Source organism: Pseudomonas serboccidentalis (assembly GCF_028830055.1).
Lineage (GTDB): Bacteria > Pseudomonadota > Gammaproteobacteria > Pseudomonadales > Pseudomonadaceae > Aquipseudomonas > Aquipseudomonas serboccidentalis.
In genome coordinates, this window is sequence record NZ_CP101655.1 from 57,672 (window position 1) to 519,044 (window position 461,373).

The 461,373-nt window shown below is 60.0% G+C and carries 396 protein-coding genes, 3 tRNA genes, 1 other RNA gene and 5 pseudogenes (1 of these 405 cut by a window edge); 233 read left to right on the forward strand and 172 right to left on the reverse strand.

Annotated features, from left to right (window positions below):
- The 5 genes and pseudogenes from NN484_RS00220 to NN484_RS27270 form a co-directional block, all read right to left on the reverse strand.
- On the reverse strand, positions 1-3,756 hold the 5' portion of the coding sequence (locus NN484_RS00220; protein ID WP_274658393.1) for a SpvB/TcaC N-terminal domain-containing protein. The gene continues 729 nt to the left of window position 1, outside the view; 3,756 of the gene's 4,485 nt are visible here — the first part of the coding sequence; the start codon lies at positions 3,754-3,756; the stop codon falls past the left edge of the window.
- Complete coding sequence (locus NN484_RS00225) at positions 3,753-8,291, reverse strand: Tc toxin subunit A-related protein (RefSeq protein WP_274658394.1); 4,539 nt, start codon at positions 8,289-8,291, stop codon at positions 3,753-3,755. The genes NN484_RS00220 and NN484_RS00225 overlap by 4 nt, the downstream gene beginning before the upstream one ends.
- A gap of 29 nt (positions 8,292-8,320) precedes the next feature.
- Positions 8,321-10,885, reverse strand: coding sequence for a Tc toxin subunit A (locus NN484_RS00230; RefSeq protein WP_274658395.1), 2,565 nt, complete (start codon positions 10,883-10,885; stop codon positions 8,321-8,323).
- Positions 10,886-11,051: 166 nt separating this feature from the next.
- A complete protein-coding gene (locus NN484_RS27265) occupies positions 11,052-11,915 on the reverse strand; it encodes a methyl-accepting chemotaxis protein (RefSeq protein WP_371260362.1) in 864 nt (287 codons plus the stop codon).
- A pseudogene (locus tag NN484_RS27270) lies at positions 11,910-12,971 on the reverse strand (methyl-accepting chemotaxis protein); the annotation flags it as partial. The gene NN484_RS27265 and the pseudogene NN484_RS27270, both read right to left, overlap by 6 nt.
- Positions 12,972-13,226: 255 nt before the next feature.
- Between NN484_RS27270 and pmrG the strand changes: the two are divergent.
- On the forward strand, positions 13,227-13,898 hold the full coding sequence (pmrG, locus tag NN484_RS00240) for a lipopolysaccharide core heptose(II)-phosphate phosphatase PmrG (RefSeq protein ID WP_274658396.1): 672 nt from the start codon (positions 13,227-13,229) through the stop codon (positions 13,896-13,898).
- Between the two features lie 77 nt (positions 13,899-13,975).
- Here the strand turns inward: pmrG and NN484_RS00245 are convergent, their stop codons facing one another.
- Positions 13,976-15,454, reverse strand: coding sequence for an ArnT family glycosyltransferase (locus tag NN484_RS00245; RefSeq protein WP_127650098.1), 1,479 nt, complete (start codon positions 15,452-15,454; stop codon positions 13,976-13,978).
- Between the two features lie 30 nt (positions 15,455-15,484).
- Complete coding sequence (rimJ, locus tag NN484_RS00250) at positions 15,485-16,072, reverse strand: ribosomal protein S5-alanine N-acetyltransferase (protein ID WP_215501892.1); 588 nt, start codon at positions 16,070-16,072, stop codon at positions 15,485-15,487.
- A 144-nt stretch (positions 16,073-16,216) separates the two neighbouring features.
- On the opposite strand from rimJ, the gene NN484_RS00255 reads away from it, so the two are divergent.
- Entirely contained in the window at positions 16,217-16,789 is a 573-nt protein-coding gene (locus NN484_RS00255) for a GNAT family N-acetyltransferase (protein ID WP_274658397.1), read from the forward strand.
- 90 nt (positions 16,790-16,879) lie between these two features.
- Here the strand turns inward: NN484_RS00255 and NN484_RS00260 are convergent, their stop codons facing one another.
- Positions 16,880-18,286, reverse strand: coding sequence for a DUF2252 domain-containing protein (locus NN484_RS00260; protein ID WP_274658398.1), 1,407 nt, complete (start codon positions 18,284-18,286; stop codon positions 16,880-16,882).
- Positions 18,287-18,370: 84 nt separating this feature from the next.
- Positions 18,371-19,291 carry a PliI family lysozyme inhibitor of I-type lysozyme gene (locus NN484_RS00265; RefSeq protein WP_274658399.1) on the reverse strand — a complete coding sequence of 307 codons (921 nt, stop codon included), beginning with the start codon at positions 19,289-19,291 and terminating at the stop codon, positions 18,371-18,373.
- A gap of 205 nt (positions 19,292-19,496) precedes the next feature.
- On the opposite strand from NN484_RS00265, the gene NN484_RS00270 reads away from it, so the two are divergent.
- On the forward strand, positions 19,497-20,537 hold the full coding sequence (locus NN484_RS00270; RefSeq protein ID WP_215501888.1) for a DMT family transporter: 1,041 nt from the start codon (positions 19,497-19,499) through the stop codon (positions 20,535-20,537).
- A 486-nt stretch (positions 20,538-21,023) separates the two neighbouring features.
- Here the strand turns inward: NN484_RS00270 and NN484_RS00275 are convergent, their stop codons facing one another.
- Both NN484_RS00275 and NN484_RS00280 read right to left on the reverse strand, forming a co-directional pair.
- Positions 21,024-22,865 carry an ATP-dependent helicase gene (locus NN484_RS00275; protein WP_274658400.1) on the reverse strand — a complete coding sequence of 614 codons (1,842 nt, stop codon included), beginning with the start codon at positions 22,863-22,865 and terminating at the stop codon, positions 21,024-21,026.
- Positions 22,866-24,713 carry an ATP-dependent nuclease gene (locus NN484_RS00280; RefSeq protein ID WP_274658401.1) on the reverse strand — a complete coding sequence of 616 codons (1,848 nt, stop codon included), beginning with the start codon at positions 24,711-24,713 and terminating at the stop codon, positions 22,866-22,868.
- 521 nt (positions 24,714-25,234) lie between these two features.
- Here NN484_RS00280 and NN484_RS00285 point away from each other — a divergent pair.
- The 3 genes from NN484_RS00285 (at position 25,235) to NN484_RS00295 (ending at position 28,331) form a co-directional block, all read left to right on the forward strand.
- Positions 25,235-26,203, forward strand: a complete 969-nt coding sequence (locus tag NN484_RS00285; RefSeq protein ID WP_274658402.1) for a DUF4917 family protein — start codon at positions 25,235-25,237, stop codon at positions 26,201-26,203.
- Positions 26,204-26,520: 317 nt separating this feature from the next.
- Positions 26,521-26,961 (forward strand): very short patch repair endonuclease, encoded by a 441-nt coding sequence (locus NN484_RS00290; RefSeq protein WP_274658403.1) that lies wholly within the window; start codon positions 26,521-26,523, stop codon positions 26,959-26,961.
- A 68-nt stretch (positions 26,962-27,029) separates the two neighbouring features.
- Positions 27,030-28,331, forward strand: coding sequence for a DNA cytosine methyltransferase (locus NN484_RS00295; RefSeq protein ID WP_274658404.1), 1,302 nt, complete (start codon positions 27,030-27,032; stop codon positions 28,329-28,331).
- Here the strand turns inward: NN484_RS00295 and NN484_RS00300 are convergent, their stop codons facing one another.
- A complete protein-coding gene (locus NN484_RS00300) occupies positions 28,332-29,186 on the reverse strand; it encodes a hypothetical protein (protein ID WP_274658405.1) in 855 nt (284 codons plus the stop codon).
- Between the two features lie 598 nt (positions 29,187-29,784).
- Here NN484_RS00300 and NN484_RS00305 point away from each other — a divergent pair.
- Positions 29,785-31,569: a DUF262 domain-containing protein gene (locus NN484_RS00305; protein ID WP_274658406.1), complete on the forward strand. Its 1,785-nt coding sequence runs from the start codon at positions 29,785-29,787 to the stop codon at positions 31,567-31,569.
- Entirely contained in the window at positions 31,566-33,944 is a 2,379-nt protein-coding gene (locus tag NN484_RS00310; protein ID WP_274658407.1) for a DUF262 domain-containing protein, read from the forward strand. Before NN484_RS00305 ends, NN484_RS00310 begins: the two co-directional genes overlap by 4 nt.
- 601 nt (positions 33,945-34,545) lie before the next feature.
- Here the strand turns inward: NN484_RS00310 and ssrA are convergent.
- The 7 genes from ssrA to NN484_RS00345 form a co-directional block, all read right to left on the reverse strand.
- Positions 34,546-34,935: a transfer-messenger RNA gene (ssrA, locus tag NN484_RS00315) on the reverse strand.
- Positions 34,936-35,032: 97 nt separating this feature from the next.
- Positions 35,033-35,311 carry a hypothetical protein gene (locus NN484_RS00320; protein WP_127649886.1) on the reverse strand — a complete coding sequence of 93 codons (279 nt, stop codon included), beginning with the start codon at positions 35,309-35,311 and terminating at the stop codon, positions 35,033-35,035.
- A gap of 129 nt (positions 35,312-35,440) precedes the next feature.
- Positions 35,441-38,251 carry an FAD-binding and (Fe-S)-binding domain-containing protein gene (locus tag NN484_RS00325; RefSeq protein WP_274658408.1) on the reverse strand — a complete coding sequence of 937 codons (2,811 nt, stop codon included), beginning with the start codon at positions 38,249-38,251 and terminating at the stop codon, positions 35,441-35,443.
- On the reverse strand, positions 38,248-38,919 hold the full coding sequence (locus NN484_RS00330; protein WP_274658409.1) for a LutC/YkgG family protein: 672 nt from the start codon (positions 38,917-38,919) through the stop codon (positions 38,248-38,250). Before NN484_RS00330 ends, NN484_RS00325 begins: the two co-directional genes overlap by 4 nt.
- Positions 38,919-40,373 (reverse strand): LutB/LldF family L-lactate oxidation iron-sulfur protein, encoded by a 1,455-nt coding sequence (locus NN484_RS00335; protein ID WP_215501871.1) that lies wholly within the window; start codon positions 40,371-40,373, stop codon positions 38,919-38,921. Before NN484_RS00335 ends, NN484_RS00330 begins: the two co-directional genes overlap by 1 nt.
- On the reverse strand, positions 40,370-41,194 hold the full coding sequence (locus NN484_RS00340) for a (Fe-S)-binding protein (protein WP_215501870.1): 825 nt from the start codon (positions 41,192-41,194) through the stop codon (positions 40,370-40,372). Before NN484_RS00340 ends, NN484_RS00335 begins: the two co-directional genes overlap by 4 nt.
- A gap of 159 nt (positions 41,195-41,353) precedes the next feature.
- Positions 41,354-43,048: a lactate permease LctP family transporter gene (locus NN484_RS00345; protein WP_274658410.1), complete on the reverse strand. Its 1,695-nt coding sequence runs from the start codon at positions 43,046-43,048 to the stop codon at positions 41,354-41,356.
- Positions 43,049-43,309: 261 nt separating this feature from the next.
- On the opposite strand from NN484_RS00345, the gene NN484_RS00350 reads away from it, so the two are divergent.
- Positions 43,310-44,077, forward strand: a complete 768-nt coding sequence (locus NN484_RS00350) for an FCD domain-containing protein (protein ID WP_127649874.1) — start codon at positions 43,310-43,312, stop codon at positions 44,075-44,077.
- 103 nt (positions 44,078-44,180) lie between these two features.
- Here NN484_RS00350 and smpB read toward each other — a convergent pair whose 3' ends face one another.
- A complete protein-coding gene (smpB, locus tag NN484_RS00355; protein WP_003221505.1) occupies positions 44,181-44,663 on the reverse strand; it encodes an SsrA-binding protein SmpB in 483 nt (160 codons plus the stop codon).
- 119 nt (positions 44,664-44,782) lie between these two features.
- Here smpB and NN484_RS00360 point away from each other — a divergent pair, with 119 nt between their 5' ends.
- From NN484_RS00360 to NN484_RS00370, 3 genes are read left to right on the forward strand one after another with little or no spacing between them, the layout of a single operon-like run.
- Positions 44,783-46,186 carry a sodium-dependent transporter gene (locus NN484_RS00360; RefSeq protein ID WP_215501868.1) on the forward strand — a complete coding sequence of 468 codons (1,404 nt, stop codon included), beginning with the start codon at positions 44,783-44,785 and terminating at the stop codon, positions 46,184-46,186.
- A gap of 7 nt (positions 46,187-46,193) precedes the next feature.
- A complete protein-coding gene (locus NN484_RS00365) occupies positions 46,194-46,628 on the forward strand; it encodes a type II toxin-antitoxin system RatA family toxin (RefSeq protein ID WP_025110465.1) in 435 nt (144 codons plus the stop codon).
- The gene (locus tag NN484_RS00370) at positions 46,621-46,935 is read left to right on the forward strand and encodes an RnfH family protein (protein ID WP_215501867.1); all 315 of its coding nucleotides are present in this window, start codon (positions 46,621-46,623) and stop codon (positions 46,933-46,935) included. The genes NN484_RS00365 and NN484_RS00370 overlap by 8 nt, the downstream gene beginning before the upstream one ends.
- 61 nt (positions 46,936-46,996) lie before the next feature.
- Here the strand turns inward: NN484_RS00370 and NN484_RS00375 are convergent, their stop codons facing one another.
- A complete protein-coding gene (locus tag NN484_RS00375; RefSeq protein WP_003221514.1) occupies positions 46,997-47,524 on the reverse strand; it encodes an outer membrane protein assembly factor BamE in 528 nt (175 codons plus the stop codon).
- Positions 47,525-47,621: 97 nt separating this feature from the next.
- On the opposite strand from NN484_RS00375, the gene fur reads away from it, so the two are divergent.
- The gene (fur, locus tag NN484_RS00380; RefSeq protein ID WP_003221515.1) at positions 47,622-48,026 is read left to right on the forward strand and encodes a ferric iron uptake transcriptional regulator; all 405 of its coding nucleotides are present in this window, start codon (positions 47,622-47,624) and stop codon (positions 48,024-48,026) included.
- 75 nt (positions 48,027-48,101) lie between these two features.
- Here the strand turns inward: fur and recN are convergent, their stop codons facing one another.
- A complete protein-coding gene (gene recN / locus NN484_RS00385) occupies positions 48,102-49,775 on the reverse strand; it encodes a DNA repair protein RecN (protein WP_127649868.1) in 1,674 nt (557 codons plus the stop codon).
- Between the two features lie 240 nt (positions 49,776-50,015).
- On the opposite strand from recN, the gene grpE reads away from it, so the two are divergent.
- The 8 genes from grpE (at position 50,016) to NN484_RS00425 (ending at position 60,487) form a co-directional block, all read left to right on the forward strand.
- Positions 50,016-50,582 carry a nucleotide exchange factor GrpE gene (gene grpE, locus NN484_RS00390; protein ID WP_007961425.1) on the forward strand — a complete coding sequence of 189 codons (567 nt, stop codon included), beginning with the start codon at positions 50,016-50,018 and terminating at the stop codon, positions 50,580-50,582.
- A gap of 102 nt (positions 50,583-50,684) precedes the next feature.
- Positions 50,685-52,601: a molecular chaperone DnaK gene (gene dnaK, locus NN484_RS00395; RefSeq protein WP_274658411.1), complete on the forward strand. Its 1,917-nt coding sequence runs from the start codon at positions 50,685-50,687 to the stop codon at positions 52,599-52,601.
- Between the two features lie 296 nt (positions 52,602-52,897).
- Positions 52,898-54,022 carry a molecular chaperone DnaJ gene (gene dnaJ / locus NN484_RS00400; RefSeq protein WP_003221522.1) on the forward strand — a complete coding sequence of 375 codons (1,125 nt, stop codon included), beginning with the start codon at positions 52,898-52,900 and terminating at the stop codon, positions 54,020-54,022.
- A 9-nt stretch (positions 54,023-54,031) separates the two neighbouring features.
- Complete coding sequence (gene dapB, locus NN484_RS00405) at positions 54,032-54,838, forward strand: 4-hydroxy-tetrahydrodipicolinate reductase (protein ID WP_108591473.1); 807 nt, start codon at positions 54,032-54,034, stop codon at positions 54,836-54,838.
- Positions 54,839-55,096: 258 nt separating this feature from the next.
- A complete protein-coding gene (gene carA, locus NN484_RS00410; protein ID WP_274658412.1) occupies positions 55,097-56,233 on the forward strand; it encodes a glutamine-hydrolyzing carbamoyl-phosphate synthase small subunit in 1,137 nt (378 codons plus the stop codon).
- Positions 56,234-56,359: 126 nt separating this feature from the next.
- Positions 56,360-59,581: a carbamoyl-phosphate synthase large subunit gene (gene carB, locus NN484_RS00415; RefSeq protein WP_215501864.1), complete on the forward strand. Its 3,222-nt coding sequence runs from the start codon at positions 56,360-56,362 to the stop codon at positions 59,579-59,581.
- The gene (gene greA / locus NN484_RS00420; RefSeq protein WP_034154417.1) at positions 59,578-60,054 is read left to right on the forward strand and encodes a transcription elongation factor GreA; all 477 of its coding nucleotides are present in this window, start codon (positions 59,578-59,580) and stop codon (positions 60,052-60,054) included. Before carB ends, greA begins: the two co-directional genes overlap by 4 nt.
- Positions 60,055-60,082: 28 nt before the next feature.
- Positions 60,083-60,487: an MFS transporter gene (locus NN484_RS00425; protein ID WP_127649860.1), complete on the forward strand. Its 405-nt coding sequence runs from the start codon at positions 60,083-60,085 to the stop codon at positions 60,485-60,487.
- Between the two features lie 9 nt (positions 60,488-60,496).
- Here the strand turns inward: NN484_RS00425 and NN484_RS00430 are convergent, their stop codons facing one another.
- Positions 60,497-60,805: a YhbY family RNA-binding protein gene (locus NN484_RS00430; RefSeq protein ID WP_003221534.1), complete on the reverse strand. Its 309-nt coding sequence runs from the start codon at positions 60,803-60,805 to the stop codon at positions 60,497-60,499.
- Positions 60,806-60,906: 101 nt separating this feature from the next.
- Between NN484_RS00430 and rlmE the strand changes: the two genes are divergently transcribed.
- From rlmE to NN484_RS00510, 16 genes are all read left to right on the forward strand, one after another.
- Positions 60,907-61,536: a 23S rRNA (uridine(2552)-2'-O)-methyltransferase RlmE gene (rlmE, locus tag NN484_RS00435; RefSeq protein ID WP_127649858.1), complete on the forward strand. Its 630-nt coding sequence runs from the start codon at positions 60,907-60,909 to the stop codon at positions 61,534-61,536.
- Between the two features lie 202 nt (positions 61,537-61,738).
- Positions 61,739-63,649 carry an ATP-dependent zinc metalloprotease FtsH gene (ftsH, locus tag NN484_RS00440; protein WP_127649856.1) on the forward strand — a complete coding sequence of 637 codons (1,911 nt, stop codon included), beginning with the start codon at positions 61,739-61,741 and terminating at the stop codon, positions 63,647-63,649.
- Positions 63,650-63,657: 8 nt separating this feature from the next.
- Complete coding sequence (folP, locus tag NN484_RS00445) at positions 63,658-64,509, forward strand: dihydropteroate synthase (protein ID WP_274658413.1); 852 nt, start codon at positions 63,658-63,660, stop codon at positions 64,507-64,509.
- 16 nt (positions 64,510-64,525) lie between these two features.
- Entirely contained in the window at positions 64,526-65,863 is a 1,338-nt protein-coding gene (gene glmM, locus NN484_RS00450) for a phosphoglucosamine mutase (RefSeq protein WP_127649852.1), read from the forward strand.
- A 65-nt stretch (positions 65,864-65,928) separates the two neighbouring features.
- Positions 65,929-66,684 (forward strand): triose-phosphate isomerase, encoded by a 756-nt coding sequence (gene tpiA, locus NN484_RS00455; protein ID WP_008088336.1) that lies wholly within the window; start codon positions 65,929-65,931, stop codon positions 66,682-66,684.
- A 4-nt stretch (positions 66,685-66,688) separates the two neighbouring features.
- Positions 66,689-67,075 carry a preprotein translocase subunit SecG gene (gene secG, locus NN484_RS00460; protein WP_027610782.1) on the forward strand — a complete coding sequence of 129 codons (387 nt, stop codon included), beginning with the start codon at positions 66,689-66,691 and terminating at the stop codon, positions 67,073-67,075.
- 22 nt (positions 67,076-67,097) lie between these two features.
- Positions 67,098-67,183: transfer RNA gene (locus NN484_RS00465), tRNA-Leu, on the forward strand.
- Positions 67,184-67,280: 97 nt separating this feature from the next.
- A tRNA-Met gene (locus NN484_RS00470) sits at positions 67,281-67,357 on the forward strand.
- A 138-nt stretch (positions 67,358-67,495) separates the two neighbouring features.
- A complete protein-coding gene (gene rimP, locus NN484_RS00475) occupies positions 67,496-67,954 on the forward strand; it encodes a ribosome maturation factor RimP (RefSeq protein ID WP_007973115.1) in 459 nt (152 codons plus the stop codon).
- Positions 67,955-68,001: 47 nt separating this feature from the next.
- Positions 68,002-69,483, forward strand: coding sequence for a transcription termination factor NusA (nusA, locus tag NN484_RS00480; protein ID WP_003221546.1), 1,482 nt, complete (start codon positions 68,002-68,004; stop codon positions 69,481-69,483).
- A 27-nt stretch (positions 69,484-69,510) separates the two neighbouring features.
- Positions 69,511-72,030, forward strand: a complete 2,520-nt coding sequence (gene infB, locus NN484_RS00485; protein ID WP_215501861.1) for a translation initiation factor IF-2 — start codon at positions 69,511-69,513, stop codon at positions 72,028-72,030.
- Between the two features lie 159 nt (positions 72,031-72,189).
- On the forward strand, positions 72,190-72,591 hold the full coding sequence (gene rbfA / locus NN484_RS00490) for a 30S ribosome-binding factor RbfA (RefSeq protein ID WP_007953741.1): 402 nt from the start codon (positions 72,190-72,192) through the stop codon (positions 72,589-72,591).
- Positions 72,592-72,595: 4 nt separating this feature from the next.
- On the forward strand, positions 72,596-73,513 hold the full coding sequence (truB, locus tag NN484_RS00495) for a tRNA pseudouridine(55) synthase TruB (protein ID WP_024011571.1): 918 nt from the start codon (positions 72,596-72,598) through the stop codon (positions 73,511-73,513).
- Positions 73,514-73,630: 117 nt separating this feature from the next.
- Entirely contained in the window at positions 73,631-73,900 is a 270-nt protein-coding gene (rpsO, locus tag NN484_RS00500; protein WP_003221553.1) for a 30S ribosomal protein S15, read from the forward strand.
- 193 nt (positions 73,901-74,093) lie between these two features.
- Positions 74,094-76,199, forward strand: a complete 2,106-nt coding sequence (gene pnp / locus NN484_RS00505; protein ID WP_007961443.1) for a polyribonucleotide nucleotidyltransferase — start codon at positions 74,094-74,096, stop codon at positions 76,197-76,199.
- A 193-nt stretch (positions 76,200-76,392) separates the two neighbouring features.
- A tRNA-Thr gene (locus NN484_RS00510) sits at positions 76,393-76,468 on the forward strand.
- Between the two features lie 7 nt (positions 76,469-76,475).
- Here NN484_RS00510 and NN484_RS00515 read toward each other — a convergent pair.
- Positions 76,476-76,970 carry a hypothetical protein gene (locus NN484_RS00515; protein ID WP_127649849.1) on the reverse strand — a complete coding sequence of 165 codons (495 nt, stop codon included), beginning with the start codon at positions 76,968-76,970 and terminating at the stop codon, positions 76,476-76,478.
- A gap of 276 nt (positions 76,971-77,246) precedes the next feature.
- On the opposite strand from NN484_RS00515, the gene NN484_RS00520 reads away from it, so the two are divergent.
- On the forward strand, positions 77,247-77,546 hold the full coding sequence (locus NN484_RS00520) for a DUF6388 family protein (protein WP_215501860.1): 300 nt from the start codon (positions 77,247-77,249) through the stop codon (positions 77,544-77,546).
- A gap of 86 nt (positions 77,547-77,632) precedes the next feature.
- Here the strand turns inward: NN484_RS00520 and nadC are convergent, their stop codons facing one another.
- Positions 77,633-78,481: a carboxylating nicotinate-nucleotide diphosphorylase gene (gene nadC / locus NN484_RS00525; protein WP_215501859.1), complete on the reverse strand. Its 849-nt coding sequence runs from the start codon at positions 78,479-78,481 to the stop codon at positions 77,633-77,635.
- 293 nt (positions 78,482-78,774) lie between these two features.
- On the opposite strand from nadC, the gene NN484_RS00530 reads away from it, so the two are divergent.
- From NN484_RS00530 to NN484_RS00550, 5 genes are all read left to right on the forward strand, one after another.
- Positions 78,775-80,961, forward strand: a complete 2,187-nt coding sequence (locus tag NN484_RS00530) for a DUF1631 domain-containing protein (RefSeq protein WP_274658414.1) — start codon at positions 78,775-78,777, stop codon at positions 80,959-80,961.
- Positions 80,962-81,025: 64 nt separating this feature from the next.
- Complete coding sequence (ampD, locus tag NN484_RS00535) at positions 81,026-81,586, forward strand: 1,6-anhydro-N-acetylmuramyl-L-alanine amidase AmpD (RefSeq protein ID WP_215501857.1); 561 nt, start codon at positions 81,026-81,028, stop codon at positions 81,584-81,586.
- Positions 81,583-82,422: a regulatory signaling modulator protein AmpE gene (ampE, locus tag NN484_RS00540; RefSeq protein ID WP_274658415.1), complete on the forward strand. Its 840-nt coding sequence runs from the start codon at positions 81,583-81,585 to the stop codon at positions 82,420-82,422. The genes ampD and ampE overlap by 4 nt, the downstream gene beginning before the upstream one ends.
- Before the next feature lie 1,547 nt (positions 82,423-83,969).
- Positions 83,970-84,674, forward strand: coding sequence for a methyl-accepting chemotaxis protein (locus NN484_RS27275; RefSeq protein ID WP_425518803.1), 705 nt, complete (start codon positions 83,970-83,972; stop codon positions 84,672-84,674).
- A gap of 174 nt (positions 84,675-84,848) precedes the next feature.
- Entirely contained in the window at positions 84,849-85,238 is a 390-nt protein-coding gene (locus tag NN484_RS00550) for a hypothetical protein (protein WP_215501854.1), read from the forward strand.
- Between the two features lie 101 nt (positions 85,239-85,339).
- On the opposite strand, the gene NN484_RS00555 is transcribed toward NN484_RS00550, so the two are convergent.
- On the reverse strand, positions 85,340-86,116 hold the full coding sequence (locus NN484_RS00555; RefSeq protein ID WP_215501853.1) for a TatD family hydrolase: 777 nt from the start codon (positions 86,114-86,116) through the stop codon (positions 85,340-85,342).
- A gap of 3 nt (positions 86,117-86,119) precedes the next feature.
- Entirely contained in the window at positions 86,120-87,115 is a 996-nt protein-coding gene (cra, locus tag NN484_RS00560) for a catabolite repressor/activator (protein ID WP_127649840.1), read from the reverse strand.
- Between the two features lie 306 nt (positions 87,116-87,421).
- Here cra and ptsP (NN484_RS00565) point away from each other — a divergent pair, with 306 nt between their 5' ends.
- The 4 genes from ptsP (NN484_RS00565) (at position 87,422) to NN484_RS00580 (ending at position 94,686) form a co-directional block, all read left to right on the forward strand.
- On the forward strand, positions 87,422-90,283 hold the full coding sequence (ptsP, locus tag NN484_RS00565) for a phosphoenolpyruvate--protein phosphotransferase (protein WP_274658417.1): 2,862 nt from the start codon (positions 87,422-87,424) through the stop codon (positions 90,281-90,283).
- Positions 90,283-91,224, forward strand: coding sequence for a 1-phosphofructokinase (pfkB, locus tag NN484_RS00570; RefSeq protein WP_274658418.1), 942 nt, complete (start codon positions 90,283-90,285; stop codon positions 91,222-91,224). The genes ptsP (NN484_RS00565) and pfkB overlap by 1 nt, the downstream gene beginning before the upstream one ends.
- 11 nt (positions 91,225-91,235) lie before the next feature.
- On the forward strand, positions 91,236-92,969 hold the full coding sequence (locus NN484_RS00575) for a PTS fructose-like transporter subunit IIB (RefSeq protein ID WP_215501850.1): 1,734 nt from the start codon (positions 91,236-91,238) through the stop codon (positions 92,967-92,969).
- Between the two features lie 175 nt (positions 92,970-93,144).
- The gene (locus NN484_RS00580; protein WP_274658419.1) at positions 93,145-94,686 is read left to right on the forward strand and encodes an alkaline phosphatase D family protein; all 1,542 of its coding nucleotides are present in this window, start codon (positions 93,145-93,147) and stop codon (positions 94,684-94,686) included.
- A 100-nt stretch (positions 94,687-94,786) separates the two neighbouring features.
- On the opposite strand, the gene NN484_RS00585 is transcribed toward NN484_RS00580, so the two are convergent.
- Together NN484_RS00585 and NN484_RS00590 are read right to left on the reverse strand one after the other, a co-directional pair.
- Positions 94,787-97,315 (reverse strand): sulfite reductase flavoprotein subunit alpha, encoded by a 2,529-nt coding sequence (locus NN484_RS00585; protein ID WP_274658420.1) that lies wholly within the window; start codon positions 97,313-97,315, stop codon positions 94,787-94,789.
- A 208-nt stretch (positions 97,316-97,523) separates the two neighbouring features.
- A complete protein-coding gene (locus tag NN484_RS00590) occupies positions 97,524-99,782 on the reverse strand; it encodes a TonB-dependent receptor (RefSeq protein WP_274658421.1) in 2,259 nt (752 codons plus the stop codon).
- Positions 99,783-99,989: 207 nt separating this feature from the next.
- Here NN484_RS00590 and NN484_RS00595 point away from each other — a divergent pair, with 207 nt between their 5' ends.
- The 4 genes from NN484_RS00595 to NN484_RS00610 all read left to right on the forward strand — a co-directional run bounded on the left by NN484_RS00595 (position 99,990) and on the right by NN484_RS00610 (position 104,772).
- Positions 99,990-100,670 (forward strand): Fe2+-dependent dioxygenase, encoded by a 681-nt coding sequence (locus NN484_RS00595; protein WP_274658422.1) that lies wholly within the window; start codon positions 99,990-99,992, stop codon positions 100,668-100,670.
- Positions 100,667-101,422: a tetratricopeptide repeat protein gene (locus NN484_RS00600; RefSeq protein ID WP_215501845.1), complete on the forward strand. Its 756-nt coding sequence runs from the start codon at positions 100,667-100,669 to the stop codon at positions 101,420-101,422. The genes NN484_RS00595 and NN484_RS00600 overlap by 4 nt, the downstream gene beginning before the upstream one ends.
- 207 nt (positions 101,423-101,629) lie before the next feature.
- Positions 101,630-103,846, forward strand: coding sequence for an alpha-xenorhabdolysin family binary toxin subunit A (locus tag NN484_RS00605; protein ID WP_274658423.1), 2,217 nt, complete (start codon positions 101,630-101,632; stop codon positions 103,844-103,846).
- Positions 103,847-103,893: 47 nt separating this feature from the next.
- Positions 103,894-104,772, forward strand: coding sequence for a hypothetical protein (locus NN484_RS00610; RefSeq protein ID WP_274658424.1), 879 nt, complete (start codon positions 103,894-103,896; stop codon positions 104,770-104,772).
- A 45-nt stretch (positions 104,773-104,817) separates the two neighbouring features.
- On the opposite strand, the gene NN484_RS00615 is transcribed toward NN484_RS00610, so the two are convergent.
- The 5 genes from NN484_RS00615 to NN484_RS00635 form a co-directional block, all read right to left on the reverse strand.
- Positions 104,818-105,981, reverse strand: coding sequence for a type III PLP-dependent enzyme (locus tag NN484_RS00615; RefSeq protein ID WP_127649829.1), 1,164 nt, complete (start codon positions 105,979-105,981; stop codon positions 104,818-104,820).
- Positions 105,982-106,626: 645 nt separating this feature from the next.
- The gene (locus NN484_RS00620) at positions 106,627-107,784 is read right to left on the reverse strand and encodes an osmoprotectant ABC transporter ATP-binding protein OsmV (RefSeq protein WP_047291222.1); all 1,158 of its coding nucleotides are present in this window, start codon (positions 107,782-107,784) and stop codon (positions 106,627-106,629) included.
- Entirely contained in the window at positions 107,781-108,434 is a 654-nt protein-coding gene (locus tag NN484_RS00625) for an ABC transporter permease (RefSeq protein ID WP_064585940.1), read from the reverse strand. The genes NN484_RS00620 and NN484_RS00625 overlap by 4 nt, the downstream gene beginning before the upstream one ends.
- 12 nt (positions 108,435-108,446) lie before the next feature.
- On the reverse strand, positions 108,447-109,352 hold the full coding sequence (locus NN484_RS00630) for a glycine betaine ABC transporter substrate-binding protein (protein WP_274658425.1): 906 nt from the start codon (positions 109,350-109,352) through the stop codon (positions 108,447-108,449).
- Between the two features lie 21 nt (positions 109,353-109,373).
- Positions 109,374-110,063, reverse strand: coding sequence for an ABC transporter permease (locus NN484_RS00635; RefSeq protein WP_172667905.1), 690 nt, complete (start codon positions 110,061-110,063; stop codon positions 109,374-109,376).
- Between the two features lie 450 nt (positions 110,064-110,513).
- Between NN484_RS00635 and NN484_RS00640 the strand changes: the two genes are divergently transcribed.
- The 3 genes from NN484_RS00640 (at position 110,514) to NN484_RS00650 (ending at position 114,612) form a co-directional block, all read left to right on the forward strand.
- Positions 110,514-112,097, forward strand: a complete 1,584-nt coding sequence (locus NN484_RS00640) for a peptide chain release factor 3 (RefSeq protein WP_007965665.1) — start codon at positions 110,514-110,516, stop codon at positions 112,095-112,097.
- 868 nt (positions 112,098-112,965) lie between these two features.
- Positions 112,966-114,201, forward strand: coding sequence for an MFS transporter (locus NN484_RS00645; RefSeq protein WP_274658426.1), 1,236 nt, complete (start codon positions 112,966-112,968; stop codon positions 114,199-114,201).
- A gap of 156 nt (positions 114,202-114,357) precedes the next feature.
- The gene (locus tag NN484_RS00650; protein WP_127649826.1) at positions 114,358-114,612 is read left to right on the forward strand and encodes a hypothetical protein; all 255 of its coding nucleotides are present in this window, start codon (positions 114,358-114,360) and stop codon (positions 114,610-114,612) included.
- Positions 114,613-114,821: 209 nt separating this feature from the next.
- Here the strand turns inward: NN484_RS00650 and NN484_RS00655 are convergent, their stop codons facing one another.
- From NN484_RS00655 to NN484_RS00695, 9 genes are all read right to left on the reverse strand, one after another.
- A complete protein-coding gene (locus tag NN484_RS00655) occupies positions 114,822-115,802 on the reverse strand; it encodes a peptide ABC transporter ATP-binding protein (RefSeq protein ID WP_127649825.1) in 981 nt (326 codons plus the stop codon).
- On the reverse strand, positions 115,802-116,770 hold the full coding sequence (locus NN484_RS00660) for an ABC transporter ATP-binding protein (RefSeq protein ID WP_127649824.1): 969 nt from the start codon (positions 116,768-116,770) through the stop codon (positions 115,802-115,804). Before NN484_RS00660 ends, NN484_RS00655 begins: the two co-directional genes overlap by 1 nt.
- A gap of 10 nt (positions 116,771-116,780) precedes the next feature.
- Positions 116,781-117,707, reverse strand: coding sequence for an ABC transporter permease subunit (locus tag NN484_RS00665; RefSeq protein WP_003221608.1), 927 nt, complete (start codon positions 117,705-117,707; stop codon positions 116,781-116,783).
- Between the two features lie 10 nt (positions 117,708-117,717).
- Positions 117,718-118,728, reverse strand: coding sequence for an ABC transporter permease subunit (locus tag NN484_RS00670; protein ID WP_008085273.1), 1,011 nt, complete (start codon positions 118,726-118,728; stop codon positions 117,718-117,720).
- 73 nt (positions 118,729-118,801) lie between these two features.
- Entirely contained in the window at positions 118,802-120,397 is a 1,596-nt protein-coding gene (locus tag NN484_RS00675; RefSeq protein ID WP_127649823.1) for an ABC transporter substrate-binding protein, read from the reverse strand.
- A 78-nt stretch (positions 120,398-120,475) separates the two neighbouring features.
- The gene (locus tag NN484_RS00680; protein WP_127649822.1) at positions 120,476-121,888 is read right to left on the reverse strand and encodes an OprD family porin; all 1,413 of its coding nucleotides are present in this window, start codon (positions 121,886-121,888) and stop codon (positions 120,476-120,478) included.
- Between the two features lie 176 nt (positions 121,889-122,064).
- A complete protein-coding gene (locus NN484_RS00685; protein ID WP_274658427.1) occupies positions 122,065-123,663 on the reverse strand; it encodes an ABC transporter substrate-binding protein in 1,599 nt (532 codons plus the stop codon).
- Positions 123,664-123,963: 300 nt separating this feature from the next.
- Positions 123,964-125,589 carry an ABC transporter substrate-binding protein gene (locus NN484_RS00690; RefSeq protein ID WP_215501839.1) on the reverse strand — a complete coding sequence of 542 codons (1,626 nt, stop codon included), beginning with the start codon at positions 125,587-125,589 and terminating at the stop codon, positions 123,964-123,966.
- Between the two features lie 260 nt (positions 125,590-125,849).
- Positions 125,850-127,451: an ABC transporter substrate-binding protein gene (locus NN484_RS00695; RefSeq protein ID WP_274658428.1), complete on the reverse strand. Its 1,602-nt coding sequence runs from the start codon at positions 127,449-127,451 to the stop codon at positions 125,850-125,852.
- 958 nt (positions 127,452-128,409) lie between these two features.
- Here NN484_RS00695 and NN484_RS00700 point away from each other — a divergent pair.
- A complete protein-coding gene (locus NN484_RS00700) occupies positions 128,410-128,769 on the forward strand; it encodes a DUF6124 family protein (RefSeq protein WP_274658429.1) in 360 nt (119 codons plus the stop codon).
- Positions 128,770-128,939: 170 nt separating this feature from the next.
- On the opposite strand, the gene NN484_RS00705 is transcribed toward NN484_RS00700, so the two are convergent.
- A complete protein-coding gene (locus NN484_RS00705) occupies positions 128,940-129,656 on the reverse strand; it encodes an SIMPL domain-containing protein (protein WP_102356046.1) in 717 nt (238 codons plus the stop codon).
- Positions 129,657-130,068: 412 nt separating this feature from the next.
- Between NN484_RS00705 and NN484_RS00710 the strand changes: the two genes are divergently transcribed.
- The 4 genes from NN484_RS00710 to NN484_RS00725 all read left to right on the forward strand — a co-directional run bounded on the left by NN484_RS00710 (position 130,069) and on the right by NN484_RS00725 (position 134,631).
- On the forward strand, positions 130,069-131,331 hold the full coding sequence (locus NN484_RS00710; RefSeq protein WP_215501836.1) for an ATP-binding protein: 1,263 nt from the start codon (positions 130,069-130,071) through the stop codon (positions 131,329-131,331).
- Complete coding sequence (locus tag NN484_RS00715) at positions 131,324-131,884, forward strand: response regulator transcription factor (protein ID WP_003221630.1); 561 nt, start codon at positions 131,324-131,326, stop codon at positions 131,882-131,884. Before NN484_RS00710 ends, NN484_RS00715 begins: the two co-directional genes overlap by 8 nt.
- A 96-nt stretch (positions 131,885-131,980) precedes the next feature.
- Complete coding sequence (locus NN484_RS00720) at positions 131,981-133,708, forward strand: ABC transporter ATP-binding protein/permease (RefSeq protein ID WP_274658430.1); 1,728 nt, start codon at positions 131,981-131,983, stop codon at positions 133,706-133,708.
- A gap of 176 nt (positions 133,709-133,884) precedes the next feature.
- A complete protein-coding gene (locus NN484_RS00725) occupies positions 133,885-134,631 on the forward strand; it encodes a FadR/GntR family transcriptional regulator (RefSeq protein WP_215501834.1) in 747 nt (248 codons plus the stop codon).
- Positions 134,632-134,685: 54 nt separating this feature from the next.
- Here the strand turns inward: NN484_RS00725 and NN484_RS00730 are convergent, their stop codons facing one another.
- The gene (locus NN484_RS00730) at positions 134,686-135,033 is read right to left on the reverse strand and encodes a hypothetical protein (protein ID WP_274658431.1); all 348 of its coding nucleotides are present in this window, start codon (positions 135,031-135,033) and stop codon (positions 134,686-134,688) included.
- A 207-nt stretch (positions 135,034-135,240) separates the two neighbouring features.
- On the opposite strand from NN484_RS00730, the pseudogene NN484_RS00735 reads away from it, so the two are divergent.
- A pseudogene (locus tag NN484_RS00735) lies at positions 135,241-135,324 on the forward strand (GntR family transcriptional regulator); the annotation flags it as partial.
- A gap of 5 nt (positions 135,325-135,329) precedes the next feature.
- Here NN484_RS00735 and NN484_RS00740 read toward each other — a convergent pair.
- From NN484_RS00740 to NN484_RS00750, 3 genes are all read right to left on the reverse strand, one after another.
- Complete coding sequence (locus tag NN484_RS00740) at positions 135,330-135,683, reverse strand: hypothetical protein (RefSeq protein ID WP_274658432.1); 354 nt, start codon at positions 135,681-135,683, stop codon at positions 135,330-135,332.
- A 241-nt stretch (positions 135,684-135,924) separates the two neighbouring features.
- A complete protein-coding gene (locus NN484_RS00745) occupies positions 135,925-136,113 on the reverse strand; it encodes a hypothetical protein (RefSeq protein ID WP_127651174.1) in 189 nt (62 codons plus the stop codon).
- Between the two features lie 11 nt (positions 136,114-136,124).
- Positions 136,125-137,429: a phospholipase gene (locus NN484_RS00750; RefSeq protein WP_274658433.1), complete on the reverse strand. Its 1,305-nt coding sequence runs from the start codon at positions 137,427-137,429 to the stop codon at positions 136,125-136,127.
- Positions 137,430-137,666: 237 nt separating this feature from the next.
- Here NN484_RS00750 and kdgD point away from each other — a divergent pair, with 237 nt between their 5' ends.
- The 5 genes from kdgD to NN484_RS00775 all read left to right on the forward strand — a co-directional run bounded on the left by kdgD (position 137,667) and on the right by NN484_RS00775 (position 144,304).
- A complete protein-coding gene (gene kdgD, locus NN484_RS00755; protein WP_274658434.1) occupies positions 137,667-138,578 on the forward strand; it encodes a 5-dehydro-4-deoxyglucarate dehydratase in 912 nt (303 codons plus the stop codon).
- A gap of 60 nt (positions 138,579-138,638) precedes the next feature.
- Positions 138,639-140,084 (forward strand): aldehyde dehydrogenase family protein, encoded by a 1,446-nt coding sequence (locus tag NN484_RS00760; RefSeq protein WP_274658435.1) that lies wholly within the window; start codon positions 138,639-138,641, stop codon positions 140,082-140,084.
- Positions 140,085-140,269: 185 nt separating this feature from the next.
- Positions 140,270-141,634, forward strand: coding sequence for an MFS transporter (locus NN484_RS00765; protein ID WP_127651170.1), 1,365 nt, complete (start codon positions 140,270-140,272; stop codon positions 141,632-141,634).
- Between the two features lie 11 nt (positions 141,635-141,645).
- A complete protein-coding gene (garD, locus tag NN484_RS00770) occupies positions 141,646-143,199 on the forward strand; it encodes a galactarate dehydratase (protein ID WP_127651169.1) in 1,554 nt (517 codons plus the stop codon).
- Between the two features lie 163 nt (positions 143,200-143,362).
- Positions 143,363-144,304, forward strand: coding sequence for an AEC family transporter (locus NN484_RS00775; RefSeq protein WP_127651168.1), 942 nt, complete (start codon positions 143,363-143,365; stop codon positions 144,302-144,304).
- Positions 144,305-144,388: 84 nt separating this feature from the next.
- Here the strand turns inward: NN484_RS00775 and NN484_RS00780 are convergent, their stop codons facing one another.
- From NN484_RS00780 to gatC, 6 genes are all read right to left on the reverse strand, one after another.
- Positions 144,389-144,766: a carboxymuconolactone decarboxylase family protein gene (locus NN484_RS00780; protein ID WP_127651167.1), complete on the reverse strand. Its 378-nt coding sequence runs from the start codon at positions 144,764-144,766 to the stop codon at positions 144,389-144,391.
- Complete coding sequence (locus tag NN484_RS00785) at positions 144,763-145,824, reverse strand: calcium/sodium antiporter (protein WP_127651166.1); 1,062 nt, start codon at positions 145,822-145,824, stop codon at positions 144,763-144,765. Before NN484_RS00785 ends, NN484_RS00780 begins: the two co-directional genes overlap by 4 nt.
- Positions 145,825-145,870: 46 nt before the next feature.
- Entirely contained in the window at positions 145,871-146,245 is a 375-nt protein-coding gene (locus tag NN484_RS00790; protein ID WP_215501830.1) for a septal ring lytic transglycosylase RlpA family protein, read from the reverse strand.
- 148 nt (positions 146,246-146,393) lie between these two features.
- Positions 146,394-147,839, reverse strand: a complete 1,446-nt coding sequence (gatB, locus tag NN484_RS00795; protein WP_274658436.1) for an Asp-tRNA(Asn)/Glu-tRNA(Gln) amidotransferase subunit GatB — start codon at positions 147,837-147,839, stop codon at positions 146,394-146,396.
- Between the two features lie 146 nt (positions 147,840-147,985).
- Positions 147,986-149,437 (reverse strand): Asp-tRNA(Asn)/Glu-tRNA(Gln) amidotransferase subunit GatA, encoded by a 1,452-nt coding sequence (gene gatA, locus NN484_RS00800; protein WP_274658437.1) that lies wholly within the window; start codon positions 149,435-149,437, stop codon positions 147,986-147,988.
- Positions 149,438-149,453: 16 nt separating this feature from the next.
- Positions 149,454-149,741: an Asp-tRNA(Asn)/Glu-tRNA(Gln) amidotransferase subunit GatC gene (gene gatC, locus NN484_RS00805; protein ID WP_003221657.1), complete on the reverse strand. Its 288-nt coding sequence runs from the start codon at positions 149,739-149,741 to the stop codon at positions 149,454-149,456.
- Between the two features lie 211 nt (positions 149,742-149,952).
- Here gatC and mreB point away from each other — a divergent pair, with 211 nt between their 5' ends.
- The 8 genes from mreB to tldD all read left to right on the forward strand — a co-directional run bounded on the left by mreB (position 149,953) and on the right by tldD (position 161,226).
- The gene (mreB, locus tag NN484_RS00810) at positions 149,953-150,990 is read left to right on the forward strand and encodes a rod shape-determining protein MreB (protein WP_002555108.1); all 1,038 of its coding nucleotides are present in this window, start codon (positions 149,953-149,955) and stop codon (positions 150,988-150,990) included.
- A 142-nt stretch (positions 150,991-151,132) separates the two neighbouring features.
- Positions 151,133-152,266 (forward strand): rod shape-determining protein MreC, encoded by a 1,134-nt coding sequence (mreC, locus tag NN484_RS00815; RefSeq protein ID WP_127651162.1) that lies wholly within the window; start codon positions 151,133-151,135, stop codon positions 152,264-152,266.
- Positions 152,266-152,757, forward strand: coding sequence for a rod shape-determining protein MreD (mreD, locus tag NN484_RS00820; RefSeq protein ID WP_127651161.1), 492 nt, complete (start codon positions 152,266-152,268; stop codon positions 152,755-152,757). The genes mreC and mreD overlap by 1 nt, the downstream gene beginning before the upstream one ends.
- A gap of 37 nt (positions 152,758-152,794) precedes the next feature.
- Complete coding sequence (locus NN484_RS00825) at positions 152,795-153,391, forward strand: Maf family protein (RefSeq protein WP_215501827.1); 597 nt, start codon at positions 152,795-152,797, stop codon at positions 153,389-153,391.
- A 58-nt stretch (positions 153,392-153,449) separates the two neighbouring features.
- Positions 153,450-154,907: a ribonuclease G gene (gene rng, locus NN484_RS00830; RefSeq protein WP_274658438.1), complete on the forward strand. Its 1,458-nt coding sequence runs from the start codon at positions 153,450-153,452 to the stop codon at positions 154,905-154,907.
- A 75-nt stretch (positions 154,908-154,982) separates the two neighbouring features.
- A complete protein-coding gene (locus NN484_RS00835; protein WP_274658439.1) occupies positions 154,983-158,786 on the forward strand; it encodes a YhdP family protein in 3,804 nt (1,267 codons plus the stop codon).
- A 132-nt stretch (positions 158,787-158,918) separates the two neighbouring features.
- The gene (locus NN484_RS00840) at positions 158,919-159,779 is read left to right on the forward strand and encodes a carbon-nitrogen hydrolase family protein (RefSeq protein ID WP_127651158.1); all 861 of its coding nucleotides are present in this window, start codon (positions 158,919-158,921) and stop codon (positions 159,777-159,779) included.
- 4 nt (positions 159,780-159,783) lie between these two features.
- On the forward strand, positions 159,784-161,226 hold the full coding sequence (gene tldD / locus NN484_RS00845; protein WP_215501825.1) for a metalloprotease TldD: 1,443 nt from the start codon (positions 159,784-159,786) through the stop codon (positions 161,224-161,226).
- Positions 161,227-161,319: 93 nt separating this feature from the next.
- Here tldD and yjgA read toward each other — a convergent pair whose 3' ends face one another.
- Positions 161,320-161,844, reverse strand: a complete 525-nt coding sequence (yjgA, locus tag NN484_RS00850) for a ribosome biogenesis factor YjgA (RefSeq protein WP_007961589.1) — start codon at positions 161,842-161,844, stop codon at positions 161,320-161,322.
- Between the two features lie 102 nt (positions 161,845-161,946).
- On the opposite strand from yjgA, the gene pmbA reads away from it, so the two are divergent.
- The 6 genes from pmbA (at position 161,947) to NN484_RS00880 (ending at position 167,296) form a co-directional block, all read left to right on the forward strand.
- A complete protein-coding gene (gene pmbA / locus NN484_RS00855) occupies positions 161,947-163,299 on the forward strand; it encodes a metalloprotease PmbA (protein WP_274658440.1) in 1,353 nt (450 codons plus the stop codon).
- 215 nt (positions 163,300-163,514) lie between these two features.
- On the forward strand, positions 163,515-163,910 hold the full coding sequence (locus NN484_RS00860; protein WP_215501823.1) for a FagA protein: 396 nt from the start codon (positions 163,515-163,517) through the stop codon (positions 163,908-163,910).
- On the forward strand, positions 163,903-165,291 hold the full coding sequence (locus NN484_RS00865; protein WP_274658441.1) for a class II fumarate hydratase: 1,389 nt from the start codon (positions 163,903-163,905) through the stop codon (positions 165,289-165,291). The genes NN484_RS00860 and NN484_RS00865 overlap by 8 nt, the downstream gene beginning before the upstream one ends.
- 27 nt (positions 165,292-165,318) lie before the next feature.
- Positions 165,319-165,759 carry a hypothetical protein gene (locus tag NN484_RS00870; RefSeq protein WP_003221677.1) on the forward strand — a complete coding sequence of 147 codons (441 nt, stop codon included), beginning with the start codon at positions 165,319-165,321 and terminating at the stop codon, positions 165,757-165,759.
- A 1-nt stretch (position 165,760) separates the two neighbouring features.
- The gene (locus tag NN484_RS00875) at positions 165,761-166,372 is read left to right on the forward strand and encodes a superoxide dismutase (RefSeq protein WP_215501821.1); all 612 of its coding nucleotides are present in this window, start codon (positions 165,761-165,763) and stop codon (positions 166,370-166,372) included.
- A 30-nt stretch (positions 166,373-166,402) separates the two neighbouring features.
- Positions 166,403-167,296, forward strand: a complete 894-nt coding sequence (locus NN484_RS00880; RefSeq protein WP_215501820.1) for a ZIP family metal transporter — start codon at positions 166,403-166,405, stop codon at positions 167,294-167,296.
- 109 nt (positions 167,297-167,405) lie between these two features.
- Here NN484_RS00880 and NN484_RS00885 read toward each other — a convergent pair whose 3' ends face one another.
- The 10 genes from NN484_RS00885 to NN484_RS00930 all read right to left on the reverse strand — a co-directional run bounded on the left by NN484_RS00885 (position 167,406) and on the right by NN484_RS00930 (position 174,523).
- Positions 167,406-167,681, reverse strand: coding sequence for an HPr family phosphocarrier protein (locus tag NN484_RS00885; RefSeq protein ID WP_127651151.1), 276 nt, complete (start codon positions 167,679-167,681; stop codon positions 167,406-167,408).
- Positions 167,682-167,696: 15 nt separating this feature from the next.
- On the reverse strand, positions 167,697-168,554 hold the full coding sequence (gene rapZ / locus NN484_RS00890) for an RNase adapter RapZ (protein ID WP_127651150.1): 858 nt from the start codon (positions 168,552-168,554) through the stop codon (positions 167,697-167,699).
- 2 nt (positions 168,555-168,556) lie between these two features.
- Entirely contained in the window at positions 168,557-169,021 is a 465-nt protein-coding gene (gene ptsN / locus NN484_RS00895) for a PTS IIA-like nitrogen regulatory protein PtsN (RefSeq protein WP_127651149.1), read from the reverse strand.
- Positions 169,022-169,033: 12 nt separating this feature from the next.
- A complete protein-coding gene (gene hpf, locus NN484_RS00900) occupies positions 169,034-169,342 on the reverse strand; it encodes a ribosome hibernation-promoting factor, HPF/YfiA family (protein WP_025109458.1) in 309 nt (102 codons plus the stop codon).
- Between the two features lie 73 nt (positions 169,343-169,415).
- Positions 169,416-170,909: an RNA polymerase factor sigma-54 gene (locus NN484_RS00905; RefSeq protein WP_274658442.1), complete on the reverse strand. Its 1,494-nt coding sequence runs from the start codon at positions 170,907-170,909 to the stop codon at positions 169,416-169,418.
- Between the two features lie 277 nt (positions 170,910-171,186).
- A complete protein-coding gene (gene lptB, locus NN484_RS00910; RefSeq protein ID WP_127651147.1) occupies positions 171,187-171,912 on the reverse strand; it encodes an LPS export ABC transporter ATP-binding protein in 726 nt (241 codons plus the stop codon).
- Positions 171,912-172,457 carry a lipopolysaccharide transport periplasmic protein LptA gene (gene lptA / locus NN484_RS00915; RefSeq protein WP_127651146.1) on the reverse strand — a complete coding sequence of 182 codons (546 nt, stop codon included), beginning with the start codon at positions 172,455-172,457 and terminating at the stop codon, positions 171,912-171,914. Before lptA ends, lptB begins: the two co-directional genes overlap by 1 nt.
- Positions 172,444-173,016, reverse strand: a complete 573-nt coding sequence (gene lptC, locus NN484_RS00920) for an LPS export ABC transporter periplasmic protein LptC (protein WP_102356078.1) — start codon at positions 173,014-173,016, stop codon at positions 172,444-172,446. Before lptC ends, lptA begins: the two co-directional genes overlap by 14 nt.
- Before the next feature lie 8 nt (positions 173,017-173,024).
- Positions 173,025-173,549: a KdsC family phosphatase gene (locus NN484_RS00925; RefSeq protein WP_127651144.1), complete on the reverse strand. Its 525-nt coding sequence runs from the start codon at positions 173,547-173,549 to the stop codon at positions 173,025-173,027.
- The gene (locus NN484_RS00930) at positions 173,549-174,523 is read right to left on the reverse strand and encodes a KpsF/GutQ family sugar-phosphate isomerase (RefSeq protein ID WP_127651143.1); all 975 of its coding nucleotides are present in this window, start codon (positions 174,521-174,523) and stop codon (positions 173,549-173,551) included. Before NN484_RS00930 ends, NN484_RS00925 begins: the two co-directional genes overlap by 1 nt.
- Positions 174,524-174,798: 275 nt before the next feature.
- Between NN484_RS00930 and NN484_RS00935 the strand changes: the two genes are divergently transcribed.
- The 10 genes from NN484_RS00935 (at position 174,799) to hisC (ending at position 182,767) form a co-directional block, all read left to right on the forward strand.
- A complete protein-coding gene (locus tag NN484_RS00935; RefSeq protein ID WP_003221703.1) occupies positions 174,799-175,608 on the forward strand; it encodes an ATP-binding cassette domain-containing protein in 810 nt (269 codons plus the stop codon).
- Entirely contained in the window at positions 175,608-176,405 is a 798-nt protein-coding gene (mlaE, locus tag NN484_RS00940; protein ID WP_127651142.1) for a lipid asymmetry maintenance ABC transporter permease subunit MlaE, read from the forward strand. The genes NN484_RS00935 and mlaE overlap by 1 nt, the downstream gene beginning before the upstream one ends.
- A complete protein-coding gene (gene mlaD, locus NN484_RS00945) occupies positions 176,405-176,872 on the forward strand; it encodes an outer membrane lipid asymmetry maintenance protein MlaD (protein ID WP_007967220.1) in 468 nt (155 codons plus the stop codon). Before mlaE ends, mlaD begins: the two co-directional genes overlap by 1 nt.
- Before the next feature lie 11 nt (positions 176,873-176,883).
- Positions 176,884-177,528 carry an MlaC/ttg2D family ABC transporter substrate-binding protein gene (locus NN484_RS00950; RefSeq protein WP_127651141.1) on the forward strand — a complete coding sequence of 215 codons (645 nt, stop codon included), beginning with the start codon at positions 176,884-176,886 and terminating at the stop codon, positions 177,526-177,528.
- On the forward strand, positions 177,525-177,830 hold the full coding sequence (locus NN484_RS00955) for an STAS domain-containing protein (protein ID WP_027610853.1): 306 nt from the start codon (positions 177,525-177,527) through the stop codon (positions 177,828-177,830). Before NN484_RS00950 ends, NN484_RS00955 begins: the two co-directional genes overlap by 4 nt.
- A gap of 116 nt (positions 177,831-177,946) precedes the next feature.
- On the forward strand, positions 177,947-178,198 hold the full coding sequence (locus NN484_RS00960; protein WP_127651140.1) for a BolA family protein: 252 nt from the start codon (positions 177,947-177,949) through the stop codon (positions 178,196-178,198).
- A gap of 22 nt (positions 178,199-178,220) precedes the next feature.
- Positions 178,221-179,486, forward strand: coding sequence for a UDP-N-acetylglucosamine 1-carboxyvinyltransferase (murA, locus tag NN484_RS00965; RefSeq protein WP_115986701.1), 1,266 nt, complete (start codon positions 178,221-178,223; stop codon positions 179,484-179,486).
- A gap of 127 nt (positions 179,487-179,613) precedes the next feature.
- On the forward strand, positions 179,614-180,249 hold the full coding sequence (hisG, locus tag NN484_RS00970) for an ATP phosphoribosyltransferase (RefSeq protein WP_016771668.1): 636 nt from the start codon (positions 179,614-179,616) through the stop codon (positions 180,247-180,249).
- 125 nt (positions 180,250-180,374) lie between these two features.
- Positions 180,375-181,712 (forward strand): histidinol dehydrogenase, encoded by a 1,338-nt coding sequence (gene hisD, locus NN484_RS00975; protein WP_003221712.1) that lies wholly within the window; start codon positions 180,375-180,377, stop codon positions 181,710-181,712.
- 2 nt (positions 181,713-181,714) lie between these two features.
- The gene (hisC, locus tag NN484_RS00980; protein WP_274658443.1) at positions 181,715-182,767 is read left to right on the forward strand and encodes a histidinol-phosphate transaminase; all 1,053 of its coding nucleotides are present in this window, start codon (positions 181,715-181,717) and stop codon (positions 182,765-182,767) included.
- Between the two features lie 119 nt (positions 182,768-182,886).
- Here the strand turns inward: hisC and NN484_RS00985 are convergent, their stop codons facing one another.
- The 3 genes from NN484_RS00985 to algW all read right to left on the reverse strand — a co-directional run bounded on the left by NN484_RS00985 (position 182,887) and on the right by algW (position 186,981).
- Positions 182,887-183,606 carry a DUF4198 domain-containing protein gene (locus NN484_RS00985; RefSeq protein WP_274658444.1) on the reverse strand — a complete coding sequence of 240 codons (720 nt, stop codon included), beginning with the start codon at positions 183,604-183,606 and terminating at the stop codon, positions 182,887-182,889.
- Positions 183,607-183,618: 12 nt separating this feature from the next.
- Positions 183,619-185,736 carry a TonB-dependent siderophore receptor gene (locus tag NN484_RS00990; protein WP_274658445.1) on the reverse strand — a complete coding sequence of 706 codons (2,118 nt, stop codon included), beginning with the start codon at positions 185,734-185,736 and terminating at the stop codon, positions 183,619-183,621.
- A gap of 87 nt (positions 185,737-185,823) precedes the next feature.
- Positions 185,824-186,981 carry a Do family serine endopeptidase AlgW gene (gene algW / locus NN484_RS00995; protein ID WP_127651134.1) on the reverse strand — a complete coding sequence of 386 codons (1,158 nt, stop codon included), beginning with the start codon at positions 186,979-186,981 and terminating at the stop codon, positions 185,824-185,826.
- A gap of 103 nt (positions 186,982-187,084) precedes the next feature.
- Between algW and NN484_RS01000 the strand changes: the two genes are divergently transcribed.
- The 3 genes from NN484_RS01000 to cysN all read left to right on the forward strand — a co-directional run bounded on the left by NN484_RS01000 (position 187,085) and on the right by cysN (position 190,915).
- Positions 187,085-187,843, forward strand: coding sequence for a Nif3-like dinuclear metal center hexameric protein (locus NN484_RS01000; protein WP_127651133.1), 759 nt, complete (start codon positions 187,085-187,087; stop codon positions 187,841-187,843).
- A 246-nt stretch (positions 187,844-188,089) separates the two neighbouring features.
- Complete coding sequence (cysD, locus tag NN484_RS01005) at positions 188,090-189,007, forward strand: sulfate adenylyltransferase subunit CysD (RefSeq protein WP_127651132.1); 918 nt, start codon at positions 188,090-188,092, stop codon at positions 189,005-189,007.
- A 9-nt stretch (positions 189,008-189,016) separates the two neighbouring features.
- Positions 189,017-190,915: a sulfate adenylyltransferase subunit CysN gene (gene cysN / locus NN484_RS01010; RefSeq protein WP_127651131.1), complete on the forward strand. Its 1,899-nt coding sequence runs from the start codon at positions 189,017-189,019 to the stop codon at positions 190,913-190,915.
- Positions 190,916-191,109: 194 nt separating this feature from the next.
- Here the strand turns inward: cysN and NN484_RS01015 are convergent, their stop codons facing one another.
- Genes NN484_RS01015 through NN484_RS01025 form a run of 3 tightly spaced genes read right to left on the reverse strand, consistent with a single transcriptional unit; the run spans position 191,110 to position 194,502 of the window.
- The gene (locus NN484_RS01015; protein ID WP_274658446.1) at positions 191,110-192,015 is read right to left on the reverse strand and encodes an acyltransferase; all 906 of its coding nucleotides are present in this window, start codon (positions 192,013-192,015) and stop codon (positions 191,110-191,112) included.
- Positions 192,016-194,115 (reverse strand): phosphate acetyltransferase, encoded by a 2,100-nt coding sequence (gene pta / locus NN484_RS01020; protein WP_215501814.1) that lies wholly within the window; start codon positions 194,113-194,115, stop codon positions 192,016-192,018.
- Between the two features lie 60 nt (positions 194,116-194,175).
- A complete protein-coding gene (locus NN484_RS01025; protein WP_080593221.1) occupies positions 194,176-194,502 on the reverse strand; it encodes a DUF3565 domain-containing protein in 327 nt (108 codons plus the stop codon).
- On the opposite strand from NN484_RS01025, the gene NN484_RS01030 reads away from it, so the two are divergent.
- From NN484_RS01030 to NN484_RS01040, 3 genes are all read left to right on the forward strand, one after another.
- On the forward strand, positions 194,471-194,956 hold the full coding sequence (locus tag NN484_RS01030; protein ID WP_064586001.1) for an FKBP-type peptidyl-prolyl cis-trans isomerase: 486 nt from the start codon (positions 194,471-194,473) through the stop codon (positions 194,954-194,956). The genes NN484_RS01025 and NN484_RS01030 overlap by 32 nt on opposite strands.
- Before the next feature lie 123 nt (positions 194,957-195,079).
- Positions 195,080-195,562: a glutathione peroxidase gene (locus NN484_RS01035; RefSeq protein WP_095190878.1), complete on the forward strand. Its 483-nt coding sequence runs from the start codon at positions 195,080-195,082 to the stop codon at positions 195,560-195,562.
- Between the two features lie 199 nt (positions 195,563-195,761).
- A complete protein-coding gene (locus NN484_RS01040; RefSeq protein ID WP_274658447.1) occupies positions 195,762-196,865 on the forward strand; it encodes an NADH:flavin oxidoreductase in 1,104 nt (367 codons plus the stop codon).
- A gap of 110 nt (positions 196,866-196,975) precedes the next feature.
- On the opposite strand, the gene NN484_RS01045 is transcribed toward NN484_RS01040, so the two are convergent.
- Entirely contained in the window at positions 196,976-198,175 is a 1,200-nt protein-coding gene (locus NN484_RS01045; protein WP_274658448.1) for a glycosyltransferase family 4 protein, read from the reverse strand.
- Positions 198,176-198,229: 54 nt separating this feature from the next.
- Positions 198,230-198,982 carry a sulfate transporter CysZ gene (cysZ, locus tag NN484_RS01050; protein WP_047597828.1) on the reverse strand — a complete coding sequence of 251 codons (753 nt, stop codon included), beginning with the start codon at positions 198,980-198,982 and terminating at the stop codon, positions 198,230-198,232.
- Positions 198,983-199,292: 310 nt separating this feature from the next.
- Here cysZ and trxB point away from each other — a divergent pair, with 310 nt between their 5' ends.
- On the forward strand, positions 199,293-200,255 hold the full coding sequence (gene trxB / locus NN484_RS01055; RefSeq protein ID WP_003221727.1) for a thioredoxin-disulfide reductase: 963 nt from the start codon (positions 199,293-199,295) through the stop codon (positions 200,253-200,255).
- 125 nt (positions 200,256-200,380) lie between these two features.
- Here trxB and NN484_RS01060 read toward each other — a convergent pair whose 3' ends face one another.
- The 6 genes from NN484_RS01060 to NN484_RS01085 form a co-directional block, all read right to left on the reverse strand.
- Positions 200,381-200,719: a HopJ type III effector protein gene (locus NN484_RS01060; protein WP_127651126.1), complete on the reverse strand. Its 339-nt coding sequence runs from the start codon at positions 200,717-200,719 to the stop codon at positions 200,381-200,383.
- Positions 200,712-201,008 carry a DUF1244 domain-containing protein gene (locus NN484_RS01065; RefSeq protein ID WP_215501810.1) on the reverse strand — a complete coding sequence of 99 codons (297 nt, stop codon included), beginning with the start codon at positions 201,006-201,008 and terminating at the stop codon, positions 200,712-200,714. The genes NN484_RS01060 and NN484_RS01065 overlap by 8 nt, the downstream gene beginning before the upstream one ends.
- A 96-nt stretch (positions 201,009-201,104) precedes the next feature.
- On the reverse strand, positions 201,105-201,476 hold the full coding sequence (folX, locus tag NN484_RS01070) for a dihydroneopterin triphosphate 2'-epimerase (RefSeq protein WP_047597813.1): 372 nt from the start codon (positions 201,474-201,476) through the stop codon (positions 201,105-201,107).
- Complete coding sequence (gene folE / locus NN484_RS01075) at positions 201,477-202,037, reverse strand: GTP cyclohydrolase I FolE (protein WP_215501809.1); 561 nt, start codon at positions 202,035-202,037, stop codon at positions 201,477-201,479.
- A 21-nt stretch (positions 202,038-202,058) separates the two neighbouring features.
- Entirely contained in the window at positions 202,059-202,769 is a 711-nt protein-coding gene (gene folM, locus NN484_RS01080; protein ID WP_274658449.1) for a dihydromonapterin reductase, read from the reverse strand.
- A gap of 131 nt (positions 202,770-202,900) precedes the next feature.
- Positions 202,901-203,470, reverse strand: a complete 570-nt coding sequence (locus NN484_RS01085; protein WP_274658450.1) for an antibiotic biosynthesis monooxygenase — start codon at positions 203,468-203,470, stop codon at positions 202,901-202,903.
- Between the two features lie 212 nt (positions 203,471-203,682).
- On the opposite strand from NN484_RS01085, the gene NN484_RS01090 reads away from it, so the two are divergent.
- Positions 203,683-204,642, forward strand: a complete 960-nt coding sequence (locus tag NN484_RS01090; protein ID WP_274658451.1) for a MerR family transcriptional regulator — start codon at positions 203,683-203,685, stop codon at positions 204,640-204,642.
- Between the two features lie 3 nt (positions 204,643-204,645).
- Here the strand turns inward: NN484_RS01090 and NN484_RS01095 are convergent, their stop codons facing one another.
- Both NN484_RS01095 and NN484_RS01100 read right to left on the reverse strand, forming a co-directional pair.
- The gene (locus tag NN484_RS01095; RefSeq protein ID WP_127651122.1) at positions 204,646-205,251 is read right to left on the reverse strand and encodes a hypothetical protein; all 606 of its coding nucleotides are present in this window, start codon (positions 205,249-205,251) and stop codon (positions 204,646-204,648) included.
- A gap of 55 nt (positions 205,252-205,306) precedes the next feature.
- Positions 205,307-205,783, reverse strand: a complete 477-nt coding sequence (locus tag NN484_RS01100; RefSeq protein ID WP_215501806.1) for a PAS domain-containing protein — start codon at positions 205,781-205,783, stop codon at positions 205,307-205,309.
- A gap of 153 nt (positions 205,784-205,936) precedes the next feature.
- On the opposite strand from NN484_RS01100, the gene NN484_RS01105 reads away from it, so the two are divergent.
- Positions 205,937-206,392: a flavodoxin gene (locus tag NN484_RS01105; RefSeq protein WP_274658452.1), complete on the forward strand. Its 456-nt coding sequence runs from the start codon at positions 205,937-205,939 to the stop codon at positions 206,390-206,392.
- On the opposite strand, the gene NN484_RS01110 is transcribed toward NN484_RS01105, so the two are convergent.
- Positions 206,382-207,269, reverse strand: a complete 888-nt coding sequence (locus tag NN484_RS01110; RefSeq protein ID WP_127651119.1) for a LysR family transcriptional regulator — start codon at positions 207,267-207,269, stop codon at positions 206,382-206,384. The genes NN484_RS01105 and NN484_RS01110 overlap by 11 nt on opposite strands.
- Before the next feature lie 97 nt (positions 207,270-207,366).
- On the opposite strand from NN484_RS01110, the gene NN484_RS01115 reads away from it, so the two are divergent.
- The 5 genes from NN484_RS01115 (at position 207,367) to NN484_RS01135 (ending at position 211,356) form a co-directional block, all read left to right on the forward strand.
- Positions 207,367-207,753 (forward strand): CidA/LrgA family protein, encoded by a 387-nt coding sequence (locus NN484_RS01115; protein WP_127651118.1) that lies wholly within the window; start codon positions 207,367-207,369, stop codon positions 207,751-207,753.
- Entirely contained in the window at positions 207,743-208,429 is a 687-nt protein-coding gene (locus tag NN484_RS01120; RefSeq protein ID WP_215501803.1) for an LrgB family protein, read from the forward strand. Before NN484_RS01115 ends, NN484_RS01120 begins: the two co-directional genes overlap by 11 nt.
- Positions 208,430-208,558: 129 nt before the next feature.
- Positions 208,559-209,341, forward strand: a complete 783-nt coding sequence (locus NN484_RS01125) for a class II aldolase/adducin family protein (protein WP_127651116.1) — start codon at positions 208,559-208,561, stop codon at positions 209,339-209,341.
- A complete protein-coding gene (locus tag NN484_RS01130; protein WP_274658453.1) occupies positions 209,341-210,243 on the forward strand; it encodes an alpha/beta fold hydrolase in 903 nt (300 codons plus the stop codon). Before NN484_RS01125 ends, NN484_RS01130 begins: the two co-directional genes overlap by 1 nt.
- Positions 210,244-210,444: 201 nt before the next feature.
- A complete protein-coding gene (locus NN484_RS01135) occupies positions 210,445-211,356 on the forward strand; it encodes an SDR family oxidoreductase (RefSeq protein ID WP_127651114.1) in 912 nt (303 codons plus the stop codon).
- A gap of 52 nt (positions 211,357-211,408) precedes the next feature.
- Here the strand turns inward: NN484_RS01135 and NN484_RS01140 are convergent, their stop codons facing one another.
- Complete coding sequence (locus NN484_RS01140) at positions 211,409-211,666, reverse strand: immunity protein (protein WP_215501799.1); 258 nt, start codon at positions 211,664-211,666, stop codon at positions 211,409-211,411.
- A gap of 13 nt (positions 211,667-211,679) precedes the next feature.
- Positions 211,680-212,126: a hypothetical protein gene (locus tag NN484_RS01145; protein ID WP_274658454.1), complete on the reverse strand. Its 447-nt coding sequence runs from the start codon at positions 212,124-212,126 to the stop codon at positions 211,680-211,682.
- A 947-nt stretch (positions 212,127-213,073) separates the two neighbouring features.
- On the opposite strand from NN484_RS01145, the gene NN484_RS01150 reads away from it, so the two are divergent.
- Positions 213,074-216,556 (forward strand): dermonecrotic toxin domain-containing protein, encoded by a 3,483-nt coding sequence (locus NN484_RS01150; protein ID WP_274658455.1) that lies wholly within the window; start codon positions 213,074-213,076, stop codon positions 216,554-216,556.
- Between the two features lie 30 nt (positions 216,557-216,586).
- Here NN484_RS01150 and NN484_RS01155 read toward each other — a convergent pair whose 3' ends face one another.
- Positions 216,587-217,372, reverse strand: coding sequence for an IclR family transcriptional regulator (locus NN484_RS01155; protein ID WP_215501796.1), 786 nt, complete (start codon positions 217,370-217,372; stop codon positions 216,587-216,589).
- 165 nt (positions 217,373-217,537) lie between these two features.
- Here NN484_RS01155 and hmgA point away from each other — a divergent pair, with 165 nt between their 5' ends.
- From hmgA to NN484_RS01175, 4 genes are all read left to right on the forward strand, one after another.
- Positions 217,538-218,842, forward strand: coding sequence for a homogentisate 1,2-dioxygenase (hmgA, locus tag NN484_RS01160; RefSeq protein WP_274658456.1), 1,305 nt, complete (start codon positions 217,538-217,540; stop codon positions 218,840-218,842).
- 3 nt (positions 218,843-218,845) lie between these two features.
- Positions 218,846-220,150 carry a fumarylacetoacetase gene (gene fahA, locus NN484_RS01165; protein WP_215501794.1) on the forward strand — a complete coding sequence of 435 codons (1,305 nt, stop codon included), beginning with the start codon at positions 218,846-218,848 and terminating at the stop codon, positions 220,148-220,150.
- A 12-nt stretch (positions 220,151-220,162) separates the two neighbouring features.
- Positions 220,163-220,798, forward strand: a complete 636-nt coding sequence (maiA, locus tag NN484_RS01170; RefSeq protein ID WP_127651109.1) for a maleylacetoacetate isomerase — start codon at positions 220,163-220,165, stop codon at positions 220,796-220,798.
- A 159-nt stretch (positions 220,799-220,957) separates the two neighbouring features.
- Positions 220,958-222,313 (forward strand): MFS transporter, encoded by a 1,356-nt coding sequence (locus NN484_RS01175; protein ID WP_215501792.1) that lies wholly within the window; start codon positions 220,958-220,960, stop codon positions 222,311-222,313.
- Positions 222,314-222,399: 86 nt separating this feature from the next.
- Here NN484_RS01175 and NN484_RS01180 read toward each other — a convergent pair whose 3' ends face one another.
- Positions 222,400-223,203 (reverse strand): SirB1 family protein, encoded by an 804-nt coding sequence (locus tag NN484_RS01180; RefSeq protein ID WP_274658457.1) that lies wholly within the window; start codon positions 223,201-223,203, stop codon positions 222,400-222,402.
- Between the two features lie 184 nt (positions 223,204-223,387).
- Here NN484_RS01180 and NN484_RS01185 point away from each other — a divergent pair, with 184 nt between their 5' ends.
- Positions 223,388-224,407, forward strand: a complete 1,020-nt coding sequence (locus tag NN484_RS01185) for a Glu/Leu/Phe/Val dehydrogenase family protein (protein ID WP_127651106.1) — start codon at positions 223,388-223,390, stop codon at positions 224,405-224,407.
- Positions 224,408-224,587: 180 nt separating this feature from the next.
- Here the strand turns inward: NN484_RS01185 and NN484_RS01190 are convergent.
- A pseudogene (locus NN484_RS01190) lies at positions 224,588-224,842 on the reverse strand (YebG family protein); the annotation flags it as partial.
- A 340-nt stretch (positions 224,843-225,182) separates the two neighbouring features.
- Between NN484_RS01190 and NN484_RS01195 the strand changes: the two are divergent.
- Positions 225,183-225,683, forward strand: coding sequence for a phosphate-starvation-inducible protein PsiE (locus NN484_RS01195; protein ID WP_003221775.1), 501 nt, complete (start codon positions 225,183-225,185; stop codon positions 225,681-225,683).
- On the opposite strand, the gene NN484_RS01200 is transcribed toward NN484_RS01195, so the two are convergent.
- The 3 genes from NN484_RS01200 to NN484_RS01210 all read right to left on the reverse strand — a co-directional run bounded on the left by NN484_RS01200 (position 225,680) and on the right by NN484_RS01210 (position 229,053).
- Positions 225,680-225,997: a DUF3509 domain-containing protein gene (locus NN484_RS01200; RefSeq protein ID WP_127651104.1), complete on the reverse strand. Its 318-nt coding sequence runs from the start codon at positions 225,995-225,997 to the stop codon at positions 225,680-225,682. The two genes, NN484_RS01195 and NN484_RS01200, sit on opposite strands and share 4 nt — an antisense overlap.
- Before the next feature lie 291 nt (positions 225,998-226,288).
- On the reverse strand, positions 226,289-227,590 hold the full coding sequence (locus NN484_RS01205; RefSeq protein WP_274658458.1) for an HAAAP family serine/threonine permease: 1,302 nt from the start codon (positions 227,588-227,590) through the stop codon (positions 226,289-226,291).
- An 86-nt stretch (positions 227,591-227,676) separates the two neighbouring features.
- A complete protein-coding gene (locus tag NN484_RS01210; RefSeq protein WP_215501789.1) occupies positions 227,677-229,053 on the reverse strand; it encodes an L-serine ammonia-lyase in 1,377 nt (458 codons plus the stop codon).
- A gap of 135 nt (positions 229,054-229,188) precedes the next feature.
- On the opposite strand from NN484_RS01210, the gene NN484_RS01215 reads away from it, so the two are divergent.
- The gene (locus NN484_RS01215) at positions 229,189-230,136 is read left to right on the forward strand and encodes a LysR substrate-binding domain-containing protein (protein ID WP_215501788.1); all 948 of its coding nucleotides are present in this window, start codon (positions 229,189-229,191) and stop codon (positions 230,134-230,136) included.
- Between the two features lie 200 nt (positions 230,137-230,336).
- On the forward strand, positions 230,337-230,741 hold the full coding sequence (locus NN484_RS01220) for an HPF/RaiA family ribosome-associated protein (RefSeq protein ID WP_007968091.1): 405 nt from the start codon (positions 230,337-230,339) through the stop codon (positions 230,739-230,741).
- A gap of 211 nt (positions 230,742-230,952) precedes the next feature.
- Here the strand turns inward: NN484_RS01220 and fecA are convergent, their stop codons facing one another.
- The 3 genes from fecA to NN484_RS01235 form a co-directional block, all read right to left on the reverse strand.
- Positions 230,953-233,283, reverse strand: a complete 2,331-nt coding sequence (fecA, locus tag NN484_RS01225) for a TonB-dependent Fe(3+) dicitrate receptor FecA (protein ID WP_274658459.1) — start codon at positions 233,281-233,283, stop codon at positions 230,953-230,955.
- Between the two features lie 109 nt (positions 233,284-233,392).
- Positions 233,393-234,325: a DUF4880 domain-containing protein gene (locus NN484_RS01230; protein WP_274658460.1), complete on the reverse strand. Its 933-nt coding sequence runs from the start codon at positions 234,323-234,325 to the stop codon at positions 233,393-233,395.
- Positions 234,322-234,810: a sigma-70 family RNA polymerase sigma factor gene (locus NN484_RS01235; RefSeq protein WP_274658461.1), complete on the reverse strand. Its 489-nt coding sequence runs from the start codon at positions 234,808-234,810 to the stop codon at positions 234,322-234,324. Before NN484_RS01235 ends, NN484_RS01230 begins: the two co-directional genes overlap by 4 nt.
- Positions 234,811-234,988: 178 nt before the next feature.
- Between NN484_RS01235 and NN484_RS01240 the strand changes: the two genes are divergently transcribed.
- From NN484_RS01240 to NN484_RS01255, 4 genes are all read left to right on the forward strand, one after another.
- On the forward strand, positions 234,989-235,294 hold the full coding sequence (locus NN484_RS01240) for a DUF3649 domain-containing protein (RefSeq protein ID WP_127651097.1): 306 nt from the start codon (positions 234,989-234,991) through the stop codon (positions 235,292-235,294).
- 37 nt (positions 235,295-235,331) lie between these two features.
- Positions 235,332-235,898 carry an RNA polymerase sigma factor gene (locus tag NN484_RS01245; RefSeq protein WP_029977467.1) on the forward strand — a complete coding sequence of 189 codons (567 nt, stop codon included), beginning with the start codon at positions 235,332-235,334 and terminating at the stop codon, positions 235,896-235,898.
- Complete coding sequence (locus NN484_RS01250; RefSeq protein ID WP_274658462.1) at positions 235,895-236,884, forward strand: FecR family protein; 990 nt, start codon at positions 235,895-235,897, stop codon at positions 236,882-236,884. The genes NN484_RS01245 and NN484_RS01250 overlap by 4 nt, the downstream gene beginning before the upstream one ends.
- Before the next feature lie 198 nt (positions 236,885-237,082).
- Positions 237,083-239,512 (forward strand): TonB-dependent siderophore receptor, encoded by a 2,430-nt coding sequence (locus NN484_RS01255; protein WP_274658463.1) that lies wholly within the window; start codon positions 237,083-237,085, stop codon positions 239,510-239,512.
- A 97-nt stretch (positions 239,513-239,609) separates the two neighbouring features.
- Here NN484_RS01255 and NN484_RS01260 read toward each other — a convergent pair whose 3' ends face one another.
- Entirely contained in the window at positions 239,610-240,485 is an 876-nt protein-coding gene (locus tag NN484_RS01260) for an AraC family transcriptional regulator (protein WP_215501782.1), read from the reverse strand.
- Between the two features lie 287 nt (positions 240,486-240,772).
- Here NN484_RS01260 and NN484_RS01265 point away from each other — a divergent pair, with 287 nt between their 5' ends.
- Complete coding sequence (locus NN484_RS01265) at positions 240,773-241,675, forward strand: DMT family transporter (protein ID WP_215501781.1); 903 nt, start codon at positions 240,773-240,775, stop codon at positions 241,673-241,675.
- Positions 241,676-241,695: 20 nt separating this feature from the next.
- On the opposite strand, the gene NN484_RS01270 is transcribed toward NN484_RS01265, so the two are convergent.
- The 4 genes from NN484_RS01270 to NN484_RS01285 form a co-directional block, all read right to left on the reverse strand.
- Positions 241,696-242,205, reverse strand: coding sequence for a DUF2165 family protein (locus NN484_RS01270; RefSeq protein ID WP_215501780.1), 510 nt, complete (start codon positions 242,203-242,205; stop codon positions 241,696-241,698).
- Between the two features lie 157 nt (positions 242,206-242,362).
- A complete protein-coding gene (locus NN484_RS01275; protein ID WP_274658464.1) occupies positions 242,363-243,337 on the reverse strand; it encodes a 2-hydroxyacid dehydrogenase in 975 nt (324 codons plus the stop codon).
- 612 nt (positions 243,338-243,949) lie between these two features.
- Positions 243,950-244,324, reverse strand: a complete 375-nt coding sequence (locus NN484_RS01280; RefSeq protein WP_127651089.1) for a DUF6124 family protein — start codon at positions 244,322-244,324, stop codon at positions 243,950-243,952.
- 382 nt (positions 244,325-244,706) lie between these two features.
- A complete protein-coding gene (locus tag NN484_RS01285; RefSeq protein WP_215501778.1) occupies positions 244,707-245,675 on the reverse strand; it encodes a LysR family transcriptional regulator in 969 nt (322 codons plus the stop codon).
- 274 nt (positions 245,676-245,949) lie between these two features.
- On the opposite strand from NN484_RS01285, the gene NN484_RS01290 reads away from it, so the two are divergent.
- From NN484_RS01290 to NN484_RS01305, 4 genes are all read left to right on the forward strand, one after another.
- Positions 245,950-247,449, forward strand: a complete 1,500-nt coding sequence (locus NN484_RS01290; protein WP_127651087.1) for an efflux transporter outer membrane subunit — start codon at positions 245,950-245,952, stop codon at positions 247,447-247,449.
- A 175-nt stretch (positions 247,450-247,624) separates the two neighbouring features.
- Complete coding sequence (locus NN484_RS01295) at positions 247,625-249,817, forward strand: FUSC family protein (RefSeq protein ID WP_215501776.1); 2,193 nt, start codon at positions 247,625-247,627, stop codon at positions 249,815-249,817.
- On the forward strand, positions 249,807-250,007 hold the full coding sequence (locus NN484_RS01300) for a DUF1656 domain-containing protein (protein ID WP_003221811.1): 201 nt from the start codon (positions 249,807-249,809) through the stop codon (positions 250,005-250,007). The genes NN484_RS01295 and NN484_RS01300 overlap by 11 nt, the downstream gene beginning before the upstream one ends.
- 25 nt (positions 250,008-250,032) lie before the next feature.
- Complete coding sequence (locus NN484_RS01305; RefSeq protein ID WP_274658465.1) at positions 250,033-250,896, forward strand: efflux RND transporter periplasmic adaptor subunit; 864 nt, start codon at positions 250,033-250,035, stop codon at positions 250,894-250,896.
- A gap of 146 nt (positions 250,897-251,042) precedes the next feature.
- On the opposite strand, the gene NN484_RS01310 is transcribed toward NN484_RS01305, so the two are convergent.
- Positions 251,043-251,441 (reverse strand): DUF4440 domain-containing protein, encoded by a 399-nt coding sequence (locus NN484_RS01310; protein ID WP_274658466.1) that lies wholly within the window; start codon positions 251,439-251,441, stop codon positions 251,043-251,045.
- On the reverse strand, positions 251,438-252,808 hold the full coding sequence (locus tag NN484_RS01315; RefSeq protein ID WP_274658467.1) for an MFS transporter: 1,371 nt from the start codon (positions 252,806-252,808) through the stop codon (positions 251,438-251,440). Before NN484_RS01315 ends, NN484_RS01310 begins: the two co-directional genes overlap by 4 nt.
- Before the next feature lie 109 nt (positions 252,809-252,917).
- On the opposite strand from NN484_RS01315, the gene NN484_RS01320 reads away from it, so the two are divergent.
- Positions 252,918-253,799, forward strand: coding sequence for a LysR family transcriptional regulator (locus NN484_RS01320; RefSeq protein ID WP_215501929.1), 882 nt, complete (start codon positions 252,918-252,920; stop codon positions 253,797-253,799).
- 134 nt (positions 253,800-253,933) lie between these two features.
- Here NN484_RS01320 and NN484_RS01325 read toward each other — a convergent pair whose 3' ends face one another.
- The 15 genes from NN484_RS01325 to yaaA all read right to left on the reverse strand — a co-directional run bounded on the left by NN484_RS01325 (position 253,934) and on the right by yaaA (position 273,849).
- Positions 253,934-254,758 carry an SDR family oxidoreductase gene (locus NN484_RS01325; RefSeq protein ID WP_215501772.1) on the reverse strand — a complete coding sequence of 275 codons (825 nt, stop codon included), beginning with the start codon at positions 254,756-254,758 and terminating at the stop codon, positions 253,934-253,936.
- A gap of 36 nt (positions 254,759-254,794) precedes the next feature.
- A complete protein-coding gene (locus NN484_RS01330; RefSeq protein WP_274658468.1) occupies positions 254,795-255,259 on the reverse strand; it encodes a multidrug transporter in 465 nt (154 codons plus the stop codon).
- 233 nt (positions 255,260-255,492) lie between these two features.
- Positions 255,493-256,944 carry a mannose-1-phosphate guanylyltransferase/mannose-6-phosphate isomerase gene (locus tag NN484_RS01335; RefSeq protein ID WP_127651076.1) on the reverse strand — a complete coding sequence of 484 codons (1,452 nt, stop codon included), beginning with the start codon at positions 256,942-256,944 and terminating at the stop codon, positions 255,493-255,495.
- 209 nt (positions 256,945-257,153) lie between these two features.
- Positions 257,154-257,810 (reverse strand): alginate O-acetyltransferase AlgF, encoded by a 657-nt coding sequence (locus NN484_RS01340; RefSeq protein WP_274658469.1) that lies wholly within the window; start codon positions 257,808-257,810, stop codon positions 257,154-257,156.
- Between the two features lie 15 nt (positions 257,811-257,825).
- Positions 257,826-259,001: an alginate O-acetyltransferase gene (locus tag NN484_RS01345; protein WP_127651074.1), complete on the reverse strand. Its 1,176-nt coding sequence runs from the start codon at positions 258,999-259,001 to the stop codon at positions 257,826-257,828.
- Between the two features lie 10 nt (positions 259,002-259,011).
- A complete protein-coding gene (locus NN484_RS01350; RefSeq protein WP_274658470.1) occupies positions 259,012-260,577 on the reverse strand; it encodes an MBOAT family O-acyltransferase in 1,566 nt (521 codons plus the stop codon).
- 209 nt (positions 260,578-260,786) lie between these two features.
- Positions 260,787-261,911, reverse strand: coding sequence for a mannuronate-specific alginate lyase (locus NN484_RS01355; RefSeq protein ID WP_127651072.1), 1,125 nt, complete (start codon positions 261,909-261,911; stop codon positions 260,787-260,789).
- A gap of 8 nt (positions 261,912-261,919) precedes the next feature.
- A complete protein-coding gene (locus NN484_RS01360) occupies positions 261,920-263,380 on the reverse strand; it encodes an alginate O-acetyltransferase (protein WP_274658471.1) in 1,461 nt (486 codons plus the stop codon).
- A 10-nt stretch (positions 263,381-263,390) separates the two neighbouring features.
- On the reverse strand, positions 263,391-264,977 hold the full coding sequence (algG, locus tag NN484_RS01365) for a mannuronan 5-epimerase AlgG (protein WP_274658472.1): 1,587 nt from the start codon (positions 264,975-264,977) through the stop codon (positions 263,391-263,393).
- 26 nt (positions 264,978-265,003) lie between these two features.
- Positions 265,004-266,491, reverse strand: coding sequence for an alginate export family protein (locus NN484_RS01370; RefSeq protein ID WP_274658473.1), 1,488 nt, complete (start codon positions 266,489-266,491; stop codon positions 265,004-265,006).
- On the reverse strand, positions 266,488-267,993 hold the full coding sequence (gene algK / locus NN484_RS01375) for an alginate biosynthesis TPR repeat lipoprotein AlgK (RefSeq protein ID WP_274658474.1): 1,506 nt from the start codon (positions 267,991-267,993) through the stop codon (positions 266,488-266,490). The genes NN484_RS01370 and algK overlap by 4 nt, the downstream gene beginning before the upstream one ends.
- A 9-nt stretch (positions 267,994-268,002) precedes the next feature.
- Positions 268,003-269,172, reverse strand: coding sequence for an alginate biosynthesis protein Alg44 (locus tag NN484_RS01380; RefSeq protein WP_127651068.1), 1,170 nt, complete (start codon positions 269,170-269,172; stop codon positions 268,003-268,005).
- Between the two features lie 35 nt (positions 269,173-269,207).
- Positions 269,208-270,689 (reverse strand): mannuronan synthase, encoded by a 1,482-nt coding sequence (gene alg8 / locus NN484_RS01385; RefSeq protein ID WP_425518797.1) that lies wholly within the window; start codon positions 270,687-270,689, stop codon positions 269,208-269,210.
- Positions 270,690-270,940: 251 nt separating this feature from the next.
- Positions 270,941-272,257, reverse strand: coding sequence for a nucleotide sugar dehydrogenase (locus NN484_RS01390; RefSeq protein WP_127651066.1), 1,317 nt, complete (start codon positions 272,255-272,257; stop codon positions 270,941-270,943).
- An 812-nt stretch (positions 272,258-273,069) separates the two neighbouring features.
- The gene (gene yaaA, locus NN484_RS01395; protein ID WP_274658475.1) at positions 273,070-273,849 is read right to left on the reverse strand and encodes a peroxide stress protein YaaA; all 780 of its coding nucleotides are present in this window, start codon (positions 273,847-273,849) and stop codon (positions 273,070-273,072) included.
- Positions 273,850-274,161: 312 nt separating this feature from the next.
- Between yaaA and NN484_RS01400 the strand changes: the two genes are divergently transcribed.
- The 6 genes from NN484_RS01400 (at position 274,162) to NN484_RS01425 (ending at position 279,401) form a co-directional block, all read left to right on the forward strand.
- On the forward strand, positions 274,162-275,238 hold the full coding sequence (locus NN484_RS01400; protein ID WP_414892089.1) for a polysaccharide deacetylase family protein: 1,077 nt from the start codon (positions 274,162-274,164) through the stop codon (positions 275,236-275,238).
- A 337-nt stretch (positions 275,239-275,575) separates the two neighbouring features.
- Positions 275,576-276,970 (forward strand): PhoH family protein, encoded by a 1,395-nt coding sequence (locus tag NN484_RS01405; protein ID WP_215501763.1) that lies wholly within the window; start codon positions 275,576-275,578, stop codon positions 276,968-276,970.
- A gap of 238 nt (positions 276,971-277,208) precedes the next feature.
- On the forward strand, positions 277,209-277,682 hold the full coding sequence (gene moaC, locus NN484_RS01410) for a cyclic pyranopterin monophosphate synthase MoaC (RefSeq protein ID WP_007972660.1): 474 nt from the start codon (positions 277,209-277,211) through the stop codon (positions 277,680-277,682).
- Positions 277,679-277,921 carry a molybdopterin converting factor subunit 1 gene (moaD, locus tag NN484_RS01415; protein WP_103521386.1) on the forward strand — a complete coding sequence of 81 codons (243 nt, stop codon included), beginning with the start codon at positions 277,679-277,681 and terminating at the stop codon, positions 277,919-277,921. The genes moaC and moaD overlap by 4 nt, the downstream gene beginning before the upstream one ends.
- A gap of 3 nt (positions 277,922-277,924) precedes the next feature.
- Positions 277,925-278,377, forward strand: coding sequence for a molybdopterin synthase catalytic subunit MoaE (moaE, locus tag NN484_RS01420; RefSeq protein WP_215501762.1), 453 nt, complete (start codon positions 277,925-277,927; stop codon positions 278,375-278,377).
- Positions 278,378-278,624: 247 nt separating this feature from the next.
- Positions 278,625-279,401, forward strand: a complete 777-nt coding sequence (locus tag NN484_RS01425; RefSeq protein ID WP_127650902.1) for an ABC transporter substrate-binding protein — start codon at positions 278,625-278,627, stop codon at positions 279,399-279,401.
- Positions 279,402-279,485: 84 nt separating this feature from the next.
- On the opposite strand, the gene NN484_RS01430 is transcribed toward NN484_RS01425, so the two are convergent.
- From NN484_RS01430 to NN484_RS01450, 5 genes are all read right to left on the reverse strand, one after another.
- Positions 279,486-280,112, reverse strand: coding sequence for a helix-turn-helix transcriptional regulator (locus NN484_RS01430; protein ID WP_064586076.1), 627 nt, complete (start codon positions 280,110-280,112; stop codon positions 279,486-279,488).
- 93 nt (positions 280,113-280,205) lie between these two features.
- Positions 280,206-281,333 (reverse strand): NAD(P)/FAD-dependent oxidoreductase, encoded by a 1,128-nt coding sequence (locus NN484_RS01435; protein WP_274658476.1) that lies wholly within the window; start codon positions 281,331-281,333, stop codon positions 280,206-280,208.
- A 129-nt stretch (positions 281,334-281,462) separates the two neighbouring features.
- Positions 281,463-282,407, reverse strand: coding sequence for an ornithine cyclodeaminase family protein (locus NN484_RS01440; RefSeq protein WP_274658477.1), 945 nt, complete (start codon positions 282,405-282,407; stop codon positions 281,463-281,465).
- A gap of 136 nt (positions 282,408-282,543) precedes the next feature.
- The gene (gene rhlB / locus NN484_RS01445) at positions 282,544-284,010 is read right to left on the reverse strand and encodes an ATP-dependent RNA helicase RhlB (protein ID WP_127650898.1); all 1,467 of its coding nucleotides are present in this window, start codon (positions 284,008-284,010) and stop codon (positions 282,544-282,546) included.
- Positions 284,011-284,106: 96 nt separating this feature from the next.
- The gene (locus tag NN484_RS01450) at positions 284,107-284,763 is read right to left on the reverse strand and encodes an alpha/beta hydrolase (protein WP_215501760.1); all 657 of its coding nucleotides are present in this window, start codon (positions 284,761-284,763) and stop codon (positions 284,107-284,109) included.
- A 468-nt stretch (positions 284,764-285,231) separates the two neighbouring features.
- Here NN484_RS01450 and NN484_RS01455 point away from each other — a divergent pair, with 468 nt between their 5' ends.
- From NN484_RS01455 to NN484_RS01470, 4 genes are all read left to right on the forward strand, one after another.
- Positions 285,232-286,263 carry an amino acid ABC transporter substrate-binding protein gene (locus NN484_RS01455; protein WP_103305207.1) on the forward strand — a complete coding sequence of 344 codons (1,032 nt, stop codon included), beginning with the start codon at positions 285,232-285,234 and terminating at the stop codon, positions 286,261-286,263.
- A gap of 66 nt (positions 286,264-286,329) precedes the next feature.
- Entirely contained in the window at positions 286,330-287,511 is a 1,182-nt protein-coding gene (locus NN484_RS01460; RefSeq protein WP_274658478.1) for an amino acid ABC transporter permease, read from the forward strand.
- 10 nt (positions 287,512-287,521) lie between these two features.
- Positions 287,522-288,616 (forward strand): amino acid ABC transporter permease, encoded by a 1,095-nt coding sequence (locus tag NN484_RS01465; protein WP_215501758.1) that lies wholly within the window; start codon positions 287,522-287,524, stop codon positions 288,614-288,616.
- A gap of 13 nt (positions 288,617-288,629) precedes the next feature.
- On the forward strand, positions 288,630-289,394 hold the full coding sequence (locus tag NN484_RS01470; protein ID WP_003221897.1) for an amino acid ABC transporter ATP-binding protein: 765 nt from the start codon (positions 288,630-288,632) through the stop codon (positions 289,392-289,394).
- A 71-nt stretch (positions 289,395-289,465) separates the two neighbouring features.
- On the opposite strand, the gene NN484_RS01475 is transcribed toward NN484_RS01470, so the two are convergent.
- Positions 289,466-291,091 carry a S8 family peptidase gene (locus NN484_RS01475; protein WP_274658479.1) on the reverse strand — a complete coding sequence of 542 codons (1,626 nt, stop codon included), beginning with the start codon at positions 291,089-291,091 and terminating at the stop codon, positions 289,466-289,468.
- Between the two features lie 299 nt (positions 291,092-291,390).
- Here NN484_RS01475 and NN484_RS01480 point away from each other — a divergent pair, with 299 nt between their 5' ends.
- The 5 genes from NN484_RS01480 to NN484_RS01500 all read left to right on the forward strand — a co-directional run bounded on the left by NN484_RS01480 (position 291,391) and on the right by NN484_RS01500 (position 295,352).
- Positions 291,391-292,050: a FadR/GntR family transcriptional regulator gene (locus NN484_RS01480; protein WP_274658480.1), complete on the forward strand. Its 660-nt coding sequence runs from the start codon at positions 291,391-291,393 to the stop codon at positions 292,048-292,050.
- Positions 292,040-293,326: a CynX/NimT family MFS transporter gene (locus NN484_RS01485; RefSeq protein WP_274658481.1), complete on the forward strand. Its 1,287-nt coding sequence runs from the start codon at positions 292,040-292,042 to the stop codon at positions 293,324-293,326. The genes NN484_RS01480 and NN484_RS01485 overlap by 11 nt, the downstream gene beginning before the upstream one ends.
- Before the next feature lie 193 nt (positions 293,327-293,519).
- Positions 293,520-293,990 (forward strand): nuclear transport factor 2 family protein, encoded by a 471-nt coding sequence (locus NN484_RS01490; RefSeq protein WP_127650887.1) that lies wholly within the window; start codon positions 293,520-293,522, stop codon positions 293,988-293,990.
- Positions 293,991-294,029: 39 nt separating this feature from the next.
- The gene (locus tag NN484_RS01495; protein WP_127650885.1) at positions 294,030-294,332 is read left to right on the forward strand and encodes a GIY-YIG nuclease family protein; all 303 of its coding nucleotides are present in this window, start codon (positions 294,030-294,032) and stop codon (positions 294,330-294,332) included.
- 84 nt (positions 294,333-294,416) lie between these two features.
- Complete coding sequence (locus NN484_RS01500) at positions 294,417-295,352, forward strand: glutathione S-transferase family protein (protein WP_215501754.1); 936 nt, start codon at positions 294,417-294,419, stop codon at positions 295,350-295,352.
- Between the two features lie 83 nt (positions 295,353-295,435).
- Here the strand turns inward: NN484_RS01500 and NN484_RS01505 are convergent, their stop codons facing one another.
- Both NN484_RS01505 and yejK read right to left on the reverse strand, forming a co-directional pair.
- Positions 295,436-295,786, reverse strand: a complete 351-nt coding sequence (locus NN484_RS01505) for a glutaredoxin family protein (RefSeq protein WP_215501753.1) — start codon at positions 295,784-295,786, stop codon at positions 295,436-295,438.
- Positions 295,786-296,790, reverse strand: a complete 1,005-nt coding sequence (yejK, locus tag NN484_RS01510) for a nucleoid-associated protein YejK (protein WP_003221908.1) — start codon at positions 296,788-296,790, stop codon at positions 295,786-295,788. Before yejK ends, NN484_RS01505 begins: the two co-directional genes overlap by 1 nt.
- Positions 296,791-297,332: 542 nt before the next feature.
- On the opposite strand from yejK, the gene NN484_RS01515 reads away from it, so the two are divergent.
- A complete protein-coding gene (locus NN484_RS01515; protein WP_003221909.1) occupies positions 297,333-297,614 on the forward strand; it encodes an HU family DNA-binding protein in 282 nt (93 codons plus the stop codon).
- Positions 297,615-297,810: 196 nt separating this feature from the next.
- Here the strand turns inward: NN484_RS01515 and rlmF are convergent, their stop codons facing one another.
- From rlmF to NN484_RS01540, 5 genes are all read right to left on the reverse strand, one after another.
- Positions 297,811-298,830, reverse strand: a complete 1,020-nt coding sequence (gene rlmF / locus NN484_RS01520) for a 23S rRNA (adenine(1618)-N(6))-methyltransferase RlmF (RefSeq protein ID WP_274658482.1) — start codon at positions 298,828-298,830, stop codon at positions 297,811-297,813.
- A 180-nt stretch (positions 298,831-299,010) separates the two neighbouring features.
- Positions 299,011-301,857: a valine--tRNA ligase gene (locus tag NN484_RS01525; protein ID WP_127650880.1), complete on the reverse strand. Its 2,847-nt coding sequence runs from the start codon at positions 301,855-301,857 to the stop codon at positions 299,011-299,013.
- 194 nt (positions 301,858-302,051) lie between these two features.
- Positions 302,052-302,450 (reverse strand): DNA polymerase III subunit chi, encoded by a 399-nt coding sequence (locus NN484_RS01530; protein WP_127650878.1) that lies wholly within the window; start codon positions 302,448-302,450, stop codon positions 302,052-302,054.
- Between the two features lie 8 nt (positions 302,451-302,458).
- Positions 302,459-302,887: a DNA polymerase III subunit chi gene (locus tag NN484_RS01535; RefSeq protein WP_215501751.1), complete on the reverse strand. Its 429-nt coding sequence runs from the start codon at positions 302,885-302,887 to the stop codon at positions 302,459-302,461.
- A gap of 60 nt (positions 302,888-302,947) precedes the next feature.
- Positions 302,948-304,438 carry a leucyl aminopeptidase gene (locus NN484_RS01540; protein WP_127650874.1) on the reverse strand — a complete coding sequence of 497 codons (1,491 nt, stop codon included), beginning with the start codon at positions 304,436-304,438 and terminating at the stop codon, positions 302,948-302,950.
- 308 nt (positions 304,439-304,746) lie between these two features.
- On the opposite strand from NN484_RS01540, the gene lptF (NN484_RS01545) reads away from it, so the two are divergent.
- The 8 genes from lptF (NN484_RS01545) (at position 304,747) to pdxJ (ending at position 313,114) form a co-directional block, all read left to right on the forward strand.
- On the forward strand, positions 304,747-305,868 hold the full coding sequence (gene lptF / locus NN484_RS01545; protein WP_274658483.1) for an LPS export ABC transporter permease LptF: 1,122 nt from the start codon (positions 304,747-304,749) through the stop codon (positions 305,866-305,868).
- Positions 305,861-306,922 (forward strand): LPS export ABC transporter permease LptG, encoded by a 1,062-nt coding sequence (lptG, locus tag NN484_RS01550; RefSeq protein ID WP_215501748.1) that lies wholly within the window; start codon positions 305,861-305,863, stop codon positions 306,920-306,922. Before lptF (NN484_RS01545) ends, lptG begins: the two co-directional genes overlap by 8 nt.
- Before the next feature lie 172 nt (positions 306,923-307,094).
- Entirely contained in the window at positions 307,095-308,891 is a 1,797-nt protein-coding gene (gene lepA / locus NN484_RS01555; protein ID WP_041064736.1) for a translation elongation factor 4, read from the forward strand.
- Between the two features lie 9 nt (positions 308,892-308,900).
- Positions 308,901-309,755: a signal peptidase I gene (gene lepB / locus NN484_RS01560; protein ID WP_127650868.1), complete on the forward strand. Its 855-nt coding sequence runs from the start codon at positions 308,901-308,903 to the stop codon at positions 309,753-309,755.
- A gap of 183 nt (positions 309,756-309,938) precedes the next feature.
- Entirely contained in the window at positions 309,939-310,628 is a 690-nt protein-coding gene (rnc, locus tag NN484_RS01565; RefSeq protein ID WP_024011703.1) for a ribonuclease III, read from the forward strand.
- Complete coding sequence (era, locus tag NN484_RS01570) at positions 310,621-311,523, forward strand: GTPase Era (protein WP_064586098.1); 903 nt, start codon at positions 310,621-310,623, stop codon at positions 311,521-311,523. The genes rnc and era overlap by 8 nt, the downstream gene beginning before the upstream one ends.
- Positions 311,524-311,641: 118 nt before the next feature.
- Positions 311,642-312,331: a DNA repair protein RecO gene (recO, locus tag NN484_RS01575; protein ID WP_003221937.1), complete on the forward strand. Its 690-nt coding sequence runs from the start codon at positions 311,642-311,644 to the stop codon at positions 312,329-312,331.
- A 39-nt stretch (positions 312,332-312,370) separates the two neighbouring features.
- Positions 312,371-313,114 (forward strand): pyridoxine 5'-phosphate synthase, encoded by a 744-nt coding sequence (gene pdxJ / locus NN484_RS01580; protein ID WP_215501746.1) that lies wholly within the window; start codon positions 312,371-312,373, stop codon positions 313,112-313,114.
- A 124-nt stretch (positions 313,115-313,238) separates the two neighbouring features.
- Here pdxJ and mltF read toward each other — a convergent pair whose 3' ends face one another.
- On the reverse strand, positions 313,239-314,699 hold the full coding sequence (mltF, locus tag NN484_RS01585; RefSeq protein ID WP_127650866.1) for a membrane-bound lytic murein transglycosylase MltF: 1,461 nt from the start codon (positions 314,697-314,699) through the stop codon (positions 313,239-313,241).
- A 285-nt stretch (positions 314,700-314,984) separates the two neighbouring features.
- Between mltF and purL the strand changes: the two genes are divergently transcribed.
- The 3 genes from purL (at position 314,985) to NN484_RS01600 (ending at position 320,552) form a co-directional block, all read left to right on the forward strand.
- The gene (gene purL / locus NN484_RS01590) at positions 314,985-318,881 is read left to right on the forward strand and encodes a phosphoribosylformylglycinamidine synthase (protein WP_215501745.1); all 3,897 of its coding nucleotides are present in this window, start codon (positions 314,985-314,987) and stop codon (positions 318,879-318,881) included.
- 5 nt (positions 318,882-318,886) lie between these two features.
- Positions 318,887-319,198 carry a YqfO family protein gene (locus NN484_RS01595; RefSeq protein WP_064586102.1) on the forward strand — a complete coding sequence of 104 codons (312 nt, stop codon included), beginning with the start codon at positions 318,887-318,889 and terminating at the stop codon, positions 319,196-319,198.
- A 991-nt stretch (positions 319,199-320,189) separates the two neighbouring features.
- Entirely contained in the window at positions 320,190-320,552 is a 363-nt protein-coding gene (locus NN484_RS01600) for a DUF6124 family protein (protein WP_274658484.1), read from the forward strand.
- A 244-nt stretch (positions 320,553-320,796) separates the two neighbouring features.
- Here the strand turns inward: NN484_RS01600 and nagE are convergent, their stop codons facing one another.
- From nagE to NN484_RS01635, 7 genes are all read right to left on the reverse strand, one after another.
- Positions 320,797-322,512, reverse strand: coding sequence for an N-acetylglucosamine-specific PTS transporter subunit IIBC (gene nagE, locus NN484_RS01605; protein WP_274658485.1), 1,716 nt, complete (start codon positions 322,510-322,512; stop codon positions 320,797-320,799).
- Between the two features lie 35 nt (positions 322,513-322,547).
- Positions 322,548-325,061, reverse strand: a complete 2,514-nt coding sequence (gene ptsP, locus NN484_RS01610) for a phosphoenolpyruvate--protein phosphotransferase (RefSeq protein ID WP_274658486.1) — start codon at positions 325,059-325,061, stop codon at positions 322,548-322,550.
- Between the two features lie 190 nt (positions 325,062-325,251).
- Positions 325,252-326,274 (reverse strand): SIS domain-containing protein, encoded by a 1,023-nt coding sequence (locus tag NN484_RS01615; protein ID WP_274658487.1) that lies wholly within the window; start codon positions 326,272-326,274, stop codon positions 325,252-325,254.
- Positions 326,255-327,361 carry an N-acetylglucosamine-6-phosphate deacetylase gene (gene nagA, locus NN484_RS01620; RefSeq protein WP_274658488.1) on the reverse strand — a complete coding sequence of 369 codons (1,107 nt, stop codon included), beginning with the start codon at positions 327,359-327,361 and terminating at the stop codon, positions 326,255-326,257. Before nagA ends, NN484_RS01615 begins: the two co-directional genes overlap by 20 nt.
- Positions 327,362-327,425: 64 nt before the next feature.
- On the reverse strand, positions 327,426-328,157 hold the full coding sequence (locus NN484_RS01625; RefSeq protein WP_425518798.1) for a GntR family transcriptional regulator: 732 nt from the start codon (positions 328,155-328,157) through the stop codon (positions 327,426-327,428).
- Positions 328,158-328,440: 283 nt separating this feature from the next.
- The gene (locus NN484_RS01630; protein ID WP_127650851.1) at positions 328,441-328,956 is read right to left on the reverse strand and encodes a L,D-transpeptidase family protein; all 516 of its coding nucleotides are present in this window, start codon (positions 328,954-328,956) and stop codon (positions 328,441-328,443) included.
- Between the two features lie 82 nt (positions 328,957-329,038).
- On the reverse strand, positions 329,039-329,590 hold the full coding sequence (locus tag NN484_RS01635; protein WP_215501740.1) for an NUDIX hydrolase: 552 nt from the start codon (positions 329,588-329,590) through the stop codon (positions 329,039-329,041).
- Positions 329,591-329,736: 146 nt separating this feature from the next.
- Here NN484_RS01635 and NN484_RS01640 point away from each other — a divergent pair, with 146 nt between their 5' ends.
- From NN484_RS01640 to purT, 5 genes are all read left to right on the forward strand, one after another.
- Complete coding sequence (locus NN484_RS01640; RefSeq protein ID WP_127650847.1) at positions 329,737-330,336, forward strand: CoA pyrophosphatase; 600 nt, start codon at positions 329,737-329,739, stop codon at positions 330,334-330,336.
- A gap of 47 nt (positions 330,337-330,383) precedes the next feature.
- A complete protein-coding gene (locus NN484_RS01645) occupies positions 330,384-330,908 on the forward strand; it encodes a gamma carbonic anhydrase family protein (protein ID WP_003221962.1) in 525 nt (174 codons plus the stop codon).
- Positions 330,905-331,120 (forward strand): DUF1289 domain-containing protein, encoded by a 216-nt coding sequence (locus NN484_RS01650; RefSeq protein ID WP_127650843.1) that lies wholly within the window; start codon positions 330,905-330,907, stop codon positions 331,118-331,120. The genes NN484_RS01645 and NN484_RS01650 overlap by 4 nt, the downstream gene beginning before the upstream one ends.
- Positions 331,121-331,257: 137 nt before the next feature.
- Positions 331,258-331,725, forward strand: coding sequence for a preQ0 transporter (locus NN484_RS01655; protein WP_215501739.1), 468 nt, complete (start codon positions 331,258-331,260; stop codon positions 331,723-331,725).
- Positions 331,726-331,825: 100 nt separating this feature from the next.
- Entirely contained in the window at positions 331,826-333,007 is a 1,182-nt protein-coding gene (purT, locus tag NN484_RS01660; RefSeq protein WP_127650839.1) for a formate-dependent phosphoribosylglycinamide formyltransferase, read from the forward strand.
- 86 nt (positions 333,008-333,093) lie between these two features.
- On the opposite strand, the gene NN484_RS01665 is transcribed toward purT, so the two are convergent.
- The 3 genes from NN484_RS01665 to NN484_RS01675 all read right to left on the reverse strand — a co-directional run bounded on the left by NN484_RS01665 (position 333,094) and on the right by NN484_RS01675 (position 336,859).
- The gene (locus NN484_RS01665) at positions 333,094-334,410 is read right to left on the reverse strand and encodes an MFS transporter (RefSeq protein ID WP_215501737.1); all 1,317 of its coding nucleotides are present in this window, start codon (positions 334,408-334,410) and stop codon (positions 333,094-333,096) included.
- A gap of 391 nt (positions 334,411-334,801) precedes the next feature.
- Positions 334,802-336,034, reverse strand: a complete 1,233-nt coding sequence (locus tag NN484_RS01670; RefSeq protein ID WP_215501736.1) for a CNNM domain-containing protein — start codon at positions 336,032-336,034, stop codon at positions 334,802-334,804.
- A gap of 12 nt (positions 336,035-336,046) precedes the next feature.
- Positions 336,047-336,859, reverse strand: a complete 813-nt coding sequence (locus NN484_RS01675) for a cytochrome C assembly family protein (protein ID WP_025112187.1) — start codon at positions 336,857-336,859, stop codon at positions 336,047-336,049.
- Positions 336,860-337,054: 195 nt separating this feature from the next.
- Here NN484_RS01675 and ffh point away from each other — a divergent pair, with 195 nt between their 5' ends.
- From ffh to NN484_RS01705, 6 genes are all read left to right on the forward strand, one after another.
- On the forward strand, positions 337,055-338,431 hold the full coding sequence (ffh, locus tag NN484_RS01680) for a signal recognition particle protein (protein WP_127650833.1): 1,377 nt from the start codon (positions 337,055-337,057) through the stop codon (positions 338,429-338,431).
- A gap of 410 nt (positions 338,432-338,841) precedes the next feature.
- Complete coding sequence (rpsP, locus tag NN484_RS01685; protein WP_003185073.1) at positions 338,842-339,093, forward strand: 30S ribosomal protein S16; 252 nt, start codon at positions 338,842-338,844, stop codon at positions 339,091-339,093.
- Positions 339,094-339,098: 5 nt separating this feature from the next.
- Entirely contained in the window at positions 339,099-339,635 is a 537-nt protein-coding gene (gene rimM, locus NN484_RS01690; RefSeq protein ID WP_003221979.1) for a ribosome maturation factor RimM, read from the forward strand.
- 3 nt (positions 339,636-339,638) lie between these two features.
- Positions 339,639-340,391 carry a tRNA (guanosine(37)-N1)-methyltransferase TrmD gene (gene trmD / locus NN484_RS01695; RefSeq protein ID WP_003221981.1) on the forward strand — a complete coding sequence of 251 codons (753 nt, stop codon included), beginning with the start codon at positions 339,639-339,641 and terminating at the stop codon, positions 340,389-340,391.
- 45 nt (positions 340,392-340,436) lie between these two features.
- Positions 340,437-340,787 carry a 50S ribosomal protein L19 gene (gene rplS, locus NN484_RS01700; RefSeq protein WP_003175895.1) on the forward strand — a complete coding sequence of 117 codons (351 nt, stop codon included), beginning with the start codon at positions 340,437-340,439 and terminating at the stop codon, positions 340,785-340,787.
- Positions 340,788-340,934: 147 nt separating this feature from the next.
- Positions 340,935-341,348: an acyl-CoA thioesterase gene (locus tag NN484_RS01705; RefSeq protein ID WP_127650831.1), complete on the forward strand. Its 414-nt coding sequence runs from the start codon at positions 340,935-340,937 to the stop codon at positions 341,346-341,348.
- Between the two features lie 117 nt (positions 341,349-341,465).
- On the opposite strand, the gene NN484_RS01710 is transcribed toward NN484_RS01705, so the two are convergent.
- Complete coding sequence (locus NN484_RS01710) at positions 341,466-343,274, reverse strand: cation:proton antiporter (protein WP_127650829.1); 1,809 nt, start codon at positions 343,272-343,274, stop codon at positions 341,466-341,468.
- 108 nt (positions 343,275-343,382) lie between these two features.
- Here NN484_RS01710 and xerD point away from each other — a divergent pair, with 108 nt between their 5' ends.
- The 7 genes from xerD to NN484_RS01745 all read left to right on the forward strand — a co-directional run bounded on the left by xerD (position 343,383) and on the right by NN484_RS01745 (position 350,658).
- Entirely contained in the window at positions 343,383-344,279 is an 897-nt protein-coding gene (xerD, locus tag NN484_RS01715) for a site-specific tyrosine recombinase XerD (RefSeq protein ID WP_127650827.1), read from the forward strand.
- A 234-nt stretch (positions 344,280-344,513) separates the two neighbouring features.
- The gene (dsbC, locus tag NN484_RS01720) at positions 344,514-345,245 is read left to right on the forward strand and encodes a bifunctional protein-disulfide isomerase/oxidoreductase DsbC (protein WP_007967782.1); all 732 of its coding nucleotides are present in this window, start codon (positions 344,514-344,516) and stop codon (positions 345,243-345,245) included.
- A gap of 130 nt (positions 345,246-345,375) precedes the next feature.
- Positions 345,376-346,680, forward strand: a complete 1,305-nt coding sequence (locus NN484_RS01725) for a homoserine dehydrogenase (RefSeq protein ID WP_064586124.1) — start codon at positions 345,376-345,378, stop codon at positions 346,678-346,680.
- A gap of 105 nt (positions 346,681-346,785) precedes the next feature.
- The gene (thrC, locus tag NN484_RS01730) at positions 346,786-348,195 is read left to right on the forward strand and encodes a threonine synthase (protein WP_127650825.1); all 1,410 of its coding nucleotides are present in this window, start codon (positions 346,786-346,788) and stop codon (positions 348,193-348,195) included.
- Positions 348,196-348,314: 119 nt separating this feature from the next.
- Positions 348,315-349,688, forward strand: coding sequence for a transporter substrate-binding domain-containing protein (locus tag NN484_RS01735; protein WP_274658490.1), 1,374 nt, complete (start codon positions 348,315-348,317; stop codon positions 349,686-349,688).
- 117 nt (positions 349,689-349,805) lie between these two features.
- Positions 349,806-350,213 carry a response regulator gene (locus NN484_RS01740; protein WP_215501732.1) on the forward strand — a complete coding sequence of 136 codons (408 nt, stop codon included), beginning with the start codon at positions 349,806-349,808 and terminating at the stop codon, positions 350,211-350,213.
- 163 nt (positions 350,214-350,376) lie between these two features.
- The gene (locus NN484_RS01745; RefSeq protein ID WP_041063178.1) at positions 350,377-350,658 is read left to right on the forward strand and encodes a DUF3509 domain-containing protein; all 282 of its coding nucleotides are present in this window, start codon (positions 350,377-350,379) and stop codon (positions 350,656-350,658) included.
- A 175-nt stretch (positions 350,659-350,833) separates the two neighbouring features.
- Here NN484_RS01745 and NN484_RS01750 read toward each other — a convergent pair whose 3' ends face one another.
- Positions 350,834-351,787, reverse strand: coding sequence for a TIGR02285 family protein (locus tag NN484_RS01750; RefSeq protein ID WP_274658491.1), 954 nt, complete (start codon positions 351,785-351,787; stop codon positions 350,834-350,836).
- Entirely contained in the window at positions 351,741-352,940 is a 1,200-nt protein-coding gene (locus NN484_RS01755; protein ID WP_215501730.1) for a CaiB/BaiF CoA transferase family protein, read from the reverse strand. The genes NN484_RS01750 and NN484_RS01755 overlap by 47 nt, the downstream gene beginning before the upstream one ends.
- A gap of 146 nt (positions 352,941-353,086) precedes the next feature.
- On the opposite strand from NN484_RS01755, the gene NN484_RS01760 reads away from it, so the two are divergent.
- The 3 genes from NN484_RS01760 (at position 353,087) to NN484_RS01770 (ending at position 356,832) form a co-directional block, all read left to right on the forward strand.
- Positions 353,087-353,629 carry a YaeQ family protein gene (locus NN484_RS01760; protein WP_003222001.1) on the forward strand — a complete coding sequence of 181 codons (543 nt, stop codon included), beginning with the start codon at positions 353,087-353,089 and terminating at the stop codon, positions 353,627-353,629.
- 54 nt (positions 353,630-353,683) lie between these two features.
- Entirely contained in the window at positions 353,684-355,393 is a 1,710-nt protein-coding gene (recJ, locus tag NN484_RS01765; RefSeq protein ID WP_274658492.1) for a single-stranded-DNA-specific exonuclease RecJ, read from the forward strand.
- A 332-nt stretch (positions 355,394-355,725) separates the two neighbouring features.
- Positions 355,726-356,832, forward strand: a complete 1,107-nt coding sequence (locus tag NN484_RS01770; RefSeq protein ID WP_215501728.1) for an NADH:flavin oxidoreductase/NADH oxidase — start codon at positions 355,726-355,728, stop codon at positions 356,830-356,832.
- Positions 356,833-357,038: 206 nt separating this feature from the next.
- Here the strand turns inward: NN484_RS01770 and NN484_RS01775 are convergent, their stop codons facing one another.
- Positions 357,039-358,667, reverse strand: a complete 1,629-nt coding sequence (locus NN484_RS01775; protein WP_215501727.1) for a glucan biosynthesis protein D — start codon at positions 358,665-358,667, stop codon at positions 357,039-357,041.
- Between the two features lie 394 nt (positions 358,668-359,061).
- On the opposite strand from NN484_RS01775, the gene NN484_RS01780 reads away from it, so the two are divergent.
- The gene (locus NN484_RS01780) at positions 359,062-359,247 is read left to right on the forward strand and encodes a hypothetical protein (protein ID WP_127650809.1); all 186 of its coding nucleotides are present in this window, start codon (positions 359,062-359,064) and stop codon (positions 359,245-359,247) included.
- A 112-nt stretch (positions 359,248-359,359) separates the two neighbouring features.
- Here the strand turns inward: NN484_RS01780 and NN484_RS01785 are convergent.
- Positions 359,360-359,491 (reverse strand): annotated as a pseudogene (locus tag NN484_RS01785) (phage antirepressor protein); the annotation flags it as partial.
- 23 nt (positions 359,492-359,514) lie between these two features.
- On the opposite strand from NN484_RS01785, the gene NN484_RS01790 reads away from it, so the two are divergent.
- Together NN484_RS01790 and NN484_RS01795 are read left to right on the forward strand one after the other, a co-directional pair.
- Positions 359,515-359,754, forward strand: coding sequence for a phosphoribosyltransferase (locus tag NN484_RS01790; RefSeq protein ID WP_274658493.1), 240 nt, complete (start codon positions 359,515-359,517; stop codon positions 359,752-359,754).
- A 5-nt stretch (positions 359,755-359,759) separates the two neighbouring features.
- Positions 359,760-360,317, forward strand: coding sequence for a hypothetical protein (locus NN484_RS01795; protein WP_274658494.1), 558 nt, complete (start codon positions 359,760-359,762; stop codon positions 360,315-360,317).
- Positions 360,318-360,377: 60 nt separating this feature from the next.
- Here the strand turns inward: NN484_RS01795 and NN484_RS01800 are convergent, their stop codons facing one another.
- The 8 genes from NN484_RS01800 to NN484_RS01835 form a co-directional block, all read right to left on the reverse strand.
- Positions 360,378-361,862: an APC family permease gene (locus NN484_RS01800; protein WP_127650807.1), complete on the reverse strand. Its 1,485-nt coding sequence runs from the start codon at positions 361,860-361,862 to the stop codon at positions 360,378-360,380.
- Between the two features lie 225 nt (positions 361,863-362,087).
- Positions 362,088-363,512, reverse strand: a complete 1,425-nt coding sequence (locus NN484_RS01805; RefSeq protein ID WP_274658495.1) for a gamma-aminobutyraldehyde dehydrogenase — start codon at positions 363,510-363,512, stop codon at positions 362,088-362,090.
- A gap of 161 nt (positions 363,513-363,673) precedes the next feature.
- Positions 363,674-364,501, reverse strand: a complete 828-nt coding sequence (locus NN484_RS01810; protein ID WP_127650803.1) for an ABC transporter permease — start codon at positions 364,499-364,501, stop codon at positions 363,674-363,676.
- The gene (locus NN484_RS01815; RefSeq protein WP_045122310.1) at positions 364,491-365,426 is read right to left on the reverse strand and encodes an ABC transporter permease; all 936 of its coding nucleotides are present in this window, start codon (positions 365,424-365,426) and stop codon (positions 364,491-364,493) included. Before NN484_RS01815 ends, NN484_RS01810 begins: the two co-directional genes overlap by 11 nt.
- Before the next feature lies 1 nt (position 365,427).
- On the reverse strand, positions 365,428-366,465 hold the full coding sequence (locus tag NN484_RS01820; RefSeq protein ID WP_274658496.1) for an ABC transporter ATP-binding protein: 1,038 nt from the start codon (positions 366,463-366,465) through the stop codon (positions 365,428-365,430).
- 168 nt (positions 366,466-366,633) lie between these two features.
- Complete coding sequence (ydcS, locus tag NN484_RS01825) at positions 366,634-367,785, reverse strand: putative ABC transporter substrate-binding protein YdcS (protein ID WP_215501722.1); 1,152 nt, start codon at positions 367,783-367,785, stop codon at positions 366,634-366,636.
- A gap of 82 nt (positions 367,786-367,867) precedes the next feature.
- Entirely contained in the window at positions 367,868-369,325 is a 1,458-nt protein-coding gene (locus NN484_RS01830) for a gamma-aminobutyraldehyde dehydrogenase (RefSeq protein WP_274659273.1), read from the reverse strand.
- A gap of 130 nt (positions 369,326-369,455) precedes the next feature.
- Positions 369,456-370,370: a LysR family transcriptional regulator gene (locus tag NN484_RS01835; protein WP_007967749.1), complete on the reverse strand. Its 915-nt coding sequence runs from the start codon at positions 370,368-370,370 to the stop codon at positions 369,456-369,458.
- A 177-nt stretch (positions 370,371-370,547) separates the two neighbouring features.
- On the opposite strand from NN484_RS01835, the gene NN484_RS01840 reads away from it, so the two are divergent.
- The 15 genes from NN484_RS01840 (at position 370,548) to NN484_RS01910 (ending at position 387,226) form a co-directional block, all read left to right on the forward strand.
- Positions 370,548-371,270 carry a tellurite resistance TerB family protein gene (locus tag NN484_RS01840; protein ID WP_215501720.1) on the forward strand — a complete coding sequence of 241 codons (723 nt, stop codon included), beginning with the start codon at positions 370,548-370,550 and terminating at the stop codon, positions 371,268-371,270.
- Positions 371,271-371,640: 370 nt separating this feature from the next.
- Positions 371,641-373,263: a methyl-accepting chemotaxis protein gene (locus NN484_RS01845; RefSeq protein WP_215501719.1), complete on the forward strand. Its 1,623-nt coding sequence runs from the start codon at positions 371,641-371,643 to the stop codon at positions 373,261-373,263.
- Positions 373,263-373,781 (forward strand): chemotaxis protein CheW, encoded by a 519-nt coding sequence (locus NN484_RS01850; protein WP_215501718.1) that lies wholly within the window; start codon positions 373,263-373,265, stop codon positions 373,779-373,781. The genes NN484_RS01845 and NN484_RS01850 overlap by 1 nt, the downstream gene beginning before the upstream one ends.
- Positions 373,778-375,058: a CheR family methyltransferase gene (locus NN484_RS01855; RefSeq protein ID WP_274658497.1), complete on the forward strand. Its 1,281-nt coding sequence runs from the start codon at positions 373,778-373,780 to the stop codon at positions 375,056-375,058. The genes NN484_RS01850 and NN484_RS01855 overlap by 4 nt, the downstream gene beginning before the upstream one ends.
- A complete protein-coding gene (locus tag NN484_RS01860; RefSeq protein ID WP_127650787.1) occupies positions 375,055-375,750 on the forward strand; it encodes a chemotaxis protein CheW in 696 nt (231 codons plus the stop codon). Before NN484_RS01855 ends, NN484_RS01860 begins: the two co-directional genes overlap by 4 nt.
- Positions 375,747-378,041, forward strand: a complete 2,295-nt coding sequence (locus NN484_RS01865) for a hybrid sensor histidine kinase/response regulator (RefSeq protein WP_274658498.1) — start codon at positions 375,747-375,749, stop codon at positions 378,039-378,041. Before NN484_RS01860 ends, NN484_RS01865 begins: the two co-directional genes overlap by 4 nt.
- Positions 378,038-379,048 carry a chemotaxis response regulator protein-glutamate methylesterase gene (gene cheB / locus NN484_RS01870; protein ID WP_127650783.1) on the forward strand — a complete coding sequence of 337 codons (1,011 nt, stop codon included), beginning with the start codon at positions 378,038-378,040 and terminating at the stop codon, positions 379,046-379,048. Before NN484_RS01865 ends, cheB begins: the two co-directional genes overlap by 4 nt.
- 48 nt (positions 379,049-379,096) lie before the next feature.
- Positions 379,097-380,098 (forward strand): response regulator, encoded by a 1,002-nt coding sequence (locus NN484_RS01875; protein WP_215501714.1) that lies wholly within the window; start codon positions 379,097-379,099, stop codon positions 380,096-380,098.
- 204 nt (positions 380,099-380,302) lie between these two features.
- A protein-coding gene (prfB, locus tag NN484_RS01880; RefSeq protein ID WP_127650779.1) for a peptide chain release factor 2 occupies positions 380,303-381,398 on the forward strand; the annotation gives its coding sequence in 2 pieces (ribosomal slippage) (positions 380,303-380,374 and positions 380,376-381,398; 1,095 coding nt in all).
- Between the two features lie 113 nt (positions 381,399-381,511).
- Complete coding sequence (lysS, locus tag NN484_RS01885; protein WP_127650777.1) at positions 381,512-383,014, forward strand: lysine--tRNA ligase; 1,503 nt, start codon at positions 381,512-381,514, stop codon at positions 383,012-383,014.
- A 105-nt stretch (positions 383,015-383,119) separates the two neighbouring features.
- Positions 383,120-383,833, forward strand: coding sequence for a TetR/AcrR family transcriptional regulator (locus tag NN484_RS01890; protein WP_007964212.1), 714 nt, complete (start codon positions 383,120-383,122; stop codon positions 383,831-383,833).
- A 149-nt stretch (positions 383,834-383,982) separates the two neighbouring features.
- Positions 383,983-384,540, forward strand: coding sequence for a hypothetical protein (locus NN484_RS01895; protein WP_127650775.1), 558 nt, complete (start codon positions 383,983-383,985; stop codon positions 384,538-384,540).
- Positions 384,541-384,564: 24 nt separating this feature from the next.
- Positions 384,565-385,842 carry a flavohemoglobin expression-modulating QEGLA motif protein gene (locus tag NN484_RS01900; RefSeq protein ID WP_003222055.1) on the forward strand — a complete coding sequence of 426 codons (1,278 nt, stop codon included), beginning with the start codon at positions 384,565-384,567 and terminating at the stop codon, positions 385,840-385,842.
- A gap of 152 nt (positions 385,843-385,994) precedes the next feature.
- Positions 385,995-386,900, forward strand: a complete 906-nt coding sequence (locus NN484_RS01905) for an alpha/beta hydrolase (RefSeq protein WP_127650773.1) — start codon at positions 385,995-385,997, stop codon at positions 386,898-386,900.
- Positions 386,897-387,226, forward strand: coding sequence for a PA3694 family proteiin (locus tag NN484_RS01910; RefSeq protein ID WP_083366897.1), 330 nt, complete (start codon positions 386,897-386,899; stop codon positions 387,224-387,226). Before NN484_RS01905 ends, NN484_RS01910 begins: the two co-directional genes overlap by 4 nt.
- Positions 387,227-387,382: 156 nt before the next feature.
- On the opposite strand, the gene lptF (NN484_RS01915) is transcribed toward NN484_RS01910, so the two are convergent.
- The 3 genes from lptF (NN484_RS01915) to NN484_RS01925 form a co-directional block, all read right to left on the reverse strand.
- The gene (lptF, locus tag NN484_RS01915) at positions 387,383-388,171 is read right to left on the reverse strand and encodes a lipotoxin F family OmpA-related lipoprotein LptF (protein WP_127650769.1); all 789 of its coding nucleotides are present in this window, start codon (positions 388,169-388,171) and stop codon (positions 387,383-387,385) included.
- A gap of 56 nt (positions 388,172-388,227) precedes the next feature.
- A complete protein-coding gene (locus tag NN484_RS01920; protein ID WP_007964219.1) occupies positions 388,228-388,632 on the reverse strand; it encodes a DUF4398 domain-containing protein in 405 nt (134 codons plus the stop codon).
- A gap of 378 nt (positions 388,633-389,010) precedes the next feature.
- Positions 389,011-389,355: a hypothetical protein gene (locus NN484_RS01925; RefSeq protein ID WP_003222064.1), complete on the reverse strand. Its 345-nt coding sequence runs from the start codon at positions 389,353-389,355 to the stop codon at positions 389,011-389,013.
- Between the two features lie 212 nt (positions 389,356-389,567).
- Here NN484_RS01925 and ppc point away from each other — a divergent pair, with 212 nt between their 5' ends.
- The 7 genes from ppc to NN484_RS01960 all read left to right on the forward strand — a co-directional run bounded on the left by ppc (position 389,568) and on the right by NN484_RS01960 (position 396,859).
- Positions 389,568-392,198 (forward strand): phosphoenolpyruvate carboxylase, encoded by a 2,631-nt coding sequence (gene ppc / locus NN484_RS01930; RefSeq protein WP_274658499.1) that lies wholly within the window; start codon positions 389,568-389,570, stop codon positions 392,196-392,198.
- Positions 392,199-392,488: 290 nt separating this feature from the next.
- A complete protein-coding gene (gene adk / locus NN484_RS01935; protein WP_127650765.1) occupies positions 392,489-393,136 on the forward strand; it encodes an adenylate kinase in 648 nt (215 codons plus the stop codon).
- Positions 393,137-393,229: 93 nt separating this feature from the next.
- On the forward strand, positions 393,230-393,904 hold the full coding sequence (gene tsaB / locus NN484_RS01940; RefSeq protein ID WP_215501712.1) for a tRNA (adenosine(37)-N6)-threonylcarbamoyltransferase complex dimerization subunit type 1 TsaB: 675 nt from the start codon (positions 393,230-393,232) through the stop codon (positions 393,902-393,904).
- A 221-nt stretch (positions 393,905-394,125) separates the two neighbouring features.
- The gene (locus tag NN484_RS01945; RefSeq protein WP_003222071.1) at positions 394,126-394,434 is read left to right on the forward strand and encodes a hypothetical protein; all 309 of its coding nucleotides are present in this window, start codon (positions 394,126-394,128) and stop codon (positions 394,432-394,434) included.
- The gene (locus NN484_RS01950; protein ID WP_274658500.1) at positions 394,434-395,294 is read left to right on the forward strand and encodes a DUF72 domain-containing protein; all 861 of its coding nucleotides are present in this window, start codon (positions 394,434-394,436) and stop codon (positions 395,292-395,294) included. Before NN484_RS01945 ends, NN484_RS01950 begins: the two co-directional genes overlap by 1 nt.
- A gap of 33 nt (positions 395,295-395,327) precedes the next feature.
- Entirely contained in the window at positions 395,328-396,164 is an 837-nt protein-coding gene (locus NN484_RS01955; RefSeq protein ID WP_127650757.1) for an isocitrate lyase/PEP mutase family protein, read from the forward strand.
- 2 nt (positions 396,165-396,166) lie between these two features.
- Positions 396,167-396,859, forward strand: a complete 693-nt coding sequence (locus NN484_RS01960; protein WP_274658501.1) for an extensin-like domain-containing protein — start codon at positions 396,167-396,169, stop codon at positions 396,857-396,859.
- Between the two features lie 3 nt (positions 396,860-396,862).
- Here the strand turns inward: NN484_RS01960 and NN484_RS01965 are convergent, their stop codons facing one another.
- Positions 396,863-397,483 carry an energy transducer TonB gene (locus NN484_RS01965; RefSeq protein WP_274658502.1) on the reverse strand — a complete coding sequence of 207 codons (621 nt, stop codon included), beginning with the start codon at positions 397,481-397,483 and terminating at the stop codon, positions 396,863-396,865.
- Between the two features lie 93 nt (positions 397,484-397,576).
- On the opposite strand from NN484_RS01965, the gene NN484_RS01970 reads away from it, so the two are divergent.
- Entirely contained in the window at positions 397,577-398,359 is a 783-nt protein-coding gene (locus NN484_RS01970; protein ID WP_127650753.1) for a class I SAM-dependent methyltransferase, read from the forward strand.
- A 104-nt stretch (positions 398,360-398,463) separates the two neighbouring features.
- Here NN484_RS01970 and NN484_RS01975 read toward each other — a convergent pair whose 3' ends face one another.
- The gene (locus NN484_RS01975; RefSeq protein ID WP_127650751.1) at positions 398,464-399,099 is read right to left on the reverse strand and encodes a TetR/AcrR family transcriptional regulator; all 636 of its coding nucleotides are present in this window, start codon (positions 399,097-399,099) and stop codon (positions 398,464-398,466) included.
- Positions 399,100-399,193: 94 nt separating this feature from the next.
- Here NN484_RS01975 and NN484_RS01980 point away from each other — a divergent pair, with 94 nt between their 5' ends.
- The 3 genes and pseudogenes from NN484_RS01980 to NN484_RS01990 all read left to right on the forward strand — a co-directional run bounded on the left by NN484_RS01980 (position 399,194) and on the right by NN484_RS01990 (position 405,216).
- Positions 399,194-400,294, forward strand: coding sequence for an efflux RND transporter periplasmic adaptor subunit (locus tag NN484_RS01980; protein ID WP_127650749.1), 1,101 nt, complete (start codon positions 399,194-399,196; stop codon positions 400,292-400,294).
- A gap of 6 nt (positions 400,295-400,300) precedes the next feature.
- Entirely contained in the window at positions 400,301-403,369 is a 3,069-nt protein-coding gene (locus NN484_RS01985) for an efflux RND transporter permease subunit (protein ID WP_274658503.1), read from the forward strand.
- Between the two features lie 1,460 nt (positions 403,370-404,829).
- Positions 404,830-405,216, forward strand: a pseudogene (locus NN484_RS01990) (DUF6124 family protein).
- Between the two features lie 63 nt (positions 405,217-405,279).
- On the opposite strand, the gene NN484_RS01995 reads toward NN484_RS01990, so the two are convergent.
- The 3 genes from NN484_RS01995 to plsB form a co-directional block, all read right to left on the reverse strand.
- Positions 405,280-405,969, reverse strand: coding sequence for a DUF4197 domain-containing protein (locus NN484_RS01995; protein WP_127650743.1), 690 nt, complete (start codon positions 405,967-405,969; stop codon positions 405,280-405,282).
- A 21-nt stretch (positions 405,970-405,990) separates the two neighbouring features.
- Positions 405,991-406,389: a YbaY family lipoprotein gene (locus NN484_RS02000; protein WP_274658504.1), complete on the reverse strand. Its 399-nt coding sequence runs from the start codon at positions 406,387-406,389 to the stop codon at positions 405,991-405,993.
- Positions 406,390-406,505: 116 nt separating this feature from the next.
- Positions 406,506-409,007, reverse strand: a complete 2,502-nt coding sequence (gene plsB / locus NN484_RS02005; RefSeq protein WP_274658505.1) for a glycerol-3-phosphate 1-O-acyltransferase PlsB — start codon at positions 409,005-409,007, stop codon at positions 406,506-406,508.
- Positions 409,008-409,244: 237 nt separating this feature from the next.
- Here plsB and NN484_RS02010 point away from each other — a divergent pair, with 237 nt between their 5' ends.
- Positions 409,245-409,454 (forward strand): cold-shock protein, encoded by a 210-nt coding sequence (locus NN484_RS02010; RefSeq protein WP_007908870.1) that lies wholly within the window; start codon positions 409,245-409,247, stop codon positions 409,452-409,454.
- Positions 409,455-409,547: 93 nt separating this feature from the next.
- Here the strand turns inward: NN484_RS02010 and NN484_RS02015 are convergent, their stop codons facing one another.
- From NN484_RS02015 to NN484_RS02030, 4 genes are all read right to left on the reverse strand, one after another.
- Complete coding sequence (locus tag NN484_RS02015) at positions 409,548-409,925, reverse strand: hypothetical protein (RefSeq protein ID WP_215501414.1); 378 nt, start codon at positions 409,923-409,925, stop codon at positions 409,548-409,550.
- 75 nt (positions 409,926-410,000) lie between these two features.
- On the reverse strand, positions 410,001-410,810 hold the full coding sequence (locus NN484_RS02020; protein WP_274658506.1) for a putative RNA methyltransferase: 810 nt from the start codon (positions 410,808-410,810) through the stop codon (positions 410,001-410,003).
- Positions 410,810-411,961 carry a succinyl-diaminopimelate desuccinylase gene (gene dapE, locus NN484_RS02025; protein ID WP_274658507.1) on the reverse strand — a complete coding sequence of 384 codons (1,152 nt, stop codon included), beginning with the start codon at positions 411,959-411,961 and terminating at the stop codon, positions 410,810-410,812. Before dapE ends, NN484_RS02020 begins: the two co-directional genes overlap by 1 nt.
- 205 nt (positions 411,962-412,166) lie before the next feature.
- Entirely contained in the window at positions 412,167-414,755 is a 2,589-nt protein-coding gene (locus NN484_RS02030; RefSeq protein ID WP_215501416.1) for a glycosyltransferase, read from the reverse strand.
- Positions 414,756-414,969: 214 nt separating this feature from the next.
- On the opposite strand from NN484_RS02030, the gene tcdA reads away from it, so the two are divergent.
- The gene (gene tcdA, locus NN484_RS02035) at positions 414,970-415,788 is read left to right on the forward strand and encodes a tRNA cyclic N6-threonylcarbamoyladenosine(37) synthase TcdA (protein ID WP_025110898.1); all 819 of its coding nucleotides are present in this window, start codon (positions 414,970-414,972) and stop codon (positions 415,786-415,788) included.
- 139 nt (positions 415,789-415,927) lie between these two features.
- Here the strand turns inward: tcdA and NN484_RS02040 are convergent, their stop codons facing one another.
- From NN484_RS02040 to NN484_RS02055, 4 genes are all read right to left on the reverse strand, one after another.
- The gene (locus tag NN484_RS02040) at positions 415,928-416,338 is read right to left on the reverse strand and encodes a SufE family protein (protein WP_127650731.1); all 411 of its coding nucleotides are present in this window, start codon (positions 416,336-416,338) and stop codon (positions 415,928-415,930) included.
- Positions 416,335-417,540, reverse strand: a complete 1,206-nt coding sequence (locus NN484_RS02045) for an aminotransferase class V-fold PLP-dependent enzyme (protein ID WP_274658508.1) — start codon at positions 417,538-417,540, stop codon at positions 416,335-416,337. Before NN484_RS02045 ends, NN484_RS02040 begins: the two co-directional genes overlap by 4 nt.
- Positions 417,541-417,666: 126 nt before the next feature.
- A complete protein-coding gene (dapD, locus tag NN484_RS02050) occupies positions 417,667-418,701 on the reverse strand; it encodes a 2,3,4,5-tetrahydropyridine-2,6-dicarboxylate N-succinyltransferase (protein ID WP_007954762.1) in 1,035 nt (344 codons plus the stop codon).
- Between the two features lie 33 nt (positions 418,702-418,734).
- Positions 418,735-419,097 (reverse strand): ArsC family reductase, encoded by a 363-nt coding sequence (locus NN484_RS02055; protein ID WP_003222107.1) that lies wholly within the window; start codon positions 419,095-419,097, stop codon positions 418,735-418,737.
- Positions 419,098-419,385: 288 nt separating this feature from the next.
- Here NN484_RS02055 and NN484_RS02060 point away from each other — a divergent pair, with 288 nt between their 5' ends.
- Positions 419,386-421,017, forward strand: a complete 1,632-nt coding sequence (locus NN484_RS02060; RefSeq protein ID WP_127650725.1) for a Na+/H+ antiporter — start codon at positions 419,386-419,388, stop codon at positions 421,015-421,017.
- A gap of 47 nt (positions 421,018-421,064) precedes the next feature.
- On the opposite strand, the gene dapC is transcribed toward NN484_RS02060, so the two are convergent.
- The 3 genes from dapC to map form a co-directional block, all read right to left on the reverse strand.
- Positions 421,065-422,264, reverse strand: a complete 1,200-nt coding sequence (dapC, locus tag NN484_RS02065) for a succinyldiaminopimelate transaminase (RefSeq protein WP_215501419.1) — start codon at positions 422,262-422,264, stop codon at positions 421,065-421,067.
- A gap of 210 nt (positions 422,265-422,474) precedes the next feature.
- The gene (locus NN484_RS02070; RefSeq protein WP_127650719.1) at positions 422,475-425,177 is read right to left on the reverse strand and encodes a [protein-PII] uridylyltransferase; all 2,703 of its coding nucleotides are present in this window, start codon (positions 425,175-425,177) and stop codon (positions 422,475-422,477) included.
- Between the two features lie 61 nt (positions 425,178-425,238).
- Entirely contained in the window at positions 425,239-426,021 is a 783-nt protein-coding gene (gene map / locus NN484_RS02075; protein WP_127650717.1) for a type I methionyl aminopeptidase, read from the reverse strand.
- Between the two features lie 373 nt (positions 426,022-426,394).
- On the opposite strand from map, the gene rpsB reads away from it, so the two are divergent.
- The 23 genes from rpsB (at position 426,395) to ispD (ending at position 452,523) form a co-directional block, all read left to right on the forward strand.
- Entirely contained in the window at positions 426,395-427,132 is a 738-nt protein-coding gene (gene rpsB / locus NN484_RS02080) for a 30S ribosomal protein S2 (protein WP_003222119.1), read from the forward strand.
- Positions 427,133-427,324: 192 nt separating this feature from the next.
- Entirely contained in the window at positions 427,325-428,188 is an 864-nt protein-coding gene (gene tsf / locus NN484_RS02085; protein ID WP_123465078.1) for a translation elongation factor Ts, read from the forward strand.
- A gap of 210 nt (positions 428,189-428,398) precedes the next feature.
- Entirely contained in the window at positions 428,399-429,142 is a 744-nt protein-coding gene (gene pyrH / locus NN484_RS02090; RefSeq protein ID WP_011332683.1) for a UMP kinase, read from the forward strand.
- Entirely contained in the window at positions 429,139-429,696 is a 558-nt protein-coding gene (frr, locus tag NN484_RS02095; protein WP_008019552.1) for a ribosome recycling factor, read from the forward strand. Before pyrH ends, frr begins: the two co-directional genes overlap by 4 nt.
- 13 nt (positions 429,697-429,709) lie before the next feature.
- Entirely contained in the window at positions 429,710-430,465 is a 756-nt protein-coding gene (gene uppS / locus NN484_RS02100; protein ID WP_064586183.1) for a polyprenyl diphosphate synthase, read from the forward strand.
- Positions 430,465-431,271, forward strand: coding sequence for a phosphatidate cytidylyltransferase (locus NN484_RS02105; protein ID WP_274658509.1), 807 nt, complete (start codon positions 430,465-430,467; stop codon positions 431,269-431,271). The genes uppS and NN484_RS02105 overlap by 1 nt, the downstream gene beginning before the upstream one ends.
- The gene (ispC, locus tag NN484_RS02110; protein ID WP_274658510.1) at positions 431,268-432,458 is read left to right on the forward strand and encodes a 1-deoxy-D-xylulose-5-phosphate reductoisomerase; all 1,191 of its coding nucleotides are present in this window, start codon (positions 431,268-431,270) and stop codon (positions 432,456-432,458) included. Before NN484_RS02105 ends, ispC begins: the two co-directional genes overlap by 4 nt.
- A 54-nt stretch (positions 432,459-432,512) precedes the next feature.
- A complete protein-coding gene (gene rseP, locus NN484_RS02115; RefSeq protein WP_215501422.1) occupies positions 432,513-433,865 on the forward strand; it encodes a sigma E protease regulator RseP in 1,353 nt (450 codons plus the stop codon).
- Between the two features lie 74 nt (positions 433,866-433,939).
- On the forward strand, positions 433,940-436,330 hold the full coding sequence (gene bamA, locus NN484_RS02120) for an outer membrane protein assembly factor BamA (protein WP_215501423.1): 2,391 nt from the start codon (positions 433,940-433,942) through the stop codon (positions 436,328-436,330).
- A gap of 45 nt (positions 436,331-436,375) precedes the next feature.
- Positions 436,376-436,879 carry an OmpH/Skp family outer membrane protein gene (locus NN484_RS02125; RefSeq protein ID WP_003222140.1) on the forward strand — a complete coding sequence of 168 codons (504 nt, stop codon included), beginning with the start codon at positions 436,376-436,378 and terminating at the stop codon, positions 436,877-436,879.
- Positions 436,880-436,882: 3 nt separating this feature from the next.
- Entirely contained in the window at positions 436,883-437,938 is a 1,056-nt protein-coding gene (lpxD, locus tag NN484_RS02130) for a UDP-3-O-(3-hydroxymyristoyl)glucosamine N-acyltransferase (RefSeq protein WP_215501424.1), read from the forward strand.
- Positions 437,939-438,044: 106 nt separating this feature from the next.
- The gene (gene fabZ / locus NN484_RS02135) at positions 438,045-438,485 is read left to right on the forward strand and encodes a 3-hydroxyacyl-ACP dehydratase FabZ (protein ID WP_003222142.1); all 441 of its coding nucleotides are present in this window, start codon (positions 438,045-438,047) and stop codon (positions 438,483-438,485) included.
- Entirely contained in the window at positions 438,482-439,258 is a 777-nt protein-coding gene (gene lpxA, locus NN484_RS02140) for an acyl-ACP--UDP-N-acetylglucosamine O-acyltransferase (RefSeq protein ID WP_127650705.1), read from the forward strand. Before fabZ ends, lpxA begins: the two co-directional genes overlap by 4 nt.
- Positions 439,259-439,260: 2 nt before the next feature.
- A complete protein-coding gene (gene lpxB / locus NN484_RS02145) occupies positions 439,261-440,391 on the forward strand; it encodes a lipid-A-disaccharide synthase (protein WP_215501425.1) in 1,131 nt (376 codons plus the stop codon).
- A gap of 11 nt (positions 440,392-440,402) precedes the next feature.
- Positions 440,403-441,029, forward strand: coding sequence for a ribonuclease HII (rnhB, locus tag NN484_RS02150; RefSeq protein ID WP_064586190.1), 627 nt, complete (start codon positions 440,403-440,405; stop codon positions 441,027-441,029).
- A gap of 76 nt (positions 441,030-441,105) precedes the next feature.
- On the forward strand, positions 441,106-444,627 hold the full coding sequence (dnaE, locus tag NN484_RS02155) for a DNA polymerase III subunit alpha (protein ID WP_127650702.1): 3,522 nt from the start codon (positions 441,106-441,108) through the stop codon (positions 444,625-444,627).
- A 139-nt stretch (positions 444,628-444,766) separates the two neighbouring features.
- Entirely contained in the window at positions 444,767-445,714 is a 948-nt protein-coding gene (locus NN484_RS02160) for an acetyl-CoA carboxylase carboxyltransferase subunit alpha (protein ID WP_127650700.1), read from the forward strand.
- A gap of 124 nt (positions 445,715-445,838) precedes the next feature.
- Positions 445,839-447,167, forward strand: coding sequence for a tRNA lysidine(34) synthetase TilS (gene tilS, locus NN484_RS02165; RefSeq protein WP_274658511.1), 1,329 nt, complete (start codon positions 445,839-445,841; stop codon positions 447,165-447,167).
- Between the two features lie 274 nt (positions 447,168-447,441).
- Positions 447,442-449,073 carry a CTP synthase gene (pyrG, locus tag NN484_RS02170; RefSeq protein WP_103303023.1) on the forward strand — a complete coding sequence of 544 codons (1,632 nt, stop codon included), beginning with the start codon at positions 447,442-447,444 and terminating at the stop codon, positions 449,071-449,073.
- A 4-nt stretch (positions 449,074-449,077) separates the two neighbouring features.
- Entirely contained in the window at positions 449,078-449,923 is an 846-nt protein-coding gene (gene kdsA / locus NN484_RS02175; protein ID WP_098967470.1) for a 3-deoxy-8-phosphooctulonate synthase, read from the forward strand.
- A 156-nt stretch (positions 449,924-450,079) separates the two neighbouring features.
- Positions 450,080-451,369: a phosphopyruvate hydratase gene (gene eno / locus NN484_RS02180; RefSeq protein ID WP_003222156.1), complete on the forward strand. Its 1,290-nt coding sequence runs from the start codon at positions 450,080-450,082 to the stop codon at positions 451,367-451,369.
- Positions 451,370-451,540: 171 nt separating this feature from the next.
- Positions 451,541-451,819, forward strand: a complete 279-nt coding sequence (gene ftsB, locus NN484_RS02185; RefSeq protein WP_007908838.1) for a cell division protein FtsB — start codon at positions 451,541-451,543, stop codon at positions 451,817-451,819.
- The gene (gene ispD / locus NN484_RS02190) at positions 451,816-452,523 is read left to right on the forward strand and encodes a 2-C-methyl-D-erythritol 4-phosphate cytidylyltransferase (RefSeq protein WP_127650696.1); all 708 of its coding nucleotides are present in this window, start codon (positions 451,816-451,818) and stop codon (positions 452,521-452,523) included. The genes ftsB and ispD overlap by 4 nt, the downstream gene beginning before the upstream one ends.
- Before the next feature lie 117 nt (positions 452,524-452,640).
- On the opposite strand, the gene NN484_RS02195 is transcribed toward ispD, so the two are convergent.
- The gene (locus tag NN484_RS02195) at positions 452,641-453,537 is read right to left on the reverse strand and encodes a LysR family transcriptional regulator (RefSeq protein ID WP_127650694.1); all 897 of its coding nucleotides are present in this window, start codon (positions 453,535-453,537) and stop codon (positions 452,641-452,643) included.
- A gap of 117 nt (positions 453,538-453,654) precedes the next feature.
- Between NN484_RS02195 and NN484_RS02200 the strand changes: the two genes are divergently transcribed.
- From NN484_RS02200 to rpoS, 8 genes are all read left to right on the forward strand, one after another.
- Positions 453,655-454,767, forward strand: a complete 1,113-nt coding sequence (locus tag NN484_RS02200) for an S-(hydroxymethyl)glutathione dehydrogenase/class III alcohol dehydrogenase (protein WP_008081726.1) — start codon at positions 453,655-453,657, stop codon at positions 454,765-454,767.
- 90 nt (positions 454,768-454,857) lie between these two features.
- Complete coding sequence (gene fghA, locus NN484_RS02205) at positions 454,858-455,718, forward strand: S-formylglutathione hydrolase (RefSeq protein ID WP_215501698.1); 861 nt, start codon at positions 454,858-454,860, stop codon at positions 455,716-455,718.
- A 300-nt stretch (positions 455,719-456,018) separates the two neighbouring features.
- Positions 456,019-456,492 carry a 2-C-methyl-D-erythritol 2,4-cyclodiphosphate synthase gene (gene ispF / locus NN484_RS02210; protein ID WP_025110868.1) on the forward strand — a complete coding sequence of 158 codons (474 nt, stop codon included), beginning with the start codon at positions 456,019-456,021 and terminating at the stop codon, positions 456,490-456,492.
- On the forward strand, positions 456,489-457,547 hold the full coding sequence (truD, locus tag NN484_RS02215; protein WP_127650690.1) for a tRNA pseudouridine(13) synthase TruD: 1,059 nt from the start codon (positions 456,489-456,491) through the stop codon (positions 457,545-457,547). The genes ispF and truD overlap by 4 nt, the downstream gene beginning before the upstream one ends.
- On the forward strand, positions 457,535-458,284 hold the full coding sequence (gene surE, locus NN484_RS02220; RefSeq protein ID WP_215501428.1) for a 5'/3'-nucleotidase SurE: 750 nt from the start codon (positions 457,535-457,537) through the stop codon (positions 458,282-458,284). The genes truD and surE overlap by 13 nt, the downstream gene beginning before the upstream one ends.
- A gap of 41 nt (positions 458,285-458,325) precedes the next feature.
- On the forward strand, positions 458,326-458,961 hold the full coding sequence (locus NN484_RS02225; protein ID WP_169841266.1) for a protein-L-isoaspartate(D-aspartate) O-methyltransferase: 636 nt from the start codon (positions 458,326-458,328) through the stop codon (positions 458,959-458,961).
- Between the two features lie 212 nt (positions 458,962-459,173).
- Entirely contained in the window at positions 459,174-460,055 is an 882-nt protein-coding gene (locus NN484_RS02230; RefSeq protein WP_274658512.1) for a peptidoglycan DD-metalloendopeptidase family protein, read from the forward strand.
- A gap of 106 nt (positions 460,056-460,161) precedes the next feature.
- Complete coding sequence (gene rpoS / locus NN484_RS02235; protein WP_016985073.1) at positions 460,162-461,172, forward strand: RNA polymerase sigma factor RpoS; 1,011 nt, start codon at positions 460,162-460,164, stop codon at positions 461,170-461,172.
- The last annotated feature ends 201 nt before the right edge of the window (positions 461,173-461,373 follow it).

The window sequence follows — 461,373 nt, forward strand, 5'->3', positions numbered from 1 at the left end:
CATGCCTTGCAGTGCCTCTTGTGGGTTTTCGATAACGCTGGCCGGATCGCTTGAAACCGGTTGCCGGTACTCGGCGACGGGTTTGAAGCCGATGAGGGTCTGATCTTTTTTCCGATAGAAGCTTCTGACGAGCATCTGGCCAAAGCCATCAAAAATACCTTCCTCGATGTTGCCGTTCGGGTCGGTGATTTGCCTGGGCTGAAAGGTTCGATAGTTGTAAGTGACGTGAGTGCTGCAGCCATCAGGCAATTTGAACTGCGTCGGCAAGCACCAGTAGGCGTCGTAGGTGATTTCGGTGACCCCGACGCTTTTATGCGTCTGCTGGGTTATTGCCCGATAAAAGCCCGCCAGACCAGAATAGGTCTGGAAGCCACTCTTGACCGACCAGACGGTTGAACCTGACGCCGATGACGGCAAGAAAAACGCCATGCGGTGATAACCGCTGGCCTCAAGCATGGTTTTTCCAGGGCGATCTTTTTCCACCAATACATCGAAGGCGCCGAGAGCGTCTTCATCCAGTTCGGCCGATTCGAGATGATCGACCAACGCTTCAAAATGCGCGACACCATCAGCCAGAACCGCGCCTGTCTTGCTGTCGCGATAGCGTTGAGCGGTCATTGAAGTGAGCGCGCGGCCGTTCACCCAAGCGTCTGTCTTGACCCGCTCCAGAAGCTTTTCGAGACTCATGTCTGCCGCCTGCAGCCCGCCATCCAGAGGAACTGCGGAGAACTTCAGCGCGTTCGTTCGCTGTCGCCAGGGCAGAGCTGGACGCCACCCCTGGGGCTCTTCCAGATGAATGAACTCGGCCAGTGTCTCGCTCACATAAAAGTGCTGTTGAGCCGGATCATGAGCATCGAGCCACCACTGTTTTTCGTCAGCGTCGGTAAAGGGCGAGGTATCGCCGGTGGTCAGGCGCCGGGCGTAGTGGACCTTGACGCAGTGAGTGACGCAGCCAAAGGCGTCGTGCTGCAGATTGAAGGTATGCACGACTTGCGGGTCGTCGGTGAAACCATCGTACTGATATGACACGGCTTCGCACGCCAGCGGCAGCAGCCTGGCGTGCCGCTGGGGATGCACGGCAGGTTGCAGGACTCGAACGGCGTAGCGGTACTGCTCGACGCGATAGAGTGTCGTGGGGTTGGATTGTGAGTCTGCCCCGAACAGTTCCGTGCGCAACAGACGCCCGCCGAGGGCGCGTGCGAGTTCAGTTTCGCTGCAGGCATTCGCTGCCTCAACGGGTTTGTCGCCGTCCTCGGGGGTATGGCGGATGACTAGCGTCTTGCCGGGTGTCAGGGCATTTTTGTCAGAGCGATCGTACCCGCGATGGGAGGGGATTACCGATTGCCCGGTATGAAACCATTTCTTCAGTAGACAAGGTGCTGTACCGGAGGTCGAATCGGCGTGTTCACCGATTTCCCGATCAGTCTGCACCAGCAGGCCGAAGCCTCGGAACTGACGCTCGATGCCGTCATAGTAGCCCTGCCGATAGCGGAAGCACTGCGTCAGCCGATTGCCGCTGACCTCGTCCAGACGTATCTGCTGCGAAACCAGATGCATGGCAAAGGGCACGTGGCAGACGGGCGTTTGTTCCTCGTCGGGCAGTTGTTCCTTTTCGTCCAGCCATTCTTGTGCCGAGCTGCGATACAGAACCTGTTCGGCAAGCCCCATGTTGTTGTTCGTGCTCGTCAACAAATAAGGTTTCTGCGCGACAAAGTCATAGCGCCAATGCCGGGTTTGACCCTGAGTGACGCTGAAAATCAGGCTCGAACAACCGATACCTTGCAAGTCGGCCACGCTGACCTGGCAGCGACTGTCGTAACGGGTGCCTTGCGGCCAGGGCACCGATACCGGGGGAGCAAAACCGGTGCCGCCACGATTCATGAATATCTGGAGCTGATCTTCCCGCAGATACACCACGTCGACGGCGCCAGAACCATCAAGATCCGCCAGACGCAGCCGCGACGCGTCGAACGTTTCAGCATTCAGGTTCAGGTTGCCCAGTACGATCCCTTTGCCGAAACGCCCACGGCTCAGGTTTGGCCAGCACTTCACCTCGTTGGGGCGAATGCGTAACAGGTGTTGTTGACCACTGCCGAGCACATCGCTGAATGCCACCAGTTCTGACAATGAGGTGCTGATCACTGGCAATTCGTCATCGTCGTCGTCGCGGAGCACGTCCAGCGGCGGAGCAAAACCTTGCGCTCGTCGATTGGCATACAGACGCACGCTGCGGTGGCCGATCAGGGCGAAGTCATTCGGGCCGTTGCCCATCACATCGGCCAGTTGCCCCTGAGGGCTTGAAAACTCTAAGGGAAACGCATCAAACGGGACGAACCCTGACCAGTCGCGACCCGGTTGCAGCGACATGAAACCCGCAAGCCCGTGCTCTACGATCAGCCAGTCCAGTCGACCGTCACCTGTCAGGTCGCACAGGGACATTCGCCCGCGTTCTGCATTGTGGCGGTCGGGTAATCGCGGCAGAGAATGCCACTGAGCGTAAGCCACTTCATCGCTTGTACCCTTGACCCGACAAGGCTCGCGGTAGTGCCAGTCCTCCTCGGCGCAATAGAGGATGCCAGGCATTCCCTCGCCATACAGGTCAAGCAGTTGATAGTGCTGCCCGTCGTTGAGCCCGTGCATATGAGCAAACGGTTGCCAGGCTTGCGCCGGATCAGGACATTTGAATTCGCTGTAGCCGAATTCGACCGGTGGGCGGCTGTCGATCCTGGCGGATTCGTCGAAGGCCTGGTCGTGGGCGGCGCTGAGTTGCTGGTAGCCGAGCGGCGATTGGCGATACTCCAGCAACAGGCGCCTGACCAGCATCGGATCAGTGCCGGTTTCTTCGGGAAAATGGTGATACATCAATACCTGTCGGCACAGGTGTCGGGTGTCTGACTGGAAGCCAAAGGCAAAACTTGAAAACGTGTCGCTACGTTCCGGCCAGGCCTTTTGCACAGGAACGGGTTTCTCGGTCAGACGGGTACTCAAGACGCCGTAATCGAACAGCAACTCGAAATGCCACTGCACATCAGCGGTGCCTGAGGTTGCCCATGCATATAAGTTCGCCTGAGCCTCGAAGTTGCCGTAGTGGATACGCCGCAAATAGCACTGGCCATGCCGGGTCTCGTACTGATAGCGAATGTGCTCGCCGTGGGCATTCATGCTTTCTTCCAGCAACCACTCGCCGACCCGTTCTGGCTGTTGCGGGTCTGACCGTCGGGCGTCGGCACTTTTTCCATACAGGTGAAGGCTGCCGTCGGCACCGTGGACCAGCCAGAATCCAGGCGTGTCCTGATTTGAACTCCAGTGCTCGATTCGATCGAACGTGCTTTCCACGCGCGGGAAGTGGCGCACGACGCTATAGGTGTTTGCGAGCTGAAGATCCTTGTAGGCATCGACAGTTTGGCGAATCACGTTCCCTTTGGTATCGCGTTCGGGCATCCAGAGATCGTCGCCCGGCCCGGCGATTTCATCGTCGGGTTCATAGGCCGGTACGCCGTTGCTGGTACGACGAGCGACGGTAGGCAATGAAATGCCCCAGCCAATGCCGAAGACGCCGTTGCCGGCATTGCTTGCATAATTCAGGGAGAGGGCGGGAGAGAAACCGCGACCAGGAGAAATCGGCAAGGCAATCTCATAGCCAGCCGTACCGTGAGTACCGAGCTCTGCGAGACCCTTGCCGATACTTTGAATGGCACCGCCCCCCTTGGGCAGCGACGGGGCGGAAAAGGCCATTGGCTTTTGCGTGGTCTTCATGCCGCACCTGCCCGAGCGGTGTAGCAGAGGTGCACGATGATGTCGTTCAGCGAAGTCAGCAGTTGCTGCTGGGCCTGCGGGTTCGGGAAGGTCAGACGCCATGTGGAAATCGCGCCGGTGTATTCGAAAGGCAGATAACGTTCATCGTTGAAGTTCAACGTGAACATGCCGCTGTCATCGACACCGCCGGACAACGCAATCTGCTGATTGGCACGCCGGCCCTCGATGATCTGCGGCGTCATGGTTGTGTCCAGATGTACCTGGCTTGAGGTCTGGGTCAGCGTCGCGCGAACGTTCTCATAGGGGCCGAGCACTGCCGGCAAGGAGATACTGAGGGTCTTGATGCGGCGCAAATAATGATTCTGGCCCTTGTAGTCGCTGTCAAACATGGCTTGCGTCAGTTCGAAATCACACACTCCCGATTTCAGGCTCTTCGCAATCTCGTCCCACACCTTGTTCGTTGTACTGTTGCTGTCCTGTTGCTTGAGCGTACGCAACGACAGGGTCTTGCGAATTTCCAGGTCGCGCTGATGACGCTGCACGTAGGCGGACTGCATGTGCAGCAGGCTCACTTTCAACTGTTCTCCAGCGCCAAAGCCGCGGCAGGATGCGTTCCAGACACCACGCTGGAAAAAACCAGTATCGAAGTCGGCGGTTTCGTAACGCCAACAGGCTTCCGTTTCCTGGCACAGCGCAAGTGTCGCGTCGAAGGCCTGGAAGAACATCGCGCTGAACTGGCTGTTCAGCCATTGGTACATTTGCGCGTTGCTGAAGCGCTTGCCGAGAAACTCGTGTACCGCGCGGGCCTGACTCAGGGTCGTTTCCGCCTGACGCAATTGCAGACGGGTGCCGGTTTCGACTTCACCCAGATATTGCAGTTGTTTGTCGATCTGGGAAATTTCCAGTTCTGCTTGTTCACGAGCCAGCAGCCACTCTTCCCGGCGGCGCTGGAACTGGGCGGATCGATCCCGTTGACCGGCCTGTGTCCGTGCATTCGAGGCGCCGGCCTGCATGAGCGCGCTGGCGGCGTGTGCCGTCCCTTCAAAACGACAGCCGCCAAAGCTTGTACCGGCGATGTTGGGCAGCAACATGATGCCCCCTGCAACAGCTTGAGAGGCCGAGGCCAGTTCTTCGAAGGTGCCACTTTGCAGATACAGTTCACCGGCGGCGGATTCGTGCGCGTTGACGTTTTGCTCGAGCAACTGGCGGTAATGCTCCAGGCGTTTCTGCACGATGGCTTTGCTGGCCAGCAACGCTTCTCTGTTCGCCCGGTCGGCCTGTAGTGTCTGGTTGTGCAGATCAACAGCCGTACCTGCCAGACGCCACAACTGCTCTTGCTGCATTTCCTGCAATTGGGCCTGCTCCCTGCGTTCAATCAATGAGAGCAACATGGCTCCGGACTGAATGACGGTCTCCACGGCGTTCAACGCCTGGCCATACATGGCACTGAAGCGATAGTGGGGGATCTGCACCGCTTGCCTGCCGGTTTTGTCGCTGACTGCGCTGGCGTAGGCGCGCACCGTCAGCAAGCCCCGAGGATCGCTGGGGGGCGCATAGAGGGGCAGGTGCAGAGGCCGTCCGGCGATGTCGAGGTTATGCCGCAGGTTATGCAAGCGACTCTCGACGATATCCCAACGTCGGAGCAGATGAGGATGGAAAGGGATGCGCCAACGCGGGTTGTCAACCGAGGGGGTAGAGGCCGAGGGGATGTCTTCAGTAGGCTGGATTTCATTGCCCGCCACGTTGTCCAGGAGACTTTCGAAGCGGCGCAGTTTTGCGTTGCCGGCCTGACTGAGTTTTGGCAGTGAAACCGGCTTCCATTGGTCGACCAGCTCGACCGCAGGACGCTGCCCGAGTAGCTCCAGGGTCTGCATGTACCAGAGTTTGGCTTGGGCGAGGCTGTCGGGCGTCCGCTCGCGAAATGCGCTGTCACCTCGATTGATCAGAATATCCAGATACAGGAAATACAGCGCCTTGCGAAAGTGTACGGGGTGGCTGAGGGCAATCTGATGAGGGTCGTGCGGCGCTTGAACCGAGTAGGTGGCAGAGGCGTGCGCGTCGAGTAATGGAATCGCGCGCCAGCAATCGGCAAGTCGGTGCCGAGGCGAAAAAACATGGCCCAGCCAACGATGTGCTGCGTCGTATTGCTCTTCGGCGTTCAGCCGATGAGCGACCAGCCACGGCAGGTAAAGAAACAATTCGGTGAAATAACGGCCATAGGGTCCATGGAAGTCGAGAGTCTGGCGTGTCTCGTCGTTTATCGCCGGCTCCGACAGCTGTTGAGTGTCGAGGGAGAACAGCTCATCGAGGCTGTTTTCGCTGCGTTTGATCAGTTCGGCGGCAAACGTGGTCGTCAGTCTTATCGGCTGACGCGCTTGCTGGTCGTCGTCGCTTCTGGCGATCGCAGAGCCGGAGAAGTCGATGTATTGCGCACCGTTCAGGTCCGGCGTGGTTTTGATTGCCGGCGGAATGTTCTTTGTGGTGTTTTCCGTGAGCTCTATGGTTTTGCAAATGAAGACCGGGAAACCGTCTTCTGTATCAAGCGAGCTAACCTTGAACCCATAAAAGATGAATGTTGGTTTCGAAGTGAGCTGCGATGTTTTCCAGCTGTAGTTGAAACTGGATTGGCCCGAGAGGGGCGGCGGGATGGCTTTGATAGTTTCGGTGAAATCTGAGGGTGTGTCTGTCGAGGACTCGGCAACGACGAATTCCACGTTCAGTCTGCTGCTGCGCAAGGTCGTATGTGCAGGGGCACCGACAATGCGCGCCTCGCGGTCGCGACTGTAAATAACTACCTGTCCGGGGTTGTTACGGTCGGCGAAGCCAATCAACGCCTTCAAGGCGAGCGTCGAAATAAGCTTGTTCTCAAGATCTCCATCGTTTGCAAAGGTAAAGTTTAGTGAGTTGATTCGATCTTTGAGCGCGAACCTGAGGTTGGTGCTTTCGGTATCGTTTACTTCCCAAGCCCTTTCTAACGCCAGCACATAGAGGGCTCCCGAGATGAGCTTGGGATGTTTGAGGCTCGAGCCACGAAGCAAAGGCATAAACGGTGTGCTGGGTAGAGTGTGGGGAATAACCAGCGTCAGGTCTGCATCTGCGAATTTGATGCTGAGTGTTCTTGATGTCAGCCCCAATATTTCCTCTGGAAGAGCGGCGAATCGAAAGTCCAGATTGAGGCTGTCCTCCACGAACTGTTCCTTGGGTAACAGGATATGATTCTGCAGTTTTCTGATCTGCGACGATGCCCTAGGCGACAGGTAGGTTGCGCCGTAGTTGACTTTGAACTTCTCAGACGCGCGCGTTGTATGTTGAAAAAGTCGCGAGTCAGTCTTCTCGGTGAATTTTTTTATTTGATTGGTCAGGAACAGCTTCTGCTGTGTGTTTTCGGTCTGACTGAGGTCGAGGTAAATGGAGAGGTTTTTATCCATATACCTGTCCGTGCCCAGGAGGTGCGTCACGTTATTGTTGTTGCCTGATTTGACCTGCAGGGAAATGAACAGGAAGTCCTGATTGTTTTCCTTGTGATTGATCGCAACGGTGTCTGTCAGTTTTTTTAGCGAAACGGGGGACTTGTCCACGAGGCTGCCAATCTCGATGTGATCCTCTATGGGGGTGCGCACTGCGCTCCAATTGCCGTCGTGGCGGCGGAAGCAGAAGTTCAGACGCGCCAGTGGGTTTTTGGGGGGGGTGGCGCTGTTACCGGATAACGACGCCCCGGCCTGCGCCGAGTTCTGAAAGATCAGCTCAGCCCAGACAATAAACAGACGATTGTTGAACCACACCGGGCGGATGGTGTGCTCAATGGCATTTTCAGGGATCGGAATGTCAGCTTTCTGCCATTGCGACCAGGCATACGGGACCGGTTGATCCTGTCTGGGTTGAGGTGCGGCGGGTGTCGAAGAATCCATGACGAGTGGCCGTGCAGCCATGTTCAACGAACACCAGAAATAACTGTTCTCCGAGCGGGATTTGCCAACGAGGTAATAGGTGCTCTCGGCAAATTTTTCGCCGTCGATGTAACCATTGAGAATGTTCAGGTTGGTGATGGCTTCGAACCGGGTGAGATAGGCCAGTACGCAAGCCTGCACGGCGTCGGGTTGAATCCGGTTCTGGCTGAGGTCGTTTTCCAGTTGCCGGAAGTTATCGCTCTTGTTGGTTCTCAGGTCCGGGTTCAGGTACGTCGAAGGGAAATACTCCAGGCGCTGATGAGCGGCCCATGTCGAGTACTGGTGCAATTCGTCTTGCCATGCCCGAGTGAGTTCCGGCATCGATGCCACTGAGTCATAGCCGGGTTCCAGATTCATCAGAATCCGGTTGATGTACTGTTGCAGACTGGAAGTTGCACACGCGACCGCAGTCGTGGGTACATCTCGGCTGATCAGTACATCCAGCAACCAGTAATCGTAGAGATCCTGCGCAGTCTTGATGTCGAGGTTTGCGGCGGTGGCGTCGTTGGCTATTACGTGGTGCAGGCAGTAAGCGAGCATGGCATCACGCAGGCTTTCATCGAGCTGCTGCTTGAGAGCAATGGTCATATTCGGTCCTTGAATATCGAGGGAGAATCTCAGTGGCGGGCAGCGATCAATGCTGCGCCCACCGTGTGCCAATCCGTTGCAGGGCTATCGGACGTCAATGCGCAGGCCTTGATCAAGGTTGCTGCCGACAGACCGGTGGCGTTGCAGCACGCCTGACAGCGCATGACCCAGTCCAGTACCACCATCGACATCACGTCCCTGGCGTCCGAGGCATTTATCAGTACCGTAACTTGATCGGCAGTCCAGTCGAGCAACCGCGCCAGCATCTGGTCGAGTTCAGCCGGTGAGAGGTTTTGCTCGGTTTGATGGGCGAGCTGAAGGAAGTGCAGAAGACTCTCTTCGGACTGTCCCCTGGTATGGACCCAATGGCTGACGCTTTCGAGCAAGTAAACGTTTTGCAGGGTCAGCGTCGGCGTATTACCGGATGCCAGCCACTCGGGCTTGTCCAGTAACCGGGTGAGGGTGCGGCTGCTCAGCTGCAGATCACGGCAGGCAATGGCCGCGCGAAGAATATCGAGCAACCAGTCTGGCATTGCACCACCGGAGACGGGGGACTTGAGGTTCTGCCAAACCTGAGCATGGGTAGTCCCTGCCAGCTTCAGTACGCAGGGCAAGTGCGAGGCGGGCACTTCCGTCATTTCATACAGGAAGTTCTCCAGCAGCCGTACTTGCTGCGCTGCATTGGCGTCGGCCTGGTGCGCGATGGCGCTCAGGCGATCTTGCAACGACTGATCGAACGTCCAGTCGCCTGGCGCAGGATCCAGCACTCGCTGGATTGATGGAACGTCGTGCCGGGTATGTTTGAACCACTCGACAGCCCAGTCCAGGGCCATCAACACATCCAGGATGTCGATGTTTGCCGCGGGCGTTGCAGACAGGGTTCCGTGAACCAGCAACGTGTAGAACGTTTCCCCACCGATGAGCTTCGCCAACGATGTGCACTCCCTGGGCGACAAGCCGAACATCCTTGCAATCCGCGCCTGACGATAGAGTGACGAGATCGAGGGCAAGTCCTGCTTGAGCGTGGGGAAACAGGTTCGGGTCTGCTGTATCAGCGCCATCAGTTCGTCCTGCGTCAATGTCAGCCCCGCGCTCAGTTGGCTGTAGATCACCTGCGAACTGGCGTCCACGTTGTCCAATGACCTGGAAGAAGACGCTTGCAGCGAATTGATGAATATCGCGCTGTGGTTGAAAACCTGATCAAACAACGGCATTCGTTCACCGCAGGCCTGGGTCGGCATATCGTGCAAAAAAGCGGCGAACTCCTCTGGAGCAATCGAGTAACGCTGCGCCAGGTACCGATAGACGCCCAGAGTGCGCAGGGTGTTCTGGTTGAGCACCCGCGAAACATTGCCTTCCGAACGCATGGCATTGACGATCAGGGTGTCGAGTTCAGCGAAGGGAATGGCCACCCAGCGCTGCAGTCGGATCATGCGCTGCAGGCGATCAAGGCGTGGCTTTGAGCCGTCACTCAACAGCAGCTCGCCGTCTTTGCCTTTCGTGATTGTCAGGCGAGTGCCTGACGAATCCCCGTTGATGTATGCCGTGGCGTAAGTAGCCGCAGGATTCGTTTCATGGCGCGATTGGCAAGGGCTGTGTTTGCCTCGGGCCAACAGTTGGTCGAGTTGGTCATTTGTGAACCCCGCTTTTGATTTGAAAGCCTTTACCTCTTCCAGCCCCGCGAGCTGACTGACGCCAAATGCCTTTTTCAACGCCGCATGGTCAGTATCGGAGGCGAGCGGTTTGAGCAATATTTTCTGCTGCTCGGGGCTCAGGCCGCAGAGCATTTCTTGCGCGCGCAGTCGCGACTTTCCAATGTAACCGTATTGGATTTTATCCGGTGAAAACGGCAGGGCCGGACTGATGAGGTAGTTCAAGGCACCCAGCGCGGGTTTGTCCACGCCCAGGCCGGCAAGGCATTGTTGATGATGGATGTCGTAAGGCAGCGAGAACGGGTAATGCGCGCTGGCCAGGGCCTGATGGAGGCTGGTTCTTTCAGCCTGATGGCTCAGGTAGGTCTCGATGTTTTTGCTCAACACATTATTGATGATGTTGAGCATCGGCTGTGCCACGAACGCGCTCTGATGATCCATCAGCAGGGTCTGGATATCCGGACGTCGTTTATCCAGTGTGATCCTGTCTGTCTGTATGGAGGTGTTCTCCAGCTGTCCGGCAAACAGATAAAGGGCGTTGAGATAGGCAACGGGTGAGTCGATGGCCGCGACATCGCCTTCTTCACAGAATTGCTTCCAGTTTTCCTTGAATAGGTTCTGGTAGGTCACGGCTGATGTCGAGCCGGCAGCAGAACTGCGGCGCTCACGGCCCTTTGCACTGTCGGATGATATTTGCCGCTGTTGATACAGACGCCCGACCTGCCGGGCGTGATTGCAGGCACGGTGATAGATGCGCTCGGCATCCCTGGCGTTGTACAGCACACATTCGCGGATGAACTGCTCTTTGCTGCGGCGCACAATGTCGAAGACTGAGGTTATTTTCAGGCCTTGCATCGCCAGCTCGAAATCGATTCTGGCGTCTTGTGTACTGCCCCTGAAATCAATCAGTCGCTGCAGGTGTGAAGGTTTCGAAACATCCATGTCTTACCAATCTCCTGTGGGTGAGCAGGAGTTGATCTTATCGACGGCTATCGAAGCGGAGCAGTAGGGAGACGGCTGGATGGGTGTACGAAATGTCGATTGATGGGGGGCAACACAATCGCGGGCAAGCCCGCGACTGGTTTGATGTTTCAGCGCTGAACGAGTGTCAGACGCGGAAGTGGCTGACCATCTGCTGCAACTGACCACCCAGGCGCGCCAGTTCAACGCTGGACGCGGCGGTCTCGTCACTGGCCGCAGCGGTCTGTTCCGATACGTCGCGCACATTGATGATGCTGCGGCTGATCTCTTCGGCCACGGCGCTCTGCTGTTCGGCAGCGGCGGCGATCTGCTGGTTCATCGACTGGATGTTCGACACCGTGCGGGTGATGTTTTCCAGGGAGTCGCCGGCCTTGCGGGTCAGGGCCACGCTGCTGTCGGTCAGGGCGCGGCTGTTGTTCATCACGGCCGCCACTTGCTGGGTGCCGTTCTGCAGACCGGCGACCAGGCCTTCGATTTCTTCGGTGGATTTCTGTGTGCGCTGGGCCAGGCCGCGGACTTCGTCGGCGACCACGGCAAAACCACGACCGGCTTCACCGGCGCGCGCCGCTTCAATGGCTGCGTTGAGCGCCAGCAGGTTGGTCTGTTCGGCCACGGCCTTGATCACGTCCATGACGCTGCCGATCTTGTCGCTTTCCTGTTGCAGTACGCTCATGGCTTCGGTGGAACGCACCACTTCGCTGGCCAGACGCTCGATCTGCGCGATGGCTTCATTCACCACCTTGTCGCCTTCACGGGCTTCGCCGTCAGCGGCGGCAGCGGCTTGCGAGGCTTCCTCGGCGTTGCGCGCGACTTCCTGCACGGTGGCAGTCATCTCGTGCATGGCGGTGGCGACCTGATCGGTCTCGACCTTCTGACTGTTCACGCCGGCGCTGGTCTGCTCGGTCACGGCCGAGAGTTCTTCGGCAGCGCTGGCGATCTGGGTGACGCCGTCGCGGATGCCGCTGATCAGGTCGCGCAGGGTGACGCCCATGCGTGCGATGCCTTGTTGCAGCACGCCGAGTTCGTCGCGGCGGGTGACCGTGACGTTCTGGGTCAGGTCGCCGCTGGCAATACGCTCGACCACGGCCAGGGTGTCTTGCAGCGGACGGGTGATCTGACGGGTGATGATCACCGCGGCAATCACACCAACCAACAGCGCCAGCAGGGTGCTGATCAACTGGAAAGTACGCGCCTGAGCGCTCTCGATGTCGCGACGGTCGAGCTGGATCTGGTACAGCTGTTCGCTCGTGGTGACGATGGCGGCGCCCTGATCGGTCATCTCCTTACGCGCCTGCACCGCTTCGCTGTTGGCGTTTTTGTACGCCTGCAACGCGCTGCGGTAGTTGGTCAGGGCGGTTTCCAACTGACGCAGGGCGTCTTGTTGGGTCGCGGCGAAATGCACGTTCAGTTGCTTGAGGCTGGCAATCGCCACGTCCAGCTGACGGACGGCTTTCTGCTCGGTTTCAGCATTGGTGGTGGCGGTGTAGCCGCGCACTTCATAGCGGGCCAGGATGAACGCTTCCTTGGCCTCGGTGATGGCCTGGAACTGCTCGAAACGCTGTTCGCTCATGTCCATCTGCTGCACGCGCTTGCTGATCGTTTCGATCAGGCCGTAGGCGGTGTCGGCGTTGGTGCCCATCACGTCGCGCGCGCTGTTACCGGTGCGGTAGGCGTTGCGCATCTTGTTCAGCGACGCCTGGTATTCGGCGATGGTCGCCGCCTGCTCCTTGAGCAGCTTGACGTTTTCCGGGCTCTTGAACTTGTTGATCAGCGCCTGTTGTTGCGCGGCAAAGCTTTCGAGGGTGGTCTGCACGTTCTGCGCGGCGGTTTCGTCGCCGTTGGTCAGCATATATTGCAGGCGAACCACGCGCAGCTTGGTCAGGCCGGCGTTGAGCTGGGTGATGTCGCTCATCCAGTTGCTGCGGTCGATCAGACCGCCAAGGCTGGTCCAGCCGGTCAGAGCCAGTACGCAGGTCAGGGCCAGGACCAGGCCGAAGCCCAGGCCCAATTTCATGTTCACGCTGATGTTGCCGAACCAGCTATTCATCACAATTCCTCCAGGAACGTAGAGCTACTTGATCGTCGGTCAGGCTGGAAGATTGTTGTTTTTTTGAGCCAGCAAGGGTGTTAACAGGTCTGTATCGGCCGCAAACACGAGAGCTGAAAGGATTTTGTCCCGCGGAATTTGTAACAAGAGCTATTCAAGACTTTTTTCACATACGTTTCACCGACCACTTACGCGCGCTTCTCTACCCTCGCCGCATCGTATTGACTGTGATGCATGCCGACGAGGCGGCCCGATGTGCAATTGAGACTGAGTCTGTTCGGCGTCAAACGCTCGTTCTCCCTGAGCGGGTTGGCCCGATATCGCACCATTTGGGTCGTGCTCGGCGCCTTGTTGCTGGTGATTCCGCTGACCCTGTGGCTGCTCGCCCCGGCGGCGGTGCCGGACCTGGCCCATGGCAATGTGTCCGGTGCCCGGGCGCTGGCGGCCGGGTGGGCCAAGGGCGACATGATTGTGCTGGTGCGTCACGTCGAGCGCTGCGACCACTCTCCGGCGCCATGCCTGAGCGGCGATGATGGCATTACTGACCGTTCGCGCAGTATTGCGGTCAGTGTCGGTGCGCAATTCGAGCACCTGGGCCTGAACCACGCCGATATCTATAACAGCCCGATGCTGCGCACCGTGCAGACCGCCGGTTACATGTTCAACCGTGCGGCCACCGGCGAAGACTGGCTGATCAGTTGCAAGGACCGCATATTGCAGGAAGCGCTGGCGCACAAGCTCCAGGGACGCAATCTGATCCTGGTGACCCACAGCGAATGCATGGCGGAGCTGGAAAAGGACTTGAATGTACCGGTTTCGGACCCTGGCTACGGCTCCTCGCTGTTCGTCTCCGCCGCGAATAAGGCGGACCCGCGCATACTTGGCTTTATCGAAGCCTCCGACTGGCACTCAGTGACCACCCGATGAACTGACATTTCCATAGCGTCAGCACAAACAAAACCCGCCAGTGATGGCGGGTTTTTTATTGTCTGGCGCGACGGGCGTCAGTAGCCGACGAAGTAGTACGCCTGTCGCCCGACCATCATGGTCTTGAGCACTTTGAGCGGCGCGACGGGTTCGCTGTCTGCCGAGATCACCGCGACGTTCGAGGGCGACGCGCTGAGGAAGTCGTGCAGTTGCGCGTCGGTATCCAGCCCTTTGAGCACACGTTGGGTGTAGAACACGCTGGCGCCGCCGACCCGCTCATTGGCCTGGAACAGCGCGACCTGCTGGCCGTTGGCTTGCAGGGTCTGAATGTGCTCGGTCAGCGGCAGGAACGACAACTCTTTATCGGCGTTGGGCAAGGCCCACTGAGCGGCGCCCAGGTAGCTGCCGATCACCACCGTGAGCAGGCCAGCGGCAATCGCCTGACGATGACGGGCGACTTTTCCGATAAAGCGGCTGGCGTTTTCATGCGCCCGCAAGCGATCAAACAACACCCGCGCGTACTCGGCAGCGATCACGGCGGCGGCCGGGGTCATCGACATCAGGTACACCGTGCGCTTGCTGGAGGCCAGGGTCAGCATGATGAACTGCGCCACGATCCACAGGCTGAAAAACAACAGGTAACGGTTGGTCTTCAGTTCCTTGCGCAAATGCCACAGCCCCAGATACACGAGGATATTCCACGGCAGGAACGCTTCCGGCAGTTTGGCCAGGTAGTAATAGAACGGCTCGTAGTGCCCCGCCTCGACGAATGAGCCGCTGAAGCGACCGACGCTGTTGGTCAGCAGCACTTCCGCGACGGCGTGCGAACCGCCGCGCTGATAGAGCACGGCGAGCCAGATCAGCAGCGGAATCAGACCCACCGCCGTGAGCAGGCCGGGACGCAGCCAGGCGCCGATCTTCAGGCGTTTGTCGATCAGGTTATCGGCCAGCAGGTAGGCGAAAATCACCACCCCCGGCATCGCCAGCCCTAGTACGCCCTTGCTCAACGTTGCTATCGCGATGCCGGCGATAAACAGCAGCGAACTGCTTGGCGTCGAAGCCCGTTGCGCCTGAAAAAACGCCAGCAACGCCATGCTCACGCCGAGGGCGAGCAAGGCATCTTCGCCGACTCCGCGCACGTTGCTCCAGTAACTGGCCATGGTCGCCAGCAGAATCCCCGCGGTCCAGGCGACCGCTTTCGGCCGTCCGAAGCGGCGCAACATGCCGTACAGCAGCATCACGCTGAGCAATCCGGCCACCGCGGACGCCAGCCGCACCGCCCACGGCGAAACGCCGAACACGCGCATGGCGCCGGCGTCCAGCCACAGGCTCAGCGGCGGTTTTTCCAGAAACGGCTCGCCGAACAGGCGCGGCGTCACCCAGTCATCGTCCAGGTGCATCTCCATGGCGATCCCGGCCACGCGAGCCTCGGTGGAGCCTTGCAACTGGTGGTTACCCAAGGCGAAAAAAAACAGCAGGGCGGCAAGTAAAAACAAAGAAGTGGCGGCACGCGACATGGAATTCAGGCAACCGGAAAGGGCAGGAGCCTTGAGCATACGTCGCCAATGCTTAACAAATTGTGAAACTCACGCCAGTTGTCGTGACCAACGCTTCTCCGGCGTCTCGAACAACGGATTGACCAGCGCCGTCAGCACATGATCCTGCCAGCGGCCGGCGATGTTCAGATAGGCCTTGGCGTAACCTTCACGCTCGAAACCCAGGCGCTCCAGCAATCGCGCGCTGCGCTCGTTGCCAGGCATGTAATTGGCCATGATCCGGTGCAGGTTCTGCGTGTCGAACATGTACCCGATGCCGGCCTCCAGACCTTCCTGCATCAGTCCTTGACCCTGATGCGCGTGGTCGATGTGATAACCCAGATAACAGGCCTGAAACGCGCCGCGAATGATCCCGCTGAAATTGCACGCGCCGATCATCTGCTGTCCGTCCGGCGTCAACAGGGCGAAATGCATCGCCAGCCCGGCCTCGTAGGCACTGGCCTGGATTTCAAGGCGTCGGCGAATCTGCTCTGTGGAAAAGTATTCGGTAGTGCGGATCGGCGACCAGGGCGCGAGGTGACGTTGGTTGCGTTGGTAGAAATCACTTTCCAGTTCGGCCTGGTCCGGGGCCAGGATGGCGAGCGTCAGACGTTGGCAGGGCAGGCTCAGCAGTGACATCGGGCGCTCCGGTTGGCAGGGTCGAAGGACAGGATTGCCCACGGGATGAAAAAAAACAAACCGCGCTGGCGCCCTGTAAATTTCTTTGGTTGAGTGCACAGGGTTGTATCGAGTGCGGCATTTCTGCAATTGGAGGAGCAAGCAATGGAATTTGCATTGACGGTGAACGGGCTGGCGCTGCGTGTTCGCTCGCCGGACCCAGCGCTGGTCATGCCGGTGCGCGAGGCGCTGAACGCCAGTTACCGCGAGCATGCGCCCTTTCTGGAATGGGCGCTCGAACAGACCAGTGAGGAGCGGGCGCTGGCCTCCATGTTGCGCGCGCAGGATGATTTCGCCAGCGAGACCGGCGAGCGGCGGTTGTTCATCGTGACTGAAGACGGACCAACCGTCGTTGGCTGCATCGGCCTGGTGCCGCGGCGGCGCAAGCGCTATGTCGTCGGTTATTGGGCCAACAGCGCATTTGCCGGCAAGGGTTACCTGCGCGAAGTGCTGCAGCAGTTGCTCAAGCGCTGGCCTGAGTTCACCTTTTACCTGACCACATCGTCGGCCAACACCCGCAGTCAGCGTCTGGCTGAAGCGGCGGGGTTTACGCTGATCAGGATTCACTCACAGGCGCGGCAGTCGCCACAGCATGGCGTGCAGGACACCTGGGTGTATCGCTTCGGCGGCAAACGCCAGGCAAAAAAAAGCCCGCGGGAGAGCGCGGGCGAACCGTAGTTTCTTGAATGAGCGAGCGGACTGTACCGTGTTGATCGAACGGGGGCAGTGAAGAAAAATTCATCTCGGCGGTGACCGCTCTGCAACGCCTCAGGGCAGATGATCCGCGGCGAAATCGGCTTCCGAACGTGCCGTCAGCCGGCCCTTGCGGCAGGCGTCCTGAAAGCGTTCGAAGTCGCGCTCGTTCTGCGCGGTATAACTGCGTGCGTATTTGAACAGGGCGTCAGCCAAGGCATCGCCCTTGCCGATGTAGCCGCTGATCTGCGCCGCGTTGCCCGAGGCTTTGGCGTGGGCGCGGGCCAGTGCACGACCGCAGACCCGGGCATAGGCGGCGAAGGTTTCGGCGTCGAAGTTTTCCAGTTCGGCGGAGATCTTCATGTCGCGCAATTGCCGAACATAGAAATAGCGACCGTTGGGACCGGTGGCCCACCCCAGGAACAGATCGCTGGCCGATTGCATCAGGCGCTGGCCCTCGACCACGCGCTGACCTTCATGGCGCGTCCGGGATTTGGCTTTCACGTAATCGGCCAGCACCGAGCGCCGCGCTTCCTTGAATTGCAGGAACAGCGGCGACTCCTGAGCGTCGGTCAGCAGCGCCACCAGGCAACGGGTGCCGACACTGCCCACGCCGACCACTTTGAACGCCAGATCCTGCACTTGAAACCGCGAGAGCAATTCCCGCCGGTCAGCCTGCAGTGTGGTTCGATAATCACGCATGAACGTGTCGAACAACGGTCGCCAGTCTGCCAGCCGTAACCAGTCATCATCGGCGTCGAGCAGCGTGGTGTGGTTGTGCAGGTGGAAAATTTCCGGCAAGTCATCGCGAATGATCAACCGCCCGTGGGCGTCGCGTTCGCTGATTTTCGGCAGCAACTCGGCGTGGGTGCGCCGCTCGGCTTTATCGACGGCACGCTGCACATGCTCCAGCGCGCTCTTGCGCGCCTGATCGAGCAAGTCTTCGTACTTGATCGATTCGTACCAGGTTTCCAGCGCACTCTGTTCGGCGCACTCCAGCATCGTTGCCTGATAGGCGCCGACCATCTGCCGACACACGTCTTCCTCAACCGACTCGCCATGGCGCAAATCCCGCGCCGCCACCACAAAACTTGCCGCCAGACGCTTCACATCCCATTCCCAGGGGCCGGGGTGCGCCTCGTCGAAGTCATTGACGCTGAACAGCAGGTTGCGCTCCGGCGTGGCAAACCCGCCGAAGTTCATCAAATGTGCATCACCACAGATCGGCCCGACCAGCCCCATGTTCGCCGTCCCCGACAAATCATGAGCCTGCAGCAATGCGTTGCCGCGAAAGAACGTGAAGGGCGACACCAGCATCCGCCCGTAACGCAACTCGACCAACGAGGCGACACGACCGCGACTCGACGCCTTGATCAGCGGAATCGGATCGCGGTTCATCTTTCCGGTGGTGGCCTGCGAACTGCGCGAGCATTTCTTGCGGGCGTCCTTGCCTTGCTTCATGAGGTCTTGGAGGGTGGTCATGGGGGCTCGTCGTGGCGGTGGAGGCGGTGTCAGTGTAGAAGCGGTTCAGGGGTTTATCCGCCGGCCGCAACGCGCCAGGTCATTTCAGAACTCCGTGACCTTGTCTTCGCGCAAAATCCATCCCGCTTCACCCGCTACCAACTTGTACTGAACTTGCCGCATCTTCCCCGTACGCCCCGCGCCAGCGTCGGCACTGTCATAGACCGGGAAGCGTTGCACCAGCGTGTTCTCCACCACCGCAAACGAGTCCTCGCCCTGATAACCCTCGGCGGTTTTCGGGTTGTCGCTGACTGGGGGCAAGTAGATTTCGCTCAGGGATTTCTTGTTGTTGGCTGAGTAGGCAATCAACTCGCCCGGCATGCCGCGCCCGGGCGAGCGGGTGAAAACGTAGAGTTCGGGGGAGCCGTCGTTATTGAGATCAGCGACTTCGGCGCGCACCACATCACCGCTGAGCGCCTGGATGATGACCGTGTTGTCGATCTCCAGCCCCTTGGGAGCGATGCGCAGCGTCGGTTTGTCACCGACCTGTTCGGTGCTTACGTGAAAGGCGATACCCTGCAATTCCAGTGTCTGGTCGAATGGCTTCTGGAGGGTGGTATCACCGTTGACCAGTCTCAGAGACAAGTCGTAGTTGGCCACTTCATTGCGTCGTGCGGCGTTGCGCATGAGGTAGACCTGAACCGTGTATTCGCCATCGCTGGGCAATGTGCCGAGGAAGTGATTGCCCATGATCGAGCCGTTGAACAGCGCGTAATCCGCACCCTTGGCAGTAATGTTGAAGTAGGCGGAGGTGTTGGAGGGCTTGAAGTCGACGGTGAGCATCTGGCCAGCCTTGGCGTTGAGTTTGTATTCGGCGGTCTGGTCACCCTTGATCGACTGTTTGCGCTGGACGCTGTCGGCACTGGTTGTGAAAGCAATCGGTTCTACGCGCACGGCGCCTGCATCGGCCGCATGGACGGGCAGGGTAATCAGTGCGGCCAGCGCGGCAGCGATCCAGGTCTTCATCTTCAACTCCATTGCATCTCGATGTTCCCAGCATAGAGGCCGCATCGGGCGAGCGCCCAGAGATTGCGCGGATTAAATGTTGCTGGATTTGAGCATGTGCTTGAGGTGATGTTCCCTGACACGAATCAGCTGTTCACATAATTCTCACCTGATTTTTGCCATGATAGGTGCCGGTATTCCATCGGCCCGAGCGAGTGTTCCCATCATGAATATCAGCGTTCTCTACGCTTTGGCTGCGGCCGCGCTGTTTGGCGCCAGTACGCCACTGGCCAAACTGTTGGGGGTACAGATTTCGCCGATTCTGCTCGCCGGATTGCTCTATCTGGGCAGCGGTCTGGGCCTGACCGTCCTGCGTTTTGCCCGCGACCGAGGCTGGCAGCCGTCCGGGCTCAGGACTGGTGAATGGCCTTGGCTGATCGGCGCCATCGGCTTCGGCGGGGTGCTGGCACCGGTGGCGCTGATGTTCGGTTTGAGCAGAACGTCCGGCGCGAGCGCGTCACTGATGCTCAATCTGGAATCGGTGCTCACGGCGCTCCTGGCGTGGATGGTGTTCAAGGAAAATGCTGACCGGCGAATCGTAATCGGCATGCTCGCCATCGTGGCGGGTGGTGTCGTGCTGTCGTGGCCGCAAGAGGCGGTGTCGGCGCAGGACTGGACCGGGCCGCTGGCCGTCGCCTTCGCCTGCTTTTGCTGGGCCATCGACAACAACCTGACGCGCAAGGTCTCTGCCTCGGATGCCCTGTTCATCGCCGGCAGCAAAGGCCTGGTGGCAGGGCTGGTCAACTGCGGCCTGGCCTTGTTCATCGGCACACAACTACCTGCCGCCCCCACGCTGGTGCCGATCCTGCTGGTCGGATTTCTCGGCTACGGTGTCAGCCTGGTGATGTTCGTCCTCGCCCTGCGCGGACTCGGCAGCGCACGCACCGGCGCCTACTTTTCCACCGCACCGTTCCTGGGCGCAGGCATCTCGATTCTGCTGCTGGGCGAATCGATATCGCTGATGTTCCTGCTCGCAGCGGCGTTAATGGCCGTGGGCGTATGGATTCATCTGATGGAAAACCATGCTCATGAGCATCAGCACGAACCGCTCGAGCACGATCATCGGCATACACACGACGAGCATCACCAGCACACGCATGAGTTTGAGTGGGATGGGGTGGAGCCGCACAGTCATCCACATGTGCATACGCCGATTCGGCACAGTCATGCGCATTTTCCGGATGTGCATCATCGGCATGGGCATTGAGGGGGGGCAGATGCGACAAAGCCCGCACAAGGCGGGCTTTGTCGTCGAGAGTTGGTGGGCCGGGGTAATCTGAATTGAATCTGTAACGAACTGATTTGCAACGATTTTTATGATTATATTTTTTCTTGGAATACTTTTTGGAATACCGTGTCTCTTTGTGATGCTCTGAGGCGAGCTCGACCGAGCCGATGATGTTCACTCTGATCTGGAGGACTCGATCAAATACCTTTCTAACGTTGAGATCTGCCAATAACCCCTCCTGTTCTAGCTAATCGGTTTTAGGTTAGCTCGGCTTGTGGGCGGCGTTATTTTTCGTTTTCTGCCTTGTTTTACTGGGTTTTTTTGGATTTCTAGATTTTGTCCCCCCAATTGTCCCCCCATATCGCTGGAGCGTCGCCCTCAATTAGGAACACGCCCCAGCTCTCGAAAGGTAACCACTGAGCTCATCGCCTCGCTCCAACCATTACCGCCATCTGCGGCCCGACTTTACGGGACTGATATAAATCTGGATTGCATCTGACGGCGAACCCCGCCCCAGGGCATTACACGAGTTGCCGGATAGGTAAGATAAAGCAATCGCTTTGACCTAGTCACGGCTACGAAAGCATTCCTACTCTCTTCACCCAGCTCCTTTTGGTTTGCCGCGCGATAGTCGGGAAAAGTACCTTCGGCCATTCCAGCGATGAAAACAACATCGAACTCAAGCCCTTTAGATGAATGGACTGTCAGCAAAGCCACTCCCTCTCGGACAGCCTTCTGGGTATTTCCTAGAGCTTTACTGCTCATAAAACTGCTGAGGGACTTAGACCCGCCACTTGCCCTAAGGTATTGATCCCACTCTTGACGAAACACAGCCACATCTTCGTAGATGGCTAAGCGATCAGGTTCTGGAAGCGTGTCTGCGTGCATCTCCAGCATCTTGAGTGCAGGCATCAAGTCAAGCCTCGATTGATTTGTGGCGACACTCTCAATGGCCTCATGAACAACCAATGCCCGCTTATCGCTAGCCATGCTTGCCATACCGCGCAGTATTTCTGGGTATTCCAATAAGAAATCGGGCTCAGGCACTTTCCACTTTTTTGCTAGCGCGGATAGATGCAGACGGTCCTTGGAATTTACCAAGACTCGAAGAGCCAGCTGGAAATCGTCCACCGTCTCGGAGGCGTTCTCATGATTTGCAGAGAGTCGTTTGTAGTACGCAATGTTCTTCTGCTTGAGCGCTTGCTCGACAGCAAGGAGAGCGAACCTCGTGCGACCAAGAATCGCGCATTTCGATGGTTCAATTCCTCCCTCCACATCGGGGTGCCCTTCAGTGAATAATCGCTGAAGTTCATTCGTGATTTTATCGGCCTCGTCCTGCTCATTGTCACCTACCAAGATCGTCGATTTACCTTCGATGGGTAACTGCATCGCGACCATGTAGTTTGGGTCAAGCGATTGAGCAAGCTTCACTACTGCTCTGGAGGATCGATAATTTGCAGTTAGCTCGACTCTTTTAGCAGCGAATTCCCGACCAAAACGCTCCATATATTCGGGGCTGGAGGTATTGAAACCGTAAATGGATTGACGTGGATCACCCACCATCATTACGTTTTTATAGCCGTCTGAGCAGAGCGCGCAAATAACCGCATATTGTGCCTCATTCATGTCCTGCGCTTCGTCAATGCAAATGAATTTGTATAGTCTGCGGTAGAGGTCTGCAAGCTTGGGGTTCTCCACAAGCAATCTGTAAGCGAGCAATAAAAGGTCGTCAAAGTCGTATGCATTGCATGCCCTCATGCCAGCCTCATAAGCGTCTAGCACTCGCCTGCTCAGCTCATCGTCTACTACGGCGCACGAGATCGGATGAGATTTGATGTTCGAGATTCCCGTAAGCCAAGAGTCCACCCGTTTATTGCGCTCTTTAGAGTCTTCGATTTGGTTGATTTCGTCCGATAGCAGCAGGTCTTCATCGATAGCTTTGAGCAGCACCTCTTTTCGGTCCTTGAGCTGCTCGAAAATGTTGGGCGAGCCCTCCATGCCTAGGAGTTTTCCGCGCTCACTCAGCAAATCCAGGCAGAAACTGTGCAGCGTGCCGATGAATGCCCGATCACGTTCTTCCCCCAAATCCAATAGTCGGTCCTTCATCTCATCTGCGGCTTTGTTTGTGAACGTCAAAGCTAAGACTCGGAAGTGTCCTTGAACGCTAGTTAGGAGATGGCGGATTCGATCTGTGAGCACGCGCGTTTTGCCTGAGCCGGGTCCAGCCTCAACGAGTAAAGGCCCCTCTACATGGCACACCACTTCCAGTTGCTCAGGGGAGAGCCTTTCGTAGGATGTATTGGTCATTTAGTCGTTGTCCTTAGTCAGGCCATGCGCTGCACCGATTATTTCGAATAAGGCCTTAATTTTTGTTGGGAACCTTCGCGCCGGATCAGTAACTGACGTGATCACATGGCCCAGATGTTTTGAAACGCTTGTCTTTGCGCCGGACATGGCGTCGAAAGCCGCTCGCTCTCGGCCCCCAGCAGACTTGTAATCCCTTATGACGCCTTTCTTACCCTTCAAGCCATCCAGCTCCGCGATGTAATCATCTAGATAGGTTTTAGTCCCACCCATCGTGTTCAGAGCTTGCTCGATTTCCGCCATATAACCTTCGGAAATGAGTTGGGACTCGAAATTCATGCCGGGTGGGTATACCACCACGTTTTGGCAATTAGCAGAGTTTGGCTCTCCCGCTTTGTTCAAGGCAGCATCCAGTTGTTTAACAGGGACTGCTTCGCCATCGGCAAAGATGTACCAAGGGATTTGCAATGCCTTTGCAAGCCATAAGAAGGGGAAATAGTCCGTGCCGTTCGTTCGAACAAAACAGAACCCCAACTCATGAATACTAGCTCCCCAGTATTTTTGGGCCCAGATCGGTAGCGCTTGTTCCTCTGTCTGTCCCTCGAAAAGAACCACTCCCCGAGAAAACAAAAGGTCGCCCCGTGTATCTATCACGGTCTCCTGGAGCTTGCGGATGTCGTTAGGTTCTGTAAGAGACGAGAGATCTAGTCGGGTGACAACAGTGTCGCCCCCTCGCTTGATGAAAAGCCTTAAATCCTCTAACTGTGCCTGGCCTGCGAAGTACGGTGAATGCGTGCTAACGATACGCTGGCCAGGGATTGCCTTAATGTGCGCAAACAATGAGCGCTGCGCCTGAGGATGCAGGTGCGACTCCGGTTCTTCCAATGCCAACATCGAATGAACGTTGTCCCCACCTTTAGTCGCTTGGTTATGCCGCCAGGACGTATAGGCTCTAAACACCAGAAGAGACGCAAGACTCCGCGTACCCATTCCGTGGCGTGCAAGCGGAAATGACTGCGAGCCGGTAGTACTGAACGAGACATCAACACCTTTGGATAGATCACGCAGTTTCCTTGCTACAGGAGCGATGTCGACCCCACCGCTATCAGCTGACACAAGGGTCTGTAGGCCGGAAAGGTTTTCTTTCAGGTGTTTGAGGACATCACTCTTATCAACAATCTCCTGGTTGATGGCTGACAGCGTCCCCTCCATAGCAGCAATGTCGGCATCGCTTAACCCTAAGTCTTCGGTCATCTTTCGCCAAAACGACCCAGGCCTTCTCAGGTCGTCATCAAGGTCTCGCTTGGCGTCGACGTAATGGAGCGCTAGTGGTTCCATTTGAGCGGCGCTCAATGCGCGTTCATGGGTCGCGGCTGTCGTCCAGTCGGCAAATGGTTTCCACTCTTTCAGAAATTTACGTTCAACAACATATTCGCCCTTCATGTCACTCCACTTGAGGGTGGTGCGAATAGGTGTGAACTCGTTAAAGTCGTCGTCGTTTGCAATGCCCGGCGTTCCCCAGACGCTGGTCCAGAAGCTACCCTCTGGATACCTGTCTGTTACCTTACCGTCGTCTCCGACTGGCCGCAGCATCAGGTCGATAGTGATCTGGCGTGCTTTTGGAGCTGTGGCCTCTCCCGGCGCCAGACGCACGTCGTCCGATCCCAGTGACTTTCGGCCCGAACCTACCGCGGCAAACAATGCATCCAAGAAGCTAGTCTTGCCGGCATTGTTGGCGCCAATGATCACCGTAAGATCGGTCAAGTCGACCTCAACATTTGCCAATGAACGGAAGCTGTGCACCCTAGCGGTCGTGATTGCGATACCGCTCTCTGTTCCATAGACGGTCATATTTCATCCGCGCAACGCGTAGCCAATCAGTAACGCCATCTTCACTTCACTCAGCTTGGCTCATTGGAGGCCACAGGCTTAGCGTGGGGAGTGGCGACCCTCTTTTTTAAAGTCTGGCTCCAGCATAAACCGTCTCTGGTTGCTTTGTAGTGGTTTGATCGCATCGGCCACCGCTGCCGAATTCGGAGTGATCTGAGTTAGAGAGCTTTTGCGAGACTGCACCGTTAGGGGTGATACGCAGCCTTATAGGTTTGCATCCCGTAAAGTCGTCCAAGCCATCCAATGCAGGAGGACTTCGTTTCCAGGATGAAGGCCATGCTCTAGTTGGCCGTTTTCGGCACCTGCTTAATCCAGGTTTTTTGGGCTGGTGACCCTGCCAAAAACTCCATCATGCCAACGGGGCGAGAGCGCATTCCCGTTTGGCATCTGAAGAGCATTAACTGCACGATCACATCTCATAGACATCAGGGTGGCGCATTGCTATCTTCGGCGAAATAGTACAACAAGGGATGAGATTGCAAATGGCAAGGAAGGTGTTGATTTTTGGTAATGGGATCGGGATGGCGCATAACCCGGACCATTTTAGCCTTAGTATGGCTTTGGAAAATATTTGGGATGAGCCTAGGTACTTACCTGAGGATCATAAACAAATGATCAGCAGATGTATCGGTAGTAATGGCGAGCCTCCAGAGGGTGAAGACGAACTAGATAAGCTTCACATGGTGGTATCTTCTTGCAAAATGATAAATTCATTACAAGATGCTCAGGCCCAATGGCTTACACCGCAAGGTCAGCAATTCCCAAGGGAGGTTTCTCGTTACATACACAAGGTTGCAACCCGGCTTCATATTTACGATGATCCGTTGCCAGAGCAATTTCTAGAGCCACTTTTTGCTTTTTTGAGAGAGACGAACTCTCATGTGGCGACACTTAACTATGATCGCTTGATCTACGGGCAATTGGTAGATAATGGTCTGTGTGCTGGCTATGATGGAAATCTCATAGATGGTTTTTGGGGCAGTGGTTTTGCCGCAGATAATCTAGTAAGGCGCCAGGGCCGAAACTTTGGGTATTATCTGCACTTGCATGGCTCACCGCTATTTTATACGGATCAAAATGGGGCGACATGTAAGCTAACTAGAGATAATTTAAGCATCCTTACTGACGTGCTGGACAATCATATTGTGCTAACACATGTTAAGCATAAGCGTTCTGTTATTGATGGGTCGTATATTCTACGAACATATTGGAGCTACCTTCACAACTGCTGTCACGAGGCCGAAGAAATTGTTGTTTTTGGTTACTCCGGCGCAGACACTCATTTGAATGATGTCTTAGCAGCGTATGCACAGAGTACTCCCATCCGAGTTATTGAGTGGGAGGGCGCAGGGCATGATGCTGCGCGTAGGTTTTTTTGGAGCAGGGCGTTCCGTTCAGACAACGTACGCGTTGTTCCGTTGGAGAACATTCTGGAGTTCACGGGTTGGTGATCCTCGCCTTCCTCAAATTGTAAATGCAATGCCCGTCTTTTCTTGCCTGTCGTTGTTAATCAGTCGTCAGGGGTTGATAGCCACCTCTCCTAGCAGGCAGCTAATCGGTGCGAAAAGCTGCCATTGAGGTCAGTGCTTCAATATCTTGATACTGCGGTTGGCCAGTATTTACCCGTTCGGAGCTTTCACTCTGTTTACGACTTTTTCTGGCGTGAGTTGGGATTTGGAGCTCGCTGGAGCTCCGCAACTTGTGATGTTTTCCGGTTGGCGTAAGCTTATTTTGGGTTTTCGCTGTACGGCAACATCCCTGCTGGGATATGGAGGGCTCGGTGGTTGATCCCCGATCTGTAGAGCAGCGTCGCAAAATCATGCAATCTGTCGGAACGGTTCATACCCGGCCGGAGATGGTCGTACGTCAAAACCTCTATGCCTTGGGCTATAGGTACAGGTTGCACCGGAAAGACTTGCCTGGAAAACCAGATATAGTTTTTGTAACGAAACGTAAGGTGATCTTCGTTAACGGCTGCTTTTGGCACGGACATGGTTGCCCCAAGGGGCGCCTACCCAAAAGCAGGCTGGATTACTGGGGACCAAAAATTGAGCGCAATCGCCAACGTGACCGCGAGATTGAGAGCGCCCTTCGGCTGCGGGGGTGGGATGTTCTGACTGTGTGGCAATGTGAGCTTAAAGACCTTCACCATTTGCGATGTCACTTGTCGGCGTTCCTTGGCCCCGGCAAAAAACCGATCGACATCTGACCCAGAATCGCGTAAATTCCACGCCTCGTATGAAGGCGATGATTTTTCTCGCCGTGGGAGGAATGCAGATGACACGACCAATTGGAATAGATCTTTTTGCAGGGGCAGGCGGAATGTCCCTGGGCTTCGAGCAGGCGGGCTTCGACGTGGTGGCTGCCGTTGAGATCGACCCAATCCATGCAGCCGTGCACTCTTACAATTTCCCCAACTGTGTGGTGATTCCTCAATCGGTATCCTCGTTAGCTGCTGAGGATATTCGTGACGCAGCTAACATTGGCCGCCGAAATGTAGATATCGTCTTTGGTGGCGCTCCATGCCAAGGCTTTAGCTTAATGGGGCAGCGCGCCCTTGATGATCCGCGTAACTCGCTGGTCAAAGACTTTGTTCGTATTGTCGTAGGTTTGGAATCCTCATACTTTGTTTTTGAGAATGTTAAAGGCATTACAGTTGGCCGACACAAACAGTTTCTTGCGGAGCTCATCGAAGAGTTTGAGAGCAACGGCTATGACGTTCTGCCTTGGAGAGTACTCAATGCAGCAAACTATGGCGTACCGCAGGAACGAGAGCGTTTGATTTTGATTGGGGCGAAGCGTGGATTAAAGCTTCCTGAGTACCCAGAGCCGACAACTAGGTCACCTAGATCATCTCTGCTACTCGATGCGCAGTTGCCTGAGGGACCGTCTTGCCAAGATGCTCTTGGAGATATTCCTGATGCAGAAGACTACGACGCCTTAATTGAAAATGATTCAACAGCCGTCAAGTGGGGACGTCCGAGCGCCTATGCCAAAATTCTTCGCGACATGGTTGCCGAGTCGACCTACTACGGCTACAAAAGAAAATGGAGCAAAGAGTTACTCACAAGCAGCCTCCGCACGAACCACTCTGAAATATCTCGTGCTCGATTTGCATCTACCGAGATGGGCCAGGTAGAACCAACCTCTCGATTCTTCAAGCTGCACGCTAATGGGGTATCTAATACGCTTCGTGCGGGCACCGACTCTGCGCGTGGTGCATTCACCAGTCCCAGACCCATCCACTACAAGTATCCGCGCTGCATAACTGTGCGTGAAATGCTTCGTTTACATGGTTTTCCTGACTGGTTTCGCACGCACGTAACGAAATGGCACGGCGCAAGACAAGTCGGGAACGCTGTTCCCCCTCCATTGGCGCGAGCAGTAGCGGCAAGCATCATTGACGCCATTGGCTGGGAACCCTCCAGTCCAACCGGCGCCATTTTGATGGGGGATGAGAGACTACTTTCGATGGACATGGGGCAAGCCTCTCGCCATTTCGAAATCAATGTTCCGATCAAGCAGCGAGATCGCAAGGGGACACCGAAACCTAGGCAGTCAGCCATTCAGCCCGCTTAGTTAAATGCCCTTTACCTTCGGCTGAAGTACGAACATAGCGTCTCGATGGAATGTCGGGATGCTAAACTGACCTAACGTATCCCGGGTCACTGCTGCGAACTCGACCACGTAAATCCCTTTATTCTTGATCGCTGCAATTGCGACTGGGATTACGAGTTCAGTATCAGTCGACTCGAAAGCTGCTATCACTTGACGGCCAATTTGTTCGGTTAAAATGCGCTGATTACCTTGTTTAGCTTCAACTGTAATGAGCACATCTGATTGGCTACCATCAGGTGCCGCGTGGAGCGCTCGAAACAAAGCATCTATCTGAACTTTTCTCAGCTTGATGTCCATTTGAAGATGGGTTAGCTCCAATGCATCAATCTGGCTATTTGTAGCATTAGCAAAGTGACTTTCTATAATTCTAAGGTTCACCGCTACCTGTAGTAACCACGACTCATCTGTACGCCCTAGCGCCTTCGACGCAAGGGGTAAGCTGAGGCTTTGAACAGGGAAACTAGGTGTTGCGTCAGATGGAAGAAAGTCTTCGTCGAGACTGTCCAATGCTCCATCCACCCCGTGAACGAATTCAAAAATTGCTCCATCACCAGTCCTTTGGGCCCCACTGATCTTTAGATCCTTCAAGCGTTGTGGCCAAATTTTCGATGCGCTTTTGCCTCTGACGATGTCCTTCATGAAATTATACGCGTTGCCGTCCGGCTTCAGCTTGGTTCCGTGGTGCTCTGCGCAATAGCGCTTCGCCTCTTGGACGTCCACGTTGCTCACCAAAGTGCGCGAAAAAGTTTGGGTGTTCTCGTCATAAAGCGTATCGAAAATCCGTTCGATGATTATCGTTTTATCGCTAACGGCCATACACCAGTCTCCCTCTGAAATTTACGATCAGAGATGGTAGCAAGAAAGGTCTGTGGCACATTGAATGGTTAAACGAGTAACTGCACCGACCTACCCCTGCATTTCGGTCTTCAGCCACAGCGGGGCAGGCGTAGCGTTCGATCATCGGAGCAGCATCGAACTCTTGATCCTGTGCGACGCAACGCGTGCTGTCTACGAAATGCTTTACCTGACGGAACTACGTTTGGATGACAATCTGCTCGCCAGCAGTCCCCTTGTTCGACCAAAGGCGTATACGCCGCGAACTCCTCGCCTGCTTACTTTGTCTGAGCTCCGGACTCGATTTGCAAATCCTACGGGGTATCGAGCTTGTCTGGGCGGTCCGTTGTTCGATTAGACCTAGTACATCTATGCCACCTTGCAGATGCAGCCGCTCCAGAGATTGCGCAGTGCAGCGATCAAAAGCTTGAGTGTGATGGCATATTGATACAGAGTCGTGCACTTACTGAAAAATTCATCCAGTGCCAGCCGCCCAGCCTGACTGTTCCGATTGATGTTGACAACGGATTTGCCCGTAAACGGTTAACAAAGAATTGCTCCATGAAAGGAATCACCTGATATGACTGCCCAGTCAGACATTCGTCTTAAGCCTATCCACGCATTGCTTACTGATGAAAAGCAACAGTCCACGCGCTTTTGGATCCCCGCTTACCAGCGTGGTTACCGCTGGAAGCCACTGCAGGTGACCCAGCTACTGGAGGATGTTCGAGAGTTCGCTTACCGCCGGAACCCCCAGCCTGAAGAGTTCTACTGTTTGCAACCGTTGGTGCTTAAATCAATGGACGCTGGGCAATATGAGGTCGTAGACGGGCAACAGCGACTGACTACACTGCTTCTGATACTGCGGCACTTCAATGAACGCCTTGCAAAAAAGTACCAGCAGACGCTATTCACACTTGACTATGAGACACGTCCGGACCTGTTGAGTTTTCTTGTCGATCCGATTGCCGAAGTAGCACAGAGTAATGTCGACTTTTTTCATTTGTTCGAGGCAATGAACGCCATTGAGCAGTGGTTTTCGAACAAGGACCATGAGGTCGAGGACATCAAGTCCGCACTATTGAGCAAAACCAAAGTCATCTGGTTTGAGCTGTCCGACAAAGACAATGCGGTCGATGCGTTCACCCGCCTGAATGTGGGTAAGATCCCTCTCACGAATGACGAATTGATCCGCGCACTGTTTCTACGCCGGTCCGATGCCAGTGAGCCCCAGGCGGCCGCGCTGCAGCTCAAGATTGCGCACGAATGGGACCAGCTTGAAAAAGCACTGCAAACAGATGCGTTCTGGTATTTCCTTACCAATCAATCTGGTCCGCGGCAGAACCGGATCGGTTTGCTTTTTGAGTTGGTGGTGAAAGCGAATGGAATGTCTGATGAATCCGAACACGACGCCTATTCGATTTTTTATGCTTATTCCAAGCGGCTAAAAACCGCAGGCGTTCAGTTGCATGACGAATGGCTGAAGGTAAAGCAAACCTTCATGATGCTAGAAGAGTGGTACGAGGATCGAACCCTCTACCATATCGTCGGTTTTCTCGTCCATGAAGGTGTGGCCCTCGAGAAGATTTGTGCAATGTCGTCACGTACCACCAAGACTGAGTTCGAGCGACAGCTGAGGGCGCAAGTTCTCAAGCTAGCCTTAGAAAGTGAAGTTTCGCTAGACGCTGGTCGGGAAGCCTTGGCGGAGCAAGTCGGGATTTACCTAGATGACATGGAATATGGCAGGAATTCAAAAAAGATTCGCTCGATCTTGTTGCTATTCAATATAGCCACACTCCTCGAAAGTTCACGCTCCAACCTTCGCTTTCAATTCGACAGCTTCAAGTGTGGAGACTGGGATATCGAGCATGTGCGATCTGTCGTGTCTAACATGCCTGGACGCGATCATGAGCGTCTGCAGTGGCTGCAACTCTGTCTAGGTCACCTCGAAACGCAAGACCCCGCAGCAGAGCTTTGTCTCGCGCTAAAAGCGCTGATTGATAAGTTTGACAAGAGTGCATCAGAAAAAGAGTTCGAACCGATGTATATGCGAACGCTGAAAGCTTTTGGAGAGGGAAATGAGGAAGATGTGGACGACAGTATTTCCAATCTCACTTTACTCGACACGCGGACAAATCGTGCTTACAAAAATGCTGTGTTCGCGGTAAAGCGTAATCGGCTGCTATCACTCGATCAGTCAGGGATATTCGTACCGCTCTGCACACGCAATGTTTTCCTGAAGTGCTACAGCCCTCAAGTTGATAACGTGATGTTTTGGAGTAATGACGACCGCAAGGCGTACCTTGATGTCATGGTCAATACCTTAGTTAATTTCTTCCGTGCACCATCGAAGGTTTCCGTATGAGTGACTCAAGCAGCCAGATTATTTTCAAGCAGCTTCTTGATAGGCACCGGTGCATTCAGATTCCGATGATACAGCGCGACTTCGCTCAAGGACGTCAGTCAGAAAAGGAGGTTCGGGTTGACTTCCTCAATTCACTGTACAACGCTTTTTTGTTGCCTATTGACGATGATGCTCTCCCTCTGAATTTGGATTTTATATACGGCAGTGTTGAGGGTCGCGGGGAGACCCGCTTCCTTCCCCTTGATGGGCAGCAAAGACTCACCACTCTGTTTCTGCTTCATTGGTATCTGGCGCTGAAGGACGGCTGTGTTCAGGAGTTCAAAAGAATATTTTGCTCTCAGGATGAGTCTCGTTTTTCCTATAGTGTTCGCCCCAGCAGCGGCGAGTTTTTTAATGCGCTGGTCAATTTTTTTCCAGACACGCCGCCTAACAAACAGAGCGACCTTGTTGCGCTTATTGCTAATCAGTCCTGGTATTTTCGCAGCTGGCGGTTGGACCCGACTATTCAGTCAGCGCTGACAATGCTGGAGGATATCCACCAGCGATTCAGTGGCACCGAGGCTTCTTTTTTACGCCTTGTCGATGAAGCTCATCCGGTCATTACCTTCCAATTGCTTGATTTGGATAACTTCGGTTTGTCCGACGACCTCTACATCAAGATGAATGCGCGGGGAAAGCCTCTTACCGCGTTCGAAACGTTTAAGGCGCGCTACGAGCAGGCGTTGGCTGTGCAGTTCGAAGGTGAGTCTGTCGACTTAGAGGATCGTAGTGTTTCGGTGGCGGAATATTTTGCGTTGCGAATGGACACTCGTTGGGCCGATTTTTTCTGGTCGTATCGAGATAAGGAAACCCATCTGTTCGATAACGCGGTCATGAACCTTTTCCATGCTGTTGCCTTGGTGACCAGGGATGATGAAAAGGACTCGTATCCTGAAGATGTCGCGGCACTCAAGGATAAGGAATTAAAATTTACCTATCAGCGCTTCCAGAACAATGGGTGGCTTGATCGCAGCTTCTCCGAAGTGCTTATTATGCTGCTTGACGTGTGGAGCGAGGAGGGGGCGTTCAAGCTTCAACTTCCTGGCAACCGCTATTTCGATGAGCGCGCAATCTTCGCAACCGCTGTCAGCGAGCCCGCGAGTCTGGGCTATACCGAAATCGTCCAGTTTTTTGCTTATGTTGCGTTTCTGCGCGAGCACGGCGAGAAAAATGCTGAGGCATTCCAAGACTGGATGAGGATTGTTTGCAACCTATCGGTTAATTCGGCTTACGAGCGCCCTGCAGATGTACAGCGTAGCATCGCAGCGGTCTGTAACCTGGTCATTCATGCAGACAACATCCTCGAGTATTTCGCAACCACAGAGCGGCCAACCGTTGGATTCAGCCCGCCACAGATAAGCGAAGAGATTCTTAAAGCCCAGCTCATACTGGCGCATTCCGGTTGGAGGGCATTGATTGACAAGGCAGAAAGTCATGGTTATTTCAAAGGCCAGATCGAATTTCTGTTGAGCTTTTGCGGAGCCGTGGACAACGCTGAAGACTTATCGGTGATTGATTGGAGCGTCGCTGCTCATATCCGCGTTCAGAGACAATTCAAAGCGTACTTGAAGCATGCCGAGACGATGTTCAACTCCCGCGGGCTCACAAGCCTTGACGATTACCGGTGGGAGCGAGCGCTCCTGAGTCTCGGTGATTATTTCCTGCGTAGCAGTGACCGAAATTATTCGTTTCTAGTGAATTCGGCGGCGGAGCAAGGCAGCTGGAAACGTCTGCTTCGAACTTCAGATGGCAGCCAGCGCGAATTACTCAAAGCGCTATGGGATAACCTGAACTCTAAAGGACCTGTAGATCAGCAACTGGACGACCTCATTGATGCAGCGACCGACCTTGAACCTTGGAGGCAGGCACTGATTGAGACGCCGGCTGCTTTTGGATATTGCCGACAGCGCGCGCTTCGCTGGGCGGATGAGGACGAGATCTATCTGCTAAAGAAAAGCCGAATGAGCGGTGCGCATGCCGAGTTATATAGCTATGCATTGCATCACCGACTTACAGCGGTTTCGATAGCGAAAAAACTGTCGCCGTTAAGGTTGGGGGACTACGGTTCCGTTTCGGGCAGTGATTTCTACCCCTATGTTTCGCTGATTTTTGAAAATTCACCAAGTCCACTGGAGGTCACGGTTACCTCAATCGACGGGCAGTTTCAGATAAGCTTGCAATCAAGTGAAGTTGCTAAATTCGCCAAGCTTAACAGCACTCTCAATGCCAGCCTTGGATTCGTGAAAGCTGAAGGAGAATTCCAACTGAATGTGAAGCGGGAGCTTATCGATAAGACCTTGTTAAAACTTGCTGGGCTTCTGAAAAATTACAAGTAGCTTATTGATAGAGTCAGCTTCACGCTGATCATTTGGACTATGCACCTGGCGAGGTAGCAATTAGCTCCTCGCTCGCTGTCGCTTAAATTTTCAGCGATTACCCCAGCACCTTTATGCGTCGGGCCTACGCCCTTCAGATAGATCGCTTGACCGGCCGGATACGAAGAACTTAAGTTTCCGGCAAACCAAAAAAATGAATTTAAGTAGGCAGGAGCCATTTCAGGCTCCTGTCTGCTTCATGTCGTTTATCCGAAATTATGGACGCGCTTCAGTAGCGATTGAAAAAAGAGCAAAGCGTTCCCCACGACGATCAGGATCGGAGGGGGCACTGGATCATGATGACAGTTTTCACTGCTGCCGAAGCACTCGCCAGTATGCCGATGAAAGTGAAAAAGTATGATCAGCAAATTCATCAACGCCATGGAGGTGATTTCGGTTTCGGTCGGAGCCATAGGTGCTGTTTGCTGGGTTGGCTCGCCAAACGTCCTTTACAGATGCTCTCGTTCCGCCAGTGAGACGCAGGCTGTTGGCGCTGAAAGCCCCGTATTTACTGGATTTCAGGCACAAAAAAGACGCCCTTGGACGTCTTTAGATGTTTGTTTGGTGGAGCCGGGGGGATTTGAACCCCCGTCCGCCAGTGCTCCGCTGTCGGTACTACATGCGTAGCCGTGTCTATTAAGTTAACCCTCAGCGACCCGACGGGCAGGGTGCTTTGGGCGAGTTGTGTAAGTTTTAGCCGCTTCGTCCACAACGTACTGCACGGCGATTCTGTTCTATATGACAATCATTTCGGGTTTACAGACATCCCCTGATGATTGCTGGGCCCGAAGGCACCAGGAGTGCATGTCAGCTGCAATTAAGCAGCGAGAGCAGCACCGTATTGGTCGTCATTGGCAACTATAAGAAGTTGCAACAGTGGATTTACGACTTCTGTTACCAAGTCGGCATGCACCTAAAGTTTCGTCACCGGCGTCGAATCCTAATCGGCCCCGAACTCATTGCCTCGTACATCATGTGAGGCAACAAGCCTGTGCAGTGTACGCCAAACGGCCGGCAAGGCCAACCCGAAGGTTGACCGTGGCCTTGAATCAGTTGTTGGTGCCGGTGGATTTACGCAGTTCCAGAATGGTTTGCGAGGTTTCCGCAACGCAGTCATCGATCTTGCCCTGGGCTTTGAGCGCTTGAGCCTTGCTCACGCTGGTCTCGGCACGCTGACTCAGCTCTGGCGACGATGACAGCTGGCCTTTGGCGTTGTTGATGGTTTGAATATTGGCATCGCACAGGTCGGCAGGCTTGTCGGCGGCGAACGAGGTGGAGGCCATCATCGAGGCAGTAACGAACAGACCTAACAGTACAGAACGTTTCATGTGTATCTCCTTGAACTGAGGGATCCAGACTTCGCTGGCCGTCAGGACGGGCAACCGAGTGGAGGAAAAGCCCCGAGTTTCGGGGCCTGTTCTGTGGACTACGGTCGCACGCAAGGGTTCTATTTTTCTTCAGCAGGCCTTGGCCCGGGTCACTCGATCCACCAGATAGACCAGCCCGTGATAGTCGATGCCGCCGTGTTGCGTCAGGCCGATCTCACAGGTGCGGCTGGTGGAAATCCCCTCGCTGCAATGCTGCACCGCGTCCTTGAGCGTGCGCAGTGAATGGCTGTTCAGCTCCGGTGTGGTGAAGCCCTTGTCGCCGGCAAATCCGCAGCAGTGAATGCCTTCGGGGATGACCACGGTCTTGCTGCATTTGCGTGCCAGATCGATCAGCGCCTGGCTTTCGCCCAGATGCTGCGTGCTGCACGTCACGTGAACCGCAATCGGTGCTTCTTGCGGTGTGAAGTCCAGTCGATCGAGAAGGTGCGTACGGATGAAACGCACCGGGTCGTACAGGTCCAGGCGCACATCTCCCACGTCCTGCACCAGGCGCAAGGTGCAGGGGCTGGTGTCGCAATAGATCGGATCGAGCCCGCCGCGACTGGCGTGCAGCAGGGCGCTGATCAACTCCTGACGCTTGTGCTCGGCCTGTTCGGCATAGCCTTTGGAGGCGAAGGGCTGACCGCAGCAGAGGTTGTCCTGATTGTCCGGGAACACCACTTGGTAACCGGCCTTTTCCAGCAGGCCACGGGTTTTGTCGTAGAGCGACATCTGCTCCTGATCCCCCGCCGCCGGGCCCATGACCCGCGATACACACGCCGCGAGATAGACCACGCGCGGGCGCTCATCGGAAACGCTCGGGCTGAAGCGAATGGCTTTTTCCGGTTGCGGCATCGCATTCGTCCACAGCGGTACCTGGCCTTTGGACAAGCGCGTCAGCGTCGCCGAAAGCTTTGCCAGACGCGGCGCGCCGAGCAGCATCCGCGCGCCGTTGGCCACATGCAGGGTGAAGCGTGCGCCTTGCAAGGTCTTGGCGAAATTTCCTTCGATCCAGTCAGCGGTTTTCTGATGCGTGGCGTGACGGGCGCGGAGCTTTTTCACCAGCTCGCCGGTATTGATGCCGACCGGGCAACGCTGCGCGCACAAGCCCGTTGCGGCGCAGGTCTCGATGCCTTGGTACTCGTAGGCTTTTTCCAGCTCAGTGGTGTCGACGCCAGCCCTCTTTTTCGCCTGAATATCACGCCAGATCACGATGCGTTGGCGCGGGCTGAGGGTCAGGCCTTTCGATGGGCAGACAGGCTCGCAGAACCCGCACTCGATGCATTTATCCACAATCTCGTCGGCCGCCGGCAGCGGCTTCAGGTGTTTGAGGTGGATCTGCGGATCTTCGCTGAGCACCACGTCCGGGTTGAGGATGCCATTAGGGTCGAGCAGACGTTTGAGTTGCCACATCAGTTGATAGGCGTCGCTGCCCCATTCCAGCTCAACGAACGGCGCCATGTTGCGCCCGGTGCCGTGTTCGGCCTTCAGCGAACCGCCGAACTCCACGGCCACCAGTTGCGCGACGTCATCCATGAACGCCTGATAGCGTGAGACTTCTTCCGGACTGTTAAAGCCTTGGGTGAAGACGAAGTGCAGGTTGCCTTCCAGTGCGTGTCCGAAAAGGATTGCTTCGTCGTAGGAATGTTTGTCGAACAGCTCGATCAGGCGATTGACGCCGATAGCCAGTTGCTCGACCGGAAAGGTCACGTCTTCGATGATCACCGTGGTGCCGGTTTTGCGCACCGCGCCGACGGCGGGGAAGGTGTCCTTGCGGATCGCCCAGAGCTTGGCGTTTTCCACAGGGTCTTCGCTGAAATCGACCTGTTTTTCCACCGGGAAACTGGCGAGTGACGCCATGATCTGCGCCAGTTGCTCCTGCAGCAAAGAGGAAGAGGCTGCGCGGGATTCGATCAGCAACGCGCAGGCATTTTTCGACAGATGCTGTACGAAATCCGGCATGCCAGGTTTGTCCTGCACCGAGCGCAGGCTGCGTCGATCCAGCAACTCTACCGCCGACACTGGTTGGCTTTTCAGCACGGTGACGGCGTTGCAGCAGGTTTCCACATCCGGAAACACGATCAGCGCCGAGGCCTTGTTCGGGTGGTCGATCACCGTGTCGTAGGTCACCGCACTGATGAAGCCGAGGGTGCCTTCGGAGCCGACCAGCAGGTGGCTCAAGATATCCACAGGCTCGTCGAAATCCACCAGCGCATTGAGCGACAGGCCGGTAGTATTTTTCAGACGGTATTTGTGGCGAATTCTGGCGGCCAGTTCGGCGTTGGCGCGGGTCTCGCGGCCCAACGTCGCCAGGCGCTCCAGCAGTTCGCGGTGGCTTTCGCGAAACGCGGCGACACTGGCGGCGTCTTCGGTGTCGAGGCGTGTACCGTCGGCCAGCACCAGACGGATCCCGGCCAGCGTGTGATAGGTGTTTTGTGCCGTGCCGCAGCACATGCCGCTGGCGTTGTTGGCGACGATACCGCCGATCTTGCAAGCGTTGATCGATGCCGGGTCTGGGCCGATCTTGCGGCCGAACGGTGCCAGCCATGCGTTGGCCTGTGCGCCGATGACACCCGGCTGCAGGCGGATTTGCATGCCCTGGCCGCGAATCTCGCGGGCGTTCCAGTTATCCCCCAGCACGATCAGCACCGAATCGCTGATTGCCTGCCCGGACAGACTGGTGCCGGCGGCGCGGAAGGTCACCGGGACGTGGTCGCGCTGGGCCAGTTTAAGCAACGCCACCACTTCGTCTTCGGACTCGACGCGGATCACCAGTTGCGGAATCAGTCGATAGAAACTGGCATCGGTGCCGAAGGCCAGGGTCGACAGCGGGTCGTCAAAACGGCGCTCGGCCGGTATCAGTTGTTGCGCATCTCGCAGGAACGTCGCCGGTAAAGTCATTGGTCCTCCAGAATCAGCACCACCAGGTCTTTCGGGCCGTGGGCGCCGTAAGCCAGCACTTGCTCGATGTCGGCGGTTTTCGATGGGCCGGACACCAGCAACGCGTTGGTCGGCATGCCTTGCGCCCACTCGAATTCCTGTTGCACCTGATAGAAGTTGTCGCGGATTTCGCTGGCCTTGAGCAGGGCGAAATGCACCGGTGGCACCAGGCTCATCAGCCGCGGCTCTTCGCGGGTGGGCCAGAGGATCAGGCTGCCGGTCGCGGCGATGGCGCCGAGGGTGCCCGTGACGCTGGCCGGGGTGTCGTTGAACAACTCGGCTTTCCATTCTTCCATCGGCCGGTCGTAGGACTTCAGCATCGGTAGATCCGGATTATTCGCCCAGTGCTGTGTGATGCGCTGCCCGTGGGGCGTCGTCGGTGCGATCAACAGGCTTGGCAGTTGGCGGTCACGCAGTAATTGCGCGAGCAACGCCGGCCAGTCGGCGCCAGACGTCAGATGGATCTCGGTGTGCACCGCTTCCATCAGTTTGCGCAGTTGCGGGATGCGTTGTTCGGCGCTGTAGGTGTAAGGCTGCGTCACCAGATCTACATCGAAGTCGTCGGCAATCGGCGTGGCACCGGTCAGACTTTTCCGCAGCTTGGCGAGGATATTTTGCTTGGCGCTCATCAGCGGTCTCCCTGTTTGGCCAGATGCTCGCGGGCCATGTCGTGCAGTGAGCGGGCGGCGGGTTTCGGCGCGCTGTGGTTTTGCGTCCACGGGCCGATGTTGCTCGGGGTCAACGCACGCAGGCGCGTGGCGAAGAAGCCGAACAGTCGATACAGGGTCGGTGAGCTGTTGAGTTTCGCCCAGGCGTTCCAGATGAAACGTTCCTTGCGCGAATACTTGCTGCCCTGGCCGCGCATCACTTGATGCGGTGAGTCCGGGGCTTTGACGTTTTCTTCGCGTAGGCGACGCAGCAGGGCAGGGATCGGAATTTTTACCGGACACACCTCGCCGCAAGCACCGCACAGCGACGACGCACTCGGATGATCCGGGACTTTCGCCAGGCCGACCATGTGCGGGGTGATGATTTTACCGATCGGCCCCGGGTAAACCTCGCCGTAGGTGTGACCACCGACGCGGGTGTAGACCGGACAATGATTCATGCACGCGCCGCAGCGGATGCAATTGAGGGTCTGGCGCAGTTCGCTGTCGGCAAAGGCCTGGCTGCGACCGTTGTCGAGCAGCACCAGATGCACTTCCTGCGGGCCGTCGAGTTCATGTTCCTTGCGTGGGCCGGAGATCATGTTGACGTAGGTGGTGATCGGGATGCCCAACGCCGAACGGGTCAGCAGCGACAGCAGCGGCACCACGTCGCGCAGGTTTTCCACGACTTTTTCGATGCCGGTGACGGCGATGTGCACCGGCGGCACAGTGGTGGTCATGCGCCCGTTGCCTTCGTTTTCCACCAGCAACAGGGTGCCGGTTTCGGCGACGGCGAAGTTGACACCGGAGACGCCGATGTCCGCTTCGAAGAATTTCTGCCGCAGGACTCTGCGACCGATCTGAATGAGTTGGTCAACGTCCTTGGTGTATTCCACGCCAAGTTTGTCGTGGAACAAGGACGCGACCTGACCGGCATTCTTGTGGATCGCCGGCATAATGATGTGTGAAGGCTTCTCGTGGTCGAGCTGGACGATGTATTCCCCCATGTCGGACTCCAGGCATTCAACACCTTGAGCCTCGAGGAAATGGTTCATCTCCATCTCTTCGCTGACCATCGATTTGCCCTTGATCACTTGCCGCGCCTCGTGAGCGCGGATGATCGATAAGACGATGCCATTGGCCTCGTCCACCGTTTCCGCCCAGTGCACTGTCACACCGTTGCGGGTCAGGTTCTGTTCCAGTTGCTCGAGCAGGTCGGGCAACTTGGAGAGCGCGCGGGCTCTGATCGAGTTGCCCAGGGCACGCAAATGTTCTCTTTCGTGGGCATCGCTGAAAGCCGCTGCCCGCTTGGTCATCAGTGAATCCATGGCCGTGCGGAAGTTGTTCCGCAACTGCGCATCGCCCAGGGCATTGTGTGCCCGGGTGCGGAAATCTTCTTCTACGGCAACCGTAGGAATAATCGTCGAGGTGCTCATTGCGCACCTCCGGTTCGCTGCCAGAGGAAGCTCGCCAGGTGTTGCCCGCGCAGCGCTTCCTGCTGTTTTTCCAGCGAGCCGTTGATATTCATCAAACAGCCGCAGTCGGCACTCAAGACCTTGTGCGCGCCGGATTCCTTCAGCGCCCGGGTCTTGTCAGCCACCATCGCGCCGGAAATGTCTGGCATACGGACGCTGAATGTCCCACCGAAGCCACAGCATTCGCTTTCGTGGTCGTGGTTGACCCGTTCCACGTTGCTCAACTGCGCCAACAACTCGCGGCCGTGCAAGTGGGTATTCATTTCACGCCGTGCCGAACACGAGGTGTGCAGCGCGACTTTGACCGGTTCGCCGCTGTCCTTGAGCTGCACCTTGCAGACGAACAGCAGAAACTCGGCCAGTTCATAGGTACGGGCCGCGAGGGCCTGCACCTGTTTCAACGTTTGCGGCTCGTCCTTAAACAAGTCCGCGTAATGCTCGCGCAGCATGCCTGCGCAGGAACCCGACGGCACCACCACCGGATAATCCCCGGCAAACAGCGCCAGTTGCGCGCGCGCTACCGTCCGCGCCTGCTCGGTGTAACCCGAGGTGTAGGCCGGTTGCCCGCAACAGCTCTGCCCTTGCGGGTACTCGACCTTGATCCCTTCGCGCTCCAGCAAGTGGATCGCGTCCATCCCGGCTTCGGGGTAGAACAGGTCGACCACGCACGTACCGAACAGGTAGACCCGCGACGGTTTCTCGCTGGGGTATTGCCGAGGTTCGGGCAGTGGCGGTGCAACGCGGGTCGCGTTGGGCACAGCGTTGTAAAAAAGCTCGCTCATCAGGCGTCTCCGGGTGGTCCCGGTTATCCGTCCGCTGAGGCTGCTGAATATAGAGCGTGTGGCTTTCAGCAGCCTTACAGACCGGGGTGTGAATTGCTGACGCCGGAATCACGAGCCGGCGTCGGTTATTTCCATGTTGCTTGTAGGCTTCTTGTAGGTTTAGTGCACCAGCATGCCGGTGAACCAGTAGGCCTGCGCCAAAGTGATCAGGCCGACGATCGTGGCAAAGAATAGGCTGTGCTTGAGGGTGAAGCGGAACAGATCCGATTCCTTGCCCACCAGGCCGGTCGCAGCGCAGGCCACGGCAATCGACTGTGGCGAGATCATTTTGCCGGTCACACCGCCGCTGGTATTGGCCGCCACCAGCAGGGTGTCGTTGACGCCGATCTGGTGGGCGGTGGTCGCTTGCAGCGAACTGAACAGGGCGTTGGATGAGGTATCCGAGCCGGTGAGGAACACGCCCAGCCAGCCAAGGAATGGCGAGAAGAACGGGAACGCCGCACCGGTGGCCGCCAGCACCAGGGCTATGGTCGAAGACATGCCCGAGTAGTTGGTGACGAAGGCGAAGGCCAGCACCATGCCGATCGACAGAATAGGCCAGCGCAGTTCGTAGAAGGTCTCTTTCAAAGTGGTAAGACCAGTTTTGAAATTGATCTTCAGCACCAGCATCGAGATCAGCGCGGAGAAGAAAATCGCCGTGCCGGTCGCGGAAATCGGGTCGAGCTTGAACACGGCCGGGATAGCGGTCGGCGTGGCAACGATCGGGGCGGTCTTGATCACCAATTGGTCAAGGTGCGGGATCGCAAAGTTGAACACCCAGGCGTACATCGAACCGCCAGCGGCGAACATGGCCTTGAAGGGCTTGAGGGTCCAGATGGTCACCAGCACGGTGAGGATCAGGAACGGCGACCAGGCCTTGAAAATTTCCCCGAGGCTGTAAGGCGATGCCACGGTGGTGCGCTTCTGGCCGAAGCCGCCGGCGCTGGCGGTAATTGCTGCACTCGACGTGGCGCCAGCGATTTGCGCGCCCGCAGTACGTTTTGGTTGCCAGACTTTCAGGAACAGGGTCAGGCAGATCAGGCTGGCCAGGGCCGAGGTGATGTCCGGCAGCTCCGGGCCAATGAAATTCGAGGTGAAGTACTGGGTTACGGCGAAGCTCAGACCCGCAACCAGCGCTGCCGGCCAGGTTTCACGCACGCCGCGCAGGCCGTCCATCATGAACACCAGCCAGAACGGTACGAACAGCGACAGCAGTGGCAGTTGGCGACCGGTCATGGCGCCGATCTTGAACGCGTCGATACCGGTGACCTGGCCGGCCACGATGATCGGGATCCCCAGGGCACCGAACGCCACTGGCGCGGTGTTGGCAATCAGGCACAGGCCGGCGGCGTACAGCGGGTTGAAGCCGAGGCCGACCAGCAGTGCGGCCGTAATCGCCACGGGCGCGCCGAAACCGGCGGCACCTTCCAGAAACGCGCCGAAGCAGAAACCGATCAGCAGCACCTGCAGGCGCTGGTCGTCGGTGATCGACAGCACCGAACTGCGAATGACCTCGAACTGGCCACTTTTGACCGTCAGTTTGTAGAGGAACACCGCCGCGACAATGATCCAGGCAATCGGCCACAGACCGTAGGCAAAGCCGTATCCGGCCGCGGCGAAAGCCATGTCGACCGGCATGTGGAAGGCGAAAATCGCCACGGCGATCGACAGCGCCAGCGTGATGCTGCCGGCCACATGCCCCTTGAGGCGGAACACTGCCAGAGCGAGGAAGAAGAAAACGATGGGAATGACGGCCGCAAGAGCGGAGACGCCGAGACTGCCGAGCGGGGTATAGAACTGTTGCCAGGTTTGCATATGGGGTGGCCCCTAATTGTTGTTGGTCAGGCACTGTCAGCGTTCTTGGTTAATTGGTAATACCAATTTACAATCGCTGTTGGCTAGGGTAAAAGCCTTGATGACGGTGTGTCAATTTGTCGCCCTGAAACTTTTGTCGAATAAGCGGTGCAGATGACATCTGATCCGGTCGGGCGAATGCGCTCTGACAGGTGTCGGCGGGGCGCCGATAGGCCAGAATAGAGAGCCCGGCGAGCGGTCGGGATCGTGGAGAATTGAGTTATGGGGTTTGATCAGATTCGTCAGCGCCGTTTGTCTGACGATATTGTCGAGCGACTCGAGGGGATGATCCTCGAGGGCACGCTGAAGTCCGGTGAGCGGCTTCCGGCTGAGCGTGCGCTGGCCGAGCAGTTCGGCGTATCGCGTCCGTCGTTGCGCGAAGCGATTCAAAAACTGGCGGCCAAGGGCTTGCTGGTCAGTCGCCAGGGCGGCGGCAACTATGTGGTGGAAACCCTGGGTTCGACGTTCAGCGATCCATTGCTATTGCTGCTTGAGAGCAATCCGGAGGCGCAACGCGACTTGCTGGAATTTCGGCATACTCTGGAGGCATCGTGCGCCTATTACGCGGCATTGCGCGCTACCGACGTGGATCGCGAGCGCCTTACTGCAGCGTTTGACGAGCTGCAGGATTGCTATGCACGGCATGATGAGGTCAGCCGGGTGGAAGAGGGCGCGGCGGATGCGAAGTTTCATCTGGCAATCGCCGAAGCCAGCCACAACGCGGTGCTGCTGCACACCATTCGCGGGCTGTTCGATCTGCTCAAACGCAACGTGGTGACCAACATCGGCGGCATGTACAAACAGCGCACGGAAACCCGCGACATGCTGATTTCTCAGCACCGGGAATTGTACCTGGCGATTATCGAGGGGCGTGCGGAGCAAGCGCGGGAAGTCTCCAGCCGACACATTCTGTATGTGCAGGAGGTGCTGGAAGAAGTGCGGCAAGAGGTTCAGCGCATGGCTCGGGCGGAGCGGCGCAAAGGAATGTAGCTTTTAGACGCAAAAAGATCGCAGCCTTCGGCAGCTCCTGCAGGGGAATTCTCATTCCTGTGTAGGAGCTGCCGCAGGCTGCGATCTTTTCAGGCAGAAGAAATTATTCTTCCTTGCCCTTGTTGCGCACAGCGCGCTGCAGCTCACGACCGGCGTCGCGTTCGCGCTCGGTGTCACGCTTGTCGTATTCCTTCTTGCCCTTGCCCAGAGCAATCTCGCACTTGACCATGTGCTTGCTCCAGTAGAAGGACAGGCAGACGCAGGCGTAGCCTTTCTGTTGCACGGCAGCGGCGAGTTTTTCCAGCTCGCGTTTGTTGAGCAGCAGTTTGCGGGTGCGGGTCGGATCGGCGATGACGTGGGTACTGGCGGTCATCAACGGCGTGATGTGACTGCCGAGGAGCCAGGCTTCGCCATCCTTGAGCAGCACGTAACTGTCGACCAGTTGCAGCTTGCTTGCCCGCAGACTTTTTACTTCCCAGCCGGCCAGGACCAGACCAGCCTCGAACCGATGCTCGATGAAGTAATCGTGTCGCGCCTTTTTGTTCTGCGCGATGGTCCCTGTTGGGTGTTTCTTCTGTTTAGCCATAGGGGCGGCATTATATGGAGATAAACGGTCCTCGGCTACGGTGATGCTGCGTGCTTGAGCAGGTTGAGTGAATCCCGGACAATGCGGCCTCTTTTTCTGATGCTTGGGCGTGATATTCGATGTCGACAGACAAGGTTTCTGTCCACGGCAGTTGGGCTAGCCGCTGGGTTTTCATATTCGCCGCGACCGGTTCGGCCGTGGGCTTGGGCAGCATCTGGAAATTCCCCTACATGGTCGGGGTCTACGGTGGCGGCGCCTTCGTGCTGATGTTTCTGGCCTGCATCGCCCTGATCGGGATCCCGGTCATGCTGGCTGAAACCCTGATCGGCCGGCGTGCGCGGCAGAGTCCGGCGAACGCTCTGAAGGTCCTGGCACGGGAGGCCGGGCATTCGGGCAAGTGGTCGTGGGGCGCATTTGCCGGAATGATCACGGCGTTGCTGATCCTGTCTTTCTATAGTGTGGTCGGCGGATGGTCGCTGGATTACATCATCGACATGGGGCGCGGGGATTTCCAGGGCGCCACGGCGGAGCAGGTCGGTGCTTATTTCGGCAATGTCATCTCCGACCCTTGGCGCCTGACACTTTGGCACACAGTTTTTATGCTGCTGTCGGCTGTGGTGATCGCCAGGGGGGTGGTCGCCGGGCTTGAGCGCAGCCTGCGAATCATGATGCCGCTGCTGTTCGTGATGGTGTTGGTGTTGCTGGGTTACAGCATGACCACCGGGCATTTCATGGAAGGCGTGCATTTCATGTTCGATTTCCACCCGGAAAAAGTCCTCGACGGCTTGTTGCCGGCCATGGGGCACGCGTTCTTTTCCCTGAGCGTGGGCGTCGGTTCGATCATGATCTACGGCGCTTACATGACCAAGGAAGCCTCGCTGTCCGGCACTGTGGTGGGTGTAGCGTTGCTCGATACCTTCGTATCGCTGGTGGCGGGGCTGGCGCTGTTCCCAATCGTATTTGCCGGCGGCTTGAACCCTAGCGAAGGCCCCGGCCTGATGTTCGTCAGTCTGCCATTTGCCTTTGGTAACGTGGTGTTCGGCCAGTTGATGGGCGTGGTGTTCTTTGTCCTGGTAGCGATTGCGGCCTGGAGCTCGGCGATTTCCCTGCTTGAGCCGATGGTTGCCTACCTGGTGGAACGCACCAAAATCAGCCGCGGCTGGGTGACGTTCTGGCTGGCCTTCATTTGCTGGTTCGTCGGTCTGGGCACGGTGTTCTCCTTCAACATCTGGAAGGAAGCCAAATTTTTCGTGAACGAAGGCGGACTGTTCCATCTCTACCAATGGGGGGCGGCGGGCGGTCTGGACTTCTTCGGTGTGATCGACTTCTTTACCTCGCGGATCATGCTGCCGCTCGGTGGCCTGTGCTTCGTGCTGTTTGCCGGTTGGGTGATGGGACGTGAGGCGGTGCGTGAGGAATTGGCGATCCGTAACCCGCTGCTGTTTGCTCTGTCCTTGTTCTTGATGCGCTATGTGGCGCCCATCGGCATTCTAGTAGTGTTTGCCACCCAGCTCTGGAAGTGACGCTTACATGACGACACATATTCAACGGTCGGCGCTGCTGCCGTACCCGGCGCAATTTCTCTATGACCTGGTCAACGACGTGGCGCGTTACCCAGAGTTTCTCCCTTGGTGTTCGTCCGCCGAGGTGCTGGAAAGCTCGCCTGAGCACATGCGCGCCAGCGTTGGTGTGGCCAAGGGCGGTCTTAGCCAGCATTTCGTCACGCGCAATACGCTGGTGCCGGGGCAGTCGATTGAAATGAATCTGGAAGAAGGTCCGTTCAACCAGTTGCACGGCGTATGGGTGTTCAAACCACTCGGTGAAAAGGCCTGCAAAATCAGCCTGGATCTGTCGTTCGATTACGCCGGCCCGATAGTCAGAGCGACCCTCGGCCCGTTGTTCAATCAGGCGGCGAATACGCTGGTGGATGCGTTTTGCCAGCGCGCCAAGCAGATGCATGGTTGAGCCGGTGATCGAGATAGAGGTGGTGTATGCCGCCGTGGATCGGCAGGTCTTGCGCACTGTCAGCGTCCCTGAAGGGACGACGGTGCGTGAGGCGGCGCTGACGTCCGGTATCGGGGCTGAATTCCCGGAGCTGGACTTGAGCGAGTGTCCACTGGGCATCTTCGGCAAAGTGGTTGCTGATCCACGGGTTCGCCTGATTCAGGCGGGCGATCGCCTCGAGATCTACCGGCCATTGCTGGCGGATCCGAAAGAAGTGCGACGCTTGCGGGCAGCCAAGGCTGCCGAGGCGAAAGCGCGAAATCAGTAGCCTGGCCAGATCGCGGACAATAAAAAACCCGGAATTTCCGGGTTTTTTATTGCGTCGCAAATTATTGCGGCGAGGTGTCCAGCGGTTCAGGCGTCGGAACCGGAACGGTTTCAACACCGTCCACGTCCTTCTGGATCGAGTCCAGCAAGGAACCTGGTTTAGCGGGTTGTTCCGGCTTCGGCTTCTCGGCGTTTTCAGCAGGGGCGGTCACGCTGGTGCCACTGTCCTTGCCGAGAATGGCTTCGTCACGGCTTACGCCCGGCATGAAGTCACCGGACAGGCTGACGAGCTGGTCGTTAGAGTTGAAAATAACACTCATGCGTTCCTGTTGGCGTTCACCGCCGCCAGGTTGCAGGCTGTACAGATAATCCCAGCGATCGGCATGGAACGTGTCGGTCAGCAGAGGGTTACCCATGATAAACCGTACTTGCCGGCGGGTCATTCCCGGGCGTAACTGGTCTATCATGTCCTGCGTGACGACATTGCCCTGCTGGATGTCGATTTTGTAAACCCCGGGGAATGAACAACCGGCGAGTGCGAGCAGTCCCACAAAGGTGAAACTGGTTAGCAAGAGCTTGGTGTTTTGCATCGGTGGGCGACTTCCACTATCTTGGCTGGGACAACGTAAACGCCGATCATACCCGCATTAAGAGAAGCTGCGAAGCAGCATCGCGAGAAAGCTGACCATGGTTGAAAATAGCGAACTACGCAAAGCCGGCCTCAAAGTGACCCTGCCACGGGTCAAGATCCTGCAAATGCTCGACTCTACCGAGCAGCGTCACATGAGTGCCGAGGACGTCTACAAGGCGTTGATGGAAGCTGGCGAGGACGTCGGTCTGGCCACGGTTTACCGTGTTCTGACCCAGTTCGAAGCGGCTGGCCTCGTGGTCCGTCACAACTTCGACGGTGGCCACGCGGTATTCGAATTGGCCGACGGTGGCCACCACGACCATATGGTCAACGTGGAAACCGGTGAAGTCGTCGAATTCGTCAGTCCGGAAATCGAAAAGCTCCAGAAGGCAATTGCCGAGGAGCACGGTGTTGATCTGGTAGATCACAATCTGGTGCTGTACGTACGCAAGAAAAAGTAAGCATGTCGCGCGAACTTCAGGTTCGCGAAACGAACGAAGGCGACCCAAGGGTCGCCTTCGTGCTTTCTGCTTTTCTTACGCTTTTGCGGTAACCACCATCTTTTTCGCGTGAGCCAAAGACTCTTTGGTCAGATCGATGCCACCCAGCATCCGCGCCACTTCTTCTATACGGTCGTTCTTGCTCAGTTTGGACACGGCGGTGTGAGTCGCTTGCTCGCCGCGCACCTTGTGCACAAATAAATGCTGATGCCCCTGCGCCGCGACCTGCGGCAAGTGCGTCACGGTCAGTACCTGCCCGCGATCGCCCAGGCGCCGCAGCAACTGGCCGACAATCTCCGCAGTCGGCCCGCCAATGCCCACGTCCACTTCGTCGAATACCAGTGTTGGCACCCGTGAGGTTTGCGCAGTGATCACCTGGATCGCCAGGCTGATCCGCGAGAGCTCGCCACCGGAGGCCACTTTGGCCAGCGCCTTCAGCGGCTGGCCAGGGTTGGCGCTGACCAGCAGCTCGACTTGTTCCAGGCCATTAGGCAGCAATTCATCGCTGCTGTTGGCACGTAGCTCGATGGTGAAGCGGCCACCGGGCATGCCCAGACGCTGGATCTCCTGTTCCACGGCGCTGGCGAGGCTGCCGGCCGCCTGATGGCGCAAGTCGCTCAGTTCCCGCGCCTTCTCTTGATAGTGGCGGGCATAAGAAGCCAGTTCTTCGCCCAGGCGCTCGATGGATTCGTCGTTGGCGTTGAGCGTTTCGATTTCATCCAGCAGTTTCTGCTGCATCTCGGCGACTTCGGTGGGCTGGATCCGGTGCTTGCGTGCCAGGGTGTAGATCGCGTCGAGGCGTTCTTCCAGATATTGCAGACGTGCCGGATCGGCATCGAAGTTATCAAGGAAGCGGTTGAGCTCGCCGACCGCTTCTTCGACCTGGATCTGTGCGCTGGTCAGCAGGCTGCTGGCCTCGCCCAATGCGCCAATCGAGTTGTTCACACTCGACAGGCGGTTGAGGCTGGCGGTCAGGGCGTTCAGCACGTTGCCGGAGTCGCTCTCGCTGCACTGTTCGACCACTTGTCGGCAAATGCCAAGCAGGGTTTCGGCGTTGGTCAGGTTTTTGTGTTCCTGCTCCAGCTGTTCCAGCTCGTTTTCGCCGAGACCGAGGTTTTCCAGCTCTTCGAGCTGGTAGCTGAGCAGTTGGTGGCGCGCGCGTTGTTCGTCGCCGGAATTGGAGAGGCGCTCCAGTTCCTGGCGGGTCTGGCGCCAGCGTTGAGCGGCCAGTTGAACCTGGCGGGCCAGATCGGTCGCGCCGGCGTATTCATCCAGCAGGCGTCGATGGGTATCGGTTTTCAGCAGGGACTGGTGTTCGTGCTGGCTGTGGATATCGATCAGCAGTTCGCCGAGGGCCTTGAGATCGCCGAGCGGGCAGGGTGTGCCGTTGATATAGCCGCGCGAGCGTCCTTCCGCCGTGATGACTCGGCGCAGGATGCACGGGCCGTCGTTTTCGAGGTCGCGCTCGGCCAGCCAGGCATGAGCCTCCGGGATGTCGACCAGATCGAAGGTGGCGAGGATGTCGGCCTTGTCGGCGCCCGGGCGGACCACGCCGCTGTCGGCGCGATCACCGAGGGTCAGGCCCAGGGCGTCGAGCATGATCGACTTGCCGGCGCCGGTTTCCCCTGTGATCACGCTCATCCCGCGATCAAGCTCGAGATCGAGATGTTCAACGATGGCGTAGTTGTGTACGGACAGGTGCACCAGCATAAAGGCCGCTCCCAGGCTTTAGGTCTGGTTATTTATACAGTGTTTTGTTTCGGGCTGACAATGCCCTCGCTTAGCTCGATTTGCTTGATCCGATCAAATGCTTAGTCCGGCCGGGAATGACAATGCAGCACTTTTTTGTAGGGTTAATCATTGCAGGCCCTTGAAGCCTGATTTTGCGGCCCCATATATCGGGGCAGAAGCGCGAGTCGAGCTCGCGGACGTAATTGAAAGGAGAATTCTATGGCTGACGAACAGACAGTAGATACGCAAAATCCAGAAGCCAATCAGGCGCCCGAGACTTCGGGTGATGACCTGGCGACCCGTGTACAAGTGCTCGAAGAGCAGTTGGCCGCCGCGCAGGATCAGTCTCTGCGTGTAGCTGCCGATCTGCAGAACGTCCGCCGTCGTGCCGAGCAGGATGTCGAGAAAGCGCACAAATTTGCGCTGGAAAAATTCGCCGGCGACCTGCTGCCGATCGTCGATAGCCTGGAGCGCGGCCTCGAGCTGTCGAGCCCGGACGACGAAAGCATTCGTCCGATGCGCGAAGGCATCGAGCTGACCCTGAAAATGTTCCACGACACCCTCAAGCGCTATCAGCTTGAAGCGATCGATCCGCATGGCGAACCGTTCAACGCCGTTCACCATCAAGCGATGGCCATGCAGGAAAGCGCCGACGTAGAACCGAACAGCGTTCTGAAGGTGTTCCAGAAGGGCTACCAGCTCAATGGTCGCCTGTTGCGTCCGGCGATGGTGGTGGTCAGCAAGGCGCCGGCGCCAATTTCGCCTTCGATTGACGAGAAGGCTTGAAATTAGCCGTAAGGCCCCCATTTAGAAGTCAAGCGTTTAAGTATTACCGCAGTTAGCCACCACTGCTGCGGCAACAAAATCCAAAGTTTCGGGAGAGTGAACATGGGCAAAATTATCGGTATCGACCTGGGGACTACCAACTCCTGCGTCTCCGTGCTGGAAAACGGCAAAGCCAAAGTTATTGAAAACGCTGAAGGCGCGCGCACCACGCCGTCGATCATCGCTTACGCCAACGATGGCGAAATCCTGGTAGGTCAGTCGGCCAAGCGTCAGGCAGTGACCAACCCGCACAACACCCTGTACGCAGTAAAGCGTCTGATCGGTCGTCGTTTTGACGAAGAAGTTGTGCAGAAAGACATCCAGATGGTCCCTTACAAGATCGTCAAGGCTGACAACAACGACGCCTGGGTAGAAGTGAACGGCCAGAAAATGGCGCCGCCACAAATCTCGGCTGAAATTCTGAAGAAAATGAAGAAGACCGCCGAAGACTACCTCGGCGAGCCAGTGACCGAAGCGGTGATCACCGTTCCGGCCTACTTCAACGACAGCCAGCGTCAGGCGACCAAAGACGCCGGCCGCATCGCCGGTCTGGACGTTAAACGTATCATCAACGAACCAACCGCAGCTGCTCTGGCTTACGGTATGGACAAGGCCAAGGGCGATCACACCGTGATCGTTTACGACCTGGGTGGCGGTACTTTCGACGTTTCCGTGATCGAGATCGCTGAAGTTGACGGCGAGCACCAGTTCGAAGTGTTGGCCACCAACGGTGATACCTTCCTCGGCGGTGAAGACTTCGACATTCGTCTGATCGACTACCTCGTTGACGAATTCAAGAAAGAAAGCGGCATGAACCTCAAAGGTGACCCGCTGGCCATGCAGCGCCTGAAAGAAGCCGCTGAGAAAGCCAAGATCGAGCTGTCTTCCGCTCAGTCGACCGACGTCAACCTGCCGTACATCACTGCAGACGCTACCGGTCCTAAGCACCTGAACGTGAAGATCTCGCGTGCCAAGCTCGAAGCACTGGTTGAAGACCTGGTTCAGCGCACCATCGAGCCTTGCCGCATCGCCATGAAAGACGCCGGTATCGACGTTGCCGCGATCAACGACGTGATCCTGGTCGGCGGTCAGACCCGTATGCCGCTGGTACAGAAGCTGGTTACTGATTTCTTCGGTAAAGAAGCTCGTAAAGACGTTAACCCGGACGAAGCGGTTGCCATGGGTGCTGCGATCCAGGGCGCTGTTCTGGCTGGTGACGTGAAAGACGTTCTGCTGCTCGACGTCAGCCCGCTGACCCTGGGTATCGAAACCATGGGTGGCGTGATGACCGCGCTGATCGAGAAAAACACCACGATTCCTACCAAGAAATCGCAAGTGTTCTCGACTGCCGACGACAACCAGGGCGCCGTGACCATTCACGTCCTGCAAGGTGAGCGTAAGCAAGCTGCGCAGAACAAGTCTCTGGGCAAGTTCGACCTGGCCGACATTCCACCCGCTCCACGTGGCGTGCCGCAGATCGAAGTGACCTTCGACATCGACGCCAACGGCATCCTGCATGTTGGTGCGAAAGACAAGGCGACCGGCAAGACTCAGTCGATCGTGATCAAGGCCAACTCCGGTCTGTCCGACGAAGAGATCGAGCGCATGGTGCGTGACGCCGAGGCGAATGCCGAGGAAGACCGCAAGTTCGAAGAACTGGCCGCTGCCCGTAACCAGGGTGATGCACTGGTTCACTCGACGCGCAAAATGGTTGCTGACGCGGGCGACAAGGTCACCGCCGAAGAGAAGACCGCGATCGAAGCTGCCGTGGTTGCACTGGAAGCCGCTGTAAAAGGCGACGACAAGGCTGCCATCGAGGCCAAGGTTGAAGAGCTGTCGAAAGTTTCGGCGCCGGTTGCCCAGAAGATGTACGCCGAACAGGCTCAGCCTGCTGAAGGCGCGGCACCGCACGACGAGAAAGCTGAAAAGGCTGACGATGTTGTCGATGCCGAGTTCGAAGAAGTCAAAGACCACAAGTAAGTTGTTGGTCGGCCGGTTGACTGCCTTGCGGCGGTGACTGGTAGGATGTCGCCGCGCGGGAGCTTGCTCCCGCGTTGGCGTATCTGGAATACGCGAATTTTTACAGCATGCGACAAGCCTCGCGTGTTGCTGGTATGGCCGGGAATGCTCCTGCTTTTCGCGCCGCAAGTACCACAAGAAACAAAGACCAGGATCGTTGAATTGACGTGAGTTGGGTCCGGGCCTGTATTGGGGCTCAACGAGTTTGGCCATCCTCAGGAGGGGTTTGCCGGACGTCCTCAAGAGTGCAAAGACTTATGGCAAAGCGTGACTATTACGAAGTGTTGGGTGTTGAGCGTGGCTCAAGCGATGCGGACCTGAAAAAGGCTTACCGTCGTCTGGCGATGAAGCACCACCCAGACCGTAATCCCGATGACAAAGCGTCGGAAGAACTGTTCAAAGAGGCCAACGAGGCCTACGAAGTATTGTCCGACTCCAGCAAGCGCGCGGCGTACGACCAGTACGGTCATGCCGGCGTCGACCCAAGCATGGGTGGCGGTGGCGCTGGTTTCGGCGGGCAGAATTTCTCTGACATCTTTGGTGATGTCTTCAGTGATTTCTTCGGTGGTGGTCGCGGCGGTTCTCGTGGCGGCGCCCAGCGCGGCAGCGATTTGCGCTACACCCTGGAGCTGAACCTGGAAGAAGCGGTGCGCGGTACCACCGTGAATATCCGCGTTCCGACACTGGTCAACTGCAAGCCGTGCGACGGTTCCGGTGCGAAGAAAGGCTCGTCGCCATCGACTTGCCCGACTTGCGGCGGTATCGGCCAGGTGCGCATGCAGCAAGGCTTCTTCTCGGTGCAGCAGACCTGCCCGCGCTGCCATGGCCAAGGCAAGATCATTTCCGATCCGTGCGATTCCTGCCACGGCGACGGTCGTGTCGAAGAGTACAAGACCCTGTCGGTCAAAGTGCCGGCTGGCGTCGATACCGGCGACCGCATTCGCCTGTCTGGCGAAGGCGAGGCGGGTACGCAGGGCGGCCCGACGGGCGACCTGTATGTCGTTATCAATGTGCGCGAGCACGACATCTTCCAGCGCGATGGCAAGCATCTGTTCTGCGAAGTGCCGATCAGCTTCGTTGATGCGGCACTCGGCGGCGAGCTGGAAATTCCGACCCTCGACGGTCGCGTCAAACTGAAAATCCCTGAAGGCACCCAGACCGGCAAGCAGTTCCGTGTACGCGGCAAAGGCGTGGCGCCGGTGCGTGGTGGTGGTGCGGGCGATCTGATGTGCCGTGTGGCGGTCGAGACCCCGGTCAACCTGAATCGTCGTCAGCGCGAACTGCTCGAGGAATTCCGCAGCTCCCTGGCGGACGACAACAGCCACTCGCCGAAAACCACCGGTTGGTTTGATGGTGTGAAGCGCTTCTTCGGCGATCTGTAAGGAGTCGGCATGCGACGTATAGCTGTGATGGGCGCCGCCGGGCGCATGGGCAAGATTCTGGTCGAGGCCGTGCAGCAGCGCGCGCCGCTGACCGGCCTGACCGCGGCGATCGTTCGTCCCGGCAGTACGCTGATCGGGGTCGACGCCGGTGAGCTGGCTTCGCTGGGGCGTATCGGTGTGCCGTTGTCCGGCAATCTGGAGTCGGTGGCTGAAGAGTTCGATGTGTTGATCGATTTCACCCTGCCGGAAGTGATGCTGAAAAACCTCGCGTTCTGCCGCAAGGCCGGCAAGGCCATGGTCATCGGCACTACCGGGCTGGACGCGGCGCAGAAGCAGTTGCTGGCTGAAGCGGGCAAGGATATTCCGATCGTCTTCGCGGCCAACTTCAGTGTCGGGGTCAACCTGTCGCTGAAGCTGCTCGAGATGACTGCCCGGGTGCTGGGTGACGATGCTGACATCGAGATCATCGAGGCGCATCACCGGCACAAGATCGATGCCCCTTCGGGCACGGCGCTGCGCATGGGCGAAGTGATCGCCGATGCACTGGATCGTGATCTGCAGAAGGTGGCGGTCTACGGTCGCGAAGGTCACACCGGTGCGCGCGAGCGGGAAACCATCGGCTTCGCCACTGTTCGTGGTGGTGATGTGGTCGGTGATCACACCGTGCTGTTTGCCTGTGAAGGCGAGCGTCTGGAGATCACGCACAAGGCTTCCAGCCGCATGACATTCGCCAAGGGCGCGGTACGCGCGGCGTTGTGGCTGGATGCTCGCGAGCCGGGTCTGTATGACATGCAGGACGTGCTCGACCTGCATTGATTTGACGGTTTTACCCAGCGAAAACGCCCTGTTTGCGCTGGTTTTTCTCTGCCGCACGACGCCCTGTCGCATTCTCCGTCCTTTAAGGCTCTTTAGCGGTGGACCAAAAAAGCCTTTTTCTGTAAGCTACAGCTTTAGTGTGTCCACTAAAAGCGCGCAGAATAATTCAGTGAAGAAGCGGGGTGACGTGTCCATACGTCACTCCGCTTTTTTACAACCTGCGATTGCCCTTTCATGCGTTATTTACGGGAGGTCTTCTTGACTAAGCCAGCCATACTCGCCCTTGCTGATGGCAGCATTTTTCGCGGCGAAGCCATTGGAGCCGACGGTCAAACCGTTGGTGAGGTGGTGTTCAACACCGCAATGACCGGCTATCAGGAAATCCTTACCGATCCTTCCTACGCCCAACAGATTGTTACCCTGACTTACCCGCACATCGGCAACACCGGCACCACGCCGGAAGACGCCGAGTCCGACCGCGTCTGGTCCGCTGGCCTGGTCATCCGTGACCTGCCGCTGGTAGCGAGCAACTGGCGTAACACGATGTCTCTGTCCGACTACCTGAAAGCCAACAACGTTGTGGCGATCGCTGGTATCGACACCCGCCGCCTGACGCGCATCCTGCGTGAAAAAGGCGCACAGAACGGCTGCATCATGGCCGGCGACAACATCTCCGAAGAAGCGGCAATCGCCGCGGCGCAAGGCTTCCCGGGCCTGAAAGGCATGGATCTGGCGAAAGTCGTCAGCACCAAGAAGCCGTACGAATGGCGCTCCACTGTCTGGGACCTGAAGACCGACAGCCACGCGACCATCGAAGCCTCCGAGCTGCCATACCACGTGGTTGCCTACGACTACGGCGTCAAGCTGAACATCCTGCGCATGCTGGTCGAGCGCGGCTGCCGCGTCACCGTGGTACCGGCGCAAACCCCGGCTGCCGACGTGCTGGCGCTCAAGCCGGACGGCGTGTTCCTGTCCAACGGTCCTGGTGACCCGGAGCCATGCGACTACGCGATCAAGGCGATCAAGGAAGTGCTGGAAACCGAGATTCCGGTATTCGGCATCTGCCTCGGTCACCAGCTGCTGGCCCTGGCCTCCGGCGCCAAGACCCTGAAAATGGGCCACGGCCACCACGGTGCCAACCACCCGGTGCAGGACCTGGACACTGGCGTCGTGATGATCACCAGCCAGAACCACGGTTTCGCGGTTGACGAAGCGACCCTGCCGGCCAACGTGCGTGCGATCCACAAATCGCTGTTCGACGGTACCCTGCAAGGCATCGAACGCACCGACAAGAGCGCGTTCAGCTTCCAGGGTCACCCTGAAGCGAGCCCGGGCCCGAACGATGTGGCTCCACTGTTCGACCGCTTCATCAACGAGATGGCCAAGCGACGCTAAGCGTTCGCCTTGAGACTGTAGCGAGAAGCCCTCGAGGGCGGCCCCGACACCGGTGGCGCCCCTCAGGGCTTCAGAAATCGATCAAGACGGCTTGCCGACTGACCTGCGGATTTGAGTGACAAACCCATGCCAAAACGTACAGACATTAAAAGCATCCTGATTCTCGGCGCTGGCCCGATCGTTATCGGCCAGGCCTGCGAATTCGACTACTCCGGCGCCCAAGCCTGCAAAGCCCTGCGCGAAGAGGGTTACCGCGTCATCCTGGTGAACTCCAACCCGGCCACTATCATGACCGACCCGGACATGGCTGACGCCACGTACATCGAGCCGATCAAGTGGCAGACCGTGGCCAAGATCATCGAAAAAGAACGTCCGGATGCGGTGCTGCCAACCATGGGCGGCCAGACCGCTCTGAACTGCGCCCTGGACCTGGAGCGCGAAGGCGTTCTGGAGAAATTCGGCGTGGAAATGATCGGCGCCAACGCCGACACCATCGACAAGGCTGAAGACCGTTCGCGTTTCGACAAGGCCATGAAGTCCATCGGCCTGGAATGCCCGCGTTCCGGTATCGCCCACAGCATGGAAGAAGCCAACGCCGTTCTCGAGCGTCTGGGCTTCCCGTGCATCATCCGTCCGTCCTTCACCATGGGCGGCACCGGTGGCGGTATCGCTTACAACCGTGAAGAGTTCGAAGAGATCTGCGCCCGCGGTCTGGACCTGTCGCCGACCAAAGAGCTGCTGATCGACGAATCGCTGATCGGCTGGAAAGAATATGAAATGGAAGTTGTCCGCGACAAAAAGGACAACTGCATCATCGTCTGCTCGATCGAAAACTTCGACCCGATGGGCGTGCACACCGGTGACTCGATCACTGTCGCTCCGGCTCAGACCCTGACCGACAAGGAATACCAGATCCTGCGTAACGCCTCCTTGGCGGTACTGCGCGAGATCGGCGTCGAGACCGGCGGTTCGAACGTGCAGTTCGGTATCTGCCCGGACACCGGCCGCATGGTCGTGATCGAGATGAACCCGCGTGTGTCGCGTTCCTCGGCACTGGCTTCGAAAGCCACCGGTTTCCCGATCGCCAAAGTCGCGGCCAAACTGGCTGTGGGCTACACCCTCGACGAACTGTCGAACGACATTACCGGCGGCAAGACCCCGGCGTCCTTCGAGCCGTCGATCGACTACGTTGTGACTAAACTGCCACGTTTCGCCTTCGAGAAATTCGCCAAGGCTGACGCCCGCCTGACCACCCAGATGAAATCGGTGGGTGAAGTCATGGCCATCGGCCGGACCTTCCAGGAATCCCTGCAGAAAGCCCTGCGCGGTCTGGAAGTCGGCGTTTGCGGTCTGGACGAGAAGCTCGACCTGAGCAATCCGGAAAGCATGAGCGTGCTCAAGCGCGAGCTGACCGTGCCTGGCGCTGAGCGTATCTGGTACGTGGCGGACGCTTTCCGCGCCGGCATGACCGTCGACGACATCTTCGGCATGAACATGATCGACCCGTGGTTCCTGGTGCAGATCGAAGATCTGATCAAGGAAGAAGAGAAGGTCAAGACCCTGGGTCTGTCCGCGATCGACCGCGACCTGATGTTCAAGCTCAAGCGCAAAGGCTTCTCCGATCAGCGTCTGGCCAAGCTGCTGGGTGTAACCGAGAAGAACCTGCGTACTCACCGTCAAAAACTGGAAGTGTTCCCGGTCTACAAGCGCGTTGACACCTGCGCCGCCGAGTTCGCCACTGACACCGCTTACCTCTACTCGACGTACGAGGAAGAGTGCGAAGCAGCGCCGTCCGGTCGCGACAAGATCATGATCCTGGGTGGCGGTCCGAACCGTATCGGCCAGGGCATCGAGTTCGACTACTGCTGCGTACACGCTGCCCTCGCACTGCGCGAAGACGGCTACGAAACCATCATGGTCAACTGCAACCCGGAAACCGTTTCCACCGACTACGACACTTCCGACCGTCTGTACTTCGAACCGGTGACCCTGGAAGACGTGCTGGAAATTTGCCGCGTCGAGAAGCCTAAAGGCGTGATCGTCCAGTACGGCGGCCAGACTCCGCTGAAACTGGCTCGCGCTCTGGAAGCCGCAGGCGTGCCGATCATCGGTACCAGCCCTGACGCCATCGACCGTGCCGAAGACCGTGAGCGCTTCCAGCAAATGGTTGAGCGCCTGAACTTGCGTCAGCCGCCAAACGCCACCGTGCGCAGCGAAGACGAAGCCGTTCGCGCCGCTGCCAAGATCGGTTACCCGCTGGTGGTGCGTCCGTCCTACGTACTGGGCGGCCGCGCGATGGAAATCGTTTACAAGGAAGACGAACTCAAGCGCTACCTGCGTGACGCGGTGCAAGTCTCCAACGACAGCCCGGTGCTGCTCGACCACTTCCTCAACTGCGCCATCGAGATGGACGTGGATGCAGTCTGCGACGGCAAAGACGTGGTGATCGGCGCGATCATGCAGCACATCGAACAGGCGGGCGTTCACTCCGGTGACTCCGCGTGCTCGCTGCCGCCGTACTCGCTGCCGGCGCACATCCAGGACGAGATGCGCGAACAGGTCAAGAAAATGGCCCTGGAACTGGGCGTTGTCGGCCTGATGAACGTACAGCTGGCGCTGCAAGGCGAAGACATCTACGTCATCGAAGTCAACCCGCGCGCTTCCCGTACCGTACCGTTCGTGTCCAAGTGCATCGGTGTTTCCCTGGCGATGATCGCAGCCCGCGTGATGGCCGGTAAGACCCTGAAGGAAATCGGCTTCACCAAGGAAATCATCCCGAACTTCTACAGCGTGAAAGAGGCGGTGTTCCCGTTCGCCAAATTCCCTGGCGTTGACCCGATCCTCGGCCCAGAGATGAAGTCCACCGGTGAAGTGATGGGCGTGGGCGACACCTTCGGTGAAGCATTCGCCAAGGCCCAGATGGGTGCCAGCGAAGTGCTGCCGACTGGCGGTACCGCGTTCATCAGCGTGCGTGATGACGACAAGCCACTGGTTGCAGGCGTGGCCCGTGATCTGATCAACTTGGGCTTCGAAGTGGTTGCCACTGCCGGTACTGCCAAGCTGATCGAAGCCGCAGGCCTGAAAGTGCGCCGTGTGAACAAGGTGACCGAGGGTCGTCCGCACGTGGTCGACATGATCAAGAATGACGAAGTCACCCTGATCATCAACACCACCGAAGGGCGTCAGTCGATCGCCGACTCGTACTCCATTCGTCGTAATGCCCTGCAGCACAAGATTTACTGCACCACCACCATTGCTGCGGGCGAAGCTATCTGTGAAGCGCTGAAGTTCGGTCCCGAGAAGACCGTGCGCCGCTTGCAGGATCTACACGCAGGATTGAAGGCATGATCAAATACCCAATGACCGTCCAGGGCGCGAAAGCCCTGGAAGAAGAACACGCTCATCTGACCAAGGTCGTTCGTCCGAAGCTCAGCCAGGACATCGGTACGGCTCGCGAGTTGGGTGACCTGAAGGAAAACGCCGAATACCATGCCGCCCGCGAACAGCAAGGCATGGTTGAAGCACGGATCCGCGACATCGAAGGCCGGATCCAGAATCAGGTCATCATCGACGTCACGACCATTGCGCACACCGGCAAGGTGATCTTCGGTACTACCGTCGAAATCGCCAACGTCGAGACGGATGAGAGCGTCACTTACCACATCGTGGGTGAGGATGAGGCTGACTTCAAACTCGGCAAGATTTCGGTTGGCTCGCCTCTGGCCCGTGCCTTGATCGGCAAGGAAGAGGGCGATGTAGTCGCCGTGAAAACGCCAAGCGGCGTTATCGAGTATGAGATTGTCGAAGTCCGTCACATCTGAAGGCAGGCGCCCGCTACATGCGGGCGCCATGCTTTGGCAGCTGGCCCAGATGCTGTGGGTCGGCGGCTTCTGGTTGATTCATCTCGGTTTGCGAGCGGTACTGGGCAAGATTGGCCTGGCACCGTTGCTGATCGATGAAGTTACCGATGCGTTTGCAGTGCCGGTGGTGAGTTTTGCCGCCGCGTGCGTGATTTTTCAGGCTTTGGTGTTGGTACAGGCCGAGGGCCTTGTCAGTCTATGGCGGGATTTTCGCGGGCAGGTATTGCTGATGGCGTTGTATGCGTGTGCGATGTTTGTCGCAGTGCGTGTCGGCTGGCCGGAAGCGCAGCGCTGGCAGGAATTCAGTTTTCTGGTGTTGGGTTTTTCCGGTCTGGTGCTGGTGTTGCAGCCGGTGCCGGGATGGAGTGGCAGGGTGCGCGCAGCACACCCTTGACCCTTTTCATCACTTGAAGCGATGAACGTTCGACAGCTGCTTGTTGACGCTGAAGTTCTTGCGGTAAACCAGTGCCATCTTGCCGATGACCTGAACCAGGTCCGCCTTGCCGACCTTGCACAGTTCTGCAATGTGCGCCAGACGCGACTCGCGATCGAGAATATTGAGCTTGATCTTGATCAGCTCGTGATCCGCCAATGCGCGTTCGAGTTCGGCTAAGACACCTTCAGTCAAACCGTTGTCAGCCACCGTCAAAACCGGTTTCAGGTGGTGGCCAATGGATTTGTACTGTTTCTTCTGCTCTGGAGTGAGCGGCATAATCTGACCCTTTCGTCTGGATTCTGTAAAATGGCGGCCATTTTACCCGAGGGTTCGTGGATCCGCCCAATTAATCACGACCCTAATCATCGAGGTGCCCAATGGCGCGTTCCAAGACAAGCCTTGGTTGGCTGAAAAGACATGTCAACGATCCTTATGTGAAGCAGGCGCAGAAGGATGGCTACCGCTCGCGTGCGAGTTACAAGCTTCTGGAGATCCAGGAGAAATACAAGCTGATCCGTTCCGGCATGAGCGTTGTCGACCTGGGCGCGGCGCCCGGCGGCTGGTCGCAGGTCACTAGCCGGTTGATCGGTGGTCAGGGACGTCTGATCGCCTCGGACATCCTGGAGATGGACAGCATTCCGGACGTGACTTTCATCCAGGGTGACTTTACCGAGGACGAAGTGCTCGCACGGATCCTTGAAGCCGTGGGTAATTCGCAGGTGGACCTTGTGATTTCCGATATGGCCCCCAATATGAGTGGTACGCCTGAAGTGGACATGCCCAAAGCCATGTTTCTTTGCGAGCTGGCGCTTGATCTGGCGGAACGGATACTCAAGCCGGGCGGTAATTTCGTGATCAAGATTTTTCAGGGCGAAGGGTTTGATGTTTACCTGAAGGATGCTCGTCGGAAATTCGACAAGATCCAGATGATCAAGCCAGACTCTTCCCGCGGCAGTTCCCGCGAGCAATACATGCTGGCTTGGGGTTACCGCGGGCGTAGTGAGTAAAACGAGGTTTTTTCGCGGGGTGATAGGTTTTTCGTATTTCGCCCCGTGTGCATAAGCGAATATTGTGTAGAAAGTGTTTCACAAAGGGTTACAGACGGCGCCTGCCAGAGTTGTAGGTAATGTAGTAAGTTAGGCCGGTGAATATCATGCGAAGCGCGCGCCAGTAGCGGAGCTTGCTTCAGAGGGTAGTTAATTGAACGATATGGCAAAGAATCTGATCCTGTGGTTGATCATCGCGGCAGTCCTCGTGACGGTGATGAACAACTTCTCCAGCCCTAACGAGCCGCAGACCCTCAACTATTCCGACTTCATCCAGCAGGTCAAGGATGGCAAGGTCGAGCGCGTAGCTGTTGACGGCTATGTGATTACCGGCAAGCGCAATGATGGCGACAGCTTCAAGACCATTCGTCCGGCGATCCAGGACAACGGCCTGATCGGCGATCTGGTCGACAATCACGTTGTGGTCGAAGGCAAGCAGCCTGAACAGCAAAGCATCTGGACCCAGCTCCTGGTGGCCAGCTTCCCGATTCTGGTGATCATCGCGGTGTTCATGTTCTTCATGCGCCAGATGCAGGGCGGTGCCGGCGGCAAGGGCGGGCCGATGAGCTTCGGCAAGAGCAAGGCGCGCCTGCTCTCCGAAGATCAGGTGAAAACTACGCTGGCTGACGTTGCAGGTTGCGACGAAGCCAAGGAAGAAGTCGGCGAACTCGTTGAGTTCCTGCGTGATCCGGGCAAGTTCCAGCGCCTGGGTGGTCGTATTCCTCGCGGCGTGCTGATGGTCGGCCCTCCGGGTACCGGTAAAACCTTGCTGGCCAAGGCTATTGCCGGCGAAGCCAAAGTGCCGTTCTTCACCATTTCCGGTTCCGACTTTGTCGAAATGTTCGTGGGTGTTGGCGCAAGCCGTGTTCGCGACATGTTCGAGCAGGCCAAGAAGCACGCGCCGTGCATCATCTTCATCGACGAAATCGACGCCGTTGGTCGCCACCGTGGCGCCGGCATGGGTGGTGGTCACGACGAACGTGAGCAGACTCTCAACCAGTTGCTGGTAGAGATGGACGGCTTCGAAATGAATGACGGCATCATCGTGATCGCTGCCACCAACCGTCCTGACGTACTCGACCCTGCGCTGCTGCGTCCGGGCCGTTTCGACCGTCAGGTGGTGGTTGGCTTGCCAGACATCCGTGGTCGCGAACAGATCCTCAAGGTTCACATGCGCAAAGTGCCAATGGGCGACGACGTTGCTCCGGCAGTGATCGCACGGGGTACTCCGGGCTTCTCCGGTGCTGACCTGGCCAACCTGGTCAACGAAGCGTCGCTGTTCGCTGCACGCAGCGGCAAGCGCATCGTTGAAATGAAAGAATTCGAGCTGGCCAAAGACAAGATCATGATGGGCGCCGAGCGCAAATCCATGGTCATGTCCGAGAAAGAGAAGCAGAACACCGCTTATCACGAGGCCGGTCACGCCATCGTTGGTCGCGTAGTGCCTGAGCATGATCCTGTGTACAAGGTCTCGATCATTCCACGCGGTCGTGCGCTGGGTGTGACGATGTTCCTGCCCGAAGAAGATCGCTACAGCCTGTCCAAGCGTGCGCTGATCAGTCAGATCTGCTCGCTGTACGGCGGCCGCATTGCTGAGGAAATGACCCTTGGTTTCGACGGTGTCACCACCGGCGCTTCCAACGACATCATGCGTGCCAGCCAGATTGCACGGAACATGGTGACCAAGTGGGGCCTGTCGGAAAAACTCGGTCCGCTGATGTACGCCGAAGAAGAGGGTGAAGTGTTTCTCGGTCGCGGCGGTGGCGGTCAGAGTGCAAGCTTCTCCGGTGAGACGGCCAAGCTGATCGACTCCGAAGTGCGCAGCATCATCGATCAGTGCTACGGCACGGCCAAGCAGATCCTCACGGACAACCGTGACAAGCTCGATGCCATGGCTGATGCATTGATGAAGTACGAAACGATCGATGCCGAGCAGATCGACGACATCATGGCGGGTCGCACTCCTCGCGAGCCGCGCGACTGGACGGGTGGTACTGGCACCGGTACGCCGCCTCCAGTGGTCCAGGATGAGCGTCCGGAAACACCGATTGGCGGCCCGGCTGCTGACGTTTAAGGTTTGAAATGACTTCTGTACAGTCCCTGACCCGGTTGCCTTGCGGCAACCGGGTTCTTGATTTGGCCCGGACGCATGTCATGGGCATTCTCAATGTCACTCCTGATTCCTTCTCCGATGGTGGCCGTTACAGCCAGCTTGACGTGGCCTTGCGTCACGCCGAAGCCATGGTAGCCGCTGGTGCGACACTGATCGACGTCGGTGGAGAGTCGACCCGGCCTGGCGCTCGTGCGGTTTCGCCGCTGGAAGAGCTGGAGCGTGTAGCGCCGATCGTGGAGCTGATCAATCGCGAGCTGGATGTGATTATCTCGGTCGACACGTCGACACCTGCCGTGATGCGCGAAACTGCGCGCCTCGGTGCCGGCTTGATCAATGACGTGCGTTCGCTGCGCCGTGATGGTGCACTGGATGCCGCCGCGGCGACCGGCCTGCCGGTCTGTCTGATGCATATGCTCGGCGAGCCGGGTGATATGCAGGATAATCCGCACTACCAGGACGTGACTCGGGAAGTGGGTGAGTTTCTCGCTGGGCGCATGAAGCAGTGCGCGCAAGCGGGCATTCGTGCCGAGCGAATCATTCTCGATCCCGGTTTTGGCTTCGCCAAAACGTTGCAGCACAATCTAAGCTTGTTCAAGCATATGGAAGCCCTGCATGCGTTGGGGCGTCCGCTTCTGGTTGGTGTGTCCCGCAAAAGTATGATCGGCCTGGCGCTGAATCGTCCTGTGGGCGAGCGTCTGCATGGTGGTCTGGCACTGGCGGCACTGGCAGCGGTGAAAGGAGCGCGTATATTGCGCGTCCATGATGTGGCGGAAACGGTAGACGTGGTGCGCATGCTGGCGGCCGTGGAATCAGCCGAATAAGAATGATGGAGCACTTATGAGCAAGAAATACTTTGGTACTGACGGCATTCGTGGTCGTGTCGGTGAATACCCGATTACCCCGGACTTCATGCTCAAGCTCGGCTGGGCGGCTGGAATGGCCTTTCGCAAAATGGGCGCCTGCAAGGTGCTGGTCGGCAAGGACACGCGCATCTCTGGCTACATGTTTGAATCGGCGCTTGAAGCTGGTCTGACGTCGGCGGGTGCCGATGTCATGCTGCTCGGCCCGATGCCGACACCGGCCATTGCCTATCTGTCGCGTACTTTTCAGGCCGAGGCCGGGATCGTGATCAGCGCTTCGCACAACCCGCACGACGATAACGGCATCAAGTTTTTCTCCGGCAAGGGCACCAAGTTGCCTGATGAGCTGGAGCTGATGATCGAAGAGTTGCTCGATATGCCGATGACCGTTGTGGAGTCGAGCAAGATCGGCAAAGTGTCGCGAATCAACGATGCGTCCGGTCGCTACATCGAATTCTGCAAAAGCAGTGTGCCAACCAGTACCAGTTTCTCCGGCCTGAAGATCGTTATCGACTGCGCGCACGGTGCGACCTACAAGGTAGCTCCGAGTGTCTTCCGCGAGTTGGGTGCTGAAGTGGTCGTTTTGTCAGCTCAGCCCAATGGGCTGAACATCAATGACAACTGCGGTTCGACCCATATGGGCCAATTGCAGGCCGCCGTTCTGGCCGAGCACGCTGATCTGGGTATCGCCTTTGATGGTGACGGTGATCGGGTGCTGATGGTTGATCACACGGGAGCTGTCGTCGATGGCGATGAGTTGTTGTTCATCATTGCGCGCGATCTTCACGAGCGCGGCAAATTGCAGGGCGGTGTCGTCGGAACGCTGATGAGCAACCTGGGGCTTGAGTTGGCGCTTGCTGAACTCTCGATTCCATTCATTCGCGCCAATGTGGGCGACCGTTACGTGATTGCCGAGCTGCTTGAGCGTGACTGGCTGGTGGGTGGTGAGAACTCCGGGCATATCGTCTGCTTCAATCACACCACCACCGGCGATGCGATCATTGCTGCATTGCAGGTGTTGATGGCGCTTAAAACCCGTAATGAAGGGTTGGCACAAACACGTCAGGCGCTGCGCAAATGCCCTCAGGTACTGATCAATGTGCGTTTCGGTGGTGGTGAAAGCCCGCTTGAGCATCCGGCTGTCAAGGAAGCCAGTGCGCGTGTAACCCAGGCCATGGCGGGTCGTGGCCGGGTGCTTTTGCGCAAGTCCGGTACTGAGCCGCTGGTGCGTGTGATGGTCGAGGGTGAGGATGAAACTCAGGTTCGCACCTACGCCGAAGAACTGGCAAAACTGGTAACTGAAGTTTCTGCCTGATTCGGCTTGCCAGCCATGATTGTGTTGGGTAACATCTGCGCCCACTTTGACCGACGAGGTACAGCATGCGTCGCCCTATGGTAGCTGGTAACTGGAAGATGCACGGTACCCGCGCCAGCGTCGCTGAGCTGATCAACGGCCTTCGTCATCTGGCCTTGCCAAGCGGTGTTGATGTCGCGGTATTCCCGCCTTGCTTGCATATCAATCAAGTGATTGATGGCTTGAAAGGCAAGTCGATTTCGGTCGGCGCGCAGAACTCTGCGGTGGAATCCATGCAAGGTGCGTTGACCGGTGAGATTGCGCCGAGTCAGTTGGTGGATGCAGGTTGTTCCCTGGTGCTTGTCGGGCACTCCGAACGCCGTCAGATAATGGGCGAGCGAGACGGGATGCTGAATCGCAAGTTCGCAGCGGCACAGGCATGTGGCTTGATTCCGGTGTTGTGTGTAGGGGAAACCCTCGAGCAGCGCGAAGCCGGAAAAACTCTTGAGGTTGTCGGGCGTCAGCTGGGCAGCATCATCGAGGAGCTGGGTGTTGGTGCCTTTGCCAAGGCAGTCATTGCTTACGAGCCTGTCTGGGCCATCGGTACCGGACTGACTGCAACGCCGCAACAGGCTCAGGATGTGCATAAAGCCATTCGCGAGCAGTTGGCGGCAGAGAATTCTGAAGTCGCACGAGGTGTGCGGCTTCTATACGGCGGCAGCGTGAAGGCGGCCAATGCGGTCGAACTGTTCGGCATGCCGGATATCGATGGGGGGCTCATTGGTGGAGCTTCCCTGAATGCAGATGAGTTCGGTGCGATTTGTCGCGCCGCGGGAAACTGAAAAAATGCTGGAAACAGTCGTAGTCGTTTTTCATCTGCTGGGTGCATTGGGCGTAGTTGCTCTGGTTTTGCTGCAGCAGGGTAAAGGTGCGGATGCTGGCGCGTCTTTCGGAGCAGGTGCTTCAAATACTGTGTTCGGAAGCCAAGGTTCCTCTACCTTTCTTAGTAAGTTTACTGCTATACTTGCCGCCGGTTTCTTCATAACCAGCTTGGGGTTAGGTTACTTTGCTAAAGAGAAGGCTCATCAGCTGACTCAAGCAGGTTTACCAGATCCAGCAGTGTTGGAAGTGCCTAAGCAACAACAACCGGCTTCTGATGATGTCCCGGTGCTTCAAGAGCAAAAGTCGGCTACTCCAGCGACTGACGTACCTCCAGCTCAAGAGCAGAAGTAAGAAGGGTTTCAAACGTAGTTTTGCCGAGGTGGTGGAATTGGTAGACACGCAACCTTGAGGTGGTTGTGCCCATAGGGTGTAGGGGTTCGAGTCCCCTTCTCGGTACCAATTAGTCAGGAGAGCCCGCTGTTGCGGGCTTTCTTGCAGGTGGAAGGTTACATTGACCCTATAAGGGATCGGTCGTATACTTCCGCCCCAGCTTTGTCGCGGGGTGGAGCAGTCTGGTAGCTCGTCGGGCTCATAACCCGAAGGTCGTCGGTTCAAATCCGGCCCCCGCAACCAGTTTAAGGAGCCCCTTTTAAGGGGCTTTTTGTTAGCTGGACACTTTCTACGCCGCTGTTCGACGGCGTTTCAAGGATGGGCGTTTCGCCCATTTTTTTATTTTGCATAGCATGCACATACATGCACGAGGGGGTTCAGGTGTCGAGCAAGCTAGAAGAGTTGCAGGCCTTGTTGGCCCCGGTGGTCGTGGCCCTAGGCTATGAATGCTGGGGTATTGAGTTTTCGGCTCAAGGTCGCCACTCAATGTTGCGCGTTTATATCGATAAAGAAGGCGGCGTACTGGTGGACGATTGCGCCATCGTCAGCCGTCAGATCAGCGGTGTGCTGGATGTTGAAGATCCGATCTCCGTTGAATACACCCTTGAAGTTTCCTCGCCTGGCATGGAACGCCCGCTGTTCACTCTTGAGCAGTTTGCAAAATTTGCCGGTGAACAAGTAAAGATCAAGCTGCGCTCGCCTTTTGAAGGGCGACGCAACTTTCAGGGCCTTCTGCGCGGTGTAGAAGAGCAGGACGTCGTGGTGCAGGTAGAAGACCATGAGTTCCTGTTGCCGATCGACATGATCGACAAGGCCAACATTATTCCCAGTTTTGACTGAGACGCGGATCCCGCGGATCCAATGGCTTGCGAAAGGCGAGGCGTACGATGAGCAAAGAAGTACTGCTGGTTGTTGAGTCGGTATCCAATGAAAAGGGCGTACCGGCAAGCGTAATTTTTGAAGCGCTGGAGCTGGCCCTGGCCACTGCTACCAAAAAGCGTTTTGAAGACGAAGTTGACCTGCGTGTGGAAATTAACCGCCACACCGGTTCCTACGAAACTTTCCGTCGCTGGACGGTCGTCGAAGAGAATGATCTCGATGATCCGGCCATCGAAACCTGGCCGAGCAAGGTTGCCGAAACGCATCCTGGCGCCAAGGTTGGCGACGTCGTCGAAGAAAAAATCGAATCCATCGAGTTCGGCCGCATTGCCGCACAGACTGCCAAGCAAGTCATCGTGCAGAAAGTGCGTGAAGCCGAGCGCGCTCAAGTGGTCGACGCCTATCGCGAGCGCCTGGGAGAAATCATCTCCGGCACCGTGAAAAAAGTGACCCGCGATAACGTGATCGTCGATCTGGGCAACAACGCCGAAGCGTTGCTGGCTCGTGAAGACATCATTTCTCGCGAAACCTTCCGTGTCGGTGTGCGTCTGCGTGCACTGCTCAAGGAAATCCGCACCGAGAACCGCGGCCCGCAGCTGATCCTGTCGCGTACCGCGCCGGAAATGCTGATCGAGCTGTTCCGTATCGAAGTGCCGGAAATCGCTGAAGGCCTGATCGAAGTAATGGCGGCGTCCCGTGATCCGGGTTCGCGTGCCAAGATCGCTGTCCGCTCCAAGGACAAACGCATCGACCCGCAGGGCGCGTGCATCGGTATGCGCGGTTCGCGCGTCCAGGCCGTGTCGGGCGAGTTGGGTGGCGAGCGTGTCGATATCGTCCTGTGGGACGATAACCCGGCGCAGTTCGTGATCAATGCCATGTCGCCGGCAGAAGTGGCGGCCATTATCGTTGACGAAGATGCCCACGCCATGGACATCGCCGTTGGCGCAGACAATCTGGCTCAGGCCATCGGTCGCGGTGGTCAGAACGTGCGTCTGGCAAGCCAGTTGACTGGCTGGACCCTGAACGTGATGACCGAATCGGACATCCAGGCTAAGCAACAAGCAGAAACCGGCGACATCCTGCGCAACTTCATCGACGAGCTGGAAGTCGACGAAGAGCTGGCTCAGGTGCTGGTTGATGAAGGCTTCACCAGCCTGGAAGAGATTGCCTACGTACCGTTGGAAGAAATGCTCAACATCGACGGCTTTGACGAAGACATCGTCAACGAGCTTCGCGCTCGTGCCAAGGATCGTTTGTTGACCAAAGCCATCGCTACTGAGGAAAAGCTGGCAGACGCCCATCCGGCCGAAGACCTGCTCTCGCTTGAGGGTATGGACAAGGATTTGGCGATGGAACTGGCGGTGCGCGGCGTAATTACCCGCGAAGACCTGGCCGAGCAGTCTATTGACGACCTGCTCGACATCGACGGCATTGACGATGATCGTGCCGGCAAGTTGATCATGGCCGCCCGAGCCCACTGGTTCGAGTAATTAGGCGCGGCCTGAGGAGAGAAGTGCATGACGCAAGTCACGGTGAAACAACTGGCCGATGAGGTCAAAACACCGGTAGAGCGCCTGTTGCAGCAGATGCGTGAGGCAGGTCTGCCGCACACCGCCGCCGAAGAACATGTGACTGACAGTGAGAAGCAATCCCTGCTGACTCACTTGAAAAGCAGCCACAAGGCGAAAGTGGAAGAACCACGCAAGATCACGCTGCAGCGTAAAACCACCAGCACCCTGCGTGTGGCTGGTAGCAAGAGCATCAGCGTAGAAGTTCGCAAGAAGAAAGTTTTCGTACAGCGTAGCCCGGAAGAAATCGAAGCCGAGCGCCAGCGTGAACTGGAAGAGCGTCGCGCAGTAGAAAATGCTGCCCGTCAGAAGGCTGAAGAAGAAGCCAAGCAGCGCGCTGAAGAAGAAGCGCGTCGCCAGCCTGCTGCTGCGTCGAGCGCTCCTGCCGAAGCTGTTGCAGCCCCTGCGCCAGTGGCCGAACCTGTGCGCGAAGCTGCGTCGGTTGTCGCTGCTGCGCCAGCTGCCGACACTCGCAAGCGTGACGAACAGCGTCGTCCGGACAAACCACGTGCCGACGATAACAATCGTCGCGGTGGTGGCGATGGCGAGCGCAAAAACGCTCCGCATCGTGCTTCGGTCAAAGAAAAAGCGCCGGCGCCACGTGTGGCACCACGCACTACCGACGAAGAAAGCGATGGCTTCCGTCGTGGTGGTCGCGGCAAGGCCAAGCTGAAGAAGCGCAACGCTCACGGTTTCCAGAGCCCAACCGGCCCTGTCGTGCGTGAAGTGAAGATCGGCGAAACCATCACTGTTGGCGATCTCGCTCAACAGATGTCGGTCAAGGCTGCCGAAATCATCAAGTTCATGTTCAAGCTGGGTACCCCGGCCACCATCAACCAGGTACTGGATCAGGAAACTGCCCAACTGGTTGCTGAAGAACTGGGCCACAAAGTGACCCTGATCAGTGACACCGCCCTGGAAGATTCCCTGGCCGAGTCCCTGAAGTTCGAAGGTGAGGCGGTTCCTCGTGCGCCAGTCGTGACCGTAATGGGCCACGTTGACCACGGTAAGACCTCGCTGCTCGACTACATCCGTCGTGCCAAGGTAGCTGCTGGCGAAGCCGGCGGTATCACCCAGCACATCGGTGCGTACCACGTTGAAACCGAACGCGGCATGGTCACCTTCCTCGACACCCCGGGTCACGCTGCGTTTACCGCAATGCGTGCTCGTGGTGCCAAGGCGACCGACATCGTGATCCTGGTGGTTGCGGCGGACGACGGCGTGATGCCACAAACCATCGAGGCTGTTCAGCACGCTCAGGCGGCTGGCGTTCCTCTGGTGGTTGCAGTGAACAAGATCGACAAGCCAGGTGCCGACCTCGATCGCATCCGCAGCGAACTGTCGGTTCACGGCGTGACTTCCGAAGAGTGGGGTGGCGACACGCCATTCGTACCGGTTTCGGCGAAAATGGGTACCGGCGTTGACGAACTGCTCGAAGCCGTTCTGCTGCAGGCCGAAGTTCTCGAACTGACCGCCACTCCATCGGCTCCTGGCCGTGGTGTTGTCGTCGAATCGCGTCTCGACAAGGGCCGTGGCCCGGTAGCCACCGTGCTGGTTCAGGACGGTACGCTGCGTCAAGGCGACATGGTGCTGGTCGGCTCGAACTATGGCCGCGTGCGCGCCATGCTCGACGAGAACGGCAAGCCGATCAAGGAAGCAGGTCCGGCCATTCCGGTCGAGATCCTGGGTCTTGACGGTACGCCGGACGCTGGCGACGAGATGAGCGTGGTTGCCGACGAGAAGAAAGCCCGTGAAGTGGCTCTGTTCCGTCAAGGCAAGTTCCGCGAAGTCAAACTGGCTCGCGCACACGCCGGCAAGCTGGAAAACATCTTCGAAAACATGGGCCAGGAAGAGAAGAAGACGCTCAACATCGTCCTCAAATCCGACGTCCGTGGTTCGCTGGAAGCTTTGCAGGGCGCTCTGAACGGCTTGGGCAACGACGAAGTGCAAGTGCGCGTGGTCGGTGGCGGTGTCGGTGGTATCACCGAATCCGATGCCAACCTGGCACTGGCTTCCAACGCTGTACTGTTCGGCTTCAACGTGCGTGCCGATGCTGGCGCACGGAAGATCGTCGAGCAGGAAGGTCTGGACATGCGTTACTACAACGTGATCTACGACATCATCGAAGACGTCAAGAAAGCCCTGACCGGCATGCTCGGCAGCGATGTTCGCGAGAACATCCTGGGCGTGGCCGAAGTGCGTGACGTGTTCCGTTCGCCGAAGTTTGGCGCGATCGCCGGTTGCATGGTGATCGAAGGTGTTGTGCACCGTAACCGTCCGATCCGTGTACTGCGTGAAGACATCGTTATCTTCGAAGGCGAGCTGGAATCCCTGCGCCGCTTCAAGGATGACGCTTCCGAAGTACGTGCCGGCATGGAATGCGGTATCGGCGTGAAGAGCTACAACGACGTCAAAGTCGGTGACAAGATCGAAGTCTTCGAGAAGGTTCAGGTTGCTCGCAGCCTCTAACTCGCGCACTTCAGGAGCCGTGATGGCCGGCCGCACTCTTATGTGCGGCGCATCACCCGGACTCTAAACGCAACGCCCGGTCTGGCATTTGTCAGGCCGGGCGTTTGCCGCTTTCAGACCTTGCGGGTTTCACCGCAGGGCAGTAACAGGTAACAAATCATGGCAAAAGAATACAGCCGTACCCAACGTATCGGCGATCAGATGCAGCGTGAGCTGGCCCAGCTGATCCGTCGTGAAGTCAAAGACCCGCGTGTTGGTCTGGTCACCATTACCGCAGTGGAAGTCAGCCGTGACGTCGGTCACGCGAAGATCTTCATCACCGTGATGGGGCAGGACAATGCCGAAGACATCGCGCAAAGCATCAAGGTGCTCAACGCTGCCGCAGGGTTCCTGCGCATGCAACTGGCCCGTGAAATGAAGCTGCGCAGCGTGCCGCAATTGCACTTCCACTACGACGAAAGCGTCGTGCGTGGCGCGCACTTGTCGGCCCTGATCGAGCGTGCCGTGGCTGAGGACAATCAGCACGTGGCCGCTGCTGAACCTGAAGACACCAAGGAGTAACTCGGTGGCTCAGGTCAAACGTATCCGTCGTAACGTCAGCGGTATCATCCTGCTCGACAAGCCGTTGGGGTTCACCTCCAACGCCGCGTTGCAGAAGGTTCGCTGGTTGCTCAACGCCGAGAAGGCCGGCCACACCGGCAGTCTTGACCCGCTAGCCACCGGTGTACTGCCGCTGTGCTTTGGCGAGGCAACCAAGTTCTCGCAATACCTGCTCGATTCCGACAAGGGTTATGAAACCCTGGCGCAACTGGGCAAGACCACCACCACGGCAGACGCCGAGGGTGAGGTTTTGCAGGAGCGCCCGGTGACCGTTGGTCGCGCCGATGTTGAAGCGGTTCTGCCGAAATTTCGGGGTCAAATCAGTCAGATACCGCCGATGTACTCGGCACTCAAGCGTGACGGGCAGCCGCTGTACAAGCTGGCCCGTGCAGGCGAAGTAGTGGAGCGCGAACCGCGTTCTGTTACTATTGCGCGCTTGGAATTGCTGGCCTTCGAAGGCGATACTGCGCGTCTTGCAGTGGACTGCAGCAAGGGCACCTATATTCGCACCCTGGTGGAGGATATCGGTGAGCAACTCGGTTGTGGTGCGTACGTCGCAGAACTGCGTCGTACCCAGGCCGGGCCTTTTACCCTGGCGCAGACCGTGACCCTCGAAGAGCTGGAAGCGGTACATGCCGAAGGCGGCAACGAAGCGGTCGACCGCTTCCTGATGCCATCGGACAGCGGCCTGCAGGATTGGCCGTTGCTGCACTTCTCCGAAGCGAGCGCGTTCTACTGGCTCAACGGCCAGCCGGTACGTGCCCCGGATGCTCCGAAGTTCGGCATGGTACGGGTACAGGATCACAATGGTCGCTTCATCGGTATCGGTGAAGTGAGCGAAGACGGGCGCATCGCGCCGCGTCGACTGATTCGGTCAGAATGACCGAACGAGTGTGGCTGTTAACAGGCACGGTCACTACTCATTTATAGATACAGGGATTTGTCCCTGGCCTGTTGAAGCTGTTTCTTTGAAACAGTTTCCTGATAAAAGGATTGCCTCATGGCTCTCGACGTTCAAGAAAAAGCTCAAATCGTTGCCGACTACCAGCAAGCTGTTGGTGATACTGGTTCGCCAGAAGTGCAAGTTGCACTGCTGACCGCCAACATCAACAAACTGCAAGGTCACTTCAAGGCCAACGGTAAAGACCACCACTCCCGTCGTGGTCTGATCCGCATGGTAAACCAGCGTCGTAAGCTGCTGGACTACCTGAAAGGCAAGGATCTGAGCCGTTACAGCGCTCTGATCGGCCGCCTGGGTCTGCGTCGCTAATCAGCGATTGCGCTATGAGGTTGGTTGTCTGTCAGGCATCAGCGGTTTTCCGCGGGTGGCTGGCAGGCTCCCAGCCTCAAGTTTTATCTGCACTACCGTTTTACCCGGACAGTCAGCGGGCCGATTCCCGACATTGCCCAAGAATTTCGCAAGAAACCAGTTCCCCCAAGAGCCACAAAGAAGGTAGGACACCGTGAACCCGGTAATCAAAAAATTCCAGTTCGGTCAGTCGACCGTTACCCTCGAGACTGGCCGTATCGCCCGTCAGGCCTCCGGCGCAGTATTGGTCACCGTTGACGACGACGTCAGCGTATTGGTGACCGTAGTCGGTGCCAAGCAAGCCGATCCAGGCAAGGGCTTCTTCCCTCTGTCCGTTCACTACCAGGAAAAGACTTACGCTGCCGGTAAGATCCCTGGCGGTTTCTTCAAGCGTGAAGGCCGTCCTTCCGAGAAAGAAACCCTGACTTCCCGACTGATCGACCGTCCGATCCGTCCGCTGTTCCCAGAAGGCTTCATGAACGAAGTGCAGGTTGTCTGCACCGTCGTTTCCACCAGCAAGAAGACCGATCCGGACATCGCTGCGATGATCGGTACCTCGGCTGCCCTGGCAATCTCGGGCATTCCGTTCGACGGCCCGATCGGCGCCGCTCGCGTTGCTTTCCACGAAAGCACCGGCTACCTGCTGAACCCTACTTACGAGCAGCAAGCTGCTTCGAGCCTGGACATGGTCGTTGCCGGTACTTCGGACGCCGTACTGATGGTTGAATCGGAAGCCAAAGAGCTGACTGAAGACCAGATGCTGGGCGCGGTACTGTTCGCTCACGACGAGTTCCAGGTGGTGATCAACGCCGTTAAAGAACTGGCCGCCGAAGCTGCCAAGCCAACCTGGACCTGGGCTCCTGCTCCAGAAGCCACCGAGCTGCTGGGCGCGATCCGTGCCGAGTTCGGCGAAGCGATCTCCCAGGCTTACACCATCACCGTCAAGGCTGACCGCTACGCGCGTCTGGGCGAGCTGAAAGACCAGGTCGTTGCCAAGCTGTCCGGCGAAGAAGGCCAGCCTTCGGCTGCCGACGTCAAAGCGGCTTTCGGTGAAATCGAATACCGCACCGTTCGCGAAAACATCGTTAACGGCAAGCCACGTATCGACGGCCGCGACACCCGCACCGTACGTCCGCTGAACATCGAAGTCGGCGTTCTGCCGAAGACTCACGGTTCGGCCCTGTTCACCCGTGGCGAAACCCAGGCTCTGGTCGTTGCAACGCTGGGTACTGCCCGTGACGCACAGTTGCTGGACACCCTGGAAGGCGAGAAAAAAGACCCGTTCATGCTGCACTACAACTTCCCTCCGTTCTCGGTGGGCGAGTGTGGTCGCATGGGTGGTGCTGGTCGTCGTGAAATCGGTCACGGCCGTCTGGCCCGTCGTTCGGTTTCGGCTATGCTGCCGGCCGCCGACGTGTTCCCGTACACCATTCGTGTGGTGTCGGAAATCACCGAATCCAACGGTTCGAGCTCGATGGCTTCCGTTTGCGGCGCTTCCCTGGCTCTGATGGACGCTGGCGTTCCAATGAAAGCGCCGGTTGCCGGTATCGCCATGGGTCTGGTTAAAGAAGGCGAGAAGTTCGCCGTCCTGACCGACATCCTGGGTGACGAAGACCACCTGGGCGACATGGACTTCAAGGTAGCCGGTACCGCCAAAGGCGTCACCGCGCTGCAGATGGACATCAAGATCAAGGGCATCACCGAAGAGATCATGGAAATCGCTCTGGGCCAAGCCCTGGAAGCGCGCCTGAACATCCTCGGCCAGATGAACCAGATCATTGGCCAGTCGCGTACCGAACTGTCGGCCAACGCTCCGACCATGATTGCGATGAAGATCGACACCGACAAGATCCGTGACGTTATCGGTAAAGGTGGCGCGACCATCCGTGCGATCTGCGAAGAGACCAAGGCTTCGATCGACATCGAAGACGACGGCTCGATCAAGATCTTCGGCGAAACCAAGGATGCCGCAGAAGCTGCTCGTCAGCGCGTTCTGAGCATCACTGCAGAAGCTGAGATCGGCAAGATCTACGTCGGCAAGGTTGAGCGCATCGTCGACTTCGGCGCATTCGTCAACATCCTGCCGGGCAAGGACGGTCTGGTGCACATCTCGATGCTGAGCGACGCTCGCGTAGAGAAAGTCACCGACATCCTGAAAGAAGGTCAGGAAGTGGAAGTGCTGGTACTGGACGTGGACAACCGCGGCCGTATCAAGCTGTCCATCAAAGACGTGGCAGCTGCCAAGGCTTCGGGCGTTTAATTACCCCCAGGCTTTAGCGCAATAAAAATGCCCCGCCGTGAAAACGGCGGGGCATTTTTTTGTCTGCCATAAAGATCAAAAGATCGCAGCCTGCGGCAGCGCCTACCAAACGATGTGATAACCCGATCCTGTAGGAGCTGCCGCAGGCTGCGATCTTTGCTTTTGTGAAAACCGGTGCTAGGTTTAGCCCACCGCCCGTGTAGCTCAGCCGGTAGAGCAGCGCACTCGTAACGCGAAGGTCGCAGGTTCGATTCCTGTCTCGGGCACCACTTCCCCTTATTTCACCTTGCGGCTCAGATCCTCAACGGTACGCTTGAGCTGATCCATGGCGCGATCCTGATCGTTGATTTTCTGCTTCAGGCTGGAAATGTCGCTGCTGGCCGAGTTCGAACTCGAGCCGCTGTTGCGCTTGAGATCTTCGACCTGGCGTCCGAGGGTATCCAGCTGGCGGTCCTGTTCCTTGACCTTGCTCTTCAGGTCATCGATTTCCTTACTGCTGGAATTCGAGCTGGAACCGCTGCTGCGTTTGAGTTCTTCAATCTGGCGTGACTGGTCACGGACGGTATCGCGGATCTTTTGCAGTTCATCGATGCTGATATCGCTTTTGATGACAACGTCTTTGCCGTAATCGCTGTGAATCAGCGAAACCTTGTCGCCATAGGACGAGCTGCTGTTGCTCAGTTCAAGCGCCATGGCGCTTGCCGGCAACAGCATGGCGGCGAGCAAGGTACTGGCAGACACAACGGAACAAATCTTCGAAAAGCTGCGCATCACTGGTTTTCCTTGTGAACAGCGAGGGTGAGTGCCGAAGTGGCACAACGCTATGACTTGGAATCCGGATTTATGTTCCGCAGGTCAACTTTTTGTGCGAGAGATGTAAAGAGCCGTGTAATTCGTCACGCAAACGTCCTATATTCGGTACCTGCATGAGCATCGCTTAGCAGTTTTCAGATGATCCCGAATGGTTCCGAAGGCCGGACAATCCGCGTCAGAGAGATCCTTGATGATCCAGATCCATCCTCCATTCTTACGATCAGCGAGAACGCCATGACCGAATTAACTCAAGAGAAACGTCACGAACTAGCGCTGGAAAAATACATTCTGGACGTTCCGGATCTGAAAGAAGAGATCAAGGACCTGAGTCCTGATGATCAGAAAGACCAGATCCAGTGGGCGTTCGAAGACGAAGCCGAAGCCCAGGGCTTGCAGCCGTGGGAGTTGACGCTCAAGTACACCAGCACCCCTGAGGAGTTCGAGGCGCAGCGTCTCGTGCTGCACAAGGAGGCGGCCGAAGTACTGGGCGTCGAGTGGCAAGAGTACTGCGAGATGAACAATCTCGTCGTGTAAGAGCAGCTACGAGTTTCAAGCGGCAAGCTGCAAGTCAAAGCAGAATCGCTCTGGCTTGCAGCTTGTAGCTCGCATCTTGCTGATGTTTAAAGGCTCAGGCGCATCGACAGATCCACCGCCTTCACATCCTTGGTCATCGCGCCGATCGAGATGTAGTCCACCCCGGTCTCGGCGATCGGCAGCAGCGTGCTTTCGTTGATGCCGCCGCTGGCCTCCAGTCTGGCCTTGCCGCCGTTCAGGCGCACGGCTTCGCGCATGTCGTCCAGGCTCAGTTCGTCGAGCATGATGATGTCGGCGCCGGCTGCCAGCGCTTCCTTCAGCTCTTCCAGGCTTTCCACTTCGACTTCCACCGGTTTGCCCGGCGCGATCTTGTGCGCGGCGGCGATGGCCTGCGCGATGCCACCGCTGGCGGCAATGTGGTTTTCCTTGATCAGGAAGGCGTCGTAGAGGCCGATGCGGTGGTTGTGGCAGCCGCCGCAGGTCACCGCGTATTTCTGCGCCAGACGCAGGCCCGGCAGGGTTTTGCGGGTGTCCAGCAGCTTGACCTGAGTCTGGGCCACGAAGTCTGCCAGGTACTGCGCCCGTGTTGCCACGCCGGACAGCAGTTGCAGGAAGTTCAGCGCACTGCGCTCGCCGGTCAGCAGTGAACGGGCCGGACCTTCCAGATGAAACAGTGGCTGATTGGGTTTGACCCGTTCGCCGTCACGCACCTGCCAATGCACCGCGACGCGCGGATCGAGCTGGCGGAACACAGTGTCGACCCACGCTGTACCGCAGATGACGGCGTCGTCGCGAGTGATGATGGTGGCTTTGGCCAGACGTTCGGCGGGGATCAGTTGCGCGGTGATGTCGCCGCTGCCGACGTCTTCGAGCAACGCACGGCGCACGTTGGCTTCGATTTCGGCGGTCAAATCGGCGAGACGTAGATTCGGCATAACGGGCTCCACAAACTAAGTGCGCCGATTATAGGGGCATGGCAGGAGCCAACCCAAGGCAAGAACTCGCGTGCCTGGCTGCATCTGGTCGATTTTCTGTGAGCAAAGCACCGGTATTCGTGGTCACTGGTAGGTGTCGCAGGCATAGGGGAAACCCTGATGCCTCTGGCGCCCGGGACAAGTTCTGCAAGATAATCCGCCTTGCATTTGACGTCATAGCTTTGACGTCTGCCCGTTCCCACAGGTAATTGTGTTGTAACTGACCAGTGGGATCACCGTTTCAGGAGGCTTGGATGCACAACGACGGGAATGTAGTGCCTTTGCACAAGGCTGCTACCGATCAGGCGAATCACTCGCCGCTCGCCCGCCTGCCTGTGATTCTGCTTCAGGTCCGCGACAAGGCGGCCCAGCGACTGCGCCATGGTTTGCAGGAATTGTTCGATAACGCCGACGACACTCTGTTCGAGATGGCCGACCGGGCGCGTAACGACATCGAACAGAACATCTTCTTCGAAGCCATGCGCGATCTGCGCCTCAAACGCAAAAACATCGAACGCGGGTTTCTCGAACAATTCTTCGAAGCCTTTGTTGCCCTCATCCAGTACGACGCCGTACAGCACACGCTGCCCGATTCACTGATGTTTGAAGAGTCGGCTACGCGCACCGATGACATGGAGCGCAACGTCGCGGTCGAGACCATGGTCGGACGTGTGCTCAAGCGTGACGGCTTTGCCCTCGACCAGTTGACTGAGCGGCTCAACGCGCTGCTTGGCAAAAACATCGACGATCAGTACAACCCGCTCGGCCCTGCCATGCTCTGCGAATATTTCCTGCAGGCCGCCCGTAACCTCGGCGTGGAGATCAAGGTCAAGCTGATCCTGCTCAAACTGTTCGAGCGCTATGTGCTGGCCGACACCGAGCCGTTGTACGCCGAGGCCAATCAATTGTTGATCGCCACCGGTGTGTTGCCCGAATTGAAGCCGGCACCGGCGCGCCGTGCGATCGAGCGTGCGGCGGCGAGCATCAGCAGCGAAGAGAGTGATGAGCCTGCGCACACCGACGAAGGCGTGCAGGAAGTCTTCGCGACGTTGCAGGAACTGCTACTGCATGTGCGCGGCAGTGTCGCCCCGACCCTGGAACCGAGCGTTGCGACGCAGCCGATCAGCACCCGCGACCTGCTGCGCCTGCTCTCGCACCTGCAGCAATACGTCCCGGTACTGGCGGCGCAGGACGACTTCGATCTGCGCAACCAGCTCGAACAATTGCTGACCCGGGTCAGCGTCAGGAGCGGCAAGTCGCGCATCGTTGACGGCGCCGACGAGGACGTGATCAACCTGATCGCCATGGTCTTCGATTGCATCCTTGAGGACCGCAACCTGCCAGATTCGCTCAAGGCGCTGATCGCCCGTCTGCAGATTCCGATGCTCAAAGTGGCGGTGCTCGACAAGAGCTTCTTCAGCCGCAGCAGCCACCCGGCGCGGCGCCTGCTCAATGAGATCGCCGATGCGGCCATGGGCTGGGGCGATTGCAACAGCGAGGCGCGCGACAGTCTGTATCTGCGCATCGAGCAAGTGGTGCAGCGCTTGCTGAGCGACTTTGTCGACGATCCGGCGATCTTCTGCGAATTGCTCGCTGACTTTCTGGCCTTCACCAGCGATGAGCGTCGGCGCAGTGAATTGCTTGAGCAGCGTTTGCGCGATGCCGAAGAGGGGCGGGCGAGAACCGAACTGGCCCGCCAGCGAGTCGAGCAGGCGTTGAATCAGGCGTTGCTGGGTAAAGCCCTGCCGCCATCGGTGGTGACGTTTGTGCACGATGCCTGGAGCAAGGTGCTGTTGCTGACATGCCTCAAGCATGGCGAGCAGTCCGCCCAATGGCAGGCCGATGTGCAGACCATGGAGCAACTGATCTGGAGCGTGCAGCGGCATGACGAGGCGGATGCGGGCCTGCGTTTGCTGGCGCTGGTTCCGGGCTTGCTCAAGTCACTGCGCGATGGCCTGAGCAGTGCGGCGTTCGATCCATTCGCCACCAGCGAATTTTTCAGCGAACTGGAAGCGCTGCATGTACGGATGCTCGAACCCTCTGCCGAGCAGGATACGGCCGACACCGCGGCGTTGGTCGAGGTGTCGCAGCACATTACTCTGCGCACGGCCGACGAGGGCTCAGGCAGCCTGAACCCGACAGGTCTTGCCCATGATGACGCGGGTTTGCGGCAGGTGGATCAATTGCGCCTGGGCAGTTGGGTCGCGTTCGAGGAAGACGACGAACACACCCTGCGCTGCAAGCTGGCAGCGATCATCGAAACCACTGGCAAGTACGTGTTTGTCGACCGTACCGGAATGAAAGTACGGGAGCGCAGCCGCATTGGCCTGGCCCTGGAGTTCCGCCGCGGTGCGGTGCGGGCGCTGGACGATACCTTGCTGTTCGACCGGGCGCTGGAGTCGGTGCTCGGCAATCTGCGGCGACTCAATCGCGGCAAGTGATCGCGCGTCGGGGGCCGATCGCGGCATACTGGGCGCCAACACAGTCGGCGTTGAAGGAATCGGTATGCAGTTGGATCCCGCTAGCGGGTGGTGTCAGGGGGTGCAGGTCTGCCCATCGCCCAACTTCAATGAGCGCCCTGCGGGCGAAATTTCCCTGTTGGTGATTCACAACATCAGTCTGCCACCGGCGCAGTTCGCCACCGGCAAGGTGCAGGCATTTTTTCAGAACCGTCTGGATGTCACCGAGCATCCCTATTTTGCAGGGATCGCCGACCTGCGCGTCTCGGCGCATTTTCTGATCGAACGTGACGGCACCGTCACCCAGTTTGTCTCCTGTCTTGAGCGGGCGTGGCATGCTGGCGTGTCGATGTTTGAAGGCCGCGAAACCTGTAACGATTTTTCCGTGGGCATCGAGCTCGAAGGTACCGATGATCTGCCCTTTACCGATGCGCAGTATCAGGCGTTGATCACGCTGACTCGTCAGCTGCAAGCAGCATTTCCGGCTATCACCGGCGCCCGTATCTGCGGGCACAGCGACATCGCACCCGGGCGCAAGACCGATCCTGGCCCGGCATTCGACTGGGCGCGTTACCGCGCCGCCCTGGCACAAGAGGAAGGACAATGAGTTTTCTGGTGTTACTGCTGGCGGTCTGGATCGAGAAATTCTCGGCCCTGCGCCATCGGGTTCAACGCGATGGCGGATGGATCCGCGAACTGCACAAACTCGAAACCAGCGCGCGTCTGGCCAAGCGGCCATGGTGGGTGCTGACCATTCTGGTGTTGCTGCCGGTGGCGCTGCTCGGCTTGTTGCTGCTGGTGCTGGAACCCGTGGCGTACGGCTTGCTGGCCTTGCCGGTGCACTTGCTGGTGGTGATTTACGCCTTGGGCCGCGGTGATCTGCTCGGTGGTCTCGGGCCGTTTCGTGACGCCTGGCGCCGCGAAGACCTGCAAGCCGCCGCGCATGTGGCCAAGCGTGACCTGGACATCTGCGCCGACAGCGGCGAACAGTTGCTGGATCGGGTCCAGGGTCACCTGTTGTGGGAGGCCTATCAGAGCTTCTTCGCGGTGATCTTCTGGTACTTCGCGCTCGGTCCGGTGGCGGCGCTGGCCTATCGCTTGCTGGCCTTGGCGCAGGAGCATGGCCAGAATCCTGCCTTGGTGGAAAGGGCGGGGCAGTTGCGCCATGCCTTCGACTGGGTGCCGGTGCGCCTGCTCTCCGCCAGTTTCGCCCTGGTCGGCAACTTCGTCGCGGTCAGCCGGGTGATGTTGCACGAGCTGCTGAACTGGAACATCAGCGCTGCACAACTGATCAACAAGGTCGGGCTGGCAGCCGGCGAGATTCCGCCGCCGGTGGTCGGGCCTGAAGGCATCAACACCCTCGATTGCCTGTGGGAACTGCTGCTGCGCGCGGCGGTGCTGTGGTATGCCGGGTTTGCCTTGTGGACTGTGCTGGTTCACTGATTTCAAAGCATGATCAAAAGATCGTAGCCTGCGGCAACTCCTACATAGGGATCGTGGTTTTCCTGTAGGAGCTGCCGAAGGCTGCGATCTTTTTTGTCGTTAACCTTAAGTTACAAAACCTCCCCTCGATTTGAGCTATACAGAGACAGCGCCCGATAGTGGCTATCTGCTGTCGCCCCGCGCCTGCCAATAAAAACAAGAAAAACCAAGGGAGACTTCCAGTGAAGAGCTTGCTCTATCCCGCCGTCTCGCTGATGAACCGTCTGAGCTTCGGCATGAAGTTCAGTTTGATCAGCGTGCTGTTCCTGGTGCCGATGCTGGTGACCAATTTCTATCTGGTGCGCGATTCCTATCGCGAATTCCAGGGCACCCGGGTCGAATTGCAAAGCCTCGACCTGCTGGGCAGCAGCCTGACCCTGCGCCGGGATCTGGAAACCCTCAATAATCGAGTGCAGATTAATGTCGTCCTCGGCCAGTCCGGTAAGGCCGACAATCTCGAGTCGCAGATCAGCAGCCTCGAACAAACCGTGCTGACACGCCTGCAAGGCCTGAAGGCGACCACTGAGGATCCCGAGCAGATCAAGGTGTTCGATGGCAAACGCGATGAAATGATCAGCGCGTTCAAGGCCCAGCAGGCGGAAAGCTCACTGCAAAGCAAAAGCGGGATAATCGGCAAACTGCTCGGCAACGCGCAGATCTTCAGCCAGATCATCGCCAGTCAGGCCGGTCTGAGCCGTGACAATCAGAGCAACATCCGTCAGCTCAGCGAGCTGGTCACCAACATCACCCCCGCCGTGACCCAGACCCTCGGCGAAGGCCGGGCCATCGGTTCGTATTCATTGGGTCAGGGCTTTCTCAACAGCTCGTCGAGCACCCGGTTTGACGAGCTGCTGGCGCAGATCGAAAAACTTCAAGCCGAATACGCGCTGAAACTGGCGGACGCCCTCGACTCCAGCCAAGCCGCGCGTGCCGGCCTCAGCGCGCCGGCCGACAGCAGCAAGGCGTCGCTCAAACAGGCCAGCGAGTTGTTTGAAGAGAGAGTCGTGGTGGCCGAAACCCTTGATACCCCGTGGCAGGCGTTCTACGACCAGGTCACCGGGCTGATGGACATGACGTACCAGCTCAACGACGCGACCCTGAAATTCCTCGATACCCAACTGCAACAGCGCCTGGCGCAGAACCGCACACACATGGTGCTGCAAGCCGTGGCGTTGTCGGTGGTGTTCGTGCTGATTTTCTATCTCTACGGCGGTTTCTACGCCTCGACCCGCACCACGCTCAAGCGCCTGGGCGCGATGATGGACAAGGTCGCCGCCGGTGACATGACGGTCAACTTCGTCGCGCAGAGCCGTGATGAACTCGGCGAGTTGGGCGAGGTGTTCAATGGCACGGTCAGAAAGATCCATGACCTGATCGAACGGGTCGGCCACACCGTGAGCGAAGTCGAGCGCCAGGCCGGGCAGGTGGAAAATGTTTCCGCGCAGAGCAACCAGGCCGTCGCCGGACAGCGCACGCAGATCGAGCAAGTCGCGACCGCGATGAATCAGATGTCGGCGACCTCGCTGGAAGTGGCGCGCAGCGCGGCGGCCGCGGTGAGCAGCGCCCACAGCGTCAACGATGAAACCGTCAGCGGTCGCACACTGGTGGAGTCGCAGCAGGGCAGCATTGCCGCGTTGGCCAGCGAGATCGATCAGTCAGTGCGAGTGATCAACCAACTGGCCAGTGACAGTCAGTCGATCAGCCGCGTACTGGAAGTGATCAAGAGCATCGCCGAGCAAACCAATCTGCTGGCGCTCAACGCCGCCATCGAAGCGGCCCGCGCCGGTGAGCAGGGTCGTGGCTTCGCCGTGGTCGCGGACGAAGTGCGTACTTTGGCCAAACGCACCCAGCAATCGACCGAAGAGATCGAGCAGATGATTGCCAGGCTGCACGGTGGGGTCGGCGCAGCGGTGAAAGCCATGGGCGTCAGCCATCAGATGGCCAGCGGCACGGTCGGGCAGTCGGAAAAGGTCCAGCAGGCGCTGGAAAACATTCTGGGGGCGGTGGGCATGATCGTCGATCAGAACCAGCAGATCGCCGCTGCCGTGGAACAACAGACCGCCGTGGCGCACGATATCGACCAGAACATCGTCGAGATCAACCGCGCCGGCGAGCGCACGGCCCAAGGCGCGTATCAGACGGAGGAGGCCAGCCGCGCGTTGTCGGCGCAGGTGGTGGAGCTCAAGCAACTGATCAGCGCATTCCGCGTCTGAGTTGCCTCATGTGGGAGCGAGCCTGCAGGTTTGGGGGCAGGGCAATGTCAGAACATTCTGTAATGCGTTGATACTTACGCTTGTAAGCCAATTCCTGTTTTCTTTCGGCGGCTGGCTTTTCGTCACTGATGAGCCAGTATTCCTGTTCCATTGATTGCGTCGAGGAGGCCGCTCATGTCCGTTGCAACCCTGGGAGTCCAGGGCCGTTGTGCTCATTGTCAGACCACGCAGTTGCTCAAGCCGTGGCAACTCAACGCCATCGCGATCAACGAACCGTTCACCTGTGCGCACTGCCAGAACCCCCTGGAGCTGCGCTGCCCGAAACAGATCAAACGCTTCAAATCCCTCGATTCGCTGGGACTGCTGCGCTTCAGTGCATCGGTGACGGTGTGCACTGCGTTGCTGGTGGCGCTGGTCATGGAATGGATCGGGCTGCTCAGCGTGACTGAACAGCTGAACGCGTCACTGATCGTGATTTTCGTGTACTTCGCGACGGTGCGTTTTGTGCGTCGTCGCCAGCACATGACTTTGATTCTCGACGCGGCAAAGGCCCACGGCAACTGACTGTAGGAGCTGTCGAGTGAAACGAACCTGCGATCTTTTGATCTTGTTTCAGGGCCGGGATCAAAGGATCGCAGCGTGCCGCAGCTCCTACAGAGGGCGTATTACCAGCCGAATACTTCGCAGCAGTTGGCAGTGCTTGAGGCGGCCAGTTGATCTGGACTGGTTTTCATCAATTCAGCCAGCGCCGTGCAGATCGCCGGCAGGTGAGCGGGGCTGTTGCGCTGGCCGGGAAACATCGCTGGCGCCATGTCCGGCGAATCGGTTTCCAGCACGACCGACTCCAGCGGCAGATCCGCCAGCACCCGATGCATGCGCAACGCCTGCGGCCAGGTCGGCGCACCACCCAGCCCCAGTTTGAAACCGAGTTTGATGTATTCGCGCGCCTCTTCGCGGCTGCCGGCGAAGGCGTGGATGATGCCGGCACGTTTGAGCTTGAAGCGCTTGAGCGTGGCGATCACCGCCGCGTGGCTGCGGCGTACGTGAATCAGCGCCGGCAGTTCGAAATCCGCCGCCAGTTGCAGCTGCGCGTCGAACAGCGCCTGCTGGCGTTCGCGGTCGAGGGTTTCGATGAAGTAATCCAGGCCGATCTCGCCCACCGCGCATAACTGTCGATGGCCGCGCAGGCGCGTCAGCCAGTCGCCCAGCGCGGTCAGGTCCTGCGGGCGATGCTGATCGAGATACACCGGGTGCAGACCGAATGCTGCGAACAGATCGGCGTCGCTCTGCACCAGATCCCACACCCGTTGCCAGTTACCCTCATGGACCCCCAGCACCACCATCCGCCGCACGCCGAGCGCACGGCTTTCGGCGAGCAACGCCGAACGATCGGCGTCGAAGTCGGGGAAGTCGAGGTGGGTGTGGCTGTCGATCAGCTCCACGGTTCAGTCCCGGTGAATACGCTGCTTGAAGGTACGGGCGATGGCCTGCACGCCGGGCTTGTATTCGGATTGCTCGACGGCGGCCAGTGCCAGCTCCAGCGCCTTGTCGGCGATCAACTGGTGCTGCTGGGCCATGGCGTTGACCGGCAGCGGCAGGAAGTCGAGCAACTGCGTGTCACCGAAGGTGCCGAGGCGCAGTGGCCGGGATTTGAGCGGGAAATCATGCAGCGCATCGAACACGCCCTGCAGCAGCACGTAAGACGTGGTGACCAGCGCGTCCGGCAAATGCCCCAGACGCTGCAGGAGTTCTTCCATCAACTGCTTGCCGCACTCGCGGCTGAACGATTCGGCGTGCTCGATCAGCACTTCGCCTTTGAAGTCGACGAGGGCCTGTTTGAAGCCGGCGGCACGTTCCTGGCTGATGCTCAGTTCCGGGCGCGCACCGAGCAGCACGATCTGCTTCGGCTGTGGGTCGAGCAGGCTCTGGGTCAGGTGCAGGCTGGCTTCGCGGTCGTCACTGATAACCGAGCAGAAATGCTCCGGTTCCATGACCCGGTCGATGGCGATGATCGGCAAACCCTTGGCCTGCAACTGGCGGTAGCTGTCGTCACCGGCCGGCAGGCAACTGGCGACGATCAGTGCATCGCAGCGGCGGGCGCGGAACAGTTGCAGCAACTGGCGCTCGCTGTCCGGCGCATCGTCGGAGCTGGCGATCAGCAACTGATAGCCACGCGCCCGCGCACCTTGCTCCAGCAGTTTGGCGATTCGCGCGTAACTGGGGTTTTCCAGGTCCGGCAGGATAAACCCTAGGGTACGGGTGTGCCGACTGCGCAGCCCGGCCGCTTGCGGGTTGGGCGTGAAGCCGTGTTGTTCGACGACCGTACGCACCCGCTCGACCGTGGCGTTGCTGATGCGTTGCTGTTCGGCCTTGCCGTTGATGACGTAGCTGGCGGTGGTCACGGACACTCCGGCCAACCGCGCGATATCACTGAGTTTCAACCCGGTATTTCCTTGTTTTTTCGAGCTAGCCCCGACATTTTCGCCAATCCTAACCGATTAGGGCAGGCGACGATTGTCGCAGCGCATCCGACAAGTTGGACTTCAAGGATGAGACATTATCGAGTAACGTGCCGATCAATCTAGATTAAACGTTTCAGCAAGCGTATTTTCTACGTTTTAGACGCCTTTGGCCGGTTCTGCCGTGAAACCGCCAAAACTGCCCCTGAAAAGGATGGCCTACAGCGCCTAAGCTGCAAACAATCCAAAACAATACCTGGCGTCCTCAGGCGCCAAAAAGGAGATCGCATGCTCGAGCTCACTATAGAGCAGATATCCATGGGCCAATCGGCTGTGGATAAACCCGCCGCTCTGCAATTGCTCGCTAATCACCTGGTGGCCGATGGTCTGGTCGCCGACGGCTACCTCGCCGGCTTGCAGGCGCGGGAAGCGCAGGGCTCGACCTTTCTCGGTCAAGGTATTGCCATTCCCCACGGCACTCCGCAAACCCGCGATCAGGTATTCGCCACCGGCGTGCGCCTGATGCAGTTTCCCGAGGGCGTGGATTGGGGCGATGGGCAGATCGTTTATCTGGCGATCGGCATCGCCGCCAAATCCGACGAACACCTGCGCCTGCTGCAATTGCTGACCCGTGCCCTCGGCGAGACCGATCTGGGTCAGGCCCTGCGCCGCGCCAGCTCCCCGGAAGCGCTGCTGAAACTGCTGCAAGGCGCGCCGCAGGAATTGGCGCTGGATGCCCAGATGATCGGCCTCGGCGTGTCGGCTGATGATTTCGAAGAGCTGGTCTGGCGGGGCGCGCGTCTGCTGCGTCAGGCCGATTGTGTGAGCAACGGCTTTGCCGGTGTGTTGCAACAAGTCGAAGCGCTGCCGCTGGGCGATGGCCTGTGGTGGCTGCACAGCGAACAGACCGTAAAGCGTCCGGGCCTGGCGTTCGTCACCCCGGACAAACCGATGCGTTACCTCGGCCAGCCGCTCAGCGGTCTGTTCTGTCTGGCCAGCCTCGGTGAAGCGCATCAGGCGCTGCTCGAACGTCTGTGCGCGTTGTTGATTGAAGGTCGCGGCCATGAATTGGGCCGTGCCACCAGCAGCCGTAAAGTCCTCGAAGTGCTCGGCGGCGAACTGCCCGCCGACTGGCCGAGCGCCCGTATCGCGCTGGCCAATGCCCACGGTTTGCACGCGCGCCCGGCGAAAATCCTCGCGCAACTGGCGAAGAGTTTCGACGGCGAGATTCGCGTGCGCATCGTCGACGGCCAGGACAGCGCCGTGTCGGTGAAAAGTCTGAGCAAGCTGCTCAGCCTCGGCGCCCGTCGCGGTCAGGTGCTGGAGTTGATCGCTGAGCCGAGCATCGCCGCCGACGCCTTGCCGGCCCTGCTGGCCGCTATCGAAGAAGGCCTGGGCGAAGAAGTCGAACCGCTGCCGGCAGTGAGCCAGCAACGCGAAGTCATTGCCGATATCGCCGAAGTGCTGATCGCCCCGGCATCCGGTGCTCAATTGCAGGCGATCCCGGCAGCGCCGGGCATCGCTATCGGGCCGGCACACATTCAAGTGCAGCAAGCCATCGATTACCCGTTGCGCGGTGAGTCAGCCGCCATCGAGCGCGAGCGTCTCAAGCAAGCACTGAACGACGTGCGCCGCGACATTCAGGGCCTGGTCGAACGCAGCAAGGCCAAGGCCATTCGCGAGATTTTCATCACCCACCAGGAAATGCTCGACGACCCGGAGCTGACCGACGAAGTCGACACTCGCCTCAAACAAGGCGAAAGCGCCGAAGCAGCGTGGATGGCAGTGATCGAGGCGGCGGCCAAACAACAGGAGTCGTTGCAGGACGCGTTGCTCGCCGAGCGGGCGGCGGACCTGCGTGATATCGGGCGCCGGGTGCTGGCGCAACTCTGCGGCGTGCAGACGCCGAATGAGCCGGAGCAACCGTACATTCTGGTGATGGACGAAGTCGGCCCGTCGGATGTGGCGCGACTCGATCCGGCCCGTGTCGCAGGCATTCTCACCGCTCGCGGCGGCGCCACCGCGCACAGTGCCATCGTCGCGCGTGCCCTCGGGATCCCGGCGCTGGTGGGCGCCGGCGCGGCGGTGTTGCTGCTCAAACCGGGCACGCCGTTGCTGCTTGACGGCCAGCGCGGTCGCCTGCATGTCGACGCCGATGCCGCGACCCTGCAACGCGCCGCCGAAGAACGCGACACCCGCGAGCAGCGCCTCAAGGCCGCCGCCGAACAACGTCATCAACCGGCGCACACCACCGACGGCCATGCCGTGGAAGTGTTCGCCAACATCGGCGAAAGCGCCGGTGTCACCGCGGCGGTGGAGCAGGGCGCCGAAGGCATTGGTCTGCTGCGCACCGAACTGATTTTCATGGCTCACCCGCAGGTACCGGACGAAGCGACTCAGGAAGCCGAATACCGCCGCGTCCTCGACGGCCTCGCCGGACGGCCGCTGGTGGTGCGTACGCTGGATGTCGGCGGCGACAAACCGCTGCCGTATTGGCCGATCGCCAAAGAGGAAAACCCGTTCCTCGGTGTGCGCGGCATTCGCCTCACGTTACAGCGTCCGCACATCATGGAAGCGCAACTGCGCGCCTTGCTGCGTTCGGCGGACAACCGTCCGTTGCGCATCATGTTCCCGATGGTCGGCAGCGTCGAAGAGTGGCGTCAGGCCCGCGACATGACCGAGCGCTTGCGCCTGGAAATTCCGGTTGCGGATCTGCAACTGGGGATCATGATCGAGGTGCCGTCGGCTGCCTTGCTGGCGCCGGTACTGGCGAAGGAAGTCGACTTCTTCAGCGTCGGCACCAACGACCTGACGCAATACACCCTGGCCATCGACCGGGGTCACCCGACGCTGTCGGCCCAGGCCGATGGCTTGCACCCGGCAGTGCTGCAACTGATCGACATCACCGTGCGCGCCGCGCATGCCCACGGCAAATGGGTCGGCGTGTGCGGCGAACTGGCGGCCGATCCGCTGGCGGTGCCGGTGCTGGTCGGCCTCGGCGTCGATGAGCTGAGTGTGTCCGGGCGCAGTATCGCCGAGGTCAAGGCACGCATCCGCGAACTCAGCCTGACCCAGGCGCAAACCCTTGCTCAACAAGCCCTCATTGTGGGCAGCGCGAATGAAGTGCGTGCATTAGTGGAGGCCCTGTAATGGCCAAGATTCTCACCCTGACCCTCAACCCGGCGCTGGACCTCACGGTCGAGCTGCCACGCCTGGAGGCCGGTCAGGTCAACCGCAGCGACGAGATGCACACCCACGCCGCGGGCAAGGGCGTGAACGTCGCCCAGGTGCTCGCTGATCTGGGACACCAACTGACGGTCAGCGGCTTTCTCGGCGAAGACAATCTGCAAGCCTTCGAAACCTTGTTCGTCAAGCGCGGCTTTGTCGACGCGTTCATCCGCGTGCCGGGGGAGACGCGCAGCAACATCAAGGTCGCCGAGCACGATGGTCGCATCACCGACATCAACGGCCCGGGGCCGGTGGTCGACGCGGCGGCGCAGCAGGCGTTGCTCGAGCGTCTGGTGCAGATTGCACCGGGCCACGATGCCGTCGTGGTGGCCGGCAGTCTGCCGCGTGGCGTCACCGCGCAGTGGTTGCGCGAACTCATCGAACGGCTGAACGGCCTCGGTCTGAAAGTCGCCCTCGACAGCAGTGGCGAAGCCTTGCGCGCAGCCATTGAAGCGCGCCCGTGGCTGATCAAACCGAACACTGAAGAACTCGCCGATGCGCTCGATTGCGATGTGGTTTCGCACGCCGCCGAAGCACAGGCAGCGGCGTGCCTGCACGCCAAGGGCATCGAGCACGTGGTGATCTCCCATGGCGCCGACGGTGTGAACTGGTTCAGCGTCGGTTCGGCGTTGCATGCCACGCCGCCGAAGGTCTCGGTCGCCAGTACGGTGGGTGCCGGGGACTCGTTGCTGGCCGGCATGCTCCATGGTTTGCTCAGTGCCGACACCCCCGAGCAAACCTTGCGCAGCGCCACGGCGATTGCCGCGATGGCGGTGACGCAGATCGGTTTTGGCATCAACGACGCCGCGCACCTGGCGCAGCTCGAACAGGGCGTGCGCGTGCGCGCCCTGACAGAACAATAAGAGGGTTTGTCATGAAGTTAGCCATTGTCACGGCCTGCCCGAACGGCATGGTCACCAGTGTGCTGTGCGCCCGTCTGCTCGACGCCGCAGCCCAGCGTCAGGGCTGGAGCACCAGCGTTGAAGTGGTGGATGCGGCGCACCCGGAACGTGAGCTGTCGGCCGCCACCATCGCGGCGGCGGAGTGGGTATTGCTGGTGGCCACCGGCAACATCGACATGACGCGTTTCGTCGGCAAACGCGTGTTCCAGATCGCCCCGGCGCAAGCGCTGCAAGACGTCGAAGCGGTGCTGCGTCGTGGTGCTGAAGAGGCCGCAGTTTACGTTGCCGCCGAAGCTGCCCCGGCAGTTGCTGCGCAACGTGCGCCGCGCATCGTTGCCATCACTGCGTGCCCGACCGGTGTCGCCCACACCTTCATGGCCGCCGAAGCGTTGCAGCAAACGGCCAAACGTCTGGGTTATGAACTGCACGTCGAAACCCAGGGTTCGGTCGGCGCGAAAACCCCGCTCAGCGCCACGGCAATTGCCGAGGCGGACGTGGTGTTGCTGGCAGCCGATATCGAAGTCGCCACCGAGCGTTTCGCCGGCAAGAAAATCTACCGTTGCGGCACCGGGATTGCGTTGAAGCAGTCCGAAGCGACACTGAACAAAGCCCTCGCCGAAGGTCAGGTGGAGAGCGCATCGAATGACGGCAAGGCACCGGCCAAGCAAGAGAAAACCGGGGTCTACAAACACCTGCTGACCGGCGTGTCGTTCATGCTGCCGATGGTGGTGGCCGGTGGTTTGATGATCGCGTTGTCGTTCGTCTTCGGCATCACCGCGTTCAAGGAAGAAGGCACGTTGGCGGCGGCGCTGATGCAGATCGGCGGCGAGACCGCGTTCAAGTTGATGGTGCCGCTGCTCGCCGGTTACATCGCCTACTCGATCGCCGACCGTCCGGGCCTGGCGCCGGGGATGATCGGCGGTTTGCTCGCCAGTACGCTGGGGGCAGGGTTCATCGGCGGTATCGTCGCCGGGTTTCTCGCCGGTTATGCGGCCAAGGCCATCAGTCGCTACGTCGCGTTGCCGCAAAGTCTTGAAGCGCTGAAACCGATTCTGATCATCCCGCTGTTCGCCAGCCTGTTTACCGGGCTGGTGATGATCTACGTGGTGGGCAAACCGGTCGCCGGCATGCTCGCGGCGCTCACGCATTTCCTCGACAGCATGGGCACCACCAACGCGATCCTGCTTGGCGTGCTGCTCGGCGGCATGATGTGCGTCGACCTTGGCGGGCCGATCAACAAGGCAGCCTATGCGTTCTCGGTCGGCCTGTTGGCCTCGCAGAGTTACGCGCCGATGGCCGCGACCATGGCCGCCGGGATGGTGCCGCCGATCGGGCTCGGCATCGCCACCTTCATCGCCCGGCGCAAGTTCGCCCAGACCGAGCGCGAGGCCGGTAAAGCGGCGCTGGTGCTGGGGCTGTGCTTCATCTCCGAAGGCGCGATTCCGTTCGCCGCCAAAGACCCGTTGCGGGTGATCCCGGCGAGCATTGCCGGCGGCGCGTTGACCGGTGCGTTGTCGATGTACTTCGGCTGCAAACTGATGGCGCCGCACGGTGGATTGTTTGTGCTGGCGATCCCGAATGCGATCAATCATGCGTTGCTGTATTTGCTGGCGATTGTGGCGGGGAGTCTCTTGACCGCCGTTGTCTACGCGACGGTCAAACGCCCGGAGGCCGTTGAGCTGGCGCTGGAACCCGCCAAGGCCTGACTGGCCCTGTAGGAGTGAGCCTGCTCGCGATAGCGGTCTGTCAGTGACATGAATGTTGGCAGATATACCGATATCGCGAGCAGGCTCACTCCTACAATTGGTGCTGTGGTGTGTCTGGTGTCATGTCTGTTTCATGATCGCGTGCTTAAGTTTTCCTTTTTTCGGGGAGAACACCATGAGCGATTTCAATCCGGGGCGCCGGCGGGTCATGCAAGTGGTCGGTGCCGGGCTGTTGATGCCGGGGCTGGCGCCGGCGGTGATTGCGTCGGTCAAGGATCGGCCGCAGCTGACTGACGGCGTACAGTCCGGCGACCTGCAAGGCGACCGCGCGATGATCTGGAGCCGCAGCGACCGTCCGGCGCGGATGGTGGTCGAGTGGGACACCCGCAGCCAGTTTCGCCACCCGCGCCGTGTAGTCTCGGCATTGGCCGATGCGCGCACGGATTTCACCGCCCGGGTTGAACTCACCGGGCTGCCCGCCGATCAGGCGATTTTCTATCGGGTGTATTTCAAGGACGCGCAAACCGGCGTCGCCAGCGAACCGTGGCTCGGTCACTTGCGCAGCGCTCCGAAGGCGCGGCGCAACATCCGTTTCGTGTGGAGCGGCGATACCGTCGGCCAGGGCTTCGGCATTAACCCGGACATCGGCGGCATGCGCATCTACGAGTCCATGCGCCTGCGCCTGCCGGACTTCTTTATCCACAGCGGCGACACCATCTACGCCGACGGCCCGGTGCCGGCGCAACTGACCACCGAAGGTGGCCGCATCTGGCGCAACCTCACCACCGAAGCCAAGAGCAAAGTCGCGCAAACGCTGGACGACTATCGGGGCAACTACCGCTACAACCTGACGGACGAAAATATCCGCCGCTTCAACGCCGAAGTGCCGCAGATCTGGCAGTGGGACGACCACGAAGTGGTCAACAACTGGTCGCCGGGCAAGCAGCTCGACGAGCGTTATCAGGAAAAAGATATCCACACCCTGGTCGGCCGTGCACGCAAGGCCTGGCTGGAATATTCACCGATGCGTCTGCAGGCCGCCGACGGTGGCGGGCGGATTTATCGCAAGCTCAGTTATGGGCCGATGCTCGATGTGTTCGTGCTCGACATGCGCAGCTATCGCGGGGCCAACGACGACAATCTCGGCGCGGCAAAACCGTTCCTCGGGCGCGAGCAACTGGACTGGCTCAAGCGTGGGCTGAAGCACTCCAAGGCGCAGTGGAAGGTGATCGCCGCCGACATGCCGATCGGCCTCGGTGTGCCGGACGGTGAAGTCAGCCCGGGCGTTGCACGCTGGGAGGCGGTGGCCAACGGTGATCCCGGCCCGGCTCAGGGGCGCGAGCTGGAAGTCGCCGAGCTGCTCGGTTTTCTGCGGGCGCAGCAAGTGCGCAATTTCGTGTTTTTGACGGCGGACGTGCATTACTGCGCGGCGCATCACTACCACCCCGATCGCGCGGCGTTTCAGGATTTCGAACCGTTCTGGGAGTTTGTCGCCGGGCCGTTGAACGCCGGGAGTTTCGGGCCCAATCCGCTGGACAAGACCTTTGGCCCGGAAGTGGTGTTCCAGAAAGCACCTACGGCGCAGAACATGTCACCGTTTGCCGGGTTTCAGTTTTTTGGTGAGGTGAATATCGAAGGGCAGAGCGGGGAGATGAGTGTGGTGTTGCGCGATCTTAATGGCGTGAGCGTGTTTGAACAGAAGTTACAGCCGGTGTAACGGCTTTCTGTAGGAGCTGCCGCAGGCTGCGATCTTTTGATTTTGTTTTTAAGAGCAAGATCAAAAGATCGCAGCCTGCGGCAGCTCCTACAGGAGCAAGTCAGTAAACGTCGCGGCGATAGCGGCCCTGTTCGATCAGGCGTTCGACTTCGGCGGCGCCGAGGATGTCGTTGAGCACCTGATCCACGCCGGCGGCCATGCCCTGAAGGCTGCCGCAGATGTAGATCACCGCACCGTCGGCCAGCCATTGCTTCAGTTCGTCAGCGGATTCGCGCAGGCGATCCTGCACATAGATCTTTTGCGCCTGATCCCGCGAGAACGCCAGGTCCAGTCGCGCCAGATCGCCATTGATCAACCACTCTTCCAGCTCCGCGCGGCAGAGGAAATCGTGCTCGCGATTACGTTCGCCGAACAGCAGCCAGTGGCGCTGCTGACCGTCGGCGATGCGTGCCTTGAGCAGGCTGCGCAACCCGGCCAGACCGGTGCCGTTGCCGAGCAGAATCATCGGCACCGGCGCGTTCGGCAGATGGAAGCCACTGTTGCGGCGCACGCGCAGGCTGATGCTGCCGCCGACCGGGGCATGTTCGGTCAGCCAGCCGGAACCGATGCCGAGCTTGCCATCGCTGTGTTGTTCCTGGCGCACGATCAGCTCCAGCACACCGTCAGCGGCGATCGAAGCAATCGAGTATTCGCGCATCGCCAGCGGCACCATCGCATCGACCAGCGCCTGCGCGTGCAGACCGACCAGATGCGCGCGATGTTCAGGCAATTGGCGCGAGGCGAGGGCGACTTCCAGCGGCTCTTCGAGGCCGTTGATCTTCACCCGGGTTTCGCCACGAATGCCAAGACCGTCGAGGAAATGCTCGACCGCCCACGCACCATTGCGCGGCAGCACTTCCACCAGGTCGCCGGCCAGCCAACTGCTGGTGCTCGGTGCGCTCAGGCCCAGCAGATAAACCGGTGCACCGCTGCTGTCGGGGTTCAGCAGTTCGCGGCGCACCAGTGTCCAGTTTTCGTAGCTCGGCGCTTGCCAGGTGTCGACCGGCGTTTGCCCGGTGAGCAGCCCGAGTTGGGTCTGCCAGTGACGCAAGGCGTACGGGTCGCCGCTGTCGACTTCGACCGGGGCGAACAGGGTCTTGCCGCCGTGCTCGCTCAGCCATTGATGCAAGCGTCGGGCGAAGCCGCAGAAGTGCGCATACTGGCGGTCACCCAGGCCGAGTACGGCGTAGTGCAGGCCATCGAGGCTTGCGGCGTTGCGCAGCACTTTGCGCTCGAAGCCGCGAGCGCTGTCCGGTGCTTCACCGTCGCCGAAGGTGCTGACCACGAACAGCGCGTGGTTCGATTCACGCAGATCCTGCGTGCTGATGTCCGCCAGCGGCTGCACGTTCACCGGCAATCCGGCGGCCTGCAATTGCCCGGCCGTCTGCCACGCCAGTTGTTCGGCAAAACCGCTCTGGCTGGCGAAACCGATCAACCAACCGGGTGCATTGCCGGCCGGTTGTTCGAGGCCTTTGCGTGCGTCCTGAATCTGCTTTTTCTTGCGCCGCCGGTCCAGATACAGCAACCACCCGGTGATGAAAAACAGCGGCATGCACACCGCAGCGAGGGTGATGATGATCCGTCCGACGAGGCCGAAATAGCTGCCGACGTGCAGCGCGTAAATACTGGTGAGCAGTTGCGCCTTGAAGCTCTTGTCGGCGTAGCGGTCGACGCGTTGGACGATGCCGGTGGCCGGGTCGAGGGTGATCTGGTTCAGCGCGCGATCATGCGGCGAGCTGTCGAGCAGGTAAAACACGGTCGCCGGTTGCCCGGCCACTGGCGGCATGCGGATGTTATAGGCCGACAAGCCCGGGCCGGCCGCGCTGTAGATGCTGCTCCACATCGCCGCGTAGTCGGCCGTCGGTGCCGGGCCTTCCGGCGCCGGCCCGCGACCACCGCGCACGCGTTCGTTTTGCGGTGCGTCGGAAAGCAGTCGGGTCAGGCCCTTGTTGTACCACTCGTAGGACCAGGACAACCCGGTCAACGCCAGCAGCAGATACACCAGCAAACACCAGGTGCCGGCTACCGAGTGCAGGTCCCAATTGAAGCTGCGACCCTTTTTCTTCCAGTCCAGGGTCAGCCACACGCGCCAGCTGTTCCACTGTCGTGGCCAGCGCAGGTACAGCCCGGAGAGGCAGAAGAACAACAGGATCAGGGTGCATGCGCCGGTGATGTTGCGCCCGGTGTCGCCCATGGCGAGGAAGCGGTGCAGTTGCAGCATCAGGCCGAAGAAATCCTGGCCCACGGCATCGCCCATGAACTCGCCGGTGTACGGATCGAAGTAGCGCATCTCGCCACGGCGTTCGCCTTTGGGCGGCGTGAAGTAGACGCGTGCGGCGTTGCCGCTGTCGGTCTCGACCCAGAGCATCGCGACTTTTTTGCCGGAGGTCGCTTCGATGTGCTCCACCAGTTCGACCGGAGGCAGGACGCCGGCGACCTGTTTTTCCACCTGCAGCACCGATGGGTTCAGCGCCCGCAGAATTTCGTCCTGAAACGAATAGGCGGCACCGGTAATGCCCATCAGGGCCAGCACCAGCCCGGCAGTGATGCCAAAAAACCAGTGCAACTGGAACAGGGTTTTCTTCAACACGTCACTCGCCGTCCGTTCGAAAATTGTTTTCACGGCGCGCATTATGCCGTGGGTTGTCGAGAGCTTCTTTGATTACGCACAAAGGCCCCGTTCAATTGAATGAACGGGGCTTTGTTCTTTGTAGGAGCTGCGGCACGCTGCGATCTTTTGATGTTGGTTTTTAAGAATCAAGATCAAAAGATCGCAGCGTGCCGCAGCTCCTACAGGGTCAGAAGTGGAAGTTGGCACTCAGCAGCGCTGTGCGACCCGCCGCCACATGGGCGTAGTGGGTCTGGAACACCTGGTCGAAGTAACGCTTGTCGGTCAGGTTTTGCAGGTTGAGTTGCAGGTCGACGTTCTTGGTCAGGGCGTAGCTGGCCATGGCGTCGTAGCGCCAGTAGGACGGGATCTCCACCGAGTTGGCGACGTTACCGAACTGCGAGTCGACGAAGGTCGCGCCGCCGCCAATGGTCAGTTTTTCCGGGATCAGGTCATAGGTCGACCACAGGGTGAAGTTGTTGCGCGGTGTGCTCGGCATGTGGTTGCCCTTGTCGGCGGCGAGGGTGGTCTTGACCACTTCGCTGTCCATGTAGGTGTAGCCGCCGAAGACTTTCCAGTTACGTGTCAGTTTGCCGCTGTAGGTCAGCTCAAGGCCATTGACGACCTGTTCGCCATCGAGCACCTGGGTGGTGGCGCCGTCTGGGTCGTCGATACGCGCATTGGTTTTCTCGGTGCGGAACAGCGCTGCGGTCAGCGACAGATCGTCACCGAAGAAGTCCCACTTGGTACCGATCTCGTAGTTGCGGTTTTTTTCCGGATCCAGGTCGCTGTTGTTCGCCGTCAGTTCCAGGCCGCCGTTACCGCTGGTTTCGCCGGCCGGGTTGCTGGAGGTGGAATAGGCCGCGTAGACACTGCCGTTAGGCAGTGGGTTGTAGACCACGCCGATCTGGTAGTTGAGCAGGTCGCTGGTGTTCTCGCGGGAGAAGTTGCCTGCCACCGCGCCGCGACCGCCGGTGCTGTAACCGCTGGATTCGGTCTGATAGTTGTCATAGCGCAGGCCGAGGTTCAGGGACCATTGCTCGTTGAACTTCAGCGTGTCGAAGACGTAAGCCGCCGCGGTTTTGGTGTCGGTATCGGTGTACGCGGCGCTGTCAGTGATTTTGCCCGACCAGTTATCCCCAGGCGTTGGCTTGTACAGGTTGGTGCAGTCGCCAGAACGGAACAGCGCAGCGTTGCACGTGGTGCCGCTGGCGGACGAAGTCAGCACATACGGCCGGTTGTGGGTGTCCTGGTAGGAGAACTCCAGGCCGGTGACCAGGCTGTGCTCAATGCCGGCCGTGTTGAATTTGGCACTCAGGTCGGTCTGGTTGACCCAGCCGCTGGAGGTCGAGTTGCGGCTCTTGGCGCCACGATAGACGCTGCCCTTGGCCACGTTGCCCTTGCTGTCGTCCGGGTTGCTGACGATGTAGTCGAGGGTCGAGCGCGACATGCGGAAGCTGTTGGAGACCGTCAGGTCGTCATTCAGGTCATGCTCGATCTTGAAGGTGCCGCTGTCGTCGCTGGTCTGGCGATAGTCACGGCTGGTGAGACCATAGAAGTTGTCGCGGTTGACGTTGGCCGGTTTGTCGACGTGGTATTTGCTGCGATTCGAACTGGAGGTCAGCGGGATGCCGTAGTCCGGAATGTCGTCGGTTTCGTTGTGGTAGTAACCGACGATCACCCGGGTGTCGGTGCCCAGGCCGAACGAGAAGGTCGGTGCCACGCCCCAGCGGCTGACGTCCACGCCATCACGTCCGGCGACGTTGGCTTCGTGCTTCATCAGGTTCAGACGGAAGGCCGAGGTGTCGGTCATCTGCTGGTTCAGGTCCAGGGTGGTGCGCTTGGTCTGGTCCGAGCCCCAGGTGAAGCCGCCATTGTAGAAACTGCCCAGTTTGGCGGTCTTGCTGACCAGGTTCAGGCTGCCACCGGTAGAGCCGGCGCCAGTGAAGGCCGAGCCCGGGCCCTTGCTGACTTCGACCGATTCGACGTCGAAGATCTCGCGACTCTGCGAGGCCGGGTCGCGCATGCCGTCAATGAACACGTCGCTTTCGGCGTTGAAGCCCCGAATGATCGGGCGGTCACCGGCCGGGTTGCCACCTTCGCCGGCACCGAAGGTGATGCCGGGCGTGGTACGCAGGGCATCGACCAGACTGGTGGCACCCGTGTCGCGGATCACTTGTTGCGGGATGACGGTCACGCTTTTTGGCGTTTCGCGCAGCGGTGCGGTGTATTTTTTCGATTGCGATGTATCGGTTTTGTAGGAGGTGTCCTGTTGCTCGCCAACAACGCTGGTGGCGTCCAGCGCAATCGCATTGCCCGAGGCTTTTTCATCCGTTTGCTGCGCAGCGAAGGCCATGTGTCCGGCAGAGCCGGCAGTGATTGCCATGCCGATGGCAGAGGCGAGCAAACGCGGTGAACTGACGGCTGATTGTAGTTGTTGGCGTGACATGTGAATTCCCCTCCCCAAGGATTTGAGGTCGCGGAATATAGGGTAAACAGGTATTCGTATCAATTGCGAAATATTGTTATTCGCGACGAATTTACATTCTTTACAATTTCACCTTACGGTTTTTGCCGATTCATCCGTCGTGCGGGTTTTACACGGTCAATAAGAATCAATACCATTGGCACCCCTTTACCATCAGGTACGATCGCCATGCTGCTGCACATCCCCGGCCTGTTCGCCAAAGACGAAGTGCAGCGCATCCGCGAGGCGCTGGAGCAGGCTGACTGGGCCGATGGCAGGATCACCGCCGGCTATCAGTCGGCCAAGGCCAAGCACAATCTGCAACTGCCTGAAGGCCATCCACTGGCCAAGGAAATCGGCGCAGCGATGCTCGAACGGCTGTGGAAAAATCCGTTGTTCATGTCCGCCGCGCTGCCGCACAAAGTCTTTCCGCCGTTGCTCAACTGCTACACAGCGGGCGGAAGTTTCGACTTTCACATCGACAATGCCGTGCGCCAGCCCAAGGGCAGCATCGAGCGGGTGCGCACCGATCTGTCGGCCACGCTGTTTTTCAGTGAGCCCGAGGATTACGACGGTGGCGAGCTGGAGATCCAGGACACTTTCGGCAGCCAACGGGTGAAACTCCCGGCCGGCGACATGGTGCTGTACCCGGGCACCAGTCTGCACAAGATCAACGCCGTCACCCGCGGTGCGCGCTATGCCTCGTTTTTCTGGACGCAAAGCCTGGTGCGCGAAGACAGCCAGCGCGCGTTGCTGTTCGAGATGGACGGGGCGATCCAGCAACTGACGCAAGACATGCCCGATCACCCGTCGCTGATTCGCCTCACCGGCACCTATCACAACCTGCTGCGGCGCTGGGTCGAGGTATGAGTTATCAACTGCGCCGCGAAGAAGTGCTCGACGGCACGCAGCTCAGCGCCATGCTCGAAGAAAGCCCGGCCCGTGCCGCGCAGGCGATTCTGCTGGCTGCCGGCCAGGGCATTGTCGAAGCGCAGGCACTGCTCGGACAGATCCTGCTCGATGGCCGTGGCATCGCCCAGGATCAGCCGCTGGCGCTGCGTTGGTTCGGCATCGCTGCCGGGCAGGGGCACCTGATGGCGCGCAACATGCTCGGCCGTTGCCATGAACATGGCTGGGGTTGTGTGGCGGATGCGGCGACTGCCGCGCAGCATTATCGAATCGCCGCAGATGCCGGGCTTGATTGGGCGATGTACAACCTGGCCAATCTGCTGGCCACTGGGCGAGGTGTGGCGGGGGATCAGCTTCAGGCATTGACGCTGTACAGACGCGCTGCTGAAGCAGGCCATGCGAAGTCGATGAACCTGCTGGGACGTTATCTGGAAGAAGGGCAGGTGTGCCCGGCGGATCCGTTGCTGGCGCGTGACTGGTATCGACGCTCGGCCGAGGGCGGGGATTTTCGGGGGCAGTTCAGTTACGCCGCTGTGCTGGCTGATGCAGGACTGATCGAGGACGCACTGGGCTGGTTGCGCAAGGCACTGGCTGCAGGGAATGCGAGCTTCTTGCGGGTGAGCATCGACTCATTGTCGAACGCCCGTCACCCGCAGATTCGCCAGATGGTCGATGCTTATCGGCGGCGGCTTGGTGAGTTGTTAGCTGCTTGAATAACCAACCAACAATCTATTCTGGCTATTGAGTAAGTAGTTGGTTTTTTGTTCTTGTATTTAATTTTAATAGTTGATGGCTTGGTGGATTGGTTTTGCCTGGTTAGTGTTGTGTTCGATGTTTGTATTCAAGTAATTGGAAGTTGCTTGCTGGCATCGAAAATTAAGTAATTATGATTAATATCCATGGAAGACAAGGAGTCTCTGATGGAGCTGAAGTTGAATGACAAGGTGGTCGAAGCCGCCGCAAACGCACCTCTGGTATTTGTGAATGCCTCGCTGGGGGCGGGTGAAGAATATAACCGGGGTACCGGTATACAACTGACAAAAGAGCAAATTATCAGTCTTAGAAAGTATGAGGTTCTCGGCCTCTCGCTTCCCGTTCGGCTGCAGGATGTTGTTGCCTATCTAAACTATGGTGCTGGTGATGAAGGGGGGGTGGGGCTAAAAGCGTTGGACTTCCTGCGTACCTTTAGCATGACATATGATCACGCCAAACGCTGGTCGCCGTTGCGCGAAAAGATCATGTTGACGGGCACGGACCTGAAAATCTTTTCCGGCAGTATCATTCGCACAGGTAACGCCATTGTAGAAGTGTATGAGGACCTTAGAGCCTCGAGATATCTGGAAGAACACAACATCAATACGCCTGAGGAGTATCTGAGCCTGAAACGCCAGATGCCGGGGCTTCCCGAACTGGAGCTGTCTTCGGACGATATCCTGGATATCAAGGCCTATCTCAATGACTTGTTGGCTAAAGTTGCGAATTGTCATCAGGGCGCCGAGCGGGTGCGGGCCGAGCTGGACAGTTTCGGCACCGATATGCGCGAAAAAGTGTTGCCGGAAATTGCCTTGCGACTGCAGTTTGTCTCCAGGAACACCTATCAGAACGATATCAAGACGCTGCAAGAAGGCATTGATCAGCGCGCGAATGAAATTGATGAGCTGAACAAGCAATACGATCTACTGGTACAGGAAGCGATCAAGGCGGCAGCCACTCTGAATATTGGTGGATTGATTCTGGGTATCTACCAAGGCGTCAAGGCAGAGAAAATCCGTTCTGAACGTAACCGCCTGAAGCAACTGCAGCAGGTTGATAACCAAAGTATGGCAAGCAAGAACCAGACGCTGAGTTCGTTGAACAAGATTCGAGATGATCTGCAGAATCTGAGTTACGTGGCCATTGAAGCCGAGGTTGCCACGCAGAACCTCATGCTGGTATGGAATGCCCTGGGTGACTATGTCGAAGCTTCTGTCAAAGAGGTTGATGGTATTTTCGAAGCGACCTCATTGCGGCGCTTCAAGAATCAATTGCTAAATATCATTGATCCTTGGGAGCAAATAAAAGTCAGCTCCGATCAATTACTGAAAGTATTTGAGGAGGCTGATAAGGATTATGAGAGAAGCGGTCTGGTTGTTCGGAGTAGGTCAATGATGTCTTTGCTATCGGTTAGTTCGGCTGTTCCCGCATTCAATATAACCCGGCTGCGTGAGCATAATGCTTCGGTGCAAGGGTTCAATACCACGGCTCAGATGCTCTTCGAGCAATTCGATTACATGCCTGGGACTGTCGGGACCATGAACAATCTGGCGCTCGCCGTCAACAAGGCCACCTACGACCTGCGGAGTCAGGCACAGGCCACCGGCATTTACCTGGAGCGCGCGGAGAAGAAACTGCGCAGCTATCAGGCTGAGTTGGAGTATCCGGAGGACGCGGACGAAGTTCGCGAAGATATGGAGGTCGAGCTGAAGAATATCTTCAATAAGGTATCGGTCCAGACCGAAGATCTGAAAGCTGTGCACAAGAGCATCAGCGCTCATTACGACCGCAGCGCCTCGGCCGAATGGGTCGTGACGCTCAAGGCTGAACGTGCGACGACTGTCGAGCTCAAGGTCACGTTCGACGAAAAACTCGCAGGCCTGGCTGTCGAGATGAAGTCTGTTTCCGAGGGGATTGATCTGATCGCCAAGGCGGGCATCGAGAAAATTGGCGAACAAGTGCAGTTGTCGCTGGAAAATATCAAGGCACTGGGCCTGGCGCCACCTCAGGTGCAAGTCGTCTTGCTGGCTATCGATACGCTGAAGAAAATGATTTCCGGCATTGGCGAGGCCATTTCCTTCCTCAATATGCTGGCGGCGTACAACCGACTGAATGACAAGGCAGGTGATCTGCGCACGCAGATCAACAAGTACATCAAAGACATCGCCCGGATTGATGGCCGGATTGAACTGGTCGAAACCCTGGATCAACTGGACGATGGCCGTGCGAAATACGCTGGAGAGTTCTCCATTTTGATCGATGACTTTACGCAGTTCGCCAGTGATTTCAGGCAGAACACTTCGCTTCCCGTCGAAACCCGAGCGCAAGCTGCGATTGTTCGAGTCGCCGAAGTCGTCAAGCATTTGAAGAGCATTCATCAATAACAAGGAGCTGGGAGGGTGGGCTACCGGCCCACCTTCTCTGATACAGCATGAATGTTCTGGCTTATGAGTTTTCAGCGGCGCAACGGCGTGTGCTCGATCGCTACATACGATTTCTCGGCGCTTTGCCGATGACATTCAACGCGATACCACTGGTTTGCGAGCGCCGTAGAAAAGAGGGGCATCAATTGGCGGTTCTGGCCAGGGACTCGCGTCTGAATAACGCCCCTTTCAATCAGCGCTACCTGCAAGAATTCTGGGCGCGTACCGAAGCGTCAAGGCTTCTTGGCGCGGGGTATATCGGGGATCTGGAGGTTTTCACTCGCGAATCCCTGGATATCGCAGGCAAAACCTCCAGGCACGAGCCCGTCAGCCAAGTGGACTTTCGGCTGTTCAGCCTTTCCCGGTCGGCCAGCTGGAAGTTGTTTCCCGCGCAGAATGTTGCTGGCCTGATACACGAACTGGCACTTCGGTTCTATGTGCTCAGTGCCGAGATACGACGGCTGAAACACACGGTCGTGGAAGTTCACGACGAGTCATTTGGTTTGAAGTCAGTGTTTGTCAGCGCCATGGATCACCGTTCCTGCCTGTGCCATACGACTCCCACGGTTGCCCAGGGGTTGTTTGGCGATCCATTGACGACTCCGGTCTGGGACCTGGCCTATGCTTCGACTGATCCGGCCATCAGGGCGGCTGAATACAAGGCCGATGTCGTGGCGTTATTCAGTGGATTCGTTTCGGTGAGTACGCAGATGGGGTTATTCATTGAAGGGCTTTATCAGCGCCTCGACGGTCTGTGCAATCAACTCTTGCAGGCGATGAATGCGGTGAAACTGAGCGAGCTGAATTTCAAACTGGCCGCTATTACCGAGAACGCCAATGAGTGCATGGCGATGCTGAACCATCTTGAGGTATGGCTTCGCAAATAAAAAAGGCCCATGGTTTCCATGGGCCTTTTTCTCAGTCGTTGCGTGTCACACGTAAAACGATTTCAGCGGCGGGAAGCCATTGAACTCTACGGCGCTGTAACTGGTGGTGTAGGCACCAGTCGACAGCCAGTACAGACGATCACCGATCGCCAGGTTCAGTGGCAGGCCGTACTTGTAGTTTTCGTACATGATGTCGGCGCTGTCACAGGTTGGGCCGGCGATGACCACTTCTTCCATCTCGCCTTTTTTCTCGGTCCAGATCGGGAACTTGATCGCTTCGTCCATGGTTTCGATCAGGCCGGAGAACTTGCCCACATCGGTGTAGACCCAACGCTCGACGGCGGTGCGGGATTTGCGGGCAACCAGTACCACTTCGCTGACCAGAATGCCGGCGTTGGCGATCAACGAACGGCCCGGCTCCAGAATGATTTCCGGCAGGTCATCACCGAAGTCTTCTTTCAGAAAGCGGATGATTTCTTCGGCGTAGGTTTCCAGGCTGTTGGTACGGGTGATGTAGTTGGCCGGGAAGCCGCCGCCCATGTTGATCAGCTTCAGGTGAATGCCGTCTTCTTCTTTCAGGCGTTCGAAGATCACTTTGACCTTGGCGATCGCGGCGTCCCAGACGCTGATGTCACGCTGTTGCGAGCCAACGTGGAACGAAATGCCGTACGGCACCAGGCCCAGGTCGCGGGCGAGGATCAGCAGGTCCATGGCCATGTCGGTCTGGCAGCCGAACTTGCGCGACAGGGGCCAGTCGGCAGTGGTCGAGCCTTCGGTCAGGATGCGCACGTAAACTTTGGCGCCCGGGGCAGCCTTGGCGATGTTGCGCAGGTCGGCTTCCGAGTCGGTGGCGAACAGGCGCACGCCCTTCTCATAGAAGTAGCGGATGTCCTTGGATTTCTTGATGGTGTTGCCGTAGCTGATCTGGTCCGGGCTGACGCCACGGCTCAGCACTTTGTCCAGCTCATAGATGGAGGCGATGTCGAAGCTCGAACCTTTCTCTTTGAGCAGATCGATGATCTCGACGGCCGGGTTGGCCTTGACCGCGTAGTAGACCTTGGCGAATTCGAAACCGGCGCGCAGGTCATCGTAGGCCTTGGCGATCATCGCGGTGTCGATCACCACGAACGGGGTTTCCTGTTTGTCGGCGAACGCTTTCATTTTGTCGAATGTAGCGCGCGCGAAATAGTCTTCGACCTGAATCGACATGCTGGGAGCTCCTATGGGCAAACTCGTAAAAACAATGGGTGCAAATGAACGCCCTCCGTATCCCCACTTTGGTTCGCCTACTTCCCAAGGCATGTCGCCGAAAGCAAAAAGGCCACGGGCGTATTTGCCCTTGGCCTTGCTGTCTCGTCGTCAGTACTTGAGCCGGATGGATCGTTTCCAGCATGGACGTTCGGCGCGAACTTTAGGGCGTGAGGGGCCTGAGATCAACTAAAAATGTCGCGTTTTTGCACGCTTCTGACGTGCGTCGCGGATATCACTCTTTGTAGCCGACCGAGATGACGGACAGATGTTCCCCGAGAATTTTCAAGTGTTAAAAATACCTGCACGTTCGCAGCTTTTGTCGGCGAAGTCGTGGGTAAGTGTGATAGGCGCAACATCGGCGACGATGGCCGCGAGAGATGGGGGTGAGGGGGATTTTGGCTGTTTGGACGGCTATCCAGCGCATGCTGTCTGGTTCTCAAGTGTTGAGATTCTTTTCCGCCTTGTGAATGACTTGGTAACGCCCCCATTTCTGTAGGAGTGAGCCTGCTCGCGATGACTTTTTTAAAGCCAACATCTTCATCGACTGACATTGCGCTATCGCGAGCAGGCTCACTCCTACAGGGTTTTGTGTTTTACCGACTATCAGGCAACCACGGCTTCAGCCGGCGAGACGATATTGGTCTTCATCCCCCGCGAACGTCCCGAGCTCAGATACGCCGCAATCGACTCCTGCGTGACCTCACCGAGGAACACCCGCTCGGCATCCATCACCGGCAGCCACGAACGATTGAACTCGTACATGCGCGACAGCAGGATGCGCAAATGCTCGTCGTACGCCGCCGTGGCGTTGAACTCGCGCAAAAATTGCGCGCAGGTGCCGGTCTGGCGGTGCAGGTCGCGGCGACGCACGTAGCCCAGCGCCTTGTTCTCGGCACAGGTGACCACCACGTAGCGGCGGTCATGTTCGTCCATCAATTCCAGCGCATCAGCCACTGGCGTCTCCGGGCTCACCGACGGTGCGTTGTCCGCCGCATCTTCTGCCTTCACCAACAACAGACGCTTGAGCGTGCTGTCCTGGCCGACGAAGTTGCTGACAAAGTCGTCCGCCGGATGCGCGAGCAGGGTGTCCGGATGATCGATCTGCAGCAGTTTGCCGGCGCGGAAGATCGCGATCTTGTCGCCCAGTTTGATCGCTTCGTCGATGTCGTGGCTGACCATGATCACGGTCTTGTTCAGCGCCCGTTGCATCTCGAAGAACTCGTTCTGGATCATCTCGCGGTTGATCGGGTCGACCGCACCGAACGGCTCGTCCATCAGCAACAGTGGGGCATCCGCCGCCAATGCACGGATCACCCCGATCCGCTGCTGCTGGCCGCCGGACAGTTCACGCGGGTAGCGATGCAGATACTGCTTGGGTTCCAGCTTGATCATGCTCATCAGTTCGCGAGCGCGGTCGTGGCATTTCTGTTTGTCCCAGCCGAGCAGTTTCGGCACCACGACGATGTTCTCTTCGATGGTCATGTTCGGGAACAGACCGATCTGCTGAATCACGTAGCCGATGTTGCGGCGCAGGGTCACTTCGTCCAGATCGGTGGTGTCCTCGCCGTTGATCAGGATCTTGCCCGAGGTCGGTTTGATCAGGCGGTTGATCATTTTCAGCGTGGTGCTTTTGCCGCAACCCGATGGCCCGAGGAACACACAGATTTCGCCTTCATTGACGGTCAGGCTTACCGAGTCCACGGCTTTGACATCTTTGCCGTTGCTCTGGAAGGTCTTGCTGAGGTTTTGAAGTTCGATCATTTGAGGAGTCCTTTTGGAGTCAGCGTGCGTTGCAGCCACTGCAGGAGGAGGTCGGCGAAGATCGCCAGAAGACTGACCAGCAGCGCGCCGACGATCAGCATCGACATGTCGCTGCGGCTGATGGAGGCGAGGATCAACACGCCAAGGCCGCCGGCGCCGATGGTCGCGGCGATGGTCATCACGCCGATGTTCATCACCACGGCGGTGCGCACCCCGGCGAGGATCACCGGTACCGCAATCGGCAGCTCGACCATGCGCAGGCGCTGGCCGAAGGTCATGCCGATGCCGCGTGCGGCTTCACGAATGCCCGGTTCCACGCCGGTCAGGGCGAGGTAGGTGTTGCGCATGATCGGCAGCAGCGAATAGAGGAACACGGCGGTGATCGCTGGCATCGGCCCGAGGCCCTGGCCGAACTTGGAGTAGAACGGCAGCAGCAAACCGAACAGGGCAATCGACGGCACGGTCAGTAGCACTGTGGCGCTGGCCTGCAACGGCCCGGCAAGGGTCGGAAAGCGCGTCATCAGGATGCCCAGCGGCACGCCAACGACAATCGCCAGGGTCACGGCGATACCGACCAGGGTGATGTGCTGCCAGGTCAGGTGCATCACCTGCTGCCAGTCGAGGTGGGAAAAGGCGTTCAGAAATTCCATGACTTTTCCTCCTTAGTTGAGTGGGTGCTGGCGCAGGAAATCGGCGGCGACTTTCGACGGGCTTTCGTGGCCGACGTCGACCCGCGCGTTGAGCTGGCGCATGGTTTCGTCGTCGAACAGTTGCGCCAATGGCTTGAGCTGCTCGGCCAGTTGCGGGTGCGCGTCCAGATACGCCTGACGCACCACGGGTGCGGCGGTGTAATCCGGGAAGTAGTGCTTGTCGTCTTCCAGCAGCTTCAGGCCGAAAGCGTTCAAGCGGCCGTCGGTGGTGTAGACCAGACCGGCAAACACCTGACCATTGCGCAGCGCGGTGTAGACCAGCCCCGCGTCCATCTGGCGGATGTTCTTGCGGGTCAGGTTCATGCCGTAGAGCTTGACCATGCCGTCCAGACCGTCGGAGCGGTTGGCGAACTCGGTGTCCAGCGCCACCAGGTGGTTGGTCTTGGCTTCAGTCTGCAGCACCTCATTCAACTGACTGATGTTGTTGATCTGCGGATATTCCTCCGCCACTTTTTTCGGCAGGGCGAGGGCGTAGGTGTTGCTGAATTTCGACGGAGTCAGCCAGACCAGGCCTTTTTTCGCGTCGAGTTCTTTCACCCGGGCGTAGGACTGTTCGCTGTCGAGTTTCTCGGTGACATGGTTGTAGGCTACCAGCGACACGCCGGTGTATTCCCAGAGCATGTCCAGTTGCCCGCTTTCGTGGGCGCTGCGGGCCAGGTTGCTGCCCAGACCGCCGGTGATCTGCGCGTCGTAGCCTTTGCTGCGCAGGTATTGCGCGGTGATTTCCGCGAGCAGCGTCTGTTCGGTGAACACCCGGGCGCCGAGGCGGATCACCGGTTTTTCAGCGGCTTGCGCGATTCCTGCGAACAGCAGGATGCAGCCTGCTATCAATCCCAAAGACGAGCTAAATCGTTTCATAAATATTCCTTCGCAAGAGCCTTAAGACGGGCGCAAACCGCGTTCCAGCCAGAGGCGGCTGGCGAGGGTGACCACGCCATCGAGCAGCAAGGCCAGCAGCGCGGTGCACGCGGCGCCGAGCAGCAGTTGCGGCTGATTGTTCAGGGCGATGCCAGGGAAGATCAGGCTGCCAAGGCTGTTGGCGCCGATCAGGAACGCCAGTGGCGCAGTGCCGACGTTGATCGCCAAGGCCACGCGCACACCACCGACGATGATCGGTACGGCGTTGGGCAATTCGACTTTCCACAGCACCTGCCGCGGGGTCATGCCGATGCCGACGGCGGCTTCTTTCAGCGAGCCCTGGACGTTTTTCAGGCCTTCGTAGGTGTTGCGCACGATCGGCAACAGGGAGGCGAGGAATAAAGCGAAGATCGCCGGACCACTGCCGATGCCGAGAATCCCCAGGGCAATCGCCAGTACAGCCAGCGGTGGCACGGTGTTACCGATATTGAAGATCTGCATGAAGCGTTCGGCGCGGCCGACCATGGTCGGGCGACTGAGGAAGATGCCGGCGGGGATGCCCACGACCAGGGCGGCCAGCATTGAAGCGAGGACGAGAATCAGATGAGCTTGCAGGTAAAACAACAAATCGTCGCGGTAGTGTTCGATCGTGTTGATGCCGATCCAGTGGACCAGCAGGGCCAGGAGCGCGATCACCACCGCACCTCCCATCAGCCCTTTGCCATAGCGGATAGCCACAGGCGGACTCCTTTTCTTGTAGTCGGCGAACGCTCTCCCGAGTGGCATGCCAAGCCTTGGCTGCCGGGAATAAACGTTCGCGAGAAGCAGCTCCCTCAGCACCGGCAAAAAGCGGTCTGAAAGCGAGCCATGAGCGCAGCCTCGTCAGGCTAACTTGCTGATTTTTCAGCCCCTGACGAAATGTCGTAACAGGGGATGGACGTCTCCGTGCTTTAAAAGGTTCCCACGTTAGACACTGTTTGGCCACCCGTAGGAGCTGCCGCTGGCTGCGATCTTTTGATTTTGTTTTTAAAAGCCAGGTCAAAAGATCGCAGCCAGCGGCAGCTCCTACAGGGTTTTGCGGGGCCGAGGGACGGTGGTCTGGCGATCACTTTTTAAGCTATACTCGCCGCCCTTTTTTGAATCACCGCCAGGCGATTTCCCATGACCAACCAGGCCGCCGAAGTCGCGAAACGCCGCACTTTCGCCATTATTTCCCACCCCGATGCCGGTAAAACCACGATCACCGAAAAGCTCCTGTTGATGGGCAAGGCGATTGCGGTGGCCGGTACGGTGAAATCCCGTAAATCCGATCGCCATGCGACATCCGACTGGATGGAGATGGAGAAGCAGCGGGGTATTTCCATTACCACGTCGGTCATGCAGTTCCCGTATCGCGAACACATGATCAACCTGCTCGACACCCCGGGCCACGAAGACTTCTCCGAAGACACCTACCGCACCCTGACGGCGGTCGACTCGGCATTGATGGTTCTCGACGGCGGTAAAGGTGTTGAGCCACGGACCATTGCGCTGATGGACGTCTGCCGTCTACGTGACACGCCGATCGTCAGCTTCATCAACAAACTCGACCGCGACATCCGCGACCCGATCGAGCTGCTCGACGAAATCGAAGCCGTGCTGAAGATCAAGGCGGCGCCGATCACCTGGCCAATCGGTTGCTACCGCGACTTCAAGGGCGTGTACCACCTGGCCGACGACTACATCATTGTCTACACCGCCGGTCACGGTCACGAACGCACCGAAACCAAGATCATCGAGAAGCTCGACTCCGACGAGGCGCGTGCGCACCTGGGCGACGAGTACGAGCGTTTCCTTGAACAGCTGGAACTGGTGCAGGGCGCCTGCCACGAGTTCAACCAGCAGGAGTTCCTCGACGGTCAACTGACCCCGGTGTTCTTCGGTACCGCACTGGGCAACTTCGGTGTCGACCACGTGCTCGACGCTGTCGTTGACTGGGCACCGCGCCCGCTGGCCCGTGTCGCCAACGAGCGTACCGTGGAGCCGGTGGAAGAAAAGTTTTCGGGCTTCATCTTCAAGATCCAGGCGAACATGGACCCGAAACACCGCGACCGCATCGCCTTCATGCGCATTTGCTCGGGCAAGTACGAGAAAGGCATGAAGATGCGCCACGTGCGTACCGGCAAGGATGTGCGCATCGGCGACGCCCTGACGTTCTTCTCCTCCGAGCGTGAGCAGTTGGAAGAAGCGTACGCCGGCGACATCATCGGTCTACACAACCACGGCACGATCCAGATCGGCGACACCTTCAGCGAAGGTGAAGTCCTCGGTTTCACCGGTATCCCGCACTTCGCCCCGGAACTGTTCCGCCGCGTGCGTCTGCGTGATCCGCTGAAATCCAAGCAGTTGCGTCAGGGTCTGCAACAGCTGGCGGAAGAAGGCGCGACCCAGGTGTTCTTCCCGGAGCGCAGCAACGACATCATTCTTGGTGCCGTCGGTGTGCTGCAGTTCGATGTGGTCGCCAGCCGCCTGAAAGAGGAATACAAGGTTGAGTGCTCGTACGAGCCGATTACTGTGTACTCCGCGCGCTGGATCGAATGCAGCGACAAGAAGAAGCTTGAGGAGTTTTCCAACAAGGCTGTGGAGAACCTGGCACTGGATGGCGGTGGTCACCTGACTTACCTGGCGCCGACGCGGGTTAACCTGGCGTTGATGGAAGAGCGTTGGCCGGATGTGAAATTCCGTGCGACGCGTGAGCATCACTAAGCGCTGAATTGTTTCGTCCAAAGCCCCCTAGGTGTATGCCTTGGGGGCTTTTTTTTGCTTTTGTTTTGGGTGTATATCCGTTTCTGCGGGTGTGGCGGCTGACGGTTTCGCCCTTACGGCGACTCACTTTTTTTCAAACGCCAAAAAAAGTAAGCAAAAAACGCTTGCTCCTACGTACGGCCCGCTCGCTGGGGCTCGGGGTTCCTTCGCTCCGGGCGCAGCGCCTACGGTTTGCTTCGCTGCACCTCCTCTCGCTGTGTTTGGCTGCGCCAAACGGTCGCTGCGCTCCCACGCCCGGATCAATCCCGGAACGAAGCCTCCGACGTCGCCTTACAGATCAAAAGCTGCAGCCGAGCTAACGCTCATCCTGTGTAGGAGCTGCCGAAGGCTGCGATCTTTTGATCTTGATTTTGCTTTTCTGTGGGAGCCGGCTTGCCAGCGATGGCGGCCTGCCAGGCGACCTGTTCTTGCAGTTGTACTCAATCCAATTGTAGGAGTGAGCCTGCTCGCGATAACGGTCCGACAGCCGACCACCCTCTGGCAGATTGAACTCAATCCACTGTGGAAGCCTGGCTTGCCAGCGATGGCGGCCTGCCAGGCGACCTGTTTCTTGCAGTTGTACTCAATCCAATTGTAGGAGTGAGCCTGCTCGCGATAACGGTCCGACAGCCGACCATTTTCTAGCTGAGTGCACTCAACAACTGAGCTGCCGAAGGCAGCAAAGTCAAAAGATCGCAGCCTGCGACAGCTCCTGCAGGGGAGTGTAGGGCGACTCCGTATTTTGTGGTTACGATGTTCTTGAGCGCGACAACCGGATCGCCGGCCGTTAGTGTTCAGGTCCACGCAAGTCGCTTTGAGAGGTCATGGAATGACGCGCAACCTTGTCCATCTGCTTCGCCCCAACGGCTATTTCAGTCTGATGGCCTGGGTGCTGGCGGCGTTGCTGTTCATCAATCGCCTGAGCAGCATGGTCAAGTTGTTCATGGCGTTGTATCTACGCCAGGAGCTGGGGTTGGCGATCGAGACCGTTGGCTGGCTGTTGTCGGCGTACGGTGGCGGGTTGTTGATCGGTTCGATGCTCGGCGGGCTGCTCAGTGACCATGTGCGTACGGCGCGGCTGACGGCGGCGCTGTTCTTCGTTTCTGTGTGGGTGCTGATCCTGCTCGGGCTGGTGACGCAGGTGCCGTTGCTGGCCGCCCTGCTGTTACTCAGTGGCGCCGTCGACGGGGCGATTCGAACGCTGCACCAGCGCTTGATCATGGAGTATTGCGAGCCTGCACAGCGCTCTCGCGCCCAAGCGCTGAGCCGGGTCGCGCGAAATCTTGGGATGGCTGCTGCCGGTATTGCCGGCGGGGTGTTGGCGCAGACGGATTTTCGTTGGGTGTTTTTTGGCAGTGCGGCGATGACGCTGCTGGCGTTGCTCTGGTTTGTGCGCACCACTTGGCGCCGCGCGGTGCTCGAACCCGATGAGGTGGCCGAGGCAGGCACCGGCACAGGCGCGCCGTTGCGCGACACGGCATTCCTCTGGCTACTGGGCGCGGCAGTGTTGCTGGGGATGGCCTTCGACACCGTCTACAGCACGCTGGGCAACTATCTGCGCGACTATTACCACTTGAGTACCGAGGCCATCGGTTGGCAGTTCGGGCTCAACGCGATGCTGGTGGTGGCGCTGCAGATTCCACTGACGCACTGGGGCGAGCGTTGGGGCGCGCGTCGGCAACTGCTGGCGGGCTGTGTGCTGCTGGCCGTCGGGCTGGGCATGCTGCCGTTTGGCTCCGGGTTGTTTTACGTGTGTTTGTCGACCGTGATCTGGACGTTGGGTGAAGCTTTTTTCATGCCGCCGATGAATGTGCTGGTCATGCAGCATGCGCAGGGTGGCAAAAGCGGCCAGTATTTTGGTCTGTTTTTCATGAGCTGGAGCGCGAGCGCACTGCTGTCGCCGGTGCTCAGTGGTCAGTTGTATGGGCACTTCGGAGGGCACAGCGTATGGCTTGCGAGCGCGACACTGGCACTGTTGACCTTGCCGCTGATCTACCTCGCGACGCGCTCAGCGACCCAGGCCAAGGCGCTGACCGCCAGCAAAAACGCCTCCTCGCTTAGCTGATTCGGTTATAGCCGTTATTCACAAGTGATCTACCGGGTCGGGGCATTTACAGGGCCTGGTTAGCGTCCTATCTGGTGAACCTCGCTGATCGGAACTAGATTTCATTCAGCGCCGGATCGGCATCCAGGCTTCAACCACGAAAGGATGGAAATGACTATGAGCATTTTTCAACGCATTGTGCTGTTGCTTAAGGTTTTGGTGCTGTTGACGCTTGGCACCACGGCGGCCTGGGCGAGTACCGCCACGCCACCCCAAGGATTTAATGCGGCCCACGGCCACGCGGGTGTGATCATGCTGGCCAAGTCGGAAGCCGAACCGGGCGATCAGGATCAGGGGGGCAGCGAGAACGATGATGATTCGACCACCGACGAGCCAGACACCGACGATGACGAAGGCGACAGCCAGTCGTAACTCGCGGGCAAAAGAAAACCCCTTCTTCCCCGACTGATGCGCAATCGAGAGAGAAGGGGCTTGGTTAACACATTACTTCCGGATAAACACGATTCCTGTAGGAGCTGCGGCACGCTGCGATCTTTTGATCTTGATTCTGAAAATCAACAGATCGCAGCCTCGTTTCACTCGACAGCTCCTACAGGTTTTGTGTCGTTCTCCGGTTTTGCTTACGCCGCGCCGTCGAGGAACTGCTCGGCGTAGTGGCAAGCCACTTGCCGGCTGTCGAGCTGGCGCAACGCCGGCTCTTCCGTGCTGCAACGCTCGGTGGCGTATGGGCAACGCTTGTGGAAAGCGCAGCCCGGTGGCGGGTTCAGCGGGTTGGGCAGTTCGCCGACGATCTTGATTTTCGGCTTGTCCGGATCCGGGTGGATCGTTGGCGTCGCCGACAACAGGGCCTGGGTGTACGGGTGCAGGGGACGGGTGTAGATGTCCTCTTTCGGGCCCATTTCCACCGGACGGCCGAGGTACATCACCAGCACCGAGTCGGCGACGTGACGCACCACTGCCAGGTTGTGCGAGATGAACACGTACGCGGTGTTGAACTCCTGCTGCAGGTCCATGAACAGGTTCAGCACCTGCGCCTGAATCGACACGTCGAGCGCCGAAGTCGGTTCATCCGCCACCAGCACTTTCGGTTGCAACATCATCGCCCGGGCCAAGGCGATACGCTGGCGCTGACCGCCGGAGAACATGTGCGGATAGCGCTGGTAGTGCTCAGGACGCAAGCCTACCTGTTTCATCATCGCCTGGACTTTCTCGCGACGTTCAGCGGCACTCAGGTTGGTGTTGATCAACAGTGGCTCGGCCAGTTGATCACCGATTTTCTGCCGTGGGTTCAACGACGCGTACGGGCTCTGGAACACCATCTGCACGTCTTTGCGCAGTTGCTTGCGCTGGGCCTTGTCGGCGCCGGCGACTTCCTGGCCGGCGATTTTCAGCGAGCCGGACGACGGCTCTTCAATCAGGGTCAGGGCGCGGGCGAGCGTGGATTTGCCGCAGCCCGACTCGCCCACCACGGCGAGAGTCTTGCCGGCTTCCAGTTCGAACGACACGCCGTTGAGGGCGCGCACGGTCGCGTGGCCCTTGAACAGGCCACGGGAGACTTCGTAGTGACGGGTCAGGTCGCGGGCGGTAAGTACGACGGCCATTACGCCACCTCCTGGTTCAGCGGGAAGAAGCAGCGAGCGAGGCTGTTGCTTTTCGGATCAAGGGTCGGACGCTGCGCGCGGCAGCTGTCCTGCACATACGGGCAGCGCGGCGACAGCAGGCAACCCTGCGGACGGTCGTAGCGGCCCGGAACGATGCCCGGCAGGGTCGACAGGCGCGCGGCGCCCAGGCTGTGCTCGGGAATCGCCTTGAGCAGCGCTTCGCTGTACGGGTGCGCCGGGATGTCGAACAGTTGCGGTACCTGACCGACTTCAACGGCTTGCCCTGCGTACATCACGCACACGCGCTGGGCGGTTTCTGCCACAACGGCGAGGTCGTGGGTAATCAGCACCAGACCCATGTTCTGTTCTTTCTGCAATGCCAGCAGCAGATCCATGATCTGCGCCTGAATCGTCACGTCCAGCGCAGTGGTCGGTTCGTCAGCGATCAGCAGTTTCGGCTCGCCGGCAATCGCCATGGCGATCGCAACGCGCTGGCTCATGCCGCCGGACAGTTGGTGCGGGTAGGCGTCCATACGGCTGGCGGCGCCCGGGATTTCCACTTTTTCCAGCAGTTCGATGGCGCGTTTGCGCGCTTGCTTGCCGGACATTTTCAGGTGCAGGCGCAGCACTTCTTCGATCTGGAAACCGACGGTGTAGCTTGGGTTGAGCGCGGTCATCGGGTCCTGGAAGACCATCGCCAGGTCTTTGCCGACGATCTGCCGACGCTGGCGGTTGCTCAGCTTGAGCATGTTCTTGCCGTCGAAGCTCAGGGCATCGGCAGTGACGATCCCCGGGTGCTCGATCAGGCCCATCAGCGCCATCATGGTCACCGACTTGCCCGAACCGGACTCGCCGACGATCGCCAGAACTTCGCCCTTGTCCACTTTCAGGTCGAGGCCATCGACCACGGGAACGGCGTTCTTGTCGCCGAAGCGAACGTTGAGATTCTTGATTTCTAGCAGTGACATGGGAATCTCCTCAGGCGGCGTTCTTGAGTTTCGGGTCCAGCGCATCGCGCAGACCGTCGCCCATCAAGTTGATTGCCAGCACGCTGAGCAAAATGGTCAGCCCCGGCAGGCTCACTACCCACCAGGCGCGTTCGATGTAGTCGCGGGCCGAGGCCAGCATGGTGCCCCACTCAGGGGTTGGCGGTTGTACGCCAAGGCCGAGGAAGCCCAGCGCCGCAGCGTCGAGAATCGCCGAAGAGAAACTCAGGGTGGCCTGAACGATCAGCGGCGCCATGCAGTTGGGCAGCACGGTAATGAACATCAGACGTGGCAGACCGGCACCGGCCAGGCGCGCGGCGGTCACGTAGTCGCGGTTCAGTTCGCCCATTACGGCGGCACGGGTCAGACGCACGTAGGACGGCAGCGATACCACAGCAATGGCGATCACGGTGTTGATCAGGCCAGGGCCGAGGATGGCGACGATCGCCACTGCCAGCAGCAGGGACGGCAGGGCCAGCATGATGTCCATCAGACGCATGATGGTCGGGCCGATCATTTTCGGGAAGAACCCGGCGAACAGACCCAGCAGGATCCCCGGGATCAACGACATCACCACCGACGACAGACCGATCAGCAGCGACAGGCGCGAACCCTGGATCAGCCGCGACAGCAGGTCGCGACCCAGTTCATCGGTGCCGAGCAGAAATTGCATCTGCCCGCCTTCCAGCCACGCCGGTGGCGTCAGCAGGAAGTCACGGTATTGCTCGCTCGGGTTATGCGGCGCGACCCACGGCGCGAAGATCGCGCAGAAAATCACCAGCAGCATGAACAGCAGGCCGGCAACCGCGCCTTTGTTTTTCGAGAAGGCTTGCCAGAATTCTTTGTACGGCGACGGGTACAGCAGGCTTTGATCCGCGCTCGGGGCGGAAGTGGCTACTGAGGATGTTGGAGTGCTCATGGTATGGACCTCAGCGCTGATGACGGATGCGTGGGTTGGCAAAGCCGTAGAGGATGTCCACTACGAAGTTGACCAGAATCACCAGGCAGGCGATTAACAGGATGCCGTTTTGCACAACCGGGTAGTCCCGGGCGCCAATGGCTTCGATCAGCCATTTACCAATGCCGGGCCAGGAGAAAATGGTTTCGGTCAGGACTGCACCGGCCAGCAGGGTGCCGACTTGCAGGCCGACCACGGTCAGTACCGGGATCAGCGCATTGCGCAGGCCGTGCACGAATACCACGCGCGACGGCGACAGGCCTTTGGCCTTGGCGGTACGGATGTAGTCTTCGCGCAGCACTTCGAGCATCGACGAACGGGTCATCCGCGCGATCACGGCCAGTGGAATGGTGCCGAGTACGATGGCCGGCAGGATCAGGTGATGCAGGGCATCGAAGAACGCCCCGACGTCATCGGCCAGCAGCGTGTCGATCAGCATGAAGCCGGTGCGCGGCTCGATGTCATAGAGCAGGTCGATCCGCCCGGAAACCGGGGTCCAGCCCAGGCTTACCGAGAAGAACATGATCAGGATCAGGCCCCACCAGAAGATTGGCATCGAATACCCCGCCAGGGAGATGCCCATCACCCCATGGTCGAACAGGGATCCTCGCTTGAGGGCCGCGATCACCCCGGCCAGAAGGCCCAGAATGCCGGCGAACAGCAGGGCGGCCATGGACAGTTCCAGGGTCGCCGGGAAGAGGGAGGTGAACTCGGTCCATACGCTCTCACGAGTACGCAGGGATTCGCCGAGATCGCCGTGGGCCAGTTTGCCGATGTAGTCCAGATACTGGGCATACAGCGGCTTGTTCAGACCAAGGCGTTCCATTGCCTGAGCGTGCATTTCGGGGTCGACCCGACGTTCGCCCATCATCACTTCCACGGGGTCGCCAGGGATCATGCGAATCAACGCGAAAGTCAGCAGGGTGATGCCGAAAAACGTGGGGATCAACAACCCCAGTCGGCGGGCAATAAAACTAAACATCTTGTGTGGTACCTCATCAGCCGGTTAGGCGTGCCCGGCGCCCCTGGGGTCAGGGAGGCCGGGAGTTTCTTATCTACTTCACCTGGGTAGTGGCGAAGTTATTCGTGGTGAGAGGGCTGATGTGGTAGCCCTCTACGTTTTTGCGCATTGCAGTAAACATGCGGGTGTGGGCCATGCTGATCCACGGCTGGTCCTGATTAAACAGGACCTGGGCTTGCTCGTAGAGTTTCGCACGTTCGGCCGGATCTACTTTAGCCCGTGCTTCGTCCAGCAGCGCCTGGAATTTCTCGTTGCACCAGCGAGCATAGTTCTCGCCATTTTTTGCCGCCTCGCAACTGAGCATAGGCGTCAGGAAGTTATCCGGGTCACCGTTGTCGCCCGCCCATCCGGCCGAGACCATGTCATGTTCGCCAGCCTTGGCGCGCTTGAGCATTTCGCCCCATTCCATCACGCGGATGTCGATCTTGATCCCGACTTTCGCCAGGTCAGCCTGCATCATTTGCGCGCCGAGCATCGGGTTCGGGTTGGTCGGGCCGCCGCCGTTACGGGTGAACAGGGTAAACACGGTGCCTTCCGGAACCCCGGCTTCCTTGAGCAGGGCGCGGGCCTTGTCGAGGTCGCGTGGCGGGTTCTTCAGGTCGTGGTTATAGCCCAGCAGGGTCGGCGGGTACGGGTTGACCGCCACCGAAGCATTGCCCTTGCCGAACAGCGCGTTGACGTAGGCTTCCTTGTCGAAGGCGATGTCGATGGCCTTGCGCACGCGCACATCGCTCATGTATTTGTGCTGGGTGTTCATCGCGACGTAGGACACGGTCATCGCATCCAGCTCATCGACCTTCAGGTTGCTGTCTTTCTTGATGCTCGGGATGTCATCCGGTTTCGGATACAGCGCGACCTGGCACTCGTTGGCCTTGAGCTTCTGCAGGCGCACGTTGTTGTCGGTGGCGATCGCCAGAATCAACGCGTCGGCCGGTGGCTTGCCACGGAAGTAGTCCGGGTTGGCCTTGAAGCGCACCTGGGCGTCCTTGGCGTAACGCTGGAAGATGAACGGGCCGGTGCCCACAGGCTTGTTGTTGAGGTCGCCGGTCTTGCCGGACTTGAGCAACTGGTCGGCGTATTCGGCCGGGTAGATCGAGGAGAACGCCATGGCGATGTCGGCCAGGAACGGCGCTTCGCGGCGGGTCAGGGTGAATTTGACCGTGTTGTCGTCGACTTTTTCTACGCTTTTGAGCAGTTCCTTGAAGCCCATGCTTTCAAAGTACGGGAAGCCCACGCTCGACAGTTTGTGCCACGGGTGATTCGGGTCCAGCTGACGCTGGAAGCTCCAGACCACGTCGTCGGCGTTCATGTCGCGCGTCGGCTTGAAGTATTCGGTGGTGTGAAACTTGACGCCTTTGCGCAGGTGGAACGTGTAGGTCAGGCCGTCTTCACTGATGTCCCAGGATTCGGCCAGCGCCGGAATCACTTCGGTGGTGCCGGGCTTGAAGTCCGCCAGGCGGTTGAAGATGGTTTCGGCCACAGCGTCCGCCGTGACTGCAGTTGTGTACTGGACCATATCGAAGCCTTCCGGACTGGCTTCGGTGCAGACCACCAAGGGTTTGGCCGAGACGCCGATGGCGGCGCTCAACAACGCAGCCGCGACGGCCGCACGTAGGGGAAGCATTTTCATCGATAACCCTCTGCAATCGGTTGAAGACAAAAAACCGAACGGCCGACTCTTCATGAGTCAGCCGTCGGTTGGCGGTTTTTACAGGATGTTGAATGGAATCGTGGTCACGAGACGGAACTCGTTGATGCTGCCATCGGACTGGTTTTCGCTGGCGCGGTGAGCGGTGTAGGTGCCACGGATGGTGGTCGCCTTGAGTGGGCCGCTCTGTACCGCGTAGGTTGCACCAATGCCGTATTCGTAGTGGTGCTCGCCGTCCATGTTGCGTACGTCATACGCAGTGCCGGTGTAGTGAGTACCGTCGATGCCCCAGCCGCGAGCCTGGTAGATGTTGAACTTCAAGCCTGGCACGCCGTATTCGGCCATGTTCAGACCGTAGGCCACCTGGAAGGATTTCTCGTTCGGGCCGTTGAAGTCCGACAGCAGGGAGTTGGCCAGGTAGATGCCGTTGGTTTCGTGCAGGTAGTCGAAGTACTCGTCACCGTTGATGGCCTGGTACGAGAAGGTCAGGCTGTGGGCCTGGTGAGTCAGGCCGAACGACAGCGAGTAGGTGTCGTTGTCGATTTCGCCCATCTCTTTTTTGCCGGTATCGACGGTTTTGTAGTAGTTCAGGCCGGTGGTCAGGCTCACGATATTGCTGTCACCCAGTTCGTGGGTGGCGCCGAAGTAGTACTGGTTCCAGAAGTCTTCAACTTTGGAGGCGTACAGGCTGGTCTTCAGGCTTTTCAGCGGCTGATAGTTCAGGCCGACGATGCTTACGCGATCGGTTTCAGCGTTGTTGTTGGTGTACTCGGAGCGGAACTTGGACAGACTCTCTTCGGTACGCGGCGATACGCGGTCGAAGCTGCCGGCGTCGAACGACAGATTGTTCAGTTCTTCGCTGTGCAGGCTGACACCTTCAAAGCTCGAAGGCAGTGCACGGTTGCCGATGGTATCGACGATTGGCGTGCTGAAGTTCTGACGACCGGCGGTCAGTGTGGTGTTCGACACGCGGAACTTGACGTTGGCCAGGCCCAGTTTGCTCCACTGGCCTTCAGCGTCGCCGCCTTCTTTGGTCAGCGTACGGTTGTTACCTGCGCCTGGACGCGAACCCGGTGCGCCACCGTTGTTGGAGGCCAGATCCTTGCGATTACGTTCCAGGGCCACGGCGTTGTACGCGGCGACTTCAGTGCTGACACCGACGGTGCCCTGAGTGAAGCCGGAGTTGAAGTTGACGATGGTGCCCTGCACCCAGTTGATACGACGGTCAGTCGGGGTGGCCACGCCGTCCTTGCGGTAAGTGAACTTGCCGCCGCGCTTGAGTTGCTCGTTGGCATACCAGTTACGGGTCGTGCCGCTGATCGTGGAACCTTCGAGGAAGCCGGTGGCGTCAGCCTGGGCGCTCTTTTCGTTGACGGTCACCGGGGTGAACGCCTGGCTCTGTTGCTCGGCATAAGCCGTGGCAGTGATGCTGCTGATGGCCAGAGCCAGTATCGCGGTGCTGCTCAGTTTCATGGGTGAAGCTCCTTTACTTTCTTTTTATGCCGGCTTTTTTGGGTTGGCCGGTTATTGGTTTAGAACTCATTCACACACCGCAAACGTTTGCAAAATGCCTGATTGGCGAATTTCGGCAAAGCGCTTGCGTGAGGGGGATAGACGGTCCCCCTCAGCGTTGCGGCTAATCGGTTGGGTTAATCGATACTGACGCCCGAAAACACGTTGCGACCGAAGGGGCTGACCTTGAAGCCTTCAACCCTGGCGCTTAACGGCTGGTTGACCGTCGAGTGGGCGACAGGCGTGATCGGCACTTGCTGCTTGAGCAACTGCTGCGCCTGTTTGTAGAGCGTGGTGCGCTGGTCGCGGTCGGTGACGACCTTGGCCTCTTTGATCAGCTTGTCGTACGCCGGGTCGCACCACATGGAGTAGTTGTTGCCGCCAATGGCGTCGCAGCTGTACAGGGTGCCCAGCCAGTTGTCCGGGTCCCCGTTGTCGCCGGTCCAGCCGATCAGGCTGATGTCGTGCTCGCCATTCTTGGTGCGCTTGATGTACTCGCCCCATTCGTAGCTGACGATCTTCACTTTCAGACCGATTTTGGCCCAGTCCGCCTGGAGCATTTCGGCCATCAGTTTGGCGTTCGGGTTGTACGGACGCTGTACCGGCATCGCCCACAGGGTGATTTCGGTGCCTTCTTTCACGCCGGCAGCCTTGAGCAGCTCTTTGGCTTTTTCCGGGTTGTAGGCGGCGTCTTTGATGCTGTCGTCGTAGGACCACTGGGTCGGCGGCATGGCGTTGACGGCCAGTTGGCCGGCGCCTTGATAAACAGCGTTGAGAATCCCCTGTTTATTCACCGCCATGTCCAGCGCCTGGCGCACTTCGAGCTGGTCGAAGGGTTTGTGGCGCACGTTGTAGGCGATGTAACCGAGGTTGAAACCCGGCTTGGTGATCAGTTGCAGTTTCGGGTCGGCCTTCAGCGCTTCGACATCGGCAGGGCGCGGGTGCAGGGTGATCTGGCATTCGCCGGCCTTGAGCTTCTGCACGCGCACCGAAGCGTCGGTGTTGATCGCGAAGATCAGGTTCTTCAGCTTGACCCGGCTCGGGTCCCAGTAATGCTCGTTGCCGGTGTAGCGGATATTCGAGTCTTTCTGATAGCTCTTGAACACGAACGGCCCGGTACCGACCGGCTTCTGGTTGATGTCGCTCGGCTTGCCTTCGGCCAGCAGCTTGTCGGCGTATTCGGCGGACAGGATGGCGGCGAAGCTCATGGCGATGTTCTGGATGAACGCGGCGTCGACGCTGTTGAGCGTGAACTCCACGGTCAGCGGCCCGGTCTTTTCGACCTTGGCGATGTTCTTGTTCAGGCTCATCCCGTTGAAGTACGGGAACTCGGTCGGATAAGCCTTACGAAATGGCTGTTGCGGATCGAGCATGCGGTTGAACGTGAACAGCACGTCGTCGGCGTTGAAATCACGCGTCGGTTTGAAGTACGGCGTTGTATGAAATTTCACCCCTTCACGCAGGTGAAAGGTGTACTTGAGACCATCCTCGGAAATATCCCACTTGGTTGCCAGGCCCGGTACGACATTGGTCGCGCCTTTTTCGAATTCAACCAGACGGTTGTACAGCGGCTCGGCGGCGTCGTTATCGGTCGCGGTCGTGTATTGCGCGGTATCAAAACCGGCCGGGCTGCCTTCGGAGCAGAACACCAGACTGTTGCTGGCGGCGTAACTGGCGGACGTGGCGGCCAACAGGCCGGCGCCCAGCAATGCGGAAAAAATCAAGGTATGGCGCATGACGCTCCCTCTTTTTGTAGTGTTGTTCAATGCACCGCTATCCCGTCCAGGGACGTTGAGGTGCATTGAGCTCAATCCAGCACGTACGGCAAGCCGGTGGCCCACGCAGAAGCTGGTCAGAACCCGACGGTAGGGGCCGTGGGTCTGGCAGTAAATGCGTAATTGCCTGAAAACTCGTAGGAAAAGTCGACACGTCCTCTGCCGCTGCAGTCATCCGCAGCGGAATTGGCTGTAGGCAAATTCCTGACTTCCCGGCAGCTAAAACAACGGCGACGTCACGAACGTCGCCGTTGCAATGGCTTATTTGCTGACGCTGACGCCGTAGAAGGAATTCAAGCCGAATGGGCTGATCTTGAAATCCTGCACGTTGGCGCGCATGGGTTGGAACACCGTCGAGTGAGCGATAGGTGTGTAGGGCACAGCATCTTTGAGGACGTGTTGCGCCTGTTTGTACAGTTCGGTGCGCTTGGCCTGATCGGTGGTGCGCTTGGCATCCTTGACGAGACCGTCGTACTTCTTGTCGCACCACTTGGAGAAGTTGTTGCCATTGAGCGAGTCGCAGCCGAACAGCACGTTCAGCCAGTTGTCCGGATCACCATTGTCACCGCTCCAGCCAATCAGCATGGCCTGGTTCTCGCCACCTTTGGAGCGCTTGATGTACTCGCCCCACTCGTAGCTGGTGATCTTCACGTTCAGGCCGATCTTCTTCCAGTCGGACTGGAGCATTTCAGCCATCAGCTTGGCGTTCGGGTTGTACGGACGCTGCACCGGCATCGCCCACAGAACGATCTCGGTACCTTCCTTGACGCCAGCTTCCTTGAGCAGTTGCTTGGCTTTTTCAGGGTCGTACTTGGCGTCCTTGATGGTGGTGTCGTAGGACCACTGGGTCGGCGGCATGGCGTTGACGGCCAACTGGCCGGCGCCCTGGTAAACCGAATCGATGATCTGCGGCTTGTTCACCGCCATGTCCAGCGCCTGGCGCACGCGCAGGTCAGCCAGCGGGTTAGGCTCGTTGCTGCCCTTGACCTTGTCCATCACGTTGTAGGCGATGTAGCCCAGGTTGAAACCGGCCTGGTCAGGCATCTTCAGGGTCTTGTCGGCTTTCAGCGCCGCGAGATCCGCCGGACGCGGGAAGAGGGTGACCTGGCACTCGTTCTTTTTCAGCTTCTGGATGCGCACCGACGGGTCGGTGGTGATAGCGAAGATCAGGTTGTCGATCTTCACGTCTTCAGGTTTCCAGTAGTCCTTGTTGCCGGTGTAGCGAATGTTCGAGTCTTTCTGATAGCTCTTGAACACGAACGGGCCAGTGCCGATCGGCTTCTGGTTGATGTCGGCGGCCTTGCCTTCCTTGAGCAACTGAGCGGCGTACTCGGCGGACTGGATCGAGGCAAAGCTCATGGCCATGTTCTGGATGAACGCAGCGTCGACTTCTTTGAGGGAGAACTTGACGGTGTTGTCGTCGACTTTCTCGATCTTGGTGATGTTGGTGTCCATCCCCATGTCGGTGAAGTACGGGAATTCGGTCGGGTACGCCTTACGGAACGGGTCATCCTTGTTAATCATGCGATTAAAGGTGAACAGCACGTCGTCGGCGTTGAAGTTACGAGTCGGCTTGAAATACGGGGTGGTGTGGAACTTGACGCCTTCACGCAGGTGGAAGGTGTAGGTCAGGCCATCCGGGGAAATGTCCCAGCTGGTGGCGAGGCCCGGGATAACGGCGGTGCCGCCACGCTCGAACTGGCTCAGACGGTTGAACATGGTTTCGGCTGAGGCGTCGAAGTCGGTTCCGGTGGTGTACTGGCCTGGATCAAAACCGGCCGGGCTCCCTTCGGAGCAGAACACCAGGTTAGTCGCAGCGGTTGCGAAAGGTGCGGAGGCTAACAAGCCTGCGCCGACTAAAAACGGAATGACCGCGTGTTTAAGCATGTTGGCCTCATGATTTGTTGTCATTTTTTAATATTGAGGTACGACCTCGTGAGTCGTGCCTGCGGATACTTATGCAGGGGCCATACCCAATGCAAGATCCAGAGCGACTGCCGGCCTCAAAGCGTGGCACGAACGTACCTTAATGTCGCATTTGTATAAGAGTTGACGCATTTGACCGTTTGCGGGTGTTTTTAACGGTGCAAATGAAGCCCCAAAACGGTGCGTTGGTCACGTTGTGCGCGCCGCCTTGGGGCCCGGTGTTACCTATTTATACCCACGCCGTAGAAGGGTGTGAGGCCAAACGGGCTGATCTTGAAGTCGGTCACTTCCTTGCGCAGCGGCTGGAACACCGTGGAGTTGGCAATCGGCGTGATCGGCACCTGCTGTTTAAGGATCAATTGCGCCTGTTGATACAGTTTTACCCGTTGCGCCTTGTCGGTCGTCACCTTGGCCTGCTGCACGAGTTTGTCGTAGGCCGGGTCGCACCACTTGGCGTAGTTGCTGCCCTTGACCGCCGCGCAGCTGTAGAGCACGCCGAGCCAGTTGTCCGGGTCGCCGTTGTCGCCGGTCCAACCGTAGATCATCGCGTCGTGTTCGCCATTCTTGGCGCGCTTGATGTACTCGCCCCATTCATAGCTGACGATATTGGCCTTGATCCCGATCCTGTCCCAGTCCTGCTGGATCATCTGCGCCGACATCCGCGCATTCGGGTTGGAGGCGCGCTGCACGGTCATCGCCCACAAGTTGATGGTGGTACCCGGTGCAACCCCGGCTTCCTTGAGTAGCGCCTTGGCTTTCACCGGATCGTAAGGCGCGTCCTTGATGTTCGGGTCATACGACCATTGCGCAGGTGGCAAGGCGTTTTGTGCCAACTGGCCGGCACTCTGGTAAACGGCTTTGATGATCGCCGGTTTGTCGATGGCCATGTCCAGCGCCTGACGGACCTTGAGCTGATCCAGCGGCGGATGGGTGGTGTTGTAGGCGAGGAAGCCGAGGTTGAAACCGGCCTGCTTGAGCACGCGCAGGTTCGGGTCCTTTTCCATCACTTCGATGTCAGCCGGGCGCGGGTAGCCGCTGACCTGGCATTCACCGGCCTTGAGTTTCTGCAGGCGTACGGCGGCGTCGGGGGTGATCGAGAAGATCAGGTTGTCGATCTTCACGTCTTCGGGTTTCCAGTAGGCCTTGTTGGCGGCGTAGCGGATCTGCGAATCCTTCTGGTAGCGCTTGAACACGAACGGGCCGGTGCCCACCGGTTTCTGATTGAGGTCGGCGGCTTTGCCTTCCTTTAACAGTTGGGCGGCGTATTCGGCCGATTGCACCGAGGCGAAGCTCATGGCGAGGTTTTGCACGAACGCGGCGTCGACGTTGTTCAGGTTGAAGCGCACGGTGTTGTCGTCGAGTTTTTCTACCGACTTGATGGTGGTGTTCAGGCCCATGTCGGTGAAGTACGGGGACTCGGCGGGGTAGGCCTTGCGGAAGGCGTTGTCCGGGTCGAGCAGGCGCTGGAAGGTGAACAGCACGTCGTCGGCGTTGAAGTCGCGGGTCGGGGTGAAATATTCCGTTGTGTGGAATTTCACGCCTTGGCGTAGGTGGAAGGTGTATTGCAGGCCGTCGCTGGAAACGTCCCATTTTGTCGCCAGACCGGGTTCGATGTCGGTGCCGCCGCGCTGGAATTGGGTGAGGCGGTTGAAGACGGTTTCGGCGGAGGCGTCGAAGTCGGTGCCGCTGGTGTATTGGCTGGGGTCGAAGCCTGCGGGGCTGGCTTCGGAGCAGTAGACCAGGGTGGTGGCTGCGTTGGCGATCGGGGCGATGGCGGTGAGTGCGAGGGTGATTAGTAGTGGTTTTAGGGTGGATCTTTCCATGGAGTCCCCAGGATTTGGAGGTGGTTGTTTGTTGAGGTTAGCGGGGATTTGGGGGTGTTCGGAAATATCGTTTTTCCTGCTGAGATATCTATCTCGGTATATGTGGCGGCTTTTGTCGGGTACATATCCGTTGCTGCGGTAACGGCGGCTTAGGGTTCCGCCCTTACGGCGGGTCACTTTTGGCAAACGCCCCAAAAGTAACCAAAAAGTCTTGCCCCAGCGTACGGCCCTCGCTGGGGCTCGGGTTCCTTCGCTACGGGACTCATCCGGGGGCATCGCCTACGGTTTGCTTCGCTGCACCTCCTCTCGATGTGTTCGACTTCGTCGAACGGTCGCTGCGCTCCCACCCCCGGATGAATCCCTCCACTCAGCCTGCCGAAGGGGCCTGTGAATCAAGATCAAGATCAAGAGCTGCAGCCGAGCTAACGCTCATCCTGTTGAGTGGGGCGGCTGTGCCGCATGGGCTTACTCAAATCAAAACTGTGGGGCCTGCCAGCTGACTAATCTCTAACTGAATACACCCAGTCCCCCTGTAGGAGCTGCCGAAGGCTGCGATCTTTTGATTTTGCTTTTGAGTGTGAAAAGCCAAGGTCAAAAGATCGCAGCCTTCGGCAGCTCCTACAGCGAGTGTGGTTGTGTTTAAAAGTGTGTTGGATAACCAGAACCTTCCCACAAGGTTTTCAGGTTGTCCGTCGGACGCCGGCTCTCTAGCCTTGGGTTGTCGCTGAAAACTCGGCGATCGGGTGTGAGAACCCATAGGAACTGTTAATCCACAATCAGTACCACCATAATTGCCGCCGGCATTTCTGCTGCTCGCAATGTTTTATGGCGGCTGTGTGCGGGCGGGCTTCGGTCCGGCCGGGCTTGTTCCTACCGGTTTCTCACCCCGCACATTGCTGCCACCACTCCGCCGCGTGAGAAACGGCAAGTGAATGGCTATTGATTAGGAACGCTATCAATGTCCAAGCCTGTCCCCGATCCACCTCCAGAAACAACCCCACTCGCCGAAGCCCTCCACGCCGAAGACCTCGCGAAAAACCGCGAAGCCATAAAGCGCGCCCTCGATTTCTACCTCAGTCCCGAAGCCACAAAACCACGCCCACCCAGCTCGATGTTCCTCGTCCATCCAGGCATCGACACCGAAAGTCTGTTGGCGCACGCCTGTGAATCCCTGGCGTCGGCCAACACCATGGCCAGCGATTTCGCTGATCAACTCAGTCGCCCGCAACGCAATACGGCGCTGGCGATCCAGCAGATCATCATGCTGGCTGAACTGGCGGTGAACCGCGCGCTGGATCAGGTTGATCCGCAGACCTGAGACCGCGTCATCGTTCATCGCGAGCAGGCTCACTCCTACATTTGGAATGGGTTACCCCTGTAGGAGTGAGCCTGCTCGCGATGGCACCAGATGAGTCACCAAAAATCCCAGACACAAAAAAACCGGCGATCATTCACGGATCGCCGGTTTCTCATTCAGCCCACATCAACTCACTGCATCAACACTTCAATCGAGCCATCGGCGGTCAGGCTGACCTGGCTGGTGCCGGCTTCGACTTCCGGTGTGACCGGTGCTGAATCCATGCCAGCGGCTTTCATCATCATTGGGGCGCGCATGTACGGTTGTGGGTAGCCGTTGCTGTTGAGGTTCAGGTTGACGATTTTATAGCCCTTGCCGCCCAGTGCATCGGTGGCCAGTTGGGCGCGGGCCTTGAAGGCGCTGACGGCTTCTTTGAGCAGTTTGTCTTCGCTGGCCTTGCGGGTCGGCTCGGCGATGGCGAAGTCCATGCCGCCCATCTTCAGGTCGGTCAGCAGTTCGCCGGTGAGTTTGGACAGGGCCGCGAAGTCGGCGCTCTCCAGGCGCAGTTCGGCGCGTTCACGCCAGCCGGTGATTTTCTGGCCTTTGGTGTCGTAGATCGGGTAGCTGTTGCGGCTGCCCTGGCGCAGGGTGATGTCTTTGACTTGCTTGGCCTGGGCCAGTGCCTTGTTCATGGTGGTGCTGACGTCGGCGGCGAGTTTGGCCGGGTCGGTGTTTTGCTCTTCGGTGTAGAGCGTCACGATCATCAGGTCGCGGGCCACTTCCTGGCTGACTTCGGCACGCAGGGAAATCTGGTTGTAGTGCAACTCATCGGCGGCCAGGGCCGGAAGGCTGGCGACACTGCCGACGGTCAGAGCGAGAAGGGCGGCGCTGCGGCGAAAGGTGTGCATGAAGGCTCCTTGAATAATGCGCAGGTGTTGGTTCGTCCCTGCGTGAAACCATCAGACTCTAGCTGCTGCGGTCCGGTTCGCCCAGTTACAACTTCTATACAGATGTCATGTCTGCACGTATTCCTTGAGCGAGTGAGATTTTTGTGGCGAGGGAGCTTGCTCCCGCTGGACTGCGAAGCAGGCCCAAAACCGGCAAACATGGTCTGCCAGAAATACCGCAGATACTTGATTTACGACTGCTTCGCAGCCGAGCGGGAGCAAGCTCCCTTGCCACAGTCGATCTCGGACAGCCATGCGCAGTAGCCGATTTTACCGCCAGCGCCATGTGGTCGTTTGCCGCACTTTCGCCTCTCAAGGCCGCGGCTTGGTTATACTCCGTGCGATTCGCCTGGAGCGCTCATCAGGAGAGCTCATGCTCGCCCCCGTACAACTGACTTCCGCCACTCGCCAGAACCTCTGGCGGCTGACTTTTATCCGCACCCTGGTGCTTGCCGCTCAGGCCGGTTCCGTCGGCCTGGCCTACTGGCTGCAATTGTTGCCGTTGCCGTGGGTGCAACTGGCGATGACCCTCGGCTGTTCGATTCTGCTCTGTGTATTCACCGCTGTGCGCTTGCGCACGTCGTGGCCGGTGACCGAGCTTGAATACGCCCTGCAACTGGCCTGCGATCTGGTGATCCACAGTGCGCTGCTGTATTTCTCCGGCGGTTCGACCAACCCGTTCGTGTCTTATTATCTGGTGCCGCTGACCATCGCGGCGGTGACGCTGCCGTGGCGTTATTCGGTGATTCTGTCCGGCATCGCGCTGGCGCTGTACACCGTGATGCTGACGCGGTTCTACCCGCTGGAAACCCTGCCGGTGGCCCGCGAGAACCTGCAGATCTACGGCATGTGGCTGAGCTTCGCGCTGGCTGCTGCGGTGATTACGTTTTTCGCTGCACGCATGGCCGAAGAGCTGCGCCGTCAGGAAGAGTTGCGCGCGATTCGTCGCGAAGAGGGCCTGCGTGATCAGCAGTTGCTCGCTGTCGCCACCCAGGCGGCTGGCGCGGCGCATGAGTTGGGCACTCCGCTGGCGACCATGAGCGTGTTGCTCAAGGAAATGCAGCAGGATCACCCCGATCCGATGCTGCAGGACGACCTCAAGGTGCTGCAGGATCAGGTCAAGTTGTGCAAAGAAACCCTGCAGCAACTGGTGCGCGCCGCTGAGGCCAATCGCCGTATGGCGGTGGAGATGCAGGACGTCACCCAGTGGCTTGACGAAGCGCTGAACCGCTGGCACCTGATGCGTCCGGAAGCCAGTTATCGCTTCCAGCGTCTCGGCCAGGGCTCTGTGCCGCGCATGGCGCCGCCGCCGGACCTGACCCAGGCGCTGCTTAATCTGTTGAACAACGCTGCCGACGCCTGCCCGGAAAATCTCCAGGTGACGCTGGACTGGGACGCGGAAACCGTGACCATCAGCATTCGTGACCACGGCGCCGGTGTGCCGCTGGCCATCGCCGAGCAGATCGGCAAACCGTTTTTTACCACCAAGGGCAAAGGTTTCGGCCTGGGCCTGTTTTTGAGCAAGGCCAGCGTGACACGCGCCGGCGGCTCAGTGAAACTCTATAGTCATGAGGAAGGCGGCACGCTCACCGAGCTGCGCCTGCCCCACGGCGCCCGAGGAGACCAACATGAGTGACGAAATCCAAGTCGAAGGCGAAGAACTGCCGCATCTGCTGCTGGTCGACGACGACGCGACCTTCACCCGAGTGATGGCCCGTGCCATGGCCCGCCGTGGCTTTCGCGTCAGCACCGCCGGTTCCGCCGAAGAAGGCCTGACCATCGCCCAGGCCGACCTGCCGGACTACGCCGCGCTGGACCTGAAAATGGACGGCGACTCCGGCTTGGTGCTGCTGCCCAAGCTGCTGGAGCTGGACCCGGAAATGCGCGTGGTGATCCTCACCGGTTATTCGAGCATTGCCACCGCGGTCGAAGCGATCAAGCGCGGCGCCTGCAACTACCTGTGCAAACCGGCCGATGCCGACGACGTGCTGGCCGCGCTGCTCTCCGAGCACGCCGACCTCGACAGCCTGGTGCCGGAAAACCCGATGTCGGTTGACCGCCTGCAGTGGGAGCACATCCAGCGTGTGCTGACCGAGCACGAAGGCAACATTTCCGCTACTGCCCGCGCCTTGGGCATGCACCGCCGCACCCTGCAGCGCAAACTGCAGAAGCGCCCGGTTCGTCGCTGAACCTGCGCTGAACGGCCATCGCCAGCCCTCGCGATAACACGCACCGATCATCTATGATCGGTGCGTGTCTGTTCTTTTCTTTATTGAGCCTTTTCCATGAATCAGAACGCTGAATACTCCGCGGTCAACGATGCTGTGCGCGGGCAGTTTTTTCGCAAAGTGTGGGCGATGACCACGCCTTACTGGCGCAGCGAAGAGAAGGGCAAGGCCTGGACATTGCTGATTGCCGTGATCGCGCTGTCGCTGTTCAGCGTGGCGATCTCGGTGTGGATCAACAGTTGGTACAAGGATTTCTACAACGCCCTGCAGAAGAAGGATGAGGCTGCGTTCTGGCAACTGATCCTGTATTTCTGCGGCATCGCTACGGTGGCGATCCTTGGTGCGGTGTATCGCCTGTACCTGACGCAGATGCTGACCATTCGCTGGCGGGCGTGGCTCACCGAGAACCACTTCCAGCGCTGGCTGGGCAACAAGAACTACTACCAGCTGGAGCAGGGCGGTTACACCGATAACCCCGACCAGCGGATCTCCGAAGACCTCAACACCTTCACCGCCAACACCCTGAGCCTGGGCCTGGGACTGGTGCGCACGGTGGTCAGTCTGGTGTCGTTCTCGATCATTCTGTGGGGCGTTTCCGGCAGCATCGAGGTGTTCGGCATCGAGATCCCCGGCTACATGTTCTGGTGTGCGTTGATTTATGCCGCGGTCGGCAGCTGGCTGACGCACTTGATCGGTAAACGCTTGATCGGCCTGAACAACCAACAACAACGCTTCGAAGCCGATCTGCGTTTCTCCATGGTCCGCGTGCGTGAGAACGCCGAAAGCATTGCGTTGTACAACGGTGAACCAAACGAAAACCGCCGCTTGAGCAGCCGCTTCGGGCTGGTCTGGCACAACTTCTGGGACATCATGCGCGTGTCCAAGCGCCTGACGTTCTTCACCTCTGGCTACGGCCAGATCGCGATCATTTTCCCGTTCATCGTTGCTGCGCCGCGCTACCTCTCAGGCAAGATCGAGCTGGGCGAGCTGATGCAGATCAACTCGGCATTCGGCAACGTGCAGGAGAACTTCAGCTGGTTCATCAGTGCGTATTCGGAGCTGGCCGCCTGGCGCGCCACCTGCGATCGTCTGCTGAGCTTCCGTCAGGCCATGACCGACAACGAAGATCGCACCCCGGCCATCGATGTGCAGAACCAGGGCAGCGAACTGAAAGTGCACAACCTCGGTCTGGACCTGGCCGACGGTCGTCACCTGCTGACCCATGCCGACATGACGGTGGAACCGGGCGAGCGGGTGATGCTCAGCGGCCGTTCCGGCAGCGGCAAGTCCACGTTGCTGCGGGCGATGGGGCATTTGTGGCCGGCGGGCCACGGCAGCATCCGGCTGCCGGCAGCGCGCTATCTGTTCCTGCCGCAGAAACCGTACTTGCCGATCGGCACCCTGCGCGAAGCCTTGAGTTATCCACAACCGGGCGATACCTATGCGCCTGAGCGCTACGCCGAGGTGCTGGAAACCTGCCGTCTGCCGCATCTGGTCGCGCGTCTGGATGAAGCCAATCACTGGCAGCGCATGCTGTCGCCGGGTGAGCAGCAACGTCTGGCCTTCGCTCGTGCGTTACTCTACGCACCGCAATGGCTGTACATGGACGAAGCGACATCGGCGATGGATGAAGAGGATGAGGCGACGCTGTATCAGGCGCTGATCGATCAGTTGCCGGGGCTGAGCATCGTCAGCGTCGGCCACCGCAGCAGCCTCAAGCGCTTCCACCCACGGCATGTGCGAATCGACAGCGGGCATCTGGTGGAACAGGCCGTGACGGCCTGACCCACACAAATTCCCTTGTAGGAGCTGCCGCAGGCTGCGATCTTTTGATCTTAAAAGACAAAATCAAAAGATCGCAGCCTGCGGCAGCTCCTACAGGGGGGCTTTGGCGAGTGATCGTACAACCCGCCTGCGCTATGATGCGAACCTAGCCGAATTTTCGAGACCAGACGTTAACCATGGAAAACCCGATCGAGACACCGCGCCTTCCTCGCAAGCGCCGCAGCCTGGCCCAGGAGCTGGTGACGGTGCTGACCGAGCAGATCCGCGATGGTCTGCTCAAGCGTGGCGACAAGTTGCCCACCGAGTCGGCGATCATGCAGGAGCATGGCGTCAGCCGCACCGTGGTGCGCGAGGCGATTTCCCGTTTGCAGGCCGCAGGCCAGGTGGAAACCCGCCACGGCATCGGCACGTTCGTGCTCGATACGCCGAGCCCCAGCGGTTTCCGCATCGACCCGGCCACGGTCGTCACCCTGCGTGACGTGCTGGCGATTCTGGAATTGCGCATCAGCCTGGAAGTGGAGTCCGCAGGCCTTGCCGCGCAACGTCGCAGCCCCGAGCAACTGGCCGCCATGCGCGCCGCCCTTGATGCGCTGAACGACAGCGTGGCCCACGCCAGTGATGCGGTGGCATCGGACTTCGCCTTCCACCTGGAAATCGCCCTGTCCACCGGCAACCGCTACTTCACCGACATCATGACCCACCTAGGCACCAGCATCATTCCGCGCACGCGGCTGAATTCGGCGCGATTGGCGCATGATGATCAACAGCACTACATGAATCGCCTGAGCCGTGAGCACGAAGAGATCTATGACGCGATTGCTCGCCAGGATTCCGATGCGGCGCGGGCGGCGATGCGGCTGCATTTGACCAACAGTCGCGAGAGACTGCGCCAGGCCCATGAAGAGGCGCAGGCGCAGGGGTGATATTTGATTTGTGCGGACGGTAACCGAATGGCGCAGCTACCGTCCGCTCATTACTTATTCAACAAGCGAGTACGACCGTGTTTCTGAATGCACGAGGGGTTTGTTGGGTTCCATTAGCGTGTAACGTACTTGGACAGTTGCATTGGGTTCATAACTTTCTTTAAATAATGATGGACTAAGAATAAATCCAAAAACAGTAGGTGAAATATCTACGTCAAGTGAGCGACTCCATTTTGTGCCATTAGAGGCTTTAAAAAATAATTCGATTTTAGTGCCATAAGTAACTTTGTTTTCCAGCCATATAGAGACAGTTGCCACGTGCTCCACTCTGCTCAAACTGATTACACCCTCTATGGCTTGGTCAATTATGGGGGCATATGGCGCTTTTGTTGTTTCTGTCATGATCAAAATCCTTCTTAACGTGAAATTGAACCCTTTAACCGCAGGGTGTTCGCTGGCGAAGCTCGTTCATTAGCTCCTGACTCCATTAGGGCTTATGCAGCAGGATCAGGGCACCTGTCAGAAATATCAGTTCCGACGAGCGGTGTGCAGAACGCTTTATTAGCGCGCGAGTCGCGAACGAGGAGATCTATGACGCGATGGCTCGCGGCGCGGGCGGCGATGCGGCTGCATTTGACCAACAGTCGCGAGAGACTGCGCCAGGCCCATGAAGAGGCGCAGGCGCAGGGGTGATGGGTTTAACGTTCGAGTTTGACGGTTAGCGCTGGAGAAGTTTCGGGCGGCTGAGACATTTTGGTAACGGAGTAGTCAATCTTGGCGCTGGCGTCCGAAACGAGATTTTTCTCAAAAACGTGTTTTGGAATGGCGAACGTGAGCGGTTTCCCGATTTCGGCAGCGGTCACTACGATCCGTTCTTGAAAGTCGTTTCCCATAGATGTAGCTACGCGCAATGACACTAAGTCACCGACAGCCAAACCAGGGGGAGGAGGTACAACAGCGTGAGCGCTTCCTTCCAATTTGCCAACGTGAAGTACCCCGTTCACGGCTTCCTTCAGTACTGGAGTCGCCAATGCTTTTACTTGTGCAGTCATGATCCAATTCCTTTTTACTAACCATTGACCGTGGAGTGAGCATAAGTTGCGGCGTTGCGATGTCGGAGCCGGTCGTTTGCTCCTCGGTCATTCAGTCAAGTTCGAATGTGGCCTGCACCTGTAAGAAATACCAGTTTCGACGAACGGTCGTGGTCACGACATCTTTCGCAGGCAGGCTCGCTCCCACAGGGAGGCATCAATCAGTGTAGGAGTGAGCCTGCTCGCGAAGGGGCCCTTGACTTCAGCGCGGCAATATCGAGTGATCGACCCTTACTGCCAATTCCGCTTTCCCTGGCACTACCGCAAACGCCACCCACCCCTCCTTATCCACAACCCCTCGCGCAATCGGCTTGCCATCGGCCAGCAACTCCAGCGGCGCGCCTTGCAGCGACTGGCCCGACGCCAGTTCCAGTTTCAATTTGATCGTCATGGTCGTTCTCCTTAATTGACGTTGCCCGTCGGGTGGTAGTCCTTGAGCAGCAGGTACGTGCTCCAGCCCCACCAGTCATCGACGGTGGCGGTGTCGTTGAGGTTATTCACGTCTTTACGCCGCAGCACCTTGCCGCCCTCGACGCGGAACAGTGGTGAAAAGTTGTTGGAAAGACTCTGCACCGCCGTCAGATCCGGCAGCCGTTGCAGCGCGGCGAACGTCGAAGGGACGGGCACATTGCCGTTGAGGTAGGCGGCGAAGATTTCATCCGCCGAGGCCTGCACCGCCAGGTTGACCTGGGTGCGGTTGTCCGCGTCGCTGGCCTCGAAGTAGCGCTTGTCACCGTAGGCGCGCCATTGATCGCCATGGGCGTTGCGTACCTTGAGGCCGAATTTGCTGTCCTCGTCGTGCATGAAGCGGGTCACCAGCGAGCCGAGATCGCTTGGCGTTACCACCGCCGCCATCTCTTTACGTGGCACGCGCAGGTGGCCGGAGGAGAACAGGTCGGTGAGGAAGTGGTCGGCGAACGCGTTCATCGCGTAGGCCCGTTCCAGTTGTTGTTCATCGTGCTGGGCGCGGGCCGCGACGGCGGTCTGCAGGGCGGCGGTGTGCCCGGCGATGTAAGCCAGTTTTGCCCATTCGCCGAAGTGATCGGCGTTGTTCGCCGCCAGTTTCAGGTAACGCCCGAGGGGGAACAGTGCGGAGACGAAACTGCCGCCACCGGTGAGCTTGTTCCACTCTTCGGACAACGTATCTCCTAGGGCGTCGTAGGCTTCGTGCGGTGGTTTACCGTCCTTGATCGCCTGTTTAACCGCGTCGATTTCTTTTTGCATGACCGCGAGGATCTGCGGCGCCTCGGCGCGGGAGGCCGGCAGCACAGCGAGGGAATCGAAGGCGGCGTTGAAGCGGTTCAGACGATCGGCCGGGGTCGCGCCTTCGCTGATCGGCCGGTCGACCACCCCGTAGAAATCTCCTCCCAATGCCAGCACCTGGCCGTAGGTCAGGGCGAGGCCATTCGGCAGGTGCAGTTGCACGTTCTGCGCGCGGATCGGTTCGGCGTTTTCGACGAAGCGCAGCAGCGTGTTATCGCCGATGGCCGTGTGTTCACCGCCTTCGAAGCGCAATTGCGGTTTGCCTTTGAGCGGTTTGCCGGGTTGGGCGGTGGCCGGTTCGACATCGCTGTGAGCATCGGCAATGTGCAGCACCAGATGCGGGTTGTCGGCGCTGAAGCGGATGCCAGTTGGGGTGAACAGATCATCGAAACGGGCAATGACTGGCGTGGGTCTTTCCTGTGGTTTGGGGTGCAGTCCGGACATTTCTTTCTCCTTGATATGCCATCGGTAGAATTTAATTTAACTGTATATACATACAGTTAAATCGAGCCTAGACGAGATTTTTCCTACGTCAAGAAAGAATCCTGTCCGACAAAAAATGCCCGGCAGCGATGAAATGCAGTTGACGGTTATTTTTTAAGTTGTACGATGACCTACAACTTCAGCGCTGGCTGAACCCTAAAACTCACAAAAAACGTTGCTACCCAGGGTGTTCGAAAAATGAATCCACAAGAACTGAAGTCCATCCTCTCCGCCGGCCTCCTGTCGTTCCCGGTCACCGATTTCAATGCCCAAGGCGATTTCAACCGCGCCGGCTACATCAAACGTCTGGAATGGCTGGCCCCGTACGGCGCTTCGGCCTTGTTCGCCGCTGGTGGCACTGGTGAATTCTTCTCCCTGGCGGCCAGCGAATATTCGGAAATCATCAAGACTGCGGTCGACACCTGCGCCACCAGCGTGCCGATTCTGGCCGGTGTCGGCGGTTCGACTCGTCAGGCCATCGAATACGCACAGGAAGCCGAGCGTCTGGGCGCCAAAGGTCTGTTGCTGCTGCCGCACTACCTGACTGAAGCCAGCCAGGACGGCGTCGCCGCCCACGTAGAAGCGGTGTGCAAATCGGTGAACATCGGTGTGGTGGTCTACAACCGCAATGTCTGCCGCCTCAACGCTCCGCTGCTGGAACGTCTGGCCGAGCGCTGCCCGAACCTGATCGGTTACAAGGACGGCCTGGGCGACATCGAGTTGATGGTGTCGATCCGTCGCCGCCTCGGTGACCGCTTCAGCTACCTCGGCGGCCTGCCGACCGCTGAAGTCTATGCTGCCGCCTACAAGGCCCTCGGCGTGCCGGTTTATTCGTCCGCGGTGTTCAACTTCATTCCGAAAACCGCGATGGATTTCTACCACGCCATTGCCCGCGACGATCACGCCGCCGTCGGCAAGATCATCGACGACTTCTTCCTGCCGTACCTCGACATCCGCAACCGCAAGGCCGGTTACGCCGTGAGCATCGTCAAGGCCGGGGCAAAAATTGCCGGCTATGACGCAGGCCCGGTGCGGGCGCCGCTGACCGACCTGACCGGCGAAGAATTCGAAATGCTCGCCGCACTGATCGACAAGCAAGGCGCGCAATAAACACCGACCCACAAGGCCGCTGAGCAATCAGCGGCTTTTGCGTAGAGAGGAGAAAATTCTGTGGCTGATTCCAAGCGTTACGACAACTACATCAACGGTGAATGGGTTGCCGGTGCCGATTACTCGGCCAACATCAACCCGTCCGAGTTGAGCGACACCATCGGCGACTACGCCAAGGCTGACCTGACTCAGGTGCACGCGGCCATCGATGCGGCCCGCGCCGCGTTCCCGGCCTGGTCGGTTTCGGGCATTCAGGCCCGGCACGATGCGCTGGATAAAGTCGGCACGGAAATTCTCGCCCGTCGCGAAGAGCTCGGCACCCTGCTGGCCCGGGAAGAGGGCAAGACCCTGCCTGAAGCCATCGGCGAAGTGACCCGCGCCGGCAACATCTTCAAGTTCTTCGCCGGTGAATGCCTGCGTCTGTCCGGCGACTACGTGCCGTCGGTGCGCCAGGGCGTCAATGTCGAAGTGACCCGCGAAGCCCTCGGCGTGGTCGGCCTGATCACCCCGTGGAACTTCCCGATTGCCATCCCTGCATGGAAGATCGCTCCGGCCCTGGCTTACGGCAACTGCGTGGTGCTGAAACCGGCGGATCTGGTACCGGGCTGCGCCTGGGCGCTGGCGGAAATCATCTCCCGCGCCGGCTTCCCCGCCGGCGTGTTCAACCTGGTAATGGGCAGTGGTCGCGTGGTGGGCGAAGCGCTGGTCAACAGCCCGAAAGTCGATGGCATCAGCTTCACCGGTTCGGTGGGCGTGGGCCGGCAGATCGCGGTCAACTGCGTGTCGCGCCAAGCCAAGGTGCAGCTGGAAATGGGCGGCAAGAACCCGCAGATCATTCTCGACGATGCCGACCTCAAACAAGCGGTCGAGCTGTCGGTGCAGAGCGCGTTCTACTCCACCGGTCAGCGTTGCACAGCGTCCAGCCGCTTGATCGTCACCGCTGGAATTCACGACAAGTTCGTCGAAGCCATGGCCGAGCGCATGCAGTCGATCAAGGTCGGTCACGCGCTGAAGTCCGGCACCGACATCGGCCCGGTGGTCTCCCAGGCGCAGCTGGAACAGGACCTGAAATACATCGACATCGGCCAGAGCGAAGGTGCGCGAGTGGTCAGCGGCGGTGGTCTGGTGACCTGCGACACCGAAGGCTACTTCCTCGCGCCCACGCTGTTTGCCGACAGCGAAGCGTCGATGCGCATCAGCCGTGAAGAAATCTTCGGCCCGGTGGCGAATATCGTCCGCGTGGCGGATTACGAGGCGGCGCTGGCGATGGCCAACGACACCGAGTTCGGCCTGTCGGCGGGTATCGCCACCACCTCGCTGAAGTACGCCAACCACTTCAAGCGCCACTCGCAAGCCGGGATGGTGATGGTCAACCTGCCGACCGCCGGTGTCGATTACCACGTTCCGTTCGGTGGCCGTAAGGGTTCATCCTATGGCTCACGTGAGCAAGGCCGCTATGCGCAAGAGTTCTACACGGTAGTGAAGACTGCCTACATCGGCTCCTGATTGACGCAATACCCCTGTAGGAGCTGCCGCAGGCTGCGATCTTTTGATCTTGATTCTCTGGCGTCTCGGATGACGCCGAAGATCAAAAGATCGCAGCCTGCGGCAGCTCCTACAGGGAACCCGGAACACCGGGAAACACAACAGATTCACCCGCGCATAAAAATAATCAGTGGGAGTACATCTACATGCAATCGTCCAAGCCGACTCACGTCCGCTATTTGATCCTGCTCATGCTGTTTCTGGTGACCACGATCAACTATGCCGACCGCGCGACCATCGCCATCGCCGGTTCCAGCCTGCAAAAAGACCTCGGCATCGACGCGGTCACCCTCGGCTATATCTTCTCCGCATTCGGTTGGGCCTACGTCGCCGGGCAAATTCCCGGTGGCTGGCTGCTCGATCGCTTCGGCTCGAAAAAAGTCTATGCCCTGAGCATCTTCACCTGGTCGCTGTTCACCGTGCTGCAAGGTTTTGTCGGTGAATTCGGCATGTCCACGGCCATTGTGGCGCTGTTCATGCTGCGCTTTCTGGTGGGGCTGGCTGAGGCGCCATCCTTCCCGGGTAACGCACGCATCGTAGCGGCGTGGTTCCCGACTGCTGAACGCGGCACCGCTTCGGCGATCTTCAACTCGGCGCAATACTTTGCCACCGTGTTGTTCGCACCGCTGATGGGCTGGATCGTCTACAGCTTCGGCTGGGAACACGTGTTCATCGTCATGGGCGTGTTCGGCATCGTTTTCTCGGGGATCTGGCTCAAGGTTATCCACAGCCCGCGTCAGCACCCGATGGCCAACGAAGCGGAAGTGCAGTTCATCGCCGACAACGGCGGCATGGTCGACATGGACCAGAAGCAAGGCAAAAAGGCTGACGGGCCGAAGTGGGATTACATCCGCCAGTTGCTGACCAACCGCATGATGCTCGGCGTGTACCTGGGCCAGTACTGCATCAACGGCATCACCTATTTCTTCCTGACCTGGTTCCCGGTGTACCTGGTGCAGGAGCGTGGGATGACCATTCTCAAGGCCGGTTTCATCGCTTCGTTGCCGGCAATCTGCGGCTTCATTGGTGGTGTGCTCGGCGGGGTGATTTCCGATTACCTGCTGCGCAAAGGGCATTCGCTGACCTTCGCCCGCAAGGCGCCAATCATCGCCGGTTTGCTAGTGTCCAGCAGCATCGTGGCCTGCAACTATGTCGACGTTGAATGGATGGTCGTGGGTTTCATGGCGTTGGCATTCTTCGGCAAAGGCGTGGGCGCGCTGGGCTGGGCGGTGGTCTCCGACACCTCGCCAAAACAGATCGCCGGTCTGAGCGGTGGCCTGTTCAACACCTTCGGCAACATCGCCTCGATCACCACACCGATCGTGATCGGCTACATCATCAGCTCCACCGGTTCGTTCAAATGGGCACTGGTGTTCGTCGGCGCCAACGCACTGGTCGCGGTGTTCAGTTATCTGGTGATCGTCGGCCCGATCAAACGGGTGGTGCTCAAAGAGCCGCCAACCAACGGTGGTTCTGAAGCCACCGGCAAATTGTCTCAAGCGCATTCCTGAGGAGCGGCGTCATGCAGTTGATTGAACATTCCGACTCGCCGCGCTACATCCGCCTGCACGAGCGGGACAACGTAGTGATTGTGGTCAACGACCAGGGCGTGCCGGCCGGCACCGAATTCCCCGACGGTCTGGTGACCGTGGATTTCGTTCCGCAAAGCCACAAGGTCACGCTGGAAGACATACCCGAGGGCGGCCAGGTGATTCGCTACGGTCAGGTGATTGGCTATGCGTTGCAGCCGATTCGCCGCGGCAGTTGGGTCAAGGAAGATCAACTGCGCATGCCGACCGCGCCGCCGCTGGACAGCCTGCCGCTGTCCACCGAAGTGCCGGCCGCTCAGGCGCCACTGGAAGGCTTCACGTTCGAGGGTTACCGCAACGCCGACGGCACCGTCGGCACGCGCAACATTCTCGGGATTACCACCACGGTGCAGTGTGTCACCGGCGTGCTCGATCACGCGGTGAAACGCATCAAGGACGAGTTGCTGCCGAAGTACCCGCACGTCGATGACGTGGTCGCGCTGACCCACAGTTACGGCTGCGGCGTGGCGATCACCGCCACCGATGCGTATATCCCGATCCGCACCGTGCGCAACCTGGCGCGCAACCCGAACCTGGGTGGCGAGGCGCTGGTGATCAGCCTCGGCTGCGAGAAATTGCAGGCCGGGCAGGTGATGCACGAGGACGATGCGTCGGTCGACTTGAGCGAGCCGTGGCTGTATCGCCTGCAGGATTCCAGTCACGGTTTCACCGAGATGATCGAGCAGATCATGGCGCTGGCTGAAGTCCGCTTGAAGAAGCTCGACCAGCGTCGTCGCGAGACCGTGCCGGCCTCCGAGCTGATCCTCGGCATGCAGTGCGGCGGCAGCGATGCGTTTTCCGGGATCACCGCCAACCCGGCGCTGGGCTACGCCTCGGACCTGCTGCTGCGCGCGGGCGCGACGGTGATGTTTTCCGAAGTCACCGAAGTGCGCGATGCGATCTACCTGCTGACCTCCCGCGCCGAGACGCAGACCGTGGCGCAGGAGCTGGTGCGCGAAATGGACTGGTACGACCGCTATCTGGCCAAGGGCGAAGCGGATCGCAGCGCCAACACCACCCCAGGCAACAAGAAGGGCGGGTTGTCGAACATTGTCGAGAAGTCCCTGGGCTCGATCGTCAAATCCGGCAGCAGCGCGATCAACGGCGTGCTCGGCCCGGGCGAGCGCTTCAAGCGCAAGGGCCTGATTTTCTGCGCGACCCCGGCCAGTGATTTTGTCTGCGGCACGTTGCAACTGGCGGCGGGGATGAACCTGCATGTGTTCACCACCGGACGTGGTACGCCGTATGGCTTGGCGATGGCGCCGGTGGTCAAGGTTTCGACCCGGACCGAACTGGCGCAACGCTGGCCGGACTTGATCGATATCGACGCCGGACGGATTGCGACCGGGCGCGCGACTATCGAGGAGTTGGGCTGGGAGCTGTTTCACTACTATCTGGATGTGGCGAGCGGCAAGCAGCAGACCTGGGCGGAGAAGCACAAGCTGCATAACGACATCACCCTGTTCAATCCGGCGCCGATTACCTGAGACTGAGGTGCCTGTATTAAAAGATCGCAGCCTGCGACAGCTCCTGCATTGGATTTGCGTTTCTCTGTAGGAGCTGCCGCAGGCTGCGATCTTTTGATCTTCATGTGAGGCTCAGTGGCTTATCATTAGCCCCTGACGACGCTCACCCAAAGGCTCTCCCGGCATGCTGGCAATCTTCCTCGAAACCCTGAACATCACCGCGCCGGTGTTTGCCATGCTGTTTCTGGGGGTGTTGCTCAAGCGCATCGACTGGATCAACGACAACTTCATCCACACCGCCTCGTCGCTGGTGTTCAACGTCAGCATGCCGGCGCTGCTGTTTCTCGGCATTCTGCATGCGGATCTGCACGCGGCGCTGCAACCGGCGTTGCTGATCTATTTCGCGGTTGCCACGCTGGCGAGTTTTGCCTTGGCCTGGGGCTGGGCGATCATCAAGTGCCCGCGCGAAGATCGCGGCATCTACACCCAGGGCGCGTTTCGCGGCAACAACGGGGTGATCGGCCTGGCGCTGGCGGCGAGCATGTACGGCGACTACGGGATTTCCCTCGGGGCGATTCTCGCGGCGCTGGTGATCCTGTTTTACAACACGTTGTCGACCATCGTGCTCGCGGTATACAGCCCGGTGATCAAGTCCGATCCGTGGAGCATCTGCAAAAGCGTCTTCAGCAACCCGTTGATCATCAGCGTGATTGCAGCGGCGCCGTTTGCCTGGTTCAAGATCAGCCTGCCGGGCTGGCTGGAAACCTCAGGCCAGTACCTGGCGCAAACCACCTTGCCGCTGGCGCTGATCTGCATTGGCGGCACGCTGTCACTGGCGGCGTTGCGCAAGAGCGGGAGCATGGCGCTCAGCTCCAGCCTGGTGAAGATGATCGGTTTGCCGCTGCTGGCGACGCTCGGCGCATGGTTGTGGGGTTTTCGCGGGGCGGAGCTGGGGATTCTGTTTTTGTACTTCGGCAGCCCGACGGCGGCAGCCAGTTTCGTCATGGCCCGGGCGGCGCAGGGTAATCATGAACTGGCGGCGGCGATCATTGTGCTGACCACGCTGATGGCGGCGGTGACCACCAATGTCGGGATCTTTCTGTTGCAGTGGGGTGGGTGGATCTGACGGGCAGGATCAAAAGATCGCAGCCTGCGGCAGCTCCTACAGGAAATGCATTCCTATGTTGGAGCTGCCGCAGACAGCGATCTTTTAGCTTTTCTGGTAACTGTCGATCACTTCCTGCGCCGCGCGAAACGCATCGATCGCCGCCGGCACCCCGGCGTACACCGCGCAATGCAGCAGCGCCTCGCGGATCTCTTCGACGGTGCAGCCATTGTTCAGCGCACCGCGCACGTGGCCTTTCAATTCCTGCGGGCACTTCAATGCCGTCAGCGCGGCAAGGGTGATCAGGCTGCGGGTCTTGAGCGGCAAACCTTCGCGATTCCACACGCCGCCCCAGGCGTGTTCATTGACGAAGTCCTGCAACGGCTGAGTGAACTCGGTGGCATTGCCCAGCGCGCGATCAACGAACGCATCGCCCATTACCTGGCGGCGGATTTCAACCCCGGATTTCTTCGAATCGGTCATGGCACATCCCTCTTGTGGTGTTGGCGGCGCCAGGCGCGTACGGACGTGAACAACAGGAACGCCAGCAGCGTCGGCAGCACGTAAAACAGCATCAGCTTTTCGAGTCTGCCGGCCAGCGGCATGCCGGTGGTGAACGACACCACGTGCAGCCCGTAAGCCAGGTACAAACCGAGCAGCAACAAACCTTCGGCGCGGGTCACGCGGTAGCCGGAATAGAACACCGGCAGGCACAGCGCGGCGACGCCGAGCATCACCGGCAAGTCGAAATCCAGTGCGTTGGGCGATACCGACAGTGGCGTCGGCGCGATCAGCGCGGTGACACCAAGCACCCCCAGCAGGTTGAACAGGTTGGCGCCGATCACGTTGCCCACCGCAATGTCGCGCTGACCGCGCAATGCCGCGATCAGCGAGGTGGCGAGTTCCGGCAGCGAGGTGCCGACCGCGACCACCGTCAGGCCGATCACTCGTTCGGAGAAGCCCAGGTCGGTCGCCACCGCCACCGCCGCGCCCAGCAGCAAATGCCCGGCGAACACCAGCATTGCCAGGCCGACAACGATCATCAGCAGGCTGCTGAACCACGGTGCTTGCGGGGTTTGTGGCAATTCGGAATGCGGCCGGGCCGAGTGCCGCGACTGGCGCAGCAGCAAGCCCAGATACAGCGCCAGTGCGGCGAGCAGCAGGACGCCGTCGAAGCGGCCGATCTGTTCATTCCAGGCGAGGACGAACACCAGCAGGCTGGCGCCGATCATCAGCGGAATGTCCAGGCGCACCAATTGCCGCGAGACCCGCAGCGGAATGATCAGCGCCGACAGGCCGAGGGTCACGAGGATGTTGAAGATGCTGCTGCCGATCACGCTGCCGACGGCGATGTCGGGGTTGTGCGCCAGCGTCGCCTGCAGGCTGACGGCCATCTGCGGGGCGCTGCTGCCGAGGGCGACGATGGTCAGGCCGATAATCAGGGGGCGCACATGCAGGCGCGCCGCCAGACGCACGGCGGCACGCACCATCAGTTCGGCGCCGACGATCAGCAGGAACAAACCGCTGAGCAGTTCGATCACGTTGATCAGCGGTAAATCGGCAAGAGCAAAAATGGTCAGCGCTCCATCAGTCGTCGAGGGCCTGTATGCGCACCCGTGCCGTGCCGCTGCTGAGCATGCCGAGACGTTCGGCCGCTTCGCGCGAGACATCGATCAAGCGGCCACGGGTGTGCGGTCCGCGATCGTTGATGCGCACAATGCAGGATTTTTCGTTTTTCAGGTTGGTGACCTTCACCCGCGTGCCGAACGGCAGTTGGCGATGGGCGGCGGTCAGGGAATTCTGGTTGAACGCTTCGCCGCTGGCGGTGCGCTTACCGTGGTGCCTGGCGCCATAGTAGGAGGCGACGCCGGTCTGGTCGTAACCGTGCGGGTCGATGATGTCGTTGCTGGCGCAACCGGCCAGTAGAGAGAGCAGGGCAAAAAGGCTGAGCAGACGCTTCATTCAAGGTTTCCCAAAAACAAATGCAGGAGTGAGCCTGCTCGCGATAGCGCAATGTCAGACACCGGAAAAGTGACTGTCAAATCGCTATCGCGAGCAGGCTCACTCCTACAGGGGATGGAGCCAGGCTGTTTGTCTGGCTCCATTTTCATCAGCCTTCGAGCTTGCTTTTCAGCAGTTCGTTCACTTGCTGCGGGTTGGCCTTGCCTTTGGAGGCTTTCATGGCCTGGCCCACAAAGAAGCCGAACATCTTGCCGCGTTTGGCTTCGTCGGCCGCACGGTACTGCTCGACCTGCTCGGCGTTGGCCGCGAGCATTTCGTCCAGTACGGCGGAGATCGCGCCGGTGTCGGTCACTTGCTTGAGGCCGCGCTTGTCGATGATCTCGTCCGCCGAGCCTTCGCCGTTGGCCATCGCTTCGAACACCACCTTGGCGATTTTGCCGGAGATGGTGTTGTCCTTGATGCGCTGCAGCATGCCGCCCAACAGCTCGGCGGAGACTGGCGAATCCTCGATGTCCAGGCCTTGCTTGTTGAGCAGGCTGCCCAACTCGACCATCACCCAGTTCGCCGCCAGTTTGGCGTCGCCGCCGATGGCTGCGACTTTCTCGAAGTAGTCCGCTTGCTCACGGCTGGTAGCCAGCACGTTGGCGTCGTAGGCCGACAGACCGAACTGGCTCTGGAAGCGCTCGCGTTTTTGCGGCGGCAGTTCCGGCAGGGTGGCGCGCACCTCGCCCAGGAACGACTCTTCGATGACCACCGGCAGCAGGTCCGGATCGGGGAAGTAACGGTAGTCGTTGGCTTCCTCTTTGGAACGCATCGGACGGGTCTCGTCCTTGTTCGGATCGTACAGACGGGTCTGCTGGATCACTTTGCCGCCGTCTTCGATCAGCTCGATCTGACGCTGGATCTCGGAGTTGATCGCCTTCTCGATGAAGCGGAACGAGTTGACGTTCTTGATCTCGCAGCGGGTGCCGAACTCGACCTGGCCTTTCGGGCGTACCGACACGTTGCAGTCGCAACGCAGCGAACCTTCGGCCATGTTGCCGTCGCAGATGCCCAGGTAGCGCACCAGCGCGTGGATCGCCTTGACGTAAGCCACGGCTTCCTTGGCGTTGCGCATGTCCGGCTCGGACACGATTTCCAGCAGCGGTGTGCCGGCACGGTTCAGGTCGATGCCGGTGGCACCGTTGAATTCTTCGTGCAGACTCTTGCCGGCGTCTTCTTCCAGGTGCGCACGGGTGATGCCGACACGTTTGACGGTGCCGTCTTCCAGCGCGATGTCCAGGTGGCCCTTGCCGACGATCGGCAATTCCATCTGGCTGATCTGGTAGCCCTTCGGCAGGTCCGGGTAGAAGTAGTTTTTACGCGCGAACACGTTGTGCTGACCGATCTCGGCGTCAATCGCCAGACCGAACATCACCGCCATGCGCACCGCTTCCTGGTTCAGCACCGGCAACACGCCGGGCATGCCCAGGTCGATCAGGCTGGCCTGGGTGTTCGGCTCCGCACCGAACTGGGTGGAACTACCGGAAAAGATTTTCGATCGGGTAGTGAGCTGAGTATGAATCTCCAGCCCGATCACGACTTCCCATTGCATGTGTGTCTCCTAGCCTTTTGCTGGGGATTTTGAAACGTCACGAGCGAAGGTAAGGCAAGGCGAAAACTGGCGAGTAAGCGGAGTTGACGTTAGTCAATGAGCATTACGAGCCAGTTTTCAACGCAGCATTACCGAGCGCAGCAGTTTCAAAACCCCTGCGGGGTGCGGGTGTGCCAGTCAGTGTGTAACTGATACTGGTGGGCAACGTTCAACAGGCGACCTTCCTGGAAATACGGCGCGAGCAACTGCACGCCAACCGGCAGACCGTCGACAAAACCGGCCGGCATCGACAGGCCCGGCAGGCCCGCGAGGTTGGCGGTGATGGTGTAGACGTCTTCCAGATAGGCAGCGACCGGGTCGCTGTTCTTGGCGCCGAGCTTCCAGGCCGGGTTCGGCGTGGTTGGGCCGAGGATGATGTCGACCTCATTAAAGGCAGCCATGAAGTCGCTCTTCACCAGGCGGCGGATCTTCTGCGCTTTCAGGTAGTAGGCGTCGTAGTAACCGGCGGACAGCGCGTAGGCACCGACCATGATCCGGCGCTGCACTTCGGTACCGAAGCCTTCGCCACGGGAGCGCTTGTACAGGTCGATCAGGTTTTCCGGGTTCTCGCAGCGATGGCCGAAGCGCACGCCGTCGAAACGCGACAGGTTCGAGGAGGCTTCTGCCGGCGCGATCACGTAGTACGCAGGAATCGCGTGCTGCATGTTCGGCAGGCTGATTTCCTTGATCACGGCACCGAGCTTTTGCAGCTCTTGGATGCTGTTCTGGATCAGTTCGGCGATACGCGGGTCCAGACCGGCGCTGAAGTATTCCTTCGGCACGCCGATGCGCAGGCCTTGCAGCGAATCGCCGAGGCTGGCGGAGTAATCCGGAACCGGCTCATCGATGCTGGTGGAGTCGTTCTGATCGAACCCGGCCATACCTTGCAACAAAATCGCGCAGTCTTCGGCCGTGCGTGCCAACGGGCCGCCCTGATCGAGGCTGGAGGCGTAAGCGATCATGCCCCAGCGCGAAACTCGACCGTAGGTCGGTTTCAGGCCAGTCAGGTTGGTGAATGCCGCCGGCTGACGGATCGAACCGCCGGTGTCAGTGGCCGTGGCCGCTGGCAACAGACGAGCAGCCACCGCCGCCGCCGAACCGCCGGACGAACCGCCTGGCACGTGTTCCAGGTTCCACGGGTTTTTCACCGCGCCATACCAGCTCGACTCGTTGGCCGAACCCATGGCGAATTCGTCCATGTTGGTCTTGCCCAGGGTCACGGCGCCGGCAGCGGCCAGTTTCGCGACCACGGTGGCGTCGTACGGCGCCTTGAAGTTGTCGAGCATCTTCGAGCCGCAGCTGGTGCGGATGCCCAGAGTGCAGAACAGGTCCTTGTGGGCGATCGGCGCACCCAGCAGGGCGCCGCTCTCACCGTTGGCCCGGCGCGCGTCGGCGGCTTTCGCCTGCTCAAGCGCCAGCTCTTGGGTGAGGCTGATGAAGCTGTTGAGCTGCGGATCGAGCTGGGTGATACGCGCCAGCAGGACTTTGGTCAGCTCTTCGGAGGAAAACTTTTTATCGGCGAGACCGCGGGCGATCTCGGCCAGAGTCATTTGATGCATTGCAGGCTCTTTCCCTTTAGTCGATGACTTTCGGAACCAGATACAGGCCGTTTTCGACCGCTGGTGCGATGGACTGATAGGCCTCGCGATGATTGGTCTCGGTCACGACGTCGGCGCGCAGGCGCTGACTGGCTTCCAGCGGGTGGGCCAAAGGCTCGATACCGTCGGTATCGACGGCCTGCATTTCGTCGACCAGCCCGAGAATGCTGTTGAGGGCGGAAGTAATGTGCGGAAGATCGGCATCATTAAGACCTAGACAGGCCAAATGTGCGATTTTTTCCACGTCGGAGCGTTCTAGCGCCATCGGGATTCTCCAGTGGAAAACAGAACGGACGGCGTCCGTGTGTTAGATTGTCGGAACACTACCGCACTTCTACGGTCATAAGGCCGCGATTGTGGGGCTTGGTGCACAGAAAAGCGGCCAATTTAACATATTGGCGCCTTGCCCAAAATCCCTGTCGTTGTTAGAGTTTGCCGCACTTTTTTACCCACGCGTTGCCTAGGGTCCCTTTCCCATGTTCAAGAAACTGCGTGGCATGTTTTCCAGCGATCTTTCCATTGACCTGGGCACTGCCAACACCCTTATTTACGTGCGCGAGCGCGGTATCGTCCTGAATGAGCCATCGGTTGTGGCCATTCGGACACACGGTAACCAGAAAAGTGTCGTAGCTGTCGGCACCGAAGCCAAGCGCATGCTCGGCCGTACGCCGGGCAACATTGCTGCCATTCGTCCGATGAAGGACGGCGTGATCGCCGACTTCAGCGTCTGCGAAAAGATGCTGCAATACTTTATCAACAAGGTTCACGAAAACAGCTTTCTGCAGCCCAGCCCTCGTGTGCTGATCTGTGTTCCATGCAAATCCACCCAGGTTGAGCGTCGTGCCATCCGTGAATCGGCCCTTGGCGCCGGTGCTCGTGAAGTGTTCCTGATCGAAGAGCCGATGGCTGCTGCGATCGGTGCCGGCCTGCCGGTTGAAGAAGCACGCGGTTCGATGGTCGTCGATATCGGTGGTGGTACCACTGAAATCGCGCTGATCTCCCTGAACGGTGTGGTCTATGCCGAATCCGTACGCGTTGGCGGCGACCGCTTCGACGAAGCGATCATCACCTACGTGCGCCGCAACTACGGCAGCCTGATCGGTGAATCGACTGCCGAGCGCATCAAACAGGAAATCGGTACGGCCTACCCGGGCGGCGAAGTTCGCGAAGTCGACGTTCGCGGTCGCAACCTGGCCGAAGGCGTTCCACGCGCATTCACCCTGAACTCCAACGAAGTGCTGGAAGCTCTGCAAGAGTCGCTGGCAACCATCGTTCAGGCCGTGAAGAGCGCCCTGGAGCAATCGCCGCCGGAACTGGCTTCCGACATCGCCGAGCGTGGCCTGGTGCTGACCGGTGGTGGCGCGCTGCTGCGTGACCTCGACAAGCTGCTGGCCCAGGAAACCGGTCTGCCGGTGATCGTTGCCGAAGACCCGCTGACCTGCGTTGCTCGCGGCGGTGGCCGTGCATTGGAAATGATGGACAAGCACACCATGGACCTGCTCTCCAGCGAATAACTCGCCGGTTTGCAATACGTGGGTGAGCGCGCAGGCAGCACTTTGCAGTGCTGCCTGTTGGCGTTTATCTTCTGTCAGTCTTCATCCAGGCCGGTTTGATGCCGTATGAATAAACAGAACATTTGCCTGGGAGGAGCGGCTTATTAAACCGCTTTTCGCCAAGGGCCCTTCGCTGGGTGTGCGCCTGTTGGTGCTGGCCGTGCTGTCGGTCGCGCTGATGGTGGTCGATGCCCGCTTCAGTCTGCTCAAGCCTGCACGCAGCCAGATGTCGCTGGTGCTGATGGACGCCTACTGGATCACTGACCTGCCCGGACGGTTGTGGGACGGTGTTGCCAGTCAGTTCGGCAGTCGCACCGAACTCGTCGCCGAAAACGAAAAACTCAAGACCGAGAACCTGCTGTTGCAGGGGCGCATGCAGAAGCTTGCCGCCCTCACCGAGCAGAACGTTCGGCTGCGCGAGTTGCTCAATTCCTCCGCACTGGTCAACGAAAAGGTCGAAGTGGCCGAGTTGATCGGCATGGACCCCAATCCCTTCACCCACCGCATCATCATCAATAAAGGTGAGCGCGATGGCGTGGTGCTCGGTCAACCGGTGCTCGATGCGCGCGGTCTGATGGGCCAGGTGGTCGAGTTGATGCCGTACACCTCCCGTGTGCTGCTGCTGACCGACACCACTCACAGCATTCCGGTGCAGGTGAACCGTAACGGTCTGCGGGCGATTGCCAGTGGCACCGGTAACCCGGAACGCCTGGAGCTGCGCCACGTCGCCGACACCGCGGACATCAAGGAAGGCGACCTGCTGGTCAGTTCCGGTCTGGGTCAGCGCTTTCCGGCCGGTTACCCGGTGGCGACGGTCAAGGAAGTTATCCACGACTCCGGCCAGCCGTTCGCGATTGTCCGCGCCGTGCCGACGGCTGCGCTGAACCGCAGTCGCTACCTGCTGCTGGTGTTCAGCGACAACCGCACTGCCGAAGAGCGCGCCAACGATGCCGCGCAAGCCCAGGAAAATCTTGATGCGCAGGGCGGTGGCCCGGTGATTCCGGCCACGGTGCCGAAAACCGTGACGCCGCCCGCAGCAGCGCCTGCACCTGCCGCGACCGCCGCTCCGGCCACCAGCGCCACGCCGGCCAAACCGGCCGCCAGCAAGCCGCCTGCGCAAGCCAAACCACCTGCAGCCACGCCCGCGAACAGCAGGCCTGCGGCGTCCCAGCCGGCGGCTCGACCAGCGGCCAAACCGCCTGTCACTGCGCCGGCCACTACCGGGAGACAAGAATAATGGTTGGGGCTACCGCTTCCCGTAACGGCTGGATGGTCTGGCTGACGTTTCTTATCGGCCTGCTGCTCAGCGTGTCGCCGATGCCGCAATTCATGGAAATCCTGCGTCCGCTGTGGCTGGCGCTGCTCTTGACGTTCTGGGCTCTGGCGCTGCCGCAAACCGTCGGCATGGTCACGGCGTTTTGCCTGGGGCTGGCCGAAGATGTGCTGTACGGCACGCTGCTTGGGCAGAACGCCTTGATCCTGACGCTGATCACCTTCCTGGTGCTGTCGTTGCAGCAGCGCCTGCGAATGTTCCCGATATGGCAGCAATGCCTGGTGATCCTGGTGATCTTCGGTCTCGCACAGCTGGTTCAGCTGTGGCTCAGCGCCCTGACCGGCAACCGTCAGCCAACCCTGGCCCTGGTGCTGCCGGCATTGACCAGTGCCTTGCTCTGGCCGTGGGTCAGCTTCGCTTTGCGTGGATTGCGCCGCCGCTACAAAATCAATTGATCCGGTGAGGCTGGGCACTGAACAGGGAGATGTTTTGATGAAGCCGCTGTACCTCGCCTCTGGATCGCCCCGTCGGCGTGAATTGCTCACGCAGATCGGCGTGCCATTTTCCGCCATCAGTGCGGACATCGATGAAACCCCGCTACCCGAAGAATCGCCTTCGGCCTATGTCGAGCGCCTGGCGCGCGGCAAGGCCGAGGCTGGTCGCCGCACGCTCGCGTCCGACGCGGCGTTTTGCGTTCTGGGGGCAGACACCGCCGTGGTGCTCGACGGCAAAATTCTTGGCAAACCGGTGGACGAAGCCGAGGCATGCGCCATGCTGATGATGTTGTCCGGCAAGGAGCATGAGGTGCTGACGGCCATCGCCGTGCTGGAAGGTGAGCGCTGTGAGTCGCGAGTGGTGCGCAGTCTGGTGCGGTTCCGCCCGATCAGTCGCGACGAAGCCGCCGCCTACTGGGCCAGCGGCGAGCCTCGGGACAAGGCCGGCGGTTATGGCATTCAGGGCCTGGGCGCGGTGTTTGTCGCGGGCCTCAACGGCAGCTATTCGGCCGTGGTCGGGCTACCGGTTTGCGAAACCGCAGAACTGTTGGGCCATTTCGGCATACCCTGTTGGCAAAACCTGCACGCGCAATGAGCGTCGTACGAATCAAGATGCGGCCATTATCGTGAACATGCCTGAACGAGATCCTGCCATGAGTGAAGAGATTCTGATCAACATCACGCCGATGGAGTCGCGTGTGGCGGTGGTCGAAAACGGTGTGCTGCAAGAAGTCCATGTCGAGCGCACGCAAAAACGCGGGATCGTCGGCAACATCTATAAAGGCAAGATCGTGCGAGTGCTGCCGGGCATGCAGGCGGCTTTCGTCGACATCGGCCTGGACCGCGCCGCGTTCATTCACGCCTCGGAAATTTCCTTGCGTGAAGGGCCGGCGGTCGAGAGCATCAGCTCGCTGGTGCACGAAGGCCAGAGTCTGGTGGTGCAAGTCACCAAGGACCCGATCGGTTCCAAAGGCGCGCGGTTGACCACGCAACTGTCGATCCCGTCGCGCTATCTGGTGTACATGCCGCGCACCGCCCACGTTGGCATTTCCCTGAAAATCGAAGACGAAGCCGAGCGCGAGCGCCTCAAGCAGGTGGTCAGCGATTGCGTGGCCAAGGAAGGGATCAAGGAGGCCGGTGGCTTCATCCTGCGTACCGCCGCCGAAGGCGCCGGGGCCGATGAAATCCTCATGGACATCCGCTACCTGCGGCGCCTGTGGGATCAGATCAATGTGCAGATCCAGACCATCGGCGCGCCGAGTGTGATTTATGAAGACCTCGGGCTGGCCCTGCGCACCTTGCGTGACCTGGTCAGCCCGAAGATCGAGAAGATCCGCATCGACTCCCGGGAAACCTTCCAGAAAACCACGCAGTTCGTCGCTGAACTGATGCCTGAAATCGCTGATCGCCTCGAACACTACCCGGGCGAGCGGCCGATTTTCGACCTGTATGGCGTCGAAGACGAAATCCAGAAAGCCCTTGAGCGCAAAGTGCCGCTCAAGTCCGGCGGCTATCTGGTGGTCGATCCGGCGGAAGCCATGACCACCATCGACGTCAACACCGGGGCATTCGTCGGCCATCGCAATCTTGAAGAAACCATCTTCAAGACCAACCTCGAAGCTGCCACCGCGATTGCCCGTCAGCTGCGCCTGCGTAATCTGGGCGGGATCATCATCATTGACTTCATCGACATGGAAGATGAAGAGCACCAGCGTCAGGTGCTGCGTACCCTGGAAAAACAGCTCGAGCGTGATCACGCCAAGACCAACATCATCGGCATCACTGAGCTGGGCCTGGTGCAGATGACCCGCAAGCGCACCCGCGAAAGCCTGGAGCAAGTGCTGTGCGAGCCGTGCAGCAGTTGCCAGGGCCGCGGCAAGTTGAAGACCCCGGAAACCATCTGTTACGAAATCTTCCGCGAGATTCTGCGTGAAGCCCGTGCCTATCAGGCCGAGGGTTATCGGGTGTTGGCGAACCAGAAAGTGGTGGATCGACTGCTTGATGAAGAATCCGGTAACGTCGCCGAGCTTGAAGGGTTCATCGGTCGCACCATACGCTTTCAGGTCGAAACCATGTATTCCCAGGAACAATATGACGTGGTGCTGCTCTGAACCCCTGCGGCACATTTAATCCACAACGGCTGGCCTCAGCTTTTCGCAGTTTTTTCGCCATGGGAGCCAACTGACATGGAGCGTCTGACACGCATTCTGGCCGCACTTACCCGCTGGGGGTTGGGCCTGTGCGCGTTGGTTCTGGTGTTGATGGCGTTGTACGTCAGCCTCGGTCGGGAACTGACGCCGCTGGTGGCGGAGTACCGCGCGGACATCGAAGACAAGGCCAGTGCCGCCCTTGGCATGCCGCTACGGATCGGTGAACTGGAAGGTAACTGGAGCGGATTTGCGCCGATCCTGCTGGCCCATGACGTGATGGTCGGCGACGGCGCCAATGCCTTGCGTCTGGACCGGGTGCGCGCCGTGCCGGATCTCTGGGCCAGCCTGCTGGCGCGCGAAGTACGCATCGCCCATCTGGAATTGAACGGTCTGAAGATCAGCCTCAAGGAAGCGCAGGACGGCACCTGGGCGCTGGAAGGCTTGCCGGTGCAGAACGATCAGCCGCTCAATCCCGAGCAACTGTTCAACCGCTCGCAGATGATTCAGCAACTGTCGGTGCTCGACAGTCAGGTGACCGTGCTGCCGCTGGACCACGCGCCGATGACGTTCACCTACGTCGGCCTCAACCTGAAAACCGGTGCCAGCCGGCAGCGTCTTGATGCGCGATTGACCTTGCCCGACGGGCAACCGGTGGCCATGAGCCTGCGCACACGGATCCGCCCCACGCAGTTGCCCGGCAGCTCGGTGGAGGGTTATGTCAGCCTGCCGCAAAGCGACTGGTCGAAGTGGTTGCCCGAGCGTTTGACCCAGCAGTGGAATTTTTCCCGGATAAAGGCTGGTGGCGAGCTCTGGGTGAACTGGAATGACGGCGCCCTGCAGAGCGCCGCCATTCGTTTGAATGCGCCACAACTGAACGGCGCCTATGCCGAGCGCAAGCCGATCCAGATCAACAATCTGGCGCTCAACGGCTACTACCAGCGCGGCGATGACGGCGCGACCGTTACCCTCGATTCACTGGCGATGAACTTCGGCGAGACCCGCTGGGAATCCCATGTGCAGCTCAAGCAGACGGCAGCCACCGATAAAGTCGAAGAACTCTGGCATTTGCAGGCTGATCGCCTCGATCTGACGCCGATTACTCCGCTGCTGAATGCGCTGGGGCCGTTGCCGGAAGGTTTCGCTACCGTCGTCGACCACCTGAAAGTGACAGGTGGGCTGCGCAATGTGCTGCTGGATTTTCGTCCCAACGCCACCGACGGCTCGAAATTCAGCTTCGCTGCCAATCTGGATCAAGTCGGTTTCGACGCCTATCACGGTGCCCCGGCGGCGCGAAACGTCAGTGGCAGCCTCAGCGGCAACCTCGACGGTGGCGAGTTGCGCATGGACAGCAAGGATTTTGTCCTGCACCTCGATCCGATCTTCGCCAAGCCATGGCAATACATTCAAGCCAACGCCCGGTTGACCTGGAAACTCGACAAGGACGGTTTCACCCTGATCGCGCCGTACCTGAAGGTGCTCGGCGAAGAGGGCAAGATTGCTGGCGACTTCCTGATTCGCCTGCATTTCGACCATACCCAGGAAGACTACATGGACCTGCGCGTCGGCCTGGTCGATGGCGACGGTCGATACACTGCCAAATACCTGCCCGAAGTCCTCAGCCCGGCCCTCGACGAATGGCTGCGTACGGCGATCCTCAAGGGTGCGGTGGACCAGGGCTTCTTCCAGTACCAGGGTTCGCTGAGCAAAAATGCCAAGGACGTTGATCGCAGTATCAGCCTGTTCTTCAAGGTGCATGATGCCGAGCTGGCATTCCAGCCGGGCTGGCCGCACGTGAGCAAGGTCAGCGGCGATGTGTTCATTGAGGACAGCGGTGTGCGCATCGTGGCCGACAAGGGCCAGTTGCTCGACACCCAGGTCAGCGATGTTTTCGTCAACATTCCCCATGTGCCGGCCGGGCAGCCTGTGCATCTGTTCCTCGACGGCGGTTTTGCCGGCGGGTTGGGCGATGGTCTGAAAATTCTGCAGACTGCACCGATCGGCACCGGTGAAACCTTCGCCGGTTGGGAAGGCGAGGGTGATCTGCAGGGTAAGGTCAAACTCGACATCCCGCTGGAAAAGGGCGATCTGCCGAAGATCCTCGTCGACTTCAAGACCGCCAATGCGCGTCTTAAACTGGCCGAGCCGAAGCTTGAGCTGAGCCAGCTCAAGGGGGATTTCCGCTTCGACAGCGCCAGGGGCCTGAGCGGGCAGAACATCGCCGCCAGGGCTTTCGACAAGCCTGTGACCGCGCAGATTTTCGCTGATGGCAGCCCGAACAGGCTCAAGACTCGGGTCGCGGCTTCCGGGCAGGTCGAGGTCAAGAAACTCACCGACTGGCTGGGCGTGACGCAGCCGTTGCCGGTGTCTGGGACCATTCCTTATCAGTTACAGGTCAACCTTGACGGTACCGACAGTCAGCTGACCGTCAGTTCCAGCATGAAAGGCGTGGCGGTGGATCTGCCGGCGCCGTTCGGCATGTCGGCCGAGCAGGGCCGTGACACCGTGTTTCGCATGACCCTGCAAGGCCCGGAGCGGCGTTACTGGGTCAGTTACGATCAACTGGCGAGCTTCACCTTCGCCGCGCCACCGGGCAATATCGCTGATGGCCGGGGCGAGCTGTTCCTCGGTACGGGCGACGCGGTCCTGCCGGATGCCAAGGGCCTGCGTATACGCGGTGTGCTGTCTGAGCTGGATGTGGGGCCGTGGCAGGATCTGGTCAACAAATACGCCGGTAACGATCCGGGTGGCAGCGCCAAGCAACTGCTCAACAGCGCCGATTTCAAAGTGGGCAAGCTCAGCGCATTCGGCACCATGCTCGATCAGGCTGCGGTGCAGGTCAATCGCAAACCGTGGGCGTGGAACCTGTCGCTCGACAGTCAGCAGGCCAAGGGTTCGGCCAGCCTTCCCGATGCCAAAGGCGCACCGATCGCGGTCAATCTGCAATACGTGCGGCTGCCGGCGCCGGACCCGGCGGTGCAGGCCGATGAGAATTCGCCCGATCCGCTGGTTTCCGTCGACCCGACGAAGATTCCCGCGCTGGATATCACCATCAATCAATTGTTTCTGGGCCAGGATCTGGTCGGCGGCTGGTCACTGAAGGTGCGTCCGACAGCCAAAGGCATCGCCCTGAACAACCTCGACATGGGCCTCAAGGGCATCCTGTTGCAGGGCAATGGCGGCTGGGAAGGTGCGCCGGGCTCGACCAACAGCTGGTTCAAGGGCCGGATCAGCGGCAAGAACCTCGCTGACGTGCTCAAGGGCTGGGGCTTTGCGCCGAGCGTGACCAGCGAAGAATTCCACATGGACGTCGATGGCCGCTGGCCAGGCTCGCCGGCATGGCTGGCGACCAAGCGCTTCTCCGGCACCCTGGATGCCTCGCTCAATAAAGGTCAGTTCGTTGAAGTGGAGGGCGGCGCGCAGGCGTTGCGGGTGTTCGGTCTGCTCAACTTCAACTCCATCGGTCGCCGACTGCGTCTGGACTTCTCCGACTTGTTTGGCAAAGGCTTGAGCTACGACCGGGTCAAGGGCCTGCTGGTGGCCAACGCCGGTGTGTATGACACTCGCGAGCCGATCCGCCTGACCGGTCCGTCGAGCAACATTGAACTCAACGGTACGCTGGACCTGGTCCGTGAGCAGGTCGATGCCAAGTTGCTGGTGACGTTGCCGGTGACCAACAACCTGCCGATTGCGGCGCTGATCGTCGGCGCGCCGGCGGTCGGCGGGGCGTTGTTCCTGATCGACAAGCTGATCGGTGATCGCGTGGCGCGCTTCGCCAGCGTCAAATACACCGTCAAAGGGCCGTGGAAAGAGCCGAAAATCACCTTCGACAAGCCTTTTTAACTAGCAGAAACTACCCCTTGGTAGGAGCTGCCGAAGGCTGCGATCTTTTGATTTGGTTTTTTAGAGTCAGATCCAAAGATCGCAGCCTTCGTCAGCTCCTACAAAGTTAGGTGCAGATCCCGAGGAGCGGCCATGTCTTTAGCGGTGATTCAAATGGTCAGCCAGAGCGATGTGCTGGCCAATCTGGCCCAGGCCCGACGCCTGCTCGAGCAGGCCGCGGCCGGCGGTGCGAAGCTGGCAGTGCTGCCGGAAAACTTCGCCGCCATGGGCCGTCGCGACATTGCCGACATCGGCCGCGCCGAAGCGCTCGGCGAAGGCCCGATCCTGCCATGGTTGAAACAGACCGCCCGCGACCTCAAGTTATGGATAGTGGCCGGCACGTTGCCGTTGCCGCCACTTGGGCAGCCGGACGCCAAGTCCCACGCCTGTTCGCTGCTGGTCAACGATCAGGGGGAAACCGTGGCGCGGTATGACAAGTTGCACCTGTTCGACGTCGATGTGGCGGACAATCGCGGGCGGTATCGCGAATCCGATGACTATGCTTATGGCAGTGGTGTCGTGGTGGCGGATACGCCGGTCGGCCGGGTCGGTCTGACCGTGTGCTATGACCTGCGTTTTCCGGAGCTGTACAGCGAGTTGCGCGCCGCCGGTGCTGAGTTGATCACGGCGCCATCGGCGTTTACGGCGGTGACCGGTGCAGCGCATTGGGACGTGCTGATTCGTGCCCGGGCCATCGAGACTCAGTGCTATGTGTTGGCGGCAGCACAGGGCGGGACCCACCCGGGACCGCGGGAAACCTTCGGTCACGCAGCGATCATCGATCCGTGGGGCCGGGTGCTGGCGCATCAGGATCAAGGCGAAGCGGTGTTGTTGGCCGAACGCGACAGTGATGAACAGGCGTCTATCAGGGCGCGAATGCCGGTGACGAATCATCGGCGGTTTTTCTCGCAGGGCGCACAGCGGCCTGCTTCAGAACATGAATTTAAGGCGTAAACCTATGAGCGAGTTGTTGTCCTCAGTCAGTGATCACCTGTTGGCGCCTGGCGGCGTGACCATCGAGAGCCTGCAAGGCGTGCTCGGTGACCTGGCAGGCCCGGGCATCGATGCGGCCGACCTGTATTTTCAGGGCCAGATCTCCGAGTCGTGGTCGCTGGAAGACGGTATCGTCAAGGAAGGCAGCTTCAACCTCGACCAGGGTGTCGGGGTGCGTGCGCAGTCCGGTGAGAAAACCGGTTTTGCCTACAGCAACGCGATCACCCTCGAAGCCCTCGGCGCTGCGGCCCGTGCTGCGCGTTCGATCTCCCGTGCCGGGCAGAACGGCACGGTGCAGGCATTCACCACTCAGGATGTCGCGCAGTTGTATGCGCCGGACAACCCCCTGGAAGTGCTGAGCCGCGCCGAGAAAGTCGAGTTGCTCAAGCGCATCGATGTCGCCACGCGCGCCCTCGATCCACGGATTCAGCAGGTCAGCGTGAGTATGGCCGGGGTCTGGGAGCGTATTCTGGTGGCGTCCACCGACGGTGGTCTGGCCGCCGATGTGCGTCCGCTGGTGCGTTTCAATGTCAGTGTGATCGTCGAGCAGAATGGTCGTCGCGAGCGCGGCGGGCATGGCGGTGGCGGGCGGACCGACTACCGTTATTTCCTCGCTGAAGACCGCGCCATGTCGTATGCCCGTGAAGCGCTGCGTCAGGCCCTGGTGAACCTGGAAGCGATTCCGGCACCGGCCGGTACCTTGCCGGTGGTATTGGGTTCGGGCTGGTCCGGCGTGCTGCTGCACGAAGCGGTCGGCCACGGTCTGGAAGGTGACTTCAACCGCAAGGGCAGCTCCGCCTACAGCGGGCGCATGGGCGAAATGGTTGCTTCCAAGCTGTGCACCATCGTCGATGACGGCACCCTGAGTGGTCGTCGCGGCTCGCTCAGCGTCGACGACGAAGGCACCCCGACCGAGTGCACCACGCTGATCGAAAACGGCGTGCTCAAGGGTTACATGCAGGACAAGCTCAACGCGCGCCTGATGGGCGTGGCCCGTACCGGCAACGGTCGTCGCGAGTCCTACGCGCATCTACCGATGCCGCGCATGACCAACACCTACATGCTCGGCGGCGAAAGTGATCCGGCGGAAATCATTGCTTCGGTGAAGAAAGGTATCTACTGCGCCAACCTTGGCGGCGGTCAGGTCGACATCACCAGCGGCAAGTTCGTGTTCTCCACCAGCGAGGCGTACCTGATCGAAGACGGCAAGATCACCGCGCCGGTCAAGGGCGCGACGTTGATCGGCAACGGCCCCGAGGCGATGAGCCGGGTGTCGATGGTCGGTAACGATCTGGCGCTGGACAGCGGTGTGGGCACGTGTGGCAAGGACGGGCAGTCGGTGCCGGTGGGTGTCGGTCAGCCGACGCTGAAGATCGATGCGATTACCGTGGGTGGCACGGGCGCATAAATAAACTGGCTGTAGGAGCTGCCGCAGGCTGCGATCTTTGCTTTTAAAAGATCAAAAGATCGCAGTTGCGGCAGCTCCTGCAGGGGCGAGATATCAACGCAGACCGCGTTGCGTATCGTCCAGCTCACGGATGTACTTGAAGATCTTGCGGCTGGAAGCAGGAGGTTTGTTGTGTGCAACCTCGTGCTGAGCCTGACGGATCAGGGAACGCAACTGCTGGCGATCGGCGTCCGGGTACTCGACGACGAATTTCTCCAGCACGGCATCGTCACCGGCGATCAGGCGGTCGCGCCAGCGTTCGAGATTATGGAAACGCTCGTTGTACTGACGGGTGGAGGCATCGAGTTGATCGAGCAGGACCAGAATCGCGTCAGTGTCCTGATCGCGCATCAGTTTGCCGATGAACTGCAGGTGCCGTTTACGCGCGATGTTCGCGGTGTGCTTGGGCGCATCGGCCAGAGCCCGGCGCAAAGCGTCGGTCAATGGCAGTTTTGCCTGCAAGTCGGGCTTGAGTGTTGTAAGGCGCTCGCCAAGGTCAACCAGAGCATGCAGCTCGCGTTTGACCTGAGATTTGCTTTTTTCTCCCGTATCGAGGGAGTCGTCGTAAGAATCAACCATGGTGGCAGTCCGCAAAGAAACGCCGCCATGATAACCAGTCGGGGGCCGCTTGTCCGGCCCGGTCGCTCGATGACCCCAGCCGAAAGCAGAATTTGAGTGGAGATGAGCATGAGTGCAGTTCAAAGCGTCGGCCCGCAGGCATTGCCGGCACTGCAGGAACAGGTCGAGCAGATCATCGCCGAAGCCAAGCGTCAGGGCGCCAGTGCCTGCGAAGTCGCGGTATCGCTGGAGCAGGGTTTGTCGACGTCGGTGCGCCAGCGTGAGGTCGAGACGGTCGAGTTCAACCGCGACCAGGGCTTTGGCATCACCCTGTACGTCGGCCAGCGCAAAGGCTCGGCCAGCACGTCCGCCACCGGGCCTGATGCGATTCGCGAAACGGTTGCCGCCGCACTGGCGATCGCCAAACACACCTCTGAAGACGAAGCCTCGGGCTTGGCCGATGCGGCGCTGATGGCCAAGGATCAACAGGATTTCGACCTGTTCCACGAATGGGACATCACCCCGGAGCAGGCCATCGAGAAGGCTTTGCTCTGTGAAGCGGCCGCGTTCGACGCCGATGCGCGGATCAAGAACGCCGACGGCACCACCCTCAGCACCCATCAGGGCTGCCGGGTGTACGGCAACAGTCACGGTTTCATCGGCGGTTACGCGTCGACCCGGCACAGCCTCAGTTGCGTGATGATCGCCGAGGCCGACGGCCAGATGCAGCGCGATTACTGGTATGACGTCAATCGCCAGGGCAGCCTGCTGGCCGATCCTGCGAGCATTGGCCAGCGTGCCGCGCAGCGGGCAGCGAGCCGTCTGGGTGCGCGTCCGGTGCCGACTTGCGAAGTGCCGGTGCTGTTTTCCGCCGAGTTGGCGGGCGGGTTGTTCGGCAGCTTTCTGTCGGCGGTGTCTGGCGGCAGTCTGTATCGCAAATCGTCGTTCCTGGAAGGCACGCTGGGGCAGAAGCTGTTTCCGGAATGGCTGACCATCGACGAGCGTCCGCACCTGATGCGCGCCATGGGCAGTGCGTCGTACGACGGTGATGGTCTGGCCACCTACGCCAAACCGTTCGTCGAGAAAGGCGAGTTGGTGTCGTACATCCTCGGCACGTACTCCGGGCGCAAACTCGGCATGCCGAGCACCGCCAACGCGGGTGGCGTGCACAACCTGTTCGTGACCCACGGCGATGAAGACCAGGCGGCACTGCTGCGGCGGATGGGGCGTGGCCTGTTGGTCACCGAATTGATGGGCCACGGTCTGAACATGGTCACCGGCGACTATTCGCGTGGTGCGGCGGGTTTCTGGGTCGAGAACGGCGAAATCCAGTTCGCGGTGCAGGAAGTGACCATCGCCGGCAACATGCGCGACATGTTCAAGCAGATCGTCGCAGTCGGTAACGATCTGGAGCTGCGCAGCAACATTCGTACAGGCTCGGTGTTGATCGAGCGGATGACGGTGGCGGGCAGCTAAGCCCCCAGTCCGTCACGCCAAAAGGCGCGCCATCCAGTCGGATGGCGCGCCTTTTTTATGTCCGCCCTGTAGGGGCTGCCGCAGGCTGCGATTGATTTTGCTTTTAAAGACAAGATCAAAAGATCGCAGCCTGCGGCAGCTCCTACAAAAGCACTCTTGTTTTGGTTCTCATTATCATCTAATAATAAATCTCATCTCCGCACGAGTCCCGGATCATGAGTTCTGCCTTGCACGAGCAGCCGTACCTCGAAAGCTGGCGCTGGATGAGTCGCCAGATCCGCTGCGCGATGGATCCTGACGAACCGCGCCTGATCGAACATTACCTGGCTGAAGGCCGTTATCTGGCCTGCTGCACGGCCACATCCCCCTGGACCATCGCTGAAACCTCCTTCTGTCTGCTGTTCGACACGGCCAGCGACATCGCCTTGCCGTGGCACTGGCGCAGCCTGTGTCTCGATCAAGCCTGGCGCCCGTTGCGTGACATGGAGCGCCTGTCGCTGTGCAACTGCCGGCTCCAGCGTTGGCAGCGCTACACCTGGCAACTGGCGACCTGCGAGTTGCTTCCCTCGATTCCTCTTATTGAATTAGTCCAAGGATTTACCGATGAGTAGTATCTACCATCAGACACGTATTGAGCGCGACAGCATGGGCGAACTGCAGGTGCCGATGGACGCTCTCTATGGCGCGCAGACCCAGCGTGCAGTGGATAACTTCCCGATCAGCGGCAAGCCGATGCCGACCCAATTCATTCGCGCGCTGATCCTCGCCAAAGCGGCCGCCGCACGGGCCAACGTCGAACTCAATCAGCTCAGTGCGGCGCAAGGCAAAGCCATCTGCGATGCCGCACAAAGTCTGCTCGAAGGCGACTTCATGCAGCATTTTCCGGTGGATATCTTCCAGACCGGCTCCGGCACCAGCTCGAACATGAACGCCAACGAAGTGATCGCGACCCTCGCCAGCCGTCTGCTCGACGAGCCGGTCAATCCGAACGATCACGTCAACTGCGGCCAGAGCAGCAACGACATCATCCCGACCACCATCCACGTCAGCGCCGCCCTGGCGTTGCACGAACAACTGCTGCCGGCGCTGTTGCACCTGGTGCAGGTGATCGAACAGAAAGCCGAGCAAGTGCACCACCACGTCAAAACCGGCCGCACGCACTTGATGGACGCGATGCCGGTGCGCATGAGCCAGGTGCTCAATGGCTGGGCGCAGCAGCTCAAGGCCAACATCGCTCACCTGCAGGATTTGCTGCCGAGCCTGCAATCGCTGGCGCAGGGCGGTACGGCGGTGGGGACCGGGATCAATGCGCACCCGGAATTCGCTGCACGTTTCAGTCGCCAACTGAGTCAGTTGACGAATGTGCAATTCACTCCGGGCAAGGACCTGTTTGCGCTGATCGGCTCGCAGGACACCGCCGTTGCTGTCTCCGGCCAGCTCAAAGCCACGGCCGTGTCGCTGATGAAAATCGCCAACGACCTGCGCTGGATGAACTCCGGCCCGCTCGCCGGTCTGGGTGAAATCGAACTCGAGGGCCTGCAACCGGGCTCGTCGATCATGCCGGGCAAGGTCAACCCGGTGATCCCGGAAGCCACCGCAATGGTAGCCGCCCAAGTGATCGGCAACGACTCGGTGATCACCATCGCCGGCCAGTCGGGCAACTTCGAGCTGAACGTGATGCTGCCGATCATCGCCCAGAACCTGCTGAGCAGCATCGAATTGCTGGCCAATGCCAGCCGTCTGCTCGGCGACAAGGCCATTGCCAGCTTCAAGGTCAACGAGTCGCGGATCAAGGAAGCGCTGGCGCGCAACCCGATTCTGGTCACCGCGCTCAATCCGATCATCGGCTACCAGAAAGCCGCCGACATCGCCAAGCAGGCCTACAAGCAAGGTCGTCCGGTGATCGACGTTGCACTGGAGCACACCGACCTGTCACGCAGCCAGCTGGAAGAGTTGCTCAATCCCGAGAAACTCACCGCCGGCGGCGTGTAACCCCCGCAACCGCTTTGGAGGTTCACCATGGAGCACTGGAAACGCACGATCGAACGGGCCAATCGCTGCTTCATGCTCGGCGAGCTGATCGATGCCCGCGAGGCTTACCTGCAAGCCCTGGCCCTGGCGCAAGTGCTGTTCGAACGCTGGGCCGATGCCGACGAAGCGGTGGCGGCCTGCGTCATCTCCCACCACAACCTGGCGGATCTGCATTTGCGTCTGAACCAGCCGGAGGAGAGCGCCGAGTACCTCTGCGCGATTCATCAGCGGCTGCTGCAGACCATGCAGGATGAGCGCCTGCGCCCGGCCCTGCGGGAAGCGGCGTTGCGCCAGAGCAGCAAGACCTATGTCGAGCTGCTGAATTTCATCAGCGAGCACGGCGAATATCCGCGCACCCAGCGCCTGCTGCACCCGGATACCGGCAATGCGCGCCGCGCGCCAGCCTCACATCACCATGGAGTCCACTGAAATGGCTTTTACCTTGCCTGCCTTGCCGTACGCCTATGACGCCCTGGAACCGCATATCGATGCGCAAACCATGGAAATCCATTACACCAAGCACCACCAGACCTACATCAATAACCTCAACGCGGCAGTCGAAGGCACCGAGTTTGCCGAGTGGCCGGTCGAGAAATTGGTCGCCAGCGTTCAGCAACTGCCGGAAAAACTCCGCGCGGCAGTGATCAACCAAGGCGGCGGACACGCCAACCATTCGCTGTTCTGGGAAGTCATGGTGCCCAACGGCGGCGGCAAGCCAGGCGGTGTGCTGGCCGAGGCGATTGATGAACAACTGGGCGGGCTCGACAGTTTCAAGGAAGCGTTCACCAAAGCCGCGCTGACCCGTTTCGGCAGCGGTTGGGCCTGGCTGAGCGTGACACCCGGCAAGCAGTTGGTGGTGGAGAGCAGCGGCAACCAGGACAGCCCGCTGATGAACGGCAATACGCCGATTCTCGGTCTGGACGTCTGGGAGCACGCCTACTACCTGCGTTATCAGAACCGTCGCCCGGAATACATCAGCGCGTTCTACAACGTGATCAACTGGCCTGAAGTCGCCGCGCGCTATCAGGCCGCACTGGTTTAAGTCATCTATAAAAACAATCCAAGGCTGACTATGGGCACTGAAACACTGGCGATCGGCGGTGGGCGTATGTTTCGTTACGCGGTGGGATCGCTGTTGCTGCTGGCGGGCATGACCCTGTTGGTCGCGCACGGACTGGAATGGCTGGACCTGCCGCCGAAGCTGTCGCGGGCCTTGCAAGGTGGCGCGATCTGCGCCCTCGGTACGGCGCTCGGGGCGGTGCCGGTGCTGGTGATTCGGCGCATGCCGCAAATGCTCAGCGATACCCTGCTGGGGTTCGGTGCCGGGGTGATGCTGGCCGCGACGGCGTTCTCGCTGATCGTGCCCGGCATCGCTGCCGCCGAAAGTCTGGGCCTGACTCCCTGGGCCGCCAGCAGTCTGATCTGTTTCGGCATCATGCTCGGTGCGTTCGGCTTGTACCTGGTGGATCTGCGGCTGTCCGGCGCCTCACCGGAAATGCTCGTTGGCACTCTTGAGCACCCGGTTATTGCGCCACGGATCTGGCTGTTCGTCTTCGCGATCATTGCCCACAACATTCCCGAAGGCATGGCGGTCGGCGTGTCGGCCGGCGGCGGCATGCCCGACGCGGACAGTCTGGCGATGGGCATTGCCTTGCAGGACGTGCCGGAGGGGCTGGTGATTGCACTGGTGCTGGCCGGGGCGGGGATGTCGCGGGTCAAGGCATTCTTGATCGGTGCGGCGTCAGGTCTGGTGGAACCGGTGTTCGCGCTGCTGTGTGCGTGGCTGGTCAGTCTGGCAGAGTTGTTATTGCCGTTGGGACTGGCGCTGGCGGCGGGGGCTATGCTGCTGGTGGTGACACATGAGGTGATCCCCGAGTCGCGACGTAATGGTCATGACAAGCTGGCCAGTCTTGGCTTGCTGATCGGGTTCTGTCTGATGATGGTGATGGATACAGCATTGGGTTGAAGCAGATCAAAAGATCGTCCGAACGCGGGCCGAACCTTCGGCAGCTCCTACAGGGAACGCATTCCAATGTAGGAGCTGCCGAAGGCTGCGATCTTTTGATGTTGACCTGTCAACCGCCTTCATCAAAATAGTTGTTGATCAACGCCACCAGCGCGTTCAGCGCTTCCTGTTCTTGATGGCCTTCGGTACTCAGATAGATCTTCGTGCCCTTGCCGGCGGCGAGCATCATCATCGCCATGATGCTTTTGCCATCGACCGTGGTCTCCGGCGTGCGACCCACTCTGATCGTGCAATCCGGATACTGGCCCGCCACGCCAACGAACTTGGCCGACGCCCGGGCATGCAGACCCAGTTTATTGATGATTTCGATTTCCAGAGCAGGCATCGCGGTGTGAATCCTTTAAGTGAGGTCGCGGTGGCGAACCTGGACGTTCTTCAGGGTTTTCTGCAGGGCCTGACCCAGGCGTTCGGTCAGGTAAACGGAGCGGTGATGCCCGCCGGTGCAGCCAATGGCAATGGTGACATAGGCGCGGTTGCTCGCGGCGAAGCGCGGCAGCCATTTATTCAGATAGCCGAAGATATCCTGATACATCTCTTCGACTTCCGGTTGCGCCGCCAGATACTCGGCGACCGGTGCATCGAGACCTGATTGCGCGCGAAGTTCCGGCTTCCAGTACGGGTTGGGCAGGCAGCGTACGTCGAACACCAGGTCCGCATCCACCGGCATGCCACGCTTGAAGCCGAACGACTCGACCAGAAAGGCAGTGCCTGGCTCTGGCTGGTTCAGCAGGCGCAGCTTGATGGTGTCGCGCAACTGGTACAGGTTCAGATTGGTGGTGTTGACCTTGAGGTCGGCCAGGTCGGCGATCGGGCCGAGCAGGGCTGTCTCGTCCTGAATGGCTTCGGCCAGCGAGCGATTGGCGGTGCTCAAAGGATGGCGCCGACGGGTTTCCGAGAAGCGCTTGAGCAGGGTTTCCTCATCGGCATCCAGATAGACCACATCGCACTGGATGTGGCGGCTACGGACTTCTTCCAGCAGCTCGGGGAAGCGCGACAGGTGACTTGGCAGGTTGCGGGCATCGATCGAGACGGCCACCAGCGGCTGGGCCAGCTCGGTGTGAATCAGGGCGCGTTCGGCCAGTTCCGGCAGCAGGCCGGCCGGCAGATTGTCAATGCAGTAGTAACCGTTGTCCTCAAGGACATTCAATGCGGTGCTTTTACCCGACCCAGAGCGGCCGCTGACGATGATCAAACGCATGATTAGTGACCGTTTTGCTCGCTCAGGACGACCTGATACAAGGCTTCGTTGCTCGGTGCGCTGCGCAGTTTTTCGCGCACGTCCTTGCGATCGAGCATGCTGGCGATCTGGCGCAGTAATTCGAGGTGGGCATCGGTAGCCGCTTCCGGGACCAGCAGGACAAACAGCAGGTCAACCGGTGCGCCGTCGATGGCATCGAAATCGATGGGGGCATCAAGGTGCATCAACGCGCTGATAGGCGCTTCGCAGCCTTTGAGGCGACAGTGGGGAATGGCGATGCCGTTGCCGAAACCGGTGGAGCCGAGTTTCTCACGGGCGATCAGCGCATCGAAGACATCCTGCATGGCCAGATCCGGCACTTCTTTATGGATGAGGTTGGCAATCTGTTCGAGGGCTTTCTTTTTACTGCCGCCCGGCACGTTCACCAGGGAACGGCCGGGGGTCAGGATACTTTCAAGTCGGATCATGGGTTGGGGGTGTTAACGACCGGTTGCGCCCTGGAGGAGGCTCTGGGTCTTTTCCTTATGCTTTTTGAGTTGGCGATCCAGCTTGTCGGTCAATGAGTCGATCGCAGCATACATGTCGGTATCTTCTGCGTTGGCGACCACTTCGCTGCCGGGAATATGCAAGGTGGCTTCGATTTTCTGCTTCAGCTTTTCGACGCACATCGTGACTTGCACGTTGGTGATCTTGTCGAAATGGCGCTCCAATCGTTCGAGTTTCTCGTTGATGTAGGTGCGCAGAGGTTCGGTCACTTCCAGTTGGTGTCCACTGATGTTGACTTGCATACAGCTTCTCCTTCGTTGCCAGTGCATAAAGCGGCAGGCCGGATAGCCTGCCACTGGAACGCTGTAACGTGGCTTACATCAACCGCTTGCGTTCGCTCGAAGGCGCGATCCCGAGGGATTCGCGGTACTTGGCGACGGTGCGGCGAGCCACCTGAATGCCTTGTGCCTCCAGTAAACCAGCGATCTTGCTGTCACTCAACGGCTTTTTCTGATTTTCCGCTGCAACCAGTTTTTTGATGATCGCGCGGATCGCCGTGGACGAGCATTCGCCGCCTTCGGAGGTGCTGACGTGGCTGGAGAAAAAGTATTTCAGTTCATAAATACCGCGTGGGGTATGCATGAATTTCTGGGTCGTGACCCGGGAAATCGTCGATTCATGCATGCCGACCGCTTCGGCGATGTCGTGCAGGACCAACGGTTTCATCGCTTCGTCACCGTACTCCAGGAAGCCGCGTTGGTGCTCGACGATCTGTGTGGCGACTTTCATCAGGGTTTCATTGCGGCTTTGCAGGCTCTTGATGAACCAGCGCGCCTCCTGCAACTGATTGCGCATGAAGGTGTTGTCGGCGCTGGTGTCGGCACGACGCACGAACCCGGCGTACTGGGCGTTGACCCGCAGGCGGGGCACCGATTCCTGGTTCAGCTCGACCAGCCAGCGTTCGTTGTCCTTGCGCACGATGACGTCGGGCACCACGTACTCGGCTTCGCTCGATTCGATCTGCGAACCCGGGCGCGGATTGAGGCTCTGCACCAGTTCGATGACCTGGCGCAGTTCATCTTCCTTGAGCTTCATGCGCCGCATCAGTTGGCTGTAGTCGCGGCTGCCAAGCAGATCGATGTAATCGCTGACCAGACGCTTGGCTTCGTTCAGCCACGGGGTCTTGGCCGGCAGCTGACGCAATTGCAGCAGCAGGCACTCACCGAGGTTGCGCGCGCCGATACCGGCCGGTTCGAACTGCTGGATGCGGTGAAGGACGGCTTCGATCTCGTCCAGCTCGATATCGAGCTCCGGATCAAAGGCGTCGAGAATTTCTTCGAGGGTTTCGTCGAGGTAGCCCTGATTGTTGATGCAGTCGATCAGGGTCACGGCGATCAGGCGATCGGTGTCGGACATCGGCGCCAGGTTCAATTGCCACAACAGATGGCTTTGCAGGCTTTCCCCGGCAGAGGTGCGGGTGGTGAAATCCCACTCGTCGTCATCGCTGCTGGGCAGGCTGCTCGCGCTGGTCTGGTAAACGTCTTCCCAGGCGGTATCGACGGGCAATTCGTTAGGGATGCGCTCGTTCCATTCGCCGTCCTCCAGGTTGTCCACCGTCGGGGCGGTTTCCTGATAGGAGGGTTCCTGAATCTCGGTGTTGGTTTTTTGTTCGGCGTTGTCGGCCAAAGGATCGGAGTTGTCGAAGTCGTCGCCTTCTTCCTGGCGTTCGAGCATCGGGTTGGATTCCAGGGCCTCCTGGATTTCCTGTTGCAGGTCCAGGGTGGACAATTGGAGCAGGCGGATGGCCTGTTGCAGCTGCGGTGTCATCGTCAGCTGCTGGCCCATTCTCAAGACTAGCGATGGTTTCATGGCAGGGGCTAAACACCTTATTCGCCGGCGCGCATGCGCCATCCACTACAGGGCGCCGGAGCGCCAAACTTAAGCAAATTATATGCCTGAAACTGTCGTGTTTGCCTAGAGCGCTGTAACAATAAAAGCGTATAAAACTTTGTTGACGCATCGCATCGAAGCGCGGTGAACATCTTTGAAGCGTCGTATCTGCCCAGAGCGCTGTAACAATAAAAGCGTATAAAAAATCAGCTTCAACGTTACAGCGCCCGGACGGCTGGCCGAATGCGCTCGCGCTTTAGAGGCGGAACTCGTGGCCCAGGTACACTTCCTTGACCAGGTCGTTGGCCAGGATGGTCTCGGCGTCGCCTTCGGCGATCAGTTGACCGTCGTTGACGATGTACGCGGTTTCGCAGATATCCAGGGTCTCGCGGACGTTGTGGTCGGTGATTAGTACGCCGATGCCCTTGGCCTTGAGGTGGTGGATGATCTGCTTGATGTCGCCGACGGAGATCGGGTCGACACCGGCGAACGGTTCGTCGAGCAGGATGAACTTCGGTGCGGTAGCCAGGGCGCGGGCGATTTCCACGCGGCGGCGTTCACCACCGGACAGGCTCATGCCCAGGTTGTCGCGGATGTGGCTGATGTGGAATTCCTGCAGCAGGCTTTCCAGCTCTTTGCGGCGACCGGCCTTGTCGAGTTCCGTGCGGGTCTCGAGGATGGCCATGATGTTGTCGGCCACCGACAGTTTGCGGAAGATCGACGCTTCTTGCGGCAGATAGCCGATACCGGCCTTGGCGCGGCCGTGCATCGGCTGGTGGCTGACGTCCAGATCATCGATCAGCACGCGGCCCTGATCGGCCTGCACCAGGCCGACGATCATGTAGAAGCAGGTGGTCTTGCCGGCACCGTTCGGGCCGAGCAGGCCGACGATCTGGCCGCTGTCGATCGACAGGCTGACGTCACGCACGACCTGGCGGCTTTTATAGGCCTTGGCCAGGTGCTGGGCTTTCAGAGTCGCCATTACTGGGCCTTCTCGTCGGTTTTCTTCTTCGGCTGGATCACCATGTCGATGCGTGGACGCGCCTCGGTGACCTTGTTGCCGGTAGCGCGGCCTGCGCTGGCCAGTTTTCTCACCGTGTCATAGACGATTTTCTCGCCCTGAGTGGTGTTGTTGTCCTTGTCGACAACCTTGGCCTTGTCGATCAGTACGACGCGGTTTTGCGCGGCGTGGTACTGGATCGTCACGCCCCAGCCCTGTACAGGCTTGGTGTCGCCCTGGGTTTGCAGCTGCTCGAAGTAGGCAAGATTGCCCACCGACGTCACGACGTCGATGTCACCGGTCGGGGTGCGGGTGATGGTTACCGTGTTGCCTTTAACGATCATCGAACCCTGAGTGATGATCACATCGCCCTTATAGGTGGCAATGCCGTTCTTGTCGTCCAGTTGGGCGTCGTCGGCTTGAATGCGGATAGGTTGCTGCTGATCGTTCGGCAGAGCCCAGGCGCTCACGCTTCCCAGTGCTGCGCCCAGACTGAGCAAAATAGGGAGGGTTTTAACGAGCCTCATACTGTCCTCTTACGTTCGATTGCAGGTGTATCCTGCTTTCCTTCAAATACGCCTTCATTCCCACGCCAGTCGATACACCGCCAGCGCCGTCAATTCTAACGGGTTGCTCGGTCTGCGCATATTGCTGCTGAGGGAACACCGTCATGCGTGTGCTGGTGATCAGGGTGTCGCGGTTCTTTTCATCGGTGCGCTTGATACGTACCGAGTCGATCAGTTCTACCTGAGTTCCGTCAGGGTTCACTTCGCCGCGCTCGCTGGTCACGTGCCACGGGAATTCGGTGCCGCGGAACATGTTCAGGTCAGGCTTGGTGACCAGGGTCACATCCGTCGCTTTCAGGTGCTCGGCCTTGTCGGAGGTCATTTCGTATTGCAGCTTGCCATCCGGAAGGTATTGCAGGGTATGCGTGTTGGTGGCGTACCAGTCGATGGCAGTGTCTTCGACCTTGACCGGAGGTTTGTCGAGGAAACGCTCAGGGCTGATGTTCCAGTAGCCGACCGCCGCAAACATGGCGGCGATACAGCCGAACAGCAGGAAGTTGCGAAATTTTTTGCTAAACATGATTTGGCTCACAGGTACGCGGCGTTGGCCGCATCGAGGCGGCCCTGGGCGCGCAGGATCAATTCGCAGAATTCGCGGGCGGCGCCTTCGCCGCCGCGAGCCCGAGTGACGCCATGGGCGTGCTCGCGCACGAAGTCGGCGGCATTGGCAACGGCCATGCCGAGGCCTACACGGCGGATCACCGGCAGGTCAGGCAAGTCGTCACCGAGATAGGCGACCTGTTCATAGCTTAGGCCCAGTTGCTGCAGAAGACCGTCCAGAACCACCAATTTGTCTTCGCGCCCCTGAAACAGGTGCGCGATCCCGAGGTTCTTCGCCCGGCGCTCGACCACTGGCGTCTTGCGACCGCTGATGATGGCGGTTTCGACGCCGGCGTTCATCAGCATCTTGATGCCTTGGCCGTCGAGGGTGTTGAACGTCTTGAATTCGCTGCCGTCTTCAAGGAAGTACAGGCGGCCGTCGGTGAGGACGCCGTCGACGTCGAAAACCGCCAGTTTGATCGCTTTGCCGCGCTGCAGCAGGTCGCTTGTCATTACATCACTCCTGCACGCAGCAGATCGGAGAGGTTGAAGGCGCCGATCGGGCGATCTTCTTCGTCCACGACAACCAGTGCGTTGATTCGGTGGTCTTCCATGATTTTCAGCGCTTCGGCGGCGAGCATCTCGGGGCGTGCGGTTTTGCCGTGCGCGGTCATGACCTGGTCGATGGTGGCGCTGCGGATGTCGATGCTGCGATCCAGCGTGCGACGCAAGTCGCCATCGGTGAAGATCCCGGCCAGTTTGCCGTCGGCTTCAAGAATCGCGGTCATGCCCAGGCCCTTGCGGGTCATTTCCATGAGCGCATCCTTGAGCAGGGTGCCGCGCTGTACTTGCGGCAGCTCCTGACCGGCGTGCATGACGTTTTCCACTTTCAGCAGCAGGCGTCGACCCAGTGCACCGCCCGGGTGGGAAAAGGCGAAATCTTCAGCGGTGAAACCCCGGGCTTCCAGCAGCGCTACCGCCAGGGCGTCGCCCATGACCAGCGCGGCGGTGGTCGAGGAGGTCGGTGCCAGGTTCAGCGGGCAGGCTTCATGCTCGACATGCACGTTGAGGTTGACTTCGGCGGCCTTGGCCAGCGGCGACTGAGGATTGCCGGTCAAGCTGATCAACTGGATGCCCAGGCGCTTGATCAATGGCAGCAGGGTGACGATTTCGTTGGTCGAGCCCGAGTTGGACAGGGCGAGGATCACATCGTCGCGGGTGATCATGCCCATGTCGCCATGGCTGGCTTCGGCCGGATGGACGAAAAACGCCGGGGTGCCGGTGCTGGCCAGGGTCGCAGCGATCTTGTTGCCGACGTGCCCGGACTTGCCCATGCCGACCACGACCACACGGCCTTTGCTGGCCAGAATCATCTCGCAAGCGCGTACGAAATCGGCGTCGATATGGGGCAACAAGCCTTGTACGGCTTCCACTTCGAGGCGGATGGTGCGTTGTGCCGATTGAATCAGGTCGCTGGATTGGCTCATGTCAGAAATCGTATAGCCCGATGAAAAGGCGGCGATTATAGCGGTTATGTTGAAAAGCCTCACGCAAGTTCGTCGTGCTTTGTCATTCCTCGTCACCAAAACCCTTAAAAAGTACCGTCGGGCCTGTCATATCGCTGAACTCGGACCAGCGTGGGCCTTGGGCGCTTGGGGTTTGCAGTGATATAGTTCGCCGCCAGTTCGGCCTGCCCGGGAGGTATGTGCTTTCCAAGGAAAGCCAGGCGTCCGAGTGAGAGGCTGCATCGCAAGGAGTTTAGATGAGTGCCGATAACGCCTACGCGGTCGAGCTGAAGGGAGTCTCCTTCAAGCGCGGTGCGCGCAGCATTTTCAATAACGTCGATATTCGCATCCCGCGCGGCAAGGTTACCGGCATCATGGGGCCTTCCGGGTGTGGCAAGACCACGCTGCTGCGTTTGATGGGGGCGCAATTGCGTCCTTCCAGCGGCGAAGTCTGGGTCAACGGTCAGAACCTGCCGACGCTGTCGCGCAGTGATCTGTTCGATGCGCGAAAGCACATGGGCGTGCTGTTTCAGAGTGGCGCGCTGTTCACCGATCTCGATGTCTTCGAGAACGTCGCTTTCCCTCTGCGTGTTCATACCCAATTGCCGGATGAGATGATCCGCGACATCGTCCTGCTCAAATTGCAGGCGGTCGGTCTACGCGGCGCGATCGAGCTGATGCCCGACGAGCTGTCGGGGGGCATGAAGCGTCGTGTCGCCCTGGCCCGTGCGATTGCTCTCGACCCGCAGATCCTCATGTATGACGAACCGTTCGTCGGTCAGGATCCGATCGCCATGGGCGTATTGGTCCGCCTGATCCGTTTGCTCAATGATGCGCTGGGTATCACCAGTATCGTGGTCTCTCACGACTTGGCCGAAACCGCGAGCATCGCTGACTACATCTATGTAGTGGGTGATGGTCAGGTGTTGGGGCAGGGCACGCCGGACGAGTTGATGAATTCGGATGAGCCGCGTATCCGCCAGTTCATGACCGGCAACCCCGATGGCCCGGTGCCGTACCATTTTCCAGCGACGGATTACCGCGCAGATCTTCTGGGGAAGCGCTGATGCGCAGAATTTCATTGATAGAACGCGTGCGCCGCTTCGGCGAGTCCGCGATCGACTCCATCGCGGTTTTCGGTCGTGCGACGTTGTTCCTGTTTCACACCTTGCTCGGACGCGGCGGTATCGGTGGCGGGTTTGGCCTGTTGGTCAAGCAGTTGCATTCGGTTGGCGTGATGTCATTGGTGATCATCGTCGTGTCCGGGATTTTCATCGGCATGGTGCTGGCGCTGCAGGGTTTCAATATTCTGTCGAGCTATGGCTCCGAACAGGCAGTGGGGCAGATGGTCGCCCTGACGTTGCTGCGTGAACTCGGGCCGGTAGTGACAGCGCTGCTGTTTGCCGGGCGTGCCGGTTCCGCGCTGACCGCCGAAATCGGCAACATGAAGTCCACCGAACAGCTTTCCAGCCTGGAAATGATCGGTGTCGACCCGCTCAAATACATTATTGCCCCGCGTCTGTGGGCCGGTTTCATTTCCCTGCCAGTGCTGGCGATGATTTTCAGCGTGGTCGGTATCTGGGGCGGTTCGTGGGTGGCTGTCGACTGGCTTGGAGTGTATGAAGGCTCCTACTGGGCGAACATGCAAAACAGCGTGAACTTCACCAGCGATGTGCTCAACGGCGTCATCAAAAGTATCGTTTTCGCTTTCGTCGTGACCTGGATCGCCGTATTTCAAGGCTATGACTGTGAGCCCACTTCCGAGGGCATCAGTCGCGCCACCACCAAGACCGTGGTATTCGCCTCGCTGGCGGTACTGGGTCTGGACTTTATTCTGACCGCTTTGATGTTTGGAGATTTCTGATGCAAAACCGCACCCTGGAAATCGGTGTCGGCCTGTTCCTGCTGGCAGGGATCCTGGCTTTGTTGCTGCTTGCTCTGCGGGTCAGTGGCCTGTCTCCGACTTCGACTACCGACACGTATAAACTTTATGCCTACTTCGACAATATCGCCGGTTTGACGGTCAGAGCCAAAGTGACCATGGCCGGTGTGACCATCGGCAAGGTCACGGCCATCGATCTGGATCGCGACAGCTTCACCGGTCGGGTAACCCTGCAAGTGGATAAAAAGGTCGACAATCTGCCGACCGACTCCACTGCGTCTATCCTGACCGCTGGCCTGTTGGGCGAGAAGTACATCGGTATCAGTGTGGGCGGCGAAGATACCCGCCTGAAGGATGGGGGAACCATCCACGACACCCAATCGTCTCTGGTACTGGAAGACCTGATCGGTAAATTCCTGCTCAATACCGTTAGCAAAGACGCCAAATGAGGAGCTTTTGAATGATCTCTACCTTGCGACGTGGCCTGTTGGTGTTGCTCGCGGCACTGCCGTTGCTGGCCAACGCTGCGCCCGGACAGTCGGCGCACGATCTGATTCAGGACACCACGAACCGGATGCTGGCCGACTTGTCGGCCAACAAAGAGAAGTACAAACAGGATCCACAGGATTTCTACACGGCGTTGAATACCATCGTCGGTCCGGTGGTGGACGCTGAAGGCATTTCCAAAAGCATCATGACGGTCAAGTATTCGCGCAAGGCCACGCCTGCGCAGATGCAGCGCTTTCAGGAAAACTTCAAGAAAGGCCTGTTCCAGTTCTACGGCAACGCCTTGCTCGAGTACAACAACCAGGGCATCACGGTTGATCCTGCCAAGGACGAGTCGGGCGACCGCACCAGCGTCAACATGACCGTCAAGGGCAGCAACGGCGCGATCTATCCGGTGCAGTACACGCTCGAGAAGATCAGTGGCGAGTGGAAACTGCGTAACGTGATCATCAACGGCATCAACATCGGCAAGCTGTTCCGTGACCAGTTCGCCGACGCGATGCAGCGCAACGGCAACGATCTGGACAAGACCATCAACAATTGGGCGGGTGAGGTGGCCAAGGCCAAGGAATCCACCGAACAGAAGCCAGCGCAATGAATGAGGCGGCAGTTCGTATGAGTGATGTCGACGAGCTATTGCTCAGCGGAGTGCTGGACTATCGCACCGGTCCCGATCTGCGCAAGGAAGGCCAGGCGCTGATCAAGTCCAGCAAGGCGGCATCGCTGGTGATCGATTGCTCGGCAGTTAAGAAGTCCAGCAGCGTCGGCTTGTCCTTGCTGCTGTGCTTCATGCGCGATGCCCAGGCGGCCGGCAAGGCTGTCAGCATCCGCGCGATGCCGGAAGACATGCGCGAAATCGCTCAGGTCAGTGAACTGACCGAGTTGCTGGCGCACCCCTGAACCCGCATCGATAAAGAAGCCCCCCGTCAGAGTCCTGCCAATGCGGGGTTCGCAGGCGCGGGGCTTTTTTGTATGATGTCCGACCCGTGCGCACAGGGCGCCGATTGAGGTTGAGCATGCAGGCCAACGAAGTTAAGAGTTTCCTTGAAGAAAAGCTGTCCGAGACTCTTTCACAAGTGCAGGTAGAAGTTGAGGGCGAAGGCTGCAACTTTCAGCTGAACGTGATTAGCGATGAACTGGCGGCATTGAGCCCGGTCAAGCGTCAGCAGAGCATTTATGCCCATTTGAACCCGTGGATCGCCGATGGCAGCATCCATGCGGTCACTATGAAATTTTTCAGCCGCGCGGCCTGGGCCGAGCGCACCTGAGCCCTAGGGCGTCGAGATTCTTATGGATAAATTGATTATTACCGGTGGCGTTCGTCTTGATGGCGAAATCCGTATCTCCGGGGCGAAGAACTCCGCCCTGCCGATTCTGGCCGCTACTCTGCTGTGCGATGGCCCGGTGACCGTTGGCAACCTGCCGCACCTGCACGACATCACCACCATGATCGAGCTGTTTGGTCGCATGGGCATCGAGCCTGTGATCGACGAGAAACTCAGCGTCGAAATCGATCCGCGCACCATCAAGACCCTGATCGCACCGTACGAACTGGTGAAAACCATGCGCGCGTCGATCCTGGTGCTGGGCCCGATGGTTGCCCGCTTCGGTGAAGCCGAAGTCGCGCTGCCTGGCGGTTGCGCCATCGGTTCGCGTCCGGTCGACCTGCACATCCGTGGCCTCGAAGCCATGGGCGCGGTGATCGACGTCGAAGGCGGCTACATCAAGGCCAAGGCGCCTGAAGGTGGCCTGCGCGGTGCACACTTCTTCTTCGATACCGTCAGCGTGACCGGTACCGAGAACATCATGATGGCGGCTGCCCTGGCCAAAGGTCGCAGCGTGCTGCAAAACGCCGCGCGCGAACCTGAAGTCGTCGACTTGGCGAACTTCCTCAACGCCATGGGCGCCAAGGTCTCCGGCGCCGGCACCGACACCATCACCATCGATGGCGTCGAGCGCCTGGGTTCGTGTTTCTACAAGGTCATGCCTGACCGTATCGAAACCGGCACCTACCTGGTGGCCGCAGCGGTCACCGGTGGCCGTGTGAAGGTCAAGGACACCGATCCGACCATTCTCGAAGCGGTCCTGGAAAAGCTTCGCGAGTCCGGCGCAGAAATCACCTGCGGTGAAGACTGGATCGAGCTGAACATGCACGGCAAGCGTCCGAAAGCGGTCAACGTGCGCACCGCGCCGTACCCGGCGTTCCCGACCGACATGCAGGCCCAGTTCATCTCGCTCAACGCCATTGCCGAAGGCACCGGTGCGGTGATCGAGACGATCTTCGAAAACCGCTTCATGCACGTGTATGAACTGCACCGCATGGGCGCCAAGATCCAGGTCGAAGGCAACACGGCCATCGTTACAGGTACCGAAGTGCTGAAGGGCGCGCCAGTGATGGCGACCGACCTGCGCGCATCGGCCAGCCTGGTGATCTCGGCCCTGGTGGCCGAAGGCGATACCCTGATCGACCGCATCTACCACATAGACCGTGGTTACGAGTGCATCGAAGAAAAACTGCAGATGCTGGGCGCCAAGATCCGTCGCGTTCCGGGCTAGTCGCTGCATCTGGACACAGGGAAGTGTCCGTTGAATTCGTTTTGATCGGGGGTGGTAACGCCCTCGATGTGTGTCCGGCGCCGATTGCGACCGGGCATGAGTACCTTGATAAGGACTGACGTTTCCCATGTTGACCATCGCACTGTCCAAGGGCCGCATCCTTGACGACACCCTGCCGCTTCTCGCTGAAGCGGGCATTGTGCCGACCGAGAATCCGGACAAGAGCCGCAAGCTGATCATCCCCACCACTCAGGATGACGTACGTCTGTTGATCGTGCGTGCCACCGACGTGCCGACTTATGTCGAGCATGGCGCGGCCGACCTTGGCGTCGCCGGTAAAGACGTGTTGATGGAATACTCTGGCCAGGGCCTGTACGAACCGCTGGATCTGCAGATTGCCCAGTGCAAGCTGATGACCGCCGGCAAGATCGGCGCGGCCGAGCCCAAGGGCCGTCTGCGCGTGGCGACCAAATTCGTCAACGTCGCCAAGCGTTATTACGCCGAGCAGGGCCGTCAGGTCGACATCATCAAGCTCTATGGCTCGATGGAACTGGCGCCGCTGATCGGTCTGGCGGACAAGATCATCGACGTGGTCGACACTGGCAACACCCTGCGCGCCAACGGCCTGGAACCTCAGGAACTGATCGCCACGATCAGCTCGCGCCTGGTGGTCAACAAGGCTTCAATGAAGATGCAACACGCCCGAATCCAGGCGTTGATCGATACCCTGCGCAACGCAGTGGAATCGCGACACCGCGGCTGATTCACCTGCGCGACGCTGAGTCGCGCCCGTCTATCCGCCTCATAGCCAGAATCTCAGGTGCCCAAGCGGAAACGACTGCTAAGTTAGGGCGCCTGAGTTTTTGCCATTCCTATGAGGCTCTCGCTATGACCGCACCGACTGCAATTCGCCGACTCAACGCTGCTGACCCGGATTTCGCGCATCATCTGGATCATCTGCTGAGCTGGGAAAGTGTGTCTGACGACTCGGTCAATCAGCGAGTGCTGGACATCATCAAGGCTGTGCGCGAACGCGGTGACGCGGCGCTGGTCGAGTTCACCCAGAAATTCGACGGCCTCGAAGTGGCCTCGATGGCTGACCTGATCCTGCCGCGCGAGCGTCTGGAACTGGCCCTGACCCGCATCACTGTGGCGCAGCGCGAAGCGTTGGAAAAAGCTGCGGCCCGTGTGCGCAGCTACCACGAAAAACAGAAGCAGGATTCCTGGAGCTACACCGAGGCTGACGGCACCGTGCTCGGCCAGAAGGTCACGCCACTGGATCGCGCCGGCCTGTATGTGCCGGGCGGCAAGGCGTCGTACCCGTCGTCGGTGTTGATGAATGCGATTCCGGCCAAGGTCGCCGGCGTGACCGAAGTGGTCATGGTCGTACCAACCCCGCGCGGTGAAATCAATGAGCTGGTGTTGGCGGCGGCGTGCATCGCCGGTGTTGACCGGGTGTTCACCATCGGCGGTGCCCAAGCGGTTGCCGCGCTGGCTTACGGTACCGAAAGCGTGCCGCAAGTGGACAAGGTCGTCGGGCCGGGCAACATCTATGTAGCCACCGCCAAGCGCCACGTGTTCGGCCAAGTTGGCATCGACATGATTGCCGGCCCTTCGGAGATCCTCGTGGTGTGCGACGGCCAGACCGATCCGGACTGGATCGCCATGGACCTGTTCTCCCAGGCCGAACACGACGAAGACGCCCAGGCGATTCTGGTCAGTCCCGACGCCGAGTTCCTCGACAAGGTCGCCGCCAGCATCGACAAGCTACTGCCGACCATGGACCGCGCGACTATCATCGAAACCTCGATCAACGGTCGCGGCGCGCTGATTCACGTGCGCGACATGGCCCAGGCCATCGAAGTCGCCAACCGCATCGCGCCGGAACACCTGGAGCTGTCGGTGGCCGATCCACAGGCGTGGCTGCCACAGATCCGTCACGCTGGCGCGATTTTCATGGGCCGTCACACCTCCGAGGCACTGGGCGATTACTGCGCCGGCCCGAACCACGTGCTGCCGACGTCCGGCACCGCGCGCTTCTCCTCGCCGCTGGGCGTGTACGACTTCCAGAAACGTTCGTCGATCATCTTCTGCTCCGAAGCCGGTGCTTCCGAGCTGGGCAAGACCGCTTCGGTGCTGGCCCGTGGCGAATCCCTGAGCGCGCACGCACGCAGCGCCGAATACCGCATCAAAGACGCAGACTTTCTTCAAGGGCAAGGGGAATGAACATGAGTAAATTCTGGAGCCCGTTCGTCAAGGATCTGGTGCCTTATGTGCCGGGCGAACAGCCGAAGCTGACCAGACTGGTCAAACTCAACACCAACGAAAACCCGTACGGCCCGTCGCCCAAAGCGCTGGCGGCGATGCAGACCGAGCTTAACGATAACCTGCGCCTGTACCCGGACCCGAACGGCGATCTGCTGAAAACCGCGGTCGCCCGCTACTACGGCGTGCAGAGCAATCAAGTATTCCTCGGCAACGGTTCGGACGAAGTGCTGGCGCACATCTTCCACGGTCTGCTGCAACACGAGCGGCCGCTGCTGTTCCCGGATATCAGCTACAGCTTCTACCCGGTTTACTGCGGTTTGTACGGCATTCAATACGATGCAGTGCCGCTGGACGCGCAGTTCCAGATCAACCCGGCGGACTACGCCAAACCGAACGGCGGGATTATTTTCCCGAACCCGAACGCACCGACCGGTTGCCTGTTGGCGCTGGAAGCGGTTGAGCAAATCCTCCGGGCCAACCCGGATTCGGTGGTGGTGGTGGATGAGGCTTACATCGATTTCGGTGGCGAAACCGCGATCAGTCTGGTGGACCGTTACCCGAACCTGCTGGTCACGCAGACCCTGTCCAAGTCCCGTTCGCTGGCTGGCCTGCGGGTGGGGCTGGCAGTGGGGCACCCGGATCTGATCGAAGCGCTGGAGCGGATCAAGAATAGCTTCAACTCTTACCCGCTGGATCGCCTGGCGATTGTCGGCGCGGCGGCGGCGTTCGACGATCGCGAGTACTTCGACAAGACTTGCCGTCTGGTGATCGAGAGTCGTGAATGGGTGATCGCACAGTTGCAGGCCAAGGGCTTTGAAGTGTTGCCATCGGCGGCGAACTTCATTTTCGCCCGTCACCCGCAACATGATGCAGCGGGCCTGGCGGCGAAACTGCGTGAGCAAGGCGTGATCGTGCGTCACTTCAAGCAGGAGCGGATTGCCCAGTTCCTGCGGATTTCGATCGGTACGCCGGAGCAGAACCAGGCGCTGATCGATGGCCTCGGCGATCTCTGAATCACCGCTGCACCCTGTAGGAGTGAGCCTGCTCGCGATGCGTTTCAGCATTCAACATGTGATTTGAATGACACGCCGAAATCGCGAGCAGGCTCACTCCTACAGGGGATTGGTATGGGTTATTCGTGATGCGCTTCGCCAAGGAAGGTCAGTGAGGTGAACAACCCGCGACTGTTCACATCGGCACTGTCCTTCACTGGCACCTCAACCTGCGCCGCAATCACATTCAACCCTTCATTACGCACCAGCACCTGCGCGCGGCCATCCTTGTCAGTCTCGGTGCTCAACGTGTTCGGCGCGCTGCGATAGTCGCCAATCAACTTCACCCCTGCTGCCGGTTTGCCATCGAGCAATACCCGCACCGGCAATGACTTGCCCGGCCCAACCGTCAACGGATCAACCTCCGGCAGGATCAGCAACTTGATCTGATCCAGTTTCGGCAGCTTTGCCCCCGGCTGATAAATCGCCAGACTGTACTTGAAGGTCTCCGTCGCCTCGATGGCGCCCGGCACTTTTCTGCGACCTTCGTTGATCCACTTCTTGTCAGCGGTTTGCGACCACATGCCGTTGTTCAGGGCCACGGCCATCACTGCGGGCGTTTTCAGCGGTTTGAGGCGTGCATGATCTGCCAGGCGCTCGACGCTCACCGGGATCATCTTGCCGTCCGTGTCATACGCCCAGGCACCGCTGATTTTCTGCGCCTTGAACGCATTGTCTTCGGCGCCGTGGCCGTAGATCACTTCTATATGGCCGCGGCGTTGCTCTGTCCACAGGCCATGGGCCGAGACCTGACCGGCGAACAGCGCGGCGATGAACACAAGGGATTTGCCGTATTGCATGGTGACGTCCTTTTACAGGTTGAGTGTCAGGCTGACGGTGAAATTGCGCGGCTCGCCGGGGTTGACCCAATAGTTGCTGTAGGAGCGCTCGTAATACTTTTCGTCGAAGAGGTTGTTCAGGTTGAGGCCGACGGTGACGTTGTCGCTGGCCTTGTAATGGGCCAGCAAGTCGATAGTCTGGTAAGCCGGCAATTCGAAGTCGCTGCCGGCCTCACCGGAGCGGTCGCCGACATAGGTGAACGCCGCGCCGACGTCCGAGCCGCGCAAATAGCCGTCCTGAAACTCGTAAACCCCTAGCAGACTGCCGCTGCGCTTGGCCACGCCGAGGATGCGGCTGCCGGTGGGAATCACCGCGTCGCCCTGAGTCACCTCGGCATCGATGTAGGCAAAGGCGCCGATCACCCGCACGGCGTCGGTCACTTGCCCGGTCACTTGCCAATCGAAACCGCGACTGCGCGCCTTGCCCATCGCGCGGCTGGAATCAGTACTCGGGTCGAGGGTCAGGACGTTTTCCTTGTCGATATGGAAGAAGGCGAGGGTGCTACTCAGGCGCTCGTCGAACAGCTCGTTCTTGATGCCGACTTCGTAACCGACGCCTTCTTCCGGATCGAATGACTTGCCCGCAGCGTCGAGGCCGTTGTTGGGTTTGAACGAGGTCGAGGCGTTGGCAAACAGGCCGGTGTCGGGTGTCAGTTGATAGAGCAGTCCGGCGCGTTGCGTGAGGGCGTCGTGGCGCTGGCTGTTCTTGGCGTTACGGCGGTGATCGTCGATGTGCTGCTCGAAATGTTCGAAACGCGCGCCGACCATTGCGCGTAGTTTGTCGTTGAAGACGATTTGATCCTGCAAGTTCAGTGCGTGACTTTCTACATGTTCGAAGAAGTCTGTGCCGGAGCGTGTGCCACCGGGTTTCGGCTGGCCGTAGATCGGTCGGTAGATGTCGATGGCGTACGGGCCACCGGCGATGGTGGTGACGCGTTCGTTCTTGCGGAAATTCTCATACTCAGTGCCGATCAGCATTTCGTGCTGCCAGGAACCGAGGTCGAACAGGCCGCGCAATTCGAGTTGGGTGATGCTGTCGTGCCAGTTTGTGTCGCGTTCGCGATAGCGGCGGTTGACGGTATGGCCGTCGGCGTTCAGCGGTCGGCTTTCGGACGCATCGCCCCAGAGCTTGCCTTCCTTGTAATGGCTGGCCAGACGCAGCTTCCAGCGATCATTGAGGTGATGTTCGAGGGTGGCCTGAAGCAGGTTGTTGTGGTTGTCGATATTGCCGTCGTTCGGTTCGCCGAGAAAAGTCGAGCGCGAGACGCCGCTCCACTTGTTGTTGGGCGCGACAATGCCGCGGTCGAAGGTGGAGCTGTGGCGGACGATTTCGCTTTCAACCAACAGCGACGTGTCCGGGTTCAGTTGCCAACTGATCGAGGGCGCGACGAACACGCGCTGGCTGTCGACGTGATCGCGAAAGCTGTGGTTGTCCTCGACCGCGAGGTTGACCCGCGACAGCACATCACCCTGTTCATCAAGCGGGGTGTTGATGTCCAGTGCGGTGCGATAGCGGTCCCAGCTGCCGGCGCTGGTTTGCAACGTCGTAAAGGCTTCCGGTTGCGGCTTTTTGGTGACGATGTTCACCGTGCCGCCCGGATCGCCTCGGCCATAAAGGCTGGCAGCCGGGCCTTTGAGTACCTCGATGCGCTCGATATTGGCCGCGTCGGGTGTGCTCGGATAACCGCGATTGGCGCTGAAGCCGTCCTTGTAGAATTCCGAGGTAGTGAAACCGCGCACGCTGTATTCGTAAAGCGTCAGGCCGCCGAAGTTGTTTTGCTTGGATACGCCGCCGGCAAAGTCCAGTGCGCGCTCGACGCGGGTGCTGCCCAGATCCTTGAGCACGCTGGCCGGTACCACGCTGATCGCTTGCGGAATATCGCGGATCGCGGTGTCGGTTTTTGTCGCGCTCGAAGACCGTGTGGCGCGGTAGCCCTGGACCGGACCGGTGGCGGATTCGTAGTCGGAGGTGACGCTGATGGCGTCGAGTTCGAGCGGTTGCGGTTCTTCGGCGAAGACCGGATCGCCCAGCAAGCCAAGGGGCAAACCCAGGGTCAGGCGGAGCAGGGAAGCCCTTTTTCGAGACGACATGTTATGTTGTTCCAATGTTTAAATTGAAACAATATAACATGCCTTTTGAGAGTGTATTCTATTCGCGCCATTGGCGCGAATATCGTCTTACTCTTCTTTTTCCTGCACCGGTGCCGGAGGCGGACGCAGGCCGATTTCAGCGGTCAGCTTCAGCTCTTTGCCGTTGCGCATCACCTGAATGGTCACCTTGTCGGTCGGTTTGATCCGCGCGACCTGGTTCATCGAGCGCCGACCATCACCGGCCGGTTCGCCATCGATGCTCAGAATCACGTCACCCAGTTGCAGGCCGGCCTTCTGCGCCGGACCGTCGCGGAAGATCCCCGCCACTACAATCCCCGGCCGCCCGGACAGGCCAAACGACTCAGCCAGTTCCTGGGTCAACGGTTGTACTTCAATGCCGAGCCAGCCACGAATCACCTGGCCGTGCTCGATGATCGACTTCATCACTTCCATCGCCAGTTTCACCGGGATCGCGAAACCGATGCCCTGCGAGCCGCCGGACTTGGAGAAGATCGCGGTGTTGATGCCGGTGAGGTTGCCGTTGGCATCGACCAGCGCGCCGCCGGAGTTGCCCGGGTTGATGGCCGCGTCGGTCTGGATGAAGTCTTCGTAGTTGTTCAGGCCCAACTGGTTACGCCCGGTGGCGCTGATGATGCCCATGGTCACGGTCTGGCCGACGCCGAACGGGTTGCCGATGGCCAGTGCGACGTCGCCGATGCGGATGTTGTCGGAGCGGCCGACAGTGATCGCCGGGAGGTTTTTCAGGTCGATCTTCAGCACCGCGAGATCGGTTTCCGGATCGCTGCCGATCACCCGGGCGAGGGTTTCGCGACCGTCCTTGAGGGCGACAACGATCTGATCGGCGCCGGTGGTCACGTGGTTGTTGGTGAGGATGTAGCCTTCCGGGCTCATGATTACGCCGGAACCGAGGCTCGACTCCATGCGTTTCTGCTTCGGCGAGTTGTCACCGAAGAAGCGTCGGAACTGCGGGTCTTCAAACAGCGGGTGCGCCGGTTTGTTGATGACCTTGGTGGTGTAGAGGTTGACCACCGATGGCGCGGCGGTGGTCACCGCGTCGGCATAGGACACCGGCCCCTGCTGCACGCTGGTGGTCTGCGGAGCCTGTTGCAGGTTGACGTCGAGACTCGGGAGCCCGACCCACTGCGGGTAACGCTGAATAATCAACAGAGCGATAAGCACACCGGCCAACAGCGGCCAGCCGAAAAAACGCAGCGCCTTGAGCATTAAGCACGTCCTGGAAAAGTTGCAGGCGGGGTCAGACCGCCCATAATGTCGCGCATTATACGAGGCCGCGCGCGCCTCTGAACGGGATATTTAGGAGTCTTTCATGGCCGTCGCCCTCAGCACCCTCGTCGAAGAAGCCGACCGTTACCTTGGCAGTGCAAAAATTGCCGATTATTGCCCCAACGGCCTGCAGGTCGAAGGCCGTCCGCAGGTGATGCGCATTGTCAGCGGCGTCACCGCCAGTCAGGCCTTGCTCGACGCCGCAGTGGAGGCCGAAGCCGATCTGGTGCTGGTGCATCACGGCTATTTCTGGAAAGGCGAGAACCCGTGCATCACCGGCATGAAGCAGCGCCGGCTCAAGACCTTGCTCAAGCACGACATCAGTCTGCTCGCCTACCACTTGCCGCTGGACCTGCACCCGGAGGTCGGCAACAACGTGCAACTGGCGCGTCAACTGGACATTACCGTCGAAGGGCCGCTGGATCCGGACAACCTGAAGATTGTCGGGCTGGTCGGTTCGTTGAGCGAACCCATGACCCCGCGTGATTTCGCCCGCAAGGTGCAAGACGTCATGGGCCGCGAGCCGCTGCTGGTCGAAGGCAGCGCGATGATCCGCCGGGTCGGCTGGTGCACCGGTGGCGGTCAGGGTTATATCGATCAGGGCGTGGCGGCGGGCGTTGATCTGTTCCTCAGCGGTGAAGCCTCCGAGCAGACTTTCCACAGCGCTCGGGAAAACGACATCAGCTTCATCGCCGCCGGGCACCACGCCACCGAGCGTTACGGCGTGCAGGCGTTGGGCGATTATCTGGCGAAGCGCTTCGCACTCGAACACATCTTCATCGATTGCCCCAACCCGATCTGACGAGCACCACTCCCCTGTGCAGGAGCTGCCGAAGGCTGCGATCTTTTGATCTTGTTTTTTAAAAGACCAGATCAAAAGATCGCAGCCTTCGGCAGCTCCTACAGGGGGCATCGCCCAAACGGGTGGGCATATTCATATGCTCTTTCGTTCTAGCTTGCGCCCTGATTAGAAGAAGGACGCTGTGCTAGGATTCCCCGCTCGAACACGGCCCGCTGGCCGTTCATAAGAAAGCTTTCGTGAGTAGCCATGGTCGACAAACTGACGCATCTGAAACAGCTGGAGGCGGAAAGCATCCACATCATCCGCGAGGTGGCCGCCGAGTTCGACAACCCGGTGATGCTGTACTCCATCGGTAAAGACTCCGCCGTGATGCTGCACCTGGCACGCAAGGCGTTCTTCCCGGGCAAACTGCCGTTTCCGGTGATGCACGTCGACACTCGCTGGAAATTCCAGGAGATGTACAAGTTCCGCGACAAGATGGTCGAGGAACTGGGTCTGGATCTGATCACCCACATCAACCCCGATGGCGTGGCGCAGAACATCAACCCGTTCACCCACGGCAGCGCCAAGCACACCGATATCATGAAGACCGAGGGCCTGAAGCAGGCACTCGACAAGCATGGTTTCGACGCAGCTTTTGGCGGCGCCCGTCGCGATGAAGAGAAGTCCCGCGCCAAAGAGCGCGTGTACTCGTTCCGCGACAGCAAGCACCGCTGGGACCCGAAAAACCAGCGTCCGGAGCTGTGGAACGTCTACAACGGCAAGGTCAACAAGGGCGAATCCATTCGTGTGTTCCCGCTGTCGAACTGGACCGAGCTGGACATCTGGCAGTACATCTACCTCGAAGGCATCCCGATTGTGCCGCTGTACTTCGCGGCCGAGCGCGACGTGATCGAGAAGAACGGCACGCTGATCATGATCGACGACGACCGTATCCTCGAACACCTGTCCGATGAGGACAAGGCGCGCATCGTCAAAAAGAAAGTGCGTTTCCGTACCCTTGGCTGCTACCCGTTGACGGGCGCGGTGGAGTCCGAGGCTGAAACCCTCACGGACATCATTCAGGAAATGCTCCTGACGCGAACTTCCGAGCGCCAGGGCCGGGTCATCGACCACGATGGCGCAGGCTCGATGGAAGACAAGAAACGTCAGGGTTATTTCTAAGGGGTTGTCATGTCGCACGTATCTGATTTGATCAGCGAGGACATCCTCGCCTACCTGGGCCAGCACGAACGTAAAGAGCTGCTGCGCTTTTTGACCTGCGGTAACGTCGATGACGGCAAGAGCACCCTGATCGGGCGCCTGCTGCACGACTCCAAGATGATCTACGAAGATCACCTGGAAGCCATCACCCGCGATTCGAAGAAAGTCGGCACCACCGGTGACGACATTGACCTGGCGTTGCTGGTCGACGGCCTGCAGGCCGAGCGTGAGCAGGGCATCACCATCGATGTCGCCTACCGCTATTTCTCCACCGCCAAGCGCAAGTTCATCATCGCCGACACCCCCGGCCATGAACAGTACACCCGCAACATGGCCACCGGTGCGTCCACCTGTGACCTGGCGATCATCCTGGTTGACGCCCGTTACGGCGTGCAGACCCAGACCCGTCGCCACAGCTTCATTGCCTCGCTGCTGGGCATCAAGCACATCGTCGTCGCCATCAACAAGATGGACTTGAAAGACTTCGATCAGGGCGTGTTCGAGTCGATCAAGGCCGACTACCTGAAGTTCGCCGAAGGCTTGAAAATGAAGCCGACCAGCATGCACTTCGTGCCGATGTCCGCTCTCAAGGGCGACAACGTGGTGAACAAGTCCGAGCGCTCGCCGTGGTACACCGGCCAGTCGCTGATGGAAATCCTCGAGACCGTGGAAGTGGCGGGCGACCGCAACTTCACCGATCTTCGGTTCCCGGTGCAGTACGTCAACCGTCCGAACCTGAACTTCCGCGGTTTCGCCGGCACCCTGGCCAGCGGCATCGTGCACAAGGGTGACGAAGTGGTTGTTCTGCCGTCGGGCAAGAGCAGCCGCGTGAAGTCCATCGTCACCTTCGAAGGTGAGCTGGAGCACGCAGGTCCCGGTCAGGCTGTCACGCTGACCATGGAAGACGAAATCGACATCTCCCGTGGCGACCTGTTGGTGCATGCCGACAACGTGCCGCCGGTCACCGACAGCTTCGAAGCGATGCTGGTGTGGATGGCTGAAGAGCCGATGCTGCCAGGCAAGAAATACGACATCAAACGCGCCACCAGTTACGTGCCGGGCTCGATTGCCAGCATCGTCAACAAGGTCGACGTGAACACCCTCGAAGAAGGCCCGGCGAGCGCGTTGCAGCTCAACGAAATCGGCAAGGTGAAGATCGCGCTCGACGCGCCGATCGCCCTCGACGGTTACGACAGCAACCGCACCACCGGCGCATTCATCGTCATTGATCGTTTGACCAACGGCACCGTCGGCGCCGGCATGATCGTCGCTCAGCCAGTGGCTCATGGGACGGCTTCGCACCACGGCAAACTGGCGCATGTTGCCACTGAAGAGCGTGCCCAACGCTTCGGCCAGCAACCGGCGACCGTACTGTTCAGCGGCCTGTCGGGCGCCGGCAAGAGCACGCTGGCCTATGCGGTCGAGCGCAAGTTGTTCGACATGGGCCGTGCGGTGTTCGTGCTCGATGGACAGAACCTGCGTCAGGACCTGAACAAAGGCCTGCCACAGGATCGCTCCGGCCGTACCGAGAACTGGCGTCGTGCCGCGCACGTGGCGCGTCAGTTCAACGAGGCAGGCTTGCTGACACTGGCAGCGTTCGTTGCACCGAGTGCCGAAGGGCGTGAGCAGGTCAAGGAGCTGATCGGCAAGGATCGTCTGCTGACCGTTTACGTGCAGGCCTCGCCGGCCGTGTGCGCCGAGCGTGATCCGCAAGGTCTGTATGCCGCCGGTGGCGACAACATCCCGGGCGAGTCCTTCCCGTACGACGTGCCGCTGAACGCCGATCTGGTGATCGACACCCAGTCGCTGTCGCTGGAAGAAAGCGTCAAGCAAGTGCTGGATCTGCTGCGCAAGCGTGGCGCGATCTAAGACAGAAGCAGCTGCAAGCTTCTAGCTTCGAGCTGCAATAAAAAGCCCGCCGATGAGCAATCATCGGCGGGCTTTTTATTTCAGGCTAATTCGGTCAACTGTAGGAGTGAGCCTGCTCGCGATAGCGGTGTGTCATTCAACATTTGCGGTGGCGGATCCACCGCTATCGCGAGCAGGTTCACTCCTACAGGGGGTTAGCGTTTGGCTGGATACTCGCGGTGCATCTGTTCCAGCAACGCATCCTTGTCCTGCCACAGCTGATTGATCCAGCCCTGAAACTGCAGGCGGTATTCGCCGTCCTGATCGTAGTTCTTGCCGATGAACGCCGGCGGAATCCGCAGCTCTTCAAAGTGCACCACCACGTCGCGCACATTGCCGCACAACAAATCCCAGAAGCCCGGACGCCCGCCTGGGTAGTGGATGGTCACGTTGACGATCGACTCCAGTTGCTCGCCCATCGCGTCCAGTACAAACGCAATGCCACCAGCCTTGGGCTTGAGCAGGTATTTGAACGGTGATTGCTGCTGCGCATGCTTGCCTTCGGTGAAGCGCGTGCCCTCGACGAAGTTGAAAATCCCCACCGGGTTGTTGCGGAATTTCGCGCAGGTCTTGCGCGTGGTTTCCAGGTCCTTGCCTTTCTTTTCCGGGTGCTTTTCCAGATAGGCCTTGGAGTAGCGCTTCATGAACGGAAAGCCCAGTGCCCACCACGCCAGACCGATCACCGGGACCCAGATCAGCTCCTGCTTGAGGAAGAACTTCAACGGCTGAATACGCCGGTTGAGCACGTATTGCAGCACCAGAATGTCGACCCAGCTCTGGTGGTTGCTGGTGATCAGGTACGAGTGTTGGTAGTCCAGGCCTTGCAGGCCGCTGACGTGCCAGCGCGTGCGGCGCACCAGGTTCATCCAGGCCTTGTTGTAGCTGATCCACGCTTCGTGGGTGTGGCTCATCAGCCACAGCGAGGCGCGTCGGGCGAGGTCGAACGGCAGCACTTTGATCAGCGCCACGCAGAACAGAAACGAGCACAGCAGAATCGTATTGAGCGCCAGCAACAACGAGGCGATCACGCCGCGCAGCGGTGCAGGGAGAAAGTCCAGCATTTACACATCCATAGGTCGGTTGGCGGCTTGAATCGCGGTCAGGGCGATGGTGTAGACAATGTCGTCGACCTGCGCGCCGCGCGGCAGATCGTTCACCGGTTTGCGCAGGCCTTGCAGCATCGGGCCGAGGCTGACGCAGTCGGCGCTGCGTTGCACGGCTTTGTGGGTGGTGTTGCCGGTGTTCAGGTCAGGGAACACGAACACCGTGGCGCGACCGGCCACCTGGCTGTTCGGCGCCAGTTGCCGGGCGACTTCTGCGTTGGCAGCCGCATCGTATTGCAGCGGGCCGTCGATCAGCAGCGAATGCTGTTGCTCATGGGCGAGCAGGGTGGCTTCGCGGACTTTCTCGACTTCTTCACCGCTGGCGGATTCGCCGCTGGAGTAGCTGATCATCGCCACCCGTGGGGTGATGCCGAAAGCCGCCGCCGAGTCGGCGCTTTGCAGAGCGATCTCGGCCAGTTCTGTTGCGCTCGGGTGCGGGTTCATCACGCAGTCACCGTAAACCAGCACTTCTTCGGGAAACAGCATGAAGAATACCGAGGACACCAGCGTGCAGCCCGGCGCGGTCTTGATCAGTTGCAGGGCCGGGCGGATGGTGTTGGCGGTGGTGTTGATCACACCCGACACCAGCCCGTCGACTTCATCCAGCGCGAGCATCATCGTGCCGATCACCACGGTGTCTTCCAGTTGCTGTTCGGCCATCGGCGCGTTGAGGCTTTTGCTCTTGCGCAGGGCGACCATCGGCTCGATGTAACGTTCGCGGATCAGGTCCGGATCAAGGATTTCCAGCCCCGGCGGCAACTCGATGCCCTGAGCGCGGGCCACGGCTTCGACGTCCTCGGGTTTGGCCAGCAACACGCAACGGGCGATCCCGCGCTCCTGACAGATCGCCGCCGCTTGCACGGTGAGCGGCTCGCTGCCTTCGGGCAGGACGATGCGCTTGTTCGCCGACTGCGCCCGTTGAATCAATTGATAACGGAACACGGCGGGCGACAGGCGCATTTCTCGCGGCGTACCGCAGCGTTGATGCAGCCACTTGGCGTCGAGATGGCTGGCGACGAAATCGGTGATGATCTCCGCGCGTTCGCGGTCATCGATGGGGATTTCCTTGTTCAGACCGTTGAGCAGGTTGGCGGTGTCGTAGGAGCCGGTGCTCACCGACAGCACCGGCAAACCGGCCTGCAACGCGCCACGACACAAGTCCATGATGCGCGGATCGGGCAGGGTGTCGCTGGTCAGCAACAGGCCGGCCAGCGGTACGCCATTGAGCGCCGCGAGGCTGACCGCGAGGATGATGTCGTCGCGGTCACCCGGGGTCACCACCAGCACGCCGGGCTTGAGCAGCTCCACGGTGTTGCGCATGGTGCGCGCGCAAATAATGATTTTGGTCATGCGCCGGGTTTCGTAGTCGCCGGCGTTGAGCACCTGCGCGCCCATCAGGTCGGCGACGTCACGGGTGCGCGGTGCGTTGAGTTCCGGCTGAAACGGAATGCAGCCGAGCAGGCGGAAATCACCGCTGCGCAACAACGGCGAATGTTCCTTCAGACGCGCGGCGAAGGCGTCCATGCTCTCGTCGGTCTTGACCTTGTTGAGGATCACCCCGAGGACTTTCGGGTCTTTCGGGCCACCGAACAATTGCGCCTGCAATTCCACGCGGCCGGAGAGTTCGGCGAGGACTTCGTTTTCCGGCGCCGAGACCAGAATCACCTCGGCATCCAGGCTTTTCGCCAGATGCAGGTTGACGCGCGCGGCGTAGCTGGCGCTGCGGGTCGGCACCATGCCTTCGACCACCAGCACGTCTTTGCCGATGGCGGCTTGCTGATAAAGGGCGATGATTTCTTCGAGCAGTTCGTCGAGCTGGCCGTCACCAAGCATCCGCTCGACATGGGCCAGGCCCAGTGGTTGCGGCGGTTTCAGGCCGTGGGTGCGCGCCACCAGTTCGGTGGAACGCTCGGGGCCGGTGTCGCCCGGATGTGGCTGGGCAATCGGTTTGAAGAAGCCGACTTTCAGTCCGGCCCGCTCCAGGGTACGCACCAGCCCGAGGCTGATGGAGGTCAGGCCCACGCCAAAATCGGTGGGTGCGATAAAAAAAGTTTGCATGCGGATTCTCTAAGGGTGCATGGCAATGGTGGCGATCTATACGTGACTGCCTACCGAAATTCAGTCGCCAAGGTTATCGCTAACCGAGCCTTGTGCGCACCAACCGCAGGCAAAGGGTTGGCCTATTTTTTCAATACGTTGCGCCGGGTCGAGGACCCAGGCGCGCGATTGCCATGGCGGCTGGTGGCGCAGGTGCTGGGTGTGGCCACAGGAAAGCTCGGCCACCCAGTGACCGTCCTCGTCCTGATGGAAACCGGTGATCGTCGAATCCCGTTTGTCCGGGTTGTGTTCGCTTTCGCGCGATTGCTTCGCTAAACTTGGCCTTTCTATATTCTTATGCAAAAGGTCTCGCCCCATGCTGATCGCCGCCAATAAGGCTGTCTCCATCGACTATACCCTGACCAACGACGCTGGTGAGGTCATCGACAGCTCCGCCGGCGGCGCTCCGCTGGTCTACCTGCAAGGCGCAGGCAACATCATCCCGGGCCTGGAAAAAGCCCTGGAAGGCAAAGCTGTTGGTGACGAGCTGGAAGTTTCCGTTGAACCGGAAGACGCTTATGGCGAATACGCTGCCGAACTGGTCAGCACCCTGAGCCGCAGCATGTTCGAAGGCGTTGACGAGCTGGAAGTCGGCATGCAGTTCCACGCGTCGGCGCCGGACGGCCAGATGCAGATCGTGACCATCCGTGACCTGGACGGCGACGACGTTACCGTCGACGGTAACCACCCACTGGCCGGTCAGCGCCTGAACTTCAAAGTGAAGGTCGTTGATATCCGTGATGCCAGCCAGGAAGAAGTCGCTCATGGCCACGTCCATGGCGAAGGTGGCCATCACCACTGATTTTCTGCGCTAAGCTTCGAGTACTGGAGAGGCGCCTGCGGGCGCCTTTTTAGTCCGCGGCTGTCCTTGGTGGTCTCGCCAAGTGGCTGTTTCGAGTAGAACACGGGAATCCTGGAGTACGTCATGAGTGCTTTTCACGACCTTAAGTTGACAGCCCTGGATGGTCAGGAGCTACCGCTGGCGCCTTTCAAGGGCCAAGTCGTGCTGGTGGTCAACGTCGCCTCCAAATGCGGCTTGACCCCACAGTACGCGGCACTGGAAAACCTCTACCAGCAATTCAAAGGCAAAGGCTTCAGTGTGCTGGGCCTGCCGTGCAATCAGTTTGCCGGTCAGGAACCTGGTAGCGAACAGGAAATTCAAGAGTTCTGCAGCCTCAACTACGGTGTCACCTTTCCGTTGTCGAGCAAACTCGAAGTCAACGGTCACGACCGTCATCAGCTCTACCGCCTGCTGGCGGGCGAGGGCGCGGAGTTTCCCGGTGACATCACCTGGAACTTCGAGAAATTCCTGCTCGGCAAGGACGGCCGGGTGCTGGCGCGATTCTCGCCGCGCACTGCGCCGGATGATCCGACCATTGTTCACGCGATTGAAAAAGCGCTGAGCTGAACAGCAAGATCAAAAGATCGCAGCCTTCGGCAGCTCCTACAGTGATTCGGTAATTCGATTACAGGTAGGAGCTGCCGAAGGCTGCGATCTTTTGCTTTGTGTCTTTTGATCCTTGATCACCCAAATCAATAATGCTGTTCAAGGCTTGCGACTCTCCATATTATCGCCGTCATAAAGTCATTCCCTGCGGAGCCTTCCAATGCCGGTCCAAGCCCTGTTCAAACCGTTCCACCTCGGTACCCTCGAACTGCCGACCCGTGTGGTCATGGCGCCGATGACCCGCTCGTTTTCCCCGGGCGGCGTACCCAACTCCAAAGTCATCGAGTACTACCGTCGCCGTGCCGCCGCCGGCGTCGGCCTGATCATCACCGAAGGCACCACCGTCGGCCACGTTGCCTCCAACGGTTACCCGAACGTGCCGCAGTTCTTTGGTGACGCGCCATTGGCCGGCTGGAAAAAAGTCGTCGACGCGGTGCATGCCGAGGGCGGCAAGATTGTTCCGCAGCTGTGGCACGTGGGCAGCGTGCGCCGCATCGGCACCGAGCCGGACGCCAGCGTGCCGGGTTACGGCCCGTCGGAAAAACTCAAGGACGGTCAGGTCGTGGTGCACGGCATGAGCAAGCAGGACATTCAGGACGTCATCGCCGCATTCGCCCAGGCGGCCAAGGATGCGCAAAGCATCGGCATGGACGGCGTGGAGATCCACGGCGCCCACGGTTACCTGATCGACCAGTTCTTCTGGGAAGGCAGCAACCAGCGCACCGACGAGTACGGCGGCAACCTGGCCAACCGTTCGCGTTTCGCCATCGAATTGATTCAAGCGGTACGCGCTGCGGTCGGCGAGGGTTTCCCGATCATTTTCCGCTTCTCGCAGTGGAAACAGCAGGACTACACCGCATGTCTGGTGCAGACCCCGGAGGCCCTGGGTGAATTCCTCAAGCCGCTGGCCGATGCCGGTGTGGACATTTTCCACTGCTCGACGCGGCGTTTCTGGGAGCCTGAGTTCGACGGTTCCGAGCTGAACCTGGCCGGCTGGACGCGCAAGCTGACCGGCAAGCCGACCATCACGGTTGGCAGCGTCGGCCTGGATGGCGAGTTCCTGCAGTTCATGGTCAATACTGACAAGGTCGCGCAACCGGCCAGTCTGGAGAACCTGCTGGAGCGTCTGAACAAAGAGGAGTTCGATCTGGTGGCGGTGGGCCGTGCGTTGCTGGTCGATCCGGACTGGGCGCAGAAAGTCCGTGAAGGGCGTGAGCAGGACATTCTGCCGTTCAGCCGTGAGGCGCTGATGACGCTGGTTTAAGCGCTGTCAGTACCGACGCCATCGCGAGCAGGCTCACTCCTACACTGGAATGCGTTCCAAATTGTAGGAGTGAGCCTGCTCGCGATGGCTGTTTCAAAATCTGCAGAAACCTAAGGCAATGTCTGCGCATTCGGCAACACCTGCTCCCGTACACATGCGCCACGCAAATGCTTTTCAAACTGCTCGATGATCGCCGCCCACCCCTGGCGGCTGGCATGCTGGCGCGCATTCAGGCGCACGCAACGCAACGTCTCATCCTCTTCCAGCAGCCATGCCGCCGCATCGCAGAACGCCTCTTCATCACCGGGCATCGCCAACACACCGTTGTAGCCATGGCGAATGTGCTGCGCCGCTGCGGCCTGATCGTACGCCACCACTCCCAGGCCGGAAGCCAACGCTTCGAGCACCACGTTGCCGAAGGTTTCGGTCATGCTCGGGAACAGGAAAATATCCCCCGAGGCATAGTGCGCCGCCAGCGCTTCGCCGCGCTGTGAACCACAGAAGATCGCCTCCGGCAGCTCCTTTTCCAGCGCAAGCCGTTGCGGGCCGTCGCCGACCACGATCAGCTTCAGGTTGCGCTGTGGATAAGTGCTACGCAGTGTGTCGAAGCAACGCTTGAGCAGGCCGAGGTTCTTCTCCGGGGCCAGGCGGCCGACGTGAATCACCGCGATGTCCTGCTCGCTCAGGCCCCATTGCTCACGCAAACCGTTCAGTCGCTTGGCTGGGTGAAACAACTGGCTGTCCACACCTCGTGAAAGCAAAGCGAGGCGGTCGAAATGGCGGCGCTCCAGTTCCAGTCGTTGACTGACACTGGGTACCAGGGTCATCGCCGAGCGGTTGTGGAACCAGCGCAGGTAATGGGTCAGCAAGCGCGTCAGCAAGCCCAGCCCGTACTGGTTGGTGTACTGCTGGAAATTGGTGTGAAAACCGCTGACCACCGAAATCCCCAGACGCCGCGCCGCCCGTAACGCCGACAAGCCGAGCGGGCCTTCGGTGGCGATGTACAGCACGTCCGGGCGATGGCGCTTCCAGCGCCGCAGCAGTTTGTGCATCGACGACTGGCCCCATTGCAGCCCCGGGTACCCGGGCAACGGCCAGCCCCGACACAGCAGCAGCGCGTCATCCTCGCTGCGCTGCGGATCACTGGCCTGGCGCGGCCGCACCAGCTCCACTTGATGCCCGCGCGCGCGTAATCCATCGCACAAACGGCCAAGGGTATTGGCCACCCCGTTGATTTCCGGTGGGAAGGTTTCGCTGATCAGAGTGATATGTAGAGCTGTCGTCATGACCTCAGTGTCGGCTGAGGCCATGTCGTGTCTGTGACGATCGGATGATGGATTTGTGACTGGGCGTTGGTGACCGGCTTAGCGTTGTGTGACGAGGTTCTCCGCACCGCGTTCGCGCACCCAGAACAGCGTCGCTCCGGCGACAGCGGCCGGCATCATCAGGATGTTGACCACTGGAATCAGCAGCACGAGATAGACGATCCCGCCAAAACTCATGCTCTGCCAGCGCTTTTCGCGCAGCCAGGCGAGCATCTCGTTCCAGCCCAGTTTGTGGTTGTCCGCCGGGTAGTCGATGTACTGGATCGCCATCATCCACACGCCGAACAGCAGCCACAGCGGCGCGGCGACGATGTTCACCACCGGGATGAACGAGAGGATGAACAGGCCGATCGCTCGCGGCAGGAAGTAGCCGAGCTTGCGCATTTCCCGGGCGAGGGTGCGCGGGATCATCGCGATCAGTTCGCCCCAGCTGAACGCCGGGAAGTCATCGGTGCCGCGCACCACCACTTCCACTTTCTCGGCAAGGAAGCCGTTGAACGGCGCGGCGATGACGTTGGCGAGCATGGTGAAGGTGAAGAACACCATCAGCGCCACCAGCACCACGAACAATGGCCAGAGGATGTAGCTGAGGAAACTCAGCCAGTCGGGCAGCGACGGCATCAGGCTGTCGACCCACAGGCTGAACTGATGGCCTGCCAGATAGATCAATCCGACGAACAGCACCAGATTGATCGCCAGCGGCAACAACACGAACAGGCGCAGGCCTGGGCTGAGAACCAGTTTGAGGCCTTCGCGCAGGTATTGCGGGCCGGACAGAACAGGGGCGGGCATAAGGTGCTCCGAGCAAGGGAAAACGCGCCGACCTTACCGGCTTTGCACTAGTGGTGAAAGCGCGGCAGAGTGATCGACATGCACTGTAACAAAGACGTCCATCTCGTCAGTGTGTGCGCATAGAGACCACCTATGAGCTGGATTGTTAAACCGTATTTCCTTAATCTTGCCCCCCTCGATACGCTGCACCCAACTTTTTACAGGACTGTCGAGCTCAAGCCTTCCCCAAGGTTTCCACGGTCCTTTTTTATTCCCGCCGGCAGTCCGGCGATCCGCGCCCGTTTTTCGGCCCGGTCAACAGGAGCAGGTCATGTCTGAAGTCCGTCATTCGCGAGTGATTATTCTCGGTTCCGGCCCTGCCGGTTACAGCGCTGCGGTCTACGCCGCCCGTGCCAACCTCAAGCCACTGCTGATCACTGGCATGCAGGCCGGCGGTCAACTGACCACCACCACCGAAGTCGACAACTGGCCGGGCGACGTGCACGGCCTGACCGGCCCGGCACTGATGGAGCGGATGCGTGAGCACGCCGAGCGTTTTGAAACCGAGATCGTTTTCGATCACATCAACGCCGTGGACTTCGCTGCCAAGCCGTACACCCTGACCGGCGACAGCGCGACCTACACCTGCGACGCCCTGATCATCGCCACCGGCGCCAGCGCTCGTTACCTGGGCCTGCCGTCGGAAGAAGCGTTCATGGGCAAAGGCGTTTCTGCCTGCGCGACCTGCGACGGTTTCTTCTACCGCAACAAGCCAGTGGCTGTGGTGGGCGGCGGCAACACCGCTGTTGAAGAAGCGCTGTACCTGGCCAACATCGCCAGCACCGTGACCCTGATCCACCGTCGCGAAACCTTCCGCGCCGAGAAGATCCTGATCGACAAGCTCAACGCCCGCGTGGCCGAAGGCAAGATCATCCTCAAGTTGAACGCCAACCTCGACGAAGTGCTGGGCGACAACATGGGCGTGACCGGTGCGCGCCTGAAGAACAACGACGGCAGCTTCGACGAAATCAAAGTCGACGGCGTGTTCATCGCCATCGGCCACACCCCGAACACCTCGCTGTTCGAAGGCCAACTGACCCTGAAAGACGGTTACCTGGTGGTGCAGGGCGGCCGTGACGGCAACGCCACTGCAACCAGCGTCGAAGGCATCTTCGCTGCCGGTGATGTGGCTGACCACGTTTATCGTCAGGCCATCACCTCGGCCGGCGCCGGCTGCATGGCGGCACTGGACACCGAGCGTTACCTGGACGGTCTGCAGAACGCTTCGTTCTAAATCGCAGACACAAAAAAACCGGCTTCGGCCGGTTTTTTTATGAGAATCAAAAGATCGCAGCCTCCGGCAGCTCCTACGGAGATCGGTGTAGGAGCTGCCGGAGGCTGCGATCTTTTGATCTTGAATCAGCGGCGGGTCAGCGGCTGGGCGGTGAACTTCACACCGGCCAGACCGTGCTTGATCAGCGCCCGGATATTGCCGTGATCGCTGCCCTCAGGCGTCGCCACCACCGAACGGTAATGTTCGCCGAACGCCAGCAGCGCTTCTTCATCGCTCAAGCCTTCCAGCAGCGCCAGCCCCAGGGTCTTGCACGAACCTTCGTTCTGCCCGGCCGCGTTTTCCACGCCGCCGTTGTTGAACGCTTGCGGCTGATAGTCGTAACCAGCGGCGATGAACGCCAGGGTGTCGGCGAAAAGGTGCTCGCCGCTCTTGAGGCTGGCGCGCAGGGTGTTCAGATCACTCATTGGGTTTTCCTTTGGCGAACGCCGTCTGTTGTTCGGCGCTGGCTTCTTGCTGGTATTGGGCTTTCCACTCGGCGTAAGGCATGCCGTAAACCACTTCACGGGCGTCGTCGAGGCTGACCTCGATCTGACGGTCATCGGCGGCGGCCTTGTACCACTTGGACAGGCAGTTGCGGCAGAACCCGGCAAGGTTCATCAGGTCGATGTTCTGCACGTCCTTGCGGCTGTCCAGATGGGCGACCAGCCGGCGGAAGGCGGCGGCTTCGAGTTCGAGGCGTTGTTGCTCGGTCATGGGGGTCTCTGCGAGACAGCTTCGAGCGGCGAGCTGCGAGCTGCAAGATGGGTGGCGGTGATACGAAGTTTACAGCTTGCCGCTTGAAGCTTGAAGCTAGCGGCTCGCTGCAAGCGTTATTGACACCGACTCGGCAAAACGCAGCGCATGCGGCTTGTCGACTTCGACTTCGGCGTACAGCACGGCGGTATTGCTCATCACCAGATCCAGCAGTTCCTGGGTCAGGCGTTCGAGCAGCGCAAAACGATTGCCCTCGACGTGGGCGATGATCGCCTTGGTGATGGTGCGGTAGTTCAGTGCGTGATCAATGTCATTGTCGCGCACCGCTTCCTGCGCGGCGTAGAGGATGGTCAGGTTGATCAGTACATCCTGCTTGTTGAGGATCTCGTCCTCGTTGATTCCGATAAAGGTGCGCAAGCGCAGATCCTTGACCCGGATGCGCGCCATTCCCGGTTGAAGTTGTGACATTTACTTGCTCCGTCCAATCAATTGCAGGAACTCCTGGCGGGTGTTGCTCGAGTCGCGAAAGGCGCCGAGCATGACCGAGGTGTTCATGGTCGAATTCTGTTTCTCGACACCGCGCATCATCATGCACATGTGCCGGGCCTCGATGACCACCGCGACGCCGGCGGCATCGGTGACTTGCTGCACCGCATCGGCAATCTGCCGGGTGAGGTTTTCCTGAATCTGCAGGCGCCGGGCGAACATGTCCACCAGCCGCGCGATCTTCGACAGCCCCAGCACCTTGCCCGTCGGAATATAAGCCACATGGGCCTTGCCGATGAAGGGCAGCAGGTGATGTTCGCACAATGAGTACAACTCGATGTCGGCGACGATGATCATTTCGTCGCTGTCGGAGGCGAACAGCGCGCCGTTGACGATCTCATCCACACTCTGTTCGTAGCCGTGACACAGGTACTGCATGGCCTTGGCCGCGCGCACCGGGGTGTCGAGCAGGCCTTCGCGGTCGGGGTTTTCACCGAGGCCGATGAGGATCTCGCGGTAATTCTCGGGCAGGGAGCGGGTCATGGACATCCTCGCAGCAAGGCGTTATTTGATGTGCCTTCCGCCGTTGACGGTCAGGGTCGTACCGGTGACATAAGGGTTGTCGAGCAGATAGCGCAGGCTCTGATAGATCACTTCGCTGCCGGGCTCGATGCCCAGCGCGGATTTGGCCAGGGCCTTGGCACGGTACGCCGCGTCGTCGTCGGGATTGAACAATAGCAGGGCTGGCGCGATGCCGTTGACCTTGATCGCCGGCGCATAACGCGCGGCGAACGACAGGGTCAGGTTGTCGAGCCCGGCCTTGCTGGCGCAATAACCGATGTGCTTGCTGCTGCCCTTGCGGGTGACGTCGTCGCTGATGTGGATGATGTCCGCAGGCGTCGATCTCTGAAGCAGGTCGGCGCAGTGCAGGTTGATCAGATACGGCGCAAGCATGTGCACGTTGACCATGCGCATAAAGGCTTCGGCTTCGTTGTTCGGTGTTTCCGCCAGCCATTCGGAGGCGTTGTGGATGATCGCGCGCAGGCGCTCCGTGTGGGTTTTCAGTTCAGCGATAAAGGCGAGAATCCCTGCCTCGCTGGAAAAGTCCGCGAATACCCCGACAGCACCCAGATCACGTAGTGTCTGCACGCCCGGACGTTCAGTACGGTAGGTGAAGATGACGCTGTGGCCGTCTTCGAGCAAACGCCGCGCGCAGTGCAGACCGACACGCTGGCCGGCACCGGTGATGAGGATCGGGGCGGAGGAAGTGGTCATGAATGGCTCGCGTCGCGGTTGGAGCAAAAACTATAACAGCGACGCTGCCGAAAAGATCGCAGCCTTCGGCAGCTCCTACAGAGGCGCATTCACCCTATAGAAGCTGTCGAGTGCGACGAGGCTGCGATCTTTTAGCGATTTTGTGCAGAAGGTGTCACCGGTAAAGGACGCGTCGGCGTGCTGTTCAACCAACCCGCCAGCAACCGCGTCGACAACGGAATGAAGAAGTACACCATCAACGGTGTCAGGCACGCCGTGCTGATCAATACCCGCGGCAACAGGCTCATCTCGGCGAGCAACGGCCCGAGGACAAAGTTGAACAGCAGCGACACCGGGAAGAACGCCAGCCAGATCGCCACGGCCTGTTTCCAGCGTGGGGGGCGCTGGCCTGCCGCGCCGAACCAGCCTTCGATGCCACTGACCCGATGTTCTTTGGGATGCGCGAACAGATCGCTGCCCCGCGACAGCCATGCGGTGCGTGAGGCCGAGTGCTCCCAGGCGTGCAGGGTCTGCTCGTCGACGAAGCGGAAAATGATCTGGAATTCGTTGTCACCGGGCGGCGGTGCGAGTACGCCGGAACCCAGGTAACCGGGGAAGTCAGTGGCCAGTTGTTCGCCTTCGCGCAGCCAGGCAATCAGCTCCTGATAGCGGCCATCGGCGACACGACGTGCCACCATCAGCGTGACGGGGGAAGTAGACATTTTGTATCTCCGTATTTCCAAGTGCGTCGCTCCGGGTAGGAGTTTCGCCATACGCAGGCTGGGGGTAGGGGCCTGCGCTTTTCAACAAGCAAGGATTATTCCTGATTTTGATGACAGTTTCAGAGACTTTCGTTCCTGTTCATGGGTTGAACCGATAGAGGACATCGGATGTAGAATGGGATCCAAATCTGATGAGCGGACACACCTGCATAATGGTTGTTATCACGGACGTTAGCCCTGCTTCGCAGGCATCTGCCGCGCTCGAACGCGAAGAGCTGTTCCCCATTCGTGAAGTGTCACGGCTGACCGGGGTGAACCCGGTCACGCTGCGAGCATGGGAGCGCCGCTACGGTTTGATTGAGCCGGTACGCACCGAAAGTGGGCATCGACTGTACTCGATGACCGATATTGAGCGTGTGCGCAGCATTGTCGAGTGGATCGACCGTGGGGTAGCGGTCAGCAAGGTTGGCAAGATTCTCGCCAAGACCGAACCGCTGAAGGCGCTGTCGCAGATCATTTCCGATGACCAGGTGAAGGCGGACTATCAACAGTGGCAGGACCAGGTGCAGCGTGCGGTCAGCGCTTTCGACGATCTGGAACTGGATCGGGTCTACTCGCAGATCTTTGCATCCTACCCATTGCCGGTGGTGTTCCAGGACATTCTGTTGCCGCTGTGGCGACGCCTGCTTCAGCATCGCGAAGCGTTCGGGCAAACCAGTGAATGGCTGTTTCTCGATGGCTTTTTGCGCACCCGGGTGTTGGGGCGGATCCTCGTGTTACGCAAGCCGCAGCCGCGCAAAATCATCGTCAGCGCCCTGGCAGGGCATTGCCGTGAACTGGAATTGCTGGTGGCGGCGCTGTTTCTCAGCGGTGGAGAAACCGGGGTGCGGGTGTTGACGACGGAGCAGCCGTTCGACGAGTTGACCCTGGTCTGCGAAAAGATCAAACCTCAGGCATTGGTGCTGTTTTCCAATCATGCGCCGACAGCGGAGTTGCCGCGACGCCTGAATCGGCTGGCGCTGAGTCTCGATTGTCCGTTGTTGTTGGCCGGGGATGCGGCGGATCTGGCGCAAGACGCCCTGGCCGGTTCGCCGATCGGCTGCCTGGGCAACGAAGGCGCCACGATGCTGCAGCGCCTGACGCAATTTCTCGCGGGTAAACTCGATACCTGAAACTCAGGTGTGCAGGGCGGGGTGAGTCAGGCGATGTTGTTGCAGGATGAACTGGCGCAGACGCTCGGTTTCATCGGCATCGGTCTGGCTCAGCGCGTAGGCGAAGAAACCGTGCTCGGTTTCCCGCTCGAAATTGCCACGCAGGGAAATCCGCTCATAACCTGAAGGGCTGAACCACAGGGCGAAATGCTTGGGTGGCTTGGTCTTGTTGCGCATTTCCAGCAGCACGCCTTTGTGCGACACCTCGTGCACCCACATCATGCCCGGTTGGCCCTTGGCATTTTCCAGCGCCACTGGCTCTTCGAGGGTCAGTCGCCAAGGGCGAACCATCGGCCCGTCTTCGTAAATGCTCGGCACGCCCAGACGCAGGTGCAAGGCGTGGAATTCGTCTTCCACCAGATGCAGCGGGAAGGTCATTTGCTGATTTTCGAAGTTGGCCTGAATGGTCACTTGTTCATGAGCGGCCAGGCGCGTGAGCAGGTCACGGATCTGCGAACCGCCATTGACCAGCAGGCTCGACGTTGCATCCCGCACATTGAGCTGCGGGTTGTGCTGCATGGTCTGGATGAAATCCAGCTCATCCTGGGTCAAGAGGGCGTCGCGTTGCATGGCCTGGCTCGAAAGTAATAGTTACAAAGTCATTGGTGATTGTAGTTACTGACAGTTAGTTCGCAGTTTTGTTTTCGCCGTTCGTCGCTTTCAAGGCGGAGAGTTCGGCTTGCAGCGCAGCCACCTGCGCTTCCAGTTGCGCGACGCGTTGTTGCGCCTTGACCTGAACCGTGACGTCTTTCTGCACACCGACGAAATAGGTCTGGCCGTCGTCGGCATTTTTCACCGTCGACAGCGACAGTTCGTTCCAGAACGGCGTGCCGTCCTTGCGGTAGTTGCGCAGGATTTCCCGGCACGAGCCGCCATCGCGCAAGGTGTCGCGGATCAGCGTCAGGCTGGCCTGATCACGGTCTCCGGACTGCAGAAAGCGGCAGTCCTGATAAAGAATCTCTTCGCTGGTGTAACCGGTCAGGCGCTCGAAGGCCGGGTTTACGTAAATCAGGATGTTGTCCTGTTCACCTTCCTTCTCGGCTACCACGATTCCGTCATTCGACGCGTTGATCACCATTTGCAGCAGGCTGGCATTGATCATCAATGAATCCGTTCAGTGTTGATGTTGGCTGGCATTCTAGAAGTTCCAACGCCGCTGTCTACCGGCCACCACCGCTAATTGAGCGCGGATCGCGGCTTTTGTGTCGGGCTGCTACTATCCCGGCTCATTTTTTTCAGCTTCAGGATCAGATTGATGAAAGTCGCCATCCTCTCCGGCTCGGTTTATGGCACGGCCGAAGAAGTCGCCCGTCATGCGCAAGACCTGCTGAAAGACGCCGGTTTTGAAACCTTCTACAACCCACGCGCCAGCCTGGCGGACATCCAGGCGTTCGGCCCTGAAGCGTTGCTCGCCGTGACTTCGACCACCGGCATGGGCGAGCTGCCGGACAACTTGCAGCCGTTGTACTCAAGCATTCGCGATCAACTGCCCATGGCCTGGCGTGGCCTGCCGGGTGCGGTGATCGGTCTGGGCGATGCCAGTTATGGCGATACGTTCTGCGGTGGCGGCGAGCTGATGCGTGAGTTGTTCGCCGAGCTCGGCGTGCGTGAGGTGCAGGAGATGCTGCGTCTGGACGCCAGCGAAAGCGTGACGCCGGAAACCGACGCCGAGCCTTGGCTGGCGCAATTGATCAGCGACCTCAAGGGCTGATCGCGCGCTCGCGCAGCAATGCCAGCCAGGCCTGGGCGGCTTTCGACAGATAGGCGCCCTGACGCCAGATGAAGGCGATGTCCCAGCGCAAGTAGTCTGGCGCGCGCAAGGTCAGGCGCACCACGCCCGGGCGCTCCAGTGCCCGGGCGACCACGCTGGGCAGCAACACCACGCCTTGCCCGGCGGCCACCAGGGCGACGAGAAAATCCGCCTGCCCGCTGCGCCCGCCTTCCTTGGGGGTGAAACCCATCTGCTGGCAGGCCTGCAGCAGGCGATCATTGAGCACGAAGCTGCGCTGATACAGCAGGAATGGCGTCTCGGCCAATTCCTCCAGGCCAATCTCGCCGCGTGCCGCCAGCGGATGATCCACCGGCAGCAGCACATCGAGTTTCTCATCGCAGAACGGCTGAAAGTCGAACTGCGGGTCTTTCGGCAGCAAGCTGCCGCCCAACTCCAGTTCGCCACTCAGCACCGCTTGCTCGACGTTGCGACTGCCGCCTTCAAGCAGTTGAATGCTGATGTTCGGATAGCGCCGCCGGTACTCGGCAAACAGCCCGGCGAACAGCGCGTCGCTGCCCAGCAACGGCAAGCCGAGGCGCAACTCCCCGCGCGCCAGATGACTCAGATCGTCCAGCTCCCTGAGCAGCTCATTGCGCAGGCGCAACATGCCTTCGGCCCGTTGCAGCACCACGCTGCCGGCAGCGGTCAGGCGCAGTTGTGAACCCAGCCGTTCAAGCAGCGGCGTGCCCAGGCTCTGTTCGAGTTGCGCGACTTGTTTGCTCACCGCCGACTGGCTGATGTGCAGGGTTTTCGCCGCTTGGGTAAAGCCGCCCTGATGCATGACTTCGACAAAACTGCGCAGCTGTTTGAATTCCATCTACCTGATTCCATTTTGGAATGGCTTCGAGTCTAACAATTCGCTTCGGGGATGACAGTCGGCTTCGTAAAATAAGCCCCTGTCAGGAGCAAAAATCATGAAACCCGCCCCACTCAAGCATCTTTCCCGTCTGTTGGCCGAACTGGCCGTGTTACTCGGCCTCTACCTGCTCGGCTGCCGGATCGCCGCATGGCTGGCCTGGCCGATTCCCGGTGGCGTAATCGGCATGGCCCTGTTGCTGCTGGCGTTCGCCTTCGGCTGGGTCAAACCGGCCGCGCTGCAGTTGGGCGCTGGGCTGTTGATGGCCGAGATGCTGCTGTTCTTTATTCCGGCGTTGATGAGCCTGCTCGATTACGGCGCGCTGCTGCGCAATGACGGCTGGCGGATCCTGCTGGTGATCGGCGTCAGCACCCTGATGGTGATGCTGGTGACCGCGTTCACCGTGGAGTTGGCTGTGCGAATGAGGCGTTCCCATGAAGTTTGAACTGATGCCGATGTTCTGGCTTGCCTTCACCTTGCTGGCGTACCTGTTCAGCCGCTGGATCTATCGGCGCACCGGGCGTTATTTGCTGTCGCCACTGATTCTGGTGCCGGCGCTGTTGCTGGCCCTCGCGGTGCCACTGCACACGGCGTATGCCGAATACGCCAGCAACACCCACTGGTTGATGCTGGTGCTCGGCCCGGTCACGGTCGCTTTCGCCGTGCCGATCTGGCAGCAGCGGCGTCTGTTGATGCAGCATTGGTCGGCGCTGCTGCTGGGCATGCTGGCCGGCAGCACCGCTTCCATCGCCACCTCGTTCGGATTGGCAAAGGCGTTGGCGCTGGACAGTTCGGTGACGATGTCGTTGGTGCCGCGTTCGATCACCACGCCGTTCGCCATGCCGCTGGCGCAGGATCTTGGCGGCGTGCCGGAATTGACCGCGGTGTTCGTGATGTTTACCGGGGTCTTTGGCGCGATGCTCGGCGGGGTATTGCTCAAGTGGTTACCGCTGCGCAGTGCCTTGGCGCGCGGTGCGTTGTTCGGGGTCGGCGCGCACGGTGCCGGCGTCAGTCGGGCCCATGAAGTGGGCGGTGAGGAAGGCTCGGTGGCGGGGCTGGTGATGGTCCTGACCGGGCTGCTCAATCTGTTCGCCGCGCCTTTGTTGGCGTCGTTGCTTTGACATGGATCCAAGGAGATTGCATTGCTGACCCGCTCAGTCATCAAGCTGGCTGCCAATGCAACTACGTGAGTTCCGGGGGCTGACTAGACTGCTCACACGTGCCAGACAACAAGAACAGAGGTGCATACAGTGAGCGTAGCCCCGGTCCAGTCGTCCCTTAATGTCAAAGATCAGGTCAGTGCTGCGGAGTGGCAGACCCGGGTCGATCTCGCCGCCTGTTATCGTCTGGTCGCGCTGCATGGCTGGGACGACCTGATCTTCACCCACATTTCCGCCAAGGTTCCGGGCACCGAAGACTTCCTGATCAACCCGTTCGGCTTGATGTTCCATGAGATCACCGCGTCGAGCCTGGTCAAAGTCGATCAGGCCGGCAACAAGCTCATGGACAGCCCCTACGAGATCAATCCCGCCGGTTACACCATCCACAGCGCCGTGCACGAAGTGCGGCACGATGTGGTCTGTGTGCTGCACACCCACACCGCCTCCGGTGTCGCGGTGTCGGCGCAAAAACAAGGGGTGTTGCCGATCAGTCAGCAATCGCTGTTCGTGCTGTCGAGTCTGGCCTATCACGCCTATGAAGGCGTGGCGCTGAACCACGAAGAAAAGGCCCGCTTGCAGGCCGATCTGGGCGACAACAATTTCCTGATGCTGCACAACCACGGGTTACTGACCTGTGGCGGCACCATCGCCGACACGTTTCTGATGATGTTCACCTTCCAGCGCGCCTGCGACATTCAGGTCATGGCGCAAACCGGCGGCGCGGAACTGATCGCCATCGAACCGCAGATTCTGGCGGGCGCCAAAGCGATGATCGCCGGCGTGACCAAAAGCGCTCAAGGCATGGGCGGCGCGCTGGCCTGGCCGGCGTTGCTGCGCAAACTCGATAAACAAGACCCCGGATATAAACTCTAATGCCTCTTGCCGAGATTCCTCTGTGTGTCTGGCGCAAGCGCAGCCGGACGTTTGTCTTTCGCGGCCAGTCGATCCGTTACTGGACGGCGGGGCAGGGTGAGCCGCTGCTGCTGATCCACGGTTTTCCGACCGCCAGTTGGGACTGGCACTACCTGTGGCAGCCATTGACCCAACGTTATCGGGTGATCGCCTGCGACATGCTCGGTTTCGGTGATTCGGCCAAACCGTTGAATCACAGTTACAGCCTGCTGGAGCAGGCCGACCTGCAACAGGCGCTGTTGGCGCATCTTCAGGTCGAGCAACCGCTGCATATTCTGGCCCACGATTACGGCGACAGCGTTGCCCAGGAACTGCTCGCCCGGCATTACGAAAACCGGATCGCGGTCGCCAGTTGCGTATTCCTCAATGGCGGGCTGTTCCCGGAAACCCATCGCCCGGTGCTGATGCAAAAACTGCTGCTCAGCCCGCTGGGCTGGATGATTGGCCGGGCCTTCACCCGTGATGGCCTGGTGAAAAGTTTCCGGCAGATCTTCGGCCCGCAGACCGGCCCTACTGAAAGCGAACTGGATGATTTCTGGAGCCTGATCGAGACCCATCGCGGTCCACGTATCATGCACAAACTGATCGGCTATATCCCCGAGCGCCGGGTGCAGCGCGACCGCTGGGTGGCGGCCATGCAGCGCGATGAGATCCCGCTGCGGGTGATCGATGGCGAAGTCGATCCGATCTCCGGGGCGCACATGGTCGAGCGTTACCGGCAGTTGATTGCCGACGCCGACACCGTGTTGTTGCCGGGCATTGGCCACTATCCACAGATCGAAGCGCCGGTGCAGGTGCTCAAGCATTACCTGGCGTTTCGAGATCACCTGGCGTTGCCGCCGCGCAAAGTGGCGTGCTCCTGAAAGATCAGAAGATCGCAGCCTGCGGCAGCTCCTGCAGAAGATCGGTGTAGGAGCTGCCGCAGGCTGCGATCTTTTGATTTTTTGGTTCATCATCCCCCAGCCTTATCGCGCACTATTCAGCCTCAGCCGTATTCGTTGTGACCGAAAGCCCCGTGCCTGACACTCGGGGTCACTGTCCCTCGGCCTGCTGGAGTTCCTGCGATGAATGAGTCCGTACGTTTCGAAGATAAAGTCGTGATCGTCACCGGTGCCGGCGGTGGCCTGGGCCGTGCGCACGCTTTGCTGTTCGCCCGGCACGGCGCCAAAGTGCTGGTCAACGACCTCGGCGGCTCGACCCAGGGCGAAGGCGCCAACGCCTCCGCCGCCGATCGCGTGGTGGCGGAAATTCGCGAAGCCGGTGGCATTGCCGAGGCCAACCACGACTCGGTCACCGACGGCGACAAACTGGTGCAGAACGCCCTCGATGCCTTTGGCCGTATCGACGTGGTGGTGAACAACGCCGGGATCCTGCGCGACAAGACGTTTCACAAAATGGACGACGCCGACTGGGATCTGGTCTATCGCGTCCATGTCGAAGGCGCCTACAAAGTCACCCGCGCCGCGTGGCCGCACCTGCGCGAGCAAAACTACGGCCGGGTGATCTTCACCGCCTCGACCTCGGGCATCTATGGCAACTTCGGCCAGTCCAACTACGGCATGGCCAAACTCGGCCTCTATGGCCTGACCCGCACCTTGGCTATTGAAGGGCGCAAGAACAACATCCTGGTCAACGCCATCGCGCCTACCGGTGGCACGCGCATGACCGAGGGCCTGATTCCACCGCAAGTGTTCGAACAGCTCAAACCGGAACTGGTCAGCCCGCTGGTGGTGTACCTGGCCAGTGAACAATGCGAGGAAACATCCGGTTTGTTCGAGGTCGGCGGCGGCTGGATGGGCAAGGTGCGCTGGGAGCGCAGCCTCGGCGCCGGGTTCGATCCGCGCAGCGGGTTCTCCCCGGAAGACGTGGCGGCGCACTGGCAGCAGATTTGCAATTTCGAAGGCGCGGCGCATCCGAAGGACAATATCGAGGCGCTGAAAGAGATGATGGCAAATTTGCAGAAGTATTCGCTTTAACTACTTAAGCCACCCGATCAATGGAAGTGATGGTCGGGTGTTTTTTTCTGTTTTAGTCGTAACGTTTTTCTGTCATGAATGCCGGCGGTGTCCAATTAGGACCCTTGATTGTTTTTCCATTTTCATCGTAAGACAAGACGCCGTCTCTGAATAACGAGTTGTATGTGTCTACAAAGACACCATGGGAAATAGTGTCCTTGCGATAGCGTACATACATTTGATCGATGCGCATGGGGTGAAAACATAGCGCGAAGAGTGAAATGACTTCCGCAATCGGTTCGTTTTTTATGATTTTCTCGACAGTGCTCATTGGCCGAAACTCCTCATTGAGTGTTCATTGCGTTGATTGCCTCTTCGTTGTAGAGCAGAGTCAATTCGCTGCCGAGTTTGTAGTCCTCTAGTGTCGCGGTGTGCGCATTGTTCCATATCGGAGACTCATCAGAGGGGGATGTAGTATCGCTATAGCCAAAATTTCTGTATCGCTCAAGCTCTCTCAATTCGTGAGTGTAGTAGCGCAGATCAGTGTCAGTATGATTCAAATCCCCGTTCCAAATTCTCTCTAATCTTTGAATCATGACGTCGTTAGCATCTGATTGGTTGAACCTCGCTACGTGTAGTTTCACCGAAATGACTCCAGCGTTTGTGATGACCGCTGTGCGCCAGTCCAGATCAAGTATTGGTCCACCAGACTGCTCTGGATTGTAAATCCGACCGCTGTATTTCCCTTTGACGTAACCTCCCGCGTACGGACTGCTGAACACCATTGTCATTCGAAGTACGCGGGCCTGGCCGCATATGGTCAGGTGCAACGCCTTTTATTTCCAGCGCAGTATCGATTTGAAGATAACCAGGCCTGTCGGGCAGCCTCGGTGGATTTTGCATATTCATATCCTTTTGAATGTGCGTGATGACGTTATTGGTTTGTGCAAGAGCTCACTGCTGCAGGCGATGCGATCCTTGTCGCCGGGCAATGCTTGAGTCGTTTCAAGTTGCAACAAGCCTGAGTTCAAAAGTCTGAGAACTCCGTGAGTTATTGCTTGTAGTGTTGAGTGAACTTTCGAGGGTTTGTAAAAGGACGGGGTTGCGTACTGCTATGCAATAAGAAGTTTCCGATGGATTTTTCGGAGGTTTCTTGTAGGACTGGATGCCTGTTTTTCATCAGGCATAAAAAAGGCCGCTGCAAACGCAGCGGCCAAGGTAAGACGTTGGATCAAGGAGCTACAAATCAACGTCAGTGAACACCGGGGCGATCAATCGAAGAATCGATTGATCTGAAATCGGTCAGCCTGGGTGCGAGTTGCTCACCGGCCAAGGCTTCGTGCTGTACGGCGTGTGCCGTGAAAGCCCGCTCAGAATAAGGTCTCGAGCCCAAAGGAAAAATAGCAATTCCGGATATGCACTGTTACGGGGCATGTAACAGTCTGATCGCACCACGGCACCCTGCACGGCCTGGGCAGCGTATTCGCAGCCAAAAACATGTCGCTTCGCTCTATATTTCGGATAATTGAATTTGTTGCTCTCGGTAATGATAGAGCACGTATTTTTATTTTTGAAGTTGTCATCATAGATGTGTGGTTTTGTGTTTTTGTTAATGGCTTGTAATCTATATTTATTGAAATGAACTGGTTCTTCTTGTTTTCGGAAAATGAATCTATCTTTCGCTTTCCCGGTGACGCGGTATGTCGCAATCACTGAATATGAAAGATAGGATCTCAAGATGGATAAGTTGTACAAAAGTTTGATGCGCGGCTCTGAAGGTGAGGAAGTTACCTGGAGAGCGGAGTGGGAGAAGGCTAACGCCGTGCAGAGTCGAGTGTTCGCAATTGTGGATGCGATCCCGACAGTTCGGCAAATCGCTCGACAGGCACTGCGGCAAGAGTTGCAACGTCGAAATAAGGCCATTGATATCGATAATGTTTACATCAATATCACGGACCGGTCGTATGAGCTTGAAACGCGTCCCTCGGGCAAGCTTTCTGATGTCTTGCTCCATTGTCTTGATAACAATGTATTGCCGAACTATCTGAGTGGCGGCGGAGATGGAGTGTTTTACCTGCCCGATACCGTTAGCGATCAGATGAGAGTCGAAGGGTTCAGTATTATTGACGCCGAGGGATCCATTACCTATGCGTTACGGAACCTGGAAAGCAGCCTGCGTTCGGAAATACGTAAATATTGGGCAGCCCCTGAAAAATCCGCGGTCGCTGAAGAATCACTGCAGACGAATAAAGAGGCATTTCAGCAAGCCTATCTTGATGTACTTGCCGCAGAGCTTTCTTTAAAAGCCATGGCCGGTGTAATGGACCATGGCATGGCGGCACGCTTTAGCTACTTGTTGGGTCTGGAGAGTGGAGCGGGTGCTTACAAAATAGAGTTCAGCCCTGAACCCGACTATCGATCTTCGCTGGGGCCGGGGTTTGTGCTTGATAATGTGATGCGAACGGATTCGGAAATGAAGTTGATCAACGAGTCCACGGGCTATGTCATGCATGCGCCAGGCCATGGCTTCGAGTATTTCAACAGCAATTTTGAATTGCGCGATAAGTTGCTGGCGCGTGTGTCAGCGTCTGGTAGCGAATTTGCTTTTCCGAAAACAACGCAGAATGTTGCGGCCTATTGTGTTGAGACTTATCTGAAAGGACAACTCGACACAGTTACAAACCTTATGCGTGATCGGCAGGAACAGACTCAAGCGTTCAGCCTGATATTGCAGGACAATCAAGTGTTGACGGTGATGCGTGATGACATCGGTCGTCGCTTTAATCAGTTACAGGCAGAACTCAAACGTACGGAATGGCCACTCTGGTTGAAGAGTGGCGGTGAAAGTATTCAGCAGCGTTACGTCGAACTTGAGTATTCGATGGAGAAATACCACGCCAGCTACCAAGTGGTTTTCGACAAGAGTTTCTCGTTCAAAGACTATGTCTTGCGGTGTTTTTCCGAGTGGGCAATGAGTGCATTCGGTGAGCAACTGAATGCCGAGACGATAGAGGTACGAAGCCTCCATAAAATGCAACTGGGTGGGCGCACCATCGAGCAGATCGATAGCCGGACCCTGATGGAGTTCCTCATTTTTGGCCTGCATGAGGAGAGCTACAAAGCCGAACTCAGTATCGAGGGGTTGCCGCTCGGTAGCGGATTTTCCGCAGCAGCACTTGAGAGATGGTTGAGCAACATCAACTTGCGCTCGCAGTTTGTATCCAGTCTCCCCACTGATCCATCGCCGGAGTTTGCACAGGCCTACCGCGACCATATGCGTAGCAAGATGGCGTTCGCGCTTTTCATTGCCCGTCATTCTGGGGTCTACAGTGATGCCGATGCAAAAGTGATTGAAGCGGCGTTGGCTGGTGACCTGTCGGTGTCTATACGTGGAATAAAACTGAGCCTGAAGTTTCCAGGGCCACCGTTGAAAGATGTGATGGTGTTTCTTGCACGGGAAAGTACGACGTATCTGGTTTACCTGAGAACGCCTGAAGGTAAATTTGCTTTCATGAAGTTTGCGGATTTATTCGTGCTGAACGACTGGTTTGAGTCGGCCATGACCGCTGACCGTGAATACGCGGCGTCATTGATTCATCCGGACTATTTGAACGATGCCGGAACGTTGCAAGGTGTCAGCCGTGACTCAACCTATTACCTGTACAGGCTGGATACCCAATACCCTGAACTTTTCCCAAATGGCGCAGTACCGTTGCTCAATGACGTCAATATCGCTTATCAGAGTGAACTTGCGTTACACAAGGCTATCGCGCCTGCGCCTTACCGGTACTTGGGGATCGAGGCACGCAAACGCTATGCTCGATTGAACACCGAGCTCAAGGCGCTCTCCACCATTGAGGCGCGGGACAATGCTTTCCCTTCTTACGAACGCTTTACTTACGATGCGGTAAAACAGAACCTTGAAAGCCTGCTGTATACACGAGGACAAAGTGTCGAAGTCAATCCCGATCAGATTATTGTCCAGACTGACGACTTTCAGAAAAGTGTCACGGATCTGCTCATCGAAGGCCTTTCGTTTGAAGCTGCCAATCCTGCATATCCGAGCAAATATGACCCCAGGTATTTTTTGACGGGTGGCCATCCCGCGATCGATCAACTGGATATTCGCGATCTTTCCTCGTTATCGAAAACATTCCGCCCTGGCGACAGATATAGGGCAATGCTCGGAAATGACTATCTGGACAGGGAGCATCCCGACTACGCATTCAAACGCGCCGTCCACGCCAAGAAAGTTCGCTGTCAGATGCACTACGATATCCTCGCCAACTATGTCGATGGCAGGTTTGGGTCTGAGGTATTTTCTGCTCTACAACGTGTTGTCGGAAGCTTGAAAGAAGATGTCTATCACTACCCGGTCATTAATTCCATCGAGGAAGGTGATGAAGGATTATACGAATTCAATATCTATAAACTGGGTCTCACAAAAGACCACGACCGCACTGTTGCAGGTGTCTATATCCTTCGGTTGGACATCGCCAGCCAGTTCCAAAACTGGTTATATACGCCGGATGCGCCGGATGGTGTAGCTTATCGACCAATCAGCGATTTCATTCCCTCCATTCGTTACCGATTTGGCCCTATGCGGGATTATTACTTTGATCGGGTTGCGCTGATCGATCGAGAAGTGATCAATAATTATTTTGATGACCTTGTCGCGACCGTGGATACCCGGCCTCCGATCAAGACGCAGCAACGCGCCAGGCTGCACAATCTCTTCAAGTTCCACGATCGGAGAGTCGAACGTGTGCAGAGTGATATCGCAGAGCGAACCACCAGTTTGAAGGAGATTATTGCGGGGCTGATTTACGATGGCTTGATCAAGGTAGCGAGTGTCATCAGTCTCGTTGTGCCACCCATTGGCACCGTGGTCGTCGCGGTTCAGATGATGAAAAGTATTTACGACGGAGCACAGGCGCAAAGACGAGGTGACTACTCGGCGGCCCTGGGACATGGCGCGCAAGCGTTGATTGGTCTGTTTACGCTCGGCCAGGCAGCCAAAGCCGGCGAGAGTGTAGAGGTGATCAAGAAGTTGACTAACGTTCAGCGAACGTTTCTCAGCTTGGTCGATGACGCTCGGTCAGCGGCGCAATTCGTCGCTGAGGCGGCGGGTCACAAAACGGCAGATCAGCAGTTGATCGATTTCTTCACTGAGTTGCTGAAGGATCAAGCGTCAAGCATCAGCAAAACGATAGTGCGCTGAACCCAGGCTGGCGCGTGGAGATCGCAGGAATCAATGGGCTTTCTCGTACCCCATGCGCCAACTCACGGCCTGCGCGGCTGCCAGCAATCGCTGCGCCGCCGGGCCGTTCTCGTCGGCGTGGAACAGCGAGGTCGGACCGACGATGGTCAGCACGGCGACGATCTGCCCGACCGCGTTGAACACCGGCGCCGACAGCGCGTCCACGCCCGGCATCAACAGACCGTGCACATGATGCAGGCCGCGCTCGCGGATTTGTTCACACAGGCTGGCATAGGTTTTTTCATCGGCCAGCGGATGATCGGCGACGGCGATTTCCAGCTCGCGCAGTTCATCGGTTTCCCGATGCGGCAGATAGGCGCTGAACACCAACCCGGTCGACGAGCTGAGCAGCGGCAATACCGACCCCAGTTGCGTGACCACCGTCACCGCACGCACCGCCGGCTCGATGTGCACCACGGTCGCACCCTGATTGCCCCACACCGCCAGAAAGCAGGTTTCATTCAATTCGTCGCGCAACTCGGCCAAGGGCAGGGCGGCGACTTTGAGCACGTCCATACTGTTGAGGGCGGCAAGGCCTACGCGCAGTGCTTCACGTCCGAGGCCGTAATGGTTGGTGGCGGCGTTCTGTTCGGCGAACCCGCTGGCGATCAGTGCCTGAAGGTAACGGTGCACCTTGCTCGCCGGCATTTGTACATGTTCGGCCAGACGCGACAGGGACGTGGAGGGCGACAATTCGGCCAAGGCCTTGAGGATGTCGGTGCCGACCTCGGCGGAGCGGACTTTCTGTTTGCCGTTGCTGTCGCTGGTTTTTTCCATGGTGCGGTCGGGATCCGAAAACGAATGGGCGTCTTTATAGCTTGACGCTGGATAGTGAGCAAATTACGTTATGCGTAATCGAATTACGATAATAACAACCCCGGCGTGCCGAAACCTCTGAGCCAGAGCGATGGGCCACTGCCGACTCCCTGTTCAGGAGGCTCCATGAACCTCGATTCAAACGCGTCGGAGCTGGCGTACCAGTCCGGTTTCGGCAACGAGTTCAGCAGTGAAGCGTTGCCCGGCGCATTGCCCATCGGCCAGAACTCCCCGCAAAAAGCCCCGTACGGCCTCTATACCGAATTGCTCTCCGGCACCGCATTCACCATGACCCGCAGTGAAGCGCGGCGCACCTGGATGTACCGGATTCAGCCGTCAGCCAATCACCCGGCGTTCGTCAAACTGGAGCGGCAACTGGCCGGCGGCCCGTTGGGTGAAGTGACCCCCAATCGCCTGCGCTGGAATCCGTTGGAGATCCCCGTCGAGCCGACCGATTTCATCGACGGCCTGATCGGCATGGTGGCCAACTCGGCGGCGGAAAAGCCTGCCGGGATCAGCATCTACAACTATTGCGCGAATCGCTCGATGGAGCGGGTGTTCTACAACGCCGACGGCGAACTGCTGCTGGTGCCGCAACTGGGGCGGCTGCGCATTGCCACCGAACTCGGTGTGCTGGAGGTGGCGCCGCTGGAGATCGCCGTGCTGCCGCGCGGACTGAAATTCCGTGTCGAACTGCTTGATCCGCAGGCTCGCGGTTACGTTGCCGAGAACCATGGCGCGCCGCTGCGCCTGCCGGATCTGGGGCCGATCGGCAGCAATGGTCTGGCCAATCCGCGGGATTTCCTGGCCCCGGTCGCCGCCTACGAAAACCTGCAGCGGCCGACGACGCTGGTGCAGAAATTCCTCGGCCAGTTGTGGGGCACTGAGCTCGATCATTCGCCGCTGAACGTAGTCGCCTGGCACGGCAACAACGTGCCGTACAAATACGACCTGCGCCGCTTCAACACCATCGGCACGGTGAGTTTCGATCATCCCGATCCATCGATCTTCACCGTACTGACCTCGCCGACCAGCGTGCATGGGCTGGCCAACCTCGACTTCGTGATCTTCCCGCCACGCTGGATGGTCGCCGAGAACACCTTCCGTCCGCCGTGGTTCCACCGCAACCTGATGAACGAGTTCATGGGCCTGATCCAGGGCGAGTACGACGCCAAGGCTGAAGGCTTCGTGCCCGGCGGTGCCTCGTTGCACAGCTGCATGAGCGCCCACGGCCCGGACGGCGAGACCTGCACCAAAGCGATCAACGCTGACCTTGCGCCGGCGAAGATCGACAACACCATGGCCTTCATGTTCGAGACCAGTCAGGTGCTGCGCCCAAGCCGCTTCGCTCTCGACTGCCCGCAACTGCAATCCCATTACGACGCCTGCTGGGCCACGCTGCCCGCCACGTTCGACCCGACCCGGAGATAACCCATGACTCAGACTTCCATTACCCGCAGTTGGGTTGCTTCGGCCAACGGCCACGCGGATTTCCCGTTGCAGAACCTGCCGCTGGGCGTGTTCAGCCTCAACGGCTCGGCGCCGCGTGCCGGCGTTGCGATCGGTGAACACATTTTCGATCTGCAGGTGGCGCTCGAAGCCGGGCTGTTCGACGGTGTCGCTCGCAGTGCAGTCGAGGCCATGCACGGTGGGCTGTTGAACGCCTTCTTCGACCTCGGGCGTGAGGCTCGCGTCGCGTTGCGCACTCGCCTGCTGGAGTTGTTCAGCGAGGGCAGCAGCCATCGTGGAGCCATCGAAGCTCAAGGCGCAAAACTGCTGCCATTGGCCGCCGATTGCCAGATGCACCTGCCGGCGCGCATCAGCGATTACACCGATTTCTATGTGGGCATCGAGCACGCACAGAACGTCGGCAAACTGTTCCGTCCGGACAATCCACTGCTGCCGAACTACAAGCACGTGCCGATCGGTTACCACGGTCGCGCCTCCACGGTGCGCGCCTCCGGCACCGATGTGCGCCGCCCGAAAGGCCAGACCCTGCCGGCCGGTGCGAGCGAGCCGACGTTCGGCCCGTGCGCACGTCTGGACTACGAGCTGGAGCTGGGTATCTGGATCGGTCCGGGCAACGAAATGGGCGAGCCGATCGCCATCGGCGACGCCGCCGAGCACATCGCCGGTTTCTGCCTGCTCAACGACTGGTCGGCCCGGGATATCCAGGCCTGGGAATACCAGCCGCTGGGCCCGTTCCTGTCCAAGAGTTTTATCACCAGTGTTTCGCCATGGGTGGTGACCGCCGAAGCGCTGGAGCCGTTCCGCACCGCGCAACCGGCGCGTCCGCAAGGTGATCCGCAACCGCTGCCATACCTGTTCGACAAACGCGATCAGGACGGTGGTGCTTTCGACATCGAGCTGGAAGTGCTGCTGCTCACCGAAACCATGCGCGAGCAGAAGCTGCCGGCCCATCGCCTGACCCTGAGCAATACCCGCTACATGTACTGGACTGTCGCGCAAATGGTCGCGCATCACAGCGTCAACGGTTGCCAGTTGCAGGCCGGTGATCTGTTCGGTTCGGGCACCTTGTCCGGCCCGCAAAGCGGTCAGTTCGGCAGCCTGCTGGAAATCACTGAGGGCGGCAAAAAGCCGATCGAACTGGCCTCCGGCGAAGTGCGCAAATTCCTAGAGGACGGCGACGAAGTCATCCTGCGCGCGCGTTGCGCTCGTGACGGTTTTGCCTCGATCGGTTTCGGCGAGTGCCGCGGCAAAGTGCTGGCGGCGCGCTGACAGGAGCGGATCATGGATCTCTACACCTACTACCGCTCCACTTCGTCGTACCGGGTGCGTATCGCGCTGGCGCTGAAGGGCCTCGACTATCAGGCGCTGCCGGTCAACCTGATCGCGCCGTCCGGTGGCGAGCATCGGCAAGCGGCGTATCTGGCGATCAACCCGCAAGGTCGGGTGCCGGCCTTGCGTACCGATGAGGGCGAGTTGCTGATTCAGTCGCCGGCGATCATCGAGTACCTGGAAGAACGTTATCCACAGCAGCCCCTGCTGCCGGAAGACCTCGCTGCCCGCGCTCATGTGCGCGGTGTGGCGGCGGTGATCGGCTGCGATGTGCATCCGCTGCATAACGTCAGCGTGCTCAATCGACTGCGCCAGTTGGGGCACGAAGAGCCGCAGGTGGTGGAGTGGATTGCGCACTGGATCGGTCAAGGGCTGGCGACCGTCGAGCAGTTGATCGGCGACAGCGGTTTCTGTTTCGGCGAGTGGCCGTGCGTAGCGGACGTGTACCTGATCCCGCAGTTGTACGCGGCCGAGCGTTTTAATGTGTCGCTAGAGGCTTATCCACGGATTCGTCGGGTGGCGGCGCTGGCGGATGAACATCCGGCGTTCATCAAGGCGCATCCGGCTAATCAACCTGATACCCCGTAAAGCTTCACACTGTCCCAATGCAGGAGTGAGCCTGCTCGCGATAGCGGTTTAACCGTCGCATCCAGGTTGGATGTGAGGACGCCATCGCGAGCAGGCTCACTCCTGCAAGGGATCAGCGCCGTACACAAAAATCATAAAAACAAAAACAGGTACCTTGCGATGCACAACCAGATTGCCAGCTTCCGTGCGGCACTCGACGCCCGTCCCGTGTCCCGCTATCAGTGGTTGCTCTTGATCCTGCTTGCCTTGTTGCTGGTCACCGACGGTTATGACGCCCAGGTGCTGGGTTATGTGGTGCCGGCCCTGGCGCAGGACTGGGGGCTGGAGAAAGCCGCGTTCGGGCCTGTTTTCAGCGCCAATCTGTTGGGCCTCACGCTCGGTTCGCTCGCGGTGACGCCACTGGCCGACCGCTTCGGCGTGCGGCGGATTCTGCTCGCCTGCGTGCTGATCTACGCCAGCCTCACCGTGCTGATGGTGTTTGCCAATTCGCTGAACACTCTGATGATCGCGCGCTTTATCTGCGGGATCGGCATGGGCGGGGCGATGCCCAGTGCCATGGCCTTGATGTCGGAATACTCGCCCCCGCGTCTGCGCACCTTGATGGTGACGCTGGCGGCCTGTGGTTTTTCCTTCGGTGGTGCGGCGGGCGGTTTTGTCGCCGCGGGGTTCATCGATCGCTTCGGCTGGCAAGCGGTGTTTCTCGCCGGTGGCGTCACACCGCTGCTGCTGTTTCCGTTCCTCTGGTGGAGGCTGCCGGAATCGTTGCCGCGTCTGCTGCGCGACGCACCGCCCTATGCGCGCCTGCGCAAAGTCACCGCGCGAATGCTGCCGGACTGGCAACCGCCGACCGCCTCGGTCGAGCAGAACGAGCGTGAGCAGGGCAGCAAACTGACGGTGGTCGAGTTATTCCGCAACGGCTATGCGCGACCAACCCTGCTGATCTGGGCAACGTTTTTTGTCAGCCTGATTCTGTTGTATTTCATGATCAGCTGGCTGCCGACGCTGTTGCTCGAAAGCGGCCTGACACTCAATGAAGCGAACCTGGTGACCTCGATGTTCCTGTTCGCCGGCACCTTGGGCGCTGTGTGCATGGCGTGGTTCGCCGACCGCTTGAAACGCAAGGTACGCCTGCTCTGCGCGGTATTGGCCGGGGCTGCGCTGTGTACGATTCTGCTGGGTTTGAATCACGACAATCCGCGTTATCTGGTGGCCTGCGTGTTTGCGGCCGGCTTCTGCATCATCGGTGGACAACTGACGCTGAACGCCTTCGCCAGTAACTTCTACCCGGCCCATGTGCGCGCCACGGGTACTGGCTGGGCACTGGGGGTAGGGCGATTCGGTTCGATACTCGGGCCGCTGTTGGGCAGCATGCTGCTGGCGATGCACATTCCGGTGGCGCAGATTTTCTTCTTCTGTGCGATTCCGGCGGTCATCGCGGCGCTGTTGATCATCCAGGTGCGCGCACCTTCCGATTTTGTCCCGGTAGTTGGAAGTGGTGGGGCTGTCAAAACCTGAAGAGCAAAAGATTGCAGCCTTCGGCAGCGCCTACATTGAAATACATTCCCCTGTAGGCGCTGCCGAAGGCTGCGATCTTTTGCTTTTTAATGAACAACGGAATTCGGAGGGAGGTGCCCGAGGCGTTCGGTCAGGCGCAACCGCTGAATCGGATCGTCACTGAGCAGCAAGGCATGTTCCAGATCGAAGCGCTCGGCGTTCGGGCAGTCCAGGCGTTGGTACAGGCTGGCGCGGGCCAGATAGTCGGCGGCGCTGGCGCTGCCCAGTTCCAGCACGCGTTCGGCATCGATCAGCGCGGCGATGTAATCCTCGTGCGCCAGATGCAGCTGTCGCATGTTGCGTGACAGGCGCTGAAGCATCTGCAGCGGGGTGGCGGTGGCCAGATGATCGGCGTTGAGCTTTAGGTGCGCACCGTACTGGCGCTGCAACAACTCACGGCAATCGTTTGGGTACAGACGGCGCCCGCCACAGGGATCGAGCAAATGGTCGGCGCCGGGTACTCGCAGCAAAAAGTGCCCGGGGAAGTTCACCCCGACCAAGGGGATCTCCAGGCCGCGCGCCAATTCCAGCGCAATCAGTGCCAGAGCCAATGGCTGGCCGCGCCGGGTCTGCAGCACTTTATGCACCAGAGCGGCCTGTGGGCGCAGTGGCAGAAAGTCGTCTTGAGCGAATCCCAGATCATTCATCCGCCGCAACAACGGCTGCGCCAGTTCGCTGACCGGCAGCATGGGCAAGCCGTAGCTGACGCGCTGTTGCAGGTCTTTGAACTCCTCCTGCAAGGCCTGAGGGTCCAAAGTCTTTTCGTGCTCGGCGGCCATCCACAGCGCAGCTTCGAACAGCGCGGGCGGTGAACGGTGCAGACACTCGAAAAAACGTTGGCGCGGGCTCATCTGAATCTCCGGGGAATGCCTCGTTTTAGCCCCGTCCGTGTCATTCGTCCAGTGCTGACCCTGGCCGGTTTCTGGTTATGCCGCAAAGTCACCGTCGACGTGGGCGCTTATTCCGGTGCGCTTCAGCAATTTTTGGGCGCAAGCCTATACTGGCGTCTACCAGAAGTGATTCGGGAGCCTGCCGATGTTCGCTCTCATGCAAAGCACTCGCCTGGAATCGCTGCACCTCAGCGTTGACCCGATCACCGGGTTGAAGGCGGTCATTGCCATTCATAACAGTCGCCTCGGGCCTGCCCTGGGCGGGTGTCGTTATCTTGCCTATCCCAACGATGAATCTGCGGTCGAGGATGCCATTCGCCTGGCACAGGGCATGAGCTACAAGGCAGCGCTGGCCGGACTTGCCCAGGGCGGCGGGGTTGCGGTGATCGTGCGCCCGGCGCATGTGGAAAATCGCGCGGCGTTGTTCGAAGCGTTTGGTCGCTGCATCGAGCAACTCGACGGCCGCTACATCACCGCCATCGACAGCGGCACCTCGGTGGCGGACATGGATTGCATCGCCCAGCAGACCCAACACGTCACCAGCACCACCTCGGCCGGCGACCCGGCACCGCATGCGGCGATGGGCGTGTTCACCGGGATTCGTGCCACGGCCATGGCGCGGTTGGGCAGTGACAATCTCGAAGGTCTGCGTGTGGCGATTCAGGGCTTGGGCAACGTGGGTTACGCCCTGGCCGAGCAACTGCATGCGGCGGGGGCTGAACTGCTGGTCAGCGACATCGATCACGGCAAGGTGCAACTGGCGATGGAGCAGCTCAACGCGCATCCGATCGCCAACGATGCGTTGCTCAGCACGCCTTGCGACATTCTTGCCCCGTGCGGCCTCGGCGGGGTTCTCAATAGTCATACGGTGACGCAACTGCGCTGCTCGGCGGTGGCAGGTTCGGCGAATAATCAACTGACGCATCTGGACGTGGCCGATCAACTGGAGCGGCGCGGCATCCTCTATGCGCCGGATTACGTGATCAATGCCGGTGGCCTGATCTACGTTTCACTCAAACATCGCGGCGAAGAGCTGGGGACGATCACCGCGCACCTGTCGAAGATTTCTTCGCGACTGACCGAAGTGTTCGCCCATGCGCAGGCCGAAAAACGCTCGCCGGCGCGGGTGGCAGATGAGTTGGCGGAGAAGGTTTTGTATCGCTGAAAAGCAAAAGATCGCAGCCTTCGGCAGCTCCTACATTTGGAATGCGTATTCCCTGTAGGAGCTGCCGAAGGCTGCGATCTTTTGATCAGGCGATGATTACTTGGCAGCTTTCGCCGCTTTTGCCGGTTTGGCCGGTGCTTCAGCCGTCTCTGCGGCATCAGCCACTTCAGCCACTGGCTCGGCCGGTGCGTTGATCAGCTCCGACAGCGCATCAGGCTGGCTCTTGAAGGCTTTGGCGAATACATCGCGATTCTTCGCCATGTAGATCCCGACCTCTTCAACCTGCTGCTCGTTCAGCGACGGAACGGCTTTTTGCAACACTTCGGACAGCATCTCGGCCAGTTCGAGCATTTTGTCATGACGGTCAGCTTCGGCTTTATCCATGAACAAGCGCTCCAGATCTCGGCTGCTGCGGTATACCACTTCGACGGCCATTCACCACCTCACATGCCTTCACATTTTAGTTGTCTTAGCGACTACTGTATTTATATACAGCGAAAGGATAAGCGAATCCCTGCGCTTTGGGTAGTGGCTTTTTAATGTAGACCGGATTCAGGGTTTGTCAGGGGATGACCGCGTGGCGGCCATTCGCGAGCAAGCTCGCGCCCACAGGGTTCGGTGCAGGCCGGCATGTGCGACCAAACGCCACGGCGCGGGTTTTGCCCCGGCTCGCCATGATGGCGTGGCCTCTTTTCTGCATGAAACGTCAAGACGTGCAGAAAACCGTCACGTCCAACACGCATCATCCGCCCGAGTCGGGCTAAGGAACATCATCGTGAAAATAAACTGGGCCGAGAAACTGCGGCAAAACGTGCATCAACTGGCCGAGTCCCTGGGCAACCTGTTCGTCGAGACCTTCCACTATCTGGCGCTGTTCGCCATTGGTGCGGTGACCGCGTGGGCAGCGGTGATGGAATTTCTCGGCATGCTCGAAGAGGGCCACATCAAGATCGATGACATTCTGTTGCTGTTCATCTATCTGGAACTGGGGGCGATGGTCGGGATTTATTTCAAGACCAACCACATGCCGGTGCGCTTCCTGATCTACGTGGCGATCACTGCGCTGACGCGCCTGTTGATCTCCAACGTCTCGCACCACAACCCGCCGGACATGGGCATCATCTACCTGTGCGGCGGGATTCTGCTGCTGGCATTCTCGATCCTGGTGGTGCGTTACGCCTCGTCGCAGTTTCCCTCAGTGAAGATCGAGAAGCCGCAACGCAAACTCGGCGCCGGTTCCGGTGAACACCCCGAGATCGAGAAAGGCGAACTCTAAAGGCCAGCCGACGGTCGAGACCGGCCGTCGATTTGCTGCGGTGGCGGGGGCAGTCCGCTGCCGCTGGTCATCGCTTCAAGGATCGCCATGGCGCTGTGGCCCTGTTCGATGGCGATGCCGAATTGAATGCTTTGCACCAGCCGCCTCAAGCGTTGTGGATCATTGCGTTGTTCGCTGCTGATCATGCGTTTGGCCACGATGCGGCCGCTGTTGGACAGGGTCAGCATGATGCTGCCGTCCAGCCCCTGAATGCTCAGGTTGATCTGATAGTCCGGCGCGAAGGCATCGGTAATGATCTGAAAAGGATTGTCCATGATGCGTCACCGCCTGATTGAACGTGCAGTTGTTGACCGGCCGTGATCGGGTTGGTTCGCCATACCGGATCATCGGCCATTCCGTGGCCTGTGTTGCTTATGTAGGAGCTGCCGCAGGCTGCGATCTTTTGATCTTCAGCGTCTTGATGTGCGTCATGCAGATCAAAAGATCGCAGCCTTCGGCAGCTCCTACAGGGGTATAGCAAGGGGCATGCCGGGAAAATTGTTGGACAATGGATACGGCATAAAAAAGGCGAGCACCTGGCTCGCCTTGGTCATTTGTGGCCCGTTTCAGGGCAGAACCGAATAGATGATCGCCGACAGTGCAATCAGGCCGATCAGCACCACGAACACGTTGGACACCTGTCCCGAATACTGGCGCAAGGCCGGCACGCGGCGGATGGCGTACATCGGCATCAGGAACAACAGGCAGGCAATCACCGGGCCGCCGAGGGTTTCGATCATGCCCAGAATGCTCGGGTTGAATGTGGCGACGGCCCAGCAGCTGAGGATCATGAACAGCGCGGTCGCACGGTTCAGCCAGCTCGCCGACATCACCTTGCCACGGCCGCGCAGGCTCTTGACGATCATGCCCTGAAAGCCTTCGCTGGCGCCGATGTAGTGGCCGAGGAAGGATTTGGTGATCGCCACCAGCGCAATCAGTGGCGCGGCGTAGGCGATGACCGGGGTCTGGAAGTGGTTGGCGAGGTACGACAGGATCGAAATGTTCTGCGCCTTCGCTGCTGCCAGATCCGCCGGCGACAGCGCCAATACGCAACTGAAGCAGAAGAACATCACCGTCACCACCATCATGCCGTGGGCCATGGCGAGGATGCCGCTGCTCTTGCGTTCGGCCTGGGCGCCGTAGCGCTGTTTCTGGTCAACAGCGAAGGCGGAGATGATCGGCGAATGGTTGAACGAGAACACCATCACCGGGATCGCCAGCCACATCGTCTTGAGGAACGTCGACAGCGGCATCGCCTCTTGGGCGCTGGCGAAGAACGCACCGTTCCAGTTGGGGATCAGGCTCAGACCGAGCAGCAACAGGGCGGCGACGAACGGATAGACCAGCACGCTCATGGCTTTGACGATCACGTTTTGCCCGCAACGCACGATCGCCATCAGGCCGAGGATCAGCACCAGCGACAGAATCGCCCGGGGCGGCGGGGCGATGTGCAATTGGTGTTCGAGAAAACTGCTCAGGGTGTTGGTCAGTGCGACGCTGTACACCAGCAGGATCGGGAAGATCGCGAAGAAATACAGGAGAGTGATCAGCTTGCCGGCGCCGATGCCGAAGTGTTCTTCAACGACTTCAGTGATGTCGCCCGAACGCCCGGACAGCACGAAGCGGGTCAGGCCACGGTGGGCGAAGAAGGTCATCGGGAACGCCAGCAGCGCCAGAATCAACAGCGGCCAGAAACCACCGACACCGGCGTTGATCGGCAGGAACAAGGTGCCGGCACCAATGGCCGTGCCGTACAGGCCGAGCATCCAGGTGGTGTCGAATTTGCTCCAGCCCTTGTGGGCCGTTTCGGTGTTGCGTGTGAGATCTACAGCGGGATTTTCGGCAGCAGGTGTACGTACATCGGTCATCGTTTTTGCCTCGTTATTATTTTTGCTCGGGCTCACGGTTGGCAGACCGCTGATTGCGGCCTGCCGGGGCGGTCAGGGAATGCGCGTCAGCACTCCACCCAGCTCACGGCCAGGCCACCCCGTGAAGTCTCTTTGTATTTGTCGTGCATGTCGGCACCGGTATCGCGCATGGTGCGGATCACCCGGTCGAGGGAAATGAAGTGTTTGCCGTCGCCGCGCAGGGCCATTTGCGTGGCGTTGATCGCCTTCACCGCGGCGATGGCATTGCGCTCGATGCACGGCACTTGCACCAGACCGCCGACCGGGTCGCAGGTCAGGCCGAGGTTGTGTTCCAGGCCGATTTCGGCGGCGTTTTCCAGTTGCTCCGGGGTCGCGCCGAGCACTTCGGCCAGGCCCGCAGCGGCCATGGCGCAGGCCGAACCGACTTCGCCCTGGCAGCCGACTTCGGCCCCGGAGATCGAGGCATTTTTCTTACACAGAATGCCGACGGCGGCGGCGCCCATGAAGAAAGCGACCACGTCATCGTCGGACGCGTCCGGATTGAATTTCATGTAGTAATGCAGCACCGCTGGAATGATCCCGGCCGCGCCGTTGGTCGGCGCCGTCACCATGCGCCCGCCTGCAGCGTTCTCTTCGTTGACGGCGAGGGCGAACAGGTTGACCCATTCCATCGCCGACAGCGTTGAACTGATCACATTCGGCTTGCCGATTTCCAACAGGCTGCGGTGCAGTTTCGCGGCGCGGCGCGGCACATTCAGACCACCGGGCAGGATGCCTTCGTGGCGCAGACCCTGTTCGACGCACTCGCGCATCACTGACCAGATGTGCAACAGGCCGTTGCGGATGTCATCGTCACTGCGCCAGGCTCGTTCGTTGGCCATCATCAGCTCCGACACGCGCAGGTTGTGCTGCTTGCACAGGCTCAGCAGTTCGGCGGCGCTGGAAAACTCATACGGCAGCACCACATCACCGGCAGGCGCCACACCGGACTCGGCTTCCGCCGCTTCGATGATGAAACCGCCGCCAATCGAGTAGTACGTCTGCGTGAACAGCTCGGCGCTTTCGCCAAAGGCTGTCAGCGACATGGCGTTGGGGTGGTAGGGCAGGCTTTGGTCCAGCAGCAGGAGATCGTGCTGCCAGTTGAAGGCAATTTCTTTCTGACCGGCCAGGAGCAGCAGGCCGCTTTCGCGCAGTTGCTGGATGCGTGGGTCGATGGTCGCCGGATCGATACTGTCCGGCCATTCGCCCATCAGGCCCATGACCGTGGCGCGGTCGGTGGCGTGGCCGACGCCGGTGGCCGACAGCGAGCCGTACAAACGGATTTCCACCCGACGTACATCGTTCAGCAAGCGTTGGTCGATCAGCGCCTGGGCGAAGGTCGCGGCGGCACGCATCGGGCCAACGGTGTGGGAACTGGACGGACCGATGCCGACCTTGAATAAATCGAAAACACTGATAGCCATGCTAAAGCCTTACAAGCAATGGAGTAGGAATCGCTGCCATTTTTTGTAGGCCAAGCGCAATGTCGGCGATACTGCCCACCTCGGTACTACGTGACCAACGAAACTTCCTAAGAAAGCCTTTAGCAGGACTAAACGATGAGTCGTCAATTGCATGCCCAGACCTACGTCTGGCTGCAGGTGTTTTCCTGTGCCGCGCGGCACCTGTCGTTCACCCGCTGTGCAGAAGAACTGCACATCACCCCGGGGGCGGTCAGCCAGCAGATTCGTCAGTTGGAAGAGCGCCTGGGTTTTCGCCTGTTTCATCGTCGGGCGCGGGGTGTGGAGCTGAGTGCGGAAGGGCAGCGGCTGGCGATCACGGTCAATGAGGCCTACGGCAGCATCGATGCCGAATTGCGCCGACTGGATGCCGGAATGATCAGCGGGATTCTGCGGGTGCGTTCGATTCCGTCATTTCTGAGCAAATGGCTGACCCCGCGCCTGCCGCGCTTGCAACAGCGCTATCCCGACATCCAATTGCGCCTGGTGGCCGAGGACAGCAGCGTACCGTTGTACGAGGGCGACTTTGATCTGGCGATTGACCTGAACGACGGCAGCTACCCGGGACTGTTATCCACAGCCTTGCTCGATGAGCAGATTTTTCCGGTGTGTGCGCCGAGCCTGCTGCGTGGACGCCCGCCGCTGCACGGGCCGGCGGATCTGGTGCATTTCCCGCTGCTGCACGACATCACGGCCTGGCGCGGCAGTTACGAATATGCGGAATGGGAGTTTTATCTCAATGCGATCGGCTTCGAAGGCGCCGACGTACGGCGTGGACACACCTTCAATCGCAATCACCTGACCATCGAAGCGGCGATCGCCGGCATGGGCGTGGCAATTGCCCGGCGGACGTTACTCAACGATGAGCTGGAGCGCGGCACGTTGATCGTGCCGTTCGGGCTGTCGGTGCCCAATCACAAACGTTACGTGTTGCTGTATGCGCCAGGGGCGCTGAGCCACCCGGGCGTGCGCGCCGTGCATGACTGGCTGGTGGAGGAGGCGGGGATTTTCCGCAGTTTGCACCCGTTGAACGACGGGCAATTGTGAGCAGATTTTGCAGGGTTGCGAGGCGACCCAACTCCCGACCTTACCAGTGACTTGCTCGGTTGTCCGGCTTTTTTTGCGAATGAATATTTATCTTTTTTCAGGGGTTGAAATGTTCGTCAGTCGGGCCGATTGTTGTAATCAAGGGGTCACGAAATCCTGTTCAAGGCCTCTTGCGAGCTAGCTGAAATAAGGGATGAACTATGCAAATCCAAGTCAACAGCGATAACCATATTCAAAGCAGTAAACGACTGGAGGAGTGGGTACGTACAACCATTGAGAGCACGCTCGACCGTTATGAAGAAGACCTGACCCGTGTCGAAGTCCATCTGAGCGACGAGAACGGTGACAAACCAGGTCCCCATGACTTGCGCTGCCAACTGGAAGCGCGGCCAAAAGGCCATCAACCGATTTCCGTCACCCATAAGGCCGATTCGCTGGAACAGGCGATCGATGGTGCAGCCGAAAAACTGGAACACGCGCTGGAGCACCTGTTTGGCAAACTGCGGGGCAAACCCCGCGCCGCCATCGTGCCATTCAGCAAGGCGAATGACGCACTGCTGGAAGAAGAGTTTCTGGAGAACGAACAGGCAGCGATCAACAGTTGATGCGCTGATTTTCCAAGCCACCCAATGAGAACGGGCCTGCGAATGCAGGCCCGTTTTTTTTTACTTTTGGTGACAGTGTGGCGAGGCAGCTTGCTCCCGCTGAGCTGCGAAGCGGCCCCAAAACCTGCAACGGCGTTAACAGCCAAGGATTTACGGCTGCGTCGCAGCCGAGCGGGAGCAAGCTCCCTCGCCACAGTGGGTGACGTATTTCTTAGAAAGCTACAGACGTTTGTACATACACCGTGCGCGGCTCACCCACGTACTTGCCCTTGTTGTTGTCATCGAACGAACGGGTGAAGTACTGGGTGTTGAAGATGTTCTTCACCCCCACCGCCACATTCAGATCCGACAATTGCGGCCCGAAGTCGTACCCCGCGCGGCTGCTGAACAGCATGTAGCCCGGGATCTTGCCGGTGCTGCCGTCGGCACTTTCTGTCGAGGTGTTGGCGTTGTCGGCGAACTGGTCGCTCTGCAAGCTGCTGTCGACGTTGAGCTTCCACGGCCCTTCGGTATAACCGACGCCAATCGTGCCTTTGTGTTTCGAGGAGAACGGCACGCGATTGCCCTTGTTCGGCCCGTCTTCACGAATGCTCGCGTCGACGTAGGCGTAAGTGGCGTACACATCGAAACCGGCCAGTGCCGGGCTCAAGTCGTCCAGCGCGTAATTGACGCTGGTCTCGATGCCTTGATGGCGGGTCTCGCCACGGGCAATCACCGAATCGTTGGTCTGGTTGCTTTCGTACTGGTTGTCGAAGTTGATCAGGAACGCGCCGATTTCCGCGCGCAGTGCGCCGTTGTCATAACGGGTGCCGAGTTCCCAGGTGCGGGCCTTCTCCGGTTTCACTTCGCCGCTGCTCACGCGATTGGGCATCTGACTGTATTGCACGCTGCCGAACGAGCCTTCGGTATTGGCGTACAGATTCCAGCTGTCGCTCAGGTGATACAGCACGTTCAATGCGGGCAGCGCAGTGTTGTAGTCGCCCTTGTATTTGACGTTGGTCAGATTGTTGGTCTGCTGCGACTCGATCATCTCGTAGCGCACGCCCGGGGTGATGGTCCATTTGCCGATGTCGATGCGGTCGTCGACGAAGAATGCGTTGGCCTCGGTGCCGCCCCGGGTATCGCGATCATTGCGGCTGTTGGTGGTCGGGTATTCGTTGCTGCTGATCGGCGTGCGATAGCGCAACTCGTGGCCGGCCTCGTTGATGTAGCGGTAGCCGACGCCGACTTCGTGGCTGCTCGGGCCGAGGTCGAAGCCCTGGGCGAAACGGGTTTCGAAACCGCGCACCCAATACTCGCGCGGCGACAGCGAGAGGAAGCTGCCCTGATCCAGATAACCGCTGCGCAGGGTCTTGGTGAAGAAGGTGTTGGCAGTGAATTCGCGGCGATCTTCCTGATAGCGATAGCCGAAGTTGAACATCGTCCGACGCCCCCAGAACTGGTCTTTCAGGCGCGTCGACTGGTACGGATCGGCGTCGTAATCGGCGACGTTGAGGCCGCCGGGCATGTCGGCCTTGCCTTCGTAATACTGGGCCATGGCATTGAAGCTGTTGGCCTCGTCGAGCTGGTATTTGCCCTTGAGGATCAGGTCGTCGATCTCGGTGTCGCTATGCTCACGCCAATCACCGCCACGGGTGCCGGAGTACAGCAGCGCGCCGCCGAGGCCATTTTCATTGGTGCCGCCGGCGAGCAGGTTGGCGCTGGTCTTGAAGCCGTCATGGCTCGACGACGGACTGGTTTCCGTCTGGAAACCACCCTTGACCGTCGGCTCATCCGGGATGGCGCGGGTCACGAAGTTGACCACGCCACCGACGTTCTGCGGGCCGTACCGCACCGCGCCGCCGCCACGCACCACGTCCACCGCGTCCATGTTGCCCATGCTGATCGGCGCAAACGACAACTGTGGCTGACCGTAAGGGGCGAATGGCACGGGAATGCCGTCCATCAGCACCGTGGAGCGCGCCGCCAGCCGTGGGTTGAGGCCACGGATGCCGAAGTTCAGCGCCATGTCGTGGCTGCCGGTGCCGTTGTTTTCCGGGGCGTTGACCCCGGGGATGCGGTTGAGCACGTCCCGCGCCTGAGTCGCGCCCTGGCGTTCGAAGTCTTCGCGACGAATCACGTCGCGGGCGCCCGGATGCTCGAACACGTTGACCTGCGCCGCATCGCCGAGCCAGTCGCCAACGACTTTCGAGGTGTCCAGCTCCAGCGCCGTGTCGGCCACAGGTTGCAGGCTGAAGGCATTGTTGCCCTCGGCACGGGCTTGCAGGCCGGTGCCTTCGAGCAGTGCGTCGAGACCTTGCGCGGCGGTGTAGCTGCCCTCCAGGCCTCGGCTTTGCACGCCGCGGGTGATCTGCGAGCCGAAGGAAATCAGCACGCCGGCCTCACGACCAAACTGATTAAGGGCGTTTTCCAGCGGCGCCGGGGCGATGTGGTAGGCCTTGGCTTCGGCGGCCAGGACGGGCAGGGCGCTGAAGCTCAGGCTGGCGCCGAGAACGAGATGGCGCAGGCTGCGGGCCAGGGGTGTGAGGCGGGTCGGGTGCATGAAGGGTGATCCTGAGAAGGTTGAATCAAGGGGGGCTTTCCTTCTCTGTCACGCCAGATCTGAAAAACGGCTCATTTATTTTTCGAGAGCAAAAGATCGCAGCCTCTTTCTAAACCCGTGCTTCGACGCTCACCCAATAGCGGGTAAAGCGCCGCACTTTCACCGGCAAACTGATTTGCAGCAGATCAAGAATCCGCTCGCTGTCGTCCAGTGGATAAGTCCCGGAGATCAGCAGGTCAGCCACTTTCGCGTCGCAATGCAGCTGCCCGCGACGATACCGACCGAGCTCATCGAGGAAGTCACCCAGGCGCATGTGCGCGGCGATCAGCATGCCCTCGGCCCAGGCGCCACTGTTGGCATCCAGCGGCCTGGCTTCGCTGATCGATGTCGAGCTGAAACTCAGTTGACGGGGGACGGGCAACAACATCGGTGCGCGCCCGTGGGCGTTCAGTTCGACCTGGCCTTCGAACACTGCCACCTGCGTACGATCGGCAAATTGCCGGACGTTGAGGCGTGCCGCCCGGGTTTTCAAAATGCCCTGTGCCGTGCGCACTTCGAACGCTTGCGTGGTGCTCAAGAGGATCTCGCCTTCCAGCAGACGGATCAGTCGTTGCGTGCTGTCCACGTCCGCCGCACTCGCGGTGTTGAGTTGCAACTGGCTGCTGGCGTCCAGCGCGACCTTGCGTCGTTCACCTACCGGGCTGCGGTAATCGGCGAGCAGCGACGGCAGCGGATTGTGCTCGCGCAGGCCCCAGGTGACGGCTGAACCGGCGCCAAGAATCAGCAGCAGTTTCAACGCCTGCCGACGGCTGGCGGATTTCGCTCCGTTCAACGCTGCGTGTGCCAGCGGCGAAGACACACCGCGCAAGCGCTGGTTGACCCGCTGAATGTGTTCCCACGCCCGACGATGCTCGCTGTGCGCATCCAGCCACTGCTGCCAGGCCTGTTGCTGGCGTGGGGAGAGCGTGCCCTGCTGCATTTCCATCAGCCAGTACACGGCCTGCTCGGCCACTGGCGCAGAGAAGTCCGGGACGCGGTTCATAGCGCGAAGTAGCAGCGCATCGCTGCCTTGTTCAAATGACGTTTCACCGTGGCCACCGAGATGTTCAATTCAGTGGCGATCTGCGGATAGGTCAGGCCATCGACCTGCGCCAGCAAAAAGGCGCGTTTGACCACATGCGGCAAGCCGTCGAGCAACTGGTCCAGCTCGATCAGGGTTTGCAGGATGATGGCTTTGTCTTCTTCCGAAGGCGCGAGCATTTCCGGCATTTGCGCCAGGGTTTCGAGGTAGGCGCGTTCCAGGTCCTGACGGCGGTAATGATTGAACAGCACGCGTTTGGCAAGGGTGGTGAGGAAGGCGCGCGGTTCGATGATCACCGCTGGTTCGCGGGCGCTCAGCACCCGGATGAAGGTGTCCTGGGCAAGATCCGCCGCGCTCTCCGGGCAGCCGAGTCTGCGCCGCAACCAGCCGGTGAGCCAACGGTGGTGGTCGTGGTAGAGCGATTCGACGGGATGGGCGGACGGCAACGGTATTACTCCAGGCGCATGCGGCATGCGTTAGAGAACAAGAACTGTTCGCATTGTAGGGGTGAGGAAGGTCGTCCGGCAATCAGATGCTTTTGCGTATGAGAATATTTATCATTAATATTGTTCGCCTGTGGGTTCGGCTTGTCGGTCGGACGTTTTTTCGTTTCAGGGTCGAAACATGAAAGGCAAACTCGCCTCACTTCCCATGTCCTATCGTCTGGCCGTCACTTCGCGGGTGCTGGCGGCGGTGTTTGGCGGCTATCTGGTCGCGGCGCTGGCCAGTGTCGCCCTGACGCTGTGGCTGCCGTTGAGCCGTGCCGAAGCGGTGGTGACCGGCATGACCATTTCCTTTCTGGTCTATCTGGTCGCGGTGCTCTGGTGTTTCGCCTGTCGCACCGCGTGGTCGGCGTGGGTTGGGTTGCTGGTACCGAGCGTGATCCTGGCGACGGCTTCCGGTGCCGCGCGTGGCCTGGGGTACGCATGAAAGAGGGTTTGCGCCAAAGCATGAGTGCAATGCTGAGATGCTGATCGGTCATCCTCCGGAATCCCGCGACGACGAGCCGCACGGGGCGCGTGCGCATTTTCTCCAGGTGTTCCTCTCGCAGCGTTCGCAGATGGAAGCGCTGGTGAACCGGCGCGTCGGTTGCCGGGCCACGGCGGCGGATCTGGTGCAGGATCTGTTCTTGCGCTTCTGGCGTCGGCCGCTGGTGCAGGTCGAAGAACTCAGCACGTACCTGTTGCGTTGCGCCGGCAACATCGCCATCGATCATTTGCGCAGCGAAGGCACGCGGGTGCGGGTCAACGAGGGCTGGCAACCGGACGAGCCGGACAGCCACGGCAGCGAACCGCAGGCCGCGCTCGAAGCGGGCAATGATTTGCGCCATGTCGAAGCGGCGTTGCGCGCCTTGCCCGAGCGCACCCGGCAGATCTTTTTGCTCAATCGCATCCACGGACGCAAATACGCGGACATCGCCAAGGCCATGGGCCTGTCCCAAAGCGCTGTGGAAAAACATATGATGCGCGCCCTCGAGGCCTGCAAGGCCAGCCTGCGCGAACCCGCGCCACGCCTGCCAGGGAAAGCACCGTGAAGCCCACCGACCGCGTCGCTCCGACGCCCGCTCAGGAACAGGCCGCGCTCGCCTGGCTGAGCCTGTTGCACGACCGCCCAAGCACGGGCGATCAACTGACGTTCAGCCAATGGCTGCGCGCCGATCCGGCCCACGCCGAGGCCTATGCCCAGGCGCAGGTGATGTGGGAATTGAGCGAAAGCCCGGCGCGCGCCCTGGCCGTTGAAGACGCGTTGGCGTTGCAGGGCTACCTCAATGCGATGGATCGTCCGCGTCGTTCAGCGCTGCTGCGCTGGTCGGGTGCGTTGGCGATGGCCGCGTGCCTGTTGCTGATGATCAGCCTCGGCACGGGTTGGCAGCCGCAGCGCTGGATCGACGATCTGGGCGCCGATTACGTTTCGGCACCGGGGGAAATCCGCACGGTGACCCTGGCCGATCAATCGCAAGTCACGCTGGACGCCGACAGCGCCATCGCCGTGGATTTCAGCCATGGCGAGCGGCATGTGCAGTTGCGTCGTGGCGCCGGTTTTTTCAGCGTGACGCATACCGGCGATCCCTTTGTGGTCGAGGCCGAGAAAGGCCTGGCGCGGGTGCTCGGCACACAGTTTGAAGTGCGTCTGCAACCGCAGGGCGCGCAGGTCACGGTGCTGTCCGGGCGCGTTGGCGTGACGGCGGATCGCAACGCGCAGCAACAGATTCTGACGGCTGGCCAGCAAGTGGCTTATGGGCAGGGCCGCGCCGAAAAGCTGCATGCAGTGGACAGCGAAGCGCAACTGGCCTGGCGTCAGGGCTGGCTGAGTTACTACAAATCGACGCTGGGCGATGTGGTGCAGGATTTGCGGCGCTATTACCCGGGGCGGATTGTGTTGCTCAATGATGAGCTGGCGGCGCGCAAGGTCAGCGGGAGTTTTCCGAGCAAGGATCCGCAGGCTGTGTTGAGTTCGCTGCAAGGGGTGATGGGGTTTGAGCAGCATCAGGTTCTCGGGCATCTGATTATTTTGCGCTGATCAACGTCAAGAGATCGCAGCCTTCGGCAGTTCCTACATGGGAATGCGATCCCCTGTAGGAGCGGCCGAAGGCTGCGATCATTTGCTTCTGAAAAACTTTTTCAAAATTGTGGTGAGGTAAACCCCAGCCCCATCCGTGTAGTGACTGAAACTGCGAGTCATTCGCATCCGTTGCGGTTCTACACAGGTCATTGAGCAATGAAGTCCAGGGCAAAATCGGGTTCGGTCAAACAATGGTTGGGCGTTTCGGCGTTGAGTTTTTCCGCATTGGCGCTGTTGCCGATGAGCGTGGCGCTCGCCGCTGAAACCGTCAGCAGCCCGGCGCAACAGCAGTTCAGTTTTTCCCTGAGTGCCAAACCGCTGCCGCAAGCCCTGAGCGACTTCAGCCGCGTCACCGGGCAAAGCGTGGTCTACACCGATGAAGCGCCGTACGGCCTCAACGCCCCGGCCGTCAGCGGTCAGATGAGTGCCGAACAAGCGCTGCAACGCCTGCTCAGCGGCTCCGGCATGACCTTCCGTCGCACCGACAGCCATACCCTGGCGCTGGAACCGCAACCCACCGATGGCGCGCTCAATCTCGGCGCCACCACCATCACCTCGACCCGCGACGAGTCGATGACGTATCAACCGCCGCAAACCAGTTCGGTCATGCGCTCTTCTGCGTCGCTGCAGGAAATCCCGCAGACCGTCAACGTGATCCCGGCCCAGGTGATCCGCGATCAGACCCCGCGCAATCTCGACGATGCGCTGGCCAACGTCAGCGGCATCACCCAGGGCAACACCTTGGGCAGCACTCAGGATTCGGTGATGACCCGCGGCTTCGGTGATAACCGCAACGGCTCGATCATGCGTGACGGCATGCCGATCGTGCAGGGCCGCGGCATGAATGCGACAGTCGATCGTGTCGAAGTGCTCAAGGGGCCGGCGTCGTTGTTGTACGGCATTCAGGACCCGGGCGGCGTGGTCAACCTGGTCAGCAAGAAACCGGAACTGACCCAGTACAACGCCCTGACCCTGCGCGGCTCGACCTACGGCGACGGCAAGAATGGCAGCGGCGGCGCCTTCGACAGCACCGGTGCGCTGGGTGAATCCGGGCTGGCCTATCGGCTGGTGCTCGATCACGAAGACGAAGATTACTGGCGCAACTACGGCACCCACCGCGAGACGCTGATCGCGCCGTCGCTGGCCTGGTTCGGCGAGCGCACCCAGCTGTCGTTCGGCTACGAGCACCGCGAGTTTCTCACGCCGTTCGACCGTGGCACGGTGATCGATCCACGCACCAACCACCCGCTGGATATCTCGCGCAACGAGCGTCTGGACGAGCCGTTCAACGACATGGAAGGCCGTTCCGACCTGTACCATTTCGAGGCCGACCACGAACTCAACGACAACTGGAAAGCCCACTTCGGCTACAGCTGGAACCGCGAAACCTACGACGCCAGCCAGGTCCGCGTGACCGCCATCGACACCAGGAAAGGCACGCTGACCCGCAGCATGGACGGCACGCAAGGGGCGATCAGCACTGACCGTTTCACTACCGCCAGCCTCGAAGGCAAGGTCAACCTGCTGGGCATGCAACATGACCTGGTGTTCGGCGTCGACGACGAGTACCGCAAGATCTACCGCGCCGACCTGATCCGCCAGAAAAGCCTGAGCACCTTCAGCTACGTCAATCCGGTGTATGGCCGCGAAGTCGAAGGCACCACGGTCAGCCCGGCCGACAGCGCGCAAACCGATCTGCTGCGCAGCGATTCGGTGTTCCTGCAGGACTCCATTCACCTCAACGACCAGTGGATTCTGGTCGCCGGCGGGCGCTTCCAGGAGTACGACCAGTACGCCGGCAAAGGCGTACCGTTCAAGGCCAACACCGACAGCAACGGGCAGAAGTTCGTGCCGCGTGCCGGCCTGGTGTATCGCTACACCGATGAGTTGTCGTTCTACGGCAGCTACACCGAATCGTTCAAACCCAACTCGACCATCGCCCCGCTCGGCGGCAGCAGCACCGTGCTCGACGGCAGTATCGCGCCGGAAGAAGCCAAGTCGTGGGAGCTGGGCGCGCGCCTGGATATGCCGGGGCGTCTCACCGGTAATATCGCGCTGTTCGACATCAAAAAACGCAACGTGCTGGTGGCCAACTCCGAAGGTCCGACCACGATCTACAGCGCCGCCGGCGAAGTGCGTTCCCGGGGTCTGGAACTGGACCTGACCGGTCAACTCAGTGATCGTTGGAGCCTGATCGGCGCCTATGCCTACACCGATGCCGAGGTCACCAAAGACCCGGAGTACCAAGGCAATCGCCTGCAAAACGTGGCGAAGAACAGCGGCTCATTGTCGGCGGTGTATGACTTCGGCAGCGTGATCGGTGGCGATCAATTGCGGGTCGGCGCCGGGGCGCGGTATGTCGGCGAGCGCGCGGGCAACGCGGTGAATGATTTCGACCTGCCGAGCTACACCGTGGCCGATGCGTTCGCCACTTACGACACCAAGCTTGAGGGGCAGAAGGTCAAGTTCCAGCTCAACGTGAAGAACCTGTTCGACCGCACGTATTACACCTCGGCGGCGAGCCGGTTCTTTGTGTCGATGGGTGATTCGCGGCAGATTTCGTTGTCGAGCACGTTGGAGTTCTGACCCGGAACCGTAAAAGATCGCAGCCTTCGGCAGCTCCTACAGAGGAACGCATTCCAACTGTTGGAGCTGCCGAAGGCTGCGATCTTTTGATCTGGCGCTAACGCAAAAACGCCTGTCGATATTCCCCCGGCGTCCCGCCCAGCACCTGCCGAAACCGGTTGGTGAAATGACTGGCACTGGCAAAGCCGCACGCCAGCGCAATCTCTCCCAGCGGCAACGCCGTCCCGCGCAACAACTCCCGCGCCCGGCTCAAGCGGCGCGCCAGCACGTACTGATGCGGCGGCAAGCCGAAACTGGCGCGGAACATCCGCGCAAAGTGGTATTCCGACAGCGCGCACAGCCCGGCCAGTTGCCCGAGGCTGATCGGTTCGGCCAGATGACTGTCAATGAACCCTACCAATTGCCGACGCTGGTGGGGCGCCAGCCCGCCCTTGAGGCGCAAACCCTGACGGGCACCGACCTGGCTGAGCAGGGTATGACTGAGCAATTCGTGTGCAAGGCTGCTGGTCAGCAAGCGCTCGGCCGGTTCGTCCCAGTTCAGCGTGAGCAACTGCCGAAAGCGCCGCGCCTGTTGCGGGTCTTCGAGAAAGGTCTGCTCGCGCAACTGCATTTCTCGCGGCTCGCGATCGAGCAAAGTGACGCACCCCAAGGCAAATTGCTCGGCGCTGAAATACAGATGCGCGAGGCGGATATCGCCATTGATCACCCAGCCCGATTGGTGGTCGGCCGGCAGGATGCACAACTTGTCCGGCCCACCCTTGTGGCCAGGCTGGTCACGGCGAAAGGTCCCGGTGCCGCCGGCGATGTAGCACGACAGGGTGTGATGGCTCGGCGCTTCGTATTCCTGGGCGTCGTGGTGGTTGGTCCACAGGGCCGCAGACAAGCCGTCACCGAGTTCGGCGCTGTGCACAAGGCGTGCGTTCGGCGAGCGGTTGAGGGCTTGAAAGACTTGCAGGGTATCGATAGCGGCCATGTTCGGTTCTCTCCAACGCCTTGCATCCTACTCCGTAGCCTGTGCGCTGCCAGCCTGCCGGGCGACAAAAGCGCAAGATTTTGCAAGCGCCCCGATCCCTGCTGCCGCACCCTGATCTTCAATTCAGCGCAAAACCTTGTGGCGAGGGAGCTCGCTCCCGCTGGGCTGCGAAGCGGCCCCAAAATTCTGGGTTGCTAATGCAGATTTGCGAGTGCTGCGCACTCAAGCGGGAGCAAGCTCCCTCGCCACAGAAGCGCTCAGCGTTGCCGCATCAAGGAGTGTCTACCATGAATCTGTCGTTGTATCTGCTGACCGTGCTGATCTGGGGCACCACCTGGATTGCCCTGAAATGGCAACTGGGTGTGGTGGCGATTCCAGTGTCGATCGTCTATCGCTTCGGTCTCGCCGCGCTGGTGCTGTTCGTGCTGTTGCTGCTCAGTCGCCGGCTGCAGCCGATGAATCGCCGAGGGCATCTGATCTGCGTGGCGCAGGGCTTGTGCCTGTTCTGCGTCAACTTCATGTGCTTTCTGACCGCCAGCCAGTGGATTCCCAGCGGTCTGGTGGCGGTGGTGTTTTCCACGGCAACGCTGTGGAACGCGCTCAATGCACGGGTGTTCTTCGGCCAGCGCATTGCGCGCAACGTGCTGATGGGCGGGGCGCTCGGCTTGTTCGGGCTGGGGATGTTGTTCTGGCCGGAACTGGCCGGTCATCACGCCAGCCCGCAGACCTTGCTCGGTCTGGCGCTGGCGCTGTGTGGCACGTTGTGTTTCTCGGCGGGCAACATGTTGTCGAGCCTGCAGCAGAAGGCCGGCCTGAAACCGTTGACCACCAATGCCTGGGGCATGGCCTATGGCGCGGCAATGTTGTCGGTGTGGTGCTTGTTCAAAGGCATTCCGTTCGAGATGGATTGGTCGCCGCGCTACGTCGGCGCTCTGCTGTATTTGGTGATCCCGGGTTCGGTGATCGGCTTCACCGCGTACCTGACGCTGGTCGGGCGCATGGGGCCGGAACGTGCGGCGTATTGCACCGTGCTGTTCCCGGTGGTGGCGCTGAACGTGTCGGCGTTTGCCGAAGGGTATCAGTGGACGGTGCCGGCGCTGCTTGGGCTGGTATTGGTGATGTTTGGCAATGTATTGGTGTTTCGTAAATCCAAGGGGGCGGTGTTGCCTCCTCAAGGAAAGTTGGCGTGAAATCCGCGAGCGCTGAACATTCAGCGCTCGACTTTCAATGTGATGTAAAGCAATACCGGTAAGATGAAGTCAACAATGTGCCGCGCCCAGTCCTTGGCGTTCCAGACTTGCGATGTGTCCATGTCGAACCATTCGACGCCGATGACTTGCAGGCAGATGTAATAAACAAAGATCGCGATCAATAAACCAATAATCGAAAACTTCTTGGCATCGTGAAAGGCTTTGTCTGAAGCTTTTATCTTGCGTAGAAGCTGGTAGGTGCCGACCAGGCAGCACGTGGTCCAGATCACTTCCGTGGTGATGATGAACCAGTAGATCCGGTGGTGCAGTATCGGTGACTCGATTGCACGGTAACGGATGTTGGGGTTGGTCTGGGTGGTGTCCATGCTGAGGATGTGACCGACATATGTATAGTTTGACGCGTAGTCGGTGAAGTTGCTGTACATCACCAGCAAGCCGAAAAAACTTATGTAAGCCATCAGGGTAACTTTGCTGTAGCGAATGAGTTTTTGGATGTTCAGGTTGTTCAAGGGTTTCTCCAGAATGTTTATCGTGCTGTCGATAAGTCTGGAGAGTTTAATGTTCTGTGTTGTGTTTTTAGTTGAGGCTTGAGTTGCAAGGTATGTAACGGTTGGCCAAGGGGTTAATTTAAGCGGGCAAGTGCCGATGAGGCGCTTGCCCGTTTTTTCAGCCACGCCAGACTTGCGGATTGACCAGGTCCTGCGGGCGTTCGCCGAGCAGTGCGCTGCGCAGGTTGGCGAGGGCACGGTTGGCCATGGCTTCGCGGGTTTCGTGGGTGGCGGAGCCGATGTGCGGCAATGTCACCGCATTTTTCAGCTGGAACAGGGGCGATTCGGCCAGCGGTTCTTTTTCGTAGACATCCAGGCCGGCGCCACGGATGCGGTTGTTTTGCAGCGCTTCGATCAGCGCCGGTTCATCGACCACCGGGCCACGGGAGATGTTGACCAGGATCGCGCCGGGCTTCATCAGGGCCAGTTCGCGGTGGCTGATCAGGTGGCGAGTCTTGTCGCTGAGCGGCACCACCAGGCAGACGAAGTCGGCTTCGGCCAGCAGTTGATCGAGGCTGCGAAATTGTGCGCCGAGTTGTTGTTCCAGCTCGGTCTTGCGGCTGTTGCCGCTGTAGAGGATCGGCATGTTGAAGCCGAAATGGCCACGACGGGCGACGGCGGCGCCGATGTTGCCCATGCCGACAATACCGAGGGTTTTGCCGTGGACGTCACAGCCGAACAGTGGCGCGCCGACGCTGGCTTGCCATTGGCCGGCCTTGGTCCAGGCGTCGAGTTCGGCGACGCGGCGGGCGCTGCTCATGATCAGGGCGAAGGCGAGGTCGGCGGTGCTTTCGGTGAGCACGTTGGGGGTGTTGGTGAGCATGATGCCGCGTTGGTTGAAGTAGTCGAGGTCGTAATTGTCGTAGCCGACGGAGACGCTGGAGACCACTTCAAGTTTTGTGGCGGTTTCGAGTTGGGCTTTGCCGAGTTTGCGGCCGACGCCGATGAGGCCGTGGGCGTGGGGCAGGGCCTCGTTGAATTGGGCGTTGATGTCGCCGTTTTTGGGGTTGGGAACGATGACGTCGAACTCCTGTTGCAGGCGTTCGATCATTGGGGGGGTGATGCGGCTGAAGGCCAGGACTGTTTTTTTCATTGGGCTGGGGCTCGGGCTTCGGGGCTTTATTGCCAAGCAAGCTAACATTTCTTTGTGGGGTTTGGCTTGTCTTGGCGGCCTCTGGGCCGACCAGGTTCTTGGGGTTTTGGGTGTATATCCGTTTCTGCGGGTGTGGCGGCTGGCGGTTTCGCTCTTACAGCGAGTCACTTTTGCAGACGCCCAAAAGTAACCAAAACGCTGGGCCCCGGCGTTCGGCCCTCGCCGTGGCTCGGGTTCCTTCGTTACGGGGTTCATCCGGGGGCATCGCCTACGGTTTGCTTCGCTGCACCTCCTCTCGATGTGTTTGGCTTCGCCAAACGGTCGCTGCGCTCCCACCCCCGGATGAACCCCTCCACTCAGCCTGCCGAAGGGGCCGGTACGGCAAGATCAAGAGCTGCAGCCGAGCTTGCGCTCATCCTGTTGAGTGGTGAGAAGCGGATGCACCAACTGCCTGCACCCAATCCAGCTGTAGGAGTGAGCCTGCTCGCGATGGCGGCCTGTCAGCCGACCAATCACCAACTGCCTGCACCCAATCTAACTGTGCGAGCTTGCTCGCGAATGCGGTGTGTCATTCAACGCAGGTATTTGCTGACCCACCGCTCCCTCAGGGGTTTAGCTGTGTGCTGCAGACTGGCTGATTTCCACATTATCCAGCACCCGATTCACCGCCAGCTCCGCCAGCATGATGATCTGCTGAATCGCCAGAAGGGTGTGCCGCTGCGGCGGATCGACGTAGGCCGCAATGTCGCTGGTCATGATGCTCGCCGAGGCCAGTGATTCGCAGGCATGAACCAGCAGGCTCTCGTTATCCATATCAGGGGCAACCTGAAACATCGTGCTCGGTTTGTGGAATTTGAGGGTAGTGGCGGAAGGTTTGAGGTAGTGGTCGAGCGCGCGCTCGGCGGCGTCGTGGAGCTTTTTTGAGTCGAGGGATTCGTAGGGGGAAGTGCAGTCCGCTTCGGGCGGATTGGGTGTGGGTTTGATCATGGTGAAGCTCCATTCGGGATGTGGAGTTCGCCACGTACTGCGACCAAGCAATAGGGTGGCGAACCGTACGCAGGTTGGTCGACCAGGGAATGGAAACCCGGCAGGGCCAAGGCCCTCCCACGCACAGCTCGCCATTAAGCAAGCTTGAAAAGTGCGCCATTCTAAACCCGGACGACCAAGTCCGGTCGCTGATTCGTCAACGACCCCCTGAGCCTATCCACCCCACTTCCAACCCACAACCGTCAAAACCTGTCGGAAAACTCCCCTCAAATCACCGCTTCTGTAGGAGCTGCCGTAGGCTGCGATCTTTTGATTTTTAAACATCAAGGGCAAAAGATCGCAGCCTGCGGCAGCTCCTGCAGGTTTCGTAGTGTGTTTAAGGTCAGTTGGCGACTCGGGCTCCAGCGAGGCTGCCGCTTAATTCGTAAGCAGCCAGTTCGGCTTGATGGGCGGCGAGAATTTCCGGCAACGAGCCGCGCAAATACTCAACCCAGGTCTTGATCTTCGCATCCAGGTATTGCCGCGACGGGTAGATCGCGTACAGGTTGAGTTCCTGCGAGCGGTAGTTCGGCATCATCCGCACCAGCGTGCCGTTGCGCAGGCCTTCGATGGCGGCGTAGACCGGCAGCACGCCGACGCCCATGCCGCTGATGATTGCGGTTTTCATCGCGTCGGCGGAGTTCACCAGGAAGGGCGAGCTGTTGATGGTGACCATTTCCTGGCCGTCGGGGCCGTTGAAGGCCCATTTTTCCAGGGGGATCACCGGGCTGACGAGGCGCAGGCAGGCGTGGTTCAGCAGGTCGCTGGGCTTTTGCGCGCAGCCGTTGGCTTTCACGTAGGCCGGGGAGGCGCAGACGATGCTGTAGGTGATGCCCAGGCGTTGCGAGACGAAGCCTGAGTCCGGCAGTTCGGTGGCCAGCACGATGGACACGTCGTAGCCCTCGTCGAGCAGGTCCGGCACGCGGTTGGCCATGGTCAGGTCGAAGGTCACGTCCGGGTGGGTCTTGCGGTAGCGGGCGATGGCGTCGATCACGAAGTGCTGGCCGATGCCGGTCATGGTGTGCACTTTCAGCTGGCCGGCGGGGCGGGCGTGGGCTTCGCTGGCCTCGGCTTCGGCTTCTTCGACATAGGCCAGGATCTGTTCGCAGCGCAGCAGGTAGCGCTTGCCGGCCTCGGTCAGGGCGATGCGCCGGGTCGTGCGATTGAGCAGGCGGGTTTGCAGGTGGGCTTCCAGGTTGGAGACCGCGCGCGAGATGTTGGCCGTGGTGGTGTCGAGTTGCACGGCGGCGGCGGTGAAGCTGCCGGCTTCGGCCACACAACTGAAGGCGCGCATGTTTTGCAATGTGTCCATGGGGTGCTCTCAAGGGAGATGGCAAATTGTGACACGAAGTTTCAGGGGCTGAGAGCCCCGACCAAGGGATTATCTCGCTAACGGTAACAAAGATTCACAGGAATCCCAGCTTATCGCCACAAAGGCACCCACCTAGAATTGCGCCGTTCCCTGTAGGAGCTGCCGCAGGCTGCGATCTTTTGATCTTGATTGTGAACAGCAAAATCAAAAGATCGCAGCCTTCGGCAGCTCCTACACCAGTCCCCCGGTTTATCCCTTTCAGGAATTTGCAGCTGTGCCGCGTCGCATCAACAGAGCGCTTTTGCCGCTCAGTGTTCTGGCTATCACCCTGGGTCTCAGCGGCTGCATCGGTACCGGAGGAATTGCCCCGCAGGGCAAAGCGTTGGAGGCCAATACGCTGGCTACCGATGACGCGATTGCCCACGCCGCCAAAGACGCCAACTGGCCCACCGCGCAATGGTGGCAAGCCTACGGTGACCCGCAACTCAATCACTGGATCGACCTCGCCGTGCAGGGCAGCCCGACCATGGCCATGGCCGCTGCGCGGGTGCGTCAGGCCAAGGCGATGGCCGGTGTCGCCGAAGCGGCCGAGTCGTTGCAGATCAATGGTGAATCGACGCTCAAGCGCCACAATTGGCCGACCGACCAGTTCTACGGCCCCGGCAAGCTGGCCAACAGCACCACCTGGGACAACAACGCCGCGCTGGGTTTCAGCTACGCCCTCGACCTTTGGGGCCGCGAAAGCAATGCCACCGAACGGGCAGTGGATCTGGCGCACATGAGCGCTGCAGAAGCGCGGCTGGCGCAGCTGGAATTGCAGAACAACATCGTGCGCGCCTACATCGAGCTGTCGCTGCATTACGCCCAGCGCGACATCGTCGCCGCGACGCTCAAGCAGCAACAGCAGATTCTTGATCTCGCGCAGAAGCGTCTGGACGGCGGCATCGGCACGCACTTCGAAGTCAGCCAGGCAGAAACACCATTGCCGGAAACCCATCGGCAACTGGATGCGCTGGACGAAGAAATTGCCCTCAGCCGCAATCAGATCGCTGCGCTCGCGGGCAAAGGCCCGGGCGACGGCGCGCAGTTGCAGCGGCCGACCCTGGCACTGGGGGCTGCGTTGAAACTGCCGTCGGCATTGCCTGCGGAGTTGCTCGGTCAGCGGCCGGACGTGGTCGCCAGTCGCTGGCAGGTGGCGGCGCAGGCGCGCGGCATCGATGTGGCGCACGCCGGGTTTTATCCCAACGTCGATCTGGTCGGCAGCCTCGGCTACATGGCCACCGGCGGCGGAGCGCTGGAGTTTTTGACCGGCAAGAAGCTCAACTACAGCGTCGGCCCGGCGATCTCCTTGCCGATTTTCGACGGTGGGCGCCTGCGCAGCGAACTGGGTGAAGCGTCCGCCGGGTATGACATTGCCGTGGCGCATTACAACCAGACGCTGGTCAATGCGCTGAAGAACATCTCCGACCAGTTGATCCGCCGCGAGTCGATGGACAAGCAGCAAGCCTTCGCCGCCGAGTCGGTGGCCACCGCGCAGAAGACCTACGACATCGCGATGATCGCCTATCAGCGTGGCCTCACCGATTACCTCAACGTGCTCAATGCGCAGACCTTGCTGTTCAAGCAGCAGCAAGTGCAGCAGCAGGTGCAGGCGGCGCGGTTGAGTGCGCATGCCGAGCTGGTGACGGCGCTGGGTGGCGGCCTCGGGGCTGGCAACGATGTGCCCGCTGCCGAGAAAACCCAGGCCCCGAAAACCCCGGTTCTCCTGCGGTGAACCCCATCTACCAGGCAACTGTTTCTCTGTGGCGAGGGGGCTTGCCCCCGCTTGAGTACGCAGCGCTCACAAGATTTTTGGGCCGCTTCGCAGCCCAACGGGGGCAAGCCCCCTCACCACAGGTTTTTGCATCCGCTGCGCAATTATTCCGTGCCAATTCATTGAGCAAGACCAAATGACTCCCTTGCCCGCACCAATACGCTGGCTCTACTCCCTGGAATGGCGTCGGGGTTTGTTTGACTGGGCGCGCAGCGATGGCGTGACCTGGGTGTATATCTTCAAGGTATTGCTCGCCGCGTTTCTCACGCTGTGGCTGGCGATGCGTCTGGAGTTGCCGCAGCCGCGCACGGCGATGATCACCGTGTTCATCGTCATGCAGCCGCAGAGCGGCCATGTGTTCGCGAAGAGTTTCTATCGCTTCCTCGGCACCCTGGCCGGGTCGGCGATGATGGTCACGCTGATCGCGCTGTTCGCGCAGAACACCGAACTGTTCCTTGGCTCGCTGGCGATCTGGGTCGGTATCTGCTCGGCCGGTGCCGCGCGCTGCCGTAACTTTCGCGCCTACGGTTTTGTCCTCGCCGGCTACACCGCGGCGATGGTCGGGCTGCCGGCGCTGGCGCATCCGGACGGGGCGTTCATGGCCGCTGTGTGGCGGGTGCTGGAGATCTCGCTGGGGATTCTCTGCTCGACCGTGGTCAGTGCCGCGATCCTGCCGCAAACCGCCAGTGCGGCGATGCGCAACGCCTTGTATCAGCGCTTCGGTGTGTTTGCCCTGTTCGTCACCGATGGCCTGCGTGGGCGCAGCAAGGCCGACGCCTTCGAGACCAACAACGTGCGCTTCATCGCCGAAGCGGTGGGCCTGGAAGGGCTGCGCAGCGTGACGGTGTTCGAAGACCCGCACATGCGTCGGCGCAACGGTCGCCTCAGTCGTTTGAACAGCGAGTTCATGGGCATTACCACGCGCTTCAATGCCTTGCATCAGTTGCTGGAGCGCCTGCGCGGCAACGGTGAAGAACACGTGGTGGCCGCGATCAAACCGGGCCTGCAGGATCTGGCCGAAGTGCTCGACGGCTTCAGTGGCCGCGCCTTGACCAGCCCGGACGCTGCGCGTCTGGCGACGGCGCTGGCGACCTACAAGGAAGGTTTGCCGACTCGCGTGCGAACCCTGCGCGCAACCTTCCAGCAAACCGGTCCGAGTGAAGCCGAGCAACTGGATTTTCACACCGCCTACGAACTGCTCTATCGCTTCGTCGACGACCTGCACAGTTATGCCCAGACCCACGCCTCGCTGGCCGATCACAGCCACGAACGCGAGCGCTGGGACGAGCCGTTCACCCCGCAAACCAACTGGTGGGCCGCCGCCGCTTCGGGGATTCGCGCCTCGTTCATCCTGATTGTGCTGGGCAGTTACTGGGTTGCCACCGCGTGGCCAAGTGGCGCGACCATGACCTTGATTGCTGCGGCGACCGTGGGCCTGTCCGCCGCCACACCGAACCCGAAACGCATGGCGTTCCAGATGGCCTGCGGTACTTTCCTTGGGGCACTGATCGGTTTCGTCGAGATGTTTTTCATCTTCCCGTGGATCGATGGTTTCCCGCTGCTGTGCGTGATGCTTGCGCCGGTGATCGTACTCGGTTCGTTTCTCGCTTCGCGGCCGCAATACGCCGGGGTCGGTCTCGGTCTGCTGATCTTCTTCAGCACCGGTTCGGTGCCGGACAACCTGACCGTCTACAACCCCTACACCTTCATCAACGACTACATCGCCATGGTCATGGGCATGCTGGTCTGCGCGGCGGCGGGGGCAATCATTCTGCCGCCGAACAGTCGCTGGTTGTGGAAGCGGCTGGAGCAGGATCTGCGCGGCCAGGTGGTCTACGCGATCAGTGGCAAGCTCAAGGGCCTGGCGTCGAGTTTCGAGAGCCGCACCCGCGACCTGTTGCATCAGGCTTATGGCCTCGCCGCCGGGCAGCCTGCCGTGCAAAAGAAGCTGCTGCGCTGGATGTTCGTGGTGCTGGAAGTCGGCCACGCGATTATCGAGCTGCGCAAGGAACAGGCGATTCTCCCGGTGCACCCGGCGTATGCCGAATCGCAGCCGTGGCGTCAGGCGATCCGCGTGATGGGCCGGGCGCTGGTGCGACTGTTTCTGCAACCGAACCAGAGCAATCTGGAGCGCGCACTGGTGGCGGTCGATCACGCGATCAGCCGGGTTGCCGCGACCGACGAGCCGTTCGCGCCGCACTTCGACACCTCGGCCCTGCGCCGGGTGAAGAGCTACCTGCACTTCATTCGCACCTCGTTGCTCGATCCGCAATCACCGCTCGCCGCCTATGCCGTCGCCAAGCCCGAAGGACTTGCCCATGCCTCGTGAAATCGCCTTCCACGGCGTGTACATGCCGACCATGACCCTGATGTTTTTTGTCGCTGCGGCCCTGGCCTGGGCGCTGGACCGGTTCCTCTCGGGGTTTGATCTGTACCGCTTCTTCTGGCACCCGGCGCTGCTGCGCCTGAGCCTGTTTACCTGTTTGTTCGGCGCCATGGCGCTGACTGTTTACCGTTGACTCTCTATCTCTGAAGAAGGCCCTGATGAAAAAGTTTTTCAGCCTGCTCGCGACCCTGCTGGTGCTGGCCCTGGCGCTGTGGATCGGCCGCACGTTGTGGGAGCACTACATGAACACCCCGTGGACCCGCGACGGGCGCGTTCGCGCCGACATCATCAACGTCGCGGCCGACGTCACCGGTGAAGTCATCGACGTGCCGGTGCGCGACAACCAGCTGGTGAAGAAGGGTGACTTGCTGATGCAGATCGACCCCGAGCACTACCGTATCGCGGTCAAACAGGCGCAGTCGCTGGTCGCTTCGCGCAAGTCGACGTGGGAGATGCGCAAGGTCAACGCGCATCGCCGCGCCGATATGGACAACCTGGTGATCTCCAAGGAAAACCGTGACGACGCCAGCAACATCGCCGACGCTGCGCTGGCCGATTACCAACACGCGCAAGCGCAACTGGAAGCCGCCGAACTCAACCTCAAACGCACCGAAGTACGTGCAGCGGTGGACGGCTACGTGACCAACCTCAACGTGCATCGCGGTGATTACGCGCGCATCGGCGAGGCGAAAATGGCCGTGGTCGACATGAACTCGTTCTGGGTCTACGGCTTCTTCGAAGAGACCAAATTGCCGCACGTGCGCGAGGGTGACAAGGCCGACATGCAACTGATGAGCGGCGAAGTGCTCAAGGGCCATGTAGAAAGCATTTCCCGCGGCATCTACGACCGCGACAACCCGGAAAGCCGCGAGCTGATCGCCGATGTGAACCCGACCTTCAACTGGGTGCGCCTGGCGCAGCGGGTGCCGGTGCGGATTCACATCGATGAAGTGCCGGAAGGTGTGTTGTTGGCGGCGGGGATTACCTGCACCGTGGTGGTGAATCAGGACACGGGAGAGTAAACCTGTGGCGAGGGAGCTTGCTCCCGCTCGGCTGCGTAGCAGTCGTAAAATCTGACTGCGCGGTTTGCCTGACAGGGTTGGGGGCAGGTATTGGGGCTGCTGCGCAGCCCAGCGGGAGCGAGCTCCCTCGCCACAAAGGGATCGCGTCAGCCTTGGCAAAACGTCTCCTGCAAATGCCGCCACAGCACCTGCCCGGCCTCGTTTTTTTCAAACACCACCGTCGAGCGCCGATCCGTGTGCAACCCGCTCGCATCGGTCTGCTGCTCGCGGTAACTCAACGTTGCGCCGCGCTCATGCAGCGCAATTACGCGTAGCTCACTGAGCTCAATCCTGAAGCCTGACTTCTTCCCGCCCGCCGCCTGAAACAGTGCGCGCAAGGCTGCGACATCCAGCGCCCGGCCCAGCGGTGTGACCATGGAAAAGTCCGCCGAGAAGCGGCTCAGCAAGCGCTTCAGTTCGGCCGAATCCTGCTCCACGGCAAACCACTGTTCGATGGCCTCATGTGCCTGGATCACTTCGTCAAAATATTCTTGGTAGTCAGTCATGTGGATTTTTCCTGAAGGGGAGGTGAGCTCAGCAGGGCGAGCACGTGGGTGGCATCGAAACGCAGCACGGCGACCATCGGCAACAGCGTCAGCAGTGCGGCGGCGAGAAAGCAGTAGTGAAAACCGTTGCCGCCGAGTGCGCCCAGCAGTGAGCTGAGCAGCGCCGCACCCAGGCAGAAACCGAGTTGGCGATTGATGTTCCACAGGGCGCTGGAGTGGCCCATTTTTTCCGGCGCGATGCCGACAAACGCCAGGGTTTGCGCGGTGACGCTGCACAGACTGCCGCCCAGCCCCATCAGCGCGTAGGCGATGATCAGCGGCGCAGCGGCGGGGTGTTCGATGCGCATCAGCAGGACAATGCCCAGGCATTGCAGGAGCATGCCGGCGATCAGCAACGGCTTGGGGCCGATGCGATTGAAGCTGCGTTTGCCGAGCATGATCGCCACGCCCGAGGCCGCGGCCCAGGCCAACATCAGTGCGCCGGTTTGCGCCGCGCCGACACCGAGGTCGTGCAGGTACAGCACGGCAATCATGTTGGTCCCGGTAAAGACCCCGGGCACGAACAGGTAGATCAGCATCGCCAGGCGTAGCGACGGGCTTTTGATCAGTTGCAGGTCGAGGACGGCGTCGGGTTTGTGCCAGCCATCGCGCAGGTACAGCCATAAGGTCAAGGCACCGAGCAGCAAGATGCCGCCCGCGAGGTGACGGGTCGCGGAGGCGCTCGCCAGGCTCACGGCAATCAGCAACAGACTCAGGGCTGAGACCGCCAGCAGCAGGCCGCGAATGTCCAGCGTCGGGCGTTCCGTGGTGGGTTGATCGGCTTTCAACCACAGCAAGCCCAGGGCGAAAGCCAACAGCGCCATTGGCATGTTCAGGTAGAAAATCCAGCGCCACGACAAGGCCTCTACGATCAGGCCGCCCGCCGCCGGTGACAGGGCCGGTACCATCAGCGCCACCAACAGCACCACGCCAGTGAGGTGCGCACGCTGCGCCGCCGGGAATTGCCGATACGCCAAGGCCTGACCGACCGGCAGCAACAAGCCGCCACCGAGCCCTTGCAGCAGGCGCCAGCCAATCAGGCTTTCAATCGAGCCAGACTGGGCCACCAGACCCGAAGCGATCCCGAACAGCAGCAGCGAACCGAGGATCAGCCGGCGCTCGCCCAGGCGTGCGGCCAGCCACACGCTCATCGGAATGATCAGCGTCAGCCCGAGCATGTAGGCGTTGGTGATCCACGCCAATTGCGTCACCGATGCCTGTAGTTCTCGGGCGATGTCCGGGTAGGCAATGCTGGCGGCGAACATGTTCAGCAAGTCGAGGGCGAACCCGAACAAATACACCAGCGCGACTTTCGAGCGATAGGCCATGGCAGCTTCCCTGTGATGAGGCGTGCAGGTTAGGGCGCTTGTGGCGTTAGGAAAACGCTGGTTTGCCTGCTAGTTTGTCAAAATTATTTTGACAGAGAGTGCCGTGACGATGGTCAGCCTGGACCGTTTTGACACGTTCAAAGCCGTGGTGGAGGCCGGGTCACTGACGGCCGCCGCCGATACGTTGGGCCAGACCCGGGCAGTGGTGAGTTTCAACCTCAAACGGCTGGAAGAGGAACTGGGCGTCACGTTGCTCACGCGCAACACCCGACAACTGGCCCTGACCGATGCCGGCGAACGCTTTTATCGACGCTGTTTGCGCACCCTCGACGAAGCGCGACTGGCGATCGAGGAAGCGCGTTCCGAGCATTCGCAACTCAAGGGCACGTTGCGCATCACCACCACCGTGGAATTTGCCCTGGCCCAAGTGGTGCCGGCGCTGGAGGTGTTTCGTCAGCAACAGCCGCAATTGAACATCCACCTGTCGACGTCCTCGACCCATGCCGATCTGATCTCCGAGCGCTTTGACATGGCGATCCGCCTGGGCCGCATGCACGACTCCAATCTGCGGGCGGTGCAGTTGTCGACGTTCGAAGTGTTTGCAGTGGCGGCGCCAGGTTTGGTCGAGCGCTTCACGCCGGTGGCCACGCTGGCGACGCTGGAGTCGATGCCGACGCTGGGGCATGGGCGAGTGCCGGAAATGACGGTCACTGACCCGGCCGGCAGCGAGCACGTCTACCAGCCCAAACCGGGGACCACCGCCATCGTCGCCGACAACTCGGCGACGTTGCGTGCGTTTGCGTTGACCGGGCAAGGCGTGGCGATTTTGCCGCAATGGTTGATTCAGGATGATCTGGAGGCCGGGCGTTTGGTGCGCTTGCTGGCCGATTACCGTTTTGCCCAACAGGGGGTGTATGCGCTGTACCCGGATACCCGGCATTTGCCGCTGAAGGTGCGGGCGTTTATTGATTTCATGAAGGGGTGGGGCTGAGGATCTCGAGTGATTGTTCCGGCCTCTTCGCGGGCAAGCCACGCTCCCACAGGTTTTTGTGTCGTTCTGGATATCTGTGTACGCCGCAAAACCTTGTGGGAGCGTGGCTTGCCCGCGATGGGGGCGCCTCGGTCTCAGAGCTTCCCACGCAACCCGAACCGCTTCATCAACGTCGACTCCAGCAACCCTTTGGGCAGCAGTGTCGCCAGCAACGGCAACGCCCGGCTGCCATTCCCGATGCGAATCAACCGCGGCGGCTTGTCCTGTTGCACAGCCTTGAGCAGTTGCGCGGCAAACTCACTGGTCGGCGTCGGTTTGTCCTGCGAGGCCTTGGCCCGCGCGCGGATCCCCTCACGCAACGGAAACCACGGCGATTGCTCGTTGATCAACTGCTCCGCCTCATGCCCGGCATTCTTGGCGAAGCTCGACTGAATCGCCCCGGGCTGCACTTCCATCAGGCGAATGCCGAACGGCGCCAGTTCCATGCGCAACGCATCGCTCAGGGCATGCACGGCGGCTTTCGAGGCGCAGTAGGCGCCGGCGAATGGCGTGACCAAAACCCCAGACACACTGCCGATGTTCACCACCAGGCCCTTGGCCCGGCGCAGCACCGGGAACAGTGCGCGAGTCACGCCGACAATCGAGAACACGTTGGTTTCGAACTGGCGCTGCATGGCCGGTACGCCGCCGTCGAGCAGCGGCCCCATGGCGCCATAACCGGCGTTGTTGATCAGCACATCAAGGCCACCGTGTTGCTGGTTGATCCGCTCACCAAGCTGTTCCAGCGCCACGCTGTCATTGACGTCCAGCTGGATCGCCGTGAACCCGGCAGCGGCGAGGGCCGAGACGTCTTCGGCCCTGCGCGCACTGGCCCAGACCTCGTAGCCGGCGGCTTTGAACGCATCAGCGAGGGCGCGGCCTATGCCGCTGGAGCAACCGGTGATCAACGCAACGGGCATGGCGCATTCCTTGTGCAAGAAAGTTAAGGGAGGGGATCAGTCGGAGAAACTGCCCTGCAAACGCTCGGCGCGGAACTCCAGGGTTTGCGGACGATAACCGGGACGCAGTGGTGGCATTGGCAAGCAATCTTCCCAGTTGCCGCCGGCCTGCAATTCACCGGGGCCGCGATAGCGCGGCGCGGTGTATTGGTTGTCGGCCAGGTTGACAGTGTCACCGGGCGCGTAAGCGGCGATGCGCCAGCGCAGTTCGGTCAGCGGGACGTCGTTGCCGTTTTTCATTTTCAGTTGCAGCGGACGATCTGCCGGGCACTGTTCAGGGGCGTAGGCAATGCGCATCTCCAGACGCGCCAGTTGCTTGAGCTCGCGGTTGTCCAGCCACACCACCCAGACCGCCACCAGCCCCAAGCCAACGGCGGCAGCCACCGACACCGGTACAGCCTTGGCCGGATAGCGCAGCAACAGGACCAGCCAGGTGATGACCAGCAAAACGCCGATGAACATGTCGCACAACCTCGCGGGGATAGAGGGGCATCCTACCTAAGCGTAGGTGAGGTTGGCGATGGGCAGGGCAAAGTCAAAAGATCGCAGCTTGCGGCAACTCCTACAGTTGGAATGCGTTTTCCCTGTAGGAGCTGCCGCAGGCTGCGATCTTTTGCTTCAAAAAAAGCCCCCGCCCAACCCGCTGCGGATAGGGGACGCAGTGGGCTGGACGGGGGCTTCTTGTTACGCGGTGATCACTGCGCGATGGTTTTCACCGACACGCCGCGTTCGATCGGGGTGGAGCGACCGTAGATATCTTCGAAGCGTTCGATATCGTCCTCGCCCAGGTACGAACCCGATTGCACTTCGATGATTTCCAGCGGGATCTTGCCCGGGTTGCGCAGGCGGTGCACCGAGGCGATCGGGATGTAGGTCGACTGGTTTTCGCAGAGCAGGAACACGTTTTCATCGCAGGTCACTTCGGCGGTGCCGCTGACCACGATCCAGTGTTCGGCGCGGTGGTGGTGCATCTGCAGCGACAGGCACGCACCCGGCTTCACCGAGATGTGCTTGACCTGGAAACGCCCGCCCATGTCCACGGAATCATACGAGCCCCACGGACGGTAGACCTCGCAGTGGTTCTGGGTTTCGCTGCGGCCCTGCTCGTTGAGGGTGGCGACCATCTGCTTGACACCCTGGACCTTGTCCTTGTGGGCGATCATCATCGCGTCTTTGGTTTCGACCACGACGATGTTCTCCAGGCCGATCACCGACACCAGTTTGCCGTTGCCGTGGATCATGCAGTTCTTGCTGTCCTGGATCACCACGTCGCCTTTGCTGACGTTGCCGTTGGCGTCCTTCTCGTTGACTTCCCACAGCGACGACCAGCAACCGACATCGCTCCAGCCAGCAGTCAGCGGCACCACGCAGGCGCGCTGGGTTTTTTCCATCACGGAGTAGTCGATGGAATTGTCCGGGCAGCAGGCGAAGGTGGCCTCGTCCAGCGTGACGGTGTCGGCGTCCTGCTGGCTGCGCTCAAGGGTCAGCAGGCAGGTGTCGTAGATGTCCGGATCGTGCTTTTTCAGCTCTTCGAGGAAGCGGCTGGCGCGGAACAGGAACATACCGCTGTTCCAGTAGTAGCCGCCGGATTCGACGTACTCGGTGGCGCGTTTGACGTCGGGTTTTTCGACGAAGTGCGAAACGCGGCTGACGCCTTCGGGCAGCAGCGAATCAGCGGTGGACTTGATGTAGCCGTAACCGGTTTCCGGTTTGGTCGCCGGCACGCCGAACAGCACCATTTCGCCGTTTTCAGCGGCCACAGTCGCCAGGGCGAGGGCGCGTTGCAGGGCTTTCTGGTCTTCCAGCACGTGGTCGGCCGGCAGCACCAGCATCAACTCGTCACGACCTTCATTGACCAGCATCATCGCGGTCAGCGCCACCGCCGGCGCGGTGTTGCGGCCGAACGGTTCCATCAGGATGCGCTGGCATTCGAGGTTACGGTTGGCCAACTGCTCGTTGACGATGAAGCGGTGATCCTTGTTGCAGACCACGATCGGCGTGTCCATGCCTTCGAACACCAGGCGCTCCAGGGTTTGCTGGAACAGCGTGTGCTCACCGGTCAGGGCGAGGAATTGCTTAGGGAATTGTTTGCGCGAAAGTGGCCACAGACGCGAACCGCTACCACCTGACAAGATCACCGGAATCATGTTGTTTACTCCATAAAAATCAATTGGGTTAGAGGCACGAACGTTGTGTCGTTTCACTCTTGTTTTTGTCTCGTACCGAGAGGCCACCGCATTCCCCTGTAGGAGCTGCCGAAGGCTGCGATCTGTTGATCTTGATCTTTAAAAGCAAAGTCAAAAGATCGCAGCGTGCCGCAGCTCCTACAGGGATCAGCGTCTCATCGGAAAAATGATTAACGCGTCGACACCGGGCGTTTCACCCAGACTGGCGACAGGCTGCTGCCGGAACCCGTGACGTACAGCACGGCTGCTTCACCGCGCTCCAGGGCAACCGGTTTCACGTCGCCGACTTTCTTGTCGCCTTCGTACAGCGCCAGGCTGACTTTCACCGGGTTGATTTCACGTTCGCCACGGCCCTTGGCGGCCACGTTCGGCACCACGTCGGTCTTGCCATCGGCGGTCTTCAGGGTCAGCGGCTTGTCGCTGAGGTTCTGCACGCGCACCAGGGATTTCTGCTTGTTCTTGAACGGCGGCTCTTCGATCAGTTGCGGCGCGCCGGACGCGTTGTTGACCAGGGTGTAGTAGTGGTCACCGGTGAGTTTGACCGGCAGGGTCTGGCTGCCGATCTTGGCGCTGTAGTCGCCGCCCGGCATGAAGCTGAAATCGCTGCTGGCCAATGGCGCAACATCGCTCAGGTTGGTGCTGCCGACGGTGGCGCTGACTTCGGCGTTGCTGGCGTTGTAGACCCGCACGAAGGTCGAGCCTTTCGGTGCGGTCGGGCCGTACAGTGCGGCGTCACCACCGGCAAAAGCCTGTACCGACAGCACGCTGAGGCCAGCGACCAGTGCGAAGCGTTTTGCGAGACGACGAGGAGTAGTTGTGAAAGTCATGGTGTTACCTCTCTTTCAGTTTTGCGCCCGATCGGGCGTCTCGGATTTAGTGTTGATGGCTACGTTTTGTTGGCGAGCACCGGCTTGTTTGAGCTCTGCGACCCACTGCGGGTCGGCGTCGCCGATTTCGTTGTTCACAGGCAGATATCGTTCAGGAAACTCCCAGATCAGCACCTGTGGCGGGCTGTTCTTGAAGTCATCGCTTTTCAGGTAGCTGAGCATCGGCAGGATCGGGCCATGGCCGTCTTCGGCGTAGTTCACGACGTCGCTGTGCAGCGCTTGTTTCAGCGCACCGACGAAGTTCCAGTTGGGGTTGGCGCTGTAGCTGGTGCCGATCAGCGCGACCGGCACTTCGCTGTTGGCGAACAGCGCGTCGTCACCGGCAGGCTGCTCGGCGGCGGCCACGGTGTTGCGCTTTTGCAGCGGCTCTTGCGCCGGCATCAGGTTTTCGAACAGCGGATCAAGCGGCAGAAACAGACGCAGGTCGCCCTTGTGCGTGACCTTCTCTGCCGGCGTGGTGACGAAACGCTGCGGCTCGCCGCTGAGCGGGAACTTGTCGGCGATGGTTTTCGCCAGGGTGTTGGCCGCGATCTCGGCGCCTTCAGGCGTCCAGTGGGTGTCGGTGCGCAGGAACACTTGCTGACCGTTCTGCTTGGCCTGTTGCAGCGGGCCGAGCAGGTCCGGGGCGAGGATCTTGTCCGCCGCGACACGGGCGTGGAAGTCCTGATACAGGTTTTCGTGGATGCTCGCCGGTTTCACTTCACCCAGGTGTTCCGGGTACAGGCGAACCTTGGCCGGGACGATCGCCATCACCAGTTTCACGCCTTTGGCCTTGAGGGTCTGGCGCACGCCTTCGACCAGCGCGTAGTTACCTTGCAGGTTCAGCTCTTCGTTGACGATCGGGTTGAATTCCTCGTCGCTGTACAGCCACTGATCGCGACCGAGCACCACGCCCGGACGACCTTCGTTGAACAGTTTGAAATCCAGCGCAGCCCAAAGGTTGGTGCCCAGACGCTTGATCGGAAACTGGTCGTCGTAGTGGGTTTCCACGGCTTTGGTCCAGCGACCGTTGAGCACCGTCGCGTCGGCGTTGGTGCTGAAGCCGAAGAAGCTGCGCACCGACCACAGACCGAGCACCAGCAGGGTCACCAGAAACAGCGCGATGTAGAAGATGCGTAATGAGCGGGTCATGTCAGATCCCTCAGAACTGGAAGTAAAGGAACGGCGAGAAGCTTTGCGCCGAGAGCTTGAGAATCGAGGCGATGAACAGCAGCAGGATCAAGCCGCGCATCACATAGCGCGACCAGTCCGCGGTCCAGTAGGCCGGTTGCACCTGGGCTTCGACGCCGACGGTGTAGCCAGGCTCATGGATGTTCGCCGGGTTTTCGCCGGGGGCGGCTTTGATCATTCCCGGGGTCGAAGTGGCAGGGCCGTCGGCCTCGACGTTGACTTCAGGTTTGGTCTTGACCGGCGGCTGATTGGTGTACAGGTCACGCAGGCCGAAGAACGCCAGCGTTGCGTACGCCACCACCAGCGTTGCCACTTGCAGACCGGTGAGGCTGGCGCGGTTGAGTTCCGACAGCGACCAGTCGCCGAAGCTGAACATCGCGCCGTACATGCGCCCGGCAACGTGCAGGTTTTCGGCGCGGAAGATCACCCAGCCCATCACCACCAGCAGGAAGGTCAGTGCCCAGCGGATCGGATTGAGGCTGCGCGGCGAGGTGTTGATGCCGAGCATTTTCTCGATCGCCAGCCACATGCCGTGCCAGGCACCCCAGACGATGTAGGTGATGTTCGCGCCGTGCCACAGACCACCCAGGAGCATGGTCAGGAACAGGTTGCGATAGGTCATCAGTGTGCCTTTGCGGTTACCGCCGAGGGTGATGTACAGGTAGTCACGCAGCCAGGTCGACAGGCTGATGTGCCAGCGGCGCCAGAACTCGGTGATCGACTGGCTGATGTACGGCTGCTTGAAGTTTTCCATGAAGCGGAAACCCATCATCAAGCCCAGGCCGATGGCCATGTCGCTGTAACCGGAGAAGTCGAAATACAGTTGCGCGGTGTACGCCAGCGCACCCAGCCAGGCATCACCGGTGGTCGGGTTTTGCAGGGCGAAGCAGTGGTCGGCAACTACCGCCAGGGTGTCGGCGATGAACACCTTCTTGATGAAACCCTGCATGAACCGCGTGCAGCCTTCGGAGAACTTGTCGAGGGTGTGGGTGCGGTTGTTGAACTGGTCGGCGAGGTCGCGGAAACGCAGGACCGGGCCGGCAATCAGGTGCGGGAAGATCGCCACGAACGCCGCGAAGTCGATCAGGTTGCGCGTGGCCGGGGTGTCGCCGCGGTACACGTCGATGATGTAGCTGATCGACTCGAAGATGTAGAACGAGATGCCGATCGGCAACAGCACGTGGGTCAGGATGAACGGCTCCAGACCGAACGAGGTCATGATCGCGTTGATGCTGTCCACGCCGAAGTTGGCGTACTTGAAGTAGCCGAGGATGCACAGGTCGACCGCCACGCCGAGCAGCAGCCAGCGCTGCGCCGGTTTGGTCCTGACGCCAGCGGCACCGACTTTGAGGCCGATCCAGTAGTTCCACAGCGTCACCGCTGCGAACAGCGCGAGGAAGTCCACTCGCCACCACGCGTAGAACACGTAGCTGGCGATCAGCAGCAACAGGTTGCGATAGCGTTGCCCGCTCAGGTAGTACAAGCCGAGAAAGATCGGCAAGAACAGAAACAGGAACACGTTGGATGAAAATACCATCCCGATCTCTCCATGTTTGAACCAACAGTCAAGGGCCAAAGCCCCCCCAAACCCCCCACGTAGAACCGGAGGGCCAACTCACAAATCTAAAACCTGACACCGGCCCCCTGTAGGAGCTGCCGAAGGCTGCGATCTTTTGATCTTGATCTTTGAAGGCAAGATCAAAAGATCGCAGCCTTCGGCAGCTCCTACATTGGGATGTGTGCGGCCTACGAACCCTTGTTGCCCTTTTCATGGGACGGGTCGTAGACCTTGGTCAGGTCGCCACCGAGGCGGAAGGTCTTGAACGGTTGCATACCGTGCTTCTTCTCGATCACATCCGGCGGGCAGGTGTAGAGGGTGCAGAACGGTTCGAGCCAGGCGAATTTCATGTCCTCTTTCAGGTCGGTCATGTCCTGCTCTTTGCCGTTCTTCTTCTCGAATGCATCCGGGTCTTTCACCCCGGCCAGTACCCGATCACCCAGGCGCTTGAGCGCGCTGTTGTTTTCCTGACGCAGATCGACACCGTTGACCTGGGCGAAACTGGCGATCATCGCCAGCGGCGGCAGGGCGTAGTTGTGATAGGCGAGGGCGCGTTGCTGGCGCTTGAGTTCGTTGGGCAGGAAGCCGTCGGCGTCGACTTGATTGACCCCGACCTTGTATTCCTTCACCGCCCAGTCGAACAGGTCGCGACGGTTGGTGGCGACGGCGGTTGCCATCACCGACCAGGCAGCCCAGTACGAGTGGTTGTTGGTTTTTTCCAGCGGCAGGTTGTCCCAGTCGCTGACCACCTGATCGGCCATCTTGCTGAACCACGCCTCGATCTGCTGCGCCTCTTGCTGATGCGCGGCCAGCGGATGCGAGTCGGAGAACTTCAGGCGAATGTACGAAGAGGCCATGCTGCCCAGCGCCCATTTGCGCATCGATTTGCCGGTGTGGTTGAAGTCTTTCGACATCAACGCGTCGGCCTTGGCCCAAGCGGTCAACCAGTTGAGCGTGCAATCGAGCTGCTCCGGGCGACCGTCACGCATGAACTGCATCACCCGTTTGGCGGTGCCGCGCTCCAGCGTGGTGATGTCTTTGGTGGTGTCACGGAAGGCTTTTTCCGACTGCACGTTCAGTGTCGCGCGGGCCTTGTCCGAGCCTTCGTATTTGCTGCGAAATTGCAGCGGACCGGTGTACGGCGCGGGCATCGCGTCGCAGCCTTCGCTCTTGTCGCCGGTCTTGAATTTATCCACCGGCGCGAAGTAGCCCTGCGGCGGGCGCAGTGGCGCGGCGGCCTGAGTGGCGCCGGCGAACATCGCCAGGCTCAACAGGGTGGGAGCCAGTAAAGATTTCAATTTCGGATTTCGCATAGCAGACCTCATTGCCCGACCTGAGCGGTTTGTTGCCCAGCGCCCGGGAATACGTTGCGTTTGCAGATTTTCGCTTCGACTTTTTGTGGCGCGGTGCCCGCTTCCGGACCCTGGACTTCGACCGCCAGCAGGTTTTGCGAGGCCCAGTCTTCGTCGGTGCGCAACTCGAAGGCGAAACGACCGTCGGTGTCGGAGGTTTCCGGTTTCTCGATCTTGATGTCCTCGTGGCGACCGTTCATGTACCAGAGGGTGGCGTGCAGGGTTTTCACCGAGGTGTCGGCGAAGCGGATGTCGACCTGGTGGCTGCTGTTCTGCAGGTTCAGGTTCTTGCTGTTGACCAGCAGTTCTTGTTTGCTGCCCGGCTTCAGCGTGGCGCTGCCGGTCATCTGTGCATCTTTGCCTTCGCAACCGTTGTCGAGCAGGGCCATCATCTGGCGATAGATGGTTTCCTGGTCGAGACGGTACAGCGGCGAGAATTCCCAGATGAGAATCTTCGGCGGAGTCTTCTGGAATTCGTCGCTGCCCAGGTACTGCAGCATCGAACCTTCCAGACCACCGCCGGGGAAGGCGACGTTGAGAATGTCGGCGCCGATCGCCTCTTCGAGGAAGCCGGCGAAGTTGTAGTTCTTGCCGCTGTGCGAGGTACCCACGAGAGTGATTTGCGGGTTGCCGGAATCACCGAACAGGTCGCCATCACCGGCTTCGCCTTTCGGCTCGGTGGTGAACTGGTCCATGTACTGGATCGCGTAACTGGTGCCACACAGTTGCCCGGCCATGTTGTGCAGGGTGCCGGTCTTGCCCATGCGCCCGGTGCGCTTGGTCTCGAATTCACGCTTGGGAATGTCGGCGAAGGCCGGGATCTGCTTGACCTTCTCGGCGACGATTTTCGCCGTGCGCTGTGCGCCGTACGGGGTCCAGTGCTGGTCGCCACGGAAGTAGAAATCGTGGGCGGGCAGGGTGTCTGGCAGCGATTCGTTGGTCAGCGGCGACAGGTCTGGCACCACGTAACCCATCTGCGCGAAACGGCCGAGCATGGTCTTGTAGTTGCCCAGCGCTTTCTCGTAATCGAACGCGGCTTTTTCCTGCGGGTTGAGCTTGTTGCGGTTCACCAGGCCACGGGTCGGCTGGTAAACGATCACCAGCTCGACGCCTTTGGCCTTGAACGCATCGTGCAGCTGTTGCAGGCGCTTGTAGCCGGCCGGGGTGGTGTTGAACTCGGTGCGCAAATCTTCCTGCGTGCGGAACAGCCAGTCGCCCTGCGCCTGCACCAGGGTGGTGAAGTTCTGCTGATAACGCGTGGTGTAGTTCTTCGCGTCATGGGCGGCCGGGCACAGGTTGCAGCACGGTTCGGCGTTGAACTTCGGCGGGGTGGCGCCCGCCGCTTCATCGGCGCGGGCGCCATTGCTCGCCGCCAGAATGCCCACGGTCAGGGCCGACAGGCTGAGTAATTTGATCAAGTGTGAGTGCATGGAATTATCCTCAGTCCCGCATTTCGGTCTGGCGTTCGACAGGGTCGATCAGCACGGCTTTCTGCTGGCGCACCAGCAGGTCGAGAATTTCATCCTGGCGCTCGCCAAGGATGCCGTTGAAGCTGATGCCGCTGGATTTGGTCGGCGCCAGCATCGATACCCGGTACAGCTCGACGCTCAACGGCGAGTCGATGGCCATCGGGCCGCTGCCGTTGGCCGCCAGTTCACCGCCGACCACGATCAGCGACACCTGGGCGTCGAACGGGTCGAGCTTGATGTCACGGTCGGTGTCGGTCAGGTCCTTGATGTGGCCGTAGACGCCGGTCAAACCGTTGGCCATGGCCACGTTTTCGTACAGACGGATGTTCACGCTGTTACGAATGCGGATGCCGTGGCGCTTGTTGCTGATGACCTTGTTGCCCCACAGCAGGTTGTCGGCAGACTCGTAGAGGGTGATGCCGTCGGTGTGGTTCTTGTAGATCTCGTTGTAGGCAATGAGGTTGTTGACGCTGTTCCGGTCGATCACCAGGCCCGAGAGATGGTTGTCGAAGCTCTTGTTGTTGAAGATGAAGCTGTCGTTGACCTCACGGGAAATAATGATCCCGTGCTTCTTCTTCGTACCGTACACAGTGTTCTCGGCGATGATCAGACCGTGGGAACGGTCGTGCGGGTCGATGCCGTAGACGATGTTGTCTTTGTAGGTGTTGCCCTTGACCACGAAGTCACGGGTCTCATAGCAGTAGAAGCCGTACCACATGTCAGAGAACTCGGAGCCGACGATCCAGCCGGTCGGTTCAGGACGCTTGAGGACCTTGGCCATGTTCGGCGTGTACTGGGAAATACTCACCCCGTACGACTTACTGTTGGCGTAGCCGAAGCTGGCCATCTTGCTGTTGACGATGTAGGTCTCGGTGCCGCCCCAGGCGAGCAGAAACGGACGGAATTCCTTCGGCGTACGGAAGGTGGCCGGGCCGTTGTCCTTCTCGCGCCAGCCGGTGACCTTGGTGTCACGCACGAACAGCTGACCGTCGTTGACCAGGAACGAACCCGCCTCCTGCGACAGGCGCAACTCCTGGGTCTGGCCATCGATTTCGAGGATGCCTTTGCGCCCGACCACGATCGGCAACTTCGCCAGATACACGCCCGGCGAGGTCTCGCTGAAGTACTGCTTGGGCAGTTTCTTCGCCAGATCCTTGAGGTTCAGGTAGCCGTCGTCGACGAAGATCGCCTGCGGGATGCCGTGCTGACGCACCACCCATTCGGCCATCTTGTTGTCGCCGCCGATAAAGTCCTTCAGGGCGTCTTCCTGCATCATCCGGCGCACGCTGATCTTGCCCGGTTTGCTGCGCACGATTTTCGCGGCAGCGGCCTCGGCGGTGAAGCCGGACAGGTCGGGCAGTGTCGGCTTGGCCAGTTCCAGCGCCTCGGTCGGCGCGCTGCTGACGGTGTAGGTCTTGGCTTGTTGCAGCTCTTTGGCGGTGGTCACCGGTTTGCCTTGTTGAGGCACAACCGGTTCCACGGTGGCGAAGGCGCCAGCGGAGGCCAGCAGCATGGCGCCGGCCAACAGGCTGATCGAGCCTTTCCTTGCATGGTGCATGTCGGGCACTCCCTTGGCGGTTTGCATCAGAAGCGCCAGATCACGTCGATGAACGCGCGGTGCATGTACGAATCGACCTGGCTGCCATAGGCATCCCCGGGCTTGAACACGCCGCCACGGAATCGCACCAGCGCCGACGGTTCATCGATCGACTGGCTCAGCGCGGCCGGCAACAGGCCTTGCTTGAAGTACTTGGTGACCACCAGGTCCATCTCCTGACCCAGGTCCTTGTTGCCATCCTGCAGCGGCAGCGAGGTGCTGGAGAGGATCGCGCCGGTCACGTCGTCGGTGTTGTTTTCCACGGCGTTGATGCCGTTGCTGCCCACCGGCTTGTTGCCGTCCACGCGCCAGAACTTGTGGTAGATCAGGCTGGCGTCGTATTGGTCGTTGAGCATCCACGAACCGAACAGGGTGGCGGTCTGCATGTTGCTCATTTCGCCACGGAACGCTTCGCCGAAACGGTGTACCCGCGAGCGCGTACCGGTGTAGTTGGAGCGGTTGCTCTCCAGACCGTTCTGCTGGTAATCGGCGCTGGCGCGGGCATACGCCGCACCGACCTGCCACTGCGGATCGAGGCGCAGGCGCACGCCGAGGTCGGTGGCCCAGCCGTTGATGTCATCGCTGCGTTTGGCTTGCGCCGGGGCGGTGCCGTCGGCGTTCAGCGGGTTGACCGAGTCACGGTCGCCGCTCATGCCGGTGATGCTGCCCCAGTAGTTGACGGTGTTGGTGTTGCGCCAGTTGTAGGCGTCGCTGTCGGCGGTCAGGCCGAGCCAGCTGATGTCACCGTTCTGGGTCTTGTCGAGCGAGTCGCGGGGCACACCCGGTTCGGCGTAATCGAGTTTGCCGTCATCGTGGGTGTGGTGGCCGCGAATGCCGACCCAGTTACCCGGTGTCCACTGGTAAGCGGCATCGGCGTAGGCGTGCAGGCGATCCTTGTCTTTGGGCGCCAGCTCTTTCAAGTCGGTGCGGTATTCGCTGAAGCGTTCGGCGACGCCGACGTTGGCGCGCAACAGGGTGGTGTCGAAGGTCCAGTTCAGCGCTTCGATGTTGGTGTCGCGCCACTGGCCGTCATCATTGCGCAGACGCTGGCGACCGAACTTGAGTATTTCGCCAGGGTAGGGGGTGAGGCCGCTGTAGCCGACCCAGAACTCGCGCATCGCCAAGTAGTTTTTCTTGGTCTTGCGATCACCGTTGTCGGTGGTCTGGCTGCTTTCGCTGTCGGACTGCTGCAGGGTGTCGGTTTCGATGATATCGGTCGAGGTGACAGCCTGGCCCATGGCGTAGGCGCTCCACGCGCCGCTTTCGCCGTAGACCCACGGACGCAGGTCCAGGCCCACACCGTTGACGTCGCCACCGGGTGCGGTACCGAGGTCGCGGTCGTCTTCGGACTGGCCGGTGATTTTCACTTCCAGGCCGAAGTTCTTGCTTTCAGTCATCGCAGCCAGTGTCGGGCAAGACCAGATCAGTGCGAAGGTGAGGCCAATACCGGCCTTCACGAATGGATTCAACTTCATAATTTTTCCTCGCCGTCTTCTTCTTGCAGGGCGTGCAGTTGCAATGCGTTCAGGTTCTGGGCGCCACGACTGGCCTGTTCCTGTTGCAGCAGGCGCTGGGCTTCGGCCAGACGCTCGGGCGGCAATTGCGCGGCGAGGGTGGTCGCCAGTTCATCGGCTTGCGGGGTGTTCTGCGCCTTGGCCAACTGGCTGAACACGTAGGCGTTGAGCGGGTCGGGCCTGGTGCCCTTGCCTTGGGAAAACAGTTGGGCGATGGCGAAGTCGGCGCTGTTCTGGCCGTTGCGCGCAGCGGTCAGCAGATGGTCGAGGGCCTTCTGCGGATAGACCTTGCCCAGGTAACCACGGCGATAGATCTGGCCGAGGTAGTAATCAGCGGCGACTTCGCGACCGACGGCTTTCTGAAAGTGTTCTTCGGCGACTTTCGCGTCGACCGGCACCAGTTTGCCTTCGTAGTAGAGCTTGCCCAGCAACAGCTCGGCGCGCGGCTGGTCGGCGGCGCGGCCGTTGTCCAGGTACTTCATCATCTGATCGACGTCGCCCAGTTCCGGGAAGTCGTAGAGCAGTTGCGCGAGGGTCACCCACGACGCCGGATAGCCCGGAGCGATCGGCTCGAGCAGCGACTGCGCGGTCTTCTCGTCGGTCTTGCCCAGGGTCGAATCGGCCAGTACACGAGCCACGGAATCGACACGCTGCGCGCTGACCGTGCCACGGCTGTAACCGGCCTGCATCTGCTTGATCAGCTCGGCCTGTTGCTCCGGCTGGGCACGTTTCTGATAGACCGTGGCCAGTTCGACGTAGCAGATGTCGGTGGTGTTGAGCGCGACTTTGCAGATCTTTTCCACGTCATCCAGGTGCTGGTCGTAAGTGCCCTGGGTGCGATACAGCAGCACTTGGGCCAGACCCGCTTCCGGGTAGCCGGATTTGCGCCATTGATCGATCTGCTGCTGGGCGTTGATGTTCGGGAAGCTGTGCGGGTATTGCAGGTACAGCATCGCCAGCGGGATCAACGTATTGCCTTCGCCATTGGCGGCGGCTTTTTTCAGCAGGCTTTCGGCTTCGTGATGCTCGGCCTCGGTCGAGCCCGGCTTGGCCACCAACAGGCGACCGAGACGGGCCTGGGCCCGTGGCGAAACATCGGCGGCAGCGCGGTAGGTCGCCTCGGCCTGTTTGATCTGCTCGGGGTCGCGGCTGTCGACCTGGATATCGGCGAGGCCGACTTGCGCTTCGCTGTAACCCAGATCGGCCAGCGCGCGGTAGTTCTGCGCGGCGGTGGCGGTGTCGCCACGCTTGAGCGCTTCGTTGGCCAGACGCTGGTCGGGCAGGCCGGCGCAACCGGCCAGACTGACTGCCAATGCCAAGGCACACACCGTCCCCATGTAGGAGTGAGCCTGCTCGCGATGCAAGCCACTCGGTGCATCAGACATACCGCGGCGATCCAATCGCGAGCAGGCTCGCTCCCACAGGGTCGGCGGTGTGTTCAAGATATGAGTAGTCACAGGCATGTCCTCGACTTAAAGACCGGCAGCCATGGCTTTGTCGATCAGCCAGTTCAGGTTCGGGCCACGGTCGCTGTTCACTTCCACCGGGCGGCCGGCGAAGGTGCTGTCCAGCGGCTCGTCCGGCTGGATCTGCACGCGGATGTCGGAAGACAGGTCGGCGCTCTTCAGGCTGGTGCTGCTGACGATCTTGCCGGTGCGGGTCTTGTCTTCGCCGGCGATCTGGAAGCTCACTGGCGTACCCGGACGCACGTCGCCGAACTGGCGATAGGAGAAGCGCGCATCGACGGTGGCCTGGGTGTTGCGCGGTACCAGGGTGAAGATCACGTCGCCCTTGCTCGCGTACTGACCGTCAGCCACCAGTTGCTGGGCCACGGTGCAATCGCAAGGGGAGGTCAGGGTGCCGGTCATTTGCTTGCCGAACAGTTCTTCAACCTTGGCCGGTTGCAGCTGGTCTTCGTCCAGATGGCCCTTGAGCACGTCGAGCATGCTGGTGCTGAAGGTCGCCAGCGGTGCGCCTTTGGCCGCAACGCCGTCGGACTTGACCAGGCTCTGCACGGTGCCGTCGCGCGGCATGGTGATGTTCATCCCCGGCACGCTGACCAGGCCCGCCTGCGCATGGCTGACGAAGTACATGCCGTACACCGACTTGAACACGAAACCGAACGCGACCAGGCCGATGGCGAAGACCCCGGCGCTGAAGGTCACCGCTTTCAGACGCCCGAACGGGGTCATGCCGTGGCCGCCGTCCTTGACCTTGCGCGCCTTGGTGAAGTTGTCGCGCTGCAGGGTCGCCAGCACTTCACCCATGCTGACGATGTCGCCGGCCAGGTGCGAAGTGATCAGGTGACGCAGGGTCGAGATGTCCTGTGGTTCCAGGTTCTGGAACTGGCAACCGGCGCGGCCGGTCTGGCGGTCGTAGGAGCGCACTTGCAGTTCGACGTCCATGGCCAGGCCGAGGTTGTCGATCACGAATTGCAGACGCGCCTTGTACACGTCGCCGGCCTTGAGCGGCAGTTGCCCGGCGTTGAACGCCAGACCACCGGCCGAGAGGTCGATGACCCGTGCCTCGACTGGCGTCCGGTCTGGGCCGAAGAAACGCAGTTTGGCCGGGATTTTCACTCGGGCGTGCTGACGCTGGGCTTCGGATTCATGCACTACGTTGGCGTTGACGGCGGTATTCATAGGGGCGATTTCCTTGTTAATTCAATAGGGGCGGGTCAGACCATCATCAGCAGCACGGCGACGAAAATGCTGCCGGCGGAGAAGGTCATGGTCCGAGACGACCAGGTGTTGAACCAACGTTGAAAGCTGGCGAGATCACGGGTCAGGGAAGTGGGTTGGCGAGTCCAGGATTGTTGGTCGAGGCGGAAGAACACGTAGATCTTCACCAGCGCACCGACGATCTGGTTGTAATAGAGAATCGCCGGGTAAGCCGGGCCGATCCGGTGACCGGAGCAGGACAGCAACAGCGTCAGAATCAGACGGGTGATGCCGATCCACAGCAGGTAAACCAGGATGAACGCGGTGCCGTATTTGAAGCTGGCGATGATCGCCACGGTCAGGCCCAGCAGCGACGTCCACATCGACACGCGCTGGTCGAACAGCACCACCGAGGTGAAGGCGCCGAGGCGTTTCACACCCAGGCCCAAAGCTCGCGAGTTCTGGCGCAGGTTGTTGCCGTACCAGCGGAACATCAATTTGCGGCTGGCCTTGATGAAGCTCTTTTCCGGCGGGTGCTCAACGGTGTTGATCGCCGCATCCGGCACGTAAAAGGTGTCGTAACCCAGGCGCATCAGGCTGAACCAGCTCGACTTGTCGTCGCCGGTGAGGAACTTGAAGCGGCCCAGGCGCCAGTGTTGCAGCGAGTCGCTTTCAACGTCGGCGATGAATTCCGGGTTGGTGACCACGGTGGCGCGGAACACCGACATGCGTCCGGTCATGGTCAGCACGCGCTTGGACAGGGCCATCGAGCACATGTTGATGTGACGCTGGGCGAAACGCAGCTTGTGCCATTCGCTCATGATGTAGCCGCCGCGCACTTCGCAGAACTCGTTGGTGGTCAGGCCGCCGACATTGCCGAACAGCTGGAACCACGGCACGGTCTTGCGCACGGTGCCTTCGCCGAGCACGGTGTCGCCATCGATCACGGCCACCACGGCGCGGTCGTCCGGCAGGTGACGGGAGATCGCGCGGAAACCATAGGCCAGGCCATCACGTTTGCCGGTGCCGGGAATGCGCACGAAGTCGAGTTTGACCCGTGCCGGCGGATTCATCCGTGCCCACAGTGCCTTGACCAGCAGCTCATCGGACATTTCCACGATCGAGCAGACCACGGTGGTCGGCAGTTCGCAGTCGATGGCTTCGCGGATCACCGAGCTGTAGACCTGCGCCGTGGTGAGCGCGTCGATACGGAAACTGGTGACCATCAGAAACACATGCGACGGGTCCGCCGCTTTACCCAGCTTGCGCAATTTGCGGCGCAGGTGCGGGTAGACGATGTAGAGAAAAATCATGCCGCGCACAAAGTGCGTTGCACCCATCGAGTAGCGCCAGATACCCACGGCGCCAATCAGGAAAATGAAGTCCTTCGACTCGGAGTCGAACGTGGACGTGGGCAGCATCAAGGCCAGGCCCATCAACAAACTGAGGTAAAACAGCCAACCGGCGGCCTGAAGTAGGCCGTGCTTTAGCCTGTGCATAATCTGCATCCGTCTCTATCTCGGGCGAGCCCGATGGGGTTAAGGCAGGCTTACAAAGAACTGCGATGTCACGCGCAATTCGGGCGAACCCTGTAGGAGCTGCCGAAGGCTGCGATCTGTTGATCTTTGCCGGTCCACTCGGGACTCAAGTGTTTGGGGCAAAGATCGCAGCCTTCGGCAGCTCCTACATTCGGGTTCACACATTGGTTGCGCGCCGCCTATGGGTTACGCGGCGGCGCGCAACGTCTGCTTTACCAGCAGATACCTTCGGTGCGAGTACCGGCATTGGTGGCTTTGGCCATGAAGCCCACCAGGTCGATGACCTGTTTGCCTTGCGGTGCTTGCTGGGCCAGCGAGCGGAACTTCTCGTCGCGGTTGCCGAGGATGATCACGTCGGAGTTGTCGATCACCGAATCGAAGTCCGAGTTGAGCAGGGACGACACGTGCGGGATCTTCGACTCGATGTAGTCCTTGTTCGCGCCGTGAACACGGGCGTACTCGACGTTGCTGTCGTAGATGCTCAGGTCGTAGCCCTTGCCGATCAGCATTTCGGCCAGTTCCACCAGCGGACTTTCGCGCAGGTCGTCGGTACCGGCCTTGAAGCTCAGGCCGAGCAGGGCGACTTTGCGTTTGTCGTGGCTTTCAACGATGTCGAAGGCGTTCTGCACTTGCGATTCGTTGCTGCGCATCAGCGAGTTGAGCAGCGGCGCTTCGACGTCCAGCGAACCGGCGCGATAGGTCAGGGCGCGCACGTCTTTGGGCAGGCACGAACCGCCGAAGGCGAAGCCCGGGCGCATGTAGTACTGGGACAGGTTGAGGGTCTTGTCCTGGCAGACCACGTCCATCACTTCACGGCCATCGACGCCGACTGCTTTGGCGATGTTGCCGATCTCGTTGGCGAAGGTCACTTTGGTCGCGTGCCAGACGTTGCAGGTGTACTTGATCATCTCGGCGACGGCGATGTCCTTGCGGATGATCGGCGCGTCGAGTTCTTCGTACAGCGATTGCAGAACGTCGCCCGAGGCCTTGTCGAACTCGCCGATGACGGTCATCGGTGGCAGGTCGTAGTCCTTGATCGCGGTGGATTCGCGCAGGAATTCCGGGTTGACCGCGACGCCGAAATCGACGCCGGCCTTCTTGCCGGAGCAGTCTTCGAGGATCGGGATCACCACGTTGGCGACAGTACCCGGCAGCACGGTGCTGCGGACTACGATGGTGTGGCGGGTAGATTTTTCACGCAGGACGAAACCGATCTCGCGGCACACCGCTTCGATGTAGTTCAGTTCCAGGTCGCCGTTCTTCTTGCTTGGTGTACCGACGCAGATCATCGACAGGTCGGTGTCACGAATCGCCTCGGCGAAGTTGGTAGTACCGCGCAGACGACCGGTCTCGATACCCTGAGCCAGAAGTTCGCCCAGACCCGGTTCAACAATCGGCGACTTGCCGGCGTTGATCATGTCGATCTTGTCTTTGGCAACATCGACGCCAACCACGTCGTGGCCCCGTGCAGACAGGCAACCGGCACACACTGCGCCAACGTAACCCAAACCAAATATGCTGATGCGCATCGCAATTACCTCTGTGTTTTATCAAGCCATTAGATGGCCGGAGTTAATGGTGTTCAGCGGTCATAGTGCACTCGAAAGTGCGGCATACAGACGCCACAATGCCGTGTGCAGGCATACTAAGTTCCGAGTGTCTAAATAAGTGCACTCAAGATGTGCGCAACTAGGCCTAGTTGTTATGACTTGCCCTGTTATGCAGCCGATCTTCTTGGTGGAAGACTCTTGTGCATGTGTCCAGTCCACCTGATGTCGGGCGTAAGGCCCGTAGATCAAGCGGTTGGGTGCTCAGGCGAGCACGGTTACAGGGGCGCAGCCTTTGGCCTTGTAGAGGATGTTTATGGTGCGTATCACCTATCCATCGTTAGTTGTTCAGATGAGTGAACCATCTAGGCAAGTTGCTGTGACAACTTGGTTACATGGTTCTCCGCTCTGCGTAAGTTATCTCGTACAAACTCGGCGAGAATCGTTACCGGTGGTATGAGCTATGCATTTGGACATAGTTCCTACCCACTCATCGGCAAATCTGAAATTTTTTGAAATATTGCCAAAGATGGCACTGGTCTCAATCTGATAGCACTTTCGATTTGAGCCTTTATTAATAGGCCCTTAATCGAGCCAGATAGTTTTGTGCCACTACCGTAAAAAAATTTACGTGCCACTACTGAAAAAAAAGTGCGGCTGTCGAGTGAAACTAAAATTAGAATTCGAGGGGACAATTTTATGGCGCCAATAAAGCGGCGAAATGTGGCGGGGGATTTTTGACGTCGTGCGAGCTGCACGACTCTTTATAGAAAGAGTCGTGCAATGGGCATGCTTTATTCTGGGGCGTGGTCGCGCAAAAACACCAGATTGTCGGGTTTCGACTGTTCGACGCTGTAGCGGTAGCCCTGCACATCGAACTGTTTGAGGGCGGCCGGATCGTTGATTCGCTCCTGAATCACGAAACGGCTCATCAGGCCACGGGCTTTTTTGGCGTAGAAACTGATGATCTTGTACTGACCGTTCTTCAGGTCCTTGAACTCGGTGTTGATGATTCGTGCGTTCAGGGCGCTGCGTTTGACCGCCGAGAAGTACTCGTTCGAGGCCAGGTTCAGCAGCACGTCATCACCTTGCTCGGCGAGCGCTTCGTTGAGCCATTCGCTGATGCGCGTGCCCCAGAAGGCGTACAGATCCTTGCCACGGGCATTGGCCAGTTTGGTGCCCATTTCCAGACGATACGCTTGCATCAGGTCCAGTGGACGCAGCAGGCCATAGAGGCCGGAGAGCATGCGCAGGTGCTTTTGCGCGTAATCGAACTCGGCTTCGCTGAACGATTGCGCGTCGAGACCGGTGTACACATCACCCTTGAACGCGAGCAGGGCCTGCTTGGCGTTTTCCGGGGTGAAGGCGGGTGTCCAGCTGCCGAAACGTGCGGCGTTGAGGCCGCCGATCTTGTCGGACACGTGCATCAGTTCGCTGATTTGCGCCGGGCTCAGTTCGCGCAGTTGCTGGATCAGCTCCTGGGAGTGGTCGAGGTATTGCGGCTGGGTGAAGCGCTGGGTCGCCGGCGGTGTTTCGTAATCGAGGGTCTTGGCGGGGGAAATCACCATCAGCATGAAGTCGTCTCCTTTAATCGTGGGGGCGATTCTAGGGGGTTGTCCGAGTTGACTCCAGCTATGAGCGTGATAGGTGATCGATGGCCCGCCACGATCCCTGTAGGAGTGAGCCTGCTCGCGATAGCGGTCTGACATTCAGCATTAATGTCGACTGATACACCACTATCGCGAGCAGGCTCACTCCTACAGGGGATCGGTGTGGCTGCGGGAATGGGTGGCTTATCAGCTATAGTGCCGCGCGGGTTTGGTTATGGAGACACCCCTTTGCGCATTGTTCTTTTATTCACCGCGTGGCTGTTGAGCTTCGGTGCCATGGCGGCGCCGGGTGATGTGGCGACGCTGGATCGCAGCACCTGGCCGGAGCAGCTCGGCAGCCCGACCCTGTTCGACGTCGCGTCCCGCGCGGAAATCCTTATGTTCGCCCGTGGCCTGCTCGGTACCGAAGCGCTGGATGAAGCCGCGCTGGCCCAGCGACTGGGGCTGCGCACGGTCAATGTCGACGCGATCAACAGCCTGCGTCAGCGGCTGTGGGCACGCCTGTTGGCCAACTACAACTTCGCCCAGCAGAGCTGCGACCAGGACGCCTCGTTCTGCTTCCTCGTCGAAGACTTGCCAACGTTGCGCGAGCAGGCCGCCAAATTTGCGGTCAGTGACGACAGCTATTACACCAAGTGGGCCGAGCCGAGCCGGCTGTTTCATTTGCAATACCTGGACGAGCTGATGCGCAAGGCCGCGCTGTCGCCGCAGACCAGCAGCGAAGTCGATCGTTTTGGCGACTACGAGCGTAACGGCGACGAGATGCACGATCGGCTGTTTCTGCTGAGTTTCGACAGCGCCGCCAATCTGCAGCCGGACAACACCGACTGGATCGCCGACTACCTGCGTAAATCCCGTTTGAGCGGCACCTTCTTCTTGTTGGGCAAGGATGTGCAGGCGCGATTGGCGGATCGTTCGGTGAACAACCTGCAATCGGAGTTCTCGAATCTCTGTGTTGGCGTGCAGGGCTGGGAGTTCCGCTCTCACAGCCACTGGCAGGACTGGCAGGACTCGGTGCGCCGCAGCAGTGATCTGGTGAGGAACAAGTTGCCGGAAAACTACGTGCCGCTGTTCCGTCCGCCGGAAGGGCAACGGCGCAGTGATGCCGGCAGCTTCTTCCGCAATCAGGGCCTGCAAGTGGCGCTGTGGGACATCGATGCCCAGGACGGTGCGGGCAAGCTCAAAGGGGCGCCGAGTGCGCAGCGAGTGCTGACCCTGATGCTCTTGTGGCGCCACGGGGTGATCAATTTCAACATGAAACAGGATGCGGTGAAGACCGCGTTGCCGTGGCTGATCACGCAAACCGCGCAAAGCGGAATCGGCTGGGAGGATTGTCAGGACGGGTTTCGCTGATAAACGAAAAAAGCCCGGAAACATTGGGCTTGGGGCGATTTTTGATGAGAATTCGATGCAGGCGGACTTCCGACTTTAGCGGGGTCTGGGCGGTCCGCCAAGGGCTTTTCGTCACTCTGCAAAATAAACTTAAAAAAACCGTCAAAGTGCTTTTTTATGTCATGGGTTTTGGAGTATTACGAGGACAGACCGCCGAAACCTGCAACACAGGTGGCGTCTTCCAAGACTCCTTTTGTGTGCAGTTCATCCAAACCCTCAGGGATGAATTCGGCAGTCACTTCGAGGCGCAGCACCGCCCAGGTATTGCGTCGAATGGCTCCCACAAAGGTGACCGAGTATGGATGATCACGGACGTAGCCCTTCTTCCAACCAGCCAATCCTTTATGTACTCGATACCAACGTATTGATTCACGATCCAAATGCCCTGCTGAATTTCGAAGAACACCACGTCGCGATCCCGATGACCGTGCTCGAAGAGCTGGACAAGCTCAAGAGCGGGCATCACAGCGTTGCTGCCGAATGCCGCCAGGCTATCCGGCTGATCGACAAGACCCTGGGCGATGCCTCCCCCGAGGACGTCGAGCTGGGTGTGCCGATCCAGCGCGGCAAGGGCGGGCCGAAGGGCTTGCTGTCAATTCTGATGAGCAAGCAGGCCGAGTCGAACCTGATTCTGCCCGAGCATCTGAACGACAACAAAATCATCAACCAACTGATCGACCTGCACACCCGTGATCCGAAGAAGGCCGTGGTGCTGGTCACCAAAGACATCAACATGCGCCTCAAGGCGCGCGCCTGCGGGATCGATGCCGAGGACTACAGCACCGACCAACTGGTCGATGACGTGTCCCTGCTGCCCAACGGCTACCACAACATGACCGGCTCTTTCTGGGACCGCGTCAGCAAGGTCGACACCCGTCAGGATCACGGCCGCACCTGGCATCAGGTGCAACTGATCGACAACCTGCCGGCGGTGCACATCAACGAGTTCATCATTGACGAACAAGGCTTTGTCGGCTGGATCAAGGAAATCCAGGAAGACAAGTTGCTGATCCTCGATCTGCACCAGGAACCGCTGCTGCACCAGGAAGCCTGGGGGCTCAAGCCACGGGATATCTATCAGAGCCTGGCGCTGTATGCGTTGCTGGATCCGGACATTCACCTGGTCAACCTATCGGGGGCGGCGGGTTCGGGTAAAACCATTCTGGCGCTGGCCGCTGCGATCGAGCAGACCATGGTCAGCAAACGCTATCGGCGGATCATCGCCACCCGCAGCGTGCAGGGCCTGGACCAGGAAATCGGCTTCCTGCCCGGCACCGAAGCGGAAAAAATGGAGCCTTGGCTGGGCGCCATCACCGACAACCTCGAAGCCTTGCACATGGATGACGAAAACACCCATGGCAGCGTCGACTACATCCTCAGCAAAGTGCCGTTGCAGTTCAAATCGCTCAACTACATTCGCGGTCGCAGCTTCCAGCAGAGCCTGATCCTGATCGACGAATGCCAGAACCTCACGCCGCACCAGATGAAGACCATCATCACCCGGGCCGGCGCCGGTTCCAAAGTGGTGTGCCTGGGCAACCTGGCACAGATCGATACCCCTTACCTGTCCGCGACCAGTTCCGGGCTGACCTACCTGACCGAACGCTTCAAGGATTTCCCCAACGGTGTGCACATCACCCTGCAGGGTGTGCCGCGCTCGATTCTGGCCGAATACGCCGAATCGCATCTGTAACCCTTCGATCAGAACCGGGCGGCCCACAAGCTGCCCGGTTTTTTATGGATAAATACACAACCCCCGTAGGAGTGAGCCTGCTCGCGATAGCGGTGTATCAGTCGACATTAATGCTGAATGTCAGACCGCTATCGCGAGCAGGCTCACTCCTACAGGGATTTGCGGTGTGGCTGTAATCGCGCTCGCGGAAATTTGACCCGCAGGTTTACAATCCCAGCTCCTGATCAGGAGTAATCCCGTGCTGACTCATCTCGATTCCCAAGGTCGCGCCAACATGGTCGACGTCACCGAAAAAGCCGTGACGTTCCGCGAGGCGACCGCCCAGGCGCTGGTGCGCATGCTGCCCGAAACCCTGCAGATGATCGTCAGTGGCGGCCATCCCAAGGGTGATGTGTTTGCCGTGGCGCGTATCGCCGGCATTCAGGCGGCGAAGAAAACCAGTGATCTGATCCCGCTGTGCCATCCGCTGATGCTCACCGGCGTCAAAGTCGAACTCAGTGCTGAAGGTGACGACAGCGTGCGCATCGTCGCGCGCTGCAAGCTGTCCGGGCAGACCGGCGTGGAGATGGAAGCATTGACCGCCGCCAGCGTTGCCGCACTGACTATCTACGACATGTGCAAGGCCGTGGACCGCGGCATGACCATCGAAAGCGTGCGTCTGCTGGAGAAGGTCGGCGGCAAGAGCGGGCACTTCCAGGCGGAGCAGCCATGAACCTGACCGTGAAGTTTTTCGCCCGTTACCGTGAAGCGCTGGGCGTGGACTCGGTGGCGGTCGAAGGTGATTTCGCCACTGTCGATGACGTGCGTGCACTGCTCGCGCAACGTGACGGCGCCGAGGTGTTGAGCGAGCAGAACCTGATGTGTGCGCGCAACGAAGACCTGTGCCAGCTCGACGAGCCGGTGAGCGACGGTGACGAAGTGGCGTTTTTCCCCACCGTGACCGGAGGCTGAGGCATGGCGATTCGTGTGCAGTCCATGGCGTTCGATCCCGGTGCTGAAGTCAACGCGATGCACGCGGCCAACGTTGGCGTCGGTGCAGTGGTGAGCTTTGTCGGCTATGTGCGCGACTTCAATGACGGGCTGGATGTGGCCGGGATGTTCCTCGAACACTACCCGGGCATGACTGAAAAAGCCCTCGGCAAGATCGCCGTCGAGGCCGAGCAGCGCTGGCCGTTGCTCAAGCTGGAAGTGTTGCACCGCATCGGCGCACTGGAGCCGGGCGAGCCGATCGTGTTTGTCGGCGCGGCCAGTGCCCATCGTCAGGCGGCGTTCGATGCCTGCGCCTTTGTCATGGACTACCTGAAAACCCGTGCGCCGTTCTGGAAGAAAGAAACCACCAGCGACGGCCCGCGTTGGGTCGAGGGGCGTGACAGTGATCATGCCGCCGCCGATCGCTGGAAGAAGTAAAACCCGCGTCGCCCTCAAGTCAGCCATCGCGAGCAGGCTCACTCCTACAGTTGGAATGCGTTCCCCTGAAGGAGTGAGCCTGCTCGCGATAGCGCCATCCGCCATACAAAAAAATCCTGCCTCTTTGCCCGATTGACGGGTTATACATAAAAGTCCAGTATGGATTTACAAGTACAAAAAACATTTCCCCCGTTCCAGCTCTTTCTTCTGTCTTGCCAAACCAACAACAACCCGCGAGAGAACGAACATGAAGAAACTCCCCCTCATCACCGGTCTGGCCCTGAGCCTGTTGGCGTGCACCAGCTCGTTTGCCGCCGAGAAAACCCTGCGCATCGGCATCGAGGCGGCTTACCCGCCGTTCGCTTCGAAAACCGACAAGGGTGAAATCGTCGGTTTCGACTACGACATCGGTAATGCCCTGTGCGCGCAAATGAAGGTCAAGTGCGTATGGGTGGAGGGTGAGTTCGATGGCCTGATTCCTTCGCTGAAAGTGAAAAAAATCGACATGGCGCTGTCGTCGATGACCATTAATGAAGATCGCAAGAAGTCAGTGGATTTCACCCACAAGTACTACTTCACCTCGTCGCGACTGGTGATGAAGGAAGGCGCCACGGTCGATGATCAATACGCCAGCCTCAAGGGCAAGAACGTTGGCGTGCAGCGCGCGACCACCACCGACCGTTATGCCACCGAGGTATTCGAGCCGAAGGGCATCAACGTCAAGCGTTACAGCAACAACGAAGAGATCTACATGGACCTGGCGGCCGGGCGCCTCGATGCGATTTTTGCCGACACCATTCCGCTGACGGACTTCCTGTCGATGCCCCGTGGCAAGGGCTTTGCGTTTGTCGGGCCGGAACTGAAAGACCCGAAATACGTGGGTGAGGGCGCGGGGATTGCGGTGCGCAAGGGTAATGGCGAGCTGGTCAGCGAGTTGAACACGGCCATCGACGGGATTCGTGCGAGTGGCGAGTATCAGAAGATTTCCGAGAAATATTTCAAGTCTGACATTTACGGCGATTGATAGAAAAGATCGCAGCCTTCGGCAGCTCCTACATAGGAATGCATTCTCCTGTAGGAGCTGCCGCAGGCTGCGATCTTTTGATTTTCAGCCCTTCAATTCCTTCAAATGCTTGTACACCGTCGCCCGTCCCATGTTCAGCACATTGGCCACATAGTTCGAGGCGCTCTTGCCCTTGAACGCGCCCTCGGCGTGCAGTGCCAGCACCAGTTCGCGCTTGTGATCGCGGGTCAGCAGATTCAGGCTCAGTTGGCGTTCGCGCAGCCAGGCGTGGAGGAAGGTGTTGATGCGTTCCTGCCAGTCATCTCGAAACAGGGAGTCCGGTTGCGGGATCAGTTTGCTCGGCGACAGGAACAGGTCCAGCGCGGCCTTGGCATTCTCGAACAGCGAAATATTCAGATTGATGCACAGTACCGCCAGCGGCCGGCCTTCGCTGTCGCGCAGCACCGTGCTCAGGCTGCGAATCTTCTGGCCGTCCCAATTCAGTTTTTCATACGGGCCGATGTTGCGGTCGCTGACGTCCTCGCTGAGCATGTCTTCGAGCGATGAGTCGTCGCCGATCTCGCGTTTGGACAGGTTGTTGGCGATGTAGTCGACCTTTTGCGTGCGCAGGTCGTGCAGCACCACTTCGGCGTGGGGAAAGAACAGCGTGGCGATGGCGTCGGCGACGGCACGGAAGTTATCCAGTGCCGGATCGAATTCGGGGGCGGTCATGGTTGTGGAACTCCAGGCGGCGTCAACGCCCCCGTGAACAGGGGGCGCTGCGAGTGTGCCGCAATCCGTTGGGCGCGTCATCCGCGAGGGTGCTCAGCCCAGCCGTGCGGGGGAGAGCATGGCGCTGCTCAGGCCGACCTGCTGCAGAGCCTCGGGCAGCGACTGACCCCGCACCAATGCCGCGCTGGCCTGGCCCATGGCCGGCGAAGTCTGAATGCCGTAACCGCCCTGGGCCGCGACCCAGAACAGCCCTGGCACTTGCGGATCGAAACCGCTGAGCAGATCACCGTCCGCGACAAAACTGCGCAAACCGGCCCAGGTGCGGGTCGGGCGGCGGATGGTCAAGGTCGTGGCTTCTTCGATCTGATAGATGCCCATGGCGATGTCCAGCTCTTCCGGCTGCACGTCATGCGGTTCGACCGGGTCGGCATTGGCCGGCGAGCCGAGGAACATCCCGGCGTCGGGTTTCATGTAGAACGACTCGTCGAGGCTGACCAGCATCGGCCAGTGATGACTGTCGACGCCTTCGGGGCCGGCGAAGATGAACGCGGCGCGGCGCTTGGGTTGCAGGCCCAGCGATTTTGCGCCAGCCAATGCGCCGATCTTGTCAGCCCAGGCGCCGGCGGCGTTGATCACCACTGGGGCGCTGAATGTCTGGCTATTGGTTTGCACTTGCCACTGGCCGTCAGCGTCGCGACTCAGGCCCAGTACCTCGCAATCGGTGTGCACCTCGCCGTTGTTGCGGCGGATACCGCGCAGGTAACCCTGATGCAGGGCGTCGGTGTCGATGTCGCTGGCGGTCGGGTCGTAGATCGCGCCGTGGACCTTTTCCCGACGCAGGATCGGCAGGCGTGCGCAGGCTTCGTCGGCGCTGAGCAACTGCATCTCCGGCACTGTGGCTTTGGCGCTGAGGTACTGGTGGTTCAGTTCGGCGTCATCGCCGGTGAAATCGACGGTCATTTCGCCGCGCGGTGTGAGCAATGGATGCTCGCAGAAGCCGCTGGGCGGGTGATCGAAAAAAGCCCGGCTGGCCAGCGTCAGCGCCCGCACCTGTGGCGTTCCGTATGCGGCGGTGTAGAGCGCCGCCGAGCGTCCGGTGGAGTGGTAGGCCGGGTGCGATTCGCGCTCCAGCACAATCACTTTGGCGTGCGGCGACAGCCAGAAACCGGTGGAAGCGCCGGCAATCCCGCCGCCGATGATGATGAAATCTGCCTGGCTCATGAACGTCTCCTGAGTCATTGAGGTTCTCTGTAGGAGCTGACGAGTGAAACGAGGCTGCGATCTTTTGATCTTGCCTTTTAAAAATCAAAAGATCGCAGCCTTCGACGGCTCCTACAAGGGATCGAGGGGTCAGTGCTTGAGGTGATAAACCGCATTGGCCAGCGCGATGTCTTCCAGGCCCAAGCCGATTGAACGGAAAAACACGTGACGGTCGTAACCGGGGCGCGAAACTTTCTCGCTGAGCAGGTCGGCAAGGTCACCGACAATCGCAGACTTGTCCCAGCCATGCTGCTCCGTCGCGATCAGCATCTCACCCGCCGAGCCCGGCGTGGTCAGTCGATAGTCGCAGAACACCTGCATGGCGTGGAGGCATTGCGGCGGCACTTCATGGGCGCGCGGGGCGTTGGTGCTGATCGAGGTGATCAGCGCCGGTTTGCTCAAGGTGACCGGGTCGATCACCGGCCCGGCGGACGAGGTGCAGAGCATGATCACGTCGGCCTCGGCGAGGGCGTCGTCGCGGCTGTCGGCAATCTGCAATCGAGGGGAAACCTGTTTCATGAGCGTCTGGGTTTCAGCGTCTTCAGCCAGGCTTGGCGAATACACGCTGATGCTCTGCCAGTCACGCAGGCCTTTCACGTAGTGCAGATGCGCCTGAGCGACCTTGCCACTGCCGATGATCGCCAGACGCGAGGCATTGAGCGGGGCGAGGGCATCGACTGCCACCGCCGTGGTCGCGGCGGTACGCGCGGTGGTCAGTTCGCCGGCATCGCACAGCAGCAGCGGCTGGCCGGTGTGCATCGACATCAACAGGGTCCACGCCGTCACCAGCGGGCCTTGTTCACGGACGACGTACGGCGAAGTCTTGACCCCGTACACGCCGTCTTCGGCCAGCACACCCAGATAATTGATGAAGTCGCCGGCGCCCTGCGGGAATTCCACCCATTGCTGCGGCGGTTGCACGGCGTGACCGGCGGCGAGGTCGCGAAACAGTTTGCGCAGGATCTGCGGCACGTCGATGCGCGCCAGCAGCTCGCGGGCCTGGCGTTGGTCGATCACGTAGGGCGTACTGGACATGTCAGGCTCCGGAGATTAAATCTAAACTAATTTGTCCATTATGGACTTTTAGTTGTCTCTCGCAAGCGCCTGATGAAACGCTGGACGAAAAAAAAGCGCAGTCGTTGCCGACTGCGCTTTTTGTTTTTTGGGGCGCTTATTGCGGACGCTTGCGCTCAACCGCACGCAGCAGATGCGTCGGCGGGGTTTCGCAGCTGATTTTGCGGCCCAGCTTCTCTTCGATGGACGGCAACTGGTAGGAATCGTCCTCGCCGGCGAAGCTGATCGACACGCCGTCAGCGCCAGCGCGACCGGTACGACCAATGCGGTGCACGTAGTCGTCCGGGACTTCCGGCAGGGTGAAGTTGATCACGTGGCTGATGCCGTCGATGTGAATACCGCGACCGGCGACATCGGTGGCCACCAGTACGCGGATCTTGCCTTCACGGAAGCCTTCCAGAGTCTTGATGCGCTTGTGCTGCGGCACGTCGCCGGACAGTTGCGCGGCGTTGATGCCGTCACGCACCAGGCGCTCTTCGATGCGCCGTACTTCGTCCTTGCGGTTGGCAAACACGATCACCCGCTCCCAACCGTTGTCGTTGACCAGGTTGTAGAGCAGTTTGTATTTGTCGGCAGCGGCCACCGCGTAGATGTGCTGCTCGACGTTTTCGTTGGCCACGTTGGTGACTTCGATTTCGACGATGGCAGGATCGGTGGTCCACTGCTTGGCCAGGTTCATCACGTCTTCGGTGAAGGTCGCGGAGAACAGCAGGGTCTGGCGCTCGGCCTTCGGCGGGGTCTGACGAATGATCTGCCGCACCTGCGGGATGAAGCCCATGTCGAGCATGCGGTCGGCTTCGTCCAGCACCATCACTTCGACCATGTCCAGGTGCACGTCGCCGCGCTGGTTGAAGTCGAGCAGACGGCCTGGGGTGGCGACGAGGATGTCGCAGTGACGCGCTTCGAGGTGCTTGAGCTGCTTGTCGAAGTCCATGCCGCCGACGAACGTCATGACGTTGAGGCCGGTGTACTTGGTCAGGTCAGCGGCGTCCTTGGCGATCTGCACCACCAGCTCGCGGGTCGGCGCGATGATCAGCGCACGGGGCTCGCCCATGTAGCGTTCTTTCGGCGGCGGGGTCTGCAACAACTGGGTAATGATCGAGATCAGGAACGCGGCCGTCTTGCCGGTACCGGTCTGTGCGCGGCCGATGGCATCTTTGCCGGCGAGGGTGAAACCCAGCACCTGCGCCTGGATCGGTGTGCAGTACGGGAAGCCCAGGTCCTGGATGGCATGCATCAGTTCCGGAGCGAGTTTGAAATCGTGGAAGCGGGTTTTGCCTTCCTGGGGTTCGACGACGAAATCTTCGAGTTTCCAGGGAATGACCGGTGCCTTGGGCTTCGGTTCGCGGCGCGGCCTGGCCGGTTTCGGTGCTTCGGCGCGGACAGGTTCGGCGGCAGTAACGGGTTGCGGCTCGGGCTTGGGTGTCGCTACCGGAGCCGGACGTTCAGCCTTGGGCGCATCGCTGCGAGGGCCGGGGGCGTGCGACGGCGCACTGGGGACTGGCGCGAGTTGCTCAGCCTCGCTTTTACCGAACATTTTCTTGAGTGCTTTGAGCACGGTCATCTCATCAATTGGTTAAGGAATGTACGCCGGCCAGTGTAATGCAAGAAGCGGGCTCGGCGTAGTGGGATGATCAAAGGGGTCCGCTGAGCGGCCGAATCAGCGTAGACGCTCGCCCAGCCAGACGCCGATGTCGCGAATTTCTTCGGGTAACACTTCGTGCTCCATTGGGTATTCCTGCCATGTCACGGTGACACCATGCTTCACCAAATGCTCATAGGCACTGCGGCCCATGGAGTTCTGCACCACGCCATCGAACTGGCCGTGCAGGCACAACGCCGGAATGCGCTGCTGACTGGCGCAAAGCTCCATTTCATCGGTGAAGGTCGGGGCATAGGTGGACAGGGCAAGTACGCCACCCAACGGACCTTGCCACTTCAGATAGGCGGTGTGCAGGACGACGGCGCCACCCTGGGAAAACCCGGCGAGGAAAATTCGCGAGGCGTCTATTCCGGCCTCGCGCTGCACTTCGATCAATTTGACGATGCGCTCTGACGATTCTTCCAGCTGCGCACGGTCAATTGCCCGCGCCGGGCTCATGGCCTTTATGTCGTACCAGCTCGGCATCTCGTAACCGCCATTGATGGTGACGGGCAGGGTCGGTGCCTGAGGCAATACGAAGCGCGTGCTCAACAGGCTTTCCTGCAGGGCTTCAGCCACCGGCAGGAAGTCATAGCGGTCAGCGCCGAGGCCGTGCAGCCAGATCACGCAGGCGTCTGCGGGCTTTACGGGTTCAAGAATCAGGGGCTCGGTCATGGCTGCTCCAAAAATGTGCGGGCGCTCTCAATAAGTGCGTGATTTGCGTGCGCGCCCGTTCGATCCGTTAACAAGATGTCGCAAGGCTACAAGTTTTGCTATTGACCTGTCGCGCAATCGCTTCAGCAAGCGGTGTGGTACGGGCTTTGCTATGGCTCTCAGCGTGCAACCGATCTCGCGTGTGGCGGTAACACTATCAGTGTACGACTTGCGACGGGATTGCAAAGAATCCGGTGATGGATGTTCGCCAATGGCCGCTACGGGCAACGCGAACGTGAAAGGGCTACAGCCCGTTCGGCCGACTGGTGAGAAGTGAGTTGTCCATGATGTGGATTTTCTCCTACTAGACTCATAGCGAAGGTCTTACGTCGGTTGACCCCAAAAAAAGCCAACACGGGTCAACAACGCCTCAAAAGGGTGCGACTGGACTCAAGCTCCGACACAACAAGAGCAAAACTGGAGGTTTGAATGAAGATGTTGAAATCCACTCTGGCGGTCGTGACTGCTGCAGCAGTACTCGGCGTCAGCGGGTTCGCTCAGGCGGGTGCAACCCTGGATGCCGTGCAGAAGAAAGGTTTCGTGCAGTGTGGCGTGAGCGACGGTCTGCCGGGCTTCTCGGTACCGGACGCAACCGGCAAGATCCTCGGGATCGACGCTGACGTCTGCCGCGCCGTGGCCGCTGCCGTATTCGGCGACGCGACCAAGGTCAAGTTCAGCCAGTTGAACGCCAAGGAGCGCTTCACCGCGCTGCAATCGGGCGAGATCGACATCCTGTCGCGTAACACCACCATGACCAGTTCGCGTGACGCGGGCATGGGCCTGAAATTCCCGGGCTTCATTACCTACTACGACGGCATCGGTTTCCTGGTTAACAACAAGCTGGGCGTGAAAAGTGCCAAAGAGCTGGACGGTGCAACCATCTGCATCCAGGCCGGTACCACCACCGAGCTGAACGTTTCCGACTACTTCCGTGGCAACGGTCTGAAATACACCCCGATCACCTTCGACACCTCCGATGAAAGCGCCAAGTCGCTGGAATCCGGTCGTTGCGACGTGCTGACCTCCGACAAGTCCCAACTGTTCGCCCAGCGCTCCAAGCTGGCATCGCCGAAGGACTACGTGGTTCTGCCGGAAACCATTTCCAAAGAACCGCTGGGCCCGGTCGTACGTAACGGTGATGACGAGTGGCTGGCAATCGTCCGTTGGGTTGGCTACGCGCTGCTCAACACCGAAGAAGCCGGCATCACTTCGAAGAACGTTGAAGCTGAAGCCAAGTCGACCAAGAACCCGGACGTTGCCCGTATGCTCGGTGCTGACGGCGAGTACGGCAAAGACCTGAAACTGCCGAAAGACTGGGTTGTGCAGATCGTCAAACAAGTCGGCAACTACGGCGAAATCTTCGAGAAAAACCTCGGCAAGAGCACTCCGCTGGAAATCGACCGCGGCTTGAACGCCCTGTGGAACAACGGCGGCATTCAGTACGCACCACCAGTGCGCTAATGGTTCTATCGCCCGGCGGGCCAACCGCCGGGTGATGTTCTTGTTCCATTTCTTGCGGGGCACTTCATGCAAAATTCAATCGGCGCACCAAAGCAGAGGCTCAGCCTCAGCGATCCACGAGTGCGTGCGTGGCTATTCCAGATCATTACCGTTGTGGCGGTGGTCTCGCTGGGCTGGTACTTGTTCGACAACACGCAAACCAACCTTCAGCACCGGGGCATTACTTCCGGTTTCGGCTTTCTGGAGCGCAGTGCCGGATTCGGCATCGCTCAACACCTGATCGACTACACCGAAGCGGACAGCTATGCCCGCGTCTTTGTGATCGGTCTGCTCAACACCCTGTTGGTGACCGTGATCGGCGTGGTTCTAGCGACGATCCTCGGTTTCATCATAGGTGTGGCACGGCTGTCGCAGAACTGGATCATCAGCAAACTGGCGACGGTGTATGTGGAAGTGTTCCGCAACATTCCGCCGCTGCTGCAAATCCTGTTCTGGTACTTCGCGGTATTCCTGACCATGCCGGGGCCGCGTAACAGCCACAACTTCGGTGACACCTTCTTCGTCAGCAGCCGGGGCCTGAACATGCCGGCCGCTCTGGCCGCCGACGGTTTCTGGGCGTTTGTGATCAGCGTGGTGCTGGCCATCGTCGCCATCGTGCTGATGTGCCGCTGGGCCAACAAGCGCTTTGAAGAAACCGGCGTGCCGTTCCACAAGTTCTGGGTCGGTCTGGCGATTCTGCTGGTGATCCCGACCTTGTGCGCACTGATCTTCGGCGCCCCGCTGCACTGGGAAATGCCTGAGCTCAAAGGCTTTAACTTCGTCGGCGGCTGGGTGCTGATCCCGGAACTGCTGGCCTTGACCCTGGCCCTGACCGTGTACACCGCGGCGTTTATCGCCGAGATCGTGCGTTCGGGCATCAAGTCGGTCAGCCATGGCCAGACAGAAGCGGCGCGCTCGCTCGGCCTGCGCAACGGCCCGACCCTGCGCAAGGTGATCATTCCGCAAGCCCTGCGCGTGATCATTCCACCCCTGACCAGCCAATACCTCAATCTGGCGAAGAACTCCTCGCTGGCGGCCGGTATCGGTTACCCGGAAATGGTGTCGCTGTTCGCTGGCACCGTGCTTAACCAGACCGGTCAAGCCATCGAAGTGATTGCCATCACGATGAGCGTGTACCTGGCGATCAGTATCAGCATCTCCCTGCTGATGAACTGGTACAACAAGCGCATTGCGCTGATCGAGCGGTAAGGAAAAGCGCATGAGTACTCATACTTTCAAACCCGACATGCCCCCACCGAACAGCAGCATCGGCGTGGTGGCGTGGATGCGCGCGAACATGTTCTCCAGCTGGCTCAACACCCTGCTGACGCTGTTTGCGTTCTACCTGATCTACCTCGTGGTCCCGCCGATTCTCAGCTGGGCGATCCTCGATGCCAACTGGGTTGGCACCACCCGCGCCGACTGCACCAAGGACGGGGCTTGCTGGGTGTTCATCCAGCAGCGTTTCGGCCAGTTCATGTACGGCTACTACCCGACGGAACTGCGCTGGCGCGTGGACCTGACCGTGTGGCTGGCGGTGATCGGCGTGGCGCCACTGTTCATCTCGCGCTTCCCGCGTAAAGCGGTGTACGGTCTGAGCTTCCTGGTGCTGTACCCGATCATTGCCTACATCCTGCTGCACGGCGGTTTCGGCCTGAGCAATGTGGCGACCAGCCAGTGGGGCGGTCTGATGCTGACTCTGGTCATCGCTACCGTCGGTATCGCCGGTGCCTTGCCACTGGGGATCATCCTGGCGCTGGGCCGTCGCTCGAACATGCCGGCGATTCGCGTGGTGTGTGTGACGTTCATCGAGTTCTGGCGCGGCGTGCCGTTGATCACCGTGCTGTTCATGTCCTCGGTGATGCTGCCGCTGTTCCTGCCTGAAGGCATGAACTTCGACAAGCTGCTGCGGGCGCTGATCGGGGTGATCCTGTTCCAGTCGGCCTACGTCGCCGAAGTGGTGCGCGGTGGTCTGCAAGCGATTCCCAAAGGTCAGTACGAAGCCGCTGCGGCGATGGGCCTCGGCTACTGGCGTGCCATGGGCCTGGTGATTCTGCCGCAAGCCCTGAAGCTGGTGATTCCGGGCATCGTCAACACCTTCATTGCGCTGTTCAAGGACACCAGCCTGGTGATCATCATCGGCCTGTTTGACCTGCTCAACAGCGTCAAGCAAGCCGCTGCCGACCCGAAATGGCTGGGCATGGCCACCGAAGGCTACGTGTTCGCCGCCCTGGTGTTCTGGATTTTCTGTTTTGGTATGTCGCGCTATTCCATGCATCTGGAACGCAAGCTCGACACTGGCCACAAGCGTTAGGAGTTCTCTGTAAATGAGCGAAGCAATCAAAAAGCCTGTGGGCCCTGAAGGCATTATCCAGATGCAGGGCGTGAACAAGTGGTACGGCCAGTTCCACGTGCTCAAAGACATCAACCTCAACGTCAAACAGGGCGAGCGCATCGTGCTGTGCGGCCCGTCGGGTTCCGGCAAGTCGACCACCATTCGTTGCCTCAATCGTCTGGAAGAACACCAGCAGGGCCGCATCGTCGTCGACGGCGTGGAACTGACCAACGACCTCAAGCAGATCGAAGCGATCCGCCGCGAAGTCGGCATGGTGTTCCAGCACTTCAACCTGTTCCCGCATCTGACCATCCTGCAGAACTGCACGCTGGCGCCGATGTGGGTACGCAAGATGCCCAAGCGCAAGGCCGAGGAAATCGCCATGCATTATCTGGAGCGCGTACGCATTCCGGAGCAGGCGCATAAATTCCCGGGGCAACTGTCCGGCGGCCAGCAGCAACGTGTGGCGATCGCCCGCGCGTTGTGCATGAAACCGAAAATCATGCTGTTCGACGAACCGACCTCGGCACTCGACCCGGAGATGGTGAAAGAAGTGCTGGACACCATGATCGGTCTCGCCGAAGACGGCATGACCATGTTGTGCGTGACCCACGAAATGGGCTTCGCCCGCACCGTGGCCAATCGCGTGATCTTCATGGACAAGGGCGAAATCGTTGAGCAGGCGGCGCCGAATGACTTCTTCGACAATCCGCAGAATGACCGGACGAAGCTGTTCCTGAGCCAGATCCTGCATTGATGGCTTGAGAGGCCCGTTTAACCACAAAGCCCTGCCGGATGCCCGGCGGGGCTTTTTTCATGGGCGGTGAATCAACCCGCGGTTGCTTTGAGCGCAAGTGCCCGTTGCACGGCCCGCATCGCGTTGAGGCGTCCGTGTCCGTAGTAATGACTGTGTCCGTTTTCATCGTATTGACCGAGCGGCCCGTCGTCGGCATGGCCGATCTTGTCGCAGCAGTCGGCGAGTATCTGCCGCACGGCCAGACGATCAAGGCCGGGATTGACTCCGAGCACCAGCGCTGCGACGCCCGCAGCGCCGGGGCAGGCGCTGGAGGTGCCGCTGAATGAATCGGTGTAGGCCGGCAATGTTTGGGCGACGAAGCGCGTGCTCAAGTCCGTGGTGCGGATGCCACGGGTCTGTGGAGTCGAGGTGGCAGGTTTGAACTTCGGATCAGGGTGCTGCTGATCGCCGCTGGGAAAACAGCACCAGAGCACTTTGCCAAAATCGCTGTAGGCACTGCGCCGGTTCTGGTCGTTGCAGGCACCTACGGCAATCACATGGGGGTGGCTGGAGTAGCCATCATTGTCGGCGCATTCGTTACCGTTTCCTGCGCCAAAAAAGATCACACACCCTTTGCCATTGCGGCCCTTGGTGGCTGCATACTCGATTGCCAGCCGAGTGCTCGCCGCCAGGGGAAACACTTGGCTGTGACGCGGGTCGGCGGGGTCGGCCCAATGACCTTCGGCCGGCCCCCAACTGCAGGAAATGATGTCGGCCCCCTGATCGGCGGCCCAGTAGAAGGCGTCGGCCTCGGCGCGAGCCCCCAAGGGCTTGGTGAGTTTCAACGGCATCAGACTGGCCCGCGGAGCGACGCCACTGGCGCCGACCTTGCCATTGGCGCAAGCCACTCCGGCGGCGGCTGTGCCATGGCGTTCCAGGGCGTTTTTCGGACGTGGGCCCTGTTTGGCGTTACGTCGGTCAAAGTTCTGCGCGCCGACGATTTTGCCTTCTCCGGCGAACTCGGGATGGTCGATATCAAAGGCATCGTCGATGACCGCTATCACCACGCCCTCGCCCTGCGCGAGTTCATGCGCGGCTTCGACATTGGCGCTGGCATCGATGTCGACCTGATAGGTCACGGTGGTTTTCTTCAGGTGCCACTGATTGGCATGGATCGCTCGACGTTGCCCCTGGCGCAGCAATTCGGGGTGACAGTACTCAATCTCGTCGCGCTTCAGCCATTCAGCGGCGAGTGTGAAAATGTCGGTTCCCTGGACGGCGGGGTGATGAACGAAAAAGGCGTTTGATGCGTAAGGCGCCTGTTGTTTGATCATCACGCCCAGCTCTTCGAGAATCGCCATGCACTGGGTGGCGCGCAGTGAATCGATGAACTTTAGAAACACATTCTCGGTATAGAGCACCGGATCCTGAGTGATGGGGTCCATCAACACGCTGCCGGCGAAGCGTACGTCGGGCAACTCACGCAACAGAGCCTTGCGTTGCGATGGATCCGAATGCTGCGGCAGTTTATAGACCTGCACATCAGCGTCCTCGATATGCAGCACCAGCTCGCAGCCTTGCAGTGCGGTGTCGGCGGACTCGCAGCAAAGCGCGTGCGTCAGCGGCTTTCCCGCGCAGCCGCGGATCGCCAGCAATTGTCGGTTTTTCTCCAGAGCAAAAGGGCGGCTGTGCTGCTTGCCGAAGTTGATTTCCACCATGATTTTTTCATCTTCCGTTGACTAAATGACGGACGAAAACGTCCGAGGATAATTTCCAGAGTCTGAAGTCCGGTGGCGGTGAGTGATGTCGGCAAACATTCCTCTGCAATGTGGGAAATCACTTTTCGGATCGCTGATTCTTCGACTCATTGAGTAGGAACGAGTCTTCTGCAATCCGCAGAGTGGTCGGAGTTGATGGTTGCGCGGCCTTCTTCTGAACACAGGAGGTTGCCGTCCTGCGCGTAGCTGACTACCCTGTCAGGAAATTCATCCTATGATTGGATGATGGGGCGAATCCTATGTCAGACATTTCTCCACTCGTTAAACGATCCCTGGTCGATCAGGCTCTGGATCAATTGCGTCAACGCATCACCGATGGCGTGTGGCAGGTCGGCGAACGTCTGCCGACCGAGCCGGAGCTGAGCACCGAGCTGGGCATCAGCCGCAATACCGTGCGTGAAGCCATGCGTGTGCTGGCGTTCTCCGGGCTGATCGAGATCCGCCAGGGCGACGGCAGTTATTTGCGCGCGGTGGTCGATCCGATGGACACGCTCAAGGCGCTGTCTCGCTGTTCACTGGCGCAAGCGCGCGAGACCCGGCACATCCTCGAAGTCGAAGCGATCGGCCTGGCCGCGTTGCGCCGCACCGATGAAGACCTCGTCGTCTTGCGTGAAGCGCTGGGCACCAGCGGCAGCCATTACCACGGCGATCTCGACACTTACATTGCCTGCGATCTGGTGTTCCACCGCCGTCTGGTGGATGCCGCGCATAACCCGACCCTCAGCGAGTTGTATCGCTATTTCTCCAGCATCGTCGGCGCCCAATTGCGTCAGACCCTGAACATCGTCCCGCGCCGTCAGGAAGTGTTCGACCTGCACATCGCGTTGCTCGATGCCGTCGAACAACGCGACCCGGAGCGGGCCAAAGCCATATCGAGGCAGTTGATCAATGAACCTTGAAACCGAGAAAAACGTCTCAACCCTCAAGCGCACGGCAGAGCTCGAAGAGCTGCTGATCGACGCCGAGGCCGATGACGAGCAAGTGCAGCAAAGTCATCCGCTGGTGCGCCGGCCGTGGCTGTTGCTGCTGGGGTTGATTCTAGTGGCGCTGAACCTGCGTCCGGCGCTGTCGAGCATGGCGCCGCTGCTCAGCGAAGTGTCGAAAAGCCTTGGGCTGTCTGCGGCTCAGGCCGGTCTGCTGACCACTTTGCCGGTGCTGTGCCTCGGTTTGTTCGCACCGCTGGCGCCGATTCTTGCGCGGCGTTTCGGCGCCGAACGCGTGGTGCTCGGCATCCTGCTGACCCTGGCCGGCGGGATCATCCTGCGCAGCAATTTCGGTGAGATCGGCTTGTTCGCCGGCAGCGTGCTGGGCGGGGCGAGCATCGGCATTATCGGCGTACTGCTGCCGGGCATTGTCAAACGCGACTTCGCCAGACACGCCGGAACCATGACCGGCGTCTACACCATGGCGCTGTGTCTGGGCGCGGCGATGGCGGCGGGTTCGACCGTGCCGTTGAGCGAGCACTTCGACAACAGCTGGGCGCTGGGCCTGGGCTTCTGGGTGATCCCGGCGCTGGTGGCGGCGGTGTTCTGGCTGCCGCAAGTCGGTCAAAAACACGGCGCGCACAATGTGGCCTATCGGGTACGCGGCTTGCTGCGCGATCCGCTGGCCTGGCAGGTGACCTTGTACATGGGCCTGCAATCGTCGCTGGCGTACATCGTGTTCGGCTGGTTGCCGTCGATCCTGATCGGTCGCGGACTAACCCCGACCCAGGCCGGTCTGGTGCTGTCCGGTTCGGTGATCATCCAGCTGGCCAGTTCTCTCGCGGCGCCGTGGCTGGCGACCCGTGGCAAGGATCAGCGTCTGGCGATCGTGGTGGTGATGGCGCTGACCCTCGCGGGTTTGTTCGGTTGCCTGTATGCACCGCTCGACGGCCTGTGGGGCTGGGCGATTCTGCTGGGTCTGGGGCAGGGCGGTACTTTTAGCCTGGCATTGACCCTGATCGTGCTGCGTTCGCGGGATTCGCACGTCGCGGCGAATCTGTCGAGCATGTCGCAGGGCTTCGGCTACACCCTGGCCTCGATGGGCCCGTTCGCGGTCGGCGTGGTGCATGACTGGACCGGCGGCTGGAATGCGGTGGGCTGGATCTTCGGCATCATCGGCACCGGTGCGATCATCGCCGGGCTGGGTGCCGGGCGTGCGTTGTACGTGCAGGTGCAAAGCGAAAAAATCTGATAGCTGTAGGCGCTGCGGCACGCTGCGATCCTTTGATGTTGATCTTGAAAATCTTAAAGATCAAAAGATCGCAGCGTGCCGCAGCTCCTACAGGTTTTGTGTACTGCGGGTATTCGGTGCGCGAATGCCGATAGTGTTTCTTCGCTTTGCAGCTTATCGTGCTGGCAATCTGTCCATTCCCTGGAGTTTGCCCATGAGCGAAGCCCACGCCGCCCTGATCACCCGCTTCTACCAGGCCTTCCAGCGCCTCGACGCCGAAGGCATGGCTGCCTGTTATACCGACGACGTAGTGTTCAGCGATCCGGCCTTCGGTGAACTGCGTGGACGCGATGCCGGCGACATGTGGCGCATGCTCACCACCCGCGCCAAGGACTTTTCCCTGACCTTCGACAATGTTCGCGCTGACGAGCGCAGCGGCGGTGCGCACTGGGTGGCGACGTATCTGTTCAGCCAGACCGGCAACGTGGTGATCAACGATATCCAGGCGCGTTTCGTGTTCCGTGACGGCAAGATCTGCGAGCACCACGATCACTTCGACCTGTGGCGCTGGTCGCGTCAGGCCCTGGGTTTCAAGGGCTTGCTGCTGGGCTGGACGCCGCTGGTGCGCAACGCGGTACGCGCGCAGGCGCTGAAGGGACTGAAGGCATTTCAGGCCGGTCGCTGATAAGATCGCGGCCTGTTTCCTACACACCTTGATCCCGAAGTGACCAGCCTTAGCGAAAAATCGGTTGATGTTGTCGAGCCAGTGAGCAAGTCCTGGTTCGTCTACCTCGTGCGCGCAGCCAACGGTTCGCTGTATTGCGGGATCAGCGACGACCCGGTGCGCCGTTTCGCCAAGCATCAGAGCGGCAAGGGCGCGCGGTTCTTTCTGTCCAGCCCGGCCATGGCGCTGGTCTACACCGAGCGCTGCCGCGACAAGAGCGATGCGCTGCGCCAGGAACGCCTGATCAAGAAACTGCGCAAAAGCGCCAAGGAATGCCTGGTCGCGTCTTATCAATCTGATTGATCGGTTCCCATCAGCCGGATCTGTAGGCTGCTAATCAAATGCGCGCTAAGCTGCCAACTCACTATTTGAGCGGCGGAGCCGAGCATGTCCGAGTTGATTCTGCATCATTACCCGACTTCTCCATTTGCTGAGAAGGCCCGCCTGCTCCTGGGGTTCAAAGGCTTGTCCTGGCGCTCGGTGCACATTTCGCCGGTGATGCCGAAACCTGATCTGACTGCCCTGACCGGCGGCTATCGCAAGACCCCGGTGTTGCAGGTCGGTGCCGACATCTATTGCGACACGTCGTTGATCGCTCGCCGTCTGGAGCAGGAAAAAGCCCTGCCGGCGTTTTTTCCTGAAGGTCAGGAAATGACCACCGCCAGTTTCGCGGCGTGGGCCGACTCGGTGGTGTTCCAGCATGCCGTCAGCCTGGTGTTCCAGCCGGAGTCGGTGGCGGTGCGCTTCGGCAAGTTGCCGCCGGAAGCGATCAAGGCGTTCCTCGCGGACCGTGCCGGTTTGTTCAGTGGTGGTAGCGCCACCCGGCCGTCGGCCGAACAGGCCAAGCATCAATGGCCAACGATCATGGCGCGCCTGGAGTTGCAGTTGCAGCGCGAGCAGGGCGACTTCCTGTTCGGTGAGCCGTCGATTGCCGACTTCGCCCTGGCGCATTCGCTGTGGTTCCTCAAGGCGACGCACGTCACCGCACCATTGGTCGATGAGTATCCGGCCGTGACCGCATGGCTGGGGCGTGTGCTGGGTTTTGGTCATGGCGCCGCGAGCGCGATGACCGCCGAGGAGGCGCTGGACGTGGCGCGCAACTCGACGCCGGCCGCGTTGCCCGATGAGCAGTTTGTTGATCCGAACGGGTTCAAGGCCGGGCAGCAGGTGGCGATTGCGGCCATCGATTACGGTGTGGATCCGGTGGAGGGCGAGTTGCTGTTTGCCGGCCGTGAAGAGCTGATCCTGCGTCGCGAAGACCCGCGTGGCGGCGTGGTGCATGTGCATTTCCCGCGCTTCGGCTTCCGCATCGAAGCGCGCTGAAGGCAAAAGATCGCAGCCTTCGGCAGCGCCTACATGAGACATGTGTAGGAGCTGCCGCAGGCTGCGATCTTTTGATCTTGGTGTTACTTCAGGGCGGCGAGGATCTCATCCGGGTCAAACCCGCGAATCAACGTGCCGTTTACATCGATCAACGGAATCCCGCGCCCGCCCAGTGCCTCATACACCTTGCGTGCCTCGGCATCCTTCTCGATGTCGAACTCTTTGAACGCAATGCCCTTGCTGTCGAGAAAGCGTTTGGTCTGCTTGCAGTAGCCGCACCAGTCGGTGGCATACAGCACAACATTGGCCTGCGCCCTTGTCTGCTCCGAGACCATCTGCGACGGGTTGAACACCCGCTCGATCTTGCCCCAGTTCTGATAGACCACCACCACCAGTAGCACCAGCGCGACTTTCTTCAGCACATTGCCCAACATCAGTTGCGGCGCTTGAGCTGATCGGTGAGCGAGGTCGGCAGGCCCTTGATGATCAGGGTGCCGGCTTCTTCGTCGTACTCGATCTTGGAGCCCAGCAGGTGCGCTTCAAAGCTGATCGACAGACCTTCGGCGCGCCCGGTGAAGCGGCGGAACTGGTTGAGGGTGCGTTTGTCCGCCGGAATCTCTGGCGACAGGCCGTAATCCTTGTTGCGGATGTGGTCGTAGAAGGCCTTCGGGCGCTCCTCGTCGATCAGCTCCGACAGCTCTTCCAGACCCATCGGCTCGCCGAGTTTGGCCTGGCTGCTGGCGTAATCGACCAGGGTCTTGGTTTTCTCGCGGGCGGAGTCTTCCGGCAGGTCTTCGCTTTCGACGAAGTCGCTGAAGGCCTTGAGCAGGGTGCGGGTTTCGCCCGGGCCGTCGACGCCTTCCTGGCAGCCAATGAAGTCGCGGAAGTATTCCGAGACCTTCTTGCCGTTCTTGCCCTTGATGAACGAAATGTACTGCTTGGACTGCTTGTTGTTCTGCCACTCGGACACGTTGATCCGCGCCGCCAGGTGCAGTTGGCCGAGGTCGAGGTGGCGCGACGGGGTCACGTCCAGCTCGTCGGTCACCGCCACGCCTTCGCTGTGGTGCAGCAGGGCGATCGCCAGGTAATCGGTCATGCCTTGCTGGTAGTGGGCGAACAGCACGTGGCCGCCGACTGACAGGTTCGACTCTTCCATCAGCTTCTGCAGGTGCTCGACCGCGACTTTGCTGAACGCCGCGAAGTCCTTGCCGCCGTCCATGTATTCCTTCAGCCAGCCGCTGAACGGGAACGCACCGGATTCCGGATGGAACAGGCCCCAGGCTTTGCCCTGTTTGGCGTTATAGCTCTCGTTGAGGTCGGCGAGCATGTTCTCGATGGCCGCGGACTCAGCCAGTTCAGAGTCACGGGCGTGCAGAACTGCGGGCGTGCCGTCGGGTTTTTTGTCGATCAGGTGGACGATGCAATGACGGATCGGCATGGGCTTCTCGGCTGTTGGAAGGGAGGAGGGCAGACTCCCCCGAAAAAGCGCCCAGTGTACCCGATTCTCCACCTGGGACGATGCAACCGTCCCCCTGTCGCGCTGCCGAAGGCTGCGATCTTTTGATCTGGCTTTTAAAAAATCAACGTCAAAAGATCGCAGCCTTCGGCAGCTCCTGCATGATTAGGATGCAGCAGAAAATTGTGGCCGGCGGCCGCGTAAACAGGGGGTGGAAGGGCAAATCCGGGGCAAACGCCCGGCCTTGTGCAGTTTTTTACCGATTTAGAGCAATAAAGCTGACCAAATGGGTAGCTAGAGGCGGATATTTCCCCGTCTCTGTGCTAGTTTTGCCCGGTCTTACGCGAAGTCACAGCGTTAAGCGTGCATTCAGCATTTGTCAGGTCGAACCAAACCCTGATTTCGGTATCTATAACCCCGACTCGTCGTGGTTATCGCCGAGGGTGCCAGATCCAGAAGATCGGGCTCGATGGCTGACACTGCACTCTGCAATCCATATGAATTTGATAGGGAAGGAACACTACATGGCTCTTACTAAAGACCAACTGATCGCCGACATCGCTGAAGCTATCGACGCGCCGAAAACCACCGCGCGTAACGCTCTGGACCAACTGGGCCAAATCGTTGCCGATCAGCTGGAAAACGGCGGCGAAATCACCTTGCCAGGTATCGGCAAGCTGAAAGTGACCGAGCGTCCTGCCCGCACTGGCCGTAACCCTTCGACTGGCGCTGCCATCGAAATCCCTGCCAAGAAAGTGATCAAGCTGGTTGTGGCCAAAGGCCTGACCGACGCTGTGAACAAGTAAGACGCAGCGATAAAAAAACCGTGCACCGGAGCGATCCGGGCACGGTTTTTTTGTGCCTGTGATTTGGCGAGGAGTTACGCCGCCTTGTAGGAGCTGTCGAGTGAAACGAGGCTGCGATCTTTTGATCTTGTTCTTCAGGATCAAGATCAAAAGATCGCAGCGTACCGCAGCTCCTACAGGTTCGCCGGCGCAGGCGTTAGCGCGTCCAGCGCTCGCGACGCCAGATCTGCTGTTCGGACTTGGTCTGGAAGGTCCAGGCCACGAAGCGGCTCTGTTTCTGCCCTTGCGACATCTCCACCACCTGGCTTTCCAGCACGCCGGCCTTCTTCAGCGCGGTTTCGATGGCGGGCAGGTTCGAGGCTTTCGACACCAGCGTGCTGAACCACAGCACCTTGTGCTGGAAGTTCGCGCTCTCGGCGATCAGTTGCGTCACGAAACGCGCTTCGCCACCCTCACACCACAGCTCCGCCGACTGGCCACCGAAATTCAGCACCGGCAGCTTGCGCTTCGGGTCGGCTTTGCCCAGTGCGCGCCATTTGCGCTCGCTGCCCTTGGTCGCTTCGTCCATCGAAGCGTGGAATGGCGGGTTGCACATGGTCAGGTCAAAGCGCTCACCCGGCTCCAGCAAACCGATCAGGATGTGCTTGCGGTTTTCCTGCTGGCGCAGCTTGATGACCTTGTTCAGGTCGTTGGACTGGACGATGGCTCTGGCGGCAGCCACGGCGGTCGGATCAATCTCCGAGCCGAGGAAGTGCCAGCGGTATTCGCTGTTACCGATCAGCGGATACACGCAGTTGGCGCCCATGCCGATATCCAGCACGTTGACGATCGCGCCGCGCGGGACTTTGCCGTCGTTCATGCTCGCCAGCAGGTCCGCGAGGAAGTGCACGTAATCGGCGCGGCCCGGAACCGGTGGGCAGAGGTAGTCCGCCGGGATGTCCCAATGCTGGATGCCATAGAACGACTTGAGCAGCGCCCGGTTGAACACGCGCACCGCATCGGGGCTGGCGAAGTCGATGCTTTCCTTGCCGTACGGGTTGGTGATCACGAACTTCGCCAGTTCCGGCGTGGTCTTGATCAGCGCCGGGAAGTCGTAGCGACCCTGGTGGCGATTGCGCGGGTGCAGGCTGGCCTTTTCACGCGGCTCGACGGCTTTGGCCGGGGTCGCGACATCAGGCTTCTTGCGCGCAGGTTTGGGTGTGCGGGGGGCGTTCATGGGTGTGATCGATTCGGGTATGGCTGAAAGTGGCGGGTATTGTCCCACATTGGTGAGTCATGCGCCGAACCTGTGACCCATGACCTTGGACTTGGGGATTTTGATTTATGTAGGGGAAGGTGGCGGGAACCATAAAAAAGGGAGGCCACCAGGGCCTCCCTCTTTCATTGCGGCTTGCCCTTACAGGCTCGAAATCCGCGCGTGCTGCTCGGCCAGCTTGCCCAGGGCCTGTTCAGCCTCGGCCAGTTTGGCGCGTTCCTTCTCGATGACTTCGGCCGGGGCCTTGTCAACGAAACCGGCGTTCGACAGCTTGCCGCCCACCCGCTGGACTTCGCCCTGCAGACGCAGGATCTCCTTGTCCAGACGCGCCAGCTCAGCGCCCTTGTCGATCAGGCCGGCCATTGGCACCAGCACTTCCATCTCGCCAACCAGCGCGGTCGCGGACAGCGGTGCTTCTTCGCCGGCCGCCAGCACGGTGATCGATTCCAGACGCGCCAGCTTCTTCAGCAGCGCTTCGTTCTCGGTCAGGCGACGCTGGTCTTCAGCGCTGACGTTCTTCAGGTAGATCGGCAGCGGTTTGCCCGGGCCGATGTTCATTTCGCCACGGATGTTACGCGTGCCGAGCATCAGGCCCTTGAGCCATTCGATGTCGTCTTCGGCCGCCGGATCGATGCGCTCTTCGTTGGCCACCGGCCAGGGTTGCAGCATGATCGTCTTGCCCTGAATGCCGGCCAGCGGCGCGATGCGCTGCCAGATTTCTTCAGTGATGAACGGCATGAACGGGTGCGCCAGTCGCAACGCCACTTCCAGAACGCGAACCAGTGTGCGACGGGTGCCGCGCTGACGCTCGACCGGCGCGTTCTCGTCCCACAGCACTGGCTTGGACAGTTCCAGGTACCAGTCGCAGTACTGGTTCCAGATGAACTCGTACAGCGCTTGCGCGGCGAGGTCGAAACGGAACTGATCCAGTTGACGGGTCACTTCGGCTTCGGTGCGTTGCAGCTGCGAGATGATCCAGCGATCCGCCAGCGACAGCTCGTAGGCTTCGCCGTTCTGGCCGCAGTCTTCGCCCTTGTCCAGAACATAACGCGCGGCGTTCCAGATCTTGTTGCAGAAGTTGCGATAGCCTTCAACGCGGCCCATGTCGAACTTGATGTCACGACCGGTGGAGGCCAGCGAGCAGAACGTGAAGCGCAGGGCGTCGGTGCCATAGCTGGCGATGCCGTCAGCGAACTCGTCGCGGGTCTGCTTCTCGATCTTCTTCGCCAGTTTCGGCTGCATCAGGCCGGAGGTGCGCTTGCGCACCAGTTCTTCCAGCTCGATACCGTCGATGATGTCCAGCGGGTCAAGGACGTTGCCCTTGGACTTGGACATCTTCTGGCCCTGGCCATCACGCACCAGACCGTGCACGTAAACGGTCTTGAATGGAACCTGCGGCGTGCCGTCCTCGTTCTTGATCAGGTGCATCGTCAGCATGATCATCCGGGCAACCCAGAAGAAAATGATGTCGAAACCGGTGACCAGCACGTCGGTGGAGTGGAATTTCTTCAGGAACTCGGTCTTTTCCGGCCAGCCCAGGGTGGAGAACGTCCACAGGCCCGAACTGAACCAGGTGTCGAGCACGTCGTTGTCTTGTTGCAATGCAACGTCCGGGCCGAGGTTGTGCTTGGCGCGCACTTCGGCTTCGTCGCGACCGACGTAGACCTTGCCCGACTCGTCGTACCAGGCCGGAATCCGGTGGCCCCACCACAGCTGACGGCTGATGCACCAGTCCTGGATGTCGCGCATCCACGAGAAGTACATGTTTTCGTACTGCTTCGGCACGAACTGGATACGGCCGTCTTCAACGGCAGCAATCGCCGGCTCAGCCAAAGGCTTGGTCGACACGTACCACTGGTCGGTCAGCCACGGTTCGATAATGGTGCCGGAGCGGTCGCCTTTCGGCACTTTCAGGTTGTGATCGTCGACGCTGACCAGCAGGCCGGCGGCGTCGAACGCAGCCACGATCTGCTTGCGCGCTTCGAAACGCTCAAGGCCGGCGTATTCAGCCGGGATCTTGCCGTCGATGCTGTCGTTCAGCGTGCCGTCGAGGTTGAACACCTGGGCGGCTGGCAGCACATTGGCGTTCTTGTCGAAGATGTTCAGCAGCGGCAGGTTGTGGCGTTTGCCGACTTCGTAGTCGTTGAAATCGTGGGCCGGGGTGATTTTCACGCAGCCGGTGCCGAATTCAGGATCGCAGTAATCGTCGGCGATGATCGGGATGCGGCGGCCAACCAGTGGCAGCTCGACAAACTTGCCGATCAAGGCTTTGTAGCGCTCATCGTTCGGGTTAACGGCCACGGCGGAATCGCCGAGCATGGTTTCCGGACGTGTGGTCGCGACGATCAGGAAATCGTTGCCTTCAGCGGTTTTCGCGCCGTCGGCCAGCGGGTATTTGAGGTTCCACAGGAACCCTTTCTCGTCGTGGTTTTCCACTTCGAGGTCGGAAATCGCCGTGTGCAACTTGGTGTCCCAGTTGACCAGACGCTTGCCGCGGTAGATCAGGCCGTCTTCGTGCAGGCGTACGAACGCTTCCTTGACCGCTTCCGAGAGGCCGTCGTCCATGGTGAAGCGCTCGCGGCTCCAGTCCACGGACGAGCCGAGGCGGCGGATCTGACGGCTGATGTTGCCGCCGGACTGATCCTTCCACTCCCAGACTTTTTCGAGGAATTTCTCGCGACCCAGGTCATGACGGTTCTGGCCGGTGGCTTCCAATTGACGCTCCACCAGCATCTGCGTGGCGATACCGGCGTGGTCGGTGCCTGGCTGCCACAGGGTGTTGCGACCCTGCATGCGGCGGAAACGGATCAGGGCGTCCATGATCGCGTTGTTGAAACCGTGACCCATGTGCAGGCTGCCGGTGACGTTCGGCGGCGGGATCATGATGGTGTAGGAATCGCCCGCGCCTTGCGGTGCGAAATAGTTCTCGGACTCCCAGGTGTTGTACCAGGAAGTTTCAATGGCGTGCGGCTGGTAGGTCTTATCCATGCGCGGCGGGACCCTATTGGCATTTGTTCAGGAAAAGCCGGGAAGTATAGCGGGGCATGGGGCCGAGGGCGAGCGGGGCGGGCCGGATGGAGAAAGCTTTCTGTAGGAGCTGCCGAAGGCTGCGATCTTTTGATGTTGCTTTTTAAAAAACAAGATCAAAAGATCGCAGCCTTCGGCAGCTCCTACAGGGGACATTATTCGTATTGGCTGAGCAACCGCTCCATTCGCGCCTCGAGGCGGCGTTTGATTTCGGTTTCGATGTGCGGCGCGAAGTCGTCGATCACGTCCTGCATGATCAATTGCGCGGCGGCGCGCAGTTCGCTGTCCAGGTGCAGCAGGGCGTCCGGGCCTTTATCCACAGGCGCTGCAGCAGGTTGCGCCGCAGGTATAGGGGGCGACGCGGGTGGCGGTTCGATGGCGGGCGGCGTGGCGTCGACGGCCTCGAACAACATCGGAATCTGTTCCTGTTCGCCTTCATCGACCGTGTCGGTCAGCAGTGGCGGTTGCAGGTTGTCATCGCCGAGCAACTGACGGATCGATTCGAGATCGTCCAGCAGGTGCGCAGGCTTTTGCAGCGGTTTTGGAGTGTCCATCGGCGTACTCAGAGTCGCTGTAAACGGTGATCTTGCAGAGGATAGCCCTGTTCGCGGTAGAAACGGAAACTCTCCCGTGCCGCCGCGCGAATCGTCGGATCTTCCACCACCACTTCCGCCACGCGGGCGAATTTGTTGGCAAAGGCCGGGACTTTCAGGTCGAGGTTGACCAGCAGATCCTGGTGCGCGCCACAATCAGCGCCCACCCCCAGCACGATCAAGCCGTCCGGTTCGCTGTCGGCAGGGCCGTGAGGCACGAAGGTTTCGCCCTTGAACGCCCACAGACGCGCATCAAGATCGTCACGCTGGGCTACATCGCTGCAATGCAGGTAGATGCGGTGGCCCATGCGCCAGGCTTTCTCGGTGAGCTTGCAGGCAAAGTCCAGGCGAGCCGAAGGATCGGCGCTGGGCAGGATATAAAAGTCGACTTTGGTCATTGCGGTTCCTGAGCCTTGAACGGCGCCGCCGGATAGCAGCGCCGTTCAGGTTCATCGGTTTCAGGCTTTGGCGCGGTCCAGCAGGTATTGGGTCAGCAGCGGAACCGGACGGCCGGTGGCGCCCTTGTCCTTGCCGCCACTGGTCCAGGCAGTGCCCGCGATGTCCAAGTGCGCCCAGTTCAGGTTCTTGGTGAAGCGCGACAGGAAGCACGCGGCGGTGATGGTGCCGGCCTTCGGCCCGCCGATGTTGGCGATGTCGGCGAACGGACTGTCCAGTTGCTCCTGGTATTCGTCGAACAGCGGCAGTTGCCAGGCGCGGTCGTCAGCCGCCTTGCCGGCGCTGAGCAGTTGCTCGATCAGTTCGTCGTTGTTGCCCAGCAGGCCGGAAGTGTGTGCACCCAGTGCCACGACGCAGGCGCCGGTCAGGGTGGCGATGTCGATCACCGCTTGCGGCTTGAAGCGCTCGGAGTAGGTCAGGGCGTCGCACAGCACCAGGCGGCCTTCGGCGTCGGTGTTGAGGATTTCCACGGTCTGGCCGCTCATGGTAGTGACGATGTCGCCCGGGCGCGAAGCGGTGCCGCTCGGCATGTTTTCGGCGCAGGCGAGGATGCACACCAGGTTGATCGGCAGTTTCAGCTCAAGCACGGCACGCAGGGTACCGAACACGGAGGCCGCGCCGCCCATGTCGTATTTCATTTCGTCCATGCCGGCGCCTGGCTTCAGACTGATGCCGCCGGTGTCGAAGGTGATGCCTTTGCCGACCAGCGCGTAAGGCTTCTCGGACTTCTTGCCACCGTTGTACTGCATGACGATCAGGCGCGGCGGCTGGGCGCTGCCCTGGCCGACGGCGTAGAACGAGCCCATGCCCAGGGATTTGATCTTCTTCTCGTCGAGCACTTCGACTTTCAGATCCTTGAACTCTTTGCCGAGGTTCTTGGCTTGCTCGCCGAGGAAGGTCGGGTGGCAGATATTCGGCGGCAGGTTGCCCAGCGTGCGGGTGAAGGCCATGCCGTTGGCGATTGCCGTGGCGTGGTTCACCGCGCGCTGCACTTCGGCCTGAGCGGCCTTGATGGTCAGCAGGGTGACTTTCTTCAGGGCGCGCGGTTCGGCTTTCTGGCTCTTGAACTGGTCGAAGGTGTATTCGCCGTCTACCAGGGTTTCGGCCAGCAGACGGGTTTTGCCGTAGCTGTCGCGATTCTTGACGATGATTTCATCCAGGGCCAGCACGGCATCGCTGCCACCCAGGCCTTTGAGCGTGTTGAGGATGCCGGCAACGATTTTGCGGAACGGACGGTCGCCCAGTTCTTCATCCTTGCCCACGCCGACCAGCAGCACGCGTTCGGCTTTCAGGTTCGGCAGGCTGTGCAGCAGCAGGCTCTGACCGACCTTGCCGGCCAGGTCGCCACGCTTGAGTACGGCGCTGATCGCGCCGCCGCTCAATTCGTCGACCTGTTTGGCGGCAACGCCGAGTTTGCGGCCTTCGCCGACGGCAACCACCAGGGTGGCGGTTTTCAACGTTTCTGGGCTAACGCTTTTTACAACCAGTTCCATGTCCGGATCCCTGAATGAATGGTCAACACGCAGGCGTTCGACGGTGTCCGCAGTCGCCTGCTTATAGATAGAAGAGACGCAGGCCAGTGCCTGCGACAAAGGCGGCAGTTTGAACCTCGCTCCCTGCGCCTGACAACCCTCGGCGGCACGATCTTCAACCGATTGCACGCTTGGGTGAGTGTGCGCAGTGACAGGCGCCCTCAATCACAGGATAATGCCGCATCTTTTTTCGACGGCTCTGCCTTGCGGGCCGGTCGAGACGTTTGCTTGTTTGGCCGCCTTAGCCTGACAACCCTGGAGTGTCTGGTTTGATCGTCTTCCGTTATCTGTCCCGTGAAGTGATGTTGACCCTGAGCGCCGTCAGCGCCGTGCTATTGGTCATCATCATGAGCGGTCGCTTCATCAAATACCTTGCCCAGGCTGCTGCGGGCCAACTCGATCCGGGATCGCTGTTCCTGATCATGGGTTACCGTCTGCCGGGGTTCATGCAACTGATCCTGCCGCTGGGTCTGTTTCTCGGGATCCTGCTGGCTTACGGCCGGTTGTACCTCGAAAGCGAAATGACCGTGCTTTCGGCCACCGGCATGAGTCAGCAGCGTCTGCTGCGCATGACCCTGTTTCCGGCGACGCTGGTCGCGCTGGTGGTGGCGTGGTTGAGCCTGAGCCTGGCCCCGCAGGGCGCCAATCAGTTCCAGCTGCTGCTGAACAAGCAGGACGCCCTGACCGAGTTCGATACCCTCGAACCCGGCCGCTTCCAGGCCCTGCGTGACGGTACCCGGGTGACCTACACCGAAACCCTGACCGATGATCGTGTCAACCTCAGCGGCGTGTTCATCTCGCAGAAGAACCTGGGGGCCAATCAGAAAGACCGCGGGATTTCCGTGCTGGTGGCCGAGAATGGTCGTCAGGAGATTCACTCGGACGGCAATCGCTACCTGATCCTGCACAATGGCTATCGTTATGACGGTAGCCCAGGCCAGGCCGATTACCGTGCGATCAAATACGACACCTATGGCGTATTGCTGCCCAAGCCCGATGCCAGCGACGAAGTCACCGACCGTGACGCGATGCCGACATCGACCTTGCTGAGCAACGACGACGAGCGTTCCAAGGCTGAACTGCAATGGCGTATTTCGTTGCCGTTGCTGGTATTCATCGTGACTCTGATGGCGGTGCCGCTGTCGCGGGTCAACCCGCGTCAGGGGCGTTTCCTGAAGCTGCTGCCGGCGATTCTTCTTTATATGGCTTATCTGACCATCCTGATTGCCGCCCGCGGCGCCCTCGAAAAAGGCAAGATCCCGCCGGCCCTTGGCCTGTGGTGGGTGCACGGGATCTTCCTGGTCATTGGTCTGGGGCTGCTGTACTGGGAGCCGTTGCGCCTGAAGCTGGCCAGCCGTCGCAGCGCTGCGCTGGAGGTGGCCCGTGGTTAAACTCGACCGCTACATCGGCAGCAGCGTATTCGTGGCGATCATCGCCGTGCTGGCGATCATTCTGGGTCTGGCGACCCTGTTTGCCTTTATCGACGAGATGAGTGACGTCAGCGATACCTACACGCTGACAGACGTTCTGAGCTTCGTCGTCCTCACCGCGCCACGTCGCCTCTATGAAATGCTGCCGATGGCCGCGCTGATCGGCTGTCTGATCGGCCTCGGCAGTCTGGCCAGCAGCAGCGAGCTGACCGTCATGCGGGCCGCTGGCGTGTCCATCGGACGTATCGTCTGGGCGGTCATGAAACCGATGCTGGTACTGATGCTGGCCGGCGTGCTGATCGGCGAGTACGTGGCCCCGGCCACCGAAAGCATGGCCCAGGCCAATCGCTCGCTGGCACAAGGCAGCGGTGACGCGCAGAGCGCCAAGCATGGCATGTGGCACCGTCAGGGCGAGGAGTTCATCCATATCAACGCCGTGCAACCCGACGGCCTGTTGTATGGCGTGACCCGCTATCACTTCGACAAGGAACGCCACCTGCTGAGCTCCAGTTTCGCCAAGCGTGCGGAGTTCGACGGCAACCGCTGGCTGCTTTCCGACGTGACTACCACGGTGTTCCATGAACGCAGCACCGAAGTATTGAACGCGCCGAGCGAGCAGTGGGACGTGTCGCTGAGCCCGCAACTGCTCAACACGGTAGTGATGGCCCCCGAGGCGCTGTCGATTTCCGGTCTGTGGGGCTACATCCACTATCTGGCGGACCAGGGCCTGAGCAACGGCCGCTACTGGCTGGCATTTTGGGTCAAGGTGTTGCAGCCGCTGGTCACCGCCGCGCTGGTGCTGATGGCGATCTCCTTCATCTTCGGTCCTTTGCGCTCGGTGACCCTCGGTCAGCGGGTGTTCACCGGTGTGCTGGTGGGCTTCACCTTCCGCATCGTCCAGGATTTGCTCGGCCCATCGAGCCTGGTATTCGGCTTCTCGCCGCTGTTCGCGGTGCTGGTGCCGGCCGGTGTCTGTGCGCTGGGCGGGGTCTGGTTGCTGCGACGGGCCGGTTGATGGCCGCGTGGTTGCTAGCGCTTTAACCTCGAAAACGCCTCGGTCGACAGATCGGGGCGTTTTCGTATGCAATCCGGGTGACAGGCGAACGTGACGCTTGCGCCGTGTATCAGGTACAATTCCCGGCTATTTTTCGGCGGGCCAAGCCTGCAGCCTTTTTGAGTGTTGATCCGTGAGTGATTTGAGTCATATCCGCAATTTCTCCATCATCGCCCACATTGACCATGGCAAGTCGACGCTGGCTGACCGTTTCATCCAAATGTGCGGTGGCCTGGCCGAGCGTGAAATGGAAGCCCAGGTACTGGATTCCATGGATCTGGAGCGCGAACGCGGGATCACCATCAAGGCCCACAGCGTTACCCTCTATTACAAAGCCAAAGACGGCGTCACCTACCAACTGAACTTCATTGACACCCCGGGCCACGTTGACTTCACCTACGAAGTCAGCCGTTCCCTGGCCGCGTGTGAAGGTGCCTTGCTGGTAGTCGATGCCGGTCAGGGTGTTGAAGCCCAGTCCGTGGCCAACTGCTACACCGCAATCGAGCAGGGCCTCGAGGTCATGCCGGTGCTGAACAAGATCGACCTGCCACAGGCCGAACCGGACCGCGTCAAGGACGAGATCGAGAAGATCATCGGCATCGACGCCACCGACGCCGTCACCTGCAGTGCCAAGACTGGCCTGGGCGTCGACGAAGTGCTCGAGCGCCTGGTCGCGACCATTCCTGCGCCAACCGGCAACATCGAGGATCCGCTGCAAGCGTTGATCATCGACTCCTGGTTCGACAACTACCTGGGCGTTGTCTCCCTGGTACGCGTGCGTCATGGCCGCGTGAAGAAGGGCGACAAGATCCTGGTCAAGTCCACCGGCAAGATCCACCTGGTCGACAGCGTCGGTGTGTTCAACCCGAAACATACCGCCACCGCAGACCTGAAGGCCGGCGAAGTGGGCTTCATCATCGCCAGCATCAAGGACATTCACGGTGCACCGGTCGGTGACACCCTGACCCTGAGCTCGACCCCGGACGTTGAAGTGCTGCCTGGCTTCAAACGCATCCAGCCACAGGTTTACGCCGGTCTGTTCCCGGTCAGCTCCGACGACTTCGAGGACTTCCGCGAAGCGCTGCAGAAACTGACCCTGAACGACTCGTCGCTGCAGTACACCCCGGAAAGCTCCGACGCACTGGGCTTCGGCTTCCGTTGCGGGTTCCTCGGCATGCTGCACATGGAGATCATCCAGGAGCGCCTGGAGCGCGAATACGACCTGGACCTGATCACCACCGCGCCAACGGTGATTTTCGAACTGGTGCTGAAAACCGGTGAAACGATTTACGTCGACAACCCATCCAAGCTTCCGGATGTGTCGGCCATCGAAGACATGCGCGAGCCCATCGTGCGTGCCAACATCCTGGTTCCGCAGGAACACCTGGGCAACGTCATCACCCTGTGCATCGAGAAACGCGGTGTGCAGGTCGACATGCTGTTCCTCGGCAATCAGGTGCAGGTCACTTACGACCTGCCGATGAACGAAGTGGTCCTGGACTTCTTCGACCGCCTCAAATCCACCAGCCGCGGCTATGCTTCGCTGGATTACCATTTCGATCGTTACCAATCGGCTAATCTGGTGAAACTGGACGTGCTGATCAACGGTGACAAGGTCGACGCCCTGGCGTTGATCGTGCACCGCGACAATTCGCACTTCAAAGGTCGCCAGTTGACCGAGAAGATGAAAGAACTGATTCCTCGTCAGATGTTCGACGTGGCGATCCAGGCTGCCATTGGCGGTCAGATCGTTGCCCGGACAACCGTCAAGGCACTCAGAAAGAACGTATTGGCCAAATGCTACGGCGGTGACGTAAGCCGTAAGAAAAAACTGTTGGAAAAGCAGAAGGCCGGTAAGAAACGCATGAAGCAGGTCGGCAACGTGGAAATTCCACAAGAAGCCTTCCTTGCCGTGCTCAGGTTGGAATAGTCAGGTCCTATGTCACTAAATTTCCCGCTGTTGCTGGTCATCGCCGTGTTCGTCTGCGGCCTGTTGGCGTTGCTCGATCTGCTGTTCCTGGCGCCGCGTCGGCGTGCTGCCATTGCCTCTTATCAAGGCAGTGTCAGCCAGCCCGAAGCCGTGGTGGTCGAGAAACTGAACAAAGAGCCGTTGCTGGTTGAGTACGGCAAGTCGTTCTTTCCGGTGCTGTTCATCGTGCTGGTGCTGCGTTCGTTCCTGGTGGAACCGTTCCAGATTCCGTCCGGCTCGATGAAGCCGACCCTGGATGTCGGCGACTTCATTCTGGTGAACAAGTTTTCTTACGGGATCCGCCTGCCGGTGATCGACAAGAAAATCATCGAAGTCGGTGATCCGCAGCGTGGCGATGTGATGGTGTTCCGCTACCCGAGCGACCCGAACGTCAACTACATCAAGCGTGTAGTCGGCCTGCCGGGCGACACGGTGCGTTACACCGCCGACAAGCGTCTGTTGGTCAATGGCGAATCGATTGCCGAGCAACTGGTCGGTTCCGAGCCGGGCACGCTGGGCAGTGCTGAGCTCTACAAGGAAAAACTCGGCGCTGCCGAGCACCTGATCCGCAAGGAAATGAGCCGCTACCGCGCCACCCCGGACCATACCTGGACCGTGCCGGCCGGCCATTACTTCATGATGGGCGACAACCGCGACAACTCCAACGACAGTCGCTATTGGGATGACCCGAACATTCCCAAGGATCTGCTGGGCATGGTTCCCGATCAGAACATCGTCGGTAAAGCCTTCGCTGTCTGGATGAGCTGGCCGGAACCGAAACTCAGCCACCTGCCGAATTTCTCGCGGGTTGGCCTGATCAAGTAAACAATCACGGCGCTGTTGACCACAGCGCCGAATGCATTTCTGGAGTCGACACAAATCGGCGCCAGGGCATGAAGCCACGATACTCAGGACGTCATTTTTGAACACAGCGTTAATTGTCCCAGGCCTGCGCCGTATCCCGGCGATGGCGGTGGAATCCAGCCACGAACTCAGCGTGGGTAAACCGTGAGCGTTTCTCTAAGCCGTCTCGAGCGCCAGCTCGGTTACACCTTCAAGGATCAGGAGCTGATGCTGCTGGCCCTCACGCACCGCAGCTTTGCCGGGCGTAACAACGAACGCCTGGAATTCCTCGGCGATGCCATCCTCAACTTTGTTGCCGGCGAGGCGTTGTTCGATCGCTTCCCGCTGGCCCGCGAAGGCCAGTTGTCGCGTTTGCGCGCACGCCTGGTCAAGGGTGAGACACTGGCCGTGCTGGCCCGTGGTTTCGACCTGGGTGATTACCTGCGTCTGGGGTCGGGCGAACTGAAAAGCGGCGGCTTCCGTCGCGAGTCGATTCTGGCTGATGCCCTCGAAGCGTTGATCGGTGCGATCTACCTCGATGCCGGCATGGACGTCGCCCGCGAACGCGTACTGGCCTGGCTGGCCGGCGAGTTCGAAGGCCTGACGCTGGTCGACACCAACAAGGATCCCAAAACCCGTTTGCAGGAACACCTGCAATCGCGCGGTTGCGAACTGCCACGCTACGAAGTGGTGGATATCCAGGGCGAACCGCACTGCCGTACCTTCTTCGTCGAGTGCGAAGTGGTTTTACTGAATGAAAAAAGCCGAGGTCAGGGTGTAAGCCGTCGTATTGCCGAACAGGTAGCGGCCGCCGCAGCACTGATTGCCCTGGGCGTGGAGAATGGCAATGACTGATACAAACGCAACTCGCTGTGGCTACGTTGCCATCGTCGGCCGTCCCAACGTGGGCAAGTCCACGCTGCTGAACCACATTCTGGGGCAGAAGCTGGCGATTACCTCGCGCAAGCCGCAGACCACCCGCCACAACATGCTCGGGATCAAGACCGAGGGTGACGTGCAGGCGATCTACGTCGACACCCCCGGCATGCACAAGGGTGGCGAAAAGGCCCTGAACCGCTACATGAACAAGACCGCTTCGGCGGCGTTGAAAGATGTCGACGTGGTGATCTTCGTGGTCGACCGCACCAAGTGGACCGAAGAAGACCAGATGGTCCTGGAGCGCGTGCAGTACGTGACCGGCCCGCTGATCGTCGCGCTGAACAAGACCGACCGCATCGAAGACAAGGCCGAGCTGATGCCGCACCTGTCGTGGTTGCAGGAACAGCTGCCGAACGCGCAGATCATCCCGATTTCGGCGCAGCACGGGCACAACCTCGAAGCACTGGAAAAGGTCATCGCTGATCATTTGCCGGAGAATGATCACTTCTTCCCGGAAGACCAGATCACCGACCGCAGCAGCCGTTTCCTCGCGGCTGAACTGGTACGCGAGAAAATCATGCGCCAGATGGGCGCCGAGCTGCCGTACCAGATCACCGTCGAGATCGAAGAGTTCAAGCAGCAGGGCAAGACCTTGCATATTCACGCGCTGATCCTCGTCGAGCGTGACGGTCAGAAGAAGATCATCATTGGCGACAAGGGCGAGCGCATCAAGCGCATCGGCACCGAAGCGCGCAAGGACATGGAGCTGCTGTTCGACTCCAAGATCATGCTCAACCTGTGGGTCAAGGTGAAGGGCGGCTGGTCCGACGACGAGCGTGCGCTGCGTTCGCTGGGTTACGGCGACCTGTAAGCGATTCGAAGATCAAAAGATCGCAGCCTTCGGCAGCTCCTACAATGTCTTGTTTACACCTGTAGGAGCTGCCGAAGGCTGCGATCTTTTTTTGCAATCCCGACTGGGAAAAACGTTCATGTCGCAAACCCCACCTCCGGCCCAACTCGCCTACGTCCTGCATTCGCGTGCCTACCGCGAAACCAGCGCGCTGGTCGACTTCCTCACGCCGCAAGGTCGGCTGCGGGCGGTGTTGCGCAGTGCGCGGGGCAAGGCCGGGACGCTGGCGCGACCGTTCGTGCCGCTGGAAGTGGAGTTTCGTGGCAAGGGTGAGCTGAAGAATGTCGGGCGCATGGAAAGTGCCGGTAACGCGACCTGGATGGTCGGTGAGGCGCTGTTCAGCGGCCTCTATCTCAATGAACTGCTGATCCGCCTGCTGCCCGCCGAAGATCCGCACCCGGCGGTGTTCGATCATTACGCCGCGACGCTGCTGGCCCTGGCCGAAGGTCGGCCATTGGAACCGCTGCTGCGTTCCTTCGAATGGCGCTTGCTGGACGATCTCGGCTATGGCTTCTCCCTGAACACCGACATCCACAGCGAACCCGTCGCCCCGGACGGTCTCTATCGCCTGCAAGTGGATGCCGGACTTGAGCGCGTCTACCTGCTGCAACCGGGCTTGTTCAACGGCGTTGAATTACTGGCCATGGCCGAAGCCGATTGGACAGCTCCCGGCGCGCTGTCGGCGGCCAAGCGTCTGATGCGTCAGGCACTGGCCGTTCATCTGGGTGGTCGCCCCCTCGTCAGCCGCGAGCTATTTCGCAAGCCCTGATATGCTGTGCGCCGAATCTTTCCCTTCAGGAGCGCATCCGTGACCACCAGCAATCGCATTCTTCTTGGCGTGAACATCGACCACGTCGCCACCCTGCGTCAGGCCCGTGGCACGCGCTATCCGGATCCGGTCAAGGCGGCGCTGGACGCGGAAGAGGCGGGTGCCGACGGCATTACCGTGCACCTGCGCGAAGACCGTCGGCACATTCAGGAGCGCGACGTGCTGCTGCTCAAGGACGTGCTGCAGACCCGCATGAACTTCGAAATGGGCGTCACCGAAGAAATGATGGCGTTCGCCGAGCGTATCCGCCCGGCGCACATCTGCCTGGTGCCGGAAACCCGTCAGGAACTGACCACTGAAGGCGGTCTGGATGTAGCGGGGCAGGAAGAGCGCATCAAGGCGGCGGTCGAGCGCCTGTCGAAGATCGGCAGCGAAGTGTCGCTGTTCATCGATGCCGACGAGCGGCAGATCGCCGCGTCCAAGCGCGTCGGCGCACCGTCCATCGAGCTGCACACCGGGCGTTACGCTGATGCCGAGACTCCGACCGAAGTCGCCGAAGAGCTCAAGCGTGTGGCGGACGGCGTGGCGTTCGGTCTGGCCCAAGGCCTGATCGTCAACGCCGGGCATGGCCTGCACTACCACAACGTCGAAGCCGTGGCGGCGATCAAGGGCATCAACGAACTGAACATCGGCCATGCGTTGGTGGCGCATGCGTTGTTCGTGGGCTTCAAGTCGGCAGTGTCCGAGATGAAAGCGCTGATTCTGGCTGCCGCCAAGCACTAAGCAACAACACAAACCCCTGTAGGAATGAGCCTGCTCGCGATAGCGGTGTGTCAGACAACATCAGGTTGGCTGACACACCGCTATCGCGAGCAGGCTCACTCCTACAATTGATTTGGGGTGTTGGTTAAAGCGGGGCAGGCTCTTGCGCCGGTTTGGATTTGTCGATCCCTGGCACGTGCAGATTGCCTTCAGCCACCTGATCGCCTTCAAGCTGCGGCTGGGTCACCCAGGTCAGGATGTCGTAGTAGCGACGGATGTTCGCCACGAAATGCACCGGCTCGCCGCCCCTGGCGTAGCCGTAGCGGGTTTTGCTGTACCACTGCTTTTGCGACAGGCGTGGCAGCATCTTCTTCACGTCCAGCCATTTGTCCGGGTTCAGACCTTCGCGGGACGCCAGTTTGCGCGCGTCATCGAGGTGGCCGCTGCCGACGTTGTAAGCCGCCAGCGCGAACCAGGTGCGGTCCGGCTCCTGAATCGAATCGTCGAGCTGATCCTTCATGTAGGCCAGGTACTTGGCGCCGCCCATGATGCTTTGCTTGGGATCGAGACGGTTTGACACACCCATGGCCTGGGCGGTGTTCTGGGTCAGCATCATCAAGCCGCGCACGCCGGTTTTCGAGGTGACGGCCGGTTGCCACAGCGATTCCTGATAGCCGATGGCCGCGAGCAGGCGCCAGTCGACTTTCTCTTTCTTGGCGTAGGTCTTGAAGTGCTGTTCGTATTTGGGCAGGCGCTGCTGCAAATGCTGGGCGAAGGTGGTCGCGCCCATGTAGCCGAGGACATCGACGTGGCCGTAGTAACGGTCCTTCAGGCGTTGCAGGGTGCCGTTCTTCTGTACTTTGTCCAGATACGCGTTGATCTCGTTGAGCAGGCTGTTGTCTTCGCCGGCGGCCACCGCCCAGCTCTGGCTGCGTGCATCGCCGAGGTCGAAGGCTACGCGGATATTGGTGAAATACACCTGGTTCATCGCCACTTCGTTGGAGTCGACCAAGGTCAGGTCGATCTGGCCTTCATCGACCATGCGCAACAGGTCGACCACTTCAACGGCGTCGGATTCTTCGTACTCGATGCCGGGAAATTTCTTTTTCAGCTCGGCCAGTTGTTCGGCGTGAGTGCTGCCCTTGAGCACCATGATCTTCTTGCCGACCAGATCGCCGGGATCGGTCGGGCGAGACTGGCCGTTGCGGTAGATGATCTGCGGGGTGACTTCGAGGTAGGAGTGGGAGAACCGCACCTGCTTCTTGCGATCTTCACTGCTGACCAGGCCGGCCGCCGCCAGCACCGGGCCGTTCGGCTTGCCGATCTGGTTGAACAGGTCGTCGAGGTTGTCGGCGGTCTCGATCTTCAACTCGACCCCCAAATCGTCGGCGAAGCGCTTCACCAGCTCGTATTCGAAGCCGGTTTCACCGCTGCGATCCTGAAAGTAGGTGGCGGGGCTGTTACGGGTAATCACCCGCAGCACACCATCCTCCTTTACGCGCTCGAGTGTGTTGGGTTTATCAACACAGCCACCGAGCATCAGGAAGAGTCCGGTTGCGATCAGCCATTTGGCGTACCGCGGACGCAAAGCCGTTGGGAAAAACATCTGCGCAGTATACGCAAACGGCCACGGGCGCCATATCTCGACAGTGAAGGGCTTGTCTGCTAGAGATCACAAAACTGGCCGAAACCCCGCAGGAATGGGGCTCGACGGCATTTTGTTACAGTAAAAATAAGCCTGCGTCAGACCCCCGTTAAATCTGACTTCAAAGGCAGAAACACAGATTGATATCCGAGTGCAACCGTGCGTAGCGTTTCGGGTGATGTTGAGGGCGGTTTAGGCTAGAATGCACGGCCTCAAAGCACACCCCTTCCCGAGGCTGTCCCGAAGATGTTGATCCTGCGCGGCGCTCCTGCCCTTTCTGCCTTTCGCCACAGCAAACTCCTTGAGCAACTGAGCCAGAAGGTTCCAGCTGTCAGTGGCCTGTATGCTGAATTCGCTCACTTCGCCGAAGTCACCGGCGTCCTGACCGGCGACGAACAGCAGGTGCTTGCGCGCCTTCTGAAGTACGGCCCAAGCGTTCCGGTACAAGAGCCGACCGGCCGTCTGTTTCTGGTGTTGCCGCGTTTCGGCACCATCTCGCCATGGTCGAGCAAGGCCAGCGACATCGCCCGCAACTGCGGCCTGAGCAAGATCCAGCGCCTGGAGCGCGGTATCGCGTTCTACGTGGCCGGTCAGTTCAGCGACACCGAAGCCCAGCAAATCGCCGACGTGCTGCATGACCGCATGACCCAGATCGTGCTGGGCAATCTGGAGCAGGCCGCCGGTCTGTTCAGCCACGCCGAGCCGAAGCCGCTGACCGCGATCGACATCCTCGGTGGCGGCCGCGCCGCGCTGGAAAAGGCCAACACCGAGCTGGGCCTGGCCCTGGCCGAAGACGAGATCGACTACCTGGTCAACGCCTTCAACGGCCTCAAGCGCAACCCGCACGACATCGAACTGATGATGTTCGCCCAGGCCAACTCCGAGCACTGCCGCCACAAGATCTTCAACGCCAGTTGGGATATTGACGGCCAGAGCCAGGAAAAAAGCCTGTTCGGCATGATCAAGAACACCTATCAGATGCACAGCGAAGGCGTGCTGTCCGCTTATAAGGACAACGCTTCGGTGATCGTCGGCAACGTCGCCGGCCGCTTCTTCCCGGATCCGGAAACCCGCCAGTACGGCGCGGTGCAAGAGCCGGTGCACATTCTGATGAAGGTCGAGACCCACAACCACCCGACGGCGATTGCCCCGTTCCCGGGCGCCTCCACAGGTTCCGGTGGCGAGATCCGCGACGAAGGTGCAACCGGTCGTGGCGCCAAGCCAAAGGCCGGCCTGACCGGTTTCACCGTGTCCAACCTGCAGATCCCGGGCTTCGAACAGCCGTGGGAAGTGCCGTACGGCAAGCCTGAGCGCATCGTCACCGCGCTGGACATCATGATCGAGGGCCCGCTCGGCGGCGCCGCGTTCAACAACGAATTCGGCCGTCCGGCCCTGACCGGCTACTTCCGTACCTTCGAACAGTCGATCACCACCCCGCACGGCGACGAAGTTCGTGGTTACCACAAGCCGATCATGCTGGCTGGCGGCATGGGCAACATCCGCGAAGAACACGTCAAGAAAGGCGAGATCGTGGTCGGCTCCAAGCTGATCGTCCTCGGCGGCCCGGCGATGCTGATCGGTCTGGGCGGCGGCGCCGCTTCCTCCATGGCCACCGGCACGAGCTCGGCGGATCTGGACTTCGCTTCCGTTCAGCGTGAAAACCCTGAGATGGAGCGTCGTTGCCAGGAAGTCATCGACCGTTGCTGGCAGCTGGGCGACAAGAACCCGATCAGCTTCATCCACGACGTGGGTGCGGGCGGTCTGTCCAACGCCTTCCCGGAACTGGTCAACGACGGCGACCGCGGTGGCCGTTTCGAACTGCGCAACATTCCCAACGACGAGCCGGGCATGGCCCCGCACGAAATCTGGTCCAACGAATCCCAGGAACGTTACGTTCTGGCGGTCGGCCCGGCCGACTTCGAGCGCTTCAAGGCGATCTGCGAACGTGAGCGCTGCCCGTTCGCCGTGGTCGGCGAAGCCACTGCCGAGCCGCAACTGACCGTGACCGACAGCCACTTCGGCAACAACCCGGTGGACATGCCGCTGGAAGTGTTGCTGGGCAAGGCCCCGCGCATGCACCGTTCGGTGGTTCGTGAAGCAGAACTGGGCGATGACTTCGATCCGTCGAACCTCGACATCACCGAGTCCATCGAACGCGTTCTGCATCACCCGGCCGTGGCGAGCAAGAGCTTCCTGATCACCATTGGCGACCGCACCATCACCGGCCTCGTGGCCCGTGACCAGATGGTTGGCCCATGGCAGGTTCCGGTGGCCGACGTGGCCGTCACCGCTACCAGCTTCGACGTTTACACCGGTGAAGCGATGGCAATGGGCGAGCGTACGCCGCTGGCACTGCTGGACGCCCCGGCGTCGGGCCGCATGGCCATTGGCGAAACCCTGACCAACATCGCCGCTTCGCGCATCAACAAGATCTCCGACATCAAACTGTCGGCGAACTGGATGTCCGCCGCCGGTCACCCGGGTGAAGACGCACGTCTGTACGACACCGTGAAAGCGGTCGGTATGGAACTGTGCCCTGAGCTGGGCATCACCATCCCGGTGGGCAAGGACTCGATGTCCATGGCCACCCGCTGGAACGACAACGGCGAAGAAAAAACCGTGACCTCGCCGATGTCGCTGATCGTGACCGGTTTCGCCCCAGTGGCTGACGTGCGTCAGACCCTGACGCCGGAACTGCGCATGGACAAGGGCACCACCGACCTGATCCTGATCGACCTCGGTCGCGGCCAGAACCGCATGGGTGCCTCGATCCTTGCTCAGGTACACGGCAAGCTCGGCAAGCAGGCGCCGGACGTCGATGACGCCGAAGACCTGAAAGCCTTCTTCGCTGTCATTCAGGGCCTCAACGCCGACGGTCACCTGCTGGCTTACCACGACCGTTCCGACGGTGGTCTGCTGACCTCCGTGGTGGAAATGGCCTTCGCCGGTCACTGCGGTCTGAGCCTGAACCTGGACAGCGTTGCCGAAAACTCGGCAGAAATCGCTGCGATCCTGTTCAACGAAGAGCTGGGTGCGGTCATCCAGGTTCGTCAGGACGCCACCCCGGACATCCTCGCGCAGTTCAGCGCGGCCGGTCTGGGCGACTGCGTGTCGGTGATCGGTCAGCCGATCAACAACGGCCAGATCAACATCACCTTCAACGGTGACACCGTGTTCGAAGGCCAGCGTCGTCTGCTGCAACGTCAGTGGGCCGAGACCAGCTACCAGATCCAGCGTCTGCGCGACAACGCCGACTGCGCCGAGCAAGAGTTCGACGCGCTGCTGGAAGAAGACAACCCGGGCCTGAGCGTCAAGCTAAGCTACGACGTCAACCAGGACATCGCCGCGCCTTACATCAAGAAAGGCATCCGCCCACAGGTGGCCGTGCTGCGTGAGCAGGGCGTCAACGGTCAGGTGGAAATGGCGGCCGCATTCGACCGCGCCGGTTTCAACGCGATCGACGTGCACATGAGCGACATTCTGGCCGGCCGCGTCGACCTGAACGAGTTCAAAGGTCTGGTGGCGTGCGGTGGTTTCTCCTACGGCGACGTGCTCGGCGCCGGTGAGGGCTGGGCCAAGTCCGCGCTGTTCAACAGCCGCGCTCGCGATGCCTTCCAGGGCTTCTTCGAACGTAATGACAGCTTCACCCTCGGCGTGTGCAACGGTTGCCAGATGATGTCCAACCTGCACGAGCTGATCCCGGGCAGTGAGTTCTGGCCGCACTTCGTGCGCAACCGCTCCGAGCAGTTCGAAGCGCGTGTGGCGATGGTGCAGATCCAGGAATCGAACTCGATCTTCCTGCAGGGTATGGCCGGTTCGCGCATGCCGATCGCCATTGCTCACGGTGAAGGTCATGCCGAATTCTCCAGCGAAGAAGCACTGCTGGAAGCCGATCTGTCCGGTTGCGTGGCGATGCGTTTCGTCGACAACCACGGCAAGGTCACCGAAGCCTACCCGGCCAACCCGAACGGTTCGCCGCGCGGGATCACCGGTCTCACCAGCCGTGATGGCCGTGTGACGATCATGATGCCGCACCCGGAGCGTGTGTTCCGCGCCGTGCAGAACTCGTGGCGTTCGGAAGACTGGACCGAGGACGCTCCTTGGATGCGCATGTTCCGTAATGCGCGCGTCTGGGTGAACTAAGGCCTGTGTACAAGCTGGCGTTTTTTGTTCCTGACAGTCATGTCGAGGTGGTCAAAGGGGCTGTGTTCGCTGCGGGTGGTGGGCGGATCGGTGACTATGACCACTGTGCGTGGCAGGTGCTCGGTCTGGGCCAGTTTCGTCCGTTGGACGGCAGTCAGCCGTTTATTGGGCAAGCAGGGCAGGTCGAGCAAGTTGAGGAATGGAAGGTTGAGCTTGTCGTTTGTGACGAGTTGATTCGTGATGTGGTGGCGGCTTTGAAGTTGAGCCACCCTTACGAGACGCCGGCTTATGAGGTGTGGCGGTTGGAAGATTTCTGATAACCGCTTATTACAAGAAACCCGCAGATGAGTGATTGTCTGCGGGTTTTTTGTTGCCTGCGATTTGCTTTTCTGTAGGAGTGAGCCTGCTCGCGATGGCGCCCTGACAGACGACCATGCTCTGTCTGATTGAGTGAATATCCGTTTCTTCGGGTGCTGCGGCTGGCGGTTTCGCCCTTACGGCGACTCACTTTTTTTCAAACGCCAAAAAAAGTAAGCAAAAAACGCTTGCTCCTACGTACGGCCCGCTCGCTGGGGCTCGGGGTTTCTTCGCTCCGGGATCCATCCGGGCGCAGCGTCTACGGTTTGCTTCGCTGCACCTCCTCTCGCTGTGTTTGGCTGCGCCAAACGGTCGCTGCGCTCCCACGCCCGGATCAATCCCTCCACTCAGCCTTCCGACGTCGCCCGTGGATCAAGATCAAGAGCTGCAGCCGAGCTAACGCTCATCCTGTTGAGTGGTGAGAGGCGGATGCGGTCTGCTGTTGATTTCTGTGGGAGCTGGTTTGCCAGCGATGGCGGCCTGACAGCCGACCAATCTCTAGCTGATGCAGTACTCACCTGTAGGAGCTGCCGAAGGCTGCGATCTTTTGATCTTGCCTTTGATTGTGGAAAGCCAAAGTCAAAAGATCGCAGCCTTCGGCAGCTCCTACAGGGAGATGTTTGTGTTTAAGGGTGTGTGGAATTGCCAGAACCTTCCCACAAGGTTTTCAGGTTGTCCGTCGGACGCTCGCTCTCTAGGCTTTGTCTGTCGCTGCCAATTCAGCGACCGGGCGTGAGATCCCCGGCTATTCATTTGGATACTTGTGCATATCCCTCCATAATCGCTGCCAGCTTAAACTGTCGCGATTCTCTATGGCGGCTGTGTGCGGGTGGACGAATGTCCTGCCGGGTTTATCCATACCGGTGATCTCACCCCGTACATGGCTGCCACCTTTTCTCCGAGTGAGATCGGGAATAAGTGGCTCTCGCACTTATTAGAGGAAGTTGAAACATGGATAAGCTAATCCCCGATCCACCCCCCGAAACCACCACACCACTCGCCGAAGCCATCCGCGCCGAAGACCTCACCAAAAACCGCGAAGCCATCAAACGCGCCCTCGATTTCTACCTCAGCCCCGAACCACAAAAGCCACGCCAACCGAGCACGATGTTCCTCGTCCACCCCGGCGTCGACACCGAAAGCCTGCTCGCCCACGCCTACGAATCGTTGGCCTCAGCAAACGCTATGGCCAGCAATTTCGCCAACGAACTCAACGGCCTGCAACGCAGCACGGCGTTGGCGATCCAGCAAATCGTCATGCTCGCCGAACTGTCGGTAAACCGGGCGCTGGACCGGGTTGATCCACGGACCTGAGCACCGCGTCATCGTTCATCGCCAGCAGGCTGGCTCCCACACGTCGTGCACGATTTTGAGAACACTGCACAACCTGTGGGAGCCTGGCTTGCCAGCGATGGCGGTCTGCTAACCGACCTGATTCTTTAGGTTGATCGCTTGCATGTAGGAGCTGCCGAAGGCTGCGATCTTTTGATCTTGCCTTTGATTGTGGAAAGCCAAAGTCAAAAGATCGCAGCCTTCGGCAGCTCCTACAGTGGACGGTTCAGACCTTGGCGCTGATTTCACTCCGGTTCACCAACGCCTCAATCGCCCCACTCAAACCCGCCGCTTTCTCGCCAATCAACAAATGCCAGACCCCGCCTTCCAACTGACTGACGCCCTGACACCCCAAGTCTTTCAACCGAGCCTCGGACAAAACTTTGCCGTCCGCCAGTTGCAGACGAATACGGGTCAGGGCGATGCAGTCCAGTTGCAGTACATTCTCGCTACCACCCAGTGCTGTCAGCCATTGCTGGGCTTGCGGTGCAGTGACCAATGCAGCTTTCGATTCCTCTACGACCACCGCTGGCGCAGCCACCAACGCACGCCCCAACGCCGGCATCGCCAGGCGAATCTCATCAGCAATGCTGTCGGCCATCGGCCCGACCACCACCTGTAAACTGCCGCCCTTGCCCGGACGCACAACCGCCATCGCACCCAGCGCTTTCAGATCGGCATCGGATGCTTTGTTGCGATCCACCATCTCCAGGCGCAGACGGGTCGTGCAGGCGCCGACGGTGACCAGGTTCTCGGCACCGCCCAAGGCCTTGATGTACGCAGCCGCACGTTCGTTTTCTGTCAGCACCGATTTCTCGGCAGTGGCTACATCCTCACGCCCCGGCGTCTTCAGATTGAAACGACGAATACAGAAATCAAACACCGCGTAATACACCACGGCGTAAGCCAGCCCGACCGGAATCACCAACCAGCCATTGGTCGAGCGTCCCCAGCCCAGCACCATGTCGATGAACCCGCCCGAGAAGGTAAAGCCCAGATGGATGTTCAGCGCATTGGTGATCGCCATCGACAACCCGGTCAGCAACGCATGCAGCAGAAACAGCAGCGGCGCTAAAAACATGAAGGCGAATTCGATGGGTTCGGTCACGCCGGTGAGGAACGATGTCAGCGCCATCGACAGGAAGATCCCGCCCATGACCTTGCGGCGCTCTGGCAGGGCGTTGCGGTACATCGCCAGGCATGCAGCGGGCAGGCCGAAGATCATCATCGGGAACATGCCGGTCATGAACTGGCCGCCCTTCGGATCGCCGGCGAAGTAGCGCGACAGGTCGCCAGTGACCAGTGCGCCGGTGGTCGGGTCGGTGAAGTTGCCGAACACGAACCACGCCATGTTGTTGAGGATGTGGTGCAGGCCAGTCACGATCAGCAGGCGGTTGAACACGCCAAAGACGAAGGCACCGAGGCTGCCGCTTTCCATCATCAAGGCGCCGAAGCTGTTGATGCCGTGCTGGATCGGCGGCCAGATGTAGCCGAACACCACGCCCAGAGCGACCGCGGCAAAACCCGTAACGATCGGCACGAAGCGCCGGCCGCCGAAGAACGCCAGATACTCCGGCAGCTTGATGTCCTTGAAGCGGTTGTACAGCGCGCCGGCCATCAGGCCGCTGACGATCCCGGCGAGCATGCCCATGTTGATGCTCGCGTCGAGCACCTTGAGCGTGGAGATCATCACCAGATAACCGATCACCCCGGCCAGACCGGCGGTGCCGTTGTTGTCCTTGGCGAAACCGACGGCGATGCCGATGGCGAAAATCATCGCCAGGTTGGCGAAGATCACTTGCCCGGCATCGTGGATGATCGCGATGTTCAGCAGGTCGGTGTCACCCAGACGCAGCAGCAGGCCGGCAATCGGCAGGATCGCGATTGGCAGCATCAGCGCACGGCCGAGGCGTTGCAGGCCTTCGATGAAGAGTTGATACATGGTGGTTCTCCCTGCTCTTTATAGAGAGCTTGTTGTTAGTGCAGAGGCCAATGCTGGTGGCAGGCGAGGCGCACCGCAGCGGCGCTGTTCAGTTTGAGCAGGTCATGGCTGAGGCGTTGGCATTCGGCCTCGTGCAACTGGCGCACGCGGTCCTTGATTTCACCGATCTGCACCGGGCTGACCGACAGCTCCGTGACGCCCAGGCCGATCAGCACCGGCGTCGCCAGCGGATCGGAGGCGAGGGCACCGCAGACGCCGACCCAGCGCTTGTGCACCGCCGCGCCTGCGCAGGTCATGGCAATCAAACGCAGCAGCGCCGGGTGCAGGGCATCGACCCGGGCGGCGAGGCCGGCGTGGTCGCGGTCCATGGCCAGCGTGTATTGCGACAGATCGTTGGTGCCGATCGACAGGAAGTCGGCGTGTTCGGCCAGTTGCTCGGCTTGTAGCGCGGCGGCCGGGACTTCGATCATCACGCCGATTTCCGGGCGCTGGCTGATGTTCAGTTCCAGGCACAGCGCATCGACACGCTGACGGATGTGCAGCAGCTCATCGACCTCGGTGACCATCGGCAGCAGGATCCGGCAGCGTTGCAACGGGCTGACTTGCAGCAGCGCACGCAGTTGCTGATCGAGTATTTCCGGACGGGCCTGAGCCAGGCGAATGCCGCGCAAGCCGAGCACCGGGTTGGCTTCGGCGGGCAGCGGCAGGTAGTCGAGTTGTTTGTCGCCACCGACGTCGATGGTACGGATGATCACCGATTTGTCGCCCATCGCATCGAGCACGGCTTGATAGGCGCTGCGCTGTTCTTCAACGTCCGGCGCGGTCTGGCGATCAACGAACAGGAACTCGGTGCGCAGCAGGCCGACACCGTCGGCGCCGTTGGCAAACGCGTCCGCCGCCTCACCACTTGAGGCGACGTTGGCGACCACTTCGATGGTCACGCCATTGCGCGTTTCTGCTGGCAGATGCGCTTTGGCTTGTTGCGCATCGCGACGTTGCTGGCGATCGATTTGCGCTTGCTGGACCTCGGCCAGGCGCTGAGCGCTCGGCGTCAGTTCAAGGCGACCGCCGTCAGCATCGAGCACCACCGATTGCCCTTGCGGCTGGTCGAGCAAAGCCGAACCCAACGCGACCATGCATGGCAGACCTTTGCCCCGCGCCAGAATCGCTACGTGCGATGTTGCGCCACCTTCGGCCATGCACAATCCGGCGACACCTTGGGCGCTGAGTTGCAGCAGATCAGAAGGGGTCAGTTCATGCGCAGCGACGATGGCGCCGGCCGGCACGTCGTAATGCCAGGCTTCGCCGAGCAGGGCGCGCAGCACCCGTTGCTTGAGGTCGCGCAGGTCATTGGCGCGCTCGGCCAACAGCGCGCTGCCGGTGTGTTGCAGCACCTCGCACTGCACATCGATCGACTGGCTCCAGGCGTGGGTTGCAGCAGTGCCTTTATCGATGGATTGCTGCGCGGCGTCGAGCAGGGCCGGGTCTTCGAGCAACGCCAGGTGCGCGGCGAAGATCGCTTCTTCGTCGGCGCTCTTGTGCTTTTTCGCTTGGGTGAGGGTGGTGTGGATTTCGCTGCGAACCTGATTCAATGCCGACTCAAGAATCTGCTGCTGCCCCCGCGGATCATGATTGCCCGCATCCGCCGGCAGGCTGATCGCGTTCAGGCGAAACAGCGGCCCGCCGACCAGGCCCGGTGCGGCGCACACACCTTGCAGCACGCCTGCCTCGGCCGGGCGTTTGCGCGGTGCAGCGCTGACCGGTGCGGCGGCGTGATGATCCTCCGGCAGGGCGGTGGCCAATGCGCTGAGCAAGGCTTGCAGCGCGGCTTCGGCGTCAGGGCCCTGACAGCTGACTTGCACTTCATCCTGCTCGCCGATGGCCAGCCCCATCAGCCCGATCAGGCTGTTGCACGGTGCCGATTTACCAGCGAAGTGCAGTTGCGACTGGCTTTTGAAGCCTTGCGCGGTCTGACGAATCAGCGCCGCGGGACGCGCATGCAAGCCGCCGCGATGTGCGACCAGCACCTGCCCGTGCACCTGCGGGCCACCGACGGCTTCAGCGCTTGCCGCGGAACCTGAGAGCGCGACGATGTGCAGCAATGGCTCGCCGACTTTCACCGCCTTGAGGGTGATCGGGCGTACCTGGAAGTCCTGACTGTTGGTCAGGATCAACAGGCTGACCAGGCTTTTGCACTGCAGGCCGACCTTGTCCAGGTCGTAGTGCAGCAACGGCTGGCCCTTGCTGACGCGCGCGCCTTCCTTGACCAGCATCGAGAAGCCTTCGCCGTTCAGTTCAACGGTGTCGAGGCCCAGGTGCAGGAGGATTTCTGCGCCGTTGTCGGCGCGCACGGTCAGTGCATGGCCGGTGCGGGCGACATGGATGATCACGCCGGCGCAGGGCGAATACAGGGTGTCGTTCAACGGGTCGATGGCAATGCCATCGCCCATCGCGCCGCTGGCGAACACCGCGTCCGGGACTTTGGCGAGCGTGAGCACCGGGCCGCTGAGCGGGGCGCTGAGGGTCAGCTCTTTATTGTTGTTGTGCATGGCTCGGTCTCATCGGTTAAATCTCGGTTCGGTGTCCCTGTGTAGGCGCTGCCGAAGGCTGCGATCTTTTGATCTTGTTTTTATGTGAATCAAAATCAAAAGATCACAGCCTGCGGCAGCTCCTACAGGGTTGTGCATCAATCAACGGGTTTCACGTCCGCCGACAGGGTTGTGCATCGTTCAGCCGTTGTCAGTGTGTACGGGTCACTTTGCTCAGGTGGCGCGGCTGATCCGGGTCCATGCCCCGGGCCACGGCCAGGCCAGCGGCCATCACGTAGAAACTCTGGATCGCCAGGATCGGGTCGAGGGCCGGGTGTTCGGCGCGGGTCAGGGTCAGGTCGCGCTCGCTGACATCGTCCGGCGCGGCCAGTAGCACACGGGCGCCGCGTTGACGCATTTCCGCTGCCAGACTGATCAGTCCCGCCTGCTCGGCGCCGCGAGGCGCGAACACCAGCAGCGGGTAGTGCTCGTCAATCAGCGCCATTGGGCCGTGACGCACTTCGGCGCTGCTGAAAGCTTCGGCCTGAATCGCCGAGGTTTCCTTGAACTTCAGTGCGGCTTCCTGGGCGATGGCAAAACCGGCACCACGGCCGATGACCATCAGCCGTTCGCAATCGCGCAGCGCGTCGATGGCCGCGCTCCAGTCCTGCTTTGCCGCTTCGCGCAGGCCTTCGGGCAGGGCGTTGTGCGCTTCCAGCAGTTCGCTGTCTTCTTTCCAGTGCGCGATCAGCCGGGCGCTGGCGCTGAGGGTGGCGATAAAACTTTTGGTCGCGGCGACGCTGCTCTCAGTGCCGGCGAGCAGCGGCACGCTGAACTCACACGCAGCTTCCAATGGCGAATCGGCGGCGTTGACCATCGAAACACTGAGTGCGCCACGTTTACGCAACAGGCGCAGGCTGTTGACCAGATCCGGGCTCTGACCCGATTGCGAGAACGCAAACGCGACCTGACCGCTGACCTTCAACGGCGCCTGCTGCATGGTCACCACCGACATCGGCAACGACGCCACCGGCACGCCCAGTTGCTGCATGGTCAGGTAGGCGAAGTAGCTCGCCGCGTGGTCGGAGCTGCCACGTGCGACGGTCATCGCCACTTGCGGCGGCTGACGGCGCAGGCGCCCGGCGATCTCGATCATCTGCGGGTCGAGCTGTTGCAGTTGGGCTTGCACGGCCTCGAACGAGGACAGCGCCTCTTCAAGCATTTTTGAAGTCAATGTCTTCTCCTTCGACCATGACGGCGGTCAGTGTGAGTGAGCGATCCAGCCGCACGCAGTCGGCCCAGGCCCCAGGTGCAAGGCGCCCGCGTTCGGTGATGCCGAGGTAGTCGGCGGGAAATTGCGACAGACGCTGCGAGGCCTCGGCGATCGGCAAACCGATCTTCACCAGGTTGCGCAGGGCCTGATCCATGGTCAGGGTGCTGCCGGCCAGCGTGCCGTCGGGCAGGCGCACGCCGCCCAGGCATTTGGTCACGGTGTGGCTGCCAAGCTTGTATTCACCGTCGGGCATGCCGGCGGCAGCGGTCGAATCGGTGACGCAATACAGGCACGGGATCGAACGCAGGGCCACGCGGATCGCGCCGGGGTGCACGTGCAGCAAATCCGGGATCAGCTCGGCGAATTTGGCGTGGGCCAGTGCCGCGCCGACGATCCCCGGTTCGCGGTGATGCAGCGGGCTCATGGCGTTGTACAAATGGGTGAAGCTGGTGGCGCCGGCATCCAGGGCGGCGACGCCTTCTTCATAGCTGCCGAGGGTGTGGCCGATCTGCATGCGGATGCCGCGGCTGCTCAGTTCGCGGATCAATCCGTCGTGGCCGGCGATTTCCGGGGCGATGGTGATCACGCGGATCGGCGCCAGCGCCAGGTATTCCTCAACTTCGGCCATCAACGCGGTGTGGGCGAAATTTGGTTGTGCGCCGAGTTTGCCGGGATTGATGTACGGGCCTTCAAGATGCACGCCGAGTACCCGGGCGGCGCCTTTCGGACGCTGTTCGCAGAATGTTCCGACATCCTTCAGGACGCTGGAGATCTCGGCGCTCGGTGCGGTCATGGTGGTGGCCAGCAGCGAGGTGGTGCCGAAGCGTACATGGGTTTTGGTGATGGTTTCGAAGGCGCTGGCGCCTTCCATGATGTCTTTGCCGCCACCGCCGTGAACGTGCAGGTCGATGAAGCCCGGCAGCAGATACGGCAGGTCATTGTCGGCCGGATCGCAGGGTACACCTTCGATCGACACGACTTTGCCGTGTTCGTGGATCAGCCGGCCGCGAACCCAGCCGTGAGCGGTGAGGATGTTGTCTTCGGACATTTCGGTTCTCGCTGTTTGACGGCTTCGCCCGTTTAGTGGCGCCGCTGTTTATCGACGCAGCTCTTTATCTTCGAAGCTCTGCAACAAAGTCGTAGTAGTCGTTGCGGCAATAGGTGTCGGTGACTTCGATCGGCGTGTTGTCTTCCAGATAGCCGACCCGGGTCATCAGCAGCATCGCGGTGCCGGGGGCGATGCCGACCAGCGCGGCGAATTCGTCCGAGGCGTTGATCGCTTGAATGTGCTGCAGGGCGCGAACGATCGGTTTGCCGATGCCATCGAGGTATTCGTAGAGCGAATCGCCGACCAGTTGCGGCTTGGGCATGATCGAGGCGGGCAGGGTGCTCATCTCGATGGCCATCACGGTGTCATCGGCTTTGCGCAGGCGCTTCATGCGCGCAACCTTGTCGTTCGGCGACAGGCTCAGGCGGATCAGTTCTTCGTGAGTCGGCAGGGTGATTTCGCGTTCCAGCCACTGCGAGCTGGGGACGAAACCCTTGAGGCGGAGCATTTCGCTGAAGCCCGAGAGGCGCGACAGCGGTTGTTCCAGGCGTGGTGTGATGAACGTGCCGGAACCTTGCAGGCGGCGGATCAGACCTTGATCAAGCAGCACTTCCAGCGCCTTGCGGGCGGTGACCCGGGAGATGCCCAGTTGCTCGCTGAGGTTGCGCTCGGACGGCATCGCCTGCTCCGCCTTCCACTGCCCGGCATGGATCGCCGATTCCAGATTGCGCGCCAGCTGCAGGTACAGCGGCGTCGGCTGAGAGTCATCTGGGCGTAGGGCCTGGAGGTCGTTCATGTAGGTCATTTCCGACGCGAGTATAGGATTGTTGTGGCTCGCTTGTGGGACGGAAATTAATACCACTTGAATACCATGTCAACGCAGGGAAATGGCCGTTGGCCCAATGAAATGGCGGTTTCTTGAGATGGTTGTCTTGAGTGGTATTAAAGGTGGGCTTTAAAACGCGAAAGATCGCAGCCTGCGGCAGCTCCTACAGTTGAGAGTGGTATCACCTCTGTAGGAGCTGCCGCAGGCTGCGATCTTTTGATTTATTTTTTTGCAGGTGACCAGTGGTCAGGGACTAGGGGCGAATCTCGATCATCGTACCGTCCGGTACCAGGCCCCAGACTTCGCGCATGTCCATGTTGCGCATGGCGATGCAGCCATCGGTCCAGTCCAGGGTGTGGAACAGGTTTTCCGGGGTTTCTTCCGAATCCGGCGTGCCGTGGATCATGATCATCCCGCCAGGCTCGACGCCTTCACGCCGGGCGCGCGCCGAATCGCTGATGTTCGGGTAGGAAATGTGCATCGCCAGGTTGAATTTGTCGCTGACCTTGCGCCAGTCGATCCAATAGAAGCCTTCCGGGGTGCGTTTGTCGCCTTCAATCAATTTCGGACCCTTTTTTGCGCCCTTGCCCAAGGAAATGCGGTAGGTCTTGATCGGCTTGCCGTCGGCGATCAACTGCAGTTGATGCGCCGATTTGAGCACCAGGATTTTTTCGATCAGTGGCGTATTCGACGGCGTCACGGTAGTCACGAAGGACGCTTGGGAGAGTGAGACGAACGACAGGCAAAACAGAGCAAGCAACCAGCGCATTGAAACAATTCCCCAAAATGACGCAATGTTAAGTGTAGGCGCTGCCGAAGGCTGCGATCTTTTGATCTTCTGATCTTTTAAGTCAGCTAATGGCAGCCTGCGCCAGCGGCGGTATCGATTCGGAGCGCACCGGGTAGGTTTCGGTGCGGCGGTCAGCGAAGAAGCATTCTAAGGTACGCCCCACCGTGCGGAAAGCCAGCTCGTCCCATGGAATGTCGGCTTCGTCGAATAGTTGCACCTCGAGGCTCTCGGGGCCGGCGGCAAAATCCAGGTCGGCCAGTTCGGCGCGAAAGAACACATGCACCTGGCTGATGTGCGGTACGTCGATCAACGTATAGATGCTCAGGTTGCGCACCCGTGCGCAGGCTTCCTCGGCGGTTTCGCGGGTCGCGGCCTGCTCGATGGTCTCGCCGTTTTCCATGAAACCGGCAGGCAGCGTCCAGTAACCGAGCCGGGGCTCGATGGCGCGGCGGCAGAGCAGCACTTTACTGCCCCAGGTCGCAACGCAACCGGCCACGATATTGGGGTTTTGATAGTGAATGGTCTGACAGCTGTCACAGACAAAACGCAGCCGCGAATCGCCTTCGGGAATGCGCTGGGTCACCGGGTTGCCGCACTGGCTGCAAAATTTCATGCTGGGGTTCCTGAATGCTGCGCCTATCTTGGCGTGCAGCGGTGTCGGTCGGCAAGTTGTCGTTTCGCGACATGGCCTGGCGAGGGGCTTGGGCGGCTGCCATGATTGGTGCATGATGCAGGGTAAGGCACAGATCGAGAACACTCATGCTGGACGAGCTACTGCATAGGGTAAGCAACCACACACCGCGCACGCTGGAGACCGATAAACGTTTCCCCGAGGCTGCTGTTCTGGTGCCGATCACCCGCAGTGACGAACCCGAGCTGGTACTGACCCTGCGCGCCAGCGGCCTCTCGACCCATGGCGGCGAAGTGGCCTTTCCCGGCGGACGCCGCGATCCGGAAGACCCTGACCTGATTTTCACCGCCCTGCGCGAAGCCGAAGAAGAAATCGGCCTGCCACCGGGGCTGGTCGAGGTGATTGGTCCGCTCAGCCCGCTGATTTCGCTGCATGGCATCAAGGTCACGCCTTATGTCGGGGTGATACCTGATTTCGTCGAATACCTGGCCAACGATGCCGAGATCGCTGCGGTATTCAACGTACCGCTGGAATTCTTCCGCAAAGACCCGCGTGAACACACGCACCGTATCGATTATCAGGGCCGCAGCTGGTATGTGCCGAGTTATCGTTACGGTGAATTCAAGATCTGGGGGCTGACGGCGATCATGATCGTCGAGTTGATCAATCTGCTCTATGACGAACAGATCAGCCTGCACCATCCCCCCAAAAGCTATATCAATACCTGAAGCCATCGTTCGAATGGCCCGTCATCGTGAGCCCTGAGGAAAACAAGATGAAATACCGCCTGGGCGACGCCCGCGTCGATACCCATCCGCAAAGCTGGGTTGCGCCCAATGCCGTGCTGGTGGGCAAGGTCAAACTGGAAGAGGGCGCCAACGTCTGGTTCAACGCCGTGCTGCGTGGCGACAACGAACTGATCCTGATCGGCAAGAACAGCAACGTTCAGGACGGCACGGTGATGCACACCGACATGGGCTATCCGCTGACCATCGGCACCGGCGTGACCATCGGTCATAACGCCATGTTGCATGGCTGCACCGTCGGCGATTACAGCCTGATCGGCATCAACGCGGTGATCCTCAATGGCGCAAAGATCGGCAAGAACTGCATCATCGGCGCCAATTCGCTGATCGGCGAAGGCAAGGAAATCCCCGATGGCTCGCTGGTCATGGGCTCGCCGGGCAAGGTCGTGCGTGAACTGACCGAGCCGCAGAAGAAGATGCTCGAAGCCAGCGCCGCGCACTATGTGCATAACTCGCAGCGTTACGCGCGGGATCTGGTAGAGCAAGAAGAATGAACACACCCGAAAGACCGGTCGCCTCGCCGTGCGTGAGCATTTGTGCGCTGGATGAGGATGACATCTGCACCGGCTGCCAGCGCACTGTGGAAGAGATCACCCGTTGGAGCCGCATGAGCAACGACGAGCGACGTGTGGTGCTCGGGTTGTGTCATGAGCGGGCGAAGGCGAGTGGATTGATCTGGATGATTGGGGCGACCCCGAACAAGTAGCGAAGAGCAAAAAGATCGCAGCCTGCGGCAGCTCCTGCATTTGGAGTGCGTTCTCCTGTAGGAGCTACCGCAGGCTGCGATCTTTTGATTCTGCTTTGGCTGAAGTAACCTGTGCGCCAATCTGACAGGTCGCTCCCATGATTTTCCTCATCGCCTACATCAGCAGCGTCGTGCTGATCAACTTCGCCTTCTCCACCGCGCCACACCTGGACATCATCTGGTCGGCCTGGGGCGGGTTGGTGTTCGTATTGCGCGATATGGTGCAGACCCGTTTCGGTCACGGTGCCATCGTGGCAATGCTGGTCGCGCTGGTTCTGTCCTACGTTACGTCCGATCCGTCCATCGCCCTGGCCAGCGCCACGGCGTTCGCGATCTCCGAATGCATCGACTGGCTGGTGTTCAGCGTCACCAAACGTCCGTTGCGTGACCGTTTGTGGATCAGCTCGGCGCTGAGCATTCCCATCGATACCTTCATCTTCTTCGGCATGATCGACCTGATGACGCCACCGGTGATCATCACCGCGCTGGCCTCGAAGTTCGCCGGCGTGACCGCTGTTTGGCTGATCATGGCCTGGCGCGAGCGCAAACAGGCTGTCGCCAGCTGAAGCCAAACCCTCGGGTTCATGTAAAATGCCGCGCTTTCTCCCCATGGAAAGCGCGTCTGGCGTTGCTTTCCTCGATGATCCGCTTCTTTGAGGACCTGAGATGACCCGTATCGGAACTCCATTGTCGCCGACCGCGACCCGCGTATTGCTGTGTGGCTGTGGTGAGTTGGGCAAGGAAGTGGTGATCGAGCTGCAACGCCTGGGCGTTGAAGTGATTGCCGTCGATCGTTACGCCAACGCGCCGGCCATGCAGGTTGCCCACCGCAGCCATGTGATCAACATGCTCGACGGCGCCGCGCTGCGTGCGGTGATCGAAGCCGAGAAGCCGCACTTCATCGTGCCGGAAATCGAAGCGATCGCCACCGCCACCCTGGTCGAGCTGGAAGCCGAAGGCTTCACCGTGATCCCGACCGCCCGTGCCGCGCAACTGACCATGAACCGTGAAGGCATCCGTCGTCTGGCTGCTGAAGAGCTGGACCTGCCGACCTCGCCGTACCACTTTGCCGACACCTTCGAGGACTACAGCAAAGCCGTTCAGGACCTGGGCTTCCCGTGCGTAGTCAAGCCAGTGATGAGTTCTTCTGGCAAAGGCCAGAGCCTGCTGCGCAGCGTCGATGACGTGCAGAAGGCCTGGGATTACGCGCAAGAAGGCGGTCGCGCCGGCAAGGGCCGGGTGATCATCGAAGGCTTCATCGATTTCGACTACGAAATCACCCTGCTGACCGTGCGCCACATCGGTGGCACCACGTTCTGCGCACCGGTCGGTCACCGTCAGGAGAAGGGCGACTATCAGGAGTCCTGGCAGCCGCAAGCCATGAGCCCGATTGCCCTGGCGGAGTCCGAGCGCGTGGCCAAAGCCGTGACCGAGGCCCTGGGTGGCCGTGGTCTGTTCGGCGTCGAGTTGTTCATCAAGGGTGATCAGGTGTGGTTCAGCGAAGTCTCGCCGCGCCCGCACGACACCGGTCTAGTGACTCTGATTTCCCAGGATCTGTCGCAGTTCGCGCTGCATGCCCGCGCCATTCTCGGTCTGCCGGTGCCGCTGATCCGTCAGTTCGGCCCGTCGGCTTCGGCGGTGATTCTGGTGGAAGGGCAATCGACCCAGACCGCCTTCGCCAACCTCGGTGCCGCACTGAGCGAGCCGGATACGGCGTTGCGTCTGTTCGGCAAGCCTGAAGTCAACGGTCAGCGCCGTATGGGCGTGGCCTTGGCGCGGGATGAGTCGATCGAGGCTGCGCGTGCCAAGGCGACCCGCGCTGCTCAGGCGGTTGTTGTAGAGCTGTAAACCGAGGCGCCCCTATTGCGAGCAGGCTCACTCCTACAATTGGAATGCGTTCCCCGTAGGAGTGAGCCTGCTCGCGATTCGCTCTGTCAGGCAATCTGATTCAGATCGTTATTCCTCGTTTCCTTCAGGCACAGCACTGCAATCAGGCTGAGCACCGCCGCCCCCGACACATACCCGCCGACATAACTCAAACCGCCCATCGCCACCAGTTTCTGCGCAAAGAACGGTGCCGCCGAGGCGCCGACGATCCCACCCAGGTTGTAAGCGGCCGATGCCCCGGTATAGCGCACATGGGTCGGAAAAAGCTCCGGCAGCAGCGCACCCATGGGCGCAAACGTCACGCCCATCAAGAACAGCTCGATGCACAGGAACAGCGCCACGCCCCAGGTCGAACCCTGTGTCAGCAACGGCTCCATCAGGAATCCGGACAGAATCGCCAGCACCCCGCCAATGATCAGCACCGGTTTGCGCCCGTAACGGTCGCTGGCCCAGGCGGACAACGGTGTCGCTGCGGCCATGAACAGTACGGCAAAGCACAGCAATCCAAGGAACGTCTCACGGCTGTAGCCGAGGGTGGACACGCCGTAGCTCAGGGAAAATACCGTCGAGATGTAAAACAGCGCATAGCACACCACCATTGCCGCCGCGCCGAGCAGGGTTGGCGCCCAGTATTGGCTGAACAGCTCGACCAGCGGCACTTTCACCCGCTCCTGACGGGCAATGGCGTTGGCGAAGACCGGGGTTTCGTGGAGCTTGAGGCGCACGTACAGGCCGACCATCACCAGTGCCGCGCTGAGCAGAAACGGAATCCGCCAGCCCCAACTGCGGAACTGTTCGTCGTTGAGGGTCATGGCCAGGGTCAGGAACAGCCCGTTGGCCGCGAGAAAACCGATCGACGGGCCAAGTTGCGGGAACATGCCGAACCACGCCCGCTTGCCCTTGGGTGCGTTTTCCGTGGCCAGCAGCGCCGCGCCACCCCATTCGCCGCCCAGGCCCAGACCTTGTCCGAAGCGCAACACGCACAAGAGGATCGGCGCCCAGGCCCCGATGCTGTCGTAACCCGGCAGCACGCCAATCAGCGTGGTACACACGCCCATCAGCAACAGCGAGGCGACCAAGGTCGATTTGCGCCCGATGCGGTCACCGAAATGGCCGAACAACGCCGAACCCAGCGGTCGGGCGAGGAAGGCGATGCCGAAGGTGAGAAATGCCGAAAGCATCTGCGCGGTGCCGGAAGTCTGCGGGAAGAATACCGGCCCGATCACCAGCGCGGCGGCGGTGGCATACACGTAGAAATCGTAGAACTCGATGGCAGTGCCGATGAAACTCGCCGTTGCCACACGGGTGGCGGAGTTGGTCGGCTGGGCAGGCGTGGTGGCGCTGTAAGCGGTACTGGTCGTCATGCGGTGATCCCTGACAGTCATGAGCTCCGTTGGAGCGAATTATTATGGTCGAGCACCCAGGGATGTGGGATGAGGCGCGGTCGCTGTTTCGAGTAGGAACAGTCGCCGGGATGATGCGGAAATAGCCGAAGCCGTAGGCGTGCGGGTAAGCACAAGGCCAGGCGGTGCTTGGGTAAGCGGTTCGATTATAGGAAGGGGGCTAACGAATGAACAAGCGCTAAAAAGGAGGCGAGGGCATGGCTTTTGTGGCGAGGGGGCTTGCCCCCGTTGCACTGCGCAGCAGTGCCGACGCTTCAATCAAAATATCTCGGCTAACGCTTTGTTTAGGCAAATGCGACTGCTGCGCAGCCAAACGGGGGCAAGCCCCTCGCCACAGGGAATGGTGAAGGCTTTAGATGATGGCCGGCACCGAAGTGGTATGCCAGATCAACACCTTGCTCACCCGGTTCTCCTCGGTCTCGAGAATCTCCAGCCGGTATCGCCCGATCTTCAGGCACACCGCGCTTTCTGGAATGGTCTCCAGCGCTTCGGTCACCAGGCCGTTGAGGGTTTTCGGCCCGTCGCTGGGCAGGTGCCAGCCCAGGCATTTATTCAGTTCGCGAATCGACGCGGTACCGTCGATCACCATGCGCCCGTCAGCCTGTGGGTGGATGTGCGGGTTGTCGAGGCTGTGCTCGCTTTCGAATTCGCCGACGATTTCTTCGAGAATGTCTTCCAGAGTGACGATGCCCAGCACCTCACCGTACTCGTCCACCACCATGCCCAAGCGGCGCTGCTGTTTGTGGAAATTCAGCAGTTGCAGCTGCAGTGGCGTGCTTTCCGGAACGAAATACGGTTCGTAGCTGGCAGCCAGCAGCGCTTCGCGGGTCAGCTTGTCATCGTTGAGCAGATGGCGGATTTGCCGGGTGTTGAGCACCGCTTCGACCTGGTTGATGTCGCTGTGGAACACCGGCAGGCGCGTGCGCTTGTTGTGGCGCAGTTGTTCGATGATTTCTTCGATCGAGTCATCGAGATTGATGCCGTCGACATCGCTGCGCGGCACCAGAATGTCATTGACCGTGATGTTGTCCAGCGCGTGGATCCCCGAAACCGGGTGCGTGCGGGACGGATGTTCCGGGTCATCGTGGCGATCGGCAGGCTCTTCGTCTTCGCTCTGCTGCACCACTTGGGCCTTGCGGGCGAAGGGACGCAGCAGCAAGCCGCTGATGCTGCTCAGCAGCCAGGCCAGCGGGTAAAGGATTTTCAGCGGTACGGCCAGCAGGGTATTGCCGAAGGACAGCACGGCGTCTGGATAGCGATGGGCAACGGTGCGCGGGAAGTAATCGGCAAACACCAGCAACACGGCAGCGGCGCCGAGGCAGGCTACCCACGGGCCGTTTTCTTCGCACAGGAAGATCGCCAGCAGCGTGGCGATGACCACTGCGAGGGCGCGGCACAGGGTGTTGCAGAGAATCAGGCTGTCGAGCGGGAAGCTCAGCTTCGCCAGTGGTTTATCGCTGGCGCGCGACGCGGCGCGCTGCGCGAGCAGGTGCTGCTGCGCGATTTCGACGGCGGTAAACAGCCCCGACCATAAAATCAGCAGGACAAATACCGCGAGCATCGGCCCTATGGGCAAACCGTCCATTTATGCCGCCCGTCAGATGTGCAGGATGTATTCACGAACCAGTTTGCTGCCGAAATACGCCAACATCAGCAGGCAGAAACCGGCGAGGGTCCAGCGAATCGCCTTGTGACCACGCCAGCCGAGGCGATTACGGCCCCACAACAGCACGCTGAACACCACCCACGCCAGGCACGCCAGCAGGGTCTTGTGCACCAGATGCTGGGCGAACAGGTTCTCGACGAACAGCCAGCCGGAGATCAGCGACAGCGACAGCAGCGTCCAGCCGGCCCAGAGAAAGCCGAACAGCAGGCTTTCCATGGTTTGCAGCGGCGGGAAGTTCTTGATCAGCCCGGACGGGTGCTTGTGCTTGAGCTGGTGATCCTGCACCAGCAGCAGCAAGGCCTGGAACACCGCGATGGTGAACATGCCGTAGGCCAGGATCGACAGCAGGATATGGGCGAGGATGCCCGGCTCTTCGTCGATGATCTGCACCGTGCCGGCCGGCGCGAACTGCGCCAGCAGCACCGTCGCGGCGCCCAGCGGGAACAGCAGCACCAGCAGGTTTTCCACCGGGATCCGCGAGCAGGCCAGCAATGTAAGGGCAATGACCGCTGCGGCAATCAGGCTGGCGGCGCTGAAGAAGTCCAGGCCCAGGCCGATCGGCGTCAGCAGGTGGGTGAGCAGGCTGGCGCTGTGGGCCAGCACGGCAAGGATGCCGAGCGTAACCAGCAGGCGCTTGTTCGCCTTGGCGCCGGAGGCCAGACGGGTGCCCTGATAAAGGGTCGCAGCGGCATAAAGAAGAGCGGCGGCGAGCGTGGTCAGCAAACTGGGTGACAAGGGGAGCATAAATCCTGTTAGGCAGGCCCGAAAGGCGCTGAGTTTGGCATAGAACCGCCACACCACGAAAGTGCGAGGTGTCCGCCCGACGCAGTCTTCGCTATAATCCGCGACCTGCCCACGCCGCAGGCTCGCCGAGCACATGTTGAATCCGGTCTGGGCCGCCATTATCCCGGTCTACACAGGGCCTGAAAGGATCGCGCAATGTTTGAAAACTTAACCGACCGTCTCTCGCAGACGCTGCGCCATGTCACCGGCAAGGCGAAGCTGACTGAAGACAATATCAAAGACACCCTGCGTGAAGTGCGCATGGCGTTGCTCGAAGCCGACGTCGCCCTGCCGGTGGTCAAGGACTTCGTCAACTCGGTCAAGGAGCGCGCTGTCGGCACCGAGGTGTCGCGCAGCCTGACGCCGGGCCAGGCATTCGTGAAGATCGTCCAGGCCGAACTCGAAAGCCTGATGGGCGCGGCCAACGAAGACCTGAACCTGAGCGCCGTGCCGCCTGCCGTTGTGCTGATGGCGGGTTTGCAGGGTGCCGGTAAAACCACCACCGCCGGCAAACTGGCGCGCTTCCTTAAAGAGCGCAAGAAGAAGTCGGTGATGGTCGTATCGGCGGACGTTTACCGTCCGGCCGCGATCAAGCAGCTGGAAACCCTGGCCAACGACATCGGCGTGACGTTCTTCCCGTCCGACCTGAGCCAGAAGCCGGTCGACATCGCCAACGCGGCTATTAAAGAAGCAAAACTGAAATTCATCGACGTGGTCATCGTCGACACCGCCGGTCGTCTGCACATCGACGAAGAGATGATGGGCGAGATCAAGGCATTGCATGCCGCGATCAACCCGGTCGAAACCCTGTTCGTGGTTGATGCCATGACCGGCCAGGACGCCGCCAACACGGCCAAGGCCTTCGGCGATGCACTGCCGCTGACCGGTGTGATCCTGACCAAGGTCGACGGCGACGCCCGTGGCGGTGCCGCACTGTCGGTACGTGCAATCACCGGCAAGCCGATCAAGTTCATCGGTATGGGTGAGAAGAGCGAAGCGCTCGAGCCTTTCCACCCTGAGCGTATCGCTTCGCGGATCCTCGGCATGGGCGACGTGCTCAGCCTGATCGAACAGGCCGAAGCGACCCTCGACAAGGACAAGGCCGATAAACTGGCCAAGAAGCTGAAGAAGGGTAAGGGCTTCGACCTCGAAGACTTCCGCGATCAGTTGCAACAGATGAAGAACATGGGTGGCCTCGGCGGCCTCATGGACAAACTGCCGAGCATCGGCGGCGTCAACCTGTCGCAGATGGGCAATGCCCAGAATGCGGCAGAGAAGCAGTTCAAGCAGATGGAAGCCATCATCAACTCCATGACCCCGGCCGAGCGCCGCGACCCTGAGCTGATCAGCGGTTCGCGCAAGCGCCGGATCGCCATGGGTTCCGGCACCCAGGTGCAGGACATCGGTCGCTTGATCAAGCAGCACAAGCAGATGCAGAAGATGATGAAGAAATTCTCCGCCAAAGGCGGTATGGCAAAAATGATGCGCGGCATGGGCGGTATGTTGCCCGGCGGCGGCATGCCAAAGATGTGAGGTGTCCCCTCTCGCCCATTCTGCTCACTTATGGCGGCGCCTGATGCCCTCATGCTGCGTTGCTGTTCCTCGCCATAGCGGGCAATGACTCGTTGCGGCGCCTTGCTTGAGGGCATCAGTCACTCGCCAAAAGTGAGCGAAATGGGTGAGACAGGACACAAAGACTTCGCCGGTCGTCGCACCGGCGCAGACCCCGCAAGGACGCGGGATCAACAGCAAACCCGCACTCGGCGGGAGCTGACTGGCCGTTTTCATCGACGGCTCTATATGCAAATCCGCACGGCATGCCATAGGCGCCGGAAAAAGTCATTTGCAAAAGTCCGGATATTCCTTAGAATATGCGGCCTTTCGGGCACCCATGCCCGCTGTGCATTTAGATTTGCAGCACCGACTACAGGAACGATGTTCACATGCTAACAATCCGTCTTGCCCTTGGCGGCTCCAAAAAGCGCCCGTTTTACCACCTGACCGTAACCGACTCGCGTAACCCGCGTGACGGCTCCCACAAAGAACAGGTTGGCTTCTTCAACCCTGTTGCCCGTGGTCAGGAAATCCGTCTGTCCGTGAACCAAGAGCGCGTAGCCTACTGGCTGAGCGTTGGTGCACAGCCTTCTGAGCGTGTTGCTCAGTTGCTGAAGGAATCTGCCAAGGCTGCAGCCTGAGCAGTATGAGCGCGACGCCAGAAAAAGCTGATGACCTGATCGTTGTCGGCAAGATTTTTTCGGTTCACGGCGTTCGCGGCGAGGTGAAGGTCTTTTCCTTTACCGATCCGATTGAAAACCTGTTGGACTACCGCAACTGGACGCTTCGGCGCGAAGGCGTGGTGAAACAGGTCGAGCTGGTCAGCGGCCGATCCACTCAAAAGGATCTGGTTGCCAAGCTCAAAGGCCTCGATGATCGCGATGAAGCCCGTCTTCTGAGCGGTTATGAGATTTGCATCTCGCGAAGCCTTTTGCCCAACCTGACAGGCGACGAGTACTACTGGTACCAGTTGCAGGGTCTGAGCGTCATCAACCAGGACGAGCAATTGTTCGGCAAGGTTGATCACCTGTTGGAGACCGGCGCGAACGATGTATTGGTGGTCAAGCCCTGCGCGGGCAGCCTGGATGATCGCGAGCGGTTGTTGCCCTACACAGAGCAATGCGTGCTGGCAATTGACCTGGATGCAGGCGTGATGAGGGTGGAATGGGACGCGGACTTCTAAGCAATGGCCAGCCTGCGCGTAGACGTCATTACGCTGTTCCCCGAGATGTTCTCGGCCATCAGTGAGTACGGCATTACCAGTCGTGCGGTCAAACAGGGGCTGTTGCAGCTGACCTGTTGGAATCCGCGGGATTACACGACGGATCGGCATCACACTGTGGACGATCGCCCGTTTGGCGGTGGTCCGGGCATGGTGATGAAGATCAAGCCCCTGGAAGATGCTCTGGTTCAGGCCAAGGCAGCAGCCGGGGAGGCGGCGAAGGTGATTTACCTGTCCCCCCAAGGCCGTCAACTGACTCAGTCGGCGGTACGCGAGTTGGCAAAATCGGATGCATTGATCCTGATTGCCGGCCGCTATGAAGGCATTGACGAGCGCTTTATTGAGGCTCATGTCGATGAAGAGTGGTCGATTGGTGACTATGTACTGTCTGGCGGCGAGCTGCCGGCCATGGTCATGATCGATGCGGTTACACGACTGCTGCCTGGAGCTTTAGGGCATGCGGATTCCGCTGAGGAAGATTCCTTTACGGATGGTCTGCTGGATTGCCCGCACTACACCCGACCTGAGGTGTATGCGGATCAGCGTGTTCCCGACGTGTTGCTAAGTGGCAATCACGCGCATATCCGGCGTTGGCGTTTACAGCAGTCCCTTGGTCGGACCTATGAACGACGCGCCGATCTTCTGGAAAGCCGCTCGCTTTCTGGAGAAGAGAAGAAGCTGCTCGAGGAATACATCCGCGAGCGGGACGATAGTTAACAACGTATCGATGGTAGATCAGTTGATTTACCTTAGGAGCACAGCATGACCAACAAAATCATCCTTGCACTCGAAGCAGAGCAGATGACCAAAGAAATCCCTACCTTTGCCCCGGGCGACACCATTGTCGTTCAGGTGAAAGTGAAGGAAGGCGATCGTTCCCGTCTGCAAGCGTTCGAAGGCGTTGTAATCGCCAAGCGTAACCGCGGCGTGAACAGTGCGTTCACCGTTCGTAAAATCTCCAACGGTGTTGGCGTAGAACGTACTTTCCAGACCTACTCCCCGCAGATCGACAGCATGGCTGTTAAACGTCGCGGTGACGTACGTAAAGCCAAGCTGTACTACCTGCGCGACCTGTCGGGTAAAGCAGCTCGCATCAAGGAAAAACTGGCTTAAGTCCAGCTTCCGATGCAGAAAAAAGCAGCCTACGGGCTGCTTTTTTGTTGCCTGCCATTTACCGCCTTCAACCTGTAGGAGCTGCCGAAGGCTGCGATCTTTTGATGTGGCTTTGCCCGGCGCCCGAATATACGAGCAGTAATCTTCATGACCACCCGTGACCAGGAAATCGAACGCCGCACCGAACTCTCGGTGACCCGCGTGACCAAAGCCGTCTTCCCGCCGACCACCAACCACCACAACACCTTGTTCGGCGGCACCGCGCTGGCGTGGATGGACGAAGTGTCGTTCATTACTGCAACACGTTTCTGTCGCCTGCCGCTGGTGACGGTGTCCACCGACCGCATCGACTTCAATCACGCGATCCCGGCCGGCTCGATCGTCGAGTTGGTGGGGCGGGTGATCAAGGTGGGTAACACCAGCCTCAAGGTCGAGGTGGAAGTGTTCGTCGAGAGCATGAGCTGTGACGGTCGCGAGAAGGCGATCCACGGACAGTTCAGCTTTGTGGCGATTGATGATGACAAACGACCGGTGCCGGTGTTGCCAGGGTTTGCAGTCTGATACAGGGCCGAGTCGCGCCATTCGCGAGCAGGCTCGCTCCTACAGTGATCTGGGTGAACACAAATTTGTGTCCGGCACAGAACCTGTGGGAGCGAGCCTGCTCGCGAAGGCGCCAGATCAAACGCCGCTGATCTCAGGCTGAATCAACGCCAGCAGCGTCCACCCCGATCCCGGTTTCACCGTAGTCTCCGGCGTCACCACATGCACCCAGCCACTGTCATCACGCATGAACAGCAATGTGGCGCGATTGCCATGTAGCGCGCGGTAATCATCCCAACCGAACCCGTCCGTCAGCGTCGTACTGTACAACTCGGCGCCCTGGCCCATCTGGCTGGCCAGTTTCGCGTAGGTGAGAGCATCGCTGCCCAGCTGATTGCCCCGGTGCTCAAGGCTCGCGCGGTGCTTGTCGCTGCGACGGCTTTCATGCCCGCTGGCCAGACCAAACAGGCGCTGATGACCGAAGTCGTGGCGAAAGCGCATCGCCGCCAGCGTATTGAGTTCGCCCGACGGCGACAGTGCCAGCAGGTGCCCCAGCCCGACCAGGTCCAGATGCGCATCCGCATGCTGCGAGGCCGGGTTGCCGAAATACGTCGGCAAACCTTCCATGCGCGCGGCGCGGATGTTCTCCCAGCTCGAATCGGTCAGCAGCACCCGGCTGCCCAGTTGTTGCAGTGATTTGCCCAGCGCCCGCGCCGGGCCGTTGGCGCCGACAATCAGGAAACCGCTGGGCGCCGGTTCCGCCACGTTCAGCAGGCGGGCCAGTGGCCGAGCGGTTGCGCTCTGCAGAACCACCGTGCCGATGATCACTGCGAACGTCAGTGGCACCAGCAGCAGGGCGCCTTCGTGCCCGGCCTCATCCAGGCGAATCGCGAAAATCGCCGACACCGCTGCCGCCACGATCCCGCGCGGGGCGATCCAGCACAGTAGGGCGCGTTCACGCCAGTTCAGACTGGAGCCGGCGGTACTCAGCAAGACGTTCAGCGGGCGGGCGATCAGTTGAATCACCAACAACAGAATCAGCACCAGTGGCCCGAGGCCGATCAGCGCATTCAGATCCAGGCGCGCCGCGAGCAGAATGAACAGCCCGGAAATCAGCAGCACGCTGAGGTTTTCCTTGAAGTGCAGAATGTGCCGCACATCCACGCCCTTCATGTTCGCCAGCCACATGCCCATCAGCGTCACCGCGAGCAGGCCGGACTCGTGCATCACCTCGTTGGACGCAATGAAAATCCCCAGCACTGCCGCCAGCGAGGCGAGGTTGTGCAGATATTCCGGCAACCACTGACGGCGGATGATGGTGCCCAGTACCCAGCCACCGACGATGCCGAACACGCTGCCGCAGAGAATCACGCCACCGAAGGTCAGTAGACTTTGTTTGAGCCCGTGGCCCTCGCCGCTGGCGATGATGAAGCTGTAGACCACCACCGCGAGCAGGGCACCGATCGGGTCGATGACGATGCCTTCCCAGCGCAGAATGTTGGCAATCGACGCTTTCGGCCGCACCACCCGCAGCATCGGCACGATCACGGTCGGGCCGGTCACCAGCGTCAGGCTGCCGAAGAGGATCGCGAGCAGCCAGTCGAAACCGAGCAAGAAATGCGTTGCGACGGCGATCACCACCCAGGTGACGAGGGCGCCGAGGGTTACCAGGCGATGCACGACGCTGCCGATCTCGCGCCACTCGGACAGATGCAGGGTCAGGCTGCCCTCGAACAGGATCAACGCCACCGCCAGCGAGACCAGCGGCATCAGCAGCGGACCGAACATTTCCTGCGGATCAAGCCAGCCCAGAATCGGGCCGGCGAGAATACCGGTCAGCAACAGAAACAGAATCGCCGGCAGCTTCAAGCGCCACGCCAGCCATTGGCAACCCAGCGCCGCGGCGCCGATCCCGCCAAATGCCAAGAGAATTTGCTGCTCGTTCATTGATGCTCCCTGTTCCTTGAAATTGCGGGCTATGAAAGACTAGCGTCCATTCCTACAGTTCACTCTACATTTGCGCGCCGTCCCTGAGGCTGCGTGTCTTGAGCGCCCATGCCTGCCATCGACCATCCGCTGATTGATCAATTCCTCGACGCCCTGTGGCTGGAAAAAGGCCTGTCCGACAACACCCGCGGTGCCTACCGCAGCGACCTGGCGCTGTTCAACGGCTGGCTGCAGGAGAAGAACCTGGAGTTGATCAATGCCGGTCGCGAGTTGATCCTCGATCATCTGGCCTGGCGTCTGGAGCAGAACTACAAGCCGCGCTCCACCGCCCGATTTCTCTCCGGGGTGCGTGGCTTTTATCGCTATCTGTTGCGGGAAAAGCTGATTACGGTCGATCCGACCTTGCGCGTCGACATGCCGCAATTGGGTCGGCCGCTGCCCAAATCCCTGTCGGAAGCTGACGTCGAGGCGCTGCTCAAGGCACCGGATCTGAGCGAAGCCATCGGCCAGCGTGATCGCGCCATGCTTGAAGTGCTGTACGCCTGTGGTCTGCGGGTGACCGAACTGGTGAGCCTGACGCTGGAGCAGGTCAACCTGCGTCAGGGTGTGCTGCGGGTGATGGGCAAGGGCAGCAAGGAACGGCTGGTGCCGATGGGCGAGGAAGCGATTGTCTGGGTCGAGCGCTATATGCGCGATGGCCGCAGCGAGCTGCTGGGCGGGCGTCCCAGTGATGTGCTGTTCCCCAGCCAGCGCGGTGAACAGATGACCCGCCAGACCTTCTGGCACCGTATCAAGCATTGGACCAAGGTCGCCGGGATCGGCAAAACGCTGTCGCCGCACACTTTGCGCCATGCGTTTGCCACGCACCTGCTCAACCACGGCGCGGATTTGCGGGTGGTGCAGATGCTGCTTGGGCACAGTGATTTGTCGACCACGCAGATTTACACCCATGTGGCGCGGGCACGGTTGCAGGACCTGCATGCCAAACACCACCCTAGAGGCTGAACCAAATCCCTGTAGGAGCTGCCGAAGGCTGCGATCTTTTGATCGTGCTTGTGATTTCAAAAAAAAGTCAAAGGATCGCAGCCTTCGGCAGCTCCTACCTGTCTTGTGTCAGGCGCATTCGGCCCTGCGGGCCTTATGTGTTAGGCTTTGCCGGTTTGCACGATGGACGGTTATGACCCGGTGTTCCGGCACGGGCGTTCTGACCGTTTCATTTGTCCGCCTTCAGGAGTTCTCATGCGTCTGACCCAGATTTTCGCCGCCGCAGCCATTGCGTTGGTCAGCACCTTTGCCGTCGCCGATGACGCGGCCGACAAAGCCATTCGTCAAAGCCTGGAAAAACTCGAACTCGAGGTTCCGGTAGAAAGCATCAGCGCCAGCCCGTTGCCGGGCATGTATGAAGTCAAGCTCAAGGGCAGCCGTGTGCTGTACGCCAGCGCCGACGGCCAGTACATCGTTCAGGGTTACCTGTTCCAGCTCAAGGACGGCAAACCGGTCAACCTGACCGAGAAGACCGAGCGCCTTGGCATCTCCAAACTGATCAACGCCATTCCGGTGGCCGAAACCGTGGTCTATCCGGCCGTGGGCGAGACCAAATCGCACATCACCGTGTTCACCGACACCACCTGCCCGTACTGCCACAAGCTGCACGCCGAAGTGCCTGAGCTGAACAAGCGTGGCATCGAAGTGCGTTATGTTGCGTTCCCGCGTCAGGGCCTCGGTTCGCCGGGTGACGAGCAACTGCAAGCCGTGTGGTGCTCGACCGACAAGAAAGCCGCCATGGACAAGATGGTCGATGGCAAGGAAATCAAGGCCGCCAAGTGCGCGAACCCGGTTTCCAAACAGTTCGCCCTCGGTCAGTCGATCGGCGTGAACGGCACACCGGCCATCGTTTTGGCCGACGGACAAGTCATTCCGGGCTACCAGCCGGCGCCACAAGTCGCCAAACTGGCACTGGGCGCCAAGTAATTCGCATCGTCACGGTCAGCCTTGACGATCATGGTCCGGCAGCAACATCGCCGGGCCATTAATAGAGAGCCGCGAGCACGCGGTTGTTTTCCGGCCGACCTTGCGTCGGCCGTTTCATGGGGAGTTCACAGTGAATCCGGTCAAAGTAGGCATCTGTGGGTTAGGGACCGTCGGTGGCGGTACCTTCAACGTACTTCAGCGCAACGCCGAGGAAATTGCTCGTCGTGCCGGGCGTGGGATCGAAGTGGCACAAATTGCCATGCGCACGCCAAAGCCTCAGTTCCAGACGACCGGTATTGCGATTACCAACGATGTCTTCGAAGTGGCCACGAACCCTGAGATCGACATCGTCATAGAGCTGATGGGCGGCTACACCGTTGCCCGCGAGCTGGTACTCAAGGCCATCGAGAATGGCAAGCATGTGGTCACCGCGAACAAGGCACTGATTGCCGTTCACGGTAATGAGATTTTCGCCAAGGCACGCGAGAAAGGCGTGATCGTGGCATTCGAAGCGGCTGTGGCCGGCGGCATTCCGGTGATCAAGGCGATCCGTGAAGGCCTGTCCGCCAACCGCATCAACTGGGTCGCCGGGATCATCAACGGCACCGGTAACTTCATTCTCACCGAAATGCGCGAGAAGGGTCGCACCTTCGAAGACGTGCTGGCCGAAGCGCAGGCGCTGGGCTACGCCGAAGCCGATCCGACCTTCGACGTCGAAGGCATCGACGCGGCGCACAAGCTGACGATTCTGGCTTCGATCGCGTTCGGCATTCCGCTGCAATTCGACAAGGCTTACACCGAAGGCATCACCAAACTGACCACCGCCGACGTGAACTACGCCGAAGCGCTGGGCTACCGCATCAAGCACCTCGGTGTGGCCCGCAGCACTGCGGCCGGTATCGAATTGCGCGTACACCCGACGCTGATTCCGGCCGATCGTCTGATCGCCAACGTCAACGGCGTGATGAACGCGGTGATGGTCAACGGTGACGCCGCGGGTTCGACGCTGTTCTACGGCGCCGGCGCCGGCATGGAGCCGACCGCTTCGTCGGTGATCGCCGACCTGGTGGACGTGGTTCGCGCGATGACCTCCGATCCGGAAAACCGCGTGCCGCACCTGGCCTTCCAACCCGACTCGCTGTCGGCCCATCCGATCCTGCCGATCGAAGCCTGCGAAAGCGCCTACTACCTGCGCATTCAGGCCAAGGACCATCCGGGCGTACTGGCTCAGGTGGCGAGCATCCTCTCGGAGCGTGGCATCAACATCGAGTCGATCATGCAGAAGGAAGTCGAAGAGCACGATGGCCTGGTGCCGATGATCCTGCTGACCCATCGCGTGGTCGAGCAGCGCATCAACGATGCGATCACCGCCCTCGAAGCGCTGGCCGGCGTCAATGGTCCGGTTGTGCGGATCCGCGTCGAACACTTGAATTAACAGCAGCGGCAAGTTTCCAGCTTCAAGCTGCAAGTAAAAGCAGAGCCGCTTTTCACTTGTAGCTTGTAGCTCACAGCTTGTAGCTCAAACCGAAGGTTTGCCCTCATGCGTTATATCAGTACCCGCGGCCAGGCACCGGCCCTGAATTTCGAAGATGTCCTGCTGGCCGGTCTCGCCACCGACGGCGGTTTGTACGTCCCGGAAAACCTGCCACGTTTCACCCAGGAAGAAATCGCTTCCTGGGCCGGCCTGCCGTATCACGAGCTGGCTTTCCGCGTCATGCGCCCGTTTGTCACCGGCAGCATTCCTGACGCCGATTTCAAAAAAATCCTCGAAGAAACCTACGGCGTGTTCTCGCACAGCGCCGTTGCGCCGCTGCGTCAGTTGAATGGCAATGAATGGGTCATGGAGCTGTTCCACGGCCCGACCCTGGCGTTCAAGGACTTCGCCCTGCAATTGCTCGGTCGTCTGCTCGACTATGTGCTGGAAAAGCGCGGCGAGCGCGTGGTGATCGTCGGCGCCACCTCCGGTGACACCGGTTCGGCCGCCATCGAAGGCTGCAAGCATTGCGAAAACGTCGACATCTTCATCCTGCACCCGCACAACCGTGTGTCCGAGGTGCAGCGTCGGCAGATGACCACCATTCTCGGCGAGAACATCCACAACATCGCCATCGAAGGCAACTTCGATGACTGCCAGGAAATGGTCAAGGCGAGCTTCGCCGACCAGAGCTTCCTCAAGGGCACGCGCCTGGTCGCGGTCAATTCGATCAACTGGGCGCGGATCATGGCCCAGATCGTCTACTACTTCCACGCAGCCCTGCAGTTGGGCGGCCCGGCGCGTTCGGTGGCGTTCTCGGTACCGACCGGCAACTTCGGCGACATCTTCGCTGGTTACCTGGCGCGCAACATGGGCCTGCCGATCAACCAGTTGATCGTCGCCACCAACCGCAACGACATCCTGCACCGCTTCATGAGCGGCAACCAGTACGTCAAGGAAACCCTGCACGCCACGCTGTCGCCGTCGATGGACATCATGGTCTCGTCGAACTTCGAACGCCTGCTGTTCGACCTGCACGGTCGCAACGGTGCCGCGATTGCCGGGCTGATGGACTCGTTCAAGCAGGGCGGTGGTTTCAGCGTCGAACAAGAGCGCTGGACCGAAGCCCGCAAGCTGTTCGACTCGCTGGCCGTGGATGACGCGCAAACCTGCGAAACCATCGCCGAAGTCTACGAGCAGTGCGGTGAAGTGCTGGATCCGCACACTGCCATCGGCGTGCGTGCTGCCCGCGAATGCCGACGCAGCCTGGACATCCCGATGGTGATCCTGGGCACCGCACATCCGGTGAAATTCCCGGATGCCGTGGAGAAAGCGGGTGTAGGAAAAGCTCTCGAACTGCCTGCACATCTTTCTGATTTGTTTGAGCGAAACGAGCGCTGCACCGTTCTGCCAAATGAGCTCAAAGCCGTACAGGCCTTTGTCAGCCAGCATGGCAACCGCGGCAAGCCGCTCTAAGCCGAAAAAGCTGTCACATTTTGAAGCCCGTCTCTTGACGGGCTTTTTTGTTTCTGCTGCCACACTGCTCGGGTTTTCGCCCATGAAGGACGGGTGAGTCGATCACGAAGGAAGTGGCAATGCTGTTTGAACGAGCAATTAAACCGGCCCTGGGCTGGTTCCTGTTGTTGTGCCTGAGTGGATTCGTTCGCGGGGGCATGGCGGCACAAATGGTGCTGCACGAACAGGTGCAGGCACAGAAGATTGAGTTGATTGAGCTGGACGAGCGAGAGCGGCGCTGGATACGTGACAACCCCAGCGTGACGGTCGCTTCGGTGCAATATCCCTTGTACCTGTTCCAGGACGAACACGGTCACTGGACAGGCTTGAACATTGATGTGCTCAAACGCATCAGTGCCATGACCGGTTTGCAGTTTGTGCACGAGGAATCGTTTTCCACCGATCAGATGCTGGAGCGCCTGCAAAGTGGCGCGGCGGATCTGAGTACGACCCTGGCGATGAATGACCAGCGCAAAGCGTTCCTGGATTTCAGTCACGCGTTTGGCGGTGCAGGCTGGGTGTTCGTCGGACGCAAGGACGAGCCGGCGATCCAGTCTCTGGAACAACTGGTCAAACGGGTATTGGTATTACCTGCAAGGCACGCGCTGGAGGACGCTGTCCGGCGCGAATATCCGTCAATCGAGGTGCTTTCGGTCAAGACGTATGCCGAGGCGCGGGCGCTGGTTGAAAGCGGTGAGGCCTATGCCACCATTGAAAATGAAATCGGTGCGCAGCTGTTTCCTTCCGGCTTGCTCAAGGTCGGCGCGTTGGTGGAAGGGCGTTGGGAAGCCGATCACCTGGCTGTGCGCAAGGGTATGCCCGAACTGGTCAGTATCCTGAACAAGGCACTGGGCGCCTTTCCCGCCGCAGAGTTACGTGCCATCCGAGTGAAGTGGCTGGGCGGTGTTGCTCCGCCGGCGCCGCTTTCGCTGTGGGACGAAGTCGTCGGTTGGGGCTGCTGGGGCATGGGGGGGCTGGGGGCCTTCGGGCTGCTGTCGCTGGTCTGGAACCGGCGGCTGACCGCCGTCATCCGGCAACGGTGCGAAGCGGAAAAACACTTGGGCGACCAACTGGCCTTTCAGCACGCGTTGATCGATGCGATGCCTGATCCGGTCTTCGTTCGCGACCTGCAAGGCCGCCTGGTGATGTGCAATCGCAGCTACGAAGAAGCGCTTTCGATCCGGTTCGAGCAGGTGCAGGGGCGGCTGCTGTTCGAAGTCGATGCGCTGCCCGAAGCCACTGCACGGATGCTGCACGACGAGTTCATGGTGCAGATGCACACGCGCAAGGCCCGTTTCAGCAAACGTCAGTTGGCGTTCAAAAGCGGCCCCAAAGCGATCTACCAGTGGACCGTACCGTTTTACAGCGCCGACGGACAATTGCGTGGCCTGCTCGGTGGCTGGACCGACATCAGCCAGCGCCGCACGGAAAGCGGCTGCCAATGTCCGCACTGAAGATGGGAAATGTCCTATAGGACGCGACGCCTTTTCCGATGGGAGGCTGAGGACGGCTCCCCTAGAGTGAACGGCCCATGCGGCAAGAGTCCGCCACCGCCGTTTCCGAGGTCGTCGATGCGCTCGCTAAAAGTCCTGATTCTTGAACCCAATCCGTTCCAACTGATGGCGTTGCATCAGATGCTCAATGCCATCGGCATCTACGACGTGCTCACCGCGCCGACAGGGTCCTCGGCGCTGGTTTCCCTGGGCCATCGCGGTGCAGTGGATATTGCGATCTGCGATCCGCAGCTCAAGGGTGGCGATGGAATGGCGCTGATCCACCACTTGGCGGCACAGCGCCAGGCTCGCGGGCTGATTCTGCTGGGGCCGGTGGCCGCCGGCCTGCTGACGGATCTTGAACACTTGCTGCAGGGACGTGAGCCGATGTTGCTGGGGCGCCTGCATACGCCGGTCTCGGCAGTATTGATGAGAGGCCTGCTGGACGCCTATCTGGCGGCCACGCGTACGCCGCTCATCGCCTGAACAGCACCGATATTTTTCTGTCATCTTCAGCGTGCATGCTCTGACAGACCGGTAACTGCTCAGGGAGGAGCCCGGTATTCAGAACTTTCTTCTCGGGCCGGTGGTCATTTATTGTGAACACGCCCCAGGCACAATGTTTTCGGACTATTGAGTGGAGATCGAGATGGAAAGTATCAGTCTATTGCTCGGTGAGGCTCTGAGCCCGTATCAGGTGACGTTGACCCCTTGTGGTGCCCACGGCGAATGCCTGGTGACCCTCAAGAACAGCAACGGCGCCCTCGTGGTGGAGCGCGAATTCAATCAGGCGCAGTTGACCGACAAACGCCTGCTGACAGACGTCGTTGACGGTTTGCACCGCGACGTCCTGATCGCCGAAGGGCGACTGGAGCCGTGTGTCATCGCGGCCTTGCGCAATGCGGCGCTGGATAAGCGCGCGGCCCTGTAAAGATGAAATATTTTTTGTGGGAACCTTCCTGCATCCCCATCAGTCAGACCCCATAACAGCAGGATCAAGCATTGTGCTCCGGTGCTTGTCGCTTGCTGCTACGGGTCTTTATACAGGCCACGTTTAACCCCGAGTCGTCTCCCCACTTCTCGGGGTTTCTTTTTGCCTGCAGGTTTTACGGCGCGGTCTGTTGCTCGAAAAATATCCGTGCCTGCTCGAGATAATCGCTGCGCATGCCCGGGTCCAGCCAGTCGGCGTAGAGCCGGTTCAGGTGCTCATGGGGCAGGGTACGCAGCAGTTGGTTGATCTCGCTGATGGCTTGCCGACCTTCGGCAGTGTCAGAGCAGCCGACGTATCCCGACAGGTACTTGCCTGTGCCCTGGATCGGATAGAACACCAATTCATCTTCGGCAATTTGCGCCTGATGGGCCTGGTAGCGGATTTCGGGCCAATAGCCCAAAACCACCTGCAGACGGCCCAGGCGCTGCATCGACAGCAGGCTGCTCAGGGCATCGTTGCCGTAATGCGGCGTCAACGCACCGCCGGGGGCCTGCTTGAGCAGAGTGTCGAGAAACTCGCCGTAACTGCGTTCTGCGACGACTCCGACCTTGATTTCGCCGTTGGCCAGAAATGCCGTCAGATCGACTTCGCCATCGATCAGGTACGGTGCCAGTACGTCGCGATCCTTCTGACGCACCACCAGTCCATTACTGACAGCGCGAAACGCCGGGATGGAGAACGCGATCCATTGCGTGCGCTCCTTGCTCCAGATCAGCGAGGGATCGCAGGTAAAGGACGGCTCGTGCAGCATCTGCATGCCCCGGGCGCGGTTGACCCGCATCAGCGTGTGTTCGTATTGCGGCATGCCGGCAATCAGCATCGGCATCAGTTGATCAATGACACCCTGGCCCTTTTTCGGGCCTTCGAAAATGGTCAGCGGCGGCAGGTCGCGCAGTAACCAGGTCAAGGTCGGTTTGGCCTGGGCCCAGGCCGGCAGGGTCAGCAGAAACAATAAGCCGAACAGCCGCCACGTCCACCAGTGGTGGGCGCGGTTGGCGTCCGATGTCTGCCGAGGTTTCAGCTTAAATGGCTCCGTCTGCGCGCAAGTGGGCGATCTGCTGTTCGTCATAGCCAAGATCGCTTAGAACCTGCGCATTGTGTTCACCGAGCTGCGGCCCGACCCATTCGGACGTACCCGGTGTCTCAGAGAGTTTCGGCACGATGCCCGGCATCTTGAAGGGCTTGCCGTCCGGCAGTTTGGCCTGCAGGAACATCTCCCGCGCCAGGTACTGCGGATCGCTGAACATGTCTTCGGCGCTGAAGATCCGGCTGGCCGGCACTTCTGCCTGGTTCAGCAGGTCGAGCACGCTTTGCAGCGGCAGCGAGTTGACCCACCGATCAATCACCCCATACAACTCGTCACGGCGACTGTCGCGCCCGTCGTTGCTCGCCAGCGCCGGGTCGTTGGCCAGATCCTCGCGGCCGATGATCAGCATGAAACGCTTGAAAATCGCGTCGCCATTGGCACCGATCTGCACATGCTTGCCGTCGGCGCTGGTGTGGATCGAGGACGGCGTGATGCCCGGCATGATGTTGCCGGTGCGCTCGCGGATGAAGCCGAACACGTCGAACTCCGGGACCATGCTTTCCATCATCGCGAAGATCGCTTCGTAGAGCGCCACATCGACCACTTGGCCGAGCCCGCCATTCACTTCGCGATGACGCAGCGCCATCAACGCGCCAATCACGCCCCACAGCGCGGCAATCGAGTCGCCGATGGAAATTCCGGTGCGCACCGGTGGCCGGTCTTCGAAACCGGTGATGTAGCGCAAGCCGCCCATGGACTCGCCGACCGCACCGAAGCCCGGTTGATCTTTCATCGGTCCGGTCTGGCCGAAGCCCGAGAGGCGTACCATCACCAGTTTCGGGTTCAGCGCGTGCAGGGTTTCCCAGCTCAGCCCGAGTTTTTCCAGCACGCCAGGACGGAAGTTCTCGATCAGGATGTCGGCTTCGCCGAGGAGTTTTTTCAGGATCGCCAGGCCATCGGGGTGCTTGAGGTTCAGCGTCAGCGACTTTTTGTTGCGCGCCTGAACGAACCACCACAACGAGGTGCCTTCATACAATTTACGCCACTTGCGCAGCGGGTCGCCGCCGTCGGGCGATTCGATCTTGATCACTTCGGCACCGAACTCGCCGCAAATGCGCGAGGCAAACGGCCCGGCAATCAACGTACCCAATTCAATGACTTTCACACCGCTGAGCGGTTTGTTGGCGAACGGCATACTGAATCCTGTAGGACAAGGCTGTGCGGATACAGCGTTTTAACATAGCCGACTGTCAGACGCCGCAGGTTGATCGCCATCAATTCGATGATTGCCTACCGCATCGGTTAGACTTGCCGACTTTCCTCGTATCAAGAAGCCCGTTCATGGCCCAGCCGTCCACTACCTATAAATTCGAACTGAACCTCACCGACCTCGACCGCAGCGTCTACGAGAGCGTCAAGCAGACCATCGCCCGTCACCCTTCGGAAACCGAAGAGCGCATGACCGTGCGGCTGCTGGCCTACGCCCTCTGGTACAACGAACTGCTGTCGTTTGGCCGTGGTCTGTCGGACGTGGATGAACCTGCGCTGTGGGAAAAAAGCCTGGATGACCGCGTCCTGCACTGGATCGAAGTCGGCCAGCCGGACGCCGATCGTCTGACCTGGTGCTCGCGTCGCACCGAACGCACCAGCCTGCTGGCCTACGGCAGCCTGCGTGTGTGGGAAGGCAAAGTGGTGCCGGTGGCGAAGAACCTGAAAAACGTCAACATCGCCGCCGTGCCGCAAGAAGTGCTGGAAACCCTGGCCAAGGACATGCCCCGCGTCATCAAGTGGGACGTGATGATCAGCGAAGGCACGATCTTCGTCACCGACGACCGTGGTCAGCACGAAGTCCAACTGGAATGGCTGGCAGGCGAACGCGGCTAATCCCGCGTCGCGACTGATTAATCCCACGTATTCAAGAGAAGTTTCCGTTACCCCATGCGTATTGATCCTCGACCGTTGCCTGCCACTCTGCCGTTTCTCGGTGACCTGCCACCGCTGTTGACCCGTTTATACGCGGCGCGGGGCGTGCAGTCCGAGGCGGAGCTGGATAAAAGCCTGGCGCGGCTGATTCCGTTCCAGCAGCTCAAAGGCATCGAGGCGGCGGTGGATCTGCTGGTGACGGCGCTGGAGCAGCGCCAGCGGATCCTGATCGTCGGTGACTTCGACGCCGATGGCGCGACGGCCAGTACGGTCGGCGTGCTTGGCTTGCGTCTGCTGGGCGCAGCACATGTCGATTATCTGGTGCCGAACCGCTTCGAATACGGCTACGGCCTGACCCCGGAAATCGTCGAAGTCGCGCTGAGCCGCGAGCCGCAGTTGCTGATCACCGTCGACAACGGCATCTCCAGCGTCGAGGGCGTGGCAGCGGCGAAAAAGGCCGGGCTCAAGGTGTTGATCACCGACCACCACTTGCCCGGCGATGAGCTGCCACAGGCTGATGCGCTGGTCAATCCGAACCAGCCAGGCTGCGCATTCCCGAGCAAGGCGCTGGCCGGGGTCGGGGTGATTTTCTACGTGTTGATGGCCTTGCGCGCGCGTCTGCGCAGCCTTGGCTGGTACGAGAGCAAACCACAACCGAACATTGGCGAACTGCTGGATCTGGTGGCGTTGGGCAGCGTCGCCGACGTGGTGCCGCTGGACGCCAACAACCGGATTCTGGTGCATCAGGGGCTGGAGCGGATTCGCGCCGGGCGTGCACGGCCGGGGATCAAGGCGATTCTCGAAGTCGCCAAGCGTGATGCGGCGCGTATCACCTCCACGGATCTGGGCTTTATTGTCGGCCCGCGCCTGAATGCGGCGGGGCGCCTGGACGACATGAGCCTGGGTATCGAATGCCTGCTGACCGCCGACGCCAATCTGGCGCGGGAAATGGCCGCGCAACTGGACGGCATGAACCAGGATCGCAAATCCATCGAGCAGGGGATGCAGCGTGAGGCGCTGGCCCAGCTCAAGGACTTGCCGATGGAATCGATGCCGTTCGGCCTGTGCCTGTTCGATCCCGAGTGGCACCAGGGCGTGATCGGCATTCTTGCGTCGCGGATGAAAGAGCGTTATTTCCGCCCGACTATTGCCTTTGCCGATGCCGGTGACGGTTTGCTCAAGGGCTCGGGACGTTCGGTGCAGGGCTTCCACATTCGTGATGCCCTGAGCGTGGTGGCCGCGCAGCATCCGAATCTGATCGCCAAGTACGGTGGACACGCCATGGCGGCCGGCCTGACCTTGCCGCAGGAGAATTTTCCTCTTTTCGCCGAAGCATTCGACGCCGAAGTGCGTAGGCAACTTCGTGAGGAAGACCTTACCGGGCGCATGCTGTCGGACGGCACGCTGGCGGTCGAGGAATTCCACCTCGAACTGGCCCGCGCCCTGCGTCACGCCGGGCCGTGGGGGCAACACTTCCCCGAGCCGCTGTTCCATGGCGTGTTCCAGTTGGTCGAGCAGCGCGTGGTGGGCGAGCGGCACCTGAAAGTGGTGCTGAAAAGCGAGTGCGGCTCAGTGAAGCTCGACGGCATCGCCTTCGGCATCGACCGTGATGTCTGGCCGAACCCGACCATCCAGTGGGTTGAACTGGCTTATAAGCTCGACGTCAACGAGTTTCGGGGCAATGAGACGGTGCAGTTGATGATTGCCCACATCGAACCGCGTTGATCGGTTAAAACATTTCGAACAACTCTGTGGCGAGGGGGCTTGCCCCCGTTCCAGTGCGCAGCCCTGGCGGGTTCCTGCTTCTCTGAAAAGCCGGGGCCGCTTCGCAGCCCAACGGGGGCAAGCCCCCTCGCCACAGGTTATCGGGCCAGCAAAGTTTGCTTGAACCCTCCCTCATCCCCGGTTGTCGACTAGGCTCTAAGCACTGCTTGATTGGCCTTGTGACGTCTTGTCGAATGTTTTGCCCGCGGGGGCGGGTGCTGCACCGTTTCCTGTCACTCGTCGACTTTTCAAACAGAACCCTGGAGCCTGCCCACTGATTTGAGAGGTGCCCCATGAGTCTGCTGCTCGAACCCTTTATCCTTCGCCAACTGACCCTGCCCAACCGCATCGCCGTCTCGCCGATGTGCCAGTACTCCAGCGTCGACGGACTGGCCAATGACTGGCATCTGGTGCACCTGGGCAGCCGTGCGGTGGGCGGCGCCGGCCTGGTTTTCACAGAGGCCACGGCGGTCACGGCCGACGGGCGGATCACCGCCGAAGACCTCGGTTTGTGGAACGACGAACAGATCGAACCGCTGCAACGCATCACCCGTTTCATCACCGCCCAGGGCGCTGTCGCCGGCATCCAGCTGGCCCACGCCGGGCGCAAGGCCAGCACCCATCGGCCGTGGCTCGGCAAACATGGCAGCGTCAAACCGGAGGATGGCGGCTGGACCCCGGTCGGGCCATCGCCGATTGCCTTCGACCCGCAACACACGCAACCGAAACAGCTCGATGAAGCGCAGATCGGCGAAGTCATTCAAGCCTTCGTCGCCGCAGCCAAGCGTGCGCTGACGGCAGGTTTCAGTGTGGTCGAGGTGCATGCCGCCCACGGCTATCTGCTGCATCAGTTTCTGTCACCGTTGAGTAACCAGCGCCGCGATCAATACGGTGGCTCGTTCGAAAACCGTATTCGACTGGTGCTGCAAATCACCGAGGCCGTTCGCGAGGTCTGGCCGCAAGAGTTGCCGGTGTTCGTCAGGGTGTCAGCAACCGATTGGGTTGAAGACGGCTGGAACCCGGATGAAACCGTGGAGCTGGCGCGTCGCCTCAAGGCATTGGGGGTGGATCTGATCGACGTCTCGTCCGGTGGCACCGCCGCCAACGCCGAGATTCCCGTTGGGCCGGGCTACCAGACACGGTTCGCCGAACGGGTACGCAAGGAGTCAGGCATCGCCACCGGCACCGTCGGCATGATTACCGAGCCGGCACAGGCTGAGCATATTCTGCGCACCTGTCAGGCTGACATCATCTTCCTCGCCCGCGAGCTGCTGCGCGACCCGTACTGGCCGCTGCACGCCGACGATGATCTGGGCGGGCGCAAAGCAGTGTGGCCAGCGCAATATCAGCGCGCGACCCATCGTGATCAGCCGATTCATGAGTCTGATCTGCGCGATTGAGTGAATCTTTGAAATGCAGAAGCCCCAGCCAGTGATGGCTGGGGCTTTTTTTCTGGTTGGTGTTTTTGTGCTGACTGGGCGGACGCTATCGCGAGCAGGCTCACTCCTACAGGGGTATCTGTCGTTCACAAAATGAGTGTTCGACACCGATCAACTGTAGGAGTGAGCCTGCTCGCGATGAGGCCCAATCAGACGCTGGAGAATCATCAAGGGTATTTGCGCTTGTCCGGCGCCGGCGGGAAGTACTGGTACAACCAGGTCTCGCTCAACGTGCGGTCATTGGTGCGGATGAACAAGCGCAGCTCCACCGGATCGACGCTGTCGTTGGTCGGATACCAGTCGAACAGGATCCGGTAACCCTTGATGTCATCGAGCACCAGCACGCTGAAGTCCTGCACCTTGCCGTTGGAGCAGGTGACCACCGGTTCGATCCCGGTGCCCTGCGGCAGGCGATCCAGGCCGCCCCCGGTGAAGTCCACGGCAAAACGACGGGCCCAGACCGGCGGGTAATGCTCGCCCGGTGCCCAGCCTTCGACGAAGCCACCCATGCCTGAACGGGTCGCATGCACTCGCGCCAGCGGCGTGCCGACGGGGGGCAGGGCGCTCCAATAAAGCTTGTAGCCGTAGTTCAGCGAATCGCCGGCAGCCACTGGTTTTTTCGGGGTCCAGAACGCCACGATGTTATCGAGGGTCTCGCCGGTGGTCGGAATTTCCAGCAGATCGATAGAGCCTTCGCCCCACGCGGTGGTCGGTTCGACCCACAGGCTCGGGCGCTTGCTGTACCAGTCGACGGTGTCCTGATAGTTGGCGAACTCGTGGTCGGTCTGCACCAGGCCGAAACCCTTCGGATCAGTGTCGGCGAACGCATTGAACTGCAGGGTCGCCGGGTTGTTCAGCGGACGGCAGATCCACTCGCCATTGCCACGCCACATCGCCAGGCGATCGGAGTCGTGGATCTGCGGGTGGATGGTGTCGCACATGCGGCGTTCGTGGGTGCCGCAGCTGAACATGCTGGTCATCGGCGCGATGCCCAGTTGTTCAATGGCGGTACGCGCGTTGATGTGGGCGTCGATCTCCATCACCACGCGTTCGGCCTGGCAATCGATGTCGAAGCGGTACGCGCCGGTGGCGCTCGGTGAGTCGAGCAGGGCGTAGACCACAAAACGAGTGGCGTTCTGCTCCGGAGTCTCGAACCAGAATTTGGTGAAGTCAGGGAATTCTTCGCGCTTCTTCGCGTAAGTGTCGACCGCCAGACCACGGGCCGAGAGGCCATATTGGCCAGTGGCGTCCACCGCGCGGAAGTAGCTGGCGCCGAGGAACGACACCACGTCATGACGATCCAGTTCCGGTGCCTTGAACAGCTTGAAGCCAGCAAAACCCAGGTCGCCCTTGAGCTGCTGGGTGTCGACCGAGGTGTTTTCGTAGTTGAACAGCGTCGGGCGGAAATGCACCTCGCGGGCGGTACGGGTCTTGGGATCGACGCTGTACATGCGCACCGGCTGCCGGAAACCCATGCCGACGTGGAAGAACTGCACGTCCAGCTGCCCCTTGTTCTCTTTCCACAGCGAATGGTCGCCGTCGTAGCGAATCGCATTGAAGTTCTGCGGGGTCATGGTCGCCAGGGTCGGCGGCAGCACCTGTTTGGTGTCCTGATAGGCCGAGCCGGCCAATTGCTTGGCCTGGCGCTTGAGCGCTTCGAAGTCGAAGGCCTGGGCCTCGCCATCAGCGGCGCCACCATTGGCTGCCCAGGCACGGGCGGCCAGCAGGCCGGAAGCCGAGAGACCGGTGTAAGCCGCAATGGCCATCGACGCTTTGAGCAAATTTCTGCGGTGCATAAATACAACCTGTCGTGAGCAATCCCGCGCCTTTCCTGGCACGTGCTGGATCAGAAATTACGGTTCGGACAAGCCTTCGGCCAAACGCAACGGACTATAAACAGATGCCCGCTAGCTTAAACGGTTCGCTCGCGTTGCAAAATTCGTTGATAGCACAGTGACAGAGTGTCAATGAAACAAGACATGTCGGTAAATTTTCCGACGGCACGTTCTGATTTACAGGGCATATCTGCTTTTCTCGACTAATTACTCTAAAAACAGCTTTTCAGCGCCGATTAACTTCCTATTCTATGGGCATGGCCGGCGCGACCGGCAGGGCACAGGCGCTGCTGTAAGGGGCAGGGCGATGTGGTGATCAAGCAATTCTTTGAAGTATTAGAGAAGGACATCGTCCATGGCAAAAGTACAAGGCATCACCGAAATGCTCGGCATCTTCCCCTGCCTGAGCGTCGGACGCAGAAGGCGTCGGTTGAGCTCTGATGAATTGAAGCTGGTGGAGCGCTATCGCGAGTTGTCGGAAAGTGACCGGATCGCGATGCGGTATCTGGTGGATGCGATGCGCAGTGTTTCCAGGTTTTAACGGCGCGAAAGACTGTGGCGAGGGAGCTTGTCGAATCGTCCCGCTGGACTGCGCAGCAGTCCCCTGATTTTTGCACAGGGGCCGCTGCGCGACCCTGCGGGAGCAAGCTCCCTCGCCACAGGTTGACCCACGCCTGCTGTTGCCAATGCAGCAGGGGCACGGTGGCGCCAGCCCAGTTCACCGAACTCAGGCTTGGTCGCTGCTCGACAGGTATTGCGTTGGTTTCGCGCAACATCGGAATGACCTAGGCTGCCGGTTTTCTCGGATTTGCTTCGAAAAGCGGCCACGGGAAAGTCGCTCAAGGATCTGTATTCCAAAGCAGGCAAGGTTGCTGCGATTGGAGACAGTTTCAGCGTCAATGATGAAATCACCACGGATGGGCGCTGGAATGTTTTGGTTGTGGATGATTTGTTTGATAGTGGGGCGTCGATGGACGCGGCCTGCGCTGTTTTGCGTAAATATCCAAAGGTAGGGAAGATTTACGTAGCAGCGCTAACTTGGAAGTGAACTCAATGACGACTGTATTTATTGCCGGCTCTATCAACATCAAGAACCTTGATCCGAAGGTTAAAGAGCGTATCAATAATATCGTTGCGTCTGATTTTGAGGTGGTGGTGGGTGATGCAGGGGGGGCCGATACCTCCATTCAGGAGTACCTGTTGAGCCTCGAACGATCCAGAACCACGGTGTTCTGCAGTGGTTCAACGCCGCGGAATAACCTTGGGCAGTGGCCCGCCAGAACAGTCGACTCCAAGCATTCCAAAGGGTCGAGAGCCTTCTTCACTGAGAAAGACGTCGTCATGGCTGAAGCGGCTGACTACGGCTTGATGATCTGGGATGCAAAGAGCACCGGCACGCTCAGCAACGTCATAGAACTGTTATCGAGAAAGAAGAAGTCGCTTGTCTTCGTCAACAAGGAAAAGGAATTCAAAGTGGTTGGAGACGTCAGTCAGCTCGAAGAGTTGATTGCATTCATGTCCGATCACGCCAAGCAAAAAGCCAACGAAAAAATCAGGTTGTTCGATCGTATCTCTTTGCTGAAGCACGATCAGGCAGAGCTTTCTTTTTGATGATTTTGTTCGACTTTACTGAACCCCGGCACCTTGTCGGGGCCGGGGTCAAAAAAACGCTTAGCGACTCACCTTCCACGCATCCCCAGCCGGCGCCTTGCCATGGTCATACGGCTTGCCAATCCACATATAAACCAAGCCCAACCCAATCACGATCGCGGTGCTCAACACCATCGCATAGTTCACGTACCACGCCGCATCCGGCGTACGCGGCCAGGCCATGTTGATGATGGCGCCAACGCCGTACACCAGCGCGCCGATGTTCACCGGCCAGCCCCACGCGCCGAGGGTGAACTTGCCGCTGGGTTTCCAGCCTTTGCTGCGGGCGTAGAGGGCGGCCAGGACGATCATCTGGAACGCGAGGTAGATGCCGATGGCGGCGAAGCTGACGATGGTGGCCACGGCGTCCTGCAGGAAGAAGCCGAGGGCGATGATCAGCGCGGGCAGGACGCCGGAGACGAACAGTGCGGCAACCGGCACTTGGGTGGTAGGAGAAATCTTTTTCAGCAGTCGGCTGCCGATGACCATTTCGTCGCGAGCGTAGGAGTACAGCAGACGGCTCGCTGCGGCCTGTAGGCTGATGACGCAGGAGATGAAGGAAATCATCACCACGCCCATCACCACTTTCGAGCCAATCGGACCGAAGGCGTTGTTGAGGATGGTGGTGACCGGGTCCTTGTCGGTGCCGTTGATCACCGCTTGCATGTCCGGCACGGCGAGGATCAGCGCCAGGCAGGCGAACATCGCCGCAATGCCGCCGATGTAGATGGTCATGCGCATGGCCACCGGGATTTTTGCGCTCGGGTTCGGGGTTTCTTCGGCGACATCACCGCAAGCCTCGAAGCCGTAGTAGAGGAACATCCCCGCCAGCGAGGCGGTGAGGAAGGCCGGCAGGTACGAGCCGTCGACGCTGATGTCGAAGGTGTTGAACAGCACGCTCAGCGGTTGGTGACGTTCGAAGATCAGCAGGTAAACGCCGACGATCACCGCGCCGACCAGTTCGCAGAGAAAGCCGAACATGGCAATGCGCGCCAGCACTTGGGTACCGCTCAGATTGACCAGCGTGGCGAACAGGGTCAGCACCAGGGCGATGACGATGTTGGTGTTGTTGCTCGGCTCGAAGCCCATCATGGCCGCAAGGTACGGGCCGGCGCCGACGGCCACCGCCGCGATGGTGACGCACAGGGCGATGGAGTAGATCCAGCCGACCATCCATGCCCACTTCTTGCCCACCAAACGCCGCGCCCACGGATAGACGCCGCCGGAAATCGGGAACTGCGAAACCACTTCGCCGAAGATCAGGCACACCAGCAACTGGCCGCAACCGACCAGTAAATAGGCCCAGAACATCGGTGGCCCGCCAGCGGCGAGGCACAGGCCGAACAGGGTATAAACCCCGACGACCGGTGACAGATAAGTGAAGCCCAAGGCGAAGTTTTCCCACAGGCTCATACTGCGGTTGAAGTTCGAGGTGTAGCCCAGTTTGCGCAGTTGTTCGGCATCGCTGTCGGCAACAGCGGCGGAGAGATCGGGTGAGGCACTCATGTGTGGTTGCTCCGTGAAATCGGCAGATTTCGGATGGCCGAGGCCGTGGCGGGGCTTTTCGGGCGCCGCCCGGGTCGGTAGTTATTGTTTTGGTTTCGGTGACGCCTGGTGCTGAATCGCCGACATCATCCGTGTGTCGCGGAAAAGATCGCAGCCTGCGGCAGCTCCTACATGATGGACGCCACTCTCCTGTAGGAGCTGCCGCAGGCTGCGATCTTTTCGCTGTTAATGCTTGAACATCACATGCCGAACCGTGGTGTAGTCCTCCAGCCCGTACATGGACATGTCCTTGCCGTAGCCGGACAATTTCTGACCGCCATGGGGCATTTCGCTGACGAGCATGAAGTGTGTGTTCACCCAGGTGCAGCCGTACTGCAAACGGGCAGACAGGCGATGGGCGCGTCCTACATCCGCCGTCCACACCGAGGAGGCGAGCCCGTAGTCCGAATCGTTGGCCCACTCCAGCGCCTGTGCTTCATCGGTGAATTGAGTCACCGACACCACCGGCCCGAACACTTCGCGGCGGACGATCTCGTCGTCCTGCTGCGCGTCGGCCAGCACCGTCGGTTCGAAGAAGAAACCGTTGCCTTCAACAGCCTTGCCGCCGGTGATCAAACGGATGTGCGGCTGGGCCACGGCGCGCTCGACGAACCCGGCGACACGGTCGCGGTGCTGCGCCGTAATCAGCGGCCCCAGTTCGGTGGACGGATCATCCTGCAAGCCGTACTTGATGCTGCTGACCGCCGCACCGAGCTTCTCGACGAACGTGTCGTAGATGCCTTGCTGCGCGTAGATGCGGCACGCGGCGGTGCAGTCCTGGCCGGCGTTGTAGAAACCAAAGGTGCGAATACCTTCCACCGCCGCATCGATATCGGCGTCGTCGAAGATGATCACCGGCGCCTTGCCGCCCAGCTCCATGTGCATGCGTTTGACGCTGTCGGCGGTGCTGGAAATGATGTTCGAACCGGTGGCGATCGAGCCGGTCAGCGAGACCATGCGCACTTTCGGATGCGTGACCAGCGGGCTGCCCACGGTAGGACCGCGACCAAACACCAGATTGAGCACGCCGGCCGGGAAGATTTCCGACGCCAGTTCGGCCAGACGCAACGCGGTCAGCGGGGTCTGTTCCGACGGCTTGAGTACCACGGTATTACCGGCGGCCAGTGCCGGGGCGATTTTCCAGGCGACCATCATCAGCGGGTAGTTCCACGGCGCGATGGAGGCGATCACGCCTACCGGGTCGCGGCGAATCATCGAGGTGTGGCCGGGCAGGTATTCGCCACCGGCCGAGCCGCTCATGCAACGGCTGGCACCGGCGAAGAAACGGAACACGTCGGCGATTGCCGGGATCTCGTCGTTGAGCGCGGCGCTGTAGGGTTTGCCGCAGTTGGCGGATTCGAGTTTGGCCAGCTCCTCGCCATGGGCTTCGATGGCGTCGGCGAGTTTGAGCAGCAGCAACGAGCGGTCTTTCGGCGTGGTTTGCGACCACGCAGCGAAGGCGTTGTCCGCGGCGCGCACGGCGGCATCGACCTGGGCTTCGCTGGCTTCGTTGATCTCCACCAACACTTCGCCAAGCGAAGGGTTGAGCACCGGTTGGGCGGGGCCTTCGCCGTTGACCAGTTGGCCGTTGATCAGGAGTTTGGTTTGCATGGTTTTGTCCTCACTAACACTTTTATTGTTCTGCCGAAACCGAACCCATGTAGGAGCTGCCGAAGGCTGCGATCTTTTGATCTTGATCTTCAAAGCAACATCAAAAGATCGCAGCCTTCGGCAGCTCCTACAGGGATTCGGTTTGTTCAGTGGTTATTCGGTTATTTGCCGCCGCTGCCCGCGACACTTTCGCCACCGCGCGTCAGGTAATACGCGCCGAGAATCGGCAGCATGGTCACCATCATCACCAGCATGGCGACGACGTTGGTTACCGGCACATCCCGTGGGCGGCTGAGTTGATTGAGCAGCCACAACGGCAACGTGCGCTCATGCCCGGCGGTGAACGTGGTAACGATGATCTCGTCGAACGACAGTGCAAACGCCAGCATGCCGCCCGCGAGCAAGGCCGACCCGAGGTTCGGCAGGATGATGTAGCGGAAGGTCTGCCAGCCGTCGGCGCCGAGATCCATCGACGCCTCGATCAGGCTGTGCGACGTGCGGCGCAGGCGGGCGATGACGTTGTTGTAGACGATCACCACACAGAAGGTCGCGTGGCCGACAATGATGGTGAACATCCCCGGCTCGATCCCCAGCGTCTTGAACGTCGCCAGCAGGGCGATCCCGGTGATGATCCCCGGCAACGCAATCGGCAGGATCAGCATCAGCGAAATGCCCTGTTTGCCGAAGAAGTCTCGGCGGTACAACGCGGCCGAAGCCAGCGTGCCGAGCACCATCGCGATCAACGTGGCGATGGCGGCAATCTGCAGCGACAGCTTGATCGCTTCCAGCACGTCCGGCCGCGAAAACGCCACGCTGAACCAGTGAAGCGTGAAGCCCTTCGGTGGAAAGCTGAACGCGGCCTCTTCGGTGTTGAAGGCGTAAAGGAAGATGATCAGGATCGGAAAGTGCAGAAACACCAACCCGCCCCAGGCTGCGATCTTTAATCCGAGGGACGCTTTTTCCCCCTGCTTTTCTGAATTAGAGCGCATCGAAGGCCCCCAGTCGTTTGACGATGGACAGGTAAACCGCGATCAACACAATCGGCACCAACGTAAACGCTGCGGCCATTGGCATATTGCCGATCGCACCTTGCTGCGCATAAACCATGCTGCCGACGAAGTAGCCCGGCGGGCCGACCAGTTGCGGCACGATGAAGTCGCCCAGGGTCAGCGAAAAAGTGAAGATCGAGCCCGCCGCAATGCCGGGAATCGACAGCGGCAGAATCACCTGCATGAAGGTCTGGCGCGGCTTCGCGCCCAAGTCGGCGGAGGCCTGCAACAGTGACGGCGGCAGGCGTTCCAGCGACGCCTGGATCGGCAAAATCATGAACGGCAGCCAGATATAGACGAACACCATGAAGCGGCCCAGGTGCGAGGTCGACAAGGTGCTGCCGCCGACCCCGGGAATCCCCAGAATGAACTGCAACACCGGCTCCAGCCCCAGATGCTGCACGAACCACTGCGCCACGCCGCCCTTGGCCAGCAGCAACGTCCACGCGTAGGCCTTGACGATGTAACTGGCCCACATCGGCATCATCACCGCGATGTAGAAAAACGCCTTGGTCTTGCCGGTGGTGTAGCGCGCCATGTAGTAGGCAATCGGGAACGCGACAATGGCGCTGGCGATGGACACGACGATGGCCATGCTCAGCGTGCGCAGGATGATGTCGAAGTTCGACGGTTGGAACAGCGCGGCAAAGTTGGCCAGGGTCAGGTCGGGGGTGACCGCCATGGTGAAGTCGTCGAAGGTGTAGAAACCCTGCCACAACAGCACCAGCAATGAGCCGAGATAGATTGCGCCGAACCACAGCAGTGGCGGCACCAGCAGCAGCGACAGGTACAGGTTCGGTTTGCGGTAGAGCAGGTTGGAAAACCGGCGCAAGGGCGGCGCTTGAGTCATCGCGAGCGTGCTCATCTCACACCCCGCCGGCAACGGTGTCATGCAGCGCGATCATCGCTTCCCGCGCCCAGCGTGCGCTCAGGCGCTGGCCGGTCTGGTGCTGCGCGCTGCTGTCGATCCACTGATTGTTGGCGTGGCTGATGCTCAGGGTCTGGCCGTTTTCCAGCTTCAGTTCATAACGCGTGGCGCTGCCCTGATATTGAATGTCGTGGAGCAGGCCGCTGACCTCGATCTCGTGGCTGGCCAGCGGGCCTTCGGCGAAACGCACGTGTTCCGGACGGATCGAAAACGGCTGCGGGTGACCGCTGAGCTGGCGCGCCAGATCGCCACGGATCACGTTCGAGGTGCCGACGAATTCGGCGACGAAGGTGGTGGTCGGTTTCATGTACAGATTGCGCGGGGTATCGACCTGTTCGATGCGGCCCTTGTTGAATACGGCCACGCGGTCGGACATCGACAGCGCTTCAGTTTGATCGTGGGTGACGAAGATGAAGGTGATGCCGAGCTGGCGTTGCAGCTTCTTCAGTTCGCTTTGCATCTGTTCGCGAAGCTTGAGGTCGAGGGCGCCGAGCGGTTCATCGAGCAACAGCACGCGCGGACGATTGACCAAGGCTCGGGCCAGAGCCACGCGCTGGCGCTGACCGCCGGACAATTGCACCGGTTTGCGTGCGCCGTAACCGCCGAGGGCGACCATGTCCAACGCCTCTTCGGCGCGTTTGTGGCGCTCGGTTTTGCTCACCCCTTTGACCTTCAAGCCGTAAGCGACGTTGTCCAGCACGTTCATGTGCGGGAACAGCGCGTAGTCCTGGAATACGGTGTTTACATCGCGTTGATACGGCGGCAGGCCGGCCGCTTCGGCGCCGTGGATGCGGATCGATCCGGCGCTTGGTTGTTCGAACCCGGCGATCAGGCGCAGGCAGGTGGTTTTGCCCGAGCCGGAAGGGCCGAGCATGGAAAAGAACTCGCCGTCCTGGATATCGATGGAAACCCGGTCAACGGCCTTCACTTCGCCGAACTGCCGGGAAACGTTGGTGAACTGGACTGCAAGCGTCATGGTGCGGTGCTCCGGTAAAGCAGGCTTTCAAAGAATGATCAGGTGTCGCGTCGAAAAGATCGCAGCCTTCGGCAGCTCCTACAGGATGTGTGCCGGACGCTGAATTTTCGGTGCTCGCGGTCGGTGTAGGAGCTGCCGAAGGCTGCGATCTTTTGATCTTGAAGGGGCTTAACGGCCGCCCATGATCGCGATGTAGTCCTGGGTCCAGCGGCTGTACGGCACGAACTTGCCGCCTTCAGCCTGCGGGGTTTTCCAGAAGGCGATCTTGTCGAACTGGTCGAAACCGTTGGTCTTGCAGCCCTCGGCACCGAGCAGTTCGCTCTCCTTGCACGCCGCCGGCACGGCCGGCAACGAGCCGAACCACGCGGCTACATCGCCCTGGACTTTCGGTTTCAGCGACCAGTCCATCCACTTGTACGCGCAGTTCGGGTGCTTGGCTTCGGCGTGCAGCATGGTGGTGTCGGCCCAGCCGGTGGCGCCTTCTTTCGGAATGGTCGACGCGATCGGCTGCTTTTCGTTGATCAGGCCGTTGACCTGATACGGCCAGGCGCTGGACGCGACCACGCCTTCGTTCTTGAAGTCGCTCATCTGCACTGTGGTGTCGTGCCAGTAGCGGTGGATCAGCGGCTGCTGCTGGCGCAACAGCTCAAGCACGGCTTTGTACTGATCTTCGGTGAGCTGGTACGGATCCTTGATCCCCAGCTCAGGCTTGGCGCTCTTCAGGTACAGCGCTGCATCGGCGATGTAGATCGGCCCGTCATACGCCTGCACACGGCCCTTGTTCGGCTTGCCGTCAGGCAGGTTCTGCGCGTCGAACAGCACGTTCCAGCTGGTCGGCGGCGTCTTGAACACGTTGGTGTTATACATCAGCACGTTCGGGCCCCACTGGTACGGGGTGCCGTAGGTCTGCTTGTTGACCACGTACCACGGCGCATCTTTCAGGCGCGGGTCGAGGGTGTTCCAGTTCGGGATCAACGCGGTGTTGATCGGTTGCACGCGCTTGCCGACGATCAACCGCAGCGAGGCATCGCCCGACGCGGTCACCAGGTCGTAACCGCCCTTGGCCATCAGGCTGACCATTTCGTCGGAGGTGGCAGCCGTCTTGACGTTGACCTTGCAGCCGGTTTCCTTCTCGAAACCGCTCACCCAGTCGTAGGCCTTGTCGCTCTCGCCACGTTCGATGTAGCCCGGCCAGGCCACGATATCCAGCTGCCCCTCGCCGGCGCCGACGGCTTTCAGCGGCTCGGCGGCTTGCAAACTGGCGCTGGCCAGCAGGGCCGTGGTGATTGCACTGAACAGTGCGGTCTTGTGCACGAACATGGTTGAACCCTCTTCTTTAAATTATGGTCGGGGCAGTTGTGAACGCGGTGAAGCATGCCGTTTAGGCTTGTTATTAGCGTAGTCAGAGATGCTGGCCGTGGCGGGCCATGATGTGCCGCACCACGCTGTAGTCCTGCAGCGAATCACTGGATAAGTCTTTGCCGTATCCGGAGCGTTTCAGCCCGCCGTGGGGCATTTCGCTGACCAGCATGAAATGGCTGTTGATCCAGGTGCAGCCGTACTGCAAACGGGCGGCGACCTGCATCGCTTTGTCCAGATTCTGCGTCCACACCGACGAGGCCAGGCCGTATTCGGAGTCGTTGGCCCAGTCCACCGCTTGCGCGAGTTCGTCGAAGCGAGTCACGGTCACCACCGGGCCGAACACTTCGCGCTGGACGATTTCATCGCTCTGTTTGCAACCGGCCAGCAGCGTCGGTTGATAGAAGAAGCCAGCGCCGGAATGCACCGCCGCGCCGGTCACCCGCTCGATGTGCGGCTGGCCGAGGGCACGTTCGACGAAACTGGCAACGCGGTCGCGCTGGCGGGTACTGATCAGCGGGCCGATCTCGTTGTCGGCGTCGCGTTTGCCGGCGAAGCGCAGGCTGCTGACGGCGGCGCCGAGTTCGGCAACCAGTTTGTCGTGAATCCCGGCCTGCGCGTAGATCCGGCACGCGGCGGTGCAGTCCTGCCCGGCGTTGTAGTAACCGTAGGTGCGTACGCCTTCAACCACCGCCTGAATGTCTGCATCGTTGCAGACGATCACCGGGGCCTTGCCGCCGAGTTCCAAGTGCGTACGTTTGAGGGTTTTCGCCGCGGCCTGGAGGATCTTCTGCCCGGTGACGATATCGCCGGTCAGCGAGACCATACGCACCTTGGCGTGGCCCACCAGATGGCTGCCGACGCCTTCGCCACCGCCGCAGATGATGTTGATCACCCCGCGTGGCAGGATCTCGGCCAGTGCGGGCGCCAGTGCGAGGATCGACAGCGGCGTGTGCTCTGAAGGTTTGAACACCAGCGTGTTGCCGGCGGCGAGGGCCGGGGCGATTTTCCACGCGGCCATCATGATCGGGTAGTTCCACGGCGCAATCGATGCCACCACACCAATCGGATCGCGGCGCACCATGCTGGTGTAGCCCGGCAGGTATTCGCCACTGAGCTGGCCGGTCTGGCAGCGCACGGCACCCGCAAAGAAGCGGAATACGTCGACGGTGGCGCTCAGATCGTCCTGACGCGCCAGGTGCAGTGGCTTGCCGCAGTTAAGCGCTTCGAGGCGGGCGAGGTGGTCGGCGTGTTTTTCAACAGCATTGGCGATGTCCAGCAGCAGGTTCGAGCGTTGCTGCGGCGTGGTCCGTGACCATTCGGCAAAGGCGCGGTGGGCGGCGAGGATCGCGCTTTCGACCTGCTCGGTACTGGCCTCGGCGATGTGCGTGAGGATCTCGCCGGTGGCCGGGTTGAGGATCGGCTCGACAAAACCTTGCCCGGCGACCAGTTCGCCGTCGATCAACAACGCGGTACACATCGGGGTCTGCACGCCAGCCATTTTCCGCGATCTCTTTTCTTGTGTGGTCATTGTTGCTCCCGTGCCCGGGAGCCGACCGTCTTATAGATGCAGCAAGACTAGTGCGCGGCTCCGAGGTCGACAAATTCTAAATACTGAAGGTGGCATTCGATTAAATAGATGGCTTGCGTCCGCCGTGCGGCTGCTCGCGGGCCACGGTCAGGAACGGGTCGACCAGTGCCGGTCGCGCGGTGCCACGGCGCCAGGCCAGGCCGACGTCGAGGGTCTGGTTGAGGTCGGCAATCGGCCGCGCTTCGATGATGTCGCCCTCCAGTGACCACGGGCGATAGGTCATGTCCGGCTGGATCGACACCCCCAGACCCGCCGCGACCAGGCTTCGTACCGCTTCGGTTGAGGCAGTGCGCAACGTGATCTTCGGCTGCAGTCCGGCGCCGCGCCACAGGCGTTGGGCGTTGCGATCCATTTCGTCGACGTTCAGTTGAATCAGCGGTTCGCGGGCGACATCGGCGAGGTTGATGCTGTCGTGCTCCAGCAGCGGATGCTGGGCCGGCAGCCACAAACGGTGCGGCGAGTGGGTCAGTACTTCGGTCTGCAAGGCGTGGCGGTCTTCGAGGTTGGACAGGATCAACACACCGACATCGATCTCGCCGCTGACCAGCAAATGCTCGATGTAAGGCCGTTCGTCTTCCATCACGCGGATCTCGACGTTGGGATAGGCGCGCTGGAATCGTGTGAGCAAATCGGCGAGGTAATAACCGGCGACCAGACTGGTCACGCCGACGATCAACTGCCCGGCAACCTGATCGGTGCTCTGTTGCAGGCTGCGTTTGGCGTTGTCCACGGTCGCCAGAATCAGGTGCGCCTGGCGCAGGAATTGGTGCCCCTGATGCGTCAGAGTCATGCCCTTGGCGTGGCGGCTGAACAGGCTGACGCCGATTTCCTCTTCCAGTTGCTGGATCGCCAGGGTCAGGGTCGATTGGGAAATGAACGCGGTTTGCGCGGCGGCGGAAATCGAGCCGGTCTCGGCCACGGCGATGAAGTGACGAATCTGACGCAGGGTCATCATGAGGGGTGTACCCAGTGGGCGGTTTTTATCGATTGGTCTGAGTGTATATCTCTTTTCACGAAGGCCACGCGCGTACTGAGCAACATCTGGAAGCACACTCGCGGGCCGGACCGGGGCACTTTCGAACTAGGCTGAGGGCCTGATAGATCCGGATAACCCCTGTTTTGGAGGCGGAACATGAACACCCGTGGATTGCTCGATCAACTACTCAAGTCCGGCCAGGATCTGTTGCAGAACAAGGCTGGCGGGGCGCAGAACAAATCGGCGGCTGGCGGGCTGGGCGGGTTGCTCGGCGGCTCTTCAGGCTCCGGTGCGCTGGGTGGCCTGCTCTCGGGGGCGGGCGGTGGTGCTTTGGCTGCGGGGGCGATGGGCCTGCTGCTCGGCAGTAAAAAGGCGCGCAGGGTCGGCGGCAAAGTCGCGGTCTACGGCGGCCTCGCTGCACTCGGTGTGTTGGCTTACAAGGCCTACGGCAACTGGAACGCGCAAAAGGGCACGGCACCGCAAAACGAACCGCAGACACTCGACCGTTTGCCGCCCGCGCAAGCCGAGCAGCACAGCCAGGCGATTCTCAAGGCACTGGTCGCCGCCGCCAAGGCCGACGGCCACATCGATGATCGCGAGCGCCAGTTGATCGAGGGCGAATTCACCAAACTCGACAACGACCAGGAGCTGCAACACTGGCTGCACGCCGAACTCAACAAGCCCCTCGACCCTGCCGACGTCGCCCGCGCCGCGAGTACGCCGGAGATGGCGGCGGAGATGTACATCGCCAGTGTGATGCTGGTGGATGAGGAGAGCTTTATGGAGAAGGCGTATCTGGAGGAATTGGCGAAGCAGTTGAAGCTGGAGCCGGGGTTGAAGGTGGAGCTGGAGAAACAGGTGCGCATGGCATCGCAATAGAACCGCCTGAACACGCGGTACTTATGTAAGCGCTGCGGCACGCTGCGATCTTTTGATTTTTAAAGCCAACATCAAAAAGATCGCAGCGTGCCGCAGCGCCTACAAGGTTTTGGGCCAGACGCCGAAATTTGTAGGAACGAGCCTGCTCGCGATTGCGTTTTCAGCCTCGCAACAACAGCGATGACCGATCCATCGCCCCTTTTTGCCATTTCATCACTGGCACGCCAACCCCGGATTGACGGACAGTCCCACCTCAGAACCTCCCGGCCTTGCGCGCTCGGCAGGCCCGAGGGTTAAAAAGCGTCTTATAAATGAGACACCTCCCTCGGCTATACTCCCCCGCATTTCGACTTAGGCACGAGGACTCACTGTGAAGAACTGGACGTTGCGCCAACGCATTTTGGCGAGCTTTGCGGTGATTATCGCCATCATGCTGCTGATGGTCGTCGTTTCGTATTCACGCTTGCTGAAGATCGAGACCAGTGAAAACAGCGTCCGTGACGACGCGGTTCCCGGCGTCTATTACAGCTCGATGATTCGCGGTGCCTGGGTCGACAGCTACCTGCAGACTCAGGAACTGCTCGGGCTGAAGGAAGGGCAGGGCATCAGCAGCGAAGATGCGGCGGACTACAAGGCGTTCGAGAACCGTCTGCAAGAGCAGATGGCCAACTATCGCAACACCGTGACCACCGACGAAGATCGAATCGAGTTCGCTGCGTTCGAGAAGTATCACGATACCTACATGCAGATTCAGGATCAGGTACTTGATCTGCACAAGCGCAATCTGGAAGCCGAGGCGGTCAAGCTGTTCACCGAGAAGCTGACCCCGGCCTGGTATGCAGGTCGTATGAAACTCAACGACATCATCGGTGAGAACAAGAAGGTGGCCGATCAGGCCATGGCCAACATCGACGAGGCGGTCGCGGCGGCCAAAGTCAGTATGTTCGTCTCGCTGCTGGTGGCCGTGCTGGCGGCCGGTGCCTGTGGCTTGCTGCTGATGCGCGCAATCATGGCGCCGATGAACCGCATCGTGGAGATCCTCGAAATCATGCGTACCGGCGACTTGAGCAGCCGTCTGAATCTGGACCGCAAGGACGAGTTCGGTGCGGTGGAAACCGGCTTCAACGACATGATGACCGAGCTGACCTCGCTGGTGTCCCAGGCCCAGCGCTCGTCGGTGCAGGTGACCACCTCGGTGACCGAGATCGCCGCCACCTCCAAGCAGCAACAGGCCACCGCCACCGAAACCGCCGCCACCACCACCGAAATCGGTGCGACCTCGCGTGAAATCGCCGCCACGTCGCGGGACCTGGTGCGCACCATGACCGAAGTGTCCACCGCTGCCGATCAGGCTTCGGTGCTCGCCGGCTCCGGCCAGCAAGGTCTGGCGCGCATGGAGGACACCATGCACTCGGTGATGGGCGCGGCCGATCTGGTCAACGCCAAACTGGCGATCCTCAACGAGAAGGCCGGCAACATCAATCAGGTGGTGGTGACCATCGTCAAGGTTGCCGACCAGACCAACCTGCTGTCGCTCAACGCCGCCATCGAGGCCGAGAAGGCCGGTGAATACGGCCGCGGTTTTGCCGTGGTCGCGACCGAAGTGCGGCGTCTGGCGGACCAGACCGCCGTCGCCACTTACGACATCGAGCAGATGGTTCGCGAGATCCAGTCGGCAGTGTCTGCCGGCGTGATGGGCATGGACAAGTTCTCCGAAGAAGTGCGCCGAGGCATGGCCGAGGTGCAGCAGGTCGGCGAGCAGTTGTCGCAGATCATCCATCAGGTACAGGCGCTGGCGCCGCGGGTGTTGATGGTCAACGAAGGCATGCAGGCCCAGGCCACCGGTGCCGAGCAGATCAACCATGCGCTGGTGCAGTTGGGCGACGCCAGCAGCCAGACCGTCGAGTCGCTGCGTCAGGCCAGTTTCGCCATTGACGAACTGAGCCAGGTGGCCGTCGGGCTGCGCAGCGGCGTTTCGCGATTCAAAGTCTGATGAGCGAAATCACCGCCAAACGCAGCGCCGCGCCGGTGGCGAAGCAGGCGTTGTTCCTGCTGTTTCGCATCGGTAGCGAGCGCTACGCCTTGCTCGCCACCGAAGTGGCCGAAGTCTTGCCGCGCCTGCCGTTGAAGCCGATCGCCCAGGCACCCGAGTGGGTGGCCGGGGTGTTCGCCTATCGCGCAGCAGTGGTGCCGGCGATCGACCTCAGTGCGCTGACCTTCGGCAAACCGGCCGAGGCGCGCACCAGCACCCGGCTGGTGCTGGTGCATTACCGTCCGGATGAACAGCAGCCGCCGCGCTGGCTGGGATTGATCCTTGAGCAGGCGACCGACACCCTGCGCTGCAACCCCGAAGATTTTCAGCCTTATGGCCTGGACAATCGCCAGGCGCCGTACCTCGGTCCGGTGCGTGAAGATGCCCAAGGGCTGGTGCAGTGGGTGCGGGTCAACGACCTGCTGGATGACGCCGTGCGCAGCCTGCTGTTCCCGGCGCCGCTTGAGGCGCAGCCATGAGCAGCGACCAACGTTTTTTCGATTTCCTCAAGGAACGCATCGGGCTGGATGTCACCTCGGTCGGGCCGGCGATCATCGAGCGGGCGGTGCGTCAGCGCACGACGCTGTCGCAAGCGGCGCACAGCGATGAATACTGGCAATTGCTGCAAGTCTCGCGGGACGAGCAGCAGGCGCTGATCGAAGCGGTGATCGTTCCCGAAACCTGGTTTTTCCGTTACCCGGAATCCTTCGCCACCCTGGGTAAACTGGCGTGCAAGCGGCTGGTCGAACTGAACAACATGCGCGCGTTGCGCATCCTCAGCCTGCCGTGCTCCACCGGTGAAGAACCCTATTCGATTGCCATGGCCTTGCTCGATGCCGGGCTCAAACCGCATCAGTTCAAGGTCGACGGCATGGACGTCAGCCCGCTGTCGGTGGACAAGGCGCGGCGGGCGCTGTACGGCAAGAACTCGTTCCGTGGTCAGGATCTGGACTTTCGCGAGCGCCATTTCAGCGCGGAACAGGATGGGCATCGCGTCAACGAAACGGTGCGCGAGCAGGTGCGCCTGCACGTCGGCAACGTGCTGGATCCGACGCTGCTGGCCGGCGAGCCACCGTTCGACTTTGTCTTCTGTCGCAACTTGCTGATCTATTTCGATCAGCCGACTCAGCAGCAGGTTTTCGCCGTACTCAAGCGCCTGACCCACATGGACGGGGTGCTGTTCATCGGTCCCGCGGAGGGCGGTCTGCTCGGGCGTCTGGGCATGCGTTCGATCGGCATCCCGCAGTCGTTTGCCTTCAGTCGACACGCTGAGCCGCTGCCCGACCCCGTGGCACTGCCGACGCCCACCCCCTTGCCAGTGCGTCAGCCGTTGCGCAGTCCGCCACCGCCACCGCCACCGCCGGTGCGCCAGCGCCCGTTCGCCAACGTTGCGCCGCTGCCTGTCAGCAGCAAAAGCGCCAACCCGGACGCCGCCACCCTACTGGCCAACATCGCTGCGCTGGCCAACGAAGGCAAAAGCGCCGAGGCCCGCGCGGCGTGCGAACAGTACCTGCGCAGCCACGAACCGGTGGCTCAGGTGTTCTACTGGCTCGGCCTGCTCAGCGATGTTGCCGGCTCCGCGCTCGAAGCCCAGAGCTATTACCGCAAGGCCTTGTACCTTGAACCGCAACACCCCGAAGCGTTGATGCACCTGGCCGCGTTGCTCCAGGCCCAAGGTGACAGCGCCGGTGCCAGACGATTGCAGGAACGCGCCGCGCGCAGCGGGCGCACCGCCGACAGTGAGCGTAAACGATGATCCCGTCCGACACCTTGAACGTCACCCGCGAAGACGCCCGGGCCATCGATGATTGCTGGAACCGCATCGGCATTCACGGCGACAAGTCGTGCCCATTGCTGGCCGAACATATTCATTGCCGCAACTGCGCGGTGTATTCCGCCGCTGCCACGCGCCTGCTCGACCGTTATGCGTTGCAGCAGGACGAGCGCGATCCGGTCGCCGTGGCGGTTGAAAGTGACGTTAAAACCCGTTCGCTGCTGATGTTCCGCCTCGGCGAAGAATGGCTGGGGCTGGCCACCCGCAGTCTGGTGGAGGTGGCGCCGCTGCACGCGATTCACTCGTTGCCGCACCAGCGCTCGCGGGCCTTGCTCGGCGTGGCGAACGTGCGCGGGGCGTTGGTGGCGTGTCTGTCGCTGGTCGAACTGCTCGACCTCGATAGCAACGCCGCACCGGCCACTGGCGCGCGGATCATGCCGCGCATGCTGATCATCGCCGCCCACGGCGGACCGGTAGTGGTGCCGGTGGACGAGGTCGACGGTATCCATGCCATTGACGAACGAATTCTCGACGCCGCGTCCCGTGCCGGCGGTGAGCACAACAGCACGGCCAGCGCCAAATACACCCGTGGCGTCCTGCAGTTCCGGGGACGCAGCCTGCGTTGGCTGGATGAAGAACAGTTGTTGTCCGCCGTGACCCGGAGCCTCACATGACCCCCGAGCAAATGCGCGACGCCTCGCTGCTGGAGCTGTTCAGCCTCGAAGCCGAGGCCCAGACCCAGGTGCTCAGCAGCGGGCTGCTGGCGCTGGAGCGCAACCCGACCCAGGCCGATCAACTGGAGTCGTGCATGCGCGCGGCGCACTCACTCAAGGGCGCGGCGCGGATCGTCGGCATCGACAGCGGCGTCAGCGTCGCCCATGTGATGGAGGATTGCCTGGTCAGCGCCCAGGAAGGGCGGCTGTTGCTGCGCCCCGAACACATCGATGCGTTGTTGCAAGGCACCGATCTGCTGATGCGCATCGCCACGCCGGCCAATGCCCCGCAAGCGACGGACATCGAGGCGTATGTGGCGTTGATGGGGCGTCTGCTCGACCCTTCGGCACCGCCCGCTATGGCGCCGCCGCCCATGGCCGAGTTGCAGATGCCGGCGCCTGCACCGATTGAAACCCCGTCGCCAATGCCTGTGCCGGCGGTCGATATGCCGCTGGAAATCTCCGACCCGGCACCGCGCAAGAACAAGCGCACCACCGAAGGTGGCGAGCGCGTGCTGCGGGTCACCGCCGAACGCCTGAACAGCCTGCTCGATCTGTCGAGCAAATCGCTGGTCGAAACCCAGCGCCTCAAGCCGCATCTGGCGACCATGCAGCGCCTCAAACGCATGCAGAACAACGGCCTGCGGGCGCTGGAAAGCCTCAATGTGCATCTCAAGGAACATGCGCTGAGCCTCGAAGCCCAGGAAGCCCTTGAAGATGCGCGACGCCTGCTGGCCGAGTCCCAGCAGTTGCTCGCGGAGAAAAACGCCGAACTGGACGAGTTCGCCTGGCAAGCCAGTCAGCGCGCGCAAGTGCTCTACGACACCGCGCTGGCCTGCCGCATGCGGCCGTTCGCCGATGTGCTCACCGGTCAGGTGCGCATGGTGCGGGATTTGGGGCGCAGCCTCGGCAAACAGGTGCGACTGGAGATCGAAGGCGAAAAAACTCAAGTCGATCGCGATGTGCTGGAAAAGCTCGAAGCGCCGCTGACCCATCTGCTGCGCAACGCGGTCGACCACGGTATCGAGACCCCGGAGCAACGCTTGCTCAAGGGCAAGTCCGAAGAGGGCCTGATCCGCCTGCGCGCCTCGCACCAGGCCGGTTTGCTGGTGCTGGAACTGAGTGATGACGGCAATGGCGTGGATCTGGAAAAGGTCCGCCGCAGCATTGTCGAGCGTCAGCTGTCGCCGGCCGAAACCGCAGCTCAGTTGAGCGAAGAAGAACTGCTGACATTCCTGTTCCTGCCGGGCTTCAGCCTGCGCGACACGGTCACCGAAGTGTCCGGGCGTGGCGTCGGACTCGATGCGGTGCAGCACATGGTGCGGCAGTTGCGCGGCGCGGTGGTGCTTGAGCAAACGGCGGGTGAGGGCAGTCGCTTTCATCTTGAAGTGCCGCTGACCCTGTCGGTGGTGCGCAGTCTGGTGGTGGAAGTCGGCGACGAGGCCTATGCGTTCCCGCTGGCGCACATCGAGCGCATGTGCGATCTGCAACCGCAGGACATCGTGCAGGTCGAGGGCCGCCAGCATTTCTGGCATGAAGGCCGGCACGTCGGGCTGGTTGCGGCCAGTCAGCTGTTGAATCGCCCGGCCAGCCAGAGCAGCGACGAAACCCTCAAGGTTGTGGTGATCCGCGAGCGCGACGCGATCTACGGCGTGGCGGTCGAGCGTTTTGTCGGCGAGCGCACGCTGGTGGTGCTGCCGCTGGATGAGCGACTGGGCAAGATTCAGGACATTTCTGCCGGGGCGTTGCTTGACGACGGTTCGGTGGTGCTGATCGTCGATGTCGAAGACATGCTGCGCTCGGTGGACAAACTGCTCAATACCGGGCGTCTGGAACGCATCGCGCGTCACGGCAATCAGGCCGCCGAAGTGGCGCGCAAACGGATTCTGGTGGTCGACGATTCGCTCACCGTGCGCGAGCTGCAACGCAAGCTGCTGCTCAATCGCGGCTATGACGTGGCGGTCGCGGTGGACGGCATGGACGGCTGGAACGCGTTGCGTTCGGAGGACTTCGATTTGCTGATCACCGACATCGACATGCCACGCATGGACGGCATCGAACTGGTCACCCTGCTGCGCCGCGACAACCGCCTGCAATCGCTGCCGGTGATGGTGGTCTCGTACAAGGATCGTGAAGAGGACCGCCGTCGTGGACTGGACGCCGGCGCGGACTATTATTTAGCCAAGGCCAGTTTTCATGACGACGCCCTGCTTGATGCAGTGGTTGAGCTCATTGGAGGAGCGCGGGCATGAAAATCGCAATCGTCAACGACATGCCCCTGGCGGTGGAGGCGCTGCGCCGTGCGCTGGCCTTCGAACCGGCGCATCAGGTGGTCTGGGTCGCCAGAAATGGCGCCGAGGCGGTGCAACTGTGCGCCGAAAATACCCCGGACCTGATCCTGATGGACTTGATCATGCCGGTGATGGACGGCGTCGAGGCCACCCGGCGGATCATGGCCGAGAGCCCGTGCGCTATCGTCATCGTCACGGTCGACCGCCAACAGAATGTGCACCGGGTGTTCGAAGCCATGGGCCACGGCGCGCTGGACGTGGTCGATACCCCGGCGCTCGGTGCCGGCAACGCGCAGGAAGCGGCAGCGCCATTGCTGCGCAAGATCCTCAACATCGGCTGGCTGATCGGCGAGAAGACCAGCCGTACCCGCCCGGCACCCGCCGCGCAGCGCAGCTCCGGTTCGTGCAAGCGGCTGGTAGCGATCGGTTCGTCGGCGGGCGGGCCGGCGGCGCTGGAAGTGCTGCTCAAGGGCCTGCCGCGTAATTTCTCGGCAGCCATCGTGCTGGTGCAGCACGTGGATCAAGTGTTCGCCGCCGGCATGGCCGAATGGCTTGCCAGCGCCAGCGGCCTGGACGTGCGCCTGGCCCGCGAAGGCGAGCCGCCGCAAGCCGGCGCGGTGCTGCTGGCTGGCACCAATCACCATATTCGCTTATTGAAAAACGGCACGCTGGCCTACACCGCCGAGCCAGTCAACGAGATCTACCGACCTTCGATCGACGTGTTTTTCGAAAGCGTCGCCAATTATTGGAGCGGCGATGCCGTCGGGGTTTTATTGACCGGAATGGGACGCGACGGGGCGCAAGGGCTTAAGCTCATGCGCCAGCAAGGATATCTGACCATCGCGCAGGATCAGCAAAGCAGTGCGGTGTACGGCATGCCCAAGGCAGCGGCGGCGATCGATGCTGCCGTCGAAATCCGTCCACTGGAAAAGATAGCGCCACGATTGCTGGAGGTTTTCCCCAAATGAACAGGTTTATCCGCAATCCTGGCCCCCGCAGTATTCAGGTGACCGCCCATGAATGATTTACAGATCGATGGCATTAAAACCGACGAAAACGCCGCCATGGTGTTGTTGGTGGACGATCAGGCGATGATCGGCGAGGCCGTGCGCCGTGGGCTGTCGAATGAAGAGAACATCGACTTCCACTTCTGCTCCGACCCGCATCAGGCCATCGCCCAGGCGGTACGGATCAAGCCGACGGTGATTTTGCAGGACCTGGTGATGCCCGGCCTCGATGGCCTGAGCCTGGTGCGCGAATACCGCAATCACCCGGCGACCAAGGACATCCCGATCATCGTGCTCTCGACCAAGGAAGACCCGCTGATCAAGAGCGCGGCGTTTTCCGCCGGGGCCAACGATTATCTGGTGAAGCTGCCGGACACCATCGAACTGGTGGCGCGCATCCGTTATCACTCGCGTTCCTACATGACCCTGCTGCAACGAGACGCGGCGTACCGGGCGTTGCGCGTCAGCCAGCAGCAGTTGCTCGACACCAATCTGGTGCTGCAGCGTCTGATGAACTCCGATGGCCTGACCGGGCTGTCCAACCGCCGGCACTTCGACGAGTACCTGGAGCTGGAATGGCGCCGCTCGCTGCGCGATCAGAGCCAGTTGTCGCTGCTGATGATCGATGTCGATTACTTCAAGTCCTACAACGACAGCTTTGGCCATGTCGAAGGCGACGAGGCGCTGCGCAAGGTCGCTACGGCGATTCGCGACGCCAGTGCCCGACCGTCGGACCTGCCGGCGCGCTACGGCGGTGAAGAATTCGCCCTGGTGCTGCCGAACACCTCGCCGGGCGGCGCGCGACTGGTGGCGGAGAAACTGCGCCAGACTGTGGCCGCCCTGAAGATTCCGCACAACACCCCAAGCGAGGGGGCGAGCCTGACCATCAGCATCGGCCTGGCGACCATGGTGCCGCAGGCGGGCAGCGACTGCCGGTTGCTGATATCGGCGGCGGATCGTGGCCTGTATCTGGCCAAGAACAGCGGGCGTAATCAGGTCGGTATCGAATAACCCATTAATCCCTGTAGGAGCTGCCGAAGGCTGCGATCTTTTGATTTTGCTTTTTAAAGATCAGAAGATCGCAGCCTTCGGCAGCTCCTACAGGGGAAATGTGTCAAGTGATTCGCCCCGACAGCCGCCAGACGGGCTGCCGTGACAGCGTGATTACGTTATACTCGCCGGCTTTCAAAAGTTCGCCAACGAGTGCTGCCCGTCATGGAAATCAACCCGATCCTGAACACCATCAAGGACCTGTCCGAGCGCTCCGAAACTATTCGGGGGTATCTTTGACTACGATCAAAAGCATGAGCGTCTGACTGAAGTCAATCGCGAGCTTGAAGATCCGAGTGTCTGGAACAAACCTGAATACGCCCAGGAACTGGGCCGCGAGCGCTCGGCGCTGGCGCAGATCGTCGACACCCTCGATGAACTGAACGCCGGTCTGGCCGATTGCCGCGACCTGCTGGACATGGCCGTCGAAGAAAACGACGAAGGCGCAGTGGGCGATGTCGTCGCCGAGCTGGCCCGTCTCGAAGAAAGCCTGGCCAAGCTTGAATTCCGCCGTATGTTCAGCCACGAGATGGACCCGAACAACGCCTACCTGGACATCCAGGCCGGTTCCGGTGGCACCGAGGCCCAGGACTGGGCCAACATCCTGCTGCGCATGTACCTGCGCTGGGCGGACAAACGCGGTTTCGAAGCGACCATCATGGAGCTGTCGGCCGGTGAAGTGGCCGGTATCAAGGGCGCGACCGTGCACATCAAGGGCGAGTACGCCTTTGGCTGGCTGCGCACCGAGATCGGCGTGCACCGTCTGGTGCGCAAGAGCCCGTTCGACTCCGGCAACCGTCGCCACACCTCGTTTTCTGCGGTGTTCGTCTCGCCTGAGATCGATGACAAGGTGGAAATCGAGATCAACCCGGCAGACCTGCGGATCGACACCTATCGTTCCTCCGGTGCCGGTGGTCAGCACGTAAACACCACCGACTCGGCCGTACGTATCACCCACGTACCGACCAACACCGTGGTCAGCTGCCAGAACGAACGTTCCCAGCACGCCAACAAGGACACCGCCATGAAAATGCTGCGGGCCAAGTTGTACGAGCAGGAAATGCAGAAGCGCAACGCCGCGTCGCAAGCGCTGGAAGATACCAAGTCGGACATCGGCTGGGGTCACCAGATCCGCTCTTACGTGCTCGATGCGTCGCGGATCAAGGATCTGCGCACCAACATCGAACGCAGCGACTGCGACAAGGTACTCGACGGCGACATCGACGAATACCTGGAAGCCAGCCTGAAATCGGGGCTGTAAAAAGACGCAACACAGGATCGGCTGATTCAAGCCGATCCCTGTAAGAGCCAGCCTGCTGGCGATCCCCGGGGCCAAGGCCCGGGGGCAACGAACCTGATGGAATATCTAAAGACATGAGCGACCAACAACTCGACCCGCAAGCCCTGCAACAGGAAGAAAACTCCCTGATCGCCCTGCGCAAGGAAAAGCTGGCTGCCGAGCGCGCCAAGGGCAACGCCTTCCCGAACGACTTCCGCCGCGAAAACTACTGCGAAGATCTGCAGAAGAAATACGCGGACAAGACCAAGGAAGAGCTGGCCGAGGCTGCAATCCCGGTCAAGGTTGCCGGTCGCATCATGCTCAACCGTGGCTCGTTCATGGTGATCCAGGACATGACCGGTCGCATCCAGGTCTACGTCAACCGTAAAACCCTGTCCGAAGACACCCTGGCCGCGGTCAAGACCTGGGACATGGGCGACATCATTGCCGCCGAAGGCACCCTGGCGCGTTCCGGCAAGGGCGACCTGTACGTCGAAATGACTGACGTGCGTCTGCTGACCAAGTCGCTGCGCCCGCTGCCGGACAAGCACCACGGCCTGACCGACACCGAACAGCGCTACCGTCAGCGTTACGTTGACCTGATCGTCAACGAAGACGTGCGCCAGACTTTCCGCGTGCGTTCGCAAGTGATCGCGCACATCCGCAGCTTCCTGATGAAGCGCGACTTCCTTGAAGTCGAAACGCCGATGCTGCAGACCATTCCTGGCGGCGCCGCGGCCAAGCCGTTCGAAACCCACCACAACGCGCTGGACATGGAAATGTTCCTGCGTATCGCCCCTGAGCTGTACCTCAAGCGTCTGGTGGTCGGTGGTTTCGAGAAAGTGTTCGAGATCAACCGCAACTTCCGTAACGAAGGCGTTTCGACGCGTCACAACCCTGAATTCACCATGTTGGAGTTCTACCAGGCTTACGCCGACTACGAAGACAACATGGACCTGACCGAAGAACTGTTCCGTGAGCTGGCGCAGCTGGTGCTGGGCAGCACCGACGTGCCGTACGGCGACAAGGTGTTCCACTTCGGCGAGCCGTTCGCGCGCCTGTCGGTGTTCGACTCGATCCTCAAGTACAACCCTGAGCTGACCGCCGATGACTTGAACGACATCGACAAGGCACGCGCCATCGCCAAGAAGGCCGGCGCCAAGGTGCTGGGTTTCGAAGGTCTGGGCAAGCTGCAGGTGATGATTTTCGAAGAACTGGTCGAGCACAAGCTGGAGCAGCCGCACTTCATCACTCAGTACCCGTTCGAAGTGTCGCCGCTGGCCCGTCGCAACGACGAGAACCCGAACGTCACCGACCGTTTCGAGCTGTTCATCGGTGGCCGTGAAATCGCCAACGCCTACTCCGAGTTGAACGACGCGGAAGACCAGGCCGAGCGCTTCATGGCGCAGGTGGCCGACAAGGACGCCGGCGACGACGAAGCCATGCACTACGACGCCGACTTCGTGCGCGCGCTGGAGTACGGCATGCCGCCAACGGCCGGTGAAGGCATCGGCATCGACCGTCTGGTGATGTTGCTGACCAACTCGCCGTCGATCCGCGATGTGATCCTGTTCCCGCACATGCGACCGCAAGCGTAAACGTTTCAGTGAAAAAGCCGCCTAAAACAGGCGGCTTTTTATTGCCTGTCTGGTACAAATGTATCAATTGGTTAATTTTGCAATAGCAGAGGAAGTCCAGTCGTGATGGTTGCAATCGCTCAAGAAGGTGCAGCGGGTATCGCCACTGCGGTCGCTGAAAGTGTTCAGTACCAGGGTCGCAAGGCCAGCCGACAGGGCAGTGAGCAGCGTCGCCAGGACATTCTCGACGCGGCGATGCGCATTGTCGTGCGTGACGGCGTGCGTGCCGTGCGCCACCGGGCCGTGGCGGCCGAGGCCGGAGTGCCACTATCGGCCACCACCTATTACTTCAAGGATATCGATGACCTGCTCACCGATACCTTCGCCCAATACGTCGAACGCAGCGCGGCCTACATGGCCAAGCTGTGGATCAACAACGAAGGCCTGCTGCGCGAGATGGTCGTCAGTGGCGACGGCAGCCCCGAGTCGCGTTCGCAACTGGCGGACGATATCGCGCGGCTGATGGCCGACTATGTGCATCGGCAACTGGTCAACCGTCGCGAGCATCTGATGGCCGAGCAGGCGTTCCGTCAGGAAGCATTGCTCAACCCGCGGCTGGCGGATCTGGTACGTTCCCATCAGCAGATTCTGCTGCAGGGCACCTGCCAGTTATTCCAGGTACTGGGCTCGCGCGAACCGCAGCAGGATGCCAAAGTGTTGACGGCGATTATCGGACGGATGGAATATCAGGGCCTGCTCAACGACGCCGAGCCTTTGGCCGAACAGGACATGCTCGGGATTCTGACGCGGTATATGCATCTGGTGCTTGCGTCGGTCTGACGCAATACCTTGTAGGAGTGAGCCTGCTCGCGATAGCTGTCTGACCTTCAACATCTCCGTTGGCTGACACTCCGCTATCGCGAGCAGGCTCACTCCTACAGGGGAAAGCGATCACCATGAGGGCGGCGAATGTTCATAGGGAGTATTGAATGAAAGCCTGGCGTGGCGTGCTGATCGCCTTGTCGTTCCTGCTGCTCAGCGGTTGTCTGGTGACCTTCAAGGATCCGCTGCCCGCCAGTGAGCCGGCGCCCAAGGGCTTGCTGGGCAAGTGGTCGAGCACCAATGCCTGGGGCGAGCCGATGAACCTTGAGCTGACCCGCGTCGGCAATGATCGTTATCAGGCCGTCACGTACTTCAAGGCCAAGCCCCACGAGCGTGAAGCGTATCCATTCACCGTGTCGCGCCATGGCAGCCGCTGGTATCTGTCGGCGAAGGTGCCGGCGCGTTACGGCGGGCACTACACCATCGCCGGTTTCGAACTCACCGACAAACACGAACTGGTGGTGTACAACCTCGACCTCGAGCAGATCAATCAGGCGATCAAACAGCAAGCCCTCGACGGCCAGTCTTTCCAGACCGACGCCGATGGCGACGGCGTGCAGGTCGACAGCCGCCTAGACAAAGTCTTTGCTTATCTCGACGATCCGGCCAATTCCGATGTATTCGTCGAAGCCGCGCGCTATCAGCGCCAGGCCCGCGCCAAATAATTCAGTTTTCTACAGGAGTTTCGGGTGGACGATTACCAGCAGACGATACGCACGCTGTCCGATCGCATTGTGCTGGCGCAGACACCGATCCGCGTCCTCGATGCGGTCAAGTGGGACGAGAACATCCGCAAGGGCTTTCTCAAGGCCAAGGGCAAGGAAATGCCGGCGGTGGATCGTGACTACTACCTCAATCGGCCACTGAGTTTCGATTCGAGCAAGGTCAAGCTGGAATTCCAGAACATCGAACGCGACATCACCCGCCAGCTCGGCCAGTTCAACCCGGTCGGGCAGATCATGCGGCGCATGTGCAAGGAATACCGGATGGTGGTGCGCATGCTCGAAGCGCGCGGCACCGAGGATTTCGGCCTGATCTCGCAAGAGCTGTACGGCGCTGCCTCCGATGCGTTCCATGCCGGTGACCCGACCCTGGCCGATCTCGGCCTGATGATGTCCGACTACCTGAACAACATCGATGGCCGTGGCGATCTGAAGGACGAGCCGAAAATCCTCACCGCCAAGGACGCCGTACACCTGCTGCAAACGCGCTTGAACAAGGTGTTTGGCGAGGCCGAGGAAACCATCCGCGTGTTCGAGTCCGACGGCATCGTGGCCGACGCGGCGGCGGGCGCCGACTACATCAAGATCCGCACCGACGCGCTGTTCAACGACCGCGACGTGCGCGCGCTGGAAGTTCACGAAGGCCTGGTGCACGTGGGCACTACCCTCAACGGCTTGAACCAGCCGATCTGCACCTTCCTGTCCAAGGGCCCACCCTCGTCGACGGTGACCCAGGAAGGCCTGGCGATCCTGATGGAAATCATCACCTTCGCCTCCTACCCGAGTCGCTTGCGCAAACTGACCAACCGCACCCGCGCCATTCACATGGTCGAGGAGGGCGCGGACTTTTTGCAGGTGTTCGAGTTCTTCCGAGAGCAGGGTTTTGAAATGGCCGAAAGCTACGGCAACGCCAGCCGGGTGTTCCGTGGCTCGACGCCGACCGGCCTGCCATTTACCAAAGACTTGTCCTACCTCAAGGGCTTTATCATGGTTTACAACTACATTCAGTTGGCCGTGCGTAAGGGCAAGCTTGAGCAGGTGCCGCTGCTGTTCTGCGGCAAGACTACGCTGGAGGACATGCGCACCTTGCGTCAGTTGGTCGATGAAGGTCTGGTGGTGCCACCGAAATATCTGCCGGAACAGTTCCGTGACATGAACGCGCTGTCGGCGTGGATGTGCTTCTCCAACTTCCTCAATCACTTGAGCCTGGACCGGATCGAGGCGGATTACTCCAACATCCTTTGAACCAACACAAAACCCTCGTAGGAGTGAGCCTGCTCGCGATAGCGGTGTGTCAATCAACAAAAATAGCGACTGACACACCGCTATCGCGAGCAGGCTCACTCCTACAGTTTTTAATCCTGTTCCAACCCGGATTTTTTGCGAGGTTTCACCGGATGAGAATCCTCGGCATCTTTTGCCTGCTCCTGGCCCTCGGTGGTTGCAGTTCGTTGTTGTTCTACCCTGAGCCGGGCCAGATCTTCACCCCGGAAAAAGCCAGACTCGAGTACCGCACCGTCACCCTGACCACTGCTGACGGCCTGAAGCTGAATGCCTGGTGGCTGCCGGCCAGGCCCGGCGTTGAAGTCAAAGGTACGGTCCTGCACCTGCACGGCAACGGCGGCAATCTGCCGTTGCATCTGGGAGGCAGTTGGTGGTTACCGAAAAGCGGCTATCAAGTGCTGCTGGTGGACTATCGCGGTTATGGTTTGTCCGAGGGCAAACCGAGCCTGCCGGCGATCTATCAGGACATCGACGCCGCGTTCGCCTGGCTGGATCAGGCGCCGGAGGTCAAAGGCAAGCCGCTGATTCTGCTCGGCCAGAGCCTGGGTGGCTCGATGGCGGTGCATTGGCTGGTGCAGCATCCGGAGCGGCAGAAACAACTCAAAGCCTTCGTGCTCGACGGCGTCCCCGCCAGTTACCGCAGCGTCGGCCAGTACGCCCTCAGCACGTCGTGGCTGACCTGGCCGTTCCAGGTGCCGCTGTCGTGGCTGGTGCCGGACAGCGACAGTGCAATCAACTCGATGCCGCAGCTCAAGGGTGTACCGAAACTGATCTTTCACAGCATCGACGACCCGCTCGTGCCACTGTCCAATGGCATTCGTCTGTATCAAGCGGCGCCGCCACCGCGGGTGCTGCAGTTGACCCGGGGTGGTCACGTGCAGACCTTCGGCGATCCGGTCTGGCGTCAGGTGATGCTGCGCTATCTGGAAGACCCCGAACATTTCAACGGCCTGCGCCGCCTCGGCGAGATCCCGAATTATCCGCAACCCTCGAATTCTGAAGATGAGAGTCCGCAATGAGTGAAGAACGTAACGCCATCCCGCTGATCATCACCGGTATCTGCAGCATCCTCGGCACCGTCGGGGCGCTGTGGTACTACGGCTACCTGCACTTCGCCAAACCCGAGGATGCGCTGCTGCTCAACGAGTTCACCATGCTCAAGACCGTGCCGGGCGAAGACTACAAAGTCTCGCTGGACCCGGCACCGCAAGTGGCGCAGTGCATCGATGGCGTGCTGGTGTTGTTCGACACCGAGCAGAAAGGCCTGACGGGCGTGCTGATCAATGCGCAGAAAAAAGCGGTGCGTTGCATGGGGCAGGAAACCCCACAAAAACTCGAACCTTAAAAGCAAAAGATCGTCCGAACGCGGCCCGAGCCTGCGGCAGCTCCTACAGGGATCGCGTTCCGATGTAGGAGCTGCCGAAGGCTGCGATCTTTTGATCTTCAACAAAAAGCCCCGCCTGACTCAGTCAGGCGGGGCTTTTGCGTTACTGCGTGACGCTTAGTTCGAGCTGACCGCCGAACGAGGCATCACTGGCTGGTTGTCGTTGGAGATGGTCACTTCCACACGACGGTTCATTGCACGACCGGACACGCTGCCGTTGTCGGCAACTGGGTATTCCTTGCCATAACCCTGCACCACGATGCGCGAAGGGTCGACGCCCATCTTGATCAGTGCGACTTGTACCGAGGTCGCACGACGCTCGGACAGCGACTGGTTGTACGAAGCAGCACCGGTGCTGTCGGTGTAACCCTCGACGATCACTTTGCGATCAGGGTTTTCCTGGAGGAATTGCGCCAGTTTGTTGATGTTCACCAGACCGCTGGATTTCAGGTCAGCCTTGTTGGTGGCGAACAGCACGTCGCCAAAGGTCACCAGGGTACCGCGATCGGTCTGCTTGGCGTTCAGGCTCTGCTGCAGTTGTTTGATCTGCTGGTCGCGAGCGTCCAGACGGGCCTGAGCACGTTGGGCGGCGGCGTTCTTCAGGTTGTTTTCAGCGGTGCGCAGGGCGATGGTCTGCTTGGCCACTTCCACGCGCTGGTTGGTCAGGTAGGCCAGTTGGTCAACCTTGGCCGCGTCTTGTTTGTCCAGGTAAGCCTTGTCGGCCTTGTCCAGATAGTCGCTGGCGTCTTTGGTTTCCAGGGCTGCGACTTTGCTCGCTTGCGGGTTGGCCTGCAGGCCGGCGTAGTTGGTGCGCGCCTGTTCCAGGTTCGGGTTAGGCGGGGTGGAGCAAGCAGCCAGGGCAACGCTTGCAGCCAGGAGAGCGGGGATCATCAGTTGCTTACGCATAATTTGTCGTCCTTTCTATCGATAAAAGTTTCAGCTTTGCGATTCGGGATGCGCGCTTACTGCACGGTGCGCTGACTTTCCTGACGCAGTTCCTGAACACCTTTCTGGGAATCCTTCACAGCCTGTTCGGCCTTGGCGGCCTGAGCCTTGCGCTCTGCTACGCGAGCGTCCCATTCGGCCTGCTCGGCGAGAGTGCGGGCTTGTTCATACTTCTTGTCGTGCATGGCGATTTCGGCTTGTTTGAGCTTGTCCTGCGCCTGCTTCATTTCCACTGCAGCGAACTCGGTACCACCGGCGCTCACGGCGCTGTTGACTGCCGATTGGGTCACGGCGTACTGCTCGGTCGGTGGGTTACCGGCGCAACCGGCTAGCACGAAGCTGGTGCCGATGGCCAGAGCAGCCAGTTTCAGACCGCGCAGGTGGGAGAACGAGGTTTGGGTCTTCATGGTCTTCAACTCCATTGTTTAACTCCTGATAAAACCGAAAATCCATCCTGGTCGAGGAGCCGCAAGCGTCGTGTGAAAGCGCGTTTTTGAAACGCTCGTTCCAGGCGTGGTTACAGGTTCCGACCGGAGGCGTTTTTCAAAAGTTCAGAAAAGATGGCCCATCGCCCAAAAAAATTTTGACCAAACGGACAAGGCTCTAAACCGGGAACTTTGGAGGCGGGGAGTGGTACGCGTGGGTGTATTTCAGCCCGGAAACACCCCGATTCGGAGGGAAGAATGCGATCTCTGTAGGAGTGAGCCTGCTCGCGATAGCGGTGTGTCAAACACCGAAAATGTTGAATGTAAGACCGCTATCGCGAGCAGGCTCACTCCTACAGGTTTAACGGAGTTGTATCAGTGTTTCTGTTTGCCGGCAGCCGCCGACAGATCCTGCAGATGTCGCCTCGACAGCGCCAGAAAACGCGGCGTCGGGCCGACGTCTTCGTACAGCGGATCACCTTCCTCATCGGTGGCGACCACGGTCGAACCCTTCACATACGGCAGGCTCGCCTCGAACTCTTCAAGCGCGGCGCCGATCAGCTCGCCGAGCAGTTCTTCGGGGTGGCGTTTGGGGTACATCTCGGCAATCGCCGCCAGCCGTGCAGCGGCCTCGACGTCCAGATGAATCGTGTAGCCGGTGTCGGTCAGGCGACCCTTGGCGTTTTCTTCCCAATGCTGGGCGAGTTCACGGATTTTCATGATGACCTCATTCGCGCCTGCTCGTGGCAGGCCTGGGTGAGTATCCGGCAAGGCCGGCGGCAAGCCGTTGTACGGCTTACTGTTGAGACTAGCTTCAAGCCACAAGGTTTAAAGTCCCTTCGTCGTCTGCTTGTAAGAAGCGCCGTAGAGCGGCACTCTCTGGGCAAAGCATTCGTTTCTGAGCCGTCCCGATTACCGCTGGAGAACTGCTGATGACTGATATTGATGCACGCTTGCGCGAGGACGTTCACCTGCTCGGTGAGCTGTTGGGCAATACCATCCGTGACCAGTACGGCGAGGAGTTTCTCGACAAGATCGAGCAGATTCGCAAGGGCGCCAAGGCTGACCGGCGCGGTTCGATGGACGCCGAGCTGAGCGCCAGCCTCAATCAGTTGAGTGAAGACGAATTGCTCCCGGTGGCGCGGGCGTTCAACCAGTTCCTCAATCTGGCGAACATCGCCGAGCAATATCAGCTGATTCATCGCCGCGAAGAGTCGCAGCCGGCGCCGTTCGAGTCCCGCGTGCTCCCGGAACTGCTCGCCCGCCTGCGCAATGAAGGGCACAGCGCCGAGTCGCTGGCCCGGCAACTGGCGCGTCTGGAAATCGAACTGGTGCTGACTGCGCACCCGACCGAAGTGGCGCGGCGCACGCTGATCCAGAAGTACGATGCGATCGCCGCGCAACTGGCTGCGCAGGATCATCGCGATCTGACCAGCGCCGAGCGCGAACAGATCCAGAACACCCTGCAACGATTGATCGCCGAAGCCTGGCACACCGAAGAAATCCGCCGCACCCGGCCGACCCCGGTCGACGAAGCCAAGTGGGGTTTCGCGGTGATCGAGCATTCGCTGTGGCAGGCAATTCCCAACCACATGCGCAAGGCCGATCAGGCGTTGTTTGCCGCCACCGGCCTGCGTTTGCCGCTGGAGGCGGCGCCGATTCGCTTTGCCTCGTGGATGGGCGGCGACCGCGACGGCAACCCGAACGTCACCGCTGCCGTGACCCGTGAAGTGCTGTTGCTGGCGCGCTGGATGGCCGCCGACCTGTACCTGCGCGATGTCGATCACCTGGCTGCCGAGCTGTCGATGCAGCAGGCCAGCGACGCGCTCAAGGCCCAGGCCGGTGACAGCGCCGAACCTTACCGTGCGGTGCTCAAGCAATTGCGCGAACGCCTGCGCGCCACGCGCAACTGGGCACATGCGTCGTTGACTGCGAGCACGCCGGCCCCGGCCGACGTGTTGCACAACAACCGCGACCTGCTCGATCCGCTGGAGCTGTGCTTCAACTCGCTGCACGAATGCGGCATGGGCGTGATCGCCGACGGGCCGTTGCTCGATTGCCTGCGCCGGGCGGTGACCTTCGGCCTGTTCCTGGTGCGCCTCGATGTGCGGCAGGATTCGACGCGGCACAGCTCGGCGATGACCGAAATCACCGATTACCTCGGCCTTGGTCGCTACGAAGACTGGGACGAAGAACAACGCATCAGCTTTCTCACCCGCGAACTGAACAATCGCCGGCCGTTGCTCCCGGCGCATTTCAAACCGTCCGCCGACACCGCCGAAGTGCTCGCCACCTGCAAGGAAATCGCTGCCGCACCGGGCGCGTCGCTGGGCTCCTACGTGATCTCGATGGCGGGCGCGGCCTCCGACGTTCTGGCCGTGCAACTGCTGCTCAAAGAGTCCGGCGTGCTGCGGCCGATGCGCGTGGTGCCGCTGTTCGAAACCCTAGCGGACCTCGACAACGCCGGGCCGGTCATGGAGCGTCTGTTGCTGCTGCCGGGGTATCGCGCCAGGTTGCAGGGCCCGCAGGAAGTGATGATCGGTTATTCCGACTCGGCCAAGGACGCCGGCACCACCGCTGCGGCGTGGGCGCAATACCGGGCGCAGGAGCGTCTGGTGGAAATCTGTCGCGAACAGCAAGTCGAACTGCTGCTGTTCCACGGTCGCGGCGGCACCGTCGGCCGTGGTGGCGGTCCGGCACACGCGGCGATCCTGTCGCAACCACCGGGGTCGGTGGCGGGGCGCTTCCGCACCACCGAGCAGGGCGAAATGATTCGATTCAAATTCGGTCTGCCGGACATCGCCGAGCAGAACCTCAATCTGTATCTGGCCGCCGTGCTCGAAGCGACGCTGTTGCCACCACCGCCACCGACGCCCGAATGGCGGCACCTGATGGATGAGCTGGCGGCGGATGGGGTTGCCGCGTATCGCGCCGTGGTGCGGGAGAATCCGCAGTTCGTCGAGTACTTCCGCCAGTCCACGCCGGAGCAGGAACTGGGACGCTTGCCCCTCGGCAGCCGTCCGGCCAAGCGCCGCGCCGGCGGCATCGAAAGCCTGCGGGCGATTCCGTGGATTTTCGGCTGGACCCAGACCCGCCTGATGCTGCCGGCCTGGCTCGGTTGGGAAAGCGCGTTGAGCAAGGCGCTGGAGCGTGGCGAAGGCGAACTGCTCGGGCAGATGCGCGAACAGTGGCCGTTCTTCCGCACGCGCATCGACATGCTGGAGATGGTCCTGGCCAAGGCCGACGCCGACATTGCGTTGTCTTACGATCAGCGTCTGGTCGAGCCGGACTTGCTGCCGTTGGGCGCGCAGTTACGCGACCTATTGTCGCAGGCGTGCGCGGTGGTGCTCGGCCTGACTGGCCAGTCGCAACTGCTGGCACATAGCCCGGACACGCTGGAATTCATCCGTCTGCGCAACACTTACCTCGACCCGCTTCATCTATTGCAGGCCGAACTGTTGGCCCGTTCGCGGCAGCAGAATGTCGAGCAGGGCAGCCCGGTGGAGCAGGCGCTGCTGGTGTCTGTGGCGGGGATTGCCGCCGGTTTGCGCAATACCGGCTAAGGTTTTAGCGCTGGCGTCGGGCGCCCGGTGCACAGGCCGGGTGCCGCTTTGTACACAGGCAGAAAGTGCGGGCAGGCGACAGTTAATGATGGGGTTGCGACTTGGGTTACCGCGTCGCAAGGTCGCGGCAGGCACCGGTTTCTCCGACTTTTGGCGTCTTGTGTGGGCGCAGCCTGCTGTGTATCTTGATCAGCCTTTGGCCGTTTGTGCGGCCACGACCCGTTTTTTTAAGATTGGCCCAAAGAGGCGAATCCCGTTGTTTTCTATATAAAAAATTGAGGAGCACATCGATGCGCGTCATTCTGCTGGGAGCTCCCGGGGCCGGTAAAGGTACTCAGGCTAAGTTCATCACCGAGAAATTCGGCATTCCGCAAATCTCCACCGGCGACATGCTGCGTGCCGCGGTCAAGGCTGGCACTCCACTGGGCGTTCAAGCCAAGAGCATCATGGATGCCGGCGGCCTGGTGTCGGATGACCTGATCATCGCGCTGGTGCAGGATCGCATCGCTCAACCAGACTGCGTCAATGGCTTCCTGTTCGACGGCTTCCCGCGCACCATTCCGCAGGCCGAAGCGTTGGTGACTGCCGGTGTCGAGCTGGACGCTGTGGTTGAAATCGCTGTTGAAGACGAAGAAATCGTGCAGCGTATTGCCGGTCGTCGCGTTCACGAGGCCAGCGGCCGCGTTTACCACGTCATCTACAACCCGCCGAAAGTGGCTGGCAAAGACGACGTCACCGGCGACGATCTGGTGCAGCGCAAGGACGACACCGAAGAAACCGTGCGTCATCGCCTGTCGGTCTATCATGCGCAGACCAAGCCACTGGTGAACTTCTACAAGGAGCTCTCCGCTGCCAACGGCAAGCCGAAGTACAGCCACATTCCGGGCGTTGGTTCGGTTGAAGCGATCACCGCCAAGGTGCTCGAAGCGCTGAGCTGAAAAAGCTGATCCGCTGCATCATCCACGGCCCGCTTGCGGGCCGTAGTTGTTTATACTGACGCACTTTTTCTCCCACCTGTTTTGGATACATCGATGAGCACCTTGCTGGCCCTGGACACCGCGACCGAAGCTTGCTCCGTTGCCTTGCTGCATGACGGCAAGGTCACGAGCCATTACGAGGTGATCCCGCGTCTGCATGCGCAGAAGCTGCTGCCGATGATCCAGCAATTGCTGGCCGACGCCGGCACCACGTTGCAAGCGGTGGACGCGATTGCGTTCGGACGTGGCCCGGGCGCGTTTACCGGTGTGCGGATTGCTATCGGTGTGGTGCAGGGGCTGGCGTTCGCACTGGATCGTCCGGTGCTGCCGGTGTCGAATCTGGCGGTGCTGGCACAGCGTGCGCATCGCGAACATGGCGTGAGCCAGGTCGCGGCGGCCATCGATGCGCGGATGGATGAAGTGTATTGGGGCTGCTACCGCGAGACGGCTGGCGAAATGCGTCTGGTCGGGGCCGAAGCGGTACTGCCGCCAGAAGTCGCAGCGTTACCCACCGATGCCTGCGGCGAGTGGTTCGGTGCGGGCACCGGTTGGGGGTATGGCGAGCGGATCGCGGTCAGTCTGTCCGGTCAGGATGCCGGCATGCTGCCTCACGCTGAAGACCTGCTGACCCTGGCGCGCTTTGCCTGGGAACGCGGTGAGGCGATCCCGGCGGATGATGCGCAACCGGTTTACCTGCGCGATAAAGTCGCCACCCCGAAGGCTCGCTAAGCCTTTAAAAGATCGCAGCCTGCGGCAGCTCCTACAGGGATTGCACGCTTCTGTAGGAGCTGCCGAAGGCTGCGATCTTTTACTTCTACAGCTGCCAATCGTCAGTTTCCAACCCCGCGTTTTAAACCTTTTGCGCTTTATGTGTTCTAGTTATCACTCGGCAGTTTGCTAAGTCGGTCAGGTGCCGCTAAATTGCCATCATCGATACCGAGCATGAAATTATGCGTATAGACGGCCTTTCCTCTCAGTCCTACCCGATCAAGCGCAAGCCTCGCAAAGGCAATGTGGCGCTGGATGAGTCTGTCGACGATATCGACGGCGAGCTGGAATTCCCGACTGAAGAGCAACTGGCCGCCCGCGCTGCCAAAGCCTCCGCACAACGCCTGGCTAATCTGCCTGCCCGTCAGCAAGACATGATTTATCACCGCGCCATGAGCAAAAGCGTAGCAATGGCCCTGGCCAGCTACCTGAGCACCGCCGGTTTTGTCGATTGGGATGCGGATGTGCTGGGCCTCGACCTGTACATCTGATGGTGCTGCCTTACTACCTCGGTTGCCCGTCCTGGAGCGAAAACGCCTGGCGCGAGTATCTGTACCCTGAAGACGCCAAGACCTCCGATTTCCTCAGTCTCTACTCCCAAGTGTTCAACGCCGTGGAAGGCAACACGACCTTCTACGCCAGCCCGTCGCCGGCCACCGTGCAGCGTTGGGCCGAGACCATGCCCGAACACTTTCGCTTCACCGCCAAATTCCCCGGCGACATCAGCCACAGCGGTGACCTGCGCGATCAACTGACTGCCGCCGAAACTTTCGTAAAACTCCTCCGCCCGCTCGGCGAACGTGTCTCGCCGCTGTGGCTGCAACTGTCGAAAAGTTTTACCCCGCATCGACTGCCCGAGCTGACCGCGTTCATCGATGCGCTGGACCGGCCACTCGCGGTGGAAGTGCGCCACGAGCAGTTCTTCGCCAAGGGCGAGAGCGAGCGTCTGCTCAATCGGCTGCTGCTGGACCGTGGGGTGGAGCGCATCTGTCTCGATCCGCGCGCGCTGTTCAGTTGCCTGTCGACCGAGTCTTCGGTGATCCACGCGCAATCGAAAAAGCCCCGGGTGCCGACGCGTCCGGCGGCATTCACCCAGTGCCCGCAGGTGCGTTTCATCGGCCATCCCGAGCTTGAGGCCAACGATCCGTTCCTTGTGCCGTGGGTGGCGAAAATCGCCGAGTGGATCGAAGAGGGCCGCACGCCATACATCTTCCTGCACACCGCCGACAACATCATGGCGGCGAAGCTGGCGCAACGTTTCCACGCACAATTGATGCAACGTTTGCCTGGCCTGCCATCCCTGCCTGAGCTATACAGAGAACCCGCCGCCGAGCAACTTGGCCTGCTCTGAGGCGCATTTTCATGCCTGCCCAGGAGCCTGCCGATGGATGCCCAAGCCCGTAACGAACAAGCCCGCAAAGCCCAAGCCTTCAAAGCCCTGCATGAGCGTCCGGGGATTTTCGTCATGCCCAATCCATGGGATGCAGGTTCGGCGAAGATGCTCGCCAGTCTGGGCTATCAGGCGCTGGCGACCACCAGTGCCGGCTACGCGTTTTCCCAAGGCAAGGCCGACGGCGCCTTGAGTCTCGATGAGACCCTGGACAATGTTCGGGCGATTGTCGCGGCGACCGATCTGCCGGTGGCGGTGGACCTGGAAAACGGTTTCGCCGATGATCCGGCCGAGTGCGCCAAAAGCCTGTTGCGCGCCGCCGAGGCGGGCGCGGTGGGTGGTTCGATCGAGGACGCCACGGGCCGCGCCGACGCGCCGATCTATTGCTTCGAACACGCCGTGGCGCGCATCGAAGCCGCCGTCGCTGCCGTGCGCACGCTGCCATTTCCCTTCACCCTGACCGCCCGCGCGGAAAACTACCTGCACGGCAATCCGGATATTCACGACACCATTCGCCGCTTGCAGGCCTTCGCCGAGGCGGGCGCCGACGTGCTGTACGCGCCGGGTTTACGCAATGCCGAAGAAGTGCTGGCGGTGGTGCGCGCGGTGGCACCGAAACCGGTCAATGTATTGATGTCCGGCGGTTTGAAACTGACGGTGCAGGAGCTGGAAGAAATGGGCGTGCGGCGCATCAGTACCGGTTCGGCATTGGCGCTGGCGGCGTTCGGCGAGTTTTTCCGCGCCGCTGAAGAAATCCAGCACAGCGGCACCTTCGGCTTCACTGCGCAATCGATGCCTTACGCCAAGGCCAACCAGTTCTTCAAAGGCTGAGCATGGGGCGCTGGATCGCGCTGTCGTTGCTGCTGATCATCGCGGGCGCCGTGGTCAGCGTCTGGCGCGGCTGGCTGGACGTGCCGGCGCAGTGGAACCCGTGGGCGCCATTGGACGTGAAAGCTGTGCCCAACTGGCTGACCGGTTTCAAGCTGATGCGCTTGCGCACTGATCCCGAGTTATGCGCCCAAGCGCTGAGCCGCTCGGACCTGCGCGTCACGCCCCAGGCCGACAGCCCTGACGCCAAGTGCCCGCTGATCGGCGCTGTGCGTGTGCAGGGCGGCGAGGTGGCGCTGAGCAGTAGCTTCCTTGCCAGTTGTCCGCTGGCGGTGGCGTACGCGATGTTCGAACGACATACCCTGCAACCCGCCGCGCAAGCGCTTTACGGCCAGCCTGTGGCGCGTGTCGATCACCTTGGCAGCTTTGCCTGCCGCAATGTCTATAACCGCGAGAGCGGGGCGCTCAGCCGGCATGCCAGTGCCGATGCGCTGGACATCGCCGGTGTTCGTCTGGCGGACGGGCGCAGCGTCAGCGTGCTCAGGGACTGGCCGAAACACAATCAGGACGCGCAGTTTCTGCGTCAAGTGCGCGATGGCGCCTGCGAGGTGTTCAGTGTGGTGTTGAGTCCGGATTACAACGCCGCCCATCGCAACCATTTTCATGTCGATGTCGGGCGCTGGAGCGTGTGTCGCTGACGGTCAGGCGGCGAGGCGCAGGTTCTGCAGGACGATCGGGCGAGCCCAGCCGTTATCGAAGTCCAGCGCCTTCTGCTGCTCGACGATTTCTTCCGGCGGGAACGGTGGATAAGGTTTTTGCAGCAGGTCGAGGTCGAATTCGGCAATCGGCAGGTACAGCGGCTTTTTCTGTGGTGCCGGGCCAGGCTCTGGCACAGGCTGACCATTGTTGATCACGATCGGGCGGACCCAGCTGCTGTCGAAATCCTGCTGCTCTTGCTGAGCCTTGAGTTCTTCTGGCGGGAACGGTGGGAACGGCTTGTCCAGCAAATCGGTTTCGAACTCGGCGATCGGCAGGAACAGTGGCTCTGGCGGACGCACTTCGGTCTCGACCACGTCGCACTGACGCTGCTCGACGATGTGCGCGTGCAGCTCGCTGCCCAGGGTCGGCTCTTCAGGGCTGTTCAGGTCAACCGGTGGAAACGTGCCACAGGCCGGCACCACATCACTCGTCTGTTCGGCCAGGGCCTGGGCAAAGAAATCCTGCCACAGGTGACTGACACCGCTCAGTGCTTGAGTGTTATGACGGCTATAGTCGCCATGGGGCGAGATGTAGCCAATCGATGTGGGAAGAATGCCTGACATTTTTTTCGGTTGACGCTCAGCTCTGGCAAAATGCGCGTTGATTGGTTTATCGGCCACCTTTTGCCGATCCTTAACTTTTTTGAGCGTGTTTTCATGATTGAGCAACCCGCGGCCTGCCGCATCCATGTCCAGGCCTTGAGCCCGACGTTTGAAGCGCAGGCCGAGCAGTGGGCCGAGCGTCTGGGCCTGCCGATGCAGGTGGCCGACGGCGAGTTCGCCTTGCAACTGGGCGAGCAGGGTTTACAGCTGCAGCAACTCGGCCCGGATGCACCGGGGCCTGTGCGGGTGGATTTCGTCGAGGGTGGCGCGGCGCACCGGCGGTTGTACGGTGGCGGCAGTGGACAGATGATCGCCAAGGCCGTCGGCATCGCCCAGGGCGTGCGCCCACGGGTGCTGGACGCCACGGCGGGGCTGGGCAAGGACGCGTTCGTGCTGGCGAGCCTGGGCTGCGAGATGAGCCTGATCGAGCGCCAGCCGCTGATCGGTGCGCTGCTGGAGGACGGGCTGGCGCGGGCGGCGGAAGATTTCGACGTGGCACCCATCGTCGCGCGGATGAAACTGCTCAAGGGCAACTCGATCGAGGTCATGCGCAACTGGGAAGGCGAGCCGCCACAGGTGATCTACCTCGACCCGATGTTTCCGCATCGCGAGAAGACGGCGCTGGTGAAGAAAGAGATGCGCCTGTTCCGGCCGCTGGTCGGGGATGACCCGGATGCGCCGGCACTGCTCGAAGCGGCGTTGGCCCTGGCGACGCACCGCGTGGTGGTCAAGCGTCCGCGCAAGGCGCCGTGCATCGAGGGGCCAAAGCCGAGCCATGCGCTGGATGGCAAGTCGAGCCGGTATGACATCTACCCGAAGAAAGCGCTCAAGCCCTGAGACCGAATCGCCCCCTTCGCGAGCAGGCTCGCTCCCACAGAAGTACCGCGATCAACTGTAGGAGTGAGCCTGCTCGCGAAGGGGGCAGTCAATACTCCGCAAAATCAGGGCCGATACGCCCGCATGAACAACCCCACCACTTCCTGCACATGACTCTCTGCCGCTGCCTCGCTCAGCGGCTCACCGCAGCCATACAACAAGCGAAAATTCCCCGCGCCCTTGATCAGGCAGAAGAAATGCTCGGCCGCATTACGTGGCTGGTCGATGTTCAACGCGCCGGTCTCGTGGATGCGTTTGAGCAGCCGCTCCATGCCTTGCACCATGCGCTCGGGGCCGGCTTCGAAGAAGATCAGCGACAGCTTCGGATCCTGCGTCCCCAGCGCCATCATCAAGCGGTGCAAATTCACCGACTCATCGCTGTTGATCAGTTGGTGAAAGCCTCGTGCAATGTTCAGCAACACATTTTCCACGGCGATGCCGGCGGGCAATTCGAAGAACAGCGGCGGTAATTGCTCTTCGCATTTGGCCATCACGGCGGAGGAGAACAGCGTTTCCTTGTCGTTGAAGTGGCTGTAAACCGTCAACTTCGACACGCCAGCCTCGGCGGCGACCGCGTCCATGCTGGTGTTGGCGTAGCCGTGACTCAGAAACAGGGTTTTCGCCGCATTGAGGATCGCCCGGCGCTTGGCTGGATCCTTCGGACGGCCCGGGCCGTTTGGAGCTGCAAGATTGTTCGACATTCTTCGCTTTTAATACTGGACTGGTGAGTTTGCTATTAATACCATACCGGCCAGTATAAATATTCCAAGCACCATTAGCGAAAGGTCCGTCACCATGTTCCGCCATGCGTTGTCCTTTGCCGTGCCAGTCAGCCTGGCGTTTTTATTGTCCGCATGCGGTCAGGAAGAGGCGGCGCAAGTCAGCATTCGACCGGCCATGGTGGTGCAGCCGGTGCCTTCGGCGCAGGCGATGGAAAGTTATCCGGGCGAGGTTCGCGCTCGCTACGAACCCGATCTGGCGTTCCGCATCGGCGGCAAAGTCAGCCGACGACTGGTCGAAGAAGGCCAGCGCGTGAAGGCCGATCAGCCACTCGCCGAGCTCGATCCGCAGGACGTGCGCTTGCAACTCGAAGCGACCCGCGCGCAGGTCGCCGCCGCCGAAGCCAATCTGAATCTGGTACGCGCCGAGCGTGACCGCTACAAGACCTTGATGGAGCGGCAGATGGTCAGCCGTTCCGCCTACGACAACGCGGAAAACCTTTACCGCTCCGGCGAAGCCCGCCTCAAGCAGATCAAAGCCGAATTTAACGTCTCGACCAACCAGGCCAGTTACGCCGTGTTGCGTGCGCCGCAGGACGGCGTGGTGGCCAAGCGTTCGGTGGAAGTCGGGCAGGTGGTTGCCGCCGGGCAAACCGTGTTCACCCTCGCCACCGATGGCGAGCGCGAAGTGTCGATCAGTTTGCCGGAGCAGAGCTTCGGCCGTTTCAAGGTCGGCCAGCCCGTGACCGTTGAATTGTGGACGCAGCAGAACCAGCGCTTCGCCGGGCAGATTCGCGAGCTGTCGCCGGCAGCCGATCCGAAATCCCGCACCTTCGCTGCGCGCATCTCGTTCACCAGCGGCAAAGTACCGGCCGAGCTGGGCCAGAGCGCGCGGGTGTTTGTGCAGTCGGCCGATGCGGTGCCGTTGTCGGTGCCGCTCTCGGCGCTGACCGCGGAAAACGGCGCGACCTACGTCTGGGTCGTCAGCGCCAACAACACCTTGAAAAAGACCCCGGTGCGCGTCGGCCCGTTCGGCGAGAAAAGCGTGCCGGTGCTCGAAGGCCTGAGCGCCAGCGACTGGGTGGTCGCCGCCGGTGTTCACGTGTTGCTCGAGGGGCAGCAGGTGCGTCCTGTGGATCGCTCCAACCGTGTGGTCAATCTGGCGGACAAGGAGTAAGTCCCGATGCGTTTCAACCTTTCCGAATGGGCGCTGCGTAATCGCCAGATCGTCCTGTTCCTGATGCTTTTACTGGCCATCGTCGGCGCCTTGTCCTACACCAAGCTGGGCCAGAGCGAAGACCCGCCGTTTACCTTCAAGGCCATGGTGATCCAGACCCGCTGGCCGGGGGCTACCGCGCAGGAAGTCTCGCGTCAGGTCACCGAACGCATCGAAAAGAAACTCATGGAAACCGGTGAGTACGAACGCATCGTGTCGTTCTCCCGCCCGGGCGAGTCGCAGGTCACCTTCATGGCTCGCGACTCCATGCATTCAGTGGACATTCCCGACCTCTGGTATCAGGTGCGCAAGAAGGTCAGCGACATTCGCCAGACCTTGCCGCCGGGGATTCAGGGGCCATTTTTCAACGATGAATTCGGCACCACGTTCGGCAATATCTATGCGCTGAGCGGCGACGGTTTCGACTACGCCGTGCTCAAGGATTACGCCGACCGCATCCAGATCCAGCTGCAGCGGGTGAAGGATGTGGCCAAGGTCGATCTGCTCGGTTTGCAGGACGAGAAGATCTGGGTCGAGCTGTCCAACGTCAAACTCGCCACCCTTGGCTTGCCACTGGCGGCCGTGCAGCAGGCGCTGGAAGAGCAGAACGCGGTGTCTACCGCCGGCTTCTTCGAAACCGGCAGCGAGCGTGTACAGCTGCGGGTCTCGGGGAATTTTCAGACCGTCGACGAGATCAAGAACTTCCCGATCCGGGTTGGTGATCGGACGTTCCGCATCTCCGATGTCGCCGATGTACATCGCGGTTTCAATGATCCACCGGCACCGCGCATGCGTTTCATGGGCGAAGACGCCATCGGCCTTGCGGTGGCAATGAAGGACGGCGGTGACATTCTGGTGCTGGGCACGGCACTGGAAGGCGAATTCTCGCGCTTGCAGAAAGGCCTCCCGGCCGGCATGCAATTGCGCAAGGTGTCCGACCAACCGGCAGCAGTGAAAACCGGTGTTGGCGAGTTCGTCCAGGTGTTGGTCGAGGCGCTGGCGATCGTGTTGCTGGTGAGCTTCTTCTCCCTCGGTGTGCGCACCGGCATGGTGGTCGCGCTGACCATTCCGCTGGTGCTGGCGATGACCTTCGCCTGTATGTATTACCTCGGCATCGGCCTGCACAAGATTTCCCTCGGCGCGCTGGTGCTGGCGCTGGGGTTGCTGGTGGACGATGCGATCATCGCCGTGGAAATGATGGCGATCAAAATGGAGCAGGGCTTCGACCGGATCCGGGCTGCGAGCTACGCCTGGACCAGCACCGCATTCCCGATGCTCACCGGTACGCTGATCACTGCAGCGGGCTTTCTGCCGATCGCCACGGCGCAGTCCGGCACCGGCGAATACACCCGTTCGATCTTCCAGGTGGTGACCATCGCGCTGCTCGCTTCGTGGGTGGCGGCGGTGATGTTCGTGCCGTATCTGGGGGAAAAACTCCTGCCGGATCTGGCGAAGATTCACGCCGCCAAACACGGCACGACTGACGGGCAGGCGGACCCGTATGGCACGCCGTTCTATCAGCGGGTGCGGCGTCTGGTGGAGTGGTGCGTGGTGCACCGCAAGACCGTGATCGTGCTGACGGTGGGGCTGTTCATCGCGTCAGTGATGCTGTTTCGTTTCGTGCCGCAGCAGTTCTTCCCGGCCTCCAATCGACTGGAATTGATGGTCGACCTGAAACTGGCCGAAGGCGCCTCGCTGGCCAACACCACGGCCGAGGTCAAACGCCTGGAAGCGATGCTCAAGGACCACGCCGGCATCGACAACTATGTGGCGTATGTCGGTACCGGTTCGCCGCGTTTCTACCTGCCGCTGGATCAACAACTGCCGGCGGCGAGCTTCGCCCAGTTTGTGGTGCTGGCGAAAAACATCGAAGAGCGCGAGAACCTGCGCAGTTGGTTGATCGACACGCTGAACGAGCAATTCCCGGCCTTGCGCTCGCGGGTCACGCGTCTGGAAAACGGCCCGCCGGTTGGCTATCCGGTGCAGTTCCGCGTTACCGGTGAGCACATCGAGGAAGTCCGCGCGCTGGCACGCAAAGTGGCGGCCAAGGTGCGCGAGAACCCGCACGTGGTCAACGTGCACCTGGACTGGGAGGAGCCGAGCAAGGTGGTGTACCTGAACATCGATCAGGATCGCGCCCGCGCGTTGGGTGTGAGCACCGCCAACCTGGCGAAATTCCTGCAGAGTTCGCTCACCGGTTCCAGCGTCAGCCAGTACCGCGAAGACAACGAATTGATCGAGATTCTGCTGCGCGGCACGGTGCACGAGCGCACCGAGTTGTCGTTGCTGCCGAGCCTGGCGGTGCCGACCGATAACGGTCGCAGCGTGGCGTTGTCGCAGATTGCCACCTTGGAATATGGCTTTGAGGAAGGGGTCATCTGGCACCGCAATCGTCTGCCGACGGTGACCGTGCGGGCGGACATTTACGGCAAGGAGCAGCCGGCGACGCTGGTGCAGCAGATTCAGCCGACGCTTGATCCGATTCGCGCCGAATTGCCTGACGGGTATCTGCTGGATGTGGGCGGTACGGTGGAGGATTCGGAGCGTGGGCAGAAGTCGGTGAACGCCGGGGTGCCGATGTTCATCGTGGTGGTGCTGACGTTGCTGATGGTGCAATTGCGCAGTTTCTCGCGCACGGCGATGGTGTTTTTGACGGCGCCGCTGGGGTTGATCGGGGTGGTGTTGTTTCTGATGGTGTTCCGCCAGCCGTTCGGGTTTGTGGCGATGCTGGGGACGATTGCGCTGTCGGGGATGATCATGCGCAACTCGGTGATTCTGGTTGATCAGATCGAGCAGGATATTGCTTCGGGGCTTAAGCCTTGGCAGGCGATTATCGAGGCGACGGTGCGGCGGTTTCGGCCGATCGTGTTGACGGCGTTGGCGGCGGTGCTGGCGATGATTCCTTTGTCTCGGAGTGTATTTTTTGGGCCGATGGCGGTGGCGATCATGGGGGGGTTGATTGTGGCTACGGCTTTGACGCTGCTGTTTTTGCCTGCTTTGTATGCGGCTTGGTTCCGGGTGCGTCGCGAGGGTTGATTGGCTTTGTTGGACTTGGCGGCCTTTGGGCCGACCAGGTTCTTGGGGTTTTGGGTGTATATCCGTTGCTTCGGGGGTTGCGGCTGGCGGTTTCGCTCTTACAGCGAGTCCCTTTGGCAAACGCCCCAAAGGAACCAAAGGTCTGGGCCCCGGCGTTCGGCCCTCGCCGTGGCTCGGGTTCCTTCGTTGCAGGATTCATCCGGGGGCATCGTCTACGGTTTGCTTCGCTGCACCTCCTCTCGATGTGTTTGGCTTCGCCAAACGGTCGCTGCGCTCCCACCCCCGGATAAACCCCTCCACTCAGCCTGCCGAAGGGGCCAGCAGATCAAGAGCTGCAGCCGAGCTAACGCTCATCCTGTTGAGTGGTGAAGAGCATGCGGTCGGCTTTTGCTTTTCTGTAGGAGTGAGCCTGCTCGCGATGGCGGCCTGTCAGCCGACCAGTCTCCAACTGAATGCACCCAATCCCACTGTAGGAGTGAGCCTGCTCGCGATGGCGGCCTGCCAGCCGACCAATCTCCACTGAATGCACCCAATCCCACTGTAGGAGTGAGCCTGCTCGCGATGGCGGCCTGTCAGCCGACCAGTCTCCAACTGAATGCACCCAATCCCATTGTGGGAAATGGCCTGCTCGCGATGGCGGCCTGCCAGCCGACCAATCTCCACTGAATGCACCCAATCTCACTGTAGGAGTGAGCCTGCTCGCGATGGCGGCCTGCCAGCCGACCAATCTCCAACTGACCACACCCAATCCCATTGTAGGAGTGAGCCTGCTCGCGATGGCGGCCTGCCAGCCGACCAATCTCCACTGAATGCACCCAATCCCACTGTAGGAGTGAGCCTGCTCGCGATGGCGGCCTGACAGCCGACCAGTCTCCAACTGAATGCACCCAATCCCACTGTAGGAGTGAGCCTGCTCGCGATGGCGGCCTGCCAGCCGACCAGTCTCCAACTGACCACACCCAATCCCATTGTAGGAGTGAGCCTGCTCGCGATGGCGGCCTGACAGCCGACCAGTCTCCAACTGACCACACCCAATCTCCTGTAGGAGCTGCCGAAGGCTGCGATCTTTTGACCTTGGCTTTTCAAAATCAAAAGCCAGATCAAAAGATCGCAGCCTTCGGCAGCTCCTACATTGAGTCTGGTTGTGTTTAAGGGTGTGGGAGAAAACCAGAACCTTCCCACAAGGTTTTCAGGTTGCCCGTCGGAAGCGCGATCTCTAGCCTGAGTTTGTCGCTGCAAAAATCAGCGACCGGGTTTCGCAGCCCGGTTAAACTTCAGACGCACAGCGTCCACCATCCGAAAGCGGGCGTTTTTTATGCCAGTGTCATGGCGGTTGTGCGCGGGATACCTTCGGGTATGCCGGGTGCCTGAAGTCCCGGTCTGCGAACCTGCGTACAGCTGCCACCCTACATTCGTTTCGCAGCGAACTGTGGCGGCTCCACTACTTCAGGAGTTCCACCATGTTCAAACACACCCCCAACCCCCCAGAGCCCGAAACCACCCCGGAACGGCCCACCGATCCCGTTTCCCCCTACGCCTTCCTCGATTCAAGAAAGCTTCACGATGCGGCCCTGCGTGCCCTTGATCATTATCTGAAGCCTGCGGATAAACCGCCAAAACCGGTCGGCCATCCCAGCACAATCTTCACTGTCCTCCCCGAAGTCGATTCTGAAACCCTGTTGGCCCATGCCTGTGAAACACTGGCCTCGGCCAATGTCATGGCCGCTGAGTTGGCGTTTACCTTGAGCGGTCCGACGTGCAGTTAGTTGCTTGGCATCCAGCAGATGATTTCGCTCGCTGAGCTGTCGGTTAACCGCGTCCTCGATCAAGTCGATCCGCAAGGCTGACCCACAATAAAAAGCCCGCTGACCTCCACAGGTTCAGCGGGCTTTTGCGTGCAGCGGCAAAAATTACAAGGTGCCGAACACCTTCTTCGCCAGACCGGTCGCCGCAGCGGCCGGATTCTTGCGAATGGTTTCTTCCTGTTTGCCAATCATCTCGAACAGGCCATTGAGCGCTTGCTCGGTGACGTAGTTTTCGACGTTGGCGCTTTTCGCATCCACGACGCCCAGGGTCGCGGCCTGGCCGGCGAAGCTGTTGTATTTCTGCGCGACGCCAACCTTGTCGGTAGCCTGTTTGACGATCGGCAGGAACTTGGCGCGGATCTGTTCGCGGCTGGTTTTGTCCAGGTATTGGGTGGCCGAGTCGTTGCCGCCGCTGAGGATGCCTTTGGCGTCGGCCACGGTCATTTTCTTCACGGCGTCGACGAGGATCGGCTGGGCCTGGGTCACGGCGTTTTCCGCGGCTTTGTTCATCGCGGTTTCGAGTTCGTCGACCTGGGCGCCCATGCCGAAGGCTTTCATCTTGCCGGCGACTTTGCCGAGTTTGCCCGGCAGTTCGATTTTCACGTCCGGGTTGTTGCTGAAACCGCCCGGGGTGCCCAGTTGTTTGACGGCCAGTTGTGCGCCTTGGGTCAGGGCGTCCTTGAGGCCGCCGGTGGCGTCTTGTTGCGACAGGTCGCTGAGTGACAGCGCCAGCACGTTGGCGGAGATCATCAAGCCCGCGCACAGGCCGGCGAAGCGAAGAGTAGGGCGGAACATGGCAGCTTCCTTGATAGACAATTAGCGAATCGCGTCGACGCGGATTTTCAGCGGCTGCGGATCGTTGCCGTCCAGTTGTACGGCGTGGTTTACGGTGGTGATGAACATCAGCTCGCCGTTGACTTCGATGCGCGCGCTGACCGAGTAGTGGTGGCCGGGTTTGACCTGCGCCGGATCGTAGCTCAAGTGAAACGGCAGTGGCACCTGGCCTTTGACCGGGCCTTTCTGCTCGTCCAGCACCACGGCTGGTGCATCGGCCAGCGATACATCCTGCAGGCTCACGCTCAGGGTTGCGCTCGGTGGCAGGGCGATGCGTTGCAGGTAGAACACTTCACCGTCGAGGCCGACTTTGCCAGCGGGGTTGGTTGATTGGCAGGCGCTGAGCAGGGTAGCGGCGGCAAGCAGAGTCAGTTTTTTCATAGTGTTCTCCATTCAATTGCAGGAGTGAGCCTGCTCGCGATAGCGGTGTGTCAGACGACAGTGATGCCGACTGACACGACGCCTTCGCGAGCAAGCTCGCTCCCACCAGGTTTGCATCAGGTCTCGGGTTGAGTGATGACCTGATCGGCAGCGTCTTCACTGCGATGCAACGCGACCTGGCGGATCGACAAACGAATCTCCGCCGGCAACACGCGCTTGGCCGCACCTTCGGCGAGTTCGCCAAGCAGTTCGTGATAACTCAGTTTGCCGGCATCGTCGCGGCGCAGCACGTCGAGGTCGAGCATCGTTTGGATGAAGTGACGGAACAGGCTCTTGTCGAAAAACTCCGGGGCGTTGAGGCCATGGAGGATCGACAGGCGCTGAGCCATGACTGTGCACAGGTCTTCCAGTTCTTCGGCGCTGATGGTGTTCTGACCGGCGTTGAGCAGCAAGGACACGGTCATGTAAAAACGCTGCAAGGTCTGGGCGATGCTCTTCGACAGCAGCGTCAACAGCACGAAATGCCGCGAACTTGGCGCCGGGCGCAGATAGACGTCTTTCTCGAAACGCAGCAGGCCTTGCTCGACGAACGCTTCCAGCCACTGATCGACCACGCCGTCCAGTTCGTCCAGCGTCCAGCGAATGAATAGTTCTGACTGCAAGTACGGATACAGCGCGCGGGTGTAACGCAGGATCTGTTCGCGGCTCATGCGCGAGGTGCTCTGGAAGAAACTCGCCAGCAGCGCCGGCAACGCGAAGATGTGCAGCACGTTGTTGCGGTAGTAGGTCATCAGGACGGCGTTCTGCTCGTCCAGGTACAGAATCTTGCCCAGCGCATCGTTCTGTTCGGCCAGCAGGTCCATGTCCTTCACGTGCTCGATCAGCGCACGGCCGTCGCCTTCCGGCAAGGTGGTGTGCGGCGAGTACGGTACTTTGCGCAGCAACGCCAGGTACAGATCCAGCACCCGTGCCATGGCACGATCGTCCAGCGCCAGACGCGTGGTCGAGAGCAGCGCCAGCGCCACCAGATTGACCGGGTTGATCGCCGCGGCCTCATTGAGATGCTGCGCGACTTTTTCGCCGAGGCGGTTGGTGGTTTCGTTGAGCCACGCCGGTTTGTACTGCGGGCCGAGCTCCTGCTGGCGCCAGCCTGGCTGTTCGCTGTCGAGGAATTCCGCGAGTTTGATCGGCTCGCCGAAGTTCACCGCCACCTGCCCGAAACGCTGCTTGAGCGCGCCGATGACTTTGAAAATGTCGAAGATCGATTCTTTCTTCTTGCTCGCGCCGCGCAGTTCGCCGAGGTAGGTGCGACCTTCCAGCACGCGCTCGTAGCCGATGTACACCGGCACAAACACGATCGGCATCCGCGATGAACGCAGGAAGCTGCGCAGGGTGATCGCGAGCATGCCGGTTTTCGGTTGCAGCATGCGCCCGGTGCGCGAGCGGCCGCCCTCGACGAAGTATTCGACCGGGAAACCTTTGGTGAACAGGGTGTGCAGGTATTCGTTGAACACCGAGGTGTACAGCGGATTGCCCTTGAACGTGCGACGCATGAAGAACGCGCCGCCACGGCGCAACAGGCTGCCGATCACCGGCATGTTGAGGTTGATCCCGGCGGCGATGTGCGGCGGGGTCAGGCCGTTACGAAACAGCAAGTACGAGAGCAGCAGGTAGTCGATGTGGCTGCGGTGGCACGGCACATAGATCACTTCGTGACCCTGGGCGACCTTCTGCACGCCTTCGATGTGATTGACCTTGATGCCGTCGTAGATCTTGTTCCAGAACCAGCTCAGCACCACTTCGAGGAAGCGGATCGCGGTGTAGGTGTAGTCCGAGGCGATCTCGTTGCCGTAGCGCAGGGCCTGGGCCTTGGCTTTTTCCGGGGAGATGTTTTCGCGTTCGGCTTCATCGAGGATCGCCTGCTTGACCAATGGCTTGTTGAGCAGGCCCTTGACCAGATTGCGCCGGTGGGAAATGTCCGGGCCGATCACCGCCGCCTTCAGGTTGCGGAAGTGCACGCGCAGGACGCGCTGGGCCATGCGCACAGTGCGTTCGTGGCCCTTGTTGTGCTCGATCAGTTCACGTAGATGGATCGGCGCCGAGAATTGCACGCGGGTCTTGCGCCCGAGGACGATGATGCTCAGCAGTCGACGCAGGCGACCGGTGACCGCCCAGCTGTCGGCGAACAGCAGCTTCCACGGACTGTTTTCGCTGTCCGGCGACTGGCCCCAGAACACGCTGACCGGAATGATCTGCGCGTCTTCGGCAGCGTTCTGCGTCAGGGCGCTGACCAGGCGGGTCAGGGTCGGCGGCGCACCGCGCTTGTCCTGACGGCCGAGCCAGTCCGGGTCCGGTGTCAGGTAAAAGAACGCTGCCGGTTCGATCAGTGGACCGACCGACACCGGCAGCACCGGACGCGGCAGGCCGGCCTTGGTGCACTCGGTATCGACCACCGCCAGATCGGTGAGCGAAGGATTTTGCAGGACGTAGAACACCGGACGACTGCGGTCGAGGTTGAGGGTGAGCGACGACTGGTTGATCGTCTCCGAGCGAACCCAGAGGTACAACAGTCGGCGCAAGGTGCCAAACACTAGACGGCGGAACGGGGAACGGGTCATACGGCTTCTGCGTGAGTGAATAAAACCGAGCAAGTGCTCGGGCGGTCGACAGTTTGCCGTATTCGCCGAAAATCGGCAAAAAAGCGGCGAAGTAAACTCCTGTTGAGAGTTTTCGTGCCTGTCATATACTCGGCAATCTGTCGCCGGGGCCCTTTATGGACGTCGGGCGCAGTCTGACGTTCCGCAAAGGCTTTCCTGCGAAAAGCCTGTTCAATAATAAAAAAGGAGTATGAACAGATGGCAACACGTGAAACCGGCAATGTGAAGTGGTTCAACGACGCCAAAGGCTACGGCTTCATTCAGCGCGAGGACGGGGTGGACGTGTTCGTGCACTACCGCGCGATCCGCGGTGAAGGGCACCGGTCGCTGACTGAGGGCCAGCAGGTTGAGTACGCGGTGATCACCGGCGAAAAGGGTTTGCAGGCGGAAGACGTTGTAGGCCTGTAACTTTCAAGATCAAAAGATCGCAGCCTGCGGCAGCTCCTACAGGGGAATGCATTCCAAACTGTAGGAGCTGCCGCAGGCTGCGATCTTTTGCTTTTAAGCGGTTTTCCAGGTGATCTCTTCTTCACCGTCTTCGCTGATGCGAATCCAGCGATCGGCGGTCTCTTCACCTTCTTCCTCGACCCACGTCCCCGGCGCGCAACGTACTTCGACGTTCAGCGCGGCAAAGGCTGCGCGAGCGCAGGCGATGTCGTCGTCCCATGGGGTCGCATCGCTTTCCAGATACAGGCTGTTCCACTTGCCGACGGCTTTTGGCAGCCAGGTCACTGGGATGTTGCCGGCCTTGCACTTGTAGGTCTGGCCTTTCTGTACCCAGTCGCTGCACGGGCCCAGCGCTGTGCTGAGCCAGGCGGAAATGGCCTTGTGGTCGACGTCGGCGTCTTTCAGGTAAATCTCGATATCCGGTTGGCGCATGGATGTCCTCACTGCGGGTCTGAAAAATCCATTCGCGGATTTAGCCGGCCCCGGGCACTCGCCCGAGACCAAAAGTTATTGAAGAACGAAATAATCGTAGCGCATCGACACGGTGGTCACGAACGGCTCGGCCTGTTCGATCACCGCGGCGCGGCGTTCGGCACTGGCGCGCCAGCCGTGAGGTGTCATCGCCAACAGGTTGGCGCGATCCTCGGGCTTGTCCAGTGTCAGTTTGAATTCCAGGGTTTCACTGTGCGCCAGCGCCATGCCTTCGGGCACCAGGGCCAGATGCTTGTCGTCGGTGTATTCGCGCACTTCGTCGTACAGCCGTTCGCGCAGTTCCATCAGGTGGCCGCTGGTCGGGCCGACTTTCATCAGACCGCCACCGACGCTGAGCAGACGCTTGGCTTCTGCCCAGTCCAGCGGGCTGAAAACGCTGGCGAGAAACTGGCAACTGCCCGACGCCAACGGCACGCGGGCCATGCTGGCGATCAACCAGGTGATCGCCGGATTACGTTTGCAGGCGCGTTTGACGGCTTCGCGGGAGATGTCCAGCGCGTAGCCATCGGCACCCGGCAAGGCCTCGGCGATTTGCGCGGTGTAGTAACCCTCGCCACAGCCGATATCGACCCAGCGCGCTGGCGCGTAACCCGCCGCCAGCTCGGCCAGACGTTTGGCCACCGGCGCGTAATGCCCGGCATTCAAGAAGTCGCGGCGAGCCTCGACCATCGCCTGATTGTCGCCGGGATCGCGGCTGTTCTTGTGCTGCACCGGCAACAGGTTCAGGTAACCCTGACGCGCACGGTCGAAGCGGTGGCCGGCGGGGCAGACCACGCCATTGTCCACGGTGTTCAGCGGTTCACTGCAGATCGGGCACGCGAGCATCAGGCGAGCAACTTGATCAGGGTCTGGTAGTAAATCTCGGTCAGCACGTCGAGATCGGCCGCCAACACGCGCTCGTTGACCTGGTGAATGGTCGCGTTGACCGGGCCCAGCTCAACTACTTGCGTACCCATGGTCGCGATGAAGCGCCCATCGGAAGTGCCACCGCTGGTGGACGCCTTGGTCTCGCGGCCGGTGATGTCGCGGATGCTCGACGACACTGCGTCGAGCAGTGCGCCCGGCTCGGTGAGGAACGGCAGGCCGGACAGCGCCCAGTCGATGTGCCAGTCCAGACCGTGTTTGTCGAGGATGTCGGCCACGCGTTTCTGCAGGCCTTCGACGGTGGATTCGGTGGAGAAGCGGAAGTTGAACACCGCCACCAGATCACCCGGAATCACATTAGTCGCGCCGGTGCCGGAGTTGACGTTGGAAATCTGGAAACTGGTCGGCGGGAAGAAATCGTTGCCGTGGTCCCAATGCTCGGCGGCCAGTTCGGCCAGTGCCGGCGCGGCGAGGTGGATCGGGTTTTTCGCCAGATGCGGATAGGCCACGTGACCCTGCACACCGCGCACGGTGAGTTTGGCGCCGAGGGAGCCGCGACGACCGTTTTTCACTACGTCACCGACCAGCGTGGTGCTCGACGGTTCGCCGACAATGCACCAGTCCAGACGCTCGTTGCGCGCCGCCAGACGTTCAACCACAGCCTTGGTGCCGTGGTGCGCCGGGCCTTCTTCGTCGCTGGTGATCAGGAAGGCGACCTTGCCCTTGTGGTTCGGGTAATCGGCGACGAAACGCTCAGCGGCAACGGTCATCGACGCCAGGCTGCCTTTCATGTCCGCCGCGCCACGGCCGCAAAGCATGCCGTGTTCATCGATGACGGCGTTGAACGGGTCGATCTGCCAGGCGGTCACCGGGCCGGTCGGTACCACGTCGGTGTGGCCGGCGAAGCACAACACCGGGCCTTCGTCTTTGCCGTGGGTGGCCCAGAAGTTATCCACATCTTCGATGCGCATCGGCTCGAGGGCGAAACCGGCATCGCCCAGGCGCTGCATCATCTGCTTCTGGCAATCGGCGTCAATCGGCGTCACGGACGGACGGCGGATCAGGTCGATGGCGAGTTGGAGGGTCGGCGAAAGGTCGGCGTGGGCCGTCATGTAATAACTCCGGGGTGCGCACGGTAAACCTGTAGGAGCTGCCGCAGGCTGCGATCTTTTGATTTTGTTTTTTAGAATCTACAGCAAGATCAAAAGATCGCAGCCTGCGGCAGCTCCTACAGGATGTGTTGGCATTGAAAAAGGCGACCATTCTAATGCAAAACGGCGACCCGAAGGCCGCCGTTTGACGTTCAACAATAACTGATCAAGCGGCGGCCTGTTCAGGCTCCGCCGAAGGTTTTGGCAGCGACGACAGGAACGCCATGATCAGCGCCGCGACGTATGGCAGCGACTGCACCAGCAGCATCGCCACCCAGAAGCGCATGTCATTGCTCGGAATGCCTTGCACCAGGTAGATCCCCAGCGCCGCGCCCCACAACAGCAGCATGATGAACAGCTCTTCCCGCGCTTCGGAAATCGCCACCCAGAAGCCGTGGTTGTCGGCGTTTTTCGGCGTGCGGAAGAACGGAATGCTGCTGGTGAAGAAGCCGTACAGCACCGCTTTGGCGATGGTGTGCGACAACGCCAGGCCAGCGAGCGCCGCGCAGAACGCATCCTTGAGGTTCACGCCGACGGCGCGACGGTACAGGAAGATGATCTTGCCGACCTTGAACACGAACAGCGCCAATGGCGGGATTGCGAAGATCAGCAGCGGCGGATCGACCCGTTGCGGCACGATGATCATCGCCGCCGACCACAACAACGCGCCGACGGTGAAGAAGATGTTCATGCCGTCCGCCACCCACGGCAGCCAGCCCGCGAGGAAGTGGTAACGCTGGCCACGGGTCAGCTCGGTGTCCTTGCCGCGCAGCAGGCTGCGGGTGTGACGCTTGATGATCTGGATCGCCCCGTAGGCCCAGCGGAAACGCTGTTTCTTGAAGTCGATGAAGGTATCCGGCATCAGGCCCTTGCCGTAGCTGTCGTGGTAATACGCCGCCGACAGGCCTTTTTCGAAGACGCGCAGACCCAGCTCGGCGTCCTCGCAGATGCACCAGTCGGCCCAGCCCAGTTCTTCCAGAACCGAACGGCGGGTCATGGTCATGGTGCCGTGCTGGATGATCGCGTCACGGTCGTTGCGGGTGACCATGCCGATGTGGAAGAAGCCTTTGTACTCGGCGTAGCAGAGCTTTTTGAAGGTGCTTTCGTTCTGGTCGCGGTAGTCTTGCGGCGACTGCACCACGGCGATTTTCGGATCGGCGAAGTGCGGCACCATGTGCTTGAGCCAGTTCGGGTGCACGCAGTAGTCGGAGTCGATCACCGCGATCACTTCGGCGTCCTTGGCGGTGTGCGGAATCAGGTAGTTCAGCGCGCCGCCCTTGAACCCGGCCAGGGGCGATACGTGGAAGAACTTGAAGCGCGGGCCCAAGGTTTCACAGTAGTCGCGCACCGGCTCCCACACGGCCGGGTCCTTGGTGTTGTTGTCGATGATCAGGACTTCATAGTCCGGGTAATCGAGGGCGGCCAAGGCGTCGAGGGTCTGTTTGACCATCTCCGGCGGCTCGTTGTAGCAGGGCACGTGGATGGACACTTTCGGTCGATAGCTGGAATCGCCCACCACCGGCAGGAACTCACGCCGACGCTTGTGAATCCACACCGCCTCGGCCAGTTCGTGCGCCTCGGTCAGCAACACGATGAACACCCCGAGGGCACCCAGCGCCAGCAGGAAACCCACCGTCAGGCTGAACCACGTGCTGTATTGCTGGCTGTAGTCGTAACCGATCCACACCAGCACCGAACCGCAGAGGAACGCGATAAAGGTCAGGAAGGTACGGCCGCGCTGACGCAGCGCCGAGCCGTCGATCATCAGCAGGGTCAGCGACAGCAGCGCCAGCACCACCGAACCGATGGCCAGCACGCGCCATTGCGGAATCGCCACCACCGGGCCTTCGAAGTTGAATTTCTGCTGACGCGCGGCGTTGAACACGCCCCAGTAAGCGCCCACCGAACCTTCGTCACTGGCCTTCCACGGCTGGTCGAAGGCTTCGATCACGAAGTAGTTGAAGCCCTGGCGATTGAGTTTGTTGACCAGCGTGCGCAGGTAGATCGCCTGATCCGCCGGCGACGCATCGGCGCCACCGCGCATGCGACCGTTGCTCGGCCAGCCGACTTCGGACAGCAGCAGCGGTTTTTTCGGGAACATCTTTTTCAGGTCGCGGGCGCGGTCGAAGACGAACTGCCCGGCCTTGTCGACCGGAATGAATTCCCAGTACGGCAGCACGTGCGCGGCGATCAGGTCGACGTGTTTGGCCAGTTCCGGGTGTTCTTCCCAGACGTGCCATTGTTCGGAGGTGGTCACCGGCACTTTCACCGCTGCGCGCACGCGATCAAGCAGCACGCTCAGTTGTTCGGCGGTGATTTCCTTGCGGAAGATCGCCTCGTTGCCGACCACTACGCGAACTACGCTGCGCGAGGTGTTGGCCAGTTCGATGGCGCGCTGGATTTCCCGCTCGTTGCGTTCCTGGTCGGGGCTGATCCAGATCCCGAGGGTCACGCGCAGACCGAATTCTTCCGCCAGTTTCGGGATGTCCTGCAGGGAACCGTCGACCGAGTAGATACGGATGTTGTCCGTCAGCTTGCTCATGATCTCCAGGTCGCGGCGCATTTCATCGTCAGTCGGATATTGATCCTTCTGTGGGAATTGTCCCTGCTGGAATGGCGAATAGGAGAAACCGGAGATCTGCTCCGGCCAGTTGGGCGCGGAGACCGGGCGGTTGATCAGCGCCCAGAAACCGGTGAACAGGGCGGCGATTGCCAGAACCACCACCAGGTTGAGACCAAATTTACGCGATGACATAGCTATTTCGGGTTCCAAAGGCTGTGGAACGAAGGAACGGATCGGCTTACGCCAAAAGGGCGCGAATCCTACACCGGCACTCCACTGGTCGTACACCAGACAAGGAAATGCCGGATATTGGGCATCCGACTTTGACTTAAGTTCTTACACTTGTAGCTTGAAGCTTAAAACTTGTCGCTGCGTAGCCCTATAATGCGCGCCGGTTTTTGGGGTAATGGTCATGAGTACAGAAGATCCGCGGTTTGCAGGCATCGCCCGTTTGTATGGTATCGAGGGCCTTGAGCGCCTGCGTGCAGCCCATGTGGCGATTGTCGGCGTCGGTGGCGTCGGTTCCTGGGCGGCGGAAGCCATGGCCCGCTGTGGCGTGGGCGAAATTTCGCTGTTCGACCTCGATGATGTCTGTGTCAGCAACGCCAACCGGCAGTTGCACGCGCTGGACAGCACCGTCGGCAAACCCAAGGTCGAAGTGATGGCCGAGCGCTTACGCGGGATCAACCCGGACTGCACGGTGCATGCCGTGGCCGATTTCGTCACCCGCGAGACCATGGCCGAGTACATCACGCCGAACATCGACTGTGTGATCGACTGCATCGACGCGGTCAACGCCAAGGCTGCGCTGATTGCCTGGTGCAAGCGGCGCAAGATCCAGATCATCACCACCGGCGGCGCCGGCGGGCAGATCGATCCGACGCTGATTCAGGTCTGCGATCTGAACCGTACCTTCAACGATCCACTGGCCTCGAAAGTGCGTTCGACCCTACGTCGCGACTACGGCTTCTCGCGCACCGTGACCCGTCACTACAGCGTGCCGTGCGTGTTCTCTACCGAACAGCTGCGCTATCCGAAGCCGGACGGCAGCATCTGTTTGCAGAAGAGTTTTGTCGGCGATGGCGTGAAGCTCGACTGCGCCGGCGGGTTTGGCGCGGTGATGATGGTCACGGCGACGTTCGGCATGGTCGCGGCGACCAAGGCTGTGGACAAGATTGTGGCGGGAGTTCGGCGGCCGGCGGATCGGGTCAAGCCGCAGGCTTGATGCAGGTGCTGATGACCTCATCGCGAGCAGGCTCACTCCCACATTTGCAACGCATTCCCCTGTAGGAGCTGCCGAAGGCTGCGATCTTTTGATTTTGCTTCAACAAAGAAAGTCAAAAGATCGCAGCCTTCGGCAGCTCCTACAGGGTGGTGGCCAGTTCGTGCATGCGCTTGAGTACGGCATTGAGGCCATTGCTGCGCGACGGCGACAACTGCCGCGACAGCCCCAACTGATTGAACCAGTCCGGCAGATCCACCTGTTGCAGTTCATCTGCCGATAAGCCGTTGACCCGCAACAGCAACAACGCCACTAACCCGCGAATCATCCGCGCATCGCTGCTGGCGCTGAACTGCCAGTGACCCTCGCGCAATTCCCCCACCAGCCACACCTGACTCTCGCAGCCATGCACACGGTTGGCCTCGCACTTGTCCGCATCATCCAGCGGTGGCAGGCGATCGCCAACCTGCATCAGCAACCGTGCGCGCTGTTCCCAGCCGGCGGCATTCTGGAAGGTTTGCAGCGCTTCGGCGGCGGCCAGCGGCAAACTCATCGCAACAACTCCAGGGCCTGATCCAGCGCTTCGAAGAAGCGTTCCAGATCCTCGGAATCGTTATACAGCGCCAGCGACACACGAATCGCCCCGGCCAGCTCAAGGCTTTTCAGCAACGGCATGGCGCAGTGATGTCCGGCGCGCACGGCGATGCCTTGCTCGGTGAGCAGATGCGCCAGATCGGCGTTATGCACGCCTTCGACGACAAAACTCGCCAACGCCAGTTGCGGTTTGCCCAGCAGGCGAATGCCGTTGCGGGCGGCGAGGCCTTGCAGCAGATAGTCGTGCAGCGCGGCTTCGTGAGCGGACACCGCGTCCTGATCGAGCCCGGCCAGATAGTCGAGGGTTGCACCCAATCCGATAACGCTGGCAATCGGCGGCGTGCCCGCCTCGAAACCCAGCGGGGCAGGACGGAAACGCGCGTCGTGATAATTGGCTTCCAGCACCATTTCGCCGCCGAACTGCCACGGCTTCAGTTGCTCGAGCGCCTTGTTGCGCCCGAACAGCACGCCGAGGCCATCCGGGCCGTACAGCTTGTGGCTGGAAAACACATAAAAGTCGCAACCCAGCGCCTGCACGTCGTGGCGACCATGCACCACACCTTGCGCGCCGTCGACCACGGTCAGCGCGTTCTGCGCCTTGGCCATCGCCAGCAGCGCCGGCAACGGTTGCCAGGCACCGAGCACGTTGGACAACTGACTGACTGCCAGCAAGCGAGTGCGCGGGGTGATCAGGCGGGCGGCGGCGCCGAGGTCGATCACGCCGTCGGCGTCCAGCGGCAGGATCACCAGTTTCAGGTCGCGACGCTGCGCCAGTTGCTGCCACGGCAGCAGGTTGGCGTGATGCTCCAGGGCGCTGATGACAATTTCATCGCCCGGGTGGAAAAGATGCTCCAGGCCATACGCCAGGAGATTCAGCGCACTGGTGGCGCCGTGGGTGAAGATGATCTGCCCGCTATCACCGGCATTGAGCCACTGGGCAACCTTGAGCCGGCTGTCTTCGAACGCCTGTGTCGCATGAGCGCCGGGCAGATGCTGCGCACGATGCACATTGGCCGCGCCGTTGGCGTAGTAATGCGTCAGTGCGTCGAGCAGGGCCTGAGGTTTTTGCGTGGTGGCGGCGTTGTCCAGATAGGTCTGGTCTTGCCGTTGCAGGGCGGCGATGGCCGGAAAATCGGCGCGCCAGGGAGAGGGAATCATCATCTGTTCAGCCCTGTGAACTTGGGCGGGTGTACGCCAGACTTGTAGGAGTGAGCCTGCTCGCGATGGCGTTCTTGAATACGCCAAAAGCTTCGCGAGCAAGCTCGCTCCCACAGGTGCTAACAGCACTTAGTTGTGAGCGTGCAGCGCTTCGTTCAGTTCGATCGCCGATTTGTGGGTTTTGCACTCCACGGCACCGGTTTCCGAATTGCGACGGAACAGCAGGTCAGTCTGACCGGCCAGTTCACGCGCCTTCACAACCTTGACCAGATTGTTGTGCTCGTCCAGCAGCGCCACCTTGGTGCCGGCGGTCACGTACAGGCCCGACTCGACGGTGTTGCGGTCGCCCAACGGAATACCGATACCAGCGTTGGCGCCGATCAGGCAGCCTTCGCCGACCTTGATCACGATGTTGCCGCCACCCGACAGGGTGCCCATGGTCGAGCAGCCGCCACCCAGATCCGAACCCTTGCCGACGAACACGCCAGCGGAAACGCGGCCTTCGATCATGCCCGGGCCTTCGGTGCCGGCGTTGAAGTTGATGAAGCCTTCGTGCATCACGGTGGTGCCTTCGCCCACGTACGCACCCAGACGCAGACGTGCCGCGTCAGCGATACGCACGCCGGCCGGTACCACGTAGTCGGTCATTTTCGGGAACTTGTCCACCGAGAACACTTCCAGCAGCTCGCCGCGCAGACGGGCTTCGAGTTGCAGTTCGGCCAGTTCGCTCAGGTCGATCGCGCCCTGGCTGGTCCAGGCGACGTTCGGCAGCAGCGGGAAGATCCCGGCCAGGCTCACGCCGTGCGGCTTGACCAGACGATGGGACAGCAGGTGCAGCTTCAGATACGCCTCAGGCGTCGAGGTCAGCTGTGCGTCTTCGGCCAGCAGGGTGGCGACCAGCGGCTTGTGGCTCTCGGCCAGACGGGTCAGCAGCTTGCCTTGAACGGCATCGATGCCTTTGACCGCTTCAGCCAGTTGCGCAGCCTGCGCAGTGGTGAAAGTGATGGCCTGGTTGCCTTCGGTGTAACCGAGGATCGGCGCAACGGCGGCGACCAGTTCGGCCGACGGGTTGAGCAGTGGCTGGGCGTAGAACACTTCCAGCCAGGCGCCTTGACGGTTTTGCGTGCCGACACCAAAGGCGATGCTGAACAGGGAATTGGACATGTGAATACCTCTAGCAATAAGTGACGGGCTGCTTTACTTGAGTGCGGCCGCGTAGATGTCTGGCTTGAAGCCAATCAGGGTTCGGTCACCGAGATCGAGCACCGGGCGCTTGATCATCGAGGGTTGAGCGAGCATCAGTTCGATGGCTTTCGACTGGTCGAGATCGGCTTTACGTTCGTCGTCGAGTTTGCGAAAGGTTGTGCCTGCACGGTTCAACACCGTTTGCCAGCCGTGCTCGTCACACCATTGGGTCAGGTGTTCACGGTCGATACCGGCGGTTTTGTAGTCATGAAAGTCGTAGCTGACAGCGTGTTCATCGAGCCAGGTGCGCGCCTTCTTCATGGTGTCGCAGGCTTTGATGCCGAAAAGGTGCAACGTTTTACTTGAAACGGTCAAGGAATCGCCCCCTTTACAGGTGCTGGAAAAAAATGGTGTCGGATTATGCCATGACCAAAGCGTTTCGGGCGCCCGGCTTCATTACCCTGCACAAATCCCTGTAGGAGCTGTCGAGTGAAACGAGGCTGCGATCTTTTGATTCTGTTTTTAAACATCAAAAGATCGCAGCGTGCCGCAGCTCCTACACGGGGATCAGTGTCGGCGTGCGACATAGGTGCAAACCCCAGACGCATGCTAAGCGGCTAATATGGCAGTTCAACGCTGTCGATTGTCTGAGATTTACGCTTTATGCAAACCGCTTATACCGTCCTGATCCTGCTGATGCTGGTCAGTGTCTCGCGGCTGGTCGGACGGGTCATCCCGTTGCCGCTGCCCCTTGTGCAAATCGCTGCCGGTGCCCTGTTGGCCTGGCCGACACTGGGCCTGCATGTGGCACTGGACCCCGAACTGTTCCTGTTTCTGTTCCTGCCGCCGCTGCTGTTTTCCGACGGTTGGCGCATGCCCAAGCGCGAGTTCTGGCAACTGCGCGGCCCGATCCTGACGCTGGCCGTCGGTCTGGTGCTGTTCACCGTGGTCGGCGCCGGTTATTTCATTCACTGGCTGTTGCCCAGCATTCCGCTGGCGGTGGCCTTCGCCCTCGCGGCAGTGCTCTCGCCGACTGACGCCGTGGCGGTGTCGGCCATTTCCCAGAACCGTTTGCCGACACCGCTGATGCACATACTGCAGGGCGAAGCGCTGATGAACGATGCGTCGGGTCTGGTGACGTTCAAGTTCGCCTTGGTGGCGGCGGTGACCGGGGTGTTCTCGCTGGCCAATGCCAGCCTGACGTTCGTGCTGGTGGCGGTCGGCGGGTTGGCGGTCGGCGTGGCGCTGAGCTGGCTGGTCGGGCGCTTGCGTGCGTGGATGATCGCTCGCGGCTGGGACGATCCGGCCACTCATGTGGTGTTTATGTTGCTGCTGCCGTTCGCCGCCTACGTGCTGGCCGAACGACTGGGCGCCTCGGGCATTCTTTCGGCGGTGGCGGCGGGGATGATGCAGAGCTGGCTCGATCTGTTGCCACGGCAGACCAGCACCCGCCTGCTCAATCGCAGCGTCTGGTCACTGCTGGAGTTTGCCTTCAACGGTCTGATCTTCCTGCTGCTCGGCCTGCAACTGCCGGACATCATCAAAGCCGTGGTCAGCCACGAACCGACGCTGTGGCCGACGTTGCTGTACCGCGGCCTCGACGTGGTGGCGATTTTCCTCGCGCTGGTGCTGTTGCGCTTTATTTGGGTGCAGAGTATCTGGCGTCTGTCGGTGCTGCTGCGGCGTTTGCGTGGCAAGGGTGACCTGACGCAAGTGCCCACGGCGCGTTCCTGCTGGTTGCTGACCGTCGGTGGTGTGCGCGGGGCAGTGACGCTGGCGGGTGTGATGTCGGTGCCGATGTTGATGGGCAGCGAGGCGTTCCCCGAGCGTGACCTGCTGATCTTCATCGCCGCCGGGGTGATTCTGTTGTCGCTGATTTGCGCCTGCATCGCCTTGCCGTTGCTGCTGCGCGGCATCGAAAAAAGCCCGGACGACAAGCGTCGCCAGGAAGTACGCGATGCCTGGCGCAAGACTGCCGAGGCGGCGATTCATGCACTGGAAACCGAAGAAGTCGGCCCGCAGGATGCTGCGCAGGCCGCGCTCTCGGCGGAACTCAAGGCGCGGATCATGTCCGAGTATCGCCATCAGCTCGAAGTGTTCAACGACTCGGCCGAAGCCCAGGCGCTGGCGTTTCAGATGGATCTTCTGGAGCGCCGTCTGCGTTTGAAGGCGCTGCGTGCGCAGCGTCTGGAGCTGTATAGCCTCAGTCGTCAGCACCAGATCGGTGATGACGTGTTGCGTGAGGTGTTGGGTGAGCTGGATTTGAGTGAGGCGAATCTGGGGCAGGTCAAATAGCCTGCAGGATTGCCCGCGCCAGAGCGTCTGGCGCGGGCAATCGATGATTATTTGTGCCGCGTGATGAAGGCGCGAATACGTTCGGCAGCTTCGACGCATTCGGCCAGTGGCGCGACCAGTGCCATGCGCACCCGACCGGCCCCCGGATTCACACCGTCCACTTCGCGGGACAGGTAAGAGCCTGGCACCACGGTCACATGTTCTTCGGCGAACAGATCCCGGCAGAACGCCGCATCGTCACCTTGCACATTCGGCCACAGGTAGAAGCTGCCGTCCGGGCGCTGCACGTCCATCACCGGGCTGAGGATTTCCAGTACCGCGTCGAATTTCTCGCGGTACAGCGCGCGGTTGGCGCGCACATGCACTTCATCATTCCACGCGGCAACGCTGGCCAGTTGGGTTTGCACCGGCATCGCGCAGCCGTGGTAGGTGCGGTACAGCAGGAAGCCCTTGAGGACGTCGGCGTCACCGGCGACGAAACCGGACCGCAGACCCGGCAGATTGGAGCGTTTGGACAGGCTGTGGAACACCACGCAGCGCTTGAAGTCCTTGCGGCCCAGTTCGACGCAGGCGCTGAGCAGGCCCGGCGGCGGAGTCTGTTCGTCGAAGTACAGCTCGCTGTAGCACTCGTCGGCGGCGATCACGAAGTCATATTCGTCAGCCAGGGCGATCAGTTTTTTCAGCACATCGACCGGGATCAGCGCGCCGGTCGGGTTGCCCGGCGAGCAGAGGAACAGGATCTGGCAGCGTTTCCAGATCTCAGGCGATACCGCGTCGAAGTCCGGGTTGAAGCCGTTTTCGTCCAGGCACGGCAGGTAGTGCGGCTTGGCGCCGGCGAGGAACGCGGCGCCTTCGTAGATCTGATAGAACGGGTTAGGGCTGACCACCAGAGCGTCTTCGCCACGGTTGACCACGGTCTGGGTGAAGGCGAACAGCGCTTCGCGGGTGCCGTTGACCGGCAGCACGTTGCGCGCCGGGTCAATCCAGCCGCCTGGCACGCCGAAACGGCGTTCGCACCAGCCGGCAATGGCTTCACGCAGGGCCGGGATGCCGAGCGTGGTCGGGTACACCGCCATCTGATCCAGATTATTCGCCAGCGCTTCGGCCACAAAGCTTGGGGAGCGATGTTTCGGCTCGCCGATCGACAGCGCGATCGGGCGTTTGTCCGGGTTCGGGGTCACGGTGCCGAGCAGGGCGCGGAGCTTTTCGAACGGGTAGGGCTGGAGCTGGTTCAGAGCGTTGTTCATGGATGCCTCGTTCAATGTGGAGAGAAAACTCTGATACTGACCAATGCACAAAATCTGTAGGAGCGAGCCTGCTCGCGATGAGGGCTGCACATTCAACATCCATGCAAGCTGATGTGCCGCTATCGCGAGCAGGCTCGCTCCTACAGGGGTTTTGATTAACAGGCTGGTATCGGAGTGATCCTTCCCATCGGGGTAATGGATTAATTCAATTCAAATACTGATGCGCGATAGCTTGATATCCGGTTCCTGATTGACGCTCAGTTGTTCAACGATTGCATCCTGCAAGCGGCTGCACAGCAGCGGGTCGGAGAGCGGCTGGTTGTGGGCGTCGGTGATGAAGAACACGTCTTCCACCCGTTCGCCCAGGGTCGCAATCTTGGCGTTCTGCAGTGACAGGTCGAACTCGAGGAAGATCCCGCCGATACGCGCCAGCAGGCCCGGGCGATCCGGTGCGGTGAGTTCCAGCACCGTCACCGGACGCTGGGCATCGTTGTGGATTGTCACCTGCGGCGCAAAGGCGAAGTGCTTGAGCTGGCGCGGCACCCGGCGCTGGATGATCGTCGGGTAGTCGTCCGGGTTGCGCAGGGCTTCGGTCAGGCCGTCGCGAATCTGTTTGATTCGTGCCGGGTTGTCACCGATGGATTCGCCGTCGTTGTCGAGCACGATGTAGGTGTCGAGGGTGAACTGGCTGCTTGAGGTGATGACCCGGGCGTCGTGAATGTTCAGGTTGAGCTGGTCCATCGCGGCTACGGTCACGGCAAAGAAGTCGTGCTGATCCGGGGCATAAATGAAGATCTGCGTGCCACCCTCGAATTCGCGCTGGGTGGTTTCCTTGATCAGCACCAGCGGCCCGCCATCGGCCGGTTGCTGCAGGATCGCGTCGCTGTGCCAGGCCACGTCGCCGGCGGTGTGACGCAGGAAATAGTCATCGCCCAATTGCGCCCACAACTGCTCGACGTCGTCCGGGTCGGTGCCGCCGCGCACCAGGATGTCCAGCGCCGCGCTCTGGGTCTGGCGGATCTGCTCTTCGCGATCCACCGGGTTTTCCAGGCCACGGCGCAGGGCACGCTTGGTCTCGGTGTAGAGCTGGCGCAACAGACTGGCGCGCCACGAGTTCCACAGCGTCGGATTGGTCGCGTTGATGTCGGCCACGGTCAGCACGTACAGATAATCCAGACGGGTTTCGTCGCCGACGATCTGCGCGAAATCGTGGATCACCTGCGGGTCGGACAGATCCTTGCGCTGCGCAGTGGTCGACATCACCAGATGGTTCTGCACCAGCCAGACGATCAGGCGGCTGTCCCATGTGGGCAGTTGATGGCGCTGGCAGAACGCTTCGGCATCGACCGCGCCGATGTCCGAGTGATCGCCATGCCGGCCCTTGCCGATGTCGTGGTACAGACCCGCCATGTAGATGAGTTCGGGTTTGGGCAGTTTGGCCATGAGCTTGGCGGCCAGCGGGAATTTTTCCGATACCTGGGTGTACTGCAACTTACGCAGGTGTTTGATCAGGTTCAGGGTGTGCGCGTCCACCGTATAGATGTGGAACAGGTCGTGCTGCATCTGCCCGACGATGAAGCCGAACTCCGGCAGGTAGCGTCCGAGGATGCCGTAGCGATTCATCCGGCGCAGGTTGCGGTGGATGCCGATCTTGCACTTGAACAGCTCGATGAACAGGCTGGTATTGCGGATGTCGTTGCGGAAGTTGTCGTCGATCAGATGGCGGTTCTCGCGCAGCAGACGAATGGTATCGGCGCGCACGCCTTTGATTTCCGGCTGCTGGGCCATCAACACGAAGATCTCGAGCATGGCGAACGGCGTGCGACGGAACACGTTGTCGTTGCGCGCCTCGATATAACCATCATGCAACTGGAAGCGCGAGTTGATCGGCTGCGGCGGCGCTTCGTCTTCCGGGGCGAGGATGACTTCCTCGAAATGCTGAATGATCAGGTCGCTGAGCTGGGCAATGCTCATCACCACGCGGAAGTACTGCTGCATGAAGTTTTCGACCGCCTGTTTGGCGTCGTCGCCTTCAAAGCCCAGCAGGCCGGCGATGGTTCGTTGATGATCGAACAGCAGGCGGTCTTCGGAGCGACCGGCAAGCATGTGCAGGGCGTAGCGCACTTTCCAGAGGAATTCCTGGGAGGAGGCCAGCAGCGCGTTTTCGCTCTCGACCAGAAAGCCTTCGCCGGCCAGAGCGCGCAGGTTCAGGGTGCCGTACTGACGACGGGCGACCCACAAAATGGTCTGGATATCCCGCAGGCCGCCGGGCGAGCCTTTGACGTTGGGTTCCAGGTTGTATTCGGTGTCGTTGTACTTGTGGTGACGGGCCTTCTGCTCGGCGCGTTTGGCCAGGAAGAACTCCTTGGCCGGCCACATGTGTGCGGTGCTGGTGACGTCGAGCATGCGCTGACGCAGACGCTCGGGACCGCAGATGGTGCGGCTTTCCATCAGGTTGGTGACCACCGTCAGGTCGGCCCGTGCTTCCTCGGCGCACTCATCGACCGAGCGTACGCTCTGACCGACTTCCAGGCCGATGTCCCACAGCAGCGTCAGAAAACGCTCGATGGAATCACGGAAAACTTCGTGATCGGCGCTGTCCAGCAGGATCAGCAGGTCGATGTCGGAATACGGGTGCAGCTCACCCCGGCCATAGCCACCGACCGCGACCAGCGCAATGTCGGCGTCTTCGCTCCAGTTGAACTGCTCCCAGGCCTTTTGCAGGATGTTGTCGACGAACCAGGCACGGTCTTCGATCAGCCGGCGGATGTCACGGCCATTGCGAAAACGCGTGTCGAGCACCTCGCGAGCCTGGCGGATCGCCTTCTTGAACGCCGCAATGGGACTCGCTTTCAGGGCCAGTTCAGCCTGGAACTGGCCGCGGTCGAAGAGTTCGGGATCCACCTGCGGCATCGATTGGCTTTCCTTCTATAAAGGCTGGGAGCGTTCTTGAAAGGCTGGGAGCGTTCTTGGATCAGGCCGAGACGCGCGGGATGGTGTCGTCGGCGCGCAGGGTGAAGATCTCGTAGCCGGTATCGGTTACCAGCAGGGTGTGTTCCCACTGAGCCGAGAGCTTGCGGTCCTTGGTGATCGCGGTCCAGCCGTCGCCCAGCACCTTGGTGTCGGCCTTGCCCTGGTTGATCATCGGCTCGATGGTGAAGGTCATGCCGGCCTTCAGTTCCATGCCGGTGCCGGCGCGACCATAGTGCAGGATCTGCGGTTCTTCGTGGAACACCTTGCCGATGCCGTGGCCGCAGAACTCGCGAACTACCGAAAAGCCGTTCTTTTCAGCGTGCTTCTGGATGACTTCACCGATATCGCCGAGGCGGCAGCCAGGTTTGACGATTTCGATCGCCTTGTACATGCATTCCTGGGTGATCTGCGACAGACGTTCGGCCCAGACCGGCACTTCACCGACGTGGAACATGCGGCTGGTGTCGCCGTGGTAGCCGTCCTTGATCACGGTGACGTCGATATTCAGCGTGTCGCCGTTTTTCAGCGGCTTTTCATTCGGAATGCCGTGGCAGACCACGTGATTGATCGAGGTGCAGATCGACTTCGGGAAACCCTTGTAATTGAGCGGGGCCGGGATAGCCTGCTGCACATTGACGATGTAGTCGTGGCAGATCTTGTCCAGTTGATCGGTGGTCACGCCCGGTTTGACGTGTTCGGCAATCATTTCCAGCACATCGGCGGCCAGTTTGCCGGCGACACGCATGCCAGCGATGTCCTCGGGGGTTTTGAGGTTGACGGTCATACAGGCTCTCTCTGCGCTCGGCGGCGCTTGCTGATACGGATTGGGTGGCAAGTGTTTGTTTTGCGACCCTGAAAAACCCGATTCTAACAGACGAAAGGCGCAAATCCGCGCCTGCGTGCATCGTCTCTCTCTATACAATGGTGTGCCTGAAGGCGATTCCAAGGGGGCTGCGCCCATGTCCTTGGTGCGATTACAGATTCCGGGTTCCGTTTCTGTGCACCCTGTGGTATAAAATGCGCCGCTTTCCGGGGATACCCCGAAAAGCTTAAATCCACACACGTGTCGACACGATGACCTGGGTGCTTTTGGCTTTATGCCACTGGTTGGTCATTGGGATACGTGGAGGCCAAACCCGACTTATTAAGGAACTATCATGTCCCAAGTCAATATGCGCGATATGCTGAAGGCCGGTGTGCACTTCGGTCACCAAACCCGTTACTGGAATCCGAAAATGGGTAAGTACATTTTCGGCGCGCGTAACAAGATTCACATCATCAACCTTGAAAAAACCCTGCCAATGTTCAACGAAGCTCTGACTTTCGTAGAGCGTCTGGCCCAGGGCAAAAACAAGATTCTGTTCGTCGGCACCAAGCGTTCCGCTGGCAAGATCGTTGCTGAAGAAGCAGCACGTTGCGGTTCGCCGTACGTCGATCACCGCTGGTTGGGCGGCATGCTGACCAACTTCAAAACCATTCGTGCTTCCATCAAGCGTCTGCGTGACCTTGAAGTACAAGCCGAAGACGGTACTTTCGCCAAGCTGACCAAGAAAGAAGCGCTGATGCGCTCCCGTGACCTGGAAAAGCTGGATCGCTCCCTGGGCGGCATCAAGGACATGGGCGGTCTGCCTGACGCACTGTTCGTGATCGACGTTGATCACGAGCGCATCGCGATCACCGAAGCCAACAAGCTGGGCATCCCGGTCATCGGCGTTGTCGACACCAACAGCAGCCCGGAAGGCGTTGACTACATCATCCCAGGCAACGATGACGCAATCCGCGCTATCCAGCTGTACATGGGTTCGATGGCTGACGCAGTGATCCGTGGTCGCAACAATGTTGCTGGCGGCACTGTTGAATTCGCAGCTGAAGAAACTCAGGCTGCAGCTGAGTAATTGACGCCCTGGCGTTGACTCAGTAAGCAAAAAGGGGGCTTGGCCCCCTTTTTGCCACCTCGAAAACCATTTGTCGGCGGCGCAGCTACAGCTTCTGTAACGTGCAGCAGCTACAAGGTGGGGCTCGGGACGAATTGAACGCCCGTTCGATCGGGTGGAATGGTTGAAAACCTATCCAAGAGGAATTTGAAAATGGCAGCAATTACTGCAGCGTTGGTTAAAGAACTGCGCGAGCGTACCGGCGAAGGCATGATGGACTGCAAGAAAGCCCTGGAAAAGGCTGACGGCGACATCGAAAAAGCCATTGATGACATGCGTGCTTCGGGCGCGATCAAGGCTGCGAAAAAGGCTGGCAACGTTGCCGCTGAAGGCGCAATCGCAATCAAGGACGACGGTAAAGCTGCCGTTATCCTGGAAGTGAACTCGCAGACCGACTTCCTGGCTCTGCAAGACGACTTCAAGAACTTCGTTGCTGCCAGCGTTGAAAAAGCCTTCGCTGACAAACTGACCGACGCTGCTCCGCTGATCGCTGCTCAAGAAGCCGCTCGCGAAGCACTGGTTGCCAAAGTAGGCGAGAACGTCAACATTCGTCGTCTGACCCGTATCGAAGGTGACGTTGTAGGTTCGTACCTGCACGGCAACAAGATCGGTGTTGTGGTGGCTCTGAAAGGCGGTGACGTCGAGCTGGCCAAAGACATCGCGATGCACGTAGCTGCCAGCAACCCTGAGTTCCTGCTGCCTTCGCAAGTTTCGGCTGAAGCGATCGAGCGTGAAAAAGCTGTGTTCATGCAGCTGAACGAAGAGAAGATCAAAGGCAAGCCAGAAAACATTGTTGAGAACATGGTCAAAGGCCGTATCAGCAAGTTCCTGGCAGAAGCGAGCCTGGTTGAGCAGGCGTTCGTCAAGAACCCTGAAATCAAGGTTGGCGAGCTGGCCAAGAAAGGCGGCGCAGAAATCGTTTCCTTCACCTACTTCAAAGTAGGCGAAGGCATCGAGAAGCCGGTCGACAACTTCGCTGAAGAAGTTGCTGCCCAGCTGGCTGCCGCCAAGCAATAAGACGGTTTTTCAACTGTCGCCCGAAAGAGGCTGCCCGCTCACGCGCGCAGCCTCTTTTCAGATGGGGTTACCAATTTTTAATTGGTTTCCACTTGGAACTGACTTACAAAGCCATGTTCCGATGGCGCTGAAGCAGCGCCAAGCTAGAGTGAACGCCAGCTGTAAACAGCTCGCAAAGAATTTTTAAATACGCCGCAGGAGAGATTCGCAATGGCTCAGCAGGGCAGTGGTTATCAGGCTCGCTATAAACGCATTCTACTCAAGCTTAGCGGCGAGGCCCTGATGGGCTCGGAAGAGTTCGGGATCGATCCGAAAGTCCTGGATCGCATGGCGCTGGAAGTCGGCCAACTGGTCGGCATCGGTGTACAGGTCGGTCTGGTGATCGGCGGTGGCAACCTGTTCCGTGGCGAGGCCTTGAGCAAGGCTGGCATGGATCGGGTAACAGGCGACCACATGGGCATGCTGGCCACTGTGATGAACGCTCTGGCCATGCGCGATGCGCTGGAACGTGCCAATATCTCGGCCATCGTGATGTCGGCCATTTCCATGGTTGGCGTTACTGATCACTATGATCGCCGCAAAGCGATGCGCCACCTGAACTCCAAGGACGTCGTGATTTTCGCGGCCGGTACCGGCAATCCGTTCTTCACCACGGATTCGGCAGCCTGCCTGCGTGCCATCGAAATCGATGCCGACGTCGTGCTGAAGGCGACCAAGGTTGATGGCGTCTACACCGCTGACCCGTTCAAGGACCCGCATGCCGAGAAGTTCGATCATCTGACTTATGATGAAGTACTGGATCGCAAGCTGGGTGTAATGGATCTGACAGCAATTTGCCTGTGCCGCGACCATAAGATGCCGCTGCGCGTATTCAACATGAACAAGCCTGGCGCCCTGCTGAACATCGTACATGGCGGCGCTGAAGGAACCCTGATCGAGGAAGTTCAACAATGATCAACGAAATCAAGAAAGACGCCAAAGAGCGCATGCAGAAGTCGGTGGAATCGCTGTCCCACAACTTCGGTCGCATCCGCACCGGTCAGGCGCACCCAAGCATCCTGGAAGGTGTGATGGTTCCGTACTACGGCGCTGACACCCCGATCAAGCAAGTGGCCAACATCACCGTCAAAGACGCCCGTACCCTGCAAGTCGTTGCGTTCGAACGCAACATGCTGGGCGCCGTCGACAAGGCGATCGGCAGTGCAGGTCTGAACCTGAACCCGACCAACCTGGGTGAACTGCTGCTGATCAGCATGCCGGCTCTGACCGAAGAAACCCGTCGTGGCTTCACCAAGCAGGCGCGTGACGTGGCTGAAGACGCCCGTGTTGCCGTGCGCAACATTCGTCGTGACGCGAACAGTTCGCTGAAGGATCTGGTCAAGGAAAAAGAGATCAGTGAAGACGAAGAGCGTCGCGCTACCGGCGAAATCGACGACCTGACCAAGAAGTTCGTGGCTGAAATCGACGCGAAGCTGGCAGAGAAAGAAAAAGACCTGATGGCCGTATAAGGGTCGCGTTTCAATGGAAAAGACCAAGCAGTCTGCGCCGTCCGCGGTGCCGCGCCATGTCGCGATCATCATGGATGGCAACAATCGCTGGGCGAAGAAACGCTTCATGCCGGGTGTCGCCGGGCATAAGGCAGGCGTGGATGCTGTGCGGGCAGTGATCGAGGTGTGCGCCGAGGCCAAAGTCGAAGTGCTCACCCTGTTCGCCTTTTCCAGCGAAAACTGGCAGCGCCCGGCCGATGAGGTCAGTGCCTTGATGGATTTGTTCTTCAAGGCGTTGCGTCGTGAGGCCAAGCGCCTCAACGACAACAACATCAGTTTGCGCATCATCGGCGATCGCTCGCGCTTCCACCCTGAGCTTCAGGCGGCGATGCGCGAGGCCGAAGCCATGACGGCCGGGGCGAACCGCTTCATCCTGCAGATCGCCGCCAACTACGGCGGTCAGTGGGATATTGCACAGGCTGCACAGCGTCTGGCGCGTGAAGTTCAGGCCGGGCATCTGCGCCCGGAGGACATCACTCCGGATCTGCTGCAAACCTGTCTGGCGACGGGCGACCTGCCGTTGCCGGACTTGTGCATCCGCACCGGTGGCGAGCACCGCATCAGCAACTTCCTCTTGTGGCAACTGGCCTACGCCGAGTTGTACTTCTCCGACCTGTTCTGGCCGGACTTCAAACACGAAGCCATGCGCACGGCGCTGGCCGATTTCGCTTCACGCCAGCGTCGTTTCGGTAAAACGAGCGAGCAGGTCGAAGCTGGAGCCCGGGTTTAATGCTTAAACAACGAATCATCACTGCGCTGATCCTGCTGCCGATCGCTCTGTGCGGGTTTTTCCTGCTCGAGGGTTCCGGTTTTGCGCTGTTCATTGGTCTGGTCGTAAGCCTGGGGGCCTGGGAATGGGCGCGTCTGGCGGGCTTCACCGCGCAGTCGTTCCGTGTTGGCTATGCCGCTGTCGTCGCGTTGATGCTGTTCGTCATGTACGTCTTGCCGGGTCTTGCCCCGTGGGTGTTGGGCGCGTCGGTGTTGTGGTGGGCAGTGGCGACGTACCTGGTGCTGACGTATCCGCGCTCGAGCGAGCACTGGTCCACGGCGGCCACCAAACTGGTGATCGGCCTGCTGATCCTGCTGCCGGCCTGGCAAGGGCTGGTGCAGATCAAGCAGTACCCGCTGGGTAACTGGCTGATCATGGCGGTGATGGTGCTGGTCTGGGGGGCCGATATCGGTGCCTATTTCTCCGGTCGTGCCTTTGGCAAGCGCAAGCTGGCGCCGCAAGTCAGCCCGGGCAAAAGCTGGGAAGGTGTTTACGGTGGTCTTGCGCTGAGTCTGGTGATTACCGCTGTCGTCGGTCTGGTTCGCGACTGGACCGTGGGTGAACTGCTCAAAGGTCTGGTCGGTGCTGCATTGATCGTCTTTATTTCGGTAGTGGGCGACCTCACTGAAAGCATGTTCAAGCGTCAGTCCGGCATCAAGGACAGCAGCAACCTGCTGCCCGGTCATGGCGGTGTGCTTGATCGCATCGACAGCCTGACCGCTGCGATCCCGATTTTCGCTGTGTTGCTGTGGATGGCCGCACCGTGAGCCGCCCGCAACAGATTACCGTTCTGGGGGCCACCGGCTCGATCGGTCTGAGCACCCTGGACGTCATCGCTCGTCATCCTGAGCGTTATCAGGTTTTTGCTTTGAGCGGTTTCACGCGCCTGAGCGAGTTGCTGGCCTTGTGCATTCGTCATGTGCCGCAATTTGCGGTAGTGCCGGAAGCGGCGGCGGCTCGCGGTCTGCAGGACGACTTGCGGGCTGCCGGTCTGTCCACTCGCGTGCTGGTAGGGGAGGAGGGCCTGTGTCAGGTCGCTTCCGCTCCTGAAGTCGATGCCGTGATGGCGGCTATCGTCGGCGCCGCGGGCCTGCGTCCGACCCTGGCGGCGGTGGAGGCTGGGAAGAAAATCCTCCTGGCCAATAAAGAAGCGTTGGTGATGTCCGGCGCGCTGTTCATGCAGGCTGTACACAAGAGCGGCTCGGTGCTGCTGCCGATCGACAGCGAGCACAACGCAATCTTCCAGTGCATGCCGCAGGATTTTGCCCGTGGCCTGGGCGCCGTCGGCGTACGACGGATTTTGCTCACGGCTTCGGGCGGGCCTTTCCGTCAGACGCCGTTGAGCGAGCTGGCGCATGTTTCGCCTGATCAGGCGTGTGCGCACCCGAACTGGTCCATGGGTCGCAAGATCTCGGTGGATTCGGCCAGCATGATGAACAAGGGCCTGGAGTTGATCGAGGCGTGTTGGTTGTTCGACGCCAAACCTTCGCAGGTCGAGGTGGTGATCCATCCGCAGAGTGTGATTCACTCGTTGGTCGACTACGTGGATGGCTCGGTGTTGGCACAGTTGGGCAACCCTGACATGCGCACCCCGATTGCCAATGCACTGGCTTGGCCTGAGCGTATCGACTCGGGTGTGGCACCGCTGGATCTGTTTGCCATTGCGCGCCTGGATTTCGAGGCGCCGGACGAAGAACGCTTCCCTTGTCTGCGCCTGGCGCGACAGGCGGCCGAGGCGGGTAACAGCGCGCCGGCCATGCTCAATGCGGCCAACGAAGTGGCGGTCGCGGCGTTTCTCGACGGACGCGTGGGTTATCTGGAAATCGCGAGTATCATCGAGGATGTGTTGAATCTCGAGCCTGTGGTTACGCTGGAGCATCTGGATGCGGTGTTTACCGCAGACGCGAAAGCGCGGATTCTGGCCGGGCAATGGCTGAGTCGTCACGGCCGATAGCTGTTGCAGCACCATGGCGTCACGCGACACTGAACAGGATTGCGGAGAAAGTAGATGAGCGCGCTCTATATGATTGCCGGCACCCTGATCGCTTTGGGTGTGCTGGTCACCTTTCACGAATTCGGCCATTTCTGGGTCGCGCGTCGCTGTGGCGTCAAGGTTTTGCGTTTTTCCGTGGGCTTCGGCATGCCCCTGTTGCGCTGGCACGACAAGCAGGGCACCGAGTTTGTCGTCGCCGCGATTCCGCTGGGCGGCTACGTCAAAATGCTCGATGAGCGTGAAGGCGAAGTGCCGGCCGACCAGCTTCATCAGTCCTTCAATCGCAAATCGGTTCGCCAGCGTATCGCCATTGTCGCGGCTGGGCCGATCGCCAACTTCCTGCTGGCCCTGGTGTTTTTCTGGGTGCTGGCCATGCTCGGCAGCGAGCAGATCCGCCCGGTCATCGGTGCCGTCGAATCCGGCAGCATCGCGGCCAGGGCCGGTTTGAGTGCCGGCCAGGAAATCGTCGCCATCGATGGTGAGCCGACGTCCGGCTGGGCTGCCGTCAATCTGCAGCTGGTCCGGCGTCTGGGGGAGAGCGGTTCCCTGCAGTTGCTCGTGCGCGAGCAGGATTCGACCGCAGAGACTCCTCGCGAGCTGGCGCTGGATCATTGGCTCAAAGGGGCCGACGAGCCCGATCCGATCCGCTCGCTCGGCATTCGCCCATGGCGTCCGGCCTTGCCTCCGGTGCTGGCCGAACTCGATCCAAAAGGTCCGGCGCACGCCGCTGGTCTGAAAACCGGTGACCGTCTGCTGTCGCTCGACGGCCAGGCGCTGGGTGACTGGCAGCAGGTGGTCGATACCGTTCGTACGCGTCCTGATACCAAAATCATGCTGCGCATCGAGCGCGACGGTGCTCAAATCGACATCCCGGTGACCCTGGCGGCACGCGGCGAAAGCAAGTCGCCGAGCGGTTATCTCGGGGCTGGCGTAAAGGCCGTAGACTGGCCGCCGGAAATGATCCGCGAAGTCAGTTATGGTCCGCTGGCCGCGATTGGCGAGGGTGCCCGTCGTACCTGGACCATGAGCATCCTGACGCTGGACTCACTGAAGAAAATGCTGTTTGGCGAGCTCTCGGTAAAAAACTTGAGTGGGCCGATAACCATTGCTAAAGTGGCGGGCGCTTCTGCCCAGTCGGGCGTTGCTGATTTCCTGAATTTCCTTGCTTATCTGAGTATTAGCCTGGGGGTTCTGAATTTGCTGCCCATTCCTGTACTGGATGGGGGGCATTTGTTGTTTTATCTGATTGAGTGGGTGCGTGGTCGCCCCTTGTCGGATCGGGTGCAAGGTTGGGGGGTGCAGATCGGTATCAGTTTGGTGGTCGGAGTGATGTTGCTTGCTCTGGTCAATGATCTGGGTCGACTGTAAAGCTTCGCTGAATTGCGAATCTGCCGCATTTTGCGGCAGTTTGTTTATTGCCAGTTGGAATAAGAAAGGACTTCATGAAACGTCTGCTGCTAACTGCGGTTCTCACCGTATTGATGATCGCCGAAGTTCACGCCGAGTCCTTCACTATCTCTGATATTCGCGTCAACGGCCTCCAGCGGGTCTCCGCGGGTAGCGTGTTTGGTGCCTTGCCGTTGAACGTCGGCGAGCAGGCGGATGATCGTCGCCTGGTGGAATCCACTCGTGCGTTGTTCAAAACCGGTTTCTTTCAAGATATCCAGCTGGGCCGCGAAGGCAACGTTCTGGTGATCACGGTCGTCGAACGTCCGTCGGTCGCCAGTATCGAGATCGAAGGCAACAAGGCGATCTCCACTGAAGACCTGATGAAAGGCCTCAAGCAGTCCGGTCTGTCCGAAGGTGAAATCTTCCAGCGCGCCACCCTTGAAGGTGTTCGTAACGAGCTGCAACGTCAGTACGTTGCCCAGGGCCGTTACTCGGCAACGGTCGATACCGAAGTGGTGTCGCAGCCGCGTAACCGCGTTGCGCTGAAAGTGAAGATCAACGAAGGCACCGTGGCTGCCATCCAGCACATCAACGTGGTGGGTAACACGGTCTTCCCTGATGACGACCTGATCGACCTGTTCGAGCTGAAAACCACCAACTGGCTGTCGTTCTTCAAGAACGACGACAAGTACGCCCGTGAAAAACTGTCCGGTGACCTGGAGCGTCTGCGTTCCTACTACCTGGACCGCGGCTACATCAACATGGATATCGCTTCGACCCAGGTGTCCATCACCCCGGACAAGAAGCACGTCTACATCACCGTCAACATCACCGAAGGCGAGAAGTACACCGTACGTGACGTCAAACTCAGCGGTGACCTGAAAGTTCCTGAAGACCAGATCAAGTCGCTGTTGCTGGTGCAGAAAGGCCAGGTGTTCTCGCGCAAGCTGATGACCACCACGTCTGAACTGATCACCCGCCGCCTGGGTAACGAGGGCTACACCTTCGCCAACGTCAACGGCGTACCGCAGCCGCATGACGACGATCACACCGTGGACATCCTGTTCGCCGTCGACCCGGGCAAGCGTGCCTACGTCAACCGCATCAACTTCCGTGGCAACACCAAGTCCGAAGACGAAGTGCTGCGTCGCGAAATGCGTCAGATGGAAGGTGGCTGGGCTTCGACCTACCTGATCGATCAGTCCAAGACCCGTCTTGAGCGTCTGGGCTTCTTTAAAGAAGTGAACGTTGAGACGCCGGCTGTTCCGGGTGTCGACGACCAGGTGGACGTGAACTACGCCGTTGAAGAACAGGCTTCCGGTTCGATCACCGCCAGCGTCGGTTTCGCCCAGAGCGCCGGTCTGATCCTCGGCGGTTCGATCACCCAGAACAACTTCCTCGGTACCGGTAACCGCGTCAGCGTCGGCCTGACCCGCAGCGAATACCAGAGCCGCTACAACTTCGGTTACGTTGACCCGTACTGGACCGCCGATGGCGTGAGCCTGGGTTACAACGCGTTCTATCGCACCACCGACTACAAAGATCTCAACATCGACGTAGCCAGCTATGCGGTAGACAGCCTGGGTGCCGGCGTCAACGTTGGCTACCCGATCAGCGAGACTTCGCGCCTGACCTTCGGTCTGTCTGCTCAGCAGGACAAGATCAAGACCGGTCAGTACACCGTTGACGAGATCTTCGACTTCGTTAACAAAGAAGGCGATCAGTATCTGAACTTCAAGGCTTCGGCTGGCTGGTCCGAGTCGACCCTGAACAAGGGCGTATTGCCGACCCGTGGTCGTTCCCAGAGCCTGACCCTGGAAACCACCATTCCGGGCAGCGACCTGTCGTTCTACAAACTCGACTACCGTGGTCAGTTGTTCCAGCCGATTACCGAAAACTATACCCTGCGTCTGCACACCGAGCTGGGTTATGGCGACGGTTATGGTTCGACCGACGGCTTGCCGTTCTATGAAAACTACTATGCTGGTGGTTTCAACTCGGTTCGTGGCTTCAAGGACAGCACCTTGGGTCCTCGTAGTACTCCGAGTCGTGGTCAGGGGGTTACTGGTAACGTCGGTACGATTGCCGACCCCGATCAGGATCCATTGCCATTCGGTGGTAACGTGCTGATTCAGGGCGGTGCTGAGGTCCTGTTCCCGCTGCCATTCGTGAAGGATCAGCGCTCGCTGCGTACTTCGGTATTCTGGGATGTGGGTAACGTATTCGACTCCAAGTGCCAGAAGACGACTAACGCGACCGTAGGCTCCACGTCATCCACGCAGTGCAACGACATCAGCCTGAGCAACATGGCCAGTTCCGTTGGTGTGGGTGTGACCTGGGTCACCGCACTGGGTCCGCTGAGTTTTGCTCTGGCGATGCCGGTCAAGAAACCGGATAACGCTGAAACTCAAGTGTTCCAATTCTCCCTCGGCCAGACGTTCTAAGCGTCTGACCCAAGATAACGACAATGGATTTTGTAGGAGTGCATCGTGCGTAAGTTGACTCAATTGGTTCTCCTGGCCTCCGTACTGGTGGCAGGCCCGGCGTTCGCCGACATGAAAATCGCCGTTCTGAACTATCAGATGGCGCTGCTCGAATCCGACGCGGCCAAGAAATACGCCGTGGATGCCGAGAAGAAGTTCGGTCCGCAACTGACCAAGCTCAAGACGCTGGAAAGCAGCGCCAAGGGCATTCAGGACCGTCTGATGGCCGGTGGCGACAAAATGCAGCAGGGCGAGCGTGAGCGTCTGGAGCTTGAATTCAAGCAAAAGGCTCGTGACTTCCAGTTCCAGTCCAAGGAGCTGAACGAAGCCAAGGCTGTTGCCGACCGCGAAATGCTCAAGCAACTGAAGCCGAAACTGGATAGCGCAGTGGAAGAAGTCATCAAGAAAGGTGGTTTTGACCTGGTGTTCGAGCGTGGCGCAGTAATCGATGTCAAGCCTCAGTACGACATCACGCGCCAGGTTATCGAGCGCATGAATCAGCTGAAGTAACCCATGACCGTGACTATCAAGCTCGGCCAGTTGGCCGAGTTCCTCGGCGCCACCCTGCGTGGCGACCCCGAGACGCAAATTACTGGGCTAGCCACCTTGCAGGAGGCTGGCCCAGCTCAGTTGAGCTTTCTGGCAAATCCTCAATATCGCAAATACCTGGCAAGTTGCCAGGCGGCTGCGCTGTTGCTCAAAGAGGCCGATGCCGACGGTTTTGCCGGCAACGCGCTGGTGGTGCCGGATCCTTACCTGGCTTACGCACGCATCTCGCACCTGTTCGATCCCAAGCCAAAAGCCACTGCGGGTGTTCATCCCACGGCGGTGATTGCGCCGGATGCGGTGGTTGATCCAAGCGCCAGCATTGGCCCGTTCGTGGTGATCGAAGCTGGTGCGCGCATCGGTGCGCAGGTCACCCTGGGCGCCCATTGCGTCATCGGTGCCCGCAGTGAAATCGGTGAGGGTGGCTGGCTCGCTCCGCGGGTGACGCTGTACCACGACGTGCGCATCGGCAAGCGTGTGGTGATCCAGTCCGGTGCCGTGCTCGGCGGTGAAGGCTTCGGTTTTGCCAACGAGAAGGGCATTTGGCAGAAGATCGCCCAGATTGGCGGTGTCACCATCGGCGACGATGTCGAGATTGGCGTGAACACCGCCATCGACCGTGGTGCGCTGGCCGATACCGTGATCGGCAACGGCGTGAAGCTCGACAACCAGATCCAGATCGCCCACAACGTCCAGGTCGGTGATCACACTGCCATGGCGGCGTGCGTCGGGATCTCCGGCAGCACCAAAATCGGCAAGCACTGCATGCTCGCCGGTGGCGTCGGCCTGGTCGGGCATATCGATATTTGCGACAACGTTTTCCTGACCGGGATGACCATGGTGACTCACTCGATTACCGAACCGGGCGCCTACTCTTCCGGCACAGCCATGCAACCAGCGGCCGAATGGCGCAAAAGCGCGGCACGCATCCGTCAGCTCGATGACCTCGCGCGACGTTTGAAGCAGCTGGAAAAGCGCGTTGGGGAAGTGACCCCCGGCGGCAATGCTTCATCTGATGGCTGATACCATTTCCATATCAAGTGTGCACAGCCTCTAGACTGCCTCCTTGATTTGCTAGAGGAGTGCGCGTCAGTCGCGCTCCCAATCTTTACATAGGCTTCCCCCCGAAATGATGGACATCAACGAGATTCGCGAATACCTGCCTCACCGTTACCCGTTCCTGCTAGTGGACCGGGTGGTGGAACTGGACACTGAAGGCAAGCGCATTCGCGCCTACAAGAATGTCAGCATCAATGAGCCATTCTTCAATGGTCACTTCCCGGCGCATCCAATCATGCCGGGCGTGCTGATCATCGAAGCGATGGCCCAGGCTGCCGGGATCCTCGGTTTCAAAATGCTCGACGTGAAACCGGCTGACGGCACCCTGTATTACTTCGTCGGTTCCGACAAGCTGCGCTTCCGTCAGCCGGTTCTGCCGGGTGACCAGTTGATCCTCGAAGCCAAGTTCATCAGCTGCAAGCGTCAGATCTGGAAGTTCGAGTGCCAGGCTTCGGTCGACGGCAAACCGGTCTGCTCTGCTGAAATCATCTGTGCGGAACGCAAACTATGAGTTTGATTGACCCTCGCGCAATCATCGATCCGTCGGCCGTTCTGGCTGACGGCGTTGAGGTCGGCCCGTGGTCGATCATCGGCGCAGGTGTGGAAATCGGCGAGGGCACCGTGATCGGACCGCACGTGGTCCTCAAAGGCCCGACCCGAATCGGCAAGCATAATCGTATCTACCAGTTTTCCTCGGTAGGCGAGGACACGCCCGATCTGAAGTACAAGGGCGAAGAAACCCGCCTGGTGATCGGTGACCACAACGTCATTCGCGAAGGCGTGACCATTCACCGTGGCACCGTGCAGGACCGTTCGGAAACCACGCTGGGCGATCACAACCTGATCATGGCCTATGCCCACATCGGGCATGACAGCGTCATCGGCAATCACTGCATTCTGGTCAACAACACCGCGTTGGCCGGGCATGTGCACGTCGACGACTGGGCGATCCTTTCCGGGTTCACCCTGGTTCACCAGTACTGCCACATCGGCGCGCACAGCTTTTCCGGTATGGGCACCGCAATCGGCAAGGACGTCCCGGCGTTCGTGACCGTGTTCGGTAACCCGGCCGAAGCGCGCAGCATGAACTTCGAGGGTATGCGTCGTCGCGGTTTCAGTGAAGACGCCATCCACGCCCTGCGTCGCGCTTATAAAACCGTGTATCGCCAGGGGTTCACCGTGGAACAGGCGCTGGCCGAACTGGCCGAACCTGCTGCGCAGTTCCCGGAAGTCGCGGTGTTCCGTGACTCGATCCAGTCGTCGACTCGCGGCATCACTCGCTGATCATGGCCAATCTGCGTATTGCGCTGGTGGCGGGCGAAGCTTCCGGTGATATTTTGGGCGCCGGTCTGATGCGCGCCCTCAAGGCGCAACATCCGGCGGTCGAGTTCATCGGCGTCGGCGGCCCGTTGATGCAGGCCGAAGGCCTGACGTCCTACTTCCCCATGGAGCGTCTGTCGGTCATGGGGCTGGTTGAAGTGCTCGGGCGGCTGCGCGAGTTGCTCAAGCGCCGCAAGGACCTGATCGCCACGTTGATTGCCGAGAAACCGGATGTGTTCATCGGCATCGACGCTCCGGATTTCAACCTCAATATCGAACTCAAGCTGCGTCAGGCCGGGATCAAGACCGTGCACTACGTCAGCCCGTCGGTATGGGCGTGGCGGCAGAAGCGCGTGCTGAAGATTCGCGAAGGCTGCGATCTGATGCTGACGCTGTTGCCGTTCGAAGCAAAATTCTACGAAGAGAAGGGCGTACCGGTACGCTTCGTCGGTCACACGCTGGCCGATACCATTCCGCTGCAGGCTGATCGCGCCGCTGCGCGTGCCGAATTGGGCTTGCCCGACGGTCCGCTGGTCGCCTTGATGCCGGGCAGTCGCGGTGGCGAAGTCGGGCGTCTGGGGGCGCTGTTCCTCGACACGGCCGAGCGCCTGCGGGCCATGCGTCCAGGCTTGCGCTTCGTCATACCGTGCGCGAATGCCGAGCGTCGCGCTCAGCTCGAGGAGCTGCTTGCGGGTCGCGACTTGCCGGTAACCCTGCTCGACGGCAAGTCCCATCTGGCGCTGGCGGCGTGCAACGCGGTATTGATCGCCTCCGGTACGGCCACGCTAGAAGCGTTGCTGTACAAACGGCCGATGGTCGTCGCGTATCGCCTGGCGCCGCTGACGTTCTGGATTCTCAAGCGCATGGTCAAGAGCCCGTACGTGTCGCTGCCGAACCTGCTGGCCCAGCGCCTGTTGGTGCCGGAATTGTTGCAGGATGATGCAACGGTCGAGGCGCTGGCGCAGACCCTGTCGCCGCTGATCGAAGGCGGCGAAGAGCAGACCCGTGGCTTCGACGAGATTCACCGCACGTTGCGGCTGGATGCTTCCAATCAGGCGGCGGACGCCGTCCTCAACCTGATCGGTCAATCACGATGAGCAAGAAAGCTATGCAGATGGGCCTGGATTTCACCTTGGTCGCCGAAGTCGAAGAACTGGTGGCCGGCGTCGACGAAGTCGGTCGCGGCCCGTTGTGCGGGGCGGTCGTGACGGCGGCGGTGATCCTCGATCCGAACCGGCCGATCCTCGGTCTCAACGATTCGAAGAAACTCACCGAAGCCAAGCGCGAGAAGCTCTACGACGAGATCATCGAGAAATCCCTGAGCTGGTGCATCGCCCGCGCCGAAGTCGAAGAAATCGACGAGCTGAACATCCTGCACGCCACCATGCTCGCCATGCAGCGCGCGGTGGCCGGGCTGCATGTGCAGCCGAAACTGGCGATGATCGACGGCAACCGCTGCCCGAAACTGCCGATGCGCGCCGAAGCGGTGGTGCAGGGTGATGGCAAGGTGCCGGCTATCGCTGCGGCGTCGATTCTGGCCAAGGTCAGTCGCGACCGTGAAATGGCCGCGTTCGAATTGATCTACCCGGGCTACGGCATTGGCGGCCATAAAGGCTACCCGACGCCCGTTCATCTGGAAGCGTTGGCACGGCTGGGGCCAACGCCGATTCACCGGCGCTCGTTCGCCCCGGTGCGTCAGGCTTACGAGGCACTCGAAGGCCTGACGCAGGTTTAGTCGCAAGGCTGATGTTTTGTTCGAGGCCCGGTACAATCCGGGCCTTGTTGTCTCTATGTAACTGGACAGGATCACTATGCCGGCTTCATTCGTTCATCTACGCCTGCACACTGAATACTCCCTGGTCGACGGGCTGGTGCGGATCAAGCCACTGGTCAAGGCGCTGACTGGCATGAACATGCCGGCTGTGGCGGTCACCGACCAGAACAACATGTGTTCCCTGGTCAAATTCTATAAAAACACCATGGGCGCAGGCATCAAGCCGATCTGCGGCGCCGACCTGTGGCTGTCGAACAAGGATCCGGACGCACCGCTGAGCCGGATCAGTCTGTTGGTGATGAACGCCAAGGGCTATCGCAATCTCACCGAGTTGATTTCCCGCGGCTTCATCGAAGGCCAGCGCAACGGCATGGTCATCGTCGAGCGTGAGTGGGTTGCCGAAGCCAACGAAGGCCTGATCATGTTGTCCGCTGCCAAAGAAGGCGAGATCGGCATGGCCATGATCGGCGGCAACCCGGCCGAGGCCGAGGCGCTGGCGCGGGAATGGATGGCGGTGTTCCCGGATCGCTTCTATCTGGAGATCCAGCGCACCAATCGCCCCAACGATGAAGAGCAACTGCACGGCGCAGTGGCCCTGGCCGACAAGCTCGGCGCGCCGCTGGTGGCGACCAACGATGTGCGTTTCATCAAGCAGGAAGACTTTGCCGCCCACGAAACCCGCGTGTGCATCGGTGAGGGCCGCGCCCTCGACGATCCGCGGCGTTCGAAGAATTACAGCGATCAGCAATACCTCAAAAGCGCCGAGGAAATGGCCGAGCTGTTCAGCGATATTCCCGACGCGATCGAAAACACCGTCGAGATTGCCAAGCGCTGCAACATTGAAGTGAAGCTGGGCACGCACTTCCTGCCCAACTTCCCGATTCCCGATGGCATGACCATCGACGAATACTTCCGCAAAGTCTCTTTCGACGGTCTCGAAGAGCGCCTCGCGGTGCTGCTGCCCAAGGACACCACCGAAGACTACGAAGCCAAGCGTCAGGTCTACGTCGACCGGCTGAATTTCGAGCTGGATATCATCATCCAGATGGGCTTCCCCGGTTACTTCCTGATCGTGATGGACTTTATCCAGTGGGCCAAGAACAACGGCGTACCGGTGGGGCCAGGCCGGGGGTCGGGTGCCGGCTCGCTGGTGGCTTACGTGCAGAAGATCACGGACCTGGATCCGCTGGAATACGACCTGCTGTTCGAACGTTTCCTTAACCCGGAACGGGTTTCGATGCCCGACTTCGACGTCGACTTCTGCATGGACGGTCGTGACCGGGTGATCGACTACGTGGCAGAGAAGTACGGTCGCAACGCGGTCAGCCAGATCATCACCTTCGGTTCCATGGCCGCCAAGGCTGTGGTGCGCGACGTGGCGCGGGTGCAGGGCAAGTCCTACGGCCTGGCGGATCGTCTGTCGAAGATGATTCCGTTCGAAGTCGGCATGACCCTGGAAAAAGCCTACGAACAGGAAGAGATCCTGCGTGACTTCATCAAGGTCGATGAAGAAGCGGCAGAAATCTGGGAGATGGCGCGCAAGCTTGAAGGCGTTGTGCGTAACGTCGGTAAACACGCCGGTGGTGTGGTAATCGCCCCGACCAAGCTGACCGACTTCTCGCCGATCTACTGCGACGAGGCCGGTGACGGCCTGGTAACCCAGTTCGACAAGGACGACGTGGAGGCGGCCGGTCTGGTGAAGTTCGACTTCCTCGGCCTGCGGACCCTGACGATCATCGACTGGGCGCTGAAAACCATCAACCGCGACCGCGCCAAGGTTGGCGAAGCACCGCTGGACATCGCGTTTATCCCGCTCGACGACAAGCCGACGTACAGCCTGCTGCAGAAAGCCGAAACCACAGCGGTGTTCCAGCTTGAATCGCGCGGCATGAAGGAGCTGATCAAAAAGCTCAAGCCCGACTGCCTGGAAGACTTGATCGCACTGGTGGCGCTGTTCCGTCCGGGCCCGCTGCAGTCCGGCATGGTGGACGACTTCATCAACCGTAAGCACGGTCGCGCCGAACTGGCGTACCCGCACTCGGACTACCAGTACGAAGGCCTCAAGCCGGTACTGGCGCCGACATACGGCATCATCCTGTATCAGGAACAGGTGATGCAGATCGCCCAGGTCATGGCCGGTTACACCCTCGGTGGTGCGGACATGCTGCGTCGAGCCATGGGTAAGAAGAAACCCGAGGAAATGGCCAAGCAGCGCGGCGGTTTCATTGAGGGTTGCGCGACCAACAATATCGATGCCGACCTCGCCGGTAACATCTTTGACCTGGTAGAGAAATTCGCCGGTTACGGCTTCAACAAATCCCACTCGGCTGCCTACGGCCTGGTGTCCTATCAGACCGCCTGGCTGAAAGCTCACTACCCGGCGCCGTTCATGGCCGCGGTACTCTCGGCGGATATGCACAACACCGACAAGGTCGTGACCTTGATCGAGGAAGTGCGCACGATGAAGCTGCGCCTCGACGCGCCGGACGTGAACACCTCCGAGTTCAAGTTCACGGTGAACGACGACGGCCGCATCGTGTATGGCCTCGGTGCGATCAAAGGCGTCGGCGAAGGCCCGGTGGAAGCAATCACCGAGGCGCGTCAGGAGGGGCCGTTCAAGGACCTGTTCGACTTCTGCGCCCGGGTCGACCTCAAGCGCATCAACAAGCGGACGCTGGACGGCTTGATCCGCAGCGGTGCACTGGATCGCCTCGGCCCGTACTTCCACGACGAGCAAAAGGCTTATCAGGCCAATATCGACCGCAACCGCGCCGTGCTGCTGGCGGCGATGGAAGAGGCGATCAAGGCTGCCGAGCAGACGGCTCGCACTCATGACAGTGGCCACGCCGACCTGTTTGGCGGGTTGTTCGTCGAAGAAGATGCCGACGTTTATGCAAGCCACCGCAAGGCCAAGGAGCTGACCCTCAAGGAACGTCTCAAGGGTGAGAAAGACACTCTGGGCCTGTACCTCACCGGTCACCCGATCGACGAATACGAAGGCGAGATTCGCCGTTTCGCCCGTCAGCGCATCATCGACCTGAAACCGGCTCGTGATACCCAGACGGTCGCCGGGATGATCATTGCCCTGCGGGTAATGAAGAACAAGAAGGGCGACAAGATGGGGTTCATCACCCTCGACGACCGCTCGGGGCGGATCGAGGCGTCGTTGTTTGCCGATGCGTTCCATTCCGCGCAGTCGCTGTTGCAGACCGACGCGATGGTGGTGGTCGAAGGCGAAGTCAGCAACGATGACTTCTCCGGCGGCCTGCGCCTGCGGGTCAAGCGGGTGATGAGCATGGAGGATGCGCGCACCAATCTCGCCGAAAGTCTGCGTTTGAAGCTGCAGACTCAGGACTTGAAGGGTGATCAGCTACGCTGGTTGGGCGAGCTGCTCAAGCGTCACCGCGGGGCGTGCCCGATCACCATGGAGTACACCAGCCCCGATGCGAAGACCTTGCTGCAGTTCGGCGAGACCTGGCGAATCGACCCGGCGGATGCCTTGATTCAAGCCCTGCGTGACCAGTTCGGGCGAGACAACGTCTTCCTCCAATACCGTTGACCGGCAGGTGCCATCATTGCACCTGTCCACAACCTGAATTTTTAATCTCGACCTCAGCGCGCCTCTCCCTTAAGGTAGGGCGCGAATAGACAACCGGCCGGCCCAAGCTCACTTGGGACACGACCCAAGACGGACGCCTATGAACCCGAATTTTCTAGATTTCGAACAGCCGATCGCCGACCTGCAAGCCAAGATCGAAGAGTTGCGCTTGGTCGGTAATGACAATTCGCTGAATATCGGCGATGAGATCTCCCGCCTGCAGGACAAGAGCCGCACGCTGACCGAAGACATCTTCGGCAAGCTGACCAGCTGGCAGATCGCTCGCCTGGCGCGTCACCCGAAACGCCCGTACACCCTGGACTACATCGAGCACATCTTCACCGAGTTCGACGAACTGCACGGTGACCGTCACTTCTCCGACGACGCGGCCATTGTTGGCGGCGTGGCACGTCTGGAAGACCAGCCAGTGATGGTGATCGGTCACCAGAAGGGCCGTGAAGTGCGCGAGAAGGTACGCCGCAACTTCGGCATGCCGCGTCCTGAAGGCTACCGCAAGGCCTGCCGTCTGATGGAGATGGCCGAGCGTTTCAAAATGCCGATCCTGACCTTCATCGACACCCCGGGTGCCTACCCGGGCATCGACGCCGAAGAGCGCAACCAGAGCGAAGCGATCGCCTGGAACCTGCGCGTGATGTCGCGCCTGAAAACCCCGATCATCGCCACCGTTATTGGTGAAGGTGGTTCCGGCGGTGCACTGGCCATCGGTGTATGCGACCAGCTGAACATGCTGCAGTATTCGACCTACGCGGTGATCTCGCCGGAAGGTTGCGCTTCGATTCTGTGGAAGACCGCCGAAAAAGCGCCGGACGCTGCTGAAGCGATGGGCATCACCGCTGAGCGCCTGAAAGGCCTGGGCATCGTCGACAAGGTGATCGGCGAGCCATTGGGCGGCGCCCACCGTGATCCGGCTGCTGCCGCTGCTTCGATCCGCGCGGAGCTGAGCTCGCAACTGGCGATGCTGAAGAAGTTCGACAACGAAGCGCTGCTCAAGCGCCGTTATGATCGACTGATGAGCTACGGTCTCTAAGTCGACGGAAGTACCTCTGTAGGAGCTGCCGCAGGCTGCGATCTTTTGATTTTGCTGTATCAAGATCAAAAGATCGCAGCCTGCGGCAGCTCCTACAGGGTTCTTTATGAAGCGAACCATCTCTATGAATTCTTCGAAGAGTGATTTGCCGTCGCGGCTTATGTTGAGCCTTGAGCCTTGGCGCAACGCCGCTCATTGGCGTATCGCTTTCTCCGGCGGTCTCGACTCCACCGTCCTGCTGCATCTGCTTGCCGATCTCGCCAGACACCATTCCCTGCCGGCGCTGAGCGCCATCCATATCCACCACGGTCTCCAGGCGGCGGCTGATGCGTGGCCGCAGCATTGTCAGTCGGCCTGCGATGCGCTGGGCGTTCCTTTGCAGGTCGTTCGGGTGGCGGTGCAACCCGGCGCCAGCCTTGAACGGGCGGCGCGGGAAGCTCGTTATGCGGCGTTCACCTCGCTGACGGAGGCGGGTGACGTGCTGCTGACCGGGCAGCACCGTGACGATCAGGCCGAAACCCTGCTGTTTCGCCTGATGCGCGGTGCCGGCGTTCGCGGTCTCTCGGCGATGCCGGCGCAGCGACCGTTGGGGCAGGGCACGCTGCTGCGGCCATTGCTCGACGTCACGCGTGCCGAGCTTGAAACGTACGCCCTGGCGCATCAACTGAGCTGGATCGAAGACCCGTCGAATGAAGATCGGCAATTCTCCCGCAACTACCTGCGTCATCAAGTGCTGCCTCGATTGACCGAGCGCTGGCCGCAGGCGCAGGCGAGCATGGCCCGCAGCGCGGCGCATCTACGCGAGGCGCAAGGCTTGCTCGATGAGCTGGCGCAGATCGATCTGGCGCAAGCCGCTACGCCGAGTGAGTTTCACTGGCTGGGCTTGCCGTCGCTGGCATTGGCACCGCTGGCAACATTGTCCGCCGCTCGTCAGCGCAACGCGCTCAGCCATTGGCTCGAACCGCTGACCCGGCTGCCGGACACTGACCATTGGTCGGGTTGGACAAGCCTGTGCGACGCCGCCAACGATGCGTCCCCAGTCTGGCGCCTGGCCGATGGCCAATTGCACCGCAGCGCCGGCCGGATATGGTGGCTGAGCGGCGACTGGCTGCGTGTGCCAGCGGTCAGTGCCGAGTGGCGTGACCCGTCGACAGCGCTACGCTTGCCGAATAACGGGCGTGTCATGTTCAGCGGGCAGACTCCCGTCGGGCCGTTGCAGATTCGCTATCGGCAGGGCGGCGAAATGATGCATCTGGCGGAGCGCGGCCACCGCGATCTCAAGCGCCTGCTCAATGAGCGCGCGGTGCCGGCCTTCGTCCGTGGCAGATTGCCGCTGCTGTTTGGCGGCGAAAAATTGCTCGCGGTGGCGAACCTGCCGGGCCTTGACGGGCATGGGCAGGGCGGCTGGAAATTGCATTGGCAGCCAACAGACGAAGATCAAGGTTTGAGATGAAAGGGGCATTCCGGTAGACTACGCTCCCTTCTTGATACAACTTCTGTGGATTCGCCTGAATTGCAGGAGTTGCCGATTACCAAGCAGTCTTTGCTGGGCGATTCCAAAAAATGTGTAGCGAGCAACGTACCGGTGTTTCATCTGCCGGTCTGTCCCAACGCGGCGGTTTTTTTGAAAGGTGCACTGTGATTAATGCAGGTGATCGGGGGCTTCGGCCTTCCTTCGCTTTCCCCGGCGGCTCGTACCGCTTTAACGCAGACTTCTAGGGTTTTTCATGACGCGCTACATATTCGTCACGGGCGGTGTTGTTTCTTCATTGGGGAAAGGCATTGCCTCGGCTTCATTGGCGGCTATCCTGGAGGCGCGGGGGCTTAAGGTCACCATGCTGAAGCTGGATCCGTACATCAACGTCGATCCAGGCACCATGAGTCCGTTCCAGCACGGTGAAGTGTTCGTCACCCACGACGGCGCCGAGACCGACCTGGACCTGGGCCACTACGAGCGGTTCATCCGCACGACCATGACCCAGAACAACAACTTCACCACCGGCCGTGTCTACGAGCACGTGCTGCGCAAAGAGCGTCGTGGTGACTACCTGGGTGCAACCATCCAGGTGATTCCGCACATCACCGACGAAATCAAGCGCCGCATCATCAAGGGTGCCGGTGACGCTGACGTGGCGATGGTCGAGATCGGTGGCACCGTCGGTGACATCGAATCGCAACCGTTCCTCGAAGCCATCCGCCAGTTGCGTTTCGAAGTCGGCGCCAAGCGCGCGATGCTGATGCACCTGACGCTGGTGCCGTACATCGCCACTGCCGGCGAAACCAAAACCAAACCGACCCAGCACTCCGTCAAGGAACTGCGTTCGATCGGCCTGCAGCCAGACGTGCTGGTGTGCCGTTCCGATCACCCGATCGATGTGTCCTCGCGTCGCAAGATCGCGCAGTTCACCAACGTTGAAGAACGTGCGGTGATCGCGCTGGAAGACGCCGATACCATCTACAAGATCCCGGGCATCCTGCACTCGCAGGGTCTGGATGATTTTGTTGTCGAGCGCTTTGGCCTGCAATGCGGCAGTGCTGACCTGTCCGAGTGGGAAGCGGTGGTTGACGCCAAGCTGAACCCGGAACACGAAGTCACCATCGCGATGGTCGGCAAGTACATGGAGCTGCTGGACGCCTACAAGTCGCTGATCGAAGCGATGAGTCACGCCGGCATCAGCAACCGTACCAAGGTCAACCTGCGCTACATCGATTCCGAAGACATCGAGAACCAGGGCACTGCGCTGCTCGAAGGTGTCGACGCGATTCTGGTACCGGGCGGCTTCGGTCTGCGTGGCGTTGAAGGCAAGATCACTGCCGTTCAGTACGCTCGCGAAAACAAGGTTCCGTACCTGGGCATCTGCCTCGGCATGCAAGTGGCGGTCATTGAGTTCGCCCGTAACGTGATGGGCTGGAAAGACGCCAACTCCACCGAGTTCGATCGCGCCAGCGGCCACCCGGTCGTGGGTCTGATCACCGAGTGGGAAGACGCGACCGGCGCGGTTGAAGTGCGTACCGAAGCCTCCGATCTGGGCGGCACCATGCGTCTGGGCGCTCAGGAATGCCTGCTGGAAGCCGGCTCCAAGGTGCACGATTGCTACGGCAAGGATGTGATTGTCGAGCGTCACCGTCACCGCTACGAAGTGAACAACAACCTGCTGCCACAAATCATCGAAGCCGGCCTGAAAATCTCCGGTCGCTCCGCTGACGCCGCGCTGGTTGAAGTGGTCGAAGCCCCGGATCATCCATGGTTCGTCGCTTGCCAGTTCCACCCTGAGTTCACCTCGACGCCACGTGACGGTCACCCGCTGTTCAGCGGTTTCGTCAAGGCAGCGTTGGCACAACACCAGAAGAAGGCGTAACCCGATGGCACAGAAGATCATCCGCGTTGGCAACATCGAGATCGCCAACGACAAACCCATGGTGCTGTTCGGCGGCATGAACGTGCTGGAAAGCCGCGACATGGCCATGCAGGTTTGCGAAGAGTACGTGAAGGTCACCGAGAAACTCGGTATCCCTTATGTGTTCAAGGCCAGTTTCGACAAGGCCAACCGATCTTCTGTGACCTCCTATCGTGGTCCTGGCCTGGAAGAGGGCATGCGCATCTTCCAGGACATCAAACAAGCCTTCGGTGTGCCGATCATCACCGACGTCCATGAGCCTGACCAGGCCGCGGTCGTCGCTGAAGTCTGCGACATCATCCAGCTGCCGGCCTTCCTGTCGCGCCAGACCGATCTGGTCGTCGCGATGGCCAAGACCAATGCCGTCATCAACATCAAGAAAGCCCAGTTCCTCGCGCCTCAGGAAATGAAACACATCCTGAACAAGTGCGTGGAAGCGGGTAACGATCAACTGATCCTCTGCGAGCGTGGTTCGAGCTTCGGCTACAACAACCTCGTGGTGGACATGCTCGGCTTCGGCATCATGAAGCAGTTCGAGTACCCGGTATTCTTCGACGTGACCCATTCGCTGCAAATGCCTGGCGGTCGTTCCGACTCCGCCGGCGGTCGCCGCGCACAGGTCACCGATCTGGCCAAGGCCGGCATGAGCCAGTCGCTGGCCGGTCTGTTCCTCGAAGCGCACCCGGACCCGGACAACGCCAAATGCGACGGCCCTTGCGCCTTGCGTCTGGACAAACTGGAGCCATTTCTGGCCCAGCTCAAAGCTTTGGACGAACTGGTGAAGAGTTTTCCGACGGTAGAAACCGCGTAAAGCTCATTTCTCCGGTAAAGTACCGCACGATTTGTCGCACATGCCCTCGGGTATGTGCGTTGTCGTCTGCAAGCTGCCCGCTGCACACCACTTGCCGACGGTAAAAAGATTTCCTCTAGCTGCGTCGTTTTCGTCAACTTTGGAGTGTTTACAACAATGGCAAAAATCGTCGACATCAAAGGTCGTGAAGTTCTCGACTCCCGTGGCAATCCCACCGTGGAAGCGGACGTGCTTCTCGACAACGGCATCATCGGCAGCGCTTGCGCGCCGTCCGGTGCATCCACTGGCTCGCGTGAAGCGCTCGAGCTGCGTGATGGCGACAAGAGCCGTTACCTGGGCAAGGGCGTGCTCAAGGCGGTAGCCAACATCAACGGTCCGATCCGCGATCTGCTGCTGGGCACCGACCCAAGCGACCAGAAAGCCCTGGATCACGCGATGATCAAGCTCGACGGTACCGAAAACAAGGCAACCCTGGGCGCCAACGCCATCCTCGCCGTGTCCCTGGCTGCGGCCAAGGCGGCTGCACAGGATCAGGACCTGCCGCTGTACGCACACATCGCCAACCTGAACGGCACTCCGGGTGTGTACTCGATGCCGGTGCCGATGATGAACATCATCAACGGTGGCGAGCACGCCGATAACAACGTCGACATCCAGGAATTCATGGTGCAGCCGGTTGGCGCCAAGACCTTCTCGGAAGGTCTGCGCATGGGCACCGAGATTTTCCATCACCTCAAAGCTGTGCTGAAGGCCCGTGGCCTGAGCACCGCCGTTGGCGACGAAGGCGGTTTCGCACCGAACCTGGCGTCCAACGAAGACGCGCTGAAAGTGATCTCCGAAGCAGTGGCCAACGCCGGTTACAAGCTGGGCACCGACGTGACCCTGGCGCTGGACTGCGCAGCCAGCGAATTCTACGAAGATGGCAAGTACAACCTGTCCGGTGAAGGCCAGGTGTTCACCGCTGAAGGTTTCGCCGACTACCTCAAAGGCCTGACCGAACGTTATCCGATCATCTCGATCGAAGACGGTCTGGACGAGTCCGACTGGGCTGGCTGGAAGATCCTCACCGACAAGATCGGCGAGAAGACCCAACTGGTAGGTGACGACCTGTTCGTGACCAACACCAAGATCCTGAAAGAAGGCATCGATAAAAAGATCGCCAACTCGATCCTGATCAAGTTCAACCAGATCGGCACCCTGACCGAAACCCTGGAAGCCATCCAGATGGCCAAGGCAGCCGGTTACACCGCAGTGATCTCGCACCGCTCGGGCGAAACCGAAGATTCGACCATTGCCGACCTGGCTGTGGGCACCTCGGCTGGCCAGATCAAGACCGGTTCGCTGTGCCGTTCCGACCGTGTTTCCAAGTACAACCAACTGCTGCGTATCGAAGAGCAGTTGAATGGCAAAGCCAAGTACAACGGTCGCAGCGAGTTCCGCGGCTGAGTTGTAAATGGTAAAAAGACACCGGATTGTGTCGGAAAAGTCGTGACAGCGATGGATTTGCCACTAATCTGATGCCTTATATGCACAAGCCTGGATCTTCCAGGCTTCGTGCTATCAGATGTTTCAAAGTTTTGGCGTGGCTGTCTTTTTTCACTGGATACCTGATATTCGATGCGCAGTCCTTACTGGTTGTTTCTCGTTTTGCTCTTGCTGCTGGCCGGTCTGCAGTACCGCCTGTGGGTGGGCAATGGCAGTCTGGCGCAGGTCGCCGAGCTGAATCAGCAGATTGCTGATCAGCACGCCGAGAATGAAGGCCTGCTGGAGCGCAACCGGGTGATGGACGCTGAAGTCAGCGAGCTGAAAAAAGGCATGGAGACCGTTGAAGAACGCGCTCGCCATGAGCTGGGCATGGTCAAGGACGGTGAAACCCTTTACCAGCTGGCCCAATGATCGATTCTCTGCCGGCCTTCTGGGCCGTGATTCCTGCCGCGGGCGTCGGTGCCCGAATGGCCGCGGACCGTCCCAAGCAATACCTGCAACTGGGTGGACGCACAATTCTCGAACACAGCCTCGGCTGTTTTCTGGATCACCCAAGCCTCAAGGGGCTGGTGGTCAGTCTTGCTGTTGACGATCCTTATTGGCCGAACCTGGCGTGCGCCGGTGATTCGCGTATTCAGCGGGTTGAGGGGGGCGCCGAGCGTTCTGCTTCTGTGCTCAACGCCTTGCTGCATCTGCATGCACAAGGTGCCGACGATGAGGATTGGGTGCTGGTGCACGATGCCGCGCGGCCCAACCTGAGTCGCGACGATCTCGACAAGCTGCTGGCCGAGCTGGCAAATGATCCGGTAGGCGGTCTGCTCGCTGTACCGGCGCGCGACACGCTCAAGCGGGTCGACAAGCGCGGTCGCGTGGTCGAAACCGTTGACCGCAGCGTGATCTGGCAGGCCTACACGCCACAGATGTTCCGCCTCGGTGCTTTGCATCGGGCGTTGGCGGACAGTCTGGTGGCCGATGCGCTGATTACCGATGAGGCCTCGGCGATGGAGTGGGCCGGCCTGGCGCCGCGTCTGATCGAAGGGCGGGCGGACAACCTCAAGGTCACCCGGCCGGAAGATCTGGAGTGGTTGCGTCAGCGTTGGGCCAATCGCCGCTGAATTTCTGTGGTGCCTGTTGAATCGCCATCGCGAGCAGGCTCACTCCTACATTTTGAGATGCGTTCCCCTGTAGGAGTGAGCCTGCTCGCGATAGCGCATTTACAGCCAACCCAATACTCATTCCTGATACTCAGGCCGCTCAGCCAACCCTGCCTTCAAGAAATCCACCAGCTTGCGCACCTTCGGCGACAAATGCCGCTGCTGCGGATACAACGCCCACACCGCGGTATTCGGCGGTTGATGCGCCTCGAGCAACGAAATCAGCGCCCCGCTGTGCAAATGCTCAAGCACGTAATAGTCCGGCAACTGACACAACCCGACCCCTTGCAGCGCCGCATCCAGCACCGCTTGCCCACTGTTGCAGCGCCAGTTTCCCTGCACACGCTGGGAAAATTCCCGCCCGTTCTGTTCCAGTTGCCACAGATCCGAGCTGCCGATCAGGCAATTGTGCCGACTCAGTTCCGACAAACTGTGTGGGCGACCGTACCGTTCCAGGTAGGACGGTGACGCGCACAGGTACATGCGCCGTGGCGCCAGCCGAGTGGCGACCAGTCGCGAATCCTGTAGCCGACCCAGGCGGATCGCCAGATCCAATCCCTCATGCACCAGATCGAGTTGGCGATTGCTCAGTTCGATGTCGACACGCAATTGCGGGTATTGCCCCATGAATCGCGTCACCAACGGCACGATGAACCGCTCGCCATAGGCCACGGCGCAGGTCATGCGCAGCATGCCTTTTGGTTCACTGGTCAGGTCGCCGACGGCGCGCAGGGCTTCTTCGCGACCGTCTTGCAGGCGTTGGCAATGCTGCAGAAAGGTCTGCCCGGCTTCGGTCAGGGTGACGCGGCGAGTGCTGCGGTAGAGCAGACGTGTCTGCAAACGCTCTTCCAGCCGTACGATTTGTCGACTGATGTGTGAGGAAGAAACTCCAAGGCGTTCTGCCGCAGCGGTGAATTGGCTGCATTCGGCGACGGCGACGAACTCGTCGATGCCTTCCCAGCGGTTTTCGGACATCGGGATTATCCCTGTGTGGCAATAATGTTTTGCTTTTGTCCTGATTATTCATCAGATAGCGCTGTACTACACTGCCGGTCTGGTTTTTTTATTCAATGGATTCACTGGAGAGTCAGCATGATCAAGTCGCGCGCCGCCGTTGCCTTCGAGGCCAAGAAGCCGCTGGAAATCGTAGAAGTCGATGTCGCCATGCCGAAGGCCGGTGAAGTGTTGCTGCGCGTGGTGGCTTCCGGGGTTTGCCACACTGACGCCTACACCCTGTCCGGTGCTGACCCGGAAGGTATCTTCCCGTCGATCCTCGGCCACGAAGGTGGTGCGATCGTTGAGGCCATCGGCGAAGGCGTGACCTCGGTCGCCGTCGGTGATCACGTGATTCCGCTGTACACCCCGGAATGCGGGCAGTGCAAGTTCTGTAAGTCGGGTAAGACCAACCTGTGTCAGGCAATTCGCGCCACCCAGGGCAAAGGTCTGATGCCGGACGGTACTTCGCGCTTTTCCTACAAGGGCGAAACGATTTTCCACTACATGGGTACCTCGACCTTTTCCGAGTACACCGTGCTCCCGGAAATCTCCGTGGCGAAAATCTCCAAGGATGCGCCGCTGGAAAAGGTCTGCCTGCTTGGTTGCGGCGTGACCACCGGTATCGGTGCGGTGCTCAACACCGCCAAGGTCAAGCCAGGGGACACCGTGGCGATCTTCGGTCTGGGCGGCATCGGCCTGTCCGCCGTGATCGGCGCGGTGAAAGCCAAGGCTGCGCGGATCATCGCCATTGACATCAACCCGGCCAAGTTCGAAATCGCCAAGCAGTTGGGCGCTACTGACTGCGTCAATCCGAAGGATTTTGATCGGCCGATCCAGGAAGTGATCGTCGACATGACCGACGGCGGCGTCGACTTCTCTTTCGAGTGCATCGGCAACGTGCAACTGATGCGCGCAGCGCTGGAGTGCTGCCACAAGGGCTGGGGCGAATCGGTGATCATCGGCGTGGCCGGTGCCGGTCAGGAAATTTCGACCCGTCCATTCCAGTTGGTGACCGGTCGCGTCTGGCGCGGTTCGGCGTTCGGCGGCGTGCGTGGCCGTACCGAACTGCCAAGCTACGTCGACATGGCCCAGAGCGGCGAAATCCCGCTGGATACGTTCATCACCCACACCATGGGCCTGGAAGACATCAACAAGGCTTTCGACCTGATGCACGAAGGCAAGAGCATCCGTACCGTCATTCATTTCTAAAAGCAGCCTCAAGTTACAAGCTTCAAGCTGCAAGTCAGGCCGCTTTTGCCTTTTCTTGAAGCTCGAAGCTTGCCGCTTGCAGCTGGGAGAATCCCCATGAGTCTGGAAAACATCTCCTGTCAGAAAAGTTTCGGCGGTTGGCACAAGCGCTATCGCCACCGCTCCGAGGTGCTCGGCTGCGACATGGTGTTTGCCGTGTACCTGCCGCCGCAAGCGGAGCAGGGCGGTCAGTTGCCGGTGCTGTACTGGTTGTCGGGGCTGACCTGCACAGACGAAAACTTCATGCAGAAAGCCGGGGCGATGCGCATGGCAGCCGAACTCGGTCTGATTATCGTCGCGCCGGACACCAGTCCGCGTGGCCCGGACGTGCCGGGTGATCCGGATGGCGCCTGGGATTTCGGCCTCGGCGCCGGGTTCTACCTGAATGCCACGCAGGAACCCTGGTCGCGGCACTATCGGATGCATGACTATGTCGTGCAGGAATTGCCTTCACTGGTTGAAGCGCATTTCCCGGCATCGGACAAACGCAGCATCAGCGGCCACTCCATGGGCGGTCACGGTGCGTTGGTCTGCGCGCTGCGCAATCCGGGGCGTTACCAATCGGTGTCGGCGTTTTCGCCGATCAACAACCCGATGGATTGCCCGTGGGGGCAGAAAGCATTCTCCCGCTATCTGGGTGAAGACCGCTCCAAGTGGAAAGAGTGGGATGCCTGTGCGCTGATTGCCGAAGCCGACGAGAAATTGCCGCTGTTGGTGGACCAGGGTGATCGCGATGATTTCCTTGAAAACCAGCTCAAACCCGAAGCCCTGCAACAAGCGGCAAAACAAGCGGGTCATCCGCTGACGCTGCGTCTGCAACCGGGTTATGACCACAGCTATTTCTTCATCGCAAGCTTCATTGACGACCACTTGCAGCATCACGCACGCGCCCTGGGGGGTATTCTCAGTTAGTTTCCACTCCGCGCCGGGTCTGCTGTTTTGCAGGGCAAGGCGCGAGAAGCGTGGTTTGGTTGTTCCAAATAAGCTTCGAGCAACGCAGCCCTGCAAAACAGCAGGCCCGGCCCTTCGGGTTGTGCCTTAAAGCGTGCCATGCTGCGTTGCATGCCTTGGGAAGGGAACAACCATTCCCAGCGGCCTGCGCCTTGCCTGGCACGCTTTAAGGCGACAACGCGGAGGGGAAACTAATTGAGAACACCCCCCGGGTTAATGCAGGTAGAATCACGCCCTGACAAAAATCGGGGCGTTTTTTTTATGCGTATTGGCCACGGCTACGATGTGCACCGTTTCGCTGAAGGCGATTTCATTACTCTGGGCGGCGTGCGCATTGCACACGGCTTCGGGCTGCTCGCTCACTCCGACGGTGACGTCCTGCTGCACGCCTTGAGCGATGCCTTGCTCGGCGCGGCTGCGCTAGGGGATATCGGCAAACACTTTCCGGACACCGACCCGCAATTCAAGGGTGCCGACAGCCGCGTGCTGTTGCGCCATGTGGTCGCGCTGATCCACGCCAAGGGCTGGAAAATCGGCAATGTCGACAACACCATCGTTGCCCAGGCGCCGAAAATGGCCCCGCATATCGAATCGATGCGCGCGTTGATCGCCGCCGATCTTCAAGTTGAGTTGGATCAAGTGAACGTGAAAGCTACCACCACCGAAAAGCTTGGCTTTGTCGGTCGCGAAGAAGGCATCGCCGTGCACTCCGTCGCCTTGTTGCTGCGCGCATGAACGAACTGCAATTGCTCGGCCCGCGAGCCTATGGCGAACCCCTCGGTACCGCAGTACTGAAAGCCATCGCCGAAGATTTTCAGGTCGACGAAGTGCTCGACATCCCGTTCAGCGGCGATGGTGAACACCTGTGGATCTGGGTGGAAAAACGTGGCCTGAACACCGAGGAAGCGGCGCGCCGAATTGCCAAGGCAGCCGGCGTGTCCTTGCGTACCGTCAGCTATGCCGGGCTCAAGGATCGTCAGGCGCTGACCCGCCAGTGGTTCAGCGTGCAACTGCCGGGCAAGGCTGATCCGGACCTGTCGGCGGCGGAGAACGATACGCTGAAGATCCTCAAGACCACGCGCCACAAGCGCAAGCTGCAACGCGGCGCGCATTCGGCCAACGGTTTTACCCTGCGCCTGACCCAGTTCGCCGGCGACAAGGAGGCGATCGAACAGCGTCTGCAGTTGATCGCCAAGCAAGGCATTCCCAATTATTTCGGCGCCCAGCGTTTCGGCCATGACGGCGGCAACGTCGTTGATGCGCGTGCGTGGGCGGCGCGCAAGGCTCTACCGGAGCAGCGCAATGTGCGTTCGCGGCTGCTGTCGACGGCGCGCAGTTTTCTGTTCAATCAGGTCTTGGCGGCGCGGGTTGCCGACGGTACCTGGCAGCAGGCGCAGGTGGGCGATCTGCTGGCGTTCACCGACAGCCGTAGTTTTTTCCCGGCCGGTGAAGCCGAATGCAGCGATCCGCGTCTGGCGATTCTCGATCTGCACCCCACCGGTCCGCAGTGGGGCGAAGGTGACTCACCGGCTGCCGGCGCTGTCCATGATCTGGAGCAGGGGATTGCCGAGCGCGAGGCCGACCTGCGCGATTGGTTGATCAATGCCGGAATGAGCCACGAACGTCGCATCCTGCGGCTGCCCATTGGCGGGTTGTCGTGGCATTATCCCCAGCCTGACATTCTGCAACTGGAATTCGTCCTCCCGGCCGGATGCTTCGCCACCGTATTGGTGCGCGAACTCGTTGATCTGGTGCCGGTGGGGCAGACGGACAGCCCATGCGTATTCTGATTTCTAACGACGATGGGGTAACCGCACCCGGTCTCGCCGCGCTTTATGGTGCGCTGGCGGATTACACCGAATGCGTGGTTATCGCCCCGGAGCAGGACAAAAGCGGCGCCAGCAGTTCGCTGACGCTCGACCGTCCGTTGCACCCGCAATACCTGGCCAACGGTTTCATCAGCCTCAACGGTACACCGACCGACTGCGTGCACCTGGGCCTCAACGGCCTGCTGGAGCGCGAGCCGGACATGGTGGTTTCCGGGATCAACCTCGGCGCCAATCTGGGCGATGATGTGCTGTATTCCGGCACCGTGGCGGCCGCCCTCGAAGGGCGCTTCCTCGAGCGCCCTTCGTTCGCGTTCTCGCTGGTCTCGCGGCAGGTGGATAATCTGGCGACAGCGGCCCATTTCGCGCGCAAACTGGTCGAGGCCCACGCCGGGCTGGACCTGCCGCCGCGCACGGTGCTGAACGTGAACATCCCCAATTTGCCGATCGAACACATTCGCGGTATTCAACTGACCCGCCTGGGCCATCGCGCCCGTGCCGCGGCACCGATGAAAGTGGTCGATCCGCGTGGCAAGGCCGGTTACTGGATCGCCGCTGCCGGCGATGCCGAAGATGGCGGCCCGGGCACCGACTTTCATGCGGTGATGCAAGGTTATGTGTCGATCACGCCATTGCAGCTCGATCGCACCTTCAACGATGCCTTCAGAAGTCTCGACGGCTGGCTGGAGGGACTGCGCTGATGGCTCGTGAACACGAAGACAGAATGCGCAGTGGCATCGGCATGACGTCGCAGCGCACGCGCGAACGTCTGATCCAGCGTCTCTATGAAGAAGGCCTGTCCAACGCCAAGGTGCTGGAAGTGATCCGCCGTACGCCGCGTCATCTGTTCGTCGATGAAGCACTGGCACACCGTGCCTACGAAGATACCGCGCTGCCGATCGGCCACAACCAGACCATCTCCCAGCCTTATATGGTGGCGCGCATGAGCGAGCTGCTGCTGGAGGCGGGTCCGTTGGACAAGGTGCTGGAAATCGGCACCGGTTCGGGCTATCAGACGGCGGTGCTGTCGCAACTGGTTGAGCGGGTCTTTTCGGTCGAACGCATCAAGGTCCTGCAGGACCGGGCCAAAGAACGCCTGGTCGAACTCAACCTGCGCAACGTGGTGTTCCGCTGGGGCGATGGCTGGGAAGGCTGGCCGGCACTGGCACCGTATAACGGCATCATCGTCACGGCGGTCGCCACCGATGTGCCGCAGGCGTTGCTTGATCAACTGGCTCCGGGGGGGCGGATGGTGATTCCGGTCGGCTCGGGGGAAGTGCAGCAATTGATGCTGATCGTGCGTGAAGAGCACGGCTTTTCCCGCCACGTTTTGGGCGCGGTGCGCTTCGTGCCATTGCTCAACGGCCCGTTGGCCTGAGCATTTGTTTACAGGCGCTGAATTCCTTTCGCTGGACTCGGTCTTACACCGGCAGCAAGGAGTTAAACACTACGAATTGTCCACGGGCAAACGTGTGCGTGAAGCGTTTTCGCATCTTTAACGGTAAAGCCTGTGCGGCCCGTTATACTTGCGACACTGCTTGCCGCGACACGGCATTCCACATATTTCAGCCACCACAAAGGGAGCGGCGGGTGAGTCTCACAGTCATTGCGCAGCGTATGGGTAACACGAGCTTTCAGCGCCTGGTGACTGGCCTTGTATTGAGCACCTTGCTGGTCGGTTGCTCCAGCACCAAATCGAGTAACGTACGAGTAGTCGATCGCAACGGTGCGGCGGCCCAGCGTCCAGCCGTCACGACCGGGCAATATGTAGTCCGTCCGGGCGATACGCTGTTTTCCATCGCTTTTCGCTACGGCTGGGACTACAAAGCCCTCGCGGCACGGAACAATATTCCTACGCCATATACGATACATCCGGGTCAGACAATTCGCTTCGATGGCCGCACCGGTTCAACGCCGACAGCAGTGGTGAGCAACAGCAGTTCCTCGCCATCTTCGTCGAGCAAAACCACGGTAATCCGGCGCCAGGCGAATGGCACGACGACCACCACAGTGACCGGTTCCGGGGCCGGTTCTGCGGGGGCTGCACCGTCCGTCGCCAACAAACCGGCCCCGGCTCCACTGCCTCCACCGGGCCCGGCCCCGACCGGCTGGGGATGGCCATCTAATGGCATTCTGATTGGAAAATTCTCTTCAAACGGTAGTTTGAATAAAGGAATTGATATCGCCGGAGATTTGGGACAGCCTGTTTTAGCTGCGTCTGATGGGACGGTGGTATACGCCGGGAGTGGCTTAAGGGGCTACGGCGAATTAGTCATCATCAAACACAGCGAAACCTACGTCAGTGCTTACGGTCACAACCGTCGGCTGTTGGTTCGGGAGGGACAGCAGGTCAAGGTCGGACAGACAATTGCCGAAATGGGGTCGACGGGTACAGACCGGGTGAAACTGCATTTTGAGATTCGCCGACAAGGTAAACCTGTAGATCCGCTGCAGTTCCTGCCAAGACGTTGATTTGTAAGCCAGCCTGTTCCGTCGCGTAGAGGGGACAGGCTCCAGCGCTGCCAAGGATAAAGGCGTCGCTTGAGCTTGGGGTCGAACTCACCAAAGGACTATAACAATGGCTCTCAGTAAAGAAGTGCCGGAGTTTGACATCGACGATGAGGTTCTCCTTATGGAGGCCGGCATCGATTCGGAATCTTCGATGTCGAATGATGAAGGGGCTGCTCCACCTTCCGTTCGTTCCAAATCCAAACACTCCGCTTCACTTAAACAACACAAGTACATCGACTACACGCGGGCACTCGATGCCACGCAGTTGTATCTCAACGAAATCGGCTTTTCTCCACTGCTCTCCCCCGAGGAAGAAGTTCATTTTGCGCGCCTGTCGCAAAGTGGCGACCCTGCCGGGCGCAAGCGCATGATTGAAAGTAACCTGCGGCTGGTCGTCAAGATCGCCCGGCGTTACGTCAATCGGGGGCTGTCGCTGCTGGATCTGATCGAAGAGGGCAACCTCGGCTTGATCCGCGCAGTGGAAAAGTTCGATCCCGAGCGCGGCTTCCGCTTCTCGACCTACGCAACCTGGTGGATTCGTCAGACCATCGAGCGCGCGATCATGAATCAGACCCGGACCATCCGGTTGCCGATCCATGTGGTCAAGGAACTCAACGTGTACCTGCGGGCTGCACGGGAGCTGACGCAAAAGCTCGATCACGAACCTTCACCCGAAGAAATCGCCAACCTGCTGGAAAAACCGGTGGGCGAGGTCAAGCGCATGCTCGGCCTGAACGAGCGGGTTTCTTCGGTCGACGTCTCGCTGGGTCCGGATTCGGATAAAACCCTGCTGGACACCCTGACGGATGACCGTCCGACCGATCCATGCGAACTGCTGCAGGATGACGACCTGTCGCAGAGTATCGATCAATGGCTCTCGGAATTGACCGACAAGCAGCGCGAGGTGGTCGTACGTCGCTTCGGCCTGCGCGGCCACGAGAGCAGCACGCTGGAAGATGTAGGCCTGGAGATCGGCCTGACCCGGGAGCGGGTGCGGCAGATCCAGGTGGAGGGCCTCAAGCGCCTTCGTGAAATCCTCGAGAAGAATGGCCTGTCGAGCGAGTCGCTGTTTCAGTAAGCGCCTCTGACGAACGCCCACAAAAAGCCCCGACTGGTTCGGGGCTTTTTGTTGCCTGTTCGAGCACCGAACGGGATCTCCTGTGGCGAGGGAGCTTGCTCCCGCTGGGGCACGAAGTGGCCCCGCTTTAGGGCCTGTTGCGCCGCCTAGCGGGAGCAGACTCCCTCGCCACACCATTCATCCCCAGACATACGGTCGGCA

Coding starts and splice junctions, on each gene's coding strand:
- NN484_RS00225 (WP_274658394.1), bottom strand. CDS start 8,291: ATGACCATTGCTCTCAAGCAGCAGCTCGATGAAAGCCTGCGTGATGCC.
- NN484_RS00230 (WP_274658395.1), bottom strand. CDS start 10,885: ATGGATGTTTCGAAACCTTCACACCTGCAGCGACTGATTGATTTCAGG.
- NN484_RS27265 (WP_371260362.1), bottom strand. CDS start 11,915: ATGGGCGTCACCCTGCGCGACCTGATCAGCGGCATCCGCGACGGCGTC.
- NN484_RS00245 (WP_127650098.1), bottom strand. CDS start 15,454: ATGCTCAAGGCTCCTGCCCTTTCCGGTTGCCTGAATTCCATGTCGCGT.
- rimJ (WP_215501892.1), bottom strand. CDS start 16,072: ATGTCACTGCTGAGCCTGCCCTGCCAACGTCTGACGCTCGCCATCCTG.
- NN484_RS00255 (WP_274658397.1), top strand. CDS start 16,217: ATGGAATTTGCATTGACGGTGAACGGGCTGGCGCTGCGTGTTCGCTCG.
- NN484_RS00260 (WP_274658398.1), bottom strand. CDS start 18,286: ATGACCACCCTCCAAGACCTCATGAAGCAAGGCAAGGACGCCCGCAAG.
- NN484_RS00265 (WP_274658399.1), bottom strand. CDS start 19,291: ATGAAGACCTGGATCGCTGCCGCGCTGGCCGCACTGATTACCCTGCCC.
- NN484_RS00270 (WP_215501888.1), top strand. CDS start 19,497: ATGAATATCAGCGTTCTCTACGCTTTGGCTGCGGCCGCGCTGTTTGGC.
- NN484_RS00275 (WP_274658400.1), bottom strand. CDS start 22,865: ATGACCAATACATCCTACGAAAGGCTCTCCCCTGAGCAACTGGAAGTG.
- NN484_RS00280 (WP_274658401.1), bottom strand. CDS start 24,713: ATGACCGTCTATGGAACAGAGAGCGGTATCGCAATCACGACCGCTAGG.
- NN484_RS00285 (WP_274658402.1), top strand. CDS start 25,235: ATGGCAAGGAAGGTGTTGATTTTTGGTAATGGGATCGGGATGGCGCAT.
- NN484_RS00290 (WP_274658403.1), top strand. CDS start 26,521: ATGGAGGGCTCGGTGGTTGATCCCCGATCTGTAGAGCAGCGTCGCAAA.
- NN484_RS00295 (WP_274658404.1), top strand. CDS start 27,030: ATGACACGACCAATTGGAATAGATCTTTTTGCAGGGGCAGGCGGAATG.
- NN484_RS00300 (WP_274658405.1), bottom strand. CDS start 29,186: ATGGCCGTTAGCGATAAAACGATAATCATCGAACGGATTTTCGATACG.
- NN484_RS00305 (WP_274658406.1), top strand. CDS start 29,785: ATGACTGCCCAGTCAGACATTCGTCTTAAGCCTATCCACGCATTGCTT.
- NN484_RS00310 (WP_274658407.1), top strand. CDS start 31,566: ATGAGTGACTCAAGCAGCCAGATTATTTTCAAGCAGCTTCTTGATAGG.
- NN484_RS00320 (WP_127649886.1), bottom strand. CDS start 35,311: ATGAAACGTTCTGTACTGTTAGGTCTGTTCGTTACTGCCTCGATGATG.
- NN484_RS00325 (WP_274658408.1), bottom strand. CDS start 38,251: ATGACTTTACCGGCGACGTTCCTGCGAGATGCGCAACAACTGATACCG.
- NN484_RS00330 (WP_274658409.1), bottom strand. CDS start 38,919: ATGAGCGCCAAGCAAAATATCCTCGCCAAGCTGCGGAAAAGTCTGACC.
- NN484_RS00335 (WP_215501871.1), bottom strand. CDS start 40,373: ATGAGCACCTCGACGATTATTCCTACGGTTGCCGTAGAAGAAGATTTC.
- NN484_RS00340 (WP_215501870.1), bottom strand. CDS start 41,194: ATGAGCGAGCTTTTTTACAACGCTGTGCCCAACGCGACCCGCGTTGCA.
- NN484_RS00345 (WP_274658410.1), bottom strand. CDS start 43,048: ATGCAAACCTGGCAACAGTTCTATACCCCGCTCGGCAGTCTCGGCGTC.
- NN484_RS00350 (WP_127649874.1), top strand. CDS start 43,310: ATGGGGTTTGATCAGATTCGTCAGCGCCGTTTGTCTGACGATATTGTC.
- smpB (WP_003221505.1), bottom strand. CDS start 44,663: ATGGCTAAACAGAAGAAACACCCAACAGGGACCATCGCGCAGAACAAA.
- NN484_RS00360 (WP_215501868.1), top strand. CDS start 44,783: ATGTCGACAGACAAGGTTTCTGTCCACGGCAGTTGGGCTAGCCGCTGG.
- NN484_RS00365 (WP_025110465.1), top strand. CDS start 46,194: ATGACGACACATATTCAACGGTCGGCGCTGCTGCCGTACCCGGCGCAA.
- NN484_RS00370 (WP_215501867.1), top strand. CDS start 46,621: ATGGTTGAGCCGGTGATCGAGATAGAGGTGGTGTATGCCGCCGTGGAT.
- NN484_RS00375 (WP_003221514.1), bottom strand. CDS start 47,524: ATGCAAAACACCAAGCTCTTGCTAACCAGTTTCACCTTTGTGGGACTG.
- fur (WP_003221515.1), top strand. CDS start 47,622: ATGGTTGAAAATAGCGAACTACGCAAAGCCGGCCTCAAAGTGACCCTG.
- recN (WP_127649868.1), bottom strand. CDS start 49,775: ATGCTGGTGCACCTGTCCGTACACAACTACGCCATCGTTGAACATCTC.
- grpE (WP_007961425.1), top strand. CDS start 50,016: ATGGCTGACGAACAGACAGTAGATACGCAAAATCCAGAAGCCAATCAG.
- dnaK (WP_274658411.1), top strand. CDS start 50,685: ATGGGCAAAATTATCGGTATCGACCTGGGGACTACCAACTCCTGCGTC.
- dnaJ (WP_003221522.1), top strand. CDS start 52,898: ATGGCAAAGCGTGACTATTACGAAGTGTTGGGTGTTGAGCGTGGCTCA.
- dapB (WP_108591473.1), top strand. CDS start 54,032: ATGCGACGTATAGCTGTGATGGGCGCCGCCGGGCGCATGGGCAAGATT.
- carB (WP_215501864.1), top strand. CDS start 56,360: ATGCCAAAACGTACAGACATTAAAAGCATCCTGATTCTCGGCGCTGGC.
- greA (WP_034154417.1), top strand. CDS start 59,578: ATGATCAAATACCCAATGACCGTCCAGGGCGCGAAAGCCCTGGAAGAA.
- NN484_RS00425 (WP_127649860.1), top strand. CDS start 60,083: ATGCTTTGGCAGCTGGCCCAGATGCTGTGGGTCGGCGGCTTCTGGTTG.
- NN484_RS00430 (WP_003221534.1), bottom strand. CDS start 60,805: ATGCCGCTCACTCCAGAGCAGAAGAAACAGTACAAATCCATTGGCCAC.
- rlmE (WP_127649858.1), top strand. CDS start 60,907: ATGGCGCGTTCCAAGACAAGCCTTGGTTGGCTGAAAAGACATGTCAAC.
- ftsH (WP_127649856.1), top strand. CDS start 61,739: ATGGCAAAGAATCTGATCCTGTGGTTGATCATCGCGGCAGTCCTCGTG.
- folP (WP_274658413.1), top strand. CDS start 63,658: ATGACTTCTGTACAGTCCCTGACCCGGTTGCCTTGCGGCAACCGGGTT.
- glmM (WP_127649852.1), top strand. CDS start 64,526: ATGAGCAAGAAATACTTTGGTACTGACGGCATTCGTGGTCGTGTCGGT.
- tpiA (WP_008088336.1), top strand. CDS start 65,929: ATGCGTCGCCCTATGGTAGCTGGTAACTGGAAGATGCACGGTACCCGC.
- secG (WP_027610782.1), top strand. CDS start 66,689: ATGCTGGAAACAGTCGTAGTCGTTTTTCATCTGCTGGGTGCATTGGGC.
- nusA (WP_003221546.1), top strand. CDS start 68,002: ATGAGCAAAGAAGTACTGCTGGTTGTTGAGTCGGTATCCAATGAAAAG.
- infB (WP_215501861.1), top strand. CDS start 69,511: ATGACGCAAGTCACGGTGAAACAACTGGCCGATGAGGTCAAAACACCG.
- rbfA (WP_007953741.1), top strand. CDS start 72,190: ATGGCAAAAGAATACAGCCGTACCCAACGTATCGGCGATCAGATGCAG.
- rpsO (WP_003221553.1), top strand. CDS start 73,631: ATGGCTCTCGACGTTCAAGAAAAAGCTCAAATCGTTGCCGACTACCAG.
- NN484_RS00515 (WP_127649849.1), bottom strand. CDS start 76,970: ATGCGCAGCTTTTCGAAGATTTGTTCCGTTGTGTCTGCCAGTACCTTG.
- NN484_RS00520 (WP_215501860.1), top strand. CDS start 77,247: ATGACCGAATTAACTCAAGAGAAACGTCACGAACTAGCGCTGGAAAAA.
- nadC (WP_215501859.1), bottom strand. CDS start 78,481: ATGCCGAATCTACGTCTCGCCGATTTGACCGCCGAAATCGAAGCCAAC.
- NN484_RS00530 (WP_274658414.1), top strand. CDS start 78,775: ATGCACAACGACGGGAATGTAGTGCCTTTGCACAAGGCTGCTACCGAT.
- ampD (WP_215501857.1), top strand. CDS start 81,026: ATGCAGTTGGATCCCGCTAGCGGGTGGTGTCAGGGGGTGCAGGTCTGC.
- ampE (WP_274658415.1), top strand. CDS start 81,583: ATGAGTTTTCTGGTGTTACTGCTGGCGGTCTGGATCGAGAAATTCTCG.
- NN484_RS27275 (WP_425518803.1), top strand. CDS start 83,970: ATGTCGGCGACCTCGCTGGAAGTGGCGCGCAGCGCGGCGGCCGCGGTG.
- NN484_RS00550 (WP_215501854.1), top strand. CDS start 84,849: ATGTCCGTTGCAACCCTGGGAGTCCAGGGCCGTTGTGCTCATTGTCAG.
- ptsP (WP_274658417.1), top strand. CDS start 87,422: ATGCTCGAGCTCACTATAGAGCAGATATCCATGGGCCAATCGGCTGTG.
- pfkB (WP_274658418.1), top strand. CDS start 90,283: ATGGCCAAGATTCTCACCCTGACCCTCAACCCGGCGCTGGACCTCACG.
- NN484_RS00575 (WP_215501850.1), top strand. CDS start 91,236: ATGAAGTTAGCCATTGTCACGGCCTGCCCGAACGGCATGGTCACCAGT.
- NN484_RS00580 (WP_274658419.1), top strand. CDS start 93,145: ATGAGCGATTTCAATCCGGGGCGCCGGCGGGTCATGCAAGTGGTCGGT.
- NN484_RS00590 (WP_274658421.1), bottom strand. CDS start 99,782: ATGTCACGCCAACAACTACAATCAGCCGTCAGTTCACCGCGTTTGCTC.
- NN484_RS00595 (WP_274658422.1), top strand. CDS start 99,990: ATGCTGCTGCACATCCCCGGCCTGTTCGCCAAAGACGAAGTGCAGCGC.
- NN484_RS00600 (WP_215501845.1), top strand. CDS start 100,667: ATGAGTTATCAACTGCGCCGCGAAGAAGTGCTCGACGGCACGCAGCTC.
- NN484_RS00605 (WP_274658423.1), top strand. CDS start 101,630: ATGGAGCTGAAGTTGAATGACAAGGTGGTCGAAGCCGCCGCAAACGCA.
- NN484_RS00610 (WP_274658424.1), top strand. CDS start 103,894: ATGAATGTTCTGGCTTATGAGTTTTCAGCGGCGCAACGGCGTGTGCTC.
- NN484_RS00615 (WP_127649829.1), bottom strand. CDS start 105,981: ATGTCGATTCAGGTCGAAGACTATTTCGCGCGCGCTACATTCGACAAA.
- NN484_RS00620 (WP_047291222.1), bottom strand. CDS start 107,784: ATGATCGAACTTCAAAACCTCAGCAAGACCTTCCAGAGCAACGGCAAA.
- NN484_RS00625 (WP_064585940.1), bottom strand. CDS start 108,434: ATGGAATTTCTGAACGCCTTTTCCCACCTCGACTGGCAGCAGGTGATG.
- NN484_RS00630 (WP_274658425.1), bottom strand. CDS start 109,352: ATGAAACGATTTAGCTCGTCTTTGGGATTGATAGCAGGCTGCATCCTG.
- NN484_RS00635 (WP_172667905.1), bottom strand. CDS start 110,063: ATGGGAGGTGCGGTGGTGATCGCGCTCCTGGCCCTGCTGGTCCACTGG.
- NN484_RS00640 (WP_007965665.1), top strand. CDS start 110,514: ATGACCAACCAGGCCGCCGAAGTCGCGAAACGCCGCACTTTCGCCATT.
- NN484_RS00645 (WP_274658426.1), top strand. CDS start 112,966: ATGACGCGCAACCTTGTCCATCTGCTTCGCCCCAACGGCTATTTCAGT.
- NN484_RS00650 (WP_127649826.1), top strand. CDS start 114,358: ATGAGCATTTTTCAACGCATTGTGCTGTTGCTTAAGGTTTTGGTGCTG.
- NN484_RS00655 (WP_127649825.1), bottom strand. CDS start 115,802: ATGGCCGTCGTACTTACCGCCCGCGACCTGACCCGTCACTACGAAGTC.
- NN484_RS00660 (WP_127649824.1), bottom strand. CDS start 116,770: ATGTCACTGCTAGAAATCAAGAATCTCAACGTTCGCTTCGGCGACAAG.
- NN484_RS00665 (WP_003221608.1), bottom strand. CDS start 117,707: ATGAGCACTCCAACATCCTCAGTAGCCACTTCCGCCCCGAGCGCGGAT.
- NN484_RS00670 (WP_008085273.1), bottom strand. CDS start 118,728: ATGTTTAGTTTTATTGCCCGCCGACTGGGGTTGTTGATCCCCACGTTT.
- NN484_RS00675 (WP_127649823.1), bottom strand. CDS start 120,397: ATGAAAATGCTTCCCCTACGTGCGGCCGTCGCGGCTGCGTTGTTGAGC.
- NN484_RS00680 (WP_127649822.1), bottom strand. CDS start 121,888: ATGAAACTGAGCAGCACCGCGATACTGGCTCTGGCCATCAGCAGCATC.
- NN484_RS00685 (WP_274658427.1), bottom strand. CDS start 123,663: ATGCGCCATACCTTGATTTTTTCCGCATTGCTGGGCGCCGGCCTGTTG.
- NN484_RS00690 (WP_215501839.1), bottom strand. CDS start 125,589: ATGCTTAAACACGCGGTCATTCCGTTTTTAGTCGGCGCAGGCTTGTTA.
- NN484_RS00695 (WP_274658428.1), bottom strand. CDS start 127,451: ATGGAAAGATCCACCCTAAAACCACTACTAATCACCCTCGCACTCACC.
- NN484_RS00700 (WP_274658429.1), top strand. CDS start 128,410: ATGTCCAAGCCTGTCCCCGATCCACCTCCAGAAACAACCCCACTCGCC.
- NN484_RS00705 (WP_102356046.1), bottom strand. CDS start 129,656: ATGCACACCTTTCGCCGCAGCGCCGCCCTTCTCGCTCTGACCGTCGGC.
- NN484_RS00710 (WP_215501836.1), top strand. CDS start 130,069: ATGCTCGCCCCCGTACAACTGACTTCCGCCACTCGCCAGAACCTCTGG.
- NN484_RS00715 (WP_003221630.1), top strand. CDS start 131,324: ATGAGTGACGAAATCCAAGTCGAAGGCGAAGAACTGCCGCATCTGCTG.
- NN484_RS00720 (WP_274658430.1), top strand. CDS start 131,981: ATGAATCAGAACGCTGAATACTCCGCGGTCAACGATGCTGTGCGCGGG.
- NN484_RS00725 (WP_215501834.1), top strand. CDS start 133,885: ATGGAAAACCCGATCGAGACACCGCGCCTTCCTCGCAAGCGCCGCAGC.
- NN484_RS00730 (WP_274658431.1), bottom strand. CDS start 135,033: ATGACAGAAACAACAAAAGCGCCATATGCCCCCATAATTGACCAAGCC.
- NN484_RS00740 (WP_274658432.1), bottom strand. CDS start 135,683: ATGACTGCACAAGTAAAAGCATTGGCGACTCCAGTACTGAAGGAAGCC.
- NN484_RS00745 (WP_127651174.1), bottom strand. CDS start 136,113: ATGACGATCAAATTGAAACTGGAACTGGCGTCGGGCCAGTCGCTGCAA.
- NN484_RS00750 (WP_274658433.1), bottom strand. CDS start 137,429: ATGTCCGGACTGCACCCCAAACCACAGGAAAGACCCACGCCAGTCATT.
- kdgD (WP_274658434.1), top strand. CDS start 137,667: ATGAATCCACAAGAACTGAAGTCCATCCTCTCCGCCGGCCTCCTGTCG.
- NN484_RS00765 (WP_127651170.1), top strand. CDS start 140,270: ATGCAATCGTCCAAGCCGACTCACGTCCGCTATTTGATCCTGCTCATG.
- garD (WP_127651169.1), top strand. CDS start 141,646: ATGCAGTTGATTGAACATTCCGACTCGCCGCGCTACATCCGCCTGCAC.
- NN484_RS00775 (WP_127651168.1), top strand. CDS start 143,363: ATGCTGGCAATCTTCCTCGAAACCCTGAACATCACCGCGCCGGTGTTT.
- NN484_RS00780 (WP_127651167.1), bottom strand. CDS start 144,766: ATGACCGATTCGAAGAAATCCGGGGTTGAAATCCGCCGCCAGGTAATG.
- NN484_RS00790 (WP_215501830.1), bottom strand. CDS start 146,245: ATGAAGCGTCTGCTCAGCCTTTTTGCCCTGCTCTCTCTACTGGCCGGT.
- gatB (WP_274658436.1), bottom strand. CDS start 147,839: ATGCAATGGGAAGTCGTGATCGGGCTGGAGATTCATACTCAGCTCACT.
- gatA (WP_274658437.1), bottom strand. CDS start 149,437: ATGCATCAAATGACTCTGGCCGAGATCGCCCGCGGTCTCGCCGATAAA.
- gatC (WP_003221657.1), bottom strand. CDS start 149,741: ATGGCGCTAGAACGCTCCGACGTGGAAAAAATCGCACATTTGGCCTGT.
- mreB (WP_002555108.1), top strand. CDS start 149,953: ATGTTCAAGAAACTGCGTGGCATGTTTTCCAGCGATCTTTCCATTGAC.
- mreD (WP_127651161.1), top strand. CDS start 152,266: ATGGTTGGGGCTACCGCTTCCCGTAACGGCTGGATGGTCTGGCTGACG.
- NN484_RS00825 (WP_215501827.1), top strand. CDS start 152,795: ATGAAGCCGCTGTACCTCGCCTCTGGATCGCCCCGTCGGCGTGAATTG.
- rng (WP_274658438.1), top strand. CDS start 153,450: ATGAGTGAAGAGATTCTGATCAACATCACGCCGATGGAGTCGCGTGTG.
- NN484_RS00835 (WP_274658439.1), top strand. CDS start 154,983: ATGGAGCGTCTGACACGCATTCTGGCCGCACTTACCCGCTGGGGGTTG.
- NN484_RS00840 (WP_127651158.1), top strand. CDS start 158,919: ATGTCTTTAGCGGTGATTCAAATGGTCAGCCAGAGCGATGTGCTGGCC.
- tldD (WP_215501825.1), top strand. CDS start 159,784: ATGAGCGAGTTGTTGTCCTCAGTCAGTGATCACCTGTTGGCGCCTGGC.
- yjgA (WP_007961589.1), bottom strand. CDS start 161,844: ATGGTTGATTCTTACGACGACTCCCTCGATACGGGAGAAAAAAGCAAA.
- pmbA (WP_274658440.1), top strand. CDS start 161,947: ATGAGCATGAGTGCAGTTCAAAGCGTCGGCCCGCAGGCATTGCCGGCA.
- NN484_RS00860 (WP_215501823.1), top strand. CDS start 163,515: ATGAGTTCTGCCTTGCACGAGCAGCCGTACCTCGAAAGCTGGCGCTGG.
- NN484_RS00865 (WP_274658441.1), top strand. CDS start 163,903: ATGAGTAGTATCTACCATCAGACACGTATTGAGCGCGACAGCATGGGC.
- NN484_RS00870 (WP_003221677.1), top strand. CDS start 165,319: ATGGAGCACTGGAAACGCACGATCGAACGGGCCAATCGCTGCTTCATG.
- NN484_RS00875 (WP_215501821.1), top strand. CDS start 165,761: ATGGCTTTTACCTTGCCTGCCTTGCCGTACGCCTATGACGCCCTGGAA.
- NN484_RS00880 (WP_215501820.1), top strand. CDS start 166,403: ATGGGCACTGAAACACTGGCGATCGGCGGTGGGCGTATGTTTCGTTAC.
- NN484_RS00885 (WP_127651151.1), bottom strand. CDS start 167,681: ATGCCTGCTCTGGAAATCGAAATCATCAATAAACTGGGTCTGCATGCC.
- rapZ (WP_127651150.1), bottom strand. CDS start 168,554: ATGCGTTTGATCATCGTCAGCGGCCGCTCTGGGTCGGGTAAAAGCACC.
- ptsN (WP_127651149.1), bottom strand. CDS start 169,021: ATGATCCGACTTGAAAGTATCCTGACCCCCGGCCGTTCCCTGGTGAAC.
- hpf (WP_025109458.1), bottom strand. CDS start 169,342: ATGCAAGTCAACATCAGTGGACACCAACTGGAAGTGACCGAACCTCTG.
- NN484_RS00905 (WP_274658442.1), bottom strand. CDS start 170,909: ATGAAACCATCGCTAGTCTTGAGAATGGGCCAGCAGCTGACGATGACA.
- lptB (WP_127651147.1), bottom strand. CDS start 171,912: ATGGCGACTCTGAAAGCCCAGCACCTGGCCAAGGCCTATAAAAGCCGC.
- lptA (WP_127651146.1), bottom strand. CDS start 172,457: ATGAGGCTCGTTAAAACCCTCCCTATTTTGCTCAGTCTGGGCGCAGCA.
- lptC (WP_102356078.1), bottom strand. CDS start 173,016: ATGTTTAGCAAAAAATTTCGCAACTTCCTGCTGTTCGGCTGTATCGCC.
- NN484_RS00925 (WP_127651144.1), bottom strand. CDS start 173,549: ATGACAAGCGACCTGCTGCAGCGCGGCAAAGCGATCAAACTGGCGGTT.
- NN484_RS00930 (WP_127651143.1), bottom strand. CDS start 174,523: ATGAGCCAATCCAGCGACCTGATTCAATCGGCACAACGCACCATCCGC.
- NN484_RS00935 (WP_003221703.1), top strand. CDS start 174,799: ATGAGTGCCGATAACGCCTACGCGGTCGAGCTGAAGGGAGTCTCCTTC.
- mlaE (WP_127651142.1), top strand. CDS start 175,608: ATGCGCAGAATTTCATTGATAGAACGCGTGCGCCGCTTCGGCGAGTCC.
- mlaD (WP_007967220.1), top strand. CDS start 176,405: ATGCAAAACCGCACCCTGGAAATCGGTGTCGGCCTGTTCCTGCTGGCA.
- NN484_RS00950 (WP_127651141.1), top strand. CDS start 176,884: ATGATCTCTACCTTGCGACGTGGCCTGTTGGTGTTGCTCGCGGCACTG.
- NN484_RS00955 (WP_027610853.1), top strand. CDS start 177,525: ATGAATGAGGCGGCAGTTCGTATGAGTGATGTCGACGAGCTATTGCTC.
- NN484_RS00960 (WP_127651140.1), top strand. CDS start 177,947: ATGCAGGCCAACGAAGTTAAGAGTTTCCTTGAAGAAAAGCTGTCCGAG.
- murA (WP_115986701.1), top strand. CDS start 178,221: ATGGATAAATTGATTATTACCGGTGGCGTTCGTCTTGATGGCGAAATC.
- hisG (WP_016771668.1), top strand. CDS start 179,614: ATGTTGACCATCGCACTGTCCAAGGGCCGCATCCTTGACGACACCCTG.
- hisD (WP_003221712.1), top strand. CDS start 180,375: ATGACCGCACCGACTGCAATTCGCCGACTCAACGCTGCTGACCCGGAT.
- hisC (WP_274658443.1), top strand. CDS start 181,715: ATGAGTAAATTCTGGAGCCCGTTCGTCAAGGATCTGGTGCCTTATGTG.
- NN484_RS00985 (WP_274658444.1), bottom strand. CDS start 183,606: ATGCAATACGGCAAATCCCTTGTGTTCATCGCCGCGCTGTTCGCCGGT.
- NN484_RS00990 (WP_274658445.1), bottom strand. CDS start 185,736: ATGTCGTCTCGAAAAAGGGCTTCCCTGCTCCGCCTGACCCTGGGTTTG.
- algW (WP_127651134.1), bottom strand. CDS start 186,981: ATGCTCAAGGCGCTGCGTTTTTTCGGCTGGCCGCTGTTGGCCGGTGTG.
- NN484_RS01000 (WP_127651133.1), top strand. CDS start 187,085: ATGGCCGTCGCCCTCAGCACCCTCGTCGAAGAAGCCGACCGTTACCTT.
- cysD (WP_127651132.1), top strand. CDS start 188,090: ATGGTCGACAAACTGACGCATCTGAAACAGCTGGAGGCGGAAAGCATC.
- cysN (WP_127651131.1), top strand. CDS start 189,017: ATGTCGCACGTATCTGATTTGATCAGCGAGGACATCCTCGCCTACCTG.
- NN484_RS01015 (WP_274658446.1), bottom strand. CDS start 192,015: ATGCTGGACTTTCTCCCTGCACCGCTGCGCGGCGTGATCGCCTCGTTG.
- pta (WP_215501814.1), bottom strand. CDS start 194,115: ATGCAAACTTTTTTTATCGCACCCACCGATTTTGGCGTGGGCCTGACC.
- NN484_RS01030 (WP_064586001.1), top strand. CDS start 194,471: ATGCTGATCGCCGCCAATAAGGCTGTCTCCATCGACTATACCCTGACC.
- NN484_RS01025 (WP_080593221.1), bottom strand. CDS start 194,502: ATGGAGACAGCCTTATTGGCGGCGATCAGCATGGGGCGAGACCTTTTG.
- NN484_RS01035 (WP_095190878.1), top strand. CDS start 195,080: ATGAGTGCTTTTCACGACCTTAAGTTGACAGCCCTGGATGGTCAGGAG.
- NN484_RS01040 (WP_274658447.1), top strand. CDS start 195,762: ATGCCGGTCCAAGCCCTGTTCAAACCGTTCCACCTCGGTACCCTCGAA.
- NN484_RS01045 (WP_274658448.1), bottom strand. CDS start 198,175: ATGGCCTCAGCCGACACTGAGGTCATGACGACAGCTCTACATATCACT.
- cysZ (WP_047597828.1), bottom strand. CDS start 198,982: ATGCCCGCCCCTGTTCTGTCCGGCCCGCAATACCTGCGCGAAGGCCTC.
- trxB (WP_003221727.1), top strand. CDS start 199,293: ATGTCTGAAGTCCGTCATTCGCGAGTGATTATTCTCGGTTCCGGCCCT.
- NN484_RS01060 (WP_127651126.1), bottom strand. CDS start 200,719: ATGAGTGATCTGAACACCCTGCGCGCCAGCCTCAAGAGCGGCGAGCAC.
- NN484_RS01065 (WP_215501810.1), bottom strand. CDS start 201,008: ATGACCGAGCAACAACGCCTCGAACTCGAAGCCGCCGCCTTCCGCCGG.
- folX (WP_047597813.1), bottom strand. CDS start 201,476: ATGTCACAACTTCAACCGGGAATGGCGCGCATCCGGGTCAAGGATCTG.
- folE (WP_215501809.1), bottom strand. CDS start 202,037: ATGACCCGCTCCCTGCCCGAGAATTACCGCGAGATCCTCATCGGCCTC.
- folM (WP_274658449.1), bottom strand. CDS start 202,769: ATGACCACTTCCTCCGCCCCGATCCTCATCACCGGTGCCGGCCAGCGT.
- NN484_RS01085 (WP_274658450.1), bottom strand. CDS start 203,470: ATGTCTACTTCCCCCGTCACGCTGATGGTGGCACGTCGTGTCGCCGAT.
- NN484_RS01090 (WP_274658451.1), top strand. CDS start 203,683: ATGGTTGTTATCACGGACGTTAGCCCTGCTTCGCAGGCATCTGCCGCG.
- NN484_RS01095 (WP_127651122.1), bottom strand. CDS start 205,251: ATGCAACGCGACGCCCTCTTGACCCAGGATGAGCTGGATTTCATCCAG.
- NN484_RS01100 (WP_215501806.1), bottom strand. CDS start 205,783: ATGATCAATGCCAGCCTGCTGCAAATGGTGATCAACGCGTCGAATGAC.
- NN484_RS01105 (WP_274658452.1), top strand. CDS start 205,937: ATGAAAGTCGCCATCCTCTCCGGCTCGGTTTATGGCACGGCCGAAGAA.
- NN484_RS01110 (WP_127651119.1), bottom strand. CDS start 207,269: ATGGAATTCAAACAGCTGCGCAGTTTTGTCGAAGTCATGCATCAGGGC.
- NN484_RS01115 (WP_127651118.1), top strand. CDS start 207,367: ATGAAACCCGCCCCACTCAAGCATCTTTCCCGTCTGTTGGCCGAACTG.
- NN484_RS01120 (WP_215501803.1), top strand. CDS start 207,743: ATGAAGTTTGAACTGATGCCGATGTTCTGGCTTGCCTTCACCTTGCTG.
- NN484_RS01130 (WP_274658453.1), top strand. CDS start 209,341: ATGCCTCTTGCCGAGATTCCTCTGTGTGTCTGGCGCAAGCGCAGCCGG.
- NN484_RS01135 (WP_127651114.1), top strand. CDS start 210,445: ATGAATGAGTCCGTACGTTTCGAAGATAAAGTCGTGATCGTCACCGGT.
- NN484_RS01140 (WP_215501799.1), bottom strand. CDS start 211,666: ATGAGCACTGTCGAGAAAATCATAAAAAACGAACCGATTGCGGAAGTC.
- NN484_RS01145 (WP_274658454.1), bottom strand. CDS start 212,126: ATGACAATGGTGTTCAGCAGTCCGTACGCGGGAGGTTACGTCAAAGGG.
- NN484_RS01150 (WP_274658455.1), top strand. CDS start 213,074: ATGGATAAGTTGTACAAAAGTTTGATGCGCGGCTCTGAAGGTGAGGAA.
- NN484_RS01155 (WP_215501796.1), bottom strand. CDS start 217,372: ATGGAAAAAACCAGCGACAGCAACGGCAAACAGAAAGTCCGCTCCGCC.
- hmgA (WP_274658456.1), top strand. CDS start 217,538: ATGAACCTCGATTCAAACGCGTCGGAGCTGGCGTACCAGTCCGGTTTC.
- fahA (WP_215501794.1), top strand. CDS start 218,846: ATGACTCAGACTTCCATTACCCGCAGTTGGGTTGCTTCGGCCAACGGC.
- maiA (WP_127651109.1), top strand. CDS start 220,163: ATGGATCTCTACACCTACTACCGCTCCACTTCGTCGTACCGGGTGCGT.
- NN484_RS01175 (WP_215501792.1), top strand. CDS start 220,958: ATGCACAACCAGATTGCCAGCTTCCGTGCGGCACTCGACGCCCGTCCC.
- NN484_RS01180 (WP_274658457.1), bottom strand. CDS start 223,203: ATGAGCCCGCGCCAACGTTTTTTCGAGTGTCTGCACCGTTCACCGCCC.
- NN484_RS01185 (WP_127651106.1), top strand. CDS start 223,388: ATGTTCGCTCTCATGCAAAGCACTCGCCTGGAATCGCTGCACCTCAGC.
- NN484_RS01200 (WP_127651104.1), bottom strand. CDS start 225,997: ATGGACAATCCTTTTCAGATCATTACCGATGCCTTCGCGCCGGACTAT.
- NN484_RS01205 (WP_274658458.1), bottom strand. CDS start 227,590: ATGACCGATGTACGTACACCTGCTGCCGAAAATCCCGCTGTAGATCTC.
- NN484_RS01210 (WP_215501789.1), bottom strand. CDS start 229,053: ATGGCTATCAGTGTTTTCGATTTATTCAAGGTCGGCATCGGTCCGTCC.
- NN484_RS01215 (WP_215501788.1), top strand. CDS start 229,189: ATGAGTCGTCAATTGCATGCCCAGACCTACGTCTGGCTGCAGGTGTTT.
- NN484_RS01220 (WP_007968091.1), top strand. CDS start 230,337: ATGCAAATCCAAGTCAACAGCGATAACCATATTCAAAGCAGTAAACGA.
- fecA (WP_274658459.1), bottom strand. CDS start 233,283: ATGCACCCGACCCGCCTCACACCCCTGGCCCGCAGCCTGCGCCATCTC.
- NN484_RS01230 (WP_274658460.1), bottom strand. CDS start 234,325: ATGAACCGCGTCCCGGACTTCTCTGCGCCAGTGGCCGAGCAGGCCGTG.
- NN484_RS01240 (WP_127651097.1), top strand. CDS start 234,989: ATGAAAGGCAAACTCGCCTCACTTCCCATGTCCTATCGTCTGGCCGTC.
- NN484_RS01245 (WP_029977467.1), top strand. CDS start 235,332: ATGCTGATCGGTCATCCTCCGGAATCCCGCGACGACGAGCCGCACGGG.
- NN484_RS01255 (WP_274658463.1), top strand. CDS start 237,083: ATGAAGTCCAGGGCAAAATCGGGTTCGGTCAAACAATGGTTGGGCGTT.
- NN484_RS01260 (WP_215501782.1), bottom strand. CDS start 240,485: ATGGCCGCTATCGATACCCTGCAAGTCTTTCAAGCCCTCAACCGCTCG.
- NN484_RS01265 (WP_215501781.1), top strand. CDS start 240,773: ATGAATCTGTCGTTGTATCTGCTGACCGTGCTGATCTGGGGCACCACC.
- NN484_RS01275 (WP_274658464.1), bottom strand. CDS start 243,337: ATGAAAAAAACAGTCCTGGCCTTCAGCCGCATCACCCCCCCAATGATC.
- NN484_RS01280 (WP_127651089.1), bottom strand. CDS start 244,324: ATGATCAAACCCACACCCAATCCGCCCGAAGCGGACTGCACTTCCCCC.
- NN484_RS01285 (WP_215501778.1), bottom strand. CDS start 245,675: ATGGACACATTGCAAAACATGCGCGCCTTCAGTTGTGTGGCCGAAGCC.
- NN484_RS01295 (WP_215501776.1), top strand. CDS start 247,625: ATGACTCCCTTGCCCGCACCAATACGCTGGCTCTACTCCCTGGAATGG.
- NN484_RS01300 (WP_003221811.1), top strand. CDS start 249,807: ATGCCTCGTGAAATCGCCTTCCACGGCGTGTACATGCCGACCATGACC.
- NN484_RS01305 (WP_274658465.1), top strand. CDS start 250,033: ATGAAAAAGTTTTTCAGCCTGCTCGCGACCCTGCTGGTGCTGGCCCTG.
- NN484_RS01310 (WP_274658466.1), bottom strand. CDS start 251,441: ATGACTGACTACCAAGAATATTTTGACGAAGTGATCCAGGCACATGAG.
- NN484_RS01315 (WP_274658467.1), bottom strand. CDS start 252,808: ATGGCCTATCGCTCGAAAGTCGCGCTGGTGTATTTGTTCGGGTTCGCC.
- NN484_RS01320 (WP_215501929.1), top strand. CDS start 252,918: ATGGTCAGCCTGGACCGTTTTGACACGTTCAAAGCCGTGGTGGAGGCC.
- NN484_RS01325 (WP_215501772.1), bottom strand. CDS start 254,758: ATGCCCGTTGCGTTGATCACCGGTTGCTCCAGCGGCATAGGCCGCGCC.
- NN484_RS01330 (WP_274658468.1), bottom strand. CDS start 255,259: ATGTTCATCGGCGTTTTGCTGGTCATCACCTGGCTGGTCCTGTTGCTG.
- NN484_RS01335 (WP_127651076.1), bottom strand. CDS start 256,944: ATGATTCCGGTGATCTTGTCAGGTGGTAGCGGTTCGCGTCTGTGGCCA.
- NN484_RS01340 (WP_274658469.1), bottom strand. CDS start 257,810: ATGACTTTCACAACTACTCCTCGTCGTCTCGCAAAACGCTTCGCACTG.
- NN484_RS01345 (WP_127651074.1), bottom strand. CDS start 259,001: ATGACCCGCTCATTACGCATCTTCTACATCGCGCTGTTTCTGGTGACC.
- NN484_RS01350 (WP_274658470.1), bottom strand. CDS start 260,577: ATGGTATTTTCATCCAACGTGTTCCTGTTTCTGTTCTTGCCGATCTTT.
- NN484_RS01355 (WP_127651072.1), bottom strand. CDS start 261,911: ATGCGAAATCCGAAATTGAAATCTTTACTGGCTCCCACCCTGTTGAGC.
- NN484_RS01360 (WP_274658471.1), bottom strand. CDS start 263,380: ATGCACTCACACTTGATCAAATTACTCAGCCTGTCGGCCCTGACCGTG.
- algG (WP_274658472.1), bottom strand. CDS start 264,977: ATGCACCATGCAAGGAAAGGCTCGATCAGCCTGTTGGCCGGCGCCATG.
- NN484_RS01370 (WP_274658473.1), bottom strand. CDS start 266,491: ATGAAGTTGAATCCATTCGTGAAGGCCGGTATTGGCCTCACCTTCGCA.
- algK (WP_274658474.1), bottom strand. CDS start 267,993: ATGCCTGTGACTACTCATATCTTGAACACACCGCCGACCCTGTGGGAG.
- NN484_RS01380 (WP_127651068.1), bottom strand. CDS start 269,172: ATGAATACCGCCGTCAACGCCAACGTAGTGCATGAATCCGAAGCCCAG.
- alg8 (WP_425518797.1), bottom strand. CDS start 270,689: ATGCACAGGCTAAAGCACGGCCTACTTCAGGCCGCCGGTTGGCTGTTT.
- NN484_RS01390 (WP_127651066.1), bottom strand. CDS start 272,257: ATGCGCATCAGCATATTTGGTTTGGGTTACGTTGGCGCAGTGTGTGCC.
- yaaA (WP_274658475.1), bottom strand. CDS start 273,849: ATGCTGATGGTGATTTCCCCCGCCAAGACCCTCGATTACGAAACACCG.
- NN484_RS01400 (WP_414892089.1), top strand. CDS start 274,162: ATGGCGGCGCCGGGTGATGTGGCGACGCTGGATCGCAGCACCTGGCCG.
- NN484_RS01405 (WP_215501763.1), top strand. CDS start 275,576: ATGGATGATCACGGACGTAGCCCTTCTTCCAACCAGCCAATCCTTTAT.
- moaD (WP_103521386.1), top strand. CDS start 277,679: ATGAACCTGACCGTGAAGTTTTTCGCCCGTTACCGTGAAGCGCTGGGC.
- moaE (WP_215501762.1), top strand. CDS start 277,925: ATGGCGATTCGTGTGCAGTCCATGGCGTTCGATCCCGGTGCTGAAGTC.
- NN484_RS01425 (WP_127650902.1), top strand. CDS start 278,625: ATGAAGAAACTCCCCCTCATCACCGGTCTGGCCCTGAGCCTGTTGGCG.
- NN484_RS01430 (WP_064586076.1), bottom strand. CDS start 280,112: ATGACCGCCCCCGAATTCGATCCGGCACTGGATAACTTCCGTGCCGTC.
- NN484_RS01435 (WP_274658476.1), bottom strand. CDS start 281,333: ATGAGCCAGGCAGATTTCATCATCATCGGCGGCGGGATTGCCGGCGCT.
- NN484_RS01440 (WP_274658477.1), bottom strand. CDS start 282,407: ATGTCCAGTACGCCCTACGTGATCGACCAACGCCAGGCCCGCGAGCTG.
- rhlB (WP_127650898.1), bottom strand. CDS start 284,010: ATGACCGTGCTCAAAGCACTCAAGAAAATGTTCGGTAAAAGCGAGGCT.
- NN484_RS01450 (WP_215501760.1), bottom strand. CDS start 284,763: ATGACCGAGCCCCTGATTCTTGAACCCGTAAAGCCCGCAGACGCCTGC.
- NN484_RS01455 (WP_103305207.1), top strand. CDS start 285,232: ATGAAGATGTTGAAATCCACTCTGGCGGTCGTGACTGCTGCAGCAGTA.
- NN484_RS01460 (WP_274658478.1), top strand. CDS start 286,330: ATGCAAAATTCAATCGGCGCACCAAAGCAGAGGCTCAGCCTCAGCGAT.
- NN484_RS01465 (WP_215501758.1), top strand. CDS start 287,522: ATGAGTACTCATACTTTCAAACCCGACATGCCCCCACCGAACAGCAGC.
- NN484_RS01470 (WP_003221897.1), top strand. CDS start 288,630: ATGAGCGAAGCAATCAAAAAGCCTGTGGGCCCTGAAGGCATTATCCAG.
- NN484_RS01475 (WP_274658479.1), bottom strand. CDS start 291,091: ATGGTGGAAATCAACTTCGGCAAGCAGCACAGCCGCCCTTTTGCTCTG.
- NN484_RS01480 (WP_274658480.1), top strand. CDS start 291,391: ATGTCAGACATTTCTCCACTCGTTAAACGATCCCTGGTCGATCAGGCT.
- NN484_RS01485 (WP_274658481.1), top strand. CDS start 292,040: ATGAACCTTGAAACCGAGAAAAACGTCTCAACCCTCAAGCGCACGGCA.
- NN484_RS01490 (WP_127650887.1), top strand. CDS start 293,520: ATGAGCGAAGCCCACGCCGCCCTGATCACCCGCTTCTACCAGGCCTTC.
- NN484_RS01500 (WP_215501754.1), top strand. CDS start 294,417: ATGTCCGAGTTGATTCTGCATCATTACCCGACTTCTCCATTTGCTGAG.
- NN484_RS01505 (WP_215501753.1), bottom strand. CDS start 295,786: ATGTTGGGCAATGTGCTGAAGAAAGTCGCGCTGGTGCTACTGGTGGTG.
- yejK (WP_003221908.1), bottom strand. CDS start 296,790: ATGCCGATCCGTCATTGCATCGTCCACCTGATCGACAAAAAACCCGAC.
- NN484_RS01515 (WP_003221909.1), top strand. CDS start 297,333: ATGGCTCTTACTAAAGACCAACTGATCGCCGACATCGCTGAAGCTATC.
- rlmF (WP_274658482.1), bottom strand. CDS start 298,830: ATGAACGCCCCCCGCACACCCAAACCTGCGCGCAAGAAGCCTGATGTC.
- NN484_RS01525 (WP_127650880.1), bottom strand. CDS start 301,857: ATGGATAAGACCTACCAGCCGCACGCCATTGAAACTTCCTGGTACAAC.
- NN484_RS01530 (WP_127650878.1), bottom strand. CDS start 302,450: ATGGACACTCCAAAACCGCTGCAAAAGCCTGCGCACCTGCTGGACGAT.
- NN484_RS01535 (WP_215501751.1), bottom strand. CDS start 302,887: ATGACCAAAGTCGACTTTTATATCCTGCCCAGCGCCGATCCTTCGGCT.
- NN484_RS01540 (WP_127650874.1), bottom strand. CDS start 304,438: ATGGAACTGGTTGTAAAAAGCGTTAGCCCAGAAACGTTGAAAACCGCC.
- lepB (WP_127650868.1), top strand. CDS start 308,901: ATGTCACTAAATTTCCCGCTGTTGCTGGTCATCGCCGTGTTCGTCTGC.
- era (WP_064586098.1), top strand. CDS start 310,621: ATGACTGATACAAACGCAACTCGCTGTGGCTACGTTGCCATCGTCGGC.
- recO (WP_003221937.1), top strand. CDS start 311,642: ATGTCGCAAACCCCACCTCCGGCCCAACTCGCCTACGTCCTGCATTCG.
- mltF (WP_127650866.1), bottom strand. CDS start 314,699: ATGTTTTTCCCAACGGCTTTGCGTCCGCGGTACGCCAAATGGCTGATC.
- purL (WP_215501745.1), top strand. CDS start 314,985: ATGTTGATCCTGCGCGGCGCTCCTGCCCTTTCTGCCTTTCGCCACAGC.
- NN484_RS01600 (WP_274658484.1), top strand. CDS start 320,190: ATGGATAAGCTAATCCCCGATCCACCCCCCGAAACCACCACACCACTC.
- nagE (WP_274658485.1), bottom strand. CDS start 322,512: ATGTATCAACTCTTCATCGAAGGCCTGCAACGCCTCGGCCGTGCGCTG.
- ptsP (WP_274658486.1), bottom strand. CDS start 325,061: ATGCACAACAACAATAAAGAGCTGACCCTCAGCGCCCCGCTCAGCGGC.
- nagA (WP_274658488.1), bottom strand. CDS start 327,361: ATGTCCGAAGACAACATCCTCACCGCTCACGGCTGGGTTCGCGGCCGG.
- NN484_RS01625 (WP_425518798.1), bottom strand. CDS start 328,157: ATGAACGACCTCCAGGCCCTACGCCCAGATGACTCTCAGCCGACGCCG.
- NN484_RS01630 (WP_127650851.1), bottom strand. CDS start 328,956: ATGCGCTGGTTGCTTGCTCTGTTTTGCCTGTCGTTCGTCTCACTCTCC.
- NN484_RS01635 (WP_215501740.1), bottom strand. CDS start 329,590: ATGAAATTTTGCAGCCAGTGCGGCAACCCGGTGACCCAGCGCATTCCC.
- NN484_RS01640 (WP_127650847.1), top strand. CDS start 329,737: ATGCTGGACGAGCTACTGCATAGGGTAAGCAACCACACACCGCGCACG.
- NN484_RS01645 (WP_003221962.1), top strand. CDS start 330,384: ATGAAATACCGCCTGGGCGACGCCCGCGTCGATACCCATCCGCAAAGC.
- NN484_RS01650 (WP_127650843.1), top strand. CDS start 330,905: ATGAACACACCCGAAAGACCGGTCGCCTCGCCGTGCGTGAGCATTTGT.
- NN484_RS01655 (WP_215501739.1), top strand. CDS start 331,258: ATGATTTTCCTCATCGCCTACATCAGCAGCGTCGTGCTGATCAACTTC.
- purT (WP_127650839.1), top strand. CDS start 331,826: ATGACCCGTATCGGAACTCCATTGTCGCCGACCGCGACCCGCGTATTG.
- NN484_RS01665 (WP_215501737.1), bottom strand. CDS start 334,410: ATGACGACCAGTACCGCTTACAGCGCCACCACGCCTGCCCAGCCGACC.
- NN484_RS01670 (WP_215501736.1), bottom strand. CDS start 336,034: ATGGACGGTTTGCCCATAGGGCCGATGCTCGCGGTATTTGTCCTGCTG.
- NN484_RS01675 (WP_025112187.1), bottom strand. CDS start 336,859: ATGCTCCCCTTGTCACCCAGTTTGCTGACCACGCTCGCCGCCGCTCTT.
- ffh (WP_127650833.1), top strand. CDS start 337,055: ATGTTTGAAAACTTAACCGACCGTCTCTCGCAGACGCTGCGCCATGTC.
- rpsP (WP_003185073.1), top strand. CDS start 338,842: ATGCTAACAATCCGTCTTGCCCTTGGCGGCTCCAAAAAGCGCCCGTTT.
- rimM (WP_003221979.1), top strand. CDS start 339,099: ATGAGCGCGACGCCAGAAAAAGCTGATGACCTGATCGTTGTCGGCAAG.
- trmD (WP_003221981.1), top strand. CDS start 339,639: ATGGCCAGCCTGCGCGTAGACGTCATTACGCTGTTCCCCGAGATGTTC.
- rplS (WP_003175895.1), top strand. CDS start 340,437: ATGACCAACAAAATCATCCTTGCACTCGAAGCAGAGCAGATGACCAAA.
- NN484_RS01705 (WP_127650831.1), top strand. CDS start 340,935: ATGACCACCCGTGACCAGGAAATCGAACGCCGCACCGAACTCTCGGTG.
- NN484_RS01710 (WP_127650829.1), bottom strand. CDS start 343,274: ATGAACGAGCAGCAAATTCTCTTGGCATTTGGCGGGATCGGCGCCGCG.
- xerD (WP_127650827.1), top strand. CDS start 343,383: ATGCCTGCCATCGACCATCCGCTGATTGATCAATTCCTCGACGCCCTG.
- dsbC (WP_007967782.1), top strand. CDS start 344,514: ATGCGTCTGACCCAGATTTTCGCCGCCGCAGCCATTGCGTTGGTCAGC.
- thrC (WP_127650825.1), top strand. CDS start 346,786: ATGCGTTATATCAGTACCCGCGGCCAGGCACCGGCCCTGAATTTCGAA.
- NN484_RS01735 (WP_274658490.1), top strand. CDS start 348,315: ATGCTGTTTGAACGAGCAATTAAACCGGCCCTGGGCTGGTTCCTGTTG.
- NN484_RS01740 (WP_215501732.1), top strand. CDS start 349,806: ATGCGCTCGCTAAAAGTCCTGATTCTTGAACCCAATCCGTTCCAACTG.
- NN484_RS01745 (WP_041063178.1), top strand. CDS start 350,377: ATGGAAAGTATCAGTCTATTGCTCGGTGAGGCTCTGAGCCCGTATCAG.
- NN484_RS01750 (WP_274658491.1), bottom strand. CDS start 351,787: ATGACGAACAGCAGATCGCCCACTTGCGCGCAGACGGAGCCATTTAAG.
- NN484_RS01755 (WP_215501730.1), bottom strand. CDS start 352,940: ATGCCGTTCGCCAACAAACCGCTCAGCGGTGTGAAAGTCATTGAATTG.
- NN484_RS01760 (WP_003222001.1), top strand. CDS start 353,087: ATGGCCCAGCCGTCCACTACCTATAAATTCGAACTGAACCTCACCGAC.
- recJ (WP_274658492.1), top strand. CDS start 353,684: ATGCGTATTGATCCTCGACCGTTGCCTGCCACTCTGCCGTTTCTCGGT.
- NN484_RS01770 (WP_215501728.1), top strand. CDS start 355,726: ATGAGTCTGCTGCTCGAACCCTTTATCCTTCGCCAACTGACCCTGCCC.
- NN484_RS01775 (WP_215501727.1), bottom strand. CDS start 358,667: ATGCACCGCAGAAATTTGCTCAAAGCGTCGATGGCCATTGCGGCTTAC.
- NN484_RS01780 (WP_127650809.1), top strand. CDS start 359,062: ATGGCAAAAGTACAAGGCATCACCGAAATGCTCGGCATCTTCCCCTGC.
- NN484_RS01795 (WP_274658494.1), top strand. CDS start 359,760: ATGACGACTGTATTTATTGCCGGCTCTATCAACATCAAGAACCTTGAT.
- NN484_RS01800 (WP_127650807.1), bottom strand. CDS start 361,862: ATGAGTGCCTCACCCGATCTCTCCGCCGCTGTTGCCGACAGCGATGCC.
- NN484_RS01805 (WP_274658495.1), bottom strand. CDS start 363,512: ATGCAAACCAAACTCCTGATCAACGGCCAACTGGTCAACGGCGAAGGC.
- NN484_RS01810 (WP_127650803.1), bottom strand. CDS start 364,501: ATGCGCTCTAATTCAGAAAAGCAGGGGGAAAAAGCGTCCCTCGGATTA.
- NN484_RS01815 (WP_045122310.1), bottom strand. CDS start 365,426: ATGAGCACGCTCGCGATGACTCAAGCGCCGCCCTTGCGCCGGTTTTCC.
- NN484_RS01820 (WP_274658496.1), bottom strand. CDS start 366,465: ATGACGCTTGCAGTCCAGTTCACCAACGTTTCCCGGCAGTTCGGCGAA.
- ydcS (WP_215501722.1), bottom strand. CDS start 367,785: ATGTTCGTGCACAAGACCGCACTGTTCAGTGCAATCACCACGGCCCTG.
- NN484_RS01830 (WP_274659273.1), bottom strand. CDS start 369,325: ATGGCTGGCGTGCAGACCCCGATGTGTACCGCGTTGTTGATCGACGGC.
- NN484_RS01835 (WP_007967749.1), bottom strand. CDS start 370,370: ATGATGACCCTGCGTCAGATTCGTCACTTCATCGCCGTGGCCGAGACC.
- NN484_RS01840 (WP_215501720.1), top strand. CDS start 370,548: ATGAACACCCGTGGATTGCTCGATCAACTACTCAAGTCCGGCCAGGAT.
- NN484_RS01850 (WP_215501718.1), top strand. CDS start 373,263: ATGAGCGAAATCACCGCCAAACGCAGCGCCGCGCCGGTGGCGAAGCAG.
- NN484_RS01855 (WP_274658497.1), top strand. CDS start 373,778: ATGAGCAGCGACCAACGTTTTTTCGATTTCCTCAAGGAACGCATCGGG.
- NN484_RS01860 (WP_127650787.1), top strand. CDS start 375,055: ATGATCCCGTCCGACACCTTGAACGTCACCCGCGAAGACGCCCGGGCC.
- NN484_RS01865 (WP_274658498.1), top strand. CDS start 375,747: ATGACCCCCGAGCAAATGCGCGACGCCTCGCTGCTGGAGCTGTTCAGC.
- cheB (WP_127650783.1), top strand. CDS start 378,038: ATGAAAATCGCAATCGTCAACGACATGCCCCTGGCGGTGGAGGCGCTG.
- NN484_RS01875 (WP_215501714.1), top strand. CDS start 379,097: ATGAATGATTTACAGATCGATGGCATTAAAACCGACGAAAACGCCGCC.
- lysS (WP_127650777.1), top strand. CDS start 381,512: ATGAGCGACCAACAACTCGACCCGCAAGCCCTGCAACAGGAAGAAAAC.
- NN484_RS01890 (WP_007964212.1), top strand. CDS start 383,120: ATGGTTGCAATCGCTCAAGAAGGTGCAGCGGGTATCGCCACTGCGGTC.
- NN484_RS01895 (WP_127650775.1), top strand. CDS start 383,983: ATGAAAGCCTGGCGTGGCGTGCTGATCGCCTTGTCGTTCCTGCTGCTC.
- NN484_RS01905 (WP_127650773.1), top strand. CDS start 385,995: ATGAGAATCCTCGGCATCTTTTGCCTGCTCCTGGCCCTCGGTGGTTGC.
- NN484_RS01910 (WP_083366897.1), top strand. CDS start 386,897: ATGAGTGAAGAACGTAACGCCATCCCGCTGATCATCACCGGTATCTGC.
- lptF (WP_127650769.1), bottom strand. CDS start 388,171: ATGCGTAAGCAACTGATGATCCCCGCTCTCCTGGCTGCAAGCGTTGCC.
- NN484_RS01920 (WP_007964219.1), bottom strand. CDS start 388,632: ATGGAGTTGAAGACCATGAAGACCCAAACCTCGTTCTCCCACCTGCGC.
- NN484_RS01925 (WP_003222064.1), bottom strand. CDS start 389,355: ATGAAAATCCGTGAACTCGCCCAGCATTGGGAAGAAAACGCCAAGGGT.
- ppc (WP_274658499.1), top strand. CDS start 389,568: ATGACTGATATTGATGCACGCTTGCGCGAGGACGTTCACCTGCTCGGT.
- adk (WP_127650765.1), top strand. CDS start 392,489: ATGCGCGTCATTCTGCTGGGAGCTCCCGGGGCCGGTAAAGGTACTCAG.
- tsaB (WP_215501712.1), top strand. CDS start 393,230: ATGAGCACCTTGCTGGCCCTGGACACCGCGACCGAAGCTTGCTCCGTT.
- NN484_RS01945 (WP_003222071.1), top strand. CDS start 394,126: ATGCGTATAGACGGCCTTTCCTCTCAGTCCTACCCGATCAAGCGCAAG.
- NN484_RS01950 (WP_274658500.1), top strand. CDS start 394,434: ATGGTGCTGCCTTACTACCTCGGTTGCCCGTCCTGGAGCGAAAACGCC.
- NN484_RS01955 (WP_127650757.1), top strand. CDS start 395,328: ATGGATGCCCAAGCCCGTAACGAACAAGCCCGCAAAGCCCAAGCCTTC.
- NN484_RS01960 (WP_274658501.1), top strand. CDS start 396,167: ATGGGGCGCTGGATCGCGCTGTCGTTGCTGCTGATCATCGCGGGCGCC.
- NN484_RS01965 (WP_274658502.1), bottom strand. CDS start 397,483: ATGTCAGGCATTCTTCCCACATCGATTGGCTACATCTCGCCCCATGGC.
- NN484_RS01970 (WP_127650753.1), top strand. CDS start 397,577: ATGATTGAGCAACCCGCGGCCTGCCGCATCCATGTCCAGGCCTTGAGC.
- NN484_RS01975 (WP_127650751.1), bottom strand. CDS start 399,099: ATGTCGAACAATCTTGCAGCTCCAAACGGCCCGGGCCGTCCGAAGGAT.
- NN484_RS01980 (WP_127650749.1), top strand. CDS start 399,194: ATGTTCCGCCATGCGTTGTCCTTTGCCGTGCCAGTCAGCCTGGCGTTT.
- NN484_RS01985 (WP_274658503.1), top strand. CDS start 400,301: ATGCGTTTCAACCTTTCCGAATGGGCGCTGCGTAATCGCCAGATCGTC.
- NN484_RS01995 (WP_127650743.1), bottom strand. CDS start 405,969: ATGTTCCGCCCTACTCTTCGCTTCGCCGGCCTGTGCGCGGGCTTGATG.
- NN484_RS02000 (WP_274658504.1), bottom strand. CDS start 406,389: ATGAAAAAACTGACTCTGCTTGCCGCCGCTACCCTGCTCAGCGCCTGC.
- plsB (WP_274658505.1), bottom strand. CDS start 409,007: ATGACCCGTTCCCCGTTCCGCCGTCTAGTGTTTGGCACCTTGCGCCGA.
- NN484_RS02010 (WP_007908870.1), top strand. CDS start 409,245: ATGGCAACACGTGAAACCGGCAATGTGAAGTGGTTCAACGACGCCAAA.
- NN484_RS02015 (WP_215501414.1), bottom strand. CDS start 409,925: ATGCGCCAACCGGATATCGAGATTTACCTGAAAGACGCCGACGTCGAC.
- NN484_RS02020 (WP_274658506.1), bottom strand. CDS start 410,810: ATGCTCGCGTGCCCGATCTGCAGTGAACCGCTGAACACCGTGGACAAT.
- dapE (WP_274658507.1), bottom strand. CDS start 411,961: ATGACGGCCCACGCCGACCTTTCGCCGACCCTCCAACTCGCCATCGAC.
- NN484_RS02030 (WP_215501416.1), bottom strand. CDS start 414,755: ATGTCATCGCGTAAATTTGGTCTCAACCTGGTGGTGGTTCTGGCAATC.
- tcdA (WP_025110898.1), top strand. CDS start 414,970: ATGGTCATGAGTACAGAAGATCCGCGGTTTGCAGGCATCGCCCGTTTG.
- NN484_RS02040 (WP_127650731.1), bottom strand. CDS start 416,338: ATGAGTTTGCCGCTGGCCGCCGCCGAAGCGCTGCAAACCTTCCAGAAT.
- NN484_RS02045 (WP_274658508.1), bottom strand. CDS start 417,540: ATGATGATTCCCTCTCCCTGGCGCGCCGATTTTCCGGCCATCGCCGCC.
- dapD (WP_007954762.1), bottom strand. CDS start 418,701: ATGTCCAATTCCCTGTTCAGCATCGCCTTTGGTGTCGGCACGCAAAAC.
- NN484_RS02060 (WP_127650725.1), top strand. CDS start 419,386: ATGCAAACCGCTTATACCGTCCTGATCCTGCTGATGCTGGTCAGTGTC.
- dapC (WP_215501419.1), bottom strand. CDS start 422,264: ATGAACAACGCTCTGAACCAGCTCCAGCCCTACCCGTTCGAAAAGCTC.
- NN484_RS02070 (WP_127650719.1), bottom strand. CDS start 425,177: ATGCCGCAGGTGGATCCCGAACTCTTCGACCGCGGCCAGTTCCAGGCT.
- map (WP_127650717.1), bottom strand. CDS start 426,021: ATGACCGTCAACCTCAAAACCCCCGAGGACATCGCTGGCATGCGTGTC.
- rpsB (WP_003222119.1), top strand. CDS start 426,395: ATGTCCCAAGTCAATATGCGCGATATGCTGAAGGCCGGTGTGCACTTC.
- tsf (WP_123465078.1), top strand. CDS start 427,325: ATGGCAGCAATTACTGCAGCGTTGGTTAAAGAACTGCGCGAGCGTACC.
- pyrH (WP_011332683.1), top strand. CDS start 428,399: ATGGCTCAGCAGGGCAGTGGTTATCAGGCTCGCTATAAACGCATTCTA.
- frr (WP_008019552.1), top strand. CDS start 429,139: ATGATCAACGAAATCAAGAAAGACGCCAAAGAGCGCATGCAGAAGTCG.
- uppS (WP_064586183.1), top strand. CDS start 429,710: ATGGAAAAGACCAAGCAGTCTGCGCCGTCCGCGGTGCCGCGCCATGTC.
- NN484_RS02105 (WP_274658509.1), top strand. CDS start 430,465: ATGCTTAAACAACGAATCATCACTGCGCTGATCCTGCTGCCGATCGCT.
- rseP (WP_215501422.1), top strand. CDS start 432,513: ATGAGCGCGCTCTATATGATTGCCGGCACCCTGATCGCTTTGGGTGTG.
- bamA (WP_215501423.1), top strand. CDS start 433,940: ATGAAACGTCTGCTGCTAACTGCGGTTCTCACCGTATTGATGATCGCC.
- lpxD (WP_215501424.1), top strand. CDS start 436,883: ATGACCGTGACTATCAAGCTCGGCCAGTTGGCCGAGTTCCTCGGCGCC.
- fabZ (WP_003222142.1), top strand. CDS start 438,045: ATGATGGACATCAACGAGATTCGCGAATACCTGCCTCACCGTTACCCG.
- lpxA (WP_127650705.1), top strand. CDS start 438,482: ATGAGTTTGATTGACCCTCGCGCAATCATCGATCCGTCGGCCGTTCTG.
- lpxB (WP_215501425.1), top strand. CDS start 439,261: ATGGCCAATCTGCGTATTGCGCTGGTGGCGGGCGAAGCTTCCGGTGAT.
- rnhB (WP_064586190.1), top strand. CDS start 440,403: ATGCAGATGGGCCTGGATTTCACCTTGGTCGCCGAAGTCGAAGAACTG.
- dnaE (WP_127650702.1), top strand. CDS start 441,106: ATGCCGGCTTCATTCGTTCATCTACGCCTGCACACTGAATACTCCCTG.
- NN484_RS02160 (WP_127650700.1), top strand. CDS start 444,767: ATGAACCCGAATTTTCTAGATTTCGAACAGCCGATCGCCGACCTGCAA.
- tilS (WP_274658511.1), top strand. CDS start 445,839: ATGAATTCTTCGAAGAGTGATTTGCCGTCGCGGCTTATGTTGAGCCTT.
- pyrG (WP_103303023.1), top strand. CDS start 447,442: ATGACGCGCTACATATTCGTCACGGGCGGTGTTGTTTCTTCATTGGGG.
- kdsA (WP_098967470.1), top strand. CDS start 449,078: ATGGCACAGAAGATCATCCGCGTTGGCAACATCGAGATCGCCAACGAC.
- eno (WP_003222156.1), top strand. CDS start 450,080: ATGGCAAAAATCGTCGACATCAAAGGTCGTGAAGTTCTCGACTCCCGT.
- ftsB (WP_007908838.1), top strand. CDS start 451,541: ATGCGCAGTCCTTACTGGTTGTTTCTCGTTTTGCTCTTGCTGCTGGCC.
- ispD (WP_127650696.1), top strand. CDS start 451,816: ATGATCGATTCTCTGCCGGCCTTCTGGGCCGTGATTCCTGCCGCGGGC.
- NN484_RS02195 (WP_127650694.1), bottom strand. CDS start 453,537: ATGTCCGAAAACCGCTGGGAAGGCATCGACGAGTTCGTCGCCGTCGCC.
- NN484_RS02200 (WP_008081726.1), top strand. CDS start 453,655: ATGATCAAGTCGCGCGCCGCCGTTGCCTTCGAGGCCAAGAAGCCGCTG.
- ispF (WP_025110868.1), top strand. CDS start 456,019: ATGCGTATTGGCCACGGCTACGATGTGCACCGTTTCGCTGAAGGCGAT.
- truD (WP_127650690.1), top strand. CDS start 456,489: ATGAACGAACTGCAATTGCTCGGCCCGCGAGCCTATGGCGAACCCCTC.
- surE (WP_215501428.1), top strand. CDS start 457,535: ATGCGTATTCTGATTTCTAACGACGATGGGGTAACCGCACCCGGTCTC.
- NN484_RS02225 (WP_169841266.1), top strand. CDS start 458,326: ATGACGTCGCAGCGCACGCGCGAACGTCTGATCCAGCGTCTCTATGAA.
- rpoS (WP_016985073.1), top strand. CDS start 460,162: ATGGCTCTCAGTAAAGAAGTGCCGGAGTTTGACATCGACGATGAGGTT.